Annotated in this window: 321 protein-coding genes, 8 tRNA genes, 3 rRNA genes, 3 pseudogenes and 4 riboswitches (1 of these 339 cut by a window edge); of the genes and pseudogenes, 224 read left to right on the forward strand and 111 right to left on the reverse strand. The window is 61.8% G+C overall.

What is annotated here, in order from left to right; translation table 11 throughout:
* Positions 1–63, forward strand: partial view of a branched-chain amino acid ABC transporter substrate-binding protein gene (locus tag P9239_RS18540; protein ID WP_309753463.1) — the 3' end only. Its footprint begins 1,086 nt before the window's first position; 63 of the gene's 1,149 nt are visible here — the last part of the coding sequence; the start codon falls outside the window, past its left edge; it ends in the stop codon at positions 61–63.
* Between the two features lie 91 nt (positions 64–154).
* On the opposite strand, the gene P9239_RS18545 is transcribed toward P9239_RS18540, so the two are convergent.
* Positions 155–1,849, reverse strand: a complete 1,695-nt coding sequence (locus P9239_RS18545; RefSeq protein WP_309753465.1) for a thiamine pyrophosphate-binding protein — start codon at positions 1,847–1,849, stop codon at positions 155–157.
* 280 nt (positions 1,850–2,129) lie between these two features.
* On the opposite strand from P9239_RS18545, the gene flhF reads away from it, so the two are divergent.
* The 3 genes from flhF to P9239_RS18560 are packed head-to-tail and all read left to right on the forward strand — an operon-like array spanning position 2,130 to position 5,531.
* Positions 2,130–3,869, forward strand: coding sequence for a flagellar biosynthesis protein FlhF (flhF, locus tag P9239_RS18550; RefSeq protein WP_309753467.1), 1,740 nt, complete (start codon positions 2,130–2,132; stop codon positions 3,867–3,869).
* Positions 3,862–4,779, forward strand: coding sequence for a MinD/ParA family protein (locus P9239_RS18555; protein ID WP_309753469.1), 918 nt, complete (start codon positions 3,862–3,864; stop codon positions 4,777–4,779). Before flhF ends, P9239_RS18555 begins: the two co-directional genes overlap by 8 nt.
* A gap of 20 nt (positions 4,780–4,799) precedes the next feature.
* The gene (locus P9239_RS18560) at positions 4,800–5,531 is read left to right on the forward strand and encodes an RNA polymerase sigma factor FliA (RefSeq protein WP_309753471.1); all 732 of its coding nucleotides are present in this window, start codon (positions 4,800–4,802) and stop codon (positions 5,529–5,531) included.
* Positions 5,532–5,773: 242 nt separating this feature from the next.
* Here the strand turns inward: P9239_RS18560 and P9239_RS18565 are convergent, their stop codons facing one another.
* On the reverse strand, positions 5,774–6,856 hold the full coding sequence (locus P9239_RS18565) for a GGDEF domain-containing protein (protein WP_309753473.1): 1,083 nt from the start codon (positions 6,854–6,856) through the stop codon (positions 5,774–5,776).
* Between the two features lie 612 nt (positions 6,857–7,468).
* On the opposite strand from P9239_RS18565, the gene P9239_RS18570 reads away from it, so the two are divergent.
* Positions 7,469–7,858 (forward strand): very short patch repair endonuclease, encoded by a 390-nt coding sequence (locus P9239_RS18570; protein WP_404989715.1) that lies wholly within the window; start codon positions 7,469–7,471, stop codon positions 7,856–7,858.
* A gap of 23 nt (positions 7,859–7,881) precedes the next feature.
* On the forward strand, positions 7,882–9,279 hold the full coding sequence (locus tag P9239_RS18575) for a DNA cytosine methyltransferase (RefSeq protein ID WP_309753476.1): 1,398 nt from the start codon (positions 7,882–7,884) through the stop codon (positions 9,277–9,279).
* Here the strand turns inward: P9239_RS18575 and P9239_RS18580 are convergent.
* Both P9239_RS18580 and P9239_RS18585 read right to left on the reverse strand, forming a co-directional pair.
* Complete coding sequence (locus P9239_RS18580; protein ID WP_309753477.1) at positions 9,244–9,981, reverse strand: hypothetical protein; 738 nt, start codon at positions 9,979–9,981, stop codon at positions 9,244–9,246. The genes P9239_RS18575 and P9239_RS18580 overlap by 36 nt on opposite strands.
* A gap of 309 nt (positions 9,982–10,290) precedes the next feature.
* Positions 10,291–10,366, reverse strand: a tRNA-Arg gene (locus P9239_RS18585).
* Between the two features lie 288 nt (positions 10,367–10,654).
* Here P9239_RS18585 and P9239_RS18590 point away from each other — a divergent pair.
* Complete coding sequence (locus tag P9239_RS18590) at positions 10,655–11,569, forward strand: c-type cytochrome (protein ID WP_309753479.1); 915 nt, start codon at positions 10,655–10,657, stop codon at positions 11,567–11,569.
* Between the two features lie 18 nt (positions 11,570–11,587).
* Here the strand turns inward: P9239_RS18590 and P9239_RS18595 are convergent, their stop codons facing one another.
* Complete coding sequence (locus P9239_RS18595) at positions 11,588–13,675, reverse strand: UvrD-helicase domain-containing protein (protein WP_309753480.1); 2,088 nt, start codon at positions 13,673–13,675, stop codon at positions 11,588–11,590.
* Positions 13,676–13,905: 230 nt separating this feature from the next.
* Here P9239_RS18595 and P9239_RS18600 point away from each other — a divergent pair, with 230 nt between their 5' ends.
* The 7 genes from P9239_RS18600 (at position 13,906) to P9239_RS18630 (ending at position 23,101) form a co-directional block, all read left to right on the forward strand.
* Positions 13,906–14,952 carry an oxidoreductase gene (locus P9239_RS18600; protein ID WP_309753482.1) on the forward strand — a complete coding sequence of 349 codons (1,047 nt, stop codon included), beginning with the start codon at positions 13,906–13,908 and terminating at the stop codon, positions 14,950–14,952.
* A gap of 43 nt (positions 14,953–14,995) precedes the next feature.
* Entirely contained in the window at positions 14,996–15,421 is a 426-nt protein-coding gene (locus tag P9239_RS18605; protein WP_309753484.1) for a hypothetical protein, read from the forward strand.
* Positions 15,422–15,558: 137 nt separating this feature from the next.
* Positions 15,559–15,659: riboswitch (glycine riboswitch) on the forward strand.
* A 7-nt stretch (positions 15,660–15,666) separates the two neighbouring features.
* A riboswitch (glycine riboswitch) is annotated at positions 15,667–15,797 on the forward strand.
* A 120-nt stretch (positions 15,798–15,917) separates the two neighbouring features.
* A complete protein-coding gene (gene gcvT / locus P9239_RS18610; protein ID WP_309753486.1) occupies positions 15,918–17,042 on the forward strand; it encodes a glycine cleavage system aminomethyltransferase GcvT in 1,125 nt (374 codons plus the stop codon).
* Between the two features lie 62 nt (positions 17,043–17,104).
* Positions 17,105–17,485: a glycine cleavage system protein GcvH gene (gene gcvH / locus P9239_RS18615; protein WP_309753488.1), complete on the forward strand. Its 381-nt coding sequence runs from the start codon at positions 17,105–17,107 to the stop codon at positions 17,483–17,485.
* A gap of 52 nt (positions 17,486–17,537) precedes the next feature.
* On the forward strand, positions 17,538–20,468 hold the full coding sequence (gene gcvP / locus P9239_RS18620) for an aminomethyl-transferring glycine dehydrogenase (protein WP_309753490.1): 2,931 nt from the start codon (positions 17,538–17,540) through the stop codon (positions 20,466–20,468).
* Between the two features lie 168 nt (positions 20,469–20,636).
* The gene (locus tag P9239_RS18625; protein ID WP_404980108.1) at positions 20,637–21,692 is read left to right on the forward strand and encodes an alginate lyase family protein; all 1,056 of its coding nucleotides are present in this window, start codon (positions 20,637–20,639) and stop codon (positions 21,690–21,692) included.
* Positions 21,693–21,712: 20 nt separating this feature from the next.
* Entirely contained in the window at positions 21,713–23,101 is a 1,389-nt protein-coding gene (locus tag P9239_RS18630) for an L-serine ammonia-lyase (protein ID WP_309753494.1), read from the forward strand.
* Between the two features lie 57 nt (positions 23,102–23,158).
* On the opposite strand, the gene flhA is transcribed toward P9239_RS18630, so the two are convergent.
* The 5 genes from flhA to flgA all read right to left on the reverse strand — a co-directional run bounded on the left by flhA (position 23,159) and on the right by flgA (position 29,042).
* Positions 23,159–25,261, reverse strand: a complete 2,103-nt coding sequence (gene flhA / locus P9239_RS18635) for a flagellar biosynthesis protein FlhA (RefSeq protein ID WP_309753496.1) — start codon at positions 25,259–25,261, stop codon at positions 23,159–23,161.
* Positions 25,258–26,466, reverse strand: a complete 1,209-nt coding sequence (flhB, locus tag P9239_RS18640; RefSeq protein ID WP_309753498.1) for a flagellar biosynthesis protein FlhB — start codon at positions 26,464–26,466, stop codon at positions 25,258–25,260. The genes flhA and flhB overlap by 4 nt, the downstream gene beginning before the upstream one ends.
* A gap of 192 nt (positions 26,467–26,658) precedes the next feature.
* The gene (locus P9239_RS18645) at positions 26,659–27,093 is read right to left on the reverse strand and encodes a flagellar protein FlgN (protein WP_309753500.1); all 435 of its coding nucleotides are present in this window, start codon (positions 27,091–27,093) and stop codon (positions 26,659–26,661) included.
* Positions 27,094–27,176: 83 nt separating this feature from the next.
* A complete protein-coding gene (flgM, locus tag P9239_RS18650) occupies positions 27,177–27,500 on the reverse strand; it encodes a flagellar biosynthesis anti-sigma factor FlgM (protein WP_309754153.1) in 324 nt (107 codons plus the stop codon).
* A 180-nt stretch (positions 27,501–27,680) separates the two neighbouring features.
* Positions 27,681–29,042, reverse strand: coding sequence for a flagellar basal body P-ring formation chaperone FlgA (gene flgA, locus P9239_RS18655; protein WP_309753503.1), 1,362 nt, complete (start codon positions 29,040–29,042; stop codon positions 27,681–27,683).
* 284 nt (positions 29,043–29,326) lie between these two features.
* Here flgA and flgB point away from each other — a divergent pair, with 284 nt between their 5' ends.
* The 12 genes from flgB to flgL all read left to right on the forward strand — a co-directional run bounded on the left by flgB (position 29,327) and on the right by flgL (position 42,328).
* On the forward strand, positions 29,327–29,818 hold the full coding sequence (gene flgB, locus P9239_RS18660; RefSeq protein WP_309753505.1) for a flagellar basal body rod protein FlgB: 492 nt from the start codon (positions 29,327–29,329) through the stop codon (positions 29,816–29,818).
* Between the two features lie 7 nt (positions 29,819–29,825).
* Positions 29,826–30,251 (forward strand): flagellar basal body rod protein FlgC, encoded by a 426-nt coding sequence (gene flgC / locus P9239_RS18665; protein WP_309753506.1) that lies wholly within the window; start codon positions 29,826–29,828, stop codon positions 30,249–30,251.
* A gap of 11 nt (positions 30,252–30,262) precedes the next feature.
* Complete coding sequence (locus P9239_RS18670) at positions 30,263–30,997, forward strand: flagellar hook assembly protein FlgD (protein WP_309753508.1); 735 nt, start codon at positions 30,263–30,265, stop codon at positions 30,995–30,997.
* Between the two features lie 47 nt (positions 30,998–31,044).
* Positions 31,045–32,262, forward strand: coding sequence for a flagellar hook protein FlgE (gene flgE, locus P9239_RS18675; RefSeq protein ID WP_309753511.1), 1,218 nt, complete (start codon positions 31,045–31,047; stop codon positions 32,260–32,262).
* A gap of 47 nt (positions 32,263–32,309) precedes the next feature.
* Positions 32,310–33,062, forward strand: a complete 753-nt coding sequence (gene flgF / locus P9239_RS18680) for a flagellar basal-body rod protein FlgF (protein WP_309753514.1) — start codon at positions 32,310–32,312, stop codon at positions 33,060–33,062.
* Between the two features lie 32 nt (positions 33,063–33,094).
* On the forward strand, positions 33,095–33,883 hold the full coding sequence (gene flgG / locus P9239_RS18685) for a flagellar basal-body rod protein FlgG (protein WP_309753518.1): 789 nt from the start codon (positions 33,095–33,097) through the stop codon (positions 33,881–33,883).
* A gap of 75 nt (positions 33,884–33,958) precedes the next feature.
* On the forward strand, positions 33,959–34,642 hold the full coding sequence (locus P9239_RS18690) for a flagellar basal body L-ring protein FlgH (RefSeq protein ID WP_309753521.1): 684 nt from the start codon (positions 33,959–33,961) through the stop codon (positions 34,640–34,642).
* Between the two features lie 2 nt (positions 34,643–34,644).
* Positions 34,645–35,772 (forward strand): flagellar basal body P-ring protein FlgI, encoded by a 1,128-nt coding sequence (locus tag P9239_RS18695; protein ID WP_309753524.1) that lies wholly within the window; start codon positions 34,645–34,647, stop codon positions 35,770–35,772.
* Between the two features lie 12 nt (positions 35,773–35,784).
* Complete coding sequence (flgJ, locus tag P9239_RS18700; protein WP_309753526.1) at positions 35,785–36,840, forward strand: flagellar assembly peptidoglycan hydrolase FlgJ; 1,056 nt, start codon at positions 35,785–35,787, stop codon at positions 36,838–36,840.
* Between the two features lie 227 nt (positions 36,841–37,067).
* Positions 37,068–37,820 carry a flagellar regulator YcgR PilZN domain-containing protein gene (locus tag P9239_RS18705; protein ID WP_309753528.1) on the forward strand — a complete coding sequence of 251 codons (753 nt, stop codon included), beginning with the start codon at positions 37,068–37,070 and terminating at the stop codon, positions 37,818–37,820.
* A 1,320-nt stretch (positions 37,821–39,140) separates the two neighbouring features.
* Positions 39,141–41,078, forward strand: coding sequence for a flagellar hook-associated protein FlgK (flgK, locus tag P9239_RS18710; RefSeq protein ID WP_309753530.1), 1,938 nt, complete (start codon positions 39,141–39,143; stop codon positions 41,076–41,078).
* A gap of 11 nt (positions 41,079–41,089) precedes the next feature.
* Complete coding sequence (gene flgL / locus P9239_RS18715; RefSeq protein WP_309753533.1) at positions 41,090–42,328, forward strand: flagellar hook-associated protein FlgL; 1,239 nt, start codon at positions 41,090–41,092, stop codon at positions 42,326–42,328.
* Positions 42,329–42,808: 480 nt separating this feature from the next.
* On the opposite strand, the gene fliR is transcribed toward flgL, so the two are convergent.
* From fliR to fliF, 13 genes are all read right to left on the reverse strand, one after another.
* On the reverse strand, positions 42,809–43,603 hold the full coding sequence (gene fliR, locus P9239_RS18720) for a flagellar biosynthetic protein FliR (RefSeq protein ID WP_309753535.1): 795 nt from the start codon (positions 43,601–43,603) through the stop codon (positions 42,809–42,811).
* Positions 43,604–43,610: 7 nt separating this feature from the next.
* Positions 43,611–43,880: a flagellar biosynthesis protein FliQ gene (gene fliQ, locus P9239_RS18725; RefSeq protein ID WP_309753538.1), complete on the reverse strand. Its 270-nt coding sequence runs from the start codon at positions 43,878–43,880 to the stop codon at positions 43,611–43,613.
* A gap of 10 nt (positions 43,881–43,890) precedes the next feature.
* Positions 43,891–44,661, reverse strand: coding sequence for a flagellar type III secretion system pore protein FliP (gene fliP, locus P9239_RS18730; protein ID WP_175938544.1), 771 nt, complete (start codon positions 44,659–44,661; stop codon positions 43,891–43,893).
* A 265-nt stretch (positions 44,662–44,926) separates the two neighbouring features.
* Positions 44,927–45,442, reverse strand: a complete 516-nt coding sequence (fliO, locus tag P9239_RS18735; RefSeq protein WP_309753540.1) for a flagellar biosynthetic protein FliO — start codon at positions 45,440–45,442, stop codon at positions 44,927–44,929.
* On the reverse strand, positions 45,439–45,861 hold the full coding sequence (fliN, locus tag P9239_RS18740) for a flagellar motor switch protein FliN (protein ID WP_404980107.1): 423 nt from the start codon (positions 45,859–45,861) through the stop codon (positions 45,439–45,441). The genes fliO and fliN overlap by 4 nt, the downstream gene beginning before the upstream one ends.
* 4 nt (positions 45,862–45,865) lie before the next feature.
* On the reverse strand, positions 45,866–46,867 hold the full coding sequence (fliM, locus tag P9239_RS18745) for a flagellar motor switch protein FliM (RefSeq protein ID WP_309753544.1): 1,002 nt from the start codon (positions 46,865–46,867) through the stop codon (positions 45,866–45,868).
* A gap of 30 nt (positions 46,868–46,897) precedes the next feature.
* A complete protein-coding gene (fliL, locus tag P9239_RS18750; RefSeq protein ID WP_309753546.1) occupies positions 46,898–47,389 on the reverse strand; it encodes a flagellar basal body-associated protein FliL in 492 nt (163 codons plus the stop codon).
* Between the two features lie 1,328 nt (positions 47,390–48,717).
* Positions 48,718–50,115, reverse strand: a complete 1,398-nt coding sequence (locus tag P9239_RS18755; protein WP_309753548.1) for a flagellar hook-length control protein FliK — start codon at positions 50,113–50,115, stop codon at positions 48,718–48,720.
* Between the two features lie 74 nt (positions 50,116–50,189).
* The gene (fliJ, locus tag P9239_RS18760; protein WP_309753550.1) at positions 50,190–50,639 is read right to left on the reverse strand and encodes a flagellar export protein FliJ; all 450 of its coding nucleotides are present in this window, start codon (positions 50,637–50,639) and stop codon (positions 50,190–50,192) included.
* A gap of 61 nt (positions 50,640–50,700) precedes the next feature.
* The gene (gene fliI, locus P9239_RS18765) at positions 50,701–52,227 is read right to left on the reverse strand and encodes a flagellar protein export ATPase FliI (protein WP_309753552.1); all 1,527 of its coding nucleotides are present in this window, start codon (positions 52,225–52,227) and stop codon (positions 50,701–50,703) included.
* On the reverse strand, positions 52,221–52,901 hold the full coding sequence (gene fliH / locus P9239_RS18770; protein WP_309753554.1) for a flagellar assembly protein FliH: 681 nt from the start codon (positions 52,899–52,901) through the stop codon (positions 52,221–52,223). The genes fliI and fliH overlap by 7 nt, the downstream gene beginning before the upstream one ends.
* The gene (gene fliG, locus P9239_RS18775; protein WP_175938527.1) at positions 52,894–53,889 is read right to left on the reverse strand and encodes a flagellar motor switch protein FliG; all 996 of its coding nucleotides are present in this window, start codon (positions 53,887–53,889) and stop codon (positions 52,894–52,896) included. Before fliG ends, fliH begins: the two co-directional genes overlap by 8 nt.
* Positions 53,879–55,642 (reverse strand): flagellar basal-body MS-ring/collar protein FliF, encoded by a 1,764-nt coding sequence (fliF, locus tag P9239_RS18780; protein WP_309753558.1) that lies wholly within the window; start codon positions 55,640–55,642, stop codon positions 53,879–53,881. The genes fliG and fliF overlap by 11 nt, the downstream gene beginning before the upstream one ends.
* Before the next feature lie 271 nt (positions 55,643–55,913).
* Between fliF and fliE the strand changes: the two genes are divergently transcribed.
* The 5 genes from fliE to P9239_RS18805 all read left to right on the forward strand — a co-directional run bounded on the left by fliE (position 55,914) and on the right by P9239_RS18805 (position 59,136).
* Positions 55,914–56,282, forward strand: a complete 369-nt coding sequence (gene fliE / locus P9239_RS18785) for a flagellar hook-basal body complex protein FliE (RefSeq protein ID WP_309753560.1) — start codon at positions 55,914–55,916, stop codon at positions 56,280–56,282.
* A gap of 399 nt (positions 56,283–56,681) precedes the next feature.
* Positions 56,682–57,101 (forward strand): flagellar export chaperone FliS, encoded by a 420-nt coding sequence (gene fliS, locus P9239_RS18790; protein ID WP_309753562.1) that lies wholly within the window; start codon positions 56,682–56,684, stop codon positions 57,099–57,101.
* A gap of 31 nt (positions 57,102–57,132) precedes the next feature.
* Entirely contained in the window at positions 57,133–57,462 is a 330-nt protein-coding gene (locus P9239_RS18795; protein WP_309753563.1) for a flagellar protein FliT, read from the forward strand.
* A gap of 46 nt (positions 57,463–57,508) precedes the next feature.
* Complete coding sequence (locus P9239_RS18800) at positions 57,509–58,837, forward strand: flagellar hook-length control protein FliK (RefSeq protein ID WP_309753565.1); 1,329 nt, start codon at positions 57,509–57,511, stop codon at positions 58,835–58,837.
* Positions 58,834–59,136: an EscU/YscU/HrcU family type III secretion system export apparatus switch protein gene (locus P9239_RS18805; protein ID WP_309753567.1), complete on the forward strand. Its 303-nt coding sequence runs from the start codon at positions 58,834–58,836 to the stop codon at positions 59,134–59,136. The genes P9239_RS18800 and P9239_RS18805 overlap by 4 nt, the downstream gene beginning before the upstream one ends.
* Before the next feature lie 111 nt (positions 59,137–59,247).
* Here P9239_RS18805 and P9239_RS18810 read toward each other — a convergent pair whose 3' ends face one another.
* The gene (locus tag P9239_RS18810; RefSeq protein WP_309753569.1) at positions 59,248–60,957 is read right to left on the reverse strand and encodes an isovaleryl-CoA dehydrogenase; all 1,710 of its coding nucleotides are present in this window, start codon (positions 60,955–60,957) and stop codon (positions 59,248–59,250) included.
* Positions 60,958–61,264: 307 nt separating this feature from the next.
* Between P9239_RS18810 and P9239_RS18815 the strand changes: the two genes are divergently transcribed.
* A complete protein-coding gene (locus P9239_RS18815; RefSeq protein WP_309753571.1) occupies positions 61,265–63,007 on the forward strand; it encodes an OmpA family protein in 1,743 nt (580 codons plus the stop codon).
* A gap of 24 nt (positions 63,008–63,031) precedes the next feature.
* Here P9239_RS18815 and P9239_RS18820 read toward each other — a convergent pair whose 3' ends face one another.
* On the reverse strand, positions 63,032–63,976 hold the full coding sequence (locus tag P9239_RS18820) for a LysR substrate-binding domain-containing protein (protein ID WP_309753573.1): 945 nt from the start codon (positions 63,974–63,976) through the stop codon (positions 63,032–63,034).
* A 109-nt stretch (positions 63,977–64,085) separates the two neighbouring features.
* Here P9239_RS18820 and P9239_RS18825 point away from each other — a divergent pair, with 109 nt between their 5' ends.
* The 11 genes from P9239_RS18825 (at position 64,086) to P9239_RS18875 (ending at position 75,677) form a co-directional block, all read left to right on the forward strand.
* Complete coding sequence (locus tag P9239_RS18825; protein WP_309753575.1) at positions 64,086–64,544, forward strand: CidA/LrgA family protein; 459 nt, start codon at positions 64,086–64,088, stop codon at positions 64,542–64,544.
* 20 nt (positions 64,545–64,564) lie between these two features.
* Positions 64,565–65,287 carry an LrgB family protein gene (locus P9239_RS18830; protein ID WP_309753577.1) on the forward strand — a complete coding sequence of 241 codons (723 nt, stop codon included), beginning with the start codon at positions 64,565–64,567 and terminating at the stop codon, positions 65,285–65,287.
* Between the two features lie 117 nt (positions 65,288–65,404).
* Positions 65,405–65,543, forward strand: a riboswitch (S-adenosyl-L-homocysteine riboswitch).
* Between the two features lie 32 nt (positions 65,544–65,575).
* Positions 65,576–66,997: an adenosylhomocysteinase gene (gene ahcY, locus P9239_RS18835; RefSeq protein ID WP_309753579.1), complete on the forward strand. Its 1,422-nt coding sequence runs from the start codon at positions 65,576–65,578 to the stop codon at positions 66,995–66,997.
* An 84-nt stretch (positions 66,998–67,081) separates the two neighbouring features.
* Positions 67,082–67,435, forward strand: coding sequence for a phage holin family protein (locus P9239_RS18840; RefSeq protein ID WP_175938503.1), 354 nt, complete (start codon positions 67,082–67,084; stop codon positions 67,433–67,435).
* A 27-nt stretch (positions 67,436–67,462) separates the two neighbouring features.
* A complete protein-coding gene (gene metF / locus P9239_RS18845) occupies positions 67,463–68,302 on the forward strand; it encodes a methylenetetrahydrofolate reductase [NAD(P)H] (protein ID WP_309753582.1) in 840 nt (279 codons plus the stop codon).
* Positions 68,303–68,711: 409 nt separating this feature from the next.
* Entirely contained in the window at positions 68,712–70,343 is a 1,632-nt protein-coding gene (locus tag P9239_RS18850) for an ABC transporter substrate-binding protein (protein WP_309753584.1), read from the forward strand.
* A 124-nt stretch (positions 70,344–70,467) separates the two neighbouring features.
* Complete coding sequence (locus P9239_RS18855; RefSeq protein WP_175938496.1) at positions 70,468–71,478, forward strand: ABC transporter permease subunit; 1,011 nt, start codon at positions 70,468–70,470, stop codon at positions 71,476–71,478.
* 91 nt (positions 71,479–71,569) lie between these two features.
* Positions 71,570–72,487: an ABC transporter permease subunit gene (locus P9239_RS18860; RefSeq protein ID WP_309753588.1), complete on the forward strand. Its 918-nt coding sequence runs from the start codon at positions 71,570–71,572 to the stop codon at positions 72,485–72,487.
* 1 nt (position 72,488) lies between these two features.
* Positions 72,489–73,520 (forward strand): ABC transporter ATP-binding protein, encoded by a 1,032-nt coding sequence (locus tag P9239_RS18865; RefSeq protein WP_309753590.1) that lies wholly within the window; start codon positions 72,489–72,491, stop codon positions 73,518–73,520.
* Positions 73,517–74,521: a peptide ABC transporter ATP-binding protein gene (locus P9239_RS18870; protein ID WP_309753592.1), complete on the forward strand. Its 1,005-nt coding sequence runs from the start codon at positions 73,517–73,519 to the stop codon at positions 74,519–74,521. Before P9239_RS18865 ends, P9239_RS18870 begins: the two co-directional genes overlap by 4 nt.
* Positions 74,466–75,677 carry a TraB/GumN family protein gene (locus P9239_RS18875; protein WP_404989716.1) on the forward strand — a complete coding sequence of 404 codons (1,212 nt, stop codon included), beginning with the start codon at positions 74,466–74,468 and terminating at the stop codon, positions 75,675–75,677. Before P9239_RS18870 ends, P9239_RS18875 begins: the two co-directional genes overlap by 56 nt.
* A 21-nt stretch (positions 75,678–75,698) precedes the next feature.
* Here P9239_RS18875 and P9239_RS18880 read toward each other — a convergent pair whose 3' ends face one another.
* The 5 genes from P9239_RS18880 to pxpB form a co-directional block, all read right to left on the reverse strand.
* Positions 75,699–76,655, reverse strand: a complete 957-nt coding sequence (locus tag P9239_RS18880; RefSeq protein ID WP_309753595.1) for a DUF979 domain-containing protein — start codon at positions 76,653–76,655, stop codon at positions 75,699–75,701.
* The gene (locus P9239_RS18885; protein WP_309753596.1) at positions 76,652–77,371 is read right to left on the reverse strand and encodes a DUF969 domain-containing protein; all 720 of its coding nucleotides are present in this window, start codon (positions 77,369–77,371) and stop codon (positions 76,652–76,654) included. The genes P9239_RS18880 and P9239_RS18885 overlap by 4 nt, the downstream gene beginning before the upstream one ends.
* Positions 77,372–77,508: 137 nt before the next feature.
* The gene (gene pxpA, locus P9239_RS18890) at positions 77,509–78,255 is read right to left on the reverse strand and encodes a 5-oxoprolinase subunit PxpA (RefSeq protein ID WP_244847453.1); all 747 of its coding nucleotides are present in this window, start codon (positions 78,253–78,255) and stop codon (positions 77,509–77,511) included.
* Between the two features lie 40 nt (positions 78,256–78,295).
* Positions 78,296–79,327: a biotin-dependent carboxyltransferase family protein gene (locus tag P9239_RS18895; protein WP_309753600.1), complete on the reverse strand. Its 1,032-nt coding sequence runs from the start codon at positions 79,325–79,327 to the stop codon at positions 78,296–78,298.
* Positions 79,324–79,977, reverse strand: coding sequence for a 5-oxoprolinase subunit PxpB (gene pxpB / locus P9239_RS18900; protein ID WP_309753602.1), 654 nt, complete (start codon positions 79,975–79,977; stop codon positions 79,324–79,326). The genes P9239_RS18895 and pxpB overlap by 4 nt, the downstream gene beginning before the upstream one ends.
* A gap of 175 nt (positions 79,978–80,152) precedes the next feature.
* Here pxpB and P9239_RS18905 point away from each other — a divergent pair, with 175 nt between their 5' ends.
* A complete protein-coding gene (locus P9239_RS18905) occupies positions 80,153–80,665 on the forward strand; it encodes a winged helix DNA-binding protein (protein WP_159837272.1) in 513 nt (170 codons plus the stop codon).
* A gap of 7 nt (positions 80,666–80,672) precedes the next feature.
* Here P9239_RS18905 and P9239_RS18910 read toward each other — a convergent pair whose 3' ends face one another.
* Positions 80,673–81,305, reverse strand: a complete 633-nt coding sequence (locus P9239_RS18910; protein WP_404980106.1) for a 5-formyltetrahydrofolate cyclo-ligase — start codon at positions 81,303–81,305, stop codon at positions 80,673–80,675.
* An 8-nt stretch (positions 81,306–81,313) separates the two neighbouring features.
* Between P9239_RS18910 and P9239_RS18915 the strand changes: the two genes are divergently transcribed.
* From P9239_RS18915 to P9239_RS18930, 4 genes are all read left to right on the forward strand, one after another.
* Positions 81,314–83,281: a transglycosylase SLT domain-containing protein gene (locus P9239_RS18915; protein ID WP_309753609.1), complete on the forward strand. Its 1,968-nt coding sequence runs from the start codon at positions 81,314–81,316 to the stop codon at positions 83,279–83,281.
* A gap of 118 nt (positions 83,282–83,399) precedes the next feature.
* Positions 83,400–84,356, forward strand: a complete 957-nt coding sequence (locus P9239_RS18920; protein WP_309753611.1) for a complex I NDUFA9 subunit family protein — start codon at positions 83,400–83,402, stop codon at positions 84,354–84,356.
* Positions 84,357–84,368: 12 nt separating this feature from the next.
* Positions 84,369–84,992 (forward strand): glutathione S-transferase family protein, encoded by a 624-nt coding sequence (locus tag P9239_RS18925; protein ID WP_309753612.1) that lies wholly within the window; start codon positions 84,369–84,371, stop codon positions 84,990–84,992.
* Positions 84,989–86,251: a multifunctional CCA addition/repair protein gene (locus P9239_RS18930; protein WP_309753614.1), complete on the forward strand. Its 1,263-nt coding sequence runs from the start codon at positions 84,989–84,991 to the stop codon at positions 86,249–86,251. Before P9239_RS18925 ends, P9239_RS18930 begins: the two co-directional genes overlap by 4 nt.
* A gap of 1,003 nt (positions 86,252–87,254) precedes the next feature.
* Here the strand turns inward: P9239_RS18930 and P9239_RS18935 are convergent.
* Together P9239_RS18935 and P9239_RS18940 are read right to left on the reverse strand one after the other, a co-directional pair.
* Positions 87,255–87,449 carry a DUF2905 domain-containing protein gene (locus P9239_RS18935; protein ID WP_309753616.1) on the reverse strand — a complete coding sequence of 65 codons (195 nt, stop codon included), beginning with the start codon at positions 87,447–87,449 and terminating at the stop codon, positions 87,255–87,257.
* 10 nt (positions 87,450–87,459) lie between these two features.
* A complete protein-coding gene (locus P9239_RS18940) occupies positions 87,460–88,665 on the reverse strand; it encodes an SAM-dependent methyltransferase (RefSeq protein ID WP_309753618.1) in 1,206 nt (401 codons plus the stop codon).
* A gap of 13 nt (positions 88,666–88,678) precedes the next feature.
* Between P9239_RS18940 and P9239_RS18945 the strand changes: the two genes are divergently transcribed.
* The 5 genes from P9239_RS18945 to glmS all read left to right on the forward strand — a co-directional run bounded on the left by P9239_RS18945 (position 88,679) and on the right by glmS (position 94,286).
* Entirely contained in the window at positions 88,679–89,545 is an 867-nt protein-coding gene (locus P9239_RS18945) for an SDR family oxidoreductase (protein WP_309753619.1), read from the forward strand.
* A 31-nt stretch (positions 89,546–89,576) separates the two neighbouring features.
* Positions 89,577–89,978, forward strand: coding sequence for a dihydroneopterin aldolase (locus P9239_RS18950; protein WP_175938461.1), 402 nt, complete (start codon positions 89,577–89,579; stop codon positions 89,976–89,978).
* Complete coding sequence (gene ttcA / locus P9239_RS18955) at positions 89,975–90,934, forward strand: tRNA 2-thiocytidine(32) synthetase TtcA (RefSeq protein ID WP_309753622.1); 960 nt, start codon at positions 89,975–89,977, stop codon at positions 90,932–90,934. Before P9239_RS18950 ends, ttcA begins: the two co-directional genes overlap by 4 nt.
* Before the next feature lie 96 nt (positions 90,935–91,030).
* The gene (glmU, locus tag P9239_RS18960) at positions 91,031–92,392 is read left to right on the forward strand and encodes a bifunctional UDP-N-acetylglucosamine diphosphorylase/glucosamine-1-phosphate N-acetyltransferase GlmU (protein ID WP_309753623.1); all 1,362 of its coding nucleotides are present in this window, start codon (positions 91,031–91,033) and stop codon (positions 92,390–92,392) included.
* A gap of 76 nt (positions 92,393–92,468) precedes the next feature.
* Positions 92,469–94,286, forward strand: coding sequence for a glutamine--fructose-6-phosphate transaminase (isomerizing) (glmS, locus tag P9239_RS18965; RefSeq protein WP_309753625.1), 1,818 nt, complete (start codon positions 92,469–92,471; stop codon positions 94,284–94,286).
* A 1,232-nt stretch (positions 94,287–95,518) separates the two neighbouring features.
* Here the strand turns inward: glmS and P9239_RS18970 are convergent.
* The 3 genes from P9239_RS18970 to P9239_RS18980 are packed head-to-tail and all read right to left on the reverse strand — an operon-like array spanning position 95,519 to position 96,930.
* Positions 95,519–95,881, reverse strand: a complete 363-nt coding sequence (locus tag P9239_RS18970) for a type II toxin-antitoxin system RnlB family antitoxin (RefSeq protein ID WP_309753627.1) — start codon at positions 95,879–95,881, stop codon at positions 95,519–95,521.
* Positions 95,878–96,669 (reverse strand): RNase LS family HEPN domain-containing protein, encoded by a 792-nt coding sequence (locus P9239_RS18975; RefSeq protein WP_309753629.1) that lies wholly within the window; start codon positions 96,667–96,669, stop codon positions 95,878–95,880. The genes P9239_RS18970 and P9239_RS18975 overlap by 4 nt, the downstream gene beginning before the upstream one ends.
* Positions 96,670–96,714: 45 nt before the next feature.
* Positions 96,715–96,930, reverse strand: coding sequence for a hypothetical protein (locus tag P9239_RS18980; RefSeq protein WP_309753631.1), 216 nt, complete (start codon positions 96,928–96,930; stop codon positions 96,715–96,717).
* Positions 96,931–97,222: 292 nt separating this feature from the next.
* On the opposite strand from P9239_RS18980, the gene P9239_RS18985 reads away from it, so the two are divergent.
* Entirely contained in the window at positions 97,223–98,263 is a 1,041-nt protein-coding gene (locus P9239_RS18985) for a dsDNA nuclease domain-containing protein (RefSeq protein ID WP_309753633.1), read from the forward strand.
* Between the two features lie 53 nt (positions 98,264–98,316).
* Positions 98,317–100,017, forward strand: coding sequence for a hypothetical protein (locus P9239_RS18990; RefSeq protein ID WP_309753634.1), 1,701 nt, complete (start codon positions 98,317–98,319; stop codon positions 100,015–100,017).
* A gap of 131 nt (positions 100,018–100,148) precedes the next feature.
* On the opposite strand, the gene P9239_RS18995 is transcribed toward P9239_RS18990, so the two are convergent.
* Positions 100,149–100,652 (reverse strand): hypothetical protein, encoded by a 504-nt coding sequence (locus P9239_RS18995; protein WP_309753636.1) that lies wholly within the window; start codon positions 100,650–100,652, stop codon positions 100,149–100,151.
* A gap of 99 nt (positions 100,653–100,751) precedes the next feature.
* The gene (locus P9239_RS19000) at positions 100,752–101,411 is read right to left on the reverse strand and encodes a S24 family peptidase (protein WP_309753638.1); all 660 of its coding nucleotides are present in this window, start codon (positions 101,409–101,411) and stop codon (positions 100,752–100,754) included.
* Positions 101,412–101,499: 88 nt separating this feature from the next.
* Here P9239_RS19000 and P9239_RS19005 point away from each other — a divergent pair, with 88 nt between their 5' ends.
* Positions 101,500–101,814 (forward strand): hypothetical protein, encoded by a 315-nt coding sequence (locus tag P9239_RS19005; RefSeq protein WP_309753640.1) that lies wholly within the window; start codon positions 101,500–101,502, stop codon positions 101,812–101,814.
* Between the two features lie 81 nt (positions 101,815–101,895).
* On the opposite strand, the gene P9239_RS19010 is transcribed toward P9239_RS19005, so the two are convergent.
* Together P9239_RS19010 and ligD are read right to left on the reverse strand one after the other, a co-directional pair.
* Entirely contained in the window at positions 101,896–102,168 is a 273-nt protein-coding gene (locus P9239_RS19010) for a hypothetical protein (protein WP_309753642.1), read from the reverse strand.
* A gap of 62 nt (positions 102,169–102,230) precedes the next feature.
* Positions 102,231–104,741, reverse strand: a complete 2,511-nt coding sequence (ligD, locus tag P9239_RS19015; protein WP_309753644.1) for a DNA ligase D — start codon at positions 104,739–104,741, stop codon at positions 102,231–102,233.
* Between the two features lie 364 nt (positions 104,742–105,105).
* Between ligD and P9239_RS19020 the strand changes: the two genes are divergently transcribed.
* Positions 105,106–106,035: a Ku protein gene (locus P9239_RS19020; RefSeq protein WP_309753646.1), complete on the forward strand. Its 930-nt coding sequence runs from the start codon at positions 105,106–105,108 to the stop codon at positions 106,033–106,035.
* A complete protein-coding gene (locus P9239_RS19025; RefSeq protein WP_309753648.1) occupies positions 106,032–106,874 on the forward strand; it encodes a tetratricopeptide repeat protein in 843 nt (280 codons plus the stop codon). Before P9239_RS19020 ends, P9239_RS19025 begins: the two co-directional genes overlap by 4 nt.
* A 674-nt stretch (positions 106,875–107,548) precedes the next feature.
* Here P9239_RS19025 and P9239_RS19030 read toward each other — a convergent pair.
* Positions 107,549–107,878, reverse strand: coding sequence for a metalloregulator ArsR/SmtB family transcription factor (locus P9239_RS19030; protein ID WP_309753650.1), 330 nt, complete (start codon positions 107,876–107,878; stop codon positions 107,549–107,551).
* 80 nt (positions 107,879–107,958) lie between these two features.
* On the opposite strand from P9239_RS19030, the gene P9239_RS19035 reads away from it, so the two are divergent.
* From P9239_RS19035 to P9239_RS19045, 3 genes are all read left to right on the forward strand, one after another.
* Entirely contained in the window at positions 107,959–109,032 is a 1,074-nt protein-coding gene (locus tag P9239_RS19035; protein WP_309753652.1) for a cation diffusion facilitator family transporter, read from the forward strand.
* 525 nt (positions 109,033–109,557) lie between these two features.
* Entirely contained in the window at positions 109,558–110,238 is a 681-nt protein-coding gene (gene irlR, locus P9239_RS19040; protein ID WP_309753654.1) for a heavy metal response regulator transcription factor IrlR, read from the forward strand.
* A complete protein-coding gene (locus P9239_RS19045; protein WP_309753656.1) occupies positions 110,238–111,629 on the forward strand; it encodes a heavy metal sensor histidine kinase in 1,392 nt (463 codons plus the stop codon). The genes irlR and P9239_RS19045 overlap by 1 nt, the downstream gene beginning before the upstream one ends.
* A gap of 87 nt (positions 111,630–111,716) precedes the next feature.
* On the opposite strand, the gene P9239_RS19050 is transcribed toward P9239_RS19045, so the two are convergent.
* A complete protein-coding gene (locus P9239_RS19050) occupies positions 111,717–112,031 on the reverse strand; it encodes a DUF4148 domain-containing protein (protein ID WP_309754157.1) in 315 nt (104 codons plus the stop codon).
* A gap of 1,092 nt (positions 112,032–113,123) precedes the next feature.
* Here P9239_RS19050 and P9239_RS19055 point away from each other — a divergent pair.
* The 3 genes from P9239_RS19055 to P9239_RS19065 all read left to right on the forward strand — a co-directional run bounded on the left by P9239_RS19055 (position 113,124) and on the right by P9239_RS19065 (position 119,215).
* The gene (locus P9239_RS19055; RefSeq protein ID WP_309753658.1) at positions 113,124–114,446 is read left to right on the forward strand and encodes a TolC family protein; all 1,323 of its coding nucleotides are present in this window, start codon (positions 113,124–113,126) and stop codon (positions 114,444–114,446) included.
* A gap of 10 nt (positions 114,447–114,456) precedes the next feature.
* A complete protein-coding gene (locus P9239_RS19060) occupies positions 114,457–115,935 on the forward strand; it encodes an efflux RND transporter periplasmic adaptor subunit (protein WP_309753659.1) in 1,479 nt (492 codons plus the stop codon).
* Between the two features lie 67 nt (positions 115,936–116,002).
* On the forward strand, positions 116,003–119,215 hold the full coding sequence (locus tag P9239_RS19065; RefSeq protein WP_404980079.1) for an efflux RND transporter permease subunit: 3,213 nt from the start codon (positions 116,003–116,005) through the stop codon (positions 119,213–119,215).
* A gap of 376 nt (positions 119,216–119,591) precedes the next feature.
* On the opposite strand, the gene P9239_RS19070 is transcribed toward P9239_RS19065, so the two are convergent.
* Positions 119,592–119,864 carry a DUF4148 domain-containing protein gene (locus tag P9239_RS19070; protein WP_309753662.1) on the reverse strand — a complete coding sequence of 91 codons (273 nt, stop codon included), beginning with the start codon at positions 119,862–119,864 and terminating at the stop codon, positions 119,592–119,594.
* Between the two features lie 480 nt (positions 119,865–120,344).
* Positions 120,345–120,791 (reverse strand): hypothetical protein, encoded by a 447-nt coding sequence (locus P9239_RS19075; RefSeq protein WP_309753664.1) that lies wholly within the window; start codon positions 120,789–120,791, stop codon positions 120,345–120,347.
* Positions 120,792–121,076: 285 nt separating this feature from the next.
* Here P9239_RS19075 and P9239_RS19080 point away from each other — a divergent pair, with 285 nt between their 5' ends.
* Positions 121,077–121,391 carry a hypothetical protein gene (locus tag P9239_RS19080; RefSeq protein WP_309753666.1) on the forward strand — a complete coding sequence of 105 codons (315 nt, stop codon included), beginning with the start codon at positions 121,077–121,079 and terminating at the stop codon, positions 121,389–121,391.
* Positions 121,392–121,536: 145 nt separating this feature from the next.
* Here the strand turns inward: P9239_RS19080 and P9239_RS19085 are convergent, their stop codons facing one another.
* The 9 genes from P9239_RS19085 to P9239_RS19125 form a co-directional block, all read right to left on the reverse strand.
* On the reverse strand, positions 121,537–121,875 hold the full coding sequence (locus tag P9239_RS19085) for a response regulator (protein WP_309753667.1): 339 nt from the start codon (positions 121,873–121,875) through the stop codon (positions 121,537–121,539).
* A 202-nt stretch (positions 121,876–122,077) separates the two neighbouring features.
* Positions 122,078–122,443 (reverse strand): copper resistance protein B, encoded by a 366-nt coding sequence (locus tag P9239_RS19090; protein WP_309753669.1) that lies wholly within the window; start codon positions 122,441–122,443, stop codon positions 122,078–122,080.
* A 685-nt stretch (positions 122,444–123,128) separates the two neighbouring features.
* Positions 123,129–123,326 carry a DUF4148 domain-containing protein gene (locus P9239_RS19095; protein WP_309753670.1) on the reverse strand — a complete coding sequence of 66 codons (198 nt, stop codon included), beginning with the start codon at positions 123,324–123,326 and terminating at the stop codon, positions 123,129–123,131.
* Positions 123,327–123,457: 131 nt separating this feature from the next.
* Positions 123,458–124,399, reverse strand: a complete 942-nt coding sequence (locus P9239_RS19100) for a CopD family protein (RefSeq protein WP_309753672.1) — start codon at positions 124,397–124,399, stop codon at positions 123,458–123,460.
* A complete protein-coding gene (copC, locus tag P9239_RS19105) occupies positions 124,399–124,773 on the reverse strand; it encodes a copper homeostasis periplasmic binding protein CopC (RefSeq protein WP_309753674.1) in 375 nt (124 codons plus the stop codon). Before copC ends, P9239_RS19100 begins: the two co-directional genes overlap by 1 nt.
* Before the next feature lie 51 nt (positions 124,774–124,824).
* Positions 124,825–125,172, reverse strand: coding sequence for a copper-binding protein (locus P9239_RS19110; RefSeq protein ID WP_309754159.1), 348 nt, complete (start codon positions 125,170–125,172; stop codon positions 124,825–124,827).
* A gap of 58 nt (positions 125,173–125,230) precedes the next feature.
* Entirely contained in the window at positions 125,231–126,526 is a 1,296-nt protein-coding gene (locus tag P9239_RS19115) for a copper oxidase (RefSeq protein WP_309754161.1), read from the reverse strand.
* A 2-nt stretch (positions 126,527–126,528) separates the two neighbouring features.
* On the reverse strand, positions 126,529–128,022 hold the full coding sequence (locus P9239_RS19120; protein ID WP_309753676.1) for a TolC family protein: 1,494 nt from the start codon (positions 128,020–128,022) through the stop codon (positions 126,529–126,531).
* The gene (locus P9239_RS19125; RefSeq protein ID WP_309753677.1) at positions 128,019–128,309 is read right to left on the reverse strand and encodes a hypothetical protein; all 291 of its coding nucleotides are present in this window, start codon (positions 128,307–128,309) and stop codon (positions 128,019–128,021) included. The genes P9239_RS19120 and P9239_RS19125 overlap by 4 nt, the downstream gene beginning before the upstream one ends.
* 734 nt (positions 128,310–129,043) lie before the next feature.
* Between P9239_RS19125 and P9239_RS19130 the strand changes: the two genes are divergently transcribed.
* Genes P9239_RS19130 through P9239_RS19140 form a run of 4 tightly spaced genes read left to right on the forward strand, consistent with a single transcriptional unit; the run spans position 129,044 to position 132,386 of the window.
* Positions 129,044–129,715, forward strand: coding sequence for a heavy metal response regulator transcription factor (locus P9239_RS19130; RefSeq protein ID WP_309753679.1), 672 nt, complete (start codon positions 129,044–129,046; stop codon positions 129,713–129,715).
* Between the two features lie 5 nt (positions 129,716–129,720).
* Positions 129,721–131,142: a heavy metal sensor histidine kinase gene (locus P9239_RS19135; RefSeq protein ID WP_404980105.1), complete on the forward strand. Its 1,422-nt coding sequence runs from the start codon at positions 129,721–129,723 to the stop codon at positions 131,140–131,142.
* A 57-nt stretch (positions 131,143–131,199) separates the two neighbouring features.
* Positions 131,200–131,400: a heavy-metal-associated domain-containing protein gene (locus P9239_RS23415; protein ID WP_404989717.1), complete on the forward strand. Its 201-nt coding sequence runs from the start codon at positions 131,200–131,202 to the stop codon at positions 131,398–131,400.
* Positions 131,397–132,386 carry a cytochrome D1 domain-containing protein gene (locus P9239_RS19140; RefSeq protein ID WP_309753684.1) on the forward strand — a complete coding sequence of 330 codons (990 nt, stop codon included), beginning with the start codon at positions 131,397–131,399 and terminating at the stop codon, positions 132,384–132,386. Before P9239_RS23415 ends, P9239_RS19140 begins: the two co-directional genes overlap by 4 nt.
* A 246-nt stretch (positions 132,387–132,632) precedes the next feature.
* On the opposite strand, the gene P9239_RS19145 is transcribed toward P9239_RS19140, so the two are convergent.
* Positions 132,633–133,871 (reverse strand): acyltransferase, encoded by a 1,239-nt coding sequence (locus P9239_RS19145; RefSeq protein ID WP_309753686.1) that lies wholly within the window; start codon positions 133,869–133,871, stop codon positions 132,633–132,635.
* A gap of 1,143 nt (positions 133,872–135,014) precedes the next feature.
* Between P9239_RS19145 and P9239_RS23420 the strand changes: the two are divergent.
* Positions 135,015–135,310 (forward strand): annotated as a pseudogene (locus tag P9239_RS23420) (IS3 family transposase); the annotation flags it as partial.
* 244 nt (positions 135,311–135,554) lie between these two features.
* Here the strand turns inward: P9239_RS23420 and P9239_RS19150 are convergent.
* Positions 135,555–136,802, reverse strand: coding sequence for an MFS transporter (locus P9239_RS19150; protein ID WP_404980104.1), 1,248 nt, complete (start codon positions 136,800–136,802; stop codon positions 135,555–135,557).
* Between the two features lie 5 nt (positions 136,803–136,807).
* On the reverse strand, positions 136,808–137,371 hold the full coding sequence (locus tag P9239_RS19155) for a hypothetical protein (protein ID WP_309753690.1): 564 nt from the start codon (positions 137,369–137,371) through the stop codon (positions 136,808–136,810).
* A 299-nt stretch (positions 137,372–137,670) separates the two neighbouring features.
* On the opposite strand from P9239_RS19155, the gene arsH reads away from it, so the two are divergent.
* Genes arsH through P9239_RS19170 form a run of 3 tightly spaced genes read left to right on the forward strand, consistent with a single transcriptional unit; the run spans position 137,671 to position 139,266 of the window.
* Positions 137,671–138,444 carry an arsenical resistance protein ArsH gene (gene arsH, locus P9239_RS19160; RefSeq protein WP_309754162.1) on the forward strand — a complete coding sequence of 258 codons (774 nt, stop codon included), beginning with the start codon at positions 137,671–137,673 and terminating at the stop codon, positions 138,442–138,444.
* Positions 138,445–138,453: 9 nt separating this feature from the next.
* Positions 138,454–138,792, forward strand: coding sequence for a metalloregulator ArsR/SmtB family transcription factor (locus P9239_RS19165; protein WP_309753692.1), 339 nt, complete (start codon positions 138,454–138,456; stop codon positions 138,790–138,792).
* Positions 138,793–139,266, forward strand: a complete 474-nt coding sequence (locus P9239_RS19170) for an ArsI/CadI family heavy metal resistance metalloenzyme (protein WP_309753694.1) — start codon at positions 138,793–138,795, stop codon at positions 139,264–139,266.
* A gap of 92 nt (positions 139,267–139,358) precedes the next feature.
* Here the strand turns inward: P9239_RS19170 and P9239_RS19175 are convergent, their stop codons facing one another.
* Positions 139,359–139,700, reverse strand: a complete 342-nt coding sequence (locus P9239_RS19175) for a metalloregulator ArsR/SmtB family transcription factor (protein ID WP_309753695.1) — start codon at positions 139,698–139,700, stop codon at positions 139,359–139,361.
* Between the two features lie 196 nt (positions 139,701–139,896).
* Between P9239_RS19175 and P9239_RS19180 the strand changes: the two genes are divergently transcribed.
* On the forward strand, positions 139,897–140,412 hold the full coding sequence (locus P9239_RS19180; RefSeq protein WP_309753697.1) for an arsenate reductase ArsC: 516 nt from the start codon (positions 139,897–139,899) through the stop codon (positions 140,410–140,412).
* Positions 140,413–140,414: 2 nt separating this feature from the next.
* On the forward strand, positions 140,415–141,488 hold the full coding sequence (arsB, locus tag P9239_RS19185; RefSeq protein ID WP_309753699.1) for an ACR3 family arsenite efflux transporter: 1,074 nt from the start codon (positions 140,415–140,417) through the stop codon (positions 141,486–141,488).
* A gap of 266 nt (positions 141,489–141,754) precedes the next feature.
* Here arsB and P9239_RS19190 read toward each other — a convergent pair whose 3' ends face one another.
* Positions 141,755–143,776: a heavy metal translocating P-type ATPase gene (locus P9239_RS19190; protein ID WP_404980077.1), complete on the reverse strand. Its 2,022-nt coding sequence runs from the start codon at positions 143,774–143,776 to the stop codon at positions 141,755–141,757.
* 464 nt (positions 143,777–144,240) lie between these two features.
* Here P9239_RS19190 and cadR point away from each other — a divergent pair, with 464 nt between their 5' ends.
* On the forward strand, positions 144,241–144,672 hold the full coding sequence (cadR, locus tag P9239_RS19195; RefSeq protein ID WP_309753701.1) for a Cd(II)/Pb(II)-responsive transcriptional regulator: 432 nt from the start codon (positions 144,241–144,243) through the stop codon (positions 144,670–144,672).
* Between the two features lie 618 nt (positions 144,673–145,290).
* Here cadR and P9239_RS19200 read toward each other — a convergent pair.
* The 9 genes from P9239_RS19200 to P9239_RS19240 all read right to left on the reverse strand — a co-directional run bounded on the left by P9239_RS19200 (position 145,291) and on the right by P9239_RS19240 (position 155,414).
* Entirely contained in the window at positions 145,291–145,596 is a 306-nt protein-coding gene (locus P9239_RS19200) for a P-II family nitrogen regulator (RefSeq protein ID WP_309753703.1), read from the reverse strand.
* 223 nt (positions 145,597–145,819) lie between these two features.
* On the reverse strand, positions 145,820–146,125 hold the full coding sequence (locus P9239_RS19205) for a hypothetical protein (RefSeq protein ID WP_309753705.1): 306 nt from the start codon (positions 146,123–146,125) through the stop codon (positions 145,820–145,822).
* 127 nt (positions 146,126–146,252) lie between these two features.
* Positions 146,253–146,612, reverse strand: a complete 360-nt coding sequence (locus P9239_RS19210) for a hypothetical protein (RefSeq protein WP_309753708.1) — start codon at positions 146,610–146,612, stop codon at positions 146,253–146,255.
* 68 nt (positions 146,613–146,680) lie between these two features.
* Entirely contained in the window at positions 146,681–148,495 is a 1,815-nt protein-coding gene (gene dsbD, locus P9239_RS19215) for a protein-disulfide reductase DsbD (protein WP_309753710.1), read from the reverse strand.
* A 77-nt stretch (positions 148,496–148,572) separates the two neighbouring features.
* Positions 148,573–148,923 carry a copper-binding protein gene (locus P9239_RS19220; RefSeq protein WP_309753712.1) on the reverse strand — a complete coding sequence of 117 codons (351 nt, stop codon included), beginning with the start codon at positions 148,921–148,923 and terminating at the stop codon, positions 148,573–148,575.
* Positions 148,920–152,120: an efflux RND transporter permease subunit gene (locus tag P9239_RS19225; RefSeq protein ID WP_309753714.1), complete on the reverse strand. Its 3,201-nt coding sequence runs from the start codon at positions 152,118–152,120 to the stop codon at positions 148,920–148,922. Before P9239_RS19225 ends, P9239_RS19220 begins: the two co-directional genes overlap by 4 nt.
* Entirely contained in the window at positions 152,117–153,658 is a 1,542-nt protein-coding gene (locus P9239_RS19230; RefSeq protein WP_309753716.1) for an efflux RND transporter periplasmic adaptor subunit, read from the reverse strand. The genes P9239_RS19225 and P9239_RS19230 overlap by 4 nt, the downstream gene beginning before the upstream one ends.
* An 11-nt stretch (positions 153,659–153,669) precedes the next feature.
* The gene (locus P9239_RS19235; RefSeq protein ID WP_309753718.1) at positions 153,670–154,965 is read right to left on the reverse strand and encodes a TolC family protein; all 1,296 of its coding nucleotides are present in this window, start codon (positions 154,963–154,965) and stop codon (positions 153,670–153,672) included.
* A 92-nt stretch (positions 154,966–155,057) separates the two neighbouring features.
* Complete coding sequence (locus tag P9239_RS19240; RefSeq protein WP_309753720.1) at positions 155,058–155,414, reverse strand: hypothetical protein; 357 nt, start codon at positions 155,412–155,414, stop codon at positions 155,058–155,060.
* Between the two features lie 166 nt (positions 155,415–155,580).
* On the opposite strand from P9239_RS19240, the gene P9239_RS19245 reads away from it, so the two are divergent.
* The 5 genes from P9239_RS19245 to P9239_RS19265 all read left to right on the forward strand — a co-directional run bounded on the left by P9239_RS19245 (position 155,581) and on the right by P9239_RS19265 (position 159,685).
* Positions 155,581–155,778: a heavy-metal-associated domain-containing protein gene (locus tag P9239_RS19245; RefSeq protein ID WP_309753722.1), complete on the forward strand. Its 198-nt coding sequence runs from the start codon at positions 155,581–155,583 to the stop codon at positions 155,776–155,778.
* A 106-nt stretch (positions 155,779–155,884) separates the two neighbouring features.
* A complete protein-coding gene (locus P9239_RS19250) occupies positions 155,885–157,099 on the forward strand; it encodes a permease (RefSeq protein WP_309753724.1) in 1,215 nt (404 codons plus the stop codon).
* Positions 157,100–157,180: 81 nt separating this feature from the next.
* The gene (locus P9239_RS19255) at positions 157,181–157,801 is read left to right on the forward strand and encodes a cation diffusion facilitator family transporter (RefSeq protein ID WP_309753726.1); all 621 of its coding nucleotides are present in this window, start codon (positions 157,181–157,183) and stop codon (positions 157,799–157,801) included.
* A 173-nt stretch (positions 157,802–157,974) separates the two neighbouring features.
* Entirely contained in the window at positions 157,975–159,123 is a 1,149-nt protein-coding gene (locus P9239_RS19260; RefSeq protein WP_309754166.1) for an MFS transporter, read from the forward strand.
* A 196-nt stretch (positions 159,124–159,319) separates the two neighbouring features.
* Positions 159,320–159,685 carry a response regulator gene (locus P9239_RS19265; RefSeq protein ID WP_309753727.1) on the forward strand — a complete coding sequence of 122 codons (366 nt, stop codon included), beginning with the start codon at positions 159,320–159,322 and terminating at the stop codon, positions 159,683–159,685.
* Between the two features lie 1,186 nt (positions 159,686–160,871).
* Here the strand turns inward: P9239_RS19265 and P9239_RS19270 are convergent.
* Both P9239_RS19270 and P9239_RS19275 read right to left on the reverse strand, forming a co-directional pair.
* Complete coding sequence (locus tag P9239_RS19270) at positions 160,872–161,333, reverse strand: response regulator (RefSeq protein ID WP_309753730.1); 462 nt, start codon at positions 161,331–161,333, stop codon at positions 160,872–160,874.
* Positions 161,334–161,504: 171 nt separating this feature from the next.
* A complete protein-coding gene (locus tag P9239_RS19275) occupies positions 161,505–163,022 on the reverse strand; it encodes a sensor domain-containing diguanylate cyclase (RefSeq protein ID WP_309753731.1) in 1,518 nt (505 codons plus the stop codon).
* 720 nt (positions 163,023–163,742) lie between these two features.
* On the opposite strand from P9239_RS19275, the gene P9239_RS19280 reads away from it, so the two are divergent.
* Both P9239_RS19280 and P9239_RS19285 read left to right on the forward strand, forming a co-directional pair.
* Positions 163,743–164,174: a response regulator gene (locus P9239_RS19280; RefSeq protein WP_309753732.1), complete on the forward strand. Its 432-nt coding sequence runs from the start codon at positions 163,743–163,745 to the stop codon at positions 164,172–164,174.
* Between the two features lie 395 nt (positions 164,175–164,569).
* Entirely contained in the window at positions 164,570–165,451 is an 882-nt protein-coding gene (locus P9239_RS19285) for an H-NS family nucleoid-associated regulatory protein (protein ID WP_309753734.1), read from the forward strand.
* 103 nt (positions 165,452–165,554) lie between these two features.
* Here P9239_RS19285 and P9239_RS19290 read toward each other — a convergent pair whose 3' ends face one another.
* The 9 genes from P9239_RS19290 to P9239_RS23425 form a co-directional block, all read right to left on the reverse strand.
* Positions 165,555–165,803: a hypothetical protein gene (locus tag P9239_RS19290; protein WP_309753736.1), complete on the reverse strand. Its 249-nt coding sequence runs from the start codon at positions 165,801–165,803 to the stop codon at positions 165,555–165,557.
* A gap of 236 nt (positions 165,804–166,039) precedes the next feature.
* Positions 166,040–167,383 carry a HipA domain-containing protein gene (locus P9239_RS19295; RefSeq protein ID WP_309753738.1) on the reverse strand — a complete coding sequence of 448 codons (1,344 nt, stop codon included), beginning with the start codon at positions 167,381–167,383 and terminating at the stop codon, positions 166,040–166,042.
* 453 nt (positions 167,384–167,836) lie between these two features.
* Positions 167,837–168,937 (reverse strand): hypothetical protein, encoded by a 1,101-nt coding sequence (locus P9239_RS19300; protein WP_309753740.1) that lies wholly within the window; start codon positions 168,935–168,937, stop codon positions 167,837–167,839.
* Positions 168,938–169,042: 105 nt separating this feature from the next.
* Positions 169,043–169,624 carry a DUF2442 domain-containing protein gene (locus tag P9239_RS19305; RefSeq protein ID WP_309753742.1) on the reverse strand — a complete coding sequence of 194 codons (582 nt, stop codon included), beginning with the start codon at positions 169,622–169,624 and terminating at the stop codon, positions 169,043–169,045.
* A gap of 48 nt (positions 169,625–169,672) precedes the next feature.
* Positions 169,673–170,446: a metallophosphoesterase gene (locus tag P9239_RS19310; RefSeq protein WP_309753744.1), complete on the reverse strand. Its 774-nt coding sequence runs from the start codon at positions 170,444–170,446 to the stop codon at positions 169,673–169,675.
* Positions 170,443–171,003 (reverse strand): hypothetical protein, encoded by a 561-nt coding sequence (locus P9239_RS19315; RefSeq protein WP_309753745.1) that lies wholly within the window; start codon positions 171,001–171,003, stop codon positions 170,443–170,445. The genes P9239_RS19310 and P9239_RS19315 overlap by 4 nt, the downstream gene beginning before the upstream one ends.
* Before the next feature lie 4 nt (positions 171,004–171,007).
* The gene (locus P9239_RS19320; protein WP_309753747.1) at positions 171,008–171,322 is read right to left on the reverse strand and encodes a BPSL0761 family protein; all 315 of its coding nucleotides are present in this window, start codon (positions 171,320–171,322) and stop codon (positions 171,008–171,010) included.
* Entirely contained in the window at positions 171,319–171,678 is a 360-nt protein-coding gene (locus tag P9239_RS19325) for a hypothetical protein (RefSeq protein ID WP_309753749.1), read from the reverse strand. Before P9239_RS19325 ends, P9239_RS19320 begins: the two co-directional genes overlap by 4 nt.
* A 172-nt stretch (positions 171,679–171,850) precedes the next feature.
* Positions 171,851–172,357, reverse strand: a complete 507-nt coding sequence (locus tag P9239_RS23425; protein WP_404980076.1) for a DUF6471 domain-containing protein — start codon at positions 172,355–172,357, stop codon at positions 171,851–171,853.
* 294 nt (positions 172,358–172,651) lie between these two features.
* On the opposite strand from P9239_RS23425, the gene P9239_RS23430 reads away from it, so the two are divergent.
* From P9239_RS23430 to P9239_RS19360, 10 genes and pseudogenes are all read left to right on the forward strand, one after another.
* On the forward strand, positions 172,652–173,056 hold the full coding sequence (locus P9239_RS23430; RefSeq protein ID WP_404989718.1) for an HAD domain-containing protein: 405 nt from the start codon (positions 172,652–172,654) through the stop codon (positions 173,054–173,056).
* Between the two features lie 617 nt (positions 173,057–173,673).
* The gene (locus tag P9239_RS19330; protein WP_309753751.1) at positions 173,674–173,997 is read left to right on the forward strand and encodes a hypothetical protein; all 324 of its coding nucleotides are present in this window, start codon (positions 173,674–173,676) and stop codon (positions 173,995–173,997) included.
* Positions 173,998–174,431: 434 nt separating this feature from the next.
* On the forward strand, positions 174,432–175,874 hold the full coding sequence (locus P9239_RS19335) for a hypothetical protein (protein WP_309753753.1): 1,443 nt from the start codon (positions 174,432–174,434) through the stop codon (positions 175,872–175,874).
* A gap of 1 nt (position 175,875) precedes the next feature.
* A complete protein-coding gene (locus tag P9239_RS23435) occupies positions 175,876–177,600 on the forward strand; it encodes a TnsD family Tn7-like transposition protein (protein WP_404980075.1) in 1,725 nt (574 codons plus the stop codon).
* A pseudogene (locus P9239_RS23440) lies at positions 177,590–178,066 on the forward strand (TniQ family protein); the annotation flags it as partial. The gene P9239_RS23435 and the pseudogene P9239_RS23440, both read left to right, overlap by 11 nt.
* 66 nt (positions 178,067–178,132) lie before the next feature.
* Positions 178,133–179,239: a hypothetical protein gene (locus tag P9239_RS19340; protein ID WP_309753755.1), complete on the forward strand. Its 1,107-nt coding sequence runs from the start codon at positions 178,133–178,135 to the stop codon at positions 179,237–179,239.
* 116 nt (positions 179,240–179,355) lie between these two features.
* The gene (locus P9239_RS19345; RefSeq protein WP_309753757.1) at positions 179,356–180,210 is read left to right on the forward strand and encodes a hypothetical protein; all 855 of its coding nucleotides are present in this window, start codon (positions 179,356–179,358) and stop codon (positions 180,208–180,210) included.
* Positions 180,211–180,274: 64 nt separating this feature from the next.
* Positions 180,275–182,521 (forward strand): hypothetical protein, encoded by a 2,247-nt coding sequence (locus tag P9239_RS19350; RefSeq protein ID WP_309753758.1) that lies wholly within the window; start codon positions 180,275–180,277, stop codon positions 182,519–182,521.
* 788 nt (positions 182,522–183,309) lie between these two features.
* On the forward strand, positions 183,310–184,095 hold the full coding sequence (gene garL, locus P9239_RS19355) for a 2-dehydro-3-deoxyglucarate aldolase (protein WP_309753760.1): 786 nt from the start codon (positions 183,310–183,312) through the stop codon (positions 184,093–184,095).
* A 31-nt stretch (positions 184,096–184,126) separates the two neighbouring features.
* Positions 184,127–185,044, forward strand: a pseudogene (locus P9239_RS19360) (2-hydroxy-3-oxopropionate reductase); the annotation flags it as partial.
* A gap of 614 nt (positions 185,045–185,658) precedes the next feature.
* On the opposite strand, the gene P9239_RS19365 reads toward P9239_RS19360, so the two are convergent.
* From P9239_RS19365 to P9239_RS19375, 3 genes are all read right to left on the reverse strand, one after another.
* Positions 185,659–186,486: a DUF72 domain-containing protein gene (locus P9239_RS19365; protein ID WP_309753762.1), complete on the reverse strand. Its 828-nt coding sequence runs from the start codon at positions 186,484–186,486 to the stop codon at positions 185,659–185,661.
* 83 nt (positions 186,487–186,569) lie between these two features.
* The gene (locus P9239_RS19370; protein WP_309753764.1) at positions 186,570–186,836 is read right to left on the reverse strand and encodes a cupin domain-containing protein; all 267 of its coding nucleotides are present in this window, start codon (positions 186,834–186,836) and stop codon (positions 186,570–186,572) included.
* 91 nt (positions 186,837–186,927) lie between these two features.
* Entirely contained in the window at positions 186,928–187,209 is a 282-nt protein-coding gene (locus P9239_RS19375; RefSeq protein WP_309753766.1) for a hypothetical protein, read from the reverse strand.
* 295 nt (positions 187,210–187,504) lie between these two features.
* Here P9239_RS19375 and arsC point away from each other — a divergent pair, with 295 nt between their 5' ends.
* From arsC to P9239_RS19390, 3 genes are all read left to right on the forward strand, one after another.
* Positions 187,505–187,927, forward strand: coding sequence for an arsenate reductase (glutaredoxin) (arsC, locus tag P9239_RS19380; protein WP_309753767.1), 423 nt, complete (start codon positions 187,505–187,507; stop codon positions 187,925–187,927).
* 114 nt (positions 187,928–188,041) lie between these two features.
* Positions 188,042–188,350 (forward strand): hypothetical protein, encoded by a 309-nt coding sequence (locus P9239_RS19385; RefSeq protein ID WP_309753769.1) that lies wholly within the window; start codon positions 188,042–188,044, stop codon positions 188,348–188,350.
* Positions 188,351–188,473: 123 nt separating this feature from the next.
* Positions 188,474–188,872 (forward strand): RidA family protein, encoded by a 399-nt coding sequence (locus P9239_RS19390; RefSeq protein ID WP_309753771.1) that lies wholly within the window; start codon positions 188,474–188,476, stop codon positions 188,870–188,872.
* Between the two features lie 18 nt (positions 188,873–188,890).
* On the opposite strand, the gene P9239_RS19395 is transcribed toward P9239_RS19390, so the two are convergent.
* Complete coding sequence (locus P9239_RS19395; protein ID WP_309753774.1) at positions 188,891–189,490, reverse strand: alpha-ketoglutarate-dependent dioxygenase AlkB; 600 nt, start codon at positions 189,488–189,490, stop codon at positions 188,891–188,893.
* Between the two features lie 130 nt (positions 189,491–189,620).
* Here P9239_RS19395 and P9239_RS19400 point away from each other — a divergent pair, with 130 nt between their 5' ends.
* The gene (locus P9239_RS19400) at positions 189,621–190,013 is read left to right on the forward strand and encodes a response regulator (RefSeq protein ID WP_309753776.1); all 393 of its coding nucleotides are present in this window, start codon (positions 189,621–189,623) and stop codon (positions 190,011–190,013) included.
* An 8-nt stretch (positions 190,014–190,021) separates the two neighbouring features.
* Here P9239_RS19400 and P9239_RS19405 read toward each other — a convergent pair whose 3' ends face one another.
* Entirely contained in the window at positions 190,022–190,831 is an 810-nt protein-coding gene (locus P9239_RS19405; protein ID WP_309753778.1) for an endonuclease/exonuclease/phosphatase family protein, read from the reverse strand.
* Positions 190,832–190,862: 31 nt separating this feature from the next.
* Positions 190,863–191,393 (reverse strand): hypothetical protein, encoded by a 531-nt coding sequence (locus tag P9239_RS19410; RefSeq protein ID WP_309753780.1) that lies wholly within the window; start codon positions 191,391–191,393, stop codon positions 190,863–190,865.
* A 351-nt stretch (positions 191,394–191,744) separates the two neighbouring features.
* Between P9239_RS19410 and P9239_RS19415 the strand changes: the two genes are divergently transcribed.
* The 5 genes from P9239_RS19415 (at position 191,745) to P9239_RS19435 (ending at position 196,230) form a co-directional block, all read left to right on the forward strand.
* Positions 191,745–192,722 (forward strand): AAA family ATPase, encoded by a 978-nt coding sequence (locus P9239_RS19415; RefSeq protein ID WP_309753782.1) that lies wholly within the window; start codon positions 191,745–191,747, stop codon positions 192,720–192,722.
* Positions 192,723–192,907: 185 nt separating this feature from the next.
* Complete coding sequence (locus tag P9239_RS19420; protein ID WP_309753784.1) at positions 192,908–194,008, forward strand: NAD(P)/FAD-dependent oxidoreductase; 1,101 nt, start codon at positions 192,908–192,910, stop codon at positions 194,006–194,008.
* A 120-nt stretch (positions 194,009–194,128) separates the two neighbouring features.
* Positions 194,129–194,443, forward strand: coding sequence for a high-potential iron-sulfur protein (locus P9239_RS19425; RefSeq protein ID WP_309753785.1), 315 nt, complete (start codon positions 194,129–194,131; stop codon positions 194,441–194,443).
* A 169-nt stretch (positions 194,444–194,612) separates the two neighbouring features.
* Positions 194,613–195,908 carry an MFS transporter gene (locus P9239_RS19430; protein ID WP_309753787.1) on the forward strand — a complete coding sequence of 432 codons (1,296 nt, stop codon included), beginning with the start codon at positions 194,613–194,615 and terminating at the stop codon, positions 195,906–195,908.
* A gap of 10 nt (positions 195,909–195,918) precedes the next feature.
* Entirely contained in the window at positions 195,919–196,230 is a 312-nt protein-coding gene (locus P9239_RS19435) for a cupin domain-containing protein (protein WP_309753789.1), read from the forward strand.
* Between the two features lie 7 nt (positions 196,231–196,237).
* On the opposite strand, the gene P9239_RS19440 is transcribed toward P9239_RS19435, so the two are convergent.
* Together P9239_RS19440 and P9239_RS19445 are read right to left on the reverse strand one after the other, a co-directional pair.
* Positions 196,238–196,507, reverse strand: coding sequence for a hypothetical protein (locus P9239_RS19440; protein ID WP_309753791.1), 270 nt, complete (start codon positions 196,505–196,507; stop codon positions 196,238–196,240).
* Between the two features lie 74 nt (positions 196,508–196,581).
* Positions 196,582–197,340 (reverse strand): Mut7-C RNAse domain-containing protein, encoded by a 759-nt coding sequence (locus P9239_RS19445; RefSeq protein ID WP_309753793.1) that lies wholly within the window; start codon positions 197,338–197,340, stop codon positions 196,582–196,584.
* Positions 197,341–197,383: 43 nt separating this feature from the next.
* On the opposite strand from P9239_RS19445, the gene P9239_RS19450 reads away from it, so the two are divergent.
* The 3 genes from P9239_RS19450 (at position 197,384) to P9239_RS19460 (ending at position 199,758) form a co-directional block, all read left to right on the forward strand.
* Positions 197,384–198,343, forward strand: coding sequence for an NAD(P)-dependent oxidoreductase (locus P9239_RS19450; RefSeq protein ID WP_309753795.1), 960 nt, complete (start codon positions 197,384–197,386; stop codon positions 198,341–198,343).
* A 57-nt stretch (positions 198,344–198,400) separates the two neighbouring features.
* Positions 198,401–199,036, forward strand: a complete 636-nt coding sequence (locus P9239_RS19455; protein ID WP_309753797.1) for a LysE family translocator — start codon at positions 198,401–198,403, stop codon at positions 199,034–199,036.
* Between the two features lie 356 nt (positions 199,037–199,392).
* On the forward strand, positions 199,393–199,758 hold the full coding sequence (locus P9239_RS19460; RefSeq protein WP_309753799.1) for a response regulator: 366 nt from the start codon (positions 199,393–199,395) through the stop codon (positions 199,756–199,758).
* Positions 199,759–199,947: 189 nt separating this feature from the next.
* Here the strand turns inward: P9239_RS19460 and argC are convergent, their stop codons facing one another.
* The 3 genes from argC to P9239_RS19475 all read right to left on the reverse strand — a co-directional run bounded on the left by argC (position 199,948) and on the right by P9239_RS19475 (position 202,317).
* Entirely contained in the window at positions 199,948–200,901 is a 954-nt protein-coding gene (argC, locus tag P9239_RS19465; RefSeq protein ID WP_309753801.1) for an N-acetyl-gamma-glutamyl-phosphate reductase, read from the reverse strand.
* Between the two features lie 103 nt (positions 200,902–201,004).
* A complete protein-coding gene (locus P9239_RS19470; protein ID WP_309753803.1) occupies positions 201,005–201,604 on the reverse strand; it encodes a flavodoxin family protein in 600 nt (199 codons plus the stop codon).
* 197 nt (positions 201,605–201,801) lie between these two features.
* The gene (locus P9239_RS19475) at positions 201,802–202,317 is read right to left on the reverse strand and encodes a YbhB/YbcL family Raf kinase inhibitor-like protein (RefSeq protein WP_309754168.1); all 516 of its coding nucleotides are present in this window, start codon (positions 202,315–202,317) and stop codon (positions 201,802–201,804) included.
* Positions 202,318–202,664: 347 nt separating this feature from the next.
* On the opposite strand from P9239_RS19475, the gene P9239_RS19480 reads away from it, so the two are divergent.
* Positions 202,665–203,378, forward strand: coding sequence for a response regulator (locus P9239_RS19480; protein WP_309753804.1), 714 nt, complete (start codon positions 202,665–202,667; stop codon positions 203,376–203,378).
* Positions 203,379–203,460: 82 nt separating this feature from the next.
* Here P9239_RS19480 and P9239_RS19485 read toward each other — a convergent pair whose 3' ends face one another.
* Positions 203,461–204,147, reverse strand: a complete 687-nt coding sequence (locus P9239_RS19485; protein ID WP_309753806.1) for an orotate phosphoribosyltransferase — start codon at positions 204,145–204,147, stop codon at positions 203,461–203,463.
* Positions 204,148–204,452: 305 nt separating this feature from the next.
* Here P9239_RS19485 and P9239_RS19490 point away from each other — a divergent pair, with 305 nt between their 5' ends.
* The 3 genes from P9239_RS19490 to P9239_RS19500 all read left to right on the forward strand — a co-directional run bounded on the left by P9239_RS19490 (position 204,453) and on the right by P9239_RS19500 (position 208,683).
* The gene (locus P9239_RS19490) at positions 204,453–205,685 is read left to right on the forward strand and encodes an MFS transporter (protein WP_309753808.1); all 1,233 of its coding nucleotides are present in this window, start codon (positions 204,453–204,455) and stop codon (positions 205,683–205,685) included.
* A 280-nt stretch (positions 205,686–205,965) separates the two neighbouring features.
* On the forward strand, positions 205,966–208,245 hold the full coding sequence (locus P9239_RS19495; RefSeq protein WP_309753810.1) for an NADP-dependent malic enzyme: 2,280 nt from the start codon (positions 205,966–205,968) through the stop codon (positions 208,243–208,245).
* A 21-nt stretch (positions 208,246–208,266) separates the two neighbouring features.
* Positions 208,267–208,683, forward strand: coding sequence for a hypothetical protein (locus P9239_RS19500; protein ID WP_309753812.1), 417 nt, complete (start codon positions 208,267–208,269; stop codon positions 208,681–208,683).
* 50 nt (positions 208,684–208,733) lie between these two features.
* On the opposite strand, the gene P9239_RS19505 is transcribed toward P9239_RS19500, so the two are convergent.
* Entirely contained in the window at positions 208,734–212,312 is a 3,579-nt protein-coding gene (locus P9239_RS19505) for an indolepyruvate ferredoxin oxidoreductase family protein (protein ID WP_309753814.1), read from the reverse strand.
* Between the two features lie 343 nt (positions 212,313–212,655).
* On the opposite strand from P9239_RS19505, the gene P9239_RS19510 reads away from it, so the two are divergent.
* A complete protein-coding gene (locus tag P9239_RS19510; RefSeq protein ID WP_309753815.1) occupies positions 212,656–212,862 on the forward strand; it encodes a hypothetical protein in 207 nt (68 codons plus the stop codon).
* A 69-nt stretch (positions 212,863–212,931) separates the two neighbouring features.
* Here the strand turns inward: P9239_RS19510 and hppD are convergent, their stop codons facing one another.
* On the reverse strand, positions 212,932–214,032 hold the full coding sequence (gene hppD / locus P9239_RS19515) for a 4-hydroxyphenylpyruvate dioxygenase (RefSeq protein ID WP_309753817.1): 1,101 nt from the start codon (positions 214,030–214,032) through the stop codon (positions 212,932–212,934).
* 145 nt (positions 214,033–214,177) lie between these two features.
* On the opposite strand from hppD, the gene P9239_RS19520 reads away from it, so the two are divergent.
* A complete protein-coding gene (locus tag P9239_RS19520) occupies positions 214,178–214,681 on the forward strand; it encodes an Lrp/AsnC family transcriptional regulator (protein WP_309753820.1) in 504 nt (167 codons plus the stop codon).
* A gap of 83 nt (positions 214,682–214,764) precedes the next feature.
* Here P9239_RS19520 and P9239_RS19525 read toward each other — a convergent pair whose 3' ends face one another.
* The 9 genes from P9239_RS19525 to P9239_RS19565 form a co-directional block, all read right to left on the reverse strand.
* A complete protein-coding gene (locus P9239_RS19525) occupies positions 214,765–215,433 on the reverse strand; it encodes a GNAT family N-acetyltransferase (RefSeq protein ID WP_309756534.1) in 669 nt (222 codons plus the stop codon).
* 192 nt (positions 215,434–215,625) lie between these two features.
* The gene (locus tag P9239_RS19530) at positions 215,626–216,228 is read right to left on the reverse strand and encodes a TetR/AcrR family transcriptional regulator (protein ID WP_309753822.1); all 603 of its coding nucleotides are present in this window, start codon (positions 216,226–216,228) and stop codon (positions 215,626–215,628) included.
* A gap of 23 nt (positions 216,229–216,251) precedes the next feature.
* Positions 216,252–217,070 (reverse strand): DUF1835 domain-containing protein, encoded by an 819-nt coding sequence (locus tag P9239_RS19535; protein WP_309753824.1) that lies wholly within the window; start codon positions 217,068–217,070, stop codon positions 216,252–216,254.
* 95 nt (positions 217,071–217,165) lie between these two features.
* Complete coding sequence (gene paaE / locus P9239_RS19540; RefSeq protein WP_309753826.1) at positions 217,166–218,254, reverse strand: 1,2-phenylacetyl-CoA epoxidase subunit PaaE; 1,089 nt, start codon at positions 218,252–218,254, stop codon at positions 217,166–217,168.
* Between the two features lie 21 nt (positions 218,255–218,275).
* On the reverse strand, positions 218,276–218,779 hold the full coding sequence (gene paaD, locus P9239_RS19545; RefSeq protein ID WP_309753828.1) for a 1,2-phenylacetyl-CoA epoxidase subunit PaaD: 504 nt from the start codon (positions 218,777–218,779) through the stop codon (positions 218,276–218,278).
* 2 nt (positions 218,780–218,781) lie between these two features.
* The gene (gene paaC / locus P9239_RS19550) at positions 218,782–219,579 is read right to left on the reverse strand and encodes a 1,2-phenylacetyl-CoA epoxidase subunit PaaC (RefSeq protein ID WP_309753829.1); all 798 of its coding nucleotides are present in this window, start codon (positions 219,577–219,579) and stop codon (positions 218,782–218,784) included.
* Positions 219,580–219,588: 9 nt separating this feature from the next.
* Positions 219,589–219,873, reverse strand: a complete 285-nt coding sequence (gene paaB / locus P9239_RS19555) for a 1,2-phenylacetyl-CoA epoxidase subunit PaaB (RefSeq protein WP_309753831.1) — start codon at positions 219,871–219,873, stop codon at positions 219,589–219,591.
* A 15-nt stretch (positions 219,874–219,888) separates the two neighbouring features.
* Entirely contained in the window at positions 219,889–220,890 is a 1,002-nt protein-coding gene (gene paaA / locus P9239_RS19560; protein WP_309753833.1) for a 1,2-phenylacetyl-CoA epoxidase subunit PaaA, read from the reverse strand.
* A 403-nt stretch (positions 220,891–221,293) separates the two neighbouring features.
* Positions 221,294–222,775, reverse strand: a complete 1,482-nt coding sequence (locus P9239_RS19565) for an MFS transporter (RefSeq protein ID WP_309753836.1) — start codon at positions 222,773–222,775, stop codon at positions 221,294–221,296.
* A 177-nt stretch (positions 222,776–222,952) separates the two neighbouring features.
* Here P9239_RS19565 and P9239_RS19570 point away from each other — a divergent pair, with 177 nt between their 5' ends.
* Positions 222,953–224,215 carry a TIGR03862 family flavoprotein gene (locus P9239_RS19570; RefSeq protein WP_309753837.1) on the forward strand — a complete coding sequence of 421 codons (1,263 nt, stop codon included), beginning with the start codon at positions 222,953–222,955 and terminating at the stop codon, positions 224,213–224,215.
* 830 nt (positions 224,216–225,045) lie between these two features.
* Here P9239_RS19570 and P9239_RS19575 read toward each other — a convergent pair.
* Positions 225,046–226,203: a class I SAM-dependent methyltransferase gene (locus P9239_RS19575; protein ID WP_309753840.1), complete on the reverse strand. Its 1,158-nt coding sequence runs from the start codon at positions 226,201–226,203 to the stop codon at positions 225,046–225,048.
* Positions 226,204–226,348: 145 nt separating this feature from the next.
* On the opposite strand from P9239_RS19575, the gene P9239_RS19580 reads away from it, so the two are divergent.
* From P9239_RS19580 to dsbD (P9239_RS19850), 55 genes are all read left to right on the forward strand, one after another.
* A complete protein-coding gene (locus P9239_RS19580; RefSeq protein WP_309753842.1) occupies positions 226,349–227,635 on the forward strand; it encodes an SGNH/GDSL hydrolase family protein in 1,287 nt (428 codons plus the stop codon).
* 483 nt (positions 227,636–228,118) lie between these two features.
* Positions 228,119–229,650 (forward strand): 16S ribosomal RNA (locus tag P9239_RS19585).
* 63 nt (positions 229,651–229,713) lie between these two features.
* A tRNA-Ile gene (locus P9239_RS19590) sits at positions 229,714–229,790 on the forward strand.
* 43 nt (positions 229,791–229,833) lie between these two features.
* Positions 229,834–229,909 (forward strand) — tRNA-Ala (locus P9239_RS19595).
* Between the two features lie 283 nt (positions 229,910–230,192).
* Positions 230,193–233,074 (forward strand): 23S ribosomal RNA (locus tag P9239_RS19600).
* Positions 233,075–233,250: 176 nt separating this feature from the next.
* Positions 233,251–233,364: ribosomal RNA gene (rrf, locus tag P9239_RS19605) — 5S ribosomal RNA — on the forward strand.
* The 16S, 23S and 5S rRNA genes sit together here with 5 tRNA genes alongside, the layout of an rRNA operon.
* A gap of 179 nt (positions 233,365–233,543) precedes the next feature.
* Positions 233,544–233,629: transfer RNA gene (locus P9239_RS19610), tRNA-Tyr, on the forward strand.
* Positions 233,630–233,660: 31 nt separating this feature from the next.
* Positions 233,661–233,734, forward strand: a tRNA-Gly gene (locus P9239_RS19615).
* Positions 233,735–233,750: 16 nt separating this feature from the next.
* Positions 233,751–233,825: transfer RNA gene (locus P9239_RS19620), tRNA-Thr, on the forward strand.
* Between the two features lie 62 nt (positions 233,826–233,887).
* A complete protein-coding gene (tuf, locus tag P9239_RS19625; protein ID WP_090541958.1) occupies positions 233,888–235,078 on the forward strand; it encodes an elongation factor Tu in 1,191 nt (396 codons plus the stop codon).
* Between the two features lie 66 nt (positions 235,079–235,144).
* Positions 235,145–235,220, forward strand: a tRNA-Trp gene (locus P9239_RS19630).
* A gap of 34 nt (positions 235,221–235,254) precedes the next feature.
* Positions 235,255–235,635 (forward strand): preprotein translocase subunit SecE, encoded by a 381-nt coding sequence (gene secE, locus P9239_RS19635; RefSeq protein ID WP_309753846.1) that lies wholly within the window; start codon positions 235,255–235,257, stop codon positions 235,633–235,635.
* Position 235,636: 1 nt separating this feature from the next.
* Positions 235,637–236,194, forward strand: a complete 558-nt coding sequence (gene nusG, locus P9239_RS19640) for a transcription termination/antitermination protein NusG (protein WP_159837189.1) — start codon at positions 235,637–235,639, stop codon at positions 236,192–236,194.
* 142 nt (positions 236,195–236,336) lie between these two features.
* Positions 236,337–236,768 carry a 50S ribosomal protein L11 gene (rplK, locus tag P9239_RS19645; protein ID WP_062256081.1) on the forward strand — a complete coding sequence of 144 codons (432 nt, stop codon included), beginning with the start codon at positions 236,337–236,339 and terminating at the stop codon, positions 236,766–236,768.
* Entirely contained in the window at positions 236,769–237,467 is a 699-nt protein-coding gene (gene rplA, locus P9239_RS19650; protein WP_309753847.1) for a 50S ribosomal protein L1, read from the forward strand.
* A 300-nt stretch (positions 237,468–237,767) separates the two neighbouring features.
* The gene (gene rplJ, locus P9239_RS19655) at positions 237,768–238,262 is read left to right on the forward strand and encodes a 50S ribosomal protein L10 (protein ID WP_159837187.1); all 495 of its coding nucleotides are present in this window, start codon (positions 237,768–237,770) and stop codon (positions 238,260–238,262) included.
* A gap of 76 nt (positions 238,263–238,338) precedes the next feature.
* Positions 238,339–238,713 carry a 50S ribosomal protein L7/L12 gene (rplL, locus tag P9239_RS19660; RefSeq protein WP_175946426.1) on the forward strand — a complete coding sequence of 125 codons (375 nt, stop codon included), beginning with the start codon at positions 238,339–238,341 and terminating at the stop codon, positions 238,711–238,713.
* 368 nt (positions 238,714–239,081) lie between these two features.
* On the forward strand, positions 239,082–243,188 hold the full coding sequence (gene rpoB / locus P9239_RS19665; RefSeq protein ID WP_309753848.1) for a DNA-directed RNA polymerase subunit beta: 4,107 nt from the start codon (positions 239,082–239,084) through the stop codon (positions 243,186–243,188).
* A gap of 21 nt (positions 243,189–243,209) precedes the next feature.
* Positions 243,210–247,451, forward strand: a complete 4,242-nt coding sequence (rpoC, locus tag P9239_RS19670; RefSeq protein ID WP_309753849.1) for a DNA-directed RNA polymerase subunit beta' — start codon at positions 243,210–243,212, stop codon at positions 247,449–247,451.
* Positions 247,452–247,628: 177 nt separating this feature from the next.
* On the forward strand, positions 247,629–249,476 hold the full coding sequence (gene recQ, locus P9239_RS19675) for a DNA helicase RecQ (RefSeq protein WP_309753850.1): 1,848 nt from the start codon (positions 247,629–247,631) through the stop codon (positions 249,474–249,476).
* Positions 249,477–249,719: 243 nt separating this feature from the next.
* Positions 249,720–250,100 carry a 30S ribosomal protein S12 gene (gene rpsL / locus P9239_RS19680; RefSeq protein WP_006053290.1) on the forward strand — a complete coding sequence of 127 codons (381 nt, stop codon included), beginning with the start codon at positions 249,720–249,722 and terminating at the stop codon, positions 250,098–250,100.
* Positions 250,101–250,286: 186 nt separating this feature from the next.
* The gene (gene rpsG / locus P9239_RS19685; RefSeq protein ID WP_006053291.1) at positions 250,287–250,757 is read left to right on the forward strand and encodes a 30S ribosomal protein S7; all 471 of its coding nucleotides are present in this window, start codon (positions 250,287–250,289) and stop codon (positions 250,755–250,757) included.
* Between the two features lie 125 nt (positions 250,758–250,882).
* Positions 250,883–252,985 (forward strand): elongation factor G, encoded by a 2,103-nt coding sequence (fusA, locus tag P9239_RS19690; protein WP_309753851.1) that lies wholly within the window; start codon positions 250,883–250,885, stop codon positions 252,983–252,985.
* Between the two features lie 67 nt (positions 252,986–253,052).
* Positions 253,053–254,243: an elongation factor Tu gene (gene tuf / locus P9239_RS19695; RefSeq protein WP_090541958.1), complete on the forward strand. Its 1,191-nt coding sequence runs from the start codon at positions 253,053–253,055 to the stop codon at positions 254,241–254,243.
* Positions 254,244–254,381: 138 nt separating this feature from the next.
* Complete coding sequence (gene rpsJ / locus P9239_RS19700) at positions 254,382–254,693, forward strand: 30S ribosomal protein S10 (RefSeq protein ID WP_006998489.1); 312 nt, start codon at positions 254,382–254,384, stop codon at positions 254,691–254,693.
* Positions 254,694–254,877: 184 nt separating this feature from the next.
* Complete coding sequence (gene rplC, locus P9239_RS19705; protein WP_175946437.1) at positions 254,878–255,537, forward strand: 50S ribosomal protein L3; 660 nt, start codon at positions 254,878–254,880, stop codon at positions 255,535–255,537.
* On the forward strand, positions 255,537–256,157 hold the full coding sequence (gene rplD / locus P9239_RS19710) for a 50S ribosomal protein L4 (RefSeq protein WP_175946439.1): 621 nt from the start codon (positions 255,537–255,539) through the stop codon (positions 256,155–256,157). Before rplC ends, rplD begins: the two co-directional genes overlap by 1 nt.
* Positions 256,154–256,468 (forward strand): 50S ribosomal protein L23, encoded by a 315-nt coding sequence (gene rplW / locus P9239_RS19715; protein ID WP_035967599.1) that lies wholly within the window; start codon positions 256,154–256,156, stop codon positions 256,466–256,468. The genes rplD and rplW overlap by 4 nt, the downstream gene beginning before the upstream one ends.
* Positions 256,469–256,470: 2 nt before the next feature.
* Complete coding sequence (gene rplB, locus P9239_RS19720) at positions 256,471–257,298, forward strand: 50S ribosomal protein L2 (RefSeq protein WP_309753852.1); 828 nt, start codon at positions 256,471–256,473, stop codon at positions 257,296–257,298.
* Between the two features lie 10 nt (positions 257,299–257,308).
* On the forward strand, positions 257,309–257,584 hold the full coding sequence (gene rpsS / locus P9239_RS19725; RefSeq protein WP_008343850.1) for a 30S ribosomal protein S19: 276 nt from the start codon (positions 257,309–257,311) through the stop codon (positions 257,582–257,584).
* Positions 257,585–257,596: 12 nt separating this feature from the next.
* The gene (rplV, locus tag P9239_RS19730) at positions 257,597–257,926 is read left to right on the forward strand and encodes a 50S ribosomal protein L22 (RefSeq protein ID WP_007730533.1); all 330 of its coding nucleotides are present in this window, start codon (positions 257,597–257,599) and stop codon (positions 257,924–257,926) included.
* Between the two features lie 11 nt (positions 257,927–257,937).
* On the forward strand, positions 257,938–258,738 hold the full coding sequence (gene rpsC / locus P9239_RS19735; RefSeq protein WP_248320638.1) for a 30S ribosomal protein S3: 801 nt from the start codon (positions 257,938–257,940) through the stop codon (positions 258,736–258,738).
* Between the two features lie 2 nt (positions 258,739–258,740).
* Positions 258,741–259,157, forward strand: coding sequence for a 50S ribosomal protein L16 (rplP, locus tag P9239_RS19740; protein WP_035967605.1), 417 nt, complete (start codon positions 258,741–258,743; stop codon positions 259,155–259,157).
* 10 nt (positions 259,158–259,167) lie between these two features.
* Positions 259,168–259,362, forward strand: coding sequence for a 50S ribosomal protein L29 (gene rpmC / locus P9239_RS19745; protein ID WP_007180130.1), 195 nt, complete (start codon positions 259,168–259,170; stop codon positions 259,360–259,362).
* Positions 259,359–259,631 carry a 30S ribosomal protein S17 gene (gene rpsQ, locus P9239_RS19750; protein ID WP_008343854.1) on the forward strand — a complete coding sequence of 91 codons (273 nt, stop codon included), beginning with the start codon at positions 259,359–259,361 and terminating at the stop codon, positions 259,629–259,631. The genes rpmC and rpsQ overlap by 4 nt, the downstream gene beginning before the upstream one ends.
* Positions 259,632–259,927: 296 nt before the next feature.
* Positions 259,928–260,296 carry a 50S ribosomal protein L14 gene (gene rplN, locus P9239_RS19755; protein WP_006998478.1) on the forward strand — a complete coding sequence of 123 codons (369 nt, stop codon included), beginning with the start codon at positions 259,928–259,930 and terminating at the stop codon, positions 260,294–260,296.
* 9 nt (positions 260,297–260,305) lie between these two features.
* On the forward strand, positions 260,306–260,614 hold the full coding sequence (gene rplX, locus P9239_RS19760) for a 50S ribosomal protein L24 (protein WP_309753853.1): 309 nt from the start codon (positions 260,306–260,308) through the stop codon (positions 260,612–260,614).
* A gap of 14 nt (positions 260,615–260,628) precedes the next feature.
* A complete protein-coding gene (gene rplE, locus P9239_RS19765; protein ID WP_159837176.1) occupies positions 260,629–261,168 on the forward strand; it encodes a 50S ribosomal protein L5 in 540 nt (179 codons plus the stop codon).
* A 7-nt stretch (positions 261,169–261,175) separates the two neighbouring features.
* On the forward strand, positions 261,176–261,481 hold the full coding sequence (rpsN, locus tag P9239_RS19770) for a 30S ribosomal protein S14 (protein WP_061126156.1): 306 nt from the start codon (positions 261,176–261,178) through the stop codon (positions 261,479–261,481).
* A 14-nt stretch (positions 261,482–261,495) separates the two neighbouring features.
* Complete coding sequence (gene rpsH, locus P9239_RS19775) at positions 261,496–261,891, forward strand: 30S ribosomal protein S8 (RefSeq protein WP_035967610.1); 396 nt, start codon at positions 261,496–261,498, stop codon at positions 261,889–261,891.
* A 19-nt stretch (positions 261,892–261,910) separates the two neighbouring features.
* Positions 261,911–262,444 carry a 50S ribosomal protein L6 gene (gene rplF, locus P9239_RS19780; protein WP_309753854.1) on the forward strand — a complete coding sequence of 178 codons (534 nt, stop codon included), beginning with the start codon at positions 261,911–261,913 and terminating at the stop codon, positions 262,442–262,444.
* Between the two features lie 12 nt (positions 262,445–262,456).
* Positions 262,457–262,822 (forward strand): 50S ribosomal protein L18, encoded by a 366-nt coding sequence (gene rplR, locus P9239_RS19785; RefSeq protein ID WP_035967614.1) that lies wholly within the window; start codon positions 262,457–262,459, stop codon positions 262,820–262,822.
* 14 nt (positions 262,823–262,836) lie between these two features.
* Positions 262,837–263,355, forward strand: coding sequence for a 30S ribosomal protein S5 (rpsE, locus tag P9239_RS19790; protein ID WP_061170928.1), 519 nt, complete (start codon positions 262,837–262,839; stop codon positions 263,353–263,355).
* Between the two features lie 10 nt (positions 263,356–263,365).
* Entirely contained in the window at positions 263,366–263,548 is a 183-nt protein-coding gene (rpmD, locus tag P9239_RS19795) for a 50S ribosomal protein L30 (RefSeq protein WP_006400644.1), read from the forward strand.
* 30 nt (positions 263,549–263,578) lie between these two features.
* Positions 263,579–264,013 carry a 50S ribosomal protein L15 gene (gene rplO, locus P9239_RS19800; RefSeq protein ID WP_175946452.1) on the forward strand — a complete coding sequence of 145 codons (435 nt, stop codon included), beginning with the start codon at positions 263,579–263,581 and terminating at the stop codon, positions 264,011–264,013.
* 41 nt (positions 264,014–264,054) lie between these two features.
* Complete coding sequence (secY, locus tag P9239_RS19805) at positions 264,055–265,401, forward strand: preprotein translocase subunit SecY (RefSeq protein WP_175946454.1); 1,347 nt, start codon at positions 264,055–264,057, stop codon at positions 265,399–265,401.
* 9 nt (positions 265,402–265,410) lie between these two features.
* On the forward strand, positions 265,411–265,629 hold the full coding sequence (infA, locus tag P9239_RS19810; protein WP_004521905.1) for a translation initiation factor IF-1: 219 nt from the start codon (positions 265,411–265,413) through the stop codon (positions 265,627–265,629).
* Positions 265,630–265,649: 20 nt separating this feature from the next.
* Complete coding sequence (rpmJ, locus tag P9239_RS19815; RefSeq protein ID WP_004199844.1) at positions 265,650–265,766, forward strand: 50S ribosomal protein L36; 117 nt, start codon at positions 265,650–265,652, stop codon at positions 265,764–265,766.
* Between the two features lie 41 nt (positions 265,767–265,807).
* A complete protein-coding gene (gene rpsM / locus P9239_RS19820) occupies positions 265,808–266,173 on the forward strand; it encodes a 30S ribosomal protein S13 (RefSeq protein WP_087049865.1) in 366 nt (121 codons plus the stop codon).
* A gap of 28 nt (positions 266,174–266,201) precedes the next feature.
* A complete protein-coding gene (gene rpsK, locus P9239_RS19825; protein WP_006052224.1) occupies positions 266,202–266,606 on the forward strand; it encodes a 30S ribosomal protein S11 in 405 nt (134 codons plus the stop codon).
* A 145-nt stretch (positions 266,607–266,751) separates the two neighbouring features.
* Entirely contained in the window at positions 266,752–267,375 is a 624-nt protein-coding gene (rpsD, locus tag P9239_RS19830) for a 30S ribosomal protein S4 (RefSeq protein ID WP_159837171.1), read from the forward strand.
* Positions 267,376–267,520: 145 nt separating this feature from the next.
* Positions 267,521–268,498, forward strand: a complete 978-nt coding sequence (locus P9239_RS19835; protein ID WP_159837170.1) for a DNA-directed RNA polymerase subunit alpha — start codon at positions 267,521–267,523, stop codon at positions 268,496–268,498.
* A gap of 160 nt (positions 268,499–268,658) precedes the next feature.
* Positions 268,659–269,054 carry a 50S ribosomal protein L17 gene (gene rplQ, locus P9239_RS19840; protein ID WP_008344047.1) on the forward strand — a complete coding sequence of 132 codons (396 nt, stop codon included), beginning with the start codon at positions 268,659–268,661 and terminating at the stop codon, positions 269,052–269,054.
* 146 nt (positions 269,055–269,200) lie between these two features.
* A complete protein-coding gene (gene cutA / locus P9239_RS19845; protein WP_309753855.1) occupies positions 269,201–269,533 on the forward strand; it encodes a divalent-cation tolerance protein CutA in 333 nt (110 codons plus the stop codon).
* Positions 269,526–271,361 carry a protein-disulfide reductase DsbD gene (gene dsbD, locus P9239_RS19850; protein WP_309753856.1) on the forward strand — a complete coding sequence of 612 codons (1,836 nt, stop codon included), beginning with the start codon at positions 269,526–269,528 and terminating at the stop codon, positions 271,359–271,361. The genes cutA and dsbD (P9239_RS19850) overlap by 8 nt, the downstream gene beginning before the upstream one ends.
* 54 nt (positions 271,362–271,415) lie before the next feature.
* Here the strand turns inward: dsbD (P9239_RS19850) and hemB are convergent, their stop codons facing one another.
* The gene (gene hemB, locus P9239_RS19855) at positions 271,416–272,414 is read right to left on the reverse strand and encodes a porphobilinogen synthase (protein ID WP_309753857.1); all 999 of its coding nucleotides are present in this window, start codon (positions 272,412–272,414) and stop codon (positions 271,416–271,418) included.
* Between the two features lie 261 nt (positions 272,415–272,675).
* A complete protein-coding gene (yihA, locus tag P9239_RS19860; protein WP_309753858.1) occupies positions 272,676–273,329 on the reverse strand; it encodes a ribosome biogenesis GTP-binding protein YihA/YsxC in 654 nt (217 codons plus the stop codon).
* Positions 273,330–273,637: 308 nt separating this feature from the next.
* On the opposite strand from yihA, the gene P9239_RS19865 reads away from it, so the two are divergent.
* The 5 genes from P9239_RS19865 (at position 273,638) to msrQ (ending at position 279,715) form a co-directional block, all read left to right on the forward strand.
* Positions 273,638–274,300, forward strand: coding sequence for a c-type cytochrome (locus tag P9239_RS19865; RefSeq protein ID WP_309753859.1), 663 nt, complete (start codon positions 273,638–273,640; stop codon positions 274,298–274,300).
* A gap of 175 nt (positions 274,301–274,475) precedes the next feature.
* Positions 274,476–276,719, forward strand: coding sequence for a cytochrome c biogenesis protein ResB (locus P9239_RS19870; protein ID WP_309753860.1), 2,244 nt, complete (start codon positions 274,476–274,478; stop codon positions 276,717–276,719).
* 4 nt (positions 276,720–276,723) lie between these two features.
* A complete protein-coding gene (ccsB, locus tag P9239_RS19875) occupies positions 276,724–277,926 on the forward strand; it encodes a c-type cytochrome biogenesis protein CcsB (protein ID WP_309753861.1) in 1,203 nt (400 codons plus the stop codon).
* Positions 277,927–278,054: 128 nt separating this feature from the next.
* A complete protein-coding gene (gene msrP, locus P9239_RS19880; RefSeq protein WP_309753862.1) occupies positions 278,055–279,044 on the forward strand; it encodes a protein-methionine-sulfoxide reductase catalytic subunit MsrP in 990 nt (329 codons plus the stop codon).
* 2 nt (positions 279,045–279,046) lie between these two features.
* A complete protein-coding gene (msrQ, locus tag P9239_RS19885) occupies positions 279,047–279,715 on the forward strand; it encodes a protein-methionine-sulfoxide reductase heme-binding subunit MsrQ (protein WP_309753863.1) in 669 nt (222 codons plus the stop codon).
* 49 nt (positions 279,716–279,764) lie between these two features.
* On the opposite strand, the gene lysA is transcribed toward msrQ, so the two are convergent.
* The gene (lysA, locus tag P9239_RS19890; protein ID WP_309753864.1) at positions 279,765–281,027 is read right to left on the reverse strand and encodes a diaminopimelate decarboxylase; all 1,263 of its coding nucleotides are present in this window, start codon (positions 281,025–281,027) and stop codon (positions 279,765–279,767) included.
* Between the two features lie 45 nt (positions 281,028–281,072).
* Positions 281,073–281,396 (reverse strand): LPS translocon maturation chaperone LptM, encoded by a 324-nt coding sequence (locus P9239_RS19895; RefSeq protein WP_309753865.1) that lies wholly within the window; start codon positions 281,394–281,396, stop codon positions 281,073–281,075.
* Between the two features lie 35 nt (positions 281,397–281,431).
* Between P9239_RS19895 and cyaY the strand changes: the two genes are divergently transcribed.
* Positions 281,432–281,749, forward strand: coding sequence for an iron donor protein CyaY (cyaY, locus tag P9239_RS19900; protein WP_309753866.1), 318 nt, complete (start codon positions 281,432–281,434; stop codon positions 281,747–281,749).
* Between the two features lie 21 nt (positions 281,750–281,770).
* On the opposite strand, the gene P9239_RS19905 is transcribed toward cyaY, so the two are convergent.
* Positions 281,771–284,182, reverse strand: coding sequence for a penicillin-binding protein 1A (locus P9239_RS19905; RefSeq protein ID WP_309753867.1), 2,412 nt, complete (start codon positions 284,180–284,182; stop codon positions 281,771–281,773).
* A gap of 252 nt (positions 284,183–284,434) precedes the next feature.
* On the opposite strand from P9239_RS19905, the gene pilM reads away from it, so the two are divergent.
* From pilM to ugpQ, 12 genes are all read left to right on the forward strand, one after another.
* Positions 284,435–285,433, forward strand: a complete 999-nt coding sequence (gene pilM, locus P9239_RS19910; protein WP_309753868.1) for a pilus assembly protein PilM — start codon at positions 284,435–284,437, stop codon at positions 285,431–285,433.
* On the forward strand, positions 285,430–286,098 hold the full coding sequence (locus tag P9239_RS19915) for a PilN domain-containing protein (protein ID WP_309753869.1): 669 nt from the start codon (positions 285,430–285,432) through the stop codon (positions 286,096–286,098). The genes pilM and P9239_RS19915 overlap by 4 nt, the downstream gene beginning before the upstream one ends.
* Positions 286,095–286,958 carry a type 4a pilus biogenesis protein PilO gene (gene pilO / locus P9239_RS19920; RefSeq protein ID WP_309753870.1) on the forward strand — a complete coding sequence of 288 codons (864 nt, stop codon included), beginning with the start codon at positions 286,095–286,097 and terminating at the stop codon, positions 286,956–286,958. The genes P9239_RS19915 and pilO overlap by 4 nt, the downstream gene beginning before the upstream one ends.
* Entirely contained in the window at positions 286,955–288,478 is a 1,524-nt protein-coding gene (locus tag P9239_RS19925) for a type IV pilus secretin PilQ (RefSeq protein WP_404980073.1), read from the forward strand. Before pilO ends, P9239_RS19925 begins: the two co-directional genes overlap by 4 nt.
* A 103-nt stretch (positions 288,479–288,581) precedes the next feature.
* On the forward strand, positions 288,582–289,133 hold the full coding sequence (locus tag P9239_RS19930; protein WP_309754173.1) for a shikimate kinase: 552 nt from the start codon (positions 288,582–288,584) through the stop codon (positions 289,131–289,133).
* Positions 289,133–290,230 carry a 3-dehydroquinate synthase gene (gene aroB / locus P9239_RS19935; protein ID WP_309753871.1) on the forward strand — a complete coding sequence of 366 codons (1,098 nt, stop codon included), beginning with the start codon at positions 289,133–289,135 and terminating at the stop codon, positions 290,228–290,230. The genes P9239_RS19930 and aroB overlap by 1 nt, the downstream gene beginning before the upstream one ends.
* A 29-nt stretch (positions 290,231–290,259) precedes the next feature.
* On the forward strand, positions 290,260–291,498 hold the full coding sequence (locus P9239_RS19940; protein WP_309753872.1) for a deoxyguanosinetriphosphate triphosphohydrolase: 1,239 nt from the start codon (positions 290,260–290,262) through the stop codon (positions 291,496–291,498).
* A gap of 47 nt (positions 291,499–291,545) precedes the next feature.
* The gene (ugpB, locus tag P9239_RS19945; protein ID WP_309753873.1) at positions 291,546–292,871 is read left to right on the forward strand and encodes a sn-glycerol-3-phosphate ABC transporter substrate-binding protein UgpB; all 1,326 of its coding nucleotides are present in this window, start codon (positions 291,546–291,548) and stop codon (positions 292,869–292,871) included.
* A 57-nt stretch (positions 292,872–292,928) separates the two neighbouring features.
* The gene (gene ugpA / locus P9239_RS19950; protein ID WP_309753874.1) at positions 292,929–293,813 is read left to right on the forward strand and encodes a sn-glycerol-3-phosphate ABC transporter permease UgpA; all 885 of its coding nucleotides are present in this window, start codon (positions 292,929–292,931) and stop codon (positions 293,811–293,813) included.
* Complete coding sequence (gene ugpE, locus P9239_RS19955) at positions 293,810–294,655, forward strand: sn-glycerol-3-phosphate ABC transporter permease UgpE (RefSeq protein ID WP_309753875.1); 846 nt, start codon at positions 293,810–293,812, stop codon at positions 294,653–294,655. Before ugpA ends, ugpE begins: the two co-directional genes overlap by 4 nt.
* An 18-nt stretch (positions 294,656–294,673) precedes the next feature.
* Complete coding sequence (locus P9239_RS19960) at positions 294,674–295,759, forward strand: sn-glycerol-3-phosphate import ATP-binding protein UgpC (RefSeq protein ID WP_309753876.1); 1,086 nt, start codon at positions 294,674–294,676, stop codon at positions 295,757–295,759.
* A gap of 11 nt (positions 295,760–295,770) precedes the next feature.
* The gene (ugpQ, locus tag P9239_RS19965; RefSeq protein WP_309753877.1) at positions 295,771–296,547 is read left to right on the forward strand and encodes a glycerophosphodiester phosphodiesterase; all 777 of its coding nucleotides are present in this window, start codon (positions 295,771–295,773) and stop codon (positions 296,545–296,547) included.
* Here ugpQ and P9239_RS19970 read toward each other — a convergent pair.
* A complete protein-coding gene (locus P9239_RS19970) occupies positions 296,544–296,921 on the reverse strand; it encodes a DUF883 family protein (protein ID WP_309753878.1) in 378 nt (125 codons plus the stop codon). The genes ugpQ and P9239_RS19970 overlap by 4 nt on opposite strands.
* 251 nt (positions 296,922–297,172) lie before the next feature.
* Positions 297,173–297,898, reverse strand: a complete 726-nt coding sequence (locus P9239_RS19975; RefSeq protein ID WP_309753879.1) for an OmpW family outer membrane protein — start codon at positions 297,896–297,898, stop codon at positions 297,173–297,175.
* Between the two features lie 207 nt (positions 297,899–298,105).
* Between P9239_RS19975 and P9239_RS19980 the strand changes: the two genes are divergently transcribed.
* From P9239_RS19980 to P9239_RS19990, 3 genes are all read left to right on the forward strand, one after another.
* Positions 298,106–298,813 (forward strand): transposase, encoded by a 708-nt coding sequence (locus P9239_RS19980; RefSeq protein WP_309753880.1) that lies wholly within the window; start codon positions 298,106–298,108, stop codon positions 298,811–298,813.
* 312 nt (positions 298,814–299,125) lie between these two features.
* Entirely contained in the window at positions 299,126–303,829 is a 4,704-nt protein-coding gene (locus tag P9239_RS19985) for a glutamate synthase-related protein (protein WP_309753881.1), read from the forward strand.
* Positions 303,830–303,907: 78 nt separating this feature from the next.
* Positions 303,908–305,374, forward strand: a complete 1,467-nt coding sequence (locus P9239_RS19990) for a glutamate synthase subunit beta (RefSeq protein ID WP_309753882.1) — start codon at positions 303,908–303,910, stop codon at positions 305,372–305,374.
* A 79-nt stretch (positions 305,375–305,453) separates the two neighbouring features.
* On the opposite strand, the gene P9239_RS19995 is transcribed toward P9239_RS19990, so the two are convergent.
* Complete coding sequence (locus tag P9239_RS19995; protein WP_309753883.1) at positions 305,454–307,196, reverse strand: ABC transporter ATP-binding protein/permease; 1,743 nt, start codon at positions 307,194–307,196, stop codon at positions 305,454–305,456.
* Positions 307,197–307,472: 276 nt separating this feature from the next.
* Positions 307,473–307,597: riboswitch (TPP riboswitch) on the forward strand.
* A gap of 198 nt (positions 307,598–307,795) precedes the next feature.
* On the opposite strand from P9239_RS19995, the gene P9239_RS20000 reads away from it, so the two are divergent.
* The 29 genes from P9239_RS20000 to tatC all read left to right on the forward strand — a co-directional run bounded on the left by P9239_RS20000 (position 307,796) and on the right by tatC (position 329,272).
* Positions 307,796–308,926, forward strand: coding sequence for an FAD-dependent oxidoreductase (locus tag P9239_RS20000; RefSeq protein ID WP_309754175.1), 1,131 nt, complete (start codon positions 307,796–307,798; stop codon positions 308,924–308,926).
* A gap of 20 nt (positions 308,927–308,946) precedes the next feature.
* On the forward strand, positions 308,947–309,144 hold the full coding sequence (gene thiS, locus P9239_RS20005; RefSeq protein WP_309753884.1) for a sulfur carrier protein ThiS: 198 nt from the start codon (positions 308,947–308,949) through the stop codon (positions 309,142–309,144).
* Between the two features lie 19 nt (positions 309,145–309,163).
* On the forward strand, positions 309,164–309,970 hold the full coding sequence (locus tag P9239_RS20010) for a thiazole synthase (RefSeq protein WP_309753885.1): 807 nt from the start codon (positions 309,164–309,166) through the stop codon (positions 309,968–309,970).
* Positions 309,967–311,049 carry a thiamine phosphate synthase gene (thiE, locus tag P9239_RS20015; RefSeq protein ID WP_309753886.1) on the forward strand — a complete coding sequence of 361 codons (1,083 nt, stop codon included), beginning with the start codon at positions 309,967–309,969 and terminating at the stop codon, positions 311,047–311,049. The genes P9239_RS20010 and thiE overlap by 4 nt, the downstream gene beginning before the upstream one ends.
* A gap of 97 nt (positions 311,050–311,146) precedes the next feature.
* The gene (locus P9239_RS20020; protein ID WP_309753887.1) at positions 311,147–311,962 is read left to right on the forward strand and encodes an ABC transporter ATP-binding protein; all 816 of its coding nucleotides are present in this window, start codon (positions 311,147–311,149) and stop codon (positions 311,960–311,962) included.
* Positions 311,959–312,726 (forward strand): lipid asymmetry maintenance ABC transporter permease subunit MlaE, encoded by a 768-nt coding sequence (gene mlaE / locus P9239_RS20025; protein WP_309753888.1) that lies wholly within the window; start codon positions 311,959–311,961, stop codon positions 312,724–312,726. The genes P9239_RS20020 and mlaE overlap by 4 nt, the downstream gene beginning before the upstream one ends.
* A gap of 93 nt (positions 312,727–312,819) precedes the next feature.
* Positions 312,820–313,428, forward strand: a complete 609-nt coding sequence (gene mlaD, locus P9239_RS20030; protein WP_309753889.1) for an outer membrane lipid asymmetry maintenance protein MlaD — start codon at positions 312,820–312,822, stop codon at positions 313,426–313,428.
* Positions 313,429–313,437: 9 nt separating this feature from the next.
* On the forward strand, positions 313,438–314,382 hold the full coding sequence (locus P9239_RS20035) for a VacJ family lipoprotein (RefSeq protein WP_309753890.1): 945 nt from the start codon (positions 313,438–313,440) through the stop codon (positions 314,380–314,382).
* A gap of 124 nt (positions 314,383–314,506) precedes the next feature.
* Positions 314,507–315,139, forward strand: coding sequence for an ABC transporter substrate-binding protein (locus tag P9239_RS20040; RefSeq protein WP_309753891.1), 633 nt, complete (start codon positions 314,507–314,509; stop codon positions 315,137–315,139).
* Entirely contained in the window at positions 315,136–315,423 is a 288-nt protein-coding gene (locus P9239_RS20045) for an STAS domain-containing protein (protein WP_309753892.1), read from the forward strand. The genes P9239_RS20040 and P9239_RS20045 overlap by 4 nt, the downstream gene beginning before the upstream one ends.
* Before the next feature lie 211 nt (positions 315,424–315,634).
* Entirely contained in the window at positions 315,635–316,561 is a 927-nt protein-coding gene (locus P9239_RS20050) for an ABC transporter ATP-binding protein (protein WP_309753893.1), read from the forward strand.
* Positions 316,558–317,313, forward strand: coding sequence for an ABC transporter permease (locus P9239_RS20055; protein ID WP_309753894.1), 756 nt, complete (start codon positions 316,558–316,560; stop codon positions 317,311–317,313). The genes P9239_RS20050 and P9239_RS20055 overlap by 4 nt, the downstream gene beginning before the upstream one ends.
* A 17-nt stretch (positions 317,314–317,330) precedes the next feature.
* A complete protein-coding gene (locus P9239_RS20060) occupies positions 317,331–317,570 on the forward strand; it encodes a BolA family protein (protein WP_035506651.1) in 240 nt (79 codons plus the stop codon).
* 176 nt (positions 317,571–317,746) lie between these two features.
* Positions 317,747–319,018: a UDP-N-acetylglucosamine 1-carboxyvinyltransferase gene (gene murA / locus P9239_RS20065; protein WP_309753895.1), complete on the forward strand. Its 1,272-nt coding sequence runs from the start codon at positions 317,747–317,749 to the stop codon at positions 319,016–319,018.
* Entirely contained in the window at positions 319,015–319,707 is a 693-nt protein-coding gene (gene hisG / locus P9239_RS20070; RefSeq protein ID WP_309753896.1) for an ATP phosphoribosyltransferase, read from the forward strand. The genes murA and hisG overlap by 4 nt, the downstream gene beginning before the upstream one ends.
* Before the next feature lie 46 nt (positions 319,708–319,753).
* Complete coding sequence (gene hisD / locus P9239_RS20075) at positions 319,754–321,076, forward strand: histidinol dehydrogenase (RefSeq protein WP_309753897.1); 1,323 nt, start codon at positions 319,754–319,756, stop codon at positions 321,074–321,076.
* Positions 321,077–321,139: 63 nt separating this feature from the next.
* Positions 321,140–322,213, forward strand: a complete 1,074-nt coding sequence (gene hisC / locus P9239_RS20080) for a histidinol-phosphate transaminase (RefSeq protein WP_309753898.1) — start codon at positions 321,140–321,142, stop codon at positions 322,211–322,213.
* A gap of 32 nt (positions 322,214–322,245) precedes the next feature.
* Entirely contained in the window at positions 322,246–322,833 is a 588-nt protein-coding gene (gene hisB / locus P9239_RS20085; protein WP_250473190.1) for an imidazoleglycerol-phosphate dehydratase HisB, read from the forward strand.
* A gap of 55 nt (positions 322,834–322,888) precedes the next feature.
* The gene (locus P9239_RS20090; protein WP_309753899.1) at positions 322,889–323,509 is read left to right on the forward strand and encodes a YchE family NAAT transporter; all 621 of its coding nucleotides are present in this window, start codon (positions 322,889–322,891) and stop codon (positions 323,507–323,509) included.
* Positions 323,506–324,147 (forward strand): imidazole glycerol phosphate synthase subunit HisH, encoded by a 642-nt coding sequence (gene hisH / locus P9239_RS20095; protein WP_309753900.1) that lies wholly within the window; start codon positions 323,506–323,508, stop codon positions 324,145–324,147. The genes P9239_RS20090 and hisH overlap by 4 nt, the downstream gene beginning before the upstream one ends.
* 127 nt (positions 324,148–324,274) lie before the next feature.
* Positions 324,275–325,027, forward strand: a complete 753-nt coding sequence (gene hisA, locus P9239_RS20100; protein ID WP_175946530.1) for a 1-(5-phosphoribosyl)-5-[(5-phosphoribosylamino)methylideneamino]imidazole-4-carboxamide isomerase — start codon at positions 324,275–324,277, stop codon at positions 325,025–325,027.
* A 92-nt stretch (positions 325,028–325,119) separates the two neighbouring features.
* On the forward strand, positions 325,120–325,893 hold the full coding sequence (gene hisF / locus P9239_RS20105) for an imidazole glycerol phosphate synthase subunit HisF (RefSeq protein WP_309753901.1): 774 nt from the start codon (positions 325,120–325,122) through the stop codon (positions 325,891–325,893).
* A gap of 3 nt (positions 325,894–325,896) precedes the next feature.
* Positions 325,897–326,301: a phosphoribosyl-AMP cyclohydrolase gene (hisI, locus tag P9239_RS20110; RefSeq protein ID WP_309753902.1), complete on the forward strand. Its 405-nt coding sequence runs from the start codon at positions 325,897–325,899 to the stop codon at positions 326,299–326,301.
* On the forward strand, positions 326,298–326,666 hold the full coding sequence (locus P9239_RS20115) for a phosphoribosyl-ATP diphosphatase (protein ID WP_309753903.1): 369 nt from the start codon (positions 326,298–326,300) through the stop codon (positions 326,664–326,666). Before hisI ends, P9239_RS20115 begins: the two co-directional genes overlap by 4 nt.
* Before the next feature lie 42 nt (positions 326,667–326,708).
* The gene (locus tag P9239_RS20120; RefSeq protein ID WP_309753904.1) at positions 326,709–327,101 is read left to right on the forward strand and encodes a hypothetical protein; all 393 of its coding nucleotides are present in this window, start codon (positions 326,709–326,711) and stop codon (positions 327,099–327,101) included.
* A gap of 32 nt (positions 327,102–327,133) precedes the next feature.
* Positions 327,134–327,496 (forward strand): histidine triad nucleotide-binding protein, encoded by a 363-nt coding sequence (locus P9239_RS20125; protein WP_309753905.1) that lies wholly within the window; start codon positions 327,134–327,136, stop codon positions 327,494–327,496.
* A gap of 151 nt (positions 327,497–327,647) precedes the next feature.
* Entirely contained in the window at positions 327,648–327,881 is a 234-nt protein-coding gene (gene tatA / locus P9239_RS20130; RefSeq protein WP_248320599.1) for a Sec-independent protein translocase subunit TatA, read from the forward strand.
* Positions 327,882–327,917: 36 nt separating this feature from the next.
* Positions 327,918–328,451 (forward strand): Sec-independent protein translocase protein TatB, encoded by a 534-nt coding sequence (gene tatB, locus P9239_RS20135; RefSeq protein WP_309753906.1) that lies wholly within the window; start codon positions 327,918–327,920, stop codon positions 328,449–328,451.
* Positions 328,452–328,495: 44 nt separating this feature from the next.
* Entirely contained in the window at positions 328,496–329,272 is a 777-nt protein-coding gene (tatC, locus tag P9239_RS20140; RefSeq protein ID WP_309753907.1) for a twin-arginine translocase subunit TatC, read from the forward strand.
* A 99-nt stretch (positions 329,273–329,371) separates the two neighbouring features.
* On the opposite strand, the gene P9239_RS20145 is transcribed toward tatC, so the two are convergent.
* Positions 329,372–330,589 (reverse strand): Do family serine endopeptidase, encoded by a 1,218-nt coding sequence (locus P9239_RS20145; RefSeq protein ID WP_309753908.1) that lies wholly within the window; start codon positions 330,587–330,589, stop codon positions 329,372–329,374.
* A 20-nt stretch (positions 330,590–330,609) separates the two neighbouring features.
* Here P9239_RS20145 and P9239_RS20150 point away from each other — a divergent pair, with 20 nt between their 5' ends.
* From P9239_RS20150 to P9239_RS20180, 7 genes are all read left to right on the forward strand, one after another.
* Positions 330,610–331,356: a Nif3-like dinuclear metal center hexameric protein gene (locus P9239_RS20150; protein ID WP_309753909.1), complete on the forward strand. Its 747-nt coding sequence runs from the start codon at positions 330,610–330,612 to the stop codon at positions 331,354–331,356.
* A gap of 213 nt (positions 331,357–331,569) precedes the next feature.
* Entirely contained in the window at positions 331,570–332,190 is a 621-nt protein-coding gene (gene petA / locus P9239_RS20155; protein WP_309753910.1) for a ubiquinol-cytochrome c reductase iron-sulfur subunit, read from the forward strand.
* The gene (locus P9239_RS20160) at positions 332,191–333,573 is read left to right on the forward strand and encodes a cytochrome bc complex cytochrome b subunit (protein WP_309753911.1); all 1,383 of its coding nucleotides are present in this window, start codon (positions 332,191–332,193) and stop codon (positions 333,571–333,573) included. It abuts the gene before it with no gap.
* 22 nt (positions 333,574–333,595) lie between these two features.
* Entirely contained in the window at positions 333,596–334,351 is a 756-nt protein-coding gene (locus tag P9239_RS20165) for a cytochrome c1 (protein WP_309753912.1), read from the forward strand.
* A gap of 90 nt (positions 334,352–334,441) precedes the next feature.
* On the forward strand, positions 334,442–335,053 hold the full coding sequence (locus tag P9239_RS20170; RefSeq protein ID WP_008344155.1) for a glutathione S-transferase N-terminal domain-containing protein: 612 nt from the start codon (positions 334,442–334,444) through the stop codon (positions 335,051–335,053).
* 63 nt (positions 335,054–335,116) lie between these two features.
* On the forward strand, positions 335,117–335,626 hold the full coding sequence (locus P9239_RS20175) for a ClpXP protease specificity-enhancing factor (RefSeq protein WP_309753913.1): 510 nt from the start codon (positions 335,117–335,119) through the stop codon (positions 335,624–335,626).
* An 18-nt stretch (positions 335,627–335,644) separates the two neighbouring features.
* Positions 335,645–335,720 (forward strand) — tRNA-Thr (locus P9239_RS20180).
* The last annotated feature ends 135 nt before the right edge of the window (positions 335,721–335,855 follow it).

Below are 335,855 nucleotides of genomic sequence, written 5' to 3' on the forward strand. Positions count from 1 at the left end.
ATCACGCTGTATAAGGTCGTCGGCGGGAAGTGGACGACGTTGCAGAGCGTGGGCGGGAAGTAAGGCTAGTCGCAAAGCTAGAGAAGGACGGCCCGGCGCGTGTAGTGCGCGGCGGGCCGTTTCACTTGGCCCTCGCAATCGAGGACTCAGGCGCTCACCGCCTCCCCTGCTCCCGCACCTGCTCGAGCGTCGCCCCCGGCGTGCTCTGATCCTGCGGGATGCGAATCTCGATCACCGCAGGCAGTCCCGAACTCACCGCGCGTTCGAACGCCGGCATGAACTGGTCCGTCGCCTCGACGCGCTCGCCATGCGCGCCGAACGCCCGCGCATACGCAACGAAGTCCGGGTTCGTCAGCCCGGTGCCATGCACGCGATGCGGATAGTGCCGCTCCTGATGCATGCGGATCGTGCCGTACTGCGCGTTGTTCACCACCACGAAAATCACCGCCAGTCCGTATTGCATGGCCGTCGCGATCTCGTGGCTCGCCATCATGAAGCAGCCGTCGCCCGCGAAGGCAATCACCGTGCGCTCCGGATAGAGCGACTTCGCCGCGATCGCGGCCGGCACGCCGTAACCCATCGCGCCGCTCGTCGGGGCGACCTGCGAGCGGAAGTGCCGGTACGCGTAATGCCGATGCAGCCACGTCGCGTAATTCCCCGCGCCGTTCGTCAGAATGGCATCGGCGGGCAGACGCTCCGAGAGCGTGCGCATGAGCTCGCCTAACTGAACGTCACCGAGCATCGGGCGCGGCTTGCGCCATTCCAGATACGCGGCGTGCGCGGCTTCGGCGCTTCCGGTCCAGGGAATCTCGGCAGGTGGTTCCAATAAAGCCAGAAACGACGCGATCTCCGGCATCCCCGATACGATCGGCAGATCCGCGCTATAGACGCGCCCCAATTCCTCCGCGCCCTGATGAACGTGGATGAGCGTCTGCTTGGTCTTCGGGATCTCGAGCAGCGTGTAGCCGCCCGTCGTCGATTCGCCCATGCGCGGGCCGAGCACGAAGAGCACGTCGGCGTCGCGCACGCGGGCGGCCAGCGCCGGATTGATGCCGAGGCCCACATCGCCCGCGTAATTCGGATGCTCGTTGTTTAGCGTGTCCTGGAAGCGAAACGCGCAGCCCGCCGGCAGTTTCCATCGTTCGATGAAGCGGGCGAAGTCCTGCGTGGCCGCTTCGGTCCAGCCGCTGCCGCCCGCGATCACGAACGGCTTTTTCGCATTCGAAAGCAGGTCGCGCAGCCGCTCCATCTGCGCGGGCGCGGGCGACGCGGCAACGCGCTGGTAATGCGGCGCGGGCGGCACGGCTTCGCACGCTTCGGTCAGCATGTCCTCCGGCAGCGCGAGCACGACCGGCCCGGGGCGTCCCGCCGTCGCCACGTGAAAGGCGTGACTCATGTACTCCGGCACGCGGCGCGGATCGTCGATCTGCGCGACCCACTTCGCCATCTGCCCGAACATGCGGCGATAGTCGATCTCCTGAAACGCCTCGCGATCCATATGGTCGCGCGCGCATTGGCCGATGAGCAGGATCATCGGCGTCGAGTCCTGATACGCGGTGTGCACGCCGATGGACGCGTGCGTCGCGCCCGGCCCGCGCGTCACGATGGCGACGCCCGGACGTCCAGTCAGCTTGCCGACCGCTTCGGCCATGTTCGCCGCGCCCGCCTCGTGACGGCACACGATGGTCTGGATCTGCGCGGTCTCGTCGTGCAGTGAATCGAGGACGGCAAGAAAGCTCTCGCCCGGCACGCAAAACACGCGCTCGACGCCGTGATGCACGAGCGCATCCACGACAAGGCGCGCGCCGGTGGTCTGACTGGAATGGGCGGGGGAAACGTCGGAGGTCATGCGGTCAAGTCTCCTGTTGGCACTGGGCGTTTGGCCCCACAGCTTACGCCGCCACAACGCCCCGTGTCCGCCGATAAGCGGAATCTTTTCCCGTCCCGACGCAGCCGCGAGCTTCCGGCGTCGTCCATCAGTCGAAATACCCCTGTTTCTCACCCTTTATCCCGCAATAGGCGATAGGGCTTCTTCGCAATAATGGCTTCACTGAAAAGCGGACGCCCTAAGTCATCCGGCAGCGCCCGCCTCGCAAAGATCGCAGTCTCATACCTCATCGGGGGCAAGTTTGAACATTCGTAAATTCATTGGCGCGAATAGCCGCGACGCACTGCGCCAGGTTCGTGAAGCCCTCGGCCCCGATGCCGTCGTGTTGTCGAACCGCACGCTGGACGACGGTTCCGTCGAGATCATGGGCGTCGCGGACTACGATCTCGCATCCATTTCGCCCGCTGCGCACGAACAGGCGCCCGCCGCATTCCCGAGCGCCACGCCGCGCGCCGCGCTCGCGCAAGCCGCAGCCGCCGTGGCCGCGAAGCAATCCGCCGCGAATCCGTATGCGAGCGGCGACGTGTTTTCCTCGGTGTTCGGCGCGAATCCGGAAGCGGAAGCCGATATCGCGGATCATGACGCCGCACGCGAAACGCACGCCGACGAAGCGCCGCGCACGATGGCCGATTCCAATCCGTGGCTCATCGAGCACGCGCGACGCATCGCCGAGCAGGCCGCGACGCCGTCGAATCGTCCGCTGACGGCATCCGCCGCAATCGCTCGCGGTCTTGGCGTGCCGGTGGCGCCGAAGGCCGCAGCGGAGAAAGCTGCGCAAAAGCCGCAAGAGACGCAACGCGCGACACGTCAGCCCGCGCAGTCGAAAATCGACACGCCCGAGTGGGCGCGCGAAGCCGCGCAAGTCGCCGCTCGCCGCGCCGCGCACAAGATCAACGCAGGCGCGCCGCAAGCCGAGGCAGCGCCTGACAATGCGGTCGATGGCCTGCCCGCCAACGCGGCGGCCGTCGTCACGGAAGCAATCCGCCAACGCATGGAGCAAGTCGTCAACGAAACGGTGATGCACGAGCTTTCCTCCATGCGCGAGATGATGGAAGAGCACTTCTCCGGTCTCCTCTGGGGCGAGCGCCAGCGCCGCAGCCCGGGCAACGCCGGCCTCACCAAGCGCCTCTTCGCCGCCGGTTTCTCGGCGCAACTCGTGCGCATGGTTGTCGACAACATGCCCGAGATGGAAAGCGCCGAGCACGCCATGGAATGGGTGCAGCAGGTGCTCGAATCGAACCTGCCGGTCATGGCGAACGAAGACGCGCTCATGGAACGCGGCGGCGTCTTCGCGCTGATGGGCCCGACGGGCGTCGGCAAGACCACGACCACCGCGAAGCTCGCCGCGCGCTGCGTGATGCGCTTCGGCGCGAGCAAGGTCGCGCTGCTCACCACCGACAGCTACCGGATCGGCGCGCACGAGCAACTGCGCATCTTCGGCAAGATTCTGGGCGTGTCGGTTCACGCGGTGAAGGACGCCGCCGACCTGCAGCTCGCGCTCTCGGAACTGCGCAACAAGCACATCGTGCTGATCGACACCATCGGCATGAGCCAGCGCGATCGCATGGTGTCCGACCAGATTTCGATGCTCTGCGGCGCGGGTCATCCGGTGCAGCGCCTGTTGCTGCTCAACGCGACGAGCCACGGCGACACGCTCAACGAAGTGGTGCAGGCCTACAAGAGCGCGGCCGATCAGCCGCCGCTCGCGGGCTGCATCCTGACCAAGCTCGACGAAGCAACGAATCTCGGCGGCGTGCTCGATACCGTCATCCGCTACAAGCTGCCGGTGCATTACGTGTCGACCGGGCAGAAGGTGCCGGAGAACCTGTACGTCGCGACAAAGCGTTTTCTGATCAAAAGCGCGTTCTGCATTCCGCGCGAGGGCTCGCCGTTCGTGCCGCAGGACGACGAAGTGCCGGCACTGCTGTCCGCTCTGTCCGCGCGCGCCACCACCGAACTGCATGAGGTCCGCTTTGGATAAGTTCGTGCTCGACCAGGCTGAAGGCCTGAGAAGGCTGCTCACGCGTGGCGGTTCGCGCGTGGTGGCGGTGGCGGGTGGACCGGCGGGCATCGGCTGTACGTCGGCGGTCGTGAATCTGGGCGCGGCGCTGTCCGTGCATGGCAAGGACGTGCTCGTGATCGACGAGCGCCAGAACGCGGGATCGGTGACGCGCATGACTGGGATGTCCGGCGCGGGCGCGCTCGCCGCGGTCATGTCGGGCCGCGAGGCGCTGCAAGACGCCGTGACGCGCACGCCGTTCGGCTTCTCGCTGATCGCCGCGCCGCGCGACGAACGCATCAGCCACGACGTTGCGCAGTGCCGAGCGCTGCTCGACGGACCGGCGGACATCGTGCTGATCGACGCGCAACTCGATCGATACGGCGCGCTCTCGTCGCTCGCGGCGCAGGCGCATGACTTTCTCATCGTGACGCGGGTGGCCGCGTCCGCGATCACCGAGGCGTATGCGTGCATCAAGCGTCTGCACTACGCCCATGCGATCGGCCAGTTCCGCGTGCTCGTCAATCACGTGCAGAACCCGGCTGACGCGGCGGTCGCGTTCGACAACCTGTCGGGCGTCGCGAGCCGGTATCTGGCCGTGTCGCTCGTGCAGGCAGGGTATGTGTCCGAGGATGCGCGCGTCACTCGGGCGAAGGAGCTCTCGCGCTGTGCGGTGGAAGCGTTCCCGGCGACAGCCGCGGCGCGCGACTACCGGCAGATTGCGGCGGAGCTTCTGCATTGGCCGATGCGTCCCGCGCCGTCTGAGCGCGAGACGCAGGTCCGGAATGACGCGCGGTTTTCGGTTGGCGAGGCTGACAAGGGCGGACGGGACACGGGGCGCATGGCGTCGATGTTTTCCAGTCATGCATTGACCAGTACGGCGTCGATGTGATCAAGATTAAGGTGACTCAGATGTACAACGCCCAAGGCAAACTCTCACAGTCGGACGTTCTGACGAAATATGCGCCGCTCGTTCGACGGCTGGGACTTCAGCTCGTCGCCAAGATGCCGGCGAGCGTCGACCTCGACGACCTGATTCAGGCCGGCATGATCGGCCTTCTGGATGCGGCGAGCCGCTACAAGGAAGATCAGGGTGCGCAATTCGAAACCTACGCGAGCCAGCGCATTCGCGGCGCGATGCTCGACGAACTGCGCGCCAACGACTGGCTGCCGCGCAGCATGCGCAAGACGTCGCGCGAAGTGGAATCGGCGGTGCACAAGGTCGAGCAGAACCTCGGCCGCGCCGCGAGCGAGACCGAGATTGCCGAGCACATGAAGCTGCCGCTCGACGAGTATCAGTCGATGCTGCAAGACCTGCACGGCAGCCAGCTGATCTATTACGAAGACTTCGACCGCTCCGCCGACGACGAGCCGTTCCTCGACCGCTATTGCGTCGACCGTTCGGACCCGCTGTCCGCGCTGCTCGACGACAGCCTGCGCGGCGCGTTGATCGAAGCCATCGACAAGCTGCCGGAACGCGAGAAGCTCCTGATGAGCCTCTACTACGAACGCGGCCTGAACCTGCGCGAAATCGGCGCGGTGATGGAAGTGAGCGAATCGCGCGTGTGTCAGCTGCATAGCCAGGCGGTCGCGCGTCTGCGCGCCAAGCTGCGCGAGCAGTCGTGGACGAGCGTCGAGGCGTGACGCGCTAGCCGGCCTCGAAGTCTCGCGCTTCGGCGAACACCGTTTTGCCGATGCCGAGGCTTTTCGCGCGATACATGGCGCGGTCGGCGGCGCGCAGCACGGCGTGGATGTCGGCGGGACGCGTTAGCCGGCCTCGAAGTCTCGCGCTTCGGCGAACACCGTTTTGCCGATGCCGAGGCTTTTCGCGCGATACATGGCGCGGTCGGCGGCGCGCAGCACGGCGTGGATGTCGGCGTGACGCGCTAGCCGGCCTCGAAGTCTCGCGCTTCGGCAAACACTGTTTTGCCGATGCCGAGGCTTTTCGCGCGATACATGGCGCGGTCGGCGGCGCGCAGCACGGCGTGGATGTCGGCGTGACGCGCGTCGGCGGTGCTCGACAGCATGCACGCGCCGATGCTCGCGGAGACCGAGACGGCCCGCCCTTCCACCGACGTGATGGACGCGAGCGCGGCGTGAATGCCTTCGGTGATGGCGAGCACGGCGGAGCGGTTCTGCGCATGATGCGCGAGCACCACGAACTCGTCGCCGCCGAGGCGCGCCACGGTGTCGCTATTGGGCATGCGGCGGGCGAGCACGTCGGCGAACTGCTGCAACAGCAAGTCGCCAATGGCGTGGCCGTAGGTATCGTTGACTTCCTTGAAGCCGTCGAGGTCGATCAGAAGCAGCGCGGTGTCCTGCGCTGCGGCCTCCATCGTGCGATTGACGATGTGTTCGAGCGCGTAGCGGTTGGCGAGGCCGGTGAGCGGATCGGTCGATGCCTGGCGCGCGAGATGGCGATTGGCATTGCCGAGACGATCGACGAGCACGGTCAGGTACACCGATGCCGCCAGCACGCTCAGCGCGAGCCCGAGCGCAGCGGACAGGTTCGCGTTCCACCACGGTTGCCACAGCGCGAGTGCGGCGATCACGGAGATGGCCGTCGCGCTCGAGACGGCGAGCGTGCGCTTGCCGTAGCGGCAGCCGGAGCCGATCAAAAACCAGAACACCACCCACAGGAGCGGCAGCGCGCTGTCGCCGCCAGCGGCGAGCGCCGCGCCGACGAGCGCCTGATCGGCGATCGTCGTGATCATGAGCCGCTTCGTCGATGGCGACGCCATGCGGCTGACGATGAGCAGCGTGACCGCACCGTACAACACATAGAGCCCGACGATTTGCGCAACCAGCGACGCATCGCGCGACGGAAAGCGCCACGCATAGCAAGCGTAGGCGAGGAGAACGACGGCGCCCAGCACGACGCGCAGCGTGGCTTGTTCGCGTTCGGGATGCCGAAGCGCCGCCCACGCGAAGGCATGAGGCCAGCGTGGCGGGTGGTGGGCGTGCTGCATGTGAACCCCTGGTTTTTTCTTTTGCTTTGTGCTCGCGCGGCCGCGATGGACGCGGTTGGCCGTAGGGTTAACGGCAGAGTGCGTGCGGGGCTTGAGTTTCGTGGGGGGATTGTCGTTGATGCGACAGATGTGCGACTTGGCGCGCCCGGCTGGGATCGAACCAGCAACCCCTGCCTACGGAGAAGTCGCGACGAACTGCGAGGTCGTCGGCTGCGAGGCAGGCTGCGTTACCTTTGAGCCTCGGTGGAGGAAAGGCCGACAGGTTAGAACGATTAAACATCGCAGGTAGCCTGTTTAAACGCCGACTTCGACATCACCTTGCTTGTTGTGGGCTATGGTTCGGCTCATACCGACGCGACAATGCAACTCTACGACTTTCGCTCGGCCGCGTTAACTCCGGCACCGGGCAAATTGATGGCCTGTCATTTGCTTACTCACAGGACTCAACGCCCCGTCTCAATTAGTGCTGGGCACCCTGGGCTGTTCCCACATAGCGTTATTAAGTGCTGCGCTCCTGTCGGGTTGTCCTCGACGGACCGGCCGGACACTCGCTGGTGACTTCGCAACCCCAAGATGGTAGACACTCGGACTCCCGCTCAGCGCAGCAAGATCATGCGCGCCGTTCGCACAAAGAACACAGGGCCGGAACTGCTCGTGCGAAGGACGCTGCACCGACTGGGATATCGGTATCGTTTGCACGTTAAGGAGCTTTCGGGATCGCCGGACATAGTGTTCGCCGGCAGAAAAAAGCTAATCTTTGTGCACGGTTGCTATTGGCATGGTCACTTCTGCAAGAAAGGCGCTCTTCCGAAGTCCGGTCTTCAGTACTGGGCCCCCAAGATCGGAGCTAACCGGCTGCGGGACGAAGCAAATATTCGTTCGTTGACGGCTGATGGATGGGCGGTTTTGACGCTGTGGCAGTGCGAACTCAACGATGCAAACTGGTTAGAGACGAAGCTTATCTCCTTCCTCGGAGCCCCGAAAATTCGATCGACAACTTGACCGCAATCCGGTAGGATTCCGTCTTGGATATTTCGCTTGAACAGGGGAAGAGATTGACGATGAGCCGACCATTAGGTATTGATTTGTTCGCGGGTGCTGGCGGCCTATCGCTCGGGTTCGAACAAGCAGGCTTTGACGTAGTCGCTGCCGTCGAGATCGACCCGATTCATGCCGCGGTCCATGAGTTCAACTTCCCTCACTGTGCTGTGATCCCGCAAAGCGTCGAGCATCTTACGGGTTCGCAAATCCGGAGTGCTGCCGGCATCGGCAAGCGGAAGATCGACGTAGTCTTTGGAGGCGCTCCTTGCCAAGGGTTCTCGCTTATTGGGCAACGCGCTCTCGACGATCCGCGCAACGCACTCGTCCGACACTTTGTTCGCCTCGTACGTGAATTGGACGCTGAGACATTCGTTTTCGAGAACGTCAAAGGCATCACGGTGGGGAAACATGCACAGTTCCTTCAGGAGCTAATCGACGAATTCTCGAGCATCGGCTATGAGATTCGCCTTCCTTGGCGAATCCTCAATGCAGCGCACTTCGGCGCGCCGCAACATCGTGAACGTCTCATCCTGATGGGGTGCAAGAGAGGTCGAAATCTTCCGACCTATCCGGAGCCAATGTTCCGCCCCGCTGGCTCGCGTGCTGATTTACCCACGCTTCCTGAGGGGCCGTCTTGCTACGACGCACTGGAAGATATTCCCGACGCGGAACAGTTCCCGGAACTCAATAGCTCGGATTCAGTGAGAGTGAAGTGGGGCAAGGCCAGCGCTTACGCGAGGCCTTTGCGCGGTTTGATTCGTGCTGATTGGGATTTCTCGTACAAGCGTCAGTTCAACCCGGGCTTGCTGACGAGTAGTATGCGGACTGATCACACGGAAATTTCTCGTCGAAGGTTCAAGGCTACGGGCGAAGGGGAAGTCGAGCCGATTTCACGTTTCTTTAAACTTCCGAGCTCAGGAGTAAGTAACACGTTGCGCGCTGGTACCGATAGCGCCCGCGGCGCCTTTACCTCCCCCCGGCCAGTGCACTACAAATACGCGCGCTGCGTGACCGTGAGAGAGATGGCGCGCCTGCATGGATTTCCGGACTGGTTTCGCCTGCATCAGACGAAATGGCATGGAGCCCGGCAGATCGGAAACGCAGTGCCTCCGCCGCTTGCTCGCGCAGTGGCCGCCCAGGTAATGACCGCCCTTGGTGTGCAACCTGTCGTACCGGACGAAGAGATGGAGCTTGGCAATAGCGGGCTGCTGCGAATGGACATGGGGCAGGCAGCGAACCATTTCGGCGTACCTGTAGTCATCGGCAAACGTGACAAGAAGGGAGCGCCGAAGCGTAAGCAATGGGACGAAAGAACTACGGTGCGCGTGCCTGCTGAACAGCTGGTGCTATATCCCTTTGACGCTGGGACAGAGCTCGTATGACGCTTCTTCTGCGAGTTCAAGTGCAGTGAAGTCCGCTAACTCGTCGCGCCTAACGGCCTTGAACTCTGCAATGTAGATACCTGAGGCCACGGAAGTCATTGCAATAGGAACGACAAGATCAGTATTCGTCTCGCTAAACGCCGCCTTGACCTGTTGGATCACTTGCTCCTCTAATATTCGCTGATTCTTCTTCTTAGCCTCAGCTGTAATGATCAACTGCTGCACGTCGCCGTTTTCATCGACATAACTTGCCGCGAACAGCGCATCGACCTCGCAAAGTCTGAGCTTGATCCCTATCTGCAAATGGTTCAGCTCAATAACTTTGAGAGGGGAGCGCAGTGCAAAGTGAGTCTCTACAACCGCCAGTTTCACTGCGACTTGAATAAGGTAAGTCTCGTCATCTCTTCCGAGCGCCTTGGTCGCTAAAGGCATTGAGATGCTCTGTATCCTATGCGACCAGACGCCCTTGTGCCAGCCGAATCGATTTGGAAACGGTTCAATCTGACCAGGTTCATACGGCACGAACTCGAAAACGTTCCCGTAGCCCGTGACCTGTCGACCTCCATAGCGAAGCTGCTTCAGTCTCTCGGGCCACATGTTGGATGCGCCGTGACCACGGATGATGTCCTTCATAAAATTCGCCGGATTTTTCTCGGACAGTGTTGAGCCTTTGTTTTGTCTGCACCAGAGAATCGCCTTCACAACATCATCGTTAGTGACTACGCTTCGAGACAGCGACCTGGTTGCTGGGTTCCAAAGTGTGTCGAAGATGCGGTCGATGACGTCTGGTTTTTGAGATCGCGCCATTTTCTAGCCCTTGCCGGCGAGTTGTAGACGGGCGCTACTTTATCAAGTGTTTGTCACACGCCGCCTGGCGGGCCAACCCAGCGTCTGAATACGCAGTCATGCGGCGATGCCAAATCGGGCTAGCGATTAGCGAGACACTCCAACGCGCCGTCTCGCCTCAACGGCCGAGAAGCGGTAGACGCGGAACGGAAGCTACTTGTGCTTTGGCGCGCCCGGCTGGGATCGAACCAGCAACCCCTGCCTTCGGAGGGCAGTACTCTATCCATTGAGCTACGGGCGCTTCGGCGGGAAGCCTTGCGAGTGGGTGCCAGAGACGGCATGCAAGGCCCATGCGAATCCGAGAGGATACCCGGTTTCGGCGAATCCGTCCATCGCGCGGGGTTGGACGCCGCGCGCGAAGCCTCACACGATTCGGGTAAACGCCCGCGCCACCGGCCCCGCCGCCCCGCGCCTTCCGTTAAGCGTTCCGTCTATAATCGTCCGTGCCCTCGGCGACGCAGGGCCGAAGCGGTAGCTGTCACGCTGTCACTGAACCGACTCACCTAAAAAAACGGGAGACGAGACAAGCATGAGCGAAGCACCCCACGGAGCCCCGATCAAGACACCCGGCCAACTCATCGCGGCGGTTATCGCGGGGTTCGGCATTCCCGTCGCCATCATCGTTCTGCTTGCGGTCTACGTCGACAACACGACGCGCACCGGCGCGGGCACCAATCTCGACGCATCCGTCGAACAGAGAATCGCGCCGGCCGCGCAAGTCAATATCCGCGACGCCAACGCGCCGCGCGTCTACAAAACCGGCGAGGAAGTCTTCAAGGCCGTGTGCTCGGCCTGTCACGCCGCTGGCACCGCCGGCGCGCCCAAGTTCGGCGATGCCAGCGCATGGGCGCCGCGCATCGGCGAAGGTTACGACACGCTCGTCCACAACGCACTGAACGGCAAGGGCGCGATGCCCCCGCGCGGCGGCACCAGCCCCGACGACTACAGCGATTTCGAGATTGCGCGCGCCGTCGTCTACATGGCGAACAACGGCGGCGCGAAGTTCGACGAGCCGGCGCAGCCCACGCCGGGCGCTGCGGCATCGGCATCGGCGCCGTCGTCTGCTTCCGCGCCGGCGGCGGCTTCCGGCGCAGCGGGCGCCAGCTCGACCGAAAACGCCCAAGCCGCAGCCGCCGTCGCGGCACTCGCTTCCGTGCCGCAGGCGGCATCGGCTCCGGCGGCGGGCGCGCAAAGCGCCGATGCATCCCAAGCCGGCAAGGCGCTCTACGAACAGGTCTGTCAGGCGTGCCACGCGGCGGGCGTGCTCAACGCGCCGAAGTTCGGCGACAAGGCCGCTTGGGCGCCGCGTCTCAAAGACCCGATGGACACTATCTACAACTACGCGCTGCACGGCAAGGGCGCGATGCCGCCGAAGGGCGGATCGAACGCGTCGGATGCCGACGTAAAGGCCGCCGTCGATTACATGGTGAACGCCGCGAAGTAACGCGAGAACGCAGAAGCGTTAGTTCTTCTGCAACATCGCCTTCAGCATCGCCATGCGATCTTTGGGCGAGAGTGGCGCTTCTTCGGGCGTCGGCGGCGGGGCGTCGTCGAGCAGCATCTCGGGGATGAAGCGCGACGGCTCGCATACCACCGTCTCGCGCGCGCGCTTTCGCTTCTTGCACCAGTTCAGATGCAGGCTGCGCTGCGCCCGCGTGATCGCCACGTACATCAACCGGCGCTCTTCCTCGATGCGCGCGTCGTCAATGGGCGCGTCGTCGTCCGAGCCGCCGCGATGCGGCATGATGCCTTCCTCGACGCCGACCAGAAAGACGTGCGGATATTCGAGTCCCTTCGACGCATGCACGGTCGAAAGGCGCACTGCGTCGGGGTCTTCGTCCTTGCCTTCGAGCATCGACATCAGCGCGACGGTCTGAATCAGCCCGAGCAGGTTCTTGCCTTCGTCGGCGAGACCGTCGGCGGTATCGAAGCCCGTCTGCTCCGCTTCAGGCGATGCCTCGGGCTTCGTGCCCTTGCGCTTCAGCCATTCGAGAAACTCCAGCACGTTCTGCCACTTGGATTGCGCCTGCCGCTCGTCGAACGCGTCGTAGAGATACGCTTCGTAGTGGATGGCTTCCATCATGTCGTCGAGCACTTCGGTCGCCGGATCGCGGCCCGCGCGGTCCGACAGGCGGCGAATCCACTCACAGAATGTGCGCAGCGGTTCCACCTGCCGCGCCGAGAGCCGCGCCTCGATGCCGCCCATGAAGACCGCTTCGAACAGCGACACCTTCGCCGCGCCCGCGAACGCGCCGAGCGCCTCCAGCGTCGTGTTGCCGACGCCGCGCCGGGGCGTCGTGATGGCGCGGATGAACGCGGGATCGTCGTCGGGATTCGCGATCAGACGCAGATACGCGATCAGATCCTTGATCTCCGCGCGGTCGAAAAACGACTGTCCGCCCGAGAGCACATACGGGATGCGCTCGCGCCGCAGCACTTGTTCAAAGATGCGCGCCTGAAAATTGCCGCGATACAGAATGGCGTAATCGCGAAACGCCGCGCGCCGCTCGAACTTGTGCGCCGACAGACGAAACACGACGGACTCGGCCTCGTGCTCTTCGTCATTGCAGCCGGTCACGGTGATAGTGTCGCCCATGCCGTGCTCGGACCACAGCTTCTTCTCGAACAGCTTCGGATTGTTCGCGATCACGTTGTTCGCCGCCGTCAGAATGCGCACCGTCGAGCGATAGTTCTGCTCCAGCTTCACCACATGCAGCTTCGGAAAGTCCTTGCTCAACTGCGCGAGGTTTTCGAGCGTCGCGCCGCGCCAGCCGTAGATGGCCTGATCGTCGTCGCCGACCGCCGTGAACGCGGCGCGCGGACCGGCGAGCAGCTTCAGCAGTTCGTACTGGCAGGCGTTCGTGTCCTGATACTCGTCGATCAGCAAGTACCGCAGGCGGTTCTGCCACTTCTCCCGCACGTGCTCGTTTTCCGCAAAAAGCTGCGCGGGGCGCAGGATCAGATCGTCGAAATCGAGCGCCTGATACGCGTGCAGCGTCGCCGCGTAGCTGCGGTAGACGATCGCCGCCTGATGCTCGTCCTCGTTGCTCGCGAGCACGGCGGCCTGATTGGGCGAGACCATCGCGTTTTTCCACAGCGAGATGATCGACTGAATCTTGCGGATCAGCCCTTTGTCCGTGGTGCCGAGCTGCTCCTGAACCATGCCGAAGCAGTCGTCGGCATCCATGATGGAAAACTGCGGCTTCAGGCCGACGTGCTCCGCTTCCTGCCGCATGATCTGCACGCCGAGCGAGTGAAACGTGCAGATGGTCAGCTGATTGACCGGCACTTTGCGGCCTTCCTTGCCGGGCGTCGTGAGTGTCTTGCCTTCGAGCAGCTTCGCGGTGCGCTCGCGCATTTCGAGCGCGGCCTTGTTCGTGAAGGTGAGCGCGGCAATGTGCTTCGGCTCGAAGCCGCGTCCTTCGATCAGATGCGCGATTTTCTGCGTGATGACGCGCGTCTTGCCGCTGCCCGCGCCGGCGAGCACGAGACAGGGACCATCGAGATAGCGCACCGCTTCGCTTTGGGCGGCGTTGAGACCTGCGGACATCGTTCTGGACTTTGGCGAGTGTGGCGAGCGGCGCACGGAGCAAACCGCGCCGCTGATTGAACTGCGAGAACCGCCGCGCAACCCGTTGATCGCACGGCAAATTCGAGAGCGCGATGTTAACACGATAGGCCGCGACGGGTTTTGGCCCCCGTTCGCTTGTGGATGGCGGCTCTGGCCGTGCAAGCCCGTGCCACAATATCCGCCCGATTCACGACAGGATGATCCCTTCCATGAGTTCAGCATTGAAAGTCGGCCTGATGGGCTATGGCCTGGCCGGTGCGACGTTCCACGCGCCCGTCATCGAGCATTGCGGCCGCGCGAAGGTCGCCGCCATCGCGACGAGTCAGGCCGAGCGCGCGCTCGCCGACTATCCGGATGCGCGCATCGTCGCGGACTTCGATGCGCTCATCGCGCTCACCGACGTTCCGTGCGTCGTCATCGCCACGCCGAACGACACGCACTTCGACCTCGCGCACCGTGCTTTGTCGGCGGGCAAACATGTGGTCGTCGACAAGCCGGTCACGCTGTCCGCCCGCGATGCGCGCACGCTCGCCGATCTCGCCGCCGAGCGCGGATTGCTCTTCGCGCCGTTTCACAATCGCCGCTGGGACGGGGATTTTCTGACGGTGCGCACGCTGATCGAAAGCGGGCGGCTCGGGCGCATCACGCATTACGAATCGCATTTCGACCGTTTTCGCCCGAAAGTGCCGCAGCGTTGGCGCGAAGAAGCGGCGCGCGGCGGCGGTTTGCTGTTCGATCTGGGGCCGCATCTGATCGATCAGGCGCTGACGCTGTTCGGCGCGCCGCAGACGGTGACGGCGTTCGTGAAGGCGCATCGCGACCACGCGCACGCGCCGGACTACGTGCATCTCGTGCTCGGTTACGCGGACAAGGAAGTAGTGCTGCACGCGAGCGCGCTGGCGGCGCTGGAGCCGCCGCGCTTTTCGATTCACGGCACGCGCGGCAGCTATGTGAAAACCGGCCTCGACGTGCAGGAAGACCAGCTTCGCTCCGGCATGCGGCCGGGCAATCCGGAATTCGGCAAGAATCCGCCGGGCCTCTTGCGCGAAGTAGACGGCGACCACGATCTGCGGCATCAGTTCGCGACGCGCGATGGCGCTTATGTGGAGTTTTATCGCGCGCTGGCGGCGTCGGTGACCGACGGCAAGCCGTTTCCGGTGACGCCGCAAGATGCCGTCGATGTGATGACGGTCATCGAGCTGGCGATGCAGAGCGAGCGGGAAGGGCGGAGGGTGGCATTTGAGCGGCTAACATGAGCGCCGCGCTCATCTTCGCTCTGTCCTCAACGCCTAACAACCAATGCCTGAACTGAACTTGGAATCTCGTAAAACGCCGCGACCGCATGGCTTATCAACTTGCCAGCGCAAGACGCGAAACATCGTTTCCTGCGCTGCAGTCTCGCTGGCCCTATTCGGCTTGTTCTGCGTGCCGGTGAGCTATGGCGCGGGTCATCGACTACTTGCCGCGCCGGTGATTGCCGGAAGTTTGCGGGGCAGCGATGCTGTCCTGCAATGGGCGCCGGTGAAAGGCGCGGAGACGTATGACATTCAATGGAGTCGGGACGGCGAGAGCTGGGAGAACGAAGCTCGGGAGACAACGACGAACTGGAGCCCGCGTAAAGGCTTCGTGACGGGGGCGATCTACTTTCGCGTACGCGCGTGCGACGGGGCCGGGTGTGGTCAGTGGAGTCGACCGTTAGAAAGCGAAATCGCCTATCCCCTGTAGCGACTGTTCGTCGTCCGCGTTCTCTTCTTCAAAGTTCCGCCGACGACAGCGAAACGTCGGGCGCGCGGGCCGTCAAAAAGCGCGAAGTCCAACACCCGAATCCGTTTGACAACCCCATTCCCCTCGCGTAAATTCTGCCGCACGCGTCGGGAGAGCGCGTGGCGTCGCGCGAGCGAGCGCCGCGCCGCCGAAGGGGCACACCCACAAACTCTCAGGCAAAAGGACCGGCCGCGTCGAGGATACATTCCTCGCACTCTGGAGAGCGGCAACGGCACGCATCGAGCCAGTTGCCCACCGAAGGGGCGCGCGATGGACCCGCAAGCACACACTTGCGAATCCGCGCAATCTCTCAGGTACCGAGGACAGAGGGGTCACGCATCGCAACCGCCTGGCGGGTCGATGCCTTGTTTACGCTGCATCGAGCCGCGAGCAAGGCGACCATCCGGAGGCGAAAGCGCGTTGCGTGGCCTTTTTTGCTCCGCGAACCGAGGCCCCGATGACCGAACTTCAACACACGCCCTTGCACGCCGCTCACCTCGCGCTCAACGCGCGCATGGTCGATTTCGGCGGCTGGGACATGCCCGTCAACTACGGTTCGCAGATCGACGAGCATCGCGCCGTGCGCACCGACGCCGGCATGTTCGACGTGTCGCACATGCGCGTCGTCGATTTCGAGGGCGACGCCGTCCGCGCGTTCTTCCGCCACGCGATCGCCAACAATGTCGACAAGCTGACCACGCCCGGCAAGGCGCTCTACTCGTGCCTGCTGAAAGAGGACGGCGGCGTGATCGACGACCTCATCGTCTATTACTTCTCGGAAACGCGCTTTCGCGTGGTCGTGAACGCGAGCACGGCGGACAACGACATCGCGTGGTTCGGGAAGCTGAACGCCGACGGCAACTTCAATCTCACGATCACGCCGCGCCGCGATTTCGGCATCATCGCCGTTCAAGGGCCGAACGCACGCGAAAAGGTGTGGAACGTGCTGCCGGACACGCGGGCCGGGACCGAAACCATCAAGCCGTTCAACGCCGTCATGTTCCCGTCCACCGAATACGGCGAACTGATGCTCGCGCGCACCGGCTACACGGGCGAGGACGGCTTCGAGATCGTCGTGCCGGCTGCGAGTATCGAGAAGCTGTGGACCGCGCTCTTCGCCGCGGGCGTCAAACCGGCGGGCCTCGGCGCGCGCGACACGCTGCGGCTCGAAGCCGGCATGAATCTCTACGGTCAGGACATGGACGAAACCGTCTCTCCGCTCGACGCAGGCCTCGCCTGGACCGTCGACCTAAAGACGCCGCGCGATTTCGTCGGCCGCGCGGCGCTCGAGGCGAACGGCTCCAAGGCGAGCTTCGTCGGGCTCGTGCTCATCAAGGAAAACGGTCGTGCGGGCGGCGTGCTGCGGGCGCATCAAAAGGTCGTGACGCCGCACGGCGAAGGCGAGATCACGAGCGGCACGTTTTCGCCGTCCATGCAGGAGTCGATTGCGTTCGCCCGCGTGCCGACGGCCGTCGCGCCGGGCGATACGGTGCAGGTCGTCATCCGCGACAAGCAAGTTCCCGCGCGCGTGGTAAAACTTCCGTTCGTGCGCAACGGCAAGGTGCTAGTCGAACTGGCATAACGTGGTTGCGCCCGTTTCCTCCGACCCAGAACCTCACGAACGAACCACGCAAGGAGCATCCAATGAGCATCCCGGCCGATCTGAAATACACCGAATCGCACGAATGGGTCCGCACGGAGTCCGACGGCACGTTGACCGTCGGCATTACCGATCACGCGCAAGAGGCGCTCGGCGATATCGTGTTCGTCGAGCTGCCGGCGGCGGGCAAGTCCGTCGCGGCGGGCGACGCCATCGCGGTCATCGAATCGGTAAAGGCCGCCTCCGACATCTACGCGCCGGTCTCGGGCGAAATCGTCGCGGCGAATGACGCGCTGACGTCGTCACCGGATCAGGTGAACGGCGCGCCGTACGAAAGCTGGCTCTTCAAGATCAAGCCCGCGAGCGATGCGGGCCTCGACAAGCTGCTCGACGCCGAAGGCTACGGCAAGTCGATCGGCGAATAACTCTTATCAGACGAAAGCGGCTCGCACGCGGGCCGCTTTCGCAGGAATTCACATGAAGCTCGAACACCCGGATCGTCCGATGAACCGCACTTCCCTGTCACTCGCCGCGCTCGAATGCCACGATGCGTTCGCCGGCCGGCACATCGGCCCCGACGAGGCCGACCAGCGCGCGATGCTCGATGCGCTCGGTTTCGCGTCGCGCGCGGCGTTCATCGACGCGGTGATTCCCGACACGATCCGCCGCAAGGAAACGCTGCCGCTAGGCGCGTTCACGCAGCCGAAAAGCGAAGCCGAGGCGCTGGCGGCGCTGCGCAAGCTCGCGGACGAGAATCTGGTGTTCCGAACCTTCATCGGCCAAGGCTATTACGGCACGCACACGCCTGCCGTGATCCTGCGGAACGTGCTGGAGAATCCGGCGTGGTACACGGCCTACACGCCGTATCAGCCGGAAATTTCGCAGGGGCGTCTCGAAGCGCTGCTGAACTTCCAGCAGATGGTGATGGACCTGACCGGTCTCGCCATGTCGAACGCATCGCTGCTGGACGAAGCAACGGCGGCCGCAGAAGCCATGACGCTGCTGCAACGCGTCGGCAAGCCGAAGTCGAACGTGTTCTTCGTCGCGGACGACGTGCTGCCGCAAACCATCGAAGTCGTGAAGACGCGCGCGAAGCCGGCGGGCATCGACGTGAAGGTCGGTCCCGCAGCGGATGCCGCCAGCGCCAACGCCTTCGGCGTTCTGCTGCAATATCCCGGCGCGAACGGCGACGTGCACGACTACCGCGCGCTCGCCGAAGCGGTTCACGCGGCGGGCGGCCACGTCGTCGCGGCGGCGGATCTGCTCGCGCTCACGCTCATCACGCCGCCGGGCGAATGGGGCGCGGATGTCGCTATCGGCAACACGCAGCGCTTCGGCGTGCCCGTCGGCTTCGGCGGTCCGCACGCGGCGTACATGGCCGTGCGCGACGAATTCAAGCGTCAGATGCCGGGGCGTCTGGTCGGCGTGACCGTCGATGCGCAAGGCAATTCCGCGTTGCGTCTCGCGCTGCAAACGCGCGAGCAGCATATTCGCCGCGAAAAGGCGACGTCGAACGTCTGCACGGCGCAGGCACTGCTCGCGATCATGGCGAGCATGTACGCGGTCTATCACGGCCCGCAAGGACTGAAGACGATTGCGCTGCGCGTGAACCGCGTGGCGTCGATTTTCGCGGCGGGCGTGGCGAAGCTCGGCTACGGCATCGCGAACAAGACATTTTTCGATACCGTCACCATCGAAAGCGGCGCGAACACGACCGCGCTGCATCAGGCCGCTTACGCCGCGCATATCAATCTGCGGCGCGTGGGCGCAAGCCAAGTGGGCGTATCGCTCGACGAAACCACCACGCGCGACGACTTGCAGAAGCTCTTCGCGCTGTTCGCGGAAGTCGCGGGCAAGAGCGAAACGTTCGACATCGACGCGCTCGACGCATCCATCAGCGATTCGCTTCCGGCAGAGCTGAAACGCACGAGCGACTACCTCACGCATCCGGTCTTCAACCGCCATCACTCGGAGCACGAAATGCTGCGCTATCTGCGCAGCCTCGCCGACAAGGACCTCGCGCTCGACCGCACGATGATCCCGCTCGGCTCCTGCACGATGAAGCTCAACGCCACGTCCGAGATGCTGCCCGTGACGTGGCCGGAGTTCGCGCAGATTCATCCGTTCGCACCGGCCGAGCAGACGCTCGGCTATCGCACGATGATCGACCAGCTCGAACAGATGCTCGTCGCGTGCACCGGTTACGCGGCCGTCTCGTTGCAGCCGAACGCCGGTTCGCAGGGCGAGTACGCGGGCCTGCTCATCATTCACGCGTATCACGAGTCGCGCGGCGAAGGGCATCGCAATGTGTGTCTGATTCCGGCGTCCGCGCACGGCACGAATCCGGCGTCGGCGCAAATGGCCGGTATGCAGGTGGTGGTCGTCGCGTGCGACGCGAACGGCAACGTCGATATCGACGATCTCAAGGCGAAGGCCGAAAAGCACTCCGCGAATCTCGCGGCGATCATGATCACGTATCCGTCGACGCACGGGGTGTTCGAGCGCAACGTGCGCGAGATTTGCGACATCGTGCATCAGCACGGCGGGCAAGTGTATGTCGATGGCGCGAACATGAACGCGATGGTCGGCCTGTGCGCGCCCGGCCAGTTCGGCGGCGACGTCTCGCACCTGAACCTGCACAAGACGTTCTGCATTCCGCACGGCGGCGGCGGACCGGGCGTCGGTCCGGTCGCGGTCGGCGCGCATCTCGCCAAGTTCCTGCCGAATCAGACCTCGACCGGCTATCAGCGCGACGAAGCGGGCATCGGCGCGGTGTCGTCGGCGCCGTACGGCTCCGCCGCGATTCTGCCGATTTCGTGGATGTATATCGCGATGATGGGGGCGAAGGGCCTCACCGCCGCCACCGAAAGCGCGATTCTCGCGGCGAACTATGTCGCCAAGCGCCTCGCGCCGCATTATCCGGTGCTGTACAGCGGCCCGGGCGGACTCGTCGCGCACGAGTGCATTCTCGATGTCCGGCCGATCAAGGAAGCGAGCGGCATTTCGGTGGAAGACGTGGCCAAGCGCCTGATCGACTACGGTTTCCACGCGCCGACCATGAGCTTTCCCGTGCCCGGCACGCTGATGGTCGAGCCGACGGAATCGGAATCGAAGGAAGAGCTGGACCGCTTCATCGACGCGATGATCGCCATTCGCAACGAAATCCGCGCGGTCGAGGAAGGCCGCGCCGATCGCGAAGACAACGTGTTGAAGCACGCGCCGCACACGGCTGCGGTCGTGACGGCCGACGAGTGGAACCACGCGTACACGCGCGAAGCGGCCGCCTACCCGGTGAAGTCGCTGGTGGCGCGCAAGTACTGGTCGCCGGTGGGCCGCGCCGACAACGCGTATGGCGACCGCAACCTCATGTGCTCGTGCGTGCCGGTTTCGGAGTACGCGGACGCGTGACGCACGGCGCGCCGCGCCGCGCGGAAGCGTCAAGCTTTGTCGGGCGGTTTTGCGGTGCGTTCGAGAACGGCTAACATCTCACCCCGGACCAAAGCCAATCAGGGAGTGCGTATGGCGCCGAAGGTGCGAAAGGGGAACGAGGCGAGCCGCTTCAGGGCGACACACGCAATGCTGGCGGCGCTCTGCGCGCTTTCGATGACCGCGCCCGCCGCGCATGCCGCGATGAACTTCTGTGCCGCGCCGGCCATGCAGACGAGCGAGCGCACGAACGCCGACCCCGGCGTGAAGGCGCTGGTGAAGATGGTGCAATCGCACGTGAACGACGCGCCGAACGCCCGCGCGACCCTGCACACTGAAGGCACGCTGCCGCACGAAGGCATCCGCGACGAAAGCGTCGAAGCGGAACAAGATCTCGACCTGATGCGCGACGCCGCGCTCGCGTGGCGCGCCACCGGCAACGAACGTTATCTGCGCCTCGTCGACCGTTATCTGCTGGCGTGGACCACGACGTATCAGCCGAGCTTCAACCCGATCGACGAGACCAATTTCGAATCGCTGATCCTGGCCTACGATCTGACGGCGAGCGCGTTGCCGGTCAAGACGCGCAACGCGGCGAACGCGTTCATCGCGAAGCTGGTGAACGGCTATGTCGCCGATATCGGCAAACAGCCGCGCCCGCTCAAGGGCACGTACCGGAACAACTGGCAAAGCCATCGCGTGAAGCTGATCGCGATGGGCGCGTTCACCATCGACGACCGCAAGATGATTGACGCGGCGCAGCGGCTTTTTGTCGAGCATATCGGCGACAACATCGCGCCGGACGGTTCAACGGTCGATTTCGCCGAACGCGACGCGCTGCACTACGTCACCTACGACTTGCAGCCCCTCGTGACGGCGGCGCTCGCGGCGCGGCGGCATAACCGCAACTGGCTGCCGGAGCGCGCGGCGACGGGCGCGACGCTCGCCAGCGCGCTCAACTGGCTGACGCCTTACGCGATCGGCACGAAGACGCACGACGAATTCGTGCATTCGAGCGTCGCGTTCGACGCTAAACGCCGCGAGGCCGGCTTGCCTGGTTACTCGGGCCAGTGGGACCCGAAGAACGCAGCGGAGCTTTTTCATCTGGCGGCACGTCTCGACGGCCGCTACGCGCCGGTGGCGCTCAGGCTCGCGCCGACGCCTCCCGCGTGGCTCGCGGTGTGTCTGCCGCTGCCGGCGCGGTAATTCAATTTGCAGGAGCAGTCATGGCAGTCAGCGTTTTCGATCTCTTCAAAATCGGCATCGGACCTTCCAGCTCGCACACGGTCGGCCCGATGCGCGCCGCGCTCATGTTCGCGCAAGGGCTCGAACGTGACGGGCTGCTGGGCGCGGTGACGTCGGTCAAATGCGAACTGTACGGCTCGCTCGGCGCGACGGGGAAGGGCCACGGCACGGACCGCGGCGTCATGCTCGGCTTGATGGGCGACGCGCCGGATACCGTCGATGCCATTAGCATCGTGCCGCGACTCGCAGCGGTGCGCGCAACGAAGACGCTCGCCTTGCTCGGCAAGCACGAAATACCGTTCACGGTGAAGGAGAACATTGCGTTCTATCGGCAGGCGCTGCCTGAGCATCCGAACGGCATGAAACTCTATGCATTCGATGCCGGCGGTCAGTTGCTCCGCGAAGCAACGTATCTCTCGGTGGGCGGCGGCTTCGTCGTGACGGCGGGCGCGCCGAACACGGCCGTGCTCACGGCGCACGCGCAATTGCCGTATCCGTTCCAGACCGGCGACGAACTGCTGAAAATGTGCGCGGAATCCGACAAGTCGATTGCGCAACTGATGTGGGAAAACGAGCGCGTCTGGCGCAGCGCCGACGAGATTCGCGCGGGCCTCTTGCACATCTGGGAGGTGATGCAGGATTGCGTCGCGCGGGGTTGCGGTATCGGCAATCCGGATGCGGAAGGGCATCTGCCGGGGCCGTTTCAGGTGAAGCGCCGCGCACCGCAGCTTTATCGCGCGTTGACCGGCAGGCCTGAGCAGGCGCTGCGCGATCCGCTTTCGATGATCGACTGGATCAATCTGTACGCCATCGCGGTGAACGAAGAGAACGCGGTCGGCGGCCGCGTCGTGACGGCGCCGACGAACGGGGCGGCGGGCATCATCCCCGCCGTGCTGCATTACTACGACCGCTTCGTGCCGGGATCGAATGCGCAGGGTGTGATCGACTTTCTGCTGACGGCGGCGGCCATCGGCATCCTGTACAAAATGAACGCGTCGATCTCCGGCGCGGAAGTGGGATGTCAGGGCGAAGTAGGCGTCGCGTGCTCCATGGCGGCGGGCGGCTTGGCGGCGGTGCTTGGCGGCACGCCTGCGCAGGTGGAAAACGCGGCGGAGATCGGCATGGAGCACAACCTGGGGCTCACGTGCGATCCGGTGGGCGGCATGGTGCAGATTCCGTGCATCGAACGCAACGCGATGGGCTCGGTGAAAGCCGTGAACGCGGCGCGCATGGCCATGCGCGGCGACGGTTCTCACTACGTGTCGCTGGATTCGGTCATCAAAACCATGCGCGAGACGGGGGCCGATATGAAGACGAAGTATAAGGAGACGTCGCGCGGGGGATTGGCGGTGAATATTGTGGAGTGTTGATGATTGCTGCGTCAGAACTGGACGGTCGCATTCGACCGTCCGTTGAACATTCGTACCTCACGCCCCAATCAAATTAACCACCTTCACATTCCGCGTATCCGGCACTTCCGCATAAGACAGCACCTTCAACTGCGGCAAGCTCCGGCGCAGGAACCGCGCGAGCATCGCGCGCAGCGAATGCTGCACCAGCAACACCGGCGGCAACCCCAGATTTTGCTGACGCAAGATCGCGTTCTGCGTCGAGTTCATCAGCGTCTGCGCGAGTCCCGGCTCCAGTCCCGGATTCGGCCCCGTCGATAGCGCCTGCGACAGCACGCGCTCCAGCGTCGGATCGAGGCCCATCACCTGCAAGTCGTCGGCGCCCGGATACCACTGCTGCGTGATCGCGCGGCCCAGCGCGAGGCGCACCGCCGCCGTGAGTTCGTATGCATCCGAAATGCGCGGCGCGTGTTCCTGCAACGCGTCGAGAATAGTGCGCATATCGCGAATCGGCACGCTTTCGTCGAGCAGATTCTGCAGCACCTTCTGCAGCGTCGTGAGCGAAAGCGTCTTCGGCACGAGGTCGTCCGTGAGCGACGGCGTGTCCTTGCCGATACGCTCCAGAAGCGCCTGCACTTCCTGTCGGCCGAGCAGTTCCGCCGCGTGCGTCACCACCAGGTGATTCAGATGCGTCGCCACCACCGTGCTCGCATCGACCACCGTATAGCCGTACACCTGCGCCTGTTCGCGCATGTTCGTTTCGATCCACACCGCCGGCAAGCCGAACGCCGGATCGGTCGTCTGCGTGCCCGGGAGCGCCGCCGACACCTGACCCGGATTGATCGCGAGCCATTGGCCGGGGAATGCCTCGCCCACGCCGACTTCCACGCCCTTCAGCGCAATGCGATACCCGTTCGGCCGCAATTCGAGGTTGTCTCGAATATGAATGACCGGCGGCAGGAAGCCGATTTCCTGCGCGAACTTCTTGCGAATGCCCTTGATGCGCTTGAGCAGTTCGCCGTCCGCGTTGCGATCCACGAGCGGAATCAGGCGGTAGCCCACTTCCAGTCCGAGCGGATCGATAAGCGCGACGTCTTCCCAGCTCGCCTCCGCGTTTTCGGCGGATGCCGCCGCAGCCGACGCAATCGGCGTCACATCCGTGACCGCGCTCGCCTTCTTGTTCGCGGCGCGCTTGTTCATTGTGCGCGCGGCGTAGATCAGACCGCCGCCCAGCAGCATGAACGCGAAGTGCGGCATCCCCGGAATCAGTCCCATCACGCCGATGATCACGCCCGTGATCATCAACACGCGCGGGTTCTGGAACAACTGGCCGGTCAGCTGCGTGCCGATGTCCTCGTCGGTCGCGACGCGCGAGACGATCACGCCCGCCGCCGTCGAAATGATGAGCGACGGAATCTGCGCGACGAGGCCGTCGCCGATGGTGAGCAGCGTGTAGTTGGTCGCCGCGTGCGCGAAGTCCATGTCGTGCTGAAGCATGCCGACGATCAGCCCGCCCACCACGTTGATGACCATGATCAGCAAGCCCGCGATGGCGTCGCCGCGCACGAACTTCGACGCACCGTCCATCGAGCCGTAGAACTCCGCTTCCTGCGCGACGCTCTGGCGGCGCTTCTTCGCCACTTCCTCGTTGATGAGGCCGGCGTTCAGGTCGGCGTCGATGGCCATCTGCTTGCCGGGCATCGCGTCGAGCGTGAAGCGCGCGCCGACTTCCGCGATACGTCCCGCGCCCTTCGTGATGACCATGAAGTTGATGATCATCAGGATCACGAACACGACGATACCGACCGCGAAGTTCCCGCCGACGAGAAAGTGCCCGAACGATTCGATCACCTGTCCCGCCGCATCCGGGCCGGTGTGGCCTTGCAGCAGAACGATACGCGTCGAGGCCACGTTCAGCGACAGGCGCAGCAGCGTGGAAAACAGCAGCACGCTCGGGAACGCCGCGAAGTCGAGCGGCTTCTGCGTGTACATGCTGACGAGCAGCACCATCACCGACAGCGCGATGTTGAAGGTGAACAGCAGATCCAGCAGAAACGCCGGCAACGGCAGAATCATCATGCCGAGAATCATGCAGATCAGGATCGGGCCGGCGAGCGCCCGAAGGTTCTGCGTGCCAAGCGCGTCGGGGCGTTTGGCGAAAAATCCTGCGCGCGCGTTCATGCTGCGGCTCCCTTGTCAGTGTTTCCGTCGTTCAGGGCTTCGGCAGCTTCCTGATCGGCGTCGGCGTCGGAAACGCCGCCTTTGTCCAGTTCCTTCGGAACCTCGAGATCGGTGGGATCGTCCGGCTTGATGCCGCCGTCTTCCTTGTAGCGCTTCAACTGGTAGACCCACGCCAGCACTTGCGCGACCGCGCCGTACAGCGCGCCCGGAATCTCGCGGTTGATCTCCACGTTGTGATAGAGCGCCCGCGCGAGCGGCGGCGCTTCGAGCAGCGGCACGTTGTTCTCGCGGCCGAGTTCGCGAATACGCGCGGCCACCAGATTCACGCCCTTCGCGACCACGCGCGGCGCGCGCATCTCGCCGTCGGTGTACTTCAGCGCGACGGCAAAGTGCGTCGGGTTCGTGACGATGACGTCGGCAGTCGGAATCGCCTGCATCATGCGGCGGCGGGCGGCTGCGCGCTGCTGCGAACGAATGCGGCCCTTCACATGCGGATCGCCGTCGTTTTCCTTGTGCTCGCGCTTCACTTCTTCCTTGCTCATGCGCAGCTTCTTTGCGTGCGACCACATCTGGTAAGGCACGTCGACGGCGGCGACGAGAAACAATCCGCCGATCGCCATGCCGCAGCACACGACAATAAGATGCATGGCGTCGGCGAGCGCGAGACCGAGCGGCTTGGTGAGCAGCCCGAGCACTTCGGCCTTCCGGCTCCAGATTCCCCAGCCGGCCACGCCGCCCACGACGAGCGTCTTCAGAATGGACATGCCGAGCTGAACCGGGCCCTGCATCGAAAAGATTTTGCCGAGCCCGCTGATCGGATTCAGCCGGCCGAAATTCGGCGCGAGCGGCTTGGTCGTGATGAGCCAGCCGCCGAGCGCCATGGGCGCGGCCAGCGCGGCGAACGCGGTCATCGCGAGCACGGGCAGCACGGCGAGCATGCCTTCCTTGCCGGCGTTGGCCGCGCCGATCATCGTCTGGTGCGTGTCCAGCACGATGTCGTGATTGAACGTGAACGAGGCGCGCAGGATCGACTGCAAATGGCCGCTGATGGAAGCCGACATCGCCATGACGCCGAAAAATCCCGCCGCCACGAGCGCGAACGAGGCGAGTTCCCGTGAGCGCGCGACCTGGCCTTCCTCCCGCGCCTTTTCCAGGCGCTTGGGAGTGGCTGATTCGGTTTTTTCGAGATCGCTTTCTTCTGCCACTGCGTGCTCCGCTTCGTGCTTCGTTGCCAACGGCATGAAGCCGCTTTCTGATGCAAACGATTATTGCGGAAGGCGTCGAGTGGCTATCGGGGGATTAAGTCGGGGAAAGGGGGGTTAATCGACGGATAAACGAAAACGGCGCACGACCTCGTGCAAGGCCATGCGCCGCGATGAGACGAATTCGGACGCCGGTCAGACGCCCGGCACGCGCCCGTCCGGGCCATAGAACCCGGCTTTGGACGGCGCCACCTGCAAAGCGGCAAGCGCCTTGCGGTTGTATTCCATGCGCGTGCGGATCAGCACGCCATTGTTGTTGTTGCCCTGTTTCGCGCGGCGCGCGGCGGCGCAGAGCAGCTTCCATTGTTCGGCGATACGCGCATCGCCTTCTGCCGCGGCTTCCATGCCGACGAATCCGCCGGGAAAACCGAGTGCGTTCAGATGCGTGTCGCGTTCCTTTTCGAGCCCGCTGATGCGCTCGGTGAGCGCCGTCTTCTGGCCGATGATTTCGGGCAGCGCCGCAAGCGGTTGCGCGGCGATCAAGGCTTTTTCCTCGTGCGCGAGGAGGGCTTCGAAGGCCAGCACGGCGGCGACTTCTTCGGTGACAGTGGCAAGCAGGGCGTCTCTCATTGCAACTCGCTAAAAACGCGGTTCATAAAAGCCGCCCGGCTCTGTCCACTTCGCGCGCCGGGACGTGCCCGGGCCGTTGCGTTTCAGCCGCCGGTCGGCGGGGTTCTCGTTTGCAGCAGGTCGCGCGCGGTGCTCAGAATGCCGTCGGCGATCTTGCTGGTGTCCATCTTCAGGCTGCCGTCGCGGATCGCGGCCTTGATCGATTCGACTTTCGCCGTGTCGATGTCCGAGCCGTTCGACGCGCGCAGGTCCGACGACAACGTCGACAGGCTGACCGTCGACTGGCCCGCGACTGCGCCGCTCGCTTGCGCGCTCGGCGCGGCAGTCTTCGCATCGCCCTGCGATGCACGTTGCAGCCCGTCTTGCAGGCCGCTCAAAGAGGTAGTGCTATTCGATTCGATTTTCACGATGTCCATTCCCGAACGTGTTGAGTCCTTTATCGGCGGGGGCTTTGAAAAACTTTACCCTGCCGGGGAAGACTCAACCTGCGCGGTGCCGGGTCATCTGGCGCTCTGCCTTGTGGCACAAGGCTTCGGCGCGTTTGCAACAAATTGCAACAGAGTGTCCGCTGACGCACACAAGGCCGCTTACATGCGAATCTCGACGGTCTGACTATCCTTCACGATGCCGGTGATGATCTGTCCCCCGGCGGTTTTCACGCGGACTTGCTGGCCGGGCGCGGCGTTATTCATCGCGGCGCCATCGGCGGAAATGGAAAAGCCCGTGCCGTCTGCGACGACGTGTACCGTCTGGCCGATCGCCACCGAACTCGCGGCGCGCAGCATGTCCGTGCGCAGCGGCAAGCCGGCCGGCACGCGCGACAGCGCGACCGCGCCCACGGCCTGCGACGGATCGGTGACGACGGCTTGTGGCATCGCGCTCAGATCGCCGTCGCGGGCAATGAGGTCTGCGCTCGCGAGCACTTCGCCCGGCGCAATGGCGCGCGCGGCGGTGTAGTACGTCGCGTTGATGGAGACGCGCGCCTGGACGTACAGCGTCCACGGGCGCTCGCCCACGCAGCGCACGCCCACGGTCACGCGGCCCCAGAGGCGCGCGCCGGTCGGCATGAACGGATCGAGCGCCGAGCACGGCGCAAGGCCGCGCGGAAACACGGGCGTCACGGTGATCTCGACCTTGCCGGGCAAGCCCGCCGTCTGCTGCTGAAGAAATGTGAGCGCGGCGACGCGGATGGATTCGCCGTCCTGCGCCGTGGCGGACGCAGCGGGCGTTTGCGCGGCGGCGGTGGCCGGCGAGAAGCTGACGCGCTTCATCGGCGAGGCGGCGGCGGCGGCTGAATAATTGGCCGCTCGAATCGGCGATGCGGCAGCGGCTGCAATCGGGCGGGCGCCAGCCGAGGAGGAGGCGTCGTCGCGCGTGATCACAACCGGCATGACATCGCGCGATTGAGCGCTGACCGGCGCTTTCGCCAGCGCGGGGGCGGCCGTTCCGACGGTGCGAGCCGTGGACGCGTCGTCGCGCGCGACGGCGACGGGCGCTTTCGCCGGCGTGGCCGCAGCGGGCTTCGCCTCGCCCGGACCCGGAACGACGATCAGCCCGCCTGCGTCGTCCATGGCGTCGTCGGCGGCTTCGGCGTGTGCTTCGAGCGCGAGCGCGGCGTGGCGCATGGCGGAGTCGGCGGCGCTCGTCGCGGCGCGATAGCCCGATGCTCGCGCAACATCGGCGACAGCGGCGGGCGTCGGCGCGGGGGCGGCGGCGGCCACCGGCTTCGACGAACCGAGACCCTTCGCCATTTCCGCGACGGCGGCGGGATTCGTCTCGGCGTTGCCGGGAATCGCGATCATGCCGTCGCTCTGCTGCGCGAACGCGCCCGCCGCGAAGCCGACGATCAGCGATGCGCCCGCCATGCCGCGCACCGCTGCGCGCGCGCCGCGCTTCATTGCGCCTTCACGCACCGCGACGTTCGACGAATACTTGGCGGACCTGCTCATCACTGTTCTCCTCGCCCGCGCATCGCGACGGCGTGCCTGAATGAATCGGCCGAGCTTGCGGCCACATCATGCGGTGGCGGCCATGAAAACGCCGCTTCCCACTCTCGACGCAGATTCTAGATACGCCCGTGCGCGCTCAAGCCTCGAATAGAGGCCGCGTTTCCCGGTTATTCATCGGATTAGTTATTGCGCGCCGCTCCTAAGATGCGTGTCATGCAAAAAGCCCCCGGCAATGGGCGGCGACAGGCGACAACCAACCCGGATGGGACCGGAGAAGAAACGGAATGCTAGACAAACTCGACAAGGAACTCGCGTTCGGCCGTGAGGCGCTCGATGTGCGCGCTTACCGGCAGGAACTGCTGTCGTCGAATATCGCGAACGCGGACACCCCCGGCTACAAGGCGCGCGATGTCGATTTCTCCACCGCCCTCGCTGGCGCGCTGAAGAAGGACGGCGGCGCGTCCGCGTCCGCATCGAACACGGCGACGCTCAAGATGGCCCAGCCGGTTTCGGTCAGCACGAGCGGGTCGATGGCCATGACCGCGAAAGGCCACATGTCCGGCACCTCGACGCTCGCGGCATCGGGCGGCCCGAGCGACGACTACGGCCGCCTCGCGTATCGCGTGCCGAGCCAGCCTTCGCTCGACGGCAACACGGTCGACCTCGACGCCGAACGCGTGCAGTTCGCGGACAACGCGCTGCACTTCGAAGCCGGAATGACCGTGATGACGTCGCAGATCAAGTCGATGTTGTCCGCCATCACGTCCAACAGTTAAGAAAGCCATGTCTTCATTGATGAACATCTTCAGCGTCGCCGGTTCGGCGATGTCTGCCCAGGCTCAGCGCCTGAACGTGACCGCGTCGAACCTCGCGAACGCGGACAGCACTACCGGTCCCGACGGCCAGCCGTACAAGGCGAAGCAGGTCGTGTTCGCCGTCGATCCGCTCGGCGGCGCGAAAAGCGGCTCGGGCCAGCAAGTCGGCGGCGTGCAGGTGACAGGCGTCGTCGACGATCCGAGCCCGATGAAAACCAGCTACGACCCGAGCAACCCGGCGGCGAACTCGGACGGCTATGTGACGCTGCCGAACGTCGATCCGGTGCAGGAAATGGTCAACATGATTTCCGCGTCGCGTTCCTATCAGGCGAACGTCGAGACGCTCAATACCGCCAAGCAATTGATGCTCAAGACTCTGACCATCGGAACCTGAGGAATTCAACCGTGACGACGAACACCACCATCGGCAGCAACGGCACCACGGTGTCGCAGACGCTGCTGGACACCATGAACGGCACGAAGAGCGCGTCCAGCTCGTCGAGCAGCACCAGCAGCACCAGCAGCACGGGCGGCACGTCCGCTTCGGATCTGCAGAACACGTTTCTCACGCTGCTCGTGACGCAGTTGAAGAATCAGGACCCGACGAACCCCGCCGACAGCTCGCAGATGACTTCGCAGCTCGCGCAGATCAATACGGTGACGGGCATCGGTCAGCTGAACACGTCGCTCAGTTCGCTCGCGACGCAGCTTTCGGCGGGCCAGTCGTCGCAGGCCGCGCTGCTTATCGGCTCGAACGTGCTCGCGCCGGGAAACAGCATGACGGTGTCGAGCGGCGCGTCGTCGAGCTTCGGCGTGCAGCTCGCCAACGACGTGAGCGACCTGCAGATCGTCGTCAAGGACAAGTCGGGGAACATCGTGAACACGCTGGATCTCGGCGCGCAGGGCGCGGGCGTCGTGCCGGTGTCGGGCTGGACGCCGGTCGATTCGAAGGGCGCCACGCTCGCCGACGGCAGCTACACGATCACCGCGCAAGGCACGATCAACGGCCAGCAGGCGACCGCGACGACGCTTTCCGCGTCGCAAGTGCAGAGCGTCGTGCAGATGACGGGCGGCGCGCCGGGCCTGAAGCTCGCAAACGGCTCGACGGTCGCACTGACGAGCGTCGCTTCGATTCTTTGATTCCACTTTCCTGTGACGCCGGGATACGCCCGGCGAAGAGATAAACCATGAGCTACCAACAAGCACTGAGCGGTCTGGGCGCCGCGTCGAGCGACCTCGATGTCATCGGCAACAACATCGCGAACGCGAACACTGTCGGCTTCAAGGAAGGCGCCGCGCAGTTCGCCGACATGTACGCCAATTCGATGGCGACCGCCGTTTCGAACCAGATCGGCATCGGCACGCGCCTCGCGGAAGTGCAACAGCAGTTCTCGCAAGGCACGATCACCACGACCAACCAGGCGCTCGACGTCGCGATCAACGGCAACGGTTTCTATCAGCTGTCGAACAACGGCTCGACCGTGTATTCGCGCAACGGCGTGTTCCATCTGGACGACAACGGCAACATCGTCAACTCGGCGGGCCTGCAATTGATGGGCTACAAGGCGGATTCGGGCGGCGTCGTCAGCAGCGCGAGCACGGTGCCGCTCTCCGTCCCGACCGCGAACATCGCGCCGACGGCGACCAAGACCATCACCGCCGCCTTCAACCTGAACTCGCAGGACACCAACAACGCGGCGAGCAGCTTCGATCCGACCAACGGCAACACGTACAACGCGTCGACTTCGGTGGACGTGTACGACACGCTCGGCGGCACGCAGAAGGTTTCCGTCTACTTCACGAAGACCGGCACGGGTTCGTGGGAAGCGTTCGCAGGCTACGGCGATCCGGTCACGCAGAAAACCGACCTCGGCGCAGTGACGTTCGATTCGTCGGGCAACCTGACGAGCGGCTCGAAGTTCACCTTCACCATTCCGAACGGCGCGGACCCCTCCGGCACGACGACGCAATCGTTGACGCTCGATCTCTCCGGCACGACGCAATACGGCGCGAAGAGCGGCCTCACGAACCTGCATCAGGACGGCAACAGCACGGGCGAACTGACGGGCTTCACCGTCGGCACGGACGGCATGTTGACCGGCAACTACTCGAACGGCGAAACGAAGGCGCTCGGCCAGATCGCGATCGTCAACTTCAACAACCAGAACGGCCTGCAGAACCTCGGCGGCAACGTGTACGCGCAGACGGCGGCTTCGGGTGCGCCGCAAGTGGGCGTGCCGGGCTCCACGAACCACGGCACGCTGCAAGGCGGCGCGGTGGAAGACTCCAACGTCGATCTGACGAGCGAACTCGTGAACCTGATCACCGCGCAGCGCAACTATCAGGCGAACGCGCAGACGATCAAGACGCAGCAGACCGTCGACCAGACGCTGATCAATCTGTAATCACCGTCCGCACGCAATAGACGCATCAGGAAAGAAGGAAGCGATTCATGGACCGTCTGATCTACACCGCGATGACCGGCGCAAGCCAGTCGCTGGAACAGCAAGCCGTCGTGGCGAACAACCTGGCGAACGCATCGACCACGGGTTTCAAGGCACAACTCGCGGCGTTCCGTCAGGTGCCGATGTCGTTCGAAAACCAGTCCGCCGACGGCACGACGCGCACGTTCGTGCTCTCGTCCACACCGACAGCGGATTACTCGGCCGGCCCCATCCAGCAGACCGGCAATCCGCTCGACGTCGCCGTGCAAGGGCCGGGCTGGCTCTCCGTGCAGACGGCGGACGGCGGCGAGGCCTACACGCGCGCGGGCAACTTGCACGTGGACCAGAACGGCCAGCTCGTCACCGCGAACAACCTGCCGGTGCTCGGCAACGGCGGGCCGCTTTCGGTGCCGCCGGGCGCGGAAGTGACCATCGGCAAGGACGGCACGGTGTCCGCGCTGATTCCGGGCGATCCGCCGACCGCCATTGCGACGGTGGATCAGCTGAAGCTCGTCAATCCGGACCCGGCCACGCTCTCGCGCGGCGACGACGGTCTTTATCGCACCGCGTCGGGCGACCCGGCCGATGCGGACCCGAGCGTGGTCGTGGCCGGCGGCGCGCTCGAAGGCAGCAACGTGAACCCGGTCTCCGCGATGGTCTCGATGATCACCAACGCGCGCCAGTTCCAGATGCAGACGAAGCTCATGGAATCGGCGGACCAGAACGAACAATCGGCCAACAAGCTGCTCAACTTCTCCTAAGCGGCCAGCAAGATACTCAGGACAACACAGACATGAATCGCTCTCTCTACATCGCCGCGACCGGCATGAATGCGCAGCAGGCGCAGATGGACGTCATCTCGAACAACCTCGCCAACGTCAGCACCAACGGCTTCAAGGGCTCGCGCGCGGTGTTCGAAGACCTGCTGTACCAGACCACGCGCCAGCCGGGCGCCAACTCGACGCAGCAAACCGAACTCGCCTCGGGCGTGCAGCTCGGCACGGGCGTGCAGCAGGTCGCAACTGAACGCCTCTACACGCAGGGCAACCTGCAACAAACCGGCAACTCGAAGGACGTCGCCATTAACGGCCAGGGCTTCTTCCAGGTGACGATGCCCGACGGCACCACGGCGTACACGCGCGACGGCTCGTTCCAGACCAACGCGCAGGGCCAGCTCGTCACGTCGAGCGGCTATCAGCTGAACCCGGCGATCACCATTCCGACGAACGCGACGTCGGTCACCATCGGCTCCGACGGCACCGTGTCCATCACGCAGCCCAATTCGACGGCCGCGACGAACGTCGGCTCGATTCAGCTCGCGACCTTCATCAACCCGGCCGGTCTCGAAGCGCGCGGCGAGAACCTGTTCTCCGAAACGGGCAGCTCCGGCGCGCCGAACGTGTCGCAGCCGGGCCTGAACGGCGCGGGCACGTTGCAGCAGGGCTACGTGGAAGCGTCGAACGTGAACGTGGTGCAGGAACTGGTCAACATGATCCAGACGCAGCGCGCGTACGAAATCAACAGCAAGGCCGTGACCACGTCCGACCAGATGTTGCAAACGCTTTCTCAGATGCAGGTTTAACCCTCTTTTCAACGGATGGAAACGGAAAGGATGGCGTCACACTGACGCTTCATTTCGCTTCATACGAGTATCAAGATGTCGCCCACTCAAATCTTCAAGCGTGCAGCGGTTGCCGCACTGGTCGCCGCGCTCGGCGCATGCGGCCTCGTGCCGAAGGAGCCGATCGTCCAGCAGCCGATGACCGCGCGTCCGCCGCAGCCGCCCAGCGGCGGGCGCTCGCCCGGCGCGATCTACAACGCGGGCTACGCGGGCCGGCCGCTCTTCGAAGACCAGCGTCCGCGCAATGTGGGCGACATCCTGACCATCGTGATCTCGGAAAACGTGAACGCGACGAAGTCGTCGGCGGCAAATACCAACCGCGGCGGCTCCGGCTCCTTCTCCGTGCCGACGACGCCCGGCATCTTCGGCGGGCTCTTCAACAACACGAACCTGTCCGCGACCGGCGCGAACAAGTTCACGGCGGCGGGCGGCGCGAGCGCGGCCAACACGTTCAGCGGCACGCTCACCGTCACCGTCACCGAAGTGCTGCCGAACGGCAACCTGATGGTGAGCGGCGAAAAACAGATGCTCATCAACCAGGGCAATGAATTCGTGCGCTTCTCGGGCGTCGTCAATCCGACGACCATCTCGGGCAGCAACACCGTGTACTCCACGCAGATCGCCGACGCGAAGATCGAATACTCCGCGAAAGGCTACATCGACGAAGCGCAGAACATGGGCTGGCTGCAGCGCTTCTTCCTCAACGTGGCGCCGTTCTGATCATGAATCCGCTTCTTCGCTTCGTTTCGTTCTCGCTCGCGGCCGCGCTCGTGGCTTTGACCTCCGCGCAGCATGCGCACGCCGAGCGCCTGAAGGATCTCGTCTCGTTCCAGGGCGTGCGCGACAACCCGCTGATCGGCTACGGCCTCGTCGTCGGTCTCGACGGCACCGGCGACCAGACCATGCAGACGCCGTTCACCACGCAGAGCTTGACGAACATGCTCGGCAACCTCGGCATCACGGTGAACTCGGCGACGACGCAGAACATGCAGCTGAAAAACGTCGCCGCCGTGATGGTGACGGCGACGCTGCCGCCTTTCGCGCGCCCCGGCGAAGCGATCGACGTCACCGTATCGTCGCTCGGCAATGCGAAGAGCCTGCGCGGCGGCACGCTGCTGATGTCGCCGCTCAAGGGCGCGGACGGCCAGGTCTACGCGATGGCGCAGGGCAACCTCGTCGTCGGCGGCGCGGGCGCGAGCGCGAACGGCAGCAAGGTGCAGGTGAACCAACTCGCGGTGGGCCGCATTTCCGCTGGCGCCATCGTCGAACGCGCGGTGCCGACGGCGTTGCAGCAGCAAGGCGGCGTCATGCAGATGGAACTGCGCGAGATGGATTTCGACACGACGCAGCGCATCGTCGCGGCGGTGAACAACCAGTTCGGCATGGGCACGGCGCTCGCGCTCGACGGCCGCACCATTCAGCTGCACGCGCCGCAAGACGCGAGCGAGCAGGTGCAGTTCATGGCGCAGTTGCAGAACATCGATGTGCGTCCGGCGCAGGCCGCCGCCAAGGTGATCCTGAACGCGCGCACCGGCTCCATCGTGATGAATCAGATGGTCACGCTGCAAAACTGCGCGGTCGCGCACGGCAATCTCTCGGTCGTCATCAACACGCAGACGGCGGTGAGCCAGCCGAACGCGCTCTCGAACGGGCAGACGGTGGCGGCGAAGCAGTCGCAGATTCAGCTGAAGCAGGACAGCGGCGCGCTCAAGATGCTCTCGGCCGGCGCGAATCTCGCGGATGTCGTGAAGGCGCTGAACGCGCTCGGCGCGACGCCTGCGGACCTCATTTCGATTCTCCAGTCGATGAAGGCGGCAGGCGCGCTGCGCGCCGACCTCGAAATCATCTAAGGAGCCCGGCTCATGAACTCGAACACGACGAGCGGCATCGCCAACTCCGCGTTGGCATCGACCGATACGAGCAGTGGCCTCGCGAACCTCTCGAACCGCTTCGCGCTCGACACGCAGGGCTTCGACGCGTTGCGCGCGCAGGCGCAGGCGAATCCGCAACAGGGGTTGAAGGCTGCCGCGAAGCAGTTCGACGCGGTCTTCACGCAGATGATGCTGAAGAGCATGCGCGACGCGACGCCGTCGGACAGCCCCTTCGATTCCAACGATTCGAAGTCCTTCACCGCGATGCTCGACCAGCAGTTGTCGCAGCAGATGTCGTCGAAGGGCATCGGCGTCGCGGACATGATGCTCAAGCAACTGATGCGCAACGGCGGCGGCAAGACCGACGCGGGCGGCATGGGCGGCGGCGCCAATGCGATGAACGCAATGAACGCGATGAGCGGAATGTCGGGCGGCGGCGATATCGAATCCAACGCCGGCAACATCGCCGCGATGAACGCGATGGCGAAAGCCTACGCAGCCGCACAGGCGAACAAGCAGGGCGCGTCGCTCGCGGACGGCAAGGGCTATACGGCGGCGAGTTCGCTGGAACCGCCGGCGCACGGCGTCGGCTCCGACAAGGTCAACGCTTTCGTGGAGCGGCTCGCCGCGCCCGCGCAGGCGGCGAGCGCGGCCACGGGCATTCCGGCGCGCTTCATCATCGGCCAGGCGGCGTTGGAATCCGGCTGGGGCAAGCGCGAAATCAAGCACGCGAACGGCGCGACGAGCCACAACATCTTCGGCGTCAAGGCGACGCCCGGCTGGACCGGCAAGACGGTCGATTCGGTCACGACCGAGTACGTCAACGGTCAGCCGAAGAAGGTCGTCGAACGGTTCCGCGCCTACGATTCGTATGAAGATGCGCTCAGCGACTACGCGAGCGTCATCAAGAACAATCCGCGCTATGCACCGGTGATCGAGGCGTCGCGCGATGTCGCGGGCTTCGCGCATGGCATGCAGAAAGCCGGCTACGCGACCGATCCGCACTACGCGAAGAAGCTGATTTCGATCATGCGGCAGATCGCCTGACGACGCGCCGACACGGTGCATGGCGCGCGCGGAAGCGTCGACGTGCCCAGCAAACGTTTTACGTCGGAAGGGACGGCGCCCCACACAAGAAAATGGCGAGCGCCCCTAAACTTTTGATGGCCCATGCCGCTAACCCGAAGACGACAGTGCCGGATCGAGAGCGGTCCGGCGAGCCGCGCGGCGGGAGCTGCAGGTGATGCGCGGGAAAATTGGACACGGCTAGCACCATGAACACCTATCAGAAGCATGACATTGCCGAGGACGACAGCGACCACGAAGTGGATTTCGGACGCCGGAATCCGCTGGAGATCGGCGTGGCGTTGCGCAATCTGGCCAATCGCGGCGATTTCCTGACCGCGCAATACGGCGACGCGCAGATCGTGACCCGACTGCTGGATGTCGACGTGACGGCGCATCGTTTCACGTTCGACTGGGGCGGCGTGGCCGAGCAGAATCGCGACGTGCTGCGGGCGCCGAAGCTGATTTTCCATGCTGCGCCGGATGGCGTGCGCGTCGAGTTTACGACCGGGACGCCGCGCGAGACGAGTTTCGACGGCCGTCCGGCCTTCGAAGTGGAATTTCCGCCGGTGCTGTATTACATGCAGCGCCGCGAATATTTCCGCGTGGAAGCGCCGGTGCTCGATCCTTATATTTGCAGCGGCTCCTTGCCGGATGGCGACCGGTTCCGCTTCGAGGTGCACGATCTGTCGCTGGGCGGTGTGGCGTTGCGCACGACCGACGAGCGCGTTGCGGATATGGAAATGGGCGTCGTGATTCAGGATGCCGAACTGCACTTCACCGCGACCGGTAAGGTGACGCTCGATCTCAAGCTGGTTTCGCATCGCGAGTCGACCACGCTCAAGGGCGATCGGCGGTTCACGCTCGGGTTCAAGTTTATTTCCATGCCGGGGTCGGCGGAGAATACGCTGCAGCGGCTTATTACTCAGCTTGAGATGAAGCGGCGGGCCTTAGCACGGTAGGCTTTGCGGTTTGCTTGGAACAGCAATTGGACCGCTTTTTCTTTTTGTGGAACTTGTGCTCGCGTCGGTTCTTTTAGCGTTGCTTGCTTCGTGGAACTTGCATTCGCGTCGGTTCTTTGTCGCGGAACTTGTATTCGCGTCGGTCTATTAGCGTTGCCCCTCCCCGGGGCGGGGGTTACTTTCTTGGCTGTCGACCAGAGTAGGCGCTTTAGCGCCGTACTCTGGTCCCATGCAAAGAAAGTAACCAAAGAAAGCAGATTTTTTCTGAACCGCCCGAAGCACAAAAACAAGTGGCCACTTCGCAGAAAAGCATTGGCCCTCAGCTTGAAGCAACCCTGAATCACCCCCCACGCCCGCTGACCGCCACGTCCTCCGAGCCCCTTGGCCGATAACACCAACAGGGCACTACGGCTTTGCCTAGCAATAGGCGCGTGGCAAGCGCACCCAAAACAACGACGTGCGCGGGCATGCGCCAGAGTCATCAACGACGACCGCGCATCTACGCTTACGCCTCGTCGCGCCACGCCATCCTTGTCTACGCGTCGCCCAATTCACGTCCCCGCGGCGCTCATCCTCGTCCCGCGTCCCGGCGTCGATGCGTCGCTGCGCTGCGCTTCCTTTCGCCTCGCCTCGTCGGCGTCATGCGTCTTGTCGAATTGCGTTCGAGTGGTGCTGAGTGTCCCATTGGTTTTGTCGAGCCAAGGGGCTCGGGGGACGTGGTGGTCAGCGGGCGTGGAAGGTGATTCAAGGTTGTTTCAAGCTGAATGCCAAAACATGTCTGCGGAGTGACCACGCTCTTGGTGCTGCGGGCCAAAAAAAGCTGCTTTCTTTGGTTACTTTCTTTGCATGGGACCAGAGTACGGCGCTAAAGCGCCTACTCTGGTCGACAGCCAAGAAAGTGACCCCCGCCCCGGGGAGGGGCAACGCTAATAGACCGACGCGAATGCAAGCTTCACGACAAAGGCGACGCCGACTGCCCGACGCGAATGGAAGCTTCACGACGAAGGCAACGCCAACTGCCCGACGCGAATACAAGTTCCGCGACAAACAACGCGACGCGAATACAAGTTGCACGAAACAGAAAGCACACTCAAGCGCCGCAGCAAGCGAGAAACCAAAGAGCAAACCCGCGAATAGGCTCAAGAACGCCCCCCACATCACCGCATACCAACGCACAACATAGCAGCAAAATGCAAGAACCCAAACAACGCCCGCCGCAGGCGAAAGTCCAGAAGCATCAAAAAGGAAACCACTAAATTTCCCCGGCGAAAAGCCGATATAACGTGCAATCAAGCGGCAGCGCCAGAAAAGGATTCGTGCATGTCCAACAACATCATCAACATCGGCCTGTCGGGCCTGAATGCGGCCCAATGGGCCCTGACGACGACCGGTCAGAACATCAGCAATGCCGCTACACCCGGCTACACGCTGGAAAAGGTCGCGTACCAGGAAGCGTCCGGGCAATACACCGGCTCGGGGTATCTCGGCAATGGCGTCCAAACCGTCACCGTCACGCGGCAGTACAGCCAGTACCTCACGACGCAAGTGAACAACACGCAGTCGTCGAGCAGTGCGGCCAGCACGTACTACACCATGCTCTCGCAGCTCAACAACCTCGTCGGCGATCCCACGTCGGGCATCGCGTCGGGCATCAGCAGCTATTTCTCGGGTTTGCAATCGGTGGCGAACTCGCCGAGCAGTAGTGCTTCGCGCCAATCTCTCACGAGCAGCGCGCAAACGCTCGCCGACCAGATGACGTCCGCCGGCCAGCAATACGATCAGCTTCGCCAAAGCGTCGACACGCAACTGACGAGCGCCGTGTCGTCGATCAACACGTATACGCAGCAAATCGCCGATCTCAACAAGCAGATCAACGCCGCGAGCGGCTCGGGGCAGCAACCGAACCAGTTGCTCGATCAACGCGATCAGGCCGTCACCAACCTGAGCTCGATGATCGGCGTGCAAGTCGTGCAGCAGGACGGCAACTACAACGTTTTCATCGGCAACGGGCAGCCGCTCGTCGTCGGCAATACGCAGTACGGCTTGCAGACCGTGACGTCGCCGTCCGATCCGAGCGAGCTGACCGTCGCCTTCAAGCCCACCAACGGCGCGACGCAGACCGCCGCGAACACGCAGTACATCGACGATTCCGCGCTGTCGGGCGGCGTCGTGGGCGGCCTCGTCGACTTCCGTAATCAGACGCTCGATCCGGCGCAGGCGCAACTCGGCGCCATCGCGACGAGCTTCGCCTCGCAACTGAACAGCCAGAATGCGCTCGGCCTCGATCTCAGCGGCAATCCGGGCGGCGCGCTCTTTTCGATCGGCCAGCCGACGGTCTACTCCGACGCGCGCAACAAGGGCACGGGCAACGTGGCCGTCTCGTTCGCCGACGCATCGCAGCCGTCCACGGGCGATTTCACACTGACGTACAACGGTACGGATTACGAAGTATCAGACCCCGCATCAGGCAAATCGCTCGGCAGCATTACGCCGCCCGCGAGCAGCGGCACGTTTAACGGCCTGAACATCACCGTCTCCGGCACGATGCAGAAGGGCGATTCCTTCACCATTCAGCCGACGCGCGCCGCGCTCGACAACTTCGCGCTCACGACGACGAGCACCACCGCGATCGCGGCGGCGTCGCCGGCGGTGACATCCGCGTCGACCTCGAACACGGGGACGGCTTCGATCTCGTCGGCGACGGTGGCGGCGGGCTATAGCATGCCGTCGAACATCTCGCTCACGTACAACAAGGCTGCGGGCGGCTTCACGTCGAATGTGGATGTCACGGTGGACGGCACCACGATCCCCGCGAACTCGACGATTCCTTACGATTCGTCGAAGGGCCTCACGATTACGTCGAACGGCATCAGCGCGACGGTGACCGGCGCGCCCGCGGACAAGGACGTGTTCAACATCGACGCCAACAAGGGCGGCACGAGCGACGGCAGCAACGCGCTCGCGATGGCGAACCTCGTCTCGGCGAAGTCGCTCAACGGCGGCAGCGACACGCTCACGGGCGCGTATGCGGGCTACGTGAACGACATCGGCAACCAGACCAATCAGCTCAAGGCGACGAGTTCGTCGCAGACCGCGCTGCTCAATCAGGCGACATCGGCACAGCAGTCCGTGCAAGGCGTGAACCTGAACGAGGAAGCGGCCAATCTCATCCAGTATCAGCAGCTTTACCAGGCGAACAGCAAGGTGATCCAGACGGCATCGACGCTGTTTCAGACGCTGCTCGGCATCTTCAACTGAGGCAACTCGCGATGCGTATTTCCAGTTCTCAGTACTTCAATCTGAACGTCGCTTCCATGAACGACCAGCAGAGCACGCTGGCGTCCATGTATCAGCAGATCTCGTCGGGCAAGCGCATCATGACCGCATCCGACGATCCGCTCGGCGCGGCGCAAGCCGTTCAACTCACCATGCGCAGCAGCGCGCTCACGCAATACAACACGAATCAGACGGCGGCGCTCTCCTCGCTGCAACAAGAAGATTCGACGCTGAGCAGCGTGAGCGCCGCGCTCCAGAGCATTCAGTCAAAGCTCGTGCAAGCCGGCGACGGCTCGCTGTCGGACGCGGACCGCACGTCCGTCGCGAATGCGATTCAGGGCTATCGCGATCAGCTTCTGAACACGGCCAACACCACGGACAGCGACGGCAACTACATCTTCTCCGGGCTGAAGGGCGGCACGCAGCCGTACTCGAACAACGCCTCGGGCGTCGGCGTGACGTATTCGGGCGATGCCGGACAGCGCACGATGCAGATCAATGAAGGCCGGACGATTCCCGTGGGCGACACGGGACCGTCGATTTTCGGCAGCGTATCGCCGACGGAAAGCACGCCGGTTTCGAGCGCGGCCGCCTCGAACTCGGGCACCGGCACGATTAGCAAGGTGAGCGTGTCCGATCCGAGCAACCCGAACAACGCGAGCACTTACACGGTCCAGTTCGCAGTGGATTCGACTTCGGGCGCGACGACCTACTCGGTCACGGCCGTGCCGGCGGATTCGTCACTGCCGACGACGCCGACCACGTACAGCGGCAGTGCGGACATCACGCTCGGCGGCCAGAAGGTAACGATCGCGGGCACGCCGGGTAATGGCGACAGCTTCTCGGTGCAGCCGGCGAGCGCTGGCAACAACGATATCTTCGCGACGCTCGACAACCTCGTAAGCGCGCTGAAGCAGCCGGTCGGATCGCCCGGCGCGCAGGCGGCGCTGACGAATGCGCTGACGACGGCGGGCATAAAGATCGGCAACACGTTCAACAACGTGCTGGCCGCACAGACTGTGGTGGGCGGACGCGAGCAGCAGGTTCAGTCGACGCAGACCGCGATGCAGACGAGCCAGACGCAGACGGCGTCGGATCTGGCCAACTTGACGCAGATCGACATGGTATCGTCGATCAGCTCCTACGAGTTGACGCAGAACTCGCTGCAGGCGGCACAGATGGCCTTCACTCAGATTCAGAAGATGTCGTTGTTCGATTATCTGGGAAGCTGACGCGGTTTTCGCGGGAAGCGCAGGTTGGTTTGCGGGGCATGGCTCGACAGAGCGATGCCCCGTATCTGTTTTTGCCTTGCGCCTTTCTCTGGCTGCTGCTCGCGACTGAGTGACCGGGCGCGGTCAAAAGTCTTTCCGCTTCGGAGGGAATTTTTCGGCGAGTGATGCAGCTATCGTAGGGGCGGCCGATGCGCTTGTTAGACGCGGCTGATCCCGTCTTCTCTCTCGCTCGATGCAACGCCCGCCTTGCACGACGAGCGTGCTGCGTTGTGAGAAGGGGCGCGCACGAAAGCGAATCCATCTGCATCGTTAATGATGCAGACCGAATCACGTAGAACTAACCGAGTAACGGCGGGGGACTTTGCCTGTCCTGCACGCTGCCAACGACCCAGAAAGAGCAGCGCGCATTCGCGCAAGTTGGCCTTGAAGGAACGCGCCGGTCACAGCAGCGTTCGGGTCGCCAAAAGCCCGCCAGGAGCTTCAATACATCGCCCCCGCCACCCGCCCGACCTGCGCAATCCCCGCATCGAAGATGCGCAAAAAGAACGGCATGAGATTCGGCAGCATGAGTTGCAAGAGCAGCAGTCCGACAAGCATCGTCACCGGAAAGCCCACTTGAAAAATGCCGATCTGCGGCGCGGCACGGTTAAGAATACCGAGCGCCAGATTGGAGATGAGCAACGCCGCCACAATCGGCAGCGAGAGCAGCAAGCCCGTGCCGAAGATGCTCGCGCCGTAGCCAACGAGCACGCGCCAGCCCTGCGCATGTGATGCCGCCGCCACCACGTTCGCTTCGATCGGCACGTTCTGGAATGTGGTCACGAGCGCGCTGATCAATTGCAGATGGCCGTCGAACACGAGAAACGCAAGCATCGCGAGCGTGTTCAGATAGCGCGAAATCACTACCGCATTGCCGCCTGCGCGCGGATCGTAGAGCATTGCGAAGCCGAGACCCATTTGCTGGCCGATGAACTCGCCCGCCGCGTCCACAGCCGCGAAGGCAATCTGCATCGTCATGCCGATGGCCGCGCCGATCAAAAACTGATTCACGATGATCCAGATGCCCGCCGCCGAGAACACGGTGGCTTGGGGCATCGCGGGCAAGGTCGGCGCGACGATCAGCGTGATAAATGCGGCCAGCGCGATTTTTATGCGCGTCGGAATGGCCATGTGGCTCAGCACGGGCGCGGTGGCAATGAGCGCGAGGACGCGCACGAAAGGCCACAGAAAAGCGGTGAGCCAGCCGTTCAGTTGCGCGTAGGTGACGGAGAACATCGAACGCTCAGCCGGTGATAGCGGGCGTGATGGTGAAGACGTGGCGCATGTAGTCGAGCAACGTGGAGAGCATCCACGGGCCGGCGATCACGAGCGTCACGGCGACCGCGATCAGCTTCGGGATGAACGAAAGCGTCGATTCGTTGATCTGCGTCGCCGCCTGAAACAGGCTCACGACAAGACCCACGACGAGCGCGACCAGCAGCAGCGGCGCGGCGAGCATCAGTGCGACGACCATCGCCTGGTGCGCCATGGTCATGACGGATTCGGGTGTCATGCGCGTCTCCTTACGATACGAAACTTTGCGCCAGCGAGCCGATCAGCAGCTGCCAGCCATCGACGAGCACGAAGAGCATCAGCTTGAACGGCAGCGCAATGGTCGTGGGCGAGACCATCATCATGCCCATCGACATCAGCACGCTCGCCACCACCATGTCGATGATGAGGAACGGTATGAAGATCGTGAAGCCGATCTGGAAACCCGTCTTCAGCTCGCTCGTGATGAACGACGGCACGAGCAGCGAAAGCGGCACGTCCTCGGGGCCGTTCATCGGCGGGGCCTTCGAAATGCGCGCGAAAAGCGCGAGATCCGATTCGCGCGTCTGCTTCAGCATGAATTGCTTGAAGGGCGCGACGCCGCGCGTCATGGCCTGATCCATCGCGATCTGGCCTTCGGAAAAGGGCTTATACGCGTCGTTGTAGGCGCGGTCGAGCACCGGCGACATCACGAAGAACGAGAGAAACAGCGCCAGTCCGACGAGCACCTGATTCGGCGGCGTGCTCGACGTGCCGAGCGCCTGACGCAACAGCGACAGCACGATGATGATGCGCGTGAAGCTCGTCATCATCAGGACCATCGCGGGCAGGAACGAGAGCATCGTCAGCAGCAGCATCGTCTGCACGCTGAGCGAATACGTCGTGCCGCCGTTGGGACCGGGGCTCGTGTTGAAGGCGGGCAAACCCGCCGTGCTTTGCGCGAGCGCCGCGAGCGGCGACAGCGCGATGACGACCGGAAGCGCGAGCTTCACGCCGCGCACGATGAGACGACCAACCTGCATTACTTGCTCCCGCCGACGAACTGCAACAGACGCTTGAGCGCGTCGCCAAGCCGCTGACTCTGAAAAATGACGAATGTGATAGCCATGACTTCCTGCCTCTTTCGATAGCTTGAATTGTTGACTATCCCGGTCGCAAACGATGGCGCGAACAGAAGGGGGATTCGGCGCCAACTCGTTCTATTGCGAGAGCGCGCGTCGCTTGAAAAGAAAATCGGGCGTGGCCCTCGCGGAGCACGCCCGATGACATCGGCAAAGACGATCGGCTTTACTTGCCGGTACTGACGAACTTCTGAAGACGCTTGTTCGCTTCGCCGGCGAGCGCATCGCGGAAGCGCTGGCCGAACGATCCCGGCAACGTTTGCGCGGGCGATCCCGTCACGCCGGCCGGCACTTCGGCTTCCGCGGAGCCGGCGGGCATCGTGTGAAGAAGCCGCACGTTGCCCGGCCCTGCGCCAAGAACGAGCCACGTATCGCCGATCTCGACGACCGCCACGCGTTCCTTGTTGCCGAGCGATGCGCCGCCTACTACCTTCACGAGGCCGCTGCGCTTGCCGCCCTGGAAGCCGAACTTGCGGGCGAGCCACGCGCAGCCGAACACGAAGCCGATGACGACGGCGAGCCCCAGCAGCGTTTGCAGCACCGCGCCGAAGCCGAGCGACGGCACCGCGCTGCCCGCGCCGACGCCCGAGGCGATCTGCGCGGCGTGATTCACGGCGTTCATGTCGGCCGCATGAGCAAAAAGCGGCGCGGCGGACAAGACGACAGCGGCCAGGCGTTTCATCGATTCAGCTTCCGGATGCGTTCGGACGGCGTGATGATGTCCGTCAGGCGAATGCCGAACTTGTCGTTGACCACGACCACTTCGCCCTGCGCGATCAGACAGCCGTTCACGAGCACGTCCATCGGCTCGCCCGCGAGTCCGTCCAGTTCCACGACCGAACCCTGCGCGAGTTGCAGCAGGTTGCGGATCGCGATCTTCGTGCGCCCGAGTTCCACCGTCATCTGCACGGGGATGTCGAGAATCATGTCGATGTCGTTGCGCGTCGAGGGCGTCGCGGCCTTAGACAGCGGCTGAAACACGCCCGCCGATGCGACCGGCGCTTCGTTGCCGTTCTGTTCGGCAAGCGCGCTTGCCCAGTCGTCCATCGAGAGTTCTTCGTCTTTCATGTCGGTCGCGCCGGGCTCGGTGCCTTCCTGCATCAGATCACTCATAACTACCTTCCTTCGTCGAATCGCTTGCGCCGCTGATCATGTTTTGGACGCGCAGCGCGTATTGACCATTGAAAATTCCGTAACCGCATTCCATCACCGGCACGCCGTCCACCTTCGCGACGACCTGCTCGGGAATATCGATCGGCAAGACATCGCCCACGCGCATGTTGAGCAGCTTCTCGAACGACGAGCGAATCTCCGCGAGATCCACGGTCAGCTCCACTTCCGCCGACTGCACCTGCTGCGACAGCACGCGCACCCAGCGGCGGTCCACTTCGAGCGCTTCGCCCTGAATCGGCGAGGAAAGCACGTCGCGGATCGGCTCGATCATCGAGTACGGGAAGCAGATGTGCAGCGTGCCGCCAATCGAGCCGAACTCGATGGTGAACTGCGTCACGATGACGATTTCGTTCGGCGTCGCGACGTTGGCGAACTGCGTGTGCATCTCCGAGCGCATGTACTCGAATTGCAGCGGGCGCACGCTGCGCCACGACGCCGCGTAGTGCTCGAACACGAGGTTCAGCAGCTTGTGGATGATGCGCTGTTCCGTCTGCGTGAACTCGCGGCCTTCGACGCGCGTATGAAACCGCCCGTCGCCGCCGAAGAGGTTATCGACGACGAAGAACACGAGGTTCGGATCGAACACGAACAGCGACGTGCCGCGCAGAGGCTTCACATGGACCAGGTTGAGGTTGGTCGGGATCGGCAGGTTGCGCGTGAATTCGCTGTACTTCTGCACCTTCACCGGGCCGACGGAGATTTCCGCCGAACGCCGCATGAAGTTGAAGATGCCCACGCGCATGAGGCGCGCGAAGCGGTCGTTGATGATTTCGAGGCCGGGCATCCGGCCGCGGACGATGCGTTCCTGCGTCGCGATGTTGTACGGACGCACGCCGGCGGGCTTGTTTTCGTCGGAGACTTGATCAATCTCGCCGGTGACGCCCTTGAGGAGGGCATCGACCTCCTCTTGCGACATGAACTCTTCGTGGCCCATGACTCTCTTTCCTTGGATAGATGCGGGCGCTTACTGAACGACGAATTCAGTGAAGAGCACTTCTTGGACGTGCGCCGGTTGCTCCGGCGTGCTGCCGGCGGCTTCGACCGCGGCGCGCAGTTCGTCGGCGAGCTTGCGTTTGCCTTCGATGCCGGCGAGGTCTTCCGGATGCTTGGCCGAAAGAAGCAGCAGTACGCGGCTGCGGATTTCCGGCATGCGTTCGGTGAGCGCGGCTTGCGCTTTCTCGTCCTTGAGCTTGAGCGTGAGGCCGACGCGCAGGTAATGCATGATGCCGTCGTCGGCTTGCAGGTTGACCGTCAGCGACTCGAGCGGGAAGAACACCGGCGGCGGCAGCGGCGCGGGCTTCGCGGGGCCGTGCGCGGACTTGCCGAGCACGAAATAGGCGCCGCCGGCGCCTGCGCCGAGCAGCACGATCGCCCCGATGGCGATGATCAAAATGCGCTTGAGCTTGCCGCTCTTTGCGGGAACGATGGGTTGCTGGTTTGCGGTAGTGGTAGCCATGAATGCGTGCCTCTTTCGATAGGTTGAATTGTTCGCTATCGCGGCTTGTCGTGATGGGTCGAACAGAGGGGGTTTTTGGTGCCTTTTTGGGGTTCTCGACGGTTGGTCAGGGGCTGCCCTGACGACCCGGTGCGGCGGTCTTTGCGGTTTGCTTGGAACCGCAATTGCACCGCTCTTCTTTTTCGTAGAACTTGTGCTCGCGTCGGTCGGTTAGCGCTGTTTGCTTCGTGGAACTTGAATTCGTGTCGGTCTTTTGGCGTTGTTGCTTCGTGAAACTTGCTTTCTTGGCGGTCTATTAGCGTTGCCCCTGCTCGGGTGGGGTTTGCGCCGCACGCTTTGAGGCCGGTTTTTCGGGTAGAAGGTCGTGAAGCTTGTATTCGCGTTGGTCTATTAGCGTTGCCCCTCCCCGGGGCGGGGGTCACTTTCTTTGCTGCTGCAAAGAAAGTAACCAAAGAAAGCAGCTTTTTTCCGAACCGCCCGATGCACAAATACAAGTGGCCACTTCGCAGAGAAGCATTGGCCCTCAGCTTGAATCAGCCCTGAATCACCTTCCGCGCCCGCTGACCACCACGTCCTTCGAGCTCCTTGGCTCGTTAAAACCAGTCGCACATTTCACCCTGCCAACAAAGTCCCAGCTACTTTGTAAGCGCGGCCTTGCCTGCTTGCGCTAGGCGGCCAAGCGGGGCCGGGCGGAGCAGGCCAGGACGCCACTACGCGCGGCGCCTGTGTCCGCGCTCGTCGCTATGACAATGCCGCTCGCGCATGCGGTTCACATCGTTGAATGGCTTGGCATGGCTCGGCTCGGCGTGGCTTGCCTTGCCTCGGCTTCGTTTGGTTTGGCGTGGCTTGCCTGGCGCGGAGTGGTTTCGCTTGGCTTGCCACGTGCCTATCTAGGCAGAGCCGTTGTGTCTGTTGGTTTTATCGAGCCAAGGGGCTCGGAGGACGTGGTGCTCAGCGGGCGTGGAGGGTGATTCAGGGCTGATTCAAGCTGAGTGCCAATGCTTTTCTGCGGAGTGCACCGTCATTCAAAACCGCGGGCGAAAAAGCTGCTTTCTTTGGTTACTTTCTTTGCATGGGACCAGAGTACGGCGCTAAAGCGCCTACTCTGGTCGACAGCAAAGAAAGTGACCCCCGCCCCGGGGAGGGGCAACACTAATAGACCGACACGAATACAAGGTCCCCGAAAGAACGAAAGACGGAACGAACGAAAGACCGCCCAAGCGCTACTGCGCAGCTCCGCAACCCCGCCCCGGCAAGGGGCAATGCCAATAGACCGACGCGAGAACAGCTTCTCCGAAGACCCGCGCCCATCGGGGAAACAGAAGCCCTTAAGCAAAAGTATCCACAAGCCCCACGGTCCGCCGCACGACCGCGGCAACGGCCCCGCCAGCGGCCTCAAGACCGCCACCGCCAACACCCCGCCCTCCGCGAGAGGAAGAAGAACCCCCGCCCTGACCATCCCCCTGCGACTGGCGCGCAAACGCCGACCCATCCGAGACACTCGTGCTGCCGAGGCTGATGCCATTGGCTTCCATCGCCTCGCGCAGCTTCGGCATAGCCGCTTCGACAGCCTCACGCACCTGCGCATGCTGCGATACGAACAGCGCGTGCGCATGATTGTCGGCGACCTGAAGCGTCACCTGAAGCGGACCGAGATCCTTCGGATTCAGCGTCAGCTCCGCGCTCTGCTGATCCGACTTCGACACGAACACGACCTTCTGGCTGAACGCATCGTCCCAGCCGGATGCGCCCACGTGCGGCGCAATCGCCGCGCTCGTCGCCGCCGTCGTCGCGCCTTGCGGGCTCGATACGCCCGAATTCGCCGATGCCGCCTGCAACGCCACCGCATGCGCCGCCGCATCGGCGGTCTGCTTGTACGCCGAGCTCGCGCCGTCGCCGGCCGGCGTCAGCGCGTCCTGCGCCGTCGCGAGCGCGGCGGCGTTCGTCTGCGTCGCGGTCGCAGCGGCGTTCTTCGCATCGCCCGATGCCGCGTTCGTCAACGCGATGCCGCGCGCACCCTTCGCACCCGCGCCGAGCAAGGCGCCCGGGGTCTCGCCACTCGCCTCATTGGTGCCGGTCGCGCCGTTGCCGCCATTGACGCTCGCGTGTGCCGCCGCCATCGCCGCTGCATTCGCCGGCGTGCCGTTCATGGCCGCGAGCGCGGCCTGCAGCGCGTCTTCAGCCGATTTCGCGTCCGTGCTCTTCTTGGCGTCGCCCGTCGTGGATGCGTCGCCGTCCGTCGATGCCGCCGCGCCAGTCGCCGCATCGGTGAGCGCGGTGAGCGTGGTGTCGTCGGCATCCGCATCCGACGCGTCGGCGGCGTCCGCGCGCGCCTTCGCTTCGGCGGCCGCTTTCGCGGCGGCATCGGCTGAGTTCGCGGGCTTCGCGTTGGCGGCGGTCGATTTCGATGCGTCCGCGCCGTCGCTCTTGTCGGCGTGCTTCGGCGCCTCGTGCGTCGCGTCCGTCTTGCCGCTCGCATCCGCCGACGCCTTCGCGTCATCGCTCTTGCCGGCGCTCGCGGTGTCGTCGGGTTTCGGTGCGTCGTGGACGCTCGACTTGTTGTCGGAGGCGAGCGCCTTCGCCGCGAGGGCGTCCGCGTTCGCGCGGTCGGTCATGCCTTGCAGCGTCTGCCCGAACGAAACGCCCGCGCTCGCCGCGCGCTTGGCCGTCGATGCGCTCGACGAGCTCGCGCCCGTGAGCGCGCCGATGGTTGAAACGGAGGACATGTTCGACCTCTCAAATCCTGTAATGAAACACACGCGGCGCTCGCTGCCATGACAGCAGCGCCGCTAAAAATCCGTCAGGCGCGTTCGGCGCGCATGCGCAGCACCTTGGCCGCGTGCTCGTCCGCTTCGCGCTGTTCGACGCGTGCCGCCTTGCGCGCGAGAACCGCCTCGCCGCGTGCCGCCAGCACTTCGTAGCTGCCCACCTTCTGCTTCTTGAGCCGCCACTCCGGCTTCGCCGCCTCGATGCGATGATCCGCCGTGACGAGCAACGCGCGCTGCTGGGCGATCGCCGAATCCAGCGTATCGACGAAAGCCTGGAAGTTGCGCAGCGTCTGCGCCGTCGTGCCCTGCTGCGCCGATGCCGTGAAGCGCGCGTGATACTCGTCGCGGTACGTGATCAGGGAGTCGAGCTGTTTCTCGATCTCGTTGCGTTCCTGCTGCAATTTCCCGAGTTTCTTGGTGGCGGCGTCGAGTTCTTCTTGCGCGAGTTCGATGAGCGTATGGATCGGCAGATTCTTGGACATGGCGGGGCGGTTCCTGTGGTCTTCAGGGCATTACGCGTTCTTATGACGAATGGCTCGAATACTAGTCGAAAAGCTGGTGCAACAAATCAAGACTCGGTTCGAAATTTGCCTGCTCACGAAAACCTTGCTGTAAAAACGACTCCATCCGCGGATACAGCGCAATCGCGCGGTCGAGCAGCGCGTCGCGGCCGCTGGAATACGCGCCCACGTTGATCAGGTCGCGGTTGCGCTGATAGCGCGACAGCATCTGCTTGAAAAGACGCACGCGTTCCAGATGCTTGTCGTCGATGAGCGAGGTCATCGCGCGGCTGATCGACTGTTCGATGTCGATAGCCGGGTAATGCCCCGCTTCCGCGAGCGACCGGCTCAGCACGATATGGCCGTCCAGAATGGCTCGCGCCGAATCGGCGATCGGGTCTTGCTGGTCGTCGCCTTCGGTCAGCACTGTATAAAACGCAGTGATCGAACCGCCGCCCTCCGGCCCGTTGCCGGTGCGCTCGACGAGCGCCGGCAGCTTGGCGAACACCGAAGGCGGATAACCTTTGGTCGCGGGCGGCTCGCCGATGGCAAGCGCGATCTCGCGCTGCGCCATCGCGTAGCGCGTGAGCGAATCCATGAGCAGCAGCACGTGCTTGCCCTGATCGCGGAAATATTCGGCGAGCGACGTCGTGTACGCGGCGGCCTGCATCCGCAGCACCGGCGACACGTCCGCAGGCGCGGCCACGACGACCGAGCGCGCGAGGCCGTCCTCGCCCAGAATCTGCTCGATGAACTCCTTTACTTCGCGGCCGCGTTCGCCGATCAGCCCGATCACAATCACTTCCGCGCTCGTATAGCGCGCCATCGTGCCGAGCAGCACCGACTTACCGACGCCGGAACCCGCGAACAGGCCCATGCGCTGACCGCGCCCGACCGTGAGCAGCGAGTTGATCGCCCGCACGCCCACGTCGAGCACCTTATGAATCGGCTCGCGGTTCAGCGGATTGATGACCGGCGCGGCGAGCGGCGCATCGACCTTGGCGCCGAGCGCGCCGAGTCCGTCGAGCGGACGGCCGGACGCATCGACCACGCGGCCGAGCATTTCCCAGCCGACCGGCAGACGCTTCGCGCCCGCCATCGGATCGTTGATCGGCGCGCTTTCCAGCGGATACACGCGCGCGCCGGGCAAGAGGCCGCCCATTTCGGTGGTCGGCATGAGAAACAGCTTGTCGCCCGCGAAGCCGACGACTTCGGCTTCCGCCGTCGGGATCGCGCTGCCGGGCGGCAGTTCGATCATGCATTCGGAGCCGACGCCCATCTTGAGCCCGACCGCTTCGAGCACGAGGCCGGCGGCGCGTGTGAGCCGTCCGCACGGACGCAGCGGCTTGGCGATGGCGTTGCGCGACTTCATTGCGTCGAGCTTGTCGCGCCATGTGTCGATGTGCGGATTGCCCGCGAGCTTCGCCAGTTCGGCGATGGTGTGCGCGGCGTGCGCGTCGGGCGCGGCGTCGCTTGCGGCTTCTTCGCTCGCGAGCGGCCCGAACGACGCCCGCGCGATTTCCTGTTCCAGCGCGGACAGTCCGTCCTGCGTGATCCGATGGTTCACCACGGCTTGTTCCTCCCGAGCGCGGCGGCGACGCGTTCCCAGCGCGATGCGTTGGTCGCGTCGATTTCGCCGGTCGCGGCGTGCGCCTTGCAGCCGCCGCGTTCGATGGCCGGGTCCGGACGCACCGTCCAGCCCGCCGATTCCAGTTCGTCTTTCAGATACGCATCGACAATAGGCAAGTCCGCGGCGCTCACGACCAGCGTCGGCGCGCCCGACAGCTCCGGCTCGGCGGCGATCACTTCACGCGCGACGGCGACGAGCGCGGTCGGATCGAGCGCCAGATGCTGACGCACGACCTGCTGCGCGATATCGACGGCGAGTGCGGCCAGCGTTTCCGCGATGGCGGCGTCGGCAGCCTCTAGCGCGGTCTTGAACGTATCAGCGATCTGCGCGAGTTGCGCCGCCTGCGCGAGCGCCTCCTTGCGGCCGTCCTCGAAACCTTTTGCGTGACCTTGTTCGAAGCCCGCCTGATAACCCAGCGCCTGACCGGCGACGTGTCCTTTCGTGAGCCCGGCAGCGTAAGCGTCTTCCTCGACGCGGCGCAGATGTGCTTCGAGCGCCGCCTGTTCCGCCGCGCTGTTGTCGACGGTGACCGGATCGAAAGACGCCATCTCCCAGCGTTGGTACGCCGAGACCGGCGGCTTGCCGGCCTTGTGGGTGGTGGCCGCGTCAGACATACGCGTCCTCCGCCTTGCCGCCTAACTGAATCTGACCGTTTTCCGCCAGATTGCGGACGATCTGCAGAATCTTGCGCTGCTGCTGCTCCACTTCCGAGACGCGCACCGGACCGCGCGAATCGAGGTCTTCGGCAAGCAGTTCGGCCGCGCGCTGCGACATGTTAGAGAGGAACTTCTGACGCAGCCCGGGCTGCGCGCCCTTCAGGGACACGATCAGCGTTTCGGATTCGACTTCCTTCAGCAGCAACTGGATCGCGCGGTCTTCCAGGTCGAGCAGGTTTTCGAAGACGAACATCTGGTCGATGATCTTCTGCGCCAGCTCCGCGTCGTACTCGCGCACGTTCGACAGCACGCCTTCTTCATGATTGCTCGACATGAAGTTGAGAATTTCCGCCGCCGTGCGGATGCCGCCCATCGGCGCGCGCTTGAGGTTGTCGCTGCCGGAGAGCAGCGTCGTCAGCACGTCGTCGAGTTCGCGCAGCGCAGCCGGCTGAATGCCGTCGAGCGTCGCGATCCGCAGGAGCACGTCGTTGCGCAGGCGGTCGTTCAGGAGCGACACGATTTCCGAAGCCTGATCGCGGTCCAGGTGCACGAGAATCGTCGCGATGATCTGCGGATGCTCGTTCTTGATGAGTTCCGCGACCGCGCCCGAGTCCATCCACTTCAGGCCTTCGATACCGCTCGTATCGCTGCCTTGCAGAATGCGGTCGATCAGCGCGCCGGCTTTGTTTTCGCCGAGCGCCTTCGTGAGCACCGAGCGGATGTACTCGCTCGAATCGAGCGAAAGCGCCGTGTGCTTTTCCGCTTCGCCGACGAATTCGGTCAGCACGTTGTCGAGCTGTTCGCGCGTCACGTTCTTGAGCGCGGCCATCGTGGCGCCGATCTTCTGCACCTCGCGCGGGGCGAGATACTTGAAAACTTCGGCGGCTTCTTCCTCACCGATCGACATCAGGAGGAGCGCGGCTTTATTGAGACCTTCAGCGTTCATCGGACACCCAGTTCTTCACGACCGTCGCAACGATTCTCGGGTCCTGCCGCGCGACCATGCGCGCGTAGTCGAGATTTCGATCGAATTTGGCCTTGTTGCTTTCATGACCGAGGAGGCTGACCTCGGCATCCTTGTCTTCGTCCTGCTTGATCTCGCCGTTGAGCGTGGGACCGTCCAGCAGCGAGAGTTCGTCGGGCGCGGCGAGCGCGGGCGCTTCTTCCGGCGGCGGCGGGAACGCGCGGCGCATCGCGGGCTTCACCATGCTGAAGTAGAGGAACAGCGCGACGATGCCGATACCCACGTACTTCGCGAGCGAGATGCCGCGCGCAATCATGTCGGGCGTGCGCCACCACGGCACCGCGGGCGTCAGGTCCGTGTCCGACGAGAACGTGCTATTCACCACGTTGACCGAGTCGCCGCGCTTCTCGTCGAAGCCCATCGCGTCCTTCACGAGCTGCTGCACCTGCGCGAGCTTGTCGGCGGTGAGCGGCTTCATCGTGACGTTGCCCTTGGCGTCGACCTGGCGCTCGTAGTTCACGACCACCGCCACGGACAGACGCTTGATGCCGCCCGTCGCCTGCTCGTAGTGGCGCACGGTGCGATCCACTTCGTAGTTCGTCGTCGTGTCCTTGCGCAGATTGCTCGGTGTGGACTTCGTGGCCGTCGCGCCCGAGGCGGCGGCGTCGATCGGTGCCGACGCCGGCTGCGGCGGCTGGTTCGAGAGCGCGCCCGGCACACCGCCGACGCCGCTGCCCGACGTTTCGCTCGATTCGCTCGACTGCTGGCTGCGGATCGCCGTGCTTTGCGGGTTGGCGTTCGGGCCGTAGCTTTCGGCGGTCTGTTCGAGCTTCGAGAAGTCGATGTCCGCGCTTACTTGCGACCGCGCATTGCCCGCGCCGAAGAGCGGCGAAAGAATCGCGTCGATGCGCTTTTGCGTGTTGTGCTCGATCTGCTGCACGTACTTGAGTTGCGACGCGTCGAGGCCGTTGACGGCGCTCTGGCTCGTGAGCAGGTTGCCGTCCTGATCGGCGATGTTCACGTTCTTGACCGGCATGTCCGGCACGCCCGAGGCCACCATGTGCGCGATCGCGAGCACCTGGCCTTCGTCGAGCACGCGGCCCGGATATAGATTGACCATCACGGAGGCGGTCGGCAGTTCCTTGTCGCGCACGAACACGCTCGGCTTCGGAATGGCCAGATGCACGCGCGCCGACTTCACCGACGAAATGGAACCGATGGTGCGCTCAAGCTCGCCTTCCAGCGCGCGCTGATAGTTGATCTGCTCGGCGAACTGGCTGATGCCGAACTTCTGGTTGTCCATCAGCTCGAAGCCGACCGAGCCGTTCTTCGGCAAGCCCTGGCTCGCGAGACGCAGACGCGTTTCATGAACCTGCTCGGCCGGCACGAGAATGGCGCCGCCGCCGTCGGACAGCTTGTAGGGAATGTTGCCTTGCTGAAGTGCGGCAACGATTGCCCCGCCGTCGCGATCCGACAGATTGCTGAACAGCACGCGGTAGTCCGGCTGGCGCGACCACATCAGGAGGCCGGCCACGACCATCGCCAGAATCGCGACGGCGACGATGAGCGGCACGCGCGGGTTCGAGCGGAATTGGGAGAGCATTGGCACCCGCTGCGCGAAACCGCCGGCGGAAAGGCCCGCGCCCGCAGCGGCCGAACCTGCCGCGCCCGGCTGCGCACCCGCCAGGCCCATTCTGGCGTCGGGCGTGATCAATGAGTTGTTGGGCGTTTCCATTTAGCGTCGAAGCTCCGAATCTTGGCTTCTTCCCGCGCCGCGTTGTCGTCGGCGGTTAAGGAAGTCTTTTCACGAGACGGATTATCCGCACTCCCTTGCAAGTCGATTCGGTGAATAGAGCGGGGTTTTCCCCGTTCTTCGCGCGCTTTGGAAAGCGGCCCGCTGCTAATCTTTTTCATACCCGGACAAGCCTTTTTTACCGGCCCGTCCGAGCCGGCCAGACGCCGGCATTTCCACGGTCTGCATCAACTTGCTGTCAAACGGAGTCAATATGAACTTTCCGATCAATCCGCTTTCCGCCGCCATGAGCGCCATTCAGTCGATGTCGGCGCAAGCCGCCGGCGGCGCGGGCAGCGCGGCCACTGTGGCTTCCGGCGCGGTGACCGGACAAACCGCTGGTTCGGGCGCGGCCACCGCGAGCAGCTTCGCGGACGCGCTGAAGTCGTCCATCGACAAGATCAGCGACAACCAGAAGACGGCGCTCAACGAGGCGCATGCGTTCGAAATCGGCGCGCCGAACGTTTCGCTCAACGACGTGATGGTGGACATGCAGAAGGCGAACGTCGGCCTGCAGTTCGGCTTGCAGGTGCGCAACAAGCTCGTGAGCGCGTACAACGACATCATGCAGATCTCCGTCTGACGCTGCCGAAAGACCGCGGCGATCCCGCCCTTTGATCCTGGTTCGGCCCTGCCTCGGCCCTCAAACCCTTGCGCCCTAAAGCTTTTCCCCGTTTCTCCGATAACCCCGTTAGCAGCCCGGCGAACGACGGTTCGCTCACGAGAGCAAGCCGCGCAGTCGCTTTCGACCGGTCTGGATGCATGCGCGCCGGGAAAAGCCGGCGCGGGGATGAGGCGCTTGGCGCCGCGTCCGATGTGCTGCACGGGAATTAGGTTGCAGGCGGCGCGGGTGAGGGCTTCGAGCCACGCTCGCCGGCTGCAGTGATTTGCACGGACGAGACGGGGCCGCAGACGCGCACGAAAGCGCGAACCGGCCGACCGGGGCGGAAAGACGCAACACTCGTCGAGACAGGAGCCATCGATGTTTTCGCAGGGACAGGCGGGAGCCAACGCATATGCGCGCGTCGGCGTTCAGACCGGCGTCATGGGAGCCAGCCCGCACCGGCTCATCGTGATGCTTTATCAGGGCGCGCGGCAGGCCATTGCGCAGGCGCGGATGCATACGCAGCAGAACAACGTGGGCGCGCGCGGCCAGGCGATCGGCAAGGCGATCAGCATCGTCGAAAGCGGGCTGCAGCAGGCGCTGAACAAGGACGCGGGCGGCGAAATCGCGCAGCGGCTCGACGCGCTCTATTCGTACATGACGCGCCGTCTCTTGCAGGCGAACATCGAGCAGAGCGAGACGATGCTGGTCGAAGTCGACAATCTGCTGGCGACGCTCGAAGAAGCGTGGGTCGGTATCGGACCGGAAGTGGCGCAAATGACCGCCGCAGCCGTCTGAATGGAAATCGGTGGGCGACTGCCGCAGAAGAATGAAAACGACAGAAGAATACTTCGCTCACTACGAAGCCATTGCCGCGCTGTCCGCCCAGATGCTGATGGCGGCGCGCGAGGGCGACTGGAGCGATTTGAAAGCGATGCAGGGCACGTATCGCGACCTCGTCGAGCAGTTGAAGGACGCCGACCACGGTTCGGCGCTCGACGAGACCGCGCGGGCGCGCAAGCTGGACCTCGTGAAGAAGATTCTCGCCGACGACGCCGCTATCCGCGATCTGACATCGCCGAGCCTCGCGCGACTGTCGGCGCTCTTCGCGGTCAATAGCCCGGCGCGCGTCCTGAAAAAGATGATCGGACTGCGTTAGGCAGACACGCCGCGACGTTTCGCGGACGCAATTGAGGAATCTGGGCATGACAGGATTCGACTCCGCGATCGCAACGCTTCTGGCCGGCCGCACCGACCTCGTTCTTTCCGCGATCCGCGCGGCCGACGCGGTGAACGGCGCCGCAGGCACCGCCGCCGGACGCACGACGACGCAGGCGGGCACGTCCGCCACCGTCGATACGCCGGACACGCCCGCATCCGGCACGGCGGGCGCGAACCCGGTCGCATCGGCGCAGACCGAGCTTTCCAGCGTCGCGCGCACGCTCGACGTGATCTCGCGCTTGTCCGGCGCGGCGTCGGCCGTCATCGGCGACGCGCCGTTGTGGCCGACGCCGCCGCGCCCCGCGAGCGCCTTCGCCGCGCTCACCACCGGTCTCTTCGACACCGCTTTTTCATCGAACGCAGCCGCCGTCGCGGCCGCGCGCGCCGCGAGCCAGAATTTGCCGCCGCTGCCCGCGTCCGTGCTGGCGGGCGAACTGGCGAAGACGGTCGGCGAAAGCGGGCTTTTCTACGAATCGCATCTGGCGCAGTGGCTTGCGGGACAGCGCAGCGCCGCGTCGCTCGCCAGCGAGCCGCAGGCCCGCGTCGATCCGCGCGCGCTGTCGCTGCCGTTCGATCTCGCAAGCGAGAGCGCACCGGACGCGGCACCTGCTTTCCCGGCTTTCTCCGATTTTCATGACGCCGCGCCGACGCCCCCACGCGTCGTCGAGATGCCGCAGACGCCGCAGCAGGCGGCGGCGCTCGCGGCGTCCGTGCGCGACGCACCCGCGTCGGCGCTGTCCCATTCGCAGAGCGGAAGCGCAAACACGGGCAATGCGGGCGCACATCCGGCGCCGTCCGAATCGGCGATGCAGGCGTCGGTGGCGGCGGGCGTGCATCCCGCGACGCTCGATATCGTGCGCCAGCAGCTCGATCTTCTCGCCAATGGTCAGTTCCGCTGGCAGGGCGAGGCGTGGCCCGGCACACGTTTCGAGTGGGAAATCGCCCGCGAGCCGCGTGAGGGCCGCACGCAGGAGCCCGAGGCGGACGAGCGCGCATGGCGCACGCGCATCACGCTTTCGCTGCCGGCGCTCGGCACCGTGGACGCCGAACTGGTTCTGAGCGGAGAAAGGCTCGTCGCACGCATCAACGCGAGCGACAAAGGCGCGGCCCGGCTCGCGGCGGATGGCGCGGCGTTCGCGCGTCAGCTGGATGCGGCGGGTATCGCGCTGGCGTCGTTCTCGGTGCGCTCGATCGACGGCGCGGCGGGCATCGAGGCCGGGCATGACGCGGGCCACGCGGCCCCGAAGCCCGTTCGTTCGCCGCTGGAGCATCTGTTTCGCGCATCGCCGCGCACCGAAGGAGGCGCGACATGAGCACGCCGTACAGCCGCAAGCAGGCGACGGCGCTCGCCTACGAAGCCGGCAATCGCGAAGCGACGCCGCGCGTCGTCGCGAAGGGCTATGGGCTCGTCGCGGAGATGATCGTGCAGCGCGCGAAGGAAGCGGGCGTCTATGTGCACGATTCGCCGGACATGGTCTCGCTGCTGATGCAGGTGGACCTCGACGCGCATATTCCGCCTGCGCTTTATCAAGCGGTGGCGGAACTGCTTTCGTGGGTGTATCGGCTGGAGAACGAAGAGCCGTTGCGGGAGGCGGGGCGGGCGGTGCGGTGACGGTGGTCGCGCGTCGGCGGCGACGCTGTGCGTGGCACGCAGGTATCGGCAATCGCCGCTGCTTTCTCGGCGGCGCGAACCGTCGCGCGGTTTCGTGCCGCCGCCTGCGCGCTAGTCTGCAAACGCCCGCGCCACGATTCCCGCATGATCGAACCGCGCCGGCAGCGTGCCGTAGACGCGCCCGGTCTCGCCGCGCGCATCGCCGAGGCGCGTCTCGATGAACGCCTGCGCCACGTCCTCCTGCGCATGACGCGCAAGCAAGACGCCTTGCGCGCACAGCGCCAATAACTGCGCGATGCGCCGCGCCGACGCTTCTCTCTCCGATACATCGCCGGTCAGCATACCGGCGAGCGCGCCGAGCGCCGCGCCCAGCGCCGGATGCTCCGCCGCCACGCCGCGCCAGTCGTCGAACAGCGCGTGCGCCGCGTCCTGCTCGCGCTCGAACGCGCGCAGCACATCGAGACACATCACGTTGCCCGAGCCTTCCCAGATCGAGTTGACGGGCGCTTCGCGGTAGAAGCGCGCCATCGGGCCGGCTTCCACATAGCCGTTGCCGCCCCACACTTCCATGGCTTCACCCGTGAATTCCAGCGCGCGCTTGCACACCCAGAACTTCGCGGCGGGCGTCACGATGCGCCGCCATGCGCGCTCGGACGGCGCGCTTCCTGCCGCCGCGCTCTGCTCGAACGCGCCCGCAAGCCGCATGAACAGCAGCGTCGCGGCCTCCGATTCCAGCGCGAGATCGGCGAGCACGTTGCGCATCAATGGCTGATCCGCGAGCCGCGCGCCGAACGCGCTGCGATGCCGCGCGTGATGAATCGCCTGCACGAGCGCCGCACGCATCAGCGCCGCGCTGCCGATCACGCAGTCGAGCCGCGTGAAGTTCGCCATTTCGATGATCGTCGGCACGCCGCGTCCTTCCTCGCCGATCATGACGCCGTAGGCATCGAGAAATTCGACTTCGCTGCTCGCATTCGAGCGATTGCCGAGCTTGTCCTTCAGGCGCTGCACGTGAACCGCGTTCTTGCGGCCATCCGGCGCGAAACGCGGCACATAGAAGCACGAGAGACCGCCTGCGCCAGCGGTACGCGCAAGGACCAGATGCGCGTCGCACTGCGGCGCGGAGAAGAACCACTTGTGCCCGACGAGCCGATATTCGCCGCCGCGCCCGCCCGCGCCGATCGGCTCGGCGCGCGTGCGATTGCTGCGCACGTCCGAGCCGCCTTGCTTCTCGGTCATGCCCATGCCGATCATCATCGACCGTTTGCCGGCGTCGAGCGGAATATCTCGCGGGTCGTGCTCGCGCGCGAGCAGCGGCCCGGCGAGCCGCGCGAACAGCGCCGGCTCGTTGCGCAAGACCGGAATGCTCGCGAAGGTCATCGTGACCGGACACAGCGAACCGGACTCGAGCTGGCCGTGCAGGAAATAGCCGGCGCAGCGCGCGGCCATGGAACCGGCGCGCGCCTGCGGCTCGAACGGTAGCGCGTGCAATCCCTCGTGCCGCAGCCGGCGCAGCAGTTCGTGCCACGCCGGATGAAATTCGATTGCGTCGATGCGCTCGCCGCGCGCGTCGTGCGTCGCCAGTTCCGGCGTGTGCCGGTTGGCGAGTTCGGCGAGCGCGAGGACATCGGGCTGTGTGAGCGCGCGGGCGTCTAGGGAAAGGGCGTCGGCGTGCCAGCCCGCGCCTTCGCGCTCGACCGCCGCCGCGAGCGCGCAATCGGTGGCGAACGCGTCGTAACGGTCAAGCGGCGGCGCCTGATTCGTGACCTCGTGCGTCTGTCCGAACCGGCCGTCGGGTGCATCGGCAGATGGGGCGTTCATGCGGCGGTCTCCTGTTTCGGGCGTCGCGGCGCGTCGCGTCGGAGCCATCTCGAATTTAAGAATCATAGGCCGGGCTTTCGGCGCGCGGGTAGAGGCATCGCTCTCTTCATTGGCGGCTGGACGCGAGCGCCCGATTGTCACAGCGACGGCAAATTTTCTCAGGCGCAGTCCTAAACAAACGAGAGCTGAGACAAATCCGATTGTTCGGCCACCCATGCCGACTAGCAGGAGCCCGAACCTATAATCGTTCGGCCTGAAGCGGGCGATCGAGCCCGGTGCAACAACGCTTTTCCTGGAAGTATTCCCAATGAGCATTAACCTCAATCAGATGGCGCAGGCCGCTTTGAATGAAAGCGTGTTGCAGCATCTCGCCGCACGCGTCGGCTGCGCGCCCGAATCCGCCAAACGCGTCGTTTCGCTGAGCGGGCCGGCGCTCATCGGCTCGATGATGAACAAGGCGTCGTCGCTCGACGGTGCGCGCAATTTGTTCAACGCGGTCATGTCGGCGACCGTCAATACGCATATCGCCGAGGAACTGCCGCACTTCGTGCTGAACGAAGAGGGTATGCAAACCTTGCTGGCCACGAGCGCATCGGTGGATGGCGCGGTGGCGTCGCACGACAACGTGAACGCGCTCAGCGAGCGCGTCGCCGAATACTCCGGCGTGCCGGCGCACGCCGCGCGCGTGCTGACCGGCGTGGTCGGCGCGACGCTGCTCGGTCTGCTCAAGCGCCACTTCACCCAGCACAACGGTCAGGTCGGCCACTTGCCGACGCTGCTTGGGCATCAACTGCCCGTCGTTCGCGCGAATATGACGGACGCGTTCGCGCAGGCGCTCGGTCTCGGCTCGGTCGGCGCGTTTTTGGCCGGCGTGGCGTCGCGGCTGAAAGCGGTGACGTCGCATTTAGAACATCCGTCCACGCAGGAAGCCGCCGCATTCCCGATTTACAGCGACGTGTACCCCGCGCCCGAAACCGAGGAAAGCAAGGACAAATCCAGCAAGCGAAAGTGGCTGTGGGTGGCGAACGCCGCCGCGCTCGCGTTGTTCGCGGCGCTCGTCGCGCGCGGCTGCTCGACGGAAGACAAGCCGAAGGAAGCGGCGCAGGACGCACAGGCCGACGGATCGGCGTCAGATGCCGCTGTTGCTGTTGCGTCCTCCGACGCCGTGGCGAGCAGCGCAGCCGTGGCAAGCCAGGCGTCCATGCCGACGCTGCTGCCGGGCAAGGACGCACTCGCCTCCATCACCGTCGACGCTTCCGGCGTGCCCACCGTCAAGGCGACGGTCGGCAGCGACGAAGAGCGCCAGCGGCTCATCGACCTGCTCTCGGCCAAGTTCGGCGCGGACAAGTTCCACGCGAACGTCGCCGTGGACCCGGACACGAAGCCTTCCGCATGGCTCGACAAGCTAGACAACCTCGTGCCCGTGATGACGTTGCCGGGCGCACGCGTGCAGATTTCCGGCGACAAGATCGAGCTGGCCGGCAAGGCCGCTGACACGAAGCTCGGCTGGCTGGAGAAGCTGAAGGCGCTGTTCGGCACGGGGTGGAATGTGGGTCTGGGTTCGCCGCATGGGGATGCGGCTTCGGGATTGGCCTCGGCTTCGGCTGCTTCGGCTGCTTCGGCTGCTTCGGCGGCACCGGCTTCGGCTCCGGCTTCGGCTCCGTCGAGCGGCGACGCGTGTTCCGCGCCGGCTATCGCGCGAATGCTCAATCTCAAGCCGATCAACTTCCGCACCGGTTCGAATACACCGCCCGCAAGCGCGATGGCCGCGCTCGCGAAGTCCGCGCAAGCCTTGAAAACCTGCGACTCGCAAGGCGCGCCCATCATGTTGCAGATCGCCGGTTACTCCGACAACACGGGCAGCGCGGCGCTCAACGTCGAGTTGTCGAAGAAGCGCGCGGAAGCGGTGCGCGGGTATCTCGTGAAGCACGGCATCCCGGCACATTCCCTGACGGCTGAAGGTTTCGGCGAGGTTCACCCCATTGCCGACAACGCCACGCCGGCCGGCCGCATGGCGAACCGCCGCATCGAGTTCAAGACAGTCAACTGATCGCCGCAGGAATGCGGACGCGTGTCATTTGCGGGCTTCGCCCGTCCGCGTCCGCGCGAAACCATCGGCCATGAAGTCCTGATCGAGGTTCGGGGGCAGCACTTCCCGCGCGACCTCGATCCACGCGCGCGCCGCATGCGACAGATAGCCGTTGCGCCGCCAGCCGAGCGCCATGTCCCAGTGAATCTCCGGCGCCACGACCGGCCGGCACGTGAACGCGTCGGTGTCGAGGCGTCGGCAATACGGCGCGGGTAGCAGCGCTATGCCGATTTCCGCCTGCACCAGCGCCGCCATGAAATCCCAGTGTCCGCTGCGCCCGACAATGGTCGGCGTGAAACCCGCCTCGCGGCACGCATTCATCACAATATCGTTGAGCGCCAGGCTTTCGCCGTAGAACACGAACGGCTCGGCGGCGAGATCGGCCAGCGGCACTTCGCGGACGCCTTCCCAGCGCGAGCCCTTCGGCGCCACCAGCCACAGCAACTGACGGCTCACGGGCAGCACGTCGAACATATCGGTATCGACCGGTTGCAGGACGCCGCCCAGTTCCAGTTCGCCGTCCATCAGCGCGGCCTCGATCGCCTTCGATCCGCGCTCGAAAAGTTTCAGTTCGACTTTCGGATACCGCCGCCTGAACGCCGCGATGGCCGGCGTGAAGAGCGAGCCGCCCATCGGCGGAATGCCGATGGTCAGCGTGCCGCGTCCGAACGTGCCGAGATCATTGAGTTCGGCCTCCAGCCGCGCGTGCGCCGCGAGGACGTCCACGCCGCGTTGATAGACGATCTGCCCGGCGTCGGTCAGCACCATCTGGCGGCCCTCGCGCAACAGCAGCGGCGACCCGACTTCGTCTTCGAGCGCCTTCACCATCTTGCTGATGGTCGGCTGCGTCACGAACATGTGCTCGGCGGCAGCGGTGAAGCTCTTCTGCTTGACCACTTCGACGAAATACCGCAACGCGCGCAGTTCCATGATCGGCCTCGGATTCCGGATTGGAATGAAGTGGATAAGGTTAAGTCATTTTTATTATGGAAACGACGCCTCTATACTCGGCTACAGGTTAACCCTAACGCATAAGACCATGTCCGCCGTCCTTCCGAATGCAAGCACTTCGAACACTGCACGCGCCGCTGTTAGCCGCTTTGCCCGCGTCGCCGTGCAGTCCGGCGGGATTGCGGTGATTTGGTTCGTCGCCGATGTCGTCGCGCGCAAACTCGCGTTGCCGGTGCCGGGCGGCGTGGTCGGTCTCGTCGCATTGCTCGCGCTGCTGTTCTGCGGCGGCATCGCGCCGCGCTGGGTGAAGGCAGGCGCCGACTGGCTGCTCGGCGACATGCTGTTGTTCTTCATCCCCGCCGCCGTCGCGGCCGTGCAGTACGGCGGCTTGTTCATGGAAGACGGCTGGCGGCTCGCGCTCGTCGTGATCGCGGGCACGCTGATGGTGATGGTCGCCGTCGCGTTCGCCGTGGACCGCGCGGCGCGCCTGGAGCGCCGTCTCGCGCTGCGACGCGCGCTCGTCGCCCGCCACGCGGCCCGCGCCTGATCACGCGGCTCATCACCTACATGCACCATTTCTACGCCTCGCTTATCGCCGACGACGCCGCGCGCCTGATCGCCGCCGGCTGCTTCGTGCTGACGGTCGCGCTGTACTTCGCATCCAAGCGTCTCTACGCACGATTCCGCAGCCCGTGGCTCACGCCGATGCTCTCGGCGCCGGCCGTGCTCGCGCTGATCGTCGTGACCGCGCGCATTCCGTATTCGGTCTACTTCGCCGATACGCGCTGGCTCATGTGGCTGCTGGGCCCGGCCACCGTCGCGTTCGCGGTGCCGATCTACGAATACCGCGCGCTTTTGAAGCGCCACTGGATCTCGCTGACGGTCGGCGTCACGGTCGGCATTCTGGTTGCCGTGGGCGGATCGCTCGCGCTCGCGAAGCTCTTGCATCTGTCGCCGGAATTGCAGCGCAGCCTCGCGACGCGCTCGGTGTCCACGCCGTTCGCGCTGGCTGTCTCCGACAAGATTCACGCGCCGAAAGATCTCACCGCGCTTTTCGTGATCGCGACGGGCGTCTGCGGCATGCTCTTCGGCGAGATCGTGCTCGCGCTCGTGCCGCTGCGCACGCGGCTCGCGCGCGGCGCGCTGTTCGGCGCGGCGGCGCACGGCGTCGGCACCGCGAAGGCGCGCGAACTCGGCAGCGAAGAAGGCGTTGTCGCGAGCTTGACCATGATGATCGCGGGCGTCGTGATGGTGCTCCTCGCGCCCGCGCTTTCCGCGTTGCCGTTCTAGGCGCTCTCGTCGATAAACGCATATCGGTAAAAATGCGGTTCACGCAGCGTCGATTATTTGAATCAGCGTGTGCTGAAACGCAAACGATCCAATAAGACTTTGCTACAATCGTCGTTCGCCCCCGAGGAGCGTTGCGACGGTTGAGCGGCTCGAAAAAGCCTCATCCGCCAGGCTCGGTGGCATTCAATTCGGACGGTTCGAAAGCGCGTTTCAAAGCGCCCGCAGAGCCACCGCATTCGAACGGCGCTCACGTCAACATTTCTAGTCTTTTTTAGAAAGGAGGGCGTGATGAACGCCGCAGTTCTCGATTCGAACAGCACCCAGGATTTCGTTGTCGCCGACATGTCGCTCGCCGCATGGGGCCGCAAGGAACTCGACATCGCCGAGACGGAAATGCCCGGTCTCGTGCAAATCCGCGAAGAATACAAGGCGCAGCAGCCGCTCAAGGGCGCGCGCGTCGCGGGTTCGCTGCACATGACCATTCAGACCGGCGTGCTGATCGAAACGCTGAAGGCCCTGGGCGCGGACGTGCGCTGGGCGTCGTGCAACATCTTCTCGACGCAGGATCACGCCGCCGCCGCAATCGCCGATGGCGGCACGCCGGTGTTCGCGTTCAAGGGCGAATCGCTCGACGAGTACTGGGAATTCTCGCACCGCATTTTCGAATGGCCGAACGGCGAGTTCGCCAACATGATTCTCGATGACGGCGGCGACGCCACGCTGCTCCTGATTCTCGGCTCGAAGGCGGAGAAGGACCGCTCGGTTATCGCCAAGCCGACGAACGAGGAAGAAGTCGCGCTGTACAAGTCGATTTCGCGTCACCTCGACGCCGATCCGACGTGGTACTCCACGCGCCTCGCGCATATTCAGGGCGTGACGGAAGAAACCACCACGGGCGTGCATCGCCTGTATCAGATGGAAAAGGACGGCCGTTTGCCGTTCCCGGCCATCAACGTGAACGATTCGGTCACGAAGTCGAAGTTCGACAATCTGTACGGCTGCCGCGAGTCGCTCGTGGACGGCATCAAGCGCGCAACCGACGTGATGATCGCGGGCAAGATCGCGGTCGTGGCCGGTTACGGCGACGTGGGCAAGGGCTGCGCGCAATCGCTGCGCGGTCTGGGCGCCACTGTGTGGGTCACGGAAATCGATCCGATCTGCGCGCTGCAGGCGGCGATGGAAGGCTACCGCGTCGTGACGATGGAATACGCCGCCGACAAGGCCGACATCTTCGTGACGGCGACGGGCAACTACCACGTCATCAATCACGACCACATGAAGGCGATGCGCAACAACGCGATCGTCTGCAATATCGGTCACTTCGATTCCGAAATCGACGTTGCCTCCACGCGCCAGTACACGTGGGACAACATCAAGCCGCAGGTCGATCACATCATCTTCCCGGACGGCAAGCGCATCATTCTGCTGGCCGAAGGCCGCCTCGTGAACCTCGGCTGCGCGACGGGCCATCCGTCGTTCGTCATGTCGAACTCGTTCACGAACCAGACGCTCGCGCAGATCGAACTCTTCACGCAAGGCGACAAGTACGAGAACAAGGTCTACGTGCTGCCGAAGCATCTGGACGAGAAGGTCGCGCGTCTGCATCTGGGCCGCATCGGCGCGGAACTGACCGTGCTGTCGGATGAGCAGGCAGGCTATATCGGCGTCGACAAGAGCGGCCCGTTCAAGCCTAACCACTACCGCTATTGATTGAACGCGGCGGCGGGGCCGGCGCGGATGCGCATGCATCCGTGCCTCGCCCTGCCCGAAAGACGACAAACCGGAGAACCCTCGATGACCGTGCTGCTGACATGGCTGATCAATGCGCTCGCGCTGCTGATCATCACCTATCTCGTGCCGTCGATTCACATTCGCAGTTTCGGCACGGCGCTGATCGTCGCGGTGGTGCTCGGCCTGATCAACGCCGTGCTGCGTCCGGTTCTCATCATCCTGACGCTGCCGGTGACCATCCTCACGCTCGGCCTCTTCATTCTCGTGGTGAATGCGCTCTGCTTCTGGCTGTGCTCGTCGCTGCTGAAGGGGTTCGAGGTCTCGGGTTTCTGGTCGGCGTTCTTCGGCTCGATCCTGTACAGCATCGTGTCGTGGCTTCTGTCGGCGCTCGTGTTCGGGCAGCGCAACTTCGGCTAGCCGCCGCGCATCTGCGCACTCATCATCATGAAACCCATCGAACTCTCATTCGAGTTTTTTCCGCCGAAGACGCAGGAAGGCGTGGAGAAGCTGCGCGCGTCCCGCGCGCAACTCGCGAAACTCGCGCCGAAGTTCGTCTCCGTGACGTTCGGCGCGGGCGGCTCCACGCAGCAAGGCACGCTCGATACCGTGCTCGAAATGGCGGCCGAAGGCTTGCAGGCGGCGCCGCATCTGTCGTGCATCGGCTCGTCGCGGGACAGCCTCCGCGCGATTCTCGGCGCTTACCGTGAGCACGGCATTCGCCATATCGTCGCGTTGCGCGGCGATCTGCCTTCCGGCATGGGCGAAGTCGGCGAACTGCGTTATGCGTCGGAATTGGTCGCTTTCATCCGTCAGGAGCACGGCGACTGGTTCCATATCGAAGTGGCCGCGTATCCGGAGTTTCATCCGCAAGCGCGTTCGCCGCGCGCCGATATGGAAAACTTCGCGCGCAAGGTGAAGGCGGGCGCGAACGCCGCGATCACGCAGTACTTCTTCAACGCGGACGCGTACTTCGAGTTCGTCGGCGAAGCGCGAAAGCTGGGCGTGGACGTGCCGATCACGCCGGGCATCATGCCGATCACGAACTTCTCGCAACTGATGCGCTTCTCCGACATGTGCGGCGCGGAAGTGCCGAAGTGGATCGCGCGGCGGCTGGAAAGCTACGGCGACGATCGCGAGTCGATTCGCGCATTCGGCCTCGACGTGGTGACGGGCCTGTGCCGCCGTCTCATCGACGAGGGCGCGCCCGGTCTGCACTTCTATACGCTCAACGGCGCGTCGGCGACGAAGACTATCTGCGAGCGGCTCGGCTTCGCGAGCGCGTGAATCGCGCGTTTTAGCATCACCCGCGCGGCGCTCGCCGCGCGGTTCGTTCTTTCCTCCCTTGTACAGAGCGCGGCGTGAATCCCACGAGCGCACTATTCGCTCGGAAGTTGAGATCGAGTCGCAGCCACGGCCGGTGCGACGCCAACCGCTCCCGACCTAGCCCACTCAGCCCGCGCCGCACGTTTCCTCGTTCTCTCGCAACTCTTCGCGCTTTCCTCGTTCATCTGTGGCCTGACGCGCTTGCTCGCAGAAGCTCAATAACCTGCGCTGTGGGAAAAACTGTCTACCCGCGTCATATTTGTTCGTGCTAGTGTTGCGCCCGGTTTTTTCGTCCGCTAACAAAGCGGAGGACGCGATCAAGTAATATCGCGCTACGCCGGCCAGAAGCCGGCACTGACTTGGAGGAAACATGAAGAAAAATGGCCTGTTGCGAGTCGCCCGCATGTCGGCGCTCATGGGCGCCGTCGCCACGGCAACGCTCCTCGCGGCGACCACCGCGAACGCGGCAATCCCGAACAAGACGCTCGTTTACTGCTCCGAAGGCAGCCCCGCCGGCTTCGATCCCGCGCAATACACCACGGGCACCGATTTCACCGCGAACACCTTCACCGTGTATAACCGCCTTGTCGAATTCGAGCGCGGCGGCACGAAGGTGGAACCGGGCCTCGCCGAAAAGTGGGAAGTCTCGTCGGACGGCCTGACGTACACATTCCATCTGCGTCACGGCGTGAAGTTCCAGACCACGTCCTACTTCAAGCCGACGCGCGAATTCAACGCGGACGACGTGCTCTTCACGTTCAACCGCATGCTCGACCCGAATCAGCCATTCCGCAAGGCGTACAACGTGCAGTTCCCGTACTTCACGGACCTCGGCCTCGACAAGCTGATCTCGAAGATCGAAAAAGTCGATCCGTACACCGTCAAGTTCACGCTGAAGGAAGTGAGCGCGCCGTTCATTCAGAACATGGCGATGGAATACGCCTCCATTCTCTCCGCCGAATACGCGGACAAGCTGCTGAAGGACGGCAAGGCCGCGGACATCAATCAGTATCCGCTCGGCACCGGCCCGTTTATCTTCCGCAGCTATACGAAGGACGCGACCATTCGCTTCGACGGCAATCCAGACTACTGGAAGCCGAACGCGGTGCAGATTTCCAAGCTGATCTTCTCGATCACGCCGGACGCCGCCGTGCGCGTGCAGAAGCTGAAGAGCAACGAATGCCAGGTGATGAGCTATCCGCGCCCGGGCGATATCGCGGCGCTGAAGTCGGCATCGAATGTGGATACGCCTTCGCAGGCCGGTTTCAACGAAGGCTACGTTGCCTATAACGTGACGAAGAGCAATCTCGGCAACGCGGACGTGCGCCGCGCGCTCGACATGGCGATCAACAAGAAGGCGATCATCGATTCCGTGTATCAGGGCGCGGGCCAGCCGGCCACCGCACCGATGCCGCCGACGCAGTGGTCCTACGACAAGAACCTGAAGGCGAACGCATACGACACCGCGAAGGCCAAGCAGCTTCTGACCAAAGCCGGTTTCCCGAACGGCTTCGAGATCACGCTGTGGGCCATGCCCGTGCAGCGCGCCTACAACCCGAACGCACGTCTGATGGCCGAAATGATCCAGGCTGACTGGGCGAAGATCGGCGTGAAGGCGAACATCGTGTCGTATGAGTGGGGCGAGTACTTGAAGCGCGCGCACGCGGGCGAACACGACGCGCTCTTGATCGGCTGGACGGGCGACAACGGCGACCCCGACAACTGGCTCGGCACGCTGCTCGGCTGCGACGCGGTAAAGGGCAGCAACTTCTCGAAGTGGTGCTACAAGCCGTTCGACGATCTCGTCGTGAAGGGCCGCTCGACCACCGATGTCGCCGCGCGCACGAAGGCCTACACCGACGCGCAGCAGATCTTCGCGCAACAACTGCCGTTCTCGCCGATCGCGCATTCGACCGTCTATCAGCCGGTCAGCAAGAAGGTGACGAACATGAAGATCGAGCCGCTTGGCTACGTACGCTTCGATGGCGTCGGCATGCAGTAAGTGTTGCTGGCGGAATGCTTTTTGCACTAAACCATAGGTAGTCGAAACACGTCCGGCGGCGCGGATCGAAACGATCCGGCCGCCGGTAGCGTATTTATCCCCAAGAACGAACCAAAGGGCGATCATGTTCCGATTCGTTTTGCGACGCATAGGAATGGTGATACCGACGTTCATCGGCATTACGATTCTCGCGTTCGCACTCATCCACCTGATCCCGGGCGATCCCATCGAAGTCATGATGGGCGAACGGGGCGTGGACCCGGCGGCCCACGCCGAAGCCATGAAGCGCCTCGGGCTGGACCAGCCGCTGCCGCTCCAATATTTCCACTATGTCGGCCATGCGCTCAAGGGCGATCTCGGCACGTCCATCATCACGAACACGAGCGTGATGGGCGAATTCATGGCGCGCTTTCCGGCCACCGTCGAGCTGTCCATCTGCGCGATGATCTTCGCGCTCGTCGTCGGCTTGCCGGCGGGCGTCGCGGCGGCGCTCAAGCGCGGCACGGCGGTCGATCACGGCGTCATGGGCACGGCGCTCACCGGCTATTCGATGCCGATCTTCTGGTGGGGCTTGATCCTCATCATGTTCTTCTCGGCGAAGCTCGGCTGGACGCCTGTCTCTGGCCGCATCGCGGTGGAATACGACATTCCGCACGTCACCGGCTTCATGCTGATCGACTCGCTGTTTTCGAGCGATGAAGGCGCGTTCACGTCGGCGCTCTCGCATCTGATTCTGCCGACCATCGTGCTCGGCACGATTCCGCTCGCGGTCGTCGCGCGCATGACGCGCTCGTCGATGCTCGAAGTGCTGCGCGAGGACTACATCCGCACCGCGCGCGCGAAGGGGCTTTCGCCGCTGCGCGTGGTCGTCGTGCATGCGCTGCGCAACGCGCTGATCCCGGTCGTCACCGTGATCGGCTTGCAGGTCGGCACGCTGCTCGCGGGCGCGGTGCTGACCGAGACGCTGTTCTCGTGGCCGGGCGTCGGCAAATGGCTCATCGACGCCATTTCGCGCCGCGATTATCCGGTCGTGCAAGGCGGCATTCTGATGATCGCGACGCTCGTGATCGTCGTGAATCTGGTCGTCGATCTGTTGTACGGCGTGTTGAATCCGCGCATTCGCCATACTCGCTGAGGAAAACATGGTCCACCACGCTCACACTTGTTCGCTGCTCCCCAAGGGGGCGCATGCCTCGCTTGAGGCGGCTCGGCGCGAGGCATAACGAATGGCTGACGTTCAAAAAAATCTCCCGCCCGGCGCATTCACGCCGCCTTCCGGCCGCATGGTCGCGGCGCGCGAATTCTGGGCGAACTTCTCGCGCAATCGCGGCGCGGTGGCAGCGGGCTTGATCGTGCTCGTGCTGCTCTTCATCGCGATTTTCGCGCCGTTGATCGCGCCGCATAGCCCGATCGAGCAGTATCGCGAGTACGTCAAGATTCCGCCCGCGTGGCTCGACGGCGGCAATCGCATGTTCCTGCTCGGCACCGACGAAGCGGGCCGCGACATTCTCTCGCGCCTCATGTACGGCGCGCGGCTGTCGTTCTGGATCGGCTTCGTGTCGGTGGTGCTCGCGCTGATTCCGGGCGTCGTGCTCGGGTTGATGGCCGCGTTCTTCCACTGGCTCGATACGCCGATCATGCGCGTGATGGACGTACTGCTCGCGCTGCCGTCGCTGCTGCTGGCGGTGGCCGTCGTCGCGATCATCGGGCCGGGGCTCGTCAATACGATGCTCGCCATCGCCATCGTCGCGCTGCCGGGTTACGTGCGTCTCACGCGTGCGTCCGCGCTCGGCGAATTGCAGAAGGAATACGTGACGGCATCGCGCGTGGCGGGCGCGAGCACCGCGCGGCTCATGTTCTCGCAAGTGCTGCCGAACTGCGCCGCGCCGCTCATCGTGCAGGCGACGCTCGGGTTTTCCTCGGCGATTCTCGATGCCGCCGCGCTCGGCTTTCTCGGCCTCGGCGTGCAGCCGCCCGCGGCGGAGTGGGGCGCAATGCTGGCCTCGGCGCGCGATTACATCGAAAGCGCATGGTGGATCGTGACGATGCCGGGCCTCTCGATTCTCGTCTCGGTGCTCGTCATCAACCTGCTCGGCGACGGTCTGCGCGACGCGCTCGATCCGAAACTGAAACGGATGGCATGACATGACTGACTTACTGACTATCCGTAACCTGCAAGTGACGTTCGGCGGCACGCAAGCGGTCGATCGCATCAATCTTTCCGTGAAGCCGGGCGAAGTTGTCGGCGTCGTCGGCGAATCCGGCTCGGGCAAGAGCGTCACGATGATGGCGCTGATGGGCCTGATCGACCATCCCGGCAAAGTCACCGCCGATCAGATCACCTTCGACGGCCACGACCTGCTGAAGGCATCGGCGCGCGCTCGCCGGAAGATCATCGGCAAGGACATCGCGATGGTGTTTCAGGACGCGCTCACGAGCCTGAACCCGAGCTACACCGTCGGCTATCAGATCAAGGAAGTGCTGCGGCTGCACGAAGGTTTGCGCGGCGATGCGCTAAACAAACGCGCGCTCGAACTGCTGGACCAAGTGGGCATTCCGGACGCGAAGAACCGCATCGAGACGTTTCCGCATCAGATGTCGGGCGGCATGAACCAGCGCGTGATGATCGCGATGGCGGTCGCGTGCAATCCGAAGCTCCTGATCGCCGACGAACCGACCACGGCGCTCGACGTGACCATTCAGGCGCAGATCATGGAACTGCTCGTGCGCTTGCAGAAGGAGCGCGGCATGGCGCTCGTGCTGATTTCGCACGATCTCGCCGTCGTGTCCGAGGTCGCGCAGCGCGTCGCGGTGATGTACGCGGGCGAGATCATCGAAACGAACCATGTGCCGGCCATTTTCAGTGAGCCGCATCATCCGTACACGGAGGCGTTGCTCGCCGCGATTCCCGAGCACAGCCGTGGCGCAGCGCGTCTCGCCGCGCTGCCGGGCATGGTGCCAGGCCGCGACGACCGGCCAAGCGGCTGTCTCTTCGCGCCGCGCTGCAAGTATGTGGTCGATGACTGCTGGAAGGGCAGGCCGCATCTGTATCAGCTCGACGCGCGCGATGCCGCCGTGCGCGCGCGCTGCATCAAGCCGCTGAATGTGGCACAGGAAGTCGCGCAAGCGGTGCGCGCCGAACGCGAGGCGCAGATTGTCGAGGAGGGCGCGCGATGAACGCGGTACCGAAGGAAAAAATACAGGACATCGTGCTCGCCGCCGACCGGCTCACGAAGCACTACACCGTGAAGCGCAGCATGTTCACGCAAGGCACGGTGAAGGCGCTCAACGGCGTGTCGTTCGAACTGCAGCGCGGGCGCACGCTCGCGGTCGTCGGCGAATCGGGCTGCGGCAAGTCCACGCTCGCGCGGCAATTGACGATGATCGAAACGCCGACGTCCGGCCGGCTGCTGATAGAGGGCGAAGATGTCGCGGGCGCAAGCAAGGCGAAGATCGCGGAGTTGCGTCAGCGCGTGCAGATGGTGTTTCAGAACCCGTTCGCTTCGCTGAATCCGCGCAAGACCGTCGAGCAGACGCTCGGCGAGCCGCTCGCGATCAACACGAAGCTCTCGTCGACGGAACGCGCCGAGCGCATCGCGCAGATGATGCGCACGGTCGGCTTGCGGCCCGAACATGCGTCGCGCTATCCGCACATGTTTTCGGGCGGGCAGCGTCAGCGCGTGGCGATCGCGCGGGCGATGATTCTGGATCCGCAGATCGTCGTCGCGGACGAACCCGTGTCGGCGCTCGATGTGTCCATTCAGGCGCAGATTCTCAATCTGTTCATGGACCTGCAACAGCAGTTCGGCACGAGCTACGTGTTTATTTCGCACAACTTGTCGGTGGTCGAGCACATTGCCGACGACGTGATGGTGATGTACTTCGGCGGCATCGCCGAACTGGGCGACAAGAAGACGATCTTCGCGAATCCGCGGCATCCGTACACGCGCTCGCTGATGTCCGCGACGCCCGCGCTTTTCGAAGAAGACCGCCGCATCAAAATCAAGTTGGAAGGCGAGATGCCGTCGCCGCTGAATCCGCCGTCGGGCTGCACCTTCCATCAGCGTTGCCCGTATGCGATCGAACGGTGCCGCGTCGAGGAGCCGGCGCTGCGAGTGGTGGATGGCCGTCAGGTCTCGTGCCATCGCGCCGAGGAGGTCGGTGAAGGCGACGCGTGAATCGCAGGCGGCGCGACCGGTAGTTGGCCGGACGCGCCGCGTTGCATCGAGTGCGGCGGCGCTCGCGGTCTGCGCGGCGCTGTGGGTCGCGGCGTTGTCCGCTCGCGCTCGACGCACGCTTCTGGCGTCAACGATAGCGGCTGCGGTCTGCCTCGCTATTACGCCCGCGAGTTTCGCCGTCACGGGATCGCGTGCGCCGCCGGGCGGCACGCCGCAACCCGCTGGCGACGCCAGCGCGACCGACGTTCCCGATCCGCCCGCGCAACCGCCACGCGTGGACCGTAGCGACGGCACCACTGCGAGCGGCCCCGTGCGCGCGCAGCCGCCGCGCATGCCGTTCTACGCCGCGACGAAGGGCGCGACGACTCTTTACGTGCTCGGCACACTCCATGTCGGTTTTGCGAGCGACTATCCGCCGGAGCAGCCGTTTCGCCAGTCCATTCTCGCGGCGCTCTATGCGTCGCCGACCCTCGCGCTCGAAATCTCCCCGGACGAACTGCTGTCGTCGCAAGAAGACGTGAACCGCTACGGCATGTGCCACAGCGAATGTCTGATCGACTATTTGCCGGATTCGATGTGGAAGAAAGTCGAAGCGCGTATGCGCAGCAATCCGGCGGCGCTCAAGGACTTGCGGCATACGCGGCCGTGGCTCGCGTCGATGCTGATCGAAACCTACGACACGCTGAAGGCCGGCTTCCAGAGCGAGTACGGCACCGAGGCGCAGTTGCAGAACGTGTATCTGCGCGTGCGCGGCAAGGTCGTCGGACTGGAGACGTTGAACGAGCAGATTTCGACGTTCACGCGGCTCACGTCCGCGCAGCAGCGCGAGATGCTCGCGGAAGACCTGGTGCAGACGCCCGCCGAGAACATCGCCGACGTGAAGGAACTGCATCGGCTATGGCGTATTGGCGATGCCGACGCGCTCAAAGCCTGGGACGACGCGAAAAGCACCAAGCTCGCGCGGTCGAAGACGCTCGCCGCGCAAGTGGACAACCGCGTGGTCTACGAGCGCAACCGGCGCTTCGTCGCGCGGATGGTGCAGTTGGGCGCGCCCGACAAGCCGGTGTTCGTGGCCATCGGCGCGCTGCATCTGGGCGGGCCGCGCGGCGTGCTGGAGTTGCTGCGAAAGCGCGGGTTCGTGGTCGCGCCTGCGTGACATTCAAGCGCGACTGCCGCATCAAATGAACATCAGCCAGTTCAGCAAGAAGATGTTCACGATCAGCAACGTGAGCGCCGTCGGCACCTGCACCTTGATAACGGCGTTCTTGTCCGGCAACTCCAGGAGCGCGGCGGGCACGATGTTGAAGTTCGCGGCCATCGGCGTCATCAACGTGCCGCAATAGCCCGAAAACATGCCGATGGCGACCATCGTCGCGGGATTGCCGTGGAACACGCCGACGAGAATCGGCACGCCGACGCCGCCCGTCATCACCGGAAACGCGGCGAAGCCATTGCCCATCACCATCGTGAAAAGCGCCATGCCGATGCAGTACACCGCCACCGCGACGAGCCGGTAATCCATGTTCACGTATGCCGTCGTGACGTGCGCGACGGCCTTGCCGACGCCCGCGTCCGAGAACACGAGCCCGAGCATGCCGAGCATTTGCGGCAGAACCGCGGCCCACGACAGCGCGTCGATCAGGCGGCGCGTTTCGCGCATCGACTGGCCGACGGTATCGCGCGTCATCACGCACGCCACCGCCAGCGCGATCACGCAGCCGATGCCGAAGCCGATCAGCGTCACGTTCTTCAGTTCGATCAGTGGCTTGCCGCCGAACACGAGATGGCTCGCGCTAAGCGTCAGAATCACGGTGACGACCGGAATCGTCAGCGCGGGCACGAAGAGCTTGTTGCCGAGGCGCATGGCGCTCTGGCGGCGCGTTTCGTCGGAGAGCATCTTGGGCTTCGCGCCGGTCACGCCGCCGAAGCCCGCGATCAGCGCCATCGCCACGACCAGCACGCCGACGACCGACACCGGCAGCCAGTCGCCGATCAGGAAGATGAGCGCATAGACGAGCCAGAACGTGCCCGCCGAAAGCCGCCGCGGATGCGACTTGTCCGTGAGGATCATGCCCGCGACGACCACGAGCACAATGCCGACGAGATAGAACAGATAGTTGATGGTGAGCGTCATGCCTTTTCTCCCGCGACGTTGCGCGTCAGTGCGTCGAGGTCGCGCGTCAGTTGGCGGTCGAGCAGCCACAGCCGGAAGCCGTGGATCAGGAACGCGCAGATGGCCGTCGGGATGCCCCAGACGGCGACGTGCATCGGTTCCACGACGATGCCAAGTTCCTTCAGGAACGTGACCATCAGCACGATCGCGCCGAACGCCACGAAAATGTCTTCGCCGAAGAAGAGGCCCACGTTGTCGGTCGCCGCCGCGTAGGCGCGCAGCTTGAAGCGCACCGCGTCCGAGAGCTTGCCGTGACGCGCTTCGGTTGCGCCTTCGGCCATCGGCGCGAGGAGCGGCCGCACCATCTGCGGATGACCGCCCAGGCCGGTCAGCCCGACCGCCGCCGTCAGTTCACGCACGAGGAGATAAACGATCAGGAGACGCCCGGCCGTCGCCGCGCGAATGCTCGAGATCCAGATCTGCGCGCGCTCGCGCAGCCCGTGACGTTCGAGCAGACCGATCACCGCGAGCGGCAGCAGGATGATGAGCGGAATGTTGCGCGTCTTGAGAAAGCCGCTGCCGATGGCCGTGAGAATGCGCTCGGGCGGAAAGTGCGCGGCCAGGCCGGTGACGATCGCGGCGGCGGCCACGATCAGCATCGGATTGAAGCGCAGCACGAAGCCCACGATGATGACGGCCACGCCGATGAGCGGCCATAAACTGACTGAGGTTGCCATGAGATCTCCAAACGGTTTGTCGATTCAAACATCGCGCCTCGATGCGGGCGCGTGGTGACAGCGAACGACGCGCGGCTCGTGCGGCCGCTTGCTAAAACGCCCCGGCAAGGCGGGGCGTTCGATGCTTCAAAAAAGGTTCAGGCGGCTTGAGCGGCGCGGACGCCGATGCCCGCGTCCGCGAGCGCGCCGCGAATGCGCCGAGCGAACGCCAGCGCGTGCTCGCCGTCGCCGTGCAGGCAGATGGTCTGCGCGTTGAGCGGCACCCAGTCGCCCGAGACGGCCTGCACGCGCTGATCGCGGACCATCGACAGCGTGCGTTCGAGCACGGCGTCTTCGTCGTCGAGCAGCGCGCCCGGCTCCTTGCGCGGCACGAGCGAACCGTCCGCGCGATAACCGCGATCCGCGAACACTTCTTCGATGGCGACGAGCCCCGCGCGCCGCGCGGCATCGATCAGGCCGCTATTGGCGAGACCGAACACGAGCAGCGACGGATCGAAGTCGCGCACGGCGGCGGCGATGGCATCCGCGATTTCCGGCGTCTTCGCCGCCTGGTTGTAGAGCGCGCCGTGCGGCTTCACGTGCGCGATGCGCCCGCCTTCCGCTTTCGCGATGGCCGCGAGCGCGCCCAGTTGATACAGCACGCCCGCATAGATTTCGTCGGGCGGCAGGTCCATTTCCTTGCGGCCGAAGTTCTCCGGATCGTTGAAGCTCGGATGCGCGCCGATCGCGACGCCTTTTTGCACCGCCCAGCGCACGCAATCGCGCATGGCGGTCGCGCCGCCCGCATGCCAGCCGCACGCGATGTTCGCGGAACTGACGAGGTCGAGCAATGCTTCGTCGGAGCCGCAGCCTTCGCCGAGATCGGCGTTCAGATCGATCTGCATGATGATGTCGTTGGAAGTAGTCGTTGCGTTGAGTTGTCTGTCATCGCCCGATGCGTTCTTCGTGCATGGCGATGGCCGTTTCCACCTGGCTTACATACTGGCGTTCTTCCGCGAGCGCGTGGCGCGCTTCCTCAACGGATGTCTCGACAAAGCGCACGCCGCCGTTCAGCCGCACTTGCGCGAGCTTCCACAAGTCGGCCTTGATGACCGCGCCGATCTTCGGATAGCCGCCCGTGGTCTGCGCGTCGCCCATCAGGATGATCGGCTGGCCGTTCGGCGGAACCTGAATCGTGCCCGGCAGCACCGCGTGCGACAGCAACTCGGTCTTGGCGCTGCGTTCGAGCGGCGTGCCCGCGAGCCGGAAGCCCATGCGGTTGCTGTTCGGCGTGATGGTCCATTCGTCGTTCCAGAAGTCGCGCTGCGCTTCGTCGGTGAAGCTCGCGTACTCCGGGCCGCGCAGCACGCGGATCGGCGCGGCCCACGCGAGGCCGGGCGCGTGGCGGCCACGGCGCACGGGTTCATCGACGAGAACGAACTTGCACCACGCAGGCGCTTTCACGCCGAACGCCGGTTCTTCCGGCGAAAACGCGATGCCCTTGTGCGGCTGCGGCACGCCCACCGGCAAGCGGTCGCCGTCGCGCAACGCGCGTCCGCCGAGTCCGCCGAAGCAGGCGCCGAGATCGGTGCTGCGCGAGCCGAGCATCGGCAACACGTCGATGCCGCCCGCGATGCACACATAGCAGCGCATGCCGCGCTTCGCCGCCCGCAGCGTCAGTTCCTGGCCCGCGCGCACGGGCAGGCTCCACCACGAATAGACCGGCACGTCGTCGAGCGTCGCGCCGAAATCCGTGCCCGTGATCGCGATGCGCGTCGCGCGCTTGAAGCGCAGCACGGTCGGCCCGAATGTGACTTCGATGCCCGCCGCATCCGGCCGGTTGCCGACAATGCGATTGCCGATTTCGAGCGACAGCGCATCGAGCGCACCGCCCGAACTGACGCCCAGATGCCGATAGCCGTGGCGGCCGAGATCCTGCACCGAGGAGAGCACGCCCGCGCGAATCACGTCGATCATGCGCGCACCTCCACTGCGGTGAAGCGCACGCGGTCGCCGGGCTGCATGAGCGTCGGCGGATTGCGCGTCGGGTCGAAGAGCTTCACGTCCGTGCGGCCGAGCAGTTGCCATCCGCCCGGCGAGGTCGCCGGATAGATGCCCGTCTGCGCCCCGCCGATGCCGACCGATCCCGCCGGCACTTCCAGGCGCGGCTCGCGGCGGCGCGGCATGTGCAGCGCGGGATCGAGCCCGCCGAGATACGCGAAGCCCGGCTGAAAGCCGAGAAAGAACACGATGTATTCGGCTTGCGTGTGACGCTTCACGACTTCATCGACCGACAAGCCGACGTGCTCGGCCAGCGCCGCGAGGTCGGGGCCGTCGTCGCCGCCGTAGCGCACCGGAATGTCGATCTGCGTGCCTTCCGTGTCGGCGTGGCCGGCGACGTCCCATTGGGCTTCGAGTTGCGCCGCGAGGCTTTCGTAGTCGGCTTCCAGCGGATCGAAGACGATCGTCAGATTGTTCATGCCCGGCACGACTTCCACGACGTGCGGCAAGAGGCGCGCGTAATCCGCCAGCGTCCAGACGCGGCGCTGGCAGTCGATCGTGGCGGGCGGCGCGATATCGCAGACCAGCGCGCTTTCGCCGAGCGGATAGATTCGTGGTGTCGTCATGCGTTCGATGTGTCCTTCGGGCACAGCGGGCGCATTTGCGAATGACCGCATCGCCCGTTGTCTCGGAATGTTACATTGTCAATAAATTATCAAGAAATTATCAATACGCGTTTGTCTCGAGTGTCGCGCGAACGCATTGCGCTACACTGCGACGCACTTTTCTACGGTCATCGCCATGTCGCGTCACCCTACCAAGATCGTGTCGTCCGAGCACCTCGTCTCCGAAACCAGCGCGGAACTCTCGGAATTCGAGTACGCGCTCATCATGGCGAGCAACGCGTTCAACCGATGGATGGTGCGCTGTATGTCGGCGGCGGGCGCGAAGGACATGACGGCGGTGGAAGTGTCGCTCTTGCATCACGTGAACCATCGCGACCGCAAGAAGAAGCTCGCGGACATTTGCTTCGTGCTGAACATCGAAGACACGCACGTGGCGACCTACGCGCTCAAGAAACTCGTGGCGCGCGGCTACGTGACGAGCGAGAAAAGCGGCAAAGAAGTGTTCTTCACCGCGACGCCGGCAGGGCGCGAGTTGTGCGGCAAGTATCGCGAAGTGCGGGAAAGCTGCCTGATCTCCGCGCTGCGCGAAAGCCGGCTGACCAACGAGCAGATCGGCGAGGCCGCCCAGTTGATGCGCAACGCATCCGGCCTCTATGACACCGCCGCGCGCGCGGCGGCGTCGCTGTAAGCGCGGTTCAGTAGCGCGCCGCTTCGGTGACGATCGCATCGAGCGGCATGTCGTGCGATTCGCGCGGCAGAGCGCCGAGCTTGCCCATTTCATACGCTATGCCGATGGTCGCAGGCTTCTTCGCGACCGGCCACGCGGCCAGCGTGCGGTCGTAATAACCGCCCCCGTAGCCGAGGCGATACCGTTCCACATCGAAACCGACGCACGGCACGAGCAGCAATTCCGGCACCACGACTCTCTCTTCTTCCGGTACCGGAATGCGATAGCGGCCAGCCTTCATGGGCGATTGCGCGTGCCAGGCGTGAAAGGCCATCGGCGCATGCGGCTGCACGACGACCGGCAATGCGGCCTCGCGACCGTCGTCCGATGCGAGCCAATCCGCGATGACCGCGCGTGCGTCGAATTCGCCCGCCACCGGCCAATAAAAGCCGACGCATTTCGCCGCGCGCTCGTCGAGCAGCACGCGCAGCCGGTCGCCCAGTGCCGCATTACGCGCCGCTTGCGCGGGGTCTTCGGGCTGCGCTTCGCGACGCGCGAGCAGCGTGGCGCGCAGCGCGCTCTTCGGCTCCGCGCGGACCGGTTCCGCGCAAACGTTGCGTGCTATGCTTTCAACCGATCTTTGGACCACCTCGCGCTCCAGTAATAACGATGTCAAAACGCTTCAACCGAGTATATCTTGCGGTCGGCTACGTCCTGGCCGCCGCGACGCTCGTCGCCTGCGGAACGGCCTCGGCCGTCCGCCCGGACGCCGACTTTTCGCCGTCCTCCGACGATCGCGTCTTCATGCAGTTGCGCGAGGCGTCCCGAGCGAACGACGCCGGCCGTGCCGCCGGCCTCGCCGCGCAGATTCCGAATTATCCGGCGCCGGGTTACGTCGAGTACTTCACGATCAAGCCGCAGCTTTTCGATGCGCAAGGCCACGCGCGCCCGGACGCGCCGGATGCGCCGGTGCTCTCGTTCCTGCAACGCTACGACGGTCAGGCCATTGCCGACCGCATGCGCAACGACTACCTCGTGGTGCTCGGCGGCCGTCACGACTGGCGCAACTTCGAGCAGCAGTATTCGCGCTTCGTGCTGAATGACGACACGCAAGTCAAATGCTATGCGCTCGAAGCGCGCCAGTCGCGCGGCGAAAATATCACGGAGGCGGCGCGCGCGCTGCTCGTCGATCCGAAATGGTACGGCGACGGCTGCGTCGATCTGATCGCGGCGCTCGCGGAGTCCGGCCAGTTCTCGAGCGACGACATCTGGCAGCAGATTCGCCTCGCCTATGAGCAGAACTACACGACGACCGGCGCGAATATCGTCGATGCGCTCGGCCAGGAGCGCCCGAAGCCGGAACTGCTCGACAACGCCGTGAACAAGCCGCCGCTTTATCTCGCGCGCGGCGTCATGCCGAACACGCCGGCGCATCAGCTGACGCTGCTCGCGATCACGCGCATGGCGCGCAACGATCCGGCGATGGCTGCGGCCACGTTCAGTTCCGTCGCGCCGGGCCTCACGCCTGCGGAGCGCGCCATCGGCTGGGGCACCATCGGCTACCAGGCGGCGTTGAAGCGCATGCCGTCGGCGGCGGACTGGTATCGGCTGTCGGCGAACGCGCCGTTGTCGAATCCGGCCTACGAATGGCGCACGCGCAGCGCGCTGCTGGCGGGCGACTGGAACATGGTGCGCTGGTCCATCGAGCAGATGCCGCCCACGCTGCGCAGTCAGCCCGCATGGGTCTACTGGCATGCGCGCGCCGTCAAGCAGGCGGGCGACGCGGCCACGGCCAATCAGGAATTCCAGAGCATCGCGGATCAATACAACTTCTACGGCCAGCTCGCGCTGGAAGAGCTCGGCCAGAAGATCACGCTGCCGCCGCGCACGAGCGTCTCGGACGCCGAAATCGCGCAGATGCAGTCTGTGCCGGGCTTCGCGCTGGCGCAGCGTTTCTATGCGCTCAACATGCGGCTGGAAGGCAATCGCGAATGGAACTGGCCGCTGCGCAGCATGACGGACCGTCAACTGCTCGCCGCCGCGCAATACGCGAAGCGCATCGAGCTGTACGACCGCACCGTCAACACCGCCGACAAGACGAAGACCGAGCACGACTTCACGCTGCGTTATCTCTCGCCGTTCCGCGAGACCGTCGAGCGCGACGCGCAAAGCACCGGGCTCGACACCGAATGGGCCTACGGTCTGATTCGCCAGGAATCGCGCTTCATCATCAACGCGCGCTCGGACGTGGGTGCGGGCGGCCTCATGCAGTTGATGCCCGGCACGGCGCAGCTTGTCGCGAAGAAGATTGGTCTCGGTTCGCTGTCGCGCGCGCAGATGAACGACATCGACACCAATATCCTGCTCGGCACGAATTACCTGTCGATGATCTACAATCAATTCGACAACTCGCCGGTGCTCGCCACCGCCGGCTACAACGCCGGTCCGGGAAGGCCGCGTCAATGGCGGAAGGATTTGCGCGCGCCGGTCGAGGGCGCGGTTTTTGCTGAAACCATTCCGTTTTCCGAGACGCGCGATTACGTGAAGAACGTGCTGTCGAACACCGTGTATTACGCGGCGCTGTTCGAAGGCCGTCCGCAATCGCTGAAGGCGCGGCTGGGTTATATCGCGCCGTAAGCGCGCTTCGCGCCGCCGCGCTCGGCCATCCGTTCATCGGAAGCACGCGCGGCGGCTCGTCTCCATTTCAGCCCCGCATTCGTCAGCCAACCGGACAGCCGCGACCCAAGAGGCGAACATGCAACATCAGAACGTGGCGATCATCGGCGGCTCCGGTTTCATCGGCAGCTATCTCGTCAACGCGCTGGTCGATCTCGGCAAGAACGTCCGCATCGCCACACGGCGGCGCGCGAACGCGTCGCATCTGACGCTGTTGCCCGTGGACGTGCTCGAAACCGACGTGCACGATCCCATCAAGCTCGCCGCATTCGTCGCGGAAGCCGATGCGGTCATCAATCTCGTCGGCGTGTTGCAGGGGCGGCGCGGCGATCCGTACGGCCCCGAGTTCGCGCGCGCGCATGTCGAACTGCCGCGCAAGATCGTGGCAGCGTGCGCGGCGAAAGGCGTGCGCAGGCTCATTCATATGAGCGCGATCGGCGCGGACTCCGAAGGTCCGAGCATGTATCTGCGCTCGAAGGGCGACGGCGAGAAGCAGGCTCGCGAGTCGGGCCTCGACTGGACCATTTTCCGCAGTTCCGTTGTCTTCGGTCCCGAGGACAATCTGCTCAACCAGTTCGCATTTCTCGAAAGGCTGTTTCCGGTGATCCCGCTCGCGTGCGCGGACGCCCAGTTTCAGCCGGTTTTCGTCGGCGATGTCGCAAAGGCAATCGTCAACGTGCTCGATCTCGACGCCGCGAACCGCATGGTCTACGAGCTCGCGGGCCCGGCCGTGTACACGCTCGCGGAACTCGTGCGCTTCGCGGGCGCGACCATCGGCAAACATGCGCGCATCGTCAAGCTGCCCGAGAGCCTCGGCCGTCTCCAGGCGATGACGCTGGAAATGGCGCCCGGCGAACCGCTCATGTCCCGCGACAATCTCGATTCGATGAAGACGCCGAGCATCGCGAGCGGGCCGCTTGCGCCGGAACTCGGCATCGGCGAGCCGGCGAGCATCGAGGCGATCGCGCCGCTGTATCTCACGGGCATGTCGCCGCGTTCGCGCTTCAATACCTTCCGCGCCACGGCGCACCGTTGATCTTTCGACCGCATGAAACTCGTTATCGGCGACAAGAATCTGTCTTCCTGGTCGATGCGGCCCTGGGTCCTGCTCAGGCACTTCGGCATTCCGTTCGAGGAGCGTTTGATCCGTCTGGGCCAGCCCGGCACCAAGGCCAACATTCTCGATGTGACGCCATCCGGCAAGGTGCCCTGCCTCGTCATGGATACGGGCGAAACCGTGTGGGAATCGCTCGCCATCATGGAAACGCTCGCGGAACGTTTTGCGCAGCACCCGCTGTGGCCGCGTGATGCCGCCGCCCGCGCGCACGCGCGCAGCATTAGCGCGGAGATGCACGCGGGCTTTAGCGATCTGCGCCACGACATGCCGATGCAGATCACGACGCACGAGCCCGGCATCGCCGTGACGCCTGCGACGCTCGAGGACATTGCGCGCATCGACGCAATCTGGAGCGGCTGTCTCGCGCAGTCCGGCGGCCCGTTTCTCTTCGGCGACTTCTGCATTGCGGACGCGATGTTCGCGCCCGTCGTCATGCGTTTCAACTCGTATGCGCCTGCCATCAGCGAATGCGCGCGCGAGTATGCGGCTCGCGTGACCGCGCTGCCGGCCGTGGCCGCGTGGATCGACGAAGCAAGGAAGGACGTCGCGCGATGAATATCTACGCGGTAGGCGGCGCGATCCGCGACGCGTTGCTGGGCGTGCCGGTGGTGGATCGCGATTATGTGGTCGTCGGCGCGACGCCCGAGCAGATGGTCGCGCAAGGATACAAGCCCGTCGGCAAGGACTTTCCGGTGTTTCTTCATCCGGTGACGCACGAGGAATACGCGCTCGCGCGGACCGAGCGCAAGACGGCGGCGGGCTATCACGGCTTCCAGTTCTACTATTCGCCGGACGTGACGCTGGAGGAGGATCTGGCGCGCCGCGATCTCACGATCAACGCGATGGCGCGCGAGGTCAACGCGGCGGGCGAGTTGACCGGCCCGGTGATCGACCCATTCGACGGACAGAGAGACCTGAGCGCGAAGCGTTTCCGGCATGTGGGCGATGCGTTCATCGAAGATCCGGTGCGCATACTTCGGCTTGCGCGATTCGCGGCGCGGTTTGCGGATTTCACCGTCGCGCCGGAAACCGAGGCGTTGATGAAGAAGATGGTCGAAGCCGGCGAAGTCGATGCGCTCGTTCCCGAGCGCGTGTGGCAGGAAATCTCGCGCGGGCTGATGGAAAAGCGGCCGTCGCGCATGTTCGAGGTGCTGCGCGGCTGCGGCGCGCTCGCGCGGATTCTGCCGGAAGTGGATGCGCTCTGGGGCGTGCCGCAGCGCGCCGACTATCACCCGGAAGTGGACACGGGCGTGCACGTGATGATGGTCGTGGACTATGCGGCCTCGCAGGGTTTTGCGCTGCCGGTGCGCTTTGCCGCGCTCACGCACGACCTCGGCAAGGCGACGACGCCCGACGACATCTTGCCGCGGCACATCGGGCACGAGGGACGCAGTGTCGATTTGCTGAAGCCGTTGTGCGAGCGCCTGCGCGTGCCGAACGAATGCCGCGATCTGGCGATGCTCGTCGCGCGGGAACACGGCAATATTCATCGCGTGATGGAGATGGGCGCGGCGGCGCTCGTCCGGCTTTTCGAACGCGCGGATGCGCTGCGCAAGCCGGCGCGCTTTGCCGAGGCGCTACAGGCGTGTCTTTCCGATGCGCGCGGGCGGCTCGGACTGGAGCAGAAGGCGTATCCGCAGGCGGAGCGGCTGCGGGAGACGCTCGTGGCGGCGAGATCGGTCGATGCCGGGGCTGTGGCGCAGCGGTTTGCGCATGAGCCTTCAAGGATCAAGGATGCGGTGCACGAGGCGCGGGTGGAGGCGGTCGCGCGGGTGTTGCGCGGGGGCCGAGCGGGGGCGCTTTCTTCTTCTTGAAACTTTGGGTTCTCGTTGGGGGATTGGTGCGCTGTTTTCCTTCTTCTTTCGTTCGTAAGACTTGTATTCGTGTCGGTCTATTAGCACGCCCCTTTGTTCCTTCGTGAAACTTGCATTTGCGTCGGTCTATTAGCGTTGCCCCTCCCCGGGGCGGGGGTCACTTTCTTTGCTGCTGCAAAGAAAGTAACCAAAGAAAGCAGCTTTTTTTTTGAACCGCCCGAAGCACGAATACAAGTGGTCACTTCGCACAGAAACATTGGCACTCAGCTTGAATCAACCCTGAATCACCTTCCGCGCCCGCTGAGCGCCACGTCCTCCGAGCCCGTTGGCTCGACAAAACCAACAGGAAACAACGGCTCCCTAGAAACGGACATATTGCAAGCCGAGCGTGATGAACGGCGTGCTACAGGACCGGCAAACGCTTCGCGGCTCGATAGAACTCACCGCGACATAACGGCTGTGCCCAAAGTGGCTAAATCGTCAGCCGAGCCGGGCGACGACGTGCAAGCAGATGCGCGACAAGCATCGCCGCCAAACGACACCCTCGGGGCACAGCGGCTCTGCTTACAAATGAACACGTGGCAAGCCAAGCAACGATGTGCAAGAGAATGCCCAGAAGCATCGTCATCAGCGGCGAGCTGAGCCATGCTTGGCCGCGCCTACGGCAATGGTTGTCGTTCGACTTCTTCCGAGAGAACCGAAGTGTCCCACTGGTTTTATCGAGCCAAGGGGCTCGGAGGACGTGGCGCTCAGTGGGCGCGGAAGGTGATTCAAGGTTGATTCAAGCTGAGTGCCAATGCTCTTCTGCGAAGTGGCGACTCGAATTTGTGCTTCGGGGGGTTCAGAAAAAAGCTGCTTTCTTTGGTTACTTTCTTTGCAGCAGCAAAGAAAGTAACCCCCGCCCCGGGGAGGGGCAACGCTAATAGACCGACACGAATACAAGTTTCACGAAGAAAGCGGCAGCAGACGAAGCGCAAATGCGAGCTAGCCGAAAAGCAAAAAATCAAAGCGCCCGAGCAATCAAAGAAAGTAAAACAGAAATCACCACCGTGGACATAAAAGGAAACGAATACTCCCGCCCAAAAATCCGCAGAGTGAAATCCCCGGGCAGCCGCCCAATGCCAAACTTCCTGAGCCAAGGCATCGACCCGGAAAGAATCGCAAGCGCGATAAACGTCGTGACCACCCAGCGAATCATGACCGCAGCCTCATAGCGCGTGCGAGCGATCGCCCGCAGCGAACGCATCGAGCGTCCCTTCGATGCCGCGCGAAAACGCGATCACCTTGAAAAGCTCGCCCATTTCCGCCTCCGAAAGCAGCTTCTGCACCGCATTCGCAGCAGGAAGAAATCGCTTCACGTCCGCAGGATCCAGCGCGCTGAGAACATCGGTGATGCCCGCGTTCATCAGAAATCGCGCTTGCGACGTGAATCCGAGCAAATCCGCGCCCGTCTCAACGCCCGCTTCCGCGATGCCCGTGAACTCGACGTGCGCCGTCAAATCCTGCAAGCCCGGATAGAGAAACGGGTCAGAATGCGCGCGATGCCGGAAATGACACATCAACGTGCCCGTCGCGCGCTGCGCATGATAGAACTCGCGTCGCGGAAAGCCATAGTCGATGAAAAACGCCGCGCCGCGCGTGAGCATCGTGCAGACGGTCTTCGTGAATCCGAGCGCCGCTTCGTGCGTTTCCGTCAAGTATTCCGCAAAAGGCTCGTCGTCGTTCGCCTCGTCGATGGCCGCGTCGATCAGCTCAATCTGCGCATCCGGCGTGACCGGCCGGTCGTCGAACGCAAAGCCGTCGTTCTGGATGACCACGCCGCGTTCGTGCCACGCGCCGAGCTTGCGCACGACGAGGCGCACCGGCATCGCGTCCAGCACTTCGTTGCCGATCACCACGCCTTCGAACGCATCGGGCAGCGCGTCCAGCCATTCGACCTTCGCGGCGAGAGCGGGCGCTTGCGCTTCGATCGTCGCGCGCTGACGCTCGCGCAGTTCGCCGGACAGATCGACGATCGCGTAAGCGTCGATTTCCATGCCGAGTTCGGCGAGCGCCGTCAGCAAACCCGCCGCGAGCTTGCCCGTGCCCGCGCCGAATTCCATCACGCGCCGCGTGCCGCTGTCCTGCAACGCCTGCGCGATGGGCCGCGCTAGCGTCGTCGCGAAAAGCGGCGACAGTTCCGGCGCGGTGATGAAATCGCTGCCGTCTTCGGCGCGGCGGCCGAATTTCATCGCACCGCCGCCGTAGTAGCCGAGGCCCGGCGCGTAGAGCGCAAGCTCCATGTACTGGTCGAACGGCAGCCAGCCGCCCGCCGCCGCAATTCGTTCGCGGATCACTGCGGTCAGCGCAGCCGATTGCGCGAGCGCGTCGGGGCCGGGAGCAGGTAAACTATCGGTTGGTCGATTCGGATTCATCCCAGTATTGTAAATGAGCGCCTCCACGCCGCTTTCTCCCGCCAATTCGCCGTCTTCCGGCGCGAATGCGCCCTTCCTGCCCGCGCGATCCGCGCACTCGCGCGCCGTGCTCGTGACCGGCGCGGGAAAGCGCATCGGGCGAGGCATCGCGTTGGAATTCGCGCGGCAGGGCTGGGACGTCGCCGTCCATTACGGCCGCTCGGAGCACGAAGCGCAGGAAACCGTCGCGCAAATCAAATCACTCGGGCGGCGCGCGGTTGCGCTGAACGCGGATCTGTCCGTCGAAGCGGAAGTCGCGCGCCTCGTGCCGGCGTGCGTCGAAACGTTCGGCGCTTTGCATTGCGTCGTGAACTGCGCTTCGCGTTTCGATGAAGACACCGCCGCCGACTTCGGCTACGAGAAGCTCATGCAGATGACCGCCGTCAATGTCGCCGCGCCGCTCACGCTCGCGCGCGCGCTGCACGAAGCCACGCCCGATGCCGCGGAGAACGACGAATCGCTGCGCGCCGTCGTCATCAACGTGCTCGACCAGAAGCTCTACAACATGAACCCGGACTACCTGTCGTACACGCTGACGAAGGCGGCGCTCGACACGGCCACCGTCGCGCTCGCGCAGGCGCTCGCGCCGAAACTGCGCGTCGTCGGCCTGGCACCCGGCCTCACGTTGATTTCCGCCGCGCAGACGCCCGAATCGTTCGAAGCGGCGCATCGCGTGACGCCGCTCAAGCGCGCATCGACGGTTGCGGACGTGGCGCAGGCCGCGTGCTATCTGGCGAACGCGCACGGCGTGACGGGCACGACGCTCGTCGTCGATGGCGGCCAGCATCTGGTGCCGAGCCCGCGCGACGTGATGTACATGATCGGCGCGGAAAAAACCTGAACCGCGCCGCGTATAACTATTGGATAACGCCATGCTTGCCGCACTTTCCCATCCCCGGCTGACCGATTGCCGGCGGCTTTTTCTGCGCAACTACGAAGTGCGCATCAACATCGGCGTGCATGACTTCGAAAAGCGCGGCGAGCAGCGCGTGGTGTTCAACGTCGAGTTGTTCGTGCCGCTCGCGCTGTCCACGCCGGTCGCGGACAAGCTCTCCGAAGTGGTCGATTACGACTTCATGCGCTCGACCATCGCGGCGCGCGTGAATCGCGGGCACATTCACCTTCAGGAAACGCTGTGCGACGACGTCGCCGCCGCCTTGCTGGCGCATCCGAACGTGCGCGCGGTGGCCGTATCGACGCAAAAGCCCGACGTCTATCCCGACTGCGACGCGGTGGGCGTCGAAGTCTTTCGCATCAAAGAGGAACGAGCATGAACGCGCGTGAAGCCATGGAGCACGCAGAAGAAGAGAAGCCCGCGCGCGAGGCGTTGACCAAGCGCCAGCAGAAGGAGGCATACGAGAACAACAAGCTCTTCAAGCGGATCGCGCGGCAGGTCGGCCAGGCAATCGGCGACTTCAACATGATCGAGCAGGGCGACAAGGTCATGGTCTGCCTGTCCGGCGGCAAGGACAGCTACGCGATGCTCGACATTCTCATGCGCCTGCGCGAGCGCGCGCCGATCGACTTCGAGATCGTCGCGGTCAATCTCGATCAGAAGCAGCCGGGCTTTCCCGAGCACGTGCTGCCCGAATATTTAGCCAAGCTCGACATTCCGTTTCACATCGAGAATCAGGACACGTACAGCATCGTCAAGCGGCTCGTGCCCGAGGGCAAGACCACGTGCTCGCTGTGCTCGCGGCTACGGCGCGGCATTCTGTACCGCGTCGCGGGCGAACTCGGCGCGACGAAAATCGCGCTCGGACATCATCGCGACGACATTCTGCAAACGCTGCTGCTCAACATGTTCTACGGCGGCAAGCTGAAGGGCATGCCGCCCAAGCTGCAGTCCGACGACGGCAAGAACGTGGTGATCCGCCCGCTCGCCTACGTGAAGGAAACGGACCTCGAAAAGTTCGCCGAACTGCGCGAATTCCCGATCATTCCGTGCAATCTGTGCGGCAGTCAGCCGAACCTGAAGCGCGCGGAAATGAAGGCGCTCATTCGGGAATGGGACAAGCGTTTTCCGGGACGCGTCGAGAACATGTTCAATGCGCTTTCCAACGTGGTGCCGTCGCATTTGATGGATCCGGCGCTCTTTCCGTTCGCGAGCCTGCGCGCAACCGGTGAGGCGGACCCGCAAGGCGATATCGCGTTCGACGAAGAACCGTGCGCGAGCGAACCGTCAGCCTCGCAAAACGCCATTTCAATTGTCCAGTTCGACGATCTGTGAAAGCCTGCCGCGCCACGCGCGGCGCGGTTTTGGCGGGCGTTTCGACGCAGTGCGCGTGCTATATTGGCGCGACCTGAAACCTGCAAGACTCAAGCGATGAACATCGTGATTCTGGCTGCCGGCATGGGCAAGCGCATGCGCTCCGCCTTGCCCAAAGTCCTTCATCCTCTGGCGGGCCGGCCGCTCCTCGCGCATGTGATCGACACCGCGCGCACGCTGTCGCCCACGCGCCTCGTCGTGGTGGTCGGACACGGCGCCGAAAAGGTGCGCGAAGCCGTCGGCGCGCCCGACGTGCAATTCGCCGTGCAGGAGCAACAGCTCGGCACGGGGCACGCCGTGCAGCAGGCGCTGCCGCTTCTGGATCCTTCCGTGCCGACGCTCGTTCTGTACGGCGACGTGCCGCTCACCCGCGCCAGTACCCTGAAGCGCCTGCTCGATGCCGCCGGCACCGAACGGTACGGCGTGCTCACGGTCACGGTGGATGACCCGACGGGATACGGCCGCATCGTGCGCGATGCGGGCGGCGCGGTGCAGAAGATCGTCGAACAGAAAGACGCGAGCGAGGCCGAGCGGCAGATCGCGGAGATCAATACCGGCATCGTCGTTTCGCCGACGCGCACGCTCGAAGCGTGGCTCGCGTCGCTTAAGAACGACAACGCGCAGGGCGAGTTCTATCTGACGGACGTTGTCGAGCGCGCCATCGAAGCGGGTGTCGCAGTGGTCACCGCGCAGCCGGACGCCGAATGGGAAACGCTCGGCGTGAACAGCAAAGTGCAACTGGCCGAACTGGAGCGCATTCATCAGCGCAACGTCGCGTATGCGCTGCTCGACGCGGGCGTGACGCTCGCGGACCCCGCGCGCATCGACGTGCGCGGCACGCTCGAATGCGGCGCAGATGTGACCATCGACGTGAACTGCGTGTTCGAAGGCCGCGTGACGCTTGGCGACAACGTGAGCATCGGCCCGAACTGCGTGATTCGCGATGCCTCCATCGGCGCGGGTACGCGCGTCGATGCGTACACGCATATCGAAGGCGGCACGGCCGGCGCGAACGTCGTGCTCGGACCTTACGCGCGGCTGCGTCCGGGCGCCGTGCTCGGCGACGAAGCGCATGTCGGCAATTTCGTCGAAGTGAAGAACGCGGTCATGGGCCGCGGCTCGAAGGCGAACCACCTGACCTACATCGGCGATTCGGATATCGGAGCGCGCGTGAACGTGGGCGCAGGCACCATCACGTGCAATTACGACGGCGCGAACAAGCATCGCACGGTGATCGGCGATGACGTGTTCATCGGCTCGGATACGCAGCTCGTGGCGCCGGTGCGCGTCGGGCGCGGCGTGACCATCGCGGCAGGCACGACCGTCTGGAAGGATGTCGGCGAAGGCGAACTGGTGCTGAACGAAAAGCGCCAGGTCAGCAAGACGGACTACGTCCGGCCGACCAAAAAGAAAGTGTGAAGCGCGCGAGGCCGGGCCGGAAGGCTCGGCTTTTTTTTCATTGTGCGTTCGGATTTGACATCAAAGGAATAACGCCATGTGCGGAATTGTCGGCGCGGTTGCGCAACGGAATATCGTCTCGGTGCTCGTCGAAGGATTGCGGCGGCTCGAATATCGCGGCTACGACTCGTGCGGCGTGGCCGTGCTCAGTAACGGCGAACCGCGCCGCGCGCGCAGCGTCGCGCGCGTGTCTGATCTCGACGCGCAAGTGAAGGAATCGGGCATCGGCGGCATGACGGGGATTGCGCACACGCGCTGGGCGACGCACGGCGCGCCCGTCACCGACAACGCGCACCCGATCTTCTCGCGCGATACGGTCGCGCTCGTTCATAACGGCATCATCGAGAACTACGAGTCGCTGCGCACGATGCTGCGCGAGAAGGGCTACGAGTTCGTGTCGCAGACGGACACGGAGGTCATCGCGCATCTGATTCACAGCATGTATCGCGGCGATCTGTTTCAGACCGTGCGCGAGGCCGTCAAGCAACTGCACGGCGCGTACGCGATCGCCGTGATGCACAAGGATCAGCCGCATACGGTCGTGGGCGCGCGCCAGGGCTCACCGCTCGTCGTGGGCGTGGGCCAAGGCGAGAACTTTCTGGCATCGGATGCGCTCGCGCTTGCCGGCAGCACGGACCGCTTCGCGTTCCTGGAAGAAGGCGACGTGGTCGAGATTTCGCTCGACGGCGTGAAGATCGCCGACCGCGACGGCCTGCCCGCCGAGCGCGAAGTGCGCGTCGTGACCGCTTACGGCGGCGCGGTGGAGCTCGGGCCGTATCGCCATTTCATGCAGAAGGAAATCTTCGAGCAGCCGCGCGCGATCACGGACACGATCCCGCAGGCCGACAGCTTCGACGCGCGGCTTTTCGGTGACGGCGCGGCCGACGTGTTCGCGGGCATCGACAGCTTGCTGATTCTCGCGTGCGGCACGAGCTATTACTCGGGGCTGACGGCGAAGTACTGGCTCGAATCCATCGCGAAGATTCCGACGCAAGTCGAGATTGCGAGCGAGTACCGGTATCGCGAGTCGGTGCCGAATCCGAAGGCGCTGGTCGTCGTGATCTCGCAGTCGGGCGAAACCGCCGATACGCTCGCCGCGCTCAAGCACGCGCAATCGCTCGGCCACACGCATACGCTCGCCGTCTGCAACGTCGGGACGAGCGCCATGGTCCGCCAGACGGAACTCGCGTTTCTGACGCACGCGGGGACGGAAATCGGCGTGGCGTCGACCAAGGCGTTTACGACTCAGCTCGTCGGCCTGTTCGTGCTCGCGGTGACGCTGGCGAAAATGCGCGGCCGCGTGGATGCCAAGCAGGAAGCGGCGTATCTCGGTCAACTGCGTCACTTGCCGGCGGCGTTGAATAGCGTGCTGGCGTTGGAACCGCAGATCATCGCGTGGTCGGAAGAGTTCGCGCGCAAGGAGAACGCGCTCTTCCTCGGGCGCGGGCTGCATTACCCGATTGCGCTCGAAGGCGCGCTGAAGCTGAAGGAGATTTCGTATATCCACGCGGAGGCATATCCGGCGGGCGAACTGAAGCACGGGCCACTCGCGCTGGTGACGGAGGCGATGCCGGTCGTGACCGTCGCGCCGAACGACGCACTGCTCGAGAAGCTCAAGTCGAACATGCAGGAAGTGCGGGCGCGCGGCGGCGAGCTGTATGTGTTCGCGGATGCGGATACGCGCATCGTCAGCGAAGACGGGATTCATGTCATTCGGATGCCGGAGCACTACGGCGCGCTGTCGCCGATTCTGCATGTGGTGCCGCTGCAATTGCTCGCGTATCACACGGCTTGCGCGCGGGGAACGGATGTCGATAAGCCGCGGAATCTGGCGAAGTCGGTGACGGTGGAGTGAGGTCGTCTCGTCGGCTCTTTAGCTCTGCCCGCCAAGAATGAAAGCGTCCCTCACCCCTCTGCTAAAAGTGTCCCTCAGGGGGGGTGAAATTTCCCGCAAACCCTTACGGGGCAAGGCTGGGGACACTATCATTCGGCGTGGTGCACGCTGAAGAAAAACCTGCCGTTTAACCCCCTCTGATTCCAAAAAAACCGCCCCCTGCGCCCTTGAGGGACACTATTAACGACGGGGTGATTTTTTGGGGCGTTTGGGGTCAGAAAGCCCGACTCCTACACCGCCGACCGCTCCATTGCATCCAAAATGAGCCACTCGACCGCCCCCTTCCCGGTAGTCCTGTGGCCAATTCCCTGCGAGCAATTCCACCGCACCCCGAACGCGTTCCATCGCGTCTAGTGCATCGTGTGCTCTGTAGCCATCGGCGGCGCTTTCGTCTTGACCGCCACAACCGCCTCCTTCTGCCCACACTTCCTCCGGCCTCCGGCCGGGCTGCCTGACGCCAGCCTCCCGCATTGCCTCCACAACACCCCGCGCACATTCAGCTCGGTCGAGCGCTCGCCCGAGCCGCTCTCGCATCTCGTCCCTAAGCCCAAGGTCGCGTGCGACCACCTCAATGTCGCTCGCGACATCTGTGACCAGGACCTCCAACAGTTCCAGCAGCCTTGCCAGCAATCCGTCCGCGAAACCGGCGCGCGACACGGCGTCTTTGATTCTGTGAGAGTCATCCATGAGTCTAGATAGAGAGCAGACTTATATGCCCAGAGATGACCGGCGGGACGCCACTGCGTTCTATGAAGTCACGCATCGAGACGCGCCGCGTCTCGATGCGTGACGGCAATTGCGGACATGGTAGGAGCCGTGCCGGCAACCCGACCTCACAATCGGGCGCGTTTCAGAACGGACATGAGCGCGCGGCAGAATACGGCGCGCAGACTCGATTCGGATGCGCGCAAACTCGGGAGGAAGCGCCTTTGAAGCAAATTCTGGGCGGTCGACCTCGCCCCTCAACGGTGCTGGCCGGCAGATGACGCTTGCGCTGCAATTCTGAAGGCGGATTCGCCTAACTTCAAAGTCGTCGCCTTGCCACCGGACCAGATTGGCATCGAAGATGAAGCAAAAGTAATCCGCATCGAAATAGTCGAGAACGCCTTGAAGTTCGTCGACCGCGAGATGACGAAGGCGAAATGGAAGGCTGAGAGTTCGCCGTGTCGACCTCAGTTCGCGTGCGAACCCGCTTAGAGTGGAGTTCCGCGCTTCAACGCGAAACGCATCGCAGGCGTCAGGAGCGAAGCGTCAACCGCTTCGACCTCTTGTTGATACACACCCGCGCTATACGCTGCGAACTCTGCGTGTCGACCCTCGCCGCTACGAAACTCGCTAGAGAAATGGTCCCCGTCGAACTCGCCGACGAAGAAACGGTTGTACTTGGTGCCGTTCGCCAGCAGCAAATCGAAAAGGACTGTTCCTCGCACTTTACGGCGCCGTAGGTCGTTTTCCACGCGTGCAAGCGCCCTCATAGGATTCTCAAATCCTATTGAGAGCACTACAGCCGAGAGCCCGTTTGGGCCTTCGCGCCTAACGAGGAAAGGTCGATTCATGTCTTCTGATAGAATTCTTCTATTTTTTCGAACACTCGATTTATGATTTGTACTGCTTCCGCCATTGTGCGCAATGTTCGCGTACCTACCAGCGTAACAGTCATATGAGCCAGTCCGTGGCGCTGGCTGTGGTATAGGCCGTACGCGCCAGCGAGGATACTCCCCTTCGGCTCGGCTAAATGCTCCGCGCACCTGGACAGTACAGTATAGATGCTTCCATTGACTTCGAAGTATTCGCCGAAGTTGCCTTTTTCGTCTGGAACGAGACCGCACGCACGAATCTCTTGATACAGGAAGCCCTCGAGCGCTCGCACGGAGGGGAACGCGATGTTGCTGTAGTCTTCGAGCTCGATACCGACTTTGGACATGGCGAGTGCAGAGGCTAACTGCTTGCGAATTTCTTCGTGCAGTCTGCCGTGTGCAACCGGCAACCGGTTTTCTAGCTCACTCTTGATATCGGCGACGGTGACTGGAACCTGATAGGTTGCAATCTGCTTCTGCAGGACCTCTTCGAAGCCCAGCACATTGTAAAGATAGTCCCATACCAGTGATGCCGTATGAAGATATCGTCCCTGGAACAAAACGGTTCCAGAGTCGTACGCGGTCAGAGATAGGGTGTCACCAGCTTTCCCTTTGAAACGAAGCCGATAACCATGCGGCACAGCGTCTTTTGCCTGAACCTTTGCGCCGCTCTCGTCGAGGAACGCCGTCAGCTCCTCCACCTGCGCAGCCGTAAGTTTGACCGACACGCTGAAGTTCGGCTTGTCGCCGATGCTACACGTGTCCACGACAATTTGCGCTACCGCTTCGAACCCATCGCGGTCAAAGCCGTTTCAGTAGCCGAGGGTCGTTTGGCCCCCGCCATTCAGAAATATGATAAATCGGACAGGCTTACCTTCCCAAGTGCCGGTGACGACCCACGATTTTTCACTCTTTGCTATCTGGCAGCCTGCCAATTGAGTGGAGGCGAGACATCCTTCAATTTTGTCGCGGTCCAGCCGCAGTGCTTTGAATTCTTTCGGCATTTTTTCTGCTGAGCGGGTGCGCATGGGCCATGAGACCTCGATGCGAGTCGAGTGAGCAAAGCTGCGGGACAAATCACCGCAATTTCTCGGGCCTTCGATTCTAGCGCACCTCTGTCGAAATCTTTCTGAGGCAGAGGCGGCCTCCATGAGGCGCTTTTGACGCTCACGGGCCGAATCTCGCCAACCGGACCGGTGCATTTCCCCGGCACAGCGCCAGTTATAATCAGCTAACTAACATAGTCAAACAATGAGAGACCCGAAACTGCGTCGGCCGGGACCCGCGTCAGCTCCATCGCGGGTCAAGGTTGCTAACCCGTTGTACGCACCGCAGCGCGAGACTGCGGGTGCGGTGACGGCCGACCGATTCAGCTATCAGTACGATTGGGCTCTTCACGAGTTTCTCGAGCTTCATCATCGAGGCGAAGCGAGCATCGTCTTCGTTGAACTGCACGAAGATGTCGTTTTCGGAACGTCCTTAGACGCCGATGCCGCGAGCTTCATTTTCTGCCAGGTGAAAGCCGGAGGACGGAGCGGCTTCAGCACAAAGGCGCTCGTCAAGCGAACAGATGGGAAGAACTCGATTCTCGGGAAAATCTTCTCGAGCGTGGAGGCAAAAGAGATTGCCAAGCGTGTTCACAAGCTCGGACTAATTGCAGCCCGCGGATTTTCGCTGAACCTTAAGACCTCCGGGTTCAGCCTGGAAGAAATTCCGTTCGGCGAGTTGGAAGAAAAGACCGCCGAGGACATTCGTGCAGCCTTAAAAGCTGAGTTGAATAGCGAGGCTCCGCTTGAAAAGCTGCACTTTCGAGAGCCGTCGCTCGACATTCGCTCGCCGCGTCGGGCTGTCATCGGGCTAATCTCCGACCTGCTCACCGAGCGAAACCCAAGTCAACTCAGCAATAGCACGCAGATATACGTGGTCCTGACCGACGAACTACGAAGGAAGGGAGCGATTGCGTGGGACTATTCTGACTGGGACCAACTTGTTGCTCGGAAGGGGCTGACAGCGGACCGAGTCGAAGCGCTCTTCGCCCAGTACTCTTCCACCGCATCCACCGACGAACTCATCAGCGACTTCGATTTGCAAGCCCGCGAGCTTGGGTTCGTCACTCGCGACGTCAAGCGACTTCGAGAGCGAGCCCGCACCTACTTGCTCAATACGCTTGCGGGAGGGGCGTTGGTGCAGGTACAAGTTAGAAACTCGATAGTTGAGCATCTCGCTTCACTGGACGGGGCGCTATGCAGGAGCACGCTAGATTTGCTCGTCGGCCGATGCGCGTCCATTGTTTCCGAGCACCTTCGGGAAGAAGAGTCGCGCGTGGCCGCTTACATCATCGAATATCTCAGGTCATCGTGATATGGGATTGTCAAACTACAAGTTGCTCGTAAGAAACCTGCGTACCAAAGTCAATGAGCGCATTGATATTCAGAACCCTGTTCGTACAGTCGACTACCCAGAAGCTCGCCGGACGGTTCGGGTTCGAACCCGGCTTAAACCTGATAACGGGCGCGGATAACTCAATTGGGAAGTCTACTCTCGTACGGTTGCCGCTCTGGACGTTCGGCTGCGAGTTCCCGTTCGACGATGATTGGAAGAACTTCGACGTTCGCACGTTGCTGAAGTTTGAACTCAACGGGCGCGAACGCTACATCACTCGATATCGCGACCAATGGCGTTTGCGAGCCGAAGACGGCTCGTGGATGAGCTATCAGATAGGCAGCGATGCATTTGAGAAGGCCTTCGCCTCCCTCGTCGGCTTCGGTGTGCTTCTGCCAAGAAGGAAAGAACCATGGATTCATGAAGTGCCGTCGCCCGAGCATTACTTCGCCGCTTTCTATGTCGACCAGATGCGCGGTTGGGTCCAACCGTGGCATAGCTTCGATATTTGGAAGTATGAGAACTGGAAAGCCCCAGTCCTCACTTTCCACATCGGATACCGTTCGAGCGCATTCTTCGAACTCGATGGGCAAATCGCAAAAGGGAAAAAGGCAATTGCGGACGACGCTGACATCATCGACCGATACTCGAAGGCGGTGGATGTTCTGAACTTGCTAGCCCCTGAAGAGGAGCTCCCGACTACGGACACCGAACTCGACTCGGCCATCACCGACATCCAAGGAACGATGGTTGCGGTCAAACGACGCGAGCAACGAGCGCTCGCAGTCCTTCGAGCAAAACAGGAAGAGCTGGAAATCACCAAAGTTCAGCTTGGGATAGCGAAGGCGGCAATCGACGAGTTGGAGAGAGACTACGATTATGCGACCGAGCAGTTGGACGGCGACGTGCTTATCTGTCCGCTCTGTGCAACGCGGCACGACAACACACTTCTCGAGCGAGCGTCACTTCTTCAGGACCGCTCGGACGCTGAACATCAAGTCGTCGAGCTTACTGAGCGTCAAGCGAAAATCGAATCAAGCATTACCGCTACCCTTGGTCGACTCGAGAACGTGCGTGACGACTTGTCCAAGCTGAACCGTAGGTTCAAGCGATTGGACAAAGAGGTCACAGTCAAAAGCATTCTGGAGTCGATGGGAACTGACTCGGTTCGCCGACGCGCAAACATGGAGACCATAGAGGCGAAGAGGCGGCAACGAGAGAACAATCAGCGCCTATTCACTCAGAGGCGAGAACTCGCTGAGCTCGTGGACGACGACCACGACGAAGAAATCAGGCGATATTTCCGCAGCGAGATGCGAAATCTGTGCGAGGTGCTTCGCATTAAACCTGGTTTCGGCCTTGAAACCACTACACCGGAGGATTTCCGTAGGTTAGCGGCGTCGGGCGGCGGTGCTGACAGTAGCAGACTGCAGCTCGCTTATCACCTTGCAATCCATCGCCTCATCCAACACTACAAAACGGAGACACTGGCGCCACTAATCCTAGACACTCCCAATCAGCAAGACCAAGGCGCCCTGAATTACACGATTGTCGCGAGTGAATTGAAGCGACGAGCAACCGTACAAACTCAATTCATGGTCTGCGCCACGCGCCACGACGCTATGGCTGCGCTCGAGCAAAATTCGCACGTCATAGAGTTGGACGAGAATCAGCTCCTCTCCGCCGAAGCCTACGAACGCTACAAACAGCGCTTCGAAGGCTGGTTTGCCTAAGAAGGCGGATGCTTCACGGGCCGAGGCGGCCAAGCCGCGCCGGCCTGTATCGCGGTACGGAGATGCATTCGCGGGAACGCCGCAGTGAGCAAAGCAGCGAGGGAAGGTTTGCTCTAGCGCATTGCTCGCGTTCAATGCGGCTGACGTGCGAACGGATTGATTGGCCGCACCTTCTTCGCGTCTTTGACTCTCTCGAGAAGCTGCACCTTGCCCCAATCTCCCGTCAACGCTTCAAGCTCCCGCACGACGTTCGATTCCAAAGGCTGCAGCCCTGCGTCACCTTGAAAATTCGATTTGAATGCGTGGAGGAGACGATGTTGAAGGAGGCGGGTTACGCCCTCGATTCGCTCTTGCGTGTCCGAATCAGTGAACATCGTCGAGTGCGGTGAAAACGGGTCATAGTAAAGCAGATGAGAATACTCGCTGTGCACGGCAACCTTGGGCTCATCACTGACTAGCAATGCGCCAAGCAGTTGAACCGAGCCCTTCATCCCCTTGGGAGTTTTGAACACCCATACCCGCTTAGGGAGTCGCTCCTTGAGTTCAAGAATCTTCGTGTTGTTGGAACCAAAGTAGCCGACCTGGCCGTCCCTTAGGTTCTGTTCCAGCTTCTGCCAATAGTAGAAAATATCCATCCGCCTTGCTCGCAGTTGCCTTGCTGTGTCTTTCGCGCTCGTCGCACTGACGGAATGGTACCAACGCGCGGTCCGACATGATGGAAAGAAGCGAAATGCTCACCGTCCGTATCGGCGAACAGAACCGACGACCACGCCGACTATCTCGAGCGAACCCTGGGGTCGAATCGGCTGGAAATCCGGATTTGCGGGCTCAAGATAGAACGCCCCGTGCTTATCGAGGCGGAGAGTCTTTACTGTCATCTCGCCGTCGACGACCGCCACGACAATGTCGCCCGGCTTGGTTGGCCGATTCTTTTCGACGACCACGAGGTCACCGTCCAAGAGGCCGACGTCCCTCATTGACTCCCCCCGAACACGACAGAGGACAGTCCTGTTAGGGTCATCAACGAGATAGTCGTCGATTGTCAGCAACTCGGGGGGCTCCTGTCCTTCCGGTTGTGGCAGGCCTGCGCGCACAGCGCCGATGACTGGACGACCAAAAAAGCGTCTAGTCGGGGCCACCCGACCTTCAACCCGCTCCACATAGCCTGCGTCGGCAAGTCTTTTGATGAGCGCAAAGACGCTGCTGGTGCTGTTAAGGCCGACCACGTCGCAAAGCTTCGCCATGGCGGGGAACGCCTGATTTCGTTTCCAGTACGTTCGTAGGGCGGCTAGGTGCTCCTCGTCAGTCATTTTGTTCGCTCCATCGAATGTCTGTTCGATGAGATTGTATCGCGGATAGAGACGACCGGCGACCTGTCCCGTCACCGCCACCATTTCGCTGCCGCTTTATCTTCTAACGGGACAAAGCGGGAAACTCACGCTTGTTGAGACAGTCCGAGACCACAAGCACACCGGAGAAGCCATGCTTGAACCATCTGGAACCGTAAAGCTCTTGGTCGTCGAGACCGAAACCGGCGAGGAAGAGGAAGTCGTTCTAACGGAAAAAGACTTCCATCCTGAGCGCCGGTCGATGCTTGACGACGAAGCCTTGCGCGATGACGACGAGGGAGAGTACGTCGCGTACGCGAGCGGGTTGGGCTTTGACTTCAAAGTGGTCGCCACCCCGCCAAGGCAGATTGACATTGAAGACGAGCCAGAAGAAATCCGCATCGAGATAATTGAAAATGACCTCGATTTCGAGGAACCGCAAGACGACCGGGGAGAGGCGGAAGGCTGAGAGTTCGCCGCAGGGGCCACAGTCAGTCCATAGGCGCGCCTGCGGGTCTTCCTGAGCACCTCGGCAATGTCGGTTCCTTGCCTAATTCCCGAAGGGGTCGGCTTTCTCTTTCGTCTCCGTGCTGAGGTTGTATTCTGCGCGTACTGCCTGCAGCACACGCTCAATCGCGCCTTCCAAACCGACCGCGTTCCCGAAATGGCTCATGGTCCAATTGCAGCCAGTTGCGTCGGCTTCATGCGGTCGAGGGCGCGGCACCTGTATTTTCACGCCATCCTCTATCACCTCCTGCAACCGATGGATGCGCCGGTCGACCTCATTCTGAAGGCGCGAAGCGCTAAGCGTCTTGCGAATCATCTTGAACCCTCTATGTGCTCAAGCATTGGTTTCGCCGTGATGTGACTCACGGGACTGGCGACCTACGGCAGTCGCTTCATCGCCGACGTCAGCGATTGTTTCGTCGACCAGTAATCGGCCCAAGGGTCCCTCGTCTGAAAACTAAGGTATTCGCGTGCCGTCTGCACATTCCACTGTGAGCCGCTCCTGAGCCCACCGAGTTGTTCCCAAGCGACCGGCATCGAGACGCCCATCCCGGGTCGAGCGCGAGCGGAGAACGCCGCGGCGGTCGTCTGTCCCTTTCCATTGCGCAAGTAGTCGACAAAAATTTTCCCGACACGATTCGATGCGCCAGAGACTGCCGAGAACCGCTCCGGTATCGTCCTGGCGAGGTGCTCAACGAACGATTTCGAGAATGCCTTCACCTTGACGTAGTCCAGCCGAGGAGTAAGTGGAACGACGACGTGCAAGCCTTTGCCTCCACTGGTCTTCAACCAAGCTTGCAGGCCAAGCTCGTTCAGCAGCAAGCGAACCAACTGGGCGGCTTCTTGCACGTGTGCCCATGTCACCCCCTCACCGGGGTCTAGGTCAAAAATCACCCTGTCGGGCGCACTGAGCCGTTGTGTAACCGAATTCCAAGTATGGAACTCGACTGAGTTCATCTGGGCGGCGGACAAAAGCGCATCTGCCGTATCAACGGTCAATAGCGGCGGATGCCCTGGCCATAGTTCGCGTTCGTGAGCAGTAAGACCTGGCATCGCTGTTTTCTCAGCGTGCTTCTGAAAGAAGAGTTGCCCGGCAATCCCGTCAGGCGCCCGCACCAGGGCGACAGGCCGGTCTCTCAGGTGAGGCAGCATCCAGTCCGCAACGCTCGCGTAGTACCTCACGAGGTCGGCCTTTGTAAGCGAAGCTGACGCATCAATCACGCGCTCCGGGTTGGTTATCTTCAACTGCGGTAGTGGCTCAGGGGCTTGCGTCTTTCCGCCCTCGCGCACCACGCTGCGAGCGTCCTTGTCGAGTCGAAGCCCGATGAATGACGCTTGCCGTATGACGTCATCCGAGGTCCACTCTGCGAACTCGATTTCTGCTACCAACTCCGGTCTAACCCACCTTTCGCTCCCCGGTGCACGTCTGGACCAACGGCCTGGCTTTTTGAGCGGCGTGTCGAATGGCGTCGCGTCCACCTCAAGCGGCGCGAGCCGCTTCCAGAGGTCCCGTGCCGTCTTCGAGTCCCAGCCCGTACCGACACTTCCCGCGTCCTGAAGCTTCTTGCCAACGTAGTACCCGACCAACAGGCTGCCGACTTCACCGGCGCTGCCGCCTCGTGCGGTCATGCCGCAGATTACAAGCTCCTGCCTCAACCGTGCCTTTGCCTTGAGCCAGGTCTGCGTACGCCCCGATTCGTATTGGGCGTCGCGCCGCTTGAGCATTAGTCCTTCCAGCCCCAATCCTGATGCTGCTTCAAATACCTGAGTTGGGGAAGCATCAAAATCTTGACTAAAAAGCAGCTTCTCGCCTGCGTTTTCCACGAGGGGCGCCAGCACCACACGTCGCGCCCAAAGCGGCACCCGTCGAAGGTCCTTTCCATCGAGGAACATCAAGTCGAAGAGAAAGTAGACGATGTCGTCATTCGCTTTGCCGTCAATCGCATTCTGAAGCGCTGAAAAGCTAGGGATACCGTCCCGCATGACGACAATTTCGCCGTCTAGCCATGCGCTCGAGAGCGGAAGCTCCTTCAGCTCGTCTACGAGGAGAGGAAATCGAGACGTCCAATCGTGCCCGTTGCGAGTGATGAGCTCTACTCGCTTCCTGTCAACACGAGCGAGTAGACGGTATCCGTCAAGCTTCGCCTCAGTTATCCAATCACCGCTTGTTGGCAGCGATGGGGTAAGCGTCGCAAGCTGCGGGTCGAGTTTGGAGGGCAACGGCGCCAGGACCGCCGCAGAGAGGTCAATCTCATGCTCAACGTTTTGTCGACTCCGCGTAGTGCGCGGCTCGTGTTGTTCGACCAACCCGAGGGGATTCGAGATGACGCTGTCGGGAAGCGCCTTGATGACATCGTACTCGGCAATCGGGCGCGCCCATTCGTCTCGCTTCTTGAAAAACATCCACTCGTCTGCCTTGTCGCCAGGCTTCGAGATGCGCACGAGTTCCCATAGTCCGGCGAGCTTCTCGCCGTGCAGCCGAAAAATCAGCTTGCCAGCTTCCATACCCTTTGCAGCGTCGCCGACCGGCTCCCATGTTCCTCGGTCCCAGACGATGACCGTGCCCGCGCCGTATTGCTTCGGTGGAATAGTCCCTTCGAAGCTCGCGTAGTCGACCGGATGGTCTTCGACGTGCACGGCCATTTGCTTGCGGGCAGGGTCGTAGCAAGGACCTTTGGGGACAGCCCACGACAGCAAGACGCCGTTCAGCTCGAGCCGAAAATCGTAATGCAGCCGACTTGCCCAATGCTTCTGAATGACAAAGCTCAATTTTTCTGCGGCGGACCGCGTCCGGGTGGTCGACGCAGATGGCTCAGGTGTGATGTCGAAGTCCCGCTTCTTCGCGTAGTGAGCGAGAGGCTGCGTCTTTGCTTTGCGGCCAGAAACCATATTGCGGTGCCTCCGGCGAAACGTGCGAACTACTCGCGTGCCGTGCAAAACATTTGCGGCCAGTAGGCCTCAACGGCTAGTGTTGGTAGGTACCCCGGAGGCGTCGCTCTCACCTGTAGCGTCTTCGTTCCAGTGCGCGCAGTTTTCGCTGTTCAGTTTGTTCCCTTGCACGGAGAAGCCATGGTCCTCCGGGTTTCTGCGGCAAAAGCAAGCCGCATGCCCTTATCGATGCCCGCCGTTGACGCCGACGGGCAGTTGCTGCGGCGCTTCTGGTGATATTCTCATCTTCACGCTCGGGCGGCCGCGGGCGACAACTGCACCCATTTTGTCCGGCGAAAGCTCACTCGCCGGCCGGGAGAAGCGTATGGTAGCTCGCTCAATTGCGTCGCTGTCACTGTCGTTCGGACTGGTCTCGATACCGGTACGGCTTTACTCCGCTACGGAAAGCTTATCTGAGGTTCGATTCAACCTGCTCGCGCCAGATGGTTCACGCGTTAAGCAACAATACGTCTCCGAGAGTACTGGCAAAGTCGTCGAACGGAGCTCGATGCAGAAGGGCTATCAATTTGAGAAAGATAGGTACGTTGTATTCACGGGCGATGAACTAAAGGCGCTGGAAGAAGGTGCGAGCCACGTCGTGGAAATCGTTTCATTTGTGCCTGAAAAGTCAGTAGACCCGCTGTACTACGACAAGGCGTATTTCATCGCGCCCGACAAGCGTGGCGGCAAGCCCTACAGCCTTCTGCAAAGAGCGCTTGCAGAGACTGGGCGTTGCGCCCTCGCTAAATGGGCATATAAAGGCAAAACGCGAATCGTCCAGGTGCGTGCTACGGAGGACGGCATGATTTTTCAGCAGCTCTTGTTCGCAGACGAAGTGCGGTCGCTTAAAGACCTCGATATCGAACACACGTCGGTGTCCGATTCTGAGCTCAAACTGGCTGTACAAATCATCGAACAAGGGGCCGAGGACACGTACGACGCGTCAGCCTACGAGGACGAGGAGAAGAAGCGCATTCTTGCTGCCATCGACGCAAAGATTGCCGGGAAGCAAATCGTCACGAGTGCGGAACCTGACGCAGCCGGAGGCGGCGAGGTCATTGACCTGATGGAAGCTTTACGAGCGAGTCTTTCCACGACGAACGGCAAAGCGAAGCCGGCGGCAAAACGGAAGGTCGCGACGAAGGCGGTTGAAGAGGCTGAAGAAGTTGCGGTTCCGAGGGCGCGTAAGCCTGCAGCGCGGGCGGCGAAGGTCGATGCTGGCGCGCCCGCAAAAGTGGCACGTGCGCGCAAGTGACCAATCCAGACGTATCGCACCACGTTTCGCTGGCCAAACTGCGGTCAATGCTAGGAGTGTCCCGAGCCGTTGTGGACGGCCTAATTGAGCTCGGTCTCGTGACTCCGAGTCGCGGACCGAGGAACTCGCTGCGCTTCACCTTTCAAGATGTCGTCTTGCTTCGTACCGCCTTGCAGTTGCGGACATCGAAGACTTCGCCACGCAAACTGCGCGATGCGCTCGAAAGGCTTAAGCGTGAGCTTCCGGACGAGCTCCCGCTGTCCGGCATTCGCGTCGCTGCTGAGGGCAACAAGATTATCGTCAAGACCGGCCCAACGCGATGGGACGCGGTGACGGGGCAGCTGCTTCTGGACTTTGAAGTGGCAGAGGTCGGCGGGGATGTTGTCCTGCTGGATGCGACGCCGCAGCGCAAAAGCGCCGCCGCCGGTCAAGCGCGCGAGCGGTATGAGTTGGCCGAGCAATTGACGAAGACTGAGCCCAACGCCGCGGAGCTCAACTACCGAAAAGCAATCGAATTGTCGCCGGAACCGTTTTATGCGGCATATGTGGACCTCGGTGCTCTGTTGTGCGAGCAGGAGCATCAATGCGGAGACGCGTTACGTGTCTTCGATGAGGCCTTAAAGCACTTTCCGGATGACGCAGTCTTGCATTTCAACCGCGGTGTCGCGCTCGACATCATGGAGCGACACGACGAAGCTAAGAAGAGCTACGAGCGATGCCTCGCCATCAATCCGGATTACGCGGATGCACACCACAACCTCGCTATTATCTTGGATAAGCGCGGCGACCGGCGCGGTTTGATTCGTCATCTGAGCGCCTACCGCAGACTTAGTACCTGACAACTGCGGCGTGCGGAACGAGCGACTGCATCGAGCGAATACCTTTTTACACGTCGGTGTCAGCGGTGTCGTCGAGCTAACCAACGTTTGGACGTTGTTCAATGTCGCTAACGAGCCTTGTTTCGGGCGGCCTGCTGGCAACGTTCTGGCATAGAGCTCAAACGAACGAGCCGATTGCTGGCACCTTGCCGCCGTCACAAGGGGCCGAACAACGACGAGAAAGGGTCGCTGTTATCGGCGTTGCTCCTAGATTGCCAACGTCGCGAGCCGTGTGCGAAGGGTAAGGAAGTCAGCGGTGCTGCCGGCTTGCATCACGACGGCGGATTCTGCGCGACCTTGTTCCGTTGGAACGCTTGCATTCGAGAGCTCTCATTCCGACTTAAGTGCCGGCTAGACACTCGTGGCACGCATAGCACCCTGCCGCGCGGGAGATGCCGTAATGCTCGCTCTTATGGAGAACGCTTCCGCATTTGGCTTCCGGAGAATTGAGACGCATGATGCCCCGCTCGGCGGATAGGCCAGTTCAAAGGCAACCACTCTGCCTCTTGAGTTACCAGTGGCGATGGACGGTTACCGCCCCTGGTCTAACAAGTGCTAAAAGTCGGTTGCGTCGCTGCAAATAATCAGCCCTTCAGCTTCCGTCTGCAGACGACGCGAATGGTCAAAACAGCAATTCACTCGAGCTCTGGGCCGTCAGGTGGTTGCTGTTCACAGACGTGCTCTACCATGTTCCCGATGATGCGCTTCACATGGTGGTCAGCTGCGTCGTAGAAAATTTGCTTACCTCGTCGCTCGGCCCGTAGAACGCGAGCGGCACGTAGCAGACGCAGATGATGACTGACGAGCGGCTGTGACATACCGTACTTCGCGGCAATGTCAGATACGCACAGAGGGGAGCCAAGACAAGCTGCAATTATCTTGAGTCTGCTGGGGTCACCCATGAGCCGGAACATCTCAGCCATCTCGACGAACCGGTCGTCGCTCAACTGGACTTCTTCAATCATAGCTCTACCATCCACTCACATATCAATGTGTGTTTATATGTGTATATAATTCTACATCCAGTACGCTAAGGTAACCCACGATGTCTACCAAGCACGACCACTCTGACCATCAGCGCGCCAAGTCGAACGTCGCCGGTCACGCCGACGACGATGACCATGACCATGACCATGACCATGACCACTCGACGCACGACCACGGCAAGGGCCACAGCCACGGAGGCCACGGACACAGCCATGCAGGACATAATCACCTGTCCGGAGTGACTGACCAAAGGCGCATGGGCTGGGCGTTCGTCATCATCGCCGCCTTCATGCTTGTCGAGGTCATCGGAGGCGTCGTCTCGGGCTCTCTGGCACTCCTGGCCGACGCGGGCCACATGGCGAGCGACACTTTAGCGCTCGCGTTTAGCTGGGCGGCGATTCACTATGGCAAGCGGCCAGCAACGGGTCAAATGTCCTTCGGCTATAAACGTCTAGAGGTCCTGGCTGCGTTTGTGAACGGATGCGCCTTGTTTGTCATCGCAGGGTGGATTGTCGTCGAAGCCGTGCAGCGGTTTGCGGCCCCGGTTCCGGTTCTCGGCAAGACTATGTTCATCGTGGCCGTGGTCGGGCTGCTAGCCAACATAGGCGCGTTTGCGGTTTTGCACGGCGGCAACCGCGAGAACCTCAATATGCGCGGAGCATGGCTTCACGTTATGGGAGACATGTTAGGCTCCATCGCAGCCATCGTAGCCGCGTTGGTCATTCTTGGCACAGGATGGACACCAATCGACCCGCTGCTCTCGATTTTTGTCGCGGTCATCATCCTCAAGAGCGCGTGGGGCATTGTTAAGTCCTCAGCGCGTATCTTGCTCGAGGGAACGCCCGAAGGTATGAGTCTCGCCGATATCAAAGCCGACCTTGAGCAGAACGTCGTGGAAGTCTCCAACGCACACCACATCCACGCCTGGTCCATCACTGGTGAGCAGCATCTGGTGACACTGCACGTTCACCCAGCGTCAGGGACTACCGCACGTGACGTCGTCATTGCCGTCCAGCAGCGGCTGGCAACGAAATTCAATATCCAACATGTGACCGTACAGGTTGAGGATGAGCAATGCGTCGACGCCCATTCTAGTACTGGAGTCGGTCACGAGGCTCAGCGAGCCGTTTGACATACGACACAGCGGCCGTCATGTAATGTGTCGCTCATCAGCGTAACGGGGCTCCGGACCAGCGCGGCGTCAAGCGTCAGCTAAAAGGAGTGCCGCGATGTTTTGCAGGCGCAGTCTCCACGGAGCTCAACGCCTGCATAAATCCCGCATTCGTCGACCGGGATGTCGCCGCCGCCAAAAGCCCGCAGAGCGCCCAGCTGCTTGCAAAAATAGCCGTTCCGCGATGCGTTCCGTCGACACGTGCGTGCTCGTCAACGGGCGCGTTGATTACTGCACCTATCTCCGATTCGCCGGAGTCTGCTAGTAACGCGCACCTCAATCCAGAGTTTATGTCGCAGAAGATGACAGTAATCTCATGTTCATCTCATGTGAATGCTCCGGCGAGTTCGTAGTATCTCGGCGGATGAGCGCCTCCACGGCTTGCGGCCAGACCGGCAACTGAAACGAGCCAGCGAAAAAAGCAATGCTACTGGAGAATGTGCGGCGCAAGATTGAGCACGTTGACGGAAGTCGAAGGACACGCAGATGAAGATATTGATTGTTGAAGACGAGGAGAAAACAGGCGCCTATCTTCGTCGAGGCCTCTCGGAAGCGGGCTACGTTGTCGACTGGGTCAAAGATGGCATCAGCGGGCAGCATCAAGCAGAAACGGAAGAATACGATTTGCTGATTCTTGATGTGATGCTTCCAGGACAGGACGGCTGGACGCTCCTGAAAAACCTCCGCCGCACACGGGCGACTCCGGTTCTTTTCCTTACGGCGCGGGACGACGTCGATGACCGCGTTAGAGGGCTGGAACTCGGTGCCGATGATTATCTCGTGAAGCCGTTCGACTTCGTCGAACTAACCGCGAGAATTCGTACTATTCTGCGCCGAGGCAAGCCTAGTGAAACCAACATCCTTCAGGTCTCTAACCTTCAGCTCGACCTCACACGTCGGAAGGCTACCCGGCAAGGGGACGTGGTTCTGCTCACAGCAAAGGAGTTCGCTTTGCTGTGGCTTCTGATGCGGCGCGAGGGACAGATTCTCCCGCGAGCGACTATTGCCGCACAGGTCTGGGATATGAACTTCAACAGCGATACGAATGTTGTCGACTCGGTCATTCGTCGCCTGCGAGCAAAGATTGACGACGACTACGAACCTAAGCTTATCCACACCGTCAGAGGCATGGGCTATGTTCTCGAAGTGCGCCCCCCGGAGAACTGATGGTCAAGCGCCTTCTCCCACGGACTCTACGCTCCAGATTGACCGTTCTCGTAGGCCTTCTCACGAGCGTTATCCTGGCGGCAAGCGAGCTTGCCATCTATGAGTCTTTGAAAGGGAAAATCGACTTCACCGCGGCAGAGCAGATGCACAGCATGTTGACTGCCATAGCGAGTCACCTGGAGAAGGTGCGAAGCGCGGACGAGGTTCCCCGAGATACGTCGAAATGGATTGACCCACTTCACGGTCATCGGAACATGGACCTAGCCATCTTCGATTCGACGGGTCGCTCTCTCGTCGAGACCAGTACCTTCACGGACGCGGGCACCGTACGCAACACAGCCACGCGCGGTCGATTTGTCACGTTCGATGCACGTGGAGGGACTGTGCGGTATCTGGTCGCTGACGTGCGAACAAGCAGCCCCGGCGGCCAGGTCATGCGAGTGGCTATACAGTACGACCGCAGCTACGACCTCTCGCTACTAAGACACCAGGCATACACCATCGCGGTTATCGCCGTCATCGGCGTTCTCCTCGCCACGTCGCTCGCTTACGGCATCGCCTACTTCGGACTCGTACCACTGCGCAGACTCATTCTATCGGCTGAACAAATGTCATCCAGCCGACTCGCACATCCGCTTCCACCCCTGGAGACGTCGGGCGAGTTGAAAGAGCTCGAGCATGCGTTTAATGGCATGCTTGCGCGCCTGAACGAATCCTTCACGCGTCTCAGTCAGTTTTCGTCGAATCTTGCGCACGATATGCGTACGCCGTTGAACAACCTCCAAACCGCTGCACAGGTCGTGCTGGCGCGGCCCAGGGGGCCGGACGATTATCGAGAGGTCATCGAGTCGAGTGTAGACGAGTATCAGCGTCTGTCGAGGATGATTGACGACATGTTGTTCCTCGCCAGGTCTGAACGTGCGGACGCGCAAATGGACGTTCGTCGACTTGACGCCAGGGCTGAATCGGCACGCGTGGTGGGCTATTACGAGCCACTAGCTGAAGACGCGGACGTGACTATCCTCGTCGTAGGGGACGCGGCTCTCGACGCAGACTTGATGCTTTTCCAGCGAGCATTGAGCAACCTAATCTCGAACGCGCTCGCACACGCCCCGGCGGACTCCGACATTACCGTCACATGCAGCGAGAGCGACGACATGACGACGGTTGCTGTATCTGACAGTGGAGAAGGCATCCCGGAAGAGCACCTAGATAGAGTCTTCGACCGCTTCTATAGGGTAGACCCGTCGCGGCACAACTCTGCGTCAGGGACTGGCCTCGGATTGGCCATCGTTCGCTCCATCATGGACCTACATAAGGGCGAAAGCGGCGTTCGGAGCGAGCCTGGAAAGAAAACGACGTTCTGGTTGCGCTTTCCGAAACGCCAATAGCGCGAGCAGGGGCACCAGCGGGAGGAAAGCTGGCGCGGCGGGAGAGGCGAGTTACTCGTCCACCGCGGCCTCGTAAGTGAGGACTTTCTAGCGGCCTGCCACGGCGTCATGTTGCTCGAACGCAGGCGACTCTTCCCCGGCGTGTCTCGTGAGGGTGTGAAGCTCCCTATTCCTGGTCAGCATCTCATCCGTTGGCGGATACTGAGGCTTATTCACCGCGGTGACTCCATCATGCTGAGCCATCAGCAGTTCCTGACGCACCTGTTCTCGCGTCTTACTCTCTGCCGAAATCGCAGCGGACATGGACCCTGCCGAAACTCCTGCCGTAACGATTATCACCGCGATTCTTACTGCTTTCATTGAGTCATCTCCGTGGGTCGCCCGCCAATGATGGCAAGCCATGGAGGCAGTATCGGCGTCAGACAGTGCATTGATGTGATACGAAGATGAGAAAGCTAACAACGGACTGTCATCAATCCAGACGCCGTTAGGTCAATGCGTTATGCATGACAGAACCGCCAAAGCAAACCGTATCCGGAGCGATAACACCAGCGCGACCTAGTCCTTCACCAGTTTCCGCTGTGTTGAAATTCACGCGGTCGCAGCAGCCCGACTTGGGGCGACATTTTCGCTTTCAGAACTAGCTTGATTGCAGGCCGAATCAGTGCGCAAAGAGAGCAAATCGTTCAGATGGCCCAACACCGGCACGGTATCAAATGGGCTCAATTTGGCTGACCGCATATCCCATCGCCCATCCACGGAAAAACGTATCCGCGATGTTGGACTCGTTGTTTAAGAGGCACGATACGCCGTGGTAACCAACGGCATCGCGTACTTGGTCGGCCGACGACGATGACAGTCTTATCATTTTCATATCACGATAGCGCACCCACTAAGCTACACACTTGCAAGAACACGCATAGTTTGACTTATGGAACTGCCATGACTCGAGGAGTACCGTTGTTGATGGTAATAGTCGCCTTGTTGAGTGGTTGCTCGTCGAAAACGCCGCCCGGTTCGCAGCAAGGTAAAACGAAAGAGCAGGCGAATACCGAATTGCAACAGGCATGGCAAGATGGGTGGTTGCCTCATCGGCACGCGGAGTATCCGCCGAACCAGGCAGCGCTAGAGCGCAATAAGCAACGCAATGCGAGACAGCAATAAAACAAGACCCTTGTGCCGCCGTCAAGCGCACTGAGTTCGCGTTGTTGGATGGAGCGGCTGCCTCAACTCTAGCTGGGCTGCGGACCCAGCCTCCCGGAACCAATAGCTGTCCCGCCCGTACGCCCCCCGGAAAGCCCCGTCGATGCGGGCTTTCTGCGTTTCTCGTTTGCAGAATTTATCCAACTAACACCCATAACTTGAAGGTTGACGGTCGAAACACAACAAAGCGTCGCACGTTCTGATTAGATGACAGAAATCTCATCTTCATCTCATCGGGATATGTCAGTCGGGCCGTAGCATCGCGGGAATTATTTCCCCGTTACATTCGTTATGTTCGCACGCACTCTTGCTGCACTGGTATTGATATCAGCCAGTCCTGCGCTTTACGCGCAAACGGCTGGTGGGCCGTCGGAAAGCGCTATTGACCTTCAGAAGTCGGAGGACTCTCAGCGGCTCGCGGCGCCAACCGCGTTGTTTCTCACTGACGTCCTGGGGCTGGCTGCGGAAGCCAATCCGATGTTACGCGGAGCGCGCGCCAACTTGAATGCCTCGTCAGGCGCACTCATGCAGGCAGGCGCGCGCCCAAATCCGTCAATCTCTTTTCTGCAGGAAGGGTTCGGTGGCACTGAACGCACAAGCACCGCCACCGTCAATCAAATCATCGAGTTCGGCGGCAAGCGTCAGGCGCGGCTCGACGTCGCCTCATATGGGCGTGAGGTCGCGACGGCTTCGCTTGACAGCAGTACCGCAACGCTGCGCGCACAGGTGATTGCGTCCTTCTACGGTCTGCTCGCGGCCCAGCGGCAATTGAAGGTTGCCGAAGAATCAGCCGAGATTGCTACGCGCTCGGCGGACCTCGCTGATAAAAGGGCGAAAGCCGGAAAGGTATCCCCCGTCGAGGCGACCAAGGCACGAGTAGCCGCGAGCGGAGTACAGATTGAGGTAGTGAATGCTCGCGCACGTGTCTCCATGGCAGCAGAGAAGCTTGTCACGGTGACGGGGGCGACGGCGCTTCGGAACCGGGTAGTTGCAGGCGACATCGAAGGCATCCCTGACATGGAGCCGTTTTCCGAGTTGGCCCCTCGGCTCGATGACGCGCCGCTTACGCGAGCTGCACGCGCCGAGATGCTGCGGTCAAACGCTGCAATATCGGTCGAGCGTTCGAAGCGAATCCCCGATATCACGCTCACGGCGGGTATGAAGCGGGTGGTCACGGGTGGAACGCGAGACAACCAGGCGGTTGTTGGCATCTCGATTCCTTTGCCACTCTTTGACACCAACAAAGGCGCGTTGCTTGAGGCTGCTCACAAGGCTGAGAAGGCTGAGGCGGATTTCGACAGCGAGCGAGCGAATCTACGACTTGAACTGACCCAAGCTTACGCGAACTACGAGAGCGCCAAGCAAGAGGCAGCACGCCTCAAAGTCGACGTACTCCCTGCGGCACGTCAAGCTCTTGATGCGATGTCTCGCGGATATGAACTGGGGAAGTTCAGCTTCCTCGACGTGCTCGACGCGCAACGCACGCTCTTCCAGGAGCAGTCCCGTTATGTCCAAGCACTCACGGACGCTCATTTGGCCGTTGCCGATATCGGCCGTCTGACCGGTACTCCGCTGCCGACCACACAAAGCAATCATATTTCTATAAAACGCTGAAGGACCTGCCATGCCGCGCAAGAAACTGTTCGCTATTACAGCGGCTGCCATCGGGGTAAGCGTTGCGCTTGCCGTCCTGGTGACCGCGCTCAAATCCACGCAATCAAGTGCTGCGGTAGGTAGTGCCTCCGAAGCGCAGGCAGCGAGCGGTCCGGAGTCGGCTGGGCCACACGGTGGCACCCTGCTCAAGTCGGGCGATGTAACGCTCGAAGTCGTGCTCTCGGAGAAACCGAACGACGCGCGTCTCATTTTGTACCCGTCGGTGGGTGGGCGGGCCGTGCGGACAGCAATGACTGCTAGCGGCAAAATCAATTGGGCTCAAGGGACGACTGAAGCAATTCGTTTTACTTCCGCCGGCAACAAGCTGACGTCGGAACAACCTATCGCCAAGCCGCACGTTTTTGACGCAACGATTAGTGTCACGCTAAGCGGTAAAACAACCGCGTTCGAATTCTCACGTGCAGACGGCGCTATCCCTCTGGACCCGCAGCAAATCAAGAGCGCTGGAATCAGTGTTTTGAAGTCAGGACCGGCCGAGATTGCAACGACCATTCAGGTCCCGGGGGAAATTCGTTTCAACGAGGACCGCACTGCACACGTCGTTCCGCGCGTGGCAGGCATCGTTGAGCACGTTGATGTCACTGTCGGCGAGAAGGTCAGGAAAGGTCAGGTACTGGCCGTCCTTGCCAGCACGGACCTTGCGGACCGTCGAAGCGAATTGCTGACAGCAGAGCGTCGTCTTTCGGCAGCCAAGACTGCGTATCAGCGGGAGAAGACTCTCTGGGAAGAGCGCATCTCTGCTGAGCAGGATTTCCTTCAGGCGCAGGTTCAACTCCGTGAGGCGGAGATTGCGACGCAGAACGCGCGGCAGAAGCTGGTGGCATTGAATGCGGCGACGTCCGGTGGCGCGCTAAATCGATACGAGCTTCGCGCAGCTTTCGACGGCACCATCGTCGAGAAGCACATCACGGCTGGCGAGGCCATCGCGGCCGAAACCAACGTCTTCACGCTCTCTGACCTATCAACGGTTTGGGCAGAAATGGCTGTGCCCGCACAGCACCTGAATGACGTTCGCGTAGGACGTGAAGCGACCGTCAAGGCCGCCGCGTTCGACTCATCGGCAGATGGAAGGATTTCGTATGTCGGAGCACTTTTGGGCGAGCAGACACGGTCGGCCCCCGCACGGGTGGTTCTGACCAACCCCGATGGTGCATGGCGTCCGGGCATGTTCGTCAATGTGCTGGTGAACGCTGGCCAGCGCACTGTTCCTGTGGTCGTGTCCAGCGACGCGCTGCAGGACATCGACGGCGGACCCGTTGTGTTCGTAGAGACGTCAAAAGGGTTCGTTGCTCAACCCATCAAGACCGGCAAGAAGGACGACCGAGTGGTCGAAGTCGTCAGCGGCTTGTCGGCTGGCCAGCAATACGTCGCATCCAACAGTTTTGTGCTGAAAGCTGAACTCGGTAAAGGAGCCGCCGAGGAAGAGTGACCTCATCGTCCGAAGCCTAATCTGCACTGCCGCATGACCGTCACTGCACAGTACACAGGACCATTCAATGTTCGAGCGACTTATACGTTTTGCCATCGCGCACCGCTGGCTGGTGATGCTGGCCGTCGCCGCCGTCGCGGCGTTTGGCGCGTTCAGCTATCAAAAGCTGCCTATCGATGCGGTACCTGACATCACTAATGTCCAAGTACAAATCAACACGTCGGCCCCTGGATACTCGCCTCTTGAGGCCGAACAGCGAATCACATATCCCATCGAGACGGCGATGGCAGGTCTGCCAAATCTGGACCAGACCCGCTCTACCTCGCGCTATGGCCTCTCTCAGGTAACGGTCATCTTCAAGGACGGGACGGACGTCTACTTCGCCCGTCAACTGGTGAACGAGCGCATTCAGGAAGCGAAGGAGAAGTTGCCCAGCGGAGTATCTCCGGCCATGGGCCCCACCTCCACCGGCTTGGGCGAAATCTATCTGTGGACGGTGGAGGCCGACACGTCCGCGCGGAAGCTTGACGGCAGTCGGTACACGTCGGCCGACTTGCGCGAACTACAGGATTGGGTCATTAAACCGCAATTGCGCAACGTGCCGGGCGTGACGGAAGTCAACTCGATTGGCGGGTACGTAAAAGAGTTCCGGGTAGCTCCTAATCCAACGAAGTTGATGTCGTATGGATTGACCCTCGCGGATGTCGTGAAGGCCATCGAACGCAACAACGACAACGTCGGCGCAGGCTATATCGAGAAGCGAGGTGAGCAGTACCTCGTGCGCGTTCCTGGTCAAGCAGGGTCCGTGCAGGATATCGCCAACATCGTCCTGACGAACGTTGGCGGTGTTCCCGTTCGCATCAACGACGTTGGAGAGGTCGATGTCGGGCGAGAGTTGCGCACGGGCAGCGCTACCTCGAACGGGGAAGAAGTCGTCCTGGGCACAGTGTTTATGCTTATGGGCGAGAACAGCCGCTCGGTAGCGCGGGCCGTTGCCCTGAGAATGGATGGCGTCAACAAGACGCTCCCAAATGGTGTACGCGCCATCCCAGTGTACGACAGAACGGTGCTAGTCGAGAAGGCAGTGCAGACCGTCAAGAAAAACCTGCTTGAAGGAGCGGTTCTCGTAATCGCCATTCTTTTCCTCTTCCTTGGCAACATTCGCGCAGCGCTTATAACAGCGCTAGTAATTCCGCTTTCGATGCTGATGACGTTTTCGGGGATGGTGAACGCAAAGGTAAGTGCAAACCTGATGAGCCTTGGCGCGCTAGACTTCGGCATCATCGTCGACGGGGCCGTAGTTATAGTCGAGAACTGCGTTCGACGACTGTCACACGCTCAGGCCCTAGCGGGGCGGCAGCTCACAAGAGATGAGCGTTTCGAAGAGGTGTTTGGCGCATCCCAAGAGGCACGCCGCGCACTCGTTTTCGGCCAGCTCATCATCATGGTGGTGTATCTGCCCATCTTTGCCCTCACCGGCGTCGAAGGCAAGATGTTCCACCCAATGGCAATCACCGTTGTCATGGCGTTGGCCGCGGCGATGGTGCTAACGGTCACATTTATCCCGGCAGCGGTTGCTCTGTTCATCGGGAAGAACGTTTCGGAGAAAGAGAACCGAATCATGGGTTGGGCGCGCCGCGCGTACGAACCTGTGCTCTGCCGATTCCTCGGCCAGCCAAAGCGCGTATTGATTGGCGCAGCTCTGATTGTCGCCGCGTCCACGGCGCTCGGGACCAGGCTCGGAAGTGAGTTCATTCCAAGCCTGAATGAAGGCGACGTTGCTGTCGCCGCACTTCGAATCCCGGGGACGAGCTTGTCTCAATCACTGGAGATGCAGAAGAGCATCGAGAAGGCGTTGAAGGAAAAGATTCCCGAGATTGACCGCGTGTTTGCTCGCACCGGGACTGCAGAGATTGCTGCCGACCCGATGCCGCCGAACTTGTCGGACGGTTACATCATGTTGAAGCCTGTGGACCAGTGGCCAGACCCGAAGAAGTCACGCGAGGACCTCATCAAGGAAATTGAGGCTGTTCTGGCAACCATACCTGGCAACGCCTACGAGTTCTCGCAGCCGATTCAGCTTCGCTTCAACGAACTCATTTCTGGTGTTCGTAGCGATGTTGCGGTGAAAATTTTCGGCGACGATATGACAGTCCTGAACGACACCGGAGAAAAAATCGCCGCTGCGCTACAAAAGGTGCCTGGGGCGTCGGAGGTGAAGGTCGAGCAAACGAATGGTCTACCTGTCCTGTCCATCAATCTGGAGCGCGATAAGCTCGCTCGGTATGGGGTGACCGTGGCCGATGTTCAGGATACGGTGGCCGCGGCCGTCGGCGGGCAAAAGGCCGGCACGCTGTTCCAGGGCGACCGACGCTTCGATATTGTGGTTCGCTTGCCTGACGAACTCCGGTCAGACATCGAAGCCATCAAGCGGCTGCCGATTGCGCTTCCGACCACTGGGACGTCAGCAGGACGAGGTCAGATGCTTCAGGCGCCGTACGTAGCCCTTGAAGAGTTGGCGACGGTGCAAGTTGGGCCGGGGCCGAACCAGATAAGTCGGGAAGACGGAAAGCGACGCGTTGTTATCAGCGCCAACGTGCGAGGACGAGATGTCGGCTCGTTCGTCACGGAGGCTCGTGACCTGATTCAACAGAACGTGCAGGTTCCGTCCGGCTACTGGGTCTCTTGGGGTGGCCAGTTCGAGCAACTGCAGAGCGCCACCGAGCGATTAAAACTTGTCGTTCCGCTGTCGCTCTTTATGGTCTTCATCCTTCTTTTCGTGATGTTTAACAATGTAAAGGACGGCTTGTTAGTGTTCACCGGCATTCCGTTTGCGCTCAGTGGCGGGGTGGTGTCTCTGTGGTTGCGAGGTATCCCCCTCTCCATCACTGCGGCTGTGGGATTCATCGCCCTATCCGGAGTGGCCGTCCTGAACGGTTTGGTGATGATTTCGTTCATTCGCAATCTCCGAGACGAAGGAGCGCCATTGGATGAGGCCGTGCGTGAAGGAGCGCTAACGCGCCTCCGCCCCGTTCTGATGACTGCCTTGGTGGCATCCTTCGGCTTCATCCCGATGGCCATCGCGACAGGCACCGGGTCGGAAGTGCAGCGACCGCTCGCCACGGTCGTTATAGGAGGCATCTTGTCTTCGACAGCTCTCACTTTGCTGGTGCTGCCGGTCCTCTATCGTGTCGCCCATTCGATGTCGTTCCGAAAGACGGCGCCAAACGATACTCGCGGATTCGCGACGCAGGTTCTCCAGAGAATCGGCTTCAAGTAGAAAAGCGCGGAGAAGCTCCGCTCTGTGAGCCGGAGCTCCTCTCGGCCGAGAAGCATTCGGAAGAGCCGTTTCACGCGAGGGCAGTTCATCATTCCGATGCACTGCGCATTGTGTCGGCACCGCGTCTTAACGGCTCGCTTGTTGCGGCCCCGAAAGCACTGTTGACCTACCTTGTCCTTGCGTTGCGGCTTAATGCCAAACTGGTTATTGGCGTTCGCAATTGGCCTCGCGCCGATGATGCATGGCGCGCTGGCCCCGGCCGAGTTTAGGAGTCAAACACCACGAACCCTGCTGCGCAAACGCGAATACGCCGTGATAGACGAGCTCTCACGGCGTGCGTTGACTTACATCCTTACCGCCAGATGGCGGCGCTAACTTATCGTGCGGCGAGCTGGTCGTGCTGGTCCGGGCTCGGCGACTTCTCCCCGCCGTGGGTCTCCGCGGCATGCGTGGCCTGATTGCGAGCAATCGTTGCATGGCTCGGCGGATATTGGGTCTTGTTTGCCGGGATGATGCCCTCGTGCCGTGCCTGGACCAGCTCCTGACGGACCTGCTCACGCGTCTTGCCTTGAGCGGTCGCGGACTGCGAAATCATGCCCATCGAGACACCTGCAATGGCGAGCGCTGCTGCAAATTTTCCTGCGTTCATAACTGTTCTCCTGGTTTCGACCGCGAAGGTGCGAGTCATATGGACAGTATGTGCAGCGGTCAGTGCACGAACATGATGCAAACATGAGAAAAAAATCAGATAAGCACACCATGAGTGTCGATAGCCGCGAAACTGCCTCACTTCCGCAGCGATTGCAGTGTACCCCTGGGGGGCACCTAGACAGCGGCAACAGATAGACCTGCTGGGCCTGCAAAGCAACGAGAAGGTCTATATCATTGAGAGCCCGACAACTCACGCACACGGCGTAAGAGCGGCTGCTTTAGAGCAATACACCAATTGCCCGCACCACGGGTCAAAGCGACATACAGGTGGCGTGCATCCATCGCCTCGGGAATGAGAGCATGTCGAAGGTTTGCCGTTGAATTTCACTGGGAAACATGAGAGCCCAGAGGCGCCAACTGTATCGTAGGTATGCAACGCGTGCGAAGCCGCTCCAAAAGTCCTAATGACGAGGCTCGGTCAGTTGTAATACTTTACCAGTTGTATGAACCCGTTCCCGAGCTGTCGCACACCGAAGTCGTGACCGAGCGCTTGACCAACGGCGAAGCCACCGAACTGTACGCCGCCTCCAAAGGTGACTCCGGGGGTCATTTGTACGCCGTTGATGTCGACGGGAACTTTTGGCGTCAGGTCGCCGTTTGGCCCAATGGAAAAAATCTCGTCAAAGCGAACGCGGATGAGACCGTCTTGGTCAGCAACGGTCGGTTGCGCCTGGACGGCACCCTGTGCCGTCCGACCTGCGTCTTTGCCTCCTACCGGCGGAAGAGATGCACTCAAGGTCTTAGACGCCAATACGGGCGAAGCAGAACTACTAGGTGGCGATGCCGCTTCTTGTTTGTCGCCGCATGCTTCTATGTTCGCGAGCACGAGCCCCGTCAATACCAGCATTAGTTTCTTGGAAATCATTCCGCTATGTCCTTGAAGTCGGCATACCCGACCCATGGTGATAACGGCAACTTTCGTCACTTCTTGACCTCAGACAAGCGCTGGTATTCATGTGTTGCCGACAGCGCGTCCTAACGGCATCCGGATGGCGAGCGACGGACCGCGCAATGCGGTGTCGGGGTCGATTCACCGGCATCAACGACTTGAAATCGGGCGAGTACGTTCTACAATGGATTTCACCGTCTGAGACTCCCCTCGTCCTGAATGACATTTCCTGTTAGCGGCGATTTGAAAGTGCAAGCGGAGATGCTGACATTCCTCGTCATCTCCCATCTTGCGACCAGGTTTGCTACCGGCCGCTGGATGTCGACAGAAAATACCGTCGAGTGCTCAGTCTACTGGTCGAAAGCGACGCAGCGCGACGAAGATGTCGTATGCCGAGTTATGTTGGCAAGTCGCGCGCTTCCAATTGCGGCGGCCTTCGAGGCGGAGACCGGTGTGACGCTGAATGGCAGCGCTCTAGCGTCAATCTTTGACAGTAATCTGCGCCTCGACTTCACGTCTGCCGAAACACGAGCTATACACAACCGTTGCCTGAAGTCGCTGCTGGCCGGCAAATAACGACGGGAAGTCGGCTTATGTCCGCGCATCGTGGACGCGGTAAGACGCGACATAGCGGTCGCTACCCAAGTTTTCGTACGTCATTGCTACGTGGATGCCATCCGCGAATCACCCGCCGGAGAGAGTCGGCTACCAAGGGGCTGCTTCAAGCCAGCAGCCGTTCCAGGTCGTTGATGCAACAGGGCTTCGGCAGTAGGCCGTCAAAGCAATCAATGTCCGCGGCGGCCAACTCAGTGCGGCCAGTCAGCGCGATGATACGGGCACCGGCACAACGGCCTTGCCGCAAACGCTGGCAGATTTCGCGTCCATCGCTGTCCGGTAGAGTAAGGTCCAAGAAAATGATATCGAAGACGTCATGCATGGCGATTTCGAGAGCCGATGCACCGCTGTACGCTACCGCGCTCCGGTGACCCAACGCGGAAGCAATGTCGGCAAGCGAATCTGCTGTGTCTTCCAAGTCGTCAACGAACAGAACGCTGCTCATCATGTTTCCTCCACAGAACACCGGACGCAATGCGTAGCAGCGCGGTCGGTACATGACTCCGATGCCGTCAATATGACTATAGGCTACTTAACCGGGGAACGAGTGTCTCCATGAGCATCTGCCGGTCGCCCCGTTCTGGGAATTCGACTTGACATCTGCACGGCCGCAGCGGACTGAACAGTAGGTGGCCGTAAGACCATCGTCAGTACCAAAGGGTAACCCCGACTACCAGTTCCTTGTCAGAAACGGGCCCTCCATCTTGACGCGAGAAATCCGCAGTCCGGCCAAAACGTCGTCCCCAAATGAAGCCAACGTAGGGGGCGATTCTCACGGCGCGTTCCCCAATGCGACGTACGCAGAGGGAACGTGAGAAATGTCGCTGTCTCTGGCCGGACCCGCTCTCGCGTCCGACTCCATCAAGTTGAGATTCATTCGACGGTTTCCTTGCGCTTGCGGCCACCGGTACGTCCTCCGGATGGCTGGCTGCATACCGCTTCCTCGCGCGGTCAAGCGTTGCCTCAGAAGGCGGATACTCTGAGCACCGATGCGGTAGCCAACTTCCTCCCACGCCTTCTCGAGTTCGGACTGCGCCTCCTTCTGATTCTTTCCCTGTTGCGCAACCCCCGGCTGCGGTAAGACGCAACCCGAAAAAAGAGCCGTTGTCGCCGAAAACATCGCTAGGCGCCGCATATCTCCTCCCTAACGCACGACCACTTCGCTTACGACTTCATTCTGACCAGTCTTTAGTGGCGTTATGGTGATGAGCTGATGAAATTTCCATCATCTTTCCGTCATATGGCCCCCCCTGCAGCCGCGCCAGTTTGCAAAGGACACGTTGCACGACCTGTCGCGGGAAAGCTGGTCACCAAGCCAGAACGTCTGAGCCCGGGCGTGTCGCCGCGAATCATCGTTGCGAGTCTGGATGTGAAGGTCATATAAGTCGGCTTCGCTACAGATGTCTTTAGCTTCATCTTCGATACGAAAGCTACTTCAGACATCAAAGCCATCTCATGGATGGCAGTTTTTTTAGGCGGAGAGCAGCAGCGGTCCGTTGGACCGCTTACGCAAAAGAAGCCCGGCTAGTCCAAAGCATCACTCCGACAAACTGAAAAGATAAGCGGAGACTTCGCAAGCGAAGAGAATCGATGGTGAGTCGTTGGACGCCAACGTATGGCTACGCTGACGTCGTGGGAGCCAACGTCGGCCGTGCCTTCGCTGAGCGAACCAGCTTTAGGCTTTCTAGTCGACAAGTGTCAGTGACCGGCCATTCTCCCGGAATCAGAGCCGTACCGAGCGCGATTACGTTCAAATGTCGCTTCGCTTGGAGGATAGTCGGACCGGCTAGTGGGGACGAGTCCGGCCCCCTGAGCTTCAATCAATTCTTGCACGACTTGGGCGCGTGTATTCCCCTGAGGTGGCGCCTGCGTCTCAGGGGCGTGAGCACTGCGCAAAGAGCGCGCTTGGCTCGGTGACGTTGGTTCGGCTCTCGACGTCGGAGGAAAGTCATGCCCAGCGTCGGCAAATGAGCTATAGCGTCACTAGCAGGGCCGTCCACCGTGGACGGACTTTGTGTTACTGGTGATTATGCTGTGCCTGGCAGCGGGCTCGAAACGAGAACTGCGGCAGCGATAAGAACAGCCACAAGTACGATTGATTCAACTTGCAGCACCCTTGAGAAGCGCTTGAGCGCAGGTGCAGCATTACGCATGCTGCCGCCCTTGAGGGAGGCGAGCAGTTGCGGCATCTCGAAGAATCGGTTGTGGCCGCCTAGGGCGGCAGCGACTAATACAAGCCCGAGCTTCAGCATGAGCACCTGCCCGTATGACGAGGTGACGAAACCGACCGGCGAGTTCACGCTTCGCCATCCGCTGTATGCGCCGGTGGCAAAGAGAACAAGTAGTGCAATCGTGGCCGTGTCGGACAGCGACTGAATGAACGAGGCCCCGTTCTTTCGGTCGGGCTCACCCGCAGCGAAAAGCGTCGGAGCAACGACATAGGTGGTCGCGACTACGAGCCCAACCCAGACGCTGATTGCGAGAAGGTGAATCCAGTCCGCCCATACCGGCAGGGAGAAGAAGCCAGCTTCGACGGAGTGCCCGGTGTTGCTCCTTCCAAGCGCGATTCCGGCAAGACATATCCCGGTGAGCGGCATGAGTCGGCCGCGCATGGAAGCCGGGGCGAAGAGCAAGCCGAGTGCTACGCAAGTGAGCAACGCGCTGGCAGCCCATGCATGACCATATCCGGTTTCCTTCAGCATCGAGTAGACGGCCGGTCCGGCTTCCGCAAGGGTCGACTCGCTCATGAGCGCGCAGTGCGTCCAGAAGGCGGCGGTTGTGGACAGCAACAATGCAACGCACGCCACGCGAGCGGCAAGCAGCAACCGCGCGCTCACGCTTGCCTGCCAGTGAGATGTGCTGCGGACAAGCCACCTGTCGCTAATGAGTGCACCAACCAGTGTCGCGAAGCTGATGTTCTGCAGTGCGACCAGCGCCAGTCGTAGAACGCCCAGGAAACCGTCGTTCATCACTTCACCGTGAAAGTGTAGGTGCCCTTTGTCTTGTGGGAGTCACTTGTCATCACGGCCCAGTGGACGGTGTACGAACCCGATTCGAGCTTCGGCAGCGAAACTTCAAGAACTCGCGGATTGGTCGAATCCACCGTAGCTTTTTCCTTCGTCGCGGGCGCGCCAGCAGGATTGACGACCTTGATGGTGCTGAAAGAGGATTCGATGGTCTCGTTAAACGTCAGCCGCAACGCATCTGGCGACACGTCGACCGTGCTGCCGGCGGCGGGTGCGGCGCTCTCAAGCTTGCCATGCGCCAACGCAGCAACAGGCAAGAGGCACATTGCTGCGGTCACCAAAAGAGGGGCGAGGCTCTTGCGAATTACGTTGTTCATACTTGCCTTCCTTGGCAGATGTCGGTGATTGCGTGGTTCTTCGTCAAGGCGTTACTGCATCTGCAGCTTGGTGACCGTGAGGGACCCGTTCACCTCCTCGGCAACGAAATCAATCTTGTCGCCTGCTTTGACTTGCGAGAGCATCGCGGGGTCTTTCACCTTGAACGCCATCGTCATGCCTTCCATGCCGAGGTTTTCGAGCGGACCGTGCTTGATGGTGAGCTTGCCTGCGGCGTTATCGACCTTCTTGACTTCGCCATGCGACATGCTGTTCTTCGCATCAGCGTTCTTTTGGGCGCCGCTCGCCATGTTCATGTTGCTCATATCGCCCGCCGCGTAAGCGGTCGCGGACAGCGACGCTGCAAAACCCAGTGTCATCGCAGCAATTGCCTTCTTCATCACATTCTCTCCATTGGTTAATAAAATTCGGCCGTGCACTTGCACGGCACTTTCAGAATCAGCTGTCGGGCAGTTCGCCGGTGTACTCGTATGCCACCGTACCCTTGGGATGTTTGAACCAGCCTGGGTCGCGGTAATCGTTCCTTCCAAGGCCCTGGCGAACTTTGACTACGGTGAACATCCCGCCCATCTCGAGTGGCCCAAAGGGCCCGCTGCCCGTCATCATCGGCAGCGTATTGTCGGGCAGGGGCATTTCCATCTCACCCATCGCTCCGCCGGTGCTGCCCATGGCCATGTAGTCGGGAACCAGCTTATTGATGCGCTTGGCAAGGTCCTTTTGCGGCACGCCAATCATGTTGGGAACCTGATGCCCCATTGCATTCATGGTGTGATGAGACTTATGGCAGTGAAATGCCCAATCGCCAGGACGATTCGCCGTGAACTCGATGGCGCGCATTTGCCCGACAGCAACGTCAGAAGTGACTTCGGGCCAGCGCGCGGTCGGAGGAATCCAGCCGCCATCAGTGCCGGCGACCTCAAAGCTGTATCCGTGCAGGTGAATCGGGTGATTCGTCATGGTCAGGTTGCCAAAACGGATGCGCACTCTATCCCCCGCGCGAACTGGCATAGGGTCGATTCCAGGAAACACTCTGGAATTGAACGTCCACATGTTGAAGTCCGTCATCTCATTGACGCGCGGCGTGAAGCTGCCTGGGTCAATGTCATACGCGGCTAGTAGGAAGACGAAGTCGCGGTCCACATGCATGACGTTGCGGTCCTTCGGATGCACGATGAACGTGCCCATCATGCCCATGGCCATCTGTACCATTTCGTCGGCATGCGGGTGATACATGAAGGTCCCGTGCTTCTCCAGTTGGAACTCATAGACGAAGGTCTTGCCCGGCGGGATATGAGGCTGCGTGAGCCCGCCGACGCCATCCATTCCCGAAGGCAGGAGCATGCCGTGCCAGTGAACGGTGGTGTGTTCAGGCAACTTGTTCGTCACGAAGATGCGGACCTTGTCACCTTCGACCGCTTCGATGGTCGGGCCCGGGGTCTGACCGTTGTAACCCCAAAGATTGGCGTTCATGCCGGGCGCCATCTCGCGTACCACCGGCTCCGCAATGAGATGGAACTCCTTCCATCCGTTCTTCATACGCCACGGCAACGTCCACCCATTCAACGTCGCAACAGGCGTATATGGGCGTCCGTTGGGCGGTGCGAGAGGAGGCTGCGTGACGGCGTTACCCATCGTTGGGGCTTCTGGCAGCGACGCGGCGCCAGCCTTGCTGACGAGGGCCGCACCTAACAGTGCAGCACCCGAGCCGCCGATAAAATTTCGACGAGAGACCATCTTCATTTACCTTCAGATTGTGTTTGCGTCGCGGACGGCGTCGACGGCGCACCTACTCCCGGCGTATTCGACGCGGGCTCTGCCGAGCTTGGCTCGGTGTTGTTATCAGCGGGACTTCGCGCCGGTGCAGTTGTGCTCGGCGGAAGTTGCCCGCCAAGCGACTGCTGCAGGTCGGTTTCTGCAAGCCAATAGTCTTTGAGTGCGTCGATGTATCCGTTGACCGCACTAACTTGGTCGCGCGAGTCCGCCAGCAATTCAAAAACGCTTGCGAGCATGCCGTTGTAGCGCAACAGCATCTCTTCGGAGATGGTCTTGCGCACAGGCACGACGTTGTCGCGGTAGTGCTTGGCAACGTCGTAGCTAGTCACATATGCGGAGTATGATTCGCGGACTTCCGACCGGGCGTCGATAGCTGTCTGCGCAAGGCGGTTCGCCGACTGCATGTATATGGCTTCTGCGCGCGCCACTTTCGCGCTGCCCCAGTCGAAGATGGGGATTTCGACGCTTACCTCATATCCGCGCTCTTTGCCCTTGTCCGTTTCGAAGTTGTTCTGGTACCCGACCTCCAGCGCATTGACGAACCGAGTTGCCTTGCCGAGACCCAGCGATGTCGCGAGCCCCTGAACTTGCAGTTTCCCGGCTTGGATTTCTAGGCGGTTTTGCATCGCGAACGGCTCGAGCTCGCTTAACTGAGGTCTATCTTTCGGCAGGTCGGGGAGCCGGTCGGGAAGCTGATATTGCGCACCAAGACCCCAAAGGCCCATCGCACGAGTCAGCTTTTCACGCGCGGAAACCTTCTGCTGTCGAGCCTTGGCCAACTGAGCAGCGGATTCCGCGTAGAAGGCTTGCTCTCGCGCGTAGTCGAGCTTGCTGAAGTTACCGGCTTGGCGCATACGCGATGCCAGTTCAGCGCCTGCCTCGGCAGAATCCTCGACCTGCTCGGCATACATCGCTGACTGTCCGGCTGCGACCGCTTCGACGTATGCCTTTCGCGCGTCGGCCGCCACCTTCAACATGGCGTTGGCCGTCTCGAGCTTCGTCTGCTCGAACCGACGCGCTTCGATACGCGAGGCGACGGGCAGCGTCAGCACACCGAGAACCGCCATAGAAAACGTCCGGCCGATGCCAATGCCATCGCTCCAATGTGTCCGGCTGAAAGAAAAGCTCGGATTGGGCAGACGGCCTGCTTGAACTAGGTCGGCTTCCGAAACGCCGAGCTCCCCGTACGCGGCCTGGAGTCCACGATTGTTGAGCAGCGCAATCTGGACGGCGTCGTCCATGCCGAGCGGTTTGGCCAGAAGCTCCTGGGTGCGCTTGTAAGCAGCCTCTCGGTCTCCATCGGTTCTGATGTAAACCGCATCCTTGCCAAGGCGCTCGGACGCAACCGACGACACGCTGGTAAATCCGCCATCCTTCGAGAATGTGGTGCATCCAGCTAGGAACACCGCAACGATTGCGACACATGTTGCCCGGGTATGTGTGAGGTGGCGTGTCATTTTGCCCGGCTCCCGTGTTGGTGTTCGTTCATCTCAGCGGAAGCACTTCCGGTAGGCACCGAGTGCAGCATCGCGCCATTGCGCTTCGGAGCAACCTCACGGTTCAATTGTTGCCAGCTCGGATTGTCACTGTCCTTGAAAGACATGTACTGACTAAACGCCGACGGCACTTCGACGGCTGGTGTCGACGCGCTAGCATCGGTAGGGTCGGGGATTGGCGCCGTCGTTGCCTGCGCGAGCAACGGCAACGCGCAAGCGGCTAGAAACGCCGCAAGGAGTTTTCTCATGGATTGTTCTCGTCATGAATCGTCGAAGTCGGTGGTCGACTCGGACAAATGCCTGCCGCAGCTGTTTAGCTGCGACTGTGCGGACTAGACGAGAAGCGGCCTAGGCGGTCGCTCGATGCCGCCAGTCAGAAAGGAAACGACCGGAAGCGGCATTGACGGAAGAATGACGGAGTGGGCAGCATCAGCGAACTGTGTTGGCGCCGAAAGGTCGACAACGGCGGCGCCGACACAGCAAGATACGCAACTGGAGCAAGTGTGATGATGGCCGTGCGAGCGAGTCGCTTGGCCGCTCCGTTGGGTTCCGTGAGCCTCTACAGTGTTGTCATAGCCGAAGGCATCGGACGACTCATGCAGATGGCGGTGCATGTGAGAAGACGCGTTGCCACCATGACCCAACCCGAGACCACAACTCATCGACGCGGCCGCAAACGACTGAACCGGAAGGCTCAGCGTTAAGACGACAACCAGGATGAATTTGCGCCAGTAGGACATCGCTTCCGAACGTAGCATGCGTTTGATAATTGTAAGCTGTAGTCGCCCGAAGTGACTAGCGGGAAGAGCGTGCGAAGGTTACCGCCCGACGCCTGACAGCAAGATGCGCGCAACATGACAATTTTTTCATCTCCAACATGAAAATTTTTTCATCTTGCCGTCATGTGCTGCGCAGGAAGGAGCCGGTAAGCTGCAAAAGGCGAGGCCTCATACGGCTTCAATCCTCAAGTCATCGTGAACCTATGCGCATTCTGCTTATAGAAGACGAGCCGAAGATGACCTCCTATCTCCGCAAAGGGCTTACGGAGGCCAGCTATACCGTCTACATTGCCGACAACGGAGAGGATGGTCTCTTCCTTGCGCTCAATGAGGACTTCGACCTCGTTGTACTAGATATCATGCTGCCGGGTATCGATGGCCTGAAGGTACTTAGGGAATTGCGCAGGCACAAACAAACGCCTGTCTTGCTGCTCACAGCGCGTGACACGGTCGATGACAAGGTCGAGGGATTGGAGGCCGGTGCCGACGACTATCTATCGAAGCCCTTCGCGTATGCCGAGCTACTGGCCCGGATACGCTCATTGCTTCGCCGCGCACCTCGCGCGGTCAAGGATATCCTGCGTATCGGCGACCTCGAAATTGACCTTATGAAGCGCCGCGTGAGACGCGGGGAAGCGCGGCTTGAGCTAACTGCACAAGAATTCGCTCTGCTGCAATTGCTCGCCGAGCGGCAGGGCGAGGTCCTGACGCGGCAGTTCATCACGTCCCAAATTTGGGACATGAACTTCGATAGCGATACAAACGTTGTGGATGCAGCGGTGAAGCGCTTGCGCGCCAAAATCGATAACTCGTACGGCAACAAGCTGCTGCACACCGTCCGAGGGATGGGTTACGTACTCGAGGACAGGTCGTGAACCACCTGGCGCCAGCGAAGTCCGCATATGTGCTCCTTCTGCGATTGGCGGGCGCCTTTGCATTAGCCGCGCTTCTCGTATTTTCGCTGATGGGAGCGTACCTCTACCGGTCTCTCGCGCATGAGTTAGAACGGCGCGACGATGTCGAGATTGCGGGAAAACTCGCCCAATTCCGGCAGTTAATCAGCGACGCGGGCGCGCTCGACGCTGTGCGTCGCGACCCGTCCATCTTCCACGAGGTGCTCCTTTCGCACCCTGGGGTCTATCTGGCTATCGTCGGTAAAAGCGGTGATGTGTTAATGCAGCACGGACTGACGACCCCGATGGACTTCCAGGCACTGATTCATCAGAAGCACTCGCCGGGCGTTCCATACGGTTGCGAGTCCGCCGCGATAGGCCAAGCGCGCTGCGTGATGGCGTCGCAGAGGCTTCGCTCGGGCGAGGTCGCGCAGGTTCTGCTCTCGCGTAGCGCGCTCGACAGGCAATCGCTGCTTGAGAGCTACCGTATTGACATCTTTGTTGCCGTAGCAATCGGTTCCCTTCTCGTCGGCGGTCTCGGGTACTTGATTACTCGGCGTGGGCTCGTACCTGTCAAGAGCATTGGCCGCCAAGCGTCCCGCATTGAGGCGCACAATCTAAGCGAGAGGCTTGATATCGAGGGGGGACCTGTAGAACTGGAGGAGATAGCGACGTCGGTGAACCGAATGCTCGACAGGCTCGAGCGAGCGTTTGTCCGTCTGTCGCAGTTTTCGTCTGACCTCGCGCATGACATGCGCACCCCGCTGGCAAATCTGCTCAGTGCATCGCAGATAACCCTTTCGCGGCCGCGAACGATTGACGAGTATGAAGCGCTCATCGAGTCAAACATAGAAGAGTACGAACGGCTCCAACGCATGATTGAAAACATGCTGTTTCTGGCTCGAACTGACAACGCCCAGTCGTTGCTTAATGCGTCGATGATTGACGCGAGAAGCGAACTTGGGCGGCTGGCATCGTATTTTCAGGGTCTGGCGGATGAATCGAATATTCACATCAGCGTTGAAGGCAACGCCGTTGTGAAAGCCGACACAAATCTCTTTCGCCGCGCCGTAAGTAACCTGGTATCGAACGCGCTGCAACACGCGACACCGGGCTCCACCGTAGAGTTACGTGCTTCTGAAACATCGGGGCAGGCGTCCATTGAGGTCGTGAATGCCGGCAACGAGATAGCGCCGGAACATCTGCCAAAAATTTTTGAACGCTTCTACAGGGCCGACGCATCCAGGCACGGGTCGGCGAAGAACACGGGGCTGGGGCTCGCGATAGTGAAGTCGATTATGCAGCTGCATCGCGGCACGGTTGACGTTCGCAGCGCGGCTGGACGTACAGCATTCTTACTTCACTTTCCTCGGGCAACAACGAAACACGAGCGAACGCAGCCGACTTGACGTTCCCACGACGAGACGGTTGGGTCGGCTGTGGCCGAATTCCTTTTGGAGACGATGATGAAGTTTCATGTCGAAAAAATATCTTGCGGGGGATGCGCCCAGACCGTCCGCAGAGGCATCGCACAGGTAGACAACGTCGCGCGAGTGAGTGTCGACCTCGCCTCGAAGACGGTCGAGGTGGAAACGACCGCTCCCGAGCGAATGATAAGAGACGCCCTTCAATCAGTTGGCTACTGTGCGACCGAGGCCCGAACATGAGCGTCACTCGACCATTGCGGCATAAGGCTTTGCAGCACCTGGGTATCGCAGTGATTGCGCTCGCACAGGCAACGGCGCACGCTGAGGACGTCATCGTATTGAATTCGGCCGATGCAAGCATCAGCCTCATCGACCAAGCTAGTCAGAAGGTCGTCGATACATACCCGGTCGGCAAGGAGCCGCACCACCTGATGGCGACGCCCGATAATCGCTCCCTGATTGTCGCGAATTCAGTTGCGAACAACCTGGTCCTGCTCGACCCAGAAAACGGGAAAGTTCAACGATGGATTCCAAACATCGAAGACCCGTATCAGCTTGGCTTCTCGAACGACCGAAAATGGTTTGTTACCAACGGATTGCGGCTTGACCGCATCGACATATACAGGTACGACGGGAAAGACTTCTCGTTGGCGAAGCGGGTCCCGCTCGCCAAGATGCCTAGCCACATGATTTTTACGGCCGACAGCAAGATTGTTTTCGTTACTTTGCAAGAGTCCGGAGAAGTGGCTGCCATCGACCTCGCGAGGCAAACGGTGCTTTGGAAAATGCCTGTGGGCAAAGCGCCAGCGGGGCTTTGGCTCACGCCTGGGGACAAATACCTGCTTGTTGGGATGACAGGTGCGGATTATGTCGCGGTGGTCGACTGGCGCGCGCAAAAGGTGGTCAAGACGATTCATACGGACAACGGCGCGCACAACTTTCGGTCTCTTTCTGATGGTCACCACGTCCTAGTCAGCAATCGGGTCGGCAATACCATAAGCATCCTCGACCAAGACAACCTGACGACAGTCGGAACCATTACCGGCTTATTGCCAGGGCCGGATGATATGGAGTTGAGCCAAGACAAGCGATACCTCTGGGTTACTTTCCGATTCACTAGGTACGTCGGCGTCATCGACATGAAGACACTAAAACTCGTCAACACCATCAAGGTCGGGAAGTCACCTCACGGCATTTACTTCCACAACCGAGCACCGCTCTCGTAGGTGCGTCAACCGGAGCCTCTGGCGGTCGAGACGACCGACTGCAGATGCGACAGTTGGTCAGGAAGCTACGGAAAAGCTTGTGCGGGACGTAGCGGGTGAGCATTTGGCAGAGACGGCCGCCGGGGTGTGTGAGGACTTAAAGGAGGCTGGTGGCAGGCGGCCCGCCTGCAACAGGCGTCGACCACCACCGCCGTTGGGTAACGTGCGCCGGGTCCTGCGGGGCCCGGCGCACGGCCGATTGCCGCATCAATTGCTCTGCGTTCCACGACGCTGAGTAACGCTCGTTGATTGCTGCGCTGGCTTTCCGAGAAACCTTGCGCGCAGCAGCGCACGGACTGGCACCAGAAGTCTTTCCTGAAAATATACGGCGACAATAACAGTGACGAGTAGGTACAGCGGATATGTTGCCATGCTGGGGACTACGTGCTTCGAGGCCGAAACGCACGCTGAAAAATGCGATGCGCACCATATGGGTGACTCGCCCATCTGCAAGAGTTTCAACACCTTCATCATTATGAAGAACAGCGGCACATGAATGGCGAAGATTGACAGCGCTGCGTTGCCTAGCCGGACGCAGAGACTCTCGTGACGTTGTCGGATGGAAACGAAGGCGAAGACGGCGACGAGCAGCAACTCTGCCGGCAATAAGGCCCCGTTGTGGATGACATAACGAGAGTAAATGGGTCCGTGAGACTCCAGCCACGCGCAATAGACAAACGAGGCCGCGACGAAACTCAGCGATGCGGCGAGCTTACCCCAGTCGTTGAAGGCGCCAGCGAGCCGCCCCTCGCGATAGAGGCCATACAGGAGAATCCCTGCTAGAAATTCGGGCAGGCGAAGCAGCGGGTTCCGCGTTATCAAACCAACAGCTGCTGGCCCATACCAATGCATCAGGGTGGCGACTGCCGGTGGAATAAGGTACAGCACCCAGAGGACGACTAGCAATCGTACCTTACGGTCAGCGCCCAAGAGCCGTGGAGCCAAGAAGGGAAAGGCAAGGTAGAAGCAAAGCAAGGTCGACAGCGACCAGGACGGAGCATTGATTGACGCATACAACGGGTTCCATACCTGCAGCAGAAGGATATTGAGGACAAAGTTTATTGCTGTATCGGCGCCGCCGAGTACCACCTGCGCGTCCCCGTCGTTCAGCGACATGAGAGAAAAGCTGTTCAGCGTTTGGGTCCCGGTAGCTGAGACAACGAGCAAGAGAAACAGCGAAATGAGATGAACGGGATAAAGGTTCGACAGTCGCTTGACGAAGAATTCTTTCGTCCCACCCCGAAGTTCAGTGGTGCGTCCGAAGTAGACGTGCGAAAGGATGAATCCGGAGAGAATGAAAAAAGTGCTGGTCGCAAACCCGCCAAGGTTCGTCAGTTCTATCAACGGAATTGTTGCGTTTTGAGGGTACTCGCGTACCGTATGGAAAATCATGAGGTACACGGCTAGTCCGAAGCGAAGTAGGTCCAAACCGACGAACTTCTTCATCAATGTCTCCTGCAATTTCTGGGCAGCAACATCGTCGATTCATATCTGGCGTTTGGTGGCTCGCTGTCTGGCGCTGACCAGACACTCGCCCGCCGCGAACCGACGGTCGTACCGGAATTTGACGCCAAGGCCGAACGGCGCCGTAGGCATGTGGCCGCGGGACGGCCGGGAGTCGAGTCGCTGCGCATAGTCGCGCGCTACTCGACACTCCGCGTCTCGCGTTGGAACGGATGCGGCGGCTAGCGGCAAGCAGCGGAAAGGCCGGAAAATAGACGCAGGCCGAGGGTTGACTGAGCGCAGCCGCTACAGGTCGAGGAGGCGAGGCGGCCGGTCGATGCCACCTGTCAAGAACGAAGCGTGAGGGCTTGCCGCGTGCTTCAGTGGGACTCGACCCACATAGACGCTCGGACCGACGATTGCACGGCCGGAAGGCAGAACGGCCCCGGTGCACAGAAGTTCGCCGCAGCAGTGGCCTGTATGACTGGCGTGGCCATGACTACTATTACTCCGTCGCTCTTCCCCCATAAAAGAGGTGCGCATCCAGTGCTGACGGTTGGTTGAGGCTAGCTCACTGGCAGCATGGCTATGGCGCGAGACGTCGCATCGAATGGCGCGGACAGATGACGATGCAGCCGCCGACGACTGAGCGAAAACGCTCAACGTAATCATCAGGAACGCAATCAGTCGACGCCAGTTGCACATAACCCTAAAGCCCAAATCCCAGCTTATCGAAAGTGTGCCTCCGGCGACAAGAGTCCAGAATTGTCGCCTTAGCAATCCATCTTCGCATGGTGCACGGATATGAGCTTATACGAGAAACGTGGCGCGGTATTGGAGTGCACGACATATTCTAGGTATTGGCGCTTGGGTCCGTATTGGCGGATGATTCTCGAAAAACGGGGTCAAGCGCGGCGAGTGCGAACGGGATGACGCTGTTCCGGACGTTGAACTGAGAGTCAAGGTGCGCGGCTGCAGATAACGTGGTCGAATTGGAACCTAGTCGTCCCGTGACGAGGTCCGCTAACCGCTGCCCGGGGGATGGGTGCTCGGTGGGGCGGCCCACCAAAAAACCGGACATGTGGTACCGCTTGAATTATGCGGTAGTCCTCTGCCTATGTTCAAGCCTAGTCACAGCGTGAACCTATACAAGTTCTGACCTGGCCGGAGCGCCCCGGCGTTCAATTGAAGAGAAAACACCGATAGTTCGCTAGGCGTTCGCGCCCGGCTCAACGGTTTCTGTGAGTGAATGCAGCCGAGTGTTCGGCCGGCGCAAGCTCCTAACAGAACGGGGCCTATTGGCGGTCACTGCCGGCGAGCAGGTTGCGCCGGCGTCGAACCTAGCCGTAGAAAGCAAGCAGGTTCGCGAGCTGCAGCGATTGCCGCGAAAGAAGACGATGCAGCTAGAAATGCTCCATGAAGCAGTGGAATACGGTCGAGCATGAAATCGGTTGTGCGCTCCACCGTTAAGGAGTGACCGAATCGCTCTAGGCGAATGCTTCCAACAATCTTTTCATCCTCGTCTTTTGCGACTACGACGTCCTCAAGCAGCGCCGCCTCAATGTTCAAGGCGGGAAGCCCATTCTCCGTGAGCACGCCTTTATTGCATCTAGCTCATTCCCGCGAGCAGCGCGATTGTTCATGGTTGATTGATTGATGTCGGAAGGGTTACCGAATTCATTGTGTTCAACTCGCCGCAGCGTGGCGGCTCGCGCGAACGGCGGCGACGAATGCTATGGCTGACAATATCGAGACGATGAGCACGGTCCACTCGACGGCCACGTAGCCGTGAGTCAGGTTCCAGATACCGGCTGCCGCTATCGGCGCTATCCCCTTGGCAATATTTGATGGGAAAGAAAGCATTCCGCTGACGGCCCCATAGCCTTCGGTCCACATAAGGTCTTGCACGATGGTGCCGCGCAAAATCGTCATCATTCCATTTGCGGCGCCATAGCAAAGCGCGAACGACCAGAGAAGCGTGGCCGAGTGGCCTGCCACTATCAGAATAACCGTCGACAGCGGGAAAAGCGTCACGACGATGATGCCGACGGTGCTCACGTGAATCGTTCGACCGAACGTGAACCATACTGCTCGCGCGGCGACCTGTGCGGGACCAATCAGCGCCATGGTTGTAACCAATACCGCGTTCGACACGCCGCGCTCGACCATGAGCGGGACCAGATGAAATGTTAGCGCCGCGAATGTCGCGTAGTAAGCCGTGAAACAGACGGCGAGCGCCCAGAACGTTGGCGTTCTCAGCGCGCGGCGTGTTGCCGCGTCGTTAGCCAACTTCACCTCTCGGCTTTCTGTTCGCGAAACCACGTCGGTACGCGACGAGCGGATGGCCATCACATGGATGGGCAGGCACACGACGAGATTCAGCGCCGCGAGCACGACAAGCGATGTGCGCCATCCGACTGAGCCCACGAGGAACTGCGTTAGCGGGATGAAGACCGTGCTGGCGAAACCAGCAACAAGCGTAATCAGGGTGATTTTAGTCCGGAAGCTTCCTGGATATCCGTGTGTGACAACGGCGAACACAGGGTCGTAGAACGTGGCAGCCATCGAAACTCCGAGGCCTATCCACGCGACGAACAGTAATGTCAGCGACTGAGCGCCGGCCCAAAGCAGTAGCATCGCCGCTGCGATGATAGAGCCGACAACCATGACACGCCGTCCAAGCCCGTGGTCAATCCAGCGGCCAATGGGATACGCTGCAAAGCCTGAAACAAGCAATCCCACGGACAACGCGGCATTCGTCGATGTCCTACTCCAGCCCATGCTTTGTTCCATGGGCACCACGAGCAGTGAGAACGAGTAGTACACGGAGCCCCACGATACCAACTGCGCCAGAGCCAGCGCCCACGTGATTAACTTGTCTTCGCTATCCGCGGGCGCGGGGTTCCCGCTCGCGCTCTCACTCCGGTTCGACATCGTGCTCAACTTACTGTCCCCCGATATTGGCTTGCACTATGAGGACCGTCGCCTCCAATCCGAAATGCGTCGCAGCAAAAGAATCTTGCTGAAGCCAGCCGGTGAGCAATGACGGCCGCGACTCGCTCATGGAACAGGCTCCTGCGAGGCGCGATGACTTGGGACGGCAGAACGTTGACCGTACCGAGAAACCCGATTCCGTCACGATTGCAGAAACGCCCAACTCGTCGTGCGACGAAGCGTGCGCGCAGTCGACGAAGTGCCGCGGAAATTCCTTTCTCGTTCGGTGGCGTAGTCAGAGCGACGAAGAATTTCGAACCCTCGTCGGCGAGATGGTTGCGGACTCGCAGCAGCGGAGTCATCCAGTCGCAGGGAGGATACAAACGCGCTAACACTTCCTCGTCCATCACAAGGACCGCTGCGGAGGAACCGCCCTGTGCGAGCAAACGCGCGAGCACGAGTTTGTCGTCAGCTGCTGCCGTCAAGGCGACGGCTGAACTCGCATATCCGGTCTCGAGCTGAAACTGGCGTGCAATGTTGGCCGCCAGCACTGGAGAGCCCGTTTCCATAACCGTACGCTCCTCAGTAGGGGTTGTGCGTGAACCGTCAACCGGCGAACGTGCCATCAGGACAAGAAGCGCTTGCGCCGCGCGGCAACGCCACCTTCCCGATACCGGTAGCGGCTCGTTAGTCAAAGCTAGGTCATCGCAGCTCATGACAACTTCCCAAGGATTTCACATTTCCAGAATACCGGAAATACAGTAGAATGCAAGCGGTGAGCGATGCAACCAGGTTCGCTGAGGGAGGCGACCTGAACTGCAGCGAATATCTCTATATGGTTGGAAATATGAAATCGCTGGAACACACGATGACAGTGCACGCAATCAACGACGATGCCTTGCCGGCGGCGAAGCGGGAATTTTTCGACACGGACATCGCTGCGCGGTTGGGGATGGAAGGTCAACCACCGGCGAGGATTCTCTTGCTCTATGGCTCTCTTCGCGACCGGTCGTATTCGCGCCTGCTCGTCGAGGAAGCCGCGCGGTTGCTGGACCAGTTTGGAGCAGAGGCTCGAATCTTCGACCCGCGAGGTCTTCCGCACGCCGACGACGTTGACTCTAAGAACCACCCGAAAGTGAAGGAGTTGCTGGAGCTGTCCATGTGGTCGGAAGGACACGTATGGTGCAGCCCGGAACGCCACGGCACGATTACCGGCCTCATAAAAACCCAGATTGACCATCTGCCGCTCGTCAGCGGGGGTATCCGGCCGACGCAGGGACGCACTCTAGCCGTGATGCAGGTGAGCGGAGGTTCGCAGTCGTTCAACTCTGTCAATCAACTGCGACAGTTGGGGCGGTGGATGCGCATGTTCACCATCCCGAATCAGAGCTCGGTCGCGAAGGCCTTCGAGGAGTTCGATGAAGCCGGCCGCATGAAGCCGTCGCCATACTACGACCGGGTCGTCGACGTGATGGAAGAATTGGTCAAGTTCACCCTGCTGCTTCGCGGCCGCGCCGACTATCTCGTCGACAGGTACAGCGAACGCGTCGAGGACGGTCGTCCACTTGACCCCGCAACCGACCTTGCTTCCCGGGCAGTCGCCGAGCACCCTGCCGAGAAAACGAAGGCGAGTAACCAGTAAAGGACTGTGATGGCAACCTTGGACTCAAAGCTAGCAGTTAAGGCACTGGCAGCCTTGGCACACGAAACGCGACTCGCTGTCTTCCGACTGCTGGTAACGGCCGGTCCATCGGGGATGAGTCCAGGTGCTATCGCCGAGAAGCTGTCATTGCCCGCGCCAACGCTGTCCTTTCACCTCAAAGAGCTTGCGAATGCCGGACTCATTGAAGGCAAGAACCAGGGTCGGTTTATCTTCTATTGCGCGAGCTATGACCACATGCAGACGCTTATGGATTTCCTGATGGAGAACTGCTGCGCGGCGGAGCAAGCAGAGCAATGCGGCTGCGCAAACAACGAGACGGAGACTTAAATGAAGCGATTTCATGTGCACGTCATTGTTCCGAAGCTTGACGAAAGCGTGCGCTTCTACAGCAGCATGTTCGGCGCGGAACCGTCAATCCTCAAGGACGATTACGCGAAGTGGATGCTCGAGGACCCACGCGTGAACTTCGCCATTTCGTCCCGCAGCGGGGAAACAGGGGTTAATCACCTGGGATTTCAGGTCGACAGCGACGAAGAACTGGTAGCTCTCCGCGCGCAGGTCGTCGCCAGCCAAGTCGCGGTTCAGGACCAACCTGGCGCGCAGTGTTGTTACGCGAGTTCAAACAAGTATTGGACTCGAGACCCGGCGGGCGTGCCGTGGGAGACGTATCACACCCTCGGCGGCATCCCGATTTTCGGAGCGGACAGCCGGGCATCGGCCGCTCCCGAGGCGGGCGGAGCCTGCTGTGCCCCGGTCACCTCGATTCCAGCGGTGATTGAGAAAAAGGTTGGCTGCTGTTAATTCACGGCGACAAAAGCAATCGGCCGCCCAAGTTTCGAGGCGGCCGTTACGATGCAAGTGGTCCTGGGCGACCTACCGCGCAAAGCGCCTGTTCACGCGGTCACAGGCTTGCACTTCACTTTCCTGGCGGGCTTGCATACGGCCGAGTCCACGCCCTGGCAGCAGTTCTCAGTCAGAAAGCCAACCAGGTCATTCATATGGTCGATTTCGGGCCCATAGTACACAAACCGTCCTTCCTGGCGGGACGTCACCAAGCCAGCGTGCGTCAGCTCCTTGAGATGGAAGGAAAGTGTCGCGCTAGCTAGGTCCAGGTGTTCTTGGATGACACCGACGTTCAGACCCTCAGGTCCGGCCGTGACGAGCAGACGAAAAATAGCCAGGCGCGTCGGCTGTGCGAGCGCGGCCAAAGCTTTGATGGCGTCTTTTTCCTTCATAAGGCTCTGTCTTCAAGGTTATGTACCGATTCTAACGCGACGCCGCGGACGCCGGGCGGAACTGCAGTCCACGGGCGTCAAGGCTGCTTGTCCCGAACGCAGGTCGCGCCCGAGCTTGCCACGTCACATCATTTCTATTATATTGGAGATATCGATTTAATTGCGAGCTGCGACCAATCGTCGTTAGGAGATGTCTGTGACAGACCACCGGAAGTACAACGTCTTATTCCTCTGCACCCACAACTCGGCGCGCTCCATCCTTGCGGAGGCGGCGCTGAACCAACTCGCCGGCGACCGTTTCACCGGCTACAGTGCAGGAAGCCACCCCGGAACGACGCCGCACCCTCACGCAATCGCTTTGCTTCGGTCGCAGGGTATCGAGACGGAAGGTCTGCGAAGCAAAAGCTGGGACGAATTCGCGGTGGACGGAGCGCCCCAGATGGACTTCATCTTCACTGTCTGCGACGACGCTGCGGGCGAGGTTTGCCCAATTTGGCCGGGTCACCCAGCGAAAGCGCATTGGGGCGTTGCTGACCCATCGAAGGTTGAAGGTTCCGACGAAGAGAAGCGTCGCGCGTTTCTTCAAGCTTTTGTGCAAATGAAGAAGCGTATCGAACTGTTCACGAACCTTCCGTTGCGAAAGCTCGACCGCATGGCCGTCCAGCAAGAAATGCAAACTATCGGGACATCGCTGCGCGAGAAAGGAGAGTAATGATGGCTGGCAGTCAGACGGTTGCCAAAGCTGCTCGGCGCGCGCCCATCGGTATCGGCTTCTTCGAGCGGTATCTTTCTGTATGGGTCGCGTTGTGCATCATGGTTGGGATTGTGCTGGGTAAGCTACTGCCCGGCGCGGTGCACACGGTGTCTACGCTGGAAGTGGCTCACGTCAACATCCCGGTCGGAGTTCTGATTTGGGTCATGATTATCCCGATGCTGTTGCGCATCGATTTCGCATCGCTTGGAAAGGTCCGCTCTCAGCTAAAAGGCATTGGGGTGACGCTGGTCATCAACTGGGCCGTGAAGCCGTTCACCATGGCCTTCCTAGCATGGGTGTTTGTGCGTCACGCGTTCGCTTCTTTTCTGCCGGCCGACCAACTAGACAGCTATGTTGCGGGGCTGATTCTCCTGGCGGCGGCGCCATGTACAGCGATGGTCTTTGTGTGGAGTCAGCTGACCAAAGGTGACCCGTATTTCACCCTTTCCCAGGTGGCCCTAAACGACTTGATTATGGTTTTCGCGTTTGCTCCAGTCGTGGGGCTGCTGCTTGGCATCTCGAACATCGCGGTACCGTGGGATACGCTGCTGACGTCGGTGGTGCTCTACATCCTCATCCCGGTTATCATTGCTCAAATCGTCCGCAAAGCGCTTCTGCGCCGCGGAGAACAGGCGTTCCAGCGGGCACTGTCGACGATTGGCCCGTTTTCTATCGCGGCACTCTTGCTCACGCTTGTGCTGCTGTTCGCATTCCAGGGCGAGCAAATCATCGCGCAGCCGGTCGTCATCGTGCTTCTCGCTGTGCCTATCCTGATTCAAGTGGTCGTCAACTCGACACTTGCTTATCTGGCGAATCGGAAGCTCGGCGTGTCCCATGATGTTGCTGCGCCATCATGTCTGATTGGCGCTTCAAATTTCTTCGAGCTGGCAGTCGCGACCGCAATAAGCCTGTTCGGCCTGAAATCAGGGGCGGCGCTGGCAACGGTGGTAGGCGTGCTCATCGAAGTGCCGGTAATGCTAGCCGTGGTGAAAGTCGTGAACTCATCTCGGCGCTGGTACCAAGGAGATAACTGACCGTTCCTCAAATGGCCTACGCCGGGCAGCCATCGATTTGCCGATGTCTTGAGGCGCCTTCGGCATCAGTCAGCTGCGTTGCAATTTGTGTAGCAACCTGCGCGAATCTCCACCTGAGACCCGACGGCCGTCATTCGTTTGAAGGGCGCCGCGCGGGTTGCGTCACCATAACGACTGCGCGTTTCACCCTGTGACCGACTGTGGTCGCGGTCGATACACATTCGCTCAAACCAGCTTATTCTTTTTTCTCCGGGAGCTTACTCAATCTACTTTCGCAGCAGCCGCAAGCCGTTCGCAACGACGAGCAGGCTCGCTCCAACGTCAGCAAATACGGCCATCCACATCGTTCCGAGTCCGCCGATTGTCAGTGCGAGGAATATCGCTTTGATGCCAAGTGCTAACGTGATGTTCTGGACCAAAATCGTGTGGGTCGCCTTCGAAAGACGAATGAACACGGGAATCTTGCGCAAATCGTCATCCATCAGGGCGATATCGGCCGTTTCGATGGCGGTATCTGTGCCCATCGCACCCATGGCGAAACCGATGTCGGCACGCGCGAGTGCTGGCGCATCATTGATGCCGTCACCGACCATGCCGACCATCGCGCGGTCTCGAGACAGACTCTCGACGACGCGCAGTTTATCCTCGGGGAGTTGGTCACCCTCGGCGCGGTCAATGCCGACTTCCCTGGCAATCGCGGCCGCAGTGTGCGCGTTGTCGCCCGTGAGCATCGCGGTTCGCACGCCGAGCGCGTGAAGCTCGGAGATTGCTTCGCGGCTCGACTCCTTCACCGTGTCCGCAACAACGAACAAACCAAGCACCCGTTTGTTATCAGCAAGCATGACCACAGTCTTACCGTCTCGCTCGTAACTTTCCAGTCGGGCCTCTAGTTCCGGCGAACCATGGCCGAGTTCTTCGACGAGCCTGTGGTTACCGAGGGAGTACTGGTGACTATTCACCCGTCCCGCGATACCTCGTCCTGGAATCGCCTCGAACTCATCGACTGAAAGCCGCGCCACGCTATCGGCGTCTGCTGCTTGCGTAATGGCATTCGAGACTGGATGGTCCGAGCGACTCGACAAGCTGGCCGCGACAGAGCGCACGAACATGCTTTCAAAGTCGGTCGCGTGGAGTTCGAACGCGACCTGGACCGGCTTACCGTGCGTAATCGTGCCCGTCTTGTCCAACGCAAGCCAACGAAGCTTCCGACCTTGCTCGAGGAACGTACCCCCTTTTACCAGAATGCCTTTGCGGGCAGCGGTGGCAAGACCGCTAACTATCGAAACCGGCGTAGAAATCACAAGTGCGCAAGGGCATGCAATGACGAGTAGCACAAGCGCCTTGTAGACCCAGCTAAACCACGCGCCGGCAAAAAGTAGCGGCGGGATGATGGCAACGACAAGCGCAATCAGGAAGACAATCGGGGTGTAGACCTTGGCGAACTGGTCGACAAACCGCTGCGTCGGCGCCTTGGCGCCTTGAGCTTCCTCGACAGCATGAATAATGCGCGCAAGCGTCGAATTGTTGGCTGCGACCGTGACTTGAAACTCGAACGAACCCGATTCGTTGATGGTGCCAGCGAAGACGTTGTCACCGGGACCTTTGTCAACCGGCATGCTCTCCCCGGTAATCGGTGCCTGATTGACCGTGGAACGCCCCTCAATGACAGCCCCGTCAAGGGCGATGCGCTCTCCAGGACGTACCCGGACAATTGCGCCCAACCCGACGCGTGCCGCCTCAACGTCGAGCCAGGAACCATCGGCCTGCTTGACCGTCGCTGTTTCGGGTGCGAGCCTCATCAGGCCTTCGATTGCATTGCGAGCTCGGTCGAGCGATTTCGCCTCGATGAGCTCCGAAATCGTGAACAACACCATCACCATCGCAGCCTCGGGCCATTGCCCTAAGGCCAACGCGCCTGTAACTGCGATGCTCATCAGCGCGTTGATGTTCAGATTGAGGTTCTTGATGGCGACCCAGCCCTTCTTGTAGGTCCCAGCTCCGGAACACGCAACGGCCACTAAGGCAAGCCCTGCGACGACCCAGACCGACGCGCCGAGCAAATCGGCGGCCTCGGCACCCAAGGCGGCGCAACCGGCAATGGCCAGCGGCCACCAGGAGTTCTTGACTTGCGCCGGAGCGCGGCTGATTGCGACCGCCTCTTCGTCGAGTTGGGGCGTGAATCCGATGGTCGCGAGCGCCTTGATTACAGCCTGAAGTCCGTCGGGACGATGAACTACCGTAAGAACTCGCTGCATGAGGTTGAACTGCATCTCGGAGACTTCCGTCATACCGCGGAGCTTCTTGCGAATGAGCGCTTCCTCCGTCGGGCAGTCCATCTCCAATATCCGCATTTGAGTGCGGACCAAGCCTCCGACCGCAACAGACCGGTTCAGCGGGGCAAGAGCGGGCTGCGCTTCGATAGTCCCACCCTGCAATGTACGGTCGCGCCCGTGGAAGTCGCAGCACGTCGCGTCCTGGCGATGGTCATGCTGCTGTTGATGGACCGGTCGACAGGTCGACTGCCCAGCGTCGTCGTGCAACCGTCCTGTCGCATCTGCACCGGGTATATCTGTGCACGCATTTCCACGGCAACACCCGTCCTTCGTCTCGCGCTTTTCTTTTGCAAGTTTCGACGCGACATCCGACCTTTTCTTACCGCAACAATCTTCCATGTCTGCTGTCCGCTTGGTATATGCTTACAGTAAACACCTTGGAGGAACTCCAAGGTCAAGCGTATTTTGAGGGGCAGACTATGAGAATTGGCGAACTGGCAAAGGCTGCCAACTGCACAACAGACACGGTTCGGTTTTATGAAAAGGAAGGCCTACTCCCACCGGCCGAGCGGACAGCCGCAAACTATCGTAGTTACACCCACGCCCATGTCGAACGTCTACGCTTTGTACGGAACTGCCGCGCGCTCGACATGACGCATGATGAAGTTCGAGCCCTGCTGTCCGCGTCGGACAAGCCGGGCGTCGGGTGCGGCGCCATTAACTCGTTGTTGGATGAGCACATAGCGGATGTCGACGAACGCATCGCGGAACTTGTGCACTTGCGGGAACAACTGGGTCACCTGCGAGCCAGCTGCTCGGGCGGAGCAGCAGTCAACGAATGCCGAATTATGCAAGGTCTGACGACGATGGAAACCGCGCTTGAGAATCATCGAGGAACCCATCTGGGCTAGGCGCAGCGTTTCATCGCGGGCAGAGTGATGAAGATGTTGGATTCTCGTAGCGAATCTGGACGCTTTTCAAATGTCCGCCGACGTCGGAACGCGCATGAGCACGCGCGCAAACTGGCGCTCCGGGAGGAAGCGCCAGACTAACAGTAGTAATGCTAGCGCCGCCGAAATTTCATTCAGATTGGAGAGCATCCGTTCTTGGTGTGCGAAGCGGGTATCTCCGGCCAATAACTGCGTTGTCGACCGCGTCCTCTGTCTTCGAGGCGTCGCGTCGCCAGTCTTCCGAATTTGTTTCCGATGCCATAGTCGTCGTTCAGCCGCGCGCGGTAAGTCCGCAGTGCACTGTGCTCCGTCTGTACGGCCGCTCGGCGACTCGTTCAGTTAAAACACTATGGCCCTGGTGGTCGAGTGTCGGCGTATCCTGTGCATCTTGAGCACAAGGGTCGTGCCAGATTGGCAGACCTTACGCCTGCACCTTCCGACTGTGAGAAGCTATCGAAATCTCGAGAGAAGCCAGCCAGTCGTTCGAACGCAGCTTTTAAGTGTCGAAGCCTGACAGCCAGAAGCGACGAGTCACGCCGGTCCTCTCCGGACGTAAGAGGGCACGACACAAGAACACGCTCAAGGTGCGTCGGCGACGCGAAGCAGTTTATCCACGGGAATGACGGCGACCACGCCATCGGAGCCCGCTTCATTGCGCGCCACATCAGTAATCGTGTTGACCAGCGCATCGACGGTTTCCGTCCCGGCGAAACCTTCGATTTTGATGTGTTCGGTCGTCCAGTCGTCAGCGAAAAGATTGGGATGCGCGCCGAATCCTCGCACGCGCGTTACGGTCATACCGTGCACATGAACTGCACTGAGCCTCCGCTCAAGTACGGGCAGGACGTCCTGTCGCACGATGGCGACAACACATTTCAGCTCCATAGTGGCCTCCCATTAACTCACTGACCGGGCGCGAGGCGCGACCGCATCCACCCTTCTTGTCGACATGACTCGCTCTCTCGCATCTACGTCGAAGCAACCCGCCCACCGAATTGACGAGCTGCTTCTTCGGGCGCCTGCTTGCGGGAGTGCAGCAGCTGACCTCCTTTCAAGGTCGTGTCTCACTTCATCATGAGTCTCAGATGAACAGAATGTTCGACCTGAGTCATTGCTTCGATGAGGGCGTCCCAGCCTGGTCTGCGTACTTGGTCATGATGTCGCTCATTGCACGCATCATCTCTGCGTGCATCCGCATCGCGGTCTTCGGGTCGAGACCCATGTTTCCTCCCATCATCGGGCAGCTTCCCATCATCCCTTGCATGCCCATCATTGAGCCGTGTTCATGCTCGTGAGCCTGCCGCGCTGATGGCTTTGAGGAGCTGCTGTCGGTACCTGCAGCGGCGAGCGTGACGGCGGTCGTTGTCAACAGCAACGTCGATACGACGGTTGCTCTAACCAGTTTCGCGTTCATGTATATCTCCGGAATCAATAAGTCGCGTGAGCCGAGGCATGTTACTGACACTCAGTCCGCTCGTTTCACAATCGCCGCGCACGCGCGCGCTACGGTGTGAAAACATTCGAACCGGTCAACTGGACAACTACACGAAGCGCGGAGGAGGCGCGGGCAGCTCAGGAATAAACTGCTTCCAAGGGATTTCGGCGATAACGCTATAAACTCGCGAAGAAGAGACGGCAATGACGGTGTGCGTCACAGGTATCGCAGCCATTCCACAGATGGTGCCGCTCGTGTTGCCGTGGCAGGGTGGCTGCACGTCGGTCCGGCGGTGGTCGCTGTCTTGCGTGCACCCTGCCTTGCCAGTGGGATGCACTGTATCGGTCTGTTGATGGCCGTTCGCCATCGACGACATCTCGGGACAAAGCGTCACCTGCGCCGCGTAGCCAAGTAACGGCAACCACGCAATCAGAAACCACGCGATGACTTTGACCCAGACTTTCATGGATTCAAGTATATGCGTCTATCCCTGCGGTTGCCACGGCGCGCTCGGGACTGCGGTGATGTGCCACGCTACTTCCCCCATTGCTTCAGATGCGCCAAGAAAGCATTTGCGCCGACAAACCCGCTTAACTCCGCGTCAGGTTGCTGCTGGCCAGCTCGGTCATAGAAAATCAGAGCTGGCGGTCCGAAGAGGCCAAAGCGTCGCAGCATTGCCGTGTCCTCTGCCGTACTCTTCGTCACGTCGATGCGCAGCAACTTCCAGCTAGAGAACTCCCTGAGCACGCGCGGGTCGGTGAACGTGAAGCGCTCAAGTTCCTTGCAACTGATGCACCAGTCCGCATAGAAGTCGACCATGACCGGCTGTCCTCCGGCCCGAGCGAGGGCCGCGTCCAGTTCGGCGTTCGACCGTATCGCTTCAAACCGAGCGTCGTTCAATTCGTTCGCCGGAGACGAGGTACGCATGACACCGGCCAATGGTTGCAGGATGTCGAAATGTCTTGACGCGGCGCCAACGAACTCAGCTACCCCCGCGACGAGCAGCAATATGCCGAGCGCCTTCGCGACGCGCGTGCCGCCGGGCGCGTTTCGTGGCAGCCGGTCCACGGCGTGAAGCATCACGCCGGCAGTCGTAAGCAGGAACGCGACCAGCATCATCAACAACCAGTCCGGCAGCAGCGAGTAGGTGAACCACAGCGCGGCGGCGAGCAACATGAACCCAAGCAGGTTCTGAACGCCCACCATCCACGGACCGGCCCTTGGCAGCACTTGGGCGCCGAACGTGCCGACAGCCAGCAACGGGAGTCCGAGTCCCATCGCCATCACATAGAGCGCGAGAGCGCCGCCCAGCAAGTCCCGACTGTTCGCGATATAGAGCAGCGCGCCTGCCAGCACCGGAGTGGAGCACGGCCCGACAATTAGCGCGGACAGCATGCCCATCAGGAACGCGGGTCCGGCCCGACCACCAGGCAACCGGTTGCTCCAGGCGACGAACCGGGACTGCCAGCCGACCGGCAACTGAAACCGGAACACGCCAAACATGGCCAGTGCAAACAACACCATCAGCGCCCCGAAAACGGCAAGCACCCAAGGGCGTTGCGTCATGGCGACGAGCGGAATGCCGAGCAGCGCCGCGATGGTTCCGGCAACGGCATATGTGAGCGCGAGACCCTGGACGTAGGCCAACGACACACCAAAGCTTCGATAGACGGTCCGGCTCTCCTTGCCGCCGGCAATGACTGTCGCCACGATGGGCACGAGCGGATACATGCAGACCGTGCCTGCCATCAGCAGACCGGCCAACAAAAACCCAAACGACTCCGGTAATGAGACGCCATTCGCCGGATGCAGCCTGATTCCGGAGACCGAGAGCGAGCGGCTGGCCTCTGTGTTTCGAAAATCGACAGCAGCCGCCGTGTCGCTATTCGCAGCCACAATGGGCGTGACACCGCCGTTCGCCGCTATGTGGACGCTACGCGTCTGCGGCGGATAGCAGACGCCGACGTCAGCGCAGCCCTGCGATGTGACGGACACGACGACACTGGTGGAGACAGCATGCGGCAATGGCAGCTGGATTTTCACCGGCCGGTGATAGACCGTGACCATGCCGAAGGTCGCGTCGCTCTTCAGTTCTCCAGGGGGCATGCTGTCGGGCTTAACGGCCGCCCCGTCAACAGTAAAACTGAAGCGGTCCCGATAAAGGTAATAGCGAGGGTGAGTTTGGAAGTCTAGGACGACCCGCTGCGCGTTTCCGAGCGTTACCTTCAATGGGAAAGCTAACTCGGGAGGCAGCAGGTCGGTGTCGCTGACCGCGCGGGCTGGGTGGAATGCAAACACGAACAGCAGGCATAGCGCGACACGCAGGAACGGGACTGAATTTCTCCGCATTGCTGACCTCCTTCGGAGCAATCAAGGCGCAGCTTGACCGTGCGCGGTCAGGCTGCGCCTGACGAGTCGACAACTCATCAAGACTGCTTTTCCATTTTCACGATGGTCATCGCGCCGTTGACGTTCTCGACACGCACCTTGACCTTGTCGCCCTCGTGAACTCGTTTGAGCATGTCAGCATCCTTCGCCTTGAACGCCATGGTCATGGGCGGCATGCCGACGTTCTCCAGCGCACCGTGCTTCAAAGTGACCATGCCGGTCGCCGAGTCAACCTTTTTAACCTCCGCGTCCGTCAGAGCGTTGTTCGACGTCCCCTTCGTGGCCGACGGCTTTGCGGACATGTTCATGCCCGCCATTTCGTTGCCAGCAAACGCCGGGACGGCGATAAGACCCGCAAGGGCGGTGACAGCAACAAGCAAATTCTTCATTGGGTTTCTCCGGTTTGAACAGAAGGCACTTTCGTGCAGGAAGGGACTGCATAAGGAAATCGCGCATGTTTCCTGAGGTGGCGACGCTGTAACAGGAACCATGCGGCGGGAATAACAAACATCGAGAGAATCGGCGCGGTGACCATGCCGCCAACCATCGGGGCGGCGATGCGCTGCATGACTTCCGAGCCGGCACCATGGCCAACCATGATGGGAATCAGCCCGGCAAGGACGACAGCAACCGTCATCGCCTTGGGGCGTACGCGCAGCACAGCACCTTCGCGGATGGCCTCGATTAGCGTGCCTTCGGTCAATGGCTCACCCAGTTCTAACCGTCGGTTGAGTGCCCCCTTCAGGTACAGCAGCATGACGACGCCGAACTCGGCCGCGACGCCGGCGAGCGCGATGAAGCCGACCGAGGTCGCGACGGACACCGCATGACCCAGTATCCAGATGAGCCAAAAGCCGCCGACCAGCGCGAACGGCACCGTCGACATGAGCAGAAGCGCGTCCGCTGCCGAAGTGAAGGTGAGAAACAGCAGCACGAAGATGACGACCAGCGTCACGGGAATGACGGTGCGCAACTTCGCCGCTGCGCGTTCCAGGTACTCGAACTGTCCTGACCACGCAATCGAATAGCCGGGCGGCAACTGAACCTTCTCGGTGACCGCGTGCTGCATCGCCTGGACTGCCGATTGCAAGTCCACGTTTCGAATATCAACGTAGACGTATCCAGACAGCCGAGCGTTTTCGCTTCGAATCATGGGCGGACCGTCAGCGACGCGGATGTCAGCGACATCACTCAGCCGGATTTGAGCGCCACGGTCAGTTAGTACAGGCAGGTCGCGCAGGTTTTCAAGCGAGTCGCGGACTTCGCGTGGATAGCGGATGTTGATAGGAAACCGCTCGCGGCCCGCAATCACTTCCCCGACGTTATCCCCGCCGACGGCGGTAGAGACGACCGCCTGAATGTCGCTAACGGACAGCCCATATCGTGCTGCCGCCTGCCGGTTGATGTCGACGTCGATGTACCGGCCGCCGTTGAGCCGCTCTGCTAGTGCTGAGGTCACGCCGGGAACATCTTTCACCGCCGCTTCGACCTGTGTGGCAATCCGGTCAATCTGCGAGAGGTCGGCCCCAGAAATCTTCACTCCCACTGGAGTCTTGATGCCGGTAGACAGCATGTCCAGACGGTTACGAATAGGCGGCACCCAGACGTTCGACAGACCCGGCACCTTCACGGTCCGGTCCAGTTCGTCAACGAGCTTTTCGGACGTCATCCCGGGTCGCCACTGACTTTTTGGCTTGAACTGAATAGTCGTCTCGAACATCTCCAGCGGTGCCGGGTCCGTGGCTGTGTCGGCACGACCTGACTTCCCAAAGACCGACGCAACCTCGGGTACCGTCTTGATGAGTCGGTCGGTCTGCTGCAGCAGCTCGGACGCCTTTTCGGCCGAGATTCCGGGAAGAGCCGTCGGCATGTAAAGCAGGTCGCCTTCGTCGAGCGGCGGTAGGAATTCGCCACCGAGCCGTGACACTGGAATCGCGGTCAGCGCCAGCGCAAGCACGGCAAGGGCGATGATTAACCACGGAAGCCGCAAGGTCGCTTCGAGCAACGGCCTATAAAGCCGCACTAGCGCACGATTGATGGGATTCGAGGCTTCATGAGGAATGCGCCCACGAATCAGATAGCCCATCAGAACCGGCACAAGCGTCACCGACAGGCCCGCTGCAGCGGCAATCGTGTATGTCTTCGTGAATGCCAGAGGCGAGAACAGCTTGCCTTCCTGCCCTTCGAGCGAAAAGACCGGGATAAACGACAGCGTGATGATGAGCAGCGAGAAGAAAAGCGCTGGCCCCACTTCGGCTGCTGACGTGGCAATCAGCTCCCATCGCTGCGTGGTCGTGATGGGCCTGTCTCGATGCGCGAGTTCATACGCCTCCAGATGTTTGTGGGCGTTTTCAATCATGACGATGGCTGCGTCTATCATCGCGCCGATGGCAATCGCGATGCCGCCGAGCGACATCAGGTTCGCGTTAACGCCCTGATAGCGCATCACGATGACCGCGGCGAGCACACCGAGCGGGAGCGACAGGACCGCAACCAAGGCGCTACGCAGATGGAACAGGAAGACGGCGCACACGAGCGCGACGACGATGAACTCCTCGACAAGCTTGTCCTTGAGGTTATCCACCGCGCGCTCGATAAGCTGCGAGCGGTCGTAGGTTGTCACCACTTCGACGCCCTGCGGCAGCGAACGCCTCAGGTCTGCCAGCTTCGCTTTGACCGCGTCAATGGTTGTCAGCGCGTTCTTGCTGGAACGCATGACAATAACGCCGCCAGTGACTTCCCCTTCGCCGTTCAACTCAGCAATGCCGCGACGCATTTCTGGGCCAACCTGAATTCGCGCGACGTTGCCGAGTAACACGGGCGTGCCCGCATCGTTCGTGCGCAGGATGACGTTGCGAAAATCGTCGAGCGAACGCAGATAACCTGATGACCGGACCATGTATTCGGATTCCGCCAGTTCAACTACTGAGCCGCCGGATTCTTGGTTCGCCTTTCCCAGAGCGTCCGCCACCATCGCCTGCGTGATGCCGAATGCGCGCAGTTTGTCCGGGTCGAGCACAACCTGATACTGACGAACCATGCCACCGATGGACGCGACCTCAGAGACGTCAGGCACTGACTTCAGTTCGAACTTCAGGAACCAGTCGTTCAGCGCTCGCAGTTGCCCGAGGTCATGCTGTCCGGTCCTGTCCACCAGCGCATATTCGTACACCCAGCCCACGCCAGTTGCATCCGGTCCAAGCGATACCGTCGCGCCTTGCGGCAGACGGCTCTGCACCTGGTTCAGATACTCGAGCACGCGTGAACGCGCCCAGTACTGGTCGGTCTTGTCGTCGAACAGGACGTAGACGAACGCATCGCCGAACGACGAATACGCCCGGACGGTTTTCGCCCCCGGCACGCCGAGTAGCGTGGTAGTGAGCGGATACGTCACCTGGTCTTCGATGACCTGCGGCGCTTTACCAGGATACGACGCCTTGATGATGACCTGCGTATCGGACAAATCGGGCAGCGCATCGAGTGGCGTTTCATTCACCGAGTAGACGCCCCAGGCCGTTACAAGCACCGTGGCCAGCAATACCAGAAAGCGGTTATGGATAGACCACCTTATGAGGCGCGCAATCATTTGGCGCCTCCAACCGGTTCGACCTTCGTCAACTGGTAGCCATCGTCGGATTGCCTGAAGACAAAATGCACGGTCTCGCCAGGCTTCACGTCAGGAAATGCGGTCGGCGACGGTTTGCTGAACGACATCGTCATGGCTCCCCAACCGAGGGCCGGAACGGGTTGATGCGAGAACGTGATGTCACCGGCTGTGACCTTCTCGACCTTGCCGGTAGTCTCGTAGGTTTGAGCCGTAGCCGATGACGATGCAGGTGCAGGTGCAGATGCAGGAATGCTCGGAACAGTACCGACGCTACCCTCCAGCCGCGGCAGAACAGATTTCAGGCTCGCTTCAGAGTCAATCAGGAACTGGCCCGATGCGACAACCTGCTGGCCTTCCGTCAGTCCGCTCCTCACCTCGGCATCGTCGCCAGCATCGTTGCCGACCGTAACCGAGACAGGCTGCAATCTGCCATCGGAATTCTTGACGATGACCAGCGACCGCTTGCCAGTCGTGATGACGGCTTCCGAGGGCACGAGCAACCGCGACACTTTTTTCGCGGCACCGATGCGTGCCCGCATCAGCATTCCCGGCGTCAACCGGAGGTCTGTGTTGTCGATTTCCAGGCGGGCCTGCAGCGTGCGACTGGTCGTGCTAATTCCGGGCAGAATTTCGCGAATGTGCCCCGTGAAATGCTGGGACGGGTCACCGGCAAACACGGCGTCGACGGTCATGCCGGGTCGAACCTGAAGGGCCAGCGCTTCGGGTATTTCAACGATGAGCCAAAGCTTAGACAGGCCGGCGACCTTGGCAAGCGTCTGCCCCGGCGACACCATTGCACCGTCGCGAACGTTGAGCTCGGTCAGCACGCCGCTTTCCGGCGCAGACAGCGTGACGTGCGTCTGCGCTTTGCCGGTGCGGTCGAGGCTAGCAATCACGCCGTCCGGAATCGACATTGCCCGCATCCGCGCGCGCGACGCGGCAACCATGCTGTCATCCATCCCGCCTCGCTTCAACGCCAGATATTCTTCCTGCGGCGGCAGCCAGTCGGGAACGAAGAGCGACGCAATTGGAGCGCCTTTCGCGACCCGTTGCATCGGAGCGCTGGTGTAAAGGCGGTCTATGTAGCCGGTCACCCGCGACTGGATGACATCCGCTTTGGACTCGTCGAATTGTGTCGTACCCACAGCGTCGAAGCCGTCGGTTGTGTCCTGTCGGCGTACGGTTGCATAGCGGATGCCGAGGTTCTGCTGTAGTCCAGGGTCAATCTTGATGCCGTTCGAACCGCTCTCGTCGGCATAGACCGGCTCAAGCTGCATGTCCATGAAAGGCGACTTGCCGGGCTTGTCGAAATGTTGGTTCGGCACCATCGGGTCGTGCCAGTACAGCACTTTGCGGCCGGTCTTGGGGTCCGTTTTGCCGTCGGTGGCGCGAGACGTCGCGGCGATGGTCGTGCCGGTCGCGGAAGCACGCCAGGTGCCGGCAACGTAGCCGGCGCTCAGCAATGCCGCTGCCGCAAACACGATAAGGGCCGCGCGAGCCAGTTGTTTGTTTTGCATGCTGTTCTCCTTCACTGACTGAAGGACATCGACGCGGGTACGACCTGGTATTCCAGCTGGGCCCAGGTTTGCGATACGTCACGCTGCAGGTCGAGCACCTCAAGCTGGGCGTCGAGTTGCGCCCGTCTGGCAGCAAATGTGTCCGCCAGCGACCCGGTACCGGCCCGGTACGCCGCCGCCGCGAGTTGCACGCGCTGGTCGGCAGCCGGCAGCAGGGAGTGAGTCAGATTGGTGATGCGCTCGCGACCGCTGGCCAGGGTGGCTGACTGAGTGCGGATGTCCGCTTCCACCTGCCGCTGCGCGTCCTCATACATCAGCCGCGCCTTGGTGCCGAGCTCCGCTTTTTCGGCGGCGTTCTGGTCCTGAACATTCTTCCGATTGATAGGCAATGGGATGCTCACGCCGACCGACACCATGTTGGAATACTGCCCGCCGCGCTGCTGATACGAAACCTCCCACGTCCAGTTCGGACTGCGGTCGCTGTTGGCAACGGCAGTGTCGGCATCGGCGACCTCGATGTCGCGCGACGCTGCGACAAGCACCGGCTGCACCTGTCGGAGCTCGTCAGGCGGCAGCGACGGTACATATGATTCTGGCGCTGGCGGTTCGCCCGTCACATCGGAAACAGGCGCGGCGGTCCAACGGGAGAGGCCGATGAGCGCCGTCTGAAACGTCTGCTGCGCCTTGAACAACTGGTCCTGGGTCTGCGCCAGCATGGCCTGGGCTTGCGTCACATCGGCCGCAGTCGCTTTCGCGCCACGATAGGATGCTTTCGTCGCCTCCAGCTCATGAGTCATGTGGCCAACCAGCTCCTGCTGCAACGACACCGCTTTCTTCGCATACACCGCGTTCAGCCATGCCAAAGCCGTTTGCTGGCGCGTGTTCGCGAGTTGGGCAAGATAGCCCGCACGCTCGCGGTCCACGACGTTATTGGCTAATGCTGACCGGAGCCGACGCTTTTCTCCCGAAACCCATTCCTGTTCGATGCCGATACGGCGCATTGTCATGAAGTCCTGACCGATGGTGAATCGTTGCGGTCCGTTGACCGGCAGGTTGTCCACGCCGGCCTTCAGCATCGGGTCGGGTAACTGGCCCGCCCGGACGGAGGCCTCGGAACTCGCGCGGATAGATGCTTGCGCAGCACCCATGGCGGCGCTGCGGTCAGTAGCGGATTGAAGTGCCGCGTCGAGCGTGACGGGGGCGTCCTGAGCGTGCGCGGCAACGCTCGCGAGAATCAGCGCGGCGAAGAATAAACGCGCGCGCGGTGGTGCTCGCCGGCATGTCGGCAAGCCAATTGTTGAATGCATGTTCTAACCCCAACGGCGGACTCCCATAGGGAATCCACGTCCTGGATGCAGGACGACCTCACCGCAAATGCGGTGAACCTGTCAGAAAGGGATTAGATGGCGCGAGGAGGTCGCCAAAGACCGGCAGGCTCGCGGACCGACAGCGAGTCAACGTAGTGGAAGACAACTGGGCTGGCCAATCCGGCGGGACGAGTCACTTCAAGAGCGGAAGCCGGGTGATACAGGCTGCCGAGTTGGCATTGCGCCGTTGCCTTGCAGAAGAAGCCCTTTGCTTTCTCCGGTTGCGAGGATTTCATGGTCTCGCAACCAGGCATTTCCGAAGACATCCCACTGCCCTCGTTTGCGTCCATGCTCATCGGACATTCTCCAGTCAAGCCGCTGGCCGCCAGCCCACTGATGGGCAGCACGGCGCACAGCAGGAGAAGAAGCAATGTCCGGAGGAATTTCATGGCTGGGATTATAGCGGAGCCATTTTATCCATGTTCCGCGCAATCTGTCGCCTGTGGCAGTCATTGCACGCGGCAGTCGCTCGAGTGGCGGGAAGTCCGCCGCTTGACATTCCCGTCCTGGGAAGGTTCATGCTTGGGGCTTCTAATCTCTCCACCGGAGTCAAAGATGGAATTCAAAGTCAACGATATGTCGTGCGGCGGGTGCGCCAACTCCATCACTCGCGCTGTCACAACTGCCGACCCGGCAGCGAAACTTGAAGTCGACATCGCCTCCAAAACCGTGAAAATCAGCTCGGTTCTGACATCAGAGCGGCTCGTTGCTGTCATTGAAGCTGCGGGATACCACCCAACGGTCAACGCGTAGCCACATTGTCCACGAGACAGGTGAAATGCGGATGGGATAGTCGCGGGGACGAATCCGCGTGCATCGTTGCGCGCCGCGTGCAGGAGTCTTGATACGGGAGATTGCGATGCAGATTGTCACTGCTTTAGGCCATGCCCTGTGGATGGCCTTCACGATGCTATGGCAGATTTTCTGGGGATTAAGCCTGGGCTTCCTGTTCTCTGCCGCGATTGAAGTTGCCGTCTCGAAGTCGGAGATGTCGAAGCTGCTGCCAAACGCTTCGACTCGGTCACTCGCGGTCGCGAGCCTGCTCGGCGCGGCATCGTCGTCCTGCTCATATGCCGCAGTGGCCATGGCTCGCTCAATCGTGCGTAAAGGTGGTGACTTCACGGCCGCCATGGCGTTTCAATTTGCAGCGACTAATCTTGTGCTGGAACTTGGCGTGCTGATGTGGGTGCTGATTTCCTGGCAGTTTGCCGCCGCTGAGTTCATCGGCGGCCCAATCATGATTGTCGTCCTAGTGCTACTTTTCCGGCTATTCCTCAAGGACTCGCTGAAGAAGCAAGCCATCAAGCAGGCTGACAAGGGCATCGCGGGCAGCATGGAGGGTCATGCGTCCATGTCAATGGGCGAACAGCACGGGACATGGAAGCAACGTCTTTCTTCCAGGGAAGGGTGGGTAGCCATCAGCCACAGCTACGTGATGAACTGGTCGATGCTATGGCGCGACATCGGCATTGGGCTGCTCATCGCAGGCGCGCTCGGTGCATGGGTACCCGACAGCTTCTGGCAGAAGTTCTTTCTGGTTAGCCATCCCACCGCGGCAATGATTTGGGGTGCCTTCGTCGGACCACTAATTGCCGTTGCGTCATTCACCTGTTCCGTCGGCAACGTGCCGCTGGCCGCAGTGTTGTGGAACGGCGGCATTAGTTTCGGGGGCGTCGCTTCGTTCATCTTCGGCGACCTTATCATTCTGCCAATCATAAACATATACCGAAAGTACTACGGCGGCAGAATGACGGTCTTTCTCGCCATGACTTTCTACGCCGCGATGGTCTTGGCAGCACTCGTGGTCGAAGCACTGTTCCAGTCGCTTGGCTGGGTTCCGACCCAGCGACATACGGCAGTCGTCAACGCAGCGATTACGTTCAATTACACGTCAGTTCTCGACATTGTCTTTGGTGCCGTCTTTATCGTGTTGTTAGTTACATTTTTCCGGACCGGCGGCCCGGCGATGATGCGGATGGTGGAAGGCGGCGAGCATGACCACGGGGAGCACGTGAATCACGGCTCGCGTGACACGGCGCATCACCATCACGATGGTCATACCAAGACCCGGTGAGCACAGGTGGCGTATGCTGGTGCGACGCGACCGACCAAACGCTAATCAGATAGAAGCTGTGACCCTTCAGGGGAGCGCGAAATGGCATGCGATTGCGGGCAAGCGTCCGCGAATACACGGGCGGAAAGAAAGACGCTTAGGATTGCGCTCGTCCTGAACGGGGCCATGTTCGTTGTGGGCATGGCTGCCGGTCTCTGGGCGCAGTCGAGCGGGTTGATGGCGGACGCCCTGGACATGCTTACCGACGCGACGGCGTACGCAATCGGTCTTCTTGCGGTGACTCGCGGTATCAGGTTCAAGCAGTACTCTGCCCGGTGGACGGGAGCAACGCTCATGCTGCTGAGCGTCGGCATTGTTGTCGACGTCGTTCGTCGCTTTGTCTTTGGCAGTGAGCCGCTTGGCGCCGCGATGGTCGGTTTTTCGCTGTTGTCGCTCGGCGTCAATGTCACTGTCCTGCGGATGCTTGCAAGGTATCGACAAGGCGAGGTTCATATGCGCGCTAGTTGGATTTGCACGCGCGCCGACGTGGTCGCGAATGTTGGTGTGCTGGCATCGGGCTTGGTGGTCCTGGCGACAGGCTGGCGGTACGCAGACCTCCTGGTCGGTGTCGCCATTGACATCTATGTGGCGAAGGAAGCAGTGGAAATCTGGCGCGAGGCTGTTCATTCGGCTGAACACAGCTCTGCACTTTCGGAACGATGATGCGTGCAATGGGGCATGCAGGCACCGAGCTTCGGTGGAGCAGCGCCTCACAGTACGATGACAATGCCTGACGATGTCAGAATAAATGTAGTCCCTCAGTGATTCAAGAACACGTGCAGACTGATACCACACGGCGCGCCAGCACGCTCAGCCAGATTCCGCGTGGCATATGGATGCTTGGTTTCGTCAGCATGTTCATGGACATCTCGTCGGAAATCATCCACAGCCTCTTGCCGATGTTCCTAGTGACGAGCCTCGGTGCGAGCGCCACGATGGTCGGCCTCATTGAAGGCGTTGCCGAGGCCGCATCGCCAATTGTAAAAGTGTTCTCAGGGGCACTGAGCGACTACCTTGGCAACCGCAAGTGGCTTGCGGTAGTTGGGTACAGCTTGGGGGCGATGAGCAAACCGCTGTTTGCATTGGCGCCTACTGCTGGCATGGTATTGACGGCGCGCCTAGTCGACCGAGTAGGAAAAGGCATCCGAGGCGCGCCACGGGATGCGCTCGTGGCGGACATCACACCCGCGCATTTGCGCGGCGCGGCCTACGGCCTGCGCCAATCGCTAGATACTATTGGCGCGGTCCTCGGACCGCTTCTCGCGGTCGTGCTGATGCTCGTTTGGGCAGACAATTTCCGGCGGGTCTTCTGGTTTGCGGTGGTCCCGGGGCTCTTTGCCGTGGCGTTATTGGCCTTCGGCGTCAGGGAACCGGCTCGGCAATCACAAGCGAGACGCGTCAACCCTATCAAGCTCGAATACCTGAAGAAGCTCAACAGGCCCTATTGGTGGGTCGTCGGCGTTGGCGCTGTCTTTACGCTGGGACGCTTCAGCGAAGCATTCCTTGTCTTGCGTGCCATGCAGGGCGGCATTCCGATAGCGTTCGTGCCTCTCGTCATGGTAGCAATAAACGCTGTGTATTCGCTCTCCGCCTATCCCTTCGGAAAGTTAGCCGACTCTGTGAGTCACGTTAAGCTACTGGCGCTCGGCCTCGTTGTGCTAATCGCGTCCGACGTAGTCCTCGCATATGACAACTCATGGTCCGTGGTCATAGTCGGCGTGGCGCTCTGGGGCTTGCATATGGGGCTTACGCAAGGACTGCTGGCGACCATGGTCGCGCATTCTGCGCCGCAAGAGCTGAGAGGCACGGCGTTCGGATTTTTCAATTTGACGAGCGGTTTCGCGATGCTTGCCGCGAGCGTCGTAGCCGGCGAACTCTGGGACCGCTTCGGCGCGAGCGTGACGTTCTATGCCGGGGCCGGATTCTGTCTGCTGGCGCTCCTTTCCCTGGCGACCGCCAAGCGCGACGGAAGTGACAAACCATAACCTGCCTTATCCATGAATTACCGCGTCAATTGCATCGACAACCGCACACGGCCGCGCCGAGGCAGGAAACAGCCTTGCTCCCAATAACTGCTGCGGCCCACGCGGCAGAGTTGGCGGAGGACTATCGGGGCCTGCGGTCTTGGCTCGTTCTTGGAATGCTGGTTGCTGCGGCTCCTGCACGAACCAACGTACGGCTATGGCAACGGTCCTCATTGTCGATGACGAACCCGTCATCCTTTCATCCCTTAGCGCGCTGCTTGAATTGCATGGTCACCAGGTGGTAACTGCGTCGAATGGCTTCGAGGCGCTGCGAGCTTCCGCCGCACGGACACCTGACGTAGTCGTCTCGGACTGGGAAATGCCTTTCTTGGACGGCGCATCGCTTTACGGAACGTTCCGGGCAGACCCCCGCCTGCGGATGGTCCCATTTATCTTCATGTCGGGGACTGCGGATTCGCGCGAGATTCCGACGGCAGACTTCTTTCAGAAGCCGTTCAGCCCCACTGATGTAATTCAGGCAATCGCCCGATTACTCAGCTACAGGCAGGGATTCGGCGAGTAGCTTCTCTGGTCCAGCGATGTTGATGGGCTACAGCGCGCGACCATTGAGTACGCGGCGCTGTGGCGACTGCGTTTGCATGTCTCATTGCCGACGGGCTGATTGGAGCCGTGCAACGGACGTCGCGCCACGGAAGCGTGTCGGTGCGTGCGGCCTGTGCAGTGGATAAAAGGCACCGGCCGGAGCAACTGGTCACGTTGATGACCGCTATGCAGAGCACTTTGAGCAAGCGAAGAGCTCGGCGTCGCGGTGCTCTCTGAGCCGTGCAATGCTGATGACCTCGATATCTGCTGGCTGGCAGTACTTTGCCGCTTCTGGGACCGTAGCGGTTGCTGATTCTCGGCAGCTATGAGAGTACTGCGCGGGCACTACTGTATTCCTGTCGCGCGATGGCCCTTGAGCGGCGCTTCGGATTCGGCCCCGGCTTACGCCGTTTTGCCTTACGATTTCCCGATATAGCGGTAACCGACGTGGCTCATCCGGCAATTGGCTTCGTACCGCCGGCTGAGCAACCATGAACTTCGGACGTGGGGGCGGGGCTGAGACACTGACGACGAACTATCACTAACTTGTCCATATTCAGTTCAAGCAAGTCGGTCAAATTTTCACTCGTCTTCGCCCGACCGTAATAATTCGTGGAGGACATAAACTCTTTCTGCTGCTGGCGTGTAAAGATAACGCATCGAACTTGGGTGCGTAAAACATCGGCTAACATGGTGACAGGCGAAGGCGCCGATGACGCCGAAATCATCATCCGCCCGCGGACGGGCGGTGGTTGGCGGGTCGAAATTCCACGCGAGGTGGGCGCGTTCGTCGTCGTTCTCAGCACTCGGACGGAAGCGGTTGTGCTTGCGCGGCAGCTCCGGCCGCGAGCGCAAATCCGCCTACTTCCAGCAACAGAGTCCTCCGAAACATTGACAGACGATTTACGACGGTGAAAGTGCCGCGCGTTTGGGCGCGACTCGAGCCACCGACACAGAGGTGCGAAGGTTGATTTTTGTTCGGTGGACTGATGACACGGCGCTTGGAAACCGCTGGCTCGGATGAAGAAGCACCCGAATTTATACACGCGGACATATCGACCAGCTCCATGCACAACTCTCGCGTCGACGGGGGCCAGTTCGGCGAGGAGACGAAGCTCGTATTGGTGTTGATACGGAGCTGCCGTGTCGTGGAACTTGCGCCGCGCTCACATCGCTCCCAATACTTCTCCGATGGGAAATCGGGGAGGCGGTCTGTTGAGACTGCCCCATACTGACAGTATTTTCGCAATGTCGCCCTCCAACTCCGAGAAGGACGTGGGCTTTTGAAGGAAGGCGTTCGCCCCAAGCTCATAAGCGCGTGCCACGTCGCTTTCCAGTCGAGAGGAAGTAAGCACGACAATAGGCAAAAACCGCAGCGCAGCAGTTGCTCTCACGGTTTCCAGCATCTCCAAGCCTGACATCAGCGGCATCTTCAAATCCAGCAGTACAAATTGCGGGTCTGCCTTTCCACGGCCGCTGAATTCGCCTTCGCATTTCAGATAGTCGAGAGCCCTTTGTCCGTCGCCAATCACGATAACCGGCAACTGGTTGCAGCACCGCTCAAGCGCGACCTGTAGCAGTTCCACATCGGCAGGGCTGTCATCCACGACGAGAATAGGGCGTTCCATTTGCTTCCGACGTTGCACGGATAATCGCATGCCTTAGCAATGGCTGGTCCCGCCGTGCCGACCGGGCCTCGGTCTCGGAGAGCTGACCGCCTGCAACTCGCGCTAGTCGTCGCCGACCTTTCAGCTAGACGTCCTAAGGCCTTTGCGCGACATTTTTGCCGAACGCACGTCCTAGGTCTTCTCGTGGCTGGGTCTGAGAGCGGCTTCTGCCCCTGCAGCGTTAGTATCCGCCGTAGCCGCTGCAATGTCAGTTCGTTCGACTGAGGCCCGATTCACCCTGTTGCGTCCCGCCCGTTTTGCTGCATACAGAGCTTCGTCCGCGAGCCGCAGCGCTGCAGCGAGGCTATTGTCCGGTCCCGGGCTGCAGACGACATAGCCGATGCTGACGGTGATGGGCGGCTGTGCGCGATGCCGCTCGAACCTCCCGGACTGTACTTCGATGTCCGCTCTTATCTCCTCGGCAACAGTCGCAGCGTGCTCCTCGCCGGTGCCAAGCAACGCAACGAGGAACTCTTCACCACCATACCTCGCCGCCACGTCGCTGCCGCGCCGTGCATGCAAGGACAGGCAGTCGGCAATGAGGCGCAAGGCCTCGTCGCCCGCATTGTGACCGAACGCATCGTTGTAAGCCTTAAAGTTGTCTGCGTCGACGAACAGAATGCCGACTTGCTGACCGCTTCTGCTCGCGACCGCCCACAACTCTTCAAGCACTGCATCGAGCGCGCGGCGGTTCGCTAGTCCCGTCAATCCGTCGGTTTCGGCCATCTTGCGAAGCTCCGTTTGCGCGAAATCACGCTCCCTCAGGGCGAAGGCGAGAAGCCAAACCGCTACGGTGAAGGAAGTGGTGACGAGCACAACGAGCGCTGCAACGATGATTGACCTCTGTCTCCACTCCGCCGTTATGTCATCGAGGGCTGGGGCGACGGAGACTATAAGATTGCTTCTGGGGACGTGCGAGAACGTGTACAACCGGGCAACTCCGTCCAGAGGCGACCCCGCTTCGAAAGAGCCTTTGTCTGCACTTAGCGATTCTAGGAATGTCGGCGACGGTATTCGCGGTGCTGTATTCCCCGGCAGCGCCGGATTCCTTGCAATCAATGCACCGTCACTTTGTATGACGAACGCTGAGCCGTGCGGGCCGACTTTGAGCCTGCTAAGCAGTTGCTGAAAGTACCTGACGTCGATAGCGATGAGCGCGACTCCAGCGAAGTCCCCGCGTTGGTCCGTCAGGCGTCGACTCAAGCCGATTGACAAGGCGCCTTCTCTTATGCGCGACTGGAACGGCGCGGACACATAGAGCCCGGCCTTCAGATTCGTTTGATGGACGCGAAAGTAGTCGCGGTCGGCAAAGTTGCCCCGGAATTTGCTTCCACTTCGTTCCTCGAATATGTACCCCTGCGTGTCGATTGCGTAGATACCGCTAATGAATCCCGCAGCAGTAGAGCGGTCGAACAAAACTCGGCGGCGGATTTCTGGCGGTAACGCCATGACAGTCGGGTCTTTTATTCCGTCGACAATCGCGCTCAGAGCAAGGTCGTACACTTCAATGCTGCGGGCGATATCCCCTGTCAACGCGGTGACGACGTTTGCCGATGTCTGTTGCGCTCGCTGGAGTGCGTCATGTCGTGCTTGAGCAAGAACTACCACGGTCGCGCCGAAGACCACAAGACTCATCACGGTGGCGGCCATCGCTAACCAAAAGGGGCGCTGCATCACAGAGCGGGTTGCGATGCGCGAGCCGGGTGGACGTACGGCGGACCGACGCTGACGGTCGCAACCGGGGCCTCTTCGTCTTCTTGATACGCCACCCACCTTCAGCTTACTCAGCAACGCGGCTCCTCTTCTCTCACGAAACGCCCCTGAGTCGGTACCGCCGTTGCGCAGCTATGAAGTCGGTGTCGCAGGCCGGCGGCCGCCGTTGTCTGCTATAGCAATTTTCATGGCAGACCCTCAAACTCCTTACTAGGCGCAGATGAGTACCGATAGGGCCTATTTCATAACCCGGTCTCATAAAGGTTTGCCGACACCGCGGACGTTGCGTTCCCGTTGGGCGAAACGTTCATGTGAATCTGGTCCTGGCGCTGCACTGGCCAGCCGAATCTGTCAGATGGCCGTGGATAGGACGCGCTGTGGTGGAGCTGAGGGGGTGAGTGGCGCAAAGTGGAACACAGTCACTGTCTACGACAAGCTTTCGCTTACGCCCGGGGCCGGCATATCGACCGGCTGGCCTGGTTGTCCTAGCTGATGCGAATGTGCGTTGCTGCGGTGAGAGCGTTCGCTATCGAGACCGGTGTACTTAAGCGAACAGAGCTGCTGGTCCACGTCGGTGCTGGTCTCCCTGTCACAATATGACGAAGACATGGCGGGGAGCGGCGGTTGCAGAGGAATTCATGCCTAGGCTGACTAATCGTGCCAACCGCCGTCATTACGAATTCGGCACAACGATTGCGCGCACGAGGGTGTTCTCTTGAGGTTCTTTTTATGATTCGCGCGCTTCTCGTCGACGACGACGTCGGACCTCTTGAAGCCATTCGTGTGGTCTTTGAGGCTCATGGCTTCCAGGTGACTGTGACCAACAACGGAAAAAACGGACTGAATGAGGCGTTGCAGTCACTGCCTGACATAGTGTTGACCGACTGGGAGATGCCGCAACTCGACGGCGTGAGCCTTTGTCGGGCGCTTCGTGGAAATTCCCGCTTCAGTGGAGTATCGTTGGTACTGATTTCGGGGAAATCGCCGCCGCCAGACGGCCATCTTATGGGATGTTTTTTCAAGAAGCCAGTCGATATTCCGGCCCTTGAAGAGGTACTCCTTCGTTTGAAGCGCCGCCGAACTGATTAACTTCGTCTCCACCGTTGAGTTGCGGAAGCGGCACAGAGTCGCGAGTCTTTTGCCGTCCTAGCGAGATGTGTCTCAACTTGCTGACCGTGCACGTTTGCGGAGATGGCTCTGGGTCGGCAAGCACTGTGACAGCCACCTGCCGGCTCGAGCGTGTCGCCCTGAGACGATTATTGACCGCGTTGCTGTTGAGGTCCGGCATTTGAATGTCCGCAAGACGCAATCCGGCGACTCGTGACGCTGAACGATGCAAGCGTCTAATCCCTCCGAGTTCAGTCTTTAGCACTTACATCACGAGCGCATCGCCTCACTATTCGAGCATCTTTTACGCTGCGACGCGCATTCACTCGTTCGCGTGTGGCATAGTGCCGTCATCGAATCAAAGTAAAGGGGATTGGATGGCTACGCTCGACACTATCGAGGCAAGAATTGAAAAATTGCAGGCACAAGCAGACGCGCTTAAAAAGAAGCGTGCCGTAGGAGTCGTCGCTCAGATTCATTCGTTGATGTCTGAGTATGGCCTGTCGCTCGAGGACCTCGGGTCAACGTCTGATGGCAGGAAGGTTGGCGGAAAAGCGGCGACTAAAAATTCATCCGGTAAGAGCCCTAGCGTCGCGAAATACGAAGACCCTAAATCCGGCGCAACGTGGAGCGGGCACGGTCGCGCACCCGGCTGGTTAGCTAACGCGAGGAACCGGGATAGGTTCCTGATTGATAACAGCGCGCCCACAACAGCGACTGCACCGAAGTCAGTGAAGTCAGACAACTATCGCCGCGGTCCCCAGCCGGCGCTTTACCGCGACCCAACGTCCGGAAAGACTTGGAGCGGCCGTGGAATGGCGCCAGGTTGGCTTGCTAGCGCGAAAGACAGAACGAAGTTTTTGATTAACGGTGCGGCTAATACGAAGACTGCAACGGCCAAGGGTGCGCTCACAATTGACGCAAAGAATTCGGGCTCGGCGGACAAAGCCGTAGCCTCCGCGCCGGCAAATAAATTGGTCGCAAGGAAGGCTGCCTCTAGTCAGAAGGCTGCGACGAAGAAGGGTTCGGCCACATCGACTAAAACTTCTGCAGGGAAGACAGCGGCCGGGAAGAAGTCGACCGCTGCGGCGAAGAAGGCGCCGCAAGTTGCGAGTAAGAAAGTTGCCGGCAAGAAGACTGCAGCAACGAGAGCCTTAGCGAAGAAGTCCAGCAACGTGACGGAATTTAATGCTGTGGGTTCGGTGCCTGCGGCCGATGCCGTCTCGAGCGTCGCTCAGAAGGCCGCTTCCGCAAGCTAAGAAGGTTCTCGCAGGCAACAGTCAGCAGAGACCATTTTCGCCATCGCGGGTGGCAGCATATTTCACTGCTGCCTGCACACGGAGACTTAGCGGACTGCGCTGCTTAATCCTGCTGAAGCTGCTGTGGCGCTTGCTGCGCTCGTTGTTGAGCAGCGTCCTCCTTCGCTTTCTTGTTCGCCATATGCCGTCCGACTAGACAGCCACCGGCTGCACCGAGTACGGCGTGACCTTTGCCGACAAAGTGGCCCGCGATGCCACCAGCGGCTGCTCCCTTTAGACATCCTGCGGCATAAGCTTGCGCCGAAAACGCCATCGTCAGGGCGACCGCACCGACGCTCAGAACCTTGCGCATATATCCTCCTATCGAATCGAGTTAAGTGAAGACAACGTCATAACGCTCGTACTCGCAGAGGGATGACAGCGCAGTCGAACATGGGGACACACTCTCGAGAGCCCATTTCTCGACGGGCAGGGCCCGCTTTTCGTCGAGGCGACATCCTCTTGTCCGCGCCGCGCGATAGAAGCAAAGCGAGGAAGTCGCTAACATGATGAATGCGCACTGTTTCTTTTGCGGCCCGCCCGCTACTCCTACACGCATCGCCGAAGTTCTTCGGTCGATATGTTGTCGATATGCCGAATGGCGCTCGCGATGTAGTCCATGTCGCCTTCTTTAACTCCATCGGCTCCGAAATAGTTTCGCCAGTGCTCGACGACTTCCCAAACCGAGCCAATCAGCATGTATGCCTCGTACTCGTCGAGGCCGAAGGCATCGCACCGGCTTACGGCATTATCAAGCGTTGCTAGCCGCCCCTCACCCCCAAGCTTAAGATGCAGGTAACGCTCGGAGCCGACCCTCGGGCTCGGGAGCACGTCGTATAGCGGGCTAAGCCGCCAAGTGCGTAGCGACGAGTCGTACAGGAATCCATGATTCCGAAGATGGTCGTCGTCATTCGTCACGAAGATGTTGAAGATTATTCGTCGATACAGTTCCACGAGGTCGAACCCGAGGACGCTTTGGTTACAGTAGTCACGCATAACAGACGCAAGCCCGATGTATGACGCGCCGAGGGAAGAACGTTCGTCGCACCCCAACAGCGTTAAGGCACTAATGAACGGGATTCGGTGCTCAATATGTGGAGAGCTGTCATCAGCAGGGTCGCGCGTGCCTCGGCGCGTTGCCGCCTCGTTTTCTCGAGACCAGCTTCGGTCGAAGCGGTCAATCAGCATGACGGAATGACCGTTCACCGCAGTCGCTTTGACGCGCGGGACACACAGCCCGATGTTTGCGGCCATATTCAGGGTGGCGGACTCAACCGCAGGCATGTTGAAGCGGTCGTTGGCGCAGGAGAACTTGGCGAGCATCAATGTGTCGTCGTCATCTCGAACGCATGCCTTCGGTCGAGCTCCGCCCAAGGATGCGCCGCATTCGAAGATGGACGTGCATTGTTCCGGTACCGACCTGTGCTCTTCGATGCAAATGGCACCCTCAATCAGGTCAGGAAGGTCCTCAAGCCGACAAGCGCTATCCACAAATTGGTCTTGATTTGTGGCTCGCACATCAATTGCGCCGACTCGCTGTCCGCCCGCGTGCAGGAGGTACGCTGCCTCTGGCAGGCTGTTCTCGGCGTCGCCTAGCTTTGCTTCGATGACGCGGCGGCCCCACGCGTCCGGCGACGCATCCCGGAGGGCCCCGAACGAGGAGAGCCGGCGCGAAGGACGCAGCGGCTGTCCGGGTCGCTCTTTCGCTTTCTCGAATGACAAATCGGACGGGTCCAGCTCGAACGCATGCCGAGCGCCTAGGTAGCTCGGCTCATATTCGAACGCCGAATCGACACCACCGTCGCTATATTCGACCATCGAAAGTTGACCACAAGGCTGCCAAGCCGCATCCACGTTGGCAAAGACGGTGAGGTGAGAGGTAATGTCTTCCATGGCATCAATCTCGTGTTATGAGTCACCGGCCAAGGCTCGTGCGTAGCGCATAGCGACGCGGAGGCCGGAACCTCGCCGCAGAACTTGGGGAAGGGTCTTGCCTCCGAGGCTCTCGAATGCGTACCTCAGCTCGAAATATTTGCCCCACGGGTCGTCCATGCCTCGCATTGCGCGTATCACTCTCGCAAGCCGTGGCGCAGTGCGGTCGGTCGAAATGAGGAGCGCGGGGAAGAAGTGACCGCGGCCGAGCTTGCCAGCGAAAACCGTCCCATTCCTTTGTCGGCGGGCAAGCTCGAATGGCGAAAAACGGGCACGTCGACAGAACTCAGAGGCTGTCAGCAGGTGCTCTCGGCGCACAAGCAGCCGACGTGCTCGGCGTACGCTGCGCATCTCATCGCCCTCATTCGTGTGCGCCAGTCCGACGTCCGTAGAACGGAGCTTCATGTTGGTCGCTCATTCCAATGTCGATAGCGCTTTAAAGACGGCATCGCAAAGGTCCGTCAAGTTCGGACGTTTTAATGCCAGCTTGAGTTTGTGCTCGATTACCGAGGCGTCACCCGCAGGCGTCACCGTGACCCGCAAAGTTCGGCCGTCAACGTCGCACACTAGATGTGCTTCAACCTCAGCCCCACTTTGGCCGGCAGTGGCACGTTCCACGATGACGACTACTGTTGCGGGCGACTCCGGAACTTCGTGTGGCATTTGGTAGCCTGGCGAGCGAACTGCTTTCATCGCGCGCTTCCAAATCCGGACTCGCGGGTCCATCTCCGCGGCACACGAGTACAAAGGCACGTCATTCGATTTGTCCACAGGTCCGGTGGCGTCGTAGACCTTGACAACAGTACGGCTGAATTCCGACGCCCACGCGCGAGCGAATCTCAGTAGCTCGCGATATGCCTTATCGTCGCCGAGCAGGTCAAGCGGGGCTCGGTCGGAAAGGGCGCCGCACTGACCCGTAAGCAGGTCGAGGCGCAATGTGGCTGGCGCTGGCACCAGAGTCTGCGTGACCTTCCAAAGGCGCTTCAGCTTCAAGCTGGCATCGCAGAGAAGAGCCGGAAACACCTTGTCGCCATCGACGTCGAGCGCGAACACGTGGCCTTTCTCGACCATTTTGGACAGGCGCTTCTCGCTCACGCCCAATCGTGTCCGAAAGACCTCCTCCCGGAGTAGCTCACCGTTTGAAAGCATGTCCCTGTAGCGCTGTGCCTCCTTCGCGCGGACGACTTCCATGGAGAGCGTTCGACCCGTGCGAGCGGGTTCTTCGGGCGTATGTTCCAAGCTTTTTGCATTTGAGACCAGTATTACCACACGCTCAAGGGATGCTTCGTCGGTCACCTCGTTGAAGCCCTCCGACCTCTCATCGAGCCTTTGAAGAAAACGGTGGTCGACATGGCCATCGGCACGGCGAAGTCGCTCGTGCACCCACGGCTGAGGCGGAACGAGTACTCCGCGGACCATGTCGCATTCATCCACTTTCCGATGGGTCTGCAGGCAGAGGACGGTGGCGCCGCCTGGTGCATGGCGCAGACGATTCACCAGTTCTTTGACGTTCATAGCGCAACCCGTAATCTTCCTGTTGACCGACTCCATACCCAAGTAGACTACTCGTTCAATAGCATCACGACGTCGCAATGGCTGTTGAGAGCGGAGAACTGCTCGCTACCAGCCGAGCAACGTTCGCAATCGCTTCAGCATCCAGTCTGTCTCGACCACAGACGTCCACCCTTTGCTTTCAACACCGCGCCGCACGCGGCTCAAGGTAACTTCGCGTGATTGTTGGGGGAAATCCACGGTGTCTTTCACCGTGACAGGGACGAGTTGCCGCGCGAGGTCCTCGCACATCTGCCAACGCTCGAACCGCTCCGGTGCCGTCAAACCGACGACGAACCGGCCGGCAATCATCCGACCGGCGGCTTTGGGCTGCGCGCCAGCAAGTGAAGCGGGCGTGGTATCCCACGGAAAGTCTCTCGACACCTGGGTCGCGAGCTTCTCGTCAAGCAGGAGCTCGGACGATTCCTTCAGCAATTGGCTAACAGAAATAGCTTCATTCAGGCCATCCCAGTGCAGCGTCGCCCCGTCAGCGGAAACTCGAACAGCCGTCATCGTCTGGGATGCCGCTGTGAGCAGCCACGGGAACCAACGAAACGGGACTCGATATTCGTGACCGTCATTCAGCCAAATGGTGAAGGACTCGGCATCTCCCGTTACGGCAGTGACGCGAGGCTCGGTAGGCGAACTCATTTCATCCTCCTGCACCTCCGGCGCGTCGCGCGAGGCGAGCGGCGGATACTAGATTGCGATGACCAGGTTTGGGTTGAAGCTCCGATTTTCATCGGCACCATTTTCACCAGCGCGAATCTTTCTCCGGTACCCACGCGGATTGCAAACGACGCGACATGTTCCGACCATGTAGTCGCAGCTCTCGTGAACGTGGCCATGGACCCAAAGGTCTGCGTGCTGCATCAACGAACTAAGGTCACTTGCAAATGCCGGGGACAGCGGGTCGCCTGCAAATCGTTGCGGAATGGATTTCGCGTGTGGGGCATGGTGTGTCAAAACGACAGTCTTTCCATCGAAGGACTTGCCGAGTTCGGAGGTAAGCCACGCGCGCGCCATCTGATGCAGCTTGAGCGCGTAAGCGGGGGAGAACGCTCGATTGTCGCCGCCTCGATAATGCGCGAATTCGGGCATGCAACGTGCCGCCTCTTTCATCGCTGAGGAAGGTGCACCGTAGAGCGCATAGTCGGTCCACAGGCAAGAGGCAACAAATCGAACATCACCGACGACGTAGGTCTCCATCTCCAGATAGCGGACGTTCGTACCGGAGGCTTGCATCCTGATGGACCTGCTAAGGTCAATCAGATGACCTGACCGTGCTTCCAAGTTGCCGTGGACATAGAGGACTGGCCTCGGCCAGCGGGCAAAAAGCTTGGTCGCACGAGCTCCTCGAGCAATGTCGCCAGCAAGAACCAGTATGTCGGCATCGAGGACAGGGTTAATCCCGGGATGCGCCGCATCAAAGTTTCCTTCGAGATGAAGGTCGGACACGACGTGCAGCTTCATTGCTCGCTCCGAATGCTCGCAAGCGACTCGTTGACGCTCCCTTGAAAGATGTCGACCATGACGATTGGCGAGTCAAGCTCGTCATCGTCGCCTTGATTTGTAGCGGGGCTAATGCTCGAAGCGGGGCGAGCTTCATCTGCGCATTTCTTAGTCGACGCTTGTACTTTCACCGTCTGAAGACACATGTTCAATGCCCGCTGGTAGATGCGGTTCGAGATGGTCCACAGGTCGGAATTCGGACATGGAGGCTCGTCTGGCAAGGCGTTTGGTTGGCACCATTCAAAGAGGGCTTGCACTCGGTCGATGTCGTCCAATGACACTCGAACACCACGCAGGCAGGCATGAACCGCGTCCACGTTCTCATAATCGAGTGGGCCCAACTTCACGCCGATGTGGGTTGCGATTGCACAGCATGACAGGAGGATGCGGTCGCGGCTGTTCAACGCACATGCTACCGGTGTAACGGCGCACGAAAGTGGGCGCAGTAGTGAGCGTGCTTGTAGTAAAAAGATGGACGCCATCTGGACACGCTGCTTGGCGACGAGGCGATAAGTCATCGTGTCAGCTCCTGTTGGAGGCATTCGTGGGCACGAGCTGCAGCCCTCGTTTGCCTGGTCGCACGCGGGATTGATTCGCTCGCCCCTTATTGCCTGAGACCTGGTCTTCAAGCGCAGTTTGGGTGTGAGGCTCTGACCACAAGGTTGGGACGGCTGCCGCCGACAGGGCGATGTCGCCGTCGTGTGGGAAATGGCGAAGGACGTTCAGCGCGACAGTACGAACCAGCGCCCAGAGTGGCGCTTCCTCTGCGTCGAGGAGAGTCTGCAGAAGGATTCGCGCGTCGATGACCGCCTTGGTCCGCTCGTGGGGTTGAGTCATTGCAGTGCTCCCCTGCCGTTGATGGAAGAGGGGAGCTCCGACAGATATTCCTGGGTCACGTCAGCAATCTGCTCGATACCGTGGCGGCGGCACCAGTTCAGCAGCAGATACTGCGAGTCCAGTGTCACCCCAGGTGGCCCAACGAGTTGGTACGACCGGCCGCTGGAGGTAATCCCTTGCATTGCGCGACGGTCAAACGCGGCTATGGCCGAGCTGATGCGTGCTGCAGCGATGTCAGGCCTGAAGCCTAAGAAATGGTGCTCTCCGCGCTCTGGCTCGGTCTGAATAACGGCCCAGGCGATTAGCAGGATTTCGGGTTCGATTCCAACGGGAGCTGTGGACCAGATGGGCATCATGGTCTCCGCGAACGAGCGGCCATGCTCATGCCGTCCGTGAACGACGGCGCGTGGAAGCAGGGCCGGAAGGCGTGGCGGGCTCGCTATCGTTCGACTTTTAGATGCCCGGTGATGAGATATCTATCTCACAGGATAGACGGAGCGACGAGGCCGTCAAGGCCCAATTTCCATGTTAGACGATTGCCTTGTCGGCGGTCTTCAGAATGTCGGTGAAGTCACAGTACCGCTCCAGAGAGTGCGAGCGCACGATGAAGAGGAGCTGTAAAGCCAGGGACAGTGGAATTGTTCCTGCCATTACGTGGTTCTCGAGCGCCTGCTCCGTAATGCTCGTTCCGAGCTTGCTTAGTTGGTCTGTAAGCACAGCGAGGTCGGTAATGCCCCCCTCTCGAAGCTCCACAAGGACAACATCACGAGCCCGCGTAGACCAATCATCTCCCGCAGACACGCTCGCACGCCAGAGCTCGGGCACCGTAGCCGACATGAGCGAAAGGATGTGGAGGAGCGAGCTTAGTCGGAGGCTTCCTCGATTGATGCGCAGAACTAAGCTACGCTCGGTCTCGCTAACCCCATCGCTTGCGAGCAGTTGCACAAGCGAGGAATAGGTGTGCTCCTTGCGAGCCATCGCAACGCGCACTATGCGGCAGGCAAGGCGCGCCCACGGAGAGTCAGCTTCGCTCACGAAAATCCTTCACGAAATTTCTTTGCGTTTTGAAGAGCGACGAGCTATGGTAAAGGTGAGATAAACGTCTCATCCAAAAACCGGCCGGTATAAGTCGAACTACTGTAAACCTCTACGGCCGCCTCACTCGTTCCCGGACATTTTAAGCGATTCGGGACGGTCACCTTGCCCTCAAATGGGGGTGCGCTATGGCAGCTCGAAGCGTCCTTTATCTAACGGTGGAAGGCGTCCTGTTTCCACTGGTCGCGAATCCCGCCAGCCAGCAGCGAACCAAGGGCTTCCCCTAACGAACACCTGCTTCGGCTCGGCGATTTGCTCAAGACCGCGGACAACGCGCAGGTCGTGCTCAGCTCAAGCTGGGTCGCTCAACATGGCTATCGCGCCGTACTTGGCCTACTTCCATCTGCCCTCTCTTCGCGGGTGGTGGGAGCAACGGTGCCTGGAAACCGATTGCTGCGAACAAGCGTAAGGGAGGAGGCCACATCGCGTCGAGACCTTCTGGAGCGCGACTATCTTAGACGCGAGCCCGACGCCGTTTTAGTTCTCGATTGCGACGCGCGGTATGTTCCGATGCAACTGCGGGAAAGCGCCCTAATCATCGAAAACGGGCTATGGCGCGCCCGAACAGAAACGTGGGCGACTATTACAGAGAGGCTTAAGCCCTTGAATCAGCAAAGATTTACCGCGAGGAAGGAATAAGGTGCAGAAAAGCTATTGACGAGCGCTCACCCATCGGAGCATAATCCGATGCCAAGACGCAATTGTCGCAACTTAGAAAGCATCATAGCTAATCTGTTTTAGAATCTCAAGCAAAATTTGAGAGGGCGCCTTGCCCGCTTTAGAAATGTGTCATGCAAAAAACGCGTAGAGCCTTACCCAGTAAGGTTTGGGCGCTACGTCAGCACGCTCTAAAAAAGTTGCGCGCAAATTTTAGAATTTGCGATTTTAGATTTTTAGCTGGCGGAAGACAGGTCTTAAACACATCGTGTTGAACGCGCATCGCCTTACTCGGCAAAGCTCTGGTGGCTCGATGCTGGCACTATCGAAAACTCTCGGGCTGAATCTTCCTGCTTTCCGTCTGAAGTAGATTCGCAGGGAGAGTGGGAAGGGTGGTTTGACCAAGATGAAGAGGACACGAACGACTGAGAGAGCGTCGTACCCCTGAAAATGAGAACGGCCCGTACGGGTGCAACCGTACAGGCCGAATGGCGTACCCCTTTCGAGGCACCCCACGCTTTCGCGCGCGTAGGGTCTCATAAAGGGGGCGCAAAGTCAAGCTCAGTTTGTATGCTTGATTCAATGGAGAATGAGACCCCATGAACCACAGCCCCCCCGCTGATTCGCGGTTCCACGCCCAGCCGAAGTGTCAGCAGCGCCCGGCGCTGCTGACCTCGGCTGACAGAACCTCTTCATCCCAGTCCAAGCCGCATGCAAACACGAGCGGCGCGCGACTTCTTCGCTTCGACTTTTTGTCCGCCGTCAGCCGCCCCAAGCGGATTTTCGCTGACCACGGCAATGGCTCAACCAAACTCGACCTCCTTGTCAAATCGCTCTTAGCGGACTGGCTGCGTTTTGACGTCGACAAGAAGACCTCTGAGTCTCCACCTCCATCGACCGACGTTTCGCAGTCAGCGGCATAAATCCTAGGAATATTAGGATAACGACCCATTCCGCGCACCCATGCTCGCCGAGTCGGTGGCATGCGCCCGCTTAACTGCCGCATCTCGTTCCGGTCACGCGTCACGATGCGTGCCGTCGGATGCGCACGACCAGGAGGTATTCATTCATGATGCCACTTTTGGATACAGCGAAGGCGCGTCTTGCGCTAACGCACGCTTAACTCGTCACGCTGAATCAGTTTGAGCGCGCCTTGCTGTCGGCCATCGTCCGCCAAAACATCTCGACGCCAGCAAACGAATCCAGCCAAGTATCCATAAGGACTTTTGGGTGGCGAGCAGACGAGGCACCAACTTTCGACCAGTTCCTGGAGCACTGGAGTCAGGTGGCGCGTCAGCGAGAGTTGTGCGCGAAGCGCACAGAAAAATCGAATCGTACGAAAGGGGGGTGAACTGCAATGTCTGATGCGAATTTTCCGATTGTCGCGAAACCGATTACGAAGGGTGAACGAGCACTAACGGGCTCAGGACAGGGCGAGCTATTGGAGCTTTCTCCATTCGACCTTGCGAACGCTAATCCCCTCGCGACGCGCGCGCGATATTTTAACGTTTCGTCAACGATTCCGGAGCTGATTGAAGTATTGCCGCCCGACCTAGTACGCCAAGAGCTGGCAAATCGCTGTGCGGAGAAGAGCCTCACTCTCAGCGAAGCCGAGCCGCACATAAAGATTGCAGCTTTAAACGCCTTCTTCGACGGGTTCTCGCCAATCGATGAGCACGTTCAATTTGCGACATCGGTGACTGCTGCCATCGTTGAGCACACGAAGCGAAAGCGCTCGAATCCGAGGTATGAACGTTTCTACTACGCGCTGCCTCACGTTGTAAACAAGTCTCAGCCCTTGCCCGCTCGAAAGGACTATGACTTGCTCGAAGGTCGAAGTTTTATCCTCAAAGGCGTTTGTAGTACCGGACGTGCCGCCTTCGTGAAGCGGTTGCGCGCGATGTATGGACCGCCAATCAGCGCCGAGCCGGATATGCCCGATGCGCCCCCGGGCATCTGGTATTTCCCGACCCTCACGGTCGAGCTTGAAGAGTGCGAATCTCTGGAGGACGTCATCGAATCCATGAGAAGTACCTTCGTTGCCGAAATCCAAGACCCGACATTTGGGCAGAAAGCAATCTTCCGAGCGCTAAAGGGACGTGACGCGAAGATTGCAGCGATTGCCGCTTGCCTTTTGTTGAACGTGGGCCTATTCATCTTGGACGGCGCCGACGTTGAACACATTGGATGCGACTTCGAGGGCATCCTCGCTTTTGCCGTGAAGTTGAAATCGTACGGCATACCGGTTCTTCTCTCCTGCACCGATGCGTTCTTCCGTCGTGCTTCGCTGGGTTCCTCACGAACTGGTAAAGCCCTCAATGGGACCATCGTCACGCTCCGCCCCTTCAAAGCACCCGATGAGCTAAAGGGGGACGTGGTGTTCGATGACGAGAATAGCGACCTCGACTTCGATGAGTGGACAAGCTATTGCGTGTTCTTTTGGTTGGGCGGTCTGTTCGGCGATAGGAGTCGCCCGATGCCGAAAGGGCTGCCGGCGTGGACATACGAGATTTGCATGGGTCGCATTGGGTGGCTCGCGGCAGGTTTCAAGGCGCTGCACGAGAAGCTCGTCTGGTGTCCGGACACCGTGCTGACAGAGGTCTTCGTGACCAGCTTCTTCGAGGAGCAACTCGCCTATTGTCAGGATGCACGTCTTGCTCTTAAGGCAGCTCAAAGCAACCAAACGGTGAATGAAACAGACTTCACACGGTTCATGGACCATTTCGAGGCGAATGCTGCCGAGCAACTGAAGTTCCTTCCAACCCTTGCTATCGCGCCCAGAACCCGGGCGCGCCGCTAACGTGTCTCTCCTCTTGAGACCAGCGTTCCCCGATGGGGAACTGGTCAACGGATATCTCAGGCGAGTGTCCGACCTACATGAGAATCAGTCGTTGGCCCTGCTCTGTCGAAGATTGCTCGCGCGAAAGACAGGGCTCGACGGAATGCCGAGTTGCTTGGCCGAGTTTCATTCATCGATAGGACATCTGTACTGTGATGTTGAGACGCTTTTGTCTCGCCATACCTACCTCGACTACTACAGTTGCGGCCTGCCGGTGAATCGTCTCGGCGAGCAACGAGCGCGACTGTTGGGCAAGCTTCGTGGACCGGTACGGCTGTGCAGATTGCCGGTGTTGTTCACGCCTTCGGAGGGCGAGCATCTTGTTTGCACTGAATGCCTTTTGCTATCAGCGCACACATATCCTTTCGAATTTGTACATCGGAATCACGTTGCGCCTTTCGTGACGGTCTGTGGCACACACGGCCGCCCGCTGGAATCACCTGGAACACAGGGTCTACTGTTCGACCAGCTATGTAGGTCATCGCCGACTCAGCGGCAATTGCTCTGTGCAATTGAGTTCGCGAAACGCACCACAGATTGCATCGAGGGTGGGCTTTTTGGCCTCATGTATCAGAGGGAGAACGTGAGGAGGGCTTTATTAGAGGCGGGCTGGATTGCAGACGGAGGCCGAATCCATCTCGCACAGTTGATTGAGGAGTTCAAGCTCTTCTTTGACTCGTCGTTTGCGGACGAGCGGCTAGCCTTGCTACTGAGTTCACATGACCACGTTCATAACGCGATTCGGGCGTTGATGCGACCCGACCATGCGCTGCATCCGGTGTGGTGCATTCTGCTGGTCTGGTTCGCACAAGACTGTTCGTATTGGCAACATCGGCCGTCGGTCCGTGCTCGACAAGAGCAAGTCCGTCTCCCTGAGGACCATGAGATTGCCCAGCTCCTAGGAAAGCATGGTTCGCTGAACAAGGTGGCTCTGGAAGCTGGGGTAGACAAACATCGATTGGCGATGCGATGCAGGCTTGTTGGTATCGCATTCACGCCGCGCGAACGGCACGTCGACGACAGCCAACTGAAGGCGGTTACGCGCTTGTTCGAAGACGGTCGACGACCAGCGGAGATAGTTCGACTGACCCGAATGTCGAGTGCAACCGTCTATCGGATTTTGGGGGCTTTGCCGGACCTCTTGGCAACGAAGCGGAAAGCTGCGAGCCGCAGGCGAACAGATGCAGCCAAGCGGCGCTGGACATCCCTTTGTCGAGCAAATCCGCTTGCAGGTGTGGCGAATCTTAGAGCGAAAGCGCCTGCGGTCTACGCGCAGCTGCAGCGCAACGCATGTGGGTGGCTGTCCCAGCATAGCCCCGAGCGAGCGCGAAGCCGCCGGCGCGCTGGCTCGAAGCGCGCTCCACAGCTGGTGCGCACGATGAGTTTGGCAGCAAATCTTGCTGCGACCGAGTGCAGCCGACGTGACCGGCCGCCAGAAAGACGTTCGAGATACCGCATGCAACAAAAGTTAGGGTTGTCCGAATACGCATTCGAAACGACCGAGCATGACGCAAGAAGCACCTCGTTACTTCAATCTCGCAGCGAGGCGATTGCGAACAGCATTGATTGGGCAAGCAGACGATTGCCGGCAGGACTTGGGGCGACTTTGTGGCGGCTCGGTAAGGCTGCGAGTCTGCGAACCTCCACAGTGAGACACGAGATTAAGAGGAGGAGAGGTGCATCGTGATGGGATAGAAGGTCGGCTTCTTTTACGTTCGAAGATTCAGAAGGAGGAAGACGTTGTTGGATGCATCAGCCGCTTGTTCGATTATCGAGCGGTCGATACGCGAAAGGAACTGATTGAGGCCTTTGGGAACACTTCAGCGCGTCTCGTCTGGTCGTTTCCGTCGCGATTGGAAACTGCGATATCCCTTCTGCCGAAGGCCTTGCCGGAAGTGGAGGAGTTGGTCCGTGGTCACACGCGATTTCCGCTGTTCTCCCCGTTTCTCAGCAAATCATCGCGACGGCAACTGTATATGCATCATAGGCGCATGGGGTACGCGTCGGCAGCAAGCTCTTTTGGAATGCATGACCGGTCTAGATTGGGCATCTGTCTAAAGTGTGTCGAGCAGGATTTAGCTAGCCGTAACCCAGGCTTCGCTTACTGGCGACGTGCTCACCTCATCCCAGGGGTTGCCTACTGTGTGGTTCATCAAGAGTTGCTCTACACGTTCTGCGACGTATGCGAGTTTGGTCACCGACGAAACAATGAGCCACTGATGCCCGCTAAGCGGTGCCTGTGTGGCAAGGCGCTTCAGCGGATAGTGAAGCCAAGGCGTCAGAAGTCCGAAGACGCTCTGCTTGCTATTGATTCGATGGCTGTTGACTTGCTGCAAGGAAAGTGTGTCGCGGCGATTGAACCAGGACTGATTCCGATGCACGCCCGTGGATATATGCAACGTACTGTACTACCAGAGCGGGTACACGTCAGGAAGGAGACGACCGCACTTCTCGATAACGCCATCGGAAGCGAGGGGCTACAACTTTTGAACATCGGTGGTAGTACCGTAAGCCGCCTACTCGGCGAGCTTCACGATGGCCAATATTTGATAAACCCGAGGCAAAACACTGCGTTCGCCTATGCCGTATTCGGAGATTGGCAGGGTTTGAAGGAAGAGGTCGACCTTCGTCGAAACGACGTCGAAGCCTATTTGGCTTCTTCAACCTACGTTCCCAAGCGGGTAAGGGAGGTCGAATCTGGTCGAACCGGTGAAATCAGCAAAAGGCTCGACCTGCTGAATGACGAGCAGCTCGCGGTCCGACGTCAGGAAGCTCGAGCCTTTATCGAAAAGGTGCTAGCAGAGCATCCGTCGATTACGAGACGGAAGCTAATAAAGATGAAGGGGGGGAAGAGGCACTTCTACTTTGCTTTCTATAAGGATTCTGATTGGTTCTCACGTGTGATGCCCGCGCGAACGCCCTCGCAACGCAAGGCGCTTGCTGCTCTCCAACTTTCCAAACAGGCTCACGAGCCGTCAAAGGAAGAGATTCAGATGGCTAACCGAATCTACGCGCGCTGCGACCAACTGCTCCGTACAAAGCCGCTTGAACGCATCACGCGCGCCCGTCTCCTCAATAACACAAGGAACGAATCAGTGAAGGGCTGGGCAGAAAAGTCGCCGACCGTCCGCGAGGCGCTTGACGTGTGCGTCGACTCACCAGAGGAATACACCGAAAGGCGCATCGGATACGTCTGCGAAAAAGTAAGGGAAATCTCGCTTTTTCATCCGTACGGGTCCAAGAACTCGTACCGAGGACTGAGCGAACGTCATGTCAAATTCCGTTTGAATAAGGCTATGAAATGGTTGAGAAAACACTCAAGATAATCGGTGATTGCAGCCACCTTCCAGGCTCGCGCGCAGAAGGCGAACGACTCCGCGGGCTAGCAGTGGCTGAGGGTAATCGACCGGCTCCCAAGTCTCGATGGTCGCTACCTGTCGAAATGGTCGAGCTTCCGGAAGAAGCAATTCCCCTACATTACGACCCTGACGACCCAGCTTCGATTCGGCTTCGACTGACGGGCGGACGTCCGGTGCTCGACTGGCCTATCGCCCTTCCCGAAACAGACCCACGTGGCGTCCTCAGCGCTGATTCGTTCGAGTGCTGGAAGAAAGCAAGCGATAGTCGTAAAGGCATAGCGGGTTATCACTACAGTTTCAAAGGCAGGGGGAAAGTAGCCTGTCACTCATGGCTGGAGGCGCGTCTGCTGCGTTGGTTTGAGATGCTGCCGTTTGTTGTCGAAATCCGCACTCAGTACCCGCAATGGAACAGGGCGGAATTCCTCGGATACTGTCGGGCCGGCTGCCGCTATCCCGAGAACAAACTACGCACTATCGACTTCATGCTCAGGCTGTGCCGACCTGGACTCCCGTATCACGTCTATCACGGCGTTTCAGTCAAGCCAGAGGCTAAGCGACTCGACCCCCTCGTGGTCAGCAGACATGAGAAAGAGGCGGCGGGGTTGTGGGAGTGGGGCGGGACTCACGAGGTGATAACGGAGCAGACGGTTCCGGAGCAGGAGACCACCAACTACGAGCGCCTGCTTTCTTACATGGGAAAAGCAAGTACAGAAGAGATTGGTCGGCTTGCGGCGCCAGCAGCAGCTTTCGGGAAGGCACTCAATAAATCCAAAGCAAAAGGCCCGATGGACCGGGTCGTCGGGATGGTCGGCAAGCGCCACCGGTGGGACTTGAAAGAGTCGTATCGGGTACTGGGGGTGGCGTTCTTTCTGGGGCATCTCCGTTGGGACCACAGATACCCTGTCCACCCGCTTGAGGACATGTTTCTCTTGAAGTAAATCTATCAACCAACCACGAAAGGAGTGCAAGATGCGTAATAGGGACTACTACGGATATAGGGTGTTGACGTTCAGCAAATATCAGTCGTTTATTCAAATCCTTCCAAATGGAAAGCAGACGTTGTATCGATACCTCGGGGAGAACGAGCATTTCATCTACGCGGTGAAGCTTGGTGAGCAGTCGGTCGGCGGACAGCTCGTTATCACTGAGAGCGATGCCTTGCTTGAAAACCGGGAAGCGCTTAAGCGGCCGAAAGCCGAGAGCCTGTTTCGCGCGGGCATGCTCAAACCTGTCATGGAGCGTGCGATTCCGCCGGAGATGGAGGATGACGAAGCTATTGAGTTTCGTATCCGGCACAAGCAGGAGCTCGGAAAGGAAGACGTTCGGGATATGACGTCCCGTCGGCGGATGATGGCGTATATAGAAGGTACCTTTGGTGACGAGCCGCTTCGGGATGCGACGACATACTCCGAAATGGTCAAGTGCGTCAGTGACCTCTTTCAGGTCGACCCGAAAACCGTCAGGAAGTATTACGAGCGCCATCTGTTCTACGGCGGCCACAGAAATGCCACAGCGGAACAGCACTGGAGGAAGGGCGGACCGAAGAAGAAGAGGCGAGGACTGAAAAAAGACGGGGTATTCGTGTTGCAAGGTCGCAAGCCGTCAACACAACGGATTGACCCAGATTCCAATCTCGGCCGAAAGCAGCTCCGGCCACGAATGTTGACGCGATGGGTCAGCTTCATTCGTGAGCACGCCTCGAAACTGTATTTGACCATCGTAGATTTGCTGGACCGCTTCAAGCTCAAGCTTGTTGGATACAACAGTGATAAGGATGGTGAAACCCAATATTTTCCCGTCGACCCCCGCCACTACCCACCCGAGTCGTCGATGCTTGAGGAAGGGCAGAAGGCGCTGGTCGAGGCGCGGATAGAGCTGAGGCGACGTCAGAACGAAGGCAAGAGAGCGGGCAGCACCGCACAGCTTGCCGATGGGGACTTGAATGTCTTCGATATTGACGGGACGGTAGCGACAAACCTCATTCGGTTTGGCAACGAAATCATCCAGATTGACGGGGCTCAACAGCCCACGTTTCTGGTCGTTATGGATAGAGGCAGTCGCTGCTGTGTTGGTCACTACGTGACGATGGGAAACGAGAACACTGATGCGTATCTCGCGTCCATGTTCAGCGCCTACACCGACAAAGAGCGCGAGTTGTTGCGCTGGGGCGTACCGAGTTTGGACGGGATGGTCTACGGGTGCGCGAGAAAAATCTTCGTCGACCGCTATGCTGGAATTTCGGAGAAGATGCAACACGCAATCGTGAGTCGCATGCAAGACCAGCTACTCATGGCCGAGCCGGGAGACCCTGAAGGCAAAGGTGACGTAGAAAACCTTATTGGTTTTCTGCAGAGGGAACTCCGCCACCTTCCGGGCTCGACGTACCAAGAACCCGTCAAGGGCACTGGGGACGAGAAAGACGAAGTCCGCTCGCGGAATCGTTTGAAACGGAAGGACGCCCCGCGCGGTGAGATAGCAACGTTTCGCCAATTCATGCAAGCGTTTCTAACTGCCATAAGCAAATACAACCTCACCGCTGACGTCTCGCATTTGCGAACGACGGAGATGGCAAAAGCAGGGGTGGCGCCGGTTCCGAAAGAGGTCTTCCTCTACAACCAGAGCCTTCAGCGCGGAGATGCCTCGTGGGACTGGCCCGAAGAAAAAATCTTCCGGAAGCTTTCAGTGCCATTCGAAAGGTCGGTGAGCGACGGCCATATCACCTTGGCGAAACGGAAGTACACCTCCCCTCTGCTGCAACAACAAGCAATGGAGTACAGCAAACGTAACGGCGGAAAGAATCTCACGGTGCGGGGCTTCGAATTGTTCACGTCCCCGCTACATCTCCTTTGGGACAACAACGGAACCCTGGAGCGTCTTGATGCAACGGAGGGCACGCTGAAAGTCTACGGTGATGGCTATCGATTTCTCCACGACTACCTGAGCAACTTGTCAAACGCGGATTTGGCGAAGAAACGGGATACAGAGCGCTTCCATCCGCCTGTGACCAAAGCCCCTTCGAACTCGATTTCGCGCGGCAAAGAGGCGATGATGAAAAAGGTGGATGGCTTTATCAAGAGGGTAACGAAAGCGGAGGCGAAGGAGGCCGCGACCGAACATGGCCGGCGTGACGACACGCTTGACCTGATTGACCGCGTGGCTGTTAAGGCCGACTCGGAAGCAAAGAAGCGACCGGTGGTAGAGGAATATCAGTCTCAACGCCCCCGTCGACGGGTCGCCGCGGATTGGTGATTCGGCTCCTAAGGCTCGCTGTTTCGCGCAGGACGGCGGCCGGTAGTTGAACTGTTAAAGACGGTCCGTGGAAGGGGTGATTTTTCTCGCTAGCCCTTACGGAGCAAGGGCGGGGACACTATCAATTCTATTTTGCCCCATTTCGGGGAATTGCCGGAGTTGTCGGGGTGAATTGGGATTCTCAAAAGCGTCCCTGAAATCTCGCTTCTCCAACTGCGACAAGGCTTTGAGCGATTTGTGAGGCGACTCGGGGGACGCTTTCATTCGGTAGGGGCAGCTCAAAAGCGTCTCTTAGGAGGCGCTTTTTTTATTGCCCGACAACTGCGTCGCTGTGGACAACCCTGTGGCCACTGCACCGCGAAAGCTGTTCGTCGTTTCTGCATAAGTCGGCGTGTCGCCGAAAGCGCCGAAAGTTGTCCTCGCGTCGCGCCGCAACTCGCGCGGCCATACCGAAGTTGTTTACTCTGCAAGTCTCTGACTCGAAACGGGAGAAGCCGGTTATCCACTGAAACGCGGGCGGCTTGTTAACTACTACCACGTATACATATGCTCTTCTTTTGTTTACTTACGAGCGGCGGTGCGTGCAGAAAGACCGCAAGAAGCAACGGCAGGATTTATTTGCAATACACGTAAGACGTCCTACAAATACAATCCCCTGCGACCCACGTCTGGTCGCAATAGCTTCGGGTAAACACGGCTGCCTGGCAGGCAATAAACGACGCTACTCTACGTAAGACGTCAGACAACTATCAGCTTTGCGAAGCGCGCAGCCATCCCAAGGAGGCACCATGCCGTCGTCGACCCAGTATCAACCGTTGCCCAACGCCTTCCGTGCCTCGCTTCGCGCTCGCGAGAAGCTGATCGGCTGCTGGGCGTCGCTGGCGAGTCCGATCGTCACGGAACTCCTCGGTGTCGTGGGCTTCGACTGGATGCTGCTCGACGCGGAACACGCGCCCAACGACACGCTCACGCTCATCCCGCAATTGATGTCGCTCAAAGACAGCGTGAGCGCGCCCGTCGTGCGGCCGCCCGCGAACGAGCCCGTCGGCATCAAGCGCCTGCTCGATGCCGGCTTCGTCAACTTCCTGATTCCGTTCGTCGACAGCGCCGCCGACGCGACCCGCGCGGTCGCCGCGACGCGCTATCCGCCTGAGGGTATTCGCGGCGTGTCGGTCGGGCATCGCGGGAACCGTTACGGCACCGTCGCGGACTACTTCAAGGTAGCGAACGACAACATCAGCGTCGCGGTGCAGATCGAGAGCCGCGCAGCCGTCGATGCCATCGACGAGATCGCGGCTGTCGATGGCGTCGATGCGCTCTTCGTCGGTCCGTCGGATCTCGCCGCCGCCTACGGCCATCTCGGCGACGCGAACCACCCCGACGTCCAGGCGGCTATCGCGCACGTCTTCGAGCGCGCGCACGCGGCGGGCAAGGCGAGCGGCATTCTCGCGCCCGTGCAACAGGACGCCGAGCGCTACCTGTCGATGGGCTGTACGCTCGTCGCGGTATGCGCCGATCTCGGCATGCTCAGAAACGCGGCGCAGGCCGTGAAGAAACACTTCATCGCACAATGAGGCGCGGGCGGCAGCGTCGCCCGACCGGAACCCGAACACAAGGAGCAGATTCATGACGACGAAAGCAGGCTTCATCGGACTCGGCATCATGGGGCATCCCATGGCGGCGAATCTCGTCAAGAACGGCGTGGAACTGGCCGCGTTCACGCGCAGCGGCGTGCCGGCCGAGCTGACGCAGGCGGGCGCCACCGCGTGCAACAGCCCGGCGGAAGTCGCCGGGAAAGCCGACATCGTCTTCTTGATGGTGCCGGATACGCCCGATGTCGAGCGCGTGCTGTTCGGCGAGAACGGCGTCGCCCATTCGCTGCGCGCGGGTCAGATCGTCGTGGACATGAGCTCGATCTCGCCCATCGCGACGCGCGAGTTCGCCGCGAAAGTCCGCGAGCGCGGCGCGGATTATCTGGATGCGCCCGTGTCCGGCGGCGAAGTCGGCGCGAAGGCGGCATCGCTCACGATCATGGTCGGCGGCGCGCAGGCCACGTTCGACAAGGTGAAGCCGCTCTTCGAGATGATGGGCAAGAACATCTCGCTGATCGGCGAGGTCGGCGCGGGGCAGGTCTGCAAGGTGGCGAATCAGGTGATCGTGGCGGCGACCATCGAGGCGGTCGGCGAGGCACTCCTGCTCGCGTCGAAAGCGGGTGTCGATGCCGAGAAGGTCCGGACCGCGTTGATGGGCGGCTTCGCGTCGTCGCGCATCCTCGAAGTGCACGGCGAGCGGATGACCAAACGCACGTTCAATCCGGGGTTCCGCATCGAGTTGCATCAGAAGGATTTGAATCTGGCGCTTTCGACGGCGCAATCGCTCGGCGTCGCGCTGCCGAACACGGCGACGTGCCAGGCGCTCTTCAATGCGTGCACGGCGCACGGCGGCAAGGCGTGGGACCACTCGGGGATGGTGCGGGCGCTGGAGATCCTCGCGAATCACGAGATCGGGCAGGGCGCGAAGTAGGGCGGTTGGAGCGCGCTTGCGGTCGCCTTCGCGATGGAGCGGGAATCCGCTCCATACGCATGGACTTGTCCGGCTGCCGTGCGCCGTCTTGTCGAAGGACGGCGTGGGCAAGCTGGAGTCGTCGGGTAATGCATCGGCGATATGTCGCGCGGTCTTCGAGCAGTCGCACGATTCGCCGACAACCGGCCACGCGAAACCTCGAGCGCGAAGCACGGCCTTCCCTGATAGGCCGCTTCATGCGTCGGCGGACGGCATACGCATGGACCTGTCCGGCTGAGGCGCGCCGTCCTTTCGAACGACGGCGCAGGCAAGCTGGAGTCGTCGCGTAAAACATCCGCGATGTGTCGCATGGCTTCGAGCAGTCGCGCACGATTCGCCGATGGAACGGCCACGCGAAACCCCAAGCGCGAAAGCACCGCACATCTCGCTACGCCGCTTTCATAGATCGGGCGGATGGCGTGCCCATGGACTTGCCCGGCTGACGTGCGCCGTCCTTTCGAACGACGGCGCAGGCAAGCTGGAGTCGTCGGGTAGTTCACCGGGAATATGCCGCGCGGTTCTCGAGGGTATCGCGCGGCGGTTCCGTTCCCAAGCACGAAGCACCGCCCATCCCGCTAGGCCGCTTTCTTCAATCTCTCGATCAACGCCATCGCCGCGGCCGGATTGGCGGCCTTATACCCGCTGATCACATACAGATAGACATCGCGCGCTGACGCCTTCGCCGGCGGCTTGCCAACGGTCTGTAAGTCCTCCGGCGCCCCACCCGCTGCCCACTCTTTCGCGCGCGCGGCCCAGTGGTCGAGCGCCGCCTTCGAGTAGCCCAATTTCTGCTTTTCGGTCGTGCCCATGATGCGCGCGTACACGAACGGCGCGGTGATATCCGCGATCTGCGGATAGTCAGAATCGCCCTCCACGACCACCGCGACACCGTACTTCCGCAGCAGCGCGACGAACGCGGCATCGGCGAAACTCTCGTGCCGCACTTCCACGGCGTGACGCATCGTGCGGCCTTCGACGCTGGCGGGCAGCAGCTTCAGGAAGCTCTCGAAATCTTCGGGATCGAAATGCTTGGTCGGCGCGAACTGCCAGTTGATCGCGCCGAGCTTGTCCTGCAGTTCCAGCACGCCGCTCGCGAGAAAGCGCTCGATGGAATCGCCCGCTTCAGCCAACACCCGCCGATTCGTGGCATAGCGCGGCGCTTTCAGCGAGAACACGAAGTCGTCGGGCGTTTCATCGCGCCACTTGGCGAACGTGTCCGGCTTCTGCAAACGGTAGAAGGTGCCGTTCACCTCGATGCTCGTCAGTGCGCGGCTCGCGTATTCGAGTTCGCGTTTGTGCGTGAGACCTTCGGGATAAAACGTGCCGCGCCACGGCTCGAAGTCCCATCCGCCAATACCGACACGAATGCGTGCCGCGCCTTGAGTCTTGTCCTTCGCCGCCATCGGGCATCTCCGGTCTCATGCAGGATCGCTGGATGCCACGAGTGTAGCGAAGGCGCGGCGAGCGTGCCCCACGCTGCGCGCGCTTATTTTCGCCCGACGAGATAGCTGACGCCTTGCGGCCCGTACTGTTCGGTGTGCTCGACGTTGGCCGGCAAATGGAAGACGTCGCCCACGCGATACAGCCGCGCTTCGTCGCCTATTCGGAGCGTGATTTGGCCTTCGACGATCAGCGCCTTCGCTTCGAACGGATGCGCGTGTTCATCGAGTGAGCCGTTTGCTTCGCGCGTGACGGTCACGGCTTCGGGAAAGCCTTCGGCGGAAAGCTGGGCGAGAAATTCGTCGCGCTGCATAAGGGCGGTCTCGGGGATAAGAAGAACGAGGTGCGGTTCGGCGTGGACGCGAGACGCACCCTCGATGCACCGATGCAAGTTCAAGCCTTTGTCAGTTGCCGAAGAAAATGTCGCACTGCGGGCCGCGCGTGCACGGCTTCGAGATGGCGTCACGGCGCATGGCCGCGGAACCGGTGCCGCTGCGCGTGGACGAAACACCGCCGTACGACATGTCGCCGGTCTGGCTCTGGGTGTCGGCGGACTGCGTCCACGTGTCGGGCGTGGCCTGCCCCGGGACCTGCGCGGTTCGATAGTAACTCTGCTGCGCCGAGGCGACGCCCGCGGTAGCGAGCAGAGAGGCGGCGAGCGCCGTCATGACGAGACGTGATTTCATGCTGTGCTCCTTGATAGTGACGCGCTGCGGGCGGGCCGCGCATCTGGGTGGCCCGTAGGCAGAACTCGCGCAGAACCGCGTCGGGCTTGCCTGCAGCTGCATCGTGCATAGCAACCTGCGCGCCGCGCCCTTCCGTTATAGGCCGCAATTCGGCAATGAACAGCAGATTCGCTTATACGCTCGTCATCCGGTCAAGGACGTGACGCGACGCGGGCGCGCACGACATTCTTCGCTCACGCGGAGCGCCTTGCGGCCCTAGAATGCGAGGCATCGACAGACACGAGGAGCGCGCGCCATGACCGTCACCATCTATCACAACCCGAAGTGCGGCACGTCGCGCAATACGCTTGCGCTGATCCGCAATGCGGGCATCGAGCCGAATGTCATCGAATATCTCACGGCGCCGCCGAGCCGCGAGACACTCGTCGCGTTGATCGCGCGGGCGGGTCTCACGGTGCGCGACGCGCTGCGCGAGAAAGGCACGCCTTACGCCGAACTCGGTCTCGACGATCCGTTGCTGACCGACGACCAACTCATCGACGCAATGCTCGCGCATCCGATTCTGATCAACCGTCCGTTCGTCGACACGCCGCTCGGCGCGCGCCTGTGCCGTCCGTCCGAACTCGTGATCGACCTTTTGCCTTCGCCGCAAAAGGGACCGTTCACTAAGGAAGACGGCGAAGTGATCATCGACGAAACGGGAAAGCGTGTGCGCTAACGTGGTGGCCGTTACGTCGCGTTACCTTTCTGGCAGCGCTGTTGCACCTGTGTCAGGCATCGCTCTCTAGACTGCATCTCACAGACACGGCACTCGGTGCCAGGAGAGAGCGAAATGAAAAAGAAACTTCTTGGTACGGCTATCGGGCTCGCGGGATTGGCGGCGCTGGCGGTGTCCGCATCGGCGTCCGCGCACGTCGATGTGGCAGTGGGAATCGGCGTGCCGGCCTACGGGGTGCCTTACTACGCTCCCGCGCAGCCGGTGTACGTGCAGCCGGCGGTGCCGGTCGCTTATGGCTACGGATACGGCTACGGCGAAGATCGCTGGCGCGAACGCGCGTGGCGCGAGCGGCGCGAATGGCGCGAGCATGAATGGCGGCGCGAGCATCGCGAAGAGCGTTGGCACGATCGCCACGGCTGGTAAGTGAAGACGCTACGGGTGACGCGGCGGGCCGGATGGCTCGCCGCGTTTTTGTTTGCGGCCCTTCATGCAACGGCGCCAATATTGGCGCGCTAACGTAGCGTGCCCAGCACTCGATACAAAGTCATGAGCCATTCACCGAAATTCTCGATGATCGACGCCGCGCCCACGCCCGTCGGACCGTTTTCGCACGCCGCCGAAGCCGACGGCTGGGTGTTTCTCACCGGCCAGATGCCGACCGATCCCGACGACGACAGCGCGCCGCTGCCCGAAGGCATCGCCGCACAGACCCGGCGCGTGATGAACAACCTGATTCTCGTGCTGACCGGCCTCGGCCTGACGCTCGATCACGTCGTGAGCGTGCGCATCTTCCTGACCGAGTTCAAGCGCGATTACGACGCCATGAACGCCGTCTACCGCTCGTACTTCCTGCCGAAGCCGTTGCCGGCGCGCACCTGCATCGGCGTGACAGGACTGGCGCGCGATGCGCTCGTGGAAATCGACTTCATCGCCCGGCGGCCTTGATCGCCCGGCCCGCGCGGCTCACTTGCGCGCCTTCGAAGCGTCCACCCAGCGGAACGTAAGATTGATGCGCTCGCCGCGCGCGCCCGGCTCCTTCGGCACGCGATGCACCCATTCCTGCTGCGTGCGCCCGCGCATCACGAGCAGGCTGCCGTGCGTCAGCGAAAGCGCGTGTGTGGCGTGCGTGCGCGCGTGGCGGAATTCGAACCTGCGCGTCGCGCCGAGACTCACCGAGGCGATCACCGGCTCCGGGCCGAGTTCACGCTCCTTGTCGGCGTGCCAGCCCATGCTGTCGAGTCCGCTGCGGTAACGGTTGATGAGCACGCTGTTGAATCGCGCGCCGCTGGCTTCCTGCGCGGCGTCGCGTAGCTGCGCGACGGCGGGCGTCCACGGCTGCGGCACGTTGCGAATGCCCGAATAGACGTAGACCGCGTCCGGCTCGCCCAGCCATGCGGTCAGGCGCGGCAGCGGCACGCGGCCGCCGGGCGTGTTCATCGTGTCCTGCTGCCAGCGCACTTCGTCGATGAGCGCGGCCATCAGGTCGGAGCCGGCGTCGGCATCGATCCAGTCCGGATGCCACGCGATATCGGGCTTGGGAATGTCGTCGAAAAGATCGAACATGGCAGTGCGGATGCGGCAGAAAGAACCACGATAGCAGAGGCATCGCGCGGTGGCTTTGCGGTGTCTTTCCTGCCGTTCTGCGGCATATGCTACAGTCGGCGAGCTATCTCAATAAAAAGCGAAGACACGCATGACCCTGAACGCCGAAACGCATGACGGCGCGGCGTGCCGCCGTATTCTGCTCGTCGATGACAGCGCCGATGCGGCCTTCGCCCTGTCGATGCTGCTGGAGGCGCTCGGCCACGAGGTTCGCACCGAGCACGACGGCGTGTGCGCGCTCGATTCCATCGACGATTTCCGGCCGGACGTGGTGGTGCTGGACATCGGCTTGCCGGGCATGAGCGGCTTCGACGTGGCGCGCGAGATGCGCAAGCGCGATGCGACCCGTGGCGCCCTTCTGCTCGCGCTCACCGGCTACGGCAGCGCGGAGGACCGGCAGACCGCGCTCGATGCCGGCTTCGATCATCACCTGACCAAACCCGTTTCCATCGGCGCTCTCGAGGCGCTGCTCTCGCGCGCCTGACCGGGCGTTCAATCGGCGATACGCAGCTTCGCCATGTACGGCAGGTGATCCGAGAGCCACGCGGTATCCTGCGTCGGCACGATCCATTGCACCGGTTTCAGGCCGCGCACGAACATCTTGTCGAGCGCGAGCGCCGGCGAAAACGCCGGAAACGTGCGGCCGGATTCGCCGAGCATGGTCGCGACTTCGTTCATGCCGAGTTCGCCGAAAAGCGGCACGGAGTCGTTGCGCCAGTCGTTGAAATCGCCCGCCAGCACGAGCGGGCCCTCCGGCGCTTCCTTCGCGATCCAGTGCGCGATCCAGTTCATCTGACGCAGCCGCGCGGAGCGCGTGAGCGCGAGATGCGCGCACAGCAGCGTGATGGCGTGTCCCGCGAAGGTGGCGCGCGCGACGAGCAACCCGCGCTTCTCGAAGCGATGTGCCGAAATATCCCAGCGTCCGGACAGATCCAGCGGATGCGGCGACAGAATGGCATTGCCGTGCCGCCACGACGGTTTGAACACGTTAGGGCCGAGCGCGATCTGCAACTCGAGCGCGGTGGCGATCTCGGTGGCCTGGCAATGCCAGACATCGTCGAGCGGGGCGGAAAGCGGCTTGCCGAAGCCGCTTGCGAGCACCGGCTGAGGCAACCGCCGGGCCATGGCTTCCTGAAGAAAATAGACGTCTGCGTTGGTGGTCTGCACCCATCGCTGCATGGCGCTCCATGCGCGCAGGCCGAGCGGCGAGCGCCCCTTGTGCAGATTCCAGCTCACCGCCGTGAAATCCGGCGTGACCGCATTCGCGGACGGTGCTGGCGGAAGATGTTCTGGATTTCGCATGCGTTCGTTCTTCTGTGCGTGGTGCGCTGGCTCACTGCGCCGGCGTGGCTGAAGCGAGGTTCGCGCGCACGCGATACGTCAGCGACGGATTGCTGTCGATGATCTGCCATTGCGCCCATTCGCCCGGTTTCAGCACGAGCCCGGGATGCGAGGCGTTCACCTGACGCGGTGCCGGCGGCACCTTGCAGCCCGAGGGCAAAGCCTGCGAGGCGTCGCTCTCCAGCGTTTCTTGCGCGTCGATGGCGAGCGTGATGTCGTCGGCGCTCGCGTGCGTCGGCGAAACGGTGAGCGTGCGTTGGAGGTCGATATCGCCGGCCGGCTTGTCCGCACAGCCGACGCGGTTCTGCATGATGTTGTGATGCGTATCGGTCTTCGCCTGCCCGACGTTCGTGGTGGCGGAGAACGAGTCGATCTCCTGGCCGTCGCGCACGACCTGCAACTCCCAGTTGACCGGCTGCGGCGCGCTCTGTGCAAAAACGGCGTGGCTCGCGGCGAGATATGCGCAGGCGACGAGCGCGGAGCGGAACAAAAGCGGAAAGGCGATGCGGTTCGTTTCAGTCATTGAAGGCTTCTCCGGCGCGCGGGCGGATCGGATGGCGGCTGGTCCGCGCGAACCTCGCTGCGGGCGGCCGCCGAACGGGTGTGGCTCGGCGACTGTTTTCTGACACGACGGATCGGGCGCGGTTCAGCGCGAACAAGTCATGTGAGGTCGCACGCCGCCGATTCCAACCTGGCCGCTTCCGAAGCACGTTCCGAACCCGACCGCCGCCGCATCGCGACGATCATACTCGCGTGCGCGCAAGCCGGCCCGCGTTCCGGAAGATTGGCAGCAGACGCCCGCGACTGCTCGCTTGCGCGCGATTCTTTCGTCGATACACTGGACTCGTCGAAGCGAGAAAACACGGGGTGCGACATGACGACGGCCGTAGTCAAACAAGAACTGGCGGTGGCGTCGTTCAGCAAGGTCTACAGTCTGGACGAAGTGGAGACTGCGCTGAACGATCTTCCGGAAGGCGCGAGCGAAGCCTTGCGCGCGACTTACGAAAAGATGCTGAAGGTGGGCAATCTGCGTTTCTGCGTAAAGCCCAACCGCATGCCTTCCATCGACGATCTCGCGACTTCGCTGCCGAACTTCGAGGAACCGCTCGACGATATCCGCAAGCAGATTGCGCTGTGCCTCGAAACCGACGACCGGCTCGAACTCATGCCGATGCTGCTGCTCGGCGAACCGGGCATCGGCAAGACGCATTTCGCCAAGCAGCTCGCGCGGCTGCTCGGCACGTCCTGCCACTACGTCGCGATGAGTTCGCTCACGGCGGGCTGGATTCTGTCCGGCGCGTCGTCGCAATGGCGCAATGCGAAGCCGGGCAAGGTTTTCGACGCGCTCGTGAACGGCAGCTATGCGAACCCCGTGATGACCGTCGATGAAATCGACAAAGCCACCGGCGACGCGCAATACGATCCGCTCGGCGCGCTCTACGCTTTGCTGGAACACGATACGGCGCAGAGCTTCATCGACGAATTCGCCGAGGTGCCGATCAACGCGGGCAATGTCGTGTGGATCGCTACGGCCAACGACGCGCGCGCGATTCCCGAGCCGCTTCTGAACCGCATGAACGTGTACGAGATTCCCGCGCCGGACCGCGACGGCGCGCGGCGCATCGCGCAGGCCATTTACGCCGAGATCCGCAACGCGCACGCGTGGGGCAGCCGCTTTCCGGAGACGCTCGGCGACGCGGCGCTCGACGCGCTCACGCAAGCCTCGCCGCGTGGGATGCGGCGCGCCATGCTCAATGCTTTCGGCAACGCGCGCATCGACGGTAGGCATCACGTCGAGGCGCGCGATATCGAACTGGACCGCCAATCGCGTCGCAAGTCCATGGGCTTCTAGCGGGCCGCGGTTTCGCGATTTTTCGCAAAACGCCGTCAAAATGCGCTCATTCGAACGTCTGGCGGTCGGATTCTTGCCTTTTTCCGAATTGCACCGGAAAACGATGCGCGCTGCGTGCGTTATTGTGCAACGCGCAATAGTCCCGCACGTAGAATAGTTAGCATCGAGTCGGCGCGGAAAAGGACATGGATCGGATCGAATGCGTGGTACTCGGCGCGGGCGTCGTCGGGCTCGCCATCGCCCGGGCGCTCGCGCAGCGCGGGCGCGAAGTGATGGTGCTGGAAGCGGGCGAAGCCATCGGCATCGGCACGAGTTCGCGCAACAGCGAAGTGATACACGCGGGCATCTACTATCCGCGCGGCTCGCTCAAGGCGGAACTGTGCGTGCGCGGCCGCGAAATGCTGTACGCATTCTGCGAGGCGCACGGCGTGCCGCACCGGCAATGCGGCAAGCTGCTCGTGGCCACCGCGCGCAATCAGATTCCGCAGCTCGCGGCGATCGAACAGAAGGGCATCGAGAATCGCGTGGAAGGGCTCGTGCGCATCAGCGGCGCCGAAGCAAAGGACATGGAGCCGCAACTGCAATGCGTCGAAGCGGTGTACTCGCCTCGCACGGGCATCGTCGATAGCCATCAGTTCATGCTCGCGCTGCAGGGCGACGCCGAGAATCGCGGCGCGGGCGTCGTGTTTCATACGCCGGTCGCGAGCATCGAGGCGCGCGAAGGCTGCTTCATCGTCGAGACGGGCGGGCAGGCGCCGGCGCGCTTCCGGGCGTCGTATCTCATCAACAGCGCGGGGCTGCATGCAAACGACATCGCGCGGCGCATTCGCGGTCTCGACGACCGCCACGTGCCGCCGCTCTACTTCGCCAAGGGCAACTACTTCAGCGTGAGCGGGCGCGCGCCGTTCGACCGCCTGATCTATCCGATGCCGAACGAAGCGGGTCTCGGCGTGCATCTGACCATCGATATGGGCGGGCAGGCGAAGTTCGGCCCGGACGTGGAATGGGTGCCGTCGATCAACTACGACGTCGATCCGCGCCGCGCCGATTCCTTCTACGCAGCCATTCGCGCGTACTGGCCCGGCCTGCCCGACGGCGCGCTGCAACCCGCGTATGCCGGCATCCGGCCGAAGCTCTCCGGTCCAGGCCAGGCGGCGGCGGATTTCATGATCCAGGGCAAATCGGCGCATGGCGTGCCGGGGCTCGTGAACCTGTTCGGCATGGAATCGCCGGGGCTGACGGCGTCGCTGGCTATCGGCGAACGGGTCGCCGACATGTTGCGCTGAGCGTTCGCCCGCGCTTATCTCCGACATTTGTCGTCATCGAATGGTGCGTGTGTTGTTATGCTCAGGCGTCGCCGTCGTCAGAACGGCGCTTTCCCCCAATACAACATGGAGCGAGTCACCATGAAGACTTCCCGTCGCACATTTCTGATGACGAGCGTGGGCGTTGCGTCGACGCTCGCGCTCGGTTCGCGCGTCGCTTTCGCCGATGCGCCGAAGGTCGAGGAGAGCGATCCCACCGCGCAGGCGCTCGGCTACAAGCTGGACGCAAGCAAGGTCGACAAGGCCAAGTTCCCGAAGTACGCAGCGGGGCAAGAATGCGGCAATTGCCAGTTCTATCAGGGCAAGGCGTCCGATCCGTTCGCGCCATGCCCGATGTTCGGCGGCAAGCAAGTGGCCGCGAAGGGCTGGTGCAGCGCCTACGCGAAGAAGGCCTGAGTTCCGAACGCCGTCAAGAACAAGCGCGCCCGGCTGCGAAGCCCGGCGCGCTTTTGTTCGTCGCTTCTTCGCCGCTTGATCCGGACACGCGCGGTCTTTACACTCGCCAGGGCAAAAATATCCCGGCTGCGCACGCTAGGCGCCGATCAATCAAATTACAGGGATTCGCATGGCAGGCAGACCATTGAATGCGCGCGCGGTGAGCGCGGCGGTTATCGGCAACGCGCTCGAGTGGTACGACTTCGTCGTATTCGGCTTCATGACGGTGGTGATCGCCCGGCTCTTCTTCCCGAGCGAAAGCGATTACTCGTCCATTCTCCTCACCACCGCGAGCTTCGGCGTGGCGTTCGTGATGCGGCCGGTAGGCGGCATCGTGCTCGGGCTGTATGCCGACCGCGCCGGGCGCAAGCCCGCGCTCACGCTCGTGATCGCGCTGATGACGCTCGGCATTCTGCTGCTCGCGATTGCGCCGCCTTACTCGGCCATCGGCATCGGCGCGCCGATTCTGATCGTCGTCGCGCGGCTTCTGCAGGGCTTCTCGGCGGGCGGCGAGTTCGGCAGTTCGACCGCGCTCCTCATCGAGGCCGCGCCGTTCTCGAAGCGCGGTTTCTACGGCAGCTTCCAGATGGCCAGTCAGGCGGCGGCGCTCTTGCTCGGCGCGGTCGTGGGCGCGGCGATCTCGCGCGGGCTGTCGCCAGAGGCGCTGCAGTCGTGGGGCTGGCGCGTGCCGTTCATCATCGGGCTCGTGATCGGGCCCATCGGCCTGTACATCCGGCGCAACATGTCGGACACGGAAGCGTTCATGCACGTGAAGAAGACTGCGCGGCGCGCGACGCTCGGCGAAGTCTTCCGCACGCATGGCCGCGAAGTGTTGTGCGGTCTCGGCGCGGTGATCGCGCTGACCGTGACGGTCTATGTGCTGATCGCGTATCTGCCGACATTCGCCGTCAAGCAACTCAAGCTGCCGTACGGCCAGTCGTTCACGGCGCTGATCGTCGGCAATCTGCTGCTGACGGTGCTTTCGCCGGTGGCGGGCGCGTGGTCCGACCGCATCGGACGCAAGGCGCTCACGCTGTGGTCGCTCGGGATCACGCTCGTCATCATTTATCCGCTCTTCGCGTGGCTTGCGGCGGAACCGAGCGTGCTGCGTCTCGTCATCGTGCAAGCAACGCTGTCGGTCGTGCTGTCCGGCTATTACGGGCCGTTCGGCGCGCTGCTCTCCGAGCTTTTTCCCGCGCACCTTCGCTCGACGGGCCTGTCACTCGCCTACAACATTGCGGTGATGATTTTCGGCGGCTTTGGCCAATTCATCGTGACGTGGCTCATTCGCGTCACGGGTTCGCAACTCGCGCCGACGTTCTACGTCATGGCCGGCGTCGTGCTCTCGCTGATCGCGGTGGCGGCGATTCCCGCGACGCGCCACGCCGACGCCGACGTCGACGAAGGGCGCGACTTCACACGCTAGGCGGCATCGCATGAAAGTGATCGAAAGCGGAAAGTTCACGGCCGAGCGCGCGTGGGGCGCGCTCGATATCTGCGTGATGAACGGCACGTCATGCCGTCTGCACTGGACCGACGCGCCGTACAAATGGCACGTGAACGACGGCGAGGAAGTGTTCGCCGTGATGGACGGCGTGGTGCGCATGCACGTGCGCGACGCAGAAGGCGAGCGCACCGTGACGCTCCATGCGGGCGATATCTTCCACGCGCAGGCCGGCGACGAGCATTACGCCGAGCCGGTCGGGGCCGCGCGCATTCTGGTGATCGAGAAAGAAGGCAGCGTCTGAGCGACGCTCAACGTTCGAGTCCCGCCGCAACCAGCAGTTCGGCGAGCACTTCGGTCATGCCGCCCTCGTGCTTATCGGCGCGCTCCTTCAGCTGCTTCACGAGCTTTTCGTCGAGCTTGCATGCGAAGGGGACGAGCCCTTTCGCCTGATCGAGCTTGCGCTGCTCGCGGCGATCCGTTTTCGACGTGTCGGCCGCGCCCACGCGCGCGCGTCCGCCTTGTTTGAGGTCGTTGGCGAGCTTGAACGCCTTGTTTTGTTCCAGCTGGAATTTGTTCACGTGATGCTCCGGGGCCGCAGTTTCGATGGAGCCGTATTGTACTGGCCCGGCTGCCGGCCTCGGCGGCGCGCGGTTCACGCCTGACCGGTTTCCGCCATCGCATCGATGCGCGCGCGCATGCGCCGCCAATGCGAGCCTTCCCAGAAGACGCGCCGGCAGACATCGCAGGTGACGAAGCGTGTGTGACGCTGGCGCACGCCGTCCGGCACGCGGCCGTCGATCTCGTCGGGCGCGGCGGGGCGCAGCGGCGCGTTGCACATCAGGCACAGTCGAAATGCGCGCACGTGGGCGGCGAGATTCAGCCGGTCCGCAATCTCGCGCCACTGTTCGTCCGGTTGCAGCGCGCGCACATAGCAGCCGTGCAGCACCGTGCGGCGCTTGAGCAATTCGCGGTCGCGCGTGAGCACGACACGCGATTCGTCTTGCGCGAGGCGCTCGATTTCGTCATCGGGGAAGTTGTTGTCGTAGCGCGTGTCGAAGCCCGCGAGCCGCAGCAGTTGCGCGAGGCCGCCGAGATGCGCGTCCGCGATGAAGCGCAGGTTCGCAGGCTGCAAGGGCGGGCGCAGCAGCGAGCCGCCTTCCGCGAGATTCGGCGGCGCGTGGCCGGCCGGATACACCTCGATGCAGTCGCCCGGCTGGATCGGTGCGTCGAAGCCGGCGGGCGAGCCGTTGCGTAGGATCAACCCGACTTCGGTGTGCGGCACACCGAGCGCTTCGATCATGTGCTTGGTCGACGACGTGGGCGGGCACGCGCACTCGAACGCGCGCCCTCGCTGTGGCCGGGCGAGGAACTCGTTCAGTTCATCGTGAAATTGAAAGCGCGCGTTGACCATGCAGGCAAGTATGGCATTGCGCGCCGCTGCGTGCTGCCGGGCGATGTGCTCTACTGGCGCACGGGCCGCGCGCCGTGGGCTGCGCGGCGACAGGTCATCAATGACGCTAATCGGCGAAAGGACACAGGCAATGGATATCGGATTCATCGGACTAGGCGAAATGGGCGGCGCGATGGCGAGCAACGCGCTGAAGGCGGGCCACACGGTGCGCGTGTGGAACCGCTCGCGCGACAAGACGCGGGCACTGGCGGATCAGGGCGCGTCCGTTGTCGATACGCCCGAACAGGCGTTTTCCGGCGATGCCGTGTTCTCCATGCTCGCCGACGACAACGCGCTGCGCTCGGTTCTCGTCGAAGGCGGCTTGCTCAAACATGCTTCGAAGGGCCTCGTGCACGTGAACATGGCGACGATTTCCGCTGCGCTCGCCGTGGAACTCGCGCAGTTGCACGCGCAGCACGGCGTCGCCTATGTCGCGGCGCCGGTGCTCGGACGGCCGGACGTCGCAGCGGCGGGCAAGCTGAACATCCTGGCGGCGGGCGCGGATGCGGACATCGACCGCGTGCAGCCGGTGCTCGACGCCATGGGCCAGAAAACGTGGCGCGTCGGCCAGCAGCCGGAGCACGCGAACGTGCTGAAGCTCGCGGCGAATTTCATGCTCGCGTCGGCGATCGAAACCGTCGGCGAAGCGGCGGCGCTGGTCACGGGACACGGCATCGAGGCGCAGACGTTCCTCGACGTCATCACGAACTCGCTGTTTCCGGGGCCGGTGTATCAGGGCTACGGGAAGATGATCGCGGAGCGCCGCTATGAACCCGCGCTTTTCAAGGCGCGACTCGGGCTGAAGGACGTGCGCCTCGCAATCGCCGCCGGCGATGCGGTGAACGTGCCGTTGCCCGTGGCGAGCGTGGTGCGCGATAACCTCGTCGATGCCCTCGCTCACGGCGACGGCGAGAAGGATTTCGCCGTGCTGGGGCAAGTGGCGGCGAGGCGCGCGGGGCGGTGAGTTGCAGGTGAACGAACGCGGCATAATCGCAGTCCCGCTCTTCTTCGGTAAGCCGCAATGAGTCTGCATGTCTGGTGGCTGTTCGTCGCCACGGTGTTCGTCATATCCGCGATTCCGGGTCCCAACATGCTGCTCGTCATGACGCACGGCGCGCGCTTCGGCCTGCGCCGCTCATTCGCGACGATGGCGGGCTGCCTAACCGCGCTCGTGCTGATGCTGTCGGTATCGGCGGCGGGGCTCGGCGTGTTCTTACAGGCATGGCCGCGTCTCTTCGACGCGCTGCGCCTCATCGGCGCGGCGTATCTCGTGTGGCTCGGCGTGAAAAGCTGGCGCGCGAAGGCGAGCGCGGTGGCCGTTGACGAGAGCAGCCACGACGCGCGAGCGCAGTCCGCAAAACCGGCTGCGCTTTATCGCAACGGCTTTCTGATTGCAGGCAGCAATCCGAAGTCGATCCTCTTCGCGGCGGCGCTGCTGCCGCAATTCATCGACGCGGCGCGGCCCGTGCTGCCGCAATTCGCCGTGCTCGTCGCGACGCTCGCGGTCATCGAGGTGAGCTGGTACGCGGTGTATGCGGGCCTCGGCGCGCGCATCGGCGAGAAGCTCAAGAGCGCGGCGGTCGCGCAGGCGTTCAATCGGCTGACGGGCGGCGTGTTCGTCGGCTTCGGCGCGATGATGGCGCTGCTTAAGCACTGAGCTTCCGTCACCGATGCAATGTGCGCTCGCGCGCGGAGCGTGACGCGAACGGGTGCGCGATTTGCTCTCGATTGTGTCGACACTTTATTCGCTTCCGAACATACGCGGGGCGTTGCGCGGCGGATAGTGAAAATCCCGATCGGTCTTATGTTTTAGAGCGGAGTCGGCTTGCAGCCATTCGCGCCGGGCTGCGATGCGGGCGTAGGGCGGGCGGCGGCAGTGTCGAGGCCAACTAAAAATGTCGTAGCGCCAGCATTTCTACGTCGGCGCACGAGGCGCACGCACCCGGATCACTGCGGCGCAGGCTGGCGCGAACAATCTGAAGCTCGAAATCAACGCAACCCGGTGAGGTCATCGTGAGCAAGCGCATCCTGATAGCCGATGACGACGACGACGCGCTCGCCGGACTCGCGAACCTGTTGAACGGGCTGGGTCACGAAGTGGCGCTCGCCGCCAACGGCGCGCAGGCGGTCGAAGTGGCGGCGCAATTCGCGCCCGAAGTGGTGATCCTCGATCTCGGCATGCCGCTCGTGGACGGCCTCGCCGCCGCGCGCGCGTTGCGCCAGTCGCCGAACGGAGCGGCCATGCTGCTCGTCGCGCTGACGGGATGGGGTCAGCCGCAGCATCGCGACATGACGTTGGAGGCGGGATTCGACATCCACCTCGTCAAGCCGATCTTGGCGGATCAACTGCAGTTCATTTTGTCGATGACGCAGCCTTGAGACAGTCGTGTTGCATTGCACCAAAAGACTTGATATAGTGGTTCCTGTCTCCTCCATGTCTCCACTGATATGGATTCAGCCCGCCAACCTAGGCGGGCTTTTTTTCGTCTTGCGCGTTCTTGTTGCGGCGCATAAAAAAAGCCGGCCCTATGGCCGGCTTGTCGTCGACAAACGGCGTCAACAACGCGTTCAGCGCGCAAGTCCGGTCGCTTCGTCCGCACCGATAGCGAGGTTCATGCACTGAATGGCCGCGCCGGACGCGCCTTTGCCCAGATTATCGAGCCGCGTCACGGTCACGAAACGCTCGTCGTTGCCGAACACGAACACATCGACGCGATTCGTGTCGTTGCAGGCCTGAACGTCGAAGAAGCCGTTGTCCAGGTTGCTGTCGGCGTCGAAGGGCATGACGCGCACGAAGGGCTCGCCCGCATAGTATTCGGCGAGCATGTCGCGCACGTCCTGCGGCTTGGCGGCGCGCGCCAGTTGATCCGGCGAGAAGTAAGTCGTCACCGCGAGACCCTTCAGGAACGGTCCGACGATCGGCGTGAAAATCGGCGCACGCGACAAACCAGTGCGCACCGACATTTCCGGCAGATGCTTGTGCGTCAAGCCGAGCGCATACGCGCGCGGGCTGTTCAGGCGCGCGTCGCCGCCGGCTTCGTATTCCGCAATCATCTTCTTGCCGCCGCCGCTGTAGCCGGTGATCGAATAGGCGTGCGCGTGGAAATCGGCCGAGACGAGCCCGCCCGCGACGAGCGGCTGCATGGACAGCACGAAGGCCGACGCGTGGCAGCCCGGCACGGCGATGCGCTTCGCCGTGCGCAGCCGTTCGCGCTGCGCACGCGACAACTCCGGCAGGCCGTAAGCCCAGTCGTCGTGCGTGCGAAAGGCGGTGCTCGCGTCGATCACGCAGGTCCGGTCGTTGCCCGGCTCCACGAGCGAAACCGACTCGCGCGAGGCGACATCCGGCAGGCACAGGAAGGTCACATCCGACGCGTTGATCAGCCGGCGGCGCTCCTCGACGTCTTTTCGCTTTGCCTCGTCGATGCGCAGCACTTCGATGTCACGGCGCTGCGACAGATATTCGAAAATCTTCAGGCCGGTGGTGCCTTCCTGTCCGTCGACAAATACTTTCGTGGTCATCTCGATCTCGCTGGTTCGTGGCCGCCGCGCGTGCGCCCGCCGCAAAACCGCCATTCTAAGGCGATTTCGCGACCGGTTGATGTCGATGCTGGAACGCCGCGCGTCAGGGCGTCGCCGGTGCGGCTTCCGGTGCCGCCGGACGATCCGCCCAGCGCGCCGCAACTTCAGCGATACGCGCGCCGAAGGTCTTCGCGGTCTCGATGTCGCCGGGCGGCGGCGCTTCTTCCGGCGACGCATCCGCGGGCGACTGCGTGAGCAGCCCCGTGAACCCGCCGACGAAGTTCAGGTCGTTGCGCGTCGCGGCTTTCGTGTTCGACGGCATGATGCCCGCGCCGACCCAGATCATGCCGTGCTGCATGGCGAGCGTGACGAAGTAGGAGATGGTCAGGAACTTGTCGCCGTTCATGTGCGCCGAGTTCGTGAAGCCCGCCGCGATCTTGTCCTTCCATTTCTGCTCGAACCACGGTTTGGAACTGGCGTCGGCGAATTTCTTGAAGTCGGCGGACGGCCCGCCCATGTAGGTCGGCGCGCCGAAGACGATTGCGTCGGCGGCTTCGAGATCGGCCCACGCGGCGTCGTCCATTTCACCGACGGCCACGAGCTTGCCGTTCGCGCCTGCGTCGGTCGCACCGGCGAGCACGGCTTCCGCGACTTTCTTCGTATGACCGTAGCCGCTGTGATACACGATGACGATGTTCGGCATGATTCCCTCTTGCCGCGCAAGGCGGCGCGCGCGAGCGACGCGCGTGTTGCGTGATGCGGCGGTCGATTTTGGGACGTGCGGCTCGCGGCGATGCGTGGCACCGGGCGCGACCGGGCACGCATGCAGTCAGTCTAGCTCAGCCGATTTTCGTGCTACCGGGCCTAACGCACGCACGCAGCGAAACAATCGCGCAGGGACTATCTTCCGACGGTGAACGTGAGCTGCGCACTGGCGATGGCCGTCGCGCGGATCTCGTGATCGAACATGAGAGCGGGCGTGCCTTGGCGCAGGCGCAGGTCGTCGCTGTTGAGCGCGTAGACGGTCACGACATACCGGTGCGGCTTGCCGGGCGGCGGGCAAGGGCCGCCGTAGCCGTCCGTGTCCCAGTCGTTGCGGGCCTCGACCGCGCCGATCTTGCGCAGCGCGCCCGAGGCGCTGGCGTTCGCCGGCAAGTGCGTCACAGAAGGCGGAATGCCGGCGACGGCCCAGTGCCACCAGCCGCGCCCCGGCGCCTCGGGATCGAAAATCGTCACCGCGAAGCTGCGCGTCTGGGCGGGCGCCCCGCGCCACGAAAGCTGGGGCGAGCGATTGCCGCCTTTGCAGTCCGACTCGCCGAAAAGCAGCTCGCGTCCGACGACCTTGCCCGGCGCGAGTTCCGGGCTCGTCACGGAGAACGTGTCCTGCGCGGCCGCGACGCGCGCGTGGCAGAGCATGGCCGTCGCACTGACGACGCCGAGCGTGAACGCAGCGACAGCATTACCCGAACGCACGATGCGACATGCGAGGCGCATGGCTGACTCCTGGCAGCGGCTGAAGCCCATATAGCAGCGTTTCGCGCACTGCAACGATGTTTTTTGTCTCAGTGATGCGCTTCGTAGGAGGTTGCAGTTTAACATTGCAACAAAGCATTAAAAGCTTGATCCTTGGGACTTAACGTATGGCGCAAAATCAGTCGTCTTTGTATGGGCGTGCGGCTGATTCAGAACTCGTAGATCAACATATGAACCATTTGAACTTGATTCGCGTGGCAGTCAGTCGACCGGATTTGGGAGAAGAATAAATGAGCCAGCGAATTCAGGTCATCATTGCAGACGACCATCCGGTCATCTTGTTCGGCGCCGCGCAGGCGCTCAGCAAGTTTCCGGAAGTCGACGTCGTTGGCCAGGCGCGTCAGTCCACCGAACTCGTGCAGCTGCTGCAGAAAACGCCGTGCGACGTACTGGTGACGGACCTAGCCATGCCTGGCGGCACCTACGGCGACGGCATGCCGCTGCTCGGCTATATCGGCCGGCAGTTTCCGAAAGTGCGGCTCGTCGTGCTGACCATGCTCGAAAATCCGGCCTTGCTCAAACGTTTGCGCGAAGTCGGCGTCGTGTCGATCATCAACAAGGCCGACGACATGAACCACATCGGCTGGGCGATCCAGCACGTCATGCGCGGTCAGGAATACCTCGGGCCGTCCGTCAAGGCGGCGCTCGACAGCATGGGCATCGGCGCGGCCGGGCAGCAGCGCGGCGTCATTCTGTCGAAGCGTGAACTGGAAGTGGTGCGGCTTTTCGTGTCGGGCATGACCATTACCGAGATTGCGGGGCAACTGCGGCGTAGTATCAAGACCATCAGCACGCAAAAAAACACGGCAATGCGCAAACTCGGCATCGAACGGGATTCGGAATTATTCCAATATGCGCAAAGCAACGGATTAATGAACCTGTCCGCCTATACGGGCGACGGGTCGCTGGAAGATACGCCGCTGTCCGATTCGAAGTCGCTGTAGATTCAAATTCGCGAGACGACAAAAAAGCCGCTGAGTAAAATCAGCGGCTTTTTGTTTTCAGTCGCCTGCAAGCGACGATTATTTATTGCGGCGTGGCGGTTGCGCCGCCATGCGCCGCCGACCATTCGGCCGGCGCGTGCAGGAATTTTTCGACCTCGTCGAGCGTCTTCGATTCGAAATAGCCCTGTTCCTTCGCGACGCGCAACACGTCCCACCACGTGGCGAGCGCGTGCAGATCGACGTCGATGTCCTTCAGCACGGACACGCTTTCCTTGAAGATGTTGTAGTGGAACAGCACGAAGCAGTGGTTCACCGTCGCGCCGGCCGTGCGCAGCGCATTGACGAAGTTGATCTTGCTGCGGCTGTCCGTCGTTAGGTCTTCGACCAGCAGCACGCGCTGACCTTCAGTCAGCAAGCCTTCGATCTGCGCGTTGCGGCCGAAGCCCTTCGGCTTCTTGCGCACGTACTGCATCGGCACCATGAGACGGTCGGCGATCCAGGCGGCGAACGGGATGCCTGCAGTCTCGCCGCCCGCGACGGCGTCGATCTGCTCGTAGCCGACATCGCGCAGGATGGTGGCTTCGGCCATTTCCATCAGCCCGCGACGCACGCGCGGATACGAAATCAGCTTGCGGCAGTCGATGTACACCGGGCTCGCCCAGCCGGACGTGAAGATGAACGGTTTTTCCGCGTTGAAATGCACCGCCTGCACTTCGAGCAGCATCTTGGCGGTGGTGTCGGAGATCGTCTGGCGATCGAAGCCTGTCATGGGCGAATCCTTGGACTGATGTGGCGCTTCTGGAAGCGGAAGGCGGCCGCGAGGGCCCTGGCGCATGAACCGGACGCCGGACGAGCCGTCTTTCGAAGGGCTGTCTGGCGTTTTTCTGCGCGCGTGTCGACGGGACCGGCGCTCGAGCGCCTGCGTTGTCCCATGCACAGCTAACCCGCGATTTTACCCGAGCCTGCGCGGCGGAGCGAGCAGGGCGGCGGCGCGCGCCCGACCGACTTTTTTCCAGTTGTGACGGCAGCACGCTCGCCAGTACACTCGCCGCGCCTTCCGACTCACTCGTGCCGATGACATCCGCCTCCCGCCCGACCGATCCGACCGCCTCCTTGCCTCGCCACGCCTGGCATGCGCTCGCCGCATCCGTGCTCGGCTACGCGATGGACGGCTTCGACCTGCTGATTCTCGGCTTCATGCTTCCCGCGATCGCTGCCGAACTGCACTTGTCGACCGCGCAATCCGGCGCGCTGGTCACGTGGACGCTCGCGGGCGCGGTGGCGGGCGGCGTCGTATTCGGTGTGCTGTCGGACTTCTTCGGCCGCGTGCGCATGCTCACGTGGACCATTCTGCTATTCGCCGTGTTCACCGGTCTCTGCGCGCTGGCACGCGGTTACGGCGACCTGCTGTTTTATCGCACGATGGCCGGAGTCGGGTTAGGCGGCGAGTTCGGCATCGGCATGGCGCTGGTCGCGGAGGCGTGGCCCGCGCGGCTGCGGGCGCGTGTGTCGTCGTATGTCGGGCTCGGCTGGCAACTGGGCGTCCTCGGCGCCGCGCTGCTCACACCGCTTCTCCTGCCGCTGATCGGCTGGCGCGGCATGTTCGCGGTCGGTCTGGCTCCCGCTGTCGTCTCGTTTCTGGTGCGGCGGCGCGTCGCCGAACCGGCGGTGTTCACCGCCCGTCGCGCTGCAAGCCCCGCGCGCAAGCTCCCCTTCAAGCGCCTTTTCGACGACGCACGCACCGCACGCGCGAGCCTCGGCGTGATCGTGCTGTGCTCGGTGCAGAACTTCGGCTACTACGGGCTGATGATCTGGCTGCCGAGCTATCTTTCGAAGACGTTCGGCTATTCGCTCACGAAATCCGGCGTCTGGACGGCTGCGACCGTGCTCGGCATGGCGCTCGGCATCTGGCTTTTCGGCATGGCGGCCGACCGCTTCGGACGCAAGCCCGCGTTTCTCGCGTATCAGATCGGCGCCGTCGCCATGGTCTTCGTGTATTCGAATCTGACCAGCCCGGCCGCTCTCCTCATCGGCGGCGCGGCAATGGGCGTGTTCGTCAACGGGATGATCGGCGGCTACGGCGCGCTGATCTCCGAGATTTATCCGACCGAAGCGCGCGCCACCGCGCAGAACGTGCTGTTCAACATCGGCCGGGCGGTCGGCGGACTGGGGCCGGTCGCGGTCGGCGCGCTCGCGGCGCGTTACACGTTCGCGGTGGCGCTCGCATTCCTCGCCAGCATCTATCTACTCGATGTCGCCGCGACGCTCTGTCTGATCCCCGAAAAACGCGGCGCCGAACTCGACTAAGAATCGCCGCGCGCCTCTTCGTCCGACGAAACGCCCGCCCAGCAACGCTTCGCGGGTGCAATGGTGCGTCGCGCCATTTGGGATGTGCGGTGTACACTGAACGTCCCAAAAACAAGGCTCCGTTCGCCCGCTTCATCCTTGCCGGGCGGCACGCTGCGTCTATCCGACGCGCCGGGTGACTGAGACCATCGGTCCATCGATTCACATCCCGCCCACAGTGCTGAGCGGCTGCCGGCTGTGAACCCCTGTTCAAATAATTTCCAAACGTCTCAGGCTAATCATGGACGAACAACTGAAGCAAAGCGCTCTCGCGTACCACCAGAATCCGCGTCCCGGCAAGATTTCCGTCACGCCGACCAAACCGCTCTCAAACCAGCTCGACTTGTCGCTCGCGTATTCGCCGGGCGTCGCGGCGGCGTGCATGGCGATCTACGACGAACCGCTCGACGCGCAGAAGTACACGTCGCGCGCGAACCTCGTCGGCGTCGTGACGAACGGCACGGCGGTGCTCGGCCTCGGCAACATCGGACCGCTCGCGGCCAAGCCGGTGATGGAAGGCAAAGGCTGTCTCTTCAAGAAGTTCGCGGGCATCGACGTATTCGACATCGAACTGAACGAGACGGACCCGGACAAGCTCGTCGACGCCATCGCGATGCTGGAGCCGACGCTCGGCGGCATCAATCTGGAAGACATCAAGGCGCCGGAATGCTTCTACATCGAAAAGAAGCTGCGCGAGCGCATGAAGATTCCCGTCTTCCATGACGATCAGCACGGTACGGCGATCATCGCGTCGGCGGCGATTCTCAACGGCCTGAAAGTGGTCGGCAAGACGCTCGACAACGTAAAGCTCGTTTGCTCGGGTGCGGGCGCGGCGGCTATTGCGTGTCTGGACCTGCTTATCGATCTGGGCCTGAAGAAGTCGAACACCATCGTCGTCGACTCGAAGGGCGTGATCTACGAAGGGCGCGGCAATCTGGATGCGTCGAAGGAGCGGTATCAGGCGAGCACCGACGCGCGCACGCTCGGCGACGCCATGCACGGCTGCGACGTGTTCCTCGGCTGTTCGAGCGCGGGCGTGCTCAAGCCGGAAATGGTCGCGACCATGGCCGACAAGCCGCTGATTCTCGCGCTGGCGAATCCCGAGCCGGAAATCCGCCCGGAAGAGGCAAAGAAGGTGCGCCCGGACTGCATCATCGCGACGGGCCGTTCGGACTATCCGAACCAGGTGAACAACGTGCTGTGCTTCCCGTTCATCTTCCGTGGCGCGCTCGACGTCGGCGCGACGACGATCACGGAAGAGATGAAGCTCGCGTGCGTGCGCGCGATCGCGGAACTGGCCGAAGAAACCGATCAGGGCGATGAAGTCGCGAAGGCCTATGAAGGCCATTCGCTGGAATTCGGGCCGGAGTATCTGATCCCGAAGCCGTTCGATCCGCGTCTCATCATCAAGATTGCGCCGGCTGTCGCGCAGGCGGCGATGGACTCCGGCGTCGCGACGCGCCCGATCCAGGACATGGACGCGTATCGCGAGACGCTCGGCGCGACCGTCTACCGCACCGGCATGGTGATGCGCCCCGTGTTCGCGGCGGCGAAGGCCGCGCCCGCGCGCATCGCGTTTGCGGAAGGCGAGGACGAGCGCGTGCTGCGCGCCGCGCAGTTCGTGCTGCTGGAGAAGATCGCAAAGCCGATCATCATCGGCCGGCCGGCGGTCGTCGAAATGCGTCTGCAGAAGATGGGCTCGAAGCTGAAGCCGGGCGTCGATTTCGAGATCGTGAATCCGGAAGACGATCCGCGTTATCAGAAGAGCTGGCAGGCGTATCACGAAATCGCGGCGCGTCAGGGCGTCACGCCGGAAAGCGCGAAGGCGGCGCTGCGCAAGTTCAACACGCTGATCGGCGCGATTCTGGTTCACACCGGCGATGCGGACGGCATGATTTGCGGCCTCATCGACACGTATCAGGATCACCTGAAGTTCATCGATCAGGTGCTCGGGAAAGCAGAAGGCGCGGACAACTTCGCGGCGATGAATCTGCTGATGCTGCAAGGGCGCAATATCTTCATCAGCGATACGTACGTCAACGAATTGCCGACGCCCGAGCAACTCGCCGACATGACGATTCTCGCCGCGCGCGAAATCGAGCGATTCGGCATTCAGCCGAAGGTCGCGCTGGTGTCGAATTCGAACTTCGGCAGCGTGCCGAGCGCATCGAGCAAGCGCATGGCCGAGGCGCGCAAGCTGATCGCGGAGCGCGCGCCGAATCTCGAAGTCGATGGCGAAATGCACGGCGATGCGGCTTTGTCGGAAAGCGTGCGTAAGGCGGCGTTCCCCGGCACGACGCTTTCGGGCGAAGCGAATCTGCTCATCATGCCGAACGTGGAAGCGGCGAATATCACGTACAACTTGCTGAAGATGGTGAGCGGGGAGGGCGTGACGGTGGGGCCGTTCCTGCTCGGCGCTTCGAAGCCGGTTCATATTCTGACGCCGGCGGCGACCGTGCGGCGGATTATTAATATGACGGCGGTGGCGAGCGCGAATGCTAGTGTGATGAAGGCGAAATAACGCGGGTTTGGCGTAGAAGTAATGGGCGGCGATTCGGGAGACTGGATCGCCGTTTTTTTGATGGCATCTTATCTTGAACAGTCGAATCTCTCCCGTCTCTCCCGTGATTCAATTCGGATTACGAATCAAGGAATGGAGCAGTCGTTGGAGATCATCGTTGAAACGTTCCGTGCGCGGTGCGAGAACTCGGCTTCACCCGTGCGCGTGCGTCCGCTAGCTGGCCAAGGGTTCAGCAAAGAACTGCGCGTCGAGTGCAGCAAAAGCATGCGTGCGCAGTATCCGATCGGTACGCTGTTTCGCCTGAACGTGAGGTTGATTCATCGTTTAGGAACGCCGTTGCTGTATGCGCACCACGCAGCGCCGTTCGAACGAGTCGGCCTCGACGAAGCGTTCCGATTCATCGACACCATGTTCGGCAGCGCGAACTCATCGAAATAAAAAAGGCGATTCGCTTCCGCGAACCGCCTTCGAGCGTGAAGCGGCGAGAATCAAGCCACCTGCCGCTTTTCCCCACCTTCATTAGAACGCCACCGCGCCAGCAGCTTTTCCCACTTCACCTTCGCCGCCTTGACGTTGTTCTCCTTGATATGCCCATAACCGCGCATGGAGTCAGGCAGGCTCGCAAGCTCGACAGCAAGCGGCAACTTCCCCGCTGTTAGTCCGCCAATCAATTCACGCACCAGCGCCTCATACTCGCCGATCAACGCGCGCTCCATCTTCCGCTCTTCCGTGCGCCCGAACGGATCGAGCGCCGTTCCGCGCAGGAACTTCAAGCGAGCCAGCACGCGCATGGCGGGCATCATCCACGGGCCGAATTGCTTCTTCACGAGATGCCCATGCGCGTCCTTCTTCGACATCGAAGGCGGCGCGAGGTGGAACTTGATCTTCCAGTCGCCTTCGAAACTGCTCTTCACTTTTTCGATGAACGCCGGATCCGCATAGAGACGCGCGACTTCGTACTCGTCCTTGTACGCCATCAGCTTGTGCAGATTCTTCGCGACGGCCTCGGTCAGCAGATAGTCGCCGACGCCAAGCTCCGCTTCAGCGGCACGCACATCCGCGACAAGCCGTCCGTAGCGCGCCGCATACGCGGCGTTCTGATACTTCGCGAGATAGTCGAGGCGCTTGTCGATGAGCGCGTCCAGCCCCTTCGGCGTATGCAGCGCGATGATCTTGCCCGGCGTCGCATCCGAAGCCTGCTTGCCGCCAGCCAGCCGCGTCACCGCAGCAGGATCGTGCGCAGCGCGGCGGCCCCATTCGAACGCGGCGAGATTCTTCTCGACCTGCACGGCGTTCAGCTCGATGGCGCGCACGATCGACTCATGCCGCAGCGGCACCCAGCCCATCTGCCACGCATAGCCGAGCACGAACGGATTCGTGTAGATTGCGTCGCCCATCAGCGCGACGGCGAAGCGGTTAGCATCGACGAGCGCGACATGCTCGCCCGCGGCCGCGCGGATATCCGCTTCCGCGCTCGCGCCCGGAAAGCGCCAGTTCGGGTCCTTGATGAACGCGGCGGTCGGCGTCTGCGCGCTGTTCACGACCACGCGCGTGTGGCCCGGCTGCATGCGCGAGCCGCACTCGTCGCTGGCCGTGACAATTGCATCGCAGCCGATCACGAGATCCGCCTCGCCCATCGCGATGCGCGTCGCGTGAATGTCGGTCGGGCGGTTCGCGATCTGCACGTGGCTCATCACGGCGCCGCCTTTCTGCGCGAGGCCGGTGACGTCCAGCACGGTCACGCCCTTTTGCTCCAGATGCGCCGCCATTCCGAGCAGCGCGCCGATGGTCACGACGCCCGTTCCGCCGACGCCCGTCACCAGCACGCCGTATGGCCGGCCGATTTCGGGCAGCTCGGGCGTGGGGACGGGCGGCATCGCGTCGCCGGCCACACTCGTCGCCTTCGGCTTCTTCAACTGGCCGCCTTCCACCGTCACGAAGCTCGGGCAGAAGCCGTTCAGACACGAGTAGTCCTTGTTGCACGTCGATTGATTGATCTGGCGCTTCGTGCCGTACTCCGTGTCGAGCGGCTCGACGGACAGACAGTTCGACTTCACCGAGCAATCGCCGCAGCCTTCGCACACGGCCTCGTTGATGACGACGCGCTTCGCCGGATCGGGGAACGCGCCGCGTTTCCTGCGGCGGCGTTTTTCGGTCGCGCAGGTCTGGTCGTAGATCAGAATTGACGTGCCGGGGATCTCGCGCAACTGGCGTTGAATGTCGTCCAGTTCGTCGCGATGATGCACCTCGATGCCCGGCGCGAGGCCGACGTCCGGCGTGTATTTTTCCGGCTGATCCGTGACGATGACAATCTTGGCCGCGCCTTCCGCCGCGAGCTGTTGCGTGATCTGCGGCACGGTCAGCACGCCGTCGACCGGCTGGCCGCCCGTCATCGCAACGGCGTCGTTGTACAGAATCTTGTACGTGATGTTGACCTTCGATGCGATCGCCGCGCGAATGGCCAGCAGGCCGGAGTGGAAGTACGTGCCGTCGCCGAGATTGGCAAACACGTGTTTGTCGTTGGTGAACGGCGCTTGCCCGACCCACGCCACGCCTTCGCCGCCCATCTGGCTGAACGTGCTCGTGTTGCGGTCCATCCAGACCGTCATGTAGTGACAGCCGATGCCCGCCATCGCGCGCGAACCTTCCGGCACGTTCGTCGACGTGTTGTGCGGACAGCCCGAGCAGAACCACGGCTTGCGCTCCGCTTCGACGCGCGGCCGCGCGAGCGCCTTTTCCTTCGCCTCGATCACGGCGATGCGCGCCGCGATGCGGGCACGCACGTCGGCGGGCAGGTCGAACTTCGCGAGCCGCGCGGCAATGGCCTTCGCGATGATCGCGGGCGAAAGCTCGTAGTGCGCGGGCAGCAGCCAGTTGCCCATCGGCACGGACCATTCGCCGCCCGCGCCGTCTTTTTCGTCGAACTTGCCGAAGACGCGCGGACGCTGCGCATCGGGCCAGTTGTACAGCTCTTCTTTGATCGCGTATTCGAGAATCTGGCGCTTCTCTTCAACGACCAGAATCTCCTGCAGGCCGCGCGCGAATTCCTGCGCGCCTTGCGCTTCGAGCGGCCACACGCAGCCGACTTTATAGAGACGAATGCCGATCTGCGCGCAGGTTTCATCGTCGAGGCCGAGATCGGTCAGCGCCTGACGCACGTCGAGATACGCCTTGCCGCCCGTCATGATGCCGAAGCGCGCGTGCGGCGCATCGATCTCGATGCGGTCCAGCCTGTTCGCGCGCACGTAGGCGAGCGCGGCGTACCACTTGTAGTCGAGCAGACGCGCTTCCTGCACGAGCGGCGGATCCGGCCAGCGGATGTTCAGGCCGCCGTCGGGCATCGCGAAATCGGTCGGAATCACGATCTGCGTGCGATGTGGGTCGATATCCACCGACGCGGACGATTCCACCACGTCGGTCACGCATTTCATCGCGACCCAGAGGCCGGAGTAGCGGCTCATCGCCCAGCCGTGCAGACCGAAGTCGAGATATTCCTGCACGTTCGACGGAAACAGCACCGGCAGCCCGCACGCCTTGAAGATGTGCTCGGACTGGTGCGCGAGCGTCGATGACTTCGCCGCGTGGTCGTCGCCGGCGAGCACGAGCACGCCGCCGTGTTTCGACGAACCGGCCGAATTCCCATGCTTGAAGACATCGCCGGAACGGTCGACGCCGGGGCCTTTGCCGTACCACATCGAGAAGACGCCGTCGTACTTCGCGCTCGGGTACAGGTTGACTTGCTGTGATCCCCAGACGGCGGTCGCCGCAAGATCTTCGTTCACGCCCGGCTGGAACACGACCTGATGCGCGGCGAGATACTGCTTCGCCTTCCAGAGCGACTGGTCGAGACCACCGAGGGGAGAACCGCGATAGCCGGAAATGAATCCGGCGGTGTTGAGGCCGGCGGCTCTGTCGCGTTCTTGCTGGAGCATCGGCAGGCGAACCAGCGCCTGGATGCCGCTCATATACGCGCGGCCGCGTTCGAGGGTGTATTTGTCGTCGAGCGTGACGGATTTCAGCGCGGCTTCTAGCGAAGCTCTTTGTTCTGCGTCTAGCGGGGCGTTCATTCTGTGTGCTCCTCCACCCGGAGTTTGGGATCGCCAAAGCATGATTCGGGCCGTTGCGTCTTGTGAACGCGCAGGCCGGGACTTCAAGTTTGCCGATGCCACAGGTTTCCAGACAGTGGTAGAAACCCGTTAGAAAATACTCACTTAGGTGCGGTTTGCGTCAAAACGTTGAAGCGCGGCACGGCCCACCGAGACGTTTGTTACAGGGTGTAAATGTGACCGATTCGCGGAACCCTCGATCCTGGCTCTGTCTAATCGGGCGCTTGCGCAGTTTCGCGCACGGTTTCTTGCAAGCGCGGAAAAGCCGGCAGCCGTACACACGCAGTCAGAAGGAGAAAAAATAATGAAGCAACGCCACATCCAGAGTTTCCTGATGGTCTCGGCGGCCTTTTTCGCGATCAGCGCGCCGGTGGGCGGCGCGCGGGCGAACGGCACGCCGTTCGGGGCCAGTTCGGTTCCGCCCGTCGCGCAGGTGCGCACGCAGACGCCGCAGGCGCGCGCCGGCGAGCGCCGGGAATCGGAGCGCAGCAACGACGACAGCGCCGCCTGATTTCGCCGCTGAAAACAAAAGGGACATGAACGATGCGTTCATGTCCCTTTTTCTATGCGCTTCAGGTGCTCAGGCGCTCGTGTCTTTCAGCACGCCGCGCCGCATCTGATCCAGTTCGATGGATTCGAACAGCGCCTTGAAGTTGCCCTCGCCGAAGCCCTGATTGCCCTTGCGCTGGATGATCTCGAAGAAGATCGGACCGATCTGGTTCTCCGTGAAGATTTGCAGCAGGATTTCGTCGCGAATGCCGTCGATCAGAATCTTCCGCTTCTTCAGCTCGGCGACCGACTCGCCGTGATTCGGCACGCGCCGGTCGACCAGTTCGTAATACGTGTCGATAGTGTCGAGCAGCGCAATATTCGACCCGCGTAAGCCGTCGACGGTCTCATAGATGTTGTCGGTGCCAAGGGCGATGTGCTGGATTCCTTCGCCGCGATACGCGTCCAGATATTCCTGAATCTGACCGGCGTTTTCCGAGCCTTCTTCGTTGATCGGAATGCGGATCTTGCCGCACGGCGAAGTCATCGCCTTCGACTTTACCGCCGTCACCTTGCCCTCGATATCGAAATAGCGCACTTCGCGGAAATTGAAGAGGCGCTCGTAAAACTCCGCCCATTCGATCATGCGGCCGCGATGCACGTTGTGCGTCAGGTGGTCGATATACGTCAGCCCGTGGCCGACCGGATTCGGATTCGCGCCGGGAATGGGCTCGAAGTCCACGTCGTAGATGCTGATGTCGCCGATGCTGCCCGGCTCTGCGCCGTTCTTGCCGCGCCAGCGGTCCACGAAATAGATCAGCGAATCGCCGATGCCCTTGATCGCCGGGATATTCAGTTCCATCGGGCCGGTTTTGTTGTCGAAGCCCCACGCGCCGAGGTCGAGCGCGCGCTTGTACGCTTTCGCCGCATCCGCGACACGAAACGCGATCGCGCAAATCGACGGCCCGTGCAGCCGCGCGAAGCGTTGCGCGAATGAATCCGGCTCCGCGTTGACGATGAAATTGATCTCGCCCTGGCGATACAGCGTCACGTTCTTGTGCCGATGCCGCGCGATCGCCGTGAATCCCATCTGCTCGAACAGCTTACCGAGCGCGACCGGGTCCGGCGCGGTGTATTCGATGAACTCGAAGCCGTCGGTGCCGACGGGGTTCTCCCAAGTCGTAGTGCTCATGCATGTCTCCGGTTTCTGATGCGGCGCTTTGCCGCGACGTGGAGACAGTCTAGCGATCAACGAGCGGCAAAAGCTTGCGAAACAAATCGCTCGTTCCTAACATTGCGCACGAAACTGCCAACGAATCGCCGACTGGAGACCGAAGATGGCCGAGCCCGAACTCGACACGATAGATCGAAGAATCCTCGCGATTCTTCAGGAAAACGGTCGGCTCTCGAATCAGGAGATCGCGGATCGGGTGAATCTGTCGCCTAGCCCGTGTTTGCGGCGCATCCGGCGGCTGGAGGAAAGCGGCGTGATTCGCGGCTATGTCGCGCTGCTCGACGCGAAGAAACTGGGGCTCGGACTGCTCGCCTACGTCAACGTGCGGCTTGAGAAGCGCGGCGGCATGACGGCGGCGGCAGGCGCGCCCAATCCGCCGACACACGGCGATCTGTTTCGCGAAGCGGTGCGTTCATGGCCGGAAGTGGTGGCCTGCGACGCGATGACCGGCGAGATGGATTTCCTGCTGCGGGTTCAGGTGCGCGACATGGATCACTTTTCGCGCTTCGTGCAGGATCAATTGCTGCATCACCCTTCGGTGATCGACGTGCGCTCGAGCTTTTCGCTGGAGCGCATCAAGGAGACGACTGCGCTGCCGCTACGGTAACGGCGCCGAAAAGGAAAAGGGCGGTCTGAGCCGCCCTTTAGCATTGTGTTGCCCGCAGCGCCAATGGCGCGCGGCCGACGGATTCAGGCGACGTCCGCCGTCGGCATGAACGCGCGGAAAACCTGCGACGCGCGATGCGCCTGGCGCTTGATCGCGTAGTCGAACACGGCGGCTTGCTCTTGCAGCATTTCCGCCATGATGCTCGTCTGGTCGGCGGGCGGCAGCGAGAGATAGGCGTCGGCTTCGCCGTATGCGTATTCGATCTTCATGCCCGACTTGCGCGCAATGTGCATCATCTTCGAGTTACGCGACAGGCAGTGCATGTACAGCACGGAAACGTGCGTGTTGCGGCTGCGCATGGCGGCGCGCTCGAACAGCTTGGTACCGATGCCACGACCGCGCGCGCTTTCGAGCACCGAGACGCCGAACTCGGCCGTGCGCTTATCGCCTTCGGCGGGCAAGTACGCAAGATGACCGACACCCAGCAATTCCAGCGAGGCGCCGAACACGCCGAACACCGTGTCGTTCGTGAAGTTCAGATTTTGGACGTAGTTTTCGATGACGTGATCCGGCACGATCTGCCCGAAGCGCAGAAGCCGGTCGTCTTCGTCCAGCGCGAGGAAGTGCGTGAGCAGGCGCGCGCGGTCGGCGGAGGACAACTCGCGGACGAGAACCGGCAAGCGCGCGGCGTCCGACAGCGGCCGGTCAGGGGCGACGATCTGCTGGGCGTTGCGGTTGAAGGTGAGGTCCACGGTTTTCTCCTTATTCGTATGCTGCATAGCAAAACGAATTTTATCGCTTTCAGGGAAAACGGGTACGGGAAAACCCTTAAAAGTAGTGGAGGGTGGCTTCTAGCTTTGGATTGTGATCACGAGAATCGCGCGAAATCAATGACTTAAGCGCGAAGGTCCGCAGCGGACAAAGTGACGCGCCGCAACATGGCGTCAATCGGTCGCGAGTCCCCGCTCGATCATCTGGACAACTTGTTCCGCGAAATCGCGATAAGCCAGCTTGCCGCCCGGCTTCAGCCACGTGAAGGTCCAGTTGATCATGCCGAAGACCATCATCGTGAGCGCGGTCTGGTTTTCCTTCGTCACGCGCTTGGGATAGGCGCGCGCCAATTGGCGCGTGAACGCCGCCACGATATCCCGCTGGCGGTCCAGCACGATCTCACGCTGCGCATCTTCGAGGTATTTCACATCGTTCAGCAGCGCGACGTGCCGGCTATGCGATGTCTCATATTCCGCGAGGAACGCGCGCACGAGTTCCGCGAAGGTTTCGCGCTCGCCCAGGCCGCGCCGCTGGCTCGCGCCTTCCACTTCCGCGATGATCAGCATGAGCCGCTTCGTGTAGCGGTCCAGCAGATCGAAGAGAATCGCTTCCTTGCTCTCGTAGTAGTGGTAAAGCCGCGCCTTGGAGGTGCCGCTCGCGGCGGCAAGGTCGGACATCGACGTGCTCGGGTAGCTCGTCTGGGCGAATTTGGCAGCGGCGAGTTCGAGGATCTGTTCGCGTTGGGTGTCGTGGTCGGGCGCTTTGGTGCGGGCCATGGGCTTCGAAGCGTTCTTTCGGCTTATTCGGGCTTGGTCGATGAGCGTCGCAATTCGGCGTGAGCCATTTCCGACGGCGTGCCGCGTATTTTAAGCCGGCCCGCCGTGACCAGTTCCCGGCATCGCCAGAAGGCGACGGAATCGCTCAGCAGGAAATCGGCGCGCCGTGCCATCGCGCCCGCCGCGATGCGCTTTGCCGGCTGCCATTCCGGCGTGGCGAGTTCGAGCAGCGTTTCGTCGACGTCCAGCCACGTTCCCGACACCAGCATGTTGTCGCGGAGGCGCCGGTTTTCCGCGCTCGAATGCTTCGCTTCCTGCCATTCGAGCGCGAGCCGGCTGATGCGCAGCACGGAGATTGGCGCGGCTGTCCGCAGCTTCGCGAGCAGCTGCCGGGGCGAGAACATACCGACGGACGTCGCGCGGTCGGCTCGGCGCACGGTGTCGGGATGCGTGTCCGGCGCTTCGATGCCGAGGTCGTCGAAGGTGAGTTTCGCTTCGTTCAGACGCTGCGGCGCGTTACGCAGGTGATACGCCACGCGACGAAGCGTGAGCTGGTCCGCCGCGCTTTGCCCGTGCCACACGACGAGCTGACCGTCGCCGCGCGCGAGCCGTCCGAGCAGCGCGAGCTGGCTTTGAAGCTGATCCTCGATATCGGCGGGCGTGTTCGAGACCTGACGCCAGAACGCCGCGCGACCGACAGCCGACTCGTCGATGTCCCGCAGCGGGCCGACGGCGAGATCGTCGCGCAGGGCGATGACCTGTTCCGTGCGTTCCGCGAGCCGCAGGGCGTTCGTCAGAGCGTCAGCCGCGCAGTCGCCGTTGGTGACGTGAATCGTATTCATGGGTGTCGGCTTGCCGGAAAGACGAAGGACTGCTCAGAAGAGCGATCCCCAGTTTAGCCAATCCAGTTGGGCCGCGGTGTGGGTTGCCGCGCGAACTACCGTTCGTCGAAGCTCACGACGACACGCTCGCTAATCGGATGACACTGGCACGTGAGCACGAAGCCGTCGTCGATTTCGTGCTGCTCCAGCGTGTAGTTCTTGTCCATTCTGACTTCGCCCTCCAGCACTTTCGCGCGGCATGTGCAGCACACACCGCCCTTGCACGCGTAAGGCAGCGCGAGCCCCGCCTTCAGGCCGACGTCGAGCACGCTCACGCCTTCGTACGGCACCCGCAGCTTGCGCTTTTTCCCGTCGATGACGAGTTCCAGATCCGCCGCGGGCGTGCTTTCCGTGATCTCGATCTGCGGCGCGCCCGCCTGCGGCAACGGCGTGCCGAACCGTTCGACGTGAATGCGCTCCGGCGCAACGCCCGATTCCTTCAGCGCGGCTTCGGCGGCGTCCATCATCGGGCCGGGGCCGCAGATGAATGCTTCGTCGATTTCGCCGGGCGGCAACAGCGATTCCAGAAACGCCTTGCACTTCGCCCGGTCGAGCACGCCGTTGAAGAGTTCCACGTCCTGCAAATCGTCGGAGAGCACGTGGTACAGCGAAAACCGGCTCATGTAGCGGTTCTTCAGATCTTCCAGTTCCTCGGCGAACATGATCGCGTCCACGCTGCGGTTGCCGTAGACGAGCGTGAAGCGGCTCGTCGGCTCCATGTCGAGCGTGGTCTTGATGATCGCCAGCACCGGCGTGATGCCCGAGCCGCCGGAGAACGCCACATAATGTTTGGCGTGATCTGCGTTCAGATGCGTGAAGAAGCGGCCATCGGGCGTCATCACGTCGATTTCGTGACCGGGCTTCAGCGTATCGAACGCGAAGTTCGAGAAGCGCCCGCCGCGCACGCGCTTGATGCCGATGCGCAGTTCGCCGTCGCGGTCGTAATCGGTCACGCCGACGCAGATGGAATACGAGCGGCGCGTCTCTTCGCCGTCGATATGCGTCTTCAGCGTCACGAACTGGCCTTGCGTGAAGCGAAACGCGTCGCGCAGTTCCGGCGGCACGTCGAACGAAACCGTGACCGCGTCGGCCGTCTCGGGACGCACGTCGCGGATACGCAGCGGATGAAATTGCGGAGTCGCCATAAGAGTCGTGTCGTAGAGAGGTCAGTACGGCTTGAAGTAGTCGAACGGCTCGCGGCAATCCAGGCACCGATAGAGCGCCTTGCACGCCGTCGAGCCGAATTGCGCGAGCTTCTCCGTGTGCATGGAGCCGCAGCGCGGACAGGCGATGACTTCCTTTTTGTACGGCACGAAGCGCATCGGCTTCTCCGTGCTGCTGCATGCGCCTGCCGGCGGCGCGATGCCGTAGCGGCGCAGCTTGTCGCGCGCCTCGTCGGTGATCCAGTCGGTGGTCCATGCCGGCGCGAGCACCGTTTCCACGCGATGCGCGCCGAGTTGCGCGCGCTCGATGGCTTCCGCGATGTCCTCCGCGATCTGCGACATCGCCGGGCAGCCCGAGTACGTCGGCGTGATGACGACTTCGAGCACGCCGTCATCGCCGTGGCGCACGTCGCGCAGAATGCCGAGTTCGCGGATCGATACCACCGGGATTTCGGGGTCTGGCACGGCTTCGAGCACCGACCACGCGCGTTCTATCGTCGCGTCCATGATTACCAGCTCGCGCCCGGATGCTGCCGCGCGAGGCTTTGCATTTCCGCGAGCAGATAACCCATGTGCTCGGAATGCTCGCCGAGTTTGCCCGTGCTGACGTGCTTGCCCTCGGCGGGCGCTTGCAGCGTGGCTTCGTCGAGCGCGGATTGCACGTCGTCGCGCCAGACGGCTTCGAAATCACTCGCGAGCGGCGCGATGCCGGCTTCGGCCACTGCCCGCTCGACGGCGTCCGCGTGGAAGAACTCGCGCGTGTACGGCATCAGATAGTCGAGCGCCGCCTGCGCCCGGCGATGCGATTCCTCCGTGCCGTCGCCGAAACGCACGAGCCAGTCTCGCGCATGATGCACGTGATACCGCGTTTCCTTGATCGACTTCGCCGCGATGGCCGCGAGTTGCGCGTCCGACGAAGCCTGAAGCGCCGTCCAGACGTGCGCCATGAAAGCCGAGTGCAGGAAGTTGCGCACGATGGTCACGGCGTAATCGCGCTCGGTGCGCGCGGTGCCTGCCAGCGGGCCGAAGTGCGGCAGTTCGACCAGCGTGTAATTCCTGAATTCGCGCTCGGGTCGGAAATAGGCGTAGTCGTCCTCGGTCTTTGCCGCGCCCGTCAACGCTGATTCGAGCGTCGCCGCGTGCGAGTACAGCAGCCGCGCCTGTCCAATCAAGTCAAGGCTGATGTTCGCCAGCGCGATGTCCTCTTCCAGCGCGGGACCGTGACTGCACCATTCGGCGTTGCGCTGACCGAGAATCAGCGCGTTATCGGCGAGGCGCAGCACATAGGCGAGATGTTCGGTGCTCATGTCGCGCGCTCACATATGGTTGATTTCGTCGGGCAGCACGAAAAACGTCGGGTGCCGGTAGACTTTGTCGCCAGCCGGTTCGAAGAATTCGCCTTTGTCGGCCGGGTCCGACGCCGTGATTGCCGACGACGGCACTACCCAAATGCTCACGCCTTCCTGGCGGCGCGTGTACACGTCGCGCGCCATGCGCAGCGCGGTGGCGGCGTCGGCCGCGTGCAGGCTGCCGCAATGCTTGTGATCCAGTCCCTGCTTGCTGCGCACGAAGACTTCCCAGATCGGCCATTCCTTGCTCATGTCGATGTCTCCCGTTCAGGCCGCTTGCTTGTGCGCACGCGCCTTCTGTTTTTCGGCATAGGCGAGCGCGGCTTCGCGAACCCATGCGCCCTCGTCGTGCGCCTTCACGCGCGTGGCGAGACGCTCCTTGTTGCACGGGCCGTCGCCGTTGACGACGCGCCAGAATTCGTCCCAGTCGATCTCGCCGTAGTCGTGCGCGCCACGCGCCGCGTTCCACTTGAGGTCGGGATCGGGCAGCGTGACGCCGAGAATCTTCGCCTGCTCGACGGTGGCATCCACGAACTTCTGGCGCAGGTCGTCGTTCGAGATGCGCTTGATGCCCCACGCGAACGACTGCCCGCTGTGAATCGAATCCTTGTCGCTCGGGCCGAACATCATCAGCACGGGCCACCACCAGCGGTTCACCGCCTGCTGCACGAGGTCTTTCTGCGCTTGCGTGCCCTTCATCATGGCGAGCAGCGCGTCGAAGCCCTGCCGCTGATGGAACGACTCTTCCTTGCAGATGCGGATCATCGCGCGCGCGTACGGCCCGTACGTGCAACGGCAGAGCGGAATCTGGTTCATGATCGCCGCGCCGTCGACGAGCCAGCCGATCACGCCGACGTCGGCCCAGGTGGGCGTCGGATAGTTGAAGATGCTCGAATATTTGGCCTTGCCCGCGTGCAGCGCGGCGACGAGCTGATCGCGCGAGACGCCGAGCGTTTCGGCGGCGCTATATAGATAGAGACCGTGGCCGCCTTCGTCCTGAACCTTCGCGAGCAGAATCGCCTTGCGCTTCAGGCTCGGCGCGCGGCTGATCCAGTTGCCCTCCGGCTGCGTGCCGATGATTTCCGAATGCGCGTGCTGCGAAATCTGCCGGATGAGCGTCTTGCGGTAGGCCTCGGGCATCCAGTCCTGCGGCTCGATTTTGCCGTCGGCGTGCATGACCGCGTCGAAGCGTTGCTGCTCAGATGAGGCGTCGGCGGGCGCGTCGGACGCCGTCGGCTGGCCGGGCAGGTCGAGAGATTGGGTGTACATGGCGGACACTCGCTCTTGAGAAAGTCGCTGTGCGCCGATTATAAACCGACCGGCCGGTCGGTGAATGGCATTTTTCGGGATGGGCGGGTTTTTCCCGAGGCGATTGCGGCGAAGAGAAGGTGCGGCCGTTTTCGGGCGCATCGCTTCTGGACCAAAATCGGCCGGTCTTGTTCGCCTTGTCGGGCACTAAGGCGGTTGGCCGAAGCATCGAGGCATCGGACAAAACCGCACGGCCGTTTTGGGGCGCACCGTTTTGCTGACTCAAAAGGTCTGCGGTCCTGTTCGTCTCGCGCGCTGTCTCTCGAAGCAAGGCGGTTGGCCGATGCATCGAGGCACTACAAAAGAAGCGGCGCGGCCGTTTCCGGTCGCACCGCTTCTTTATGGCCGCATTGCTCCGGGGGCGTTACTCGACGCGTTGTCCCTCGAAGTCTTCGGCATCCACGTCATAGCCCGACGGCTCCCAGCGAACCGCCATCAGCGCGACGAGCCCAGCGAGCGGCGCGACGGCGATGATCCAGAACACCTTCGTTCCCAGCGCCGCCGACAGCACCGGAAACAAGAAGAGCGAAACCGTGGAACTTGCGCGCATCAACGTCTGATTGAAGCCGACGCCCACGCCGCGCAGCGACGTCGGATAGCTCAGCGACGCGAACGTCATGCTGTGCGAGCCCGGCCCGACGCCTTGCCCGAGCAGGAATGCGGCGAGCAACGCAATCGCGATGACGACCTGCGCGCCCGTCGCCGGTTTGCCGACCACCGCAAGCCCGACCAGCGCCACAAGCTGGAACGCGTAGCCGACGACCGTCAGCTTCCACGCGCCGAACTTCGGCACCGTGCGCACCGCGAACAGCCCGCCCGCGAACGCGAAGCAGAGATTCAGCGCGAGCGAGGCGAGAATCGTGGTGAGCATCGATTGCGCGAGGAAGCTGGAGATGATGACGGGCAGACCGAACGCGACCGCGTTGTACGCGAACGACGACGCAATCGCGATGACCGTCGCGAGCACGGTGCGCCGCAGATAGACGCCGCGCAGCAGCGCGCCGTAGTTGCTCCACGTCGCGCCGCGCGGTTTGGCCACTCTCGATGCGGCGAGCGCATCGGGATCGACGCGGGCATCCACGCCGTAGGAGCGTTTCAGGATCGCGGCCGCGCCGGTCAGATCGCCCTGATTCGCGGCCCACACGGGCGATTCGCTCATGTAGCGGCTGCGGATGACGATGATCGCGATTGCCGGCACCGCGCCAAAGCCGAGAATCAGCCGCCAGAGCCAGCCCGCGTTGTGCGCCGGGAGAACCGCGTATAGACCGAGCACGAGCAAGTACGAAATGCTGATGGCGGCATACCACGTCGGGCACCACATCGCGACGCGAGCGGCCTTGTTGCCGCGCCCTTGCAGCCGCGAGAATTCGGCGAGGAACGCCATGGCAACCGGCAAGTCGATGCCGACGCCCAGTCCCATCACGAAGCGCGCACCGCCGAGCACCCACGCGTTCGGCGCGAGCGCGCAGGCGATTGCCGCGACGACGAAGAAGAACATGTCGGCCATGAACACGCGGTAGCGGCCGATCTTGTCGGTCAGATAGCCGCCGAAGAACGCGCCGATGATCGCGCCGAAGGTGATCGCGGAGGCGACGAAACCGGTTCCGGTCGGCGTCAGCGAGAATTCGCGCGCAATGTCCTTGACGCCGAATGCGAGCGCGCCGAGATCGTACGCATCGAGAAAGATGCCGCCGAGCGCGATGGCGACGACGATGCGCGCATCGCTGCCGATGGCCGCGCCGCGATTGACGAGACTGGAGACGTCGGCGGCGCTGCGGATGACGGGGCGCGCATCGGCGGCGCCGGCCCGGGAAGGTGTTCGCTCGGGCGCGATGGAAACGGACATGATGGGCGGGAACGTAAAAAATGGTGAAGGCAGGGAATCGCCGGATCGTATCCGCGTGGCGGGCGCCGACCAAATTCTTTTTTGTTATTTAATGACTTACGGCCGGCACGGACGTCTTAGTCGGCCAGCGGACGAACGCGATGCGACAATGTCGCTCCCGTTTCCTCGCTTTCCAGCATGACCTCAGTTGAAAACATCGAATCCGTGCGCGTGGCGGTCGTCGGCGGCGGACCGGCCGGACTCATGGCCGCCGAAGCCCTCGCGGCCGGCGGCGCGAGCGTCGATGTTTTCGACGCCATGCCATCGGTCGGACGCAAGTTTCTAATGGCGGGCAAGGGCGGCATGAACCTGACGCATTCCGAGCCCGCCGACGCGTTCGTCGCCCGCTACGGCGACCGTCGCGCAAACATCGCGCCGCTGCTCGCGCGCTTCGACGCCGCCGCGCTGCGCGAGTGGGTCCACGGGCTGGGCGTGGACACCTTCGTCGGAAGCTCGGGCCGCGTCTTTCCGACCGACATGAAAGCCGCGCCGATGCTGCGTGCGTGGCTGCATCGGCTGCGCGCATCGGGCGTGCGGCTGCATATGCGGCATCGCTGGCTCGGCTGGACGGACGCGGGCGTGGGCGAATCCCGCTTCGCGACGCCTGACGGCGAGAGACGCGTCCGTCACGACGCGCTCGTGCTCGCGCTCGGCGGCGCGAGCTGGCCGCAACTCGGTTCGGACGGCCGCGCCATCGGGCATCTGGCGGCGCGTGGCGTCGACGTGCGGCCGTTCCTGCCGTCGAATTGTGGTTTCGACGTCGATTGGACGCCGCATTTTCGCGAGCGCTTTGCGGGCGAACCGCTGAAGTCGGTCGCGATTGGTCTGGAGCGGGCGGACGGCGCGGCGGATTGGCGCGTCGGAGAATGCCTGCTGACGGAGCACGGCATCGAAGGCAGTCTGATCTATGCGTTATCCGCGCAGCTTCGGGTTCGCCTGACAGGAAGCGGCGACGCGGGCACGCGCATTCTGCTCGATCTGGTGCCGCAGCTTTCCGCCGAGCGCGTGCGGGCGCAAGTGCTGCATCCGCGCGGCGCCCGGTCGCTGTCGAGCCATTTGCAAAGCCGGCTGCACCTCGCGGGCGCGAAGGCCGGTTTGCTGCGCGAATGTCTGACGAAGGACGAATTCGCCGATCTCGACACGCTCGCTGCGCGTATCAAGGCGCTGCCCGTGCGCGTGCGGCGTCCGCGGCCGATTGCGGAGGTCATCAGCAGTGCGGGCGGCGTCGCCTTTGAATCGCTCGACGAACGTTCGATGATCACCGCGCTGCCCGGCGTCTTCTGCGCGGGCGAAATGCTCGACTGGGAAGCGCCGACCGGCGGGTATCTGCTGACGGCGTGTTTCGCGAGCGGACTCGTCGCGGGCGAGGGCGCGCTTGCGTGGCTTGGCGAGCGGGGGTGATGGCGGGTGCGGCAAGCGCGGCATGATGGCAGGCGGCAGGTCGCGCCGGGCGTCGAGATGCGAGCGTTGAGCCTTTAGATGCGAGTCCAGCCGGAATTGACACGCAGCGAGCGGCAAGCGGCAGGGCGGCAGCCGAGACGCGACAGGCGGCACGCGACGAGCGAGAGGCGGCGGGCGAGAGGCGGCTGGCGACAGGCAAAACGGCTAAGGCCAAGAGCAAGAGCAAGAAACGCCCGCGAGCAAGCCCGCCGCAACGCCGAACCACAGACAAGGCATGACGCGACTCGCCTGATGCAAGATGCAAGATGCAAGAGGCGAGAGGCGAGAGGCGAGAGGCGAGAGGCGAGAGGCGAGAGGCGACGCGCGAGAGGCGACAGGCGAGAGGCGAGAGGCGAGAGGCGACGCGCGAGAGGCGACAGGCGAGAGGCGAGAGGCGAGAGGCGACGCGCGAGAGGCGAGAGGCGACAGGCGACGCGCGAGAGGCGACGCGCGAGAGGCGACAGGCGAGAGGCAACACGCGACAGGCGACAGGCGACGCGCAAGAGGCGAGAGGCGAGAGGCGAGACGCGACAGGCGACGCGCGAGAGGCGAGAGGCGACAGGCGACGCGCGAGAGGCGACGCGCGAGAGGCGACAGGCGAGAGGCAACACGCGACAGGCGACAGGCGACGCGCAAGAGGCGAGAGGCGAGAGGCAAGACGCGACAGGCGAGAGGCGACGGGCGAGAGGCGACGGGCGACACGCGACACGCGACAGGCGACCATGTGAGCCGCCATCCGCCATCCGCCATCCGCCATCCGCCATCCGCCATCCGCCATCCCGCGCCAGCCGTCACGCCACGACCAGCCTCCAAAGCGACGTCACCTCCGCTGACCGGGCGGCGTGCAGCGGGTCCGACTTGTCCATGGCGCGCGGGTGACGCGGCTTCACGTCGATGCGACCATCGACCTTCAAGCCAGCCGCGTCGACCCATTCCTGCAGTTGCGCGCGCGTGCGCAGGCCCAGATGTTCGGCGAAGTCGGACACAATCAGCCAGCCTTCGCCGCCGGGCGTCAGATGCGCGGCGAGACCGCTGAGGAAACCACGCAACATGCGGCTCTCCGGGTCGTAGATTGCATGCTCGATGGCCGCGCTCGGACGCGCCGGCAGCCACGGCGGATTGCAGACGACGAGCGGCGCGCGTCCTTCCGGAAAAAGATCGGCCTCGACGACCTGAACCTGCTTCCCGAGCCCCAACCGCGCAATATTCTCGCGGGCGCAGGCGAGGGCGCGCGGATCGAGATCCGTGGCGACGACCCGCTCGACGCCTCGCCGCGCCAGGACCGCCGCGAGGACGCCGGTGCCCGTGCCGACGTCGAAAGCGAGCGATGTCGACGGCAACGGCTGATTCGCGATCAGATCGACGTACTCTCCGCGCACCGGCGAAAAGACGCCGTAGTAAGGATGAATCCGACCGCCCGTCGCCATGATCTCGACGCCCTTCTTGCGCCATTCGTGCGCACCGATCAAGCCCAAAACCTCGCGCAACGAGACCACCGACGCTTCCTGCGGCGGCCCGTAGGCCTCCTCACACGCTTCGCGGACGTCCGGCGCGCGGCGCAGCGGAATAGCGTACTGGTCGTCGAGCGGCAGCACGAGCATGGCGAGCGTGCGGGCGCGCTGTGATTGCGCGAGACGGTGCAAGTTGAACGCATCCACGGGGGACGTCGGTTTGTCTTTGTCCGCAGCCGCTTTTTTTGCCTTGCGCGGCTTGTTGTCGATCCGGCGGGCCATCGCCTGCAATAGCTGGCGGGCGTTCTGGAAGTCGCCACGCCAAAGGATGGCCGTGCCTTCACAGGCGAGGCGGTAGGCGTGATCGGCCGTCATCTGATCGTGACCGATGACGAGGCGCTTCGGCGGTTGATTGCCGCTTTCTGAGCGCCAGCGGGCGGAGCGGCTTTCGCCGTCCTCTTCCCAATGAAGTTGCGGCGTGGCGTTTTCGGATTGCATATCGGTGCGTCAAGAAAAGGATTGGCTGCATTGTGAGGCCAATCGGCGGCAGCGGGTCGGCAATGCGCGGTTTGTTCGCGATCCGGCGGCGCGTCAGTCGTGTCGTTCGGGCACAATTTGGACTTTTTCCGAACGCCTCCGCCGAATGAAACTCACGGTTCTCGCCGCGATGTGCGCGGCCGCGCTTGCTTTTCCGCTCACCGCTGCGTCGCCGGCGTTCGCCGCCGAGACGGCAGGATCGTCCGCTAACGAGCACTGGGTGAGCGCCTGGGGCACGGCGCTTCAATCGATTCCGCAGCTGGAGAACCTGCCGCCGCTTTATCGCGCGCCGGAAGTCGGCGGGCGCACGGTCAGGCAGTTGATCTATCCGCAAATCGCCGGCAAGCAAGTACGTTTGCACATCAGCAACGTGTATGGGACGGAGCCGCTCGTCGTCGAATCGATGAGCGTTGCGCGCGCCGTCAGCGGCAGCAGTCCGGCGATTCAGGGTGGCAGCAGCCGGCCGGTGCTGTTCGAGGGGCGCAAGACGGTGACGGTGGCGCCGGGCGCACAGGCCACGAGCGATCCGGTTGCGTTCGGCGTGACGGCCGGCCAACCGCTCGCGGTCAGCATGTTCATGGGAAACAATCAAAAGCTTGCGGCATGGCATCGCGTGGCGAGCCAGGTCAACTACGTCTCGACGTCGGGCGACCGCACGGAAGACGCTTCGCCCGGCGCATTCCGGACGCGGTTCACGCAGTATGCGTGGCTGACAAATGTATCAGTGGAGAATGCCTCGGCACGGGCGGTTGTCGCGATTGGCGATTCGATCACGGACGGCATGCGTTCGACGCTGAACGCGAATCGGCGCTGGCCTGACGCGCTGGCCCGGCAGATCGCCGAGAAAAGCGGCGGTCAGGCGGCGGTCGTGAACGTGGGCATCAGCGGCAATCGGCTGCTCAGCAATTCGCCGTGCTATGGCGAGGCGCTCGTGAGCCGCTTCGACCGCGACGCGCTGCGGCAGCCGGGCGTGCGCGCGGTCATCGTGCTGATCGGCATCAACGACATCAATTTCGCGGCGATGCCCGCGCACGGCGGTCTCGACTGCGATGCGCCGCATACCGAGGTGAGCGCCGACGCGCTGCTGCGCGGCTATCAGCGGCTGATTGCGCAGGCGCACCAGCGCGGGCTCAAGATTTACGGTGCGACGCTGACCCCGGCGTCGTTGCCGCCCGAGCGCGAGGCGATTCGCACTGCGGTCAACGCGTCGATTCGCTCGAGCCGGGCGTTCGACGGCGTCATCGACTTCGATCAGGCGTTGCGCGATCCCGCCCGGCCGAGCGTCCTGCAACGGCGTTACGACAGTGGCGACCACATCCATCCGAGCGACGCGGGCTATGCCGCAATGGCGGCGACGGTGCCGGTGGATATCGTCCTCGGAACGGCAAAGTAACCGCGCGTTCAGGCGCAGCGAAAAAAAGCTGCGTCATCAACTTGTCATTGGCGTTTGCTTGGCCTAGAATTCCGCTCCTTGTCGCAAGACAAGTGTCGCCAGAGAAACAGGCGACCTCCGAAGTCCTCAGTTTTGAAAGCGAAAGCAGAAAAAGCTGTTGACAAGGAGAAAAAGATTCTTCATAATCTCGTTTCTCTGCTGCTGATGCAGCGACGCAAGACGAAGCGGTGCTGAGTGAGATGCTCAGTGCTGCGAGGCAGGAAGTCTTGGCGGATTGCTCTTTAAAAACTAACAGCCGATAAGTGTGGGCGCTTGATGGCGAGTGCGGTTGTGGTTCTTCGGAATCGCAGCATAAGCAAAAGTATCAAGAGTCTCACACGAAGTATCAGAGGAAGGTTTATCTGTCGAAAGACGGATTAATCATCGTCAGTACGTTGAGTGAGCGACCGGTTCTTAACGGAACCGAAAACAGTAACAGGCATTGAACTGAAGAGTTTGATCCTGGCTCAGATTGAACGCTGGCGGCATGCCTTACACATGCAAGTCGGACGGCAGCGCGGGCTTCGGCCTGGCGGCGAGTGGCGAACGGGTGAGTAATACATCGGAACGTGTCCTGTAGTGGGGGATAGCCCGGCGAAAGCCGGATTAATACCGCATACGATCTACGGAGGAAAGCGGGGGATCTTCGGACCTCGCGCTGTAGGGGCGGCCGATGGCAGATTAGCTAGTTGGTGGGGTAAAGGCCTACCAAGGCGACGATCTGTAGCTGGTCTGAGAGGACGACCAGCCACACTGGGACTGAGACACGGCCCAGACTCCTACGGGAGGCAGCAGTGGGGAATTTTGGACAATGGGGGCAACCCTGATCCAGCAATGCCGCGTGTGTGAAGAAGGCCTTCGGGTTGTAAAGCACTTTTGTCCGGAAAGAAAACTTCGTCCCTAATATGGATGGAGGATGACGGTACCGGAAGAATAAGCACCGGCTAACTACGTGCCAGCAGCCGCGGTAATACGTAGGGTGCGAGCGTTAATCGGAATTACTGGGCGTAAAGCGTGCGCAGGCGGTCTGTTAAGACCGATGTGAAATCCCCGGGCTTAACCTGGGAACTGCATTGGTGACTGGCAGGCTTTGAGTGTGGCAGAGGGAGGTAGAATTCCACGTGTAGCAGTGAAATGCGTAGAGATGTGGAGGAATACCGATGGCGAAGGCAGCCTCCTGGGCCAACACTGACGCTCATGCACGAAAGCGTGGGGAGCAAACAGGATTAGATACCCTGGTAGTCCACGCCCTAAACGATGTCAACTAGTTGTTGGGGATTCATTTCCTTAGTAACGTAGCTAACGCGTGAAGTTGACCGCCTGGGGAGTACGGTCGCAAGATTAAAACTCAAAGGAATTGACGGGGACCCGCACAAGCGGTGGATGATGTGGATTAATTCGATGCAACGCGAAAAACCTTACCTACCCTTGACATGGTCGGAAGTCTGCTGAGAGGTGGACGTGCTCGAAAGAGAACCGGCGCACAGGTGCTGCATGGCTGTCGTCAGCTCGTGTCGTGAGATGTTGGGTTAAGTCCCGCAACGAGCGCAACCCTTGTCCTTAGTTGCTACGCAAGAGCACTCTAAGGAGACTGCCGGTGACAAACCGGAGGAAGGTGGGGATGACGTCAAGTCCTCATGGCCCTTATGGGTAGGGCTTCACACGTCATACAATGGTCGGAACAGAGGGTTGCCAAGCCGCGAGGTGGAGCCAATCCCAGAAAACCGATCGTAGTCCGGATCGCAGTCTGCAACTCGACTGCGTGAAGCTGGAATCGCTAGTAATCGCGGATCAGCATGCCGCGGTGAATACGTTCCCGGGTCTTGTACACACCGCCCGTCACACCATGGGAGTGGGTTTCACCAGAAGTAGGTAGCCTAACCGCAAGGAGGGCGCTTACCACGGTGGGATTCATGACTGGGGTGAAGTCGTAACAAGGTAGCCGTATCGGAAGGTGCGGCTGGATCACCTCCTTTCTCGAGCTTCGCACACCAAGTTAAGCGCTCACGCTTATCGGCTGTGGTTTAGAAACAGGCTAAGGGTCTGTAGCTCAGTCGGTTAGAGCACCGTCTTGATAAGGCGGGGGTCGTTGGTTCGAATCCAACCAGACCCACCACCCTAACAAGTGCTGACCGAGCTCATACTCAAGTCAGGCATACGGGGGATTAGCTCAGCTGGGAGAGCACCTGCTTTGCAAGCAGGGGGTCGTCGGTTCGATCCCGTCATCCTCCACCAATCTTCAATGCCTAGCGTTCACGAGCAGTGAATGTTAAGCATTGGCGATTGTAGCCAGTTGATGTCGAAGGCAACGAAGTACGCTTATCGGCTAAACGTTCTTTAACAATCAGGAAGAAGTAGTAAAGAGATTATCTGAAAGCACTTAGAGATGGGTGCGAGTAGGGTAGTCAGGGTAGTGATTGTATCAAGTATGAAAAGTGATCTTAATGATGACTTGGAATACGGCACAACGCGAATACTCAGCCTATGACAGAGGTGTCGCGAGACACACTCGTTATAGGGTCAAGCGAACAAGTGCATGTGGTGGATGCCTTGGCGATCACAGGCGATGAAGGACGCGGTAGCCTGCGAAAAGCTTCGGGGAGCTGGCAAACGAGCATTGATCCGAAGATGTCCGAATGGGGAAACCCGGCCCGTATGGGTCATCCTAGACTGAATACATAGGTCTAGCGAAGCGAACGCGGTGAACTGAAACATCTAAGTAACCGCAGGAAAAGAAATCAACCGAGATTCCCAAAGTAGTGGCGAGCGAAATGGGAAGAGCCTGTACTCTTTATTTGTATTGTTAGCTGAACGCTCTGGAAAGTGCGGCCATAGCAGGTGATAGCCCTGTAAGCGAAAACAGTATGAAAGAACTAGGGGTACGACAAGTAGGGCGGGACACGTGAAATCCTGTCTGAAGATGGGGGGACCATCCTCCAAGGCTAAATACTCGTGATCGACCGATAGTGAACCAGTACCGTGAGGGAAAGGCGAAAAGAACCCCGGGAGGGGAGTGAAATAGATCCTGAAACCGCATGCATACAAACAGTCGGAGCCTCGCAAGGGGTGACGGCGTACCTTTTGTATAATGGGTCAGCGACTTACGTTCAGTAGCGAGCTTAACTGATTAAGGCAGGCGTAGCGAAAGCGAGTCCGAATAGGGCGATCAGTTGCTGGGCGTAGACCCGAAACCAAGTGATCTATCCATGGCCAGGTTGAAGGTGCGGTAACACGTACTGGAGGACCGAACCCACTAACGTTGAAAAGTTAGGGGATGAGCTGTGGATAGGGGTGAAAGGCTAAACAAACTTGGAAATAGCTGGTTCTCTCCGAAAACTATTTAGGTAGTGCCTCGTGTATCACCTTCGGGGGTAGAGCACTGTCATGGTTGTGGGGTCCATTGCGGATTACTACGCCATAGCAAACTCCGAATACCGAAGAGTGCAATCACGGGAGACAGACATCGGGTGCTAACGTCCGGTGTCAAGAGGGAAACAACCCAGACCGCCAGCTAAGGTCCCAAAGATTGGCTAAGTGGGAAACGAAGTGGGAAGGCTAAAACAGTCAGGAGGTTGGCTTAGAAGCAGCCACCCTTTAAAGAAAGCGTAATAGCTCACTGATCGAGTCGTCCTGCGCGGAAGATGTAACGGGGCTCAAGCCAGTCACCGAAGCTGCGGATGCGTGTTTTACACGCATGGTAGGAGAGCGTTCCGTAAGCCTGCGAAGGTGCGTTGAAAAGCGTGCTGGAGGTATCGGAAGTGCGAATGCTGACATGAGTAGCGATAAAGGGGGTGAAAAGCCCCCTCGCCGTAAGCCCAAGGTTTCCTACGCAACGTTCATCGGCGTAGGGTGAGTCGGCCCCTAAGGCGAGGCAGAAATGCGTAGCTGATGGGAAGCAGGTCAATATTCCTGCACCATTGTTAGATGCGATGGGGGGACGGATCGCGGAAGGTTGTCCGGGTGTTGGACGTCCCGGTCGCTGCATTGGAGAAGGTGCTTAGGCAAATCCGGGCACGCAATTCAAGGGTGTGGCGCGAGTGACTTCGGTCACGAAGCAATTGGAAGTGGTTCCAAGAAAAGCCTCTAAGCTTCAGTCTAACGATGACCGTACCGCAAACCGACACAGGTGGGCGAGATGAGTATTCTAAGGCGCTTGAGAGAACTCGGGAGAAGGAACTCGGCAAATTGGTACCGTAACTTCGGGATAAGGTACGCCTCTGTAGCTTGACTGGCCTGCGCCAGAAGGGTGACGAGGTTGCAATAAACTGGTGGCTGCGACTGTTTAATAAAAACACAGCACTCTGCAAACACGAAAGTGGACGTATAGGGTGTGACGCCTGCCCGGTGCCGGAAGATTAAATGATGGGGTGCAAGCTCTTGATTGAAGTCCCGGTAAACGGCGGCCGTAACTATAACGGTCCTAAGGTAGCGAAATTCCTTGTCGGGTAAGTTCCGACCTGCACGAATGGCGTAACGATGGCCACACTGTCTCCTCCCGAGACTCAGCGAAGTTGAAGTGTTTGTGATGATGCAATCTCCCCGCGGCTAGACGGAAAGACCCCATGAACCTTTACTGTAGCTTTGCATTGGACTTTGAACCGATCTGTGTAGGATAGGTGGGAGGCTATGAAACCGGAACGCCAGTTTCGGTGGAGCCGTCCTTGAAATACCACCCTGGTTTGTTTGAGGTTCTAACCTTGGTCCGTGATCCGGATCGGGGACAGTGCATGGTAGGCAGTTTGACTGGGGCGGTCTCCTCCCAAAGCGTAACGGAGGAGTACGAAGGTACGCTAGGTACGGTCGGAAATCGTGCTGATAGTGCAATGGCATAAGCGTGCTTAACTGCGAGACCGACAAGTCGAGCAGGTGCGAAAGCAGGTCATAGTGATCCGGTGGTTCTGTATGGAAGGGCCATCGCTCAACGGATAAAAGGTACTCTGGGGATAACAGGCTGATACCGCCCAAGAGTTCATATCGACGGCGGTGTTTGGCACCTCGATGTCGGCTCATCTCATCCTGGGGCTGTAGCCGGTCCCAAGGGTATGGCTGTTCGCCATTTAAAGAGGTACGTGAGCTGGGTTTAAAACGTCGTGAGACAGTTTGGTCCCTATCTGCCGTGGGCGTTGGATATTTGAAGGGGGCTGCTCCTAGTACGAGAGGACCGGAGTGGACGAACCTCTGGTGTACCGGTTGTCACGCCAGTGGCATCGCCGGGTAGCTATGTTCGGAAGAGATAACCGCTGAAAGCATCTAAGCGGGAAACTCGCCTTAAGATGAGATATCCCCGGGGCTTCGAGCCCCTTGAAGGGTCGTTCCAGACCAGGACGTTGATAGGTCAGGTGTGTAAGTGCAGTAATGCATTGAGCTAACTGATACTAATTGCCCGTAAGGCTTGATCCTATAACCAGTGTGTTTTGTCGGTCAAAGTTAGCGCTTCAGCGCTTACTTGGACCCCACCCTCGAAGAGGGTGCCACTGGTCGAGTAACAGCGTGTGCGACAATCGCCACCCGAATTCACTACTACTTCTTCCCCGATTGGTCGTCGCGCCCCAAACGCGAGACGACATCCCCTCATGCCTGATGACCATAGCGAGTCGGTCCCACCCCTTCCCATCCCGAACAGGACCGTGAAACGACTCCACGCCGATGATAGTGCGGATTGCCCGTGTGAAAGTAGGTAATCGTCAGGCTCCTCATGCCAAAACAAAAACCCCACCCCGCAAAGGTGGGGTTTTTGCGTTGGTGCGACCGAAACTCTCGTGCTGACGCGGCTGAAACGACTCTATATAAGTGAGAACCTCGATTACTAACCTTCGCAAGAAGGACTTGACAACGACGCGTTGTTACCCCATAATCGATAGTTCTCTGCGGAGGGGTGCCCGAGTGGCTAAAGGGGGCAGACTGTAAATCTGTTGGCTTACGCCTACGTTGGTTCGAATCCAACCTCCTCCACCAGAATTTCAAGCGGTAAGGGAATGCAACCCTCGCGGGTGTAGCTCAATGGTAGAGCAGAAGCCTTCCAAGCTTATGACGAGGGTTCGATTCCCTTCACCCGCTCCAGTGTCGGTTTTGTTGTGCCCATGTGGCTCAGTGGTAGAGCACTCCCTTGGTAAGGGAGAGGTCGGCAGTTCGATCCTGCCCATGGGCACCAGCTGTATCAGTCTAGTAAGTTGCGCGCGGCGCAAGGTGCGAAAATCCTGTTAGGAGTCGAAAATGGCCAAAGGTAAATTCGAGCGGACCAAGCCGCACGTGAACGTGGGCACGATCGGTCACGTTGACCACGGCAAGACCACGCTGACGGCAGCGATCACGACGGTGCTGACCAAGAAGTTCGGCGGCGAAGCCAAGGCGTATGACCAGATCGACGCGGCGCCGGAAGAAAAGGCGCGCGGCATCACCATCAACACCGCGCACGTCGAGTACGAAACGGCTAACCGCCACTACGCACACGTCGATTGCCCGGGCCACGCCGACTACGTGAAGAACATGATCACGGGCGCGGCGCAGATGGACGGCGCAATCCTGGTGTGCTCGGCCGCTGACGGCCCGATGCCGCAAACGCGCGAGCACATCCTGCTGGCCCGTCAGGTCGGCGTGCCGTACATCATCGTGTTCCTGAACAAGTGCGACATGGTGGACGACGCCGAGCTGCTCGAGCTCGTCGAAATGGAAGTGCGCGAACTCCTGTCGAAGTACGACTTCCCGGGCGACGACACGCCGATCATCAAGGGTTCGGCCAAGCTCGCGCTGGAAGGCGACACGGGCGAGCTCGGTGAAGTGGCGATCATGAACCTGGCCGACGCGCTGGACACGTACATCCCGACGCCGGAGCGCGCAGTGGATGGCGCGTTCCTGATGCCGGTGGAAGACGTGTTCTCGATCTCGGGTCGCGGCACGGTGGTGACGGGTCGCGTCGAGCGCGGTGTGGTGAAGGTCGGCGAGGAAATCGAAATCGTCGGTATCAAGCCGACGGTGAAGACCACCTGCACGGGCGTGGAAATGTTCCGCAAGCTGCTCGACCAAGGTCAAGCGGGCGACAACGTCGGTATTCTCTTGCGCGGCACGAAGCGTGAAGACGTCGAGCGCGGCCAGGTGCTGGCCAAGCCGGGTTCGATCACGCCGCACACGCACTTCACCGCTGAAGTGTACGTGCTGAGCAAGGACGAAGGCGGCCGTCACACGCCGTTCTTCAACAACTACCGTCCGCAGTTCTACTTCCGCACGACGGACGTGACCGGCTCGATCGAGCTGCCGAAGGACAAGGAAATGGTGATGCCGGGCGACAACGTGTCGATCACGGTCAAGCTGATCGCCCCGATCGCCATGGAAGAAGGTCTGCGCTTCGCGATCCGCGAAGGCGGCCGTACCGTCGGCGCTGGTGTCGTTGCGAAGATTATCGAGTAAGAGCCAGAGATCTCTCGGTAGTCTGTAGTTTTCGGGGTCGGCGGAACCGTCGGCCCCAAATGGTTTAGGGGTATAGCTCAACTGGCAGAGCGTCGGTCTCCAAAACCGAAGGTTGGGGGTTCGATTCCCTCTGCCCCTGCCACATTCTTGCGCCAAGAGGCGCTGTTTAAGGTGTTATGGCGAATCCTTCAGTCGAAACTGTAAATACTTCCAGCGATAAGTTGATGTTGGTGGCTGGGGTATTGTTGGTCTTGGCCGGGTTCGTGGGTTTTTTTCTGCTCGGCGGCCAAGAATGGTACGTCCGCGGCGCCGCTCTGGCTGTTGGCGTGATTGCCGGTGTGGCTGTCGGTCTACTTTCAGCGCCCGGTAAGAACTTCATCGCGTTTGCGAAGGACTCGTACAAAGAAGTTCGAAAGGTCGTCTGGCCGACGCGAAAAGAGGCGACGCAGACCACCTTGGTGGTCTTCGCATTTGTCCTCATCATGGCCATCTTCCTTTGGCTTAGCGATAAGTCGATCGAATGGGTAATTTTCTCGGCGATTCTGGGTTGGAAATGATATGAGCGATACTCCGACATCTCCGAGTGGAAAGCGTTGGTATGTGGTGCACGCCTACTCCGGCATGGAGAAGAGCGTGCAACGTGCGCTTCAGGAGCGCATCGAGCGGGCGGGGATGCAAGACCAGTTCGGCCAAATTCTTGTCCCGACCGAAGAAGTTGTGGAAGTCAAAGGTGGTCACAAGTCGGTCACCGAGCGTCGTTTCTTCCCGGGCTACGTGCTCGTCGAAATGGAGATGACGGACGAAACATGGCACCTCGTGAAGAACACGGCGAAGGTTACCGGTTTCGTCGGCGGTGCGCGCAATCGGCCGAGCCCGATTTCGCCGCGCGAGGTCGAAAAGATCATGTCGCAGATGCAGGAAGGTGTCGAAAAGCCGCGGCCGAAGACGCTTTTCGAAGTTGGCGAAATGGTGCGGGTAAAGGAAGGCCCCTTCACCGACTTTAACGGCAACGTGGAAGAAGTCAACTACGAGAAGTCCCGCGTCCGTGTCTCGGTCACGATCTTCGGGCGGTCAACGCCGGTCGAACTCGAATTCGGCCAGGTGGAGAAGGTTTAAGAATCTATCGCGCGAGGTCACTGGCCTCGCGCGATTCGCGCTTACGGTCCGCGTAATGGCCGTTGAGGAGCGTCAGTAGTCGTCAAGGCGAACGCGCGCTATTACTCACCGAACGCTCTTGCGTTCAGCAGAGGTTTTCAACATGGCAAAGAAAATCGTCGGCTTTATCAAACTGCAGATTCCTGCAGGTAAAGCCAATCCGTCGCCGCCGGTCGGTCCGGCGCTGGGCCAGCGTGGCCTGAACATCATGGAGTTCTGCAAGGCGTTCAACGCGCAGACTCAGGGCATGGAGCCGGGTCTGCCGGTGCCGGTCGTCATTACGGCATTCGCGGACAAGAGCTTCACGTTCATCATGAAGACGCCTCCCGCGACTGTGCTGATCAAGAAGGCAGCCGCAGTGCAGAAGGGCTCGAGCAAGCCGCACACCGACAAGGTCGGCAACATCACCCGCGCTCAAGCGGAAGAAATTGCGAAGACCAAGATGCCGGACCTTACGGCAGCTGATCTGGACGCAGCCGTGCGCACCATCGCCGGTAGCGCGCGTTCGATGGGTATCACTGTGGAGGGCGTGTAAATGGCTAAGCTTTCGAAGCGCCTTCAGGCATTTGCTAACAAGGTTGATCGTCAGAAGCTGTATCCGATCGACGACGCGCTGAGCCTGATCAAGGAATGCGCAAACGCCAAGTTCGACGAGTCGATCGACGTCGCTGTCCAGCTCGGCATCGATGCAAAGAAGTCGGACCAAGTGGTTCGTGGTTCCGTCGTTCTGCCGGCCGGTACCGGTAAGTCGGTTCGCGTCGCAGTGTTCGCGCAAGGGGACAAGGCAGAGCAAGCTCGCGCAGCGGGCGCCGACGTGGTCGGTATGGAAGATCTGGCTGAGCAAGTCAAGGCCGGCAACCTGAACTTCGACGTCGTGATCGCTTCGCCGGACACGATGCGTGTGGTGGGCACGTTGGGTCAGATCCTCGGCCCGCGCGGCCTGATGCCGAACCCGAAGGTTGGCACCGTGACGCCGGACGTCGCTCAAGCGGTCAGGAACGCCAAGGCTGGTCAGGTGCAGTTCCGCGTCGACAAAGCCGGTATTATTCACGGCACGATCGGCCGTGCTTCGTTCGAACCCGCTTCGCTGCGTCAGAACCTGTCGGCACTGATCGATGCGCTGAACAAGGCAAAGCCGGCAACGAGCAAGGGCGTGTACCTGCGCAAGGTCGCGCTGTCGAGCACGATGGGTGTCGGCGTTCGCGTGGATCAATCCACGCTGGCGCAGCAGTAAAAGGATTTCGACGCGGTCGACAGACCGCGTTCTCAAGGGCTTTGGGCGGTTGCGCGACAGTTGTTTAGTTGGGCAACCGGTTGTCAAAGACCGTTGGTGGCGGCGCAGCAGTAGGGCGGCGCCTTAATTCAAGCCAACGCAGATGGCGAACCCGAAACAGTTTTGCAGTGGTTGAAGTTGGTTGTCGATCGTTAGCAGACGGTCACCAATCGCTTGAAATACTCCTAACAGTCGGACGCCGTTGTCGAACGTGGTGCATGAGGGTTGTGGCCCGAGTGCATCGAATCTGGAGGTTTAACCGTGCCACTGAACAAAGAAGATAAGCAGGCAGTCGTCGCTGAAGTCGCCGCGCAAGTCGCGAAGGCTCAGACGATGGTGCTCGCTGAGTATCGTGGGATCACGGTTGGCGATCTGACCAAGCTGCGCGCGAAAGCGCGTGAGCAACAGGTGTATCTGCGCGTGTTGAAGAACACGCTGGCGCGTCGCGCCGTGGAAGGTACCCCGTTCGCTCCGCTGGCTGAGCAGATGACCGGTCCTCTGATCTACGGCATCTCGGAAGATGCCATTGCCGCTGCTAAGGTCGTGAACGACTTCGGCAAGAGCAATGACAAGTTGATCATCAAGGCTGGTTCCTACGAAGGCAAGGTGATGGACAAGGCGGGCGTGCAAGCGCTGGCCAACATCCCGAGCCGCGAAGAACTGCTCTCCAAGCTGCTGTTCGTCATGCAAGCGCCTGTTTCTGGCTTTGCGCGCGCTTTGGCCGCGCTGGCAGAAAAGCAAGGCGAAGCTGCATAACGTCACGCTTGGGCCGCAGTTGCTCAGTTAGGTTGAGTCGCTAGCTCGATCCGAATTCAATTTAGGAGTATTTCAAATGGCAATCGCAAAAGAAGACATCCTGGAAGCCGTTGGCGCGATGTCGGTTCTGGAACTGAACGAGCTGGTCAAGGCGTTCGAAGAGAAGTTTGGCGTGTCGGCAGCTGCTGTTGCTGTCGCTGGCCCGGCTGCTGGCGGCGCTGCTGCTGCTGCTGAAGAGCAAACCGAATTCACGGTGAACCTGCTCGAAGCTGGCGCGAACAAGGTCTCGGTCATTAAGGCCGTTCGTGAACTGACGGGTCTCGGCCTGAAGGAAGCGAAGGATCTGGTCGACGGCGCACCGAAGCCCATCAAGGAAGCGGTGCCGAAGGCTGCTGCTGAAGAAGCGAAGAAGAAGCTGGAAGACGCAGGCGCGAAGGCTGAAATCAAGTAAGTTTCATTGCGCTGTGCGAAGGCTGGCGGTTTTTCACCGCCGGCCTTTTTGTGCTTTGTGGGGACCGAGTTTTTATGCGCGTCAGCAAGCATAAATGGCCCCGCAGAAGCCAAAGACAACGTTCGGATCGGCAATTACTTCCGGCAGTTGTCTTTGTCTTCTGAAGCGACTGCAGAAGGCAAGTTTGGTCGGGTAGCGGGAAACACAGGCATCCGCTGCCGTCAGCCAGCGGTTGGTAGCGGCCAACCACCAAGCTTCTAGACTCGCGCGTCCTCCCCGGACAGCGGCGCGGGTCTCAGTCGGTGAACACCGGGCCGTGTCGTCGAGGTATCCCGCCTCGGTAACGCCCGCCGTGATTCGGAGATCGTATGCAATATTCCTTCACCGAGAAGAAGCGTATTCGCAAGAGTTTCGCGAAGCGCCCCATCGTTCACCAAGTTCCCTTTTTGCTGGCGACCCAGCTTGAATCATTCCAGACGTTTCTGCAAGCGGATACGTCCTCCTCGCAGCGCAAGGCAGAAGGCTTGCAAGCTGCGTTCACCTCTGTTTTCCCGATCGTTTCGCATAACGGCTTCGCGCGGCTCGAATTCGTCAGCTACATGCTGTCGTCGCCGGCGTTCAACATCAAGGAATGCCAGCAGCGCGGCCTGACCTTTTGCTCCGCGTTGCGCGCGAAGGTCCGTCTCGTTCTGCTCGACAAAGAGTCGCCGAGCAAGCCGGTCGTGAAGGAAGTGAAGGAACAGGAAGTGTACATGGGCGAAATTCCGCTCATGACGCCGACTGGCTCGTTCGTCATCAACGGTACCGAGCGCGTGATCGTGTCGCAGCTCCACCGTTCGCCCGGCGTGTTCTTCGAGCACGACAAGGGTAAGACCCACAGCTCCGGCAAGCTGCTGTTTTCGGCGCGGATCATTCCTTATCGCGGTTCCTGGCTCGACTTCGAGTTCGACCCGAAGGACGTGCTGTACTTCCGCGTCGACCGTCGTCGCAAGATGCCGGTCACGATTCTGCTGAAGGCCATCGGCCTGACGCCCGAACAGATCCTCGCGAACTTCTTCGTGTTCGACAACTTCGCGCTGATGAGCGAAGGCGCGCAGATGGAATTCGTGCCCGAGCGTCTGCGCGGTGAAGTCGCGCGCTTCGACATTCAGGATCGCGAAGGCAACGTCATCGTCACGAAGGACAAGCGGATCAACGCGAAGCATATTCGCGACCTCGAAAACGCCAAGACGAAGTTCATCTCGGTGCCCGAGGAGTATCTGCTCGGCCGCGTGCTGGCGAAGAACGTGATCGATCCCGACACGGGCGAAGTGATCGCGAACGCCAACGAGGAAATCACCGAAACGGTCCTCGAAAAGCTGCGTGAAGCGAAGGTCAAGGAAATCCAGACGCTGTACACGAACGATCTGGACCAGGGCCCGTACATCTCGTCGACGCTGCGTATCGACGAAACCGCAGACAAGATGGCCGCGCGTATCGCGATCTACCGCATGATGCGCCCGGGCGAGCCGCCGACCGAAGAAGCGGTCGAGGCGCTGTTCAATCGCCTGTTCTACAGCGAAGATGCATACGACCTGTCGAAGGTCGGCCGCATGAAGTTCAACCGCCGCGTGGGCCGTGACGAAATCATCGGGCCGATGACGCTGCAGGACGACGACATCCTCGCGACCATCAAGATCCTCGTCGAGCTGCGTAACGGCAAGGGCGAAGTGGACGACATCGACCACTTGGGCAATCGTCGCGTGCGTTGCGTCGGCGAACTCGCGGAGAACCAGTTCCGCGCGGGTCTCGTGCGCGTCGAGCGTGCTGTGAAGGAACGCCTCGGCCAGGCCGAAAGCGAAAACCTGATGCCGCACGATCTGATCAACTCGAAGCCGATTTCGTCGGCGATTCGCGAGTTCTTCGGTTCGTCGCAGCTGTCGCAGTTCATGGACCAGACCAACCCGCTGTCGGAAATCACGCACAAGCGCCGCGTTTCCGCACTCGGGCCGGGCGGTCTGACGCGGGAGCGCGCAGGCTTCGAAGTGCGCGACGTGCATCCGACGCACTATGGCCGCGTGTGCCCGATCGAAACGCCGGAAGGTCCGAACATCGGTCTGATCAACTCGCTCGCGCTGTACGCGCACCTGAACGAATACGGCTTCCTCGAAACGCCGTATCGCAAGGTGGTGGATAGCAAGGTGACGGATCAGATCGACTACCTGTCGGCGATCGAAGAGGGCCGTTACGTGATCGCGCAGGCGAACGCGGCGGTCGCGGAAGACGGCTCGCTGACCGACGAACTCGTCTCGTCGCGTGAAGCCGGCGAAACGCTGATGGTCACGCCGGACCGAATTCAGTACATGGACGTGGCGCCGTCGCAGATCGTGTCGGTCGCGGCATCGCTGATTCCGTTCCTCGAGCACGACGACGCGAACCGCGCGTTGATGGGCTCGAACATGCAGCGTCAGGCCGTGCCGTGTCTGCGTCCGGAGAAGCCGGTCGTCGGTACGGGCATCGAGCGTACGGTGGCGGTCGACTCGGGTACGACGGTTCAGGCCATGCGTGGCGGCGTCGTGGATTACGTGGACGCGGGCCGTATCGTGATTCGCGTGAACGACGATGAAGCCGTCGCCGGCGATGTCGGCGTGGACATCTACAACCTGATCAAGTACACGCGTTCGAACCAGAACACGAACATCAACCAGCGTCCGATCGTGAAGATGGGCGACAAGGTCTCGCGCGGCGACGTGCTGGCCGACGGCGCCTCGACGGATCTGGGCGAGCTCGCGCTCGGCCAGAACATGCTGGTCGCGTTCATGCCGTGGAACGGCTACAACTTCGAAGACTCGATCCTGATCTCGGAAAAGGTCGTCGCGGACGATCGTTACACGTCGATCCACATCGAAGAATTGAACGTGGTCGCTCGCGACACGAAGCTCGGACCGGAAGAAATCACGCGCGACATTTCCAATCTCGCGGAAGTGCAGCTTGGCCGTCTCGACGAGTCGGGCATCGTGTACATCGGCGCGGAAGTCGAAGCAGGCGACGTGCTGGTCGGCAAGGTGACGCCGAAGGGCGAAACTCAACTGACGCCGGAAGAAAAGCTGCTGCGCGCGATCTTCGGCGAGAAGGCATCCGACGTGAAGGACACGTCGCTGCGCGTGCCGTCGGGCATGAGCGGCACGGTCATCGACGTGCAGGTGTTCACACGCGAAGGCATCACGCGCGACAAGCGTGCGCAACAGATCATCGACGATGAACTGAAGCGTTACCGCCTGGACTTGAACGACCAGCTTCGTATCGTGGAAGGCGACGCGTTCTCGCGTCTCGCCCGCATGTTGAACGGCAAGGTCGCGAACGGCGGTCCGAAGAAGCTCGCGAAGGGCACGAAGATCGATCTGGCGTACCTCGAAGACCTCGACCACTACCACTGGTTCGACATCCGCCTCGCGGACGAAGAAGCAGCGGCACAGTTGGAAGCGATCAAGGACTCGATCGAGCAGAAGCGTCACCAGTTCGACCTCGCGTTCGAAGAGAAGCGCAAGAAGCTCACGCAAGGCGACGAACTGCCGCCGGGCGTCCTGAAGATGGTCAAGGTGTATCTCGCCGTGAAGCGTCGCCTGCAGCCTGGCGACAAGATGGCGGGCCGTCACGGTAACAAGGGTGTCGTGTCGAAGATCGTTCCGATCGAAGACATGCCGTACATGGCCGATGGCCGTCCGGCCGACGTCGTGCTGAACCCGCTCGGCGTGCCGTCGCGGATGAACGTGGGTCAGATTCTCGAAGTGCATCTGGGCTGGGCCGCGAAGGGTCTCGGCTGGCGCATCGGCGAGATGATGCAGCGTCAGGCGAAGATCGAAGAACTGCGTCAGTTCCTCACGCAGATCTACAACGAGTCGGGCCGCAAGGAAGAGCTGGAAGGCTTCTCGGACGACGAGATCGTGGAACTGGCGAAGAACCTGCGCGAAGGCGTGCCGTTCGCGACGCCGGTGTTCGACGGCGCGACGGAAGACGAAATGTCGCGCGCGCTGGATCTCGCGTTCCCGGACGACGTGGCGCAGAACCTTGGCATGAATGCGTCGAAGAATCAGGTCACGCTGCACGACGGCCGCACGGGCGAGCCGTTCGAGCGCAAGGTCACGGTCGGCTACATGCACTACCTGAAGCTGCACCACCTGGTCGACGACAAGATGCACGCGCGTTCGACCGGTCCGTACTCGCTCGTCACGCAGCAGCCGCTGGGTGGTAAGGCGCAGTTCGGTGGCCAGCGTTTCGGTGAAATGGAAGTGTGGGCGCTCGAGGCATATGGCGCGTCGTATGTGCTGCAGGAAATGCTGACGGTCAAGTCGGACGACGTGACGGGCCGGACGAAGGTGTATGAGAACCTCGTCAAGGGCGATCACGTGATCGACGCCGGCATGCCGGAATCCTTCAACGTGTTGGTGAAGGAAATCCGCTCGCTCGGTATCGACATCGATCTCGACCGCAACTAATCGGACTACGGAGAGAAAGCAATGAAAGCTCTGCTCGATCTATTCAAGCAAGTCCAACAAGAAGAAGTTTTTGATGCGATCAAGATCGGCCTCGCGTCGCCCGACAAGATCCGTTCGTGGTCGTTCGGCGAAGTGAAGAAGCCGGAGACCATCAACTACCGCACGTTCAAGCCGGAGCGGGATGGTCTGTTTTGCGCGAAGATTTTCGGGCCGATCAAGGACTACGAGTGCCTGTGCGGCAAGTACAAGCGCCTGAAGCACCGTGGCGTGATCTGCGAGAAGTGCGGCGTCGAAGTGACGCTGGCCAAGGTGCGCCGCGAGCGCATGGGCCACATCGAACTGGCTTCGCCGGTCGCGCACATCTGGTTTTTGAAGTCGCTGCCGTCGCGTCTGGGCATGGTGCTCGACATGACGCTGCGCGACATCGAGCGCGTGCTGTACTTCGAAGCGTACGTGGTGATCGATCCGGGCATGACGCCGCTGAAAGCGCGGCAGATCATGACGGAAGAGGATTACTACAACAAGGTCGAAGAGTACGGTGACGAATTCCGTGCCGAAATGGGCGCGGAAGGCGTGCGCGAACTGCTGCGTTCGATCAACATCGACGAGCAGGTCGAACTGCTGCGCACCGAACTCAAGAACACGGGTTCCGAAGCGAAGATCAAGAAGTACGCGAAGCGCCTGAAGGTGCTCGAGGCGTTCCAGCGTTCGGGCATCAAGCCTGACTGGATGGTGCTCGAAGTGTTGCCGGTGCTGCCGCCGGAACTGCGTCCGCTCGTGCCGCTCGACGGCGGCCGTTTCGCGACGTCGGACCTGAACGACCTGTATCGCCGCGTCATCAACCGTAACAACCGGTTAAAGCGTCTGCTCGAACTCAAGGCGCCTGAAATCATCGTCCGCAACGAAAAGCGGATGCTGCAGGAAGCCGTCGATTCGCTGCTCGACAACGGCCGTCGCGGTAAGGCCATGACCGGCGCGAACAAGCGTCCGCTGAAGTCGCTCGCTGACATGATCAAGGGTAAGGGCGGTCGTTTCCGTCAGAACCTGCTCGGTAAGCGCGTGGACTACTCGGGCCGTTCGGTGATCGTGGTCGGCCCGACGCTCAAGCTGCATCAGTGCGGTCTGCCGAAGCTGATGGCGCTCGAACTGTTCAAGCCGTTCATCTTCAACAAGCTGGAAGTGATGGGCGTCGCGACGACCATCAAGGCTGCGAAGAAGGAAGTCGAGAACCAGACGCCGGTGGTGTGGGACATCCTCGAAGAGGTGATCCGCGAGCATCCGGTCATGCTGAACCGTGCGCCGACGCTGCACCGTCTCGGCATTCAGGCTTTCGAGCCGGTGCTGATCGAAGGTAAGGCAATCCAGCTGCACCCGCTCGTTTGTGCGGCGTTCAACGCCGACTTCGACGGTGACCAGATGGCTGTTCACGTGCCGCTGTCGCTCGAAGCGCAGATGGAAGCGCGCACGCTGATGCTGGCGTCGAACAACGTCCTGTTCCCGGCCAACGGCGATCCGTCGATCGTGCCGTCGCAGGATATCGTGCTCGGCCTGTACTACGCATCGCGTGAAGCGATCAACGGCAAGGGCGAAGGCCTCACGTTCACGGGCGTGTCGGAAGTGATCCGCGCGTACGAGAACAAGGAAGTCGAGCTGGCTTCGCGCGTGAACGTGCGTATCACCGAAATGGTGGCGAACGAAGACACGAGCGAAGGCGCGCCGAAGTTCGTGCCGAAGGTCACGCTGTACGCGACGACTGTGGGCCGCTCGATCCTGTCGGAGATTCTGCCGCCGGGTCTGCCGTTCTCGGTGCTGAACAAGCCGCTGAAGAAGAAGGAAATTTCGCGTCTGATCAACACGGCGTTCCGCAAGTGCGGTCTGCGCGAAACGGTGATCTTCGCCGACCAGCTGATGCAGATGGGCTTCCGCCTCGCGACGCGCGCCGGTATCTCGATTTGCGTGGACGACATGCTCGTGCCGCCGCAGAAAGAGACGATCGTCGGCGACGCCGCGAAGAAGGTGAAGGAGTACGACCGTCAGTACATGTCGGGTCTCGTCACCGCGCAGGAACGCTACAACAACGTGGTCGACATCTGGTCGAACACGTCGGAAGCGGTCGGCAAGGCGATGATGGAGCAGCTCTCGACAGAACCGGTCGTGGATCGCGAGGGCAAGGATACGCGTCAGGAGTCGTTCAACTCCATCTACATGATGGCCGACTCGGGTGCGCGGGGTTCCGCCACGCAGATTCGTCAGCTCGCCGGTATGCGCGGCCTGATGGCGAAGCCGGACGGCTCGATCATCGAGACGCCGATTACCGCGAACTTCCGCGAAGGCCTGAACGTGCTGCAGTACTTCATCTCGACGCACGGCGCACGTAAGGGTCTGGCGGATACGGCACTGAAGACGGCGAACTCGGGTTACCTGACGCGTCGTCTCGTGGACGTGACGCAGGATCTCGTCGTGGTCGAAGACGATTGCGGTACGTCGAACGGCGTGGCGATGAAGGCGTTGGTCGAAGGCGGTGAAGTCGTCGAGGCGCTGCGTGACCGTATTCTCGGTCGCGTCGCGGTGGCGGACGTCGTCAATCCGGAAACGCAGGAAACGCTGTTTGCGTCGGGCGATCTGCTGGACGAACACGCGGTGGAAGAGATCGAACGTCTCGGCATCGACGAAGTGCGCGTGCGCACGCCGCTCACCTGCGAAACGCGCTACGGTCTGTGCGCCGCGTGCTACGGCCGCGACCTCGGCCGCGGTTCGCGCGTGAACGTCGGCGAAGCAGTCGGCGTAATCGCGGCGCAGTCGATCGGTGAGCCGGGCACGCAGCTGACCATGCGTACGTTCCACATCGGTGGTGCGGCGTCGCGTGCGGCGGTTGCATCGACGGTGGAAGCGAAGAGCAACGGTACGGTGCGTTTCACGGCCACGATGCGCTACGTGACGAACGCGAAGGGCGAGCAAGTCGTCATCTCGCGTTCGGGCGAAGCGATCATCGCGGACGACTTCGGTCGCGAGCGTGAGCGTCACAAGGTTCCGTACGGCGCGACGCTGCTGCAACTCGACGGCGCTCAGATCAAGGCCGGCGCGCAACTGGCTCAGTGGGATCCGCTGACGCGTCCGATCATCACCGAGTGGGGCGGTACGGTGAAGTTCGAAAACGTCGAGGAAGGCGTGACGGTCGCCAAGCAGATCGACGACGTGACCGGTCTGTCCACGCTCGTCGTGATCGACGCGAAGCGCCGCGGCTCGCAGGCTGGCAAGAGCGTGCGTCCGCAGGTGAAGCTGCTCGACGCGAACGGCGAGGAAGTGAAGATCCCGAACACCGAGCATTCGGTGCAGATCGGCTTCCAGGTCGGCGCACTGATCACCGTGAAGGATGGTCAGCAAGTGCAGGTCGGTGAAGTGCTGGCTCGTATCCCGGTTGAAGCGCAGAAGACGCGTGACATTACCGGTGGTCTGCCGCGCGTGGCCGAACTGTTCGAAGCGCGCTCGCCGAAGGACGCCGGCATTCTGGCGGAAGTCACGGGCACGACGTCGTTCGGTAAGGACACGAAGGGCAAGCAGCGTCTCGTCATCACGGACCTCGAAGGCAATCAGCACGAGTTCCTGATCGCGAAGGAAAAGCAGGTGCTGGTGCACGATGGTCAGGTCGTCAACAAGGGCGAAATGATCGTCGACGGTCCTGCCGACCCGCACGACATCCTGCGTCTGCAGGGTATCGAGGCGTTGTCGCGCTACATCGTGGACGAAGTGCAGGACGTGTACCGTCTGCAGGGCGTGAAGATCAACGACAAGCACATCGAAGTGATCGTGCGTCAGATGCTGCGCCGCGTGCAGATCGTCGACAACGGCGATACGCGCTTCATTCCGGGCGAACAAGTCGAGCGGTCGGACATGCTCGACGAGAACGACCGCATGATCGCGGAAGACAAGCGTCCGGCGACGTACGAGAACGTGCTGCTCGGTATCACGAAGGCTTCGCTCTCGACCGATTCGTTCATCTCGGCAGCGTCGTTCCAGGAAACGACTCGCGTGCTGACCGAAGCGGCGATCATGGGCAAGCGCGACGATCTGCGCGGTCTGAAGGAAAACGTGATCGTCGGCCGTCTGATTCCGGCCGGTACGGGTCTCGCGTTCCACAAGGCGCGTAAGAGCAAGGAGTCGGCGGATCGCGAACGCTTCGACCAGATCGCTGCCGAAGAGGCATTCGATTTCGGTACGCCGGAAGCCTCGGCAACGGAGCAACAGCCGCATACCAACGAGTAAACGCGTTTCGCTGGTAGCACCTCGAACCGCCCGGTCTTTCGCCGGGCGGTTTTTTTTCGTCCCTTCTTTCCGATTCGCACGTCGGCCGAACGGCTAACGTTGCGATTCAAGCGTGGGCGCGTGCGCTCGCGTTGATAGAATTCGTTATCCTCCACGCCGCAGTCCGCGCTTCTTTCTATGTCCCGTCCGCTCGAGATCCTCAACGAAGTTTTCGGCTATCCGGCTTTTCGCGGACAGCAGGCGGAAATCGTCGAACATGTGGCCAATGGCGGCGATTCGCTCGTGTTGATGCCGACGGGCGGCGGAAAATCGCTGTGCTATCAGATTCCGTCGCTGGTGCGCAAAGAGGCGGGCTTCGGCGCGGGCATCGTGGTTTCGCCGCTGATCGCGCTGATGCAGGATCAGGTTGCCGCGCTCACCGAAGTGGGCGTGCGCGCGGCGTATCTCAATTCGACGCTCTCGGGCGCGGAAGCCGCCGCGACGGAGCGCGCGTTGCGCAACGGCAGCATCGATTTGTTGTACGTCGCGCCCGAGCGTCTGATGACGCCGCGCTTTCTCGATCTGCTGGAAAGCTCGCCTGTTGGCCTTTTTGCCATCGACGAGGCGCATTGCGTCTCGCAGTGGGGCCACGACTTCCGGCCTGAGTACATTCAGCTGTCCGTGCTGCACGAGCGGTTCCCGAACGTGCCACGCATCGCGCTCACCGCGACGGCGGACGCGATCACGCGCGATGAGATCGTGCATCGCCTTGCGCTCGACGACGCGCGCATCTTCGTATCGAGCTTCGACAGGCCGAACATCCGCTATCGCATCGTCGAGAAGGACAACGCGCGCTCGCAATTGCTCGACTTCATTCGTGCCGAGCACACGAACAAGGACGGCACGACCGACGCGGGCGTCGTCTATTGCCTCTCGCGGCGCAAGGTGGAAGAGACCGCCGACTGGCTCAAGGGCCAAGGCGTTCGCGCGCTGCCGTACCACGCCGGCATGGAGTTCGAGACGCGTCAAAAGCATCAGGAGATGTTCCAGCGTGAAGAAGGCATCGTGATGTGCGCGACGATCGCGTTTGGCATGGGCATCGACAAGCCGGACGTGCGGTTTGTGGCGCACCTCGATTTGCCGAAGAGCGTCGAAGGTTACTATCAGGAGACAGGGCGCGCGGGCCGCGACGGCCTGCCCGCGAACGCGTGGATGGCCTACGGCTTGGGCGATGTCGTGCAGCAGCGCAAGATGATCGACGAGTCCGATGCCGACGATGCGCACAAGCGTGTGCAGACCGGCAAGCTCGACGCGCTCCTCGGCCTTTGTGAAGCCGCGACGTGCCGCCGCGTGCGCCTGCTCGCGTACTTCGGCGAGACGAGCACGCCGTGCGGCAACTGCGATACGTGTCTGGAACCGCCGGCTTCGTGGGACGCCACGCGCGAGGCGCAGATGGCGCTGTCGTGCGTCTATCGCGCACAGAAAGCGAGCGGTTTCCACTTCGGCGCGGGTCATCTGATCGACATCTTGCGCGGCACGCGTAGCGAGAAGATCTTGCAGCGCGGGCACGACAAGCTGTCCACCTTCGGCGTCGGCGCGAGCCTTTCTGAACCGGAGTGGCGCGCCGTTTTCAGACAACTGGTCGCTTTCGGCTTTCTGGCCGTCGATCATGACGGGTTCGGGGCGCTCGTCCTGACGGACGCCAGCAAGCCCGTGTTGAAGGGCGAGGAGCGCGTCACGCTGCGCAAGTACGTGAAGCCGGTGCGCAACCGGCAGTCGTCCGGACGAACCGGCGAGCGCGCCGACCCGACGGCAGGCATGTCGCCGCGCGAGAAAGCGCGATGGGATCGCCTGCGTACGTGGCGCGCCGAAACCGCGAAGTCCGACGGCGTGCCGGCGTACGTCATCTTCCACGACGCCACGCTCGCCGAGATTGCGCGCAGCGATCCCGATACGGTCGACGACTTGCGCCACATTCCGGGCATCGGCGTACGGAAGCTGGAGCGTTTCGGCGACGAACTGCTTGACGTGGTCGGCGCGGACTGACGTTGCATCGGCGAGTGAGCGAGAAATCCGCGCAACGTATTGACCGGATTGGCATTTCCGGAATATCATGCTAGGTTCTCGCGCTTGGCACGCTTTGGGATCCTGCCTAAGGTGGATGCCTAAGGTGGACGCCTAAGGTCGATTCGCACAAGCGGAAGCCATACACGAGAAAGTCAGACGCGCGATTCCTTCGCTTTGCCCGTTCGGAATCGCGCCGATTTTGTTCATTTTTAGGATTAAACGATGCCAACCATCAATCAACTGGTTCGCAAAGGCCGCACGTCGGAAACGACGAAGAGCAAGTCGCCGGCCCTGCAGGACTGCCCGCAGCGTCGCGGCGTGTGCACCCGCGTGTACACGACGACGCCGAAGAAGCCGAACTCGGCACTTCGTAAAGTTGCCAAGGTTCGTCTCACGAACGGCTTCGAAGTCATTTCGTACATCGGTGGTGAAGGCCACAACCTGCAGGAACACTCGGTCGTGCTGATTCGCGGCGGTCGTGTGAAGGACTTGCCGGGTGTGCGTTACCACATGGTCCGCGGCTCGCTGGATACCCAGGGCGTCAAGGATCGTAAGCAGGCTCGCTCGAAGTACGGTGCGAAGCGCGCCAAGGCCGGCAAGTAATAACCGGCTGGAGCAGTCGAAGTAGTTTCAGGTCGCCGCAAGGCGGTTAATGCGGTGGTACCGGATGTGCCGGTGCTGTCGAGTAAGTGGTCACCCGGCCAAGCTGGTTTAGTCGAGAGATGGATCGGGTTAGTTGGTGGCCGCGGAGCGGAAAAGCGCTCCAACTGAAAACGTAAAGGAAGAAACATGCCGCGTCGTCGCGAAGTCCCCAAGCGGGAAGTATTGCCGGATCCGAAGTTCGGCAACGTAGATGTAGCCAAGTTCATGAACGTGCTGATGTTGTCTGGCAAGAAGTCGGTTGCCGAACGCATCGTGTACGGCGCTTTTGAACAGATCCAGACCAAGGGTGGCAAGGACCCGCTGGAAGTGTTCACGGTTGCGCTCAACAACGTGAAGCCGGTGGTCGAAGTGAAGAGCCGTCGCGTTGGTGGTGCGAACTATCAAGTTCCGGTCGAAGTGCGTCCCTCGCGTCGTATGGCATTGGCGATGCGTTGGTTGCGCGAAGCCGCGAAGAAGCGCAGCGAAAAGTCGATGGCCCTGCGTCTGGCAGGTGAGCTCTCCGAAGCGGCAGAAGGCCGCGGCGGCGCGATGAAGAAGCGCGACGAAGTTCACCGCATGGCAGAGGCTAACAAGGCATTCTCGCATTTCCGTTTCTAAGCTCCCGCTCATAGGGCAACGGAAAAATCAGGGCGGGTGCGCTGTTTTCGGCGCCTCGCCCGTTTGTGTTAGGGCGCTGCCGGCTCATTGAGTGAGCTGGCGCGTCGACCGAAAAAGGATCCAAAGTGGCTCGCAAGACACCTATCGAGCGCTACCGCAATATCGGTATTAGCGCTCACATCGACGCCGGCAAAACGACGACGACCGAGCGCATCCTGTTTTACACGGGCGTGAACCACAAGATCGGTGAAGTTCACGACGGCGCAGCAACGATGGACTGGATGGAGCAGGAGCAGGAGCGCGGCATCACCATCACGTCGGCTGCTACCACGGCCTTCTGGAAGGGCATGGGCGGCAACTACCCCGAGCACCGCATCAACATCATCGACACGCCGGGACACGTCGACTTCACGATCGAAGTGGAGCGCTCGATGCGCGTCCTCGACGGCGCGTGCATGGTCTACTGCGCAGTGGGCGGCGTGCAGCCGCAGTCGGAAACAGTGTGGCGTCAGGCGAACAAGTACAAGGTTCCCCGTCTCGCGTTCGTCAACAAGATGGACCGTACCGGCGCGAACTTCTTCAAGGTCTACGACCAGCTGAAGACGCGCCTGAAGGCGAACCCGGTGCCCGTCGTCGTGCCGATCGGCTCTGAAGAAAACTTCAAGGGCGTCGTCGATCTGCTGAAGATGAAGGCGATCATTTGGGACGAAGCGTCGCAAGGCACGAAGTTCGACTACGTCGACATTCCGGCTGAACTCGTCGACACGTGCAACGAGTGGCGCGAGAAGATGATCGAGTCGGCTGCTGAAGCCAGCGAAGAGCTGATGGAAAAGTACCTCGGCGGCGAAGAGCTGTCGGAAGCGGAAGTCGTGAAGGCGATCCGCGACCGGACCATCGCGTGCGAAATCCAGCCGATGCTGTGCGGCACCGCGTTCAAGAACAAGGGCGTGCAGCGCATGCTCGACGCCGTGATCGACTTCCTGCCGTCGCCGGTCGACATTCCGCCGGTCACGGGCGAGCTCGAAAGCGGCGAGAAGGCCGAGCGCCGTGCTGCCGACGACGAAAAGTTCTCGGCACTCGCGTTCAAGATCATGACGGACCCGTTCGTCGGTCAGCTGATCTTCTTCCGCGTGTATTCGGGCGTCGTGAATTCGGGTGACACCGTGCTGAACGCGACCAAGGACAAGAAGGAACGTCTCGGCCGTATTCTGCAGATGCACGCGAACCAGCGCGAAGAAATCAAGGAAGTGCGCGCGGGCGACATCGCCGCGGCCGTCGGTCTGAAGGAAGCCACCACGGGCGACACGCTGTGCGATCCGCAGAACCCGATCGTCCTCGAACGCATGATTTTCCCGGAGCCGGTGATTTCGCAGGCTGTCGAGCCGAAGACCAAGGCTGACCAGGAAAAGATGGGTCTGGCGCTGAACCGTCTGGCTCAGGAAGATCCGTCGTTCCGCGTGCAAACGGACGAAGAATCGGGCCAGACCATCATTTCGGGCATGGGCGAGCTCCACCTCGAAATCCTGGTTGACCGCATGAAGCGCGAATTCGGCGTGGAAGCGACCGTCGGCAAGCCGCAGGTTGCTTACCGCGAAACCATTCGCACGACGGCGGCAGACGTCGACGGCAAGTTCGTCAAGCAGTCGGGTGGTCGCGGCCAGTACGGTCACGCGGTCATCACGCTCGAGCCGAACGAGCAGGGCAAGGGCTACGAGTTCCTGGACGAGATCAAGGGCGGCGTGATTCCGCGCGAATACATCCCGGCCGTGGACAAGGGTATCCAGGAAACGCTGAAGTCGGGCGTGCTGGCTGGCTTCCCGGTGGTGGACGTGAAGGTGCACCTGACGTTCGGTTCGTACCACGACGTCGACTCGAACGAAAACGCGTTCCGCATGGCCGGCTCGATGGCCTTCAAGGAAGCAATGCGCAAGGCAAGCCCGGTCATCCTCGAACCGATGATGGCTGTGGAAGTCGAAACGCCGGAAGACTACATGGGCAACGTGATGGGCGATCTGTCCGGCCGTCGCGGTATCGTCCAGGGCATGGAAGACATGATTGGCGGCGGCAAGATCGTTCGCGCCGAAGTGCCGCTGTCCGAAATGTTCGGCTACTCGACGTCGCTGCGTTCGCTGACGCAAGGCCGTGCAACGTACACGATGGAATTCAAGCACTATGCTGAAGCTCCGCGTAACGTCGCCGACGCGATCATCAACGCCAAGGGTAAGTAATACCCGCAAGTCATTCGGCGCAAGCCACAAGCTTTAACCGATAACCAAACTTTGAAAGAAGGTAATCATGGCAAAAGGTAAATTCGAGCGGACCAAGCCGCACGTGAACGTGGGCACGATCGGTCACGTTGACCACGGCAAGACCACGCTGACGGCAGCGATCACGACGGTGCTGACCAAGAAGTTCGGCGGCGAAGCCAAGGCGTATGACCAGATCGACGCGGCGCCGGAAGAAAAGGCGCGCGGCATCACCATCAACACCGCGCACGTCGAGTACGAAACGGCTAACCGCCACTACGCACACGTCGATTGCCCGGGCCACGCCGACTACGTGAAGAACATGATCACGGGCGCGGCGCAGATGGACGGCGCAATCCTGGTGTGCTCGGCCGCTGACGGCCCGATGCCGCAAACGCGCGAGCACATCCTGCTGGCCCGTCAGGTCGGCGTGCCGTACATCATCGTGTTCCTGAACAAGTGCGACATGGTGGACGACGCCGAGCTGCTCGAGCTCGTCGAAATGGAAGTGCGCGAACTCCTGTCGAAGTACGACTTCCCGGGCGACGACACGCCGATCATCAAGGGTTCGGCCAAGCTCGCGCTGGAAGGCGACACGGGCGAGCTCGGTGAAGTGGCGATCATGAACCTGGCCGACGCGCTGGACACGTACATCCCGACGCCGGAGCGCGCAGTGGATGGCGCGTTCCTGATGCCGGTGGAAGACGTGTTCTCGATCTCGGGTCGCGGCACGGTGGTGACGGGTCGCGTCGAGCGCGGTGTGGTGAAGGTCGGCGAGGAAATCGAAATCGTCGGTATCAAGCCGACGGTGAAGACCACCTGCACGGGCGTGGAAATGTTCCGCAAGCTGCTCGACCAAGGTCAAGCGGGCGACAACGTCGGTATTCTCTTGCGCGGCACGAAGCGTGAAGACGTCGAGCGCGGCCAGGTGCTGGCCAAGCCGGGTTCGATCACGCCGCACACGCACTTCACCGCTGAAGTGTACGTGCTGAGCAAGGACGAAGGCGGCCGTCACACGCCGTTCTTCAACAACTACCGTCCGCAGTTCTACTTCCGCACGACGGACGTGACCGGCTCGATCGAGCTGCCGAAGGACAAGGAAATGGTGATGCCGGGCGACAACGTGTCGATCACGGTCAAGCTGATCGCCCCGATCGCCATGGAAGAAGGTCTGCGCTTCGCTATCCGCGAAGGCGGCCGTACCGTCGGCGCTGGTGTCGTTGCGAAGATTATCGAGTAAAATCTCGGTCTTCTTTGAAGTCGCTGTACTGAAGTAACGTGACCGGAACCGGGTGTTCGGCCCAAGCGAGTGCCCGGTTCCTCGCTCTTTCGCACAATCGGCGGCGCAATACCGCCTCGCTCTTTTTAAGGAATCGTCATGCAGAACCAGAAAATCCGCATTCGTCTGAAGGCTTTCGACTATCGCCTGATCGACCAGTCGGCAGCCGAGATCGTAGATACGGCGAAGCGGACTGGCGCGATCGTCCGCGGCCCGGTGCCGCTGCCGACGCGTATTCAGCGTTTTGACATCCTGCGTTCGCCGCACGTCAACAAGACGTCGCGCGACCAGCTCGAAATCCGTACGCACCAACGCCTGATGGACATCGTCGATCCGACGGACAAGACCGTCGACGCGCTTATGAAGCTCGATCTGCCGGCTGGTGTGGACGTCGAAATCAAGCTGCAGTAAGCCTACAAAGCTCCGCCGGGTTCCCGGATGGAGCTAAGTCTTTGATTGCTTGCAGAAATCGAAAAGCCTTGTTATACTCCAAGGCTTTTCGCGCATTCGCGTAAAAAGTTCGCCTCGCTTCTCATAGCGGAGCGGACATTTTGTAATCAGCCCCGACCAATCGCAGTCGGGAATGGAGAAAACGATGAGCCTTGGACTCGTAGGTCGCAAGGTTGGCATGACCCGTATCTTCACGCCTGAGGGGGATTCGATCCCCGTCACCGTGCTGGACGTGTCGGACAACCGTGTGACGCAGATCAAGACCGTTGAAACGGATGGTTATACCGCCGTTCAGGTTGCATTCGGTACTCGCCGCGCTTCGCGCGTGACGAAGCCGCTGGCGGGTCACCTCGCCAAAGCTGGCGTTCAAGCCGGTGAAATCCTCCGCGAATTCCATATCGATACCGCCAAGGCAGGTGAACTGTCGAACGGCGCCGTCATCGGTACGGACATTTTCGAAGTCGGCCAGAAGGTTGACGTGCAAGGCACGTCGATCGGTAAGGGCTATGCCGGTACCATCAAGCGTTACAACTTCGCTTCGGGCCGCGCTTCGCACGGTAACTCGCGTTCGCACAACGTTCCGGGTTCGATCGGTATGGCGCAGGATCCGGGTCGTGTGTTTCCCGGCAAGCGGATGACGGGTCACCTCGGTGACGTGACCGTCACGGTCCAGAATCTCGAAATCGCCCGCATCGACGCTGAGCGCAATCTGCTGCTCGTCCGCGGTGCTGTTCCGGGTGCGAAGGGCGGCAAGGTCTTCGTGACCCCGGCCGTCAAGACCCGTGCTGCGAAAGGAGCGAAATAATGGAACTTAAGCTCCTGAATGCCAATGGTCAGGAAGGCGCTGGCGTGACCGCATCGGACGTCGTGTTCGGTCGCGATTACAACGAAGCCCTGATTCACCAAGTCGTCGTCGCTTATCAGGCGAACGCACGTAGCGGCAACCGCGCTCAGAAGGATCGTGAGCAGGTCAAGCACACCACGAAGAAGCCGTGGCGTCAGAAGGGTACGGGCCGCGCTCGTGCCGGTATGTCGTCGAGCCCGTTGTGGCGTGGCGGTGGTCGCATTTTCCCGAACTCGCCGGAAGAAAACTTCTCGCACAAGGTCAACAAGAAGATGCATCGCGCAGGCCTCTGCTCGATCTTCTCGCAGTTGGCTCGCGAAGGCCGCATCTCGGTGGTCGAGGATCTCGCGCTCGAAGCGCCGAAGACCAAGCTGTTGGCTGATAAATTCAAGGCGATGGGTCTCGATTCCGTGTTGGTCATCACCGATACGGTCGACGAAAACCTGTACCTCGCGTCCCGCAACCTGGCCCACGTGGCGGTTGTCGAGCCGCGTTACGCCGACCCGCTCTCGCTGATCTACTTCAAGAAAGTGCTGATCACGAAGGCTGCGGTCGCTCAGATCGAGGAGTTGCTGTCATGAGCGAAGTTCGCAAAAACGATCATCGTTTGATGCAAGTTCTGCTCGCGCCGGTGATCTCCGAAAAGGCGACGCTGGTTGCCGACAAGAACGAACAAGTCGTGTTCGAAGTCGCGCCGGACGCCACGAAGCAGGAAGTGAAGGCTGCTGTCGAGCTGCTGTTCAAGGTCGAAGTCAATTCCGTCAACGTGCTCGTCACGAAGGGTAAAGCCAAGCGCTTTGGCCGCTTCAATGGCAAGCGCAAGGACGTGAAGAAGGCGTACGTCTGCCTGAAGCCCGGCCAGGAAATCAACTTTGAAGCGGAGGCCAAGTAATCATGGCAATCGTGAAAGTTAAGCCGACCTCGCCGGGTCGCCGCGCGATGGTCAAAATCGTCAACAAAGATCTGCATAAGGGCAAGCCGCACGCAGCGCTGCTCGACTCGCAATCCAAGTCGGCGGGCCGTAACAACAACGGCCGTATCACCACGCGTCACCAAGGTGGCGGTCACAAGCAGCATTATCGTATCGTCGATTTCCGTCGCAACAAGGACGGCATCCCGGCAAAGGTCGAGCGTCTCGAGTACGACCCGAACCGTAGCGCGAACATCGCGCTGGTTCTGTACGCAGACGGCGAGCGTCGCTACATCATCGCGCCGAAGGGCGTGACGGTCGGCACGCAGCTGATGTCCGGTTCGGAAGCGCCGATTCGCGCAGGCAATACCCTGCCGATCCGCAATATTCCGGTCGGTACGACGATTCACTGCATCGAAATGCTGCCGGGCAAGGGCGCGCAGATCGCGCGTTCGGCTGGTACGTCGGCCATGCTGCTGGCACGTGAAGGCATCTACGCGCAGGTTCGCCTGCGTTCGGGCGAAATCCGCCGCGTGCACGTCGAGTGCCGCGCGACCATCGGTGAAGTCGGCAACGAAGAGCATAGCCTCCGTCAAATCGGTAAGGCTGGTGCGAATCGCTGGCGCGGCATCCGTCCGACGGTGCGTGGTGTTGCAATAAACCCGGTCGATCACCCGCACGGCGGTGGTGAAGGCAAGACGGCAGCAGGTCGCGATCCGGTGAGCCCGTGGGGCACGCCGACGAAGGGCTATCGCACCCGCAGCAATAAGCGCACGACGACGATGATCGTCCAGCGCCGTCACAAGCGTTAAGGAGTAGGCAATGACACGTTCTGCTAAAAAAGGTCCGTTCTGCGACGCTCATTTGCTGAAGAAAGTTGAGGCGGCTGCGTCCACACGTGACAAGAAGCCGATCAAGACCTGGTCGCGTCGTTCGACGATTCTGCCGGACTTCATCGGTCTGACGATCGCCGTTCACAACGGCCGTCAACACGTTCCGGTATACGTCACGGAAAACATGGTCGGCCATAAGCTTGGCGAGTTCGCACTGACCCGTACGTTCAAGGGTCACGCGGCCGACAAGAAGGCCAAGAAATAAGGGGCTATCAAGATGGAAGTGAAAGCAATTCATCGCGGTGCCCGCATCTCGGCGCAGAAAACGCGCCTTGTGGCTGACCAGATTCGTGGTTTGCCGGTCGACAAGGCGCTGAACGTTCTGACGTTCTCGCCGAAGAAGGCGGCGGGTATCGTCAAGAAGGTCGTGCTGTCTGCGATCGCGAATGCGGAACACAACGAAGGCGCCGATATCGACGAGCTCAAGATCACGAGCATCTACGTCGACAAGGCAGCTTCGCTGAAGCGTTTCACCGCGCGCGCCAAGGGCCGCGGTAACCGCATCGAGAAGCAATCCTGTCACATCACTGTGACGGTCGGGAATTAAGGAGCCATACGATGGGACAGAAAATTCATCCGACTGGCTTCCGTTTGGCCGTCAGCCGCAATTGGGCTTCGCGCTGGTACGCGAACAACAACAATTTCGCGGCGATGTTGCAGGAAGACATCGGTGTTCGTGAGTATCTGAAGAAGAAGCTGAAGAACGCGTCCGTCGGCCGCGTCGTGATCGAGCGTCCTGCAAAGAACGCACGCATCACGATTTTCAGCTCGCGTCCGGGTGTTGTGATCGGCAAGAAGGGCGAAGACATCGAGTCGCTCAAGTCCGAGCTGCAAAAGCGCATGGGCGTTCCGGTCCACGTGAACATCGAAGAAATCCGCAAGCCGGAAACCGATGCTCAACTGATCGCCGATTCCATCACGCAGCAGCTCGAGCGCCGGATCATGTTCCGCCGCGCGATGAAGCGTGCGATGCAAAACGCGATGCGTCTTGGCGCCCAAGGCATCAAGATCATGAGCGCCGGCCGTCTGAACGGTATCGAAATCGCTCGTACCGAGTGGTATCGCGAAGGTCGCGTGCCCCTCCATACGCTGCGCGCCGATATCGACTACGCGACGTCCGAAGCGAAGACCACGTACGGCATCATCGGCGTGAAGGTGTGGGTCTACAAGGGCGACACCCTCGGCCGCAACGAAGCGCCGGTAGTGGAAGAAGTCGCGGAAGAGAAGCGTCCGCGTCGCAACGCACGTCCGGGTGGCGATCGCCGTCCGCGTCGTGACGGTGAAGGTGCGCCGGGTGGTGCACGCCGCGGTGGTCCCCGTCGTGGCGGCGCTGGCGGTGACGCGAAGAGTGGAGAATAACGATGCTGCAACCGAAACGCAGAAAGTATCGCAAAGAGCAGAAGGGTCGTAACACCGGCAAGGCGACGCGCGGCAACGCGGTGTCGTTCGGTGAATATGGCCTGAAGGCTATCGGTCGCGGCCGTTTGACCGCGCGTCAGATCGAAGCGGCGCGTCGTGCAATGACGCGTCACATCAAGCGTGGCGGCCGGATCTGGATCCGCATTTTCCCGGACAAGCCGATTTCGCAGAAGCCGGCAGAAGTGCGTATGGGTAACGGTAAGGGTAACCCGGAGTACTACGTCGCTGAAATTCAACCGGGCAAGATGCTGTACGAAATGGACGGTGTCTCCGAAGAACTGGCGCGCGAAGCGTTCCGTCTGGCTGCAGCCAAGCTGCCGCTGAAGACGAACTTCGTCATCCGCCAGCTCGGCGCCTAAGGAGTAAACGATGAAGGCATCTGAACTTCACCAGAAGGACCAGGCCGCGCTCAACAAAGAGCTGTCGGACCTGCTTAAGGCGCAATTCGGCCTGCGCATGCAACTCGCGACCCAGCAGCTCACGAACACGAGCCAGCTGAAGAAGGTCCGTCGCGACATCGCACGTGTGCGGACTGTCCTGACTGAAAAGGCGAACCAGAAATGAACGATAGCGTAAAAACCTCGCTCAAGCGGACGCTGGTCGGCAAGGTCGTCAGCAACAAGATGGACAAGACGGTTACCGTGCTGGTCGAGCACCGTGTGAAGCACCCGATCTACGGCAAGTACGTCGTGCGTTCGAAGAAGTACCACGCGCACGATGACGCGAACACGTACAACGAAGGCGATCTCGTCGAAATCCAGGAAACGCGTCCGATTTCGAAGACGAAGGCCTGGGTTGTGTCGAAGCTGGTTGAAGCGGCTCGCGTGATCTAAAGCTGAAGTATCGCGATGCAGTAAGTAGTGGTATCGCAGTAAGTTTCGCTTGCAAGACCGGGATTATTTGTTATAATCTCGGTCTTCCCTCTTTGTGGGAGCCCCGTCGCGGGCGAAATTGGTGGGGGAAGCCGGTTCGGGCGCCAGCCTGTATCGACAGATTCACCGGATTGCGATGGCGGGTTTCGTCTGCCTTCGCTGCCTGTTCTAACCCAAGCAGCCGACTGGCTGACGGGACCAAGACTGACCGGATGTGCCATGGTGGTGCGACCGGATTAAGTTGGGAAAGATAAACCATGATCCAGACCGAAACTCGGCTTGAAGTGGCCGACAACACGGGTGCGCGTGAAGTCATGTGCATCAAGGTGCTCGGCGGCTCGAAGCGTCGTTACGCTAGCATTGGCGACATCATCAAGGTGACCGTCAAGGAAGCGACGCCGCGCGGACGCGTGAAAAAGGGCGAAATTTACAACGCCGTGGTCGTTCGCACGGCCAAGGGCGTGCGTCGCCAGGATGGCTCGCTGATCAAGTTCGACGGCAATGCCGCTGTCCTCTTGAATACGAAGCTCGAGCCGATCGGCACGCGTATTTTCGGGCCGGTGACGCGTGAACTGCGTAGCGAACGATTCATGAAGATCGTTTCGCTCGCGCCGGAAGTGCTGTAAGGAGTCGCGATGAACAAGATTCGCAAGGGTGACGAAGTCATCGTCATCACCGGCAAGGACAAGGGCAAGCGCGGCACCGTGCTGGCCGTTGCGGAAGACCGTGTGACCGTCGAGGGTATCAACCTCGTCAAGAAGCACGTGAAGCCGAACCCGATGAAGGGTACGACGGGCGGTGTGGAAGCCAAGTCGATGCCGCTGCATATTTCGAACGTCGCACTCGTCGACGCGAACGGCAAGGCATCGCGTGTTGGCATCAAGGTCGAAGACGGCAGGAAGGTTCGCTTCTTGAAGTCGACCGGCGCCACGCTCAACGCCTGATGCGGAGTTAAAAAATGGCTCGTCTGCAAGAGATTTATAAAGAAACGGTTGTGCCGCAACTCGTCGAAAAGTTCGGCTACAAGTCCATCATGGAAGTGCCGCGCATCACCAAGATCACCCTGAACATGGGTCTTGGCGAAGCCGTCGCTGACAAGAAGATCATCGAAAACGCCGTGGGCGACCTGACGAAGATTGCTGGCCAGAAGCCGGTTATCACCAAGGCGCGCAAGGCAATCGCAGGCTTCAAGATTCGTCAGGGCTACCCGATCGGCGCGATGGTGACGCTGCGCGGTCAAGCGATGTACGAATTCCTGGACCGCTTCGTGACGGTTGCGCTGCCCCGCGTGCGCGACTTCCGTGGCGTGTCGGGCCGCGCATTCGACGGTCGTGGCAACTACAACATCGGTGTGAAAGAGCAGATCATTTTCCCCGAGATCGACTACGACAAGATCGACGCGCTTCGTGGGCTGAACATCAGCATCACGACTACCGCGAAGACCGACGACGAAGCAAAGGCGCTGCTCGCCGGCTTCAAGTTCCCGTTCAGAAACTGAGGTTACCGTGGCTAAACTGGCACTGATCGAACGTGAAAAGAAGCGTGCGCGCCTGGCTGCTAAGTACGCTCCGAAGCGTGCTGAACTGAAGGCTGTGATTGACGACGCAAGCAAGTCGGACGAAGAGCGTTACTTCGCTCGTCTGGCCCTGCAACAACTGCCGCGTAACTCGAACCCGACTCGCAAGCGTAACCGCTGCGCAATCACGGGTCGTCCGCGTGGCACGTTCCGGAAGTTCGGCCTCGCGCGTAACAAGATTCGCGAGATCGCCTTCCGCGGCGAAATCCCCGGCCTGACCAAGGCGAGCTGGTAATAGGAGAAACATAAATGAGCATGAGTGATCCTATCGCCGATATGCTGACTCGCATCCGCAATGCGCAGATGGTCGAGAAGGTTTCGGTGACTATGCCCTCGTCGAAAGTCAAGGTTGCGATTGCGCAGGTTTTGAAGGACGAAGGTTATATCGACGACTTCGCAGTGAAGGCTGAAGGTGCGAAGACGGAACTGAATATCGCGTTGAAGTATTACGCTGGCCGTCCGGTGATCGAGCGCCTCGAGCGCGTGTCGAAGCCCGGTCTGCGCGTGTACCGCGGTCGCAACGATATCCCGCAGGTGATGAACGGCCTCGGCGTTGCCATCGTATCGACGCCGAAGGGTGTGATGACCGACCGCAAGGCGCGCCAGAACGGCGTCGGCGGCGAAGTCATCTGCTACGTCGCTTAACGCCGAAGGGAGAAGAAACATGTCTCGAGTAGGTAAAAGCCCGATCGCGCTGCCGCAAGGCGCGGAAGTGGCCGTCAAGGGCGACGTCATCACCGTCAAGGGTCCGCTCGGCACGATCTCGCAAGCGGCTAATCCGCTGGTGAGCGTGGCGAACGACAACGGTACGCTGAACTTCGCGCCGGCCGACGAAAGCCGTGAAGCAAACGCGATGTCCGGCACGATGCGCGCCCTGGTGGCGAACATGGTGCACGGCGTCACCAAGGGTTTCGAGCGCAAGCTGACGCTGGTTGGCGTCGGTTATCGTGCGCAAGCGCAAGGCGACAAGCTGAACCTGTCGCTGGGTTTCTCGCACCCGGTGGTGCACCAGATGCCGGAAGGCATCAAGGCTGAAACCCCGTCGCAGACCGAAATCGTGATCAAGGGGATCGACAAGCAGAAAGTCGGACAAGTCGCGGCGGAAGTGCGTGGCTATCGTCCGCCGGAGCCCTACAAGGGCAAGGGCGTGCGCTATTCCGACGAGGTCGTGATCCTCAAAGAAACGAAGAAGAAGTAAGGGTGCGCAATCATGGATAAGACTCAATCTCGCCTGCGCCGCGCTCGTCAGACGCGTATCAAGATCGCTGAGCTGCAGGTCGCGCGTCTCGCCGTGCATCGCACGAATACGCACATCTACGCGCAAGTGTTCTCGGCATGCGGCACCAAGGTGCTCGCAAGCGCCTCGACGCTCGAAGCTGAAGTGCGTGCAGAGCTGGCCGACAAGTCGGGCAAGGGCGGCAACATCAACGCTGCAACCCTGATCGGCAAGCGTATTGCCGAAAAGGCCAAGGCTGCCGGCATCGAATCCGTCGCCTTTGACCGCTCTGGTTTCCGCTACCACGGCCGCGTGAAGGCGCTGGCTGATGCGGCGCGCGAAGCCGGGCTCAAGTTCTAAGGGAAGAATTCGTCATGGCAAAGATGCAAGCGAAAGTTCAGGCTGACGAACGCGACGACGGCCTGCGCGAAAAGATGATTTCGGTCAACCGCGTGACCAAGGTCGTGAAGGGTGGCCGTATTCTCGGTTTCGCCGCACTGACCGTGGTTGGCGACGGCGATGGCCGCGTCGGCATGGGCAAGGGCAAGGCGAAGGAGGTTCCGGTTGCCGTGCAAAAGGCAATGGAACAAGCCCGCCGCAACATGTTCAAGGTGCCCCTGAAGAACGGCACGTTGCAACACGAAGTTCACGGCAAGCATGGCGCTTCCGCGGTCCTCCTCGCTCCGGCGAAGGATGGTACCGGCGTGATCGCCGGCGGTCCGATGCGCGCAGTGTTCGACGTGATGGGCGTGCAAAACGTTGTGGCCAAGAGCCACGGTTCGACGAACCCGTACAACCTCGTCCGTGCGACGCTGGATGGTCTGCGTAAGCAGTCGACTCCGGCGGACATCGCAGCGAAGCGTGGTAAGTCCGTCGAAGACATTCTGGGCTAAGGTGGTCACCATGTCTGAAAAAACTGTCAAGGTTCAGCTCGTCAAGAGCCTGATCGGGACCCGCGAATCGCACCGCGCAACGGTGCGTGGCCTCGGCCTGCGTCGCCTGAACTCGGTCTCCGAGCTGCAGGACACGCCGGCAGTGCGCGGGATGATCAACAAGGTCTCGTACCTCGTTAAGGTCATCGCCTAAGCGGCCGACCACGGATCCAAGGAGTTGAACATGGAATTGAATAACCTGAAGCCGGCGGAAGGCGCGAAGCACGCAAAGCGTCGCGTCGGTCGCGGGATCGGTTCGGGCCTCGGCAAGACCGCGGGCCGCGGCCACAAGGGTCAGAAATCGCGTTCGGGCGGCTTTCATAAGGTCGGCTTCGAAGGCGGTCAGATGCCTCTGCAGCGTCGTCTTCCGAAGCGCGGCTTCACCTCGCTGACGAAGGAATTCGTCGGTGAAGTGCGCCTCTCCGATCTGGAGAAGCTGCCGGTCGACGAAATCGATCTCTTGGCGCTGAAGCAAGCGGGTCTGGTCGGCGAGCTCATCAAGAGCGCGAAGATCATCAAGACTGGCGAGATCAGCCGCAAGGTCACGGTGAAAGGCCTGACGGCAACGAAGGGCGCCCGTGAGGCAATCGAAGCCGCTGGCGGCTCGTTCGCCGAGTAACGCGCTTTCGCCGTTTCTAGCACTAGCATCGGAGAAGGTTCTTGGCTAACAGCCCGAGTCTCGCAAAACCCGGTCGAAGCGCGGCGAAATTCGGCGATCTGCGTCGGCGTGCAGTGTTCCTGCTGCTGGCGTTGATCGTCTACCGCATTGGTGCGCACATTCCGGTTCCCGGCATCGATCCGGATCAACTGGCCAAGCTGTTCCAGAGCCAGTCGGGCGGCATCCTTGGCATGTTCAACATGTTCTCGGGTGGCGCGCTGTCGCGATTCACGATCTTTGCGCTGGGCATCATGCCCTACATTTCGGCGTCGATCATCATGCAGTTGCTGTCGATCGTGTCGCCGCAGATGGAGGCGTTGAAGAAGGAAGGGCAGGCGGGGCAGCGGAAGATCACGCAGTACACGCGTATCTTCACCGTGGTGCTCGCGACCTTCCAGGCGTTCGGTATCGCGGTGGCGCTGGAGAACCAGCCTGCTTTGGTGCTGGACCCCGGCATGGTGTTCCGGCTGACGACGGTCGTCACGCTGGTGACGGGCACGATGTTCCTGATGTGGCTGGGTGAGCAGATCACGGAGCGCGGTCTCGGCAACGGCATCTCGATCATCATCTTCGGTGGCATCGCGGCGGGTTTCCCGAACGCGATCGGCGGTCTGTTCGAGTTGGTCCGCACCGGTTCGATGAGCATCATCTCGGCGATCATCATCGTCGTGCTGATCGCGGCGGTCACGTATCTGGTCGTGTTCATCGAACGCGGTCAGCGCAAGATCCTCGTGAACTACGCGAAGCGCCAGGTCGGTAACAAGATTTACGGCGGACAGTCGTCCCATCTGCCGCTGAAGCTCAACATGTCGGGTGTGATTCCGCCGATCTTCGCGTCGTCGATCATCCTCTTCCCGGCAACCATCCTGAACTGGTTCAGTTCGGGTACGCGCACCAACTGGTTCGCGAACACGCTGCACGGCGTGGCCGAGGCTCTCAAGCCCGGTCAACCGGTGTACGTGCTGCTGTATGCGTTGGCGATTGTTTTCTTCTGCTTCTTCTACACCGCACTGGTGTTCAACAGCCGGGAAACCGCCGACAACTTGAAGAAGAGCGGTGCATTCGTTCCGGGTATCCGTCCGGGCGATCAGACTGCACGGTATATCGACCGCATCCTCACGCGTTTGACGCTGGCCGGTGCGATCTACATTGTGTTCGTGTGCCTGTTGCCTGAGTTCTTGGTGTTGCGCTGGAACGTGCCGTTTTATTTTGGTGGAACGTCGCTGCTGATCATTGTCGTCGTCACGATGGACTTCATGGCTCAGGTGCAGTCGTACGTTATGTCGCAACAATATGAATCGCTGCTCAAGAAGGCAAACTTCAAGGGCGGCAATGTCCCGATGCGTTAATTAAGGACTATGGCCAAAGACGATGTAATCCAGATGCAGGGCGAGGTGATCGAAAACCTGCCCAACGCTACTTTCCGGGTGAAATTGGAAAATGGCCATGTCGTCCTGGGACACATTTCTGGAAAGATGCGGATGCACTACATCCGTATCCTGCCAGGCGACAAGGTTACGGTTGAATTGACGCCTTACGATCTGTCTCGTGCGCGGATCGTGTTCCGGGCGAAGTGATTTGAAAAAAGGGTAATATCATGAAAGTGATGGCATCGGTTAAGCGCATTTGCCGCAATTGCAAGATCATCAAGCGCAAGGGCGTTGTGCGCGTGATTTGCAGCTCTGATCCGCGCCACAAACAGCGTCAAGGCTGAACGCCGCGCTTTTGCTTGCGCTTTTTGTTTGAGGAAAAACAATGGCTCGTATCGCAGGGGTTAACATCCCGAATCACCAGCATACCGAGATCGGCCTGACGGCAATCTTCGGCATCGGTCGCACGCGCGCTCGCGGCATTTGCAGCGCAGCTGGTGTGGAATTTTCGAAGAAGGTCAAGGACCTCACTGACGCAGACCTCGAAAAGCTGCGTGACGAAGTGGGCAAGTTCATCGTCGAAGGCGACCTGCGCCGTGAAGTGACGATGAACATCAAGCGCCTGATGGACTTGGGCTGCTATCGCGGCATGCGTCACCGCAAGGGTCTGCCCCTGCGTGGCCAGCGTACCCGCACGAATGCCCGTACGCGCAAGGGTCCGCGTCGTGCAGCGCAATCGCTGAAGAAGTAAGCGGAACTGACAGTTACAGGAAAACGTAATGGCTAAGGCTTCGAACAACTCCGCGGCGCAACGCGTTCGCAAGAAGGTTAAGAAGAACGTCGCCGAGGGCGTGGTTCACGTTCACGCGTCGTTCAACAACACCATCATCACGATCACCGATCGTCAAGGTAACGCTCTCGCGTGGGCGACGTCGGGCGGTCAGGGTTTCAAGGGCTCGCGTAAGTCGACGCCGTTTGCAGCTCAGGTCGCAGCCGAATCGGCTGGCCGCGTGGCGATGGAATACGGCGTGAAGAACCTCGAAGTGCGGATCAAGGGCCCCGGTCCTGGCCGTGAATCGGCGGTGCGCGCGCTGCATGGTCTTGGCATCAAGATCACCGCGATCTCCGACGTGACGCCGGTCCCGCACAACGGTTGCCGTCCGCCGAAGCGCCGTCGCATCTAACGCGATGACGCGAACGCATGCTCCTGCTGATGCGAAAGTATCGGCGGGATTCGTGCGTCATGAATTGACTAAGCCCACCGTTCGGCCCAAAGGGTTCGGACTAGCGCGGACGGAAGTTCGCGTGATTAATTTTTAAGGATTCAACGTGGCACGCTATACCGGTCCCAAAGCCAAGCTGTCCCGCCGTGAAGGCACCGATCTGTTCCTGAAGAGCGCGCGTCGCTCGCTCGCCGACAAGTGCAAGCTCGATAGCAAGCCTGGCCAGCACGGCCGCACGTCGGGCGCGCGTACGTCCGACTACGGCACCCAGTTGCGCGAAAAGCAGAAAGTGAAGCGTATCTACGGCGTTCTCGAGCGTCAGTTCCGCCGCTACTTCGCTGAAGCCGACCGCCGCAAGGGCCCGACGGGCGAAAACTTGCTGCAACTGCTCGAATCGCGTCTCGACAACGTCGTGTATCGCATGGGCTTCGGCTCGACGCGCGCCGAAGCGCGTCAGCTCGTGAGCCACAAGTCGATCATGGTGAACGGCCAGGTCGCGAACATCCCGTCGCTGCAAGTGAAGGCTGGCGATGTCGTCTCCGTGCGCGAACAGTCGCGGAAGCAGGCACGTATCGTCGAGGCGCTGTCGCTGGCAGAGCAAGGCGGCATGCCGAGCTGGGTGTCGGTCGATGCGAAGAAGTTCGAAGGTACGTTCAAGTCGATGCCGGAGCGCAGCGATATCGCTGGCGACATCAACGAAAGCCTGATCGTCGAATTGTATTCGCGTTAATCGCGCGGTCGTCGCGCGGTAACCGGATCTGCAGCCGGGGAGCCTGATTGCTCGTGGCAAAGGGGATCCCCGGCTGTGTATTTTCAGGTTGTTACCGGTCAGCCTTATCGGTGTAACGAGCCGAGGGTATTGAAAAGGAAAACCTATGCAAACCAGTTTGTTGAAGCCCAAGATCATTGCAGTTGAATCGCTTGGCGAAAGCCACGCGAAAGTGGTTATGGAGCCGTTCGAACGCGGCTATGGCCACACCTTGGGTAACGCGCTTCGTCGCGTGCTGCTGTCGTCGATGGTGGGCTACGCGCCGACCGAAGTGACGATCGCAGGCGTCGTGCACGAATACTCGACGCTCGATGGTGTGCAAGAGGATGTGGTCAACCTGCTGTTGAACCTGAAGGGCGTCGTCTTCAAGCTGCATAACCGCGACGAAGTCACGGTGACGCTGCGCAAGGAAGGCGAAGGCGTGGTCACTGCCGGCGATATCGAACTCGCGCACGATTGCGAGGTCATCAACCCGGAACACGTGATTGCTCACCTGTCGAAGGGCGGCAAGCTCGACGTGCAGATCAAGATCGAGAAGGGCCGCGGCTACGTGCCGGGCAACGTGCGTCGCTACGGCGAAGATTCGGCCAAGATCATCGGCCGTATCGTGCTGGACGCGTCGTTCTCGCCGGTGCGTCGCGTCAGCTACGCCGTGGAAAGCGCGCGTGTCGAACAGCGTACCGACCTCGACAAGCTCGTGATGAACATCGAAACGAACGGTGTCATCTCGCCGGAAGAAGCGATCCGTCAATCGGCTCGCATTCTGGTGGATCAACTGTCGGTGTTCGCCGCACTGGAAGGCACCGAAGCGGCAGCGGAAGCCCCGTCGCGTGCGCCGCAGATCGATCCGATCCTGCTGCGTCCGGTAGACGACCTCGAACTCACGGTTCGTTCCGCGAACTGCCTGAAGGCCGAGAACATCTACTACATCGGCGATCTGATCCAGCGCACGGAAAACGAGCTGCTCAAGACCCCGAACCTGGGTCGCAAGTCGCTGAACGAGATCAAGGAAGTGCTGGCCTCGCGTGGCCTGACGCTCGGCATGAAGCTGGAAAACTGGCCGCCGGCCGGGTTGGACAAGTAAGGTCTGCGAGTCATCGCTGACGTCGCGCTGTAACTGGCAAAGACGCGGATTTTGCTTTAGAATCCGCGTCTTGCTTTTTTCTTCGACCGGCCCGTGCGCTTTTCCGTAGAAACGGAGCGCAATAGAAGAGCTGGATCAAAACTCGTTAAAGGAACTGAAAATGCGTCACAAGCATGGTCTGCGGAAACTGAACCGCACGAGCAGCCACCGTCTGGCAATGCTCCGTAACATGTCGAACTCGCTGATCGAGCATGAAGTCATCAAGACGACGCTGCCGAAGGCCAAGGAACTGCGCAAGGTCGTCGAGCCGCTGATCACGCTCGGCAAGAAGCCGTCGCTGGCAAACCGCCGTCTGGCGTTCAACCGTCTGCGCGATCGTGATTCCGTCGCGAAGCTGTTCGACGTTCTTGGCCCGCGCTACGCGAACCGTCCGGGTGGCTACCTGAGCATCCTGAAGTTCGGTTTCCGCGTCGGCGACAATGCGCCGATGGCGCTGGTCCAACTGATGGATCGCCCGGAAGTCGAAGAAACCGAAGAAGTTCAGGAAGCTGAATAAATTCGGTAAGCGGTAAGCAAAAGGCCAAGCTCAGCTTGGCCTTTTTTGTTTTTGGCGGCACGCGTTCGGCGGCCGTGGCGCGCTAGCGATACGGCGCAGTCGCGAATGCTACGATATTGGTCGTTACCCGCTTTCCGGAGCCGAACGTGAACGTTCCCGTCGTCCTGATGCTGACTACGCTGCCCGATGACGAATCGGCGAATGCGCTCGCTCAGGGCATTCTCGAAGCGCGCCTCGCCGCTTGCGTGACCAAGCTCGGCGCGGTTGAATCGCACTATCACTGGAAGGGCGCGGTGGAGTCGTCGCAGGAAGTGCAGGTGTTGATTAAGACTAGCGTCGCGCGTGCCGAAGAGTTGCAGCAATTCGTCGCGCAGCGGCATCCGTACGAAACGCCCGAGATCCTCGTGTGGCAGGCCGATGCCTCGCCAGCCTACGGCCAGTGGGTCAACGTAGAAACGCAGCGTCCTCTTCATGTTTGAGCTTATTCGACCCTTCGGGCGTCGCGCGTGGGGCGCGTTGCTGCTCTTGGCGCTGTTCTGCGGTGTCTTGGGCGCGGCACGCGCAGCCGATGATTTCCTCGACCCCGCTGTCGCTTTCAAGTTTAGTGCGTCCGAGCAACCGGGCGAAGTGGACGTGCGTTATAAAGTCGCAGACGGTTACTACATGTACCGCGAGCGATTCGCCTTCGCGGTCAAAAGCGGCGATGCGACACTCGGCGCGGCGCAGTTGCCCGCCGGCAAGGTTCACTTCGACCAAACCTTCAACGAGGACGTCGAGACGTATCGCGGCGAACTGCTCATCCGGATTCCGGTCACGGAGGCCAAGGGCCCATTCGAACTGGCCGTCACCTCACAGGGATGCGCCGATCAAGGTATCTGCTATCCGCCGATGGAGCGCACGTATCGCGTGAAGGGCGCCGCGCTGCAAGCTGCGCGCGCCTCGACGACGGCCGTGCCGGCGACGGACGCGTCGCAATCTCTCTTCGAGCGCGCAACGAGCGCCGACTACGCGCAATCCATGCTCGAAGGCGGCGGATCCTTCGCCGTCGTCGGTCTGTACTTTCTGGCGGGCATGGTGCTGAGTCTGCTGCCGTGCTCGTACCCGATGATTCCGATTCTCTCCGCCATCATCGTCGGCGAGGGCGCGCGCGTGACGCGGGCGCGCGGCTTTGCGCTTTCCGTTTCCTATGTCGTGGGCATGGCGCTCGTCTATACGGCGGTCGGCGTGGCGGCGGCGCTGATCGGCCAGAGTCTCGGCGCATGGTTGCAGAACCCGTGGGTGCTCGGCGCGTTCGGCGTCTTGCTCACCATCTTCGCTGTCACGCTAATCTCGGGCGTCGATATCGCGTTGCCCGAACGTTGGCAAAGCAGCGTCAATGAAGCATCGCAGAAGCGCAGCGGCGGCAAGTTCGCCGCGGTCGCGGTAATGGGCGCGTTGTCGGCGCTGGTCGTCGGCGCGTGCATGACGGCGCCGCTCTTCGCGGTCCTGGCGTTTATTGCGCATACGGGCAACGCGCTGCTCGGCGGTGCGGCGCTGTTCGCTATGGGCGTCGGTCTTGGCGTGCCGCTGCTCGTCATCGGGCTCGGCGCCGGGTCATTTCTGCCGCGAGCCGGCGCGTGGATGGACGGCGTGAAAGTGTTCTTCGGCGTCGTGTTGCTGGCGGCTGCGTTGTGGATCGTGTGGCCGGTGATCGGCGGCGTCGCCCGTATGCTGCTCGGCGCGCTGTGGCTGTTGATTGCAGCAGCGTCGCTCGGCGTGTTCGGGGCGGTCACCGCTGCGCCGGCAACCGTGTGGAAGCGCCTCGGGCGCGGGCTCGGCGCGGTTTTCGCCATTTGGGCCGCCGCGCTGCTTATCGGTCTCGCGGCGGGATCGACCGATCCGCTGCGGCCGCTCGCTGTGCTGGCGTCGCGAGCCAACCCGACCGCGACTGCCTCGGCACAGAGCCGCGAACCGATCTTCGCACCGGTGCGATCCTCGACGGAACTCGACACGGCGGTCAAGGCCGCCGCGCGCCCCGCGATGCTGGACTTCTACGCGGACTGGTGCGTCTCGTGCAAGGAGATGGAGAACCTCACTTTCTCCGATGCCCGCGTTCAGGCGCGCCTTGCTCGACTGACTCTTCTGCGCGCCGACGTCACCGCGAACAACGTCGACGACCAGACTCTTCTGAAGCGCTTCAAGCTGTTCGGGCCGCCGGGCATCATTTTCTTCGACGCGCAGGGCAACGAGGTTTTGCGGGTCGTCGGCTACGAATCGGCGGATACGTTCCTGAAGCGTCTCGACAAGCTCGGACCTTCCAACGGCTAAAAGAAAAGGGCGATGCCGCAAAGCATCGCCCTTTGATCTGCTGAAGGCGCAGTTTTACTTCGACGCGCGCAGAATCCGCGCAGCGTCCAGCGCGAAATACGTCAATACGCCGTCCGCGCCCGCGCGCTTGAACGCGAGCAGCGATTCCATCATCGCCTTGTCGTGATCGAGCCAGCCATTCTGCGTGGCGGCCTTGATCATCGCGTATTCACCGCTGACCTGGTAGGCATACGTCGGGAAGCGGAACTCCTCCTTCACGCGCCAGACGATGTCCAGATACGGCATACCCGGCTTGACCATCACCATGTCCGCGCCTTCCTCGATATCCATGCGCACTTCGCGCATGGCTTCGTCGGAGTTGGACGGGTCCATCTGATACGTCATCTTGTTGCCCTTGCCGAGATTCGCGGCCGAGCCGACCGCGTCGCGGAACGGGCCGTAGAACGCCGACGCGTACTTCGCGGCATACGCCATGATGCGCGTGTGGATGTGGCCGTCGCTCTCCAGCATTTCGCGGATGGCGCCGATACGCCCGTCCATCATGTCCGACGGCGCGACGATATCCACGCCCGCTTCCGCCTGCGTGCGCGCCTGACCGACGAGGATCTCGCTGGTTTCGTCGTTCTTGACGTAGCCTTCTTCGTCGAGCACGCCGTCCTGGCCGTGGCTCGTGTACGGATCGAGCGCGACGTCGGTCAAGACGCCGAGCATCGGGAAGTTCTTCTTCAGTTCGCGCACAGCACGCGGAATCAGACCGTCGGGATTGGTCGCCTCGCGGCCATCGGGCGTCTTGAGCGACGGTTCGATCGCCGGGAAAAGCGAAATCACCGGAACGCCCAATTCGACGCATTGCTCCGCGACCTTCATCAGCAGATCGACGGACGTGCGCTCGACGCCGGGCATCGACGGCACGGCCTGGCGGACGTTCGCGCCTTCGACGATGAACACCGGATAAATGAGGTCGTTGGTGGTGAGGATGTTTTCGCGCATCAGACGGCGCGAGAAGTCATCGCGGCGCATGCGGCGCGGGCGATGATGAGGATAGAAACTCATGACTCGACTCAAATTGACGTGCTTCAGGGGGAGATCCAAGACGCGAGCTGGAGGGCTCAAAGCCATGCTGGACAAGCCGGCGAGCGTTTCGGAGGCGTTTTGAGACAATGGTATATCATAGCCAGCGAGCAAGGCGCTCGCGCCGCGCTCCCCGCTTCTCCTCCCTGAGCGGGTGCCTGTCGTTATTCGATAAGGCTATTCACCCGCCGTCATGCGGCGGGTTTTTTTATACCGCCCGCATGCGCGCTGTCATCAGAAACATCACTCGGGCGCGCCTTCGGACGCCGCCTCTTCGGGCATCAGCCAGCTTTCGATCAGTTCGTGCGCCTCGTCGAGCCCGGTGCGTTTCAGCGCCGAGAAAAGCTGCACGCTCAGCTCGCCTCGATAGCCCGCTGTCTTGTATTCACCGAACGCCTTCTGCGTCGCGCGCAGCGCGTTGGTCATCTCTTGTCGCGTCAATTTGTCGCACTTCGTGAGCAGCGCGTGAATCGGCTTGCCGGTGGGCGCGAACCAGTCGACCATGATGCGGTCCAGTTCCGTCAGCGGACGGCGCGAATCCATCATCAGGATCATGCCGCGCAGTTGCGCGCGGCTCTGAAGATACGAAGACAGCAGTTGCTGCCAGTGCGCCTTCGCCGCGCCGGGCACTTCGGCGTAGCCATACCCCGGCAGGTCGACGAGATGCCCGACCGGAGCAGCTTCGGGCCCAACCGAGAAGTAGTTGATATGCTGCGTGCGTCCCGGCGTCTTACTGGCGAATGCAAGACGTTTCTGATTGCACAGCACGTTGATCGCCGTGGATTTTCCGGCGTTCGACCGACCCGCGAATGCGATCTCCGGCTGCGGCGTCGGCGGAAGATCGCGCAGATGATTGACCGTGGTGAAGAAGCGGGCTTGATGGAGCAGAAATGACATTGGCGGGAGCACAAGAAAGCGCGAAAGAGCGCGAGAGAGAGGCGTCGACTCGAAGCCTAGAGAACCCCGGCGATACTGGGCATGCCCCGACTGGCGTCTTTACGTGTAGCGGGTTATTGTACAATACGACGGATTTTTAAAGACCCGCATGGGCGCAAGACCCAGGCTGCAGGCGTCACCCATAAAGGAGCGAGACAGTTTCGGGGCATCTTTTGAGCCCTTTCGTTCGGGTACCTGCGGCCATGTCCGGCTGCCGTCGTTTTTTGCAGAACCTAACATTCTCACAAGACGAAAAACAGGGTACGCGAATGAACCGACTGTACAGGTCTCTGGTGGTGCTTCAGGCAGCGGCGGCTCTCGGTGGATTGGCGGTATCGGTTTCAGTGAATGCGGCGGAGGCCGCCCAGCCGGCCAAGCCGGACGCGGCAAGAGGGCAGGCTATCGCGACTCAGGTTTGCGCGGCATGTCATGCGGCGGACGGCAATAGCGCCGGCGCCGCGTTTCCCAAGCTCGCGGGTCAGCACGCCGACTATATCGTCAAGCAACTGAAGGATTACAAGACGCAGCCGGGCGCGAAGGCGCCGGCGCGCAATAATCCGATCATGAACGGCATTGCCGGCGCATTGTCGGACCAGGACATGGTGAACGTGGCCGCCTACTTCGCTTCCCAGAAGACCAAGCCCAACTATGCACGCGACAAGAACGACGTCGCGCTCGGCCAGAAGATCTACCGCGGCGGCATCGCGGACAAGGGCGTGCCGGCGTGCGCCGCGTGTCATGGCGCAACGGGCATGGGCATACCGGTGCAGTATCCGCGGCTGTCGTGGCAGTGGGGCGATTACACCGTCGCGCAGCTGAACGCCTTCGCCCAAGGCACACGCAATAACAGCGAACCGATGCATGCCATCGCGTCGCGCCTGAACGACGCGGAAATGAAAGCAGTAGCGGATTACGTCGCCGGATTGCATTAAACGCAGCACGAGAGCGTCCAGCGGTTCCCGGCAAAAAGCGAAAACGCGGGGAATCGCCCATACTACGCACGAAGCCGGCCCAGAGAGGCAGGCGCGAAAACAAGAAAAAGGGTGGGACGTCGGTCGGTCAGGCCGCTTACGTCTCCACCCTTTTTTGCTGTCAGCCGGAGTTTGAATGAGCATCACCACATCGGGATTGCAGTCGAAGTCGAGCCGTCGCGCCATCAAGCATTTCGTCGAGCTCGTGAGTTCGATGCGCTTCGCCATCGCCTTACTGGTCGTGCTGGCGATTGCGAGCATCATCGGCACCGTGCTGACGCAGGAAGACCCCTACCCGAACTACGTCAACCAGTTCGGCCCGTTCTGGGCGGACATCTTCCGCGGTGTGAGCCTCTACAACGTGTACAGCGCGTGGTGGTTCATGCTGATTCTGGTGTTCCTCGTCATTTCGGTATCGCTGTGCGTCGTGCGCAATGGCCCGAAGATGATCGCGGACATCAAGAACTGGAAGGATCGCGTGCACGAGGGCAGTTTGCGCGCCTTCCACCACAAGGGCGAGTTCGTGGTCGCCGCCGACCGCGCGCAGACCGCCGCGACGCTCGAACGTCTCAGCGCGAAGATGGGCTACCGCTTCGTGCGGCGCGAGACCGAAACCGGCGCGACGCTGATCGCCGGCAAGCGCGGCGCGCTCACGAAGCTCGGCTATATCTCGGCGCACCTCGCGATTGTCGTGATCTGCATCGGCGGGCTGCTGGACAGCAATCTGCCGATCAAGCTGCAAATGTGGCTCTTCAACAAGACGCCGGTCGCCACGAACGCGGTCATCAACGACATCCCCGCCGAGCATCGCCTTTCCACGTCGAATCCGACGTTTCGCGGCTACGCGTGGGTGCCGGAAGGGCAGTATGTCGGCACGGCCATTCTCAATCAGCAGGACGGCTCGATCATTCAGGACCTGCCGTTTTCCATTCAGCTCAACAAGTTCATCGTCGATTACTACTCGACCGGTATGCCGAAGCTCTTCGCGAGCGATATCGTCGTGATCGATCACCAGACGGGCAAGCGCATTCCGGCGCGCGTCGAAGTGAACAAGCCGTTCACGTATGACGGCGTGTCGATTTACCAATCGAGCTTCCAGGACGGCGGCTCGAAACTCGAAATGACCGCCTGGCCGATGACAGGCAGCAGCGCCAAGACCGCGCCGTTCAACGGGACAATCGGCGGCACCGCGCCCATCGCGTCGCAGTTCGTCGGCGCACAGGGCGAAACGGTCGAATTCACCGATTTCCGCGCGATCAACGTCGAAAACATGACGGACGGCAACGGCGCGCCGGACGCGCGCGGCGTCGGCAAGAAAGAAACGCTGCGCGACGCGTTCGACGAGCGCCTCGGTTCCGGCGCGAAGACATCAAGGCCGACGGACCTGCGCAATATCGGCCCGTCGGTGCAGTACAAAGTACGTGGCACGGACGGCCAGGCGCGCGAGTACAGCAACTACATGCTGCCGGTGGATGTCGGTGGTCAGCGAATGTTCCTCGCCGGTATGCGCGTGAGCCCGAACGATCCGTTCCGCTATCTGCGCATTCCGGCCGACGAGCAAGGCTCCGTCAAACAATGGATGGACCTCCGCGCCGCGCTGGAGACGCCCGGGACGCGTGCAGCGGCCGCACACCGGTTCGCGCTGCGTTCGGTGCCGCAGGAAAACGCCGAATTGCAGAAGCATCTGGAAGAAAGCGCGCTGCGCGTGCTGAACCTGTTCGCCGGCGCGGACGAAAACGGCGCCACGAGCGCGAATGGTCAGCGGAATGGCGGTTTCCAGAGCATCGCTGCATTCATCGACAAATCGGTGCCGAAGGGCGAGCAGGAGAAAGCCGCCGGCCTGCTGATGCGTATGCTGGAAGGCGCGATGTGGGACGTCTGGCAAATGGCGCGCGAGCAGAACGGCTTGCCGGACGCGAAGATCGACGAAAAGAGCACCGCGTTCGTTCAGGCGTCCATCAACGCGCTTTCTGACAGCTTTCTGTACGGTTCTCCCGTCTTCCTGCAACTGGATTCGTTCAAGCAGGTGCAAGCCTCGGTATTCCAGCTGACGCGCGCGCCGGGTAAAAAAGTGGTGTATCTTGGCAGCCTTCTGCTGGTCGTCGGCATCTTCTCGATGTTTTATGTTCGTGAACGCCGGCTCTGGTTCTGGCTCAAAGATTCAGGGCAGGGCGGCGCGAGCGTGCTGATGGCCATGTCCACCGCACGCCGGACGCTGGATTTCGAAAAGGAATTCGAGCGCACGCGGGCGTCGGTGGGCGCGGCGCTCGGCGCTTCGCCAATCGACCCGGCCGCGCCATCGATCGCTCAAAATGCGCCGGCGTCCGCCGCGCCGCAATCGCAATCCGAAGCCGCGAGCTCGGAAGTTTCATCACGGTAAGATCATGGACCTCACACAGACTTCCTCCCACGCCTCCGCCAAGACGGAACGTCCGGCATCGAGCCTTCCCGATGTCGCCGTGTTCGACGACCGTCCGTTTTTCCGCAGGCTCGGCGCGCTCGACTGGCTGTTCGCCCTCGCGATGGTCGCGGGCGCGGGCTTCGCGCTGAACCGTTATCACGCGTACATGGACGTGTACGACACGGCGGTGCTGGTCGGCGCGGTACCGACGTTCGTCGTGCTCGGCTGGCGCTGGAAGCCCGTGCGCTTGCTGATCGCGCTGATCGCGGTCATGTCGTTGCTGTCCATTCAGCTTTATCAGCATGATCTCGCGCGCGCGGATACGAACTTCTTCCTCAAGTACTTCCTGTCGAGCCAGTCCGCGATTCTGTGGATGAGCGCGCTCTTCATTCTCGCGACGCTCTTCTACTGGATCGGGCTCGTCACGCGTTCGCAGACGGGCGGCGCGATCGGCTCGCGCATGACCTGGGTCGCAGTGCTGATGGGCTTCACCGGCATGATGGTGCGCTGGTACGAGTCGTACATGATCGGCAGCGACGTCGGCCACATTCCCATTTCGAATCTTTACGAAGTCTTCGTGCTGTTCTGCATGATCACGGCGCTGTTCTATCTCTATTACGAACAGCACTACGCGACGCGGCAAATGGGCGCGTTCGTGCTGCTCGTGATCAGCGCGGCCGTCGGTTTCCTGATGTGGTATTCGATTGCCCGCGACGCGCAGCAGATTCAGCCGCTCGTGCCCGCGCTGCAAAGCTGGTGGATGAAGATCCACGTGCCGGCGAACTTCATCGGTTACGGCAGCTTCGCGCTCTCCGCGATGGTGTCGGTCGCGTATCTCGCGAAGCAGCGCGGCGTGCTGGCAGACCGTCTGCCATCGCTCGAAGTGCTCGACGACGTCATGTACAAGTCGATCGCGGTCGGCTTCGCGTTCTTCACCATCGCGACCATTCTCGGCGCGCTGTGGGCGGCGGAAGCGTGGGGCGGCTATTGGAGCTGGGACCCGAAGGAAACGTGGGCGCTGATCGTCTGGCTGAACTACGCAGCGTGGCTGCACATGCGGCTGATGAAGGGCCTGCGCGGCGCTGCGGCGGCGTGGTGGGCGCTGACGGGTCTGATCGTCACGACGTTCGCGTTCCTCGGCGTCAACATGTTCCTGTCGGGCTTGCACAGTTACGGCAAGCTGTGAGCCGGCCAGCATAGAAAAAGGAGAAACCGCCATGCGTCGCGCTGGCGGTTTTTTTTCGTTTGGGCGTGGAATACGGGCACCGGTTCTGCTGTTTGCCTGTGTATCGCGAAAGCAAAGGAGTCGGCTCCATGTGGATCAAACGTAATGGCGCGCTTTATGGCGACGACATCCCTCTTCATGAGATCACGCCGCGCGACGTGTTCGAAAACCGCCGCCGCGCGCTGCGCTCGCTCGGCGCGCTCGCGGCAACGGGGCTCGCGGGCGCGAGCGGTCTCGCTCAAGCGACGCTGACTTCGCCCGATGCGAAGGGCCAGAAGCTCGCCGCGAAGACCAATGCGAAGTTCGTCGCGCTGGACAAACCGACGCCGCTCAAAGACGTCACCACGTACAACAACTTCTACGAGTTCGGCACCGACAAGGGCGATCCGGCCGAGCACGCGGGCACGTTGCATCCGCGGCCGTGGAAAGTGTCGGTGGAAGGCGAGATCAAGAATCCGAAGGTCTACGACATCGACGAGATTCTCAAGCTCGCGCCGCTGGAAGAGCGCATCTACCGGCTGCGATGCGTCGAAGGCTGGTCGATGGTGATTCCATGGATCGGCGTGTCGCTGTCCGAGTTGATCAAGCGCGCGGAGCCGACGGGCAACGCGAAGTACGTGCAGTTCGTCACGCTCGCAGACCGTTCGCAGATGCCGGGCCTTTCCACGCCGATCCTCGATTGGCCGTACTCCGAGGGCTTGCGCATGGATGAAGCGATGAACCCGCTCACGCTCCTGACCGTCGGCCTCTACGGCGAAGTGTTGCCGAATCAGAACGGCGCGCCGGTGCGCATCGTGGTGCCGTGGAAGTACGGCTTCAAGAGCGCGAAGTCGCTGGTCAAGATCCGCTTCGTCGAAAAGCAGCCGCCGACGAGCTGGAACACTTACGCGCCGAACGAGTACGGCTTCTATTCGAACGTGAACCCTAACGTGGATCATCCGCGTTGGAGTCAGGCGACGGAGCGGCGCATCGGCGAGGACGGATTTTTCACGCCCAAACGCAAGACGCTGATGTTCAACGGATACGGCGATCAGGTGGCGTCGCTGTATCAGGGCATGGACCTCAAGAAGAACTTCTGACCATGCCGAGCGCAACCGATCTCAAAACGACGCAATCACGCGCGCGCGTGCAGACGGGGCCGCGCTGGATCGTGCCCGCGAAGGTCGCAGTGTTCATGGCCGCGCTGTACCCGCTTGCGCGCATCGTGCTGCTCGGCGTGACCGGCGTGCATGGCGGATTGGGCGCGAACCCGATCGAGTTCATCACGCGCTCGACAGGACTCTGGACGCTCGTGTTCCTGTGCATCACGCTCGCGATCACGCCCGCCCGACGCTTGACCGGCGTGACCGCGCTCGTGCGCTTTCGCCGCATGATCGGACTCTATGCGTTCTTTTACGCCGCGCTCCATTTCACGACGTACTTCTGGTTCGACAAGTGGTTCGACGTCGCGGAAATTTTCAAGGACATCGGCAAGCGCCCGTTCATCACGGTCGGCTTCGCGGCGTTCGTCTTGCTGATTCCGCTCGCTGTCACGTCGCCCAAAGCGATGGTGCGCAAGCTCGGCCGCCGCTGGCAAACCCTTCATCGCACGATCTATGTGATCGCCGCGCTCGCCATCCTGCATTTCTGGTGGATGAAGGCGGGCAAGCACGATCTGATACTGCCGAAAATCTACGGCGCGATCTTGATTGCGTTGCTCGGCTGGCGTCTGGTTGTTTGGCTGAAGTCGAAAGCCGCGACGCGCGCATAAAAAAAGCGATGCCTCGGCATCGCTTTCTTCGTCGGTGTCGCAGTGACCGTCAGTCCGGCAGGATCGACTCGCCGGCGAACAGTTGCCGCACGTCTTCGCGCTGGCGCACGAGGCGGGCGCGCTCGCCATCGACCATGACTTCGGCGGCGCGCGGGCGCGTGTTGTAGTTCGAGCTCATCACGAAGCCGTAAGCGCCGGCCGAGCAGATGGCGAGCAAGTCGCCCGGCTCGACGGCCAGATCGCGATCACGCCCGAGCCAGTCGCCGCTTTCGCAGACCGGGCCGACCACGTCGTACTTGTGCGCGGGCGCATCTCGCTTCACGACCGGCACGATGCGATGAAACGCCTCGTACATCGCGGGGCGCGCGAGGTCGTTCATGGCGGCATCGACAATGGCGAAGCTCTTCTCCTCGCCCGGCTTCAGATACTCCACGCGCGTGAGCAGCACACCCGCATTGCCGACGAGCGAGCGCCCCGGCTCGAAATACACTTCCCGCTGACCGTGGCCGCGCTTTTCGATATGCGCGAGCAGCGCGCGCACGAAATCGCCGATATCGGGCGGCGTCTCGTCGTCGTAAGTAATGCCGAGACCGCCGCCGACGTCCACATGACGAATGGACATGCCGTCCGCTTCGATCTGCTCGACGAGATCGAGCAGCTTGTCGAGCGCGTCGAGATATGGGCTGATCTCCGTGATCTGCGAGCCGATATGGCAGTCGATGCCGACGACGTCGAGATTGGGCATCGCGTGCGCTTCGCGATACGTCGCACGCGCGTCGCTGAACGCCACGCCGAACTTGTTCGACTTGAGGCCCGTGGAAATGTACGGATGCGTCTTTGCGTCCACGTCCGGGTTCACACGCAGCGAAACCGGCGCGCGCTTGCCGAGCGACTTCGCGACTTCGTTGAGCGCGTGCAGTTCGGGAATCGACTCGACGTTGAAGCACTTGACGCCCGCTTCCAGCGCCTCCCGCATCTCAGCCGCCGACTTGCCGACGCCCGAAAACACCGTGTTCTCCGCCTTGCCGCCCGCCGCCAGCACACGCGCCAGCTCGCCCGACGAAACGATATCGAAGCCCGCGCCCATCTTCGCGAACACGTTAAGCACCGCGAGATTGCTGTTGGCCTTCACAGCCACATGCACGACCGCGCGGCGTCCGGCGCACGCGTCGGCGTAAGCGCGATAGGCGCGTGTCAGGGCATCGCGGGAATAGACGTAAAGCGGCGTGCCGAACTGCTGCGCGAGCGACGCGGCGGAGACGCCTTCGGCGTGCAGCACGCCGTCGACATAGTGGAATGCGGAATCACTCATGCGTGCTTGGAATGGAAGATGCGCCAGGGCGCGAAGGCTTGCCGGTCAGTCAGCGGACGACGCGGCTTTCGGTGCCGCGGGCGTCGTCTTCAGGTCGGTCTCGGGCGCGAGCGAAAGCGGCTCGCCGGACGTGTCGGGCACGTCGCCCGACGCGTTGCTTCCGGTCCGGCCGGCGCGCGACGCGGTTTCGTCGCTGGGAGTCACGCCGGAAGGCGGCGTATCCTGAAGGTTCTCAGGGCGCTGCGGCATGGGAGGAACGACGGGGAGATAAAGCGGACCGCGTTGCCCACAACCGCCGAGCGTGAGCGTGGTCGCGGCACAAATGCTGGCAGCCGCTACAATCGCGCTCATCCTGAAAACAGCTCGCATGACCGTCCCTGTACATAGAATCGATGGAGTTTAGCATGACAGACCAGGAATACCTGACCTTGGCGGAGGCCGTGCTGACGGCGATCGAGCGGTCCGTCGACCAGGCCGAAGCCGATATCGAATTCGAGCGAAGCGGCAACGTGTTGACGCTCGAATTCGAGAACCGCACGAAGGTGATCGTGAATCTTCAGCCGCCGAAACACGAAATCTGGCTCGCGGCGAAGGCGGGCGGATTTCACTACAAATATGTCGACGGCAAGTGGCGCGACACCCGCGACAACACGGAGTTCTTCGCCGCGCTCACGCAATATTCGACCGCACAGGCAGGCGAGCCGGTCAGCTTCAAAGCGTGACCGGCGCGGGGCGCGCGATGCTCACTGCCCCTTGAACAGATTCATGATGTCCTGCTTTTCCTGTTCGCCGACATCCGGCGCGGGCGCGGTCACGCCCGACACGCCGCCTTCCTGCGGCGGCGCCTGACTGACGCCGATGGTCGCGATAAACCCGTGGCCCGGCGTCATGTCGTCGTAGTACAGCTCGCCGCCGAGCGATTTCACGTCGGGCGGCATCAACGGCTTGTACTCGGGCACGCCTTGCAGCGCGCGGCCCATGTAGTCCATCCAGACGGGCAGCGCGAGTCCGCCGCCCGTTTCCTTGTCGCCGAGGCTGCGCGGATTGTCGTAGCCGACCCACGCAATCGCCACGAGCGAACGCTGATAGCCGGCGAACCAGGCGTCGCGCGAATCGTTCGTCGTGCCGGTCTTGCCGGCCAGATCGCTGCGCTTGAGCTGGTTCGTCTTCGCCGCCGTGCCGTGCTGCGCGACGCTTTGCAGCAGACTGTTCATCACGTAAGCGTTGCGCGGCGTGATGGCGAGCGGCGCTGTTTGCTGCGCGACGAGCGGTTGCGGGTGCGACACGACCGCGCCGTACGGATCGGTGATATCGGCAATCAGATACGGATTCACCCGATAGCCGCCGTTTGCGAACACCGCATAGCCCGCCGCCATTTGCAGCGGCGTGACGAGGCCCGCGCCGAGCGCCATCGGCAGATAGGCGGGATGACGGTCCGCGTCGAAACCAAAACGCGTGATGTACTGCTGCCCGTACTTCGTGCCGATGGTGTTCAGAATGCGGATCGACACCATGTTCTTCGACTTCTGGAGCGCGGTGCGCATGGTCATCGGGCCGTCGAAGCCGCCGCCGTAGTTCTTCGGCTCCCACGCCTGACCGCCGGTTTCGGCGGCGGTGAAGAAGAGCGGCCCGTCGTTGATGATCGTCGCTGGCGACAGACCCTTCTCCAGCGAGGCCGAATAGATGAACGGCTTGAAGCTCGATCCCGGCTGACGCCACGCTTGCGTCACGTGATTGAACTTGTTCTTGTTGAAATCGAATCCGCCGACGAGCGCGCGGATCGCGCCGTCCTGCGGCACCATCGAAATGAGCGCGCCTTCCACTTGCGGCAGTTGCGTGATGGTCCAGTCGCCGTCATCGTTTTTCACGAGCCGCACGATGGCGCCGGGGCGAATGCGCTGGTTCGGCTGCGCGCGCGGCGAAAGCGCATTCGCGACGAAGCGCAGGTTGCTGCCGCTCACGGTGGCCACGTTGCCGTCGATGAAGCTGGCCTTCACTTCCTTCGTGCTCGCCGCAGTGACAACCGCCGCGACGATCTCGCCGTTGTCCGGATGCTCGGCGAGCGCGTCGTCGATAGCCTGTTCGCGGTCGTCCGCTTTCGACGGCAGATCGATGAAACCCTCCGGCCCGCGATAGCCGTGACGCCGTTCGTAGTCCATCAGCCCTTTGCGCACGGCGCGATAGGCGGCGTCCTGATCGGCGGAATCGATGGTCGTCACTACGTTGAGGCCGCGCGTGTACGCTTCTTCGCGGTACTGCGCGTACATCATCTGGCGCACCATTTCCGCCACGTACTCGGCGTGCACGCTGAATTCGCGGCCCTGGCCCTTCACGACGAGCGGCTGCTTCGTCGCCTGCTCGTACTGGTCCTCGGTTATGAAGCCGAGTTCGCGCATGCGCTGAAGGATGTACTCCTGCCGAACCTTCGCGCGCTTCGGATTCACTACCGGGTTATAGGCCGACGGCGCTTTCGGCAAACCCGCGAGCATCGCGGCTTCGGCGAGCGTGATGTCTTTCAGATCCTTGCCGAAATAGACGCGCGCCGCGCTGGCAAAACCATACGCGCGCTGCCCGAGATAGATCTGATTCATGTACACCTCGAGAATCTGATCTTTCGTCAACGCGCGCTCGATCTTGTACGCGAGCAGCATTTCGTAGATCTTGCGCGTATAGGTCTTTTCGCTCGACAGGAAGAAGTTGCGCGCGACCTGCATGGTGATCGTGCTCGCGCCCTGCGACGCGTGGCCGTTCGTCAGCGCGACGCTGCCCGCGCGCAGGATGCCGGTGAGATCGACGCCGCCGTGATCGTAGAAACGCGCATCCTCGATGGCCAGCACGGCCTTCTTCAGATGATCGGGCACGTCCTGAATGCGCACGACGCTGCGGCGTTCCTCGCCGAATTCGCCGATCAGCACGTGGTCCGCCGTATAAATGCGCAGCGGCACCTTCGGGCGATAGTCGGTCAATGCTTCGAGGGACGGCAGATTCGGCATCGCGACGACGAGCGCATAACCCAGAACCAGTCCAGCGCAGACGATCAACGCGAAAACGCTGACGAGAAATCCGAGAAGCAGCCGTGTGTACCAGGGGCGTCGAGCCTTCTTCGGCCGTTCGGGCGGCGTGGCAGGCGGATTGGTCGGGGAAGAGGATTGCATAGCACCACCAAAAACAGTCCCGCGATTATAGCCGTCCGGGTTTCGGGTTTTTCCTAGGGACTCCAGACACCTGACCGATGCATCGCGCCGGCTTTTCGTCACTCCAACAATACCCGCGATAGCCCGGCAAAACATCCTGCCACCGCACGCGTTAGCCATTCGGCCGAATGTTCGCCGTGCGCCGCCGTCACGACAATTCTTCTACTGCAAGCGCACGAACGGTTCGGCGCGCGAGTAAGAGAAGGAGTAGTCATGAGAAACGAAAATGCCTTTCGCGGCACGATGCTGACGGTCACGCGCCGGTTCGCGGCGGGCATCGACGTCAGCGAGGACGCGGTGCGCATCGCCGTGTTGAGCCGGCGCTTGAAAAGGGACTCGACGGTGTGCGTCGAACATCTCGACGCGGTGCCGCTCGCGCCGGGCGCGGTAGTCGAAAGCGAGTTCGTCGACCGTGCGGCCGTCGCGGCGGCGCTGCGCGAGGCGGTCGCGCGCCTGCCGCAGAACGGCGCGTGGCGCGCCCTGCGTTGCGCCATGGGCCTGCCCGCATCCGCGACGCACAGCACGCGCGTGCCGCTCGCGCGCCTGATCGAGACGCGCGAGCCGGACATGGCGGCCATCGGCGCCGACCCGTGCGGCCTGCTGGAGCCTGCGGTCCTTGCCGAGGCCGAGCGCGTGTCGGGAATCGAGCGCAGCGCGCTCGCGGTCGACTGGTCCGTGCACGCGCGCGCAAACGGCCAGCCCGACGTGGCGATCTCCGCGACGGCGCGCCAGCACGTCGAGGCGCGCGTGGAAACGGCGGCTGCGGCCGGCATCGCGTTGTGCGCAATCGACGGCGAGCCCGCCGCCGCACTGCGCGCGATGCGTCATTCCGGCAAAACCGAGCTGGGCTCCGAGGCACGTTATCTAGCCTGCTGGCTGGACAGCGGCGGGCTGTACGGATGGCTCGTCAACGCAGCCGAGGTCGAGCGCGAAGTGCGCTATCCCGCGCCGGAGTACGCCAGCGCCACCGATGCGTTGCGCGATCTGGCCGGCGCCACGCCGCCCGGCTGCATCTTCGTGGGCGGCCAGGAGAAATTGCTGGCGCAGGCGCAACTTTCCCTTCCGGCGCTGACGCGAGTCTTCGGCTGTCCGGCATTGCCGTTCGAGTCGGCTCCGTACTGCCACGGCGCATCCGCGATTCCGGGGGCGCTGAAGCATTCGCCGCTTTTCGCGGTCGCGTTCGGGCTCGCGCTGCGCGAGGTGCTGCAATGACGAGCGTCGCGACTGTCGAGGGTTTCAACCTGCTTCCTCACCGGGCGCGAAGGCGTCGCTCGCTGCGCCGTCAGCGGTTCGCCATTCTGGCTGCCGCCGGACTGGCGGGATGCGCGGCCGTTGGCGGCGTCGTCGGCTGGGACGCGTTCCAGCAGGCGCGTCTGGACGACCGCCGCATCGCGCTCGAAACGACGTTGCGTGCGTCGAGCGCACACATCGACGAACACGCCCGGCTGCTGCGCACTGAAGCCGAACGGCGTCGCGCACGCGAGGCCGCGCAACCGCTCGCCGGGCCGCGCGATCGCTTTCTCGCGCTGCTGGATGCGCTCGCCGAGGCGCCCGCTCCGGGCGATGTCGCGCTCCAGCGCGTTACGCAGCGCGCCGACGAGGTCGAACTCGCCGCGCTCGCGCCCGACTCGCAAATGGCGGCGCGCTGGTTGAAGCGTCTGGAAGCGCTGCGCGGTGTGCAATCGGTGGAAGTGGTCGAGATGAAGCGGCGCGCGGAAACCGTAGCGCCGGGAAGGCGAGAAACCGTCGCGTCGCGTGATTCCGCCGCTGAACGATACGAATTCACCGCGCTCGTGCGCTATGCGTCGGCGGACGGGACGACACGACCCGCGAGGCCCGCGGGCGCGAAGGCGTCGACTGAAAGGAGGACCCGATGAGCGTTATCACCCTGCATTCCCTGGCGCGGCAACGGCCGCTCATTCTTCAGCCACTCGACCAATGGTCGAAACGCAGGACTGCCATCACCGCGCTTGTGTTTGCGTTCGTCGTATCCGCGCTCGGGGTGCAAGGCTGGCGCACCTCCGGCGTGATCCAGCTCGATGCAAGCCGCGCCGCGCTTGTCGCGACGCAGCGCAAGCTGGACGACGTCGGGCGCGTCGTCGCCGAACTGCCCGATCTGCAGCGGCGCGTCGCGGCGAGCGCGATGAAGCCCGAAAGCTGGACCGCCGCCGATGCGCTGCACGCCGTCGCCGCGCTCGCCACACAGAACGGACTGCGCGTGGCGGAGATCGACCCTCAGCCGACTAAAAACGGCATGTCCCGATCGACGCCGACGCCCTCCGAGCGCGCGCTGACGTTTCGCGCCGAAGGCGCCTTTCCCGAGATCCGGCGTTTTCTCGAAGCTCTTGCCGGACTGCCGCGCCTGGTCGTGCCTGAAGCCGTCCAGATCAGGCGGCAAGCCGGTGCGCTGACCATCGACGCGACGCTGCGCATTTACGACTCGTTGCCCGCCGTGCCGCTCGCGGAGCCGCCGCGCATGGACGCGTTCATCGTCGATCCTTTCGGGAAGGGCGGCGCCGACGGACTTTCGCGTGGAGCAGGCATGCTGCTCGTGGGCACGCTGGTCGGACGGCATCGCGCGATGGCGCTCGTGCAGGGCGCGAAAAGCGTCGAGCATGTCGAGCCGGGGCAGACAATTGGCGATGAGCGGCTCCAGCGCGTGCAGCCGCGCGCCATCCAACTGGCAAGCGGCCAAGGCGCAATTCGCACGCTGACTTTCGCGGAGGACGGCAAGTGAGCGCGTCCGTTTCCATTCTGCGCGCCCTGGGCGTCGCGGCGCTTTTCTTGGCGCGAGCGGTGGCGGCAGTCGAAAGCGGCGATGCGGCGGTCGCGCCTTTGCCGCCGCTGCCGGCAGCGTTCGACACCTTGCCGACCGACCAGTTCGCTGTCGATACGAGCGTGCCGTTGGCGTCGCCGCCGCCGTCGCCGTCGCCGTCCGCGCAACCCGCCGCCAGCGCCGCGAGCGCCGACGAGCCGCTCGAAGGCCCGCCCGTGCCGCTGCCGCAATTGCAACGGCTGAGTGCATCGGGTAACGCGCGTCCCGCCGCCGACGACGGCAAGCCGGTCACGCTCGACCTCAAAAACGCGGACCTCAGCGCCGCGCTGCAGAGCTTCGCGCGTTTTACCGGGCTCAACATCATCGCGAGCGAGAAGGTGCGCGGGCAGGTGTCGATCAATCTGGCTGCGGTGCCGTGGCGGCGCGCGTTCGACACGCTTCTCGACGTGAACGGACTCGCCATGGAGCAGCACGGCAACGTAATCTGGGTCGCGCCGCTCGCCGAACTGGCGGCCCGCGAAAAGCTGCGTTACGAAGCTCACGCCCGTGCCGCCGACCTGGAACCGCTCGCAAGCCGCACCTTTCTGCTGCGCTATCCGCGCGCCGACGACGTCCGCAAGCTGCTTACCGGCTCCGGAACGCAGCGCGTGCTGTCCAAGCGCGGTTCCGCGATGGCCGACATGCGCACGAACCTGCTCTTCGTGACCGACCTCGACGCACGCGTGCAGCAGATCGCCGAGCTGATCGCCGCCATCGACAAGCCGACGCCGCAGGTCATGATCGAAGCACGGATCGTGGAAGGCGAGACCGGGTTGTCGCGCAATCTGGGCGTGAAGCTGGGCGTCGCGCCGACGGGCGATACGGCGCGTGGCATCGCGGGCGGCAAGGACGGCGTGGTATACGATCTGTCGGCGCAGCCGCTCAACGGTTTCGACGCGGCCACGGCCGGGCTCACGCTGTTCGCGGCGCAGGCCACGCGGCTGCTCGACATCCAGCTGAGCGCGCTCGAAGCGGAAGGGCGCGGCAAGGTCGTGTCACGGCCGCGCGTCGTGACGGCGGACCGCGCAAAGGCTATCGTCGAGCAAGGTACCGAGCTGCCTTATCAGGCAAAAGTCGGCAATGGCGTTTCCGGCGTGCAGTTTCGGCGCGCTGCGCTCAAACTGGAGGTCGAGCCGCAGATCACGCCGCACGGGCACGTCGTGCTGGATCTGGACGTGGCGAAAGACAGCGTCGGCGAGCAGACGGCGTCGGGGCCCGCCATCAATACGAAGCACGTGCAGACGCGCGTCGAAGTCGAGGACGGCGGCACGGTGGCGATCGGCGGTATCTATTCCGACGATGACCGCGAGGACGTGACCGGCGTGCCGGGGCTGATGAGACTGCCGCTCGTCGGCTGGCTGTTCCGGCACGACGCCCGACGCAAGCTGCACAGCGAGCTGGTTATCCTGATCACCCCGCATGTGATTGCATCGGACGGATAGGCCGGATGCGGCCGGGCCGGCGCGGCGGCCTCGACTCGACAAAGCGGGCGGTTTGCCCTTAAGCTGCCGCACGAACGAATTCGATACCTCGAAAGGATTGACGTTGCAGGAAGGGCACGCGAACGCGAACATTTTTTTCGTCGGACTCATGGGGGCGGGCAAAACCACCGTGGGCCGCGCGGTTGCGCGCCGGTTGCAGCGCGATTTCATCGACTCGGACCTGGAAATCGAAGCGCGCACCGGCGCGCGTATTCCGGTCATCTGGGAACTGGAAGGCGAGAGCGGATTTCGTCAGCGCGAAGTGAATGTCATCGACGAGCTGTCGCAGAAGAGCGGCATCGTGCTGGCGACCGGCGGCGGCGCGGTGTTGCGGCCGGAGAATCGCGAACATCTGAGGAATCGCGGCATCGTCATTTATCTTCGCGCCAATCCACACGATCTCTGGCAGCGCACGCGCCGCGACAAGAACCGGCCGCTTTTGCAAACCGACGACCCGCGCGGCAAGCTCGAAACGCTTTTTCGAACGCGCGATCCGCTCTATCACGAGTGCGCGCACTTCGTCGTGGAGACCGGCCGTCCGACCGTCAACGCGCTCGTCAACATGGTCCTGATGCAACTGGAGGTGGCCGGCGTCATCAAGTCGGCTGAGTCATAATGTCCGCCATGATTACCCCAACGATCACCGTCAACGTCGAGTTAGGCGAGCGCGCCTATCCCATTCATATTGGTGCGGGCGTCATGAGCCGCACCGAGCTTTTCGCGCCGCATATCAAGGGTTCGTCGGTTGCAATCGTCAGTAACGCCACCGTCGATCCGCTTTACGGCGACACGCTGCGCGCCGCGCTCGAACCGCTCGGCAAGAAGGTGACGACCGTCGTGCTGCCCGACGGCGAAGCGCACAAAAACTGGGAAACGCTCAACACCATTTTCGACGCGCTGCTTTCGAATCGCGCGGACCGAAAGACGACGCTCATCGCGCTCGGCGGCGGCGTCGTCGGCGACATGACCGGCTTCGCGGCGGCGTGCTACATGCGCGGCGTGCCGTTCATCCAGGTGCCGACCACGCTGCTTGCGCAAGTGGATTCGTCGGTGGGCGGCAAGACCGGCATCAATCATCCGCTCGGCAAGAACATGATCGGCGCGTTCTATCAGCCGCAAGCGGTCATCGCGGATATCGGCGCGCTGCACACGTTGCCTGCGCGCGAACTGGCGGCGGGTATCGCGGAAGTCATCAAGACGGGCGCAATCGCCGATGCCGAGTTCTTCGAGTGGATCGAAGCGAACATCGGGGCTTTGAACGACCGCGACGAAAGCGCGCTGGCGCACGCGGTCAAGCGCTCGTGCGAAATCAAGGCTTCCGTGGTGGCGTCGGACGAGCGCGAAGGCGGACAGCGCGCGATCCTCAATTTCGGCCACACGTTCGGCCACGCCATCGAAGCCGGGCTCGGCTACGGCGAGTGGCTGCACGGCGAGGCGGTCGGCTGCGGCATGGTGATGGCGGCGGACTTGTCCGTGCGCTTGGGCAGGCTCGACGACGCTGCGCGCAAGCGGCTCGTGCGTGTGATCGAAGCGGCGAAGCTGCCCGTAACGGCGCCGAAGCTCGGCGACGACCGTTACATCGACCTGATGAAGGTCGACAAAAAGGCCGAAGCCGGGGAAATCAAATTCATTCTGCTGACCCGCTTCGGCGCGACGGAAATCACCGGCGCGCCCGATCAGGCCGTGCGCGAGACGCTCGCTGCCAGCGTCTGATCGATCAAGCATCAGCCGGGACCACGACGATGCACGACGAAGCGGAGCCGCCGGTGAGCGAAACAGAAGCTGATTGTGGAGTGCCCTCGTCGCTTGTGCTGGAGGCGCATCTCGCGCCTTACGCCGCGCGCTCGTCACTCTCGCGCGGGCGCCGGCATACGGAGCCGCCGCCCGCCGCACGCACCGAGTTCCAGCGCGACCGCGACCGCATCGTGCATTCGACGGCCTTTCGCCGGCTCGAGTACAAGACGCAGGTCTTCGTGAATCACGAAGGCGATCTTTTTCGCACGCGTCTCACGCATAGTCTGGAAGTCGCGCAGATCGCGCGGTCGGTGGCGCGCAATCTGCGGCTCAACGAGGATCTGGTCGAAGCGATATCGCTCGCGCACGATCTCGGGCATACGCCGTTCGGCCACGCCGGTCAGGATGCGCTCAACGAATGCATGCGCGATCACGGCGGGTTCGAACACAATCTGCAAAGCCTCGCGGTCGTCGATCAACTCGAAGAGCACTACGGCGCGTTCAACGGCCTGAACCTGTGCTTCGAGACGCGGGAAGGCATTCTCAAGCATTGTTCACGTGAGAACGCACGGCAGCTCGGCGATCTTGGCGAACGGTTCCTCGCGGGCAAACAACCTTCGCTCGAAGCGCAGATCGCGAACGTCGCGGACGAAATCGCCTACAACAATCACGATGTGGACGACGGCCTGCGCTCCGGCCTCATCACGCTCGAACAGCTCGCGGAAGTGAGCTTGTGGCACACGCACTTCGCAGCCGCGCGCGCGGAATATCCCGCCATCGAAGGGCGCAGGCTGATTCACGAGACCATTCGGCGCATCATCAATACGCTGATCGTCGATCTGATCGAAGCCACGAGCCGCAATCTCGCGCGCGCCGCGCCCGCCTCGCTCGACGATGTGCGCAATTCGCCGCCGCTCGTCGCACATAGCGAAGAAGTCGCCGCGCAAGCCGCCACGCTCAAGCGCTTTCTTTTCAAGAACCTCTACCGCCATTACCGCGTGATGCGCATGGCCAATAAGGCGAGGCGCGTGGTGACGGGGCTCTTCGATGCCTTCACCGAAGACCCGCGCCTCTTGCCGCCGGCGTATCAGGCGCGCATCGCGGTTGCGGAGGAATCGGCGAACGACCCCGCCGCGCCGAGCCACAACAGCACGCAGGCGCGGCTCATCGCGCACTACATCGCCGGCATGACGGACCGGTACGCACTGAAAGAATATCAACGCCTGTTTGTCATCGACAACAACTAACATCGCGCGTTTCAAGCGCAGACGTTCGACAACCGGAGACTCAATCGATGCGATGCACGCCCTCGTTCCGTTCACTCTCGGCCGCAGCCGTTCTGGCTTTCGGCGCTTCTACGGCGGCTCACGCCGCGACGGAAATCCAGTTCTGGCACGCCATGGAAGCCGCCCTCGGCGAGCGCGTGAACGATATCGCGAACGACTTCAATGCGTCGCAGAGCGACTACAAGATCGTGCCGGTCTTCAAGGGCACCTACGACCAGACGTTGGCGGCCGGCATCGCGGCGTATCGCAGCGGCAATGCGCCCGCGATCCTGCAAGTCTATGAAGTCGGCACCGCGACCATGATGCAGGCGAAGAAAGCGGTGCTCCCCGTCTACGACGTGTTCAAGCAGGCCGGCGTGCCGCTCGACGAGAAAGCGTTCGTGCCGACGATCTCCGGCTACTACAGCGACGCGAAGACCGGCCATCTCATCTCGATGCCGTTCAACAGTTCCACGCCCGTTCTCTACTACAACAAGGACGCGTTCAAGAAAGCGGGCCTCGATCCCAATCAGCCGCCGAAGACCTGGGCCGACGTCGAAGCGGACGCGAAGAAGCTGAAGGCCGCGGGCTATTCGTGCGGTTATTCGTCGGGCTGGCAGAGCTGGATTCAACTGGAGAACTACAGCGCGTGGCATGCGGCACCGTTCGCTTCGAAGAACAACGGCTTCGACGGCCTCGACGCCCAGCTCGAATTCAACAAGCCGCTGCAGGTGGCGCACATCCAGTTCCTGCAAAACATGGCGAAGGAAGGTACGTTCACGTATGTCGGCCGCAAGGACGAACCCGTGTCCAAGTTCTACAGCGGCGACTGCGGGATCATCACGAATTCGTCGGGATCGCGGGCGACCATCCAGAAGTACGCGAAGTTCGACTACGGCGTCGGCATGATGCCGTACGACGCGAGCGTGAAGGGCGCGCCGCAGAACGCGATCATCGGCGGCGCGAGTCTGTGGGTGCTCTCGGGCAAAGACGCGGCGGTGTACAAGGGCGTCGCGAAGTTCCTCGCTTATCTCGCGTCGCCGAAGGTGGCCGCGAAGTGGCATCAGGACACGGGCTATTTGCCGGTGACGACCGCCGCCTATGACCTGACGCAGAAGCAGGGCTTCTACGACAAGAACCCTGGCGCGGACATCGCCATCAAGCAGATGCTGAACAAACCGCCGCTTGCCTACACGAAGGGTTTGCGCCTCGGCAACATGCCGCAGATTCGCACCATCGTCGATGAAGAACTCGAGCAGGTCTGGGCGGACAAGAAGACGCCGCAGCAGGCGCTCGATTCTTCCGTGCAGCGCGGCGACGAACTTCTGCGCCGCTTCGAGAAAAGCGGCGGCTGAACAAGACACGCGACGCCAAGCGCCCGCGTTCGCGCGGGCGCGCATCAGGACATGTCAATGGAAAAACGGTCTCGTTTCGATGCGAGCGTCTTGCCGTATCTGCTGGTCGCGCCGCAGCTTTTCATTACCGCGCTCTTTTTTCTCTGGCCGGCAGGCGAGGCGCTCTGGCAGGCCACGCAAAGTCAGGACGCGTTCGGCACGTCGAGCGAATTTGTCGGGCTCGCGAACTTCAGGCAGCTTTTCGCGGATCCGCTCTATCTGTCGTCGTTCAGTACGACGATGGTTTTTTGCGCACTCGTCACCGTGTCTGGCCTCGTGATTTCGCTGTTGCTCGCGGCGTGCGCGGATCGCGTGACGCGCGGCGCGAAGGCGTATCAAACGCTGCTCATCTGGCCGTATGCGGTCGCACCCGCCATCGCAGCGGTGCTGTGGTCGTTTCTCTTCAATCCGAGCATCGGCCTCGTGACGTATGCGCTCGCCAAGCAAGGCATTGTCTGGAACCACGCGCTCAACGGCACGCAGGCGATGTTTCTCGTCGTGCTCGCGTCCGTCTGGAAGCAGGTCAGCTACAACTTTCTCTTCTTCTACGCGGGACTTCAGGCGATTCCGCAATCGCTGATCGAAGCCGCCGCCATCGACGGCGCCGGTCCCGTGCGACGCTTCTTCGGCATTGCGCTGCCGCTTCTTTCGCCGACGACGTTCTTCCTGCTCGTCGTCAATCTGGTGTACGCGTTCTTCGATACCTTCCCGGTCATCGATGCCGCGACCGGCGGCGGCCCCGCGCAATCGACCAAGACGCTCATCTACAAAATCTTCGCCGAAGGGTTTCAGGGTCTTGACATCGGCAGCTCGGGCGCGCAGTCGGTGGTGCTCATGGCAATCGTCGTCGCGCTGACCATCGTGCAGTTCCGCTTCGTCGAACGCAGGGTGCAATATTCATGATCGAGAACCGGCGCGGCTTCGATATCTTTTGTCACGCGGTGCTGATACTCGGCGTCGCGCTGATCGTGTTTCCGGTTTATGTCGCGTTTTGCGCGGCCACGATGAGCGCGAAGGAAGTCTTCAGCGTGCCGCTTTCGCTCGTGCCGAGCACGCATCTCTTCGAGAACGTCGCGCATATCTGGACGCACGGCAGCGGCAACGCGGCTGCGCCGTTCGGACGAATGCTTGTCAACAGTCTCGTGATGGCGCTCGTCATCTCCATCGGCAAGATCGCGGTGTCGATCATCTCGGCGTATGCCATCGTGTTCTTCCGCTTCCCGATGAAGAACCTCGCGTTCTGGCTCATCTTCATCACGCTGATGCTGCCCGTCGAAGTGCGCATCTTTCCGACGGTGCAGGTCGTGTCGTCGATGCATCTCGCGAACACGTATGCGGGCTTGACGCTGCCGCTCATCGCCTCGGCGACGGCCACGTTCCTCTTCCGCCAGTTCTTCATGACGCTGCCAGACGAGTTGATGGAAGCGGCGCGCATCGACGGTGCGGGGCCGCTGCGCTTTTTCTGGGACGTGGTGCTGCCGCTTTCGAAGACGAACATTGCGGCGCTTTTCGTCATCACGTTCATCTATGGCTGGAACCAGTATCTCTGGCCCATTTTGATCACCAATGAGCAGTCGCTGCAAACGGCGGTGGTCGGCATCAAGAGCATGATCGCCTCGGGCGATACCGCGACCGAGTGGCACCTCGTCATGAGCGCGACGCTGCTCGCGATGCTGCCGCCGCTCGTCGTCGTGCTGACGATGCAGCGGTGGTTCGTGCGCGGCCTCGTCGACGCGGAAAAATAATAAGGAGAGCAGGGTTCAATGGCTGCGCTGACACTCGAAGGCGTCAAGAAAACTTACGACGGGAAGCAGTACGTATTGCATGGCATCGATGTCGCTGTGAACGACGGCGAGTTTGTCGTGATGGTCGGTCCTTCGGGCTGCGGAAAGTCGACGCTTCTGCGCATGGTCGCCGGGCTCGAGAGCGTGTCGGAAGGCACGATCGAGATCGGCGGGCGCGTGGTGAACAAGCTGGAGCCGAAGGATCGCGATATCGCGATGGTGTTCCAGAACTACGCGCTGTATCCGCACATGAGCGTCGCGCAGAATATGGCGTATGCGCTCAAGATCGGCGGCGCGGACCGGGCGACGATCGACAGCCGCGTCGCGAATGCCGCGCGTATCCTCGAACTCGAGCATCTGCTGGCGCGCAAGCCGCGCGAGTTGTCGGGCGGGCAGCGGCAGCGCGTGGCAATGGGACGCGCGATCGTTCGCGAACCGGCCGTGTTCCTGTTCGACGAGCCGCTTTCGAATCTCGACGCAAAGCTGCGCGTGCAAATGCGCCTCGAAATTCAGCGCCTGCATGCGCGTCTGGCGACCACGAGCCTGTATGTCACGCACGACCAGATCGAAGCCATGACGCTCGCGCAGCGCGTGATCGTGATGAACAAGGGCCGCGCGGAGCAGATCGGCGCGCCGACCGACGTGTATGAACGTCCGGCGACGGTATTCGTGGCCAGCTTCATCGGCTCGCCGGCAATGAATCTGCTGGAAGGCCGTTTGTCGCAAGATGGTTCGGTGTTCGAAGTGGCGAGCGGCGGGCCAGCGCTCCCGGTCGTCGGGGCGAGCGGCCTGACGCGCGACATGTTCGGGCGCGAGTGGATTCTGGGCATTCGTCCGGAGCACATGACGCCCGGCTACATCGAAACGGCCAGCGCCACGCTCGACGTCGATTCAGCCGAACTGCTCGGCGCGGACAATCTCGCGCATGGCAAGTGGGGCAAGCACGACGTGGCGGCGCGCTTGCCCCATGCGCATCGGCCGCAGCGCGGCGAGAGGCTTCTGGTCTCGGTGCCGGCGCGACAACTGCATTTCTTCGATCCGGCCAACGGAATGCGCGCCAACTGAGGAGACTCACGATGAAAACGTGGCCGTATCCCGCAATCGTCGCGCATCGCGGCGGCGGCAAGCTCGCGCCGGAGAACACGCTCGAAGGCATTCGGACGGGCGCGCGTTTCGGGCTGAAGATGATCGAATTCGATGCGAAGCTGTCGGCGGACAACGTCGTGTTCCTGCTGCATGACGACGACGTGGACCGCACATCCAACGGCCACGGCGCGGCGAAGTCGATGCCTTACGCGCAACTGCGCGCGTTCGACGCCGGTTCGTGGTTCGGCGCGGATTTCGCGGGCGCGCATATGCCGACGCTCGCCGAAGTGCGTGAGGCGTGCGCGTCGCTGGATCTCGCGGCGAATATCGAAATCAAGCCGTGTCCGGGGCGCGAAGCCGAAACGGGCGAAGTCGTCGCACGTGAGGCGGCGCGTCTTTGGAACCGCGCCGAGCCCGCGCCGCTGCTGTCGTCGTTTTCCTTCGAGGCGCTAGAAGCCGCGCGGGACGCCGCGCCCGACCTGCCGCGCGGCATGTTGTACGAGCGCCTGCCGGCGGACTGGCGCGCGCAGACCACCGCGCTCGCGTGCGTCTCGCTGCATGCAGACCACCGTTCGCTCGATGAAACCCGCGTGCGCGAGATCCGCGACGCGGGCCTGCGCGTGCTCGCGTACACGGTGAACGATCCGGAGCGGGCGCGCCTGCTCGCGCGATGGGGCGTCGATGCGATCTGCACGGATCGCATCGACATCATCGGCGCGGACTTTCTGGAAACGCAGCCGGGCCGACGACCTTCAGAGAACGATTAGCGAGCGCGCGCCAGCAGCAGGCCGGCAAGCAACGCCAGGCCGCCCACCAGCGCGATGGTTTGCCACGGTCTGTCGCGCAGATAGGCGTCGGCGTCGTCCATGACCGCGGCGGCGCGCTCGCGCACGGCGGCCTGCGAATCGTTCAGGCGTGCGCGGGCAGCGTCAACTTGATCGCTGATGCGCGCGCGCAGCATCGCGGCGTCGGCTGACGCGCCTTCGCCCAGCGTTTCTTCGAGTTCGGAAAGCAGCGCGCGCAGTTCGGTGCCGATATCCTCGGCTGCGTCGCGGCCGTGGCGCGCCATGCGGCGTGCGCGGCGGCTCGTGCTGTTCCATGAATCTCCGATGGCGTCTCGCGTGTTAGGCAGTGCGTTCATAGATCGCTCCGTCGATGGATGAATCGTGGATGGATGACACTCCGCTTTCGCGGCGGAACGTGCCATTGAGCAAGTTGGATGCCGACGCGCTGCAGACGTTGCACAGGCCGTCGACGCGTAATTAGTGCATCTCGCGCGCTGCCGCGCAAGTCACATTTACAAGGCGCATGTAGAAGAAAACGCCGCCATGCGCGGTGCATGACGGCGTTCGGAGTGCAAAGCGACCGTGTCGGCAGAATGAGGACCGATAGTCAGAAGCGATAGCCGACACGCAGATACGTCACGATAGGATTGATGGTGATCTTCGCCTGCGACTGCACGTTCAATGTGCCGACGGGCGTTTGCGCCTGCGTGCTCAGCTTGGCGGTTGCCTTCAACGGAATGAACGACACCGAGAAGGCCGCGAACCAGTGTTGTGTGAAATTGTACTGAGCGCCGAGATTGAAGACCGGTGCCCACGAACTATCCGTATCGACGGTGGTCGGACCATGCAGCACGGTGCTCTCGAACGCACTGTTGGTGATTCGTGCGTCGGTGAACCAGGTGCGCGTCACGCCAATGCCGGCGAATGGGCGGAATTTTGCGTCAGGAGCGTTGAAGAAGTACTTGAAAAGCAGCGTGGGACTCCACTGCTTCGCGCTGCCGATCTTGCCAAACTGCGAGAGCGTTCCGGTTCCCTCTAGATCGAAGGAGGGCGGAATGCCCATCTCCAGTTCGGTGGCGATGTGGTCGGTGACGAAGTAGCCCAGCGTGAAGCCGGCGGTATCTGCGCTTCCAATGCCAGCGCCCGTGCCCGGTACGCTGATATTAACGGGAGATCCGCCTACACTTGTTTCTTTGAGCGGACCGCTGCTGTCTTGCGGTGCAAAGTGAAACCAGCCTGCAGTTGCGTAGATGGACCCAGCCGACTGCGCGTGTGCCGCGGTGGACACACATGCCAGTGCTGCGATCCCCGTCATGACTTGTTTTATTTTCAATTTGTGCTCCTCCTGAAAGCACGCTCATTATGAACACATCATTTCAAAGTCACCATAGCGGCACGGTAGAGCATTTTCCCTAGGCCGAGAGACCGCTTTGGAGTCCCGTTGCACGGCCCTTGCATGTGCCTTGTGTTCCCGCTGCAGCAGCGTCTCCAGTCAGCCCCCGCTTGGGGTAACACAAACGCGACCCACGGAATATCCAGAATGGCACGGCTTGCACGACTCTACGTCCCCGATCAGCCGCAGCATGTCATCCTGCGCGGTCTCGACCAGCAGCCCGCCTTCGTCGACGACCAGGACTACGAGCTTTTCATCGACTGCCTGAGAACAGCCTCACGCGATCACCATCTTTCCATCCACGCCTACGCGCTGATGCCGCAAGCGGTGCATCTGCTCGTCACGCCGCGCGACGAAGCCAGCTTGCCCAAGGCGATGCAGGCGGTCGGGCGGCGTTACGTCGCGCACTTCAACCGGCGTTACACGCGGCGCGGCACATTGTGGGAAGGCCGCTATCGCGCGACGGTCATCGAAGGCGAGCGGTACTTTCTCCTTGCGACGCGCGTCGTCGAAACGGCGCCGGTTCGCGCGCAGCTTGCCGCGTCGCCGCAGGACTACAAGTGGTCGAGCTACCGGCATCACATCGGACTGACGGTGGATTCGCTCATCACGGATCACTCGCTGTTCTGGCTTCTCGGCAACACGCCGTTCGAGCGCCAGCACGCGTACAAGGAACTGTGCGAGCAGCCGCTCGACGAACGCGAGACGACCCGTCTGCTCCAGGCGACGCTCAAAGGCTGGGTCCTCGGAAGCGATTCTTACCGCGAGTGGGCGGCGCGCGCCGCGAACCGCCGCGTGTCGCCGCTGCCGCGCGGCCGGCCCCGCAAGGTTCGTGAAACGCCGCAGACGCAGTGAAAGCGTCGCGTCGTGGAAGTTTGGAAACGGCGCCCAATTTCGGGACGCCGTTTATTTTTGCCCGTTTTTGATATGGCACCAATAAATTGGCTCGGTCATGCACCAACTTGATAATAGGTGCCAGACCATCACGTTTTATTTGCCATGCTTTTGATTCGTCGCGTATATTGCGATTTCCGGCGGTTTTATTGCGATGCAGCGCAGGCGGTGCGGACCACGTGCCGCGCTTGCTGCGCCCGCGAAAAGCGCCGGACGACGGATAACAAAACGGTTCAACGGCCGAGTCGGCCCCCACAGTAGAGACGGTGTCCCATGAACGATCATCAGCAGCCGGCAGCCGGTTCGCTCCCCGCCGCGCAGGGCATGTACGACCCCGCGAACGAACACGACGCGTGCGGCGTCGGCTTCGTCGCCCATATCAAGGGCAAGAAAAGCCACGAGATCATTCAGCAGGGTCTCAAGATTCTTGAGAATCTGGATCACCGGGGCGCAGTCGGCGCAGACCCGCTGATGGGCGACGGCGCGGGCATCCTCATTCAGGTGCCGGACGGCTTCTATCGCGAAGAAATGGCCAAGCAGGGCGTGACGCTGCCGCCCGCCGGCGAATACGGCGTCGGCATGATCTTCCTGCCGAAGGAACACGCGTCGCGTCTCGCGTGCGAGCAGGAACTCGAACGCACCGTGAAGGCCGAGGGGCAAGTCGTGCTCGGCTGGCGCGACGTGCCGGTCGACGCGAACATGCCCATTTCGCCCGCCGTGAAGGCGAGCGAGCCGCTGATCCGCCAGATTTTCATCGGGCGCGGCAAGGACATCGTCGTGACGGACGCGCTGGAGCGCAAGCTCTACATCATCCGCAAGACGGCGAGCCATCGCATTCAGGCGCTCAAGCTCAAGCACGGCAAGGAATACTTCGTGCCGTCCATGTCGTCGCGCACGGTCGTCTACAAGGGGCTGCTGCTGGCCGGTCAGGTCGGCGTGTATTACCGCGATCTGCAGGACGAGCGCGTGGTTTCGGCGCTCGCGCTCGTGCACCAGCGTTTCTCGACGAACACGTTCCCCGCGTGGGAACTGGCGCACCCGTACCGCATGATCGCCCACAACGGTGAAATCAACACCGTGAAGGGCAACGTCAACTGGCTGAACGCGCGCACCGGCGCGATCGCCTCTTACGTGCTCGGCGACGACCTGCCGAAGCTCTGGCCGCTCATCTATCCGGGCCAGTCGGACACCGCTTCGTTCGACAACTGTCTCGAACTGCTGGTGATGGCCGGCTACCCGCTCGTCCACGCAATGATGATGATGATTCCCGAAGCATGGGAACAGCACACGCTGATGGACGATAACCGCCGCGCATTCTACGAATACCACGCCGCGATGATGGAGCCGTGGGACGGCCCCGCCGCGATCGCGTTCACGGACGGCCGCCAGATCGGCGCGACGCTCGACCGTAACGGCCTGCGCCCGGCGCGCTATATCGTGACGGACGACGACCTCGTGATTCTCGCGTCGGAGTCCGGCGTGCTGCCTATTCCCGAATCGAAGATCGTCAAGAAGTGGCGCCTTCAGCCGGGCAAGATGTTCCTGATCGACATGGAGCAGGGCCGCATCATCGAGGACAAGGAACTCAAGGACAACCTCGCGAACGCGAAGCCGTACAAGAGCTGGATCGACGCCGTGCGCATCAAGCTCGACGAGATCGAGCCGAAGGCGGAAGACGTCGAAGCGCAGCGCCGCGAGGCCGCCGCGCTGCTCGACCGCCAGCAGGCGTTCGGCTATACGCAGGAGGACCTCAAGTTCCTGATGGCGCCGATGGCGCAATCGGGCGAGGAAGCCGTCGGCTCCATGGGCAACGACTCGCCGCTCGCGGTCATGTCCAGCAAGAACAAGACGCTCTACCACTACTTCAAGCAGCTGTTCGCGCAAGTGACGAACCCGCCGATCGACCCGATCCGCGAAAACATGGTCATGTCGCTCGTCTCGTTCATCGGGCCGAAGCCGAACTTGCTCGACACCATCAACATCAACCCGACGATGCGCCTCGAAGTGTCGCAGCCCGTGCTCGACTTCAAGGACATCGCGAAGATCCGCGCCATCGACACGTACACCGGCGGCAAATTCCGCTCCTACGAACTGAGCATCTGCTATCCGGCCGCGTGGGGCAAGGAAGGCGTCGAGGCGCGCATTGCATCGCTGTGCGCCGAAGCCGTCGATGCCGTGAAGTCCGGCTACAACATCCTGATCGTGTCGGACCGCAAGATGGACCGCGACAACGTCGCGATTCCGGCGCTGCTCGCCACGTCCGCCATCCACACGCATCTCGTGCAGCACGGTCTGCGCACGAGCACGGGCCTCGTCGTCGAAACGGGTTCGGCGCGCGAGACGCATCACTTCGCGCTGCTCGCGGGCTACGGCGCGGAAGCCGTGCATCCGTATCTCGCGCTGGAAACGCTCGCCAACATGGCCGAGGGGCTGAAGGGCGATCTGTCGGCGGACAAAGCCATCTACAACTTCACGAAGGCGGTCGGCAAGGGCCTGCACAAGGTCATGTCGAAGATGGGCATTTCGACGTACATGTCCTATACCGGCGCGCAGATTTTCGAAGCGGTCGGCCTGTCGTCGGATCTCGTGGAGAAGTATTTCAAGGGCACGGCGTCGAAGGTCGGCGGCATCGGCATCTTCGAAGTGGCCGAGGAAGCGATTCGCCTGCATCGCGATGCGTTCGGCGACAACCCTGTGCTCGCGACCATGCTGGATGCGGGCGGCGAGTACGCGTACCGAGTGCGCGGCGAAGAGCACATGTGGACGCCGGATGCCATCGCCAAGCTGCAACACTCCGCGCGTAGCAATTCGTACCAGACGTACAAGGAATACGCGCACCTCATCAACGACCAGACGAAGCGCCACATGACGTTCCGTGGCCTCTTCGAGTTCAGGCTCGAACCGTCGAAGGCAATTTCGCTCGACGAAGTGGAACCGGCGAAGGAAATCGTCAAGCGTTTCGCGACGGGCGCGATGTCGCTCGGCTCGATTAGCACGGAAGCTCATGCCACACTCGCGGTCGCGATGAACCGCATCGGCGGCAAGTCGAACACGGGCGAAGGCGGCGAAGACGAAACGCGCTATCGCAACGAACTGCGCGGCATTCCGATCAAGACTGGCGATTCGCTGCAATCGATCATCGGCAAAGAAGTTGTCACCGACATTCCGCTGAAGGACGGCGATTCGCTGCGCTCGAAGATCAAGCAGGTCGCGTCCGGCCGCTTCGGCGTGACGGCGGAATATCTGTCGTCGGCGGATCAGATCCAGATCAAGATGGCGCAGGGCGCGAAGCCCGGCGAAGGCGGTCAGTTGCCCGGCCACAAGGTGTCGGACTACATCGGCAAGCTGCGTTATTCGGTGCCGGGCGTGGGCCTTATCTCGCCGCCGCCGCACCATGACATCTATTCGATCGAAGACCTGGCGCAGCTCATTCACGATCTCAAGAACGTGAATTCGTCGTCGAGCATTTCGGTGAAGCTGGTGTCCGAAGTGGGCGTCGGCACGGTGGCGGCGGGCGTCGCGAAGGCGAAGGCGGATCACGTCGTGATCGCGGGCCATGACGGCGGCACGGGCGCCTCGCCGCTCTCGTCGCTCAAGCACGCGGGCACGCCGTGGGAACTCGGCCTCGCCGAAACGCAGCAGACGCTCGTGCTCAACCGTCTGCGCGGCCGTATCCGCGTGCAGGCCGACGGCCAGATGAAGACCGGCCGCGACGTGGTGATCGGCGCGCTGCTCGGCGCGGACGAGTTCGGCTTCGCGACGGCGCCGCTCGTCGTCGAAGGCTGCATCATGATGCGCAAGTGCCATCTGAACACGTGTCCGGTCGGCGTCGCGACGCAAGATCCGGTGCTGCGCGCGAAGTTCACGGGCCAGCCGGAACACGTCGTCAACTTCTTCTTCTTTGTGGCGGAAGAAGTGCGCGAAATCATGGCGCAACTGGGCCTGCGCAAGTTCGACGACCTGATCGGCCGCGTCGATCTGCTCGACACGCGCAAGGGCGTCGAGCACTGGAAGGCGAAGGGCCTCGACTTCTCGCGCATCTTCTATCAGGTGCCGGTCAGCGAAGAAGTGGCGCGCAAGCATGTGGACGTGCAGGACCACGGTCTCGACAAGGCGCTGGATCACGTGCTGATCGAGAAGTCGAAGGCGGCGATCGAGAAGGGCGAGCACGTCTCGTTCATTCAGCCGGTGCGCAACGTCAACCGCACGGTCGGCGCGATGCTGTCCGGTCTGATCGCGAAAAAGTACGGCCACGACGGTTTGCCGGACGACACCATCCACATTCAGTTGAAGGGGACGGCGGGCCAGAGCTTCGGCGCATTCCTCGCGAAGGGCGTGACGCTCGATCTCGTCGGCGACGGCAACGACTACGTCGGCAAGGGCTTGTCGGGCGGGCGCATCATCATTCGCCCGACCAACGACTTCCGCGGCAAGTCCGAGGAAAACATCATCTGCGGCAACACGGTGATGTACGGCGCGATCGAAGGCGAATCGTACTTCCGCGGCGTCGCGGGCGAGCGTTTCTGCGTGCGTAACTCGGGCGCGACGGCGGTTGTCGAAGGCACGGGCGACCACGGCTGCGAATACATGACGGGGGGCACGGTCGTCGTGCTCGGCGAAACGGGCCGCAACTTCGCGGCGGGCATGTCGGGCGGCATTGCGTTCGTGTACGACGCGGACGGCACGTTCGCCGCCAAGTGCAACAAGTCGATGGTCGCGCTCGATCCGGTGCTGCAACAAGCCGAGCAGGAGCGCACGGTCGACAAGACGCTGTGGCACGCGGGCCAGACGGACGAAGCGCTGCTCAAGGGCCTCGTCGAGCGGCACTTCCAGTTCACCGGTTCGCCGCGCGCCAAGGCGCTGCTCGAAAACTGGGACGCGTCGCGTCGTCAGTTCGTGAAGGTCTTCCCGACCGAATACAAGCGCGCGCTCGGCGAAATCGGCGCGAGAAAGGCGAAAGAAGCACTGGCGGCTTAAGCCCGAAACACAACAAGTCAGGGCTCTCCGACGAAAAGGCATCGGAGAGCGCGATCCTCACTCAATACAGAGAAAGATATGGGCAAGGCAACCGGTTTTCTCGAATTCGAACGCCGCCACGAGGCGTACGAAGCACCGCTGACCCGCGTCAAGCATTACAAGGAATTTGTCGCCGCGCTGACCGACGACGACGCCAAGGTTCAAGGCGCGCGCTGCATGGATTGCGGCATTCCGTTCTGCAACAACGGCTGTCCGGTCAACAACATCATTCCGGACTTCAACGACCTCGTGTTCCGCCAGGACTGGAAGAGCGCGATCGAAGTGCTGCATTCGACCAACAACTTCCCGGAATTCACGGGCCGTATCTGCCCGGCGCCGTGCGAGGCGGCGTGCACGCTCGGCATCAACGAAGACCCGGTCGGCATCAAGTCGATCGAGCGCAAGATCATCGACAAGGCGTGGGAAGAAGGCTGGGTCGCGCCGCAGCCGCCGAAGCACAAGACGGGCAAGAAGGTCGCCGTCGTGGGTTCGGGTCCTGCGGGGCTGGCGGTCGCGCAGCAACTGGCGCGTGCCGGTCACGACGTGGTCGTGTTCGAAAAGAACGACCGCATCGGCGGATTGCTGCGCTATGGCATCCCCGACTTCAAGCTGGAGAAGTGGCTGATCGACCGCCGCATGCGCCAGATGGAAGCGGAAGGCGTGTCGTTCCGCACGAACGTGTTCGTCGGCCGCGATGCGATTCCGTCTCACATCGGCAACACGGCGAAGGAAACCATCACGCCGGAAGAACTGAAGGAGCAGTTCGACGCGGTGGTGGTCTCGGGCGGCTCGGAAACGCCGCGCGACTTGCCGGTGCCGGGGCGCGAGCTGGAAGGCATCCACTTCGCGATGGAATTTTTGCCGCAGCAGAACAAGGTCAACGCGGGCGACAAGGTCGCGGATCAACTCGTCGCGAAGGGCAAGCATGTCGTCGTGATCGGCGGCGGCGATACGGGCTCGGACTGCGTCGGCACGTCGAACCGTCATGGCGCGAAGAGCGTGACGCAGTTCGAACTGCTCGCGCAGCCGCCCGAGGAAGAGAACAAGCCGCTCGTGTGGCCGTACTGGCCGATCAAGCTGCGCACGTCGTCATCGCATGAGGAAGGCTGCGAGCGCGACTGGTCGGTTGCCACGAAGCGTTTCGAAGGCAAGAACGGCAAGGTGGAGAAGCTGATCGCCGCGCGCGTCGAATGGAAGAACGGCAAGATGCAGGAAGTGCCGAATTCGGAATTCGAGATGAAGGCGGATCTGGTTCTGCTCGCGATGGGTTTCACGCAGCCGCTTTCGCCGGTGCTCGAGGCGTTCGGCGTCGACAAGGACCCGCGCGGCAACGTGCGCGCAACGACTGAAGGCGAGAAGGCGTATTACACGTCGGTGGACAAGGTGTTCACGGCGGGCGATATGCGGCGCGGGCAGTCGCTCGTGGTCTGGGCGATCCGCGAAGGGCGTCAGTGCGCGCGGTCGGTGGATGCGTATTTGATGGGGGCGAGTGAGTTGCCGCGGTGAGCTCAACGCTTAACCGGAAGCAAAAAGGCCACGGATTTCCGTGGCCTTTTCTTTTGCATGACGGCGAGCGACGCAGCCCTCAAGCCTCCACCATCGCCCGCTCGATCTCGATCTTGTAATCATGAAACATCGCGACCGATTCCCGATGCGCGACGCTCAAGATCGCCGCCTTCGGCAGCCGCTCAACGAGCGTGTTGTAGATATGCAGCTCGTTTTCGGCATCGAGCGCGCTCGTCGCTTCGTCGAGGAACACGAAGTCCGGCTTGTGCAGCAGCACGCGCGCGGCAGCCAGCCGCTGCTGCTCGCCCGGCGACAGGCTGCGCGCCCAGTGCGCGCTCTCGTCGAGCCGGTCGCTGTACGCCTCGAGATTGCACGCGCGCAAGGCTCCGCGCAGTTCGTCGTCGCTGAAAGTCTCGCCCGGCGACGGATACGACAGCGCCGCGCGCAATGTCCCGATCGGCAGATAGCTCTGCTGCGGCACGAACATGAGCTTGGCATCGACGGGCGCGTCGATGGTGCCGTCGCCGAACGGCCACAGGCCCGCGAGCGCGCGCATCAACGTGCTCTTGCCCGAGCCCGACGGCCCGACGACGAGCCAGCGCGAACCCGGCTCAACTGAGACATCCGCCACGCGCGAAAGCGGCGTGCCATTCGGAAGCGCGAGCATGAGGCCGGTCGTCGTGAGCGACGGCGTGCTCGTGTAATGCAGGTTGATGCCGCCGCGTTCCGTCGCAGGCGACGTTTCCTCGCGGATATGCGTCGAGCGCATGACGCGCTTGAATTCGCGCAGACGGTTCACGGTGGCGCGCCATTCGACCAGCGTCGAATAACTGTTGATGAACCACGAAAACGAATCGCTGACGGTGCCGAACGCGGATGAAATCTGCATCAGCACGCCGAACGAAAACGCGCCCGCGAAGTAGCGCGGCGCGGCCACCATGATCGGAAAGATGATCGCGATCTGGCCGTAGAACGAGAGCACGAAGGTCATGCGCTTCGTGTACTTCATGATGAGCCACCAGTTGTCGCGAATGCGCTGGAAGATGCCTTTCGCGTTCGCGGTTTCCGTGCCAATGCCGTCGTAGAACGCGATCTGCTCGGCGTTCTCGCGCACGCGGATCAGGCCGAAGCGAAAATCCGCCTCCACTTTCTGCTGCTGATAGTTGATCGACACGAGCGGATGCCCGACCTTCTGGATGATGAGCGAGCCGAGAATCGCGTAGAGCGCGGCGGCCCACACCATGTAGCCGGGAATCACGAGCGGCTTGCCGAAGAGCGTGAGCGTCAGAGCGCCAGCGAGCGTCCACAAAATCGTGATGAAGGTGACGAGCGTGACGAGCGTCGAAAGCAGGTCGAGCGACAGCGTAAGCGTGGTGGTCGCGAACGATTGCAGGTCGTCGCTGATACGCTGGTCGGGGTTGTCGGCGAGGCGGTCGCGTTCGATGCGGTAGAACGCCTTGTCGCCGAACCATTGTTCGAGGTAACGGTTGGTCAACCATTGCCGCCAGCGGAACGCGAGCATTTGCCGGAGATATCGCCCGTACACGGCGAGCAGAATGTACGCGAACGCGAGACCCGTGAAAATGAGCAGCAAGTGCGGAAAGTCGCGCACATTCTTGTTTTGCAGCGCGTTATAGAAGTCAGCGTTCCAACTGTTGAGCCGCACGTTGATCCAGACGACGGTCATGTTGATCGCGATGATCGCGACCAGCAGCCCCCACGCGACGCCGCGCTCTTCGGAAACCCAGTACGGCTTGATGAGGCTCCACGCCGATACGTCATCCGCTTTCTGCTGCGTGTTTTCGGAATTCGAATTGATCATGACTCTTTATGCGGGTGCGCCGGACGGCCGGCGGGTTGAGACGGTGAGGCTTCGGACCGGCGCGGGCATCGAGGTGCGCGTGCGCGGCTCCGGGTTCGCAGATTGTTGTGACACTGCCTTAACTGTCGCTTAATCCGGTGCGATCGTTCGACGAACCGGCGTTCGGGGCATTGTGCCAGAGTGCCACGGCGCGCGACCGGAGCGGTGCGGCCGAAGCCCGAAGTGCGCGGGCAATCACGGTTTGCAGCCGCTTCGCCTTTTATGCTCTAATGATCTGCGACGAAACAGGGGTGCTTCGCGCGCAACGTCACTGGAATCGGTGGCCGGCGCGGCGAGGCTGAGAGAGACCCTTTGCACCCGATCCGGGTAATACCGGCGAGGGAAGTTTCCGGAGAACGCGCGTTCACCGCGCCTTTCCTCCAGTTTCTTCCGGTCTTCCCTTTCCTTTTCCGCTCGGTGTGTCTGACGGCCGCCGCGCCGGTCTCTCCTCCGCTGATTCGTCGCGTTAGTCAATCGGTATGCCGCTTTTGCGCGGCGACGGTCGCTCACGTCGCGGTGACGCGCGGGACCGGATGAGGAGACATCGGATTGTGAACAGCATGGAACAGGGCGACGCGCGCCGGCCGGATTTCGCGGTGATCGGCGGCGGGCTCGTCGGGCGGCTCGTGGCATGGCAGCTCGCGGGGGCAGGGCACGGCGTCGCGCTTTACGAGCGCGGCGACGAAGCCGGCTCGCAGTCGGCCGCGTGGGTGGCCGCGGCCATGCTCGCGCCGCTCGCGGAAGCGACGAGCGCGGAGCCGCTCGTCGTGGAACTCGGCGCGGCGTCGCTCGCGCGCTGGCCGAATGCGCTCGCGGCATTGCCCGAGCCCGTTTTCTTTCAGCGCAACGGGACGCTCGTCGTGTGGCACGGCGCGGATCGCGCAGAAGCGCCGCTTTTCGAGCGACGGCTGCGCGCGAACGCCCCGGCCGCGCTGCTCGACGGCGGTTTCGTGAAACTCGCGGGCGCGCAGGTCGCCGAGGCGGAACCGGCGCTCGGCCCGCGGTTCACGCAGGGCTGGCTGCTGCCGCACGAAGGCCAGCTCGACAACCGGCAGGCGCTCAAGGCGCTGGCAGCGGGGCTGGCGGCGCGCGGCGTGCGCACGCACTGGAACACGCCGGTCGACGCCATGCCCGATGCGCGCTGGATAATCGATTGCCGCGGCCTCGGCGCGAAGCCCGTGTGGCCCGCGCTGCGCGGCATTCGCGGCGAGGTGGCGCGCGTGCATGCGCCGGGCATCGGGCTGACGCGGCCGGTGCGCTTGCTGCATCCGCGCTATCCGCTTTACATCGCGCCCAAGCAGCACGACGTCTACGTGATCGGCGCGACCGAAGTCGAGGGCGAGGACATGTCGCCCGTCAGCGTGCGCTCGGCGCTCGAATTGCTGAGCGCGGCGTTCGCGGTGCATCCGGGATTCGGCGAAGCGCGCATTCTCGAACTCAACTCGCAATGCCGGCCGACGCTGCCGGATCATCGTCCGGCCATCGTCTGGGACGGCGCCCATACGCTGCGCGTGAACGGGCTGTATCGGCACGGCTTCATGATCGCGCCCGAAGTGGCCGATGCCGCGTGCGCGCTCGCCGATGCGCTCGTCGGCGGCACGGTGCGCGACGCCGCTTCGTTCGCGCAGTTCCGTAGCGACGCCCGTTGGCCCGATCTGCTGCACGACGCGTTCGCGGCCGTGCCCGCGTGACAGGATTCAGAGACAGACCCATGAACATCCACATCAATCAGCGCGAATTCACCCTGCCCGACGCCGCGACCGTCACCGACGCGCTCGCCGCGTTCGGCGCCAAGCCGCCGTTCGCGGTAGCGCTCAACGGCCAGTTCGTCGCGCGCGGCGAGCACGGCACGAAGAAGCTCGCGCCCGGCGACAAGCTCGATGTCGTTTCGCCCGTCGCGGGCGGCTGAACACACGAAGGATTCCATCATGACCACACAGACCGCCGACGTCCTCACGCTGTACGGCCAGTCGTTCCCGAGCCGCGTGCTGCTCGGCACGTCGCGCTATCCGTCGCTGCAATCGCTGTCGGATTCCATCGATGCCGCGCGCCCCGGCATGGTGACCGTCGCGCTGCGCCGCCAGGCCGAGACGGGCGAAGCCGGCTTCTTCGACGTGCTCAAGCGCCACGGCGTCGCGCTCTTGCCGAACACGGCGGGCTGCCAGAGCGTGGACGAAGTGCTGACGACCGCCTACATGGCGCGCGAAGTCTTCGACACGCCTTGGATCAAGCTCGAACTGATCGGCGACGACTACACGCTCCAGCCCGATCCCATCGGCCTGGTCGAAGCAGCGGCGAAGCTCGTGCGCGACGGCTTCAAGGTGCTGCCGTACTGCACGGAAGATCTCGTGATCGGGCGGCGTCTTCTCGATGCCGGCTGCGAAGCGCTGATGCCGTGGGGCGCGCCCATCGGCACGGGCAAGGGCGTGACCAATCCGTACGGCCTGCGCACGCTGCGTGAGCGGCTGCCGGACGTGCCGCTGATCGTCGATGCGGGTCTCGGCGTGCCGTCGCACGCGTGTCAGGTGATGGAGTGGGGCTTCGACGGCGTGCTGCTCAATACGGCGGTATCGCAGGCCACGTTTCCGCCGCAGATGGCGCGCGCGTTCGCACTGGGCGTCGAAGCGGGCCGCAGCGCGTTTCTCGCCGGTCCGATGGCCGAGCGCGACAGCGCGCAGGCGAGCACGCCGGTCGTCGGCATGCCGTTCTGGCATCAGGACGGAGGTGCGGCATGAGCCTCATCGGTCGTGAAGTATTCTGGCCGCCGGCGGACGAACTCGTGGAAGTCGCGGAGCGCATCCGTGCGCGGCTCGGCGACTGGCCCGCCGCGTCGACGCGCTGGCGCATCTGCCTGACCGCGCCGGAAGCGCCCGGCGCGCAGGATTTGATCGTGCTTACGGAACCGCGTGAATCCGATTCCGGCGCGCTTCCCGGCGGCGCCGCCGTGCTCGAAGCGCACGGCTCGCGCATGACGCTGACGCGCGACGGCGAGCGTTTCGTGCTCGACGGCGAGCGGTCCGACGACTGGCTTGCCGCGCTCGCCGCGTTCCTCGACTGCAACTTCGAGCCGCACAATGCGCTCGTTCTGGCGCTCGCCTGGCGCACCGGCGACGAGTCGAAAGACGACGCGTGGCCGGTCGATTTCGCGACGTTCCCGCGCGTAGGCGACCTGCCGCCCGCGCCGGAGCCAGCGTTCGCCGCCTGTCCCGACGCGCTCGGCCTCTATCCCGTTCTGCCGAGCGCCGAATGGGTCGAGCGCGTGCTCGACCTGGGCGTCGTCACGGCGCAACTGCGCCGCAAAAGCGCCGACGCGGAGGATCTCCAGCGCGAGATCGAGCGGTCCGTTGCGGCGGGGCGTCGGCATCAGGCGCGGCTCTTCATCAACGATCACTGGCGTGAGGCGATAGCAGCGGACGCTTACGGCGTGCACCTCGGCCAAGAAGACGTGCAGACCGCCGACTTGAGCGCGATTGCGCGCGCCGGCCTGCGGCTCGGCCTCTCGACACACGGCTATTACGAAATGCTGCGCGCGCTGCACTTCCGGCCGAGCTACCTCGCGCTCGGCGCCGTCTTTCCGACGACGACCAAGGTCATGCCGACGAAGCCGCAAGGCCTCGCACGCCTGCGCCGGTATGTGCAGTTGCTCTCAGGACGCGTGCCGCTTGTCGCAATCGGCGGAATCGACGGCAAAGTGATCGGCGACGTGCTTGCGACAGGCGTCGGCAGCGCGGCGGTCGTGCGCGCGGTGACCGAGGCGCCGGACACGGCGCGCGCGGTCGCGTCGCTGCAACAGAACTTTGCAGGTCAATGCTGACAGTTCCTAAAAAATTAGGCGTAACGCACTAGGCAAAGCACCGATTGCACGCAGGCCCTATAATGCGGCGTTTTGCGTCAACGGAATTTCTTACCCAGTGCCAGCCTCTCCTGAGACTCTGCTCGAGCTACGCGACGTCGACTTCGGTTACGGCGATCGGCTCGTCCTGTCGAACCTGAACATGCGCTTCACGCGCGGTCAGGTCGTCGCGGTCATGGGCGGTTCGGGCTGCGGCAAGACCACGACGCTTCGCCTGATCGGCGGTCTCGTGAAGGCGAGCCGCGGCCAGGTGCTGTACGGCGGGCAGGACGTCGGCGCGCAGACGCGCGACGGGCTGTACGCGCTGCGCCGGAAGATGGGCATGTTGTTTCAGTTCGGCGCGCTCTTCACGGATCAAACGGTCTTCGAGAACGTCGCGTTTCCGCTGCGCGAGCACACGGATCTTCCCGAGGCGCTCATCCGCGATCTCGTGCTCATGAAGCTCAATGCCGTCGGCCTGCGCGGTGCGCGCGAGCTCGCGCCGTCGGAAATATCGGGCGGCATGGCGCGGCGCGTGGCGCTCGCGCGCGCCATCGCGCTCGATCCCGAACTCATGATGTACGACGAACCGTTCGCGGGCCTCGATCCCATTTCGCTCGGCATCACCGCGAAGCTGATCCGCACACTGAACGACGCGCTCGGCGCTACGTCCATTCTCGTTTCGCACGACGTGCCGGAGTCGTTCGCCATTGCCGACTACGTGTATTTCGTGGCCAACGGCGGCATTCACGCCGAAGGCACGCCAGCGGAATTGCGCGCGTCGCAGGACCCGACCGTGCGCCAGTTCATCGACGGCACGCCGGACGGCCCTTTCAAGTTCCACTACGCGAGCCAGAATCTCGCGGCGGATTTCGGTATCGGAGGCAAGGCATGATCAGCGCACTCGGACGCTGGGTGCTCGACGGCTTCGGCACCGCCGGTTACGCGACGCGCATGCTGGTGCGCCTCGTGCTCGAATTCTTCCCGCTGCTGCGCCGCCCGCGCCTTGTCACGAAACAGATCCACTTCGTCGGCAATTATTCGCTCGTCATCATCGCGATGTCGGGCCTGTTCGTCGGCTTCGTGCTCGGCCTGCAGGGCTACTACACGCTCAATCGCTACGGCTCCGAGCAGGCGCTCGGGCTGCTCGTGGCGCTGTCGCTCGTGCGCGAACTCGGGCCGGTGGTCACGGCGCTCCTCTTCGCCGGACGCGCGGGCACGTCGCTCACGGCGGAAATCGGTCTCATGAAGGCGGGCGAGCAGCTCACGGCCATGGAGATGATGGCCGTCGATCCCATCAAGGTGGTCGTCGCGCCGCGCATGTGGGCGGGCATCATTTCGATGCCGGTGCTCGCGGCCATTTTCAGCGCGGTCGGCGTGATCGGCGGCTATGTGGTCGGCGTCGTGCTGATCGGTGTGGATTCGGGCGCGTTCTGGTCGCAAATGCAGGGCGGCGTGGATGTCTGGCGCGATGTCGGCAACGGCGTCGTCAAAAGCGTCGTGTTCGGTTTCGCGGTGACGTTCATCGCGTTGTTCCAAGGCTATGAAGCGCGGCCGACGCCGGAAGGCGTCTCGCGGGCAACGACGAAAACGGTCGTGTACGCGTCGCTCGCCGTGCTCGGCCTCGATTTCCTGCTGACCGCGTTGATGTTCAGCTAAGGACCCAAGCGCGGACGCCCGCGAGGGCGTGGGCGTTGTGAAGGGCACAGACCGTCACACGCATTCCGCGACAAGATTCTCTTTGGAAAGACGATGAAAAAGACTGCTCTCGACTTTTGGGTCGGCCTCTTCGTGGTGCTCGGTTTCGTGGCGCTGCTCTTTCTCGCGCTGAAGGCCGGCAACATGAGTTCCCTGTCGTTCCAGCAAACCTACGCGGTGCGTCTCAAGTTCGACAACATCGGCGGCCTGAAGCCTCGTGCGCCGGTGAAGAGCGCGGGCGTGACGGTCGGGCGCGTCGGCTCGATTGGCTTCGATCCGAACGCGTATCAGGCGGTCGTGACCATCGATATCGACAAGCAGTATCAGTTTCCGAAGGATTCGTCCGCGAAGATCCTGACCTCGGGCCTGCTCGGCGAGCAGTACATCGGCCTTGAGCCGGGCGGCGACGACCAGATGCTCAAGAACGGCGACACCATCACGATGACGCAATCGGCTGTCGTGCTCGAAAACCTGATCGGACAGTTCCTGTACAACAAGGCGGCGGATTCCGGCGCGTCCAAGTCAGGCACGCCGGCCGCTCCGGCTGCTGCTGCGCCGGCTTTCCCTGGCGCGGCAAGCGCGATGGGCGCAGCGGCTGCACCCGCCGCACCTGCGGCTTCGGGCGCGGCGGCTGCGAGTGCGGCATCCGGCTCGGCTCAATAAGGAGATTCTATGTACGCGATGGGGTTGCGGCGCGTGCTTGTGTCGGCAGCGGTGGTGACGCTCGCCGGTTGCGCAACGGTGACGACGCCCACGAAGGGCGATCCGTTCGAGAGCTACAACCGGACGATGTTCACCATCAACGACAAGGTGGACCAGTTCGCGCTGAAGCCGGTCGCGAAGGCGTATGTGTGGAGCGTGCCGGAGCCGGTGCGCAACAGCGTCACGAACTTCTTTTCGAATATCGGCGATGTTTACATCGCGGCAAACAATCTGCTGCAGTTGAAGATTGCCGACGGCGTCTCCGACATCATGCGGGTCGCGATCAACACCGTGTTCGGCGTCGGCGGCCTCTTCGACGTGGCGACCGTCGCCAAGTTGCCGAAGCACTCCGGCGACTTCGGCCTGACGCTCGGCCATTATGGCGTTCCGGCAGGTCCGTATCTCGTGCTGCCGCTGCTCGGGCCGAGCACGGTGCGCGATACGAGCGGGCTGGTGGTCGACTATTTCGGCAGCCCGCTGACGTACGTGAGCCCGGATTCCGTAAGCTGGGCGCTCTATGGCGTGAATCTCGTCAACACGCGGGCGAATCTGCTCGGCGCAACCGACGTGCTCGCCGATGCCGCGCTCGACAAATACTCGTTCGTGCGCAATGCCTATCTGCAGCGCCGCCAGTACCTGATCCACGGCGACAACGACGGCGATACCGGCAACATGCCGAGCTACGACGAAGCGCCGCTGCCGACTTATGCAGAGCCGGAAGGCGCGAGCGGCGCGGTGGGCGCATCCGCAACGGCAGTCGCGCCCGCGACGGCGCAAGGCGCGTCGGGCGCAGCACCTGCTTCCGGAACCGCTGCTGCTCCGAACGCCGCGAGTTCGGGCGGCTCGACCGTACCGGGCAATCAGTACGTGCCGCCGCGTGCGCCGCCCGGCTTCCCTTCGTTCCGCTTGCGTTGAGCGCGAATGCGCTAACGCGCGGTAACATGATTGACAGCGTTTATTACAGATTGGGCGGTGCGCAGCCTGAACTTGGGTCAAACGGCGCACTCCAATCCAAGCCACTTCTTTTGCAGGATCTGCGATGAAAAAATTCTTTCTGCTTCCTCTCTTTGCCATGCTCATGGCGTTTTGCGGCGCGGCGTCGGCACAGACGGTCGACACCAATTCGCCCGACGGCATGATCAAGACCGTCACGCAACAAGTGCTCGATCAAATCAAATCCGACCCGAAACTGCAGTCGGGCGACGTGCAGCGCATCACTGAACTCGTCAACCAGAAGATCCTGCCGTACACGGACTTCACGCGCACCACGCGCCTCGTGATGGGCCGCAACTGGAACTCGGCTACGCCGGAACAGCAAAAGCAGATCGTCGAGCAATTCAAGATGCTGCTGATCCGCACGTACTCGGGGGCACTCAGCCAGGTTCGCAACCAGACGATTCAGTACAAGCCGTTCCGCGCATCGGCCGAAGATACGGATGTCGTCGTTCGCTCGGTCGTGATGAACAACGGCCAGCCGGTCGAACTCGACTATCGCCTCTACAAGACGCCGCAAGGCTGGCGCGTGTATGACATCAACGTGCTCGGCGCATGGCTGATTCAGGCGTATCAGCAGCAGTTCAGCGAACAGATCTCGCAACACGGCGTGGATGGTCTGCTGCAATTCCTCACGCAGCGCAATCAGCAACTCGCGAGCGGCAAGGCTTCCTCGTGAGCGCAGCCGGCACCGGCGGCCGTTTCCAGACGGCCGCGTCACTGACTCATGAGAGCGCGAAGGCCGCACTCGAAGCGGGTCTTTCGCGCATCGCCGCGGGCGCGACCGAAGTGGACTGCGCGCCGCTTCGGCAATTCGATTCGTCCGCGCTTGCCGTGCTGCTCGCATGGCAGCGCGCGGCCACCGCGCGCGGCGCCGCGCTCGGTATCGTCAACATTCCCTCCGGGCTTGCCAGTCTTGCGCAAGCCTATGGCGTCGACACGCTGCTTACCTTCCGACATTGACCCTGTCCTGACTGCTCTGTTCAGGCGCAGCGGCGCGTTCATCGAGCGTGAGCGCCGCTGCAAACAGGATGGCTCCGACGTCGGGTCTACCGGCTTTGCCCTATAATCAAACGTTTTTTCGCGCCCGAACCCGGCCCCTTTAGCGAGCCTGGGTCCGTCGAGCGTAATCCGCACAATCGAGGCGCGGCCGCACGAGGCGCGCGCACTGTCAATGTCAGCCATAGAAATCCGAAACGTCCGGAAGAGCTACAAGGACCTGCAGGCGCTCAAAGGCGTGAGCCTCACGGTGGAAGAGGGCGAGTTCTTCGGCCTGCTCGGCCCGAACGGCGCGGGCAAGACCACGTTGATCAGCATTCTCGCGGGACTGGCGCGCGCCAATAGCGGCACGATCAGCGTCCGCGGTCATGATGTCGTTAGTGATTTTCGCGCGGCGCGGCGTTCGCTCGGCGTGGTTCCGCAGGAACTCGTGTTCGATCCGTTCTTCACCGTGCGCGAGTCGCTGCGCATCCAGTCGGGCTACTTCGGCCTGCGCAACAACGACGACTGGATCGACGAGGTCATGGCGAACCTCGATCTCACCGAGAAAGCCGACGTCAACACACGCGCGCTGTCCGGCGGCATGAAGCGGCGCGTGCTCGTCGCGCAGGCGCTGGTACACCGGCCGCCCGTGATCGTGCTCGACGAACCCACGGCCGGCGTGGACGTCGAACTGCGACAGACACTCTGGAAGTTCATTTCGCGCCTGAATCGCGAGGGGCATACCATCGTGTTGACGACGCATTATCTGGAAGAGGCTGAATCGCTGTGCGACCGCCTCGCAATGCTTCGCCGCGGTGAGATCGTCGCGCTGGAGCGCACGAGCGCGCTGTTGCAGCGTTTCGCCGGTATGCAGCTTTATCTGCGCTTTTCGAGCGGCGTGCTGCCCGCCGACCTGCGCTCGCTGGAAGTCGATCCTCAAGCGGTATCCGGCGCGCAGCATCTGCTGCGCTTGTCGAACTACGACGAAGTCGAGCCGATCCTCGCGAAGTGCCGTGCGGCCGGCTGCACGTTCGATGAAATCGAAGTGCGCAAAGCCGATCTCGAAGACGTGTTCCTTCAGGTCATGAACGAGCCGGAAGTGGTCGAGGGGCTTTCATGAGCGGTTTTCAGACGTTGTTCTACAAGGAGCTTTTGCGCTTCTGGAAAGTGTCGTTTCAGACGGTGCTCGCGCCGATCGTCACGGCGCTGCTTTATCTCACCATCTTTGGTCACGCGCTGTCAGGGCACGTGCAGGTCTATCCGGGCGTCGGCTATACGAGCTTCCTCGTGCCCGGCCTCGTGATGATGAGCGTGTTGCAGAACGCGTTCGCCAACAGTTCGTCGTCGCTGATTCAGTCCAAGATCACCGGCAATCTGGTGTTCGTGCTGCTGCCGCCCATCGCGCATTGGGAGATGTTCTTCGCCTACGTGCTCGCGTCTGTCGTGCGCGGCTTGTGTGTCGGGCTGGGCGTGTTCATCGTGACGATATGGTTCATTCCGATGTCGTTTTTCGCGCCGCTCTACATCATTGCGTTCGCGATGCTCGGCTCGGCGATTCTCGGCACACTCGGACTGATCGCGGGCATCTGGGCCGACAAGTTCGACCAACTTGCCGCGTTTCAGAACTTCCTGATCATGCCGCTCACGTTTCTTTCCGGCGTCTTCTATTCGACGCACACGCTGCCGCCGCTCTGGCGCGCGGTGTCGCATCTGAATCCGTTTTTCTACATGATCGACGGTTTCCGCTATGGCTTTTTCGGCTCGTCGGACGTGAACCCGCTCTTGAGCCTGTGCATCGTCGGCGGCTTTCTCGCGGTGCTCGCGCTGATCGCCGTGCGTCTGCTCGCGAGCGGCTACAAGCTGCGCCACTAAATCCCAAGGAGACATTCATGTTGCCGACTCCGGAGCAAGTGAAGGACTACATCGCTGGCGGCCTGTCCTGTCAGCACCTCGAAGTGGAAGGTGACGGCCAGCATTTCTTCGCGACCATCGTGAGCGACGCGTTCGTCGGCAAACGCTTGATCGCACGTCATCAGCTGGTCTACGCGGCGCTCGGCGAGCGCATGCGCGAGGAAATCCATGCGCTGAGCATGAAGACCCTCACCCCCGACGAATGGAAATCGGCCTGAATCCATTTCGCGAACTCATACAGGTCACACGCCCAACCCTCAGCAACAGCTAGCAACACCCGGCACGGCCGGTAGAAGCAGGCAGAACCAGGCAGCACAGAGTGCGGAACATTCAAGATAACCGCGGCGCCGAATCCGGCTCCGCAGCAGGACGCTCGGTCGAAGGACAAGCAATCATGGACAAACTCGTCATTACGGGGGGCGCGAAGCTCTCCGGCGAAATCACCGTATCGGGCGCCAAGAACGCGGCTTTGCCGATTCTGTGCGCGAGCCTTCTCACCGCCGACGACGTCCATCTGTCGAACGTGCCGAATCTGAAGGACGTGCGCACCACGCTCGAACTGCTGCGGCAAATGGGCGTGCAGTCCGAAGCCATGACCGACGGCCGCGTGACGCTTAACGCGTCGAAGGTGGACAACCTCGTCGCGCCGTACGAAATGGTGAAGACCATGCGCGCGTCGATTCTCGTGCTCGGGCCGCTCGTCGCGCGCTTCGGCGAGGCGAAGGTGTCGCTGCCGGGCGGCTGCGCAATCGGCGCGCGTCCGGTCGATCAGCACATCAAGGGCCTTCAGGCGATGGGCGCCGAGATCAACATTGAGCACGGCTTCATCGAGGCGCGCGCCAAGCGCCTGAAGGGCGCGCGCATCATCACGGACATGATCACCGTGACCGGCACCGAGAATCTGCTGATGGCGGCGGTGCTGGCCGATGGCGAAACGATCATCGAGAACGCGGCGCGCGAGCCGGAAGTCAGCGACCTCGCGAATCTGCTGGTCGCGATGGGCGCGAAGATCGAAGGCATCGGCACCGACCGGCTCGTGATTCAGGGCGTCGAGAAGCTGCACGGCGCGCGTCATGCCGTGGTGCCGGATCGTATCGAAGCGGGCACGTTCCTGTGCGCGGTCGCGGCGGCGGGCGGCGATGTCACGCTGCGTCACGTGAGCCCGTCGCTGCTCGACGCCGTGACGGCCAAGCTGCGCGAAGCGGGCGTGTTCATCGAGGAAGGCGACGACTGGATGCGCGTGCGCATGAGCAAGCGTCCGGAAGCCGTGAACATTCGCACATCCGAATATCCCGCGTTCCCGACCGACATGCAGGCGCAGTTCATGGCGCTCAACGCGATTGCAAGCGGCACGTCGCAAGTGGTCGAGACGATCTTCGAGAACCGCTTCATGCACGTGCAGGAATTGAACCGTCTCGGCGCGAGCATCACGGTCGATGGCAACACGGCGCTCGTGAGCGGCGTCGCGCAGCTGTCGGGCGCGAAGGTCATGGCGACGGATCTCCGCGCGTCGGCGAGTCTCGTGATCGCGGCGATGTGCGCGGACGGCGAAACGCTGATCGACCGCATCTACCATCTGGATCGCGGCTACGACCGCATGGAGTCGAAGCTGACGGCGGTCGGCGCGAACGTTCGCCGCATCAAGGGCAGCGGGAGCGAGCAATGAGCGCGTTGCCGCAGACGTCGTCGTCGGTCGAGGCCAGCGCGCCGCTCACGCTCGCGCTCTCGAAAGGGCGTATCTTCGAGGAAACGGTGCCGCTGCTCGCGGCAGCCGGCGTGCAGGTCGCCGAAGATCCGGAAAGCTCGCGCAAGCTGATTCTTCCGACCACGAACCCGAACCTGCGCGTGATCATCGTGCGCGCGACCGACGTGCCGACGTACGTCGAATACGGCGCGGCGGATTTCGGCGTGGCGGGCAAGGACGTGCTGATCGAGCATGGCGGCGGCGGTCTGTATCAGCCGGTCGATCTGAACATTGCGCGCTGCCGGATGTCGGTGGCCGTGAAAGCAGGCTTCGACTACGCCAGCGCGGTGCGCCAAGGCGCGCGGCTGCGCGTCGCGACGAAGTACACGGAAACGGCGCGCGAACACTTCGCGGCGAAAGGCGTTCACGTCGATCTGATCAAGCTGTATGGATCGATGGAACTCGCGCCGCTCGTCGGCCTCGCGGATGCGATCGTCGATCTGGTCAGCTCCGGCGGGACGTTGCGCGCGAACAATTTGGTCGAGGTCGAAGAAATCATGCAGATTTCGTCGCGGCTGGTGGTGAATCAGGCGGCGCTCAAATTGAAGCGCGCGGCGCTGAAGCCCTATCTCGACGCGTTCGAGCGCGCCTCGGCAGCAACGAACAACTAGGGCGGCCGCTTCACGCCTGCCGTCCACAGCACAATCGGAAACCAGCATGTCTATCAAGATTCGTAAGCTCGATTCCAGCACCGATGGTTTTCAAAAGGCGCTGCGCGCGGTACTCGCGTTCGAAGCGAGCGAGGACGAAGCCATCGAGCGCGCCGTCGCGCAGATCCTCGCCGATGTGAAAGCGCGCGGCGACGAAGCCGTGCTCGAATACACGAACAAGTTCGATCGCCTGAAGGCGGACAGTGTCGCGGCGCTGGAACTGCCGGCGTCCGAGATGGAAGCCGCGCTCGAAGGTCTGGAGCCGAAGCGTCGTGCGGCGCTCGAAGCGGCGGCGGCGCGGGTGCGCGGCTATCACGAAAAGCAGCGCATCGAATGCGGCAGCCATAGCTGGCAGTACACCGAAGCGGACGGCACCGTGCTCGGCCAAAAGGTGACGCCGCTCGACCGCGCGGGCATCTACGTGCCGGGCGGCAAGGCGGCGTATCCGTCATCCGTTCTGATGAACGCGATTCCGGCGCGCGTCGCGGGCGTGAAGGAAATCGTGATGGTCGTGCCCACGCCCGACGGCGTGAAAAATCCGCTCGTGCTCGCGGCCGCGCTGCTCGGCGGCGTGGATCGCGTGTTCACCATCGGCGGCGCGCAGGCTGTCGGCGCGCTCGCGTACGGTACGCAGACCGTGCCGGCTGTTGACAAGATCTGCGGTCCGGGCAACGCGTATGTGGCATCGGCGAAGCGTCGCGTGTTCGGCACCGTCGGCATCGACATGATTGCAGGACCGTCCGAGATCCTCGTGATCTGCGATGCAACCACCGATCCGCGCTGGGTCGCGATGGACCTGTTCTCGCAAGCCGAGCACGACGAGCTCGCGCAGTCCATTCTGCTGTGTCCGGACGCGGCGTTCATCCAGCGCGTCGAGGACGCGATTGTCGAACTGCTTCCCGCGATGCCGCGGCGCGACGTCATCCTGCGTTCGCTCGAAGACCGTGGCGCGCTCATCAAGGTGAAGGACATGGCCGAAGCCTGCGCTATCGCCAATGACATCGCGCCGGAGCATCTGGAGATTTCCGCGCTCGATCCGCATCAGTGGGCCGCGCAGATTCACAACGCGGGCGCCATGTTCCTCGGCCGCTACACGAGCGAAAGCCTCGGCGACTACTGCGCCGGCCCGAACCACGTGCTGCCGACTTCGCGCACCGCGCGCTTCTCGTCGCCGCTCGGCGTCTACGACTTCATGAAGCGTTCGAGCGTGATCGAAGTGAGTTCGGAAGGCGCGCAGACGCTCGGCGAAATTGCAGCGGAACTCGCGTATGGCGAGGGCTTGCAGGCGCACGCGAAGAGCGCCGAATACCGGATGAGAAACGTCGGCTGAGGTTTGCCGTTGAACCGAACGGAGGCGGCCCGAGAGCCGCCAACAACGCGAAACAGCGGCACCATGACCACACCGAACGACATCATTCGTCCCGACATCCTCGCGATGACGAGCTATCCCGTGCCGGAATCGACGGGACTCATCAAGCTCGACGCTATGGAGAATCCGTACACGCTGCCCGACGCGCTCGCGCAGCGGCTCGGCGCGCACCTCGCAGGCGTCGCGCTAAACCGTTATCCTGCGCCGCGTCCGGCTCAACTCATCGCCAAGCTCAAGCGCACGATGCACGTTCCGCCCGCATGCGACGTGCTGCTCGGCAACGGCTCCGACGAGTTGATCAGCATGATGTCGGTCGCGTGTTCGAAGCCGGGCGCGAAGGTCGTCGCGCCGGTGCCGGGCTTCGTAATGTATCAGCTGTCGGCGGCGTTCGCGCATCTGGATTTCATCGGCGTGCCGCTCAACGCGGACTTCACGCTTGATGCCGACGCGCTCGTCGCCGCCATCGAAGAACACGCGCCCGCGCTCGTCTATCTTGCCTACCCGAACAATCCGACCGGCACGCTCTACGACGATGCCGACATCGAACGCGTGATCGCGGCGGCGACGAAAAGCCTCGTCGTGATCGACGAGGCGTATCAGCCCTTCGCCGAGAAAACGTGGATGCCGCGCGCCGCGGAGTTCGACAACGTCGTCGTGATGCGCACGGTGTCGAAGCTCGGTCTCGCGGGCATCCGCCTTGGTTACATTGCCGGCCCGCCCGCGTGGATCACTCAGTTCGACAAGGTGCGCCCGCCGTACAACATCAACGTGCTGACGCAGGCCACCGCCGATTTCCTGCTCGATCATCTCGACGTGCTGGACGCGCAAGCCGCCGCGCTGCGCGAAGCACGCGCCGAACTCGCGCGGGAAGTCGCCGCGCTGCCGGGCGTGACCGTTTATCCGAGCGCGGGCAACTTCCTGCTCGTGCGCGTGCCAGACGCGGCGCTCGCGTTCGAAACCCTGCTGACATCGCGGGTTCTGGTGAAAAACGTGAGTAAAATGCATCCTTTGCTTACGAATTGCGTGCGGTTGACGGTCGGAGCGGCCGAAGAAAACGCGCAAATGCTCGCGGCGCTGAGAAGGCTCGCGCCCAACTGAATCTCTCCTCTCGAAAGTCTCAAGGAAACACCATGCGCATTGCGGAAGTCGTTCGCAACACCAGCGAAACGCAGATCCGTGTAAAGCTCGATCTGGACGGCACCGGCAAGCAGAAGCTCGCCACCGGCGTGCCGTTCCTCGATCACATGCTCGACCAGATCGCCCGTCACGGCCTGTTCGACCTCGAGATCGAAGCGCATGGCGACCTGCATATCGACGATCACCATACCGTCGAAGACACCGGCATCACGCTCGGGCAAGCGGTGGCGAAGGCCATCGGCGATCGCAAGGGCATTCGCCGCTACGGTCATTCTTATGTGCCGCTCGACGAGGCGCTGTCGCGCGTCGTGATCGATTTTTCCGGGCGGCCGGGGCTCGAATTCCATGTGCCGTTCACGCGGGCGCGCATCGGCACGTTCGACGTCGATCTCACCATCGAATTCTTCCGCGGCTTCGTGAATCATGCGGGCGTGACGCTGCATATCGACAACCTGCGCGGCATCAACGCGCACCATCAGGTCGAGACCGTGTTCAAGGCGTTCGGCCGTGCGCTGCGCATGGCCGTCGAACTCGACGAGCGCGCGGCGGGACAGATTCCGTCGACCAAAGGCAGTCTTTGATCAGCCGTTTGCCGATTCGGCGCGAAAGCGCGTTCAACTCGGCCGGCCATTCACGATGGATCTCTTCAAGTCGTTCATATCTTTGCTCGCGCTCATCAACCCGATCGGCGCGATACCGTTTTTTCTGAGCCTCACTTCGCAGCAATCCGACGTGGAGAAGCGCAACACCATCCGCGTCGCGTGTATTTCGGTGTTCTGCGTGATCGCGGTGACGGCGCTGCTCGGTCAGCAGATCATCGCGTTCTTCGGTATTTCGGTCGGATCGTTCGAAGTGGGCGGCGGCATCATCATGCTGCTCATGGCGATCAGCATGTTGAACGCGCAAGTCGGCAACGCGCGCTCGACGCCCGAAGAGCGCATGGAAGCGGAAGAGCGCCACAGCATTGCAGTCGTGCCGCTCGCGATTCCGCTGCTAACCGGGCCGGGCTCGATCAGCACGGTGATCGTCTATGCTGCAAATGCGCAGCACTGGTATGACCGCTTCGGGCTCGTCGTGCTGGGCGCGATCATCGCGGCGCTGTGCTTCGGCGCGCTGAATCTGGCCGAGCCGATCGCGCGCTGGGTCGGGCGCACCGGAATCAATATCGGCACGCGTCTCATGGGATTGATGCTGTCCGCGCTGGCGGTGGAATTCATCGTCAACGGGTTGAAGGCCCTGATGCCTACCTTGAAATGAAAACTTCGATTGCGATTGTTGATTACGGAATGGGCAACCTGCGCTCGGTGTATCAGGCGCTGAAGAAGGCCGCGCCCGACGCGGACGTGGCGATCGTCGATCAGCCCCAAGCCATTCACGCGGCCGACCGTATCGTGCTGCCGGGGCAGGGCGCGATGCGCGACTGCATGGCGCATCTCGGGCGGTCGGGCCTGCAGGAAGCCGTGATGCAGGCGTCGCGCGAAAAGCCGATGCTCGGCGTGTGCGTCGGCGAGCAGATGCTCTTCGACTGGAGCGAAGAAGGCGACACGCGCGGCCTCGGCCTGTTCCCCGGCAAAGTGTTGCGTTTCCAGCTCGAAGGCCGCGTGCAGGACGACGGTTCGCGCTTCAAGGTGCCGCAGATGGGCTGGAACCGCGTGCGCCAGACGCAGGCGCATCCGGTCTGGGACGGCATTGCGGACGGCGCGTTCTTCTACTTCGTGCACAGCTATCACGTTGTGCCGCAGAACCCGGCGCACACATCGGGCGAAACGGTGTACGGCGACCCGTTCACGTCGGCGGTCGCGCGCGACAACATCTTCGCGACGCAGTTTCACCCGGAAAAGAGCGCCGACGCCGGTTTGCGCCTGTACCGCAACTTCGTTCACTGGAATCCGTGAGCGGCGCCGCACGTCCGCCCGCCGGCCACGCCCGCGTGCGATTGAGTGCGGCAAGACTTGTACTACACTAGCGAGACGGCCCGCGCGGCCGTTTCAATCACTTTCACCCAGAAGATACGCGATACCTATGCTGCTCATTCCGGCCATCGATCTCAAAGACGGTCAGTGCGTGCGCCTCAAGCAAGGCGATATGGACCAGGCGACCATTTTTTCAGAAGATCCGGCGGCGATGGCCCGGCATTGGGTCGACAAGGGCGCGCGCAGACTGCACCTCGTCGATCTGAACGGCGCGTTCGCGGGCAAGCCGAAGAATGGCGACGCCATTCGGGCGATCATCGAAGAAGTGGGCAGCGAGATTCCGGTGCAGCTTGGCGGCGGCATCCGCGACCTGAACACCATCGAACGCTATCTGGACGACGGCCTTTCGTACGTGATCATCGGCACGGCGGCGGTGAAGAATCCCGGTTTCCTGCAGGACGCGTGCAGCGCGTTCGGCGGGCACATCATCGTCGGGCTGGACGCGAAAGACGGCAAAGTGGCCACCGACGGCTGGAGCAAGCTGACCGGCCACGAAGTCGTGGACCTCGGCCGCAAGTTCGAGGACTACGGCTGCGAGTCGATCATCTACACGGACATCGGCCGCGACGGCATGCTTCAGGGCATCAACATCGACGCGACCGTGCGGCTCGCGCAAGCGGTCAAGATTCCGGTGATCGCAAGCGGCGGGTTGTCGAGCATCGCGGACATCGAATCGCTCTGCGAAGTCGAGGACGAAGGCATCGAAGGCGTGATCTGCGGACGCGCGATCTATTCGGGCGACCTCGACTTCAAGGCGGCGCAAACGCGCGCCGACGCGCTGCGCGAAGCAGACGACGCCTGAGCCGCATTTCCGCCCTCTTGCGCGAGCACACTGAAGCGCGCCGGGCGGCGTTGGCCGCCCTCATCACGTACCGAACCGGCAGTAGCTAGAACATGGCTCTCGCAAAACGCATCATCCCCTGTCTCGACGTGACCGCTGGGCGCGTCGTGAAGGGCGTCAACTTCGTCGAACTGCGCGACGCGGGCGATCCCGTCGAAATCGCGCGACGCTACGACGACCAGGGCGCCGACGAACTCACGTTCCTCGACATCACCGCGACCTCCGACCAGCGCGATCTCATTCTGCCGATCATCGAAGCGGTGGCCTCGCAGGTCTTCATTCCGCTCACCGTCGGCGGCGGCGTGCGCGCGGTCGAGGACGTCCGGCGTTTGCTGAACGCGGGCGCGGACAAGATCAGCATGAATTCGTCGGCGGTCGCGAATCCGCAGCTCGTGCGCGATGCGTCGGACAAGCACGGCTCGCAGTGCATCGTCGTCGCCATCGACGCGAAACGCGTGTCGGGCGAAGGCGAGCCGCCGCGCTGGGAAGTGTTCACGCACGGCGGCCGCAAGGCGACCGGCATCGACGCGGTCGAATGGGCGCGCAAGATGGCCGAGCTCGGCGCGGGCGAAATCCTGCTGACCAGCATGGATCGCGACGGCACGAAAGCCGGCTTCGATCTGGCGCTGACGCGCGCCGTGTCAGATGCGGTGCCCGTGCCGGTGATCGCATCGGGCGGCGTCGGGTCGCTGAAGCATCTGGCGGACGGCATCGTCGAAGGGCACGCCGACGCGGTGCTCGCCGCGAGCATCTTCCACTACGGCGAGCACACGGTCGGCGAAGCGAAGCGTTTTATGGCCAGTCAAGGCATCTCGGTTAGGATCTGAAGCGTGAGCGACTCGACGAATTGGCTCGACAAGGTGAAGTGGGACGCCAACGGCCTTGTGCCGGTCATCGCGCAGGAAGCATCGACTAACGACGTGCTGATGTTCGCGTGGATGAACCGCGAAGCGCTGGCGAAAACCATCGAGCTGAAGCGCGCCGTGTACTTTTCGCGCTCGCGACAGCGTCTGTGGTTCAAGGGCGAGGAATCGGGGCACGTACAGCACGTGCACGAAGTGCGGCTCGATTGCGATGAGGACGTCGTTCTGCTCAAGGTCGAGCAGGTGTCGGGCATCGCGTGCCACACGGGCCGCCATTCCTGCTTCTTCCAGAAATTCGAACGAACGGCCGAAGGCGGCGAGTGGATCGCCGTCGAGCCGGTCCTGAAAGACCCAGAAAGCATTTACAAATGACGCAAGACACCACGCTCGACACGCTGCTTCGCCTTGCCGCCGTCATCGACAGCCGTAAGGGCGGCGATCCGGAACAATCCTACGTTTCGCGACTCTTTCATAAAGGTGACGACGCGGTCCTGAAGAAGATCGGCGAGGAAGCGACGGAAGTCGTGCTCGCCGCCAAGGACGCGCGCCACGGCGGCGCGCCCAAGGCGCTCGTCGGCGAGGTCGCCGATTTGTGGTTTCATTGTCTCGTGATGCTGTCGCACTTCGACTTGAGTCCCGCTGACGTGGTCGCCGAACTGGAGCGGCGCGAAGGCTTGTCGGGCATCGAGGAGAAGGCGCTGCGCAAGTCGCGCGAGCGCGAACAAAACGGCGGCTAACGAGCGTTCGCCCACTTTCTCGCGCAAGCGGAGGAGGCAAGCATGGCCGGGCTCGATGGACCGTACCCGCCGCCTGTGTATCAGACGCCGGCGGAAGACGAGCGGCTGCGCAGCCTGCGCACGCTCACGCACATTCTTTACGCGCTCTACGCGCTGTATTGGCTGACGGGCGGGCTGACCGTGCTCGTTGCGATCATCATCAATTATCTGAAGCGCGGCGACACGGTGGGCACGCCGTATCAGGCGCATTTCTCCTGGCAGATTCGCACGTTCTGGTGGGCGGTGCTCGGTCACGTGATCGGCGTCGCGCTGCTGTTCGTGGGCGTGGGCTTTCTCATTCTGTCCGCAGTCGGCATCTGGACGCTTTATCGCGTCATCAAGGGCTGGCTGTTTCTCTACGAAAACAAACCGCTGGACCCGCAGACGTGGTTCTAGCGGCGATGCCTGGCAACGGAGTACGCACATTCATGAGCCAAGACAACTGCATCTTCTGCAAGATTGCCTCCGGGCAGATTCCGAGCACGAAAGTCTACGAGGACGACGAATTCGTCGCGTTCAACGACATCAACCCGGCCGCGCCGGTTCATGTGCTCGTGATTCCGCGCCGGCACATCGAGACGCTTTCGGACTGTTCCGAAAGCGATGCGCCGCTGCTTGGTAGAATGGTTAGTCTTGTTGGCCGTATCGCGAAGGATCTGGGTGTTTCGTACACGGGCGGGGATACCGGTTTCCGAACGGTCATTAATACCGGGCCAGGCGGCGGGCAGGAGGTGTATCACATTCATGCGCATCTTCTGGCTGGGGCGCGGCCGTGGCGGCGAATGGGCTGACGCTGGTTTCATCGGCGTTTTGCTTTTCAATGCCATATTGGGCGCGCAAAATCGATACTGATCGCCGAGGCGGCATTGCTTCGGCTCGAGTCGCAGGTCAGCCTTCCGTCGCGGAACGGCTTTGCGGCGGAAATAGGGAGAGTTTTCATTCATGGGTTCGTTAAGCATTTGGCATTGGTTGATCGTTCTGCTGATCGTGGCGCTCGTCTTCGGCACGAAGAAATTGCGCAATATCGGCGGCGATCTGGGCGGCGCGGTTCGCGGCTTCAAGGAAGGTATGCGCGAGGAAGAGAACCCCGCGTCGACCGATAAGCGCGATCAACTGCCGCGCGACACGGTGGACGTGGAAGCGAAGGACAAGACGCGTTCGGGCGACTACCGCTAAACGAACGGGCGAACGTAACCCTCCACAGCTCCTTCAATGCTCGATCTCGGTCTGACAAAAATGGCGCTCATCGGCGTCGTCGCCCTGGTGGTGCTCGGGCCGGAGCGTTTGCCCGGCGTCGCGCGCACGGCGGGCGCGCTCTTCGGACGCGCTCAGCGTTACATCAACGACGTGAAGTCGGAGGTGGCGCGCGAGATGGAACTCGACGAACTGAAAAAGATGCGCACGCAGTTCGAGACGGCGGCGTCGAATGTCGAATCGACGATTCACGACAATTTGCGGCGCCACGAGTCCGAGCTGAACGATGCGTGGAGGGAAGGCACATCGGTCGAGCCGAGCATCGCGGGAGTCGCTCCGGCGTCGTCTGCGGATGAAAGCGGCGCTTCCGACAAGCCTTGGGTGAACTCGACATTCGCGCCGGCGAAGCGCAAGAACTGGCGCGTCAAGCAGACGGCGGTTCCAAGCTGGTACAAGCGCACCACCGCGCGCCGCACGCGCGTGCAGTCGGGCGCGGCCCGCGTCGCGCGTCATACGCCTGCAAGCTTGCGCCGTCCGACGAAATTTTTCTGACGCGGCCGCATTTCTTCCATCGATGATCCAAACCGAGGGCCGGCGTGAGCGACCCGCAACACAATAAAGACGAGGCCGTCGAAGAGACGTTTATCTCCCATCTGGTGGAACTGCGCGATCGAATCATTCGCGCGGGGGCTTCGGTCATCGTCGTTTTTGTCGCGCTGGTGTATTGGGCGCCCGACATCTTCAAACTGCTGGCGCGTCCGCTGATGCAGAACCTGCCGCGCGACGGCAAGATGATCGTCACCGATGTCACCGGCTCGTTCTTCGTGCCGATGAAGGTCACGATGCTCGTGGCCTTCGTCATCGCGCTGCCTATGGTGCTGTATCAGATCTGGGCGTTCGTCGCGCCGGGGCTCTATCAGCATGAGAAAAAGCTGGTCGCGCCGCTGGTGTCCAGCAGCTACGCGCTCTTTCTCTGCGGCATGGCCTTCGCGTATTTTGTCGTGTTCCCGACCATTTTCCGCGTGATGGCGCATTACAACGCCCCGCTCGGCGCGGAGATGACGACGGATATCGACAATTATCTGAGCTTCGTGCTCACCATGTTCCTTGCGTTCGGCGTGACATTCGAGGTGCCCATCGTTGTGGTGCTGCTCGCGCGCATGGGCGTGGTGTCGATTCAGAAGCTCAAGCAGATCCGGCCGTATGTGATCGTCGGCGCGTTCATCATTTCGGCGGTGGTCACGCCGCCGGACGTCTTTTCGCAGCTTATTCTCGCCATTCCGCTCATCATCTTGTACGAGGCGGGAATCGTGGCGGCGCGGCTGGTGGTCGGAAAGGACGCAATCAAGAGCGGAGAAGTCGTCGCGAAGTAGCTGCGGCTGATTGTCGCGGCGCCGGTTAGAGCGAGTGCGCGGGTCGAGAAGCAAAAAAGGCAGCCAAAGCTGCCTTTTTTTTATTTGCACCGCCGCGGATCATTCGTCGCCTTGATCGCCCTGATCTTCGTCCGGCATCTGCGGCGCCTTCGGCTGCGCGGGGCGTTTGCCGATCATCACGTTCACGTCCAGTTCCTTGTTCTTGCGCATCAGGTGTACTTTCACGGACGTGCCCGGCTTGATCTGAGCAACCACGTTCAAGAGGCGCGTGGTGTCGGTAATCGTGTCCTCGTTGATGCTCACGAGAATGTCGCCCGGCTTGATGCCTGCCTTGTCCGCTGGGCCGCCTTGCAGCACGCCCGCGACAATTGCGCCGGATTTCTGATCCAGCCCGAACGATTCGGCAATCTCCGGCGTCACGTCCTGCGGTTCGACGCCGATCCAGCCGCGCGTCACCGTGCCCGTGGTGATGATGCTTTCCAGCACGCTCCGCGCTGTCGACACCGGAATGGCGAAACCGATGCCGAGCGAGCCGCCGCTGCGCGAATAAATCGCCGTGTTGATGCCGAGCAGATTACCGTTCACGTCGACGAGCGCACCGCCCGAATTGCCGGGATTGATCGCCGCGTCGGTCTGAATGAAGTTCTCGAACGTGTTGATGCCCAAGTGATTGCGCCCGAGCGCACTCACGATGCCCATGGTCACCGTCTGGCCGACGCCGAACGGGTTGCCGATTGCCAGCACGACATCGCCGACGTGCGTCTGGTCCATTCGCCCGAGCGTGATGCTCGGCAAGTTCGTCATGCCGATCTTCAGCACCGCGAGATCCGTTTCGGGGTCGACGCCGATGACTTTTGCGCTCGACGTGCGGCCGTCCGCGAGCGCGACTTCGATCTGATCCGCGCCGTCCACGACGTGCTGGTTCGTTAGAATGTAACCTTCCGAGCTGACGATGACCCCTGACCCGAGATTCGACGCGGGCGGCTCGTCGTTCTTGCGTCTGTTCTTGTCGCCGAAGAAGTAGCGGAAAAGCGGGTCTTTGGCGCGCGGGTCCGCCGGCAGATTGCCGTCCTTGCTGGAGAACACGTTCACCACCGCGGGCATCGCCTTTTGCGCGCCGTCCGCATACGACGACTGGAGCGGGCGCGAGCCGATGCTCGGCGCCACTTCCTGTAACGCGACGATCGGCTCGGCGAGTTGCTTGCCGAATTGGCCCTGACGTTGAAGCCACTGCGGTTTCAGGGTCGCGATGATGAACATCAGAGCCAAAAGCACGGTGACCGCTTGGGCAAAAAACAGCCAGAAGCGTCTAAGCATTTGAAGGGATAGAGGATTTCATGGATCGGATCGAACTCGAATTGTATCTGAACAACCTGCTGGAAATCGGCCGCTTCAAGGACTATTGCCCGAACGGCCTACAGGTGGAAGGCACGCGCCGCGTTCAGAAAATCGCGACCGGCGTCACGGCTTCGCTCGCCTTCCTGGAAGCCGCGCTGGAGTGGGGCGCGGATACGGTGCTCGTCCATCATGGTTACTTCTGGCGCAACGAGGCGCCGCAGATCACGGGCCGCAAGCATCGGCGGCTGCGTACGCTGATTGCCAACGACATCAATCTCTTCGCCTACCACCTTCCGCTCGACGCGCATTCCGAGCTCGGCAACAACGCGCAAATCGGCGCGCGGCTCGGACTCATCGCCGACGGCCGGTTCGGCGATCAGGACCTCGGCTGGATCGCGCCGCTCGCCATGCCGCTTCCGCTTGAGCATTTCACCGCCACGGTCGAGAACGCGCTGGGCCGCAAGCCGCTCGTCTTCGGCGACGCGGACCGAGAACTGCGACGAATCGCGTGGTGCACCGGCGGCGCGCAGAGCTACTTCGAACAGGCTATCGACGCGGGCGCCGACGTGTACGTGAGCGGAGAAGTGTCCGAGCAGACGATGCATATCGCGGCGGAATCGGGCGTGGCGTATATCGCGGCGGGGCATCACGCGACCGAGCGATACGGCGTGCAGGCGGTCGGCGCGCACTTATACGAGAAGTTCGACATCGAGCATGTGTTTATCGATATCGATAATCCGGTCTAACTGCGGCGGCGCTTTCTCGCTCTTTCCGGACCGGCTGTCGCCATGAACGAATGCTTCACGCGAACGCGCGAAAACGTGGGGAAAACCCGGAAGGTCTGCTATTTTCGGGTAATTTTCCCTGAACGGGCCTTGTAAATGCCAACTCCATTCGCGCACACTAGCGGCGGAACACTGATGTGACGGTATAAATCCAACTCAGAAGTGGGGCGTGTGATGCGAGACAAGGACGATAAGCGCGTCGATGGCGGCCGCCGTACCTGGCTGATTACGACGACCGTGGCAGGTGGTGTCGGAGGTGTGGCAACGCTGGTTCCCTTCGTTGGTTCTTTCGCTCCATCGGAGAAGGCGAAGGCGGCGGGTGCGCCCGTCGAGGTCGATATCAGCGGACTCAAGCCGGGCGAAATGATGACGGTTGCCTGGCGCGGCAAGCCGGTGTGGATCGTCAATCGCACGGACGAAATGCTTTCGGACGTCAAAAAGGCCGACAACGAAGTGGCCGATCCGAAGTCCAAGATGGAATTCTCGATGCCGTTGCCGGAATACTGCAACAACGAGTTCCGCTCCCGCGCCGATCACAAGAACATATTCGTGGCCGTCGCCGTGTGTACGCACCTCGGCTGCACGCCGACGCCGCGCTTCACCGAAGGCGCTCAACCCAATCTTCCCGATAACTGGCCCGGCGGTTTTCTGTGCCCGTGCCACGGCTCGACCTACGACATGGCCGGCCGCGTCTTCAAGAACAAGCCCGCGCCGCAGAACCTGGACGTGCCTCCGTACATGTTCACTTCCGCGACGCAACTCGTGATCGGCAAGGACGAAAAGGGAGAGGCTTAAATGGCGACCGCAGACAAGGACGTGGAAACGACGGGCCTCACCGGCTGGATCGATCGCCGATTCCCATTGACGTCCACCTGGAAGAAACACGTTTCCGAATACTACGCGCCGAAAAACTTTAATTTCTGGTATTTCTTCGGCTCCCTCTCAATGCTCGTGCTGGTTATTCAAATCGTCACGGGCATTTTTCTCGTCATGAATTACAAGCCCGATGCGACGCTGGCGTTTGCATCGGTCGAGTACATCATGCGCGAAGTACCGTGGGGCTGGTTGATCCGGTATATGCATTCGACGGGCGCGTCGATGTTTTTCATCGTCGTTTATTTGCATATGTTCCGCAGCCTGATGTACGGGTCGTACCGCAAGCCGCGAGAGCTCGTCTGGATTTTCGGATGCGCCACGTTCCTGTGTCTGATGGCGGAAGCGTTCTTCGGCTATCTGCTGCCCTGGGGGCAAATGTCGTTCTGGGGCGCGCAGGTTATCGTGAATCTGTTTTCGGCGATCCCGTTTATCGGCCCTGACTTGTCGCTGTGGATTCGCGGCGATTATGTCGTGTCCGATGTCACGTTGAACCGCTTCTTCGCGTTCCACGTCATTGCGATTCCGCTGGTGTTGATCGGACTCGTGGTCGCGCATTTGGTCGCGCTCCATGAAGTAGGATCGAATAATCCGGACGGCATCGAGATCAAGGCGAAAAAGGACGCGGACGGCATCCCGCTCGACGGTATTCCGTTTCATCCGTATTACTCGGTGCACGACTTCATGGGCGTGTGCGTCTTTTTGCTGATTTTCGCGGCGATCATTTTCTTCGCCCCTGAAATGGGCGGGTATTTCCTCGAAGCGAATAACTTCGTGCCGGCCAACCCGCTGCAAACGCCGTCTGAAATCGCGCCGGTGTGGTACTTCACCCCGTTTTACGCGATGCTGCGTGCGACCACGGATCCATTCAAGATCGTGCTGATGATCGTCATCGGGTTGCTCGGGGTTTTCGCGCTTCTGCGGGCGCGCGGAAAGTGGCGCATCGGGCTGCCGGTGCTGGCGCTCATCGTCATCGTGTTCATGGCGCTCACCGAATCCAAGTTTTGGGGTGTGGTGGTCATGGGCACGGCGGTCGTTTCGCTGTTTTTCTTGCCGTGGCTCGACCGCAGCCCGGTCAAGTCCATCCGCTACCGGCCGCTGTTCCACAAGGTGTTTTACGGGATCTTCGTTATCGCATTTCTCATCTTGGGCTTTCTCGGAACAAGACCGCCGTCGCCGGGGGCGACGCTTATCGCGCAGGTCTGCGCGCTCGTTTACTTCGCGTTTTTCCTCGGAATGCCTTTCTGGACGCCGCGCGGCAGGTTCAAGACGCCGCCCGAGCGAGTGAACTACAAACTCCACTGAGCGCCCGTCCGGAGACGACACGATGAAAAAATGGCTCTCGACTCTCGCGATGATCGGCGCGGCGATGTTTGCGTTCAGCGGCGCGCCGGCGCACGCGCAAGAAGAAGCGGTGCTGGACCGCGCGCCCGATAACGCGGACAATTTTGCGTCTTTGCAGCATGGCGCCCAAATCTTTGTAAACTACTGCCTGAATTGCCATAGTGCGAGCCTGATGCGCTACAACCGTCTGACCGATCTCGGGCTGACGCAAAAGCAGATTCAGGACAATCTGCTGTTCTCAACGGACAAGATTGGCAACACGATGAGCGTCGCGATGCGTCCCGACGACGCGAAAGCGTGGTTCGGCGCGTCGCCGCCGGATTTGTCGGTGGAGGCGCGGGCGCGCGGCAAGGACTGGCTCTATACGTACTTGCGCAGCTTCTACCGCGATCCGACGCGGCCGACCGGCTGGAACAATCGCGTGTTCGAGAACGTAGGAATGCCGCACGTGCTGTGGACGCTGCAGGGCATCCGCGACGCACGATTCGAGACCGATACGGATGAGAAAACCGGGGAAAAGGTAAAAAGATTCGTGGGTTACACTCAGGTGACGCCTGGCACCATGTCGAACGTGGATTATGATTCAACTGTGGCCGACCTGGTTTCGTACCTTTCGTGGATGTCTGAACCCGCCCAGCAGACCCGCAAGCGCCTCGGCGTCTGGGTCTTGCTGTTCCTGGCGCTCCTGAGCTTCCTCGCATGGCGTCTGAACGCGGCATACTGGCGAGATATCAAATAGCACGCCATCGACGGCGTGGGTCGGCGCGGCGACTCCCGGGAGGGATTCGCCGCGGCCGGCCCTTCGAGTTTACTGAAGGGACTTAAAAACATGATGGTTCTGTATTCCGGCACTACTTGCCCGTTCTCCCAGCGCTGCCGGCTGGTGTTGTTCGAAAAGGGCATGGATTTCGAGATCCGCGACGTCGATCTGTTCAACAAGCCGGAAGACATCGCGGTGATGAATCCGTACGGTCAGGTGCCGATCCTCGTCGAGCGCGACTTGATCCTGTATGAGTCGAACATCATCAACGAATACATCGACGAGCGTTTCCCGCACCCGCAGTTGATGCCGGCCGATCCGGTCCAGCGCGCCCGTGCGCGTCTCTTCCTGCTCAACTTCGAGAAGGAGCTGTTCGTTCACGTCGGCACGCTCGAGAACGAGAAGGGCAAGGCAGCCGAGAAGAATCACGAAAAGGCACGCAGCGCGATTCGCGACCGCCTGACGCAACTCGCGCCCATCTTCCTCAAGAACAAGTACATGCTGGGCGAGGAATTCTCAATGCTCGACGTCGCGATCGCGCCGCTCTTGTGGCGTCTGGATCACTATGGCATCGAGCTGTCGAAGAACGCCGCGCCGCTGATGAAGTACGCCGAGCGAATTTTCAGCCGCCCGGCTTATATTGAAGCGCTCACGCCTTCCGAAAAGGTGATGCGTCGATAGTTTGCGAGAACGGGGCGCGGCGAGCGCGAGTTCGCGTGACCGTGCTCCGGCAGAGGAAAGTTGATGCAAGAAATTTCCACCAAGCCTTATCTGTTGCGCGCGCTGTACGAATGGTGCACGGATAACGGTTTTACGCCGCACATTGCCGTGCGGGTCGACGGCGCCACGCGCGTCCCGCGCCAGTTCGTGCGCAATGACGAGATCGTGCTGAACATCAGCTTCGAGGCGACGAGCCAGTTGCAGATGGGTAACGAATGGATCGAGTTCAGCGCGCGATTCTCGGGAAAGTCGCACAAGATCGAAGTCCAGGTTGCCAACGTGCTCGCCATCTACGCCCGGGAAAACGGGCAGGGAATGGCGTTTCCCGTGGAGCCTTCGACGCATGCGGCAAGCGAGCCGACGAGCGCATCGGCTGCGCCTCGTGCTGTCGAGCGGGACGATCGTCACGTCGAGGCGGCGGAAGATCGGCACGACGCCGGCGCGGCTTCTTCGCGCGATGACACGCCGTCGGGTGTATCCGATGACGACGCGTCGAAATCAGCCAGTCGATCGCACCTCAAAGTCGTTAAATGAAGTAGAATCTCGTCCTTCGCCGGCTTAGCTCATCTGGTAGAGCAGTTGATTTGTAATCATCAGGTGGCGGGTTCGAGTCCTGCAGCCGGCACCAAGTTAGCGTCGACGGGTCGTGCGATGTCCGCACGACCCGTTTGCTTGGAGCGAGCCAGTTGGTTCGCAGGTCAGCGCCGATAGGCGAGTCAAAAAGAAGCTTCAAAAACTTGTTGACACTGACCGAAACGACGTA

This window comes from Caballeronia sp. LZ062, from assembly GCF_031450785.1.
Lineage (GTDB): Bacteria > Pseudomonadota > Gammaproteobacteria > Burkholderiales > Burkholderiaceae > Caballeronia.

Excerpts from the sequence above, each read along its gene's own strand:
- hisG (WP_309753896.1), top strand. The coding sequence starts at position 319,015 with ATGAGCGCGTTGCCGCAGACGTCGTCGTCGGTCGAGGCCAGCGCGCCG.
- rpsL (WP_006053290.1), top strand. The coding sequence starts at position 249,720 with ATGCCAACCATCAATCAACTGGTTCGCAAAGGCCGCACGTCGGAAACG.
- P9239_RS20060 (WP_035506651.1), top strand. The coding sequence starts at position 317,331 with ATGTTGCCGACTCCGGAGCAAGTGAAGGACTACATCGCTGGCGGCCTG.
- P9239_RS18820 (WP_309753573.1), bottom strand. The coding sequence starts at position 63,976 with ATGGAACTGCGCGCGTTGCGGTATTTCGTCGAAGTGGTCAAGCAGAAG.
- P9239_RS19070 (WP_309753662.1), bottom strand. The coding sequence starts at position 119,864 with ATGAACGCAGGAAAATTTGCAGCAGCGCTCGCCATTGCAGGTGTCTCG.
- P9239_RS19230 (WP_309753716.1), bottom strand. The coding sequence starts at position 153,658 with ATGCAAAACAAACAACTGGCTCGCGCGGCCCTTATCGTGTTTGCGGCA.
- P9239_RS19480 (WP_309753804.1), top strand. The coding sequence starts at position 202,665 with ATGAGCCAGCGAATTCAGGTCATCATTGCAGACGACCATCCGGTCATC.
- P9239_RS19500 (WP_309753812.1), top strand. The coding sequence starts at position 208,267 with ATGGGCGGCGATTCGGGAGACTGGATCGCCGTTTTTTTGATGGCATCT.
- paaE (WP_309753826.1), bottom strand. The coding sequence starts at position 218,254 with ATGGCGACTCCGCAATTTCATCCGCTGCGTATCCGCGACGTGCGTCCC.
- fliS (WP_309753562.1), top strand. The coding sequence starts at position 56,682 with ATGTTTTCGCAGGGACAGGCGGGAGCCAACGCATATGCGCGCGTCGGC.
- fliQ (WP_309753538.1), bottom strand. The coding sequence starts at position 43,880 with ATGACACCCGAATCCGTCATGACCATGGCGCACCAGGCGATGGTCGTC.
- P9239_RS19065 (WP_404980079.1), top strand. The coding sequence starts at position 116,003 with ATGTTCGAGCGACTTATACGTTTTGCCATCGCGCACCGCTGGCTGGTG.
- rpsG (WP_006053291.1), top strand. The coding sequence starts at position 250,287 with ATGCCGCGTCGTCGCGAAGTCCCCAAGCGGGAAGTATTGCCGGATCCG.
- P9239_RS19420 (WP_309753784.1), top strand. The coding sequence starts at position 192,908 with ATGGATCGGATCGAATGCGTGGTACTCGGCGCGGGCGTCGTCGGGCTC.
- rpoC (WP_309753849.1), top strand. The coding sequence starts at position 243,210 with ATGAAAGCTCTGCTCGATCTATTCAAGCAAGTCCAACAAGAAGAAGTT.
- pxpB (WP_309753602.1), bottom strand. The coding sequence starts at position 79,977 with ATGACGACACCACGAATCTATCCGCTCGGCGAAAGCGCGCTGGTCTGC.
- fliP (WP_175938544.1), bottom strand. The coding sequence starts at position 44,661 with ATGCAGGTTGGTCGTCTCATCGTGCGCGGCGTGAAGCTCGCGCTTCCG.
- P9239_RS20120 (WP_309753904.1), top strand. The coding sequence starts at position 326,709 with ATGGCCGGGCTCGATGGACCGTACCCGCCGCCTGTGTATCAGACGCCG.
- P9239_RS19870 (WP_309753860.1), top strand. The coding sequence starts at position 274,476 with ATGAGCATCACCACATCGGGATTGCAGTCGAAGTCGAGCCGTCGCGCC.
- argC (WP_309753801.1), bottom strand. The coding sequence starts at position 200,901 with ATGACCACGAAAGTATTTGTCGACGGACAGGAAGGCACCACCGGCCTG.
- P9239_RS19505 (WP_309753814.1), bottom strand. The coding sequence starts at position 212,312 with ATGAACGCCCCGCTAGACGCAGAACAAAGAGCTTCGCTAGAAGCCGCG.
- P9239_RS18645 (WP_309753500.1), bottom strand. The coding sequence starts at position 27,093 with ATGAGAGACGCCCTGCTTGCCACTGTCACCGAAGAAGTCGCCGCCGTG.
- tatA (WP_248320599.1), top strand. The coding sequence starts at position 327,648 with ATGGGTTCGTTAAGCATTTGGCATTGGTTGATCGTTCTGCTGATCGTG.
- P9239_RS19835 (WP_159837170.1), top strand. The coding sequence starts at position 267,521 with ATGCAAACCAGTTTGTTGAAGCCCAAGATCATTGCAGTTGAATCGCTT.
- rpmD (WP_006400644.1), top strand. The coding sequence starts at position 263,366 with ATGTCTGAAAAAACTGTCAAGGTTCAGCTCGTCAAGAGCCTGATCGGG.
- flhA (WP_309753496.1), bottom strand. The coding sequence starts at position 25,261 with ATGAACGCGCGCGCAGGATTTTTCGCCAAACGCCCCGACGCGCTTGGC.
- hisA (WP_175946530.1), top strand. The coding sequence starts at position 324,275 with ATGCTGCTCATTCCGGCCATCGATCTCAAAGACGGTCAGTGCGTGCGC.
- P9239_RS19425 (WP_309753785.1), top strand. The coding sequence starts at position 194,129 with ATGAAGACTTCCCGTCGCACATTTCTGATGACGAGCGTGGGCGTTGCG.
- P9239_RS19235 (WP_309753718.1), bottom strand. The coding sequence starts at position 154,965 with ATGCATTCAACAATTGGCTTGCCGACATGCCGGCGAGCACCACCGCGC.
- P9239_RS19010 (WP_309753642.1), bottom strand. The coding sequence starts at position 102,168 with ATGATTCGCAAGACGCTTAGCGCTTCGCGCCTTCAGAATGAGGTCGAC.
- P9239_RS20050 (WP_309753893.1), top strand. The coding sequence starts at position 315,635 with ATGTCAGCCATAGAAATCCGAAACGTCCGGAAGAGCTACAAGGACCTG.
- P9239_RS19335 (WP_309753753.1), top strand. The coding sequence starts at position 174,432 with ATGTCTGATGCGAATTTTCCGATTGTCGCGAAACCGATTACGAAGGGT.
- arsC (WP_309753767.1), top strand. The coding sequence starts at position 187,505 with ATGACCGTCACCATCTATCACAACCCGAAGTGCGGCACGTCGCGCAAT.
- P9239_RS19450 (WP_309753795.1), top strand. The coding sequence starts at position 197,384 with ATGTGCTCTACTGGCGCACGGGCCGCGCGCCGTGGGCTGCGCGGCGAC.
- thiE (WP_309753886.1), top strand. The coding sequence starts at position 309,967 with ATGAGCCTCATCGGTCGTGAAGTATTCTGGCCGCCGGCGGACGAACTC.
- P9239_RS19150 (WP_404980104.1), bottom strand. The coding sequence starts at position 136,802 with ATGTCGAACCGGAGTGAGAGCGCGAGCGGGAACCCCGCGCCCGCGGAT.
- P9239_RS18895 (WP_309753600.1), bottom strand. The coding sequence starts at position 79,327 with ATGATCGACGTGATTCGCGCGGGCGTGCTCTCCTCGGTGCAGGATCTC.
- P9239_RS19240 (WP_309753720.1), bottom strand. The coding sequence starts at position 155,414 with ATGAAATTCCTCCGGACATTGCTTCTTCTCCTGCTGTGCGCCGTGCTG.
- rplN (WP_006998478.1), top strand. The coding sequence starts at position 259,928 with ATGATCCAGACCGAAACTCGGCTTGAAGTGGCCGACAACACGGGTGCG.
- P9239_RS18935 (WP_309753616.1), bottom strand. The coding sequence starts at position 87,449 with ATGATTCGCTGGGTGGTCACGACGTTTATCGCGCTTGCGATTCTTTCC.
- P9239_RS18825 (WP_309753575.1), top strand. The coding sequence starts at position 64,086 with ATGTCCGCCGTCCTTCCGAATGCAAGCACTTCGAACACTGCACGCGCC.
- P9239_RS19985 (WP_309753881.1), top strand. The coding sequence starts at position 299,126 with ATGAACGATCATCAGCAGCCGGCAGCCGGTTCGCTCCCCGCCGCGCAG.
- flgG (WP_309753518.1), top strand. The coding sequence starts at position 33,095 with ATGAATCGCTCTCTCTACATCGCCGCGACCGGCATGAATGCGCAGCAG.
- murA (WP_309753895.1), top strand. The coding sequence starts at position 317,747 with ATGGACAAACTCGTCATTACGGGGGGCGCGAAGCTCTCCGGCGAAATC.
- rpoB (WP_309753848.1), top strand. The coding sequence starts at position 239,082 with ATGCAATATTCCTTCACCGAGAAGAAGCGTATTCGCAAGAGTTTCGCG.
- rplW (WP_035967599.1), top strand. The coding sequence starts at position 256,154 with ATGAGCGAAGTTCGCAAAAACGATCATCGTTTGATGCAAGTTCTGCTC.
- tuf (WP_090541958.1), top strand. The coding sequence starts at position 253,053 with ATGGCAAAAGGTAAATTCGAGCGGACCAAGCCGCACGTGAACGTGGGC.
- P9239_RS19580 (WP_309753842.1), top strand. The coding sequence starts at position 226,349 with ATGAAACTCACGGTTCTCGCCGCGATGTGCGCGGCCGCGCTTGCTTTT.
- P9239_RS19345 (WP_309753757.1), top strand. The coding sequence starts at position 179,356 with ATGGTCGAGCTTCCGGAAGAAGCAATTCCCCTACATTACGACCCTGAC.
- ugpA (WP_309753874.1), top strand. The coding sequence starts at position 292,929 with ATGGAAAAACGGTCTCGTTTCGATGCGAGCGTCTTGCCGTATCTGCTG.
- flgL (WP_309753533.1), top strand. The coding sequence starts at position 41,090 with ATGCGTATTTCCAGTTCTCAGTACTTCAATCTGAACGTCGCTTCCATG.
- rplQ (WP_008344047.1), top strand. The coding sequence starts at position 268,659 with ATGCGTCACAAGCATGGTCTGCGGAAACTGAACCGCACGAGCAGCCAC.
- ugpB (WP_309753873.1), top strand. The coding sequence starts at position 291,546 with ATGCGATGCACGCCCTCGTTCCGTTCACTCTCGGCCGCAGCCGTTCTG.
- ligD (WP_309753644.1), bottom strand. The coding sequence starts at position 104,741 with ATGGTTTCTGGCCGCAAAGCAAAGACGCAGCCTCTCGCTCACTACGCG.
- rplB (WP_309753852.1), top strand. The coding sequence starts at position 256,471 with ATGGCAATCGTGAAAGTTAAGCCGACCTCGCCGGGTCGCCGCGCGATG.
- cyaY (WP_309753866.1), top strand. The coding sequence starts at position 281,432 with ATGACAGACCAGGAATACCTGACCTTGGCGGAGGCCGTGCTGACGGCG.
- hisB (WP_250473190.1), top strand. The coding sequence starts at position 322,246 with ATGCGCATTGCGGAAGTCGTTCGCAACACCAGCGAAACGCAGATCCGT.
- rplE (WP_159837176.1), top strand. The coding sequence starts at position 260,629 with ATGGCTCGTCTGCAAGAGATTTATAAAGAAACGGTTGTGCCGCAACTC.
- hemB (WP_309753857.1), bottom strand. The coding sequence starts at position 272,414 with ATGAGTTTCTATCCTCATCATCGCCCGCGCCGCATGCGCCGCGATGAC.
- pxpA (WP_244847453.1), bottom strand. The coding sequence starts at position 78,255 with ATGCAGATCGATCTGAACGCCGATCTCGGCGAAGGCTGCGGCTCCGAC.
- P9239_RS18885 (WP_309753596.1), bottom strand. The coding sequence starts at position 77,371 with ATGGCAACCTCAGTCAGTTTATGGCCGCTCATCGGCGTGGCCGTCATC.
- ttcA (WP_309753622.1), top strand. The coding sequence starts at position 89,975 with ATGAACGCGCGTGAAGCCATGGAGCACGCAGAAGAAGAGAAGCCCGCG.
- rplD (WP_175946439.1), top strand. The coding sequence starts at position 255,537 with ATGGAACTTAAGCTCCTGAATGCCAATGGTCAGGAAGGCGCTGGCGTG.
- P9239_RS18625 (WP_404980108.1), top strand. The coding sequence starts at position 20,637 with ATGCTGGCGGCGCTCTGCGCGCTTTCGATGACCGCGCCCGCCGCGCAT.
- flgJ (WP_309753526.1), top strand. The coding sequence starts at position 35,785 with ATGAACTCGAACACGACGAGCGGCATCGCCAACTCCGCGTTGGCATCG.
- arsB (WP_309753699.1), top strand. The coding sequence starts at position 140,415 with ATGGCTGGCAGTCAGACGGTTGCCAAAGCTGCTCGGCGCGCGCCCATC.
- P9239_RS19205 (WP_309753705.1), bottom strand. The coding sequence starts at position 146,125 with ATGAACGCGAAACTGGTTAGAGCAACCGTCGTATCGACGTTGCTGTTG.
- P9239_RS19995 (WP_309753883.1), bottom strand. The coding sequence starts at position 307,196 with ATGATCAATTCGAATTCCGAAAACACGCAGCAGAAAGCGGATGACGTA.
- P9239_RS18990 (WP_309753634.1), top strand. The coding sequence starts at position 98,317 with ATGAGCGCATTGATATTCAGAACCCTGTTCGTACAGTCGACTACCCAG.
- P9239_RS20160 (WP_309753911.1), top strand. The coding sequence starts at position 332,191 with ATGGCGACCGCAGACAAGGACGTGGAAACGACGGGCCTCACCGGCTGG.
- P9239_RS19060 (WP_309753659.1), top strand. The coding sequence starts at position 114,457 with ATGCCGCGCAAGAAACTGTTCGCTATTACAGCGGCTGCCATCGGGGTA.
- fliN (WP_404980107.1), bottom strand. The coding sequence starts at position 45,861 with ATGCAGGAAGGCACCGAGCCCGGCGCGACCGACATGAAAGACGAAGAA.
- P9239_RS19970 (WP_309753878.1), bottom strand. The coding sequence starts at position 296,921 with ATGAACGCACTGCCTAACACGCGAGACGCCATCGGAGATTCATGGAAC.
- P9239_RS19905 (WP_309753867.1), bottom strand. The coding sequence starts at position 284,182 with ATGCAATCCTCTTCCCCGACCAATCCGCCTGCCACGCCGCCCGAACGG.
- P9239_RS19445 (WP_309753793.1), bottom strand. The coding sequence starts at position 197,340 with ATGGTCAACGCGCGCTTTCAATTTCACGATGAACTGAACGAGTTCCTC.
- P9239_RS18695 (WP_309753524.1), top strand. The coding sequence starts at position 34,645 with ATGAATCCGCTTCTTCGCTTCGTTTCGTTCTCGCTCGCGGCCGCGCTC.
- P9239_RS18850 (WP_309753584.1), top strand. The coding sequence starts at position 68,712 with ATGAAGAAAAATGGCCTGTTGCGAGTCGCCCGCATGTCGGCGCTCATG.
- P9239_RS19405 (WP_309753778.1), bottom strand. The coding sequence starts at position 190,831 with ATGCGAAATCCAGAACATCTTCCGCCAGCACCGTCCGCGAATGCGGTC.
- P9239_RS19075 (WP_309753664.1), bottom strand. The coding sequence starts at position 120,791 with ATGATTTCCAAGAAACTAATGCTGGTATTGACGGGGCTCGTGCTCGCG.
- P9239_RS19475 (WP_309754168.1), bottom strand. The coding sequence starts at position 202,317 with ATGCTCTGCCACGCGCGCGTCGCGGCCGCGCAGGACACGTTCTCCGTG.
- P9239_RS19305 (WP_309753742.1), bottom strand. The coding sequence starts at position 169,624 with ATGAGTTCGCCTACCGAGCCTCGCGTCACTGCCGTAACGGGAGATGCC.
- P9239_RS18945 (WP_309753619.1), top strand. The coding sequence starts at position 88,679 with ATGAGCGCCTCCACGCCGCTTTCTCCCGCCAATTCGCCGTCTTCCGGC.
- infA (WP_004521905.1), top strand. The coding sequence starts at position 265,411 with ATGGCCAAAGACGATGTAATCCAGATGCAGGGCGAGGTGATCGAAAAC.
- rpsS (WP_008343850.1), top strand. The coding sequence starts at position 257,309 with ATGACACGTTCTGCTAAAAAAGGTCCGTTCTGCGACGCTCATTTGCTG.
- pilM (WP_309753868.1), top strand. The coding sequence starts at position 284,435 with ATGAGAAACGAAAATGCCTTTCGCGGCACGATGCTGACGGTCACGCGC.
- P9239_RS18920 (WP_309753611.1), top strand. The coding sequence starts at position 83,400 with ATGCAACATCAGAACGTGGCGATCATCGGCGGCTCCGGTTTCATCGGC.
- P9239_RS23415 (WP_404989717.1), top strand. The coding sequence starts at position 131,200 with ATGAAGTTTCATGTCGAAAAAATATCTTGCGGGGGATGCGCCCAGACC.
- recQ (WP_309753850.1), top strand. The coding sequence starts at position 247,629 with ATGTCCCGTCCGCTCGAGATCCTCAACGAAGTTTTCGGCTATCCGGCT.
- P9239_RS19220 (WP_309753712.1), bottom strand. The coding sequence starts at position 148,923 with ATGAAGAATTTGCTTGTTGCTGTCACCGCCCTTGCGGGTCTTATCGCC.
- P9239_RS19260 (WP_309754166.1), top strand. The coding sequence starts at position 157,975 with ATGCTTGGTTTCGTCAGCATGTTCATGGACATCTCGTCGGAAATCATC.
- gcvP (WP_309753490.1), top strand. The coding sequence starts at position 17,538 with ATGAAGCTCGAACACCCGGATCGTCCGATGAACCGCACTTCCCTGTCA.
- P9239_RS19535 (WP_309753824.1), bottom strand. The coding sequence starts at position 217,070 with ATGAATACGATTCACGTCACCAACGGCGACTGCGCGGCTGACGCTCTG.
- msrP (WP_309753862.1), top strand. The coding sequence starts at position 278,055 with ATGTGGATCAAACGTAATGGCGCGCTTTATGGCGACGACATCCCTCTT.
- P9239_RS18925 (WP_309753612.1), top strand. The coding sequence starts at position 84,369 with ATGAAACTCGTTATCGGCGACAAGAATCTGTCTTCCTGGTCGATGCGG.
- nusG (WP_159837189.1), top strand. The coding sequence starts at position 235,637 with ATGAGCGATACTCCGACATCTCCGAGTGGAAAGCGTTGGTATGTGGTG.
- P9239_RS20035 (WP_309753890.1), top strand. The coding sequence starts at position 313,438 with ATGTACGCGATGGGGTTGCGGCGCGTGCTTGTGTCGGCAGCGGTGGTG.
- ugpE (WP_309753875.1), top strand. The coding sequence starts at position 293,810 with ATGATCGAGAACCGGCGCGGCTTCGATATCTTTTGTCACGCGGTGCTG.
- P9239_RS19175 (WP_309753695.1), bottom strand. The coding sequence starts at position 139,700 with ATGAAGGAAAAAGACGCCATCAAAGCTTTGGCCGCGCTCGCACAGCCG.
- hppD (WP_309753817.1), bottom strand. The coding sequence starts at position 214,032 with ATGAGCACTACGACTTGGGAGAACCCCGTCGGCACCGACGGCTTCGAG.
- hisD (WP_309753897.1), top strand. The coding sequence starts at position 319,754 with ATGTCTATCAAGATTCGTAAGCTCGATTCCAGCACCGATGGTTTTCAA.
- P9239_RS18600 (WP_309753482.1), top strand. The coding sequence starts at position 13,906 with ATGAGTTCAGCATTGAAAGTCGGCCTGATGGGCTATGGCCTGGCCGGT.
- P9239_RS19455 (WP_309753797.1), top strand. The coding sequence starts at position 198,401 with ATGAGTCTGCATGTCTGGTGGCTGTTCGTCGCCACGGTGTTCGTCATA.
- P9239_RS18915 (WP_309753609.1), top strand. The coding sequence starts at position 81,314 with ATGTCAAAACGCTTCAACCGAGTATATCTTGCGGTCGGCTACGTCCTG.
- P9239_RS19400 (WP_309753776.1), top strand. The coding sequence starts at position 189,621 with ATGACCCTGAACGCCGAAACGCATGACGGCGCGGCGTGCCGCCGTATT.
- P9239_RS19100 (WP_309753672.1), bottom strand. The coding sequence starts at position 124,399 with ATGAACGACGGTTTCCTGGGCGTTCTACGACTGGCGCTGGTCGCACTG.
- P9239_RS19045 (WP_309753656.1), top strand. The coding sequence starts at position 110,238 with ATGGTCAAGCGCCTTCTCCCACGGACTCTACGCTCCAGATTGACCGTT.
- P9239_RS20010 (WP_309753885.1), top strand. The coding sequence starts at position 309,164 with ATGACCACACAGACCGCCGACGTCCTCACGCTGTACGGCCAGTCGTTC.
- rplF (WP_309753854.1), top strand. The coding sequence starts at position 261,911 with ATGTCTCGAGTAGGTAAAAGCCCGATCGCGCTGCCGCAAGGCGCGGAA.
- thiS (WP_309753884.1), top strand. The coding sequence starts at position 308,947 with ATGAACATCCACATCAATCAGCGCGAATTCACCCTGCCCGACGCCGCG.
- P9239_RS18795 (WP_309753563.1), top strand. The coding sequence starts at position 57,133 with ATGAAAACGACAGAAGAATACTTCGCTCACTACGAAGCCATTGCCGCG.
- P9239_RS19980 (WP_309753880.1), top strand. The coding sequence starts at position 298,106 with ATGGCACGGCTTGCACGACTCTACGTCCCCGATCAGCCGCAGCATGTC.
- P9239_RS19265 (WP_309753727.1), top strand. The coding sequence starts at position 159,320 with ATGGCAACGGTCCTCATTGTCGATGACGAACCCGTCATCCTTTCATCC.
- P9239_RS20000 (WP_309754175.1), top strand. The coding sequence starts at position 307,796 with ATGGAACAGGGCGACGCGCGCCGGCCGGATTTCGCGGTGATCGGCGGC.
- P9239_RS19395 (WP_309753774.1), bottom strand. The coding sequence starts at position 189,490 with ATGTTCGATCTTTTCGACGACATTCCCAAGCCCGATATCGCGTGGCAT.
- P9239_RS18705 (WP_309753528.1), top strand. The coding sequence starts at position 37,068 with ATGAACACCTATCAGAAGCATGACATTGCCGAGGACGACAGCGACCAC.
- P9239_RS19035 (WP_309753652.1), top strand. The coding sequence starts at position 107,959 with ATGTCTACCAAGCACGACCACTCTGACCATCAGCGCGCCAAGTCGAAC.
- gcvT (WP_309753486.1), top strand. The coding sequence starts at position 15,918 with ATGACCGAACTTCAACACACGCCCTTGCACGCCGCTCACCTCGCGCTC.
- P9239_RS19000 (WP_309753638.1), bottom strand. The coding sequence starts at position 101,411 with ATGGTGGCGGTGACGGGACAGGTCGCCGGTCGTCTCTATCCGCGATAC.
- ugpQ (WP_309753877.1), top strand. The coding sequence starts at position 295,771 with ATGAAAACGTGGCCGTATCCCGCAATCGTCGCGCATCGCGGCGGCGGC.
- dsbD (WP_309753856.1), top strand. The coding sequence starts at position 269,526 with ATGTTTGAGCTTATTCGACCCTTCGGGCGTCGCGCGTGGGGCGCGTTG.
- P9239_RS19295 (WP_309753738.1), bottom strand. The coding sequence starts at position 167,383 with ATGGAAGACATTACCTCTCACCTCACCGTCTTTGCCAACGTGGATGCG.
- rpsK (WP_006052224.1), top strand. The coding sequence starts at position 266,202 with ATGGCTAAGGCTTCGAACAACTCCGCGGCGCAACGCGTTCGCAAGAAG.
- P9239_RS19385 (WP_309753769.1), top strand. The coding sequence starts at position 188,042 with ATGAAAAAGAAACTTCTTGGTACGGCTATCGGGCTCGCGGGATTGGCG.
- rpsM (WP_087049865.1), top strand. The coding sequence starts at position 265,808 with ATGGCTCGTATCGCAGGGGTTAACATCCCGAATCACCAGCATACCGAG.
- P9239_RS19495 (WP_309753810.1), top strand. The coding sequence starts at position 205,966 with ATGGACGAACAACTGAAGCAAAGCGCTCTCGCGTACCACCAGAATCCG.
- mlaD (WP_309753889.1), top strand. The coding sequence starts at position 312,820 with ATGAAAAAGACTGCTCTCGACTTTTGGGTCGGCCTCTTCGTGGTGCTC.
- hisH (WP_309753900.1), top strand. The coding sequence starts at position 323,506 with ATGAAAACTTCGATTGCGATTGTTGATTACGGAATGGGCAACCTGCGC.
- tatB (WP_309753906.1), top strand. The coding sequence starts at position 327,918 with ATGCTCGATCTCGGTCTGACAAAAATGGCGCTCATCGGCGTCGTCGCC.
- P9239_RS19145 (WP_309753686.1), bottom strand. The coding sequence starts at position 133,871 with ATGAAGAAGTTCGTCGGTTTGGACCTACTTCGCTTCGGACTAGCCGTG.
- P9239_RS19375 (WP_309753766.1), bottom strand. The coding sequence starts at position 187,209 with ATGAAATCACGTCTCGTCATGACGGCGCTCGCCGCCTCTCTGCTCGCT.
- P9239_RS18805 (WP_309753567.1), top strand. The coding sequence starts at position 58,834 with ATGAGCACGCCGTACAGCCGCAAGCAGGCGACGGCGCTCGCCTACGAA.
- P9239_RS19020 (WP_309753646.1), top strand. The coding sequence starts at position 105,106 with ATGGTAGCTCGCTCAATTGCGTCGCTGTCACTGTCGTTCGGACTGGTC.
- P9239_RS19210 (WP_309753708.1), bottom strand. The coding sequence starts at position 146,612 with ATGAAAGTCTGGGTCAAAGTCATCGCGTGGTTTCTGATTGCGTGGTTG.
- P9239_RS18565 (WP_309753473.1), bottom strand. The coding sequence starts at position 6,856 with ATGCAGCACGCCCACCACCCGCCACGCTGGCCTCATGCCTTCGCGTGG.
- P9239_RS18970 (WP_309753627.1), bottom strand. The coding sequence starts at position 95,881 with ATGAATCGACCTTTCCTCGTTAGGCGCGAAGGCCCAAACGGGCTCTCG.
- P9239_RS19275 (WP_309753731.1), bottom strand. The coding sequence starts at position 163,022 with ATGGCCGCCACCGTGATGAGTCTTGTGGTCTTCGGCGCGACCGTGGTA.
- P9239_RS18855 (WP_175938496.1), top strand. The coding sequence starts at position 70,468 with ATGTTCCGATTCGTTTTGCGACGCATAGGAATGGTGATACCGACGTTC.
- P9239_RS20150 (WP_309753909.1), top strand. The coding sequence starts at position 330,610 with ATGGATCGGATCGAACTCGAATTGTATCTGAACAACCTGCTGGAAATC.
- rpsC (WP_248320638.1), top strand. The coding sequence starts at position 257,938 with ATGGGACAGAAAATTCATCCGACTGGCTTCCGTTTGGCCGTCAGCCGC.
- P9239_RS20145 (WP_309753908.1), bottom strand. The coding sequence starts at position 330,589 with ATGCTTAGACGCTTCTGGCTGTTTTTTGCCCAAGCGGTCACCGTGCTT.
- paaC (WP_309753829.1), bottom strand. The coding sequence starts at position 219,579 with ATGAGCACCGAACATCTCGCCTATGTGCTGCGCCTCGCCGATAACGCG.
- garL (WP_309753760.1), top strand. The coding sequence starts at position 183,310 with ATGCCGTCGTCGACCCAGTATCAACCGTTGCCCAACGCCTTCCGTGCC.
- P9239_RS19410 (WP_309753780.1), bottom strand. The coding sequence starts at position 191,393 with ATGACTGAAACGAACCGCATCGCCTTTCCGCTTTTGTTCCGCTCCGCG.
- P9239_RS19245 (WP_309753722.1), top strand. The coding sequence starts at position 155,581 with ATGGAATTCAAAGTCAACGATATGTCGTGCGGCGGGTGCGCCAACTCC.
- P9239_RS20125 (WP_309753905.1), top strand. The coding sequence starts at position 327,134 with ATGAGCCAAGACAACTGCATCTTCTGCAAGATTGCCTCCGGGCAGATT.
- glmS (WP_309753625.1), top strand. The coding sequence starts at position 92,469 with ATGTGCGGAATTGTCGGCGCGGTTGCGCAACGGAATATCGTCTCGGTG.
- P9239_RS19520 (WP_309753820.1), top strand. The coding sequence starts at position 214,178 with ATGGCCGAGCCCGAACTCGACACGATAGATCGAAGAATCCTCGCGATT.
- rplO (WP_175946452.1), top strand. The coding sequence starts at position 263,579 with ATGGAATTGAATAACCTGAAGCCGGCGGAAGGCGCGAAGCACGCAAAG.
- rpsQ (WP_008343854.1), top strand. The coding sequence starts at position 259,359 with ATGAACGATAGCGTAAAAACCTCGCTCAAGCGGACGCTGGTCGGCAAG.
- copC (WP_309753674.1), bottom strand. The coding sequence starts at position 124,773 with ATGAACAACGTAATTCGCAAGAGCCTCGCCCCTCTTTTGGTGACCGCA.
- P9239_RS19325 (WP_309753749.1), bottom strand. The coding sequence starts at position 171,678 with ATGATGCCCATCTGGTCCACAGCTCCCGTTGGAATCGAACCCGAAATC.
- P9239_RS19365 (WP_309753762.1), bottom strand. The coding sequence starts at position 186,486 with ATGGCGGCGAAGGACAAGACTCAAGGCGCGGCACGCATTCGTGTCGGT.
- fliJ (WP_309753550.1), bottom strand. The coding sequence starts at position 50,639 with ATGTCCAAGAATCTGCCGATCCATACGCTCATCGAACTCGCGCAAGAA.
- P9239_RS19320 (WP_309753747.1), bottom strand. The coding sequence starts at position 171,322 with ATGACTCAACCCCACGAGCGGACCAAGGCGGTCATCGACGCGCGAATC.
- P9239_RS19530 (WP_309753822.1), bottom strand. The coding sequence starts at position 216,228 with ATGGCCCGCACCAAAGCGCCCGACCACGACACCCAACGCGAACAGATC.
- P9239_RS19225 (WP_309753714.1), bottom strand. The coding sequence starts at position 152,120 with ATGATTGCGCGCCTCATAAGGTGGTCTATCCATAACCGCTTTCTGGTA.
- P9239_RS19250 (WP_309753724.1), top strand. The coding sequence starts at position 155,885 with ATGCAGATTGTCACTGCTTTAGGCCATGCCCTGTGGATGGCCTTCACG.
- P9239_RS20055 (WP_309753894.1), top strand. The coding sequence starts at position 316,558 with ATGAGCGGTTTTCAGACGTTGTTCTACAAGGAGCTTTTGCGCTTCTGG.
- hisF (WP_309753901.1), top strand. The coding sequence starts at position 325,120 with ATGGCTCTCGCAAAACGCATCATCCCCTGTCTCGACGTGACCGCTGGG.
- paaA (WP_309753833.1), bottom strand. The coding sequence starts at position 220,890 with ATGTACACCCAATCTCTCGACCTGCCCGGCCAGCCGACGGCGTCCGAC.
- msrQ (WP_309753863.1), top strand. The coding sequence starts at position 279,047 with ATGCCGAGCGCAACCGATCTCAAAACGACGCAATCACGCGCGCGCGTG.
- P9239_RS19865 (WP_309753859.1), top strand. The coding sequence starts at position 273,638 with ATGAACCGACTGTACAGGTCTCTGGTGGTGCTTCAGGCAGCGGCGGCT.
- P9239_RS18815 (WP_309753571.1), top strand. The coding sequence starts at position 61,265 with ATGAGCATTAACCTCAATCAGATGGCGCAGGCCGCTTTGAATGAAAGC.
- rplR (WP_035967614.1), top strand. The coding sequence starts at position 262,457 with ATGGATAAGACTCAATCTCGCCTGCGCCGCGCTCGTCAGACGCGTATC.
- P9239_RS18995 (WP_309753636.1), bottom strand. The coding sequence starts at position 100,652 with ATGGATATTTTCTACTATTGGCAGAAGCTGGAACAGAACCTAAGGGAC.
- ahcY (WP_309753579.1), top strand. The coding sequence starts at position 65,576 with ATGAACGCCGCAGTTCTCGATTCGAACAGCACCCAGGATTTCGTTGTC.
- fliF (WP_309753558.1), bottom strand. The coding sequence starts at position 55,642 with ATGGAAACGCCCAACAACTCATTGATCACGCCCGACGCCAGAATGGGC.
- pilO (WP_309753870.1), top strand. The coding sequence starts at position 286,095 with ATGAGCGTTATCACCCTGCATTCCCTGGCGCGGCAACGGCCGCTCATT.
- P9239_RS19415 (WP_309753782.1), top strand. The coding sequence starts at position 191,745 with ATGACGACGGCCGTAGTCAAACAAGAACTGGCGGTGGCGTCGTTCAGC.
- rplP (WP_035967605.1), top strand. The coding sequence starts at position 258,741 with ATGCTGCAACCGAAACGCAGAAAGTATCGCAAAGAGCAGAAGGGTCGT.
- P9239_RS20040 (WP_309753891.1), top strand. The coding sequence starts at position 314,507 with ATGAAAAAATTCTTTCTGCTTCCTCTCTTTGCCATGCTCATGGCGTTT.
- P9239_RS19310 (WP_309753744.1), bottom strand. The coding sequence starts at position 170,446 with ATGAAGCTGCACGTCGTGTCCGACCTTCATCTCGAAGGAAACTTTGAT.
- rplX (WP_309753853.1), top strand. The coding sequence starts at position 260,306 with ATGAACAAGATTCGCAAGGGTGACGAAGTCATCGTCATCACCGGCAAG.
- flgB (WP_309753505.1), top strand. The coding sequence starts at position 29,327 with ATGCTAGACAAACTCGACAAGGAACTCGCGTTCGGCCGTGAGGCGCTC.
- rpmJ (WP_004199844.1), top strand. The coding sequence starts at position 265,650 with ATGAAAGTGATGGCATCGGTTAAGCGCATTTGCCGCAATTGCAAGATC.
- paaB (WP_309753831.1), bottom strand. The coding sequence starts at position 219,873 with ATGAGCAAGGAATGGCCGATCTGGGAAGTCTTCGTGCGCAGCAAGCAG.
- P9239_RS19290 (WP_309753736.1), bottom strand. The coding sequence starts at position 165,803 with ATGCGCAAGGTTCTGAGCGTCGGTGCGGTCGCCCTGACGATGGCGTTT.
- P9239_RS19315 (WP_309753745.1), bottom strand. The coding sequence starts at position 171,003 with ATGACTTATCGCCTCGTCGCCAAGCAGCGTGTCCAGATGGCGTCCATC.
- rplV (WP_007730533.1), top strand. The coding sequence starts at position 257,597 with ATGGAAGTGAAAGCAATTCATCGCGGTGCCCGCATCTCGGCGCAGAAA.
- arsH (WP_309754162.1), top strand. The coding sequence starts at position 137,671 with ATGACAGTGCACGCAATCAACGACGATGCCTTGCCGGCGGCGAAGCGG.
- P9239_RS18560 (WP_309753471.1), top strand. The coding sequence starts at position 4,800 with ATGTACAACGCCCAAGGCAAACTCTCACAGTCGGACGTTCTGACGAAA.
- rplK (WP_062256081.1), top strand. The coding sequence starts at position 236,337 with ATGGCAAAGAAAATCGTCGGCTTTATCAAACTGCAGATTCCTGCAGGT.
- rpsH (WP_035967610.1), top strand. The coding sequence starts at position 261,496 with ATGAGCATGAGTGATCCTATCGCCGATATGCTGACTCGCATCCGCAAT.
- P9239_RS18930 (WP_309753614.1), top strand. The coding sequence starts at position 84,989 with ATGAATATCTACGCGGTAGGCGGCGCGATCCGCGACGCGTTGCTGGGC.
- P9239_RS20090 (WP_309753899.1), top strand. The coding sequence starts at position 322,889 with ATGGATCTCTTCAAGTCGTTCATATCTTTGCTCGCGCTCATCAACCCG.
- P9239_RS18905 (WP_159837272.1), top strand. The coding sequence starts at position 80,153 with ATGTCGCGTCACCCTACCAAGATCGTGTCGTCCGAGCACCTCGTCTCC.
- P9239_RS19270 (WP_309753730.1), bottom strand. The coding sequence starts at position 161,333 with ATGGAACGCCCTATTCTCGTCGTGGATGACAGCCCTGCCGATGTGGAA.
- P9239_RS18940 (WP_309753618.1), bottom strand. The coding sequence starts at position 88,665 with ATGAATCCGAATCGACCAACCGATAGTTTACCTGCTCCCGGCCCCGAC.
- P9239_RS19435 (WP_309753789.1), top strand. The coding sequence starts at position 195,919 with ATGAAAGTGATCGAAAGCGGAAAGTTCACGGCCGAGCGCGCGTGGGGC.
- P9239_RS18875 (WP_404989716.1), top strand. The coding sequence starts at position 74,466 with ATGGCCGTCAGGTCTCGTGCCATCGCGCCGAGGAGGTCGGTGAAGGCG.
- fliM (WP_309753544.1), bottom strand. The coding sequence starts at position 46,867 with ATGGGCCACGAAGAGTTCATGTCGCAAGAGGAGGTCGATGCCCTCCTC.
- P9239_RS18630 (WP_309753494.1), top strand. The coding sequence starts at position 21,713 with ATGGCAGTCAGCGTTTTCGATCTCTTCAAAATCGGCATCGGACCTTCC.
- hisC (WP_309753898.1), top strand. The coding sequence starts at position 321,140 with ATGACCACACCGAACGACATCATTCGTCCCGACATCCTCGCGATGACG.
- lysA (WP_309753864.1), bottom strand. The coding sequence starts at position 281,027 with ATGAGTGATTCCGCATTCCACTATGTCGACGGCGTGCTGCACGCCGAA.
- rplA (WP_309753847.1), top strand. The coding sequence starts at position 236,769 with ATGGCTAAGCTTTCGAAGCGCCTTCAGGCATTTGCTAACAAGGTTGAT.
- P9239_RS18865 (WP_309753590.1), top strand. The coding sequence starts at position 72,489 with ATGACTGACTTACTGACTATCCGTAACCTGCAAGTGACGTTCGGCGGC.
- P9239_RS18690 (WP_309753521.1), top strand. The coding sequence starts at position 33,959 with ATGTCGCCCACTCAAATCTTCAAGCGTGCAGCGGTTGCCGCACTGGTC.
- irlR (WP_309753654.1), top strand. The coding sequence starts at position 109,558 with ATGAAGATATTGATTGTTGAAGACGAGGAGAAAACAGGCGCCTATCTT.
- P9239_RS19170 (WP_309753694.1), top strand. The coding sequence starts at position 138,793 with ATGAAGCGATTTCATGTGCACGTCATTGTTCCGAAGCTTGACGAAAGC.
- flgK (WP_309753530.1), top strand. The coding sequence starts at position 39,141 with ATGTCCAACAACATCATCAACATCGGCCTGTCGGGCCTGAATGCGGCC.
- flgA (WP_309753503.1), bottom strand. The coding sequence starts at position 29,042 with ATGAGCAGGTCCGCCAAGTATTCGTCGAACGTCGCGGTGCGTGAAGGC.
- P9239_RS19300 (WP_309753740.1), bottom strand. The coding sequence starts at position 168,937 with ATGAACGTCAAAGAACTGGTGAATCGTCTGCGCCATGCACCAGGCGGC.
- P9239_RS20170 (WP_008344155.1), top strand. The coding sequence starts at position 334,442 with ATGATGGTTCTGTATTCCGGCACTACTTGCCCGTTCTCCCAGCGCTGC.
- mlaE (WP_309753888.1), top strand. The coding sequence starts at position 311,959 with ATGATCAGCGCACTCGGACGCTGGGTGCTCGACGGCTTCGGCACCGCC.
- P9239_RS19565 (WP_309753836.1), bottom strand. The coding sequence starts at position 222,775 with ATGTCCGTTTCCATCGCGCCCGAGCGAACACCTTCCCGGGCCGGCGCC.
- P9239_RS19130 (WP_309753679.1), top strand. The coding sequence starts at position 129,044 with ATGCGCATTCTGCTTATAGAAGACGAGCCGAAGATGACCTCCTATCTC.
- P9239_RS19140 (WP_309753684.1), top strand. The coding sequence starts at position 131,397 with ATGAGCGTCACTCGACCATTGCGGCATAAGGCTTTGCAGCACCTGGGT.
- P9239_RS19080 (WP_309753666.1), top strand. The coding sequence starts at position 121,077 with ATGCTGACATTCCTCGTCATCTCCCATCTTGCGACCAGGTTTGCTACC.
- P9239_RS18570 (WP_404989715.1), top strand. The coding sequence starts at position 7,469 with ATGCGCGCCGTTCGCACAAAGAACACAGGGCCGGAACTGCTCGTGCGA.
- flgF (WP_309753514.1), top strand. The coding sequence starts at position 32,310 with ATGGACCGTCTGATCTACACCGCGATGACCGGCGCAAGCCAGTCGCTG.
- fliE (WP_309753560.1), top strand. The coding sequence starts at position 55,914 with ATGAACTTTCCGATCAATCCGCTTTCCGCCGCCATGAGCGCCATTCAG.
- cadR (WP_309753701.1), top strand. The coding sequence starts at position 144,241 with ATGAGAATTGGCGAACTGGCAAAGGCTGCCAACTGCACAACAGACACG.
- rplC (WP_175946437.1), top strand. The coding sequence starts at position 254,878 with ATGAGCCTTGGACTCGTAGGTCGCAAGGTTGGCATGACCCGTATCTTC.
- P9239_RS19110 (WP_309754159.1), bottom strand. The coding sequence starts at position 125,172 with ATGAAGAAGGCAATTGCTGCGATGACACTGGGTTTTGCAGCGTCGCTG.
- dsbD (WP_309753710.1), bottom strand. The coding sequence starts at position 148,495 with ATGCGGAGAAATTCAGTCCCGTTCCTGCGTGTCGCGCTATGCCTGCTG.
- P9239_RS19960 (WP_309753876.1), top strand. The coding sequence starts at position 294,674 with ATGGCTGCGCTGACACTCGAAGGCGTCAAGAAAACTTACGACGGGAAG.
- fliL (WP_309753546.1), bottom strand. The coding sequence starts at position 47,389 with ATGGCTACCACTACCGCAAACCAGCAACCCATCGTTCCCGCAAAGAGC.
- fliH (WP_309753554.1), bottom strand. The coding sequence starts at position 52,901 with ATGTCTGACGCGGCCACCACCCACAAGGCCGGCAAGCCGCCGGTCTCG.
- P9239_RS19125 (WP_309753677.1), bottom strand. The coding sequence starts at position 128,309 with ATGAGAAAACTCCTTGCGGCGTTTCTAGCCGCTTGCGCGTTGCCGTTG.
- P9239_RS19575 (WP_309753840.1), bottom strand. The coding sequence starts at position 226,203 with ATGCAATCCGAAAACGCCACGCCGCAACTTCATTGGGAAGAGGACGGC.
- P9239_RS19915 (WP_309753869.1), top strand. The coding sequence starts at position 285,430 with ATGACGAGCGTCGCGACTGTCGAGGGTTTCAACCTGCTTCCTCACCGG.
- P9239_RS20115 (WP_309753903.1), top strand. The coding sequence starts at position 326,298 with ATGACGCAAGACACCACGCTCGACACGCTGCTTCGCCTTGCCGCCGTC.
- P9239_RS18590 (WP_309753479.1), top strand. The coding sequence starts at position 10,655 with ATGAGCGAAGCACCCCACGGAGCCCCGATCAAGACACCCGGCCAACTC.
- P9239_RS19005 (WP_309753640.1), top strand. The coding sequence starts at position 101,500 with ATGCTTGAACCATCTGGAACCGTAAAGCTCTTGGTCGTCGAGACCGAA.
- P9239_RS18605 (WP_309753484.1), top strand. The coding sequence starts at position 14,996 with ATGCCTGAACTGAACTTGGAATCTCGTAAAACGCCGCGACCGCATGGC.
- P9239_RS19085 (WP_309753667.1), bottom strand. The coding sequence starts at position 121,875 with ATGAGCAGCGTTCTGTTCGTTGACGACTTGGAAGACACAGCAGATTCG.
- P9239_RS19285 (WP_309753734.1), top strand. The coding sequence starts at position 164,570 with ATGGCTACGCTCGACACTATCGAGGCAAGAATTGAAAAATTGCAGGCA.
- flgC (WP_309753506.1), top strand. The coding sequence starts at position 29,826 with ATGTCTTCATTGATGAACATCTTCAGCGTCGCCGGTTCGGCGATGTCT.
- P9239_RS19165 (WP_309753692.1), top strand. The coding sequence starts at position 138,454 with ATGGCAACCTTGGACTCAAAGCTAGCAGTTAAGGCACTGGCAGCCTTG.
- secE (WP_309753846.1), top strand. The coding sequence starts at position 235,255 with ATGGCGAATCCTTCAGTCGAAACTGTAAATACTTCCAGCGATAAGTTG.
- P9239_RS19390 (WP_309753771.1), top strand. The coding sequence starts at position 188,474 with ATGAGCCATTCACCGAAATTCTCGATGATCGACGCCGCGCCCACGCCC.
- ccsB (WP_309753861.1), top strand. The coding sequence starts at position 276,724 with ATGGACCTCACACAGACTTCCTCCCACGCCTCCGCCAAGACGGAACGT.
- rplL (WP_175946426.1), top strand. The coding sequence starts at position 238,339 with ATGGCAATCGCAAAAGAAGACATCCTGGAAGCCGTTGGCGCGATGTCG.
- P9239_RS19470 (WP_309753803.1), bottom strand. The coding sequence starts at position 201,604 with ATGCCGAACATCGTCATCGTGTATCACAGCGGCTACGGTCATACGAAG.
- rpsE (WP_061170928.1), top strand. The coding sequence starts at position 262,837 with ATGGCAAAGATGCAAGCGAAAGTTCAGGCTGACGAACGCGACGACGGC.
- petA (WP_309753910.1), top strand. The coding sequence starts at position 331,570 with ATGCGAGACAAGGACGATAAGCGCGTCGATGGCGGCCGCCGTACCTGG.
- aroB (WP_309753871.1), top strand. The coding sequence starts at position 289,133 with ATGTCCGCCATGATTACCCCAACGATCACCGTCAACGTCGAGTTAGGC.
- P9239_RS19490 (WP_309753808.1), top strand. The coding sequence starts at position 204,453 with ATGACATCCGCCTCCCGCCCGACCGATCCGACCGCCTCCTTGCCTCGC.
- P9239_RS18595 (WP_309753480.1), bottom strand. The coding sequence starts at position 13,675 with ATGTCCGCAGGTCTCAACGCCGCCCAAAGCGAAGCGGTGCGCTATCTC.
- fliG (WP_175938527.1), bottom strand. The coding sequence starts at position 53,889 with ATGAACGCTGAAGGTCTCAATAAAGCCGCGCTCCTCCTGATGTCGATC.
- rpsJ (WP_006998489.1), top strand. The coding sequence starts at position 254,382 with ATGCAGAACCAGAAAATCCGCATTCGTCTGAAGGCTTTCGACTATCGC.
- P9239_RS20175 (WP_309753913.1), top strand. The coding sequence starts at position 335,117 with ATGCAAGAAATTTCCACCAAGCCTTATCTGTTGCGCGCGCTGTACGAA.
- P9239_RS19990 (WP_309753882.1), top strand. The coding sequence starts at position 303,908 with ATGGGCAAGGCAACCGGTTTTCTCGAATTCGAACGCCGCCACGAGGCG.
- P9239_RS19255 (WP_309753726.1), top strand. The coding sequence starts at position 157,181 with ATGGCATGCGATTGCGGGCAAGCGTCCGCGAATACACGGGCGGAAAGA.
- P9239_RS19115 (WP_309754161.1), bottom strand. The coding sequence starts at position 126,526 with ATGGTCTCTCGTCGAAATTTTATCGGCGGCTCGGGTGCTGCACTGTTA.
- gcvH (WP_309753488.1), top strand. The coding sequence starts at position 17,105 with ATGAGCATCCCGGCCGATCTGAAATACACCGAATCGCACGAATGGGTC.
- P9239_RS19340 (WP_309753755.1), top strand. The coding sequence starts at position 178,133 with ATGCCCGCTAAGCGGTGCCTGTGTGGCAAGGCGCTTCAGCGGATAGTG.
- flgE (WP_309753511.1), top strand. The coding sequence starts at position 31,045 with ATGAGCTACCAACAAGCACTGAGCGGTCTGGGCGCCGCGTCGAGCGAC.
- yihA (WP_309753858.1), bottom strand. The coding sequence starts at position 273,329 with ATGTCATTTCTGCTCCATCAAGCCCGCTTCTTCACCACGGTCAATCAT.
- P9239_RS19570 (WP_309753837.1), top strand. The coding sequence starts at position 222,953 with ATGACCTCAGTTGAAAACATCGAATCCGTGCGCGTGGCGGTCGTCGGC.
- P9239_RS19200 (WP_309753703.1), bottom strand. The coding sequence starts at position 145,596 with ATGGAGCTGAAATGTGTTGTCGCCATCGTGCGACAGGACGTCCTGCCC.
- P9239_RS19895 (WP_309753865.1), bottom strand. The coding sequence starts at position 281,396 with ATGCGAGCTGTTTTCAGGATGAGCGCGATTGTAGCGGCTGCCAGCATT.
- P9239_RS18870 (WP_309753592.1), top strand. The coding sequence starts at position 73,517 with ATGAACGCGGTACCGAAGGAAAAAATACAGGACATCGTGCTCGCCGCC.
- P9239_RS18840 (WP_175938503.1), top strand. The coding sequence starts at position 67,082 with ATGACCGTGCTGCTGACATGGCTGATCAATGCGCTCGCGCTGCTGATC.
- P9239_RS18830 (WP_309753577.1), top strand. The coding sequence starts at position 64,565 with ATGCACCATTTCTACGCCTCGCTTATCGCCGACGACGCCGCGCGCCTG.
- P9239_RS19430 (WP_309753787.1), top strand. The coding sequence starts at position 194,613 with ATGGCAGGCAGACCATTGAATGCGCGCGCGGTGAGCGCGGCGGTTATC.
- fliO (WP_309753540.1), bottom strand. The coding sequence starts at position 45,442 with ATGAAACGCCTGGCCGCTGTCGTCTTGTCCGCCGCGCCGCTTTTTGCT.
- P9239_RS19330 (WP_309753751.1), top strand. The coding sequence starts at position 173,674 with ATGAACCACAGCCCCCCCGCTGATTCGCGGTTCCACGCCCAGCCGAAG.
- glmU (WP_309753623.1), top strand. The coding sequence starts at position 91,031 with ATGAACATCGTGATTCTGGCTGCCGGCATGGGCAAGCGCATGCGCTCC.
- P9239_RS19120 (WP_309753676.1), bottom strand. The coding sequence starts at position 128,022 with ATGACACGCCACCTCACACATACCCGGGCAACATGTGTCGCAATCGTT.
- P9239_RS18800 (WP_309753565.1), top strand. The coding sequence starts at position 57,509 with ATGACAGGATTCGACTCCGCGATCGCAACGCTTCTGGCCGGCCGCACC.
- P9239_RS19030 (WP_309753650.1), bottom strand. The coding sequence starts at position 107,878 with ATGATTGAAGAAGTCCAGTTGAGCGACGACCGGTTCGTCGAGATGGCT.
- P9239_RS18860 (WP_309753588.1), top strand. The coding sequence starts at position 71,570 with ATGGCTGACGTTCAAAAAAATCTCCCGCCCGGCGCATTCACGCCGCCT.
- paaD (WP_309753828.1), bottom strand. The coding sequence starts at position 218,779 with ATGGACGCGACGATAGAACGCGCGTGGTCGGTGCTCGAAGCCGTGCCA.
- P9239_RS18980 (WP_309753631.1), bottom strand. The coding sequence starts at position 96,930 with ATGCGCACCCGCTCAGCAGAAAAAATGCCGAAAGAATTCAAAGCACTG.
- P9239_RS19510 (WP_309753815.1), top strand. The coding sequence starts at position 212,656 with ATGAAGCAACGCCACATCCAGAGTTTCCTGATGGTCTCGGCGGCCTTT.
- P9239_RS18950 (WP_175938461.1), top strand. The coding sequence starts at position 89,577 with ATGCTTGCCGCACTTTCCCATCCCCGGCTGACCGATTGCCGGCGGCTT.
- metF (WP_309753582.1), top strand. The coding sequence starts at position 67,463 with ATGAAACCCATCGAACTCTCATTCGAGTTTTTTCCGCCGAAGACGCAG.
- P9239_RS19055 (WP_309753658.1), top strand. The coding sequence starts at position 113,124 with ATGTTCGCACGCACTCTTGCTGCACTGGTATTGATATCAGCCAGTCCT.
- P9239_RS20165 (WP_309753912.1), top strand. The coding sequence starts at position 333,596 with ATGAAAAAATGGCTCTCGACTCTCGCGATGATCGGCGCGGCGATGTTT.
- P9239_RS19190 (WP_404980077.1), bottom strand. The coding sequence starts at position 143,776 with ATGACGGAAGTCTCCGAGATGCAGTTCAACCTCATGCAGCGAGTTCTT.
- P9239_RS18810 (WP_309753569.1), bottom strand. The coding sequence starts at position 60,957 with ATGAACGCCCCATCTGCCGATGCACCCGACGGCCGGTTCGGACAGACG.
- P9239_RS19155 (WP_309753690.1), bottom strand. The coding sequence starts at position 137,371 with ATGGAAACGGGCTCTCCAGTGCTGGCGGCCAACATTGCACGCCAGTTT.
- P9239_RS19370 (WP_309753764.1), bottom strand. The coding sequence starts at position 186,836 with ATGCAGCGCGACGAATTTCTCGCCCAGCTTTCCGCCGAAGGCTTTCCC.
- P9239_RS19485 (WP_309753806.1), bottom strand. The coding sequence starts at position 204,147 with ATGACAGGCTTCGATCGCCAGACGATCTCCGACACCACCGCCAAGATG.
- rpmC (WP_007180130.1), top strand. The coding sequence starts at position 259,168 with ATGAAGGCATCTGAACTTCACCAGAAGGACCAGGCCGCGCTCAACAAA.
- tuf (WP_090541958.1), top strand. The coding sequence starts at position 233,888 with ATGGCCAAAGGTAAATTCGAGCGGACCAAGCCGCACGTGAACGTGGGC.
- P9239_RS18545 (WP_309753465.1), bottom strand. The coding sequence starts at position 1,849 with ATGACCTCCGACGTTTCCCCCGCCCATTCCAGTCAGACCACCGGCGCG.
- P9239_RS19940 (WP_309753872.1), top strand. The coding sequence starts at position 290,260 with ATGCACGACGAAGCGGAGCCGCCGGTGAGCGAAACAGAAGCTGATTGT.
- fliR (WP_309753535.1), bottom strand. The coding sequence starts at position 43,603 with ATGTTCTCCGTCACCTACGCGCAACTGAACGGCTGGCTCACCGCTTTT.
- P9239_RS18755 (WP_309753548.1), bottom strand. The coding sequence starts at position 50,115 with ATGTCCTCCGTTTCAACCATCGGCGCGCTCACGGGCGCGAGCTCGTCG.
- P9239_RS19050 (WP_309754157.1), bottom strand. The coding sequence starts at position 112,031 with ATGGCTTGCCATCATTGGCGGGCGACCCACGGAGATGACTCAATGAAA.
- P9239_RS18880 (WP_309753595.1), bottom strand. The coding sequence starts at position 76,655 with ATGACGCTCACCATCAACTATCTGTTCTATCTCGTCGGCATTGTGCTC.